This is a genomic window from Pseudomonas sp. H3_E04 (assembly GCF_054668915.1).
The window spans coordinates 399,321-860,693 of the sequence record NZ_CP162797.1 but is presented as its reverse complement, the minus strand read 5'-3'; the positions used below and the strand labels follow the sequence as shown (position 1 = coordinate 860,693).

The 461,373-nt window shown below is 60.3% G+C and carries 389 protein-coding genes, 11 tRNA genes, 1 other RNA gene and 10 pseudogenes (2 of these 411 running past the window's edge); 181 read left to right on the top strand and 230 right to left on the bottom strand.

The window, feature by feature from the left end; genetic code table 11:
- Positions 1–159 carry the 3' portion of a DUF7693 family protein gene (locus tag AB4N53_RS03945; RefSeq protein WP_460118343.1) on the top strand. 156 nt of this gene lie to the left of the window's left edge, so only the last 159 of its 315 coding nucleotides appear in the window; its start codon lies off the left edge, out of view; it ends in the stop codon at positions 157–159.
- A gap of 156 nt (positions 160–315) precedes the next feature.
- On the opposite strand, the gene AB4N53_RS03940 is transcribed toward AB4N53_RS03945, so the two are convergent.
- On the bottom strand, positions 316–849 hold the full coding sequence (locus AB4N53_RS03940) for a cysteine hydrolase family protein (protein ID WP_460118341.1): 534 nt from the start codon (positions 847–849) through the stop codon (positions 316–318).
- A 66-nt stretch (positions 850–915) separates the two neighbouring features.
- Positions 916–2,643 carry a gamma-glutamyltransferase gene (ggt, locus tag AB4N53_RS03935; protein WP_460118339.1) on the bottom strand — a complete coding sequence of 576 codons (1,728 nt, stop codon included), beginning with the start codon at positions 2,641–2,643 and terminating at the stop codon, positions 916–918.
- Positions 2,644–2,792: 149 nt separating this feature from the next.
- On the opposite strand from ggt, the gene AB4N53_RS03930 reads away from it, so the two are divergent.
- Entirely contained in the window at positions 2,793–3,308 is a 516-nt protein-coding gene (locus tag AB4N53_RS03930; RefSeq protein ID WP_460118337.1) for a methylated-DNA--[protein]-cysteine S-methyltransferase, read from the top strand.
- A 1-nt stretch (position 3,309) separates the two neighbouring features.
- Here the strand turns inward: AB4N53_RS03930 and AB4N53_RS03925 are convergent, their stop codons facing one another.
- From AB4N53_RS03925 to AB4N53_RS03915, 3 genes are all read right to left on the bottom strand, one after another.
- Positions 3,310–3,900: an NUDIX domain-containing protein gene (locus AB4N53_RS03925; protein WP_460118335.1), complete on the bottom strand. Its 591-nt coding sequence runs from the start codon at positions 3,898–3,900 to the stop codon at positions 3,310–3,312.
- A 98-nt stretch (positions 3,901–3,998) separates the two neighbouring features.
- A complete protein-coding gene (locus AB4N53_RS03920) occupies positions 3,999–4,634 on the bottom strand; it encodes a lytic polysaccharide monooxygenase auxiliary activity family 9 protein (protein WP_460118333.1) in 636 nt (211 codons plus the stop codon).
- A 220-nt stretch (positions 4,635–4,854) separates the two neighbouring features.
- Positions 4,855–5,292 (bottom strand): hemerythrin domain-containing protein, encoded by a 438-nt coding sequence (locus tag AB4N53_RS03915; RefSeq protein WP_101162621.1) that lies wholly within the window; start codon positions 5,290–5,292, stop codon positions 4,855–4,857.
- Positions 5,293–5,444: 152 nt separating this feature from the next.
- On the opposite strand from AB4N53_RS03915, the gene AB4N53_RS03910 reads away from it, so the two are divergent.
- On the top strand, positions 5,445–5,870 hold the full coding sequence (locus AB4N53_RS03910; RefSeq protein WP_460118330.1) for a GNAT family N-acetyltransferase: 426 nt from the start codon (positions 5,445–5,447) through the stop codon (positions 5,868–5,870).
- A gap of 104 nt (positions 5,871–5,974) precedes the next feature.
- Here AB4N53_RS03910 and AB4N53_RS03905 read toward each other — a convergent pair whose 3' ends face one another.
- Positions 5,975–6,325 carry a hypothetical protein gene (locus tag AB4N53_RS03905; RefSeq protein ID WP_460118328.1) on the bottom strand — a complete coding sequence of 117 codons (351 nt, stop codon included), beginning with the start codon at positions 6,323–6,325 and terminating at the stop codon, positions 5,975–5,977.
- Between the two features lie 133 nt (positions 6,326–6,458).
- Between AB4N53_RS03905 and AB4N53_RS03900 the strand changes: the two genes are divergently transcribed.
- From AB4N53_RS03900 to AB4N53_RS03870, 7 genes are all read left to right on the top strand, one after another.
- The gene (locus AB4N53_RS03900) at positions 6,459–6,788 is read left to right on the top strand and encodes a DUF6388 family protein (protein WP_130000162.1); all 330 of its coding nucleotides are present in this window, start codon (positions 6,459–6,461) and stop codon (positions 6,786–6,788) included.
- Positions 6,789–6,950: 162 nt separating this feature from the next.
- The gene (tusD, locus tag AB4N53_RS03895) at positions 6,951–7,343 is read left to right on the top strand and encodes a sulfurtransferase complex subunit TusD (protein ID WP_460118326.1); all 393 of its coding nucleotides are present in this window, start codon (positions 6,951–6,953) and stop codon (positions 7,341–7,343) included.
- Between the two features lie 2 nt (positions 7,344–7,345).
- Positions 7,346–7,702: a sulfurtransferase complex subunit TusC gene (tusC, locus tag AB4N53_RS03890; protein ID WP_460118324.1), complete on the top strand. Its 357-nt coding sequence runs from the start codon at positions 7,346–7,348 to the stop codon at positions 7,700–7,702.
- Positions 7,702–7,995 carry a sulfurtransferase complex subunit TusB gene (gene tusB, locus AB4N53_RS03885; RefSeq protein ID WP_460118322.1) on the top strand — a complete coding sequence of 98 codons (294 nt, stop codon included), beginning with the start codon at positions 7,702–7,704 and terminating at the stop codon, positions 7,993–7,995. Before tusC ends, tusB begins: the two co-directional genes overlap by 1 nt.
- Complete coding sequence (locus AB4N53_RS03880; RefSeq protein ID WP_460118319.1) at positions 7,992–8,327, top strand: TusE/DsrC/DsvC family sulfur relay protein; 336 nt, start codon at positions 7,992–7,994, stop codon at positions 8,325–8,327. The genes tusB and AB4N53_RS03880 overlap by 4 nt, the downstream gene beginning before the upstream one ends.
- On the top strand, positions 8,324–9,325 hold the full coding sequence (locus AB4N53_RS03875; RefSeq protein WP_460118316.1) for a glycosyl transferase family protein: 1,002 nt from the start codon (positions 8,324–8,326) through the stop codon (positions 9,323–9,325). The genes AB4N53_RS03880 and AB4N53_RS03875 overlap by 4 nt, the downstream gene beginning before the upstream one ends.
- A 92-nt stretch (positions 9,326–9,417) precedes the next feature.
- Positions 9,418–10,419 (top strand): glutathione S-transferase family protein, encoded by a 1,002-nt coding sequence (locus tag AB4N53_RS03870; RefSeq protein ID WP_460118314.1) that lies wholly within the window; start codon positions 9,418–9,420, stop codon positions 10,417–10,419.
- A 63-nt stretch (positions 10,420–10,482) separates the two neighbouring features.
- Here the strand turns inward: AB4N53_RS03870 and AB4N53_RS03865 are convergent, their stop codons facing one another.
- A complete protein-coding gene (locus AB4N53_RS03865) occupies positions 10,483–10,836 on the bottom strand; it encodes a DUF1428 domain-containing protein (RefSeq protein ID WP_460118312.1) in 354 nt (117 codons plus the stop codon).
- Between the two features lie 2 nt (positions 10,837–10,838).
- On the bottom strand, positions 10,839–11,921 hold the full coding sequence (locus tag AB4N53_RS03860; protein WP_460118310.1) for a hypothetical protein: 1,083 nt from the start codon (positions 11,919–11,921) through the stop codon (positions 10,839–10,841).
- 278 nt (positions 11,922–12,199) lie between these two features.
- Here AB4N53_RS03860 and AB4N53_RS03855 point away from each other — a divergent pair, with 278 nt between their 5' ends.
- Positions 12,200–12,481, top strand: a complete 282-nt coding sequence (locus AB4N53_RS03855) for a hypothetical protein (protein WP_039762371.1) — start codon at positions 12,200–12,202, stop codon at positions 12,479–12,481.
- Between the two features lie 54 nt (positions 12,482–12,535).
- On the opposite strand, the gene AB4N53_RS03850 is transcribed toward AB4N53_RS03855, so the two are convergent.
- Entirely contained in the window at positions 12,536–12,742 is a 207-nt protein-coding gene (locus AB4N53_RS03850) for a hypothetical protein (protein ID WP_130000157.1), read from the bottom strand.
- 241 nt (positions 12,743–12,983) lie between these two features.
- Here AB4N53_RS03850 and AB4N53_RS03845 point away from each other — a divergent pair, with 241 nt between their 5' ends.
- From AB4N53_RS03845 to paoC, 4 genes are all read left to right on the top strand, one after another.
- Positions 12,984–14,738 (top strand): L-lactate permease, encoded by a 1,755-nt coding sequence (locus AB4N53_RS03845; protein ID WP_460118307.1) that lies wholly within the window; start codon positions 12,984–12,986, stop codon positions 14,736–14,738.
- A gap of 270 nt (positions 14,739–15,008) precedes the next feature.
- Positions 15,009–15,632: an aldehyde dehydrogenase iron-sulfur subunit PaoA gene (paoA, locus tag AB4N53_RS03840; RefSeq protein WP_016775137.1), complete on the top strand. Its 624-nt coding sequence runs from the start codon at positions 15,009–15,011 to the stop codon at positions 15,630–15,632.
- Positions 15,629–16,585 (top strand): FAD binding domain-containing protein, encoded by a 957-nt coding sequence (locus AB4N53_RS03835; RefSeq protein ID WP_460118305.1) that lies wholly within the window; start codon positions 15,629–15,631, stop codon positions 16,583–16,585. Before paoA ends, AB4N53_RS03835 begins: the two co-directional genes overlap by 4 nt.
- On the top strand, positions 16,582–18,780 hold the full coding sequence (gene paoC / locus AB4N53_RS03830; protein ID WP_460118303.1) for an aldehyde oxidoreductase molybdenum-binding subunit PaoC: 2,199 nt from the start codon (positions 16,582–16,584) through the stop codon (positions 18,778–18,780). The genes AB4N53_RS03835 and paoC overlap by 4 nt, the downstream gene beginning before the upstream one ends.
- 119 nt (positions 18,781–18,899) lie before the next feature.
- On the opposite strand, the gene AB4N53_RS03825 is transcribed toward paoC, so the two are convergent.
- Positions 18,900–19,370 (bottom strand): (R)-mandelonitrile lyase, encoded by a 471-nt coding sequence (locus AB4N53_RS03825; RefSeq protein ID WP_460118301.1) that lies wholly within the window; start codon positions 19,368–19,370, stop codon positions 18,900–18,902.
- Between the two features lie 97 nt (positions 19,371–19,467).
- On the opposite strand from AB4N53_RS03825, the gene AB4N53_RS03820 reads away from it, so the two are divergent.
- On the top strand, positions 19,468–20,361 hold the full coding sequence (locus tag AB4N53_RS03820) for a LysR family transcriptional regulator (protein ID WP_460118299.1): 894 nt from the start codon (positions 19,468–19,470) through the stop codon (positions 20,359–20,361).
- A gap of 331 nt (positions 20,362–20,692) precedes the next feature.
- Here AB4N53_RS03820 and AB4N53_RS03815 read toward each other — a convergent pair whose 3' ends face one another.
- Positions 20,693–21,652 carry an aldo/keto reductase gene (locus AB4N53_RS03815; RefSeq protein WP_460118297.1) on the bottom strand — a complete coding sequence of 320 codons (960 nt, stop codon included), beginning with the start codon at positions 21,650–21,652 and terminating at the stop codon, positions 20,693–20,695.
- Between the two features lie 111 nt (positions 21,653–21,763).
- Here AB4N53_RS03815 and AB4N53_RS03810 point away from each other — a divergent pair, with 111 nt between their 5' ends.
- Entirely contained in the window at positions 21,764–22,534 is a 771-nt protein-coding gene (locus AB4N53_RS03810; protein ID WP_460118295.1) for an alpha/beta hydrolase, read from the top strand.
- A gap of 1,064 nt (positions 22,535–23,598) precedes the next feature.
- Here AB4N53_RS03810 and AB4N53_RS03805 read toward each other — a convergent pair.
- Positions 23,599–24,408, bottom strand: coding sequence for an OBAP family protein (locus AB4N53_RS03805; protein ID WP_460118293.1), 810 nt, complete (start codon positions 24,406–24,408; stop codon positions 23,599–23,601).
- A gap of 443 nt (positions 24,409–24,851) precedes the next feature.
- Between AB4N53_RS03805 and AB4N53_RS03800 the strand changes: the two genes are divergently transcribed.
- On the top strand, positions 24,852–25,280 hold the full coding sequence (locus AB4N53_RS03800; RefSeq protein ID WP_460118291.1) for a nuclear transport factor 2 family protein: 429 nt from the start codon (positions 24,852–24,854) through the stop codon (positions 25,278–25,280).
- 179 nt (positions 25,281–25,459) lie between these two features.
- Here the strand turns inward: AB4N53_RS03800 and mqo are convergent, their stop codons facing one another.
- On the bottom strand, positions 25,460–27,106 hold the full coding sequence (gene mqo, locus AB4N53_RS03795; RefSeq protein ID WP_041480875.1) for a malate dehydrogenase (quinone): 1,647 nt from the start codon (positions 27,104–27,106) through the stop codon (positions 25,460–25,462).
- Between the two features lie 528 nt (positions 27,107–27,634).
- On the opposite strand from mqo, the gene AB4N53_RS03790 reads away from it, so the two are divergent.
- Complete coding sequence (locus AB4N53_RS03790; RefSeq protein ID WP_252884405.1) at positions 27,635–28,066, top strand: nuclear transport factor 2 family protein; 432 nt, start codon at positions 27,635–27,637, stop codon at positions 28,064–28,066.
- 159 nt (positions 28,067–28,225) lie between these two features.
- Here the strand turns inward: AB4N53_RS03790 and AB4N53_RS03785 are convergent, their stop codons facing one another.
- Both AB4N53_RS03785 and AB4N53_RS03780 read right to left on the bottom strand, forming a co-directional pair.
- Positions 28,226–28,930 (bottom strand): methyl-accepting chemotaxis protein, encoded by a 705-nt coding sequence (locus tag AB4N53_RS03785; protein WP_460145130.1) that lies wholly within the window; start codon positions 28,928–28,930, stop codon positions 28,226–28,228.
- 201 nt (positions 28,931–29,131) lie between these two features.
- Positions 29,132–29,224 (bottom strand): annotated as a pseudogene (locus tag AB4N53_RS03780) (hypothetical protein); the annotation flags it as partial.
- Positions 29,225–30,082: 858 nt separating this feature from the next.
- Here AB4N53_RS03780 and sodC point away from each other — a divergent pair.
- The 3 genes from sodC (at position 30,083) to AB4N53_RS03765 (ending at position 31,526) form a co-directional block, all read left to right on the top strand.
- A complete protein-coding gene (sodC, locus tag AB4N53_RS03775; protein WP_460118288.1) occupies positions 30,083–30,604 on the top strand; it encodes a superoxide dismutase [Cu-Zn] SodC in 522 nt (173 codons plus the stop codon).
- A 125-nt stretch (positions 30,605–30,729) separates the two neighbouring features.
- Positions 30,730–31,044 (top strand): DUF2388 domain-containing protein, encoded by a 315-nt coding sequence (locus tag AB4N53_RS03770; protein WP_039762352.1) that lies wholly within the window; start codon positions 30,730–30,732, stop codon positions 31,042–31,044.
- 80 nt (positions 31,045–31,124) lie between these two features.
- A complete protein-coding gene (locus AB4N53_RS03765; protein ID WP_038861845.1) occupies positions 31,125–31,526 on the top strand; it encodes a hypothetical protein in 402 nt (133 codons plus the stop codon).
- Here AB4N53_RS03765 and ligD read toward each other — a convergent pair whose 3' ends face one another.
- Entirely contained in the window at positions 31,527–34,148 is a 2,622-nt protein-coding gene (gene ligD, locus AB4N53_RS03760) for a DNA ligase D (protein ID WP_460118285.1), read from the bottom strand.
- Between the two features lie 194 nt (positions 34,149–34,342).
- On the opposite strand from ligD, the gene AB4N53_RS03755 reads away from it, so the two are divergent.
- Complete coding sequence (locus AB4N53_RS03755) at positions 34,343–34,801, top strand: REP-associated tyrosine transposase (protein ID WP_460118283.1); 459 nt, start codon at positions 34,343–34,345, stop codon at positions 34,799–34,801.
- Between the two features lie 972 nt (positions 34,802–35,773).
- On the opposite strand, the gene AB4N53_RS03750 is transcribed toward AB4N53_RS03755, so the two are convergent.
- Positions 35,774–36,511: a tellurite resistance TerB family protein gene (locus tag AB4N53_RS03750; protein ID WP_460118281.1), complete on the bottom strand. Its 738-nt coding sequence runs from the start codon at positions 36,509–36,511 to the stop codon at positions 35,774–35,776.
- Between the two features lie 260 nt (positions 36,512–36,771).
- On the opposite strand from AB4N53_RS03750, the gene pcsA reads away from it, so the two are divergent.
- The gene (gene pcsA / locus AB4N53_RS03745) at positions 36,772–37,494 is read left to right on the top strand and encodes a phosphatidylcholine synthase (protein ID WP_460118279.1); all 723 of its coding nucleotides are present in this window, start codon (positions 36,772–36,774) and stop codon (positions 37,492–37,494) included.
- 133 nt (positions 37,495–37,627) lie between these two features.
- Here the strand turns inward: pcsA and AB4N53_RS03740 are convergent, their stop codons facing one another.
- The 4 genes from AB4N53_RS03740 to AB4N53_RS03725 form a co-directional block, all read right to left on the bottom strand.
- Positions 37,628–38,440 carry a class I SAM-dependent methyltransferase gene (locus AB4N53_RS03740; protein ID WP_460118277.1) on the bottom strand — a complete coding sequence of 271 codons (813 nt, stop codon included), beginning with the start codon at positions 38,438–38,440 and terminating at the stop codon, positions 37,628–37,630.
- A 265-nt stretch (positions 38,441–38,705) separates the two neighbouring features.
- A complete protein-coding gene (locus AB4N53_RS03735) occupies positions 38,706–39,917 on the bottom strand; it encodes a cytochrome c biogenesis protein DipZ (RefSeq protein ID WP_460118275.1) in 1,212 nt (403 codons plus the stop codon).
- Between the two features lie 87 nt (positions 39,918–40,004).
- Positions 40,005–40,385: a hypothetical protein gene (locus AB4N53_RS03730; RefSeq protein ID WP_460118273.1), complete on the bottom strand. Its 381-nt coding sequence runs from the start codon at positions 40,383–40,385 to the stop codon at positions 40,005–40,007.
- Between the two features lie 33 nt (positions 40,386–40,418).
- Positions 40,419–40,682, bottom strand: coding sequence for a DUF2790 domain-containing protein (locus AB4N53_RS03725; RefSeq protein WP_460118271.1), 264 nt, complete (start codon positions 40,680–40,682; stop codon positions 40,419–40,421).
- 295 nt (positions 40,683–40,977) lie between these two features.
- Between AB4N53_RS03725 and AB4N53_RS03720 the strand changes: the two genes are divergently transcribed.
- The 6 genes from AB4N53_RS03720 to AB4N53_RS03695 all read left to right on the top strand — a co-directional run bounded on the left by AB4N53_RS03720 (position 40,978) and on the right by AB4N53_RS03695 (position 48,554).
- Positions 40,978–41,718, top strand: a complete 741-nt coding sequence (locus AB4N53_RS03720; protein WP_039762337.1) for a response regulator — start codon at positions 40,978–40,980, stop codon at positions 41,716–41,718.
- Complete coding sequence (locus AB4N53_RS03715; protein ID WP_460118269.1) at positions 41,715–43,025, top strand: ATP-binding protein; 1,311 nt, start codon at positions 41,715–41,717, stop codon at positions 43,023–43,025. Before AB4N53_RS03720 ends, AB4N53_RS03715 begins: the two co-directional genes overlap by 4 nt.
- Positions 43,026–43,244: 219 nt before the next feature.
- Entirely contained in the window at positions 43,245–45,428 is a 2,184-nt protein-coding gene (locus AB4N53_RS03710; protein WP_460118267.1) for a hypothetical protein, read from the top strand.
- A complete protein-coding gene (locus AB4N53_RS03705; protein ID WP_460118265.1) occupies positions 45,415–46,476 on the top strand; it encodes an NAD(P)/FAD-dependent oxidoreductase in 1,062 nt (353 codons plus the stop codon). Before AB4N53_RS03710 ends, AB4N53_RS03705 begins: the two co-directional genes overlap by 14 nt.
- Positions 46,477–46,610: 134 nt before the next feature.
- Complete coding sequence (locus tag AB4N53_RS03700) at positions 46,611–47,657, top strand: class I SAM-dependent methyltransferase (RefSeq protein ID WP_460118263.1); 1,047 nt, start codon at positions 46,611–46,613, stop codon at positions 47,655–47,657.
- Positions 47,658–47,711: 54 nt separating this feature from the next.
- Complete coding sequence (locus AB4N53_RS03695) at positions 47,712–48,554, top strand: NAD-dependent protein deacetylase (RefSeq protein WP_460118261.1); 843 nt, start codon at positions 47,712–47,714, stop codon at positions 48,552–48,554.
- Between the two features lie 18 nt (positions 48,555–48,572).
- Here the strand turns inward: AB4N53_RS03695 and AB4N53_RS03690 are convergent, their stop codons facing one another.
- The gene (locus AB4N53_RS03690; RefSeq protein ID WP_460118259.1) at positions 48,573–49,469 is read right to left on the bottom strand and encodes a LysR substrate-binding domain-containing protein; all 897 of its coding nucleotides are present in this window, start codon (positions 49,467–49,469) and stop codon (positions 48,573–48,575) included.
- A 176-nt stretch (positions 49,470–49,645) separates the two neighbouring features.
- On the opposite strand from AB4N53_RS03690, the gene AB4N53_RS03685 reads away from it, so the two are divergent.
- The 3 genes from AB4N53_RS03685 to AB4N53_RS03675 are packed head-to-tail and all read left to right on the top strand — an operon-like array spanning position 49,646 to position 52,227.
- Entirely contained in the window at positions 49,646–50,344 is a 699-nt protein-coding gene (locus tag AB4N53_RS03685) for a CoA transferase subunit A (RefSeq protein WP_042609530.1), read from the top strand.
- A 24-nt stretch (positions 50,345–50,368) separates the two neighbouring features.
- The gene (locus AB4N53_RS03680; protein ID WP_039762320.1) at positions 50,369–51,034 is read left to right on the top strand and encodes a CoA transferase subunit B; all 666 of its coding nucleotides are present in this window, start codon (positions 50,369–50,371) and stop codon (positions 51,032–51,034) included.
- Positions 51,035–51,045: 11 nt separating this feature from the next.
- Positions 51,046–52,227: an acetyl-CoA C-acetyltransferase gene (locus AB4N53_RS03675; protein ID WP_460118256.1), complete on the top strand. Its 1,182-nt coding sequence runs from the start codon at positions 51,046–51,048 to the stop codon at positions 52,225–52,227.
- Positions 52,228–52,445: 218 nt separating this feature from the next.
- On the opposite strand, the gene cobF is transcribed toward AB4N53_RS03675, so the two are convergent.
- A complete protein-coding gene (gene cobF, locus AB4N53_RS03670) occupies positions 52,446–53,201 on the bottom strand; it encodes a precorrin-6A synthase (deacetylating) (RefSeq protein ID WP_460118254.1) in 756 nt (251 codons plus the stop codon).
- Positions 53,201–53,770: a histidine phosphatase family protein gene (locus AB4N53_RS03665; protein ID WP_460118252.1), complete on the bottom strand. Its 570-nt coding sequence runs from the start codon at positions 53,768–53,770 to the stop codon at positions 53,201–53,203. The genes cobF and AB4N53_RS03665 overlap by 1 nt, the downstream gene beginning before the upstream one ends.
- 317 nt (positions 53,771–54,087) lie before the next feature.
- Between AB4N53_RS03665 and AB4N53_RS03660 the strand changes: the two genes are divergently transcribed.
- The 8 genes from AB4N53_RS03660 to AB4N53_RS03625 all read left to right on the top strand — a co-directional run bounded on the left by AB4N53_RS03660 (position 54,088) and on the right by AB4N53_RS03625 (position 62,314).
- Complete coding sequence (locus AB4N53_RS03660) at positions 54,088–54,942, top strand: MurR/RpiR family transcriptional regulator (RefSeq protein WP_460118250.1); 855 nt, start codon at positions 54,088–54,090, stop codon at positions 54,940–54,942.
- A 2-nt stretch (positions 54,943–54,944) separates the two neighbouring features.
- The gene (locus AB4N53_RS03655; RefSeq protein ID WP_460118248.1) at positions 54,945–55,589 is read left to right on the top strand and encodes a cysteine hydrolase family protein; all 645 of its coding nucleotides are present in this window, start codon (positions 54,945–54,947) and stop codon (positions 55,587–55,589) included.
- Complete coding sequence (locus tag AB4N53_RS03650; RefSeq protein ID WP_460118246.1) at positions 55,586–56,917, top strand: type I glutamate--ammonia ligase; 1,332 nt, start codon at positions 55,586–55,588, stop codon at positions 56,915–56,917. Before AB4N53_RS03655 ends, AB4N53_RS03650 begins: the two co-directional genes overlap by 4 nt.
- Positions 56,901–57,653, top strand: a complete 753-nt coding sequence (locus AB4N53_RS03645; protein WP_460118244.1) for an N-formylglutamate amidohydrolase — start codon at positions 56,901–56,903, stop codon at positions 57,651–57,653. The genes AB4N53_RS03650 and AB4N53_RS03645 overlap by 17 nt, the downstream gene beginning before the upstream one ends.
- A 68-nt stretch (positions 57,654–57,721) precedes the next feature.
- The gene (locus AB4N53_RS03640) at positions 57,722–59,071 is read left to right on the top strand and encodes an APC family permease (protein WP_460118242.1); all 1,350 of its coding nucleotides are present in this window, start codon (positions 57,722–57,724) and stop codon (positions 59,069–59,071) included.
- A 118-nt stretch (positions 59,072–59,189) separates the two neighbouring features.
- Complete coding sequence (locus AB4N53_RS03635; RefSeq protein WP_460118240.1) at positions 59,190–60,206, top strand: arginine N-succinyltransferase; 1,017 nt, start codon at positions 59,190–59,192, stop codon at positions 60,204–60,206.
- Between the two features lie 49 nt (positions 60,207–60,255).
- Entirely contained in the window at positions 60,256–61,290 is a 1,035-nt protein-coding gene (gene astA / locus AB4N53_RS03630) for an arginine N-succinyltransferase (RefSeq protein ID WP_460118238.1), read from the top strand.
- 154 nt (positions 61,291–61,444) lie between these two features.
- A complete protein-coding gene (locus AB4N53_RS03625; protein WP_024012471.1) occupies positions 61,445–62,314 on the top strand; it encodes an isocitrate lyase/PEP mutase family protein in 870 nt (289 codons plus the stop codon).
- Between the two features lie 128 nt (positions 62,315–62,442).
- Here AB4N53_RS03625 and AB4N53_RS03620 read toward each other — a convergent pair whose 3' ends face one another.
- Positions 62,443–63,681, bottom strand: a complete 1,239-nt coding sequence (locus tag AB4N53_RS03620; RefSeq protein ID WP_460118236.1) for a M20/M25/M40 family metallo-hydrolase — start codon at positions 63,679–63,681, stop codon at positions 62,443–62,445.
- 209 nt (positions 63,682–63,890) lie between these two features.
- Positions 63,891–64,964, bottom strand: a complete 1,074-nt coding sequence (locus tag AB4N53_RS03615) for a diguanylate cyclase (RefSeq protein ID WP_460118234.1) — start codon at positions 64,962–64,964, stop codon at positions 63,891–63,893.
- 188 nt (positions 64,965–65,152) lie between these two features.
- Between AB4N53_RS03615 and AB4N53_RS03610 the strand changes: the two genes are divergently transcribed.
- The 13 genes from AB4N53_RS03610 to AB4N53_RS03550 all read left to right on the top strand — a co-directional run bounded on the left by AB4N53_RS03610 (position 65,153) and on the right by AB4N53_RS03550 (position 83,009).
- The gene (locus tag AB4N53_RS03610; protein WP_460118232.1) at positions 65,153–66,607 is read left to right on the top strand and encodes a flavin-containing monooxygenase; all 1,455 of its coding nucleotides are present in this window, start codon (positions 65,153–65,155) and stop codon (positions 66,605–66,607) included.
- 21 nt (positions 66,608–66,628) lie between these two features.
- Positions 66,629–67,555, top strand: coding sequence for an alpha/beta fold hydrolase (locus AB4N53_RS03605; RefSeq protein WP_460118229.1), 927 nt, complete (start codon positions 66,629–66,631; stop codon positions 67,553–67,555).
- Entirely contained in the window at positions 67,552–69,051 is a 1,500-nt protein-coding gene (gene glcD / locus AB4N53_RS03600; protein ID WP_460118227.1) for a glycolate oxidase subunit GlcD, read from the top strand. The genes AB4N53_RS03605 and glcD overlap by 4 nt, the downstream gene beginning before the upstream one ends.
- Positions 69,051–70,100, top strand: coding sequence for a glycolate oxidase subunit GlcE (gene glcE / locus AB4N53_RS03595; protein ID WP_460118225.1), 1,050 nt, complete (start codon positions 69,051–69,053; stop codon positions 70,098–70,100). The genes glcD and glcE overlap by 1 nt, the downstream gene beginning before the upstream one ends.
- Before the next feature lie 2 nt (positions 70,101–70,102).
- Positions 70,103–71,323 carry a glycolate oxidase subunit GlcF gene (gene glcF / locus AB4N53_RS03590; protein ID WP_460118223.1) on the top strand — a complete coding sequence of 407 codons (1,221 nt, stop codon included), beginning with the start codon at positions 70,103–70,105 and terminating at the stop codon, positions 71,321–71,323.
- Between the two features lie 88 nt (positions 71,324–71,411).
- Positions 71,412–72,791, top strand: a complete 1,380-nt coding sequence (gene hglS, locus AB4N53_RS03585; RefSeq protein ID WP_460118221.1) for a 2-oxoadipate dioxygenase/decarboxylase HglS — start codon at positions 71,412–71,414, stop codon at positions 72,789–72,791.
- 447 nt (positions 72,792–73,238) lie between these two features.
- Complete coding sequence (locus tag AB4N53_RS03580) at positions 73,239–73,754, top strand: Hcp family type VI secretion system effector (protein ID WP_007949952.1); 516 nt, start codon at positions 73,239–73,241, stop codon at positions 73,752–73,754.
- A gap of 134 nt (positions 73,755–73,888) precedes the next feature.
- Positions 73,889–75,937, top strand: a complete 2,049-nt coding sequence (locus AB4N53_RS03575; protein ID WP_460118219.1) for a type VI secretion system Vgr family protein — start codon at positions 73,889–73,891, stop codon at positions 75,935–75,937.
- Entirely contained in the window at positions 75,938–76,810 is an 873-nt protein-coding gene (locus tag AB4N53_RS03570) for a DUF4123 domain-containing protein (protein WP_460118217.1), read from the top strand.
- The gene (locus AB4N53_RS03565) at positions 76,807–80,226 is read left to right on the top strand and encodes a toxin VasX (RefSeq protein WP_460118215.1); all 3,420 of its coding nucleotides are present in this window, start codon (positions 76,807–76,809) and stop codon (positions 80,224–80,226) included. The genes AB4N53_RS03570 and AB4N53_RS03565 overlap by 4 nt, the downstream gene beginning before the upstream one ends.
- The gene (locus AB4N53_RS03560; RefSeq protein WP_460118213.1) at positions 80,219–81,409 is read left to right on the top strand and encodes a hypothetical protein; all 1,191 of its coding nucleotides are present in this window, start codon (positions 80,219–80,221) and stop codon (positions 81,407–81,409) included. Before AB4N53_RS03565 ends, AB4N53_RS03560 begins: the two co-directional genes overlap by 8 nt.
- Before the next feature lie 118 nt (positions 81,410–81,527).
- A complete protein-coding gene (locus AB4N53_RS03555; protein ID WP_460118211.1) occupies positions 81,528–82,025 on the top strand; it encodes a hypothetical protein in 498 nt (165 codons plus the stop codon).
- Between the two features lie 156 nt (positions 82,026–82,181).
- Positions 82,182–83,009: a glycosyltransferase family 2 protein gene (locus AB4N53_RS03550; protein WP_460125299.1), complete on the top strand. Its 828-nt coding sequence runs from the start codon at positions 82,182–82,184 to the stop codon at positions 83,007–83,009.
- A gap of 321 nt (positions 83,010–83,330) precedes the next feature.
- Here the strand turns inward: AB4N53_RS03550 and AB4N53_RS03545 are convergent, their stop codons facing one another.
- The 7 genes from AB4N53_RS03545 to AB4N53_RS03515 all read right to left on the bottom strand — a co-directional run bounded on the left by AB4N53_RS03545 (position 83,331) and on the right by AB4N53_RS03515 (position 90,884).
- Positions 83,331–83,915: a hypothetical protein gene (locus AB4N53_RS03545; RefSeq protein ID WP_460118209.1), complete on the bottom strand. Its 585-nt coding sequence runs from the start codon at positions 83,913–83,915 to the stop codon at positions 83,331–83,333.
- Positions 83,916–84,001: 86 nt separating this feature from the next.
- Positions 84,002–84,202, bottom strand: a complete 201-nt coding sequence (locus tag AB4N53_RS03540; protein WP_073474315.1) for a hypothetical protein — start codon at positions 84,200–84,202, stop codon at positions 84,002–84,004.
- 11 nt (positions 84,203–84,213) lie between these two features.
- Positions 84,214–84,456 (bottom strand): hypothetical protein, encoded by a 243-nt coding sequence (locus AB4N53_RS03535; RefSeq protein WP_016774112.1) that lies wholly within the window; start codon positions 84,454–84,456, stop codon positions 84,214–84,216.
- A 345-nt stretch (positions 84,457–84,801) separates the two neighbouring features.
- A complete protein-coding gene (locus AB4N53_RS03530; protein ID WP_460118206.1) occupies positions 84,802–85,869 on the bottom strand; it encodes a lipocalin-like domain-containing protein in 1,068 nt (355 codons plus the stop codon).
- The gene (locus AB4N53_RS03525; RefSeq protein ID WP_460118204.1) at positions 85,859–88,327 is read right to left on the bottom strand and encodes an ABC transporter permease; all 2,469 of its coding nucleotides are present in this window, start codon (positions 88,325–88,327) and stop codon (positions 85,859–85,861) included. The genes AB4N53_RS03530 and AB4N53_RS03525 overlap by 11 nt, the downstream gene beginning before the upstream one ends.
- On the bottom strand, positions 88,327–88,980 hold the full coding sequence (locus tag AB4N53_RS03520; RefSeq protein WP_460118202.1) for an ABC transporter ATP-binding protein: 654 nt from the start codon (positions 88,978–88,980) through the stop codon (positions 88,327–88,329). Before AB4N53_RS03520 ends, AB4N53_RS03525 begins: the two co-directional genes overlap by 1 nt.
- A gap of 206 nt (positions 88,981–89,186) precedes the next feature.
- Positions 89,187–90,884, bottom strand: a complete 1,698-nt coding sequence (locus tag AB4N53_RS03515; protein WP_460118200.1) for a sulfatase-like hydrolase/transferase — start codon at positions 90,882–90,884, stop codon at positions 89,187–89,189.
- Positions 90,885–91,273: 389 nt separating this feature from the next.
- Between AB4N53_RS03515 and AB4N53_RS03510 the strand changes: the two genes are divergently transcribed.
- From AB4N53_RS03510 to AB4N53_RS03430, 17 genes are all read left to right on the top strand, one after another.
- Positions 91,274–92,626: a UDP-glucose dehydrogenase family protein gene (locus tag AB4N53_RS03510; RefSeq protein WP_460118198.1), complete on the top strand. Its 1,353-nt coding sequence runs from the start codon at positions 91,274–91,276 to the stop codon at positions 92,624–92,626.
- Complete coding sequence (locus AB4N53_RS03505; protein ID WP_460118196.1) at positions 92,623–93,657, top strand: NAD-dependent epimerase; 1,035 nt, start codon at positions 92,623–92,625, stop codon at positions 93,655–93,657. Before AB4N53_RS03510 ends, AB4N53_RS03505 begins: the two co-directional genes overlap by 4 nt.
- 14 nt (positions 93,658–93,671) lie before the next feature.
- Entirely contained in the window at positions 93,672–94,418 is a 747-nt protein-coding gene (locus AB4N53_RS03500) for a sugar transferase (protein WP_110646483.1), read from the top strand.
- Positions 94,418–95,065: a CpsD/CapB family tyrosine-protein kinase gene (locus AB4N53_RS03495; RefSeq protein ID WP_039762796.1), complete on the top strand. Its 648-nt coding sequence runs from the start codon at positions 94,418–94,420 to the stop codon at positions 95,063–95,065. The genes AB4N53_RS03500 and AB4N53_RS03495 overlap by 1 nt, the downstream gene beginning before the upstream one ends.
- Before the next feature lie 21 nt (positions 95,066–95,086).
- Positions 95,087–96,109 carry a polysaccharide biosynthesis/export family protein gene (locus tag AB4N53_RS03490; protein ID WP_041478599.1) on the top strand — a complete coding sequence of 341 codons (1,023 nt, stop codon included), beginning with the start codon at positions 95,087–95,089 and terminating at the stop codon, positions 96,107–96,109.
- Between the two features lie 16 nt (positions 96,110–96,125).
- The gene (locus AB4N53_RS03485; RefSeq protein WP_460118193.1) at positions 96,126–97,718 is read left to right on the top strand and encodes a GumC family protein; all 1,593 of its coding nucleotides are present in this window, start codon (positions 96,126–96,128) and stop codon (positions 97,716–97,718) included.
- Positions 97,715–98,806: a glycosyltransferase family 4 protein gene (locus tag AB4N53_RS03480; RefSeq protein WP_460118190.1), complete on the top strand. Its 1,092-nt coding sequence runs from the start codon at positions 97,715–97,717 to the stop codon at positions 98,804–98,806. The genes AB4N53_RS03485 and AB4N53_RS03480 overlap by 4 nt, the downstream gene beginning before the upstream one ends.
- On the top strand, positions 98,803–100,173 hold the full coding sequence (locus AB4N53_RS03475; RefSeq protein WP_460118188.1) for an O-antigen ligase family protein: 1,371 nt from the start codon (positions 98,803–98,805) through the stop codon (positions 100,171–100,173). The genes AB4N53_RS03480 and AB4N53_RS03475 overlap by 4 nt, the downstream gene beginning before the upstream one ends.
- Positions 100,170–101,138 carry a glycosyltransferase gene (locus tag AB4N53_RS03470; RefSeq protein WP_460118186.1) on the top strand — a complete coding sequence of 323 codons (969 nt, stop codon included), beginning with the start codon at positions 100,170–100,172 and terminating at the stop codon, positions 101,136–101,138. Before AB4N53_RS03475 ends, AB4N53_RS03470 begins: the two co-directional genes overlap by 4 nt.
- Positions 101,131–102,267: a glycosyltransferase family 2 protein gene (locus AB4N53_RS03465; RefSeq protein WP_460118183.1), complete on the top strand. Its 1,137-nt coding sequence runs from the start codon at positions 101,131–101,133 to the stop codon at positions 102,265–102,267. Before AB4N53_RS03470 ends, AB4N53_RS03465 begins: the two co-directional genes overlap by 8 nt.
- 13 nt (positions 102,268–102,280) lie before the next feature.
- The gene (locus tag AB4N53_RS03460; protein ID WP_460118181.1) at positions 102,281–103,282 is read left to right on the top strand and encodes a polysaccharide deacetylase family protein; all 1,002 of its coding nucleotides are present in this window, start codon (positions 102,281–102,283) and stop codon (positions 103,280–103,282) included.
- Positions 103,279–104,583 (top strand): oligosaccharide flippase family protein, encoded by a 1,305-nt coding sequence (locus AB4N53_RS03455; RefSeq protein WP_460118179.1) that lies wholly within the window; start codon positions 103,279–103,281, stop codon positions 104,581–104,583. The genes AB4N53_RS03460 and AB4N53_RS03455 overlap by 4 nt, the downstream gene beginning before the upstream one ends.
- A complete protein-coding gene (locus AB4N53_RS03450) occupies positions 104,580–106,499 on the top strand; it encodes a hypothetical protein (protein ID WP_460118176.1) in 1,920 nt (639 codons plus the stop codon). The genes AB4N53_RS03455 and AB4N53_RS03450 overlap by 4 nt, the downstream gene beginning before the upstream one ends.
- Positions 106,500–106,567: 68 nt before the next feature.
- Positions 106,568–107,257, top strand: a complete 690-nt coding sequence (locus AB4N53_RS03445) for a GNAT family N-acetyltransferase (RefSeq protein WP_064363960.1) — start codon at positions 106,568–106,570, stop codon at positions 107,255–107,257.
- A 4-nt stretch (positions 107,258–107,261) separates the two neighbouring features.
- Positions 107,262–108,449: a GNAT family N-acetyltransferase gene (locus AB4N53_RS03440; RefSeq protein ID WP_460118174.1), complete on the top strand. Its 1,188-nt coding sequence runs from the start codon at positions 107,262–107,264 to the stop codon at positions 108,447–108,449.
- Positions 108,421–109,212 carry a ChbG/HpnK family deacetylase gene (locus AB4N53_RS03435; RefSeq protein ID WP_460118172.1) on the top strand — a complete coding sequence of 264 codons (792 nt, stop codon included), beginning with the start codon at positions 108,421–108,423 and terminating at the stop codon, positions 109,210–109,212. The genes AB4N53_RS03440 and AB4N53_RS03435 overlap by 29 nt, the downstream gene beginning before the upstream one ends.
- 57 nt (positions 109,213–109,269) lie before the next feature.
- A complete protein-coding gene (locus AB4N53_RS03430) occupies positions 109,270–109,962 on the top strand; it encodes an N-acetyltransferase family protein (protein ID WP_460118170.1) in 693 nt (230 codons plus the stop codon).
- Positions 109,963–110,098: 136 nt separating this feature from the next.
- On the opposite strand, the gene AB4N53_RS03425 is transcribed toward AB4N53_RS03430, so the two are convergent.
- Positions 110,099–110,896 carry a class I SAM-dependent methyltransferase gene (locus tag AB4N53_RS03425; protein WP_460118168.1) on the bottom strand — a complete coding sequence of 266 codons (798 nt, stop codon included), beginning with the start codon at positions 110,894–110,896 and terminating at the stop codon, positions 110,099–110,101.
- A 234-nt stretch (positions 110,897–111,130) separates the two neighbouring features.
- Between AB4N53_RS03425 and AB4N53_RS03420 the strand changes: the two genes are divergently transcribed.
- Complete coding sequence (locus AB4N53_RS03420; protein ID WP_460118166.1) at positions 111,131–111,478, top strand: hypothetical protein; 348 nt, start codon at positions 111,131–111,133, stop codon at positions 111,476–111,478.
- A 146-nt stretch (positions 111,479–111,624) separates the two neighbouring features.
- Here the strand turns inward: AB4N53_RS03420 and AB4N53_RS03415 are convergent, their stop codons facing one another.
- The 5 genes from AB4N53_RS03415 to AB4N53_RS03395 form a co-directional block, all read right to left on the bottom strand.
- A complete protein-coding gene (locus tag AB4N53_RS03415; protein ID WP_460118163.1) occupies positions 111,625–113,055 on the bottom strand; it encodes a sigma-54-dependent transcriptional regulator in 1,431 nt (476 codons plus the stop codon).
- Positions 113,024–114,502 (bottom strand): ATP-binding protein, encoded by a 1,479-nt coding sequence (locus AB4N53_RS03410; RefSeq protein ID WP_460118161.1) that lies wholly within the window; start codon positions 114,500–114,502, stop codon positions 113,024–113,026. The genes AB4N53_RS03415 and AB4N53_RS03410 overlap by 32 nt, the downstream gene beginning before the upstream one ends.
- Positions 114,503–114,595: 93 nt before the next feature.
- Positions 114,596–115,672, bottom strand: a complete 1,077-nt coding sequence (locus tag AB4N53_RS03405; protein WP_460118159.1) for an SCO family protein — start codon at positions 115,670–115,672, stop codon at positions 114,596–114,598.
- Entirely contained in the window at positions 115,669–118,476 is a 2,808-nt protein-coding gene (locus tag AB4N53_RS03400) for a multicopper oxidase domain-containing protein (RefSeq protein WP_460118157.1), read from the bottom strand. The genes AB4N53_RS03405 and AB4N53_RS03400 overlap by 4 nt, the downstream gene beginning before the upstream one ends.
- A 268-nt stretch (positions 118,477–118,744) precedes the next feature.
- The gene (locus AB4N53_RS03395) at positions 118,745–120,193 is read right to left on the bottom strand and encodes a sensor histidine kinase (RefSeq protein ID WP_460118155.1); all 1,449 of its coding nucleotides are present in this window, start codon (positions 120,191–120,193) and stop codon (positions 118,745–118,747) included.
- Positions 120,194–120,600: 407 nt separating this feature from the next.
- Between AB4N53_RS03395 and AB4N53_RS03390 the strand changes: the two genes are divergently transcribed.
- From AB4N53_RS03390 to AB4N53_RS03365, 6 genes are all read left to right on the top strand, one after another.
- Positions 120,601–121,947 carry a hypothetical protein gene (locus AB4N53_RS03390; RefSeq protein WP_460118153.1) on the top strand — a complete coding sequence of 449 codons (1,347 nt, stop codon included), beginning with the start codon at positions 120,601–120,603 and terminating at the stop codon, positions 121,945–121,947.
- A 35-nt stretch (positions 121,948–121,982) separates the two neighbouring features.
- Positions 121,983–124,214, top strand: a complete 2,232-nt coding sequence (locus AB4N53_RS03385; protein ID WP_460118151.1) for an Ig-like domain-containing protein — start codon at positions 121,983–121,985, stop codon at positions 124,212–124,214.
- 71 nt (positions 124,215–124,285) lie between these two features.
- A complete protein-coding gene (locus AB4N53_RS03380; protein WP_460118149.1) occupies positions 124,286–124,750 on the top strand; it encodes a curlin in 465 nt (154 codons plus the stop codon).
- 27 nt (positions 124,751–124,777) lie between these two features.
- Positions 124,778–126,229: a curlin gene (locus AB4N53_RS03375; RefSeq protein ID WP_460118147.1), complete on the top strand. Its 1,452-nt coding sequence runs from the start codon at positions 124,778–124,780 to the stop codon at positions 126,227–126,229.
- A gap of 277 nt (positions 126,230–126,506) precedes the next feature.
- Positions 126,507–126,713, top strand: a complete 207-nt coding sequence (gene relB, locus AB4N53_RS03370; RefSeq protein ID WP_460118145.1) for a type II toxin-antitoxin system RelB family antitoxin — start codon at positions 126,507–126,509, stop codon at positions 126,711–126,713.
- Positions 126,709–127,200: a type II toxin-antitoxin system RelE/ParE family toxin gene (locus AB4N53_RS03365; RefSeq protein ID WP_460125295.1), complete on the top strand. Its 492-nt coding sequence runs from the start codon at positions 126,709–126,711 to the stop codon at positions 127,198–127,200. Before relB ends, AB4N53_RS03365 begins: the two co-directional genes overlap by 5 nt.
- On the opposite strand, the gene AB4N53_RS03360 is transcribed toward AB4N53_RS03365, so the two are convergent.
- The 21 genes from AB4N53_RS03360 to AB4N53_RS03260 form a co-directional block, all read right to left on the bottom strand.
- Entirely contained in the window at positions 127,160–127,396 is a 237-nt protein-coding gene (locus AB4N53_RS03360; protein WP_460118142.1) for a DUF6124 family protein, read from the bottom strand. The genes AB4N53_RS03365 and AB4N53_RS03360 overlap by 41 nt on opposite strands.
- A 756-nt stretch (positions 127,397–128,152) precedes the next feature.
- Entirely contained in the window at positions 128,153–129,013 is an 861-nt protein-coding gene (locus tag AB4N53_RS03355; protein WP_460118140.1) for a CsgG/HfaB family protein, read from the bottom strand.
- A 29-nt stretch (positions 129,014–129,042) separates the two neighbouring features.
- The gene (locus AB4N53_RS03350) at positions 129,043–129,474 is read right to left on the bottom strand and encodes a curli assembly protein CsgF (RefSeq protein WP_460118138.1); all 432 of its coding nucleotides are present in this window, start codon (positions 129,472–129,474) and stop codon (positions 129,043–129,045) included.
- Positions 129,471–129,863: a curli production assembly/transport protein CsgE gene (gene csgE, locus AB4N53_RS03345; RefSeq protein WP_460118136.1), complete on the bottom strand. Its 393-nt coding sequence runs from the start codon at positions 129,861–129,863 to the stop codon at positions 129,471–129,473. Before csgE ends, AB4N53_RS03350 begins: the two co-directional genes overlap by 4 nt.
- The gene (locus AB4N53_RS03340; protein WP_460118134.1) at positions 129,860–130,399 is read right to left on the bottom strand and encodes a type II secretion system protein; all 540 of its coding nucleotides are present in this window, start codon (positions 130,397–130,399) and stop codon (positions 129,860–129,862) included. The genes csgE and AB4N53_RS03340 overlap by 4 nt, the downstream gene beginning before the upstream one ends.
- Positions 130,374–130,748, bottom strand: coding sequence for a type II secretion system protein (locus AB4N53_RS03335; RefSeq protein ID WP_460118132.1), 375 nt, complete (start codon positions 130,746–130,748; stop codon positions 130,374–130,376). The genes AB4N53_RS03340 and AB4N53_RS03335 overlap by 26 nt, the downstream gene beginning before the upstream one ends.
- 5 nt (positions 130,749–130,753) lie before the next feature.
- Positions 130,754–131,227, bottom strand: a complete 474-nt coding sequence (locus AB4N53_RS03330) for a type II secretion system protein (RefSeq protein WP_122700552.1) — start codon at positions 131,225–131,227, stop codon at positions 130,754–130,756.
- 2 nt (positions 131,228–131,229) lie between these two features.
- Entirely contained in the window at positions 131,230–133,077 is a 1,848-nt protein-coding gene (locus tag AB4N53_RS03325; protein ID WP_460118129.1) for a secretin N-terminal domain-containing protein, read from the bottom strand.
- Positions 133,074–133,583, bottom strand: a complete 510-nt coding sequence (locus tag AB4N53_RS03320) for a hypothetical protein (RefSeq protein WP_460118127.1) — start codon at positions 133,581–133,583, stop codon at positions 133,074–133,076. The genes AB4N53_RS03325 and AB4N53_RS03320 overlap by 4 nt, the downstream gene beginning before the upstream one ends.
- Positions 133,583–134,131 carry a GspMb/PilO family protein gene (locus tag AB4N53_RS03315; RefSeq protein ID WP_460118125.1) on the bottom strand — a complete coding sequence of 183 codons (549 nt, stop codon included), beginning with the start codon at positions 134,129–134,131 and terminating at the stop codon, positions 133,583–133,585. The genes AB4N53_RS03320 and AB4N53_RS03315 overlap by 1 nt, the downstream gene beginning before the upstream one ends.
- Positions 134,118–134,663: a PilN domain-containing protein gene (locus tag AB4N53_RS03310; protein WP_460118123.1), complete on the bottom strand. Its 546-nt coding sequence runs from the start codon at positions 134,661–134,663 to the stop codon at positions 134,118–134,120. The genes AB4N53_RS03315 and AB4N53_RS03310 overlap by 14 nt, the downstream gene beginning before the upstream one ends.
- Before the next feature lies 1 nt (position 134,664).
- Positions 134,665–135,468, bottom strand: coding sequence for a hypothetical protein (locus tag AB4N53_RS03305; RefSeq protein WP_460118121.1), 804 nt, complete (start codon positions 135,466–135,468; stop codon positions 134,665–134,667).
- Positions 135,449–137,155 (bottom strand): GspE/PulE family protein, encoded by a 1,707-nt coding sequence (locus AB4N53_RS03300; protein ID WP_460118119.1) that lies wholly within the window; start codon positions 137,153–137,155, stop codon positions 135,449–135,451. The genes AB4N53_RS03305 and AB4N53_RS03300 overlap by 20 nt, the downstream gene beginning before the upstream one ends.
- An 81-nt stretch (positions 137,156–137,236) precedes the next feature.
- Positions 137,237–137,770, bottom strand: a complete 534-nt coding sequence (locus tag AB4N53_RS03295; protein ID WP_460118117.1) for a response regulator — start codon at positions 137,768–137,770, stop codon at positions 137,237–137,239.
- 234 nt (positions 137,771–138,004) lie between these two features.
- Positions 138,005–138,766 carry a SurA N-terminal domain-containing protein gene (locus AB4N53_RS03290; RefSeq protein WP_460118115.1) on the bottom strand — a complete coding sequence of 254 codons (762 nt, stop codon included), beginning with the start codon at positions 138,764–138,766 and terminating at the stop codon, positions 138,005–138,007.
- Positions 138,767–138,780: 14 nt separating this feature from the next.
- Positions 138,781–140,331, bottom strand: a complete 1,551-nt coding sequence (locus AB4N53_RS03285; RefSeq protein ID WP_460118113.1) for a cytochrome c/ABC transporter substrate-binding protein — start codon at positions 140,329–140,331, stop codon at positions 138,781–138,783.
- 9 nt (positions 140,332–140,340) lie between these two features.
- Positions 140,341–140,961, bottom strand: a complete 621-nt coding sequence (locus AB4N53_RS03280) for an SCO family protein (RefSeq protein WP_460118111.1) — start codon at positions 140,959–140,961, stop codon at positions 140,341–140,343.
- The gene (locus AB4N53_RS03275; RefSeq protein ID WP_460118109.1) at positions 140,958–141,608 is read right to left on the bottom strand and encodes an SCO family protein; all 651 of its coding nucleotides are present in this window, start codon (positions 141,606–141,608) and stop codon (positions 140,958–140,960) included. The genes AB4N53_RS03280 and AB4N53_RS03275 overlap by 4 nt, the downstream gene beginning before the upstream one ends.
- A 14-nt stretch (positions 141,609–141,622) precedes the next feature.
- Complete coding sequence (locus AB4N53_RS03270; protein WP_460118107.1) at positions 141,623–143,545, bottom strand: YncE family protein; 1,923 nt, start codon at positions 143,543–143,545, stop codon at positions 141,623–141,625.
- Positions 143,546–144,506: 961 nt separating this feature from the next.
- The gene (gene mnxG / locus AB4N53_RS03265; protein ID WP_460118105.1) at positions 144,507–150,332 is read right to left on the bottom strand and encodes a manganese-oxidizing multicopper oxidase MnxG; all 5,826 of its coding nucleotides are present in this window, start codon (positions 150,330–150,332) and stop codon (positions 144,507–144,509) included.
- A 200-nt stretch (positions 150,333–150,532) separates the two neighbouring features.
- The gene (locus AB4N53_RS03260; protein ID WP_460118102.1) at positions 150,533–151,141 is read right to left on the bottom strand and encodes a lytic transglycosylase domain-containing protein; all 609 of its coding nucleotides are present in this window, start codon (positions 151,139–151,141) and stop codon (positions 150,533–150,535) included.
- 206 nt (positions 151,142–151,347) lie between these two features.
- Here AB4N53_RS03260 and gspG point away from each other — a divergent pair, with 206 nt between their 5' ends.
- The 3 genes from gspG to AB4N53_RS03245 all read left to right on the top strand — a co-directional run bounded on the left by gspG (position 151,348) and on the right by AB4N53_RS03245 (position 153,616).
- Positions 151,348–151,776 (top strand): type II secretion system major pseudopilin GspG, encoded by a 429-nt coding sequence (gene gspG / locus AB4N53_RS03255; protein ID WP_460118100.1) that lies wholly within the window; start codon positions 151,348–151,350, stop codon positions 151,774–151,776.
- A 14-nt stretch (positions 151,777–151,790) separates the two neighbouring features.
- A complete protein-coding gene (locus tag AB4N53_RS03250) occupies positions 151,791–152,978 on the top strand; it encodes a type II secretion system F family protein (protein WP_460118098.1) in 1,188 nt (395 codons plus the stop codon).
- Between the two features lie 74 nt (positions 152,979–153,052).
- Positions 153,053–153,616 (top strand): hypothetical protein, encoded by a 564-nt coding sequence (locus AB4N53_RS03245; protein WP_460118096.1) that lies wholly within the window; start codon positions 153,053–153,055, stop codon positions 153,614–153,616.
- Between the two features lie 538 nt (positions 153,617–154,154).
- On the opposite strand, the gene AB4N53_RS03240 is transcribed toward AB4N53_RS03245, so the two are convergent.
- Positions 154,155–155,054 carry a LysR family transcriptional regulator gene (locus tag AB4N53_RS03240; RefSeq protein WP_460118094.1) on the bottom strand — a complete coding sequence of 300 codons (900 nt, stop codon included), beginning with the start codon at positions 155,052–155,054 and terminating at the stop codon, positions 154,155–154,157.
- A 160-nt stretch (positions 155,055–155,214) separates the two neighbouring features.
- Between AB4N53_RS03240 and AB4N53_RS03235 the strand changes: the two genes are divergently transcribed.
- Positions 155,215–156,237, top strand: coding sequence for an alpha/beta hydrolase (locus AB4N53_RS03235; protein ID WP_460118092.1), 1,023 nt, complete (start codon positions 155,215–155,217; stop codon positions 156,235–156,237).
- A gap of 108 nt (positions 156,238–156,345) precedes the next feature.
- Positions 156,346–157,773: a mechanosensitive ion channel domain-containing protein gene (locus AB4N53_RS03230; protein WP_460118090.1), complete on the top strand. Its 1,428-nt coding sequence runs from the start codon at positions 156,346–156,348 to the stop codon at positions 157,771–157,773.
- A gap of 88 nt (positions 157,774–157,861) precedes the next feature.
- Here the strand turns inward: AB4N53_RS03230 and ycaC are convergent, their stop codons facing one another.
- The 6 genes from ycaC to AB4N53_RS03200 all read right to left on the bottom strand — a co-directional run bounded on the left by ycaC (position 157,862) and on the right by AB4N53_RS03200 (position 165,325).
- A complete protein-coding gene (gene ycaC, locus AB4N53_RS03225; RefSeq protein ID WP_016774080.1) occupies positions 157,862–158,485 on the bottom strand; it encodes an isochorismate family cysteine hydrolase YcaC in 624 nt (207 codons plus the stop codon).
- 68 nt (positions 158,486–158,553) lie between these two features.
- On the bottom strand, positions 158,554–160,392 hold the full coding sequence (locus AB4N53_RS03220; protein ID WP_042609477.1) for an amidohydrolase: 1,839 nt from the start codon (positions 160,390–160,392) through the stop codon (positions 158,554–158,556).
- Positions 160,393–160,432: 40 nt separating this feature from the next.
- Complete coding sequence (locus AB4N53_RS03215) at positions 160,433–161,077, bottom strand: antibiotic biosynthesis monooxygenase (RefSeq protein WP_460118088.1); 645 nt, start codon at positions 161,075–161,077, stop codon at positions 160,433–160,435.
- The gene (locus AB4N53_RS03210; RefSeq protein ID WP_024012430.1) at positions 161,070–161,483 is read right to left on the bottom strand and encodes a DoxX family protein; all 414 of its coding nucleotides are present in this window, start codon (positions 161,481–161,483) and stop codon (positions 161,070–161,072) included. Before AB4N53_RS03210 ends, AB4N53_RS03215 begins: the two co-directional genes overlap by 8 nt.
- Positions 161,484–163,363: 1,880 nt before the next feature.
- Positions 163,364–164,287 carry a LysR family transcriptional regulator gene (locus AB4N53_RS03205; protein WP_039762138.1) on the bottom strand — a complete coding sequence of 308 codons (924 nt, stop codon included), beginning with the start codon at positions 164,285–164,287 and terminating at the stop codon, positions 163,364–163,366.
- Positions 164,288–164,341: 54 nt separating this feature from the next.
- Positions 164,342–165,325, bottom strand: coding sequence for an MBL fold metallo-hydrolase (locus tag AB4N53_RS03200; protein ID WP_460118086.1), 984 nt, complete (start codon positions 165,323–165,325; stop codon positions 164,342–164,344).
- A gap of 236 nt (positions 165,326–165,561) precedes the next feature.
- Between AB4N53_RS03200 and AB4N53_RS03195 the strand changes: the two genes are divergently transcribed.
- Both AB4N53_RS03195 and AB4N53_RS03190 read left to right on the top strand, forming a co-directional pair.
- Positions 165,562–165,993: a helix-turn-helix domain-containing protein gene (locus AB4N53_RS03195; RefSeq protein WP_125926667.1), complete on the top strand. Its 432-nt coding sequence runs from the start codon at positions 165,562–165,564 to the stop codon at positions 165,991–165,993.
- Positions 165,994–166,127: 134 nt separating this feature from the next.
- The gene (locus AB4N53_RS03190) at positions 166,128–169,049 is read left to right on the top strand and encodes an ATP-binding protein (protein ID WP_460118083.1); all 2,922 of its coding nucleotides are present in this window, start codon (positions 166,128–166,130) and stop codon (positions 169,047–169,049) included.
- On the opposite strand, the gene AB4N53_RS03185 is transcribed toward AB4N53_RS03190, so the two are convergent.
- On the bottom strand, positions 169,014–170,486 hold the full coding sequence (locus AB4N53_RS03185; RefSeq protein ID WP_460118080.1) for an ATP-binding protein: 1,473 nt from the start codon (positions 170,484–170,486) through the stop codon (positions 169,014–169,016). The two genes, AB4N53_RS03190 and AB4N53_RS03185, sit on opposite strands and share 36 nt — an antisense overlap.
- 90 nt (positions 170,487–170,576) lie before the next feature.
- A complete protein-coding gene (locus AB4N53_RS03180) occupies positions 170,577–171,527 on the bottom strand; it encodes a GlxA family transcriptional regulator (RefSeq protein ID WP_460118077.1) in 951 nt (316 codons plus the stop codon).
- 220 nt (positions 171,528–171,747) lie between these two features.
- Here AB4N53_RS03180 and AB4N53_RS03175 point away from each other — a divergent pair, with 220 nt between their 5' ends.
- Positions 171,748–172,470: a pirin family protein gene (locus AB4N53_RS03175; RefSeq protein ID WP_460118074.1), complete on the top strand. Its 723-nt coding sequence runs from the start codon at positions 171,748–171,750 to the stop codon at positions 172,468–172,470.
- Positions 172,471–172,510: 40 nt separating this feature from the next.
- Here AB4N53_RS03175 and AB4N53_RS03170 read toward each other — a convergent pair whose 3' ends face one another.
- Positions 172,511–172,927 carry a hypothetical protein gene (locus AB4N53_RS03170; protein WP_460118071.1) on the bottom strand — a complete coding sequence of 139 codons (417 nt, stop codon included), beginning with the start codon at positions 172,925–172,927 and terminating at the stop codon, positions 172,511–172,513.
- 250 nt (positions 172,928–173,177) lie between these two features.
- The gene (locus tag AB4N53_RS03165) at positions 173,178–174,053 is read right to left on the bottom strand and encodes a LysR family transcriptional regulator (protein ID WP_460125292.1); all 876 of its coding nucleotides are present in this window, start codon (positions 174,051–174,053) and stop codon (positions 173,178–173,180) included.
- Positions 174,054–174,162: 109 nt separating this feature from the next.
- Between AB4N53_RS03165 and AB4N53_RS03160 the strand changes: the two genes are divergently transcribed.
- The 3 genes from AB4N53_RS03160 (at position 174,163) to AB4N53_RS03150 (ending at position 177,479) form a co-directional block, all read left to right on the top strand.
- Complete coding sequence (locus AB4N53_RS03160) at positions 174,163–175,362, top strand: YbfB/YjiJ family MFS transporter (protein WP_460118068.1); 1,200 nt, start codon at positions 174,163–174,165, stop codon at positions 175,360–175,362.
- Positions 175,363–175,422: 60 nt separating this feature from the next.
- Positions 175,423–176,421, top strand: coding sequence for an NAD(P)H-quinone oxidoreductase (locus tag AB4N53_RS03155; protein WP_460118065.1), 999 nt, complete (start codon positions 175,423–175,425; stop codon positions 176,419–176,421).
- A 113-nt stretch (positions 176,422–176,534) separates the two neighbouring features.
- Positions 176,535–177,479: an alpha/beta hydrolase gene (locus AB4N53_RS03150; protein WP_460118062.1), complete on the top strand. Its 945-nt coding sequence runs from the start codon at positions 176,535–176,537 to the stop codon at positions 177,477–177,479.
- A gap of 29 nt (positions 177,480–177,508) precedes the next feature.
- On the opposite strand, the gene AB4N53_RS03145 is transcribed toward AB4N53_RS03150, so the two are convergent.
- Positions 177,509–177,838 (bottom strand): hypothetical protein, encoded by a 330-nt coding sequence (locus tag AB4N53_RS03145; RefSeq protein WP_460118059.1) that lies wholly within the window; start codon positions 177,836–177,838, stop codon positions 177,509–177,511.
- Positions 177,839–178,021: 183 nt separating this feature from the next.
- On the opposite strand from AB4N53_RS03145, the gene AB4N53_RS03140 reads away from it, so the two are divergent.
- Entirely contained in the window at positions 178,022–178,297 is a 276-nt protein-coding gene (locus tag AB4N53_RS03140; RefSeq protein WP_460118056.1) for a hypothetical protein, read from the top strand.
- A gap of 127 nt (positions 178,298–178,424) precedes the next feature.
- Positions 178,425–178,640 carry a hypothetical protein gene (locus AB4N53_RS03135; RefSeq protein ID WP_460118054.1) on the top strand — a complete coding sequence of 72 codons (216 nt, stop codon included), beginning with the start codon at positions 178,425–178,427 and terminating at the stop codon, positions 178,638–178,640.
- Between the two features lie 81 nt (positions 178,641–178,721).
- Here the strand turns inward: AB4N53_RS03135 and AB4N53_RS03130 are convergent, their stop codons facing one another.
- The 3 genes from AB4N53_RS03130 to AB4N53_RS03120 form a co-directional block, all read right to left on the bottom strand.
- A complete protein-coding gene (locus tag AB4N53_RS03130; protein WP_460118051.1) occupies positions 178,722–179,009 on the bottom strand; it encodes a hypothetical protein in 288 nt (95 codons plus the stop codon).
- A 174-nt stretch (positions 179,010–179,183) separates the two neighbouring features.
- Complete coding sequence (gene rtcA / locus AB4N53_RS03125; protein ID WP_460118048.1) at positions 179,184–180,209, bottom strand: RNA 3'-terminal phosphate cyclase; 1,026 nt, start codon at positions 180,207–180,209, stop codon at positions 179,184–179,186.
- Between the two features lie 170 nt (positions 180,210–180,379).
- Positions 180,380–181,606, bottom strand: a complete 1,227-nt coding sequence (locus AB4N53_RS03120) for an RtcB family protein (protein ID WP_460118045.1) — start codon at positions 181,604–181,606, stop codon at positions 180,380–180,382.
- Between the two features lie 197 nt (positions 181,607–181,803).
- Here AB4N53_RS03120 and rtcR point away from each other — a divergent pair, with 197 nt between their 5' ends.
- A complete protein-coding gene (gene rtcR / locus AB4N53_RS03115; protein WP_460118042.1) occupies positions 181,804–183,408 on the top strand; it encodes an RNA repair transcriptional activator RtcR in 1,605 nt (534 codons plus the stop codon).
- A gap of 416 nt (positions 183,409–183,824) precedes the next feature.
- Here rtcR and AB4N53_RS03110 read toward each other — a convergent pair whose 3' ends face one another.
- The 11 genes and pseudogenes from AB4N53_RS03110 to AB4N53_RS03060 all read right to left on the bottom strand — a co-directional run.
- Positions 183,825–184,040, bottom strand: coding sequence for a hypothetical protein (locus AB4N53_RS03110; protein ID WP_460118040.1), 216 nt, complete (start codon positions 184,038–184,040; stop codon positions 183,825–183,827).
- A gap of 132 nt (positions 184,041–184,172) precedes the next feature.
- A complete protein-coding gene (locus AB4N53_RS03105) occupies positions 184,173–184,349 on the bottom strand; it encodes a hypothetical protein (RefSeq protein WP_460118037.1) in 177 nt (58 codons plus the stop codon).
- A gap of 217 nt (positions 184,350–184,566) precedes the next feature.
- Positions 184,567–184,643: transfer RNA gene (locus AB4N53_RS03100), tRNA-Pro, on the bottom strand.
- 160 nt (positions 184,644–184,803) lie between these two features.
- Entirely contained in the window at positions 184,804–186,051 is a 1,248-nt protein-coding gene (locus AB4N53_RS03095) for a metallophosphoesterase (RefSeq protein ID WP_460118034.1), read from the bottom strand.
- A 176-nt stretch (positions 186,052–186,227) separates the two neighbouring features.
- Positions 186,228–186,653, bottom strand: a complete 426-nt coding sequence (locus tag AB4N53_RS03090) for a cell wall hydrolase (protein ID WP_460118031.1) — start codon at positions 186,651–186,653, stop codon at positions 186,228–186,230.
- 59 nt (positions 186,654–186,712) lie between these two features.
- Entirely contained in the window at positions 186,713–188,746 is a 2,034-nt protein-coding gene (locus tag AB4N53_RS03085) for an acyltransferase family protein (protein ID WP_460118028.1), read from the bottom strand.
- 992 nt (positions 188,747–189,738) lie between these two features.
- A pseudogene (locus AB4N53_RS03080) lies at positions 189,739–190,095 on the bottom strand (tail fiber domain-containing protein); the annotation flags it as partial.
- Between the two features lie 24 nt (positions 190,096–190,119).
- Positions 190,120–190,392: a hypothetical protein gene (locus AB4N53_RS03075; RefSeq protein WP_460118025.1), complete on the bottom strand. Its 273-nt coding sequence runs from the start codon at positions 190,390–190,392 to the stop codon at positions 190,120–190,122.
- A 385-nt stretch (positions 190,393–190,777) separates the two neighbouring features.
- On the bottom strand, positions 190,778–191,134 hold the full coding sequence (locus AB4N53_RS03070) for a hypothetical protein (protein ID WP_460118022.1): 357 nt from the start codon (positions 191,132–191,134) through the stop codon (positions 190,778–190,780).
- A gap of 3 nt (positions 191,135–191,137) precedes the next feature.
- Positions 191,138–191,492: pseudogene (locus tag AB4N53_RS03065) on the bottom strand (phage tail tip fiber protein); the annotation flags it as partial.
- A pseudogene (locus AB4N53_RS03060) lies at positions 191,479–192,010 on the bottom strand (tail assembly protein); the annotation flags it as partial. The pseudogenes AB4N53_RS03065 and AB4N53_RS03060, both read right to left, overlap by 14 nt.
- On the opposite strand from AB4N53_RS03060, the gene AB4N53_RS03055 reads away from it, so the two are divergent.
- Genes AB4N53_RS03055 through AB4N53_RS03040 form a run of 4 tightly spaced genes read left to right on the top strand, consistent with a single transcriptional unit; the run spans position 191,942 to position 194,478 of the window.
- Complete coding sequence (locus AB4N53_RS03055; RefSeq protein ID WP_460118020.1) at positions 191,942–192,553, top strand: hypothetical protein; 612 nt, start codon at positions 191,942–191,944, stop codon at positions 192,551–192,553. The pseudogene AB4N53_RS03060 and the gene AB4N53_RS03055 sit on opposite strands and share 69 nt — an antisense overlap.
- Positions 192,554–192,604: 51 nt before the next feature.
- Positions 192,605–192,970: a hypothetical protein gene (locus AB4N53_RS03050; RefSeq protein ID WP_460118017.1), complete on the top strand. Its 366-nt coding sequence runs from the start codon at positions 192,605–192,607 to the stop codon at positions 192,968–192,970.
- A 39-nt stretch (positions 192,971–193,009) separates the two neighbouring features.
- Entirely contained in the window at positions 193,010–193,426 is a 417-nt protein-coding gene (locus tag AB4N53_RS03045; protein WP_397478964.1) for a hypothetical protein, read from the top strand.
- Positions 193,327–194,478, top strand: a complete 1,152-nt coding sequence (locus AB4N53_RS03040; protein ID WP_215731552.1) for a tyrosine-type recombinase/integrase — start codon at positions 193,327–193,329, stop codon at positions 194,476–194,478. The genes AB4N53_RS03045 and AB4N53_RS03040 overlap by 100 nt, the downstream gene beginning before the upstream one ends.
- Positions 194,479–194,560: 82 nt before the next feature.
- Here AB4N53_RS03040 and AB4N53_RS03035 read toward each other — a convergent pair.
- The 9 genes from AB4N53_RS03035 to thrS all read right to left on the bottom strand — a co-directional run bounded on the left by AB4N53_RS03035 (position 194,561) and on the right by thrS (position 202,013).
- Positions 194,561–194,637 (bottom strand) — tRNA-Pro (locus AB4N53_RS03035).
- Between the two features lie 89 nt (positions 194,638–194,726).
- Positions 194,727–195,083, bottom strand: coding sequence for a MerR family transcriptional regulator (locus AB4N53_RS03030; RefSeq protein ID WP_003179985.1), 357 nt, complete (start codon positions 195,081–195,083; stop codon positions 194,727–194,729).
- The gene (gene ihfA / locus AB4N53_RS03025) at positions 195,064–195,366 is read right to left on the bottom strand and encodes an integration host factor subunit alpha (protein ID WP_002553164.1); all 303 of its coding nucleotides are present in this window, start codon (positions 195,364–195,366) and stop codon (positions 195,064–195,066) included. Before ihfA ends, AB4N53_RS03030 begins: the two co-directional genes overlap by 20 nt.
- A 3-nt stretch (positions 195,367–195,369) precedes the next feature.
- Positions 195,370–197,748, bottom strand: coding sequence for a phenylalanine--tRNA ligase subunit beta (gene pheT, locus AB4N53_RS03020; protein ID WP_460118013.1), 2,379 nt, complete (start codon positions 197,746–197,748; stop codon positions 195,370–195,372).
- 26 nt (positions 197,749–197,774) lie between these two features.
- Complete coding sequence (gene pheS / locus AB4N53_RS03015) at positions 197,775–198,791, bottom strand: phenylalanine--tRNA ligase subunit alpha (protein WP_003226365.1); 1,017 nt, start codon at positions 198,789–198,791, stop codon at positions 197,775–197,777.
- A 109-nt stretch (positions 198,792–198,900) separates the two neighbouring features.
- Positions 198,901–199,257 (bottom strand): 50S ribosomal protein L20, encoded by a 357-nt coding sequence (gene rplT, locus AB4N53_RS03010; protein ID WP_002553161.1) that lies wholly within the window; start codon positions 199,255–199,257, stop codon positions 198,901–198,903.
- Between the two features lie 27 nt (positions 199,258–199,284).
- Entirely contained in the window at positions 199,285–199,479 is a 195-nt protein-coding gene (gene rpmI, locus AB4N53_RS03005; protein ID WP_002553160.1) for a 50S ribosomal protein L35, read from the bottom strand.
- Between the two features lie 60 nt (positions 199,480–199,539).
- The gene (gene infC / locus AB4N53_RS03000; protein WP_169432615.1) at positions 199,540–200,091 is read right to left on the bottom strand and encodes a translation initiation factor IF-3; all 552 of its coding nucleotides are present in this window, start codon (positions 200,089–200,091) and stop codon (positions 199,540–199,542) included.
- Complete coding sequence (thrS, locus tag AB4N53_RS02995; RefSeq protein WP_039762094.1) at positions 200,091–202,013, bottom strand: threonine--tRNA ligase; 1,923 nt, start codon at positions 202,011–202,013, stop codon at positions 200,091–200,093. Before thrS ends, infC begins: the two co-directional genes overlap by 1 nt.
- 370 nt (positions 202,014–202,383) lie before the next feature.
- Between thrS and AB4N53_RS02990 the strand changes: the two genes are divergently transcribed.
- Together AB4N53_RS02990 and AB4N53_RS02985 are read left to right on the top strand one after the other, a co-directional pair.
- Complete coding sequence (locus tag AB4N53_RS02990; protein WP_460118009.1) at positions 202,384–202,686, top strand: hypothetical protein; 303 nt, start codon at positions 202,384–202,386, stop codon at positions 202,684–202,686.
- A 291-nt stretch (positions 202,687–202,977) separates the two neighbouring features.
- Positions 202,978–203,190, top strand: coding sequence for a cold-shock protein (locus AB4N53_RS02985; RefSeq protein WP_003179963.1), 213 nt, complete (start codon positions 202,978–202,980; stop codon positions 203,188–203,190).
- Positions 203,191–203,255: 65 nt separating this feature from the next.
- Here AB4N53_RS02985 and AB4N53_RS02980 read toward each other — a convergent pair whose 3' ends face one another.
- Entirely contained in the window at positions 203,256–203,573 is a 318-nt protein-coding gene (locus tag AB4N53_RS02980; RefSeq protein WP_460118006.1) for an I78 family peptidase inhibitor, read from the bottom strand.
- A gap of 166 nt (positions 203,574–203,739) precedes the next feature.
- Positions 203,740–204,042 carry a hypothetical protein gene (locus tag AB4N53_RS02975; RefSeq protein ID WP_460118003.1) on the bottom strand — a complete coding sequence of 101 codons (303 nt, stop codon included), beginning with the start codon at positions 204,040–204,042 and terminating at the stop codon, positions 203,740–203,742.
- 131 nt (positions 204,043–204,173) lie between these two features.
- On the opposite strand from AB4N53_RS02975, the gene AB4N53_RS02970 reads away from it, so the two are divergent.
- Positions 204,174–204,374 (top strand): hypothetical protein, encoded by a 201-nt coding sequence (locus tag AB4N53_RS02970; RefSeq protein WP_460118000.1) that lies wholly within the window; start codon positions 204,174–204,176, stop codon positions 204,372–204,374.
- Positions 204,375–204,408: 34 nt separating this feature from the next.
- On the opposite strand, the gene AB4N53_RS02965 is transcribed toward AB4N53_RS02970, so the two are convergent.
- The 8 genes from AB4N53_RS02965 to AB4N53_RS02930 all read right to left on the bottom strand — a co-directional run bounded on the left by AB4N53_RS02965 (position 204,409) and on the right by AB4N53_RS02930 (position 212,020).
- Entirely contained in the window at positions 204,409–205,437 is a 1,029-nt protein-coding gene (locus tag AB4N53_RS02965) for a nucleoside hydrolase (RefSeq protein ID WP_460117997.1), read from the bottom strand.
- Between the two features lie 31 nt (positions 205,438–205,468).
- Positions 205,469–205,873, bottom strand: coding sequence for a D-ribose pyranase (rbsD, locus tag AB4N53_RS02960; protein ID WP_460117994.1), 405 nt, complete (start codon positions 205,871–205,873; stop codon positions 205,469–205,471).
- Positions 205,870–206,787 (bottom strand): ribokinase, encoded by a 918-nt coding sequence (gene rbsK / locus AB4N53_RS02955; RefSeq protein ID WP_460117991.1) that lies wholly within the window; start codon positions 206,785–206,787, stop codon positions 205,870–205,872. Before rbsK ends, rbsD begins: the two co-directional genes overlap by 4 nt.
- A 24-nt stretch (positions 206,788–206,811) precedes the next feature.
- Positions 206,812–207,831 carry a LacI family DNA-binding transcriptional regulator gene (locus AB4N53_RS02950; protein WP_460117988.1) on the bottom strand — a complete coding sequence of 340 codons (1,020 nt, stop codon included), beginning with the start codon at positions 207,829–207,831 and terminating at the stop codon, positions 206,812–206,814.
- Positions 207,832–207,834: 3 nt separating this feature from the next.
- Positions 207,835–208,812 (bottom strand): ABC transporter permease, encoded by a 978-nt coding sequence (locus AB4N53_RS02945; protein WP_039762079.1) that lies wholly within the window; start codon positions 208,810–208,812, stop codon positions 207,835–207,837.
- The gene (locus AB4N53_RS02940) at positions 208,809–210,362 is read right to left on the bottom strand and encodes a sugar ABC transporter ATP-binding protein (protein WP_039762077.1); all 1,554 of its coding nucleotides are present in this window, start codon (positions 210,360–210,362) and stop codon (positions 208,809–208,811) included. Before AB4N53_RS02940 ends, AB4N53_RS02945 begins: the two co-directional genes overlap by 4 nt.
- A gap of 55 nt (positions 210,363–210,417) precedes the next feature.
- Positions 210,418–211,374 (bottom strand): substrate-binding domain-containing protein, encoded by a 957-nt coding sequence (locus AB4N53_RS02935; RefSeq protein ID WP_460117983.1) that lies wholly within the window; start codon positions 211,372–211,374, stop codon positions 210,418–210,420.
- A 199-nt stretch (positions 211,375–211,573) separates the two neighbouring features.
- Positions 211,574–212,020, bottom strand: a complete 447-nt coding sequence (locus tag AB4N53_RS02930) for a hypothetical protein (protein ID WP_460117980.1) — start codon at positions 212,018–212,020, stop codon at positions 211,574–211,576.
- 334 nt (positions 212,021–212,354) lie between these two features.
- On the opposite strand from AB4N53_RS02930, the gene AB4N53_RS02925 reads away from it, so the two are divergent.
- The 3 genes from AB4N53_RS02925 (at position 212,355) to AB4N53_RS02915 (ending at position 214,604) form a co-directional block, all read left to right on the top strand.
- Positions 212,355–213,443 (top strand): asparaginase, encoded by a 1,089-nt coding sequence (locus tag AB4N53_RS02925; RefSeq protein ID WP_460117977.1) that lies wholly within the window; start codon positions 212,355–212,357, stop codon positions 213,441–213,443.
- A 197-nt stretch (positions 213,444–213,640) separates the two neighbouring features.
- Positions 213,641–213,910: a DUF1654 domain-containing protein gene (locus tag AB4N53_RS02920; protein ID WP_016774035.1), complete on the top strand. Its 270-nt coding sequence runs from the start codon at positions 213,641–213,643 to the stop codon at positions 213,908–213,910.
- 4 nt (positions 213,911–213,914) lie between these two features.
- Positions 213,915–214,604, top strand: a complete 690-nt coding sequence (locus AB4N53_RS02915) for an endonuclease (RefSeq protein WP_024012402.1) — start codon at positions 213,915–213,917, stop codon at positions 214,602–214,604.
- Between the two features lie 86 nt (positions 214,605–214,690).
- On the opposite strand, the gene AB4N53_RS02910 is transcribed toward AB4N53_RS02915, so the two are convergent.
- Positions 214,691–215,059 (bottom strand): SPOR domain-containing protein, encoded by a 369-nt coding sequence (locus AB4N53_RS02910; protein ID WP_460117973.1) that lies wholly within the window; start codon positions 215,057–215,059, stop codon positions 214,691–214,693.
- A gap of 250 nt (positions 215,060–215,309) precedes the next feature.
- Between AB4N53_RS02910 and csrA the strand changes: the two genes are divergently transcribed.
- On the top strand, positions 215,310–215,504 hold the full coding sequence (gene csrA / locus AB4N53_RS02905) for a carbon storage regulator CsrA (protein ID WP_003179932.1): 195 nt from the start codon (positions 215,310–215,312) through the stop codon (positions 215,502–215,504).
- Positions 215,505–215,721: 217 nt separating this feature from the next.
- Here the strand turns inward: csrA and AB4N53_RS02900 are convergent, their stop codons facing one another.
- Together AB4N53_RS02900 and AB4N53_RS02895 are read right to left on the bottom strand one after the other, a co-directional pair.
- Positions 215,722–216,177, bottom strand: a complete 456-nt coding sequence (locus AB4N53_RS02900) for a DUF2214 family protein (RefSeq protein WP_460117970.1) — start codon at positions 216,175–216,177, stop codon at positions 215,722–215,724.
- Between the two features lie 462 nt (positions 216,178–216,639).
- Positions 216,640–216,716, bottom strand: a tRNA-Val gene (locus tag AB4N53_RS02895).
- 183 nt (positions 216,717–216,899) lie between these two features.
- Between AB4N53_RS02895 and AB4N53_RS02890 the strand changes: the two genes are divergently transcribed.
- Positions 216,900–218,183 carry an NAD(P)/FAD-dependent oxidoreductase gene (locus AB4N53_RS02890; protein WP_460117967.1) on the top strand — a complete coding sequence of 428 codons (1,284 nt, stop codon included), beginning with the start codon at positions 216,900–216,902 and terminating at the stop codon, positions 218,181–218,183.
- Between the two features lie 43 nt (positions 218,184–218,226).
- On the opposite strand, the gene AB4N53_RS02885 is transcribed toward AB4N53_RS02890, so the two are convergent.
- The 23 genes from AB4N53_RS02885 to leuC all read right to left on the bottom strand — a co-directional run bounded on the left by AB4N53_RS02885 (position 218,227) and on the right by leuC (position 243,376).
- Positions 218,227–219,198, bottom strand: a complete 972-nt coding sequence (locus tag AB4N53_RS02885; protein ID WP_460117964.1) for an XdhC family protein — start codon at positions 219,196–219,198, stop codon at positions 218,227–218,229.
- Between the two features lies 1 nt (position 219,199).
- Positions 219,200–220,435: a c-type cytochrome gene (locus AB4N53_RS02880; RefSeq protein ID WP_460117961.1), complete on the bottom strand. Its 1,236-nt coding sequence runs from the start codon at positions 220,433–220,435 to the stop codon at positions 219,200–219,202.
- 2 nt (positions 220,436–220,437) lie between these two features.
- Positions 220,438–220,977 carry a (2Fe-2S)-binding protein gene (locus AB4N53_RS02875; RefSeq protein WP_101159989.1) on the bottom strand — a complete coding sequence of 180 codons (540 nt, stop codon included), beginning with the start codon at positions 220,975–220,977 and terminating at the stop codon, positions 220,438–220,440.
- Positions 220,970–223,801 (bottom strand): xanthine dehydrogenase family protein molybdopterin-binding subunit, encoded by a 2,832-nt coding sequence (locus AB4N53_RS02870; protein ID WP_460117957.1) that lies wholly within the window; start codon positions 223,799–223,801, stop codon positions 220,970–220,972. The genes AB4N53_RS02875 and AB4N53_RS02870 overlap by 8 nt, the downstream gene beginning before the upstream one ends.
- 488 nt (positions 223,802–224,289) lie before the next feature.
- Positions 224,290–224,366, bottom strand: a tRNA-Asp gene (locus AB4N53_RS02865).
- A gap of 92 nt (positions 224,367–224,458) precedes the next feature.
- A tRNA-Asp gene (locus AB4N53_RS02860) sits at positions 224,459–224,535 on the bottom strand.
- Positions 224,536–224,590: 55 nt separating this feature from the next.
- A tRNA-Val gene (locus tag AB4N53_RS02855) sits at positions 224,591–224,666 on the bottom strand.
- A gap of 176 nt (positions 224,667–224,842) precedes the next feature.
- Positions 224,843–225,619 carry an SDR family oxidoreductase gene (locus tag AB4N53_RS02850; protein WP_263469561.1) on the bottom strand — a complete coding sequence of 259 codons (777 nt, stop codon included), beginning with the start codon at positions 225,617–225,619 and terminating at the stop codon, positions 224,843–224,845.
- Positions 225,616–226,827: an O-succinylhomoserine sulfhydrylase gene (locus tag AB4N53_RS02845; protein ID WP_460117952.1), complete on the bottom strand. Its 1,212-nt coding sequence runs from the start codon at positions 226,825–226,827 to the stop codon at positions 225,616–225,618. The genes AB4N53_RS02850 and AB4N53_RS02845 overlap by 4 nt, the downstream gene beginning before the upstream one ends.
- Positions 226,828–226,898: 71 nt before the next feature.
- Positions 226,899–228,404 carry an amidophosphoribosyltransferase gene (gene purF, locus AB4N53_RS02840; RefSeq protein ID WP_460117950.1) on the bottom strand — a complete coding sequence of 502 codons (1,506 nt, stop codon included), beginning with the start codon at positions 228,402–228,404 and terminating at the stop codon, positions 226,899–226,901.
- 41 nt (positions 228,405–228,445) lie between these two features.
- Positions 228,446–229,006, bottom strand: a complete 561-nt coding sequence (locus AB4N53_RS02835; RefSeq protein ID WP_016773942.1) for a CvpA family protein — start codon at positions 229,004–229,006, stop codon at positions 228,446–228,448.
- Between the two features lie 98 nt (positions 229,007–229,104).
- Positions 229,105–229,755: an SPOR domain-containing protein gene (locus AB4N53_RS02830; protein ID WP_460117948.1), complete on the bottom strand. Its 651-nt coding sequence runs from the start codon at positions 229,753–229,755 to the stop codon at positions 229,105–229,107.
- Positions 229,739–231,046 (bottom strand): bifunctional tetrahydrofolate synthase/dihydrofolate synthase, encoded by a 1,308-nt coding sequence (gene folC, locus AB4N53_RS02825; protein ID WP_460117946.1) that lies wholly within the window; start codon positions 231,044–231,046, stop codon positions 229,739–229,741. The genes AB4N53_RS02830 and folC overlap by 17 nt, the downstream gene beginning before the upstream one ends.
- Complete coding sequence (gene accD, locus AB4N53_RS02820; RefSeq protein WP_016773939.1) at positions 231,043–231,963, bottom strand: acetyl-CoA carboxylase, carboxyltransferase subunit beta; 921 nt, start codon at positions 231,961–231,963, stop codon at positions 231,043–231,045. Before accD ends, folC begins: the two co-directional genes overlap by 4 nt.
- A gap of 199 nt (positions 231,964–232,162) precedes the next feature.
- The gene (locus AB4N53_RS02815) at positions 232,163–232,795 is read right to left on the bottom strand and encodes a phosphoribosylanthranilate isomerase (protein WP_460117944.1); all 633 of its coding nucleotides are present in this window, start codon (positions 232,793–232,795) and stop codon (positions 232,163–232,165) included.
- A gap of 64 nt (positions 232,796–232,859) precedes the next feature.
- A complete protein-coding gene (gene truA, locus AB4N53_RS02810) occupies positions 232,860–233,684 on the bottom strand; it encodes a tRNA pseudouridine(38-40) synthase TruA (RefSeq protein WP_181424119.1) in 825 nt (274 codons plus the stop codon).
- 267 nt (positions 233,685–233,951) lie between these two features.
- The gene (locus AB4N53_RS02805) at positions 233,952–236,615 is read right to left on the bottom strand and encodes a FimV/HubP family polar landmark protein (protein WP_460117942.1); all 2,664 of its coding nucleotides are present in this window, start codon (positions 236,613–236,615) and stop codon (positions 233,952–233,954) included.
- A gap of 209 nt (positions 236,616–236,824) precedes the next feature.
- On the bottom strand, positions 236,825–237,835 hold the full coding sequence (locus AB4N53_RS02800; protein ID WP_460117940.1) for an aspartate-semialdehyde dehydrogenase: 1,011 nt from the start codon (positions 237,833–237,835) through the stop codon (positions 236,825–236,827).
- 246 nt (positions 237,836–238,081) lie between these two features.
- Positions 238,082–239,194, bottom strand: coding sequence for an aspartate-semialdehyde dehydrogenase (asd, locus tag AB4N53_RS02795; protein WP_071171651.1), 1,113 nt, complete (start codon positions 239,192–239,194; stop codon positions 238,082–238,084).
- A gap of 66 nt (positions 239,195–239,260) precedes the next feature.
- Complete coding sequence (gene leuB / locus AB4N53_RS02790) at positions 239,261–240,343, bottom strand: 3-isopropylmalate dehydrogenase (RefSeq protein WP_460117937.1); 1,083 nt, start codon at positions 240,341–240,343, stop codon at positions 239,261–239,263.
- Positions 240,344–240,398: 55 nt separating this feature from the next.
- Entirely contained in the window at positions 240,399–241,166 is a 768-nt protein-coding gene (locus AB4N53_RS02785; RefSeq protein ID WP_460117935.1) for a class I SAM-dependent methyltransferase, read from the bottom strand.
- A gap of 132 nt (positions 241,167–241,298) precedes the next feature.
- On the bottom strand, positions 241,299–241,943 hold the full coding sequence (leuD, locus tag AB4N53_RS02780; RefSeq protein WP_024012386.1) for a 3-isopropylmalate dehydratase small subunit: 645 nt from the start codon (positions 241,941–241,943) through the stop codon (positions 241,299–241,301).
- A 2-nt stretch (positions 241,944–241,945) separates the two neighbouring features.
- Positions 241,946–243,376 carry a 3-isopropylmalate dehydratase large subunit gene (gene leuC / locus AB4N53_RS02775; RefSeq protein WP_041478531.1) on the bottom strand — a complete coding sequence of 477 codons (1,431 nt, stop codon included), beginning with the start codon at positions 243,374–243,376 and terminating at the stop codon, positions 241,946–241,948.
- A 139-nt stretch (positions 243,377–243,515) separates the two neighbouring features.
- On the opposite strand from leuC, the gene AB4N53_RS02770 reads away from it, so the two are divergent.
- Together AB4N53_RS02770 and AB4N53_RS02765 are read left to right on the top strand one after the other, a co-directional pair.
- Complete coding sequence (locus tag AB4N53_RS02770; RefSeq protein WP_042609424.1) at positions 243,516–244,406, top strand: LysR family transcriptional regulator; 891 nt, start codon at positions 243,516–243,518, stop codon at positions 244,404–244,406.
- A gap of 63 nt (positions 244,407–244,469) precedes the next feature.
- Positions 244,470–247,748, top strand: coding sequence for a PAS domain S-box protein (locus AB4N53_RS02765; protein ID WP_460117933.1), 3,279 nt, complete (start codon positions 244,470–244,472; stop codon positions 247,746–247,748).
- 49 nt (positions 247,749–247,797) lie between these two features.
- Here AB4N53_RS02765 and AB4N53_RS02760 read toward each other — a convergent pair whose 3' ends face one another.
- From AB4N53_RS02760 to uvrB, 11 genes are all read right to left on the bottom strand, one after another.
- Positions 247,798–248,241, bottom strand: coding sequence for an Hsp20 family protein (locus AB4N53_RS02760; protein WP_039762036.1), 444 nt, complete (start codon positions 248,239–248,241; stop codon positions 247,798–247,800).
- Between the two features lie 119 nt (positions 248,242–248,360).
- Complete coding sequence (locus AB4N53_RS02755) at positions 248,361–249,320, bottom strand: tRNA dihydrouridine synthase (RefSeq protein ID WP_460117930.1); 960 nt, start codon at positions 249,318–249,320, stop codon at positions 248,361–248,363.
- Between the two features lie 167 nt (positions 249,321–249,487).
- Positions 249,488–249,925, bottom strand: coding sequence for an acyl-CoA thioesterase (locus tag AB4N53_RS02750; RefSeq protein WP_122610307.1), 438 nt, complete (start codon positions 249,923–249,925; stop codon positions 249,488–249,490).
- Between the two features lie 46 nt (positions 249,926–249,971).
- Positions 249,972–250,805 carry an alpha/beta fold hydrolase gene (locus AB4N53_RS02745; protein ID WP_315436077.1) on the bottom strand — a complete coding sequence of 278 codons (834 nt, stop codon included), beginning with the start codon at positions 250,803–250,805 and terminating at the stop codon, positions 249,972–249,974.
- Positions 250,806–250,835: 30 nt separating this feature from the next.
- On the bottom strand, positions 250,836–251,375 hold the full coding sequence (locus tag AB4N53_RS02740; protein WP_039762033.1) for a TetR/AcrR family transcriptional regulator: 540 nt from the start codon (positions 251,373–251,375) through the stop codon (positions 250,836–250,838).
- Between the two features lie 182 nt (positions 251,376–251,557).
- Positions 251,558–251,633: transfer RNA gene (locus AB4N53_RS02735), tRNA-Glu, on the bottom strand.
- A gap of 80 nt (positions 251,634–251,713) precedes the next feature.
- A tRNA-Ala gene (locus AB4N53_RS02730) sits at positions 251,714–251,789 on the bottom strand.
- Between the two features lie 53 nt (positions 251,790–251,842).
- A tRNA-Glu gene (locus AB4N53_RS02725) sits at positions 251,843–251,918 on the bottom strand.
- Between the two features lie 79 nt (positions 251,919–251,997).
- A tRNA-Ala gene (locus AB4N53_RS02720) sits at positions 251,998–252,073 on the bottom strand.
- Between the two features lie 245 nt (positions 252,074–252,318).
- Positions 252,319–253,800, bottom strand: a complete 1,482-nt coding sequence (gene gltX / locus AB4N53_RS02715; RefSeq protein ID WP_397479065.1) for a glutamate--tRNA ligase — start codon at positions 253,798–253,800, stop codon at positions 252,319–252,321.
- Positions 253,801–254,015: 215 nt separating this feature from the next.
- Positions 254,016–256,031 carry an excinuclease ABC subunit UvrB gene (gene uvrB / locus AB4N53_RS02710; protein WP_460117926.1) on the bottom strand — a complete coding sequence of 672 codons (2,016 nt, stop codon included), beginning with the start codon at positions 256,029–256,031 and terminating at the stop codon, positions 254,016–254,018.
- 337 nt (positions 256,032–256,368) lie between these two features.
- Here uvrB and AB4N53_RS02705 point away from each other — a divergent pair, with 337 nt between their 5' ends.
- Together AB4N53_RS02705 and AB4N53_RS02700 are read left to right on the top strand one after the other, a co-directional pair.
- Positions 256,369–257,565, top strand: a complete 1,197-nt coding sequence (locus AB4N53_RS02705) for an amino acid aminotransferase (protein ID WP_460117924.1) — start codon at positions 256,369–256,371, stop codon at positions 257,563–257,565.
- 229 nt (positions 257,566–257,794) lie between these two features.
- A complete protein-coding gene (locus AB4N53_RS02700) occupies positions 257,795–257,995 on the top strand; it encodes a hypothetical protein (protein ID WP_016773917.1) in 201 nt (66 codons plus the stop codon).
- Here the strand turns inward: AB4N53_RS02700 and AB4N53_RS02695 are convergent.
- Positions 257,992–258,222 (bottom strand): hypothetical protein, encoded by a 231-nt coding sequence (locus tag AB4N53_RS02695; RefSeq protein WP_024012377.1) that lies wholly within the window; start codon positions 258,220–258,222, stop codon positions 257,992–257,994. The two genes, AB4N53_RS02700 and AB4N53_RS02695, sit on opposite strands and share 4 nt — an antisense overlap.
- Positions 258,223–258,441: 219 nt before the next feature.
- Here AB4N53_RS02695 and AB4N53_RS02690 point away from each other — a divergent pair.
- Positions 258,442–258,517, top strand: a tRNA-Asn gene (locus AB4N53_RS02690).
- A 113-nt stretch (positions 258,518–258,630) separates the two neighbouring features.
- Here AB4N53_RS02690 and AB4N53_RS02685 read toward each other — a convergent pair.
- Complete coding sequence (locus AB4N53_RS02685) at positions 258,631–260,154, bottom strand: nucleobase:cation symporter-2 family protein (RefSeq protein ID WP_460117922.1); 1,524 nt, start codon at positions 260,152–260,154, stop codon at positions 258,631–258,633.
- 252 nt (positions 260,155–260,406) lie between these two features.
- Between AB4N53_RS02685 and AB4N53_RS02680 the strand changes: the two genes are divergently transcribed.
- Both AB4N53_RS02680 and AB4N53_RS02675 read left to right on the top strand, forming a co-directional pair.
- Positions 260,407–260,691 (top strand): BrnT family toxin, encoded by a 285-nt coding sequence (locus AB4N53_RS02680; protein ID WP_041478522.1) that lies wholly within the window; start codon positions 260,407–260,409, stop codon positions 260,689–260,691.
- Between the two features lie 3 nt (positions 260,692–260,694).
- Complete coding sequence (locus AB4N53_RS02675; protein WP_460117919.1) at positions 260,695–261,030, top strand: BrnA antitoxin family protein; 336 nt, start codon at positions 260,695–260,697, stop codon at positions 261,028–261,030.
- Here AB4N53_RS02675 and AB4N53_RS02670 read toward each other — a convergent pair.
- From AB4N53_RS02670 to AB4N53_RS02625, 10 genes are all read right to left on the bottom strand, one after another.
- Positions 261,027–261,860 (bottom strand): arylamine N-acetyltransferase family protein, encoded by an 834-nt coding sequence (locus AB4N53_RS02670; protein WP_460117917.1) that lies wholly within the window; start codon positions 261,858–261,860, stop codon positions 261,027–261,029. The two genes, AB4N53_RS02675 and AB4N53_RS02670, sit on opposite strands and share 4 nt — an antisense overlap.
- Positions 261,861–261,961: 101 nt before the next feature.
- Positions 261,962–262,756 carry an exodeoxyribonuclease III gene (gene xth / locus AB4N53_RS02665; RefSeq protein ID WP_460117915.1) on the bottom strand — a complete coding sequence of 265 codons (795 nt, stop codon included), beginning with the start codon at positions 262,754–262,756 and terminating at the stop codon, positions 261,962–261,964.
- An 83-nt stretch (positions 262,757–262,839) separates the two neighbouring features.
- On the bottom strand, positions 262,840–264,282 hold the full coding sequence (locus AB4N53_RS02660) for a mechanosensitive ion channel domain-containing protein (RefSeq protein ID WP_460117913.1): 1,443 nt from the start codon (positions 264,280–264,282) through the stop codon (positions 262,840–262,842).
- A gap of 226 nt (positions 264,283–264,508) precedes the next feature.
- The gene (locus tag AB4N53_RS02655; protein WP_460117911.1) at positions 264,509–265,375 is read right to left on the bottom strand and encodes a pirin family protein; all 867 of its coding nucleotides are present in this window, start codon (positions 265,373–265,375) and stop codon (positions 264,509–264,511) included.
- A 158-nt stretch (positions 265,376–265,533) separates the two neighbouring features.
- Positions 265,534–268,740, bottom strand: coding sequence for a transporter substrate-binding domain-containing protein (locus AB4N53_RS02650; protein ID WP_460117909.1), 3,207 nt, complete (start codon positions 268,738–268,740; stop codon positions 265,534–265,536).
- Between the two features lie 10 nt (positions 268,741–268,750).
- On the bottom strand, positions 268,751–269,383 hold the full coding sequence (locus AB4N53_RS02645; protein ID WP_460117907.1) for a response regulator: 633 nt from the start codon (positions 269,381–269,383) through the stop codon (positions 268,751–268,753).
- Positions 269,384–269,508: 125 nt separating this feature from the next.
- On the bottom strand, positions 269,509–269,943 hold the full coding sequence (locus tag AB4N53_RS02640; protein WP_460117905.1) for a chemotaxis protein CheY: 435 nt from the start codon (positions 269,941–269,943) through the stop codon (positions 269,509–269,511).
- Positions 269,944–270,173: 230 nt separating this feature from the next.
- Positions 270,174–272,873: a magnesium-translocating P-type ATPase gene (gene mgtA / locus AB4N53_RS02635; RefSeq protein ID WP_460117903.1), complete on the bottom strand. Its 2,700-nt coding sequence runs from the start codon at positions 272,871–272,873 to the stop codon at positions 270,174–270,176.
- A 557-nt stretch (positions 272,874–273,430) separates the two neighbouring features.
- Positions 273,431–274,768, bottom strand: coding sequence for a lysine N(6)-hydroxylase/L-ornithine N(5)-oxygenase family protein (locus AB4N53_RS02630; RefSeq protein WP_460117901.1), 1,338 nt, complete (start codon positions 274,766–274,768; stop codon positions 273,431–273,433).
- Between the two features lie 133 nt (positions 274,769–274,901).
- Complete coding sequence (locus tag AB4N53_RS02625; RefSeq protein ID WP_041478511.1) at positions 274,902–275,384, bottom strand: sigma-70 family RNA polymerase sigma factor; 483 nt, start codon at positions 275,382–275,384, stop codon at positions 274,902–274,904.
- A 279-nt stretch (positions 275,385–275,663) separates the two neighbouring features.
- Here AB4N53_RS02625 and AB4N53_RS02620 point away from each other — a divergent pair, with 279 nt between their 5' ends.
- From AB4N53_RS02620 to AB4N53_RS02610, 3 genes are read left to right on the top strand one after another with little or no spacing between them, the layout of a single operon-like run.
- Entirely contained in the window at positions 275,664–276,827 is a 1,164-nt protein-coding gene (locus tag AB4N53_RS02620; protein ID WP_460117899.1) for an efflux RND transporter periplasmic adaptor subunit, read from the top strand.
- Positions 276,828–278,798 carry a MacB family efflux pump subunit gene (locus AB4N53_RS02615; RefSeq protein WP_460117897.1) on the top strand — a complete coding sequence of 657 codons (1,971 nt, stop codon included), beginning with the start codon at positions 276,828–276,830 and terminating at the stop codon, positions 278,796–278,798.
- Positions 278,799–278,805: 7 nt separating this feature from the next.
- A complete protein-coding gene (locus AB4N53_RS02610; RefSeq protein WP_460117894.1) occupies positions 278,806–280,200 on the top strand; it encodes an efflux transporter outer membrane subunit in 1,395 nt (464 codons plus the stop codon).
- A gap of 1,363 nt (positions 280,201–281,563) precedes the next feature.
- Here the strand turns inward: AB4N53_RS02610 and pvdP are convergent.
- A complete protein-coding gene (pvdP, locus tag AB4N53_RS02605; protein WP_460117892.1) occupies positions 281,564–283,189 on the bottom strand; it encodes a pyoverdine maturation tyrosinase PvdP in 1,626 nt (541 codons plus the stop codon).
- Between the two features lie 207 nt (positions 283,190–283,396).
- Here pvdP and pvdM point away from each other — a divergent pair, with 207 nt between their 5' ends.
- The 5 genes from pvdM (at position 283,397) to AB4N53_RS02580 (ending at position 291,326) form a co-directional block, all read left to right on the top strand.
- Entirely contained in the window at positions 283,397–284,761 is a 1,365-nt protein-coding gene (pvdM, locus tag AB4N53_RS02600) for a pyoverdine-tailoring dipeptidase-like protein PvdM (RefSeq protein WP_073474059.1), read from the top strand.
- A complete protein-coding gene (pvdN, locus tag AB4N53_RS02595; protein ID WP_460117889.1) occupies positions 284,758–286,044 on the top strand; it encodes a pyoverdine-tailoring periplasmic protein PvdN in 1,287 nt (428 codons plus the stop codon). Before pvdM ends, pvdN begins: the two co-directional genes overlap by 4 nt.
- A 36-nt stretch (positions 286,045–286,080) precedes the next feature.
- Positions 286,081–286,968: a dihydropyoverdine dehydrogenase gene (pvdO, locus tag AB4N53_RS02590; protein WP_460117887.1), complete on the top strand. Its 888-nt coding sequence runs from the start codon at positions 286,081–286,083 to the stop codon at positions 286,966–286,968.
- 109 nt (positions 286,969–287,077) lie between these two features.
- Positions 287,078–288,727 carry a cyclic peptide export ABC transporter gene (locus AB4N53_RS02585; protein ID WP_323168256.1) on the top strand — a complete coding sequence of 550 codons (1,650 nt, stop codon included), beginning with the start codon at positions 287,078–287,080 and terminating at the stop codon, positions 288,725–288,727.
- A gap of 115 nt (positions 288,728–288,842) precedes the next feature.
- On the top strand, positions 288,843–291,326 hold the full coding sequence (locus AB4N53_RS02580) for a TonB-dependent siderophore receptor (protein WP_460117885.1): 2,484 nt from the start codon (positions 288,843–288,845) through the stop codon (positions 291,324–291,326).
- Between the two features lie 620 nt (positions 291,327–291,946).
- Here AB4N53_RS02580 and AB4N53_RS02575 read toward each other — a convergent pair.
- From AB4N53_RS02575 to AB4N53_RS02550, 6 genes are all read right to left on the bottom strand, one after another.
- Positions 291,947–292,909 carry an alpha/beta hydrolase gene (locus tag AB4N53_RS02575; RefSeq protein WP_460117883.1) on the bottom strand — a complete coding sequence of 321 codons (963 nt, stop codon included), beginning with the start codon at positions 292,907–292,909 and terminating at the stop codon, positions 291,947–291,949.
- 69 nt (positions 292,910–292,978) lie between these two features.
- Positions 292,979–305,293 carry a non-ribosomal peptide synthase/polyketide synthase gene (locus tag AB4N53_RS02570; RefSeq protein WP_460117881.1) on the bottom strand — a complete coding sequence of 4,105 codons (12,315 nt, stop codon included), beginning with the start codon at positions 305,291–305,293 and terminating at the stop codon, positions 292,979–292,981.
- Positions 305,294–305,306: 13 nt separating this feature from the next.
- Complete coding sequence (locus AB4N53_RS02565) at positions 305,307–313,130, bottom strand: amino acid adenylation domain-containing protein (RefSeq protein WP_460117879.1); 7,824 nt, start codon at positions 313,128–313,130, stop codon at positions 305,307–305,309.
- A complete protein-coding gene (locus AB4N53_RS02560) occupies positions 313,127–316,528 on the bottom strand; it encodes an amino acid adenylation domain-containing protein (RefSeq protein WP_460117877.1) in 3,402 nt (1,133 codons plus the stop codon). The genes AB4N53_RS02565 and AB4N53_RS02560 overlap by 4 nt, the downstream gene beginning before the upstream one ends.
- Positions 316,529–316,715: 187 nt before the next feature.
- Complete coding sequence (locus AB4N53_RS02555) at positions 316,716–317,699, bottom strand: TauD/TfdA family dioxygenase (RefSeq protein WP_460117875.1); 984 nt, start codon at positions 317,697–317,699, stop codon at positions 316,716–316,718.
- A 39-nt stretch (positions 317,700–317,738) separates the two neighbouring features.
- Positions 317,739–318,479, bottom strand: a complete 741-nt coding sequence (locus tag AB4N53_RS02550; protein ID WP_460117873.1) for a thioesterase II family protein — start codon at positions 318,477–318,479, stop codon at positions 317,739–317,741.
- 136 nt (positions 318,480–318,615) lie between these two features.
- Here AB4N53_RS02550 and AB4N53_RS02545 point away from each other — a divergent pair, with 136 nt between their 5' ends.
- Positions 318,616–319,749: a cupin-like domain-containing protein gene (locus AB4N53_RS02545; protein WP_460117871.1), complete on the top strand. Its 1,134-nt coding sequence runs from the start codon at positions 318,616–318,618 to the stop codon at positions 319,747–319,749.
- Between the two features lie 201 nt (positions 319,750–319,950).
- Here the strand turns inward: AB4N53_RS02545 and AB4N53_RS02540 are convergent, their stop codons facing one another.
- Positions 319,951–321,123, bottom strand: a complete 1,173-nt coding sequence (locus tag AB4N53_RS02540) for an MFS transporter (RefSeq protein WP_460117869.1) — start codon at positions 321,121–321,123, stop codon at positions 319,951–319,953.
- 232 nt (positions 321,124–321,355) lie between these two features.
- On the opposite strand from AB4N53_RS02540, the gene AB4N53_RS02535 reads away from it, so the two are divergent.
- The 4 genes from AB4N53_RS02535 to AB4N53_RS02520 all read left to right on the top strand — a co-directional run bounded on the left by AB4N53_RS02535 (position 321,356) and on the right by AB4N53_RS02520 (position 325,399).
- Positions 321,356–322,156: an SDR family oxidoreductase gene (locus tag AB4N53_RS02535; RefSeq protein WP_460117867.1), complete on the top strand. Its 801-nt coding sequence runs from the start codon at positions 321,356–321,358 to the stop codon at positions 322,154–322,156.
- Positions 322,149–323,975, top strand: a complete 1,827-nt coding sequence (locus AB4N53_RS02530; RefSeq protein ID WP_460117865.1) for a glycoside hydrolase family 15 protein — start codon at positions 322,149–322,151, stop codon at positions 323,973–323,975. Before AB4N53_RS02535 ends, AB4N53_RS02530 begins: the two co-directional genes overlap by 8 nt.
- Positions 323,976–324,364: 389 nt before the next feature.
- On the top strand, positions 324,365–324,754 hold the full coding sequence (locus AB4N53_RS02525) for a hypothetical protein (RefSeq protein ID WP_460117863.1): 390 nt from the start codon (positions 324,365–324,367) through the stop codon (positions 324,752–324,754).
- Positions 324,755–324,766: 12 nt separating this feature from the next.
- Positions 324,767–325,399, top strand: coding sequence for a BRCT domain-containing protein (locus AB4N53_RS02520; RefSeq protein ID WP_460117861.1), 633 nt, complete (start codon positions 324,767–324,769; stop codon positions 325,397–325,399).
- Between the two features lie 2 nt (positions 325,400–325,401).
- On the opposite strand, the gene AB4N53_RS02515 is transcribed toward AB4N53_RS02520, so the two are convergent.
- On the bottom strand, positions 325,402–326,424 hold the full coding sequence (locus AB4N53_RS02515; RefSeq protein WP_460117859.1) for a GlxA family transcriptional regulator: 1,023 nt from the start codon (positions 326,422–326,424) through the stop codon (positions 325,402–325,404).
- A gap of 89 nt (positions 326,425–326,513) precedes the next feature.
- Between AB4N53_RS02515 and inhA the strand changes: the two genes are divergently transcribed.
- The 3 genes from inhA to AB4N53_RS02500 all read left to right on the top strand — a co-directional run bounded on the left by inhA (position 326,514) and on the right by AB4N53_RS02500 (position 330,011).
- Positions 326,514–327,200, top strand: coding sequence for an isonitrile hydratase (inhA, locus tag AB4N53_RS02510; protein WP_460117857.1), 687 nt, complete (start codon positions 326,514–326,516; stop codon positions 327,198–327,200).
- A 351-nt stretch (positions 327,201–327,551) separates the two neighbouring features.
- Positions 327,552–328,343, top strand: coding sequence for a CPBP family intramembrane glutamic endopeptidase (locus tag AB4N53_RS02505; RefSeq protein WP_460117855.1), 792 nt, complete (start codon positions 327,552–327,554; stop codon positions 328,341–328,343).
- A 102-nt stretch (positions 328,344–328,445) separates the two neighbouring features.
- Complete coding sequence (locus AB4N53_RS02500) at positions 328,446–330,011, top strand: methyl-accepting chemotaxis protein (protein ID WP_217863877.1); 1,566 nt, start codon at positions 328,446–328,448, stop codon at positions 330,009–330,011.
- A gap of 226 nt (positions 330,012–330,237) precedes the next feature.
- On the opposite strand, the gene AB4N53_RS02495 is transcribed toward AB4N53_RS02500, so the two are convergent.
- Positions 330,238–330,615 (bottom strand): c-type cytochrome, encoded by a 378-nt coding sequence (locus AB4N53_RS02495; protein WP_460125286.1) that lies wholly within the window; start codon positions 330,613–330,615, stop codon positions 330,238–330,240.
- A gap of 248 nt (positions 330,616–330,863) precedes the next feature.
- On the opposite strand from AB4N53_RS02495, the gene AB4N53_RS02490 reads away from it, so the two are divergent.
- The 4 genes from AB4N53_RS02490 (at position 330,864) to AB4N53_RS02475 (ending at position 333,994) form a co-directional block, all read left to right on the top strand.
- On the top strand, positions 330,864–331,562 hold the full coding sequence (locus AB4N53_RS02490; RefSeq protein ID WP_093102949.1) for a hypothetical protein: 699 nt from the start codon (positions 330,864–330,866) through the stop codon (positions 331,560–331,562).
- 79 nt (positions 331,563–331,641) lie between these two features.
- Complete coding sequence (locus AB4N53_RS02485) at positions 331,642–333,033, top strand: surface-adhesin E family protein (protein ID WP_460117852.1); 1,392 nt, start codon at positions 331,642–331,644, stop codon at positions 333,031–333,033.
- A 298-nt stretch (positions 333,034–333,331) separates the two neighbouring features.
- Positions 333,332–333,568: a hypothetical protein gene (locus AB4N53_RS02480; protein WP_128615234.1), complete on the top strand. Its 237-nt coding sequence runs from the start codon at positions 333,332–333,334 to the stop codon at positions 333,566–333,568.
- A 6-nt stretch (positions 333,569–333,574) separates the two neighbouring features.
- Complete coding sequence (locus tag AB4N53_RS02475) at positions 333,575–333,994, top strand: type II toxin-antitoxin system YafO family toxin (RefSeq protein ID WP_460117849.1); 420 nt, start codon at positions 333,575–333,577, stop codon at positions 333,992–333,994.
- Positions 333,995–334,402: 408 nt separating this feature from the next.
- On the opposite strand, the gene AB4N53_RS02470 is transcribed toward AB4N53_RS02475, so the two are convergent.
- Together AB4N53_RS02470 and AB4N53_RS02465 are read right to left on the bottom strand one after the other, a co-directional pair.
- A complete protein-coding gene (locus tag AB4N53_RS02470) occupies positions 334,403–334,753 on the bottom strand; it encodes a DUF6124 family protein (RefSeq protein WP_460117847.1) in 351 nt (116 codons plus the stop codon).
- A gap of 1,088 nt (positions 334,754–335,841) precedes the next feature.
- A complete protein-coding gene (locus AB4N53_RS02465) occupies positions 335,842–336,522 on the bottom strand; it encodes an alpha/beta family hydrolase (RefSeq protein ID WP_460117845.1) in 681 nt (226 codons plus the stop codon).
- 92 nt (positions 336,523–336,614) lie between these two features.
- Here AB4N53_RS02465 and ccoN (AB4N53_RS02460) point away from each other — a divergent pair, with 92 nt between their 5' ends.
- The 14 genes from ccoN (AB4N53_RS02460) to hemN all read left to right on the top strand — a co-directional run bounded on the left by ccoN (AB4N53_RS02460) (position 336,615) and on the right by hemN (position 351,106).
- The gene (gene ccoN, locus AB4N53_RS02460; RefSeq protein ID WP_460117843.1) at positions 336,615–338,039 is read left to right on the top strand and encodes a cytochrome-c oxidase, cbb3-type subunit I; all 1,425 of its coding nucleotides are present in this window, start codon (positions 336,615–336,617) and stop codon (positions 338,037–338,039) included.
- A 10-nt stretch (positions 338,040–338,049) separates the two neighbouring features.
- Positions 338,050–338,658: a cytochrome-c oxidase, cbb3-type subunit II gene (gene ccoO, locus AB4N53_RS02455; RefSeq protein WP_003223389.1), complete on the top strand. Its 609-nt coding sequence runs from the start codon at positions 338,050–338,052 to the stop codon at positions 338,656–338,658.
- A 3-nt stretch (positions 338,659–338,661) separates the two neighbouring features.
- Complete coding sequence (locus AB4N53_RS02450; RefSeq protein WP_460117841.1) at positions 338,662–338,859, top strand: cbb3-type cytochrome oxidase subunit 3; 198 nt, start codon at positions 338,662–338,664, stop codon at positions 338,857–338,859.
- A complete protein-coding gene (gene ccoP / locus AB4N53_RS02445; protein WP_460117839.1) occupies positions 338,856–339,809 on the top strand; it encodes a cytochrome-c oxidase, cbb3-type subunit III in 954 nt (317 codons plus the stop codon). The genes AB4N53_RS02450 and ccoP (AB4N53_RS02445) overlap by 4 nt, the downstream gene beginning before the upstream one ends.
- Positions 339,810–340,290: 481 nt before the next feature.
- Entirely contained in the window at positions 340,291–341,733 is a 1,443-nt protein-coding gene (gene ccoN, locus AB4N53_RS02440; RefSeq protein ID WP_039763035.1) for a cytochrome-c oxidase, cbb3-type subunit I, read from the top strand.
- Positions 341,733–342,341, top strand: a complete 609-nt coding sequence (gene ccoO / locus AB4N53_RS02435; protein ID WP_007917161.1) for a cytochrome-c oxidase, cbb3-type subunit II — start codon at positions 341,733–341,735, stop codon at positions 342,339–342,341. The genes ccoN (AB4N53_RS02440) and ccoO (AB4N53_RS02435) overlap by 1 nt, the downstream gene beginning before the upstream one ends.
- A 5-nt stretch (positions 342,342–342,346) precedes the next feature.
- A complete protein-coding gene (locus AB4N53_RS02430) occupies positions 342,347–342,532 on the top strand; it encodes a CcoQ/FixQ family Cbb3-type cytochrome c oxidase assembly chaperone (RefSeq protein WP_016775513.1) in 186 nt (61 codons plus the stop codon).
- Positions 342,529–343,512, top strand: a complete 984-nt coding sequence (gene ccoP, locus AB4N53_RS02425) for a cytochrome-c oxidase, cbb3-type subunit III (RefSeq protein ID WP_125918526.1) — start codon at positions 342,529–342,531, stop codon at positions 343,510–343,512. The genes AB4N53_RS02430 and ccoP (AB4N53_RS02425) overlap by 4 nt, the downstream gene beginning before the upstream one ends.
- Positions 343,513–344,101: 589 nt before the next feature.
- Positions 344,102–345,517 carry a cytochrome c oxidase accessory protein CcoG gene (gene ccoG, locus AB4N53_RS02420; RefSeq protein WP_460117836.1) on the top strand — a complete coding sequence of 472 codons (1,416 nt, stop codon included), beginning with the start codon at positions 344,102–344,104 and terminating at the stop codon, positions 345,515–345,517.
- Between the two features lie 13 nt (positions 345,518–345,530).
- Positions 345,531–346,070 carry a FixH family protein gene (locus tag AB4N53_RS02415; protein ID WP_460117834.1) on the top strand — a complete coding sequence of 180 codons (540 nt, stop codon included), beginning with the start codon at positions 345,531–345,533 and terminating at the stop codon, positions 346,068–346,070.
- A 121-nt stretch (positions 346,071–346,191) separates the two neighbouring features.
- A complete protein-coding gene (locus tag AB4N53_RS02410; RefSeq protein WP_460117832.1) occupies positions 346,192–348,642 on the top strand; it encodes a heavy metal translocating P-type ATPase in 2,451 nt (816 codons plus the stop codon).
- 23 nt (positions 348,643–348,665) lie between these two features.
- Positions 348,666–348,878, top strand: coding sequence for a cbb3-type cytochrome oxidase assembly protein CcoS (gene ccoS / locus AB4N53_RS02405; RefSeq protein WP_039763029.1), 213 nt, complete (start codon positions 348,666–348,668; stop codon positions 348,876–348,878).
- Positions 348,871–349,554 (top strand): sulfite exporter TauE/SafE family protein, encoded by a 684-nt coding sequence (locus AB4N53_RS02400; RefSeq protein ID WP_122747115.1) that lies wholly within the window; start codon positions 348,871–348,873, stop codon positions 349,552–349,554. Before ccoS ends, AB4N53_RS02400 begins: the two co-directional genes overlap by 8 nt.
- Positions 349,555–349,723: 169 nt before the next feature.
- Positions 349,724–351,106, top strand: a complete 1,383-nt coding sequence (hemN, locus tag AB4N53_RS02395; protein WP_460117829.1) for an oxygen-independent coproporphyrinogen III oxidase — start codon at positions 349,724–349,726, stop codon at positions 351,104–351,106.
- Here the strand turns inward: hemN and AB4N53_RS02390 are convergent.
- A complete protein-coding gene (locus tag AB4N53_RS02390; RefSeq protein WP_460117827.1) occupies positions 351,103–351,585 on the bottom strand; it encodes a hypothetical protein in 483 nt (160 codons plus the stop codon). The genes hemN and AB4N53_RS02390 overlap by 4 nt on opposite strands.
- A 154-nt stretch (positions 351,586–351,739) precedes the next feature.
- On the opposite strand from AB4N53_RS02390, the gene fnr reads away from it, so the two are divergent.
- Together fnr and AB4N53_RS02380 are read left to right on the top strand one after the other, a co-directional pair.
- Positions 351,740–352,474 (top strand): fumarate/nitrate reduction transcriptional regulator Fnr, encoded by a 735-nt coding sequence (gene fnr / locus AB4N53_RS02385; protein ID WP_016773865.1) that lies wholly within the window; start codon positions 351,740–351,742, stop codon positions 352,472–352,474.
- Between the two features lie 75 nt (positions 352,475–352,549).
- Positions 352,550–353,098 carry an adenine phosphoribosyltransferase gene (locus AB4N53_RS02380; protein ID WP_007918333.1) on the top strand — a complete coding sequence of 183 codons (549 nt, stop codon included), beginning with the start codon at positions 352,550–352,552 and terminating at the stop codon, positions 353,096–353,098.
- 89 nt (positions 353,099–353,187) lie between these two features.
- Here AB4N53_RS02380 and AB4N53_RS02375 read toward each other — a convergent pair whose 3' ends face one another.
- The 5 genes from AB4N53_RS02375 to dnaX form a co-directional block, all read right to left on the bottom strand.
- On the bottom strand, positions 353,188–354,336 hold the full coding sequence (locus AB4N53_RS02375) for an acyl-CoA dehydrogenase family protein (protein ID WP_460117824.1): 1,149 nt from the start codon (positions 354,334–354,336) through the stop codon (positions 353,188–353,190).
- Positions 354,337–354,528: 192 nt separating this feature from the next.
- The gene (gene recR / locus AB4N53_RS02370) at positions 354,529–355,131 is read right to left on the bottom strand and encodes a recombination mediator RecR (RefSeq protein WP_016773861.1); all 603 of its coding nucleotides are present in this window, start codon (positions 355,129–355,131) and stop codon (positions 354,529–354,531) included.
- A 66-nt stretch (positions 355,132–355,197) separates the two neighbouring features.
- Positions 355,198–356,232: an NADP-dependent oxidoreductase gene (locus AB4N53_RS02365; RefSeq protein ID WP_460117822.1), complete on the bottom strand. Its 1,035-nt coding sequence runs from the start codon at positions 356,230–356,232 to the stop codon at positions 355,198–355,200.
- A 262-nt stretch (positions 356,233–356,494) separates the two neighbouring features.
- Complete coding sequence (locus tag AB4N53_RS02360) at positions 356,495–356,833, bottom strand: YbaB/EbfC family nucleoid-associated protein (protein ID WP_003223337.1); 339 nt, start codon at positions 356,831–356,833, stop codon at positions 356,495–356,497.
- 66 nt (positions 356,834–356,899) lie between these two features.
- The gene (gene dnaX / locus AB4N53_RS02355) at positions 356,900–358,984 is read right to left on the bottom strand and encodes a DNA polymerase III subunit gamma/tau (RefSeq protein ID WP_460117819.1); all 2,085 of its coding nucleotides are present in this window, start codon (positions 358,982–358,984) and stop codon (positions 356,900–356,902) included.
- Between the two features lie 145 nt (positions 358,985–359,129).
- Between dnaX and AB4N53_RS02350 the strand changes: the two genes are divergently transcribed.
- Positions 359,130–359,879: a substrate-binding periplasmic protein gene (locus tag AB4N53_RS02350; RefSeq protein ID WP_460117817.1), complete on the top strand. Its 750-nt coding sequence runs from the start codon at positions 359,130–359,132 to the stop codon at positions 359,877–359,879.
- A gap of 104 nt (positions 359,880–359,983) precedes the next feature.
- Here AB4N53_RS02350 and AB4N53_RS02345 read toward each other — a convergent pair whose 3' ends face one another.
- The 8 genes from AB4N53_RS02345 to AB4N53_RS02310 all read right to left on the bottom strand — a co-directional run bounded on the left by AB4N53_RS02345 (position 359,984) and on the right by AB4N53_RS02310 (position 371,988).
- On the bottom strand, positions 359,984–361,945 hold the full coding sequence (locus AB4N53_RS02345) for a hypothetical protein (protein ID WP_460117815.1): 1,962 nt from the start codon (positions 361,943–361,945) through the stop codon (positions 359,984–359,986).
- 36 nt (positions 361,946–361,981) lie between these two features.
- Positions 361,982–362,470: a hypothetical protein gene (locus tag AB4N53_RS02340; RefSeq protein ID WP_460117813.1), complete on the bottom strand. Its 489-nt coding sequence runs from the start codon at positions 362,468–362,470 to the stop codon at positions 361,982–361,984.
- A gap of 204 nt (positions 362,471–362,674) precedes the next feature.
- Positions 362,675–362,771: signal recognition particle sRNA small type (gene ffs / locus AB4N53_RS02335), an RNA gene on the bottom strand.
- 146 nt (positions 362,772–362,917) lie between these two features.
- Positions 362,918–364,081: a zinc-binding metallopeptidase family protein gene (locus AB4N53_RS02330; RefSeq protein WP_460117811.1), complete on the bottom strand. Its 1,164-nt coding sequence runs from the start codon at positions 364,079–364,081 to the stop codon at positions 362,918–362,920.
- 169 nt (positions 364,082–364,250) lie between these two features.
- Positions 364,251–366,608, bottom strand: coding sequence for an NAD-dependent DNA ligase LigA (gene ligA, locus AB4N53_RS02325; protein ID WP_460117809.1), 2,358 nt, complete (start codon positions 366,606–366,608; stop codon positions 364,251–364,253).
- A 140-nt stretch (positions 366,609–366,748) separates the two neighbouring features.
- Complete coding sequence (zipA, locus tag AB4N53_RS02320; protein WP_016773851.1) at positions 366,749–367,612, bottom strand: cell division protein ZipA; 864 nt, start codon at positions 367,610–367,612, stop codon at positions 366,749–366,751.
- 225 nt (positions 367,613–367,837) lie between these two features.
- The gene (gene smc / locus AB4N53_RS02315) at positions 367,838–371,326 is read right to left on the bottom strand and encodes a chromosome segregation protein SMC (RefSeq protein ID WP_460117807.1); all 3,489 of its coding nucleotides are present in this window, start codon (positions 371,324–371,326) and stop codon (positions 367,838–367,840) included.
- A 2-nt stretch (positions 371,327–371,328) separates the two neighbouring features.
- Entirely contained in the window at positions 371,329–371,988 is a 660-nt protein-coding gene (locus AB4N53_RS02310; protein WP_039763015.1) for a GntR family transcriptional regulator, read from the bottom strand.
- Between the two features lie 268 nt (positions 371,989–372,256).
- Between AB4N53_RS02310 and xdhA the strand changes: the two genes are divergently transcribed.
- From xdhA to guaD, 4 genes are all read left to right on the top strand, one after another.
- Positions 372,257–373,711, top strand: a complete 1,455-nt coding sequence (xdhA, locus tag AB4N53_RS02305; protein WP_460117805.1) for a xanthine dehydrogenase small subunit — start codon at positions 372,257–372,259, stop codon at positions 373,709–373,711.
- Positions 373,704–376,103 carry a xanthine dehydrogenase molybdopterin binding subunit gene (gene xdhB / locus AB4N53_RS02300; RefSeq protein WP_460117803.1) on the top strand — a complete coding sequence of 800 codons (2,400 nt, stop codon included), beginning with the start codon at positions 373,704–373,706 and terminating at the stop codon, positions 376,101–376,103. The genes xdhA and xdhB overlap by 8 nt, the downstream gene beginning before the upstream one ends.
- A 119-nt stretch (positions 376,104–376,222) precedes the next feature.
- Positions 376,223–377,080 carry a xanthine dehydrogenase accessory protein XdhC gene (gene xdhC / locus AB4N53_RS02295; protein WP_073473987.1) on the top strand — a complete coding sequence of 286 codons (858 nt, stop codon included), beginning with the start codon at positions 376,223–376,225 and terminating at the stop codon, positions 377,078–377,080.
- A gap of 13 nt (positions 377,081–377,093) precedes the next feature.
- A complete protein-coding gene (guaD, locus tag AB4N53_RS02290; protein WP_056784189.1) occupies positions 377,094–378,398 on the top strand; it encodes a guanine deaminase in 1,305 nt (434 codons plus the stop codon).
- 156 nt (positions 378,399–378,554) lie between these two features.
- Here guaD and AB4N53_RS02285 read toward each other — a convergent pair whose 3' ends face one another.
- Entirely contained in the window at positions 378,555–379,319 is a 765-nt protein-coding gene (locus tag AB4N53_RS02285) for a GntR family transcriptional regulator (RefSeq protein WP_460117800.1), read from the bottom strand.
- 353 nt (positions 379,320–379,672) lie between these two features.
- On the opposite strand from AB4N53_RS02285, the gene AB4N53_RS02280 reads away from it, so the two are divergent.
- Positions 379,673–380,863 carry a benzoate/H(+) symporter BenE family transporter gene (locus AB4N53_RS02280; protein ID WP_460117798.1) on the top strand — a complete coding sequence of 397 codons (1,191 nt, stop codon included), beginning with the start codon at positions 379,673–379,675 and terminating at the stop codon, positions 380,861–380,863.
- Positions 380,864–380,997: 134 nt separating this feature from the next.
- On the opposite strand, the gene AB4N53_RS02275 is transcribed toward AB4N53_RS02280, so the two are convergent.
- Positions 380,998–381,342: a YggL family protein gene (locus AB4N53_RS02275; protein ID WP_460117796.1), complete on the bottom strand. Its 345-nt coding sequence runs from the start codon at positions 381,340–381,342 to the stop codon at positions 380,998–381,000.
- Between the two features lie 234 nt (positions 381,343–381,576).
- Between AB4N53_RS02275 and dacB the strand changes: the two genes are divergently transcribed.
- Complete coding sequence (dacB, locus tag AB4N53_RS02270; RefSeq protein WP_073473982.1) at positions 381,577–383,037, top strand: D-alanyl-D-alanine carboxypeptidase/D-alanyl-D-alanine endopeptidase; 1,461 nt, start codon at positions 381,577–381,579, stop codon at positions 383,035–383,037.
- Positions 383,038–383,127: 90 nt separating this feature from the next.
- On the opposite strand, the gene AB4N53_RS02265 is transcribed toward dacB, so the two are convergent.
- Together AB4N53_RS02265 and rlmKL are read right to left on the bottom strand one after the other, a co-directional pair.
- A complete protein-coding gene (locus AB4N53_RS02265) occupies positions 383,128–385,512 on the bottom strand; it encodes a sensor domain-containing diguanylate cyclase (RefSeq protein ID WP_460117793.1) in 2,385 nt (794 codons plus the stop codon).
- Between the two features lie 145 nt (positions 385,513–385,657).
- On the bottom strand, positions 385,658–387,928 hold the full coding sequence (gene rlmKL, locus AB4N53_RS02260; RefSeq protein WP_460117791.1) for a bifunctional 23S rRNA (guanine(2069)-N(7))-methyltransferase RlmK/23S rRNA (guanine(2445)-N(2))-methyltransferase RlmL: 2,271 nt from the start codon (positions 387,926–387,928) through the stop codon (positions 385,658–385,660).
- 530 nt (positions 387,929–388,458) lie between these two features.
- Here rlmKL and rmf point away from each other — a divergent pair.
- Positions 388,459–388,674 carry a ribosome modulation factor gene (gene rmf, locus AB4N53_RS02255; RefSeq protein ID WP_003223300.1) on the top strand — a complete coding sequence of 72 codons (216 nt, stop codon included), beginning with the start codon at positions 388,459–388,461 and terminating at the stop codon, positions 388,672–388,674.
- Between the two features lie 239 nt (positions 388,675–388,913).
- On the opposite strand, the gene AB4N53_RS02250 is transcribed toward rmf, so the two are convergent.
- Positions 388,914–389,936 carry a quinone-dependent dihydroorotate dehydrogenase gene (locus tag AB4N53_RS02250; protein ID WP_460117789.1) on the bottom strand — a complete coding sequence of 341 codons (1,023 nt, stop codon included), beginning with the start codon at positions 389,934–389,936 and terminating at the stop codon, positions 388,914–388,916.
- A 218-nt stretch (positions 389,937–390,154) separates the two neighbouring features.
- Here AB4N53_RS02250 and AB4N53_RS02245 point away from each other — a divergent pair, with 218 nt between their 5' ends.
- The 8 genes from AB4N53_RS02245 (at position 390,155) to cobA (ending at position 401,831) form a co-directional block, all read left to right on the top strand.
- A complete protein-coding gene (locus tag AB4N53_RS02245; protein WP_460117787.1) occupies positions 390,155–391,366 on the top strand; it encodes a CmpA/NrtA family ABC transporter substrate-binding protein in 1,212 nt (403 codons plus the stop codon).
- Between the two features lie 15 nt (positions 391,367–391,381).
- The gene (locus AB4N53_RS02240; RefSeq protein ID WP_460117785.1) at positions 391,382–391,957 is read left to right on the top strand and encodes an ANTAR domain-containing response regulator; all 576 of its coding nucleotides are present in this window, start codon (positions 391,382–391,384) and stop codon (positions 391,955–391,957) included.
- A 321-nt stretch (positions 391,958–392,278) separates the two neighbouring features.
- Complete coding sequence (locus AB4N53_RS02235; RefSeq protein WP_016773839.1) at positions 392,279–393,490, top strand: nitrate/nitrite transporter; 1,212 nt, start codon at positions 392,279–392,281, stop codon at positions 393,488–393,490.
- A gap of 7 nt (positions 393,491–393,497) precedes the next feature.
- Positions 393,498–395,168, top strand: a complete 1,671-nt coding sequence (locus AB4N53_RS02230; RefSeq protein WP_460117783.1) for a protein kinase domain-containing protein — start codon at positions 393,498–393,500, stop codon at positions 395,166–395,168.
- A gap of 418 nt (positions 395,169–395,586) precedes the next feature.
- A complete protein-coding gene (gene nirB / locus AB4N53_RS02225) occupies positions 395,587–398,040 on the top strand; it encodes a nitrite reductase large subunit NirB (RefSeq protein ID WP_460117781.1) in 2,454 nt (817 codons plus the stop codon).
- Positions 398,037–398,354: a nitrite reductase small subunit NirD gene (nirD, locus tag AB4N53_RS02220; protein ID WP_016773836.1), complete on the top strand. Its 318-nt coding sequence runs from the start codon at positions 398,037–398,039 to the stop codon at positions 398,352–398,354. The genes nirB and nirD overlap by 4 nt, the downstream gene beginning before the upstream one ends.
- The gene (locus AB4N53_RS02215; RefSeq protein WP_460117778.1) at positions 398,354–401,065 is read left to right on the top strand and encodes a nitrate reductase; all 2,712 of its coding nucleotides are present in this window, start codon (positions 398,354–398,356) and stop codon (positions 401,063–401,065) included. Before nirD ends, AB4N53_RS02215 begins: the two co-directional genes overlap by 1 nt.
- Positions 401,066–401,078: 13 nt before the next feature.
- Positions 401,079–401,831 carry a uroporphyrinogen-III C-methyltransferase gene (cobA, locus tag AB4N53_RS02210; protein WP_460117776.1) on the top strand — a complete coding sequence of 251 codons (753 nt, stop codon included), beginning with the start codon at positions 401,079–401,081 and terminating at the stop codon, positions 401,829–401,831.
- Positions 401,832–401,918: 87 nt separating this feature from the next.
- Here the strand turns inward: cobA and AB4N53_RS02205 are convergent, their stop codons facing one another.
- From AB4N53_RS02205 to ppsA, 8 genes are all read right to left on the bottom strand, one after another.
- On the bottom strand, positions 401,919–402,953 hold the full coding sequence (locus AB4N53_RS02205; RefSeq protein ID WP_016773833.1) for an OmpA family protein: 1,035 nt from the start codon (positions 402,951–402,953) through the stop codon (positions 401,919–401,921).
- A gap of 107 nt (positions 402,954–403,060) precedes the next feature.
- Positions 403,061–403,651 (bottom strand): RNA polymerase sigma factor SigX, encoded by a 591-nt coding sequence (gene sigX / locus AB4N53_RS02200; RefSeq protein WP_016773832.1) that lies wholly within the window; start codon positions 403,649–403,651, stop codon positions 403,061–403,063.
- A 90-nt stretch (positions 403,652–403,741) separates the two neighbouring features.
- A complete protein-coding gene (locus AB4N53_RS02195) occupies positions 403,742–404,566 on the bottom strand; it encodes a mechanosensitive ion channel family protein (protein WP_016773831.1) in 825 nt (274 codons plus the stop codon).
- A gap of 2 nt (positions 404,567–404,568) precedes the next feature.
- Entirely contained in the window at positions 404,569–404,817 is a 249-nt protein-coding gene (locus AB4N53_RS02190; RefSeq protein ID WP_003223293.1) for a hypothetical protein, read from the bottom strand.
- 63 nt (positions 404,818–404,880) lie between these two features.
- The gene (locus tag AB4N53_RS02185; protein ID WP_460117774.1) at positions 404,881–405,876 is read right to left on the bottom strand and encodes a zinc transporter ZntB; all 996 of its coding nucleotides are present in this window, start codon (positions 405,874–405,876) and stop codon (positions 404,881–404,883) included.
- 21 nt (positions 405,877–405,897) lie between these two features.
- Positions 405,898–406,389: a ribonuclease E activity regulator RraA gene (gene rraA / locus AB4N53_RS02180; RefSeq protein WP_460117772.1), complete on the bottom strand. Its 492-nt coding sequence runs from the start codon at positions 406,387–406,389 to the stop codon at positions 405,898–405,900.
- 211 nt (positions 406,390–406,600) lie between these two features.
- Positions 406,601–407,590: an alpha/beta fold hydrolase gene (locus AB4N53_RS02175; RefSeq protein ID WP_460117770.1), complete on the bottom strand. Its 990-nt coding sequence runs from the start codon at positions 407,588–407,590 to the stop codon at positions 406,601–406,603.
- 185 nt (positions 407,591–407,775) lie between these two features.
- Positions 407,776–410,151: a phosphoenolpyruvate synthase gene (ppsA, locus tag AB4N53_RS02170; protein WP_042608450.1), complete on the bottom strand. Its 2,376-nt coding sequence runs from the start codon at positions 410,149–410,151 to the stop codon at positions 407,776–407,778.
- Positions 410,152–410,325: 174 nt separating this feature from the next.
- Between ppsA and ppsR the strand changes: the two genes are divergently transcribed.
- Positions 410,326–411,144 (top strand): posphoenolpyruvate synthetase regulatory kinase/phosphorylase PpsR, encoded by an 819-nt coding sequence (gene ppsR, locus AB4N53_RS02165; protein ID WP_016773826.1) that lies wholly within the window; start codon positions 410,326–410,328, stop codon positions 411,142–411,144.
- A gap of 726 nt (positions 411,145–411,870) precedes the next feature.
- Here the strand turns inward: ppsR and prpD are convergent.
- The 6 genes from prpD to AB4N53_RS02135 all read right to left on the bottom strand — a co-directional run bounded on the left by prpD (position 411,871) and on the right by AB4N53_RS02135 (position 420,381).
- Complete coding sequence (gene prpD / locus AB4N53_RS02160; protein ID WP_460117768.1) at positions 411,871–413,355, bottom strand: 2-methylcitrate dehydratase; 1,485 nt, start codon at positions 413,353–413,355, stop codon at positions 411,871–411,873.
- A 109-nt stretch (positions 413,356–413,464) separates the two neighbouring features.
- Positions 413,465–414,655, bottom strand: a complete 1,191-nt coding sequence (gene prpF, locus AB4N53_RS02155; protein ID WP_460117766.1) for a 2-methylaconitate cis-trans isomerase PrpF — start codon at positions 414,653–414,655, stop codon at positions 413,465–413,467.
- A 55-nt stretch (positions 414,656–414,710) separates the two neighbouring features.
- Positions 414,711–417,305 carry a Fe/S-dependent 2-methylisocitrate dehydratase AcnD gene (acnD, locus tag AB4N53_RS02150; protein ID WP_460117764.1) on the bottom strand — a complete coding sequence of 865 codons (2,595 nt, stop codon included), beginning with the start codon at positions 417,303–417,305 and terminating at the stop codon, positions 414,711–414,713.
- A gap of 198 nt (positions 417,306–417,503) precedes the next feature.
- A complete protein-coding gene (prpC, locus tag AB4N53_RS02145; protein WP_460117762.1) occupies positions 417,504–418,631 on the bottom strand; it encodes a bifunctional 2-methylcitrate synthase/citrate synthase in 1,128 nt (375 codons plus the stop codon).
- Positions 418,632–418,768: 137 nt separating this feature from the next.
- On the bottom strand, positions 418,769–419,662 hold the full coding sequence (gene prpB / locus AB4N53_RS02140; protein WP_024012298.1) for a methylisocitrate lyase: 894 nt from the start codon (positions 419,660–419,662) through the stop codon (positions 418,769–418,771).
- Complete coding sequence (locus AB4N53_RS02135; RefSeq protein WP_177180867.1) at positions 419,659–420,381, bottom strand: GntR family transcriptional regulator; 723 nt, start codon at positions 420,379–420,381, stop codon at positions 419,659–419,661. Before AB4N53_RS02135 ends, prpB begins: the two co-directional genes overlap by 4 nt.
- Before the next feature lie 359 nt (positions 420,382–420,740).
- Between AB4N53_RS02135 and rloA the strand changes: the two genes are divergently transcribed.
- The 4 genes from rloA (at position 420,741) to pabB (ending at position 425,361) form a co-directional block, all read left to right on the top strand.
- Positions 420,741–421,277, top strand: coding sequence for a retropepsin-like aspartic peptidase RloA (rloA, locus tag AB4N53_RS02130; RefSeq protein WP_039762988.1), 537 nt, complete (start codon positions 420,741–420,743; stop codon positions 421,275–421,277).
- Between the two features lie 5 nt (positions 421,278–421,282).
- Positions 421,283–422,818: an osmotic stress tolerance membrane protein RloB gene (rloB, locus tag AB4N53_RS02125; protein WP_460117760.1), complete on the top strand. Its 1,536-nt coding sequence runs from the start codon at positions 421,283–421,285 to the stop codon at positions 422,816–422,818.
- Entirely contained in the window at positions 422,818–423,804 is a 987-nt protein-coding gene (locus AB4N53_RS02120) for an alpha-L-glutamate ligase-like protein (protein WP_071171576.1), read from the top strand. The genes rloB and AB4N53_RS02120 overlap by 1 nt, the downstream gene beginning before the upstream one ends.
- A gap of 213 nt (positions 423,805–424,017) precedes the next feature.
- The gene (gene pabB / locus AB4N53_RS02115; RefSeq protein ID WP_460117758.1) at positions 424,018–425,361 is read left to right on the top strand and encodes an aminodeoxychorismate synthase component I; all 1,344 of its coding nucleotides are present in this window, start codon (positions 424,018–424,020) and stop codon (positions 425,359–425,361) included.
- A gap of 91 nt (positions 425,362–425,452) precedes the next feature.
- Here pabB and thrH read toward each other — a convergent pair whose 3' ends face one another.
- Positions 425,453–426,070, bottom strand: coding sequence for a bifunctional phosphoserine phosphatase/homoserine phosphotransferase ThrH (thrH, locus tag AB4N53_RS02110; RefSeq protein ID WP_460117756.1), 618 nt, complete (start codon positions 426,068–426,070; stop codon positions 425,453–425,455).
- 164 nt (positions 426,071–426,234) lie between these two features.
- On the opposite strand from thrH, the gene AB4N53_RS02105 reads away from it, so the two are divergent.
- The 4 genes and pseudogenes from AB4N53_RS02105 to AB4N53_RS02090 all read left to right on the top strand — a co-directional run bounded on the left by AB4N53_RS02105 (position 426,235) and on the right by AB4N53_RS02090 (position 429,871).
- Positions 426,235–426,975, top strand: a complete 741-nt coding sequence (locus AB4N53_RS02105; RefSeq protein ID WP_460117755.1) for a phosphoadenylyl-sulfate reductase — start codon at positions 426,235–426,237, stop codon at positions 426,973–426,975.
- A 12-nt stretch (positions 426,976–426,987) separates the two neighbouring features.
- A pseudogene (locus AB4N53_RS02100) lies at positions 426,988–427,086 on the top strand (metal ABC transporter ATP-binding protein); the annotation flags it as partial.
- Positions 427,087–427,549: 463 nt separating this feature from the next.
- Positions 427,550–429,088, top strand: a complete 1,539-nt coding sequence (locus AB4N53_RS02095) for an NCS1 family nucleobase:cation symporter-1 (RefSeq protein ID WP_460117753.1) — start codon at positions 427,550–427,552, stop codon at positions 429,086–429,088.
- 54 nt (positions 429,089–429,142) lie between these two features.
- The gene (locus tag AB4N53_RS02090; protein ID WP_460117751.1) at positions 429,143–429,871 is read left to right on the top strand and encodes an aspartate/glutamate racemase family protein; all 729 of its coding nucleotides are present in this window, start codon (positions 429,143–429,145) and stop codon (positions 429,869–429,871) included.
- A 120-nt stretch (positions 429,872–429,991) separates the two neighbouring features.
- On the opposite strand, the gene AB4N53_RS02085 is transcribed toward AB4N53_RS02090, so the two are convergent.
- The gene (locus AB4N53_RS02085) at positions 429,992–430,915 is read right to left on the bottom strand and encodes a LysR family transcriptional regulator (protein WP_460117750.1); all 924 of its coding nucleotides are present in this window, start codon (positions 430,913–430,915) and stop codon (positions 429,992–429,994) included.
- Positions 430,916–431,040: 125 nt separating this feature from the next.
- Here AB4N53_RS02085 and AB4N53_RS02080 point away from each other — a divergent pair, with 125 nt between their 5' ends.
- Positions 431,041–431,787 carry a 3-oxoacyl-ACP reductase family protein gene (locus tag AB4N53_RS02080; protein ID WP_460117748.1) on the top strand — a complete coding sequence of 249 codons (747 nt, stop codon included), beginning with the start codon at positions 431,041–431,043 and terminating at the stop codon, positions 431,785–431,787.
- 61 nt (positions 431,788–431,848) lie between these two features.
- Here AB4N53_RS02080 and AB4N53_RS02075 read toward each other — a convergent pair whose 3' ends face one another.
- A complete protein-coding gene (locus tag AB4N53_RS02075) occupies positions 431,849–432,544 on the bottom strand; it encodes an HAD-IA family hydrolase (RefSeq protein WP_460117746.1) in 696 nt (231 codons plus the stop codon).
- Between the two features lie 240 nt (positions 432,545–432,784).
- Between AB4N53_RS02075 and AB4N53_RS02070 the strand changes: the two genes are divergently transcribed.
- From AB4N53_RS02070 to AB4N53_RS02060, 3 genes are all read left to right on the top strand, one after another.
- Entirely contained in the window at positions 432,785–437,578 is a 4,794-nt protein-coding gene (locus AB4N53_RS02070; RefSeq protein WP_460117744.1) for an RHS repeat-associated core domain-containing protein, read from the top strand.
- Complete coding sequence (locus tag AB4N53_RS02065; RefSeq protein ID WP_460117742.1) at positions 437,575–437,970, top strand: Imm50 family immunity protein; 396 nt, start codon at positions 437,575–437,577, stop codon at positions 437,968–437,970. The genes AB4N53_RS02070 and AB4N53_RS02065 overlap by 4 nt, the downstream gene beginning before the upstream one ends.
- A gap of 119 nt (positions 437,971–438,089) precedes the next feature.
- Positions 438,090–438,464, top strand: a complete 375-nt coding sequence (locus tag AB4N53_RS02060; protein ID WP_460117740.1) for a hypothetical protein — start codon at positions 438,090–438,092, stop codon at positions 438,462–438,464.
- A gap of 67 nt (positions 438,465–438,531) precedes the next feature.
- On the opposite strand, the gene AB4N53_RS02055 is transcribed toward AB4N53_RS02060, so the two are convergent.
- The 4 genes from AB4N53_RS02055 to AB4N53_RS02040 form a co-directional block, all read right to left on the bottom strand.
- Entirely contained in the window at positions 438,532–438,699 is a 168-nt protein-coding gene (locus tag AB4N53_RS02055; protein ID WP_016773805.1) for a hypothetical protein, read from the bottom strand.
- A 118-nt stretch (positions 438,700–438,817) separates the two neighbouring features.
- A complete protein-coding gene (locus AB4N53_RS02050; RefSeq protein WP_024012287.1) occupies positions 438,818–439,237 on the bottom strand; it encodes a YMGG-like glycine zipper-containing protein in 420 nt (139 codons plus the stop codon).
- Between the two features lie 135 nt (positions 439,238–439,372).
- The gene (locus AB4N53_RS02045) at positions 439,373–439,744 is read right to left on the bottom strand and encodes a bacteriocin (protein ID WP_123418714.1); all 372 of its coding nucleotides are present in this window, start codon (positions 439,742–439,744) and stop codon (positions 439,373–439,375) included.
- A gap of 312 nt (positions 439,745–440,056) precedes the next feature.
- Complete coding sequence (locus tag AB4N53_RS02040; protein WP_024012286.1) at positions 440,057–440,245, bottom strand: hypothetical protein; 189 nt, start codon at positions 440,243–440,245, stop codon at positions 440,057–440,059.
- Between the two features lie 221 nt (positions 440,246–440,466).
- Between AB4N53_RS02040 and AB4N53_RS02035 the strand changes: the two genes are divergently transcribed.
- Positions 440,467–440,745 (top strand): hypothetical protein, encoded by a 279-nt coding sequence (locus AB4N53_RS02035; RefSeq protein ID WP_460117738.1) that lies wholly within the window; start codon positions 440,467–440,469, stop codon positions 440,743–440,745.
- Between the two features lie 55 nt (positions 440,746–440,800).
- On the opposite strand, the gene AB4N53_RS02030 is transcribed toward AB4N53_RS02035, so the two are convergent.
- The 5 genes from AB4N53_RS02030 to AB4N53_RS02010 form a co-directional block, all read right to left on the bottom strand.
- Entirely contained in the window at positions 440,801–441,121 is a 321-nt protein-coding gene (locus AB4N53_RS02030; RefSeq protein ID WP_016773801.1) for a YbjQ family protein, read from the bottom strand.
- 68 nt (positions 441,122–441,189) lie between these two features.
- Positions 441,190–442,470: a Y-family DNA polymerase gene (locus AB4N53_RS02025; RefSeq protein WP_460117736.1), complete on the bottom strand. Its 1,281-nt coding sequence runs from the start codon at positions 442,468–442,470 to the stop codon at positions 441,190–441,192.
- Complete coding sequence (locus AB4N53_RS02020; RefSeq protein ID WP_460117734.1) at positions 442,457–442,888, bottom strand: LexA family protein; 432 nt, start codon at positions 442,886–442,888, stop codon at positions 442,457–442,459. The genes AB4N53_RS02025 and AB4N53_RS02020 overlap by 14 nt, the downstream gene beginning before the upstream one ends.
- A gap of 137 nt (positions 442,889–443,025) precedes the next feature.
- Complete coding sequence (locus AB4N53_RS02015) at positions 443,026–443,358, bottom strand: type II toxin-antitoxin system HicB family antitoxin (protein ID WP_460117732.1); 333 nt, start codon at positions 443,356–443,358, stop codon at positions 443,026–443,028.
- The gene (locus tag AB4N53_RS02010) at positions 443,355–443,609 is read right to left on the bottom strand and encodes a type II toxin-antitoxin system HicA family toxin (protein WP_460117730.1); all 255 of its coding nucleotides are present in this window, start codon (positions 443,607–443,609) and stop codon (positions 443,355–443,357) included. Before AB4N53_RS02010 ends, AB4N53_RS02015 begins: the two co-directional genes overlap by 4 nt.
- A 1,219-nt stretch (positions 443,610–444,828) precedes the next feature.
- Here AB4N53_RS02010 and AB4N53_RS02005 point away from each other — a divergent pair.
- Complete coding sequence (locus AB4N53_RS02005; RefSeq protein ID WP_122698975.1) at positions 444,829–446,103, top strand: AAA family ATPase; 1,275 nt, start codon at positions 444,829–444,831, stop codon at positions 446,101–446,103.
- The gene (locus AB4N53_RS02000; RefSeq protein WP_280074505.1) at positions 446,093–446,764 is read left to right on the top strand and encodes an RloB family protein; all 672 of its coding nucleotides are present in this window, start codon (positions 446,093–446,095) and stop codon (positions 446,762–446,764) included. The genes AB4N53_RS02005 and AB4N53_RS02000 overlap by 11 nt, the downstream gene beginning before the upstream one ends.
- A gap of 534 nt (positions 446,765–447,298) precedes the next feature.
- On the opposite strand, the gene AB4N53_RS01995 is transcribed toward AB4N53_RS02000, so the two are convergent.
- Positions 447,299–447,517 carry a hypothetical protein gene (locus tag AB4N53_RS01995; protein WP_263469639.1) on the bottom strand — a complete coding sequence of 73 codons (219 nt, stop codon included), beginning with the start codon at positions 447,515–447,517 and terminating at the stop codon, positions 447,299–447,301.
- A 512-nt stretch (positions 447,518–448,029) separates the two neighbouring features.
- Here AB4N53_RS01995 and AB4N53_RS01990 point away from each other — a divergent pair.
- Positions 448,030–448,875 carry a fimbrial protein gene (locus AB4N53_RS01990; protein WP_460117727.1) on the top strand — a complete coding sequence of 282 codons (846 nt, stop codon included), beginning with the start codon at positions 448,030–448,032 and terminating at the stop codon, positions 448,873–448,875.
- A gap of 122 nt (positions 448,876–448,997) precedes the next feature.
- Here the strand turns inward: AB4N53_RS01990 and AB4N53_RS01985 are convergent, their stop codons facing one another.
- The 18 genes and pseudogenes from AB4N53_RS01985 to AB4N53_RS01900 form a co-directional block, all read right to left on the bottom strand.
- Positions 448,998–449,993: a hypothetical protein gene (locus AB4N53_RS01985; protein WP_280074506.1), complete on the bottom strand. Its 996-nt coding sequence runs from the start codon at positions 449,991–449,993 to the stop codon at positions 448,998–449,000.
- Positions 449,966–450,670 carry a hypothetical protein gene (locus AB4N53_RS01980; protein WP_280074507.1) on the bottom strand — a complete coding sequence of 235 codons (705 nt, stop codon included), beginning with the start codon at positions 450,668–450,670 and terminating at the stop codon, positions 449,966–449,968. Before AB4N53_RS01980 ends, AB4N53_RS01985 begins: the two co-directional genes overlap by 28 nt.
- Positions 450,667–451,221, bottom strand: a complete 555-nt coding sequence (locus AB4N53_RS01975) for a baseplate complex protein (protein ID WP_280074508.1) — start codon at positions 451,219–451,221, stop codon at positions 450,667–450,669. The genes AB4N53_RS01980 and AB4N53_RS01975 overlap by 4 nt, the downstream gene beginning before the upstream one ends.
- Complete coding sequence (locus AB4N53_RS01970) at positions 451,218–452,141, bottom strand: hypothetical protein (protein ID WP_460117724.1); 924 nt, start codon at positions 452,139–452,141, stop codon at positions 451,218–451,220. Before AB4N53_RS01970 ends, AB4N53_RS01975 begins: the two co-directional genes overlap by 4 nt.
- Positions 452,138–452,845 carry a DUF4376 domain-containing protein gene (locus AB4N53_RS01965; RefSeq protein ID WP_460117722.1) on the bottom strand — a complete coding sequence of 236 codons (708 nt, stop codon included), beginning with the start codon at positions 452,843–452,845 and terminating at the stop codon, positions 452,138–452,140. Before AB4N53_RS01965 ends, AB4N53_RS01970 begins: the two co-directional genes overlap by 4 nt.
- Before the next feature lie 8 nt (positions 452,846–452,853).
- Positions 452,854–454,551 (bottom strand): phage tail-collar fiber domain-containing protein, encoded by a 1,698-nt coding sequence (locus AB4N53_RS01960; protein WP_460117720.1) that lies wholly within the window; start codon positions 454,549–454,551, stop codon positions 452,854–452,856.
- Between the two features lie 9 nt (positions 454,552–454,560).
- The gene (locus AB4N53_RS01955; protein ID WP_460117718.1) at positions 454,561–455,085 is read right to left on the bottom strand and encodes a phage tail protein; all 525 of its coding nucleotides are present in this window, start codon (positions 455,083–455,085) and stop codon (positions 454,561–454,563) included.
- Positions 455,082–455,996 (bottom strand): annotated as a pseudogene (locus AB4N53_RS01950) (baseplate J/gp47 family protein); the annotation flags it as partial. The gene AB4N53_RS01955 and the pseudogene AB4N53_RS01950, both read right to left, overlap by 4 nt.
- Positions 455,997–457,979, bottom strand: a pseudogene (locus AB4N53_RS01945) (phage tail tape measure protein); the annotation flags it as partial.
- Positions 457,980–457,984: 5 nt separating this feature from the next.
- Entirely contained in the window at positions 457,985–458,125 is a 141-nt protein-coding gene (locus tag AB4N53_RS01940; protein ID WP_261737282.1) for a DUF6890 family protein, read from the bottom strand.
- 23 nt (positions 458,126–458,148) lie between these two features.
- Positions 458,149–458,442 (bottom strand): putative phage tail assembly chaperone, encoded by a 294-nt coding sequence (locus AB4N53_RS01935; protein WP_123419148.1) that lies wholly within the window; start codon positions 458,440–458,442, stop codon positions 458,149–458,151.
- Positions 458,439–458,969, bottom strand: a complete 531-nt coding sequence (locus AB4N53_RS01930) for a lysis protein (protein ID WP_460117714.1) — start codon at positions 458,967–458,969, stop codon at positions 458,439–458,441. Before AB4N53_RS01930 ends, AB4N53_RS01935 begins: the two co-directional genes overlap by 4 nt.
- Positions 458,966–459,493 carry a lysozyme gene (locus tag AB4N53_RS01925; protein ID WP_460117712.1) on the bottom strand — a complete coding sequence of 176 codons (528 nt, stop codon included), beginning with the start codon at positions 459,491–459,493 and terminating at the stop codon, positions 458,966–458,968. The genes AB4N53_RS01930 and AB4N53_RS01925 overlap by 4 nt, the downstream gene beginning before the upstream one ends.
- Positions 459,490–459,786, bottom strand: coding sequence for a hypothetical protein (locus AB4N53_RS01920; protein ID WP_065615923.1), 297 nt, complete (start codon positions 459,784–459,786; stop codon positions 459,490–459,492). The genes AB4N53_RS01925 and AB4N53_RS01920 overlap by 4 nt, the downstream gene beginning before the upstream one ends.
- Positions 459,786–459,986 carry a TraR/DksA C4-type zinc finger protein gene (locus AB4N53_RS01915; protein WP_460125283.1) on the bottom strand — a complete coding sequence of 67 codons (201 nt, stop codon included), beginning with the start codon at positions 459,984–459,986 and terminating at the stop codon, positions 459,786–459,788. Before AB4N53_RS01915 ends, AB4N53_RS01920 begins: the two co-directional genes overlap by 1 nt.
- Positions 459,926–460,180: pseudogene (locus AB4N53_RS01910) on the bottom strand (head completion/stabilization protein); the annotation flags it as partial. The pseudogene AB4N53_RS01910 and the gene AB4N53_RS01915, both read right to left, overlap by 61 nt.
- A gap of 98 nt (positions 460,181–460,278) precedes the next feature.
- A complete protein-coding gene (gpM, locus tag AB4N53_RS01905; protein ID WP_110645157.1) occupies positions 460,279–461,001 on the bottom strand; it encodes a phage terminase small subunit in 723 nt (240 codons plus the stop codon).
- Positions 460,998–461,183 (bottom strand): annotated as a pseudogene (locus AB4N53_RS01900) (P2 family phage major capsid protein); the annotation flags it as partial. The gene gpM and the pseudogene AB4N53_RS01900, both read right to left, overlap by 4 nt.
- Between AB4N53_RS01900 and AB4N53_RS01895 the strand changes: the two are divergent.
- Positions 461,182–461,373: pseudogene (locus AB4N53_RS01895) on the top strand (site-specific integrase) (its annotated part continues 246 nt past the right edge of the window); the annotation flags it as partial. The pseudogenes AB4N53_RS01900 and AB4N53_RS01895 overlap by 2 nt on opposite strands.

Here is a 461,373-nt window from a genome sequence, read left to right as displayed (position 1 = left end):
CATTTGCATCACTGTGATTACGCGCGCAACTGCGCCGGGGATGAAGCGACGCTGGACACTTGGCAGCGTTATGGCACGGACCCGGTGAGTCTGCTCAGCACGTGGGAACTGGCGCAGATCGAGCGGTTACTGCGTGAGGCGAATCGCGTCCAGACCTAGTGCGTCGTTTCCGACTGCGGTGCTCTCTGATGTTGAGACCGACCAAATCCCTGTGGGAGCGAGCCTGCTCGCGAAGGCGGTATATCAGTCGGTTTGATGTTGGCTGTCACAGCGCTTTCGCGAGCAGGCTCGCTCCCACATGGGTTTTGTGTAAGTTCAGAAGGTGATTTGAGCTGCCGGTTTGATGTCGATTCGTGCCACGGAACTGGTCAGGGCGGCGAAGTCCTTGTTGTGTTGGGCAATGATGTCGTCGGCGCTCATGTGGCCGTTGTCGACCGTCGAATGCGCATCCTGCGCGACGATAACGTCGTAGCCCAGTTCATGCGCGCTGCGCACCGTGGCGTTGACGCAGTAATCGGTTTGCAGGCCGCAGATGATCAGGCGTTCGAAGTCTTCAATGGGCAGCAGCTTGCCGAGATCGGTCTGGTAGAAAGAGTCCCCGGTGGTTTTGTCTACGCTCAGGTCTTTCGTCGAAGTCAGCAGGTCTTTGGCCAGTTGCCAACTGTCAGCACCGCGCACGAACGGCCCGTCCTTTTCTTCGTGTTGAATCAGCACCACCGGAACGCCGGCATCGCGGGCCCGTTGGCTCAGACCATTGATCGTGGTGATCACGCGGTCGATTTCAAAACACTGATATTCACCAGCACACAGGGCCTGCTGGACGTCGATGATCAGTAATGCGGTGGTCATGTCGTGCCTTCCTTGATCAATCCTTGAGAATGGGGCGGACCTGAGCCCGCCCCTCTTTTACTCCGCTCAGTAACCCAATGACAAGCCGGTATTGCGCCGTGGATCGTTGGCGCCGTAGAAGCGGTTCTTGCCAATCGGTTTGCCACCCAGTGACGGCGCTCCCACCAGAATCGCGGCGATGTGGTTGGGGTCCTGTGGGCCGGCAAACTTGTGGCCCCAGCTCTCCAGGATCTTTTTCGTATCCGGGCTGGCGGCGAAGTCTTCGAGGTTGGTTTCTTCCGGCATCCATTGCTGGTGGAAGCGCGGCGCGTCGACCGCTTCCTGCAGGCCCATGCCGTAGTCAATGACGTTGAGCATGGTCAGCAAGGTTGCGGTGATGATCCGGCTGCCACCCGGCGTGCCGACCACCATCACCACTTTGCCGTCCTTGGTGACGATGGTCGGACTCATCGACGACAGCGGTGCCTTGCCCGGAGCGATGGCGTTGGCCTCGCCTTGAACCAGCCCATACATGTTCGGCACGCCGACTTTGGAGGTGAAATCGTCCATCTCATCGTTGAGGATCACCCCGGTCTTGCTCGCCATGACGCCCGCGCCGAACCAGTCATTAAGGGTGTAAGTCACCGAAACAGCATTGCCCCACTTGTCGACGATCGAATAGTGCGTGGTGTTGCTGCCTTCGTGGGGCGCGACGCCGGGCTTGAGCTCAGCTGAGATGCCGGCCTTTTGCGGCTGGATGGCGTTGCGCAGTTTGGTCGCGTAGTTCTTGTCCAGCAGATGCTCGATCGGATTTTTCACGAAGTCCGGATCGCCGAGGTAGCTGTTGCGATCGACGTACGCGTGGCGCATCGCTTCGATCTGGTAGTGCATGCCCTGAGCGGAATGAAAGCCCAGGTCTTTCATCGGGTAGCCTTCGAGAATATTCATGATCTGGCAGATCACCACCCCACCGGAGCTTGGCGGTGGCGCGGAGACGACGTGATAGCCGCGATAATCGCACTCCACCGGGGCCAATTCGCGAGTCTTGTATTTGTCCAGGTCAGCCTGGGTGATGATGCCTTTGTTGGCCTGACTGGAAGTGACGATGGCATCGGCGACCCAGCCTTTGTAGAAGCCGTCGGCGCCCTTGTCGGAAATTGTCCGCAAGGTTTTCGCCAGATCCTTTTGCACCAGTTTCTGCCCGACCTGCATCGGCTCGCCGTTGCTGAGGAAGATCGAGCCGGAATCGCGCATGTCCTTCTTGAACACATCGGTGGCGTACTCCAGCAGTTCGACATCTCCCTGCTGCAACTCGAAACCGTCTTCGGCCAGTTTGATCGCCGGGGCAATCATCTCCTTACGCTGCTTGGTGCCGTATTTGCTCAGCGCCAGCTCCATGCCGGACACGGTGCCCGGCACGCCGACAGCCAGGTGGCCGCGCGTGCTGAGGTCCGGAACGACGTTGCCGTCCTTGTCCAGATACATGTTCGCCGTCGCCGCCAGCGGGGCTTTCTCACGGAAATCGAGAAAGGTCTTGCGCCCGTCTGCCAGTTGAATGGTCATGAACCCGCCACCGCCAAGGTTGCCCGCGGCCGGGTAGACCACCGCCAGCGCATAGCCCACGGCCACTGCCGCATCCACGGCATTGCCGCCGTTTTTCAAAACGTCGACGCCGACATGCGTCGCCAGATGTTGCGCGGTGACCACCATGCCGTTTTCCGCCGCAACCGGCGCCACGGATGCCGCGTGCGCCATGAGACAGCTGAGCGCCAGGGAGGTCGCAATGAGCGATCTGGCCAAAGGTTCGTACTTCATGAGTCGATCTCTTTTTGTTTTTGGGGACTGCGCCAAACGCAGGGCAACGCTTCAGAAGCAACAAGCAGTATGGTCGGCTTTGCGTATTGCGCCTCCCCGTTCACCCAGTATGCTGGGCCGAGTTACTGCCCTGCTCTGGAGTCGCCATCATGTCTTACACATTCATCACCCTGCCCTCGCCGGTCGGTGAGTTGAAGCTGGTCGCGAACGGCAGCCGACTCGCGGCCATCCTCTGGGAAAACGACAAACCGAACCGGGTGCGGCTGGGACCCATGAGCGAAGCGCCGGACAACCCGATCCTCATGCAGACCGCGCGGCAACTCGAAGAGTATTTCGCCGGCACGCGGAATCGCTTCGATGTCGAGCTGGAATTTGTCGGCAGCGAATTCCAGAAGAAAGTCTGGGCGGCACTGCTGACTATTCCGTTTGGCGAGACGCGCACCTACACCCAGATAGCGCTGCAGATCGGCCATCCGGCGGCGGTTCGAGCGGTCGGCGCCGCCAACGGGCGCAACCCGATATCCATTGTTGCGCCGTGTCATCGAGTGATCGGCGCTTCGGGAAAACTGACGGGTTTCGCCGGTGGGCTGGAGGCTAAAGAGCGGTTACTGATGCTTGAGGGCGGCCAATGGTCAACGTTCGGCAAAACAGGCGAGCTGTTCTGAATCAGGCGCCGAACAGGTTATTCACCGCTGCGTACTGCAACAACATGATGGTCTTCGCATCGCAGATCTCGCCGCGCTGAAACGCCGCCAGCGCCTCGTCAAATCCCCACTCGAGCACTTCCAGTTCTTCGGTTTCCTCTTCCAGGCCGCCACCGTCGCTGACCTTGGAGGCGGCATCGTATTCAGCGATAAAAAAGTGCAACTTCTCGGTCACTGAACCGGGGCTCATGAACGCCTCGAATACTTTCTTAACGTCATGCACGCGGTAACCGGTTTCCTCCTCGGCTTCGTCACGAATACGCTGCTCAGGCGCGGCACCCTCCAGCAACCCTGCTGCCACCTCGATCAGCAACCCATCGTGACCATTGACGAATACCGGCAAGCGGAACTGACGGGTCAACACCACGGTGCGTTTCTCGCGGTTGAACAGCAGAATCGCCGCGCCATTTCCGCGGTCGTAGACCTCGCGGGTCTGACGTTGCCACTCGCCATTGTTGCGGTGGTAATCGAAGGTGATTTTCTTCAGCAGATACCAGTCGTGGGACAACACCTGAGTGTCGACGATGTTGACCCGTTCGGCTGTGTTGGACATCGCGTCTGATCCTGTCTTCATGGGGGACTGCCATGGTCGGACAATTGCGCCGACAAAAAAAGCCCGGCAGCGCTACCGGGCTCGTTCAGCCTGGGTTGTTACTGGAAGTCGACGTCGAAGGCCTGGTAGAAGGCGTTGCCGGTGTTGGCGACGATCCACATCAGCACAATGACGTGATGCCCCTTCTTGTTCGTCGGCAGTTGCACTTGGTGATCGACCTTGGCCTTCAATTCGCCGGCATGGCTGTAATACGGCACCTGAGGGTAGAAGTCTTCGAAGAACGGCTGGGTTTCGAGTTGCGCACGGCTGATGCGTTGCTGTGGATCCCAACCGTCCTTGGTGATCAGCCAGCGATAACCACGGGTGGTGTGCGGCGCTGTGTAGGCCCATGTGACTTTGAGAATCTGCCCCGGATCGACATTGAGCAGCGGCCAACTGAAGGCACGGCCGAGCTTATTGCTCATCTCGTCATTGGTGTAGTTCACGCAATCGCGGGCATCGGTCTTGCCGCCACTGAGAATGTAACCGTCGGCCGGCGGCGCGACGCTGGCGGAGTCTGTTTCAAAGGGTGACGGAAACGGTCCGGCTTCCATGGCCGGAAAATTCTTGCCACCTTCCATTTCATTGACTTGCCAGGCGCCGAGCAAGCCGAGGTCGATGGCGACTGCGCCGCGACTTGCTGGCGAGATGACGCGACCGTGTTTCAGTTGGGTTTGTGCAATTGCCTGATTCATGTTTTTCACTCCGTTGATTTGAGAACCCTCCTTCCCGAGGAGAGGCCTTCAAGCTAACGGAGGTGAATTTTTTGTCCATCGGCGCTTTTGTCGCAGCGCTACCTGAAGGACGAATGAAATCCTGCAAATACTGGATGGATAAACAGCCTCACAAGAAACATCGTACTCGACGCGTAGCTGAACACCTACACGCCGAGTTGACGAAACGGCTCAAGGCAGATCAAGACAGTTGCGCCTGATACTCCTTTTCGTACTGTCCAGCGAGTTGTGTTTTCTGTTTATCGTCGAGCAGCTTGCCGGCCATCTGGAAGAATTTATGCTCTTCTTCCTCAAGGTGGTGATGGACCTTGTCCGACAGCTTCTTCGCCGTTGCCAGCCAGGCCGGACTGGACATTTCGGTCTCGTCGAGTTCTTCCATCATCTCGTCCATTTCATGGTGCTCGGCGATGGCGTGGCGGCTCAGGTCCACGCCTTCGTCAATTTCCATCAACGGGATATAGAAGTGCCGCTCTTCGGCGGTTTCGTGCGCTTGCAGTTCGGCTTTCAGCTGTTTGTAAGCCTCGACCCGCTCAGGGCTGTCGCCGCTGGTCGCGATCAGAGCTTTGGCATAAGTGCGCTGGCGCTCGTGGCTTTCGCGCAGGGCTTCAAAAATATTCACGGGATGTCCTCATCAATCGCGCTCAGGGAAAGACGCGATAAAAGCCTAGACCGCAGCGCTGGTTTGACGGTTCCGCTTGTTTGATCGATGGGCTTGGAGACGCTTGCCCGGACGGGTTAGGCTGGGCGTTCAATTACACAAGGAAGTCATGCATGAACTTGCGTATCGAGTTGACGCAGAGCCCTACCGAGGAACAGCGCGCAGCGATTCTTGCGCCTTTGCGTGCACACAACGTTGCCAAGGCCGGGCCATCCACGTGGGAGCCGATTGCCTTGCTGGTGCGTAACGAAAACGACGAGATCCTCGGTGGCCTGTATGGCCACACGTTCTACCGCTGGTTGTTCATTGAATTGCTCGCGGTCCCGGAGCAAGGCCGTGGTCAGGGTATCGGCACAAAGCTGATGCGCATGGCCGAGGACTTTGCCCGGGAGAAAGATTGCGTGGGCATTTGGCTCGACACCTTTTCTTTCCAGGCCCCGGAGTTTTACAGAAAGGTCGGATACAGCGAATGCGGCGAGATTGTCGATTATCCGCTGGGGCACAAGCGGCATTTTTTCCAGAAGCGGCTGATCGATTGACTGTGTCGCCCTTTTGCGCGAGCAGGCTCGCTCCCAAACTGGAAAGCATTTCAACCTGTGGGAGCGAGCCTGCTCGCGACAGCGCCAGCCGCAGCGACACACAATCAGAGGCAGGTCGCCATCGCCGCCATCCGCCGCATCGCGACAAAATCACTCTTCTGCGCGTAGTAGTTCAAGGTCGTGCCGGACGCTTCGGTAATCACATCGACAAACGACTCTGCCGAACGCGTGTAAACCGTAGTGCCACCGGACTTGCGTGGTTCCAGATAGGCCGCCGCGTCGACGCCGAACACCGCTTCGTCCTGCCAGGCGAATTGCACGCACCGGGCGACGTCTTTCTCGGGCTTGTCCGAGGTCAGGACCTTGTCCGGGCTCTTGGTGCGAGCATCGTTCATCACCGAACCGGCGCACCCGGCCAACAGGGCCGCCGCCAGCGCTACCATCAGCATTCGCATTACATTCGCTCATTGAGAAAAAAGCGGACTGTAGCACTGCAACGTGGCAAATCGTTCTGCTTTACTGTTTTTATGCGCGACACGCGCGAGCAGCTGCGGCACCCTGAGATCTTCAGCCACACAAGGAAATTACATGGCGCCTAGCGACCAGCGACATGAACAGGCTCTGAAACTGTTTCTCGATGCGCGACCCGAACTGCGTGAAACCCTCGATCATCTCAACCCGCTGCTGGCTCAGGCCAAGGGCGAAACCCAGGCGCAGTATCGCGAAGAACGCCTGCATGAAGCGTTCGAGGCCGAGGCGGAAAGCCAGGGATTATTTGCCTGGGAACTGACGCTGCAATTGACCGCTGACTCGCCCGAGGACTACCAGGCGCAACGACTGGAGGTGCATCGGGAGGTGGCGGAGATGGCCGGGATGGACTGGGTCGAGTATTGCGATCTTTACGGCATTACCCCGTAATCGATGGAGCTGCCGAAGGCTGCGATCTTTTGATTTTGCTCTTCAAGATCAAAAGATCGCAGCCTTCGGCAGCTCCTACAAAGGAATCTGCGTAAAACTGGGGTTTCGCGGCTGCCGCAATAAAGCTTTATCATGGCCGCAGTTTCGCTGATCGAGTCCATCATGAAGTTCGCCATTGCGCTGTTTTCCGCCGCCCATGCGCCCTCCTCGCGTCGTGCCCTGCTGTTTGCCCAGGCCGCGCTGGCCGGCGGACATGAGATCGTCCGGCTGTTCTTCTATCAGGACGGCGTGTTCAACGCTTCCGATGCGCTGGTGACGCCGCAGGATGAACTGGACTTGCCCAGGCTATGGCGCGCCTTTATCAATGAAGAGCAACTCGACGGCGTGGTCTGCATCGCCGCCGCGTTGCGCCGTGGTGTATTGAACGACGAAGAAGCCAAACGTTACCAGCGTGAAGCGACTTCGCTGAGCGCGCCGTGGGAGTTGTCCGGTCTGGGTCAATTGCACGACGCCGTGCAGGACGCTGACCGCCTGATCTGTTTCGGAGGCGCGTGAACATGGCCAAATCGCTATTGATCATCAGCCGCCAATCGCCTTGGTCCGGCCCCGGCGCGCGGGAAGCGCTGGATATCGTGCTCGCCGGTGGCGCCTTTGATCTGCCGATCGGTTTGCTGTTTCTCGATGACGGCGTGCTGCAACTGGCCGCCGGCCAGAACGCCAAGGCCGTGCAGCAGAAAGACCTCAGCGCCAATCTGCAGGCGCTGCCGATGTTTGGTGTCGAAGAGCTGTTCTATTGCGCCGAAAGCGCCAGCAATCGCGGTCTTGGCAAACTGTCGCTGGAAGAAGCGCAGCCGCTTGCCGCTGAACACATCACCGCCCTTATTGACCGTTACGATCAGGTGATCACCCTCTGATGTCGACTTTGCATGTGTTGTCTCACTCCCCGTTCGGCGACGTTCGCCTGAGCAGTTGCCTGCGCCTGCTCGGCAGCGCCGATGCCGTGTTGTTATCCGGCGATGCGGTGTATGCGCTGCAACCGGGCACTGTGGCGTTTTCTGCTCTGCAAGAGCGAACCATCAAGCTGTTTGTATTGATTGAAGACGCACAAGCGCGAGCGATCGAAATTCCGGACTGGGCCGAAGCCATCGATTACCCGGGCTTCGTCGAGCTGTCGATCCGTCACGCCAAGGTCAACAGCTGGCTATGAATTCCCTGACCGTCGGCGCCCGCGCCATCGAACTGGACAAGGACGGCTTCCTCGTTGACCTCAGCGACTGGTCAGCCGACGTCGCCAGCGCCCTCGCCGCCGCCGAGGACATCGAGTTGACCCCCGAACACTGGGAGGTTCTCGAGCTGCTGCGCAGTTTCTATGCCGAGTTCCAGCTATCGCCGGCCACGCGGCCGCTGATCAAGTACACCGCGCTGAAACTCGGCGCCGACAAAGGCAATAGTCTGCACCTGAACCGACTGTTCAAAGGCACCCCTGCCAAACTCGCCGCAAAACTGGCGGGCCTGCCCAAACCGACGAATTGCCTATGAACGACTTTCCAGCATTGACCCTCGAAACGCCTGCCGAACATCCGTTCGCACAATTCGTGCGCATTCTCGGCAAAGGCAAGCGCGGCGCCCGCGACCTGACGCGCGAGGAAGCCCGCGAGGCCATGGGCATGGTGCTCGACGACAAGGTCGAAGATACGCAACTCGGTGCCTTCCTGATGTTGCTGCGGCACAAGGAAGAAAGCGCCGAGGAAATGGCCGGGTTCACCGAAGCCCTGCGCGAGCGCTTGCAGGCGCCGGCATTGAATGTCGACCTGGACTGGCCGACCTACGCTGGCAAAAAACGCCATCTGCCGTGGTACCTGCTGGCAGCCAAGTGCCTGGCGCAGAACGGCGTGCGCATCTTCATGCACGGCGGCGGCGCGCACACGGCCGGGCGCCTGTACAGCGAACAATTGCTGGGCGAATTGAACATTCCCCTGTGCCGCACCTGGCAGCAAGTGGGCACGGCGCTGGACAACGGCGGCCTGGCCTTTATGCCATTGGTGGACTGGGCGCCGCAGTTGCAGAAGATGATCGACCTGCGCAACACCCTGGGCCTGCGTTCGCCGATCCACTCGCTGGCGCGGATTCTCAATCCGCTCGGGGCACGTTGTGGCCTGCAGAGCATTTTCCATCCGGGCTATCAGGCGGTACATCGCGATGCCAGCGGCTTGCTCGGCGATACGGCGATTGTGGTCAAGGGTGATGGCGGTGAAATCGAGATCAACCCGGACGCCACCAGTCATCTCTATGGCACCAGCGGCGGTCAGAGCTGGGATGAAGAATGGCCACAGCTGTCAGCGCAGCGCCACGTCAAACCCGCCGCGCTGGACATCGAACACTTGAAAGCGGTATGGCGTGGCGACGTGGTCGACAGTTACCCGCAAATGGCCTTGATTGCGACCATGGCCCTTGCCCTGCGTGGCCTTGGTCAAGATCGCGAGCAAGCCTTCGCCACGGCCGAGCAGTATTGGGCAGCACGAAACACATCGATCTAACCGATCATTAGCGCCCGATCTTTGCGCTTTTTGTTCGAACTCATCGGAATAGACTCGACTCCAACGAATATTGGTTTTCAGGAGTCTTGATCATGGGTTTACTCGTCGATGGCCACTGGCAGGACAAGTGGTACGAAAGCAGCAAGGACGGCGCGTTCCAGCGCGAACAAGCGCAACGCCGCAACTGGGTGACCGCCGATGGTCAGCCAGGCCCTAGCGGCGAAGGCGGTTTCGCCGCCGAAGCCGGGCGCTATCACCTTTATGTTTCCCTTGCCTGCCCTTGGGCGCATCGCACGCTGATCCTGCGCAAACTCAAAGGGCTGGAAGGTCTGATCGACGTTTCGGTCGTCAGTTGGCTGATGCTGGAAAACGGCTGGACCTTCGACAAAGCGCTAGGGTCGACGGGCGACAAGCTCGACGGCTTCGATTTCATGCACCAGCGCTACACCGCCGACACCCCTGATTACACCGGTCGCGTGACAGTGCCAGTGCTGTGGGACAAGAAACTCAAACGCATCGTCAGCAATGAATCGGCGGAAATCATCCGCATGTTCAACAGCGCCTTCGACGGCATCACTGGTAACGATCTGGACTTTTACCCGGCGCCGCTACGCAACGAAATCGATGCGCTGAACGAGCGTATCTACCCGGCGGTGAACAACGGTGTCTATCGTGCCGGGTTCGCCACGTCGCAGCAGGCCTACGAACAGGCATTCGATGAAGTATTCGCCGAACTGGATCATCTGGAGCAACTGCTGGGCGCCAATCGCTACCTGAGCGGACAATACCTGACCGAGGCCGATGTGCGCCTGTTCACCACGATGATTCGCTTTGACGCCGTGTACCACGGGCACTTCAAGTGCAACCTGCGGCGGATTGCCGACTACCCGAACCTGTCGAACTGGCTGCGCGAGATGTATCAATGGCCGGGGATCGCCGAGACCGTGGATTTCCAGCACATCAAGCATCACTACTATGGCAGCCACAAGACCATCAACCCGACCGGTGTGGTGCCGAAAGGTCCGAAGCAGGACTTCACCGGGCCGCATGATCGGTCGCGCTTGAGCGGCAAAGGCGTCTGGCGTCGAGGTTGATCGTCGACGAGCTTCTGTGGCGCGTGCTGCACTTGCACGCGGCCACAGGCGTTCGTCCCGCCATCAGGTTTCAGAGAGCGTCTTGAAACCACCAAAAATCATCCGTTGGCCATCAAAGCCCATCGGATTGACGTCGGGCTGCATGCGCGGGTCTTCCATCATTTTCGCCATACCCGCGTCGCGGGTGGCCTTGTCTGGCCAGATCAGCCAGCCGGACGAGACGGTTTCACCCTCCTTGAGTTTGACCGCTAGCGGGAACGACGTGAGCTTGCCCTCCGGTACATCGTCACCCCAGCACTGGACGACATCCGCGGCGCCATATTCCTTGAACAGCCTGGCGGCGATCTCACAGTGTTTTTTGTATTGCTCATGATTGGCATCAGGCACCGGCGCCACGAAGATATCGATGTAAGCCATGTTCATTCTCCTTGCAGGTTGGGTTCGATCTGCTGACTGGTCGATTGCGGCGGGCGCCATTCGACGCGATTGTCATCCAGCCCGACGGACGGCTCTGCGCTAACGCTCAAATTGCCCTGGACCTGTCCGGCGATGTGCAACGTGCCCGCCATCACTCCTGTGGTCGGGTTCTGCAGCAACTTCTGCCAGGCTTTGTCAAAGGTATTGCCGAGGCTGCTGCGGATCAGTGCTTCGCTGTCCGGACGGTCGTTGGCCTGGATGATCGCGCGGATGCCGGCCACACCGACGGAAATCATCGCCCCGGCCAGTTTCCCGGCGGCCGCCGCCACCGCACTGGCGGCGCCGCGTGGGGCCATTTCCGCTTCGATACGCTGGCTGGCGCGCTTTGCCACCGGCGCCATCGCTGCGTCGGTGGAGGAAATGCCCTTGGCGCCGCCGTCGGTGTGGATCTTGTCGATCAGCGCGGCGTACGCCGGCAGAGTGTTCAGCGGCTCGGTGCTGATGACTTTGAACAATGAAGCATCCCGTGCCGGCGGTGGGCCGAGGGCAATGGCCGGGACCTTTTGCAAGCGTCCGTTGAACTGTGCGATCGGCACGCCATGACGCTGGGCGATGAGTGGCATCTGCTGCGCCATCAACTGCGCGTAGAACGCCGTGGCCTGCGCCAGGATCGCATCCGGATCAATCTCCACTGCCACCGGCGCAAGGACTTTTTCCTGATATTGCTCAAGTAGATACGCCGCCAGGCGTTTTGCCGAAGCGTCCTGCTCGCCGCCAGCACTGAGCGTGTACCAGCTGACCTTCATCGACAGCCATTCCTGAGTCCAATAGCTGCTGAACCAAGGAATGAAATTTTCTTCAGTTTGCTGATAGATCCGCGTGCGCCAATGTTCCATCGAGCCACGGGCGAACAGCTTGACCTGCTCGGTGGCCTGCTGCGAGGCGCTGATGATTTCGCGGTCGATCTGCTGCCAGGTCTGCGCCGACACCACCACGGCTCGCGGCGCACTTACCGGTGCCCGGGCCGAGGTGGCGCAGCCGGCCAGCAGAAGCAGTGCGACGACAACCAGCGCGCGCGGGTTCACGGTGGTGGTGTCCTTTGGCTTGGAGAGGTGCTGGTTTGAGTATAGGCATGTGACTGCTTGGCTGATAACCAATGTGGGAGCGGGCTTGCTCGCGAAAGCGGTGCACCAGTCACCAGATGTATCGACTGACACACCGCTTTCGCGGGCAAGCCCGCTCCCACAGGGGATCCTGTTCATCATCACTGCCGTCGATATCCACCATCGCCACGATTGCCTTCCGCCCCTCCCTCACGAAAGGCACGATTGGCACATCCGACACACAACGAGGCGTTCACATCATGACCCACACTCAAGTCACCCTCTCCGTGAGTTTCCCGGTGTTCGGCAGCAACTATTACCAACAGCACGTCGTGCCGCGCAAGGCGCAGACGCTGGTGTTCAACGAAGATTTCGACGATCTGCTGATGCCCGCCGCCAGCAACCATTTCAGCAATGAAGTGGTCGGCCTCAACGATCAGTTCCGTTTTCTGAGCGACATACTCGCCACCCATTTGCTCGATCACGAGGCCTCGGTGCCTGCGCGATCCCGCGTCCAGGCGAACGCTCGTTTTTTCAACTGAAGGCTGATGCACAGAGGGCGTTCCTGTTAAGGGGAACGCCCTCTTCTCATTCAATCAGTCATCATCGCGATCACGGTAATAACGACGGCCATCGCGGCGGTCGTCATCGCGGTCATCCCAGCGTCGGTCGTGATCGTAATTGCGGCCATGGTCGCGGTCGTAATGCCGGCCATGGCGGTGGTCATCATCAAAATCCGCAATACAGCCGCTGAGCAATACGGCGGCAGTCACAGTGAGCAGCATGGTTGTCGCTTGCTTCATTCAACACTTCCCTAAACCCAAGGTCTTGACGACGGAAATCGCCACGCTGCCCGCGTCTGCGGGACGCAGTGCGCAGCCGCAGATACGACCGGGCAAAAGCACGTTGATTCAGTGGCCACTATCGACCGTTGGTCGGCCCGTTGCTCACGCCCGAACAGCGGCGTAATGCCACCTATACTGCTTGCAACCAACCCCCATGCAATGGATCTGCACCCTCAATAACAACAAGCAGAGGTGGACCATGGTCTGGCAGCAAATCTATGACCCGTTCGGCAATCCGGTGCTTTCCACGCTGATGGCTGCGGTGCCGGTGGTGGTGATGCTCGCGGCGCTGGCGTTCTTTCACGTCAAGGCGCATCTGGCGGCGTTGCTGGCGCTGGCGTCCGCCCTGCTGATCTCGATTTTTGCCTTTGACATGCCGGCGGGCATGGCCGGTTCGGCGGCGCTGTTCGGTGCGGCGAATGGCTTGCTGCCGATCGGCTGGATCGTGCTCAACATCATCTTTCTGCATCGCCTGACCACCGAGAACGGATCGTTCAAAGTGCTGCAGGATTCCCTCGCGCGGATCACCGATGACCGGCGTTTGCAGCTGCTGCTGATCGCCTTCTGCTTTGGCGCGTTCTTCGAAGGCGCGGCGGGGTTTGGCACGCCAGTAGCGGTTACCGGCGCGATCCTGATTGGCCTGGGCTTTTCACCATTGGCCGCCTCCGGTCTGGCGCTGATTGCCAATACCGCACCCGTGGCTTTCGGCGCCCTGGGCACGCCGATCATCACCTTGGCCAAAGTCACCGGGCTGGACGAGATGGAGCTGTCGATGATGGTCGGTCGGCAGTTGCCGTTCTTCTCGGTGCTGGTGCCGTTCTGGCTGATCTGGGCGTTTGCCGGGTGGCGCAAGATGCTCGAGGTGTGGCCGGCGATTCTGGTGGCTGGAGTGAGTTTCGCCATCCCGCAATTTCTCGTGTCCAACTACCACGGGCCGATGCTGGTGGACGTGATCGCCGCGCTGATTTCCATGGCCTGTCTGACGCTGTTCCTCAAGGTGTGGAAACCGGCAACCATCCACACTTCGGCGGCGCTGTCCGGTCGCGTCGACAACTCCAAGGTCGAGGAAGAAAAAGTCACCGCCAGCGCCGCCTTCAGCGATCAGGCGCGCCCGGCAGTGATGCGTGCGTGGATGCCGTGGATCATTCTCACGGTGTTCGTGTTTGCCTGGGGCACGCAGGGCTTCAAGAACATGTTCGATACGCGCCCGGTGATCGACCCGGTCACGCAATCGGCCAAGCTCGACCCGCAAGGCAAACCGGTACGCGAGGCCAATCCGATCTTCGCCCCGGCCGTGACCTTTACCAGCCTGCATCTGCAAATCGAGAAAGTGCCGCCAGTGGTCGCGGCGCCGAAAGCCGAGGAAGCGATTTACAAGTTCACCTGGTTGACCGCCACCGGCAGTGGCATCTTGCTGGCGGCAATCGTCGGCGGTTTGCTGATGGGTTATTCGATCCCGCAGCTGATCAAGCAATACCTGCGCACGTTATGGGTGGTGCGGTTTTCGCTGATCACCATTGCGGCGATGCTGGCGCTGGGTTTTCTCACCCGCTATTCGGGGCTCGATGCGACCATGGGCCTGGCGTTCGCGGCGACGGGGATTTTCTACCCGATGTTCGGCACGCTGCTCGGCTGGCTCGGGGTGGCGCTGACCGGCTCGGACACGGCGTCGAACGTCCTGTTTGGCGGCTTGCAGCGGGTGACCTCGGAACAGCTGGGTATCAGCCCGGTGCTGATGGCGGCAGCGAACAGTTCCGGTGGGGTGATGGGCAAAATGGTCGATGCGCAGTCGATCGTCGTCGCCTCCACCGCGACCCGTTGGTACGGGCATGAGGGCGAGATCCTGCGTTACGTGTTCTTCCACTCGATCGTGCTGGCGATCCTAGTCGGCGGGCTGGTGACGTTGCAGGCGTATGTCGCACCGTTTACCTCGATGGTGGTGGGTGGGCCATAACTGAAAAACACATCTCCACTGTGGGAGCGAGCCTGCTCGCGAAGAGGTCGGCACATCCAGCAGCGGCTGGTTCTGACCCGACGCTTTCGCGAGCAGGCTCGCTCCCACAGGTCAATTGATGAGCTGCGCACATAACTCTTTAGCGCAAATCCGACAAAACCTTTTCCCCTCTTCGGCGGTCACTCCTTTTACGAGACTGGCATGCATGCCGGCGCGCCCTTTTGGGCCTTTTGCAATCCTGCCGCCCGATGAGAGACAAGGAATCGAACCATGCCGATTTCCCGACGCAACTTCATGATCCTCGGCGCCGTAACCGCGACGGCGTTCGCCATGCCCCCCTTTATCAGCCTCAAGGCCTACGCGGCCAGTCTGGAGCAACCGGCCATGAGTAAAGTAACCCTGCAAGTCAACGGTAAACCGCAAACGCTGGAAGTCGACACCCGCACCACCCTGCTCGACGCCCTGCGCGAGCACCTGCACCTGACCGGCACCAAAAAAGGCTGCGACCACGGCCAGTGCGGCGCCTGCACGGTGATCGCCGACGGTCGGCGGATCAATTCCTGCCTGACCCTGGCGGTGATGCACGACGGCAGTGAGGTGACCACCATCGAGGGCCTCGGCATGCCGGACAAGCTGCACCCGATGCAGGCCGCGTTCATCAAGCACGACGGCTATCAGTGCGGCTATTGCACGCCGGGGCAGATCTGCTCGGCGGTCGCCGTGCTCAAGGAAATCCGCGACGGCATTCCCAGCCACGTCAGCCCAAGCCTGACCGAGCCGCCGAAGCTGATCGCCGCCGAACTGCAGGAGCGCATGAGCGGCAACATCTGCCGCTGCGGCGCTTACTCGAACATCATCGAAGCCATCACTGAAGTCGCGGAGGTGCCGGCATGAGAGCCTTCAATTACAGCCGCGCCGACTCGCCAGCGGCAGCCGCTTCCCAGGCTGCGCAAGTCGAGGGCGCCAAATTCATCGCCGGCGGCACCAACCTGCTCGACCTGATGAAACTCGACATCGAAACCCCGGTGCACCTGATCGACATTAACCACCTCGGCCTGGACCAGATCGAAGCTACCCCCGAAGGCGGACTGCGCATCGGCGCGCTGGTACGCAACACCGATCTCGCCGCCGACGCGCGCGTGCGCAAGGACTACGCCCTGCTCTCCCGCGCCCTGCTCGCCGGGGCTTCCGGGCAGTTGCGCAACATGGCGACCACCGCCGGCAACCTGCTGCAACGCACCCGCTGCCCGTATTTCTACGACACCCACCAGGCCTGCAACAAGCGCAACCCCGGCAGTGGCTGCGCGGCGATCGGCGGTGTCACCCGGCAGTTGGGCATCATTGGCGTCAGCGACGCTTGCATCGCCACTCACCCGAGCGACATGGCCATCGCCATGCGCGCCCTCGATGCGCAGATCGAAACGGTCAAGCCTGACGGCAGCACGCGCAGCATTCCCATGGCCGATTTCCATCAATTGCCGGGCAACACGCCGAACATCGAAACCAGCCTCACGCCCGGCGAGTTCATCACCGCCGTGACCTTGCCGACACCGGTCGGCGGCACGCACATTTATCACAAGGTCCGCGATCGCTCGTCTTACGCGTTTGCGCTGGTTTCGGTGGGTTTGATCCTGCAAAAGGACGGCACCGGCCGCGTCGCCGTTGGCGGCATTGCGCCGAAACCGTGGCGGGTCGAAGCCGCTGAAGCGCTGTTGCCCAAGGGCGCCAAAGCAGTCAGCGAACGCCTGCTGGAAGGCGCGACGCCCACCGATGACAACCAATTCAAACTGACACTGGTCGAGCGCACGCTGGCTTCGGTGTTGGCGCAAGCGAGGGAAACCGCATGAAATTCGACACGCCCGCCACCACCAATCCCATCGACCGCCTGAAGGTCGTCGGCCAACCCACCGAGCGCATCGAAGGCCCGTTGAAAACCAGCGGCCAGGCGACTTACGCCTATGAACAGCATGAAGCGGCGGCCAATCAGGCCTATGGTTTCATGGTCGACTCGGCAATTGCCAAAGGGCGGATCAAAGCCATTCATCTCGATGAGGCCAAAGCCGCGCCCGGCGTGTTGGCGATTGTCACTGCGCAGAACGCTGGCAAACTCGACAAGGGTGATTACAACGCCGCACACCTGCTCGCCGGCCCCGAGGTGCAGCATTACCAGCAGGCCGTTGCATTGGTGGTTGCCGAGACCTTCGAACAGGCCCGCGCCGCTGCGCAATTGGTCAGGGTCGATTACGAAACCAGCGAAGGCAAGTTCGATCTGGCCAGCGTCAAAGACCTCGGCGTCGAGCCGAAAGACGAGCTGCCCGACGTCAATCACGGCGACTTCGACAAAGCCTTCACCGCCGCACCGGTGCAGTTCGATCAGACCTACACCACGCCGGACCAGTCCCACGCGATGATGGAACCGCACGCCACATTGGCCGCGTGGAAAGGCGATCAGCTGACCGTGTGGACGTCGAACCAGATGGTCGCCTGGAGTGTCGGTGACATCGCGAAAACCCTCGGTTTGCCGAAGGAGAAAGTCCGTTTGGTCTCGCCGTACATCGGCGGTGGTTTCGGCGGCAAACTGTTCATCCGCGCCGACGTGATCCTTGCCGCTCTCGGCGCGCGCATGGCTGGACGCCCGGTGAAAGTGGCCCTCGCCCGCCCGCAAATGGCCAACAACACCACCCATCGCCCGGCAACGATTCAGCGCATCCGCATGGGCGCCACTGCGGACGGCAAGCTGACCGCCATCGCCCATGAAGGCTGGTCAGGCAACCTCGCTGACGGCAAGGTCGAACTGGCCGCGCAACCGAGCCAGTTGCTCTATGCCGCAGAAAACCGTCGCGTCAGCATGCGCCTCGCTCCGCTCGACCTGCCCGAAGGCAATGCCATGCGTGCGCCGGGTGAAGCGCCGGGGCTGATGGTGCTGGAAATCGCCATGGACGAAATGGCTGAACAGCTGAAGATGGACCCGGTGTTGTTCCGCATCGTCAACGATACTCAAGTCGACCCGGTGAAAACCGAGCGGCCGTTTTCTCAGCGGCAACTGGTCAAATGTCTGCAGATCGGCGCCGAGAAATTCGGCTGGGATCAGCGCAAGGCGCAACCAGGCACACGTCGTGAAGGCCGCTGGCTGATCGGCATGGGCGTGGCGGCGGCGTTTCGCAACAACCTGCTGGTCAAGTCCGGCGCCCGCGTGCGCCTGGAGCGTGACGGCAAGGTCGTTGTTGAAACGGACATGACCGATATCGGCACCGGCAGCTACACGATCATCGCGCAGACCGCTGCCGAGATGATGGGCGTTGGTCTCAATGATGTGGTGGTGCGTCTGGGCGATTCGGACTTCCCGGTGTCGGCCGGTTCCGGCGGCCAGTTCGGTGGCAACTGTTCGACCGCCGGGGTCTACGCCGCCTGCATGAAACTGCGCGAAGCAGTGGCGGCCAAGCTCGGACTGGCGGCGGATCAGGCCGAGTTTGCCGATGGTCAGGTGCGCGTCGGCAGCAAGAGCCTGCCGCTGCGCAATGCGGCCGAAGGCGGCGCATTGGTCGGCGAGGACAGCATCGAGTTCGGTGATCTGGCCGAGAAATATCAGCAATCGACCTTCGGCGCGCATTTCGTCGAAGTCGCGGTCGATGCTGCCACTGGCGAAGTCCGCGTGCGGCGCATGCTCGCGGTGTGCGCGGCGGGGCGAATTCTCAACCCGACGTCGGCGCGCAGTCAGGTGATCGGCGCAATGACCATGGGCGTCGGCGCTGCGCTGATGGAAGAGCTGGCGGTGGACAAGCGCCTGGGCTTTTTCGTCAACCATGACCTGGCCGGATACGAGGTGCCGGTGCACGCCGACATTCCGCATCAGGAAGTGATCTTCCTCGAAGAAACCGACCCGATTTCTTCGCCGATGAAGGCCAAGGGCGTGGGTGAATTGGGGATTTGCGGCGTGAGTGCAGCGGTGGCGAACGCGATTTACAACGCCACCGGCGCGAGGGTGCGGGAGTATCCGATTACGCTGGACAAGATTCTTGAGTCGCTGCCGGAGATGATCTGAGAAACGTCGACGTAAAAACACCCCTGTAGGAACTGCCGCAGGCTGCGATCTGTTGATCTCCAAGCAAGATCAAAGATCGCAGCCTCGTTGCATTCGACAGCTCCTACAGGGTGCCTCGCTTAGCGCGGATATTGTTCTTCACTGACTTGCTCCATCCAGTCCACTACCTTGCCGTCCTGCACTTCCGCAATCGCGATGTGGCTCATCGCCGTTGTCGGTGCCGCTCCGTGCCAGTGCTTGGCGCCCGGGGCAATCCACACGGTATCGCCCGGGCGGATTTCACGAATCGGCTGCCCCCATTCCTGCACGAAGCCTGCCCCCGCAGTCACGATCAATGTCTGCCCCAGTGGATGGGTATGCCATGCCGTTCTCGCACCCGGCTCGAACGTGACGGTCGCGCCGCTGACCCGCGCCTCGTCGGTACCTTTGAACGGCGCATCCACCCGCACCGTGCCGGTAAACCAGTCAGCGGGTCCTTTGGCCGATGGTTGCGAGCCATTTGGCGTGACCGTAACACGTGGGCTTTCAGTGGCCTGCACCTCACCGGCCAGCAGCGAGAGCGTCAGCGCAGAAGCAGCAATCGGGTTCATGGCAGTTTCTCCTGATAAGTGATGCAGCCACTGTAGCGATCCGCACTCATTGAATAATCGACTAGAATCGAAAAAAACTTATGCAGGACAATCATCAATGCTTCGCGAAAACGCCACCGACCTGCTCGCCTTTCTCGCCGTTGCCCGTGAACGCAGTTTCACCAAGGCCGCGGCCAAGCTCGGCGTGTCGCAATCGGCGCTCAGCCATACCATTCGCAGCCTCGAGGCGCGTCTCGGTCTGCGCCTGCTGACCCGCACCACGCGTAGCGTTTCGCCGACCGAGGCCGGCGAACATCTGCTGCAAACCATCGGCCCGCGCTTCGAGGAAATCGAGGTGGAACTGGCCGCCCTGAACAACCTGCGCGAGACCCCGGCGGGGAAGATCCGCATCAGCGCCACCGACCACTCGCTGAACTGGATCCTGCGTCCGGCGTTGCAGGAGTTCCTGCCGCAATACCCGGACGTTGCCATAGAGGTCTGCTGCGATTACGGTTTCGTCGATATCGCCGGTCAGGGCTTCGATGCCGGTGTGCGCTTGGGCGAAGACGTCGCACAAGGCATGATCGCCACACGCATCGGTCCCGACATGCGCATGGCCGTAGTCGGCTCGCCCGCCTATTTCGCCCGACGCGCTGCGCCGCAGACCCCGCGCGACCTGACCGACCACGCCTGCAACAACCTGCGCCTGCCAACCAATGGCGGACTGTATGCGTGGGAGTTCGAAAAGGACGGCGTAAGCCTGAAGGTTCGCGTCGCCGGGCAGGTCACCCTGAATGGCGTGTACCCGTTGCTCGACGCCGCGCTGGATGGTTTCGGGCTGAGCTACATCCCGGAAAATGTCGTTGCGCCATTTCTGGCCGACGGCCGCCTGACCCAGGTGCTTGGGGACTGGTGCCCGGCATTCTCCGGTTATCACCTGTACTACCCGAGCCGACGCCAGGCAGCGCCGGCGTTTGCGCTGTTGCTGGAGGCGTTGCGCTATCGCGGTTGAATTACTTTTTATAGCAACCGGCAGCACCCCACGCTGCCTTGGCTATCTGGTTCGCCTCCAATAAAGAATTCGCCCGCACGATCGCGATTTGGCCTCTCTGGCTGCCCATGCACACGTACTCTGCGGTTTCGCCGATTACCTCGAGGGACGTCAATATCAGGCAGACGCCTGCCAAACCAAAAAATCTTTCGTGTTTCAAGTTCATGCTGTTCTGCCGTTTGGCTGGAACTGCATGATTGGCGTCAGGCACTGCTCAGCCAACTGTCAGGGTTGACAGTTTTTTAGAACAATTTGCAATAACCGGGCGGGCTTGGCGAAGTTTAAAGACCGATCAGCCCAGCAACGCGATCAACTGATGCCGCTGCGCATCGGTCAGCATCGGCCCAAAACCGGCTACGGCGTTGTCGGCCATGTAGCGGGGATTGCTGGTCCCGGGAATCACGCAGGTCACCGCCGGGTGCGCCAGCAGAAATTTCAGCGCCAGTTGCGGCCAGCTGTTGACCTGCACATCCGAGACCCACGCCGGCAGCGGCTTGCCCTTGAGCCGGGCGAGCAGATCGCCGCCGCCAAATGGCCGATTACAAATCACTGCCACCCCGCGCTCGCGGCACAGCGGCAGGATGCGTTTCTCGACAGCACGATCATCGAGGGCGTAGTTGATCTGCAGAAAGTCCAGCTTCTCGGCTTTCAGCACCGCTTCGACTTCGTCATAGGCCGACGACGTGTAATGAGTGATGCCGATGTAGCGAATCCGCCCCTGCTCCTGCCATTCGCGCAGGGTAGGCAAATGGGTTTGCCAGTCGAGCAGATTGTGGATCTGCATCAGGTCGATGCGCTCGGTTTGCAGAAGGCTGAAGGACTGCTCCATTTGCGCGATGCCTTCCTCGCGCCCGCGCGTCCACACCTTGGTGGCGAGAAAGGCCGGCGAGCGTGGTTCATGGATCGACAGCAATTCACCGGTGGTCTGCTCGGCGCGGCCGTACATGGGTGAGCTGTCGATCAGCGTGCCGCCCTTCCTGAACAGCGCTTCGAGTACCGCGGGCAATTGCCGGTAAACCGGATCGCCCGGTGCTACGTCAAAACCGCGATAGGTGCCCAAGCCGACCATGGGCAGTGCCTCGGAGCTGGAAGGGATGGCGCGGGTCTGCATGGTCTGGTCTCCTGCCGTGGGCGGCGCAGTGGCGGTCGGCGGTACGCTGCTGGCCAACGCCCGATCAATGGTGAACAGCGCCGCAGCCTCGGCAGCCAGCGTGAGCAAGCGGCGACGGGAATAACCCTCAGTGTGGCGCATGCGGCTCCTCCTGCTGCGCGGATCTGTTGCACAGTGTGTGCGCCGGCTGTCAGGCGCAGTCGCTGAACTACACTGCCACAGCCAACCTTTCTCCCCGTTAAAAGTAGCCGAATGTCCCGAACCCTGATGTCACTCGTCGTTTTCATCGTCGCCGTGTACCTGCTGCTGTGCGCCGCGCTGTTCGTGTTTCAGCGTTCGCTGATCTGGTTCCCCCAGCCTGCCGCCGTGGTTGCAGCGGATTCGCGATTGAAGCTGTCGATGCCGGACGCCGAGGTCTGGGTGACTAACCGGGAGCGCAGCGGATCGCGGGCGCTGATCTATTTCGGTGGCAATGCCGAGGACGTCTCGCGAAATCTGCCGGAGTTCGCCGAGGCGTTTCCTGACTACGCGCTGTATTTCCTGCATTACCGGGGCTTTGGTGGCAGCACCGGCTCGCCATCGGAAGCTGCGATTGCTGAAGATGCGCTGGCGCTGTTCGATCAGGTCTATGCCAGCCATCCGCAGATTGCAGTCATCGGGCGCAGTCTCGGCTCGGGCGTGGCGGTGCGCCTGGCCAGTCAGCGGCCGGTGCAGAATCTGATTCTGGTAACGCCGTTCAACAGCCTCGAGGAAATCGCCGAACGGCAATACCCGTGGGTGCCGGTGAAGTGGTTGCTCAAGGATCGGTTCGAATCGGGCAAATATGCGGCGCATATCCGTACGCCGACGCTGCTGTTGGCGGCGAGTGATGACGAAGTGATTGGACGCAGCAGCACGCAGCACCTGTTCGAGAGTTTTCCTGCGGGGGTGGCAACGCTGAAGGTGGTGCCGGACTCGGGGCATAACTCGATTTCCGAGCGGGGGGAGTATTTGCGGTGGATGGGGGATGTGTTGAATCGCTAGTGGTTGTTTGCCAGCGACATAGGGGTTAACCGGGCCGGCGTCTTCGCAGGCAAGCCCGCTCCCACATGAGATTTTTTGTGTGGCCAGGATTTGAGTACACCCGGAAGTCCTGTGGGAGTGGGCTTGCCCACGAAGGCGGTGGGTCAGGGAAATTATCTGGGGCTGACACATTGCTTTCGCGGGCAAGCCCGCTCCCACAATGAGATTTTTTGTGTGGCCAGGATGTGAGTACACCGGAAAGCCCTGTGGGAGTGGGCTTGCTCACGAAGGCGGTGGGTCAGGCACATTATTTGGGGCTGACACACTGCCTTCGCGGGCAAGCCCGCTCCCACATAAGATTTTTTGTTGCCCGGATTTGAGTGCACCCGGAAGTACTGTGGGAGTGGGCTTGCTTACGAAGGCGGTGGGTCAGGCACATTATCTGGGGCTGACACATTGCTTTCGCGGGCAAGCCCGCTCCCACATGAGATTTTTTGTGGGGCCCGGATTTGAGTAGACCCGAAGGGCCTGTGGGAGTGGGCTTGCTCACGAAGGCGGTGGGTCAGGCACATTATCTGGGGCTGGCACTCTGCTTTCGCGGGCAAGCCCGCTCCCACAATGAGATTTTTTGTGTGGCCAGGATTTGAGTAGACCCGAAGGGCCTGTGGGAGTGGGCTTGCTTACGAAGGCGGTGGGTCAGGCACATTATCTGGGGCTGACACATTGCTTTCGCGGGCAAGCCCGCTCCCACATGAGATTTTTTGTGTGGCCAGGATTTGAGTAGACCCGAAGGGCCTGTGGGAGTGGGCTTGCTCACGAAGGCGGTGGGTCAGGCACATTATCTGGGGCTGACACACTGCCTTCGCGGGCAAGCCCGCTCCCACATGAGATTTGTGGGATTGCGGGAATTTGAGTACACCCGGAGGGCCTGTGGGAGTGGGCTTGCTCACGAAGGCGGTGGGTCAGGCACATTATCTGGGGCTGACACTCTGCTTTCGCGGGCAAGCCCGCTCCCGCATGAGATTTGTGGGATTGCGGGAATTTGAGTACACCGGAAAGCCCGCTCCATGCGTTAACGCTCGCGGCTAAGGCTGAGCGCCGCTCCGGGCGTTTTCATTGCCGGAGGTGGCCGGGCGCGGCATGACGTGTTGATGGCCGGTCGGGTCGTTGAGCTGCACGGCGTTGCCCTTCTGCCACGCGTCAGCCCCTGGCGCGACAGGCGCCGGTTTGATCTCGGCGCGCGCCTTTTTCTTTTCCGCGCTATCAATGCCCAGACGCTGATCGCGCTGGCCGACCATTTGCGCATCGGCTTGACCATCAGCGGTGAAGCCCATCATCAACTGCGGCACGCCCAGTGGCAGTTGCTTGTCCTGATCGGTGTGCCAGGTGTGCCAGGTCTTGCCGTAGGTATTGGCGAGTTTTTCCATCAAGCGGGTTTCCTCTACTTGCGGGATGCCCGGCGCGACCAACTGGCCAGAAGTGACCTCGTGCGCGTGGCTGTGCCACAAGGCCTTTTCCTTTACCGGCAATTGCGTAAACAGGCGCTGACTGATGATGTATTCAACGCCCATCAATTTGGCTTCAGCGGTGTTGCCGTCGTAGATCACGCACTGGAAGACTTCCTCGTTGAGCGCCGAGCAGTAGTGGTGCGCTTCCATCTGCGCGCCGGGATGGCCGTTGTAAAAATGGAAGCCATCGAGGTACATGTTCAATGCGCGGATCGGCGGTTTGTCCTGCAACCACTGCGCGCCGACTTCGAGCATCTCTGTGTCGGAGGCTTTGGCCTGGCCCGGTGTCTGCACCGGCGAATCGGTGTTGCTCATCGCGCAACCGGTCAACGCGGCGACCATCAAACCAACGGGAACCCAACGTCCCTGCGAGGTTGTCGTACGCATGTTTCACTCCTCGAACTTTCAGTGACGGGCGCGTGCTGGCCCTGTTCTGCAACTGAAAGCGGGAGAACGGCAGAGTTCGAAAAAGCTGCGCGCGGATCAGACTGGAGAGATCGTCGCCAGCACGCCGATCAGGATGGTCAAGGTCAGGAAACCGCCGAGGAAAATCGCCATCTTGTACATGTTGCGCTCCTTGATGCTCAGTGTGCGGTGCACCGGACGCTTCGGGATGAGAGGTCGGAGGGTGATTGGCCGCACTGCCGGGGCATTCTGAGCCTGTGGCTGTACTGAATACAGAGGCAGATGAAACAGAAAAATACGGATCAGATGCGCATCTGATCCGCTTCGGGCATGAACCGGTATTCAGCCTGAAACTTGAGGATTCACTTTCGGCGCGGTTGATCTACAGTCATTGCCGACCGACAACAATAAAAACCGGAGTGACCATGCCCGACCTCGCCTTGCAGCCCAACGTCGCCGCGTCCCTTGAGCGCTGGCACGAGATGATCCGCAGTGGCAACCTCAAACACCTGCCTGAACTGCTCGATCCGCAAGCTGTATTCCGCTCGCCCATGGCCCACACGCCCTACCCCGGCGCGCCGGTGGTGGCGATGATCCTCAACACCGTGTTCGAAGTCTTCGAAGATTTCGCCTATCACCGCGAGTTGGCGACGGCGGATGGCCTGAATGTGATTCTCGAATTCAGCGCCAGGGTCGGCAGCAAGGAACTCAAGGGCATCGACATGATTCGCTTCGATGAGCACGGCAAGATCGTCGAGTTTGAAGTGATGGTACGGCCGTTAAGTGGGTTGCAGGCATTGGGCGAAGAAATGGGTCGGCGCCTGGGGGCCTACCTGGCGAACGCGAAAGCCTGACCCTACCGAATGTAGGAGCTGACGAGTGCAACGAGGCTGCGATCTTTTGATCTTGATCTTCAAACGTCAAAGTCAAAAGATCGCAGCCTCGTTGCACTCGTCAGCTCCTACAGGTCCGGCGTATAAAAAAACCCACTGACCGTCGCCGGTTCAGTGGGTTTTGTGTGTCAGGGATCTAATTACAGAGCCATGTCACGTGCAGCGTTTTCCTTCGGCGCTACGGCTTTGTCAGCCGCAGGTGCCGCCGGAGCAGCTACCTGACCGATCGCTGGAGGCGTCGGCAGTTCGAGGATTTTCGCGGTGTAAGCCCACTCTGCAGCCACTTTGGCCGGATCGCTGTTCAGCTGGGTGCCGTAGCTCGGCACGATCTGGTGCAGCTTGGTCTGCCACTCAGGGGTTGCGACCTTGTCTTTGAAGACTTTCTGCAGCACGCTCAGCATGATCGGTGCAGCGGTCGACGCGCCTGGCGATGCGCCCAGCAGGCCGGCGATGGAGCCGTCTTGCGAAGCAACGATCTCGGTGCCCAGTTTCAGCACGCCGCCAGCGGCTTCATCACGCTTGATGATTTGCACGCGCTGGCCGGCTTGCCACAGACGCCAGTCTTCGGCTTTGGCATTCGGGAAGTATTCCTTCAGCGCGTTCAGACGGTCTTCATCCGACAGCATCAACTGACCGGCAAGGTACTCGACCAGCGGGTATTCCTTGATGCCGACCTTGGTCATTGGCCAGATGTTGTGGGTGGTGGTGCTGGTCAGCAGGTCGAAGTACGAACCTTCCTTGAGGAACTTGGTGCTGAAGGTCGCGAACGGGCCAAACAGAATGACGCGCTTGCCATCCAGAACTCGGGTGTCCAGGTGCGGAACGGACATCGGTGGCGCGCCAACCGAAGCTTTACCGTAGGCCTTGGCCAGGTGCTGCTCGGCAATCGTCGGGTTCTCGGTCACCAGGAACGAGCCGCCAACCGGGAAGCCTGCGTATTCCTTGGCTTCAGGAATGCCCGACTTTTGCAGCAGGTGCAGAGCACCGCCGCCAGCGCCGATGAACACGAACTTGGCGTCGGTTTCGGTCTTGGTACCGTCTTTGAGGTTTTTGTAGCTCACACGCCAAGTGCCATCGGCGTTCTTGGTGATGTCTTCGACTTCGCTCGACAACTTCAGATCGAAGTTAGGTTTGGTCTGCAGGTGAGCGGCGAACTGGCGGGTGATTTCGCCGAAGTTCATGTCCGTACCCAGCGGGCTCCAGGTGGCCGCGATTTTCTGGTTCGGGTCACGCCCTTCCATCATCAGCGGTACCCACTTCTTGATCACAGCCGGGTCTTCGGAGTACTGCATACCGGCGAACAGCGGGCTCGCCTGCAAAGCTTCGTAGCGCTTTTTCAGGAACTTGATGTTGTCATCGCCCCACACGAAGCTCATGTGCGGTGTGGTGTTGATGAACGAGCGAGGGTTCTTCAGCACACCCTGCTGAACCTGCCACGCCCAGAACTGACGGGAAACCTGGAACGCTTCGTTGATCTCGACGGCTTTCGGGATCGTCACGTTGCCCTTGTCATCTTCCGGGGTGTAGTTCAGCTCGGCGAGGGCGGAGTGACCGGTACCGGCGTTGTTCCAGCCATTGGAGCTTTCCAGGGCGACGCCATCTAGGCGCTCGACCATTTCCATCGACCAGGTCGGTTCCAGCTCATTGATCCACACACCCAAGGTGGTGCTCATGATGCCGCCGCCGATCAGCAGGACGTCAACTTTCTTGGCTTCGGCAGCATTGGCAGACGACATCCCCATCGCCAAAGCCAGACCGAGCAAGGCTGTGTTCACTTTCTTAAACATCTGTTGCACCTATGATAAAACGCCTTCCGCCCGTCGTTGTTATCAGTCTGCGTTGCGCTTTGTTGACGCTCAGGCTGGCGTCGCGCAATCCGGCACACTTCAATATTGACGGGTGGGCACACAAGGCCGACATGTGGCATCGACCTCAGTTAATGTCCCTTCTGAACTGACTTCTTATCGTTATTGGCTTCAGCTGCTTGAGCGACAGGGATCCCGTCGACCCGCCCGAAAGGCCAGCCAACCGAATTAAGTCAAAGCAAATTTGGCGCGGAGAATATCACGTCAGGGCGAACCCGCGCGTCTGTTCCCGACTTGAAAGTCTTTTTCCGCTCAGAGATTTATCGGCCATCGGCAACCAAACATGACTGCGATCAGGCATTGGCCTGCAAAGTTTTTTGCGCGATGTGCATCGCAACTTGATAAATCAGCGCCAAGTGCTCGTTGTCTATGCAGAAAATAACCTGCTAAGTTGTACGATGACTGACGAAATAAGCCAGTCATCCCACCCAATAAAAACAAGGAAACAACATGACCAAGTCTCGCCTTCTTATCGGCTTGTTCTGCGCCTTCAGCGCCTGTGCCATGGCCGCCCCTGCTCCAGCGGAAAAGGAAGTTGCCCAAGCGGTTGATCACCTGACCCAGGCGATGCTGCACAAAGACATCGCCGAACTGAACGCTCTAACCGCGCCGAACCTGACCTACGGCCACTCCAGCGGCAAAATTCAGGACAAGCAGGAGTTCATCGCCGACATCGAAACCGGCCGCAGCGCATTCAAGACCCTCGAAATGCAGAAGCAGACCATCACGATGTCGGGTGATACCGCGCTGGTGCGCCACCACTTTTCTGCGCAGGCGTTGAAGGGGACCGAGGTGATTCCGACCGAGATCGAGAATTTTCAGATCTGGCAGAAACAGGGTGGGAAATGGTTGTTGGTGGGGCGGCAGGCGTTCAGGTTTTGATCAAGGGCACATTGGCCTGATTCAATCCTGTCAGCGCTGGCCTCTTCGCGAGCAGGCTCGCTCCCACAAAGGACTCGACACTGGCGAACCTTGTGGGAGCGAGCCCGCTCGCGAAAGCGCTGGCTCAGGCAATGGAAAACCCGCTGGTCTACCTAAACATCACAACCGAAACCGATCCACCGACCGCGCCAATTGCCCCGCCAGACTCGACAATTCATCCGTGGTCGTCGCGGTCTGCCCGATCACCCGGCTATTGCCCTCGCTCATTCCCGCAATCATTTCCACCTGATGGGCGATTTCATTGCTGGCCTGACTCTGCTCGCCAATCGTACGGGTTATGTCATTGACCAGTTGCGTGGTGTTCAGCGTGGCGTCGAGGATCTCGCGAATCGCCCGCTCGACTTCCGCCGTCACCGCCATCCCCTTGTCAACCTGCGCCACGCCCGCCTCCATGCTGCTGACCGCCTCGCGCGTGCTGTTCTGGATGCGCGCGACCATGGCTGCGATTTCCTGGGTCGAGGCGCTGGTGCGTGCAGCCAGACTGCGCACTTCATGAGCGACCACGGCAAAGCCACGGCCCTGCTCACCCGCTCGCGCTGCCTCGATCGCAGCGTTGAGTGCCAGCAGGTTGGTCTGGTCGGCGATGCTCTTGATCACTTGAATGATGTTGAAGATCGCCTCGGATTCCTGATCCAGCGTGCGGATCACCTGCGCTGACTGCTGCGCCGAACGGGCGATGTCATCCATGTCGCTGACCACTTGGTGGATCACCCCGCCACCCTCCTTGGCCAGGCTTTCAGCCTGATTGGCCATGCTCAGGGCGCGTTCGGCGTGGCGGGTGATTTCTTCGATACTGGCGGTCATCTGGCTGGCGGCAGCGGCCATGGTTCCGGCCGCGATGCTCTGCTGCTGGCTGCTGTCGGCGACCTGATGGCAGCCGTGGCTGAGCTGCTCGCTCATGCCGCTGACACCATGGGCGTTGCGCCGCACTACGTCGATCATGTTGCGCAGATCACGCTGCATGGTCGCCAACGTGCGGATCAGCACACTGGCTTCATCTTTGCCGGCGGGTTCGACAATCGGTTCGCTGAGATTGCCATGGGCAATGCTTTCGGCGATGCGGCTGGCGGACTGCAGCGGCCCGAGGATGCTGCGCATCACCCAGCGGCCCTGGATCAGCAGCAGCAACAGACTGGCGATCAGCACCACACCAAGGGCCAGATTGGCATTGCGAATGGCTGCTTCGGTGCCTTCGCTGGTCTGTCGGGTGTTGCTTTCGATCAACTCGCTGAGCGCCGCCATCTGTTCTTCGAGCTGGCTGAACGCGATGTTGAACGTGCCAAGCTGTTGCTGGGCGGCATCCGGATTGTCCAGCGCCACGCCGACGATTTGCTCGGCGGATTTGATGTAGGTGTCGAGGCTCGGCTTGATCTGCTCGAGCGCCGTGCGCAACGCCGGGTTGATCGGCAGCTTCAGGTTGTCATCCAGCACTGCACGAAAATGCCCGGCGTGCTCGGTGAGCGAATCGCGCACCTCAGCCGCACTGCCGGTGCTTTTGCCCAAACCGACCAGCATCGCCGAATAGACATCAGCGCGCAGGGCGTCATGCATCATGTCGGCTTCCATGTGATTGCGCAGCGCGCTCATGCTCACCGTGTTATCACCGACCGCCGTGGCCATCCGCAGATTGCCGACGTAACTGACCAGGCTCACGATCAGCGCCGTCAGCAGGCTGGTCGCAATCAGCAACACCAAACGCAGTTTGATCGACACCGTGGAATCTCCCGTGGGCACGCTGGATTGCGCTTGTCGGATTTCAGTTAAGCCTATGTGCAGGGAACTGCCGACACAGAGCGTATCGGCTGATGTCAGCGGCGACTTGAATCCGGCAAAACTTTTGGATCGCGCGGCCAGTCACACCTTGCAGCACCGCTGGATAACGCCTTCATCACCGGTTAACCCCGGCAGGCTATCTATCCAGCGCTTCGAACATTCATGCAGCTGAAGGAAACGCTTATGAAACGCGCACTGTGGTTTGGTCTGCTCGGCACCCTGGCAATCGGCACCGCACAGGCGGCAACGGAGAAAGTCGCGATCAACCTGGTCAGCGCCGACGGCGCGCCGCAGGCAATCGGCTCGGTCACTGTCAGCGAGACGCCGTACGGTCTGCTGTTCACCCCGGACTTGAAGTCGTTGCCGGCCGGTATTCACGGGTTCCATGTTCATGAAAACGGCAGCTGCGAAGCGGGCATGAAGGATGGAGTAAAAGGCGCGGCACTGGCCGCTGGCGGACACTTCGATCCGGCGAAAACCGGCAAGCACCTCGGCCCGTACGCCGACGGGCATCTGGGCGATCTGCCGGCGGTGTATGTGACGGCTGACGGTGTCGCCAACTATCCGGTGCTGGCGCCGCGCCTGAAGCAGCTGTCCGAGATCAAGGGGCACGCCCTGATGATTCACGCCGGCGGCGATAACCATTCCGACATGCCCAAGCCACTGGGCGGTGGCGGCGATCGCATGGCGTGCGGGGTGATCTGACCTGACTGAGCGGTGAAAACTCTGACTCAAGGGTTTTCACCGCTCACGGAACTCCGGCGCACCGTTCACCTCTGACGTTATGTAGTCCCTTCCCTTTTTGCTGAGCGCTTGTGGAGGAACACGTCATGCGCAAGTTAGTCCTGATTTCTTCTCTTATGCTTTGCCTGCCGGTCGGTTCGGCACTCGCCCGCGTCGATGCGGGTGATGTCGCCACTTCGGCCGGTGTCTCCGCGTCGCTGTACTCGACTTTCAAGGATGACAAAATGGTGATTCCGGCCCGTGACGACGTGTCTGCGTTTGTCGCCAGCGGCGGGGCCATTCGTGGGGTTTATCTTGAGTCGGTACTGCAACAGGTGCGTCAGGCCAACCCAGGCTTGAACGCCAGCGATGAAGACCTGGCCAATGCCATCCTGGTGCAATACGAAGGCGTGCATCAGTAGTCACAAGGGCAGCAGCGGCCGATGGACGGCCGCTGAGTGCGCATAGGCAAAAACGTCCGACGGCCTCTATGATGGAGGCCATGACGACGACTGTGCCATTGCGTTCACCCTGCCCGCCCGGCGCCTGCATCTGTGGGCGCGATCCTTTGCTGGAAACGCCCGGCGCGGATCTGCGCATCCTGCGCCTGACTCGCGCCGAGGAAAAAATCCTCCTGGCACGTCTGGAACAACTCAAAGACCTCGACGACCTCAAACGCCTGCAGCAGCGCATGTACGAACAGCTGGGCATCCGTGTCGACGTCGCCCCCGGTTTCAATGAAGTGCGCACCATGCGCGGCATTGCCATTCAGATCGACGAACTGCCGGGGCTGTGTCGCAAGACCCGTGCGGCGATCCCGGCGGCGATTCGCAAGGGCCTGGAAAACCACCCGCAAATCGCCTTCGAACTGCTCAACGCGCACGACTTGCTGCGCGACACCTGATCACTTTTTCATGCCGACGCGTTTGCGCATCTCGGCGGTGATGGTCTGGCGGGTTTTCTTCATGTCCGCCCAAGGCTCGTCGCCGACTTCGGTCAAACGTTCATGAACGTTGCAGATGTTCCAGTGATTACCACCCTTGATTTCAGCGACCTCCTCTCGATACAGCGGCACGGACACCGGCATGCCTTCCCGCGCCCGCGCGGCGTAGGCGCAAATAGTGGTGGCGCCGAGGCCGTTGCGCAGGTAATCGATGAAGATCCGCCCGACGCGGTTTTTCGGCCCGGACACCGCTGAAATACGATCCGGCAGCAATTTGGCCATGTGGCTGACGATGGCGTGGCTGAAGTCTTTCACTTCGTCCCAGCCGTGCTTGCGCGTCAATGGCACCACCAGGTGAATACCCTTGCCGCCGCTGGTTTTCAGAAAGGCTTTGAGGCCCAACTCATCAAGCACGGTCAAGGTCAGCGCGGTGGCTTCCACCATGCTTTTCCACGGCAGCGCCGGGTCCGGGTCGAGGTCGAGGACAAAGCGATCGGGCTTGTCCAGATCAACCTTCGTGGCATTCCAGGTGTGCAGTTCGACGGTGCTCATCTGCACCGCGCCCACCAGCGCTTCGGGATTGTTGATCATCATCACCGGCTGGCCGGTGACGTCCTTGTCCAGGGCGGTGATGCCGGGAATGGCCAAGCGGTCGGCGTTCTTCTGGAAGAACAATTCGCCGGCGATGCCGTCCGGCGCACGCACCAGTGCCACGGGCCGATCCTTGAGCTGCGGCAGGATGTATTCGGCGACGCTGACGTAGTACTGCGCCAGTTGCATTTTGGTCGTGCCGCTGACGGCGTCGATCACCCGATCGGGGTGGGTGATGCGTACCTTGCCGCCGGCCAGTACTGATTGCGACGGTGCGGTTTCGGCCTTACTGGCGGCGACTTTTTTTGCCGGTTTCTTCGCGGTGGCGGCGGGTTTTTCGCTCTTCGCGGATTTTTCGGACTTGGCAGCTTTCACAGGCTTCGCTCGCTCCTCGGTAATGTCCTTGGCCGGTTTGTCGTCGCGCAGACCATGGAACACGGCGTGGCGCACCGAGCCATCCTTGGTCATCTCGGCGAATGCCACTTCCGCCAGCAATTTTGGTTTGAGCCAATGCACGCCTTTGGCCTCGAAACCGCTGGGCGGATTGACCACCGCCGCACTGTTGGTATGCAGCGGCTTGAGCTGGGCGAGGATGCTTTTCAATGTGGTCTCGTTGAACCCGGTGCCGACCTTGCCGGCATAGCGCAGCTCGCCGCTGTCCCGATCGTGCAGGCCGAGCAGCAATGCACCGAAGGCACTGCGCGCACCTTTCGGATCGGTGTAGCCGACGATGACGAATTCCTGGCGATGCTTGCACTTGAGCTTGATCCAGTCGCCGCTGCGCCGCGATACATATGGCGAACCGAGGCGTTTGCCGATCAGGCCTTCCATCTGCATCTGGCAAGCGCTGTTGAGCAGCGCGTCCGGGGTTTCTTCGAAGGCTTCGGAGAAGCGCAGCGTTGAGGATTCTTTCTGCGCACCGAGGATGGTGCTCAGCGCAGCGCGGCGTTCTTCCACCGGCACATCGCGCAGGTCGACGCCATTCAGATACGGCACGTCGAACAGGTAATAAACAATGTTGCCGCTGCGCCCGGCATCGAAAGCATTCTGCAACGCCTGAAAATCCGGCACGCCTTGCTCGTTGGCCACGACCATTTCGCCGTCCAGCCACGCCGATTCCAGCCCCAGCGCCGCCAGCGCCTTGGCCTGCTGCGGCAGCTTGTGCGTCCAGTCATGGCCATTGCGGGTGAACAGCTGCACCTCATCGTGATCGATTCGCGCCATGATCCGGTAGCCGTCAAACTTGATCTCGTAACTCCACTGCCCTTCGGGTGCGCTGTCGACCAGCGTCGCCAGTTCCGGCTTGATCTGCGCTGGGAGCTTGGCCTTGCGCGCGCCGGTAAGCTGCCCGGACGCCTGCTTGCGCGGCTTGGCCGGGGCCTTTTTCACCGGTTTGGCTTTATCGGCAGCCGCCGCCGATTTGCCGACAATCGTGCGCTCGCTGAGCACGCTGTCGGGCTCGGCAACGAGTACGTCGAAGTCATCCTGCGGACGCGCGGCGTTGTCCTGATGCTTGATCAGAAACCATTGTTCCTTCTTGCCTGGCATGTGTGTGCGCACAAGATTCCACACGCCGCCGAGCTTCTCGCCCTGCAGCTCGAACTTGAGTCGACCTTTGGCGTAGGCCTTGTGCGGATCCTCCAGCGGAATCCACACGCCGCGATCCCAGACAATCACCTCACCGGCGCCGTAATGCCCCTCGGGAATGCTGCCTTCGAACGTCGCGTAATCGAGCGGATGATCCTCGACATGAATCGCCAGACGCTTGACCGACGGGTCCAGCGACGGCCCCTTCGGCACCGCCCAACTCTTCAGGGCGCCGTCGAGTTCGAGGCGAAAGTCGTAATGCAGGTGCGAAGCGTCGTGCTTCTGGATGCAGAACTGCAACGCATGATCCTTGGCCGATTTACGGCCCGAGCGCTTGACTGCGACCGGTTCCGACGTCGCGGAAAAATCACGCATGCGGTTGTAATCGTCGAGGTTCCTGTTCATGAGCACACCGATGGCAGACGGGTTCTGTTATGCAGAAGAGCGACACGGCGGCGGAAAAATTCAATCGAGGTAAAAAAACCCCGGACGGATGGAATGGCCGGGGCTTGTAGCGACATATCCAGTAATTGCCTGGGCTGGCTAAATAGAGTGAAGACGCTAAGGTCTTTTCAGGATCATGAAAGGGAGGCAATGGAATGCCTGCGGCTGCAAAAGCCTGTCGTTTGAGAACGGGCCGACATTCTGAAATTGGGAGAATTTATTTGCTGACCGCTGTGGTAAACCAGCGAGAGCGTATTTTTACCAATTGGCATGATGGGAGATTGGTGGTCAACGAGTTGAGACGGTGCAGTGAAGCGGGATTAGCCACCTCTCTGGCGTGGGTCGTAATGCCAGACCATCTACATTGGCTAGTTGAGCTTAATGAGGGCTCGCTCGCAGATTTGATGTGTCGCGTTAAATCCCGAAGTTGCCAGGCATATAATCGAAAACATGGTCGCCAAGGACAACTATGGCAGCGAGGGTATTACGATCGTGCCCTGAGACGAGATGAAGACCTAAGAGCCGCTGCGCTCTACGTCGTCAAGAATCCCGTGCGAGCCGGTCTGGTGAGACGCCTTGGGGACTACCCTTTGTGGGATGCCATTTGGCTCTGAAGATCAAAAGATCGCAGCCTTCGGCAGCTCCTACGGTTGCACCGTATTTCAAAGGTAGGAGCTGCCGAAGGCTGCGAGCTTGATGGATCTCGAAGACTCCTTGCCCGGTGTGCCTTGCGAGCCGGCCTGGTGGCGCTTGAGGGATTATTCTTTGTGGGGATGCCATTTGGCTCTGAAGATCAAAAGATCGCAGCCTTCGGCAGCTCCTACGGTTGCACCGTATTTCAAAGGTAGGAGCTGCCGAAGGCTGCGATCTTGATGGATCTCGAAGACTCCTTGCCCGGTGTGCCTTGCGAGCCGGCCTGGTGGCGCTTGAAGGATTATTCTTTGGGGGGACGCCATTGGGCTCTGAAGATCAAAAGATCGCAGCCTTCGGCAGCTCCTACGGTTGCACCGTATTTCAAAGGTAGGAGCTGCCGAAGGCTGCGAGATTGATGGATCTCGAAGACTCCTTGCCCGGTGTGCCTTGCGAGCCGGCCTGGTGGCGCTTGAGGGATTATTCTTTGTGGGGATGCCATTTGGCTCTGAAGATCAAAAGATCGCAGCCTTCGGCAGCTCCTACGGTTGCACCGTATTTCAAAGGTAGGAGCTGCCGAAGGCTGCGAGCTTGATGGATCTCGAAGACTCCTTGCCCGGTGTGCCTTGCGAGGCGGCCTGGTGGCGCTTGGGAGATTATTCTTTGGGGGGATGCCATTTGGCTCTGAAGATCAAAAGATCGCAGCCTGCGGCAGCTCCTACGGTTGCACCGTATTTCAAAGGTAGGAGCTGCCGAAGGCTGCGAGATTGATGGATCTCGAAGACTCCTTGCCCGGTGTGCCTTGCGAGTCGGCCTGGTGGCGCTTGAGGGATTATTCTTTGTGGGGACGCCATTGGGCTCTGAAGATCAAAAGATCGCAGCCTTCGGCAGCTCCTACGGTTGCACCGTATTTCAAAGGTAGGAGCTGCCGAAGGCTGCGATCTTTTGATGTTGATTCAGGCTTGCCCTTTGGCCTGCTGTTCCAGATGCACTTGCAGATCCGGATCGATCTGTAAGGCTGCGGCCAGTTCATCGAGATAGCTGCGCTCGGCGTTCTGTTGGTCATCTACCAGCATGACGCTGGCAAGATACATTTCAGCGGCTACGGCCGGATCGCCACCCGCGGATTCGGCCACTTCGCTGGGATCCAGTGGCTTGGCGACTTCGGCGTCGAGCCATTGTTGCAATTGCGGGTCGGCGGTGTGTTTGCCGATTTCGCTGCTGATGAGGTGTTTTTCCGCTTCATCGATGCGCCCGTCAGCCTTGGCGGCGGCGATCAGGGCGCGCAGTACCGCGTGGCTGTGAGTTTCGATTTGCGGGCCGGCGAGCAGGTCGGCGGTTTGTGGCAGTTCCTGCGGCGCCTTGCTCGCCTGGCTGCGTTGCCAGGCTTGATACGCCTGGTAGGCCATCATGCCCAGCGACGCGAGTGCGGCGTAATTGGTCCCGCCGGTACGGCTTCGGCGGCCGCCACCGAGGGCGCTACCCAACCCGCCACCGCCTAGCAAGCCACCGAGTAAACCACCCAGGCCGCCGAGGCCACCCGAAGCAGCCGCGCCGCCCGCTCCGGTCTGACTGCCGCCGCCCAACAGGCCACCGAGCAATCCGCCCAGACCGTCACCGGCCGAAGCGCCACGCTGTTGTCCCGCCGAGGCCTGGCCTCGCAGCAGTTGTTCAAGCAAATCGCTGGTGTTCATGACGTTGTCCTCCGCGGCCCCGACCTGATTGCGTCAGGCAACGATAGACCGACGCAGCCATAGCGCCAGCACCGTTGGGCTGACGCCGGCTCACCGATGAAATCACACCCGAGAAATTTTCCGCGAGCCAGCTAAGATTCATGGGTGGTGAACCTTATCCCGGCCAAACCGGTCGATAGCTGCAACCCGACCCGGTTTGCCGGCGCCCTTTCTGACGATGGGCGATACCCGGCTTGCTTCACTTTCTGGAGAACGTCCCCGTGATATCCACCGTACACATCGCCAGGCTCAAAGCATGGGGCGCCCATGGTTTTACCGCGACCGGCGTGGTCACAGCCTTTCTGGCGACCCTCGCCCTGCTGGAAAACCAGCCGATCCATTGCCTGATGTGGCTGGGCGTAGCGCTGATCGTCGACGGTCTCGATGGTGCACTGGCGCGCAAGGTCAATGTGCAATCGGTGCTGCCGAGTTTCGATGGTTCGATCCTCGATCTGGTGGTCGACTACCTGACGTATGTATTCATTCCGGCACTGTTTATCTACCGCTACATTCCCCTGCCCGATTACACCTTGCTGCTGACGGTGTCAGTGATTCTGGTGTCGTCGCTGTTCTGCTTTTGCAACGTCAACATGAAGAGCAAGGACAACTATTTTGTCGGCTTCCCGGCCGCCTGGAACGTGGTTGCGCTGTGCCTGTACATCATTGGCCCAGGACCGTGGATCACCTTTCTAACCGTGATCGGTCTGGCATTGCTGACGGTGACACGGATGAAGTTCCTGCACCCGTTCCGCGTGCGTCGTTTCATGCCAATCAATATCGCGGTGACGGCGATCTGGCTGTTGTGCAGTCTGTCGCTGGTACTCAATCACCCAGTGATCAACCCGATGGTGATGGGTTTGTGGTTGCTGATGTCGGCTTATTTCCTGGGGATCTGCATCTGGCGCACGGCGCTGGAGTGGTTTGATCGCAGCCATTTGAAATAAGCACATCCCCTGTGGGAGCGAGCCTGCTCGCGAATGCGGTGGTTCCATCAACATAAAGGTTGGCTGGCACACCGCTTTCGCGAGCAGGCTCGCTCCCACAGAGATCTTCATCGATCAGGACATCCGATGTGGACTAGCGCTTGGTAATCACCACCTCCAGATACTCACTCGGCACCACCAGCGACGCCTCCCCTGCTCGATTCGATCGGTTGAGCAACTCGGTCAGATCATCCTCCAACACCTGCCCGGCCTCTGGCGACAACACCGCAAAAGCCTTGTGTACCGGCCCGTACCAGTGGCGAAAGATGTCAATGAAATGCGCCGCCGAGCGATAGCGGAAATTGAACTGGCTGCGTGTTACCCGAACAAGAAAATCGCGATCATCGAACTGCTTGTGCAGCCACGCATCCGAGCCCCAGTTCGACGGCGGCTGAGCCACTGCTGGCGGAGGCAGATGCTGGCCGAGGATCTTGAACATCTGCCCGACAAAACCCTCCGGCGTCCAGTTCGCCATGCCGATCCGCCCGCCGCGACGACAAACCCGCCCCAGTTCACTCGCAGCGGTCACCTGATCGGGCGCGAACATTACGCCAAACGTGGACAGTACGGCGTCGTAGCTCTCGTCGGGAAACGGCAGCGCCTCGGCATCGGCTACCTGAAAAATCACCTCCAGATGCTCGGCCCGTGCGCGGTCCTGGCCACGCTCCAGGAGTGCGGCGACGTAATCGGTCGAGGTCACCACACAACCGCGCCGCGCCGCTGCCAGAGTTGCATTGCCGTTACCGGCGGCGACATCCAGCACGTCCTCATCACAGCGCAGATCGCAGGCCTCGGCGAGGCTTTCACCGACGATCTGCAAAGTCGTGCCGATCACGGCGTAGTCGCCACTGGCCCAAGCGACTTTCTGACGTTCCTTCAGGGCAGTGAGATCAATCGGGGTACTCATGACAGCGAGCTCCGTGGCAGAGAGAATGCACAGGCTGCGACGCGGACCGTGCTTGCTCACTATCGCGCCGAGGCTGCCCGGCGTCCCTGTCAATCGTCCGGCAACCCCGTAAACCGGGCACTTTGCCGATGAGCGGCGGAAATCTGTCAAGGTGCTGAAACAGGTTGATCCGCGCAACGAGCTTCAGACGCATGCCGACGCAGCTAATCAGGAAAAAGCCAAATGGCTCATGGTCCGCGACCTATGAGCCATTGCGTTGTTTTGATCAGGCGGCCGGTGCCTTGGCCTCCTCCAGCAACTGCTTGATCATCTGCTCCTGCTCTGCATAGCGACCTTCGCCGAAGTGGCTGTAACGCACCTGGCCCTTGGCGTCGATCAGGTAATGCGCCGGCCAGTATTGATTGTCGAAGTTGCGCCAGATCGCATAGTCGTTGTCGATCGCTACCGGGTAGGTAATGCCGAGCTTTTTCACCTGATCCTTGACGTTGTCGATGATGCGCTCGTAGCCGTATTCAGGCGTATGCACGCCGATCACCACCAGGCCGTCCTTCTCGTATTTCTTCGCCCAGACTTTGACGTACGGCAAAGTGTGCTGGCAGTTGATGCAGTCGTAGGTCCAGAAGTCCACCAGCACCACTTTGCCGCGCAGGGATTGGGCACTGAGCTCTGGTGAATTGAGCCACTGCACGGCGCCCGACAGCGACGGCATCGCGCCCTGGGCTTCGTCCATCATCGAATCGGCGCGGACCTTGCTGACGAAGTAGTCGACCACTTTCGGCACGTTTTCCAGAACGTTTTTCTCGACGCTGGCCACGCCTTCCGAAGAGGTGCTGGCGAGCAGGGTTTTGTCGGCGCCCGTCGCAATCACCGCGACCGTAGCAAGCACTGCAACGCCGGCACCGCGACGCAACCAGCCACTGAACGGGATCGACGGTTTCAGACGATTGACCAACCCGCGCCCGGCGAAGATCAACGTGCCGAGCGACAAGGCACTGCCGACGCCGTAAGCCAGCAGCAACAGGCTGGTCTGGGCATTGGCGCCTTGCAACATCGCGCCGGTGAGAATCACTCCAAGGATCGGCCCGGCACAAGGCGCCCACAACAGGCCGGTGGCGACACCGAGCATGATCGAGCCCATCGGCCCCGCACGTTTACGGGTGTCCTGATCGAGGCGATTGCCCAGCGCGACAAAGGGCCGGGTCAGCCAGTCACCAACGCGGGCAGAGATCAGCGACAGGGCGAACAGCGCCATGACGAACAGGGCAACGTGGCGGCCGGTGTTGCTGGCCTGAATCACCCACTCGCTGCTGACCACGGCGAGGCTGGAGATCAGCGCAAAGGTCAACGCCATGCCGCCGAGAGTCAGCAAAATCGAGGAACGTGTACGGTTGGCGCCAGCGAACAGAAACGGTACCACCGGCAGGATGCACGGACTGAGGACGGTCAGCAGACCGCCGAGAAATGCGATGAGGTACATAGGGGTCACCTTGAAAGGGGGGCTGGGCACGCAACCGGGCAGCGAGGGAAACGCCCCCTCGCTAGCCTGCTTTGTCTAAGCCGTGCCTCATGCGGTCTGGCCGTCGAGCAGCTGCCCTTGCGGTGTGCGGCTGGCACCGTTCTCCGCAACCAGTTGGCCCTGCGGTGTACGGCTGGAACCATCAGCGGCAACCATCTGGCCTTGCGGAGTGCGGCTGGAGCCGTCAGCGGCAAGCGTCTGCCCTTGCGGTGTGCGGCTGGAGCCGTCAGCGGCAAGCGTCTGTCCCTGCGGTGTGCGGCTCGAGCCGTCAGCGGCGATCAACGCATCGCTGCCCTCCTTCGCCACGGTGGTCAGCTGGAAGCAGGTGCTGCTGGCGCAACTGCTTTGTTCTACAGCACTGTTGGCGTGGGCGGCGGCACCGGTGAAGGCGAAGGCTGCTGCGGTCAGAAAGCGCGAGACGTTGTTCATGGCAAAACTCCTTGCAGAAAAAGTGGGGGTGACTCAGTTCTGGTTGTTGCAGCCGTCAGCGAATTTGCTGTAATCCAGCTCGCGGGTTTTGCCGGCGGAATCGAGGTAGGTCATGCGCGCCTCGGTGATGCCGCAGGTCACCGAAGTGTCCTCAGTCATCGACAGCACTTTCTGGATATCCAGATGGGTGCCGTAGGTGTAGGTTTGCCGGCTGACGTCAGCTTCGGCGTGGGCCGACAGGGTGCAGATGTTCAGAGCGGCGAACAGGCAGGCGGCGATTACGGATTTGTTGTTCATGGTGTAGTCCTCAAGGCTTCAGTGGGTTTGAGCCGAGGCGCTCTGTGTGTGCCTCGATGGAGCCTATTTGAGGCCTTCGAGGTATCGCGTCTGTGTCAGGAAAGGACGAGAATCACTCGTTGTGTATCCACGCCGTGTGTAGATACACAGCGATACAAAACCCGTAGAAAATCGCGTTTTTGCGTCGGCGTGTATCCGCCGTCGCGGCAGATACACTGCAATACAAAGGCAGGCAGGCGTGCGGTCAACGGCGCTATAGACTGCACGGCATTCCCCTTTAAAGAGGCTTGAACCGATGGAACATGTCGATCACATTCTCATCGTCGACGACGACCGCGAGATCCGTGAACTGGTAGGCAATTACCTGAAGAAAAACGGTCTGCGCACGACAGTCGTCGCCGATGGCCGGCAGATGCGCAGTTTTCTCGATGCCAATACTGTCGATCTGATCGTGCTCGACATCATGATGCCCGGCGACGATGGCCTGCAGTTGTGCCGCGAATTGCGAGTCGGCAAACACAAGGCGACGCCGGTGCTGATGCTCACCGCGCGCAACGATGAGACCGATCGCATCATCGGCCTGGAAATGGGCGCCGACGATTACCTGACCAAACCCTTCGCCGCCCGTGAACTGCTGGCGCGGATCAACGCCGTGTTGCGCCGCACACGCATGTTGCCGCCGAATCTGGTGGTCACCGAAGCCGGACGCCTGCTGGCGTTCGGTCGTTGGCAGCTGGACACCTCGGCGCGGCACCTGCTCGACAGCGACGGCACCATGGTTGCTCTCAGCGGCGCCGAATACCGCTTGTTGCGGGTTTTTCTCGACCACCCGCAACGAGTGCTCAGCCGCGATCAACTGCTCAACCTGACCCAGGGCCGCGAGGCCGATCTGTTCGATCGCTCCATCGATCTGCTGGTCAGCCGCTTGCGCCAACGTCTGCTCGACGATGCCCGCGAGCCGGCCTATATCAAGACCGTGCGCAGTGAAGGTTATGTGTTTTCGCTGCCGGTCGAACTGCTCGGGGCGTCGGCATGAAACTCAAGCTGCAATGGCCGCGTACCCTCGCCTCGCGCCTGTCGCTGATCTTTCTGATCGGGCTGATTCTGGCGCAGGGTCTGTCGTTCGGCGCGCAGTATTACGAGCGTTACCAGAGCGCGAAAAGCACCATGCTCGGCAACCTCGAAACCGACGTCTCGACTTCGATGGCGATCCTCGATCGCCTGCCGGCCGCCGAACGCGAGGCCTGGCTCCCACGCCTGGCCCGGCGCAACTACGGCTATCTGCTCAACGAGGGCGAACCGGGCATGCCGGTGACCTCGGCTGAAGAGTCCGTGGCCATTGCCTCGATCACCGCGGCCATCGGCGACACTTATCCCATCGTGTTTACCGAGGTTCCCGGTGGGCCGAGACGACATTTCCAGGGCCACCTGCGCCTGAGCGACGGCAGCCCGGTGACCATCGATATCCGCCCGGCGATGGTGCCGTTGTCGCCGTGGTTGCCAGTGGTGTTGCTCGGCCAATTGGCGCTGCTGATTCTCTGCACCTGGCTGGCCGTGCGCATTGCCATCCGTCCCCTCACCCGCCTCGCCAATGCCGTGGAGACTCTCGACCCCAACGCCCACCCGATCAAACTCGACGAGCAAGGGCCGACCGAAGTGGTCCACGCGGCGCGGGCTTTCAACGCCATGCAGACGCGCATCGCCGTTTACCTGAAAGAGCGCATGCAACTGCTGGCGGCGATTTCCCATGACCTGCAAACGCCGATCACCCGGATGAAGTTGCGCGCGGAATTCATGGACGACTCGGTCGAGAAAGACAAACTGAGCAGCGACCTCGGTGAGATCGAACATCTGGTGCGCGAAGGCGTGGCCTACGCCCGCAGCATTCATGGCGCCACCGAAGAAAGCCGCCGTACCGATCTCGACTCGTTCCTCGACAGCCTGGTCTTCGACTATCAGGACATGGGCAAGGACGTGCAGCTCGGCGGCAAAAGCAAAGCGGTGATCGAAACCCGCCCGCAAGCGCTGCGCCGGGTCCTGGTGAACCTGACCGACAACGCCCTCAAATTCGCCGGCGCCGCGCAATTGCAGGTCGAAGCGCAGGGCAACAGCCTGTCGGTGAAAGTCCTTGATCGCGGCCCGGGCATCGCCGAGGCCGAACTGGCGCAGGTTCTGGAACCGTTCTACCGCGTAGAAAACTCGCGCAATCGCGACACCGGCGGCACCGGGCTCGGTCTGGCGATCGCCCAACAGTTAGCGATGGCGCTGGGTGGTTCGCTGATGTTGAGCAACCGTGAAGGCGGTGGGTTGTGCGCTGAATTGAAGTTGCCGCTGCACGGCTGACAGCCACTGTTTAAATTTCCCTCCTGCCCCCCTGCTGTTTCCATCCGAACAGCAGGCATCTGCCTACAACCTCACCGGAATCTCCCGACTGTTGCGCCCAGGCGAAGACCCCTATGGTTATGCATCTGCTGACGCCTCGCTACTGTCAGACCTGACAGTAGCGAGGCGTCAGTCTTGTGTCGTCTGATGACGGCTCGCGAACCGTAACGAGGATCAGCCATGACTCTGCTCGAATCCGTCACCCAGGTATGTCATCGGCTGGCGCCCGGCGGCTGGCGTTCGCTGATGTTGGCCCACGGCCTTGATCTGTTGGCAGAGCCGCTGGCAGCCGAGCTGCGACGACCACTGACGGTTGATCGCTGCCTGAACGGATTCGAAGATTTCGACCCCGACGGAGTCTGCGCAATCGAAGCGGCGGCGCCCTCGCGCAGCTTGCTGTATCACGCGCTGGCATCACCGCAAGTGACCGTCGACGAAACCGGAACGGATCTGCGGCTGTTTCCGACTCCGGGCGAGATCGAAACCGTTCTGAACTATGTCTACAGCATCGCCCCGCCCACCCTCGATCAACTACGGCTGACCGCCGCTGGCGCGCCCCTGGCGGTGGTGGCCTATGCCAGTGAATATCGCTGCGCGGCCGACACCGTACACGGCCGACACGCCGATCTGTGTTTTTCGCGCACCGGCATTGCCCGCGTCGGCACTGTGCCTGCCCGGTATGACGCCAGACAACGATGCTTCCTGCCCTTTGTCGACGGCGACGTGCATGGCATCCGGGTCATGCCGGTGCGCTACAGCGCGTACATTGCCATGCAACTGCGCGGTGATGCGCAGCGCTTCGGGCCGATGGATTTTCAGGCTGAAGTCGATCCGGGGCTGGATTTCTGGGTGCCGCTGCACAAACTGTTCGATGGCGACCAGTGTCTGGCGGGCCTGCAACTAGCGGTGACACTGGAAAATCATCAGATCAACGAGAAGTTGCGGCACATCCATTTACGTCACAGTGGCACCGGCTGGGCGGAACCGCAGATCAGCCAGCCGCCCTTTGTCGTGACCGATGATCTGGCTGCCTGGGCAACTGTTGAGGATTTCGGCACCGGGCTGCTGTTGCCAGAGCCGAAGGCACGGCTGGTCGAGCCCGCCAGACTCGAGGGCCGACCGCTATCGTTTCTGATGCCAGCCAACACCGGCGGCATGGTGCATGGCCGACACAAGGTTGACGCAGACGGCAGCATCGACGATTTGAACAACCACCCCGATGTCGAAGCGCTGGTGCGTGAGGGCGGTTATGAGGCCCTGCACTATCAGGACGCGACCGCTGACGGATGGGTCCGGCCACACTGCGCGGCGCTGAGCGACCTGCTGCCGACGGTGGCTGCCTATTCGATTATCGGCCCTCCGGATTTTTACCCACTGTGCAGTCAGCGCAAACTGCTGCGCTGGGTCCGCGAGGAGCCGCTTTTCCCCGATCCCGACATTTGGCACGCCCGCCTCGAAGCGCTTTCCAACGTGCGGTATTGCGCCAACCTGAATCTCAAGGATCAGTTGTTTTCTGACAAGGATCGAGGGGTGACGGCGATTGTCGCTTCGGCTGAACCGCGCCTGCGCGCGTCGTCGCAAATGCCGCTCGCTCAGCGTTCGCGACCTTCCTCGCTGCCCGACGGCGCTGCCGGGGTTTTCGGTCCGGGCTGGGAAGTAGGCTGGATTCGACAGAAAACTCCCGATGCGCAATGGATCAACGTGTTGGCCGGCTATCAGATGGCAAGCCCGTTTCCCGAAGATGCGAAAATCTGCGCGGCTCTGGGCTCCTTCTGGCCCGGGGTGGCACCGGACTCGGTGCGCGTTTTCGAACCACGTTCAAGTCTGCACACCATCATCCCGTTGACCGATCAGGAAATCGGCCAGGACGGTGCCATTGCCTGGGACGATCAGCCGGGTCCGCAACTCATCGCTCAAGACAACCGCCTGTTCGCCCAGTACCACGCCTATGCCCACGCCGACTACACCCAGGTCGCCCTGGACGGGCATTTTTCCCTGAGTCTGACCGGCCGCACATCACAACCCGCGTATGAGCGGCGGGTCGTTTCGATGCATCGGGTTTATCAGGTGCTTGGCGCTGACGATGACAACGCCCAGCGCAATGCCTGGCCGCTGCTGTCGTTTCTCGAGGTGCAGCAACCGGACAACGAACTCGATACGGCCCAGCAGGAAGCCGGCGTTGTCCTTGAGGGCTGGGTGCAGCGTTTTTCGATGTACAAGCGCGGGGCTGTCAGCACTGCCGATGATGATTTCAAATTGCGTCACGTCGAAGTGGAGCGACAGGTCATGTTGTTCGTCAGCGCCGATGCCATCCTGATGAAACAGGATGCAGAGGCGTGGCAGATCGCTGATGAAGCACTTTGATGTTGTGGTGATTGGCTCAGGCCCTGCGGGCTGCGCCAGTGCCATCAGCTGTGCCCGCCGAGGGTTGCGCGTGGCTTTGCTCGAACGGCAAGCGTTTCCGCGATTCCGCCCCGGCGAAAGCCTGCACCCGGGGATCGAACCGTTATTGCGGCAACTCGGCATTGCCGATCTGCTCCGTGCCTCGTCGACTCTGCGCTTTGAAGGTCAATGGGTGCACTGGAACGGCCCGGCCTGTTTCAACGCTTTCGGCGCGGATACAAATGGCCCATGGCGCGGCTTCCAGATCAGCCGCGTGCAACTGGACAGCGCATTGTTGCAGCAAGCGGCTTCTGCGGGGGTCGAGGTGCACCAGCCATGTCGGGCGCAGCAGGTGCTCACCCAGGGGCGTCGAGTGATCGGGGTGGAGACCGACAGCGGCTGCCTTTGCGCCGCGTATTTGATCGACGCCAGTGGAGCTACCGGCTGGCTTGGCCGCAAACTGCACCTGAGGGTGCAGATCGATTCTCCCGCGTTAGTGGCTCGCTATGGTTATTTGCAGGGTCGCTGCGAGCCCTACGCAAGCCATCCGCATTTGCTGGCGACCCCTGATGGCTGGACCTGGATCGCTCAGGTCAAGGCACAGTTGCTGCACTGGACGCACCTGACGCTGGAAACCGAGGCTGCGCCGGGGGCAAATCCTTCCCTGCGAATATTGCCCGCAAACCTGCAAGCATTAGCGCAGGCAGGCCCGATACGGGGTGCTGACGTGAGCTGGCGCATAAGCGAGGTTGTTGCCGGTGATGGCTACTTTCTTGTGGGCGATGCTGCAAGCCGGCTCGACCCGGCTTCATCGCACGGCGTGCTCAAGGCGTTGATGAGCGGCATGCAGGCAGCTCAAGCCATTCATGACGGCTGGTCCCGGCCGTTACTGCGCCCCCTCGCACAAGCACAGTATCAGCGATGGCTGCGCTGCTGGTATGAGCACGACCTGACACAGCTGCGCAGTTTCTATGGTCAACACCCGTTCCCGCCCCGATGGCTGGGCACGGATCGAGTAAAAGGAGTCTAGACTCATTCATTACCCAGTCGAGGGGGCCGCAGGACGTCTGCTGTGCCCTGCCCCTATCCGTGACCACCGCCCGGTGGCGCCTGCCTCGACATTCAACGCCGCCGGACCGTGATCCTGTTTCAGGAGCACACGTGATGAATGAGGCGAAACTCAACGAATTCATGGGCAAACTGGTCAATGACATGGGCGGCGCGGCGATGCTGGCCAATGTCATCGTCGGCGAAGAGCTTGGGCTGTACCGGGCGATGGCCGACAGCCAACCGATCAGCCCCGAAGCCCTCGCGGAAAAAACTACCTGCAACCCGCGCCTGGTGCGCGAATGGCTCAGCGCTCACGCAGCTTCCGGCTACATGGAGCACCTTGACGGCCAGTTTCGCTTGCCGGAAGAACAGGCACTGGCGCTGGCCGTGGAGGATTCGCCGGTGTACGTCGCCGGCGGGCTCGGCGTGGTGGCATCGTTTTTCCATGACAAGGACAAACTGGTCAAGGCCATGCGCGGCAATGGTGGTCTGTCCTGGGGCGATCACCACCCGTGTATGTTCAGCGGCACCGAACGTTTCTTCCGCCCAGGCTATAAAGGCCATCTGATCGCTGAATGGCTGCCGGCGCTGGACGGTGTGGTGGCCAGACTGGAACGCGGCGCCAGGGTTGCCGACATCGGCTGCGGCCACGGAGCGTCGACGGTGATCATGGCCCAGGCATTTCCCAAGTCGCAGTTCGTCGGCTTTGATTTTCACGCGCCGTCGATCACGGTGGCCACGCAACGCGCCGAAGAAGGCGGCGTCGGCAACCGAGCCAGATTTTTCGAGGGCACGGCAAAAAACTACCCCGGCGGCGACTATGACCTGATCTGCTTTTTCGACTGCCTGCACGACATGGGCGACCCGGTAGGGGCGGCTCGCCATGCATATGAGTCGCTGAAAGACGATGGCACGGTATTGCTGGTCGAGCCGTTTGCCAACGACAAACTGGACGACAATCTCAACGCGGTCGGACGTCTGTTCTACGCCGCCTCGACGTTTATCTGCACGCCCAACTCGCTGTCTCAGGAAGTCGGCCTCGGGCTCGGTGCGCAAGCCGGGGAAATGCGCCTGCGCAAAGTCTTCGCCGAGGCCGGGTTCAAGCAATTCCGCCGCGCTACGCAGACGCCGTTCAACCTGATACTGGAGGCGCGCAAGTAACCAATGCGGATCGCGTGCTAACCTGCGTGCACTGCCCATTCTGGAGTGCTGAGCATGCTCGACAGCCCGATCCGCGAACATTTCGACACGCTGTTGCAGGCCATGGCCGAGGATCAATTTCTGGTGCTGACGGGCGCCGGTATCAGCACACCATCGGGAATTCCGGACTACCGCGACAGCGACGGCGTACGTCGCGGGCGGCAGCCAATGATGTATCAGGAATTCCTCGCTACCCCGCAATCACGCCGTCGCTATTGGGCGCGGGCCATGCTCGGCTGGCCGCGCGTGCGCCAGGCCCGGCCGAACGCCGCGCATGAGGCGTTGGCGAAATTGCAACTGCGTGGCCGGATCAGCACTCTGATCACGCAGAACGTCGACACCCTGCACGATCAGGCCGGTAGCCACGATGTCATCGAACTGCATGGCAGGCTGGATCGTGTGCTGTGTCTGGATTGCGGGCAGCGCAGCCAGCGCGATGTGATCCAGCACCAGATGGAAGCACAAAATCCCTACCTGACCGGGGTTGACGCGGTGCAGGCGCCGGATGGCGATACCTTGCTTGATCCGGCGTTCGAAGCGCGCTTCAAGGTGCCGCAGTGTCCTCACTGTGCGGGTGAGCGGATGAAGCCGGATGTAGTGTTCTTCGGCGAAAACGTGGCGCAGCCGACGGCGGCACGGGCGATGGCGGCTGCCGAGAATGCGGCGGGGTTGCTGGTGGTGGGGTCGTCGTTGATGGCGTATTCGGCATTTCGCCTGTGCCGGGTCATCGCCGAACGGGGCAAGCCGCTGATTGCGATAAACCTGGGCAAGACCCGCGCCGATGATCTGCTCGATTTGAAGATTGAAGGATCATGCGAAGCGCTACTGCCGTTGCTGGTACAGCGTCTCGACGCCTGAAACTCCACTGCTGGGAGATCACGGAGACAGGCGTTCGCTCAGGTTTTCCTGCTGGAGAATATCGAACAAGGCCTGCGCCGCCGCCGACAGTTCATTGCCCGGCTCGGTCAACACGCCAATTGCCCGCTCGACCGAATCATTCAAGGTCAGACAGTGCGCGCCCAGTTCGCGCATTTGCCCCGCACACAATGCCGGCACCGCGCTGACCCCGAGTCCGCTGGCCACCATCCGCCCGACCGTTGCCAATTGATGACTTTCGAATTCCACCGGCAATTTCATTCCACGCGCCTGCAGATGCTCTTCCAGCATGACCCGCACCGTCGATGGCCGTTGCAGGGTGATGAATGGTTCGTGCAGTAGGGTCTGCCAATCGATGTCGCCACGCTTGGCCAACGTGGAGTCCGCTGGCACCACCGCGACGAAGCGGTCGACATACAACGGCGTAAAGGTCATCGAAGTGCTTTGCATCGGTGCGAACGCCACGCCAAGCTCGACTTGGCGATCGCGGACCATCTCCAGGACTTGTTCGTTGATCACGTCGTTTACCGTGACGTTGACGTTTGGATAGCGCGCGCGAAAAGTCTTGAGGATCGGCGGCAGCAGATTGCCGGCAAACGACGGCATCGCCGCCAGCGTCACGCGCCCGCGTTGCAGGCTGAAACGCTGACGCATTTCGTCTTCGGCGTTGTCCCAGTCGGCAATCAACCGGCGCGCCAGCGGCAACAGCGATTCGCCTTCCGGGGTCAGCGCGACATTCCGAGTGTTGCGGCTGAACAGCCGACCGCCCAGGCCCTCTTCCAGCGCCTTGATGGTCAGGCTCAGTGCCGATTGCGACAGGTGCAGACGCTCGCAGGCCACGGCGAAGCTCAGGCTATGGGCCACGGCGAGAAAGGCCCGGATCTGTTTGATGGTCATGGTCGCTGTGCTCCAGTTGCAAGCGGCAAGCTGCACGCCGTAATGCGATTGCTCTTTCAATTGGTGAGCTTTATCAATCAATCAACCGTAAAAATCAACTTAACAAATATATTCCACGGAGAGACACTCCAGGCACTCGGCTAGCCAGCCGCCCGCAAATAATAAAAGAGGTGCCTATGGCAGGTTTCGACAAGCGTGTGAGTTCCTACGAGGAAGCGATGGCCGGGCTGGAAGACGGCATGACCGTCATCGCCGGCGGCTTCGGCCTGTGCGGCATTCCGGAAAACCTGATCGCCGAGATCAAGCGCAAGGGCACCCGCGACCTCACTGTCGTCTCCAACAACTGCGGCGTCGACGGGTTCGGCCTTGGCGTGCTGCTCACCGACCGCCAGATCAGCAAAGTCATTGCCTCCTACGTCGGCGAAAACAAACTGTTCGAGGAGCAACTGCTCAAGGGCGACATCGAAGTCATCCTCACCCCGCAAGGCACCCTCGCTGAGAAAATGCGCGCAGGTGGCGCCGGCATTCCGGCGTTCTTCACTGCCACAGGCGTCGGCACCCCGGTTGCCGAAGGCAAGGAAGTGCGTGAATTCAAAGGGCGAAAGTACCTGATGGAAGAGTCCATCACCGGCGACTTTGCCATCGTCAAGGGCTGGAAGGCCGACCATTTCGGTAACGTCGTTTACCGTCACACCGCGCAGAACTTCAATCCGCTGGCCGCGACCGCCGGCAAAATCACCGTGGTCGAAGTCGAAGAAATCGTCGAGCCCGGCGAACTCGACCCGACGCAGATCCACACCCCGGGCATCTACGTCGACCGGGTCATTTGCGGCACGTTCGAAAAACGCATCGAACAGCGCACCATCCGCAAATAATTCAGGCCTACGGAGAACAACAACATGGCACTTACCCGCGAACAAATGGCTCAGCGCGTCGCCCGCGAAATGCAGGACGGCTACTACGTCAACCTCGGCATCGGTATTCCGACCCTGGTTGCCAACTACATCCCCGAAGGCATGGAAGTCATGCTGCAATCGGAAAACGGCCTGCTCGGCATGGGTCCGTTCCCGACCGAAGAAACCATCGATGCCGACATGATCAACGCCGGTAAACAAACGGTGACGGCGCGGATCGGCGCGTCGATCTTCAACTCCGCCGAATCCTTCGCGATGATCCGTGGCGGCCACGTCGACCTGACCGTGCTTGGCGCGTTCGAAGTCGACGTTGAAGGCAACATCGCTTCGTGGATGATCCCCGGCAAATTGGTCAAGGGCATGGGCGGCGCCATGGACCTGGTGGCCGGCGCCGACAATATCATTGTCATCATGACCCACGCGTCCAAGGACGGTGAGTCCAAGCTGCTGGCCAAATGCAGCCTGCCGCTGACCGGCGCCGGTTGCATCAAGCGCGTGCTGACTGACCTCGCCTATCTGGAAATCGAAAATGGCGCATTTGTCCTCAAAGAACGCGCACCTGGCGTCAGCGTTGAAGAAATCGTCGCCAAAACCGCTGGTAAACTGATCGTCCCGGATCACGTACCGGAAATGCAGTTCGCTGCCGAGTGAGGAATTCGAAAATGCAAGACGTCGTCATTGTTGCCGCCACGCGTACCGCGATCGGCAGTTTTCAGGGCTCCCTGGCCAACGTATCCGCTGTAGACCTGGGCGCGGCGGTGATCCGCCAGTTGCTCGAGCAGACCGGTCTGGACGGTGCGCAGGTCGATGAAGTGATCATGGGTCAGGTGCTGACCGCCGGTGCCGGGCAGAATCCGGCGCGTCAGGCCGCGATCAAGGCTGGTCTGCCCCACGCGGTACCGGCGATGACCCTGAACAAGGTCTGCGGTTCGGGCTTGAAGGCCTTACATCTGGGCGCGCAGGCGATCCGTTGCGGTGACGCCGAGGTGATCATTGCCGGCGGCCAGGAAAACATGAGCCTCTCCAACTACATCATGCCGGGCGCCCGCACCGGTCTGCGCATGGGCCACGCGCAAATCGTCGACACCATGATCAGCGATGGCCTGTGGGATGCGTTCAACGATTACCACATGGGCATCACCGCAGAAAATCTGGTCGATAAATACCAGATCAGCCGCGAACAGCAGGACGCCTTTGCTGCCGCGTCCCAGCAGAAAGCTGCCGCTGCAATCGAGGCCGGGCGCTTCGTTGAGGAAATCACGCCGATCCTGATCCCACAGCGCAAAGGCGATCCGGTCGCGTTCAAGGTCGACGAGCAGCCACGCGGCGATACCACCGCAGAATCTCTGGCGAAATTGCGCCCGGCGTTCAAAAAGGACGGTAGCGTCACCGCTGGCAATGCCTCATCGCTGAATGATGGCGCTGCTGCCGTGATTCTGATGAGTGCCGAGAAAGCCAAAGCGCTGGGCCTGCCGGTTCTGGCGAAAATCGCTGCCTACGCCAACGCTGGCGTCGACCCGGCGATCATGGGCATCGGCCCGGTATCGGCCACCCGCCGCTGCCTGGACAAGGCCGGCTGGAGCATCGATCAGCTCGACCTGATCGAAGCCAACGAAGCGTTCGCCGCGCAATCGCTGGCCGTAGCCAAGGATCTGCAATGGGATCTGAACAAGGTCAACGTCAACGGCGGCGCCATCGCCCTCGGTCATCCGATCGGCGCATCGGGCTGCCGCGTGCTGGTGACATTGCTGCATGAAATGCTCAAGCGCGATGCGAAAAAAGGTCTGGCGACCTTGTGCATCGGCGGCGGTCAGGGCGTGGCTTTGGCGCTGGAACGCGCCTGATAAAGAGTTCAAGGTTGACGGCGGATCCACGACATCCGCCGTTGGCTGGCAACAAAAAACCCGGTGCGATTTGCGTTGCACCGGGTTTCTTTTTGCCTGTCGAAAATCAAGGTGAATGTTCTGGCCGCTTCGCGAGCAGGCTCGCTCCCACAGGGAAATGCATTGCAGAATGTGGGAGCGAGCCTGCTCGCGAAAGCGCTTGTTCAGGGGCCAACCTTTCAAGGCTTGCGCAGCAAATAGGTATCCATGATCCACCCATGCTCCGCCCGCGCCGCTTTGCGTACCCGTTCGATCTCGTCGGCGACATCCGCCAGCCTGCCGCTGAGCAGAATCTCGTCCGGCGTGCCCAGGTAAGCGCCCCAGAAAATCTCGGTCTGCCGATCTGCCACTTGCTGATAGGAATCTTCGGCATCGAGCATGACCACCAGACTGTCCGCCTCACTCACCTGCCCCGCCGCCAATCGCCGGCCCGTGGTGATTTCTACTGAGTGGCCAATCGTGTTCAAGGGGATTTTGTGCTGCGCGGCCAAGGCCTGAACGCTGGTAATCCCTGGTATCACCTCGTACTCAAACTCACAGCGGCCTGATGACTGGATCGCCTGAAGAATCCGCAACGTGCTGTCGTACAAGGCCGGATCGCCCCAAATCAGGAAACCGCCGCACTGGCCGTCGGACAATTCTTCATTGATCAACTTTTCGAAGGTCTTTTGCTTGGCGCGATTCAGTGCATCGACGCTGGCTGTGTAGTCGACATCACCGCGCTCGCGTTCCGGACTCCTGGCTTCAACAAAGCGATAAGTGTGATCGGTGATGTAGCGCTCGCAGATGTCCCGGCGCAGATCGATCAGCGTCTGCTTGCTCTGGCCTTTATCCAGCAGGAAAAACACATCGACCCGATGCAGCGCCTTCACCGCCTGTATCGTGAGGTAGTCAGGATTGCCGGCGCCGATGCCGATGACCAGCAGCTGTTTCATCAGAATTCCTCTTCGAGGGCCACGCCCGGCAAGCGTAGGCGCCAGATGCCGTTGAAGCGCAGTTCGATCACCGACAGCGGCTCGACATCGATCACATTGAACGCTCCGCCCTGCACCACCTGCACCAGCGCCGCGCGCATGACGAACGGATGAGTGACCGCCACGACATGGCCGGGCGTTGCGGCGATCGTGTCCAGCCACTGCGCCACCCGCTGCGTCAGTTGCCTGACCGATTCGCCGCCATCGGGGGCTGCGTCTGCATCGGCCAGCCAGGCCTGCAATGCGTCGGCGTGGTTGGCTTGCAGATCCTTGATCGACTGGCCGTGCCAACGTCCCCAATCGCAATCGCGCAGGGCCTGGTCGATTTCGGCATCGGCACCCAGCCACGCTGCTGTTTGCCGGGTCCGCAGCTCTGGCCCGCAAATCAATCGCCGTGGCGGGGCAAACCGCGCCTTGAACGCGTCAGACGCCACAGGCAAATCTTCAACAGGCTCGTTCGTAGGAAAACGCGCCAGTTTTTGTGCGACGGTTCGTGCATGGCAAATCAATGTCAAACGGCTACTTGGCACAAGCAGGTTTCTCGGTTGAAAGTTATAACAAGCGACGGCACAGCCGGTCCGCGAGCCATTGTGCCGCAAACCGGAGACTCTGAGCGCGATCGCCTGCCAGTCGCTGACTCGTCTATAGGCAATGTCTCACACCGCCATCGGCAAAGGACTACAACACCGGGCGACCCCGGCCTAGCCCTTATTAAACGGGCGCCCCGCACACTTTTGGTGCTCGCTCAACCTGTACAAAAATTAGCTAGACATGTAACACCCATTACATAAATACTCGTTTAACGGATTGTGAAACGAATTCAACACCTCATCCAGCAGGAGCCCGGATGCCCCCTCTCAGAGACCTGATCACCGATCCCGGCCTGGACCTGACGCCGTCAGAGCGCAAAGTCGTCCGCGCCCTGCTCGATCAGTACCCGCGCAACGGTCTCGGGCCTATGGCGCGGCTGGCTGAACATGCTGGTGTCAGCGATCCGACCATTGTGCGCCTGGTGAAAAAGCTCGGTTTCGGCGGTTATGCCGAATTTCAGGAAGCCTTGCTCAGCGACATGGACCATCGCCTGCGCTCGCCACGCACGCTGTTGCAGCCGCGCTCGCAGCAGAACAAGGACGATGCCTGGGCACATTATCTGGCCGACAGCCACCGCTTGCTGGTCGACACTCAAGCCCTGACCCAACCGGAAGACGTGCGCATCCTCGTGGAATGGCTGCTCGACAGCCGCCATCAGGTCTATTGCTTCGGTGGCCGTTTCAGCATTCTCATGGCCAATTACCTGCTCAACCACCTGCGTCTGCTGCGTCCCGGCTGCTTCGCCCTGGAAGACAACGCCCTGCTGCCCGACCGCTTGTACGATCTGCAACGTCAGGACGTAGTGTTGGTGTTCGATTACCGGCGTTACCAGACCCAAGCCCTGCGCGTTGCGCAGGCGGCGAAGCACAACAACGCGCGGGTGGTGCTGTTCACCGATGTCTACGCCTCGCCGCTGCGCGAGTTGGCCGACCTGATCATCAGCGCACCGGTGGAATCGGCGTCGCCGTTCGACACCATGGTACCGGCGCTGGCGCAGGTCGAGGCGCTGATTGCCTGCCTGACCTTGCGCGTGCCCGACCCTGCCGATCGCCTGGAAGGCATCGATGCCCTGCGCAACGATTTTGCGACTCACCTGATGGAGGAAAAATAAGGATGTTCAGCCTTCCCCACCGCTCGCCACGGGACGTGCCGTTTGCGTTCGACCACACCGCTTTGTTGCTGGTAGACATGCAGCGTGCCTGGCTCGAGCCGCAATTCGACCCGCACCTGAGCGGGCCGGACGCCGAATATTTTCTCCAGCGCGCGCGCAGCCAGGTGGTGCCCAATCAGCAACGGCTGCTTGGAGCCTTTCGTCAGGCGCAGCAGAACGTGCTGCACACGATTATCGAAAGCCTGACCGCCGACGGTCGCGACCGCTCGCTGGATCACAAACTGTCCGACATGCACCTGCCCAAGGGCAGCGCGCAAGCGCAGGTGATTGCCGAACTGACCCCGATAGAGAACGAAATCGTGCTGCCGAAGACCTCCTCCGGGGTGTTCAACTCGACCAGCATCGACTACGTCCTGCGTAACCTGCAGACCCGTCATCTGATCATCGCTGGCATCGTCACCGACCAGTGCGTCGACATGGCCGTGCGCGATGCTGCAGACCGTGGCTATCTGGTCACGCTGGTGGAGGACGCCTGCGCCACTTACACAGCTGAACGCCATCACGCCTGCCTCAACGCGATCAAGGGCTACTGCTGGATCACCGACACCGACACCGTGCTCGGCCGTTTGCAGGAGATGCAGCCGTGACCGCACGCCTGACGCCTTTGCCGATGACTACGCTGGTGACAACCGACCTGATCGGCATCACCCGTGGCCGCTCGTTTCCTACCGATGAACTGGAGCACTACCAGGCAGCGGGTTGCGGCTGGGTGCCGGCCAACAGCGCGTTGACGCCGCAAGACATCATCGCCTCGCACAATCCGTGGGGCGCGTATGGCGACCTGCGGCTGATTCCCGATCTGAGCAGCCGCGTGACCGTCGGTAGCGGCCCCGACGCCAACGCGCCGGTGCTGGATTTCATCCACGCCGATATTCGCGAGACCGACGGCCAAGCGTGGGGCGCCTGCCCCCGTACGCTACTGCGCGATGAAATCGAGCGCTATCACGATGAGCTGGGTTTGCAGGTCAACGCCGCGTTCGAACATGAGTTCAACCTGCACGCAGGCGTTGCCGAGCACGCAGCCTTCTCTCTCGAGGCGCAGCGCCAAGGCGCCGAATTCGGCGGCTGGCTGCTCAGTGCCCTGCGCGCCGGCGGCGTCGAGCCGGAGATGTTCCTGCCGGAATACGGCAAGCACCAATACGAAATCACCTGCCGCCCGACCCTTGGCGTGGCAGCGGCGGATCGTGCGGTCAACGTGCGTGAAATCACCCGGGAAATCGCCCGGCAGATGGGCCTCGATCTGAGTTTTGCGCCGAAGACCGCCGCCGAAGCGGTATGCAACGGTGTGCATCTGCACGTCAGCCTGCTCGATCTGGCCGGCGAGCCCATGTTGTACGACGCCGGCACCAGCAACGGCCTGTCGGGCATCGGTCAGCACTGGGCTGCCGGCGTCCTGCATTATCTGCCGGCGCTTTGCGCATTCACTGCACCGACGCCGCTGTCGTACGAACGTTTGCAGCCGCACCACTGGAGCGCGTCGTACGCCTGCCTGGGGCAGCAGAACCGTGAAGCGGCGCTGCGCATCTGCCCGATCGTGACCTTGGGTGGCAAGTCTGCCGCGCAGCAGTTCAACCTGGAATTTCGCGCAATGGACGCCACCGCCTCGCCGCATCTGGCCATGGCCGCGTTGCTGATCGCCGGGCGACTCGGCATCGAGCAGCGTCTGGCCCTGAACGCGATCACCGAGGAAATTCCCGATTCACTCAACGACGAGCAACGCAAGGCCCGGGGCATCGTCGCCCTGCCCGCCTCGCTGGCCCAGGCGCTGGATTGCCTGCGCGACAGTGCAGCCTTCAATGAATGGCTGCCCAAGCCGTTGCTCGACACGTATTACGCCCTGAAAACCGAGGAACTGGCGCTGACGGAACAGCTCTCGCCCGCTGACCTGTGTGAGCACTATGCACGCCTGTACTGAATCCGCCGAACTGGGGTTGTTCACTCGCCCGGTGTACAACCTGAGCCGCGAGGACTCGACGAATCCGTTGATCCTGGTGTGCGAGCACGCCAGTCGCTACATCCCCGAAGCCCTGAATAATCTGGGCCTGGACGAGGCGGCCGCGCGTGAGCATATCGCCTGGGACATCGGCGCGCTGCAACTGGCCGAACAGTTGTCGCAACAGCTTGGCGCCACGCTGCTCAGCGCCAATTATTCGCGGCTGTTGATCGACCTCAACCGGCCGCGCCATGCGCCGGACAGCATCCCGCTGCAGAGCGAGATCTATCAGATCCCTGGCAACCGCGATCTGGACGAAGCGGCGCGCGAGTACCGCCGGCAAACCCTGTTCAAACCGTTTCATGCGCGATTGCAGACGCTGATCGATGAACGCATTGCCCAAGGCCGGCCGGTGCGGGTGGTCGGCATTCACAGTTTCACCCCGGTGTATTACGGCCAGCCGCGACCACTGGAAGTCGGCGTGTTATTCGGCCAGGCCAAAGCCTATGCCGAGCGCCTGCTCGACGGGCTGCAAGCGCATCCGCTGAAAGTCGCGGGCAACCAACCGTACAGGATTGATCCTTTGGGCGACATGACCGTGCCGGTGCACGGCGACGCCCGCGGCCTTGAAGCAGTGCTGATCGAGGTGCGCAATGACTTGCTGCGCAGCCCCGAAGCGGTATCGCGCTGGGCCGGCTACCTCGCACCTTTGCTGTAAGAATCGCGGTAAAAGATGGACCGATAGAACAACTAAAACGACCGATGGCTGACAAGGAGTTGCGCTTCATGGAAATTGAAGAATTCGGCTACAAGCAAGAGTTGAAACGTAGCCTGACGCTGACCGATCTGGTGGTGTACGGGATGATCTTCATGATCCCCATCGCCCCGTTCGGTGTGTATGGCTACGTCAATGCCGAAGCACCGGGGATGGTGCCGCTGGCGTACATCATCGGCATGGTCGCGATGCTGTTCACCGCGCTGAGTTACGGCAGCATGGCCAAGGCCTTCCCGGTTGCCGGTTCCGTATATTCCTACGCCCAGCGCGGCCTTAACCAACACGTCGGTTTTATCGCTGGCTGGCTGATGCTGCTCGATTACCTGCTGATTCCGCCGCTGCTGTACCTGTATGCGGCGATGGCGCTCAACCATCTGTACCCGGATATCCCCAAGGTCGGTTTCATTCTGGCGTTCTTGGTCAGCGCGACATTCGTCAACCTGCGAGGCATCACTTTTACCGCGCGGATGAACATCTTGTTCCTCCTGGCACAACTGGTGGTACTGGGTATCTTCCTGTTCTACGCCTGGAACGCCCTGCACAACGGCGGTGGTAACGGCGAGCTGACCATGGCGCCGCTGTATCACCCGGAAACCTTCAACTTCGCCCTGCTGATGCAAGCGGTGTCGATCGCCGTGCTGTCATTTCTCGGCTTCGACGCGATCTCGACCCTCGCCGAAGAAATCAAGGAAGATCCGGGCCGCAGCGTTGGCAAGGCAGCGCTGATCACTCTGGCGGTGATGGGCACGATTTTCGTGGTACAGACGTGGATTGCCACCGATCTCGCGGCGGGCATGGGCTTCAAATCCGCCGACACCGCGTTCTATGAAATCGCTGAAATCGCCGCTGGCAGCTGGCTCGCGACCCTGACCGCCGTCGCCACGGCGCTGGCCTGGGGCGTCGCTGTAGCGATCACTTCGCAGGCCGCGGTGTCGCGCCTGTTGTTCGGCATGGCCCGCGACGGCAAGCTGCCGAAGGTGCTGGCCAAAGTCCACCCGAAACACAACACGCCGTACCTGAGCATTTATCTGGTGGCGGTGCTGTCGCTGCTGATCTGCTACCTGTTCCTCAATGCGGTGGACATTCTCACCTCGCTGATCAACTTCGGCGCCCTAAGCGGCTTCATGCTGCTGCACCTGACGGTGATCAACCACTACTGGCGTCGGCAGAAGTCCGGGCAGGTTGTACGCCATCTGCTCTGCCCGGTGATCGGCTTCATCATCGTCGCCGCCATCATGTACAACATGGGCGTCGATGCGCAGAAGCTTGGTCTGATCTGGATTGCCCTGGGCCTGGTTTACCTGTTCTTCCTCAACAAGCTCGGCGCCAGCACCGCACTGCCCGATCCAAGCAAAGGCTGACAAGAAAAAGAGCGGCGTCTGACACCCAATCAGGCGACCGCCGATTCAACGCGTGGAAACCGACAGTGATAGTCAGGTTCGGTGAACGAGCCGAACCTTTTGATACAGGAGTACATCCATGCTGGTCTTACGCCCAGTCGAGCAGAATGATCTGCCCCAGCTACAGCGCCTGGCTCGCGAGAGCCTGATCGGCGTGACCTCGCTGCCGGATGACAGCGAACACCTGCGCGAGAAAATCGCCGCATCGTGCGCGTCCTTCGACAGCGCCGCCGCAGCGCAGGGGCCGGAGAACTACTTCTTCGTGCTCGAAGATCTCGAACGCCAGCAACTGGTCGGCTGCTCGGAAATTCTTGCCACCGCCGGCTTCAATGAGCCGTTCTACAGCCTGCGCAACCGCCACTTCACCAGCGCTTCGCGGGAATTGAACATCGAGCACGGCGTGCCGGCGTTGTCGCTGTGCCATGACCTCAGCGGGCATACCTTGCTGCGCGGTTTCCACATCGACGCCACGCTGGTGCGCACGCCGTTTTCCGAACTGCTGTCGCGGGCGCGCCTGCTGTTCATTGCCGCACATGCGCAGCGGTTCTCCGAAGCGGTGATTACCGAGATCGTCGGCTACAGCGACGAGCAAGGGCATTCGCCATTCTGGGATGCGCTGGGCAAGCATTTCTTCGACCTGCCCTATGCCGAAGCCGAGCGGCTCTGCGGTTTGCAGAGCCGCACGTTTCTCGCCGAACTGATGCCGCAATACCCGATCTATGTGCCAATGCTGCCGCAAGCGGCGCAGGACTGTATCGGCCGCGTGCATCCGGACGGTCAGGAAGCATTCGATATCCTTGAACGCGAGGGCTTCGAAACCAACAGCTACATCGACCTGTTCGACGCCGGTCCGACCCTGTATGCGCGTACCGCGAACATTCGCTCGATCGCTGACAGCCAGACCGTCGTCGTCCGCCAACAGGTATCGACCGACGCCCGTGGCCGTTACCTGCTGAGCAACGACGCCCTGCATGGCTACCGCGCCGTTGTCACCGAACTTGATTATCAGCCCGATCAGCCGCTGCCCCTGACACCCGCCATTTGCGCCGCACTGAAAGTCAGCGATGGCAGTTCGATACGGCTGGTCGCTCTGTGAGCCGCGTTAGCCGTCCACGCCTGAATCGGTACGCCAAAGGAGTTGGAGCATGATTGTCCGTCCGGTAAAAGTCAGTGATCTGCCTGCCTTGATGACCCTCGTTGAACAGGCAGGGCCGGGCTTTACCACCCTTCCTGCCAACGAGGACCGCCTCGCACATCGAGTGCGTTGGGCGCAGCGGGCGTTCGCCGAACAGGTGGAACGCGCCGATGCCGATTATCTGTTTGTACTCGAGGATGACGAGCAGCGCGTGGTCGGTGTCAGCGCCATGGCTGGCGCCGTTGGCTTGCGCGAACCCTGGTACAACTACCGGCTCGGCGTAACCGTCAGTTCGGCGCCGGATCTGGGCATACAGCGGCAGATTCCGACGTTGTTCCTCAACAACGAACTGACCGGCCAATCCGAGCTGTGCTCACTGTTTCTGCGCCATGACCAGCGCAGCGGCAGCAATGGCCGCTTGCTGTCGCTGGGGCGTCTGCTGTTCGTCGCCGAATTTCCGCACCTGTTTGGCGAGAAGATGATCGCCGAACTGCGCGGCAGTGCCGATGAAAACGGTTGCTCGCCATTTTGGGACAGCCTTGGCCGGCACTTTTTCCAGATGGATTTCACCCACGCCGATCACTTGTCGGGCCTGGGCAACAAAGCCTTTATCGCCGAACTGATGCCGCGCCAGCCGCTGTACACCTGCCTGCTCACCGAACAGGCGCAGGCGGCGATTGGTCAGACTCACCCGAACACCCAGCCGGCGTTGAAGATTCTTCAAGCTGAAGGCTTTGCGCACAAAGGCTACATCGACATTTTCGACGGTGGTCCGGTCATCGAAGCGCCGATCCGATGCATCCGCACGGTGCGCGACAGCCTTGAACTGACCCTGAACCTGGGCACCCCGGACGAGCAGGCGCCGCTGTGGCTGATTCACAACCGCCGCCTGGAAAACTGCCGCATTACCGTGGCCCCCGGTCGACTGGTGGGCAACAGCCTGGTTGTTGATCGTCTCACCGCCAAACGCCTGCAATTGCAGCCGGGCAATTCGGTGCGCGCGGTGCTCCTGCCCCATCAACAGCAACACGCCGTGGCGGCCTGATATTTCCAGCACGGGAGATTAAACCTTTCAGCCGCCAGTCTTGCCGCGCAAATTCGTCATGATTCTTGACCCATTCGCGTGATAGCCTTTTCATTCTTCGGCGTTGACACCTTTGCTCAAGCCCTTCCATTCCTTATGTATTGGTGGAACTCGTATGACCAGGCTTTCCCATCAAGATTTGCGCCGTAATTTCCGTCAGCTGCTGGCCTCCGACACCTGCTACCACACGGCTTCGGTGTTCGACCCGATGTCGGCCCGCATCGCCGCTGACCTGGGTTTCGAAGTAGGTATCCTCGGCGGTTCCGTGGCCTCGCTGCAGGTGCTCGGCGCGCCAGACTTCGCCCTGATCACCCTCAGCGAATTCGCCGAACAGGCCACGCGCATTGGCCGCGTCGCCCAATTGCCAGTGATCGCCGACGCCGATCACGGCTACGGTAACGCCCTCAACGTAATGCGCACGATCGTCGAACTTGAACGTGCCGGCGTCGCTGCACTGACCATCGAAGACACCCTGCTGCCCGCGCAATTCGGACGCAAATCCACTGATCTGATCACCGTAGCCGAAGGTGTCGGCAAGATCCGCGCGGCGCTGGAAGCCCGGGTCGACACCGAGATGGCCATCATCGCCCGCACCAACGCCGGGATCCTGCCGAACCAGGAAATCATCAGCCGTACCCGCCAATATCAAGCGGCCGGCGCTGACGGTATCTGCATGGTCGGCGTGCAGGACTTCGATCAGCTGGAACAGATCGCCGAACATCTGACCGTGCCGCTGATGCTGGTCACCTACGGCAATCCGGCGCTGCGCGACGACAAGCGCCTGGCCGAACTCGGCGTGCGCGTGACCATCGACGGCCACGGTGCCTACTTCGCCGCGATCAAAGCGACCTATGACAGCCTGCGCGAACAGCGGCAGATCTTCACCCAGGCCGCCGACCTCAGCGCGACCGAATTGACGCACACCTACACCCAGCCGGAGGAATACATTCTGTGGGCCAAGGAATACATGAGCGTCAAGGAGTGATGCAAACGCTGCACCGGCCCCTTCGCGAGCAGGCTCGCTCCCACAGTTGAAATGCGGTCCCCCTGTGGGAGCGAGCCTGCTCGCGAAGCGTCTGCTGCTGCGGAGCTGAACCGGGAACGATCACTGCTTCATTGCGGCTTGGCCAACTCCATGATCATCCGCGACAACAAGTAAATCCGCGGCGCTACACTCGCCACCTCGGCATATTCCTCCGGCGTGTGAATATTGCCGCCGACAATCCCGAAGCCATCCAGCGTCGGCGTGCCAACGCCTGCGGACAGACTGGCATCCGCCGCGCCACCACTGCCCTCCTCGGTCAGCTTGCGGCCAATCTCGCCGTAAATTCCCTGGGCCATGGCCATCAGGCGATCCGACTCGGCCGTCTGCGGCATCGGCGGCAAACCGCGCTGCAAGGACGTTTTCACTTCGGTATCGGCAATCAACTTGTCCTGCGAGACCCGCGCCAGATCCTTCTCGATGCGATCAAATTCCTCCGGCACTGCCGCACGCACATCCGCCTTGGCCGTGGCCTGATCGGGAATCACGTTGGTGCGATCGCCGGCCTTGAGCACGGTGAAGTTGATGGTGGTCTTCTTCGCCTCGTCGCCGAGCTTGCCCAGTTGCAGAATCTGGTGCGCCGCTTCCATTGCCGCGTTCCGTCCAAGCTCTGGCGCGACGCCGGCGTGGGCGGCTTTGCCTTTGACTTCGACCAGCGCTGTCGCACTGCCCTTGCGCCACACCACCAGGCCATCGGCCGGGCGGCCCGGTTCGAGGTTGAGGGTCACATCGTGCTGTTTGGCGGTTTTCTTGATCAGGTCGGTGGCGACATCCGAGCCGGTTTCTTCGCTGGCGTCGAGCAGGAAGGTGATCTGCGCATAGTCTTTGAAGTCGAGGTTCTTCAGCACTTTCAGCGCATAGATGCCGGCGACGATGCCGCCCTTGTCGTCCATCACCCCCGGCCCGTAGGCGCGACCGTCCTTGATGTGGAAAGGCCGCTCGGCCGCGGAGCCTTCCTTGAACACCGTGTCCATGTGCGCCATCAGCAGGATTTTTGCCTTGCCGGTGCCTTTGAGCGTGGCCAGCACGTGATTGGATTTTTCCGGGGTGTTGGGTACCAGTTCGATGGTGGCGCCGAGTTTTTTCAGCTCATCAATGGCAATGTCGCTGACCTGTTTCAGGCCCGGTTCATAACCGGAACCGGAGTCGATATTGACCAGCCGCTCCAGTAACTTCAGGGCCTCGGGCTGGTACTGCTCGGCATCGGCGAGGACTTGTTTATGCGGTTCGGCGACAGCGGTGGCGGCCGTGAGCGCGAGGGACAGACCGAGACTGGCGGCCAGCAGAGAGCGGGGAAATGAGAACGTCATGAAGCAGTCCTTGTTTCGTGTCGGAGGGATTCAACCGTAACCGACATTGGCGCAAGGCTCTATAGCGGATGCGACACTGATCTAATCGACAACACATAACCCTGTGGGAGCGAGCCTGCTCGCGAAGGCGTCGTGGCAAACAATATTAATACCGCCTGACCCACGGCTTTCGCGAGCAGGCTCGCTCCCACAGGTAGCAGCCCCCTCCGTCAAACCGAATCCAGCAGCGCCTGCCTCGGTTTATTGTCGCTGTTGCAGATCACCCGATTGCGCCCACTGGCCTTGGCTTCGTACAACGCCTGATCGGCCTCATCCAGCCACCGCGTGGCGTCGGCATGGCTTGGGTCGTAGGCAGCCAGACCAATGCTCAGACTGACCTTCAGCGCCGGGTTCTGCTCGTAGCCCATCACCGCGAAACGCTCGCGCAAGGCTTCCATGGCCTGAGCGGCGTTGAACAGTGGCAGTTCCGGCAGGATCACGCAGAACTCATCTCCGCCGTATCGCCCGGCGACATCGGTGGCGCGCAGATTCTGTTTGAGCAGTTTGCTCAACTGGCGCAGGACGATATCGCCGGCGACGTGGCCGTAGGTGTCGTTGATCGCCTTGAAGTGATCGATGTCGATCAAGGCAATTGCCGCGCCCTGCTGCTGGCGGTTGCAGCGCTGGAATGCGAGGTTCAGTTGGTCCTTCCACGCGCCGTGATTGAGCAGGCCGGTCAGGCTGTCGGTGCGGCTCAACGCCAACAGCTCACGCTTGTGCCGACCGAGGGTCGAGGCCTGACGAAAGCAGATCCAGCCCAGCGCCAGCGGATACAGCAACAGCAACGGCAAACAGGCGTAAAGCTGCAGCGGCGATGTCGCTGGAATGAACGCCGGCGCAAACACCACCAGCCCGACGCCGATGCCCAATAGCTGCGCCGCCGTCCCGGCGAGTAGAAACCGCCCTCCGCCAATGGCGACGTTGTTCATCGCCATCATCGAAATCGTGGTTGCACTGGGTAGCGGATTGAACTGCATGGCGGCTACCCAGAAGCCACCCATGAACGCGTCGATCAGCAAATTGCGGTGTTCGGCGCGGTACGGAGTGTTCGAGCTTCGCGCCCATAGAAAGGCCAGATGTGGCCAGACCAGGCCGTTGAACAGCATCAGGCCCCACACCCACAGCGGCGGATCGAGCGCATGCATCGCCACACTGACACACATCAGCCCGAGCAGCAGCCCGAACACCCGCGACGTATACAGCCTCCTGGCCAGTGAAAGTCCCTTTCCTCGCGTATTTCCCATAAGGGCCTCGACCGCGCGATGCATGGTTACATCCCGACAAGGATGTGCCCGGAGTCTATCAGGGCGCCGTTAAATAGCCATCACCGGCCAGCGGCCTGAATAGAGCGCTATCAGCGCCGCACACGCCGCCCAGAGTTGGCTATAAATGAAAGAGGGGAAATGCAAAAACAACTATAAAAAGGGGACACATGCATACCTACGCTGTATTGATCATCGGCAGCGGTTTCGGCGGCCAGTGCGCGGCGGTCAACCTGCTCAAGGCCGGGATCGACGACTTTCGCATTCTTGAGCGACGCGACTTTTTCGGCGGTACCTGGTGTCAGAACACCTACCCCGGCGCAGCGGTGGACGTGCCGTCGCCGCTGTATTCGCTGTCATTTGCGCCCTATCGCTGGACGCAGATGTTCGCCGAACAGGCCGAACTGCAGCGCTATACCGAACAGCTGATCGAGCAGTTCGGTTTGCGCGAACGCGTGGAACTGGAGGCCGATGTCGAGCGCGTCGAATGGAACGAAGCGGACAAACGCTGGACAGTGCATACCCGCGCCAAAGGCATTTTCCATACGCAGTTCCTGATCAATGCTTCCGGGCCGTTGAGTCAGCCGGTCATCCCACACTTTCCTGGGATGGATCGCTTTCAAGGCAAGACTTTTCACACAAATAATTGGGATCACAGCTACAACTACCGCGGTAAACGCGTGGCGATCGTCGGCAGCGGTGCCAGCGCCGCGCAAGTGATCCCGGCGATTGCAACCCAGGTCGAACATCTGCATGTATTCCAGCGCACGCCGCATTGGGTGTTGCCGCGTGCCGATCGCAAATTCGGCCGGTTTCAGCGCTGGCTGCTTGGCCTGAAACCGGCATACAAACTGCTGCGCTGGCTGATCTACTGGCAATTCGAAACCCGGGTGATCGCTTTCAAATACTCGAAACCGGCGATTCACCTGGTCCAGCAACATGCGCTGCGTTTTCTCAAACGCCAGGTTCCGGACCCGCTGCTGCGGCAGAAACTCACGCCGGATTTCACCATCGGCTGCAAACGGGTGCTGGTGTCCAGTACGTACTACCCGGCGCTGAGCCGCGCCAACGTCACGCTGCACAGTCGCGAGCACGGCATCGCTTCGATCGACGAAAGCGGGATCAACACCGTGGACGGCGAGCATCTCGATATTGATCTGATCGTTTGGTCCACCGGTTACGACGCCACCGACGGGGTAATTTCCTACCCGGTCAGCGGTAAAAACGCGGTGCAACTCAGAGATGTCTGGGCCGAATATCCGCGCGCCTACCTCGGCACCAGCCTGCCGGACTTCCCCAACCTGTTTATCGTCACCGGGCCGAACACCGGCATCGGCCACACCTCGGCGCTGTTCATCATCGAATCGCAGATGAACTACATCCTCGACTGTATCCGCACGGTGCAGGCCAAAGGCCTGCGCAGCATCGAAGTGCGTCATGACGCGGAACGTACCTACACTGCAATGATCCACCGGGAAATGCAGCGCACGGTGTGGAAGTCCGGCGGTTGCCACAGTTGGTACCAGAGCAAGAGCGGTCACGTGATCGCGATGTTTCCCGGCTTCAGTTTCAGCTATCACCTGCTGACCCGGGCGCTGAAACCGGCCGACCATATTTTGTCCTGAACACGTAAAAGGAAGACGTCGATGCTTTTGCTGTTTGTCGCACTCGCGGTTTTCGTGGCCTGGAGCTGGTTGAGTTACCCGGCGGTTGGCCATTGGCTGTACAACCTGGCCATGGCCAGCGAGGCCAGGTTGTACAAATTGCACAAGATCGAAGTGCCGATCGCCGAGATGACCGTGTCGACCTGGCAAGGCGGGCCGTACGAGGCGTCCAGCGCGATCCTGATGCTGCACGGCTTCAGCGCCGACAAAAACCTCTGGCTGCGCTGCGCCCGGCATTTCGTCCGTCAGTATCGGGTGATCATCCCGGATCTGGCCGGCCACGGTGAGACTGGCTTCAAGGCTGGCGGCGGTTACGACATCGCGGTTCAGGCCAAACGCATGATTCAACTGCTCGACGTCTGCGGCGTGGAGAAAGTCCATGTCATCGGCAACTCCATGGGCGGCTATATCGCCGCGTGGCTGGCGGCAACCTATCCCGAGCGAATCGCCTCGCTGGCCTTGATCGACCCGGCCGGCGTCACCGCACCGGAGCCGAGCGACCTGGAGCGCCATCTGGCGCGCGGGCACAATCCATTCCTGATCAACTCCCGCGAAGAGTTTCAGCGCTTTTATGCGATGACCATGGAGTCGCCGCCGTGGGTGCCGAAACTGGTGCTCGACGCCGTCGCCCAGCGCTATGAGCAACAACGTGACGAGCTTGAAGAAATCTTCCGCGACTTCCGCGCCAGCCCGCCGATGGAGCCGAAACTGGCCGAGATCAAATGCCCGGCGTTGCTGCTGTGGGGGCGCAAGGATCGCCTGATCGACGTCAGCAGCGTGCCGGTGTGGAGCAAAGGCATCGCTAATCTCGAAGTGGATGTGTGGGATCACGTCGGGCACATGCCGATGGTCGAACAGCCGGGAAATACCGCGCGGCTGTACGGGGATTTTCTGGAACGACAGCGATGAACATCCTTTACGACGAACGCCTCGACGGTCCGTTACCCGAGGTGAACAAGGGCGAATTGCTCAAGGCCCTGCAACAAGCCCTGCCGGACTTGGACATCGTCTGGCGCGAGGAAGAACTCAAACCCTACGAATGCGACGGCCTCTCCGCCTACCGCACCACGCCGATGCTGGTGGCCCTGCCCCGGCGTCTGGAGCAAGTGCAAACCCTGCTGAAACTCTGCCATCAACACAGCGTGCCCGTGGTCGCCCGGGGTGCCGGCACTGGATTGTCCGGCGGCGCTCTGCCGTTGGAAAAAGGCCTGCTGCTGATCATGGCGCGGTTCAACAACATCCTGCACATCGACCCAGCCGCACGTATCGCCAGGGTTCAACCGGGGGTGCGCAACCTCGCCATATCTCAAGCGGCGGCGCCGTTCGGCTTGTATTACGCGCCGGATCCGTCATCGCAGATCGCCTGTTCGATCGGCGGCAACGTCGCGGAAAACGCTGGCGGCGTGCATTGCCTCAAGTACGGTCTGACCGTGCATAACGTGCTGAAAATCGAAGTGCTGACCATTGAGGGCGAACGTCTGACGCTGGGCTCCGAGGCGCTTGATTCAGCCGGTTTTGACCTGCTCGCCTTGTTCACCGGCTCCGAAGGCTTGCTGGGGATCATCACCGAAGTCACGGTGAAGTTATTGCCCAAACCGCAAGTCGCCAAGGTCTTGCTCGGCAGTTTCGATTCAGTGGAAAAGGCCGGCCGCGCGGTCGCCGAAATCATCGCCGCCGGGATCATCCCGGGTGGTCTGGAAATGATGGACAACCTCGCCATTCGCGCCGCCGAAGATTTTATCCACGCCGGTTACCCGGTCGACGCGGAGGCGATCCTGCTGTGCGAACTCGACGGCGTCGAAGCCGACGTGCACGACGATTGCCAGCGTGTACGGGAAGTCATGACAGCGGCCGGCGCCAGCGAGGTGCGCCAGGCCCAAGACGAAGCCGAGCGCGTGCGTTTCTGGGCCGGGCGCAAAAATGCGTTCCCGGCGATCGGCCGGTTGTCGCCGGATTATTACTGCATGGACGGCACCATCCCGCGCCGCGAACTGCCCGCTGTGCTGCAAGGTATCGCCCGCCTCGGCGAAGAATACGGATTGCGCGTGGCCAACGTGTTCCACGCCGGCGACGGCAATATGCATCCGCTGATTCTGTTCGATGCCAACCAGCCAGGCGAGCTGCATCGCGCCGAGGCGTTGGGCGGCAAGATCCTCGAACTGTGCGTCAAGGTAGGCGGCAGCATCACAGGCGAGCACGGCGTCGGCCGCGAAAAAATCAATCAGATGTGCGCGCAGTTCAACAGCGACGAGTTACTGCTGTTTCATGCGGTGAAAGCTGCGTTCGATCCGCAGGGCCTGCTCAATCCCGGCAAGAACATCCCGACCCTGCACCGCTGCGCCGAATTCGGCGCGATGCACATTCACGCCGGACAACTGCCGTTCCCCGAGTTGGAGCGATTCTGATGGCTGATTTCGATGCCGCCAACGCCCTGCTCGATCAGGTCAACGCCGCGCGGGCCAATGCCACGCCGCTAAAAATTCAGGGCGGCAACAGCAAGGCCTTTCTCGGCCGCGAGGTGGCCGGGGAAGTGCTCGACACCCGCGCCCATCGCGGCATCGTTCAGTACGACCCGACCGAATTGGTGGTCACGGTGCGCGCCGGCACGCCATTGTCCGAGCTGCTCGCGGCGCTGGACCACGCCGGGCAAATGTTGCCCTGTGAACCGCCGTCCTTCGCCGACAGCGCCACGGTCGGCGGTATGGTCGCCACGGGACTGTCCGGACCACGCCGGCCGTGGTCCGGCTCGGTGCGCGACTTCGTTCTCGGCACGCGGGTGATCACCGGCCTCGGTCAGCATCTGCGCTTCGGTGGCGAAGTGATGAAAAACGTCGCCGGTTATGACCTGTCGCGGCTGATGGCCGGTAGTTTCGGCTGCCTCGGCGTGCTCAGCGAAGTGTCGCTGAAAGTCCTGCCCAAACCGCGCCAGTGCCTGAGCATCCGCCTCGATATCGACTGCGCTCGGGCCTTGAGCAAACTTGCCGAATGGGGCCAGCAACCGCTGCCGATCAGCGCCGCTTGCCACGATGGCCGGAGCCTGTACCTGCGCCTGGAAGGTGGCGAAGGTTCGGTGACGGCGGCGCATCAACGCCTCGGCGGCGAGCCGCTGGATTCGGGTTTCTGGCGCGACCTCAACGAACAGCGCCTGAGTTTTTTCGACGAAGGCTTACCGCTGTGGCGCCTGTCATTGCCGAACAACCTCGGCCCGCTCGAACTGCCCGGCGAGCAACTGATCGACTGGGCCGGCGCGCAACGCTGGGTAAAATCCGAAAGCTCTGAGATTCACGCACTCGCCCATTCCTTGGGCGGCCATGCAACGTGCTTTACCCACGGTGCCACCGACTCGCCGTTTCAACCCTTGGCGCCAACCCTGCTGCGCTACCACCGGCAACTCAAGGCACAACTCGACCCGCAAGGGCTGTTCAACCCCGGGCGAATGTACGCGGAGGTTTAGCCATGCAAACCACCCTCAGCGAACAATCGCGGCAATTGCCCCGCGCTGGCGAAGCGGAAAAGATCCTGCGCACCTGCGTGCATTGCGGCTTCTGCAACGCGACATGCCCGACGTATCAATTGCTCGGCGATGAACTCGATGGGCCGCGCGGTCGCATTTATCTGATCAAGCAAGTGCTGGAAGGCGCACCGGCCACCGAGCAGACGCAGCTGCATCTGGATCGCTGCCTGTCGTGTCGCAACTGCGAAACCACCTGCCCGTCCGGTGTCGATTATCACAACCTGCTCGACATCGGCCGTGCGGTGGTCGACAGCGCGGTGCCGCGCCCGGCCGCCCAGCGCTTGCTGCGTGAAGGCTTGCGTGCGTTGGCGCCCAATCCCGGGTTGTTCAAAGGCTTGCTGCGCATGGGCGCGACCTTTCGGCCGCTGCTGCCGCGCCTGCTGGAGAGCAAACTGCCGCAGCGCTTGGGTGTTATGGGGTCGCGCCCTGCTCCTCGGCATGCGCGCCGAGTGTTGTTGCTCGAAGGTTGCGTGCAGCCCGGCCTGTCACCGAACACCAATGACGCGACGGCGCGGGTGCTCGATCGCTTGGGCATCAGCGTCACCCCGGTGAGCGAGGCCGGTTGCTGTGGTGCGCTCGACTATCACCTCGACGCCCAGGCCAAGGGCCTGGACCGTGCGCGGCAGAACATCGATGCCTGGTGGCCGCATCTGCAGAACGGCGCCGAAGCCATCGTGCAGACGGCCAGCGGTTGTGGCGCGTTCATCAAGGATTACGGGCATTTGCTTGCGGGCGATCCGATCTACGCGTTGAAAGCCCGGCGGATCAGCGAAATGACTCGGGATCTGGTGCAAATCATCGCCGAGGAACCGCTGGAGCAAGTGTGCGCCGCCAGCGAACGACGCATCGCCGTGCATTGCCCGTGCACGTTGCAGCACGCATTGAAACTTGGCGGCGCGGTGGAAGCCGTGCTGACCCGACTCGGCTTCAACCTCACGCAGGTACCGGATGGCCATTTGTGCTGCGGCTCGGCGGGCACTTACTCGCTGACCCAACCCGCGCTGGCGCGGCAATTGCGTGACCAGCGCCTCAACGCCCTGGAAAGCGGCCGCCCTGAATTGATCGTCACTTCCAATGTGGGCTGTCAGAGTCATCTGGCGAGCGCCGGGCGAACGCAGGTCAGGCACTGGATCGAACTGGTGGATCAGTCGTTGGCAGAATGAAGTTCGTAGGATTCTTCGTTTGCCCGCATGGGCGAAGGCTGCGATCTTTTCCGACATCCATCTCGTCACCGTGGCAGGAATTTTTTTCATGACCGTGCAGCCGTTCGTCAGCCCCGACCTGATCCGCCAACGCTTTTCCCGAGCGATGTCCGACATGTACCGCGAAGAGGTGCCGTTGTACGGCGCGCTGATGGAACTGGTGGAGAAAACCAACCGCGACGTGCTGGCAGGTCAGCCAGACATCGCCGGGCAACTCAAGCGCACCGGCGAAATCGATCGGTTGGACATGGAACGCCACGGCGCCATCCGCGTCGGCACCGCAAGCGAGCTGGCCACCCTCGCCCGCCTGTTCGCGGTGATGGGCATGCAACCGGTGGGTTATTACGACCTGACCCCGGCGGGTGTGCCGGTGCATTCGACGGCGTTTCGTGCGGTGCATGAAGAGGCGCTGCGGGTCAGCCCATTTCGCGTGTTCACCTCGTTGCTGCGCCTGGAGCTGATTGAAGACGCTGAATTGCGTTCGTTTGCCGAGTCGGTACTAAACCGTCGTTCGATTTTTACTGAAGAGGCGTTGCGCCTGATTGAACAGACGGAAACGGCAGGCGGACTGAATGACGACGAAGCCGCAGAATTCGTCCGACAGGCACTGGAGACTTTTCGCTGGCACCACAGCGCCACCGTCAGCGCCGCGCAGTACCAGAAACTCAGCGCCCAGCACCGCTTGATCGCCGATGTCGTTGCGTTCAAAGGCCCGCATATCAATCACCTTACGCCGCGCACGCTGGACATCGACACCGTGCAGGAGCAGATGCCTGCCCATGGCATCACACCGAAAGCAGTGATTGAAGGCCCACCGCGCCGCAACTGCCCGATCCTGCTGCGCCAGACCAGTTTCAAGGCGCTGGACGAGCCGATCGCCTTCACCGATCAGCCCGAAACCCGTGGCAGCCACAGCGCGCGCTTCGGCGAAATCGAACAACGCGGCGCGGCCCTCACGCCCAAGGGCCGAGCGCTATATGACCGCTTGTTGAATGCCGCTCGCGATGAACTGGGCGACTTCCCCAATGAAGCCAATGCCGCACGCTACGACGCGCTGATGACTCAGCACTTTGCCGAATTTCCTGACAGCGTCGAGGGCATGCGCGAACAGGGACTGGCGTACTTTCGTTATTTCGCTACGGAAAAGGGTTTGGCCGCTGGCGGGCTTGGCGAATCGTCACTGGAGGATTTGCTGCGCGAGGGCTATGTGAAAGCGGAGCCGCTGGTGTACGAAGATTTCCTGCCGGTGAGCGCGGCGGGGATTTTTCAGTCAAATCTTGGCGATTCTGCGCAGACGCATTACGCCGAACACTCCAATCGCCAAACCTTCGAACAGGCTTTGGGGCGTTCGACAATCGATGAATTGCGGTTGTATGCCGAGACGCAACGGCGGTCGATTGAGGAGTGTTTGACCCGACTCGCGCGTTAAAAAATCAAAAGATCGCAGCCTGCGGCAGCTCCTACAGGGGAAATGCATTCCAAATGTAGGAGCTGCCGCAGGCTGCGATCTTTTGATCTGAAGCTATGAGGCGATCTTTGCGTCCATAGCAATCTTTGCCTCCATAAAGGCATCTGGCCATTGTGCGCAAGAAATTGCGCAGTTGGTCGTAATATTTCAGGGGTGAATTGCCCTGCAGCCCACGCCGGGCAAGCCCTGCAGCCAAGTGCGCAAGAAGTTGCGCAGTACTGCGCAACTTCTTGCGCACTTTCTCCCGGTTATCCCGGTGAAAATCGCCGCGAAAGATGACCGACCAGCGTGGCGCCCCCGCCATCCGGGCACCGCGCAGAACCTGGCACGCTCCTTGATAACTCTCAGCTACCCACCGGGCGATTTCGCCTCCGGGCACCCTAACTTTATCCGCAAGGAGAGCACCCCATGGCAACACCAGCGTACATGTCGGTTACCGGCGAAAAACAAGGCCTGATCACTGCCGGCGCTTTCACCGCCGACTCCGTTGGCAACACCTACCAGGAAGGCCACGAAGACCAGGTCATGGTTCAGGCATTCACCCACGACGTGATCATCCCGCGTGACCCGCAATCCGGTCAGCCAACCGGTCAGCGCGTACACAAGCCAGTTGTGATCACCAAGGTCTACGACAAGGCTTCGCCACTGCTGCAAGCAGCACTGACTTCCGGCGAGCGCATGAGCGAAATCGTTATCCAGTGGTACCGCACTTCGGCTCAAGGCACCCAAGAGCACTACTACACCACCAAACTGGAAGACGCGATCATCGTCGCCATCAACAACAAAATGCACAACTGCCAGGATCCAGGCAACGCGCACTTCACCCACCTGGAAGAAGTGCAGTTCACCTACCGCAAAATCACCTGGACCCACGAAGTATCCGGTACTTCCGGTTCCGATGACTGGCGTGCTCCAGTCGTTTAATTACGGCTGACCGTTACACGCATCGGCCAGCTCTGCTGGTCGATGTTGTTTACGCCCCTCCAGAATTTCGCGTACGTTGAGCCGCTTTTTTGCGGTCGTCGACGAGCGCCGCTGTACAGCACGAGGAACAAGGGATGTTCGCGCCGGCCAATGAAACCCACTTTGCCCTGACCATCGAAGGGCTTTCCGCTGACTTTCAGGTATTCACCCTGCAAGGCCGGGAAGCCATCAGCCAGCCTTTTGTCTTTGAGGTGGAGCTGGTCAGTGAGCAGCCGTCGCTGGACCTCGAAACCCTGCTGCACAAACCGGCCTTCCTGCAACTGTCGCCTGACGGCAGCGGCATCCATGGCCAGATCTACCGCGCCGCACAAGGCGATTCCGGCAAGCGTCTGACCCGTTATTCGGTGACGCTGCGCCCACAACTGGCGTATCTGGCGCACCGCATCAACCAGCGCATCTTCCAGAACCTCAGCGTGCCGAAGATCATCGGCATGGTGCTGGAAGAGCACGGCATTCAAGGCAACGCCTACGAATTCAAGACCGGCTCGATCTATCCCGAGCGCATCTACTGCGTGCAATACGACGAGTCGGATCTGCACTTCATCCAGCGCCTGTGCGAAGAAGAAGGCATTCATTTCCACTTCCAGCACAGCGCCACGGCGCACAAGCTCGTGTTCGGCGATGACCAGACGGTGTTTCCGAAACTCGCGCCTGTGCCCTATCAGCAAGACTCCGGCATGGTCGCCAGCAACCCGGTGATCAAACGTTTCGACCTGCGCCTGGAAACCCGCACCAGCCGCACCACCCGTCGCGACTACGACTTCGAAAAACCGCGCCTGACCCTGGAAAGCGAAAGCCGTGGCGACGCCCTGCCCGACCTCGAAGACTACGATTACCCGGGCCGCTTCATCGACCGCGAGCGCGGCAAGCACCTGGCCAAACGTGCCCTCGAACGCCATCGCAGTGACTTCCAACTCGCCGAAGGCAAGAGCGATCAGCCATTGCTGGTCAGCGGCCATTTCCTTGCCCTGACCGAACACCCGAAAGCCAAGTGGAACGACCTCTGGCTGCTCACTGAAGTCCTGCACGAAGGCAAGCAGCCGCAAGTGCTCGAGGAGTCGGTGACCAGCGACACCACCGCGCTGAAAGACGATTTCCACCAGGGCTACCGCAACCGCTTCCAGGCCACGCCGTGGGATGTGCCCAACCGCCCGCCGCTGCGCCACCCGAAACCGCGCATCCTCGGCAGCCAGAGCGCAGTGGTCACCGGCCCGAAAGGTGAAGAAATCCACTGCGACGAATACGGCCGGGTCAAAGTCCAGTTCCACTGGGACCGCGAAGGCCAGGCCGACGACAAGACCAGCTGCTGGCTGCGCGTCTCCAGCGCCTGGGCCGGCGCCCAGTACGGCGGCATCGCCATCCCGCGCATCGGCATGGAAGTGCTGGTCACCTTCCTTGAAGGCGACCCCGATCAACCGCTGATCAGCGGCTGCCTGTACCACAAGGAAAACACCGTTCCCTATCCACTGCCGGCGAACAAGACCCGCAGCACCTTTAAAACCCTGAGTTCGATGGGTGGCGGCGGCTACAACGAACTGCGCATCGAAGACAAGAAAGGCCAGGAACAGATCTACCTGCACGCCCAGCGCGACTGGGACGAAAACATCGAGCACGACCAGAAAATCCGCGTCGGCAACGAACGCCACGACACCGTCGAGCAAAACAGCTACAGCGAATTCAAAGCCGAAGAACACCACACCGTCTACGCCGACCGCAAAGTCGAAACCCGCGCCAACGACCACCTCACCGTCGGTGTGAATCAGCACATCAAGATCGGCACGGGCCAGTTTATCGACGCAGGCCAGGAAATCCACCTGAGCAGCGGCATGAAAGTGGTGATGGAAGCCGGCGCCGAACTCACGCTGGTCGGCGGCGGCAGCTTCATCAAGATCGACGCCGGCGGCGTGACCATGAGCGGGCCGGTGATCAACATGAACTCTGGTGGCAGCCCCGGCAGTGGGACTGGTGCTGCGCCGTTGATGCCGGGGCCGTTGAAGCAAGCTGATACGGATAAAGCCGGGCAGTTGCTGGTGCCAGCGCAGCGGCAGGCGTTGATGCAGAAGAAGCCGATTTGTGCGGTGTGCGAAGCCGCCAAACAGGCTGCGCAAAGGGAGTTACAGTAAATGATCGAGCTACCGCCACTTCCGATTGATCTGCCATGGGAAACCCCAGCTTATTTGCTGCTGGATGGCGTCAGTGTTCCAAATCTCGCGCAGCAATTGTTTCAGTGGGATAACCAGGCCTACAGCCTGTATCAGTCCACTCGCTGGCAGGAGTTGTCAGATATTTCGCCCTACCTGATCGAGCTTAAAGGTGCCAGCGATCCGCTCTTGGCGTACTTCAGAGAACATGCGGCTGAGGAGTGGGGTTATCTGCTGTTCAGCGACGCAGATGCGCATTCGTTGTGGGGCCATTGGCGTCACTTGCTGAGCGTGAAGCACCCGAGTGGCATAGAAGTCATGCCCCGTATTGCCGACCCTGCGGTCATGCACCAGCTGTTTGCATTGGCAGAAAAAAAGGGCAGCGCGAAATGGTTCGGACCGGTCAGCCATGTCTGCCTGCCGGACGGAGTTGGCATCAACTGGCATCAACACATTTGCCCCCGACCCGCTATAGCCGAACCCGAGACCTATCGTTTGACGGATGAAGAACTCACTGCGTTGGGCGAAGTAGAATTTCGTAACTTCATATCTGATCTAAATGAGCATTTGCATACGTACTTTGCGGACTTCATAGCGACTTTTGCATCTGAAGATCGTCGGCCCTATGCGCAAGCACTCGCGGATGATGCCTATCAAAAGGGTTTCGCTTCTGAACAGGAAATCACCCTCTATGCGAACGTTTTCGGTTATCTCGCTGGTGAGCCGGTCACTGATCACCCCGACATCGTTCAGCTACTCGCGCAATCGACGTCTGAAGCACCATTGAAACGCGTTGAGCGCGCTGCAGAACTGGCCGAACGCCGTGCCGCCGATCGACAAGGAAGCCAATCGTGACGACTCAACAACCGCCTAAACCCAGCGCCAACACCGCCGCAATGGCCAAGCCGGCGAAAGACACCCGAGTGCCGATGGGTGTGTGCCCGTTGATGAACAAGAAGGTGCAACTGTTGCCTCTGCGCTATGGCCTGGTCCAACATCTCGATCCAGCTGCCGAGGTGTCCATGCCGTACAAAACCAAAAGCCAGCCGCTGGGCATTCGTTTGCTGCGCGATGGGTATCTGTACATCATCAATGGCACCACCGGTTACTTGCACGAATACCGGATCGAGAAAGGCCAGATCACCAAGCTGCTGTGGAACAGTCAGGAAGTATCGGCCGACACTCGGACCAGTTCAGTCGGGGAACCGCATCTGATTTTCACTCGATCTCACACGCTTTACGCCAGTTATTCCGAGATTCAGTGGACAGCTTTCAAATGCTCGCAAGTGCTCAACTCCAAGGATGAGCGCAAACGCTTGATGCAGCAGCTCGAGTTGACAAGCGCCTGCCCTGAAAAGAGTGGCGAGCATTTGCTGAGTAAGCAGCAGGCGGAGAGCTGGCTGGCCGAGGTCAAGGAGGATCAGTCTCGATCCGATGCCAAACCAGAGGGTTCGAATCAGCAGGAAAGCGTGGCTTATCACTGGGAGGATCAGCCACTCTTCAAGCAAACCACCATTGAAAGTCTGACCAGTAACGTGCAAGGCCCGTACAAGAACGACTACCTGTTTCTGGTGCTACGAGACGACATTGGCGTGATGCGTGATCTGGCCAGTGCGCAGTTGAAAGTGGCTGACTGGATTGAACAATGGAGTGCTGATGAACGATGCCAGGCTGAATACCTTACTGGCTCTTACATACAGTCGCTCTACGACGTCAATGGGCCCCGACTTGACGCTCTGAGCAAAACAGACCCTGATATCAAGTCGTTGAAAGATGACACCAACGAAGAGCAGCAGAACAAGATTTATGAGTATCTGAAGGTTCGCCGGGATAACAGAGATCCGGGGATCTATGGAGACGAAGCGCACTGGCGAAAAATGGCTGAAAAGGATCCTTATGCCCGTGCGTATATGGACATGACGGATTCGCTTGGCAATCCGTTATACCGTAAACATCAAGACACCTTGAATAAACTGAGCCTGCAAAGCTGGTACGCCTTGCATGGCAAGGAGCTCGGTCAGCGTGGCGTCGATGACTTGGTTAACCGACCGGAGATGGAGGCATTTCTCCTCAAACAGCAAATACTGCTGAGTCACTGGCACGGACGGTTGAAGAACATTCGTGATGACCGCCTGAAGATGTTTACCAGTGGCTACTTCCACGGAGCCGCCTGGTACTACGATTTCAAGCTCGATGCGCAAATCAAGCATCGTCTGGAGACTGAATTCGTCTGTGTCGCCGCTATGTGTGCTGACCCGAAGGCCGTCGCGAAACTTGCGGCTTACATGGAAGCCAATCTGCTGACCGTCGTACCTGGGCTGGACACGCTGACTCTGGCCGCACAAGTCGACGTAGCAAAAAAACTCGCGGACTTGAGCAGTTTCTCGATCAACGTGATCTCCGCCAAGGAAAACCTGGCCAACGTCAACGTCCTGACCAATCAGTTCCACAGTCTGATGACCGAGCGCCTGCCCAACTACGCCAAACTGAACACCCAGTTCATGGGCATGCAAAGCTTGCTGGACGAGGCCTATAACCCGGCTCGACAGATGAAAATTGCCGATCAGTTGGACAAAGCTCACGTAACCTTCGCGCGTGCACAAACCGTCGACCCCAACAGCTACATTCGCGAAATCGGAGCGCCTGCGCGTTTACAGTTACTGCGAGAGTTTTCCCGGCAAGGGCTGACATTGCGTGCAGCGTCTGCCGCCGAAATCAACGCCTTCAACCTTGCCCGAGATCAGGCGTTGGACCTGCGCGGCCAGCTGAAGGAAACCTACAAGCTGCGCAATCGCGAATTGTCCCGGCAAACCACCGGCTCCGCCATGCCGGGCAGCGAAACGCAGTACAACCAACGAATTGCCCAAATCAAAAATTCGCTGTTACCTTTGGAACAGAGGCTCTGCGACGCGTTGACGGTAGGCGGAGACAGCCCAGCAAAAATCGGCACGGTCATCGATGGTCTGGATCCGCAATTGCGGGCAGAGTTGGGCCGGACCGTACGAGACTTCCGGGCTACAGGGACGTTCAATAAGCCGCTCGCAGGGGTCATGAAGTCGAAGGGGGATGGGATTGCGTTTGCGTTGTTTGTGATTCAGGGACAGAAGTTTATTGAATCGCTGAATACCTTTGTAAAAAAAGAAAATCGTTCACTAAGTGACAAAATAGCTTTCACCGAATCATTCGTAGGTATGACAGCAGCTGGCTTTGCAACAGTTCAAGGCCTTTCAGTAACCATCTTTCAGTCTCATATCGAACAGATGGAAAGCGTTGGAGGTAAACTGAATACAATGAGCCGACTGGGACGATGGACCGGAATCGCGGGATTTTGGGCATTCGTATCAGGTGGCGTAGTTGCATCGCTAGACTTAGGAAAACACTCATTGCAGTGGGGTAAAGCGTTAGCGGAAGGCGATTACAAAGCCTTGGGCGCCACCACACTGCAGATAAGCGGTGACACCATGCTAGTCGGTACCAACACTTGGGCGGCCAAACACACCGGCTCAGTCGTGAAGAACATCATGAAGACACCGACTGAACTACGTGCATTGGCATGGGCTGAAGCCAGCCCTCGACTTTTAGCGATAGGCGCGCGCGCAAATCTAATAGGTTTGATCGCTACCGCCCTGCAATTGGTAGGGGAAGGCCTTTACAACTACTTCAATCTGGACGACCTGCAAAAGTGGATGCGGAGCAGCGCTTGGGGGAACAAGACCGAAAACCGTACCGCACAGGATGAGTGGAACGAATTGGCAAAAGTTGTGCAAAAACCTACCTGCGAAATGATCCGCGATGCCAAAAAGACCTATTTGAAACTGGTAGTTCCTGGTGTGAGCACACAGGAAATGGACACTCGCAAATTACAGTTGAAAGCGTACGAGCAGTATCGCGACACTCCAAAAAATATTGGATATGCGCCAGGTCCGTTCCCGTTAAGGTGGCAGGAACGCTCGTCCGCTTGGGTCACCCGCTTTGTTGTGGTTAGCAAAAGCAACGAGGCATTGACACTCCACCTGCCGATAAGTGACTCGCTACAAACCACCGATTTTGCCTTGGCGCTGAACATCGCCTATCAATTGGAAGCCGAGCGCGACATCATGCACGAAACCTGTTTTGTACTTCGTGACCTGCATATCACTGGCGCATCATATAAACGCACCCCAACGCGAGGTGTCTTTAAGGTAGAGTCCGTAGACACATTGCCGAATGGCATAAATAAATCTCAATTCATTTTGTTCAAACAAGAAGACCTGGCGACTGTCGATGTTTAAGAGCCTTTTGAAGCGCAAAGATAAAATCGTATCGACCGAAGCCGCACCAGATATACGCAGCAAGCGCCCAAACGCGGGGGAAATCCGGAATAGCGGGTTGAATGAAACTCTATTTCTCTCGCCATTGCCCGTTTACACAGGACAGACGCAGTCCTCTCGTAGAAATTTTTCGGAGGTGAATGACACATTCTTAGAGCTAGGTGGGAGTAACTGGGGGACCGTTGAGCAGGGAAAAATATTAGCGGCAGGACTATGGTTCCCCATATTTCTGGCGTTCATAATGCCAAGCCTTGTGATTGCTTACGGAGTGATTTTTTACCCCGAGCACTTTAGTGATCCGTGGCGCGAACTATTCGGTTTTATTCAAGTATCCATAAGTATTTCCCTACTCTCCTTTCTTCCGATAGGCGCTTACGTCTACGGAATGATCTCAAGTGTCTACTCATCCGCAAAAACCTACCCCGTCCGCTTCAACCGCCAACGCCGCGAAGTCTGCTACGTCGACAGCAAAACCCGCCGCGCCCTCATCGTACCTTGGGAAAGCGTAGTCGCCTGGGTCTCCAACACTCAGGGCGTCACCAGTTATGGCGCTACTCGCCAGTACACGTTCGGCATGGGTCTGGAGGATGAGGAGCAGGACAAAGTGCAATTCCTCCTGCTACCACAACCCAGCGATGCACATGCTTTAGGGATGTGGACGTCAATTCGTAATTACATGGAAGACGGTCAGTTGGTAGATGCTCCAAACCCGATGCTCAAGGCACTGGGTTTGACTCCATCCGGTGATCGGCTCAAACCGTACGAAGGCCTACACACTTTCGAGATCGAACGCGAAGACGCACGCGCGATGGGGTCGCTGGACGAGGGTGGTGACGAACTGACGCCCGAGCAGCGCGAGCATTACGGTTACTCGAAAAAATCCTACTGGCCGTTGCGCCGCTGGTACATGTGGCGCGTGCTGAGCTTCTGGAAGATGCCTTACATGCTAGCCGAATGGGCGCATCGCAAAGGGCGGCCTACCCTTCCGGAGCAAGTGCAAACATGGTCTGAGCCGTTGCCACCAGAGCAATGGGCCAAGCCCACCGCTGCATTCGTGAAAGCCAATCAAATGGTCAAGACGGCCATGGACAAAAAAGGCACCACGTTCGTCGAAGCGTGCAAAGCGGCGGGTTTGCATGGATGAAATGTGAGCAACCAAGTTCGTCTATTTCTTTGGATTTTTAACATCTGTTAAAACGTAAAGCCGATTTTTTTCGGTTTATCCGACACCATAAGTCGGAAATCTCGAGTCTGAAAACCCAATGAATACCCGTCAGATAACACTTGCCAATCAATGGACCGCAACCTTTCAAAACATCGGCGAGTTTCGCATGGGCGTCGAGGGCTGGGGCTTGCTTCTACAGGGTCCGGATAACCAGACGATCAAATACTTCGCAGACCAGATTGTTTTAGCGAACGACGAGGATGGCAACCAAGCCAACACTTGCATCCTGCTCTCGGTCGATGGTGTTTACGGCTGTTTGCATACGGCCGTAGACGGCGTCTGGGTGATCGATTTTGCGCGAGGGATGATTGCCCCTCATCGAGTAACGATTCGCCACCATCACGACGCTTACTACGAAAGCCTTGCACTATACGAACAGCCGACCTTCAAACGTGCACGCCAGTACGTCAGTGTTGTCGGAAAACACATCTACCTGACTTTTCCGCTAACCCGAGATGAGGACTTTCCCAAGGTATGGGAAGAATATCTGGCAATCCGCAAGCGCCAACTGGATGAGCTTTACTTCGGAACCTGACAATCGCATGGAGAGGTCCGGCAGTCATCTCCAACCATATACGTCGTCATATTCCCGCAGGTGCCCCCCTCCCAAATTAAGCTTCACCTAAGCTTCCCTCGCTAGCATCCCGGCTCATCAACCTGTCGTCTTGAGCCGTGGATGAGTCCCTCCGACATGAAAGCCTTTGATCTGCCTACCCTGCCGCATTCCAACTTCAGCCTCGTTCTGGTCAATTACAAAACCCCGGACATTACCCGCATGTGTCTGGAGCTGTTGCGCGAGCATGTCCAGGCGCAGGGCATTCCAGTGTGGGTGGTAGACAACGATTCGGCGGATGCCAGCCTTGATTACTTGCGTTCGCTGGACTGGATCAATCTGATTGAGCGGCCGTCGCCGGGCAAGGAAATGGGGCATATTGCCCATGGCAAGGCGCTGGATCTGGCCTTGGCGAAAGTTGAGACCGATTACTTGTTTCTGCTGCACACCGACACCTTTGTCTACGACATGGAAGTGTTCGCGATGATGATGCGCGAATGCACGAAAAGTGCGGACATGGCGGCGGTGGGTTGTGTTGAGCAACTTGATCGTGGGTGGCTGCGAGATACCTGGCGGTTAACTTCGCGATTCTGCAAACATCATGTTCGTCGGCTAAAAGTTCATTTCGGCTTGCGTTCGAAACCGCCACGCCCGTATAAAGAAACGCATCTGAAAAGTTTCTGCACGCTGTGGAATGCGCGTTTGATGAAGTCGCTGGGTTTGCACTTCTGCATGGATCAGGAGGTGCCGGGTTACACGCTTCAGGATCGAATGGTCGGGTTGGGCTATGGCGTCAGGTTTCTCTCGCCGCGGAAGATCTTCCGCTACCTTGATCACATCCAGGCCGGCACCGTCGCGGCGGCAGGCACGTATGGCAAGGATCATCGCCGTACAAAAATGTACCAGCAGACACTCAAGCGCTTACAGGGGCAGCACGGCAAAGCGGGCATGCAAGCTTCCACCTAATCGAAAACAACAAAAAGGGCGACTGCAAAGTCGCCCTTTTTGTTTGCAGAATCTGTATACAACTTTGCAAGTCGTGGAGTTCGCCCAGTGTTACGGCCTGGCAATCCTTGCACCGGTAAAGAGCCCTGACACTGGGCGAACGCCGAGGATTTTAATTCAAACAAGTGGACATGTCGTCATGGGGAAACATGAAATTTTTGAACTGAAAAGTTAAAAACTGTGTTTTACCGATTTTTCTCGAGAATTGTCTTACAAAAAACTTTATATGATTGCTCTCATACATAAAGTTGTACAAGAGCAATAAACTTGTAGAGTTAATACTCAACTATCGTGCTGACTGGTCACTTTCAGGATATCGGTATAAGTGACAATAACGCTTTGCCCTACTTTCAGATCTTTCAACTTGGCCTGAATCTCCGGCTTCTTCACATCGAGCGTCTTCGATTGTCCGGATGGATTTTCGAGGGTGACCTGATTGGTCTTCAAATCGATTTTGCTGATTTTCAGCTGCACCTGAACCTGACGATAGGCTTCGCCGCCAGGGTTATCGCTGCCTGGGGCTTTGCGCAGTTCGCCGGTACGCTCGGTGGTGCCTGGCAGACCTTTATCCACATCTGTATCGAGATAAGCGGCGACAGACCGCTGCACTTCGATCTTCACCAAGTCCCCCACTTTTAGATTGGCGAGGTTTTTCGCTTTGTCGCTGAGCTGAACGTGGACCTGACGTCCCTCAGGGCTTTCCAGCACGACCTGGTGATTGGCCGGGTCGACGGCGAGCACTTTGGTGGTAACGGAATCGGCCTCAACGACGGCGGATAACGGAATGTCGGCAGCTAGTGCGCCGAAACTGGCGGCAGAAAGCAGCGTTGCGAGGGTTATGGCCTTGGCCAGAGCGTCGAGCTTCATATGCATTACTTTCCCTGTGATGAAATGGCGACGCCCGCCACCAAATCGACTTCAGCAGCGGGCGTGCCAGTGAGCATAGACGCTGTTCAGGGCTTGACTTGGGTTTGCGGCCCTCGGGTGTGTGGCTTGGCGGTTTCCTGAGCGGTGGACTCGCCGCTCGGTGTGCCTTTGCCGCTGTCCTGCCGCTGCTTGGGATCGGTCGGGCGCAGGGCGTCGTTATCGCGTTCGGTTTCGCCGGCGGGGCGTGGTTCGTCGGGGTTGTCGTTCTGGTTGATGGTGGTATTCACGGCGGTAGTCCTCAGGCTTCGGGATCGTCGAGTTCGCGGGCGACATTGACCTCGGGTGACTGCTTGTGCAGATCGTCGGCTTTGGCGCGCAACAACTGCCATTGCTCAAGATCGATCGCGCCTTGGCCGAGCAGGTCATCGGCGATGCGCTGTAGATCGAAATAGTGAGCGTCGGGCGATTGCTGCCAAAGAGTCTGATCGTCGAACAGGCGTTGCCAGGTGTTGAGGTCTGGGAGTTGCACGTCGTCGCTCATGAGTGAGTCCGAAAATGGCGGGTTTCTGGGTAGAGCGTATTGGCGGAGGGAGAGTTCCGAGCGGTTTGATCAGTGGTGGCCTTGTTGACGCCATCGCTGGCCAGCCAGCTCCCCCAGGGATTGGGGTTATCCGCTATCCATTAGTATCTTTGAGAAAGCCGTGGCGAGCAGGCTCACGCCTGCAAGAGCAAGATCAAGATCAAAAGATCGCAGCCTTCGGCAGCGCCTACAGTCCCACTTCACCTATAGGTCGAGTGTCAGCTCGCCTGCTTTTGATTTTGACCCACCGGCGACGTCGCAAGGCTGAGTAGAGTGATTGATCCCACAGGGAGACAGCGCCTGTCGTTAATACCCGGTCATTTCCAGATAACCTTGGCCAGGATGGCTGCCATTGATCTTCACCGGCCCTTCCCAGTAGGGAATACGCAAATCCATCCAGGCATTGCGATTGATCGCGTCAACGCTGATGTCCAGCTTCTTGTCGGGAATGCGGATTGACCATTTCACCGGCATCGGCCGATCAGCAACCTTGGCCGTATCCTGCGGCACAAGGCTGATCTGCTCGCTGCGCAATGTCTGAATCTGCCCGTCAGCGGCGATCCAGGTGCCGGTCAGATAAGGTGCGCCGTCCTTCTGCCGCATGCGATAGAGCATCACGTGTTCGCCGCTGTCCAGGTGCAGCGAGAACCAGTCCCAGCCCGTTTGATTGGCCGTGAGTGGTTGGCTGCTCCATTCGCGATCGAGCCACGCCGGGCCGCTGACGGTGTAGGTCTGGCCGTCGATCTGCAGCGTGCCGCTGGCCTGAAAAAACGGTTGGCTGTAGTAGTACGAGGCCTGGCCTTCTTCGGATTTCTGGCTGAAGCCATTGTCGCCCTGCGGCACCAGTGGGCGGCTGGAGTTTAGGCGCAGTTGATAAGCGAAATTCTTGTCACGAGCACTGAGTTGCATGTCGCTCAACGGATCCTGAGCTTGGCTGGCAAACATCCAGTCGTCGATCCACGCCTCGAACGGCGCCAGCCGCACGCCGGCCTGCCCTACTCCGCCCCGGGCGTAGCGCTCGGCGGCGTGGTGCACCGAGCGCGAAGTAACCGCCGCATGGCCAAGCCAGATTGTTTGATTGCCCCACCCGGCTTGCTCGGCAACCGGTGTCAGGGCGCTGCGAAACAGCGTCCATTGCACGCCGAAGTCATTGCCCCGCTGATCCTTGAGATTGGCGGTGACGTACCACCACTCGATGCGAAAACCATCATGTGCACCGTGATCGGCGGGGAAACTGAACACCCGACCGGGCACTACCGGGGTGAACGATTGCGCCTGATCGCCCATGCCGGCAAAGCCCTTGTCCTCGGGTGCAGGCTGATCGCAGCCAGCAAGCAGCAGCACCAGCATCAACACGACGCTGTTAATCCTCATGGGCAAACGTCCTCAGCAAATCCGCCGGCTGCGTGCGATACAACGAATACAGCGGCCATGCCGAAGCCAGTAAAGTCGCGAGCAAAGCCAGGCCCATCAGTTGCAACAACTGCAACGGAAACACCCGCAACGGCAGTCGCCAGCCAAACGCCTGCACGTTGATCACCGCATCCAGGCACCACGCCAAGGCGATGCCCAGCGGCAGCGCCAGCATCAAGGTCAGCACTGCCAGCAGCCACGTCTGGCCGAGGTTGAGCAGCATCAATTGATTGCGCGTCACGCCCAGGGCCCACAGCGGTGCGAGTTGACTGAGACGACTCTGACTTTGCGTCAGCAAGCTGATGAACAGCGCCACGCCAGCCACGGCCAAGGTCAGGCTGTTCAAGGCTGCCGTCGCAGCAAATGTGCGTTCGAAGACTTGCACCGACCAGCCCTTGAGCCGGGCCTGGTCTACGACGCGGTTGTCATCCAGCGCAAAGCGCGCCTGCAAGGCGTTGAGCAGCGCCGGAATCTGCACTGGATCGATACGCAAATTGAAGCGGTTGGGCGTGAGTTGCGGCCAGCCGCGCAACAGGTGCTCGCTGCTGATCAGCACGTGCCCTTTCGGATTGCCGTAGTCGGCGTAGATGCCGACGATGCGCGGCGACCACGTGCCGTTTGGCGTGGGAATGTTCAGATGCTCGCCGGGCTTCAACTTCAGGCGTCGTGCCAGTTGTTCGCTGAGCATCACCGCATCATCCGTGGCCAGTTTGCCCCAAGGATCGCTGCCACTGCTGTCGAGCAACGGCCAATGCTGGCGATAGTGCGGATGGTCGATAATGCCGTAGACATCGGCTGGCCAGCCTTGCAGCGTCACCGAAACCTGCCAGTTGGGCAGCACAGCGCTCACATTCGACTGCTGCTTGAGCCAACTGTGCATCTCGCGGGCCTGCGCCGGGTTGGCCGGGTTGATGTACAGCTCGGCGCTCAGACGTTGTTCGAGCCAGTCGTTGAAGGTCTGGCGAAAACCGGCGGTCATGCTGCCGGCGCCGATGTTGGCCGCGAGCGCCAACAGTAGCGCCATCAGCGCCAGACTCAGGGCTGGCAATTGCTGGCGGCAGTCGGCGAGAAACCATTGGCCGAGCACCGACCGACTGCGCCCGAGCAACGGGTTCAACAACGCGCTGAGCAGCACCGGCAAGGCCAGCGCGGCACCGAGCAACAGCCCGGCCATGAGCACGAAGCCGCTGCTCAGGCTGTCGCCCCAGATCAGCGCCGCCAGCGCAATCGCCAGCAGTGCCATCGCCAGCCAACCCTGCCGGCGCAACCAGCGCGAATATTGTTGATGCCAGGCCTGCGGATCGGCCACCGCCAGCAACGGCAGGCGCGCCGCTCGCAGCAGACTGTTGGCCCCGGCCAGCAACGCGCCGAGCAGGCTCAGACCGACACCGCTGAACCACCACCAGGGACTCAGACGCAACTGCCCCGCCACTTCCGCGCCATACAGACCGCGCAGGCTGGCGGCGACGTCCGGCAGCAGCACGCTGGCCAGCCAATAGCCGCTGATCACACCGAACACCCCACCGATCAGCGCCAGCGCATCCAGTTCAAGCACCAGACACGCGATCAGCATTCGTGCACTGACGCCACAGGCGCGCAATGTGCGCAGCAAGCCCCGACGCTGTTCCAGTGCGAGGCCGATGGCGGCGTGGACGATGAACAAGCCGACGAGAAACGACAGAAATCCAAGGGCATCGAGATTGAGGTGAAAGCTCTCGGTCAACCGCTCCAGATTGTTTTCTTCGCCGCTGCTTTTGAGCTGCAAGCGGTCGTTGAAACTGGCCGGTAATTCCTGATGAAAATCTTTGGGCAACAACAGCCGTGACAATTGCTCGGGTTGGTCGAGCAGTCTTTGCGCTACGCCGATGTCGACCAGTAACAGGCCCGGCGCCATGTCCTTCTGCGCGAGCAGCGGCGGCAGGGTTTGGCCGTTCGCGGTTTGCGCTGTATCACCTTCGCGCAAGCCGAGCATTTGCAGGGTGTCCGGAGAAATCCAGGTGCTGCCCGGCGGGCTGAAAAATTCGACGATGCGCTCGATCGGCATCGCCTGCCCGGCCACTGCGGAATCCGTCGGCAGCGACACCGGCTCGATGCCCATCACCTGAATGCGCTGGTCTTCGTGGCCCTTGAGCGTTAGCCGTCCCTGCAACACCGGCGACACCGGCCAGCCCTGACGGCGCAATTCGATAAACCAGCGCTGTGGAAACAGTGCCCCATTCGGCGTGCTCAGGCTGGCTTGCGGTGCGCCGCCGATCATCTGGCTGGCCCGCGCGTAGCTGTCGCGCGCCTGACTGTTCAGCGCCTCGACGCCAGTGAGCAGACTGGTGGCCAGCCACAGCCCGGTCAGCACACTGAAAAACTGCACGGGATGGCGCCGCCAGTGGCTGAGCAGCGCGCGCAAGGTTTGCCGCCAGATCATCAGGCGACCCGCCCGTTCGACAACACCACACGCTGGGCCAATCGCGCCGCCACGCGCTGGCTGTGGGTGACCATCAGCAGGGTCGTCGGCGTGTCATCGAGCAATTCCAGCAACAGCCGCAGCACTTCATCACTGGTCGTTTCATCGAGGCTGCCGGTGGGTTCATCGGCCAACAGCAATTTCGGCTGCGAGGCCAATGCCCGACCCAATGCGACCCGCTGCTGCTGGCCGCCGGAAAGTTGCTCGGGATACCGCGAGAGCAGATCGCCCAGACCCAGACGCTGCACCAGATGTGCCTGCCAGCGCGGCTCATGGCGCCCGGCCAGGCGCGCCTGAAAGGCCAGATTGTCCTCCACCCGCAAACTGCCGATCAGGTTGAACTGCTGAAACACCAGACCGATTTCCGTGCGCCGCCAGTTCGCCAGATGCGCTTCGCTCATGGCTTCCAGGCGATGTTCGCCGCTGCGAATACTGCCGCTGTCGACCTTGTCCAGCCCCGCCACCAAATGCAGCAGCGTGCTTTTGCCACTGCCCGATTCGCCCATCAGCGCGAGGCTGCCGCCGGCCTCCAGCGTCAGGTCGACGCCTTGTAGCACCGGCAACAATCCCTGCGGAGTGGCATAGCTTTTGAAAACGTCGCGAACCTCAAGCATGGGCAAACCCGATCAGTGAACCTGGGCCTAGGATAGCGGCCCTGAATGGTTTTTGTCCGCTGGTGATCCGTACCACTTGAACAGGAGCTCAGAGTGGCGTTGCCTGTGCAGGCGCCTTCGCGAGCAGGCTCGCTCCCACATTGGAACGCGATCCCCCTGTGGCAGCGAGCCTGCTCGCGAAGAGGCCCGCCCGAGCAACTCAAATCTTACTGCCCGGAAGCCACACTCGCCGGCGCCCGCTCAGGCGTCACGATGCTGCCCAGGTCGATATGCTTCCACTCAGGCTTGGCGCCCAACCGCGCATTGAAGCGGTAGTTGAAGGTGAACTCATCCGCCGTCGGCATGCTCAGCGGTTTGCCATACACCGCCTCAATCCCCGCCAGGTCGTAACCCATCACCTGCAACAGTGTCGGGAAGATGTTGTAGTGGCTCGAACGGTCCTTGTTTGCAGGCAGATTCGCCGCCCAGTCCGGCGCCTGCAATCCACGACCCTGGATCACCACCAGCGGCACCAGCCCCTCTTCCTCGACCGGGTCGCCGCCGCAATGGGTATTCAAGCCCGGGTTGCCGCGCTCGTGCAGATCCTGGCCATGATCGGAGGTGTAGATCAGCAGCGCATTGCTCAGATTGGCCTGGGCAAATACCCGAGCGAAAAATTCGCCAACGTTCCACAGCAGCGTGTTCTTGTAGGCGTTGCGATACAGCAGCCAGTCATCCGGCTGGCCATTGAAACCGGTGCGTTCGCCAGTGTCGGCGACTTCGGTGAACTGCCCGCGTGGCAGCGTTGGCCGGTAAGCCATGAACGCATCCGGGTATTTGTCATGCACCGGAAAATGCGCGCCGACCTTGTTGATCACGATCAGCTCGACGCGATCGTCGTTGAGCAGTTCGATCAGCTTCGCCGCTGCCGCCATATCGCGGTCGCGTACGCTGGTCTGGTTGAATTGCACGAAACTGTCGATGTCGTTTTTCTCGGCGGCGGTCATCAGATTCTGCAGATTGCCGGCGGTGCGCTGGGCGTCGATGTACACCGTGCCGAGCCCGGCCTTTTTCGCGTACTGCCAGATCGACGGCAACGTGCTGTTGATGCGCATGTAATCGGCGCGGGTGCCGCCGTAGCGCAAGGTGACATTGGTGTCGGCGCTGCAATTGGCAATGGACGCGGCGTAGCCAAAGTTGAAGACATCGACCCCGGCCGGCGCTTGCTTGAGGTTGCTGTGCACGCCAAATGGCGCGTTGATGTCCAAGTAATTGCCGGAAATGCTTTCGTCAATGATCAGCACGATGTCGTGGCCGACGGCAGGCGCGGCGCGCGCGAGCGTCACCGCTTCACGGGGGCCGACGGTGTCATGCAGCGCTTCGTAGGCAAACAGGTTCAGGTAGGCCAGCGGCGTGTACATGATCGGCAACCCACGTGCGCCCTCGCCTGCACGTAAAAACAGCAGTGCGCTAAGCATCAGTACGCCGAAAACGGGCGCCAAGATGCGCAATGTGTTGGGTATGAATAGCGCATGACGCGGCTTGAGCCCGATGCCAAACAAAAGCAGCAAGCCACTGAGCACCGCGCGCAGGATCGCATCGCGGTACTGATACGCGGCTTCCTGAATGAAGCCGCCGGAGTACACCAGCGAGACAAAATCGCTGTACCTCAGGTAATCCGCCGTGACCCGGGTATAGACATCGAAAAAAACCGCCGCAACAAACAGCGTTACTGCGAACACATGTCGAACGAGAGCCTGACGTATATAGGCACTTAGATATAACGCGAAAGTAAGCGCCAAAAACATCGCGCCAAAAACAAGTGCATTGAAACCCCACCCGATAGCATTTAACCGATCCAGATAATAGTCGGAAAAGAGCAATAGATAGGCAACTAAGAGCAGTTCCTTGGCGTATTTGAACATGGCGGTACCGGTGATCGGAAAAGGGCAGATGTCAAAGCTTTGTCGGTCAGAACCTGACACTAGCACCCGGCCATCAAAGCGCAAGAAATGACTGATAACCGGGCAAAGCGTCAAAAAAACGGTGACTCAAATCTGACACACCCTCAGCGCTTAAAGCCTTTAATTTCGGGCACTTAGACCGTCTGTCGGTTAAATTGAATCTGAACAAATCTGCAAAGAAACAACAAATTCAATCGCAGCAATGACTTGATGGCCAATCGCCAAAAACGCCTCAAGTGTTATACCCGTGCAACATGTCATTTTGCTGACACGCTTTTCAAACCCTGCGCTATACCCCTTTAACAATCTCATTCCGTAGTTAACTTTTCTGGTTTTATTGAGGTGCGCAGATGGACGTGAGCGTATTTGGCACTGGCTATGTCGGACTTATACAAGCCGCTGCACTTGCCGATGTCGGCCATCGGGTTTTATGCATTGATATCGATCCGAACAAGATCAAACAACTGCAACAAGCGGTACCGCCCATCAGTGAGCCAGGCCTGTCCGCAACACTTGAAGAAAACATCAAGGCCGGGCGTTTGTTGTTCAGCACCCAGGCCAGTGATGCGGTGACTCACGCCGAGCTGATTTTCATCGCCGTCGGCACCCCGGCGGACGAAGATGGTTCCGCCGATCTAAGCCATGTGCTTAACGTCGCCCGGCAGATCGCCGGTCTGATGGAGGCCGATCGCACCTTGATCATCAAATCCACGGTGCCGGTCGGAACTGCCGATCAGGTGCTGGCCACGGCCACCAGCGAATTGCTGCAACGGGGCAAATCCGAGCTGCAGGTGCGGGTGGTATCCAACCCGGAATTTCTCAAGGAAGGCAGCGCCCTCGCCGATTGCATGCGCCCGGACCGGATCATCATCGGCACCCGCGATGACGCTGCCCGCGAGCAGATGAGCGAGCTGTACGCGCCGTTCTGCCGCAACCACGAAAAACTGATGTTCATGGACAACCGTAGCGCCGAGCTGACCAAGTACGCCGCCAACGCGATGCTCGCCACCCGCATCAGTTTCATGAACGAACTGGCCAACCTCACCGAATTGCTCGGCGCCGATATCGAAGCGGTGCGCAAGGGCATCGGCTCCGACCCGCGCATCGGCTACCACTTCATTTATCCGGGCTGCGGCTTCGGTGGCTCGTGCTTTCCCAAGGATCTGCGGGCTCTGCTGCACACTGCTGAACACAACGGCATGCCGCTGAAACTGCTGCGCAGCGTCACCGACGTCAACGACAGCCAGCGGCACATCCTGTTCAGCAAATTGCGCGCGCAGTTTCCCCAGGGCCTGGCCGGCAAATCCATTGCGGTCTGGGGCCTGGCGTTCAAACCGAACACCGACGACATGCGCGAAGCTCCGAGCCGTTATCTGATGGACGCGTTGTGGGCCGAAGGTGCCAGCGTGCAGGCCTACGATCCGGAAGCCATGTCCGAGTGCCGACGCATCTACGGCTACCGCAATGACCTGCACCTGTGCGCGACCCGCGACGACACCCTCGAAGACGCCGATGCGCTGGTGATCTGCACCGAGTGGAAAAACTTCCGCGTGGTCGATTTCGAGCTGCTCGCCGAGAAGCTGCGCTCGAAGGTGATCATCGACGGGCGCAACCTTTACAACCCGGAACAGGTTGCCGCCGCCGGCCTGCATTACAGCGGCATCGGCCTGCGCCACATCGCCCCTGAAGGGCTGCGGCCATGAAGATTCTGGTGACCGGTGCCGCCGGTTTCATTGGTGCCCATTGCGTCCTGCGTTTGCTGCGCGACGGACATTCGGTGGTCGGCCTGGACAATTTCAACCACTACTACGACCCGCAGCTCAAGCACGATCGCGTGCAGTGGGTGCGCGAGCAGGCTGGCGATTTTCCGCTGGCCACGGTGGATCTGGCCCACGCTTCAGCGATCGACGCGCTGTTCGCCCGCGAGCAGCCACAAGTGGTGATCCATCTGGCCGCGCAGGCCGGAGTGCGTTATTCGCTGGACAATCCACGGGCGTATCTGGACAGCAATCTCAACGGTTTCCTGAACATTCTCGAGAGCTGCCGGCATCACCCGGTCGAGCACTTGATCTATGCCTCGTCGAGTTCGGTGTACGGCGCCAACCAGCACACCCCTTACTCGGTGAAGGATGGCGTCAATCATCCGCTGTCGCTGTACGCCGCGACCAAGAAAGCCAATGAACTGATGGCGCACAGCTACAGCCATCTGTTCGGCATTCCCTGCACCGGCCTGCGCTTTTTCACCGTGTACGGGCCTTGGGGACGGCCGGACATGTCGCCGATCCAGTTCGCCCGGGCGATCAGCGAAGGCGAGCCGCTGAAGCTGTTCAACTACGGCGAGCATCAGCGCGATTTCACCTACATCGACGACATTATCGAAAGCATCGCCCGCCTCATCGATCAGCCACCGCAAGCCAATCCGCAGTGGGATCGCGAACAGCCCGACCCCGCCAGCAGCATGGCGCCGTGGCGCCTGTTCAACATCGGCGGGCAGCAGCCGGTCGCACTGAAAACCTACCTCGCGCTCATGGAAAAACACCTCGATCGCAAAGCCATTGTCGAGCTGCTGCCGCTGCAACCGGGCGACGTGCTCAACACCTGCGCCGAGGCCAGCGATCTGGCCCAGGCCACCGGATTCCAGCCCCGGATAGAACTGGATGAAGGACTGGGCCGTTTCATCGCCTGGTTCCGCGACTACTACCCCACTGCCCGTGCGCCGCTTGCGGCTGAATGAATGCGGAGGACGCCATGACTGGACATGAAAGAAGTGTGTCGATTGCACAGATGCGCCCTGACAAGCGCGTCGACCCGGAACATCGCATGCGCCTCGACGCGGCGATCCACCGTCAGGGTCGCGGCTGGCTCAGCGGCCGCGATGGCGGCCGCCCATGGCAGCTGTCGCGGACCAATCGGGTGGTCGCCTGCCTCGGTGCGCTGACGATTCTCGTGCTGATCTCGCCGGTGCTGCTGGGCCTGGCCCTGGCCATCAAGTTCACCAGCCCGGGGCCGGTGCTGTTCGTGCAAAAGCGCACCGGTTATCGCGGGCGCAAGTTCGGCATGTTCAAGTTCCGCACCATGGTCAGCAACGCCGAAGAACTCAAAGAGTCGCTGCGCCACCTCAACAAACACGGGGCTGACGCCATCGATTTCAAGATCGACAAGGACCCGCGCGTCACCGGCATCGGCAGTTTTCTGCGGCGCACCAGCCTCGACGAGCTGCCCAACCTGATCAACGTGGTGACCGGCGACATGCGCCTGGTCGGCCCTCGCCCGACCTCGTTCAACGCTTACCGCTACAAGGACAATCACCTCGCGCGTCTGGCGATCTACCCCGGCATGACCGGTCTGTGGCAGATCTCCGGACGCAGCAACATCGACTTCGACCAGCGCGTTGAGTTGGACCTCAGCTACATCGCCGAGCAGAGCCTTCTGCTTGATCTGAAGATTCTGTTGAAAACCCCCTTCAAAGTATTCAGCGGCCACGGAGCAAGCTAATGGACGGTTCAACCAATAAAAGCCTGAGCATCGCCAGCCCCAGCGAATCGAATCTGACTTCGACCGTGCTGGATCTCGATCTGCGCATTCTGTTCCTGACCGCCGCCAACCCCGGCGCCGGCACCACCACCAGCGCTGTAGCACTGGCCAGTCAACTGGCACAGATGAGCAGCGGCCAGGTGCTGCTGGTCGACGCCAGTCAGTCGGCGAACAACCTCACCCAGCAGATGAACCTCGGCAAGGAGCGCGGCCTGCGCGACCTGCTGTTCAACCCGGACAACCCGCCGTTGTTGCAGGACTGCGTGGTGCAGGTGTCGAGCCTGCCCTTCCACGTGCTGCCCAATGGTCGGCCGATCCGCACGCTGGAACACCTGACCGCCGAACGCCTGAGCCCGTTGCTCGATCAGTTGGGCAGCCAGTACCGCTTTGTGGTGATCGACGGCGACGCGGTGTACTCCGCCGCCGACACCCTGGTCATCAGCACTCAGGTCGACGGCGTGGTGTTTGTCGTGCGCGCCGAAGACACCCGCTGGGAAGTCGCTCAGGCCGCTGTGCAACGCCTGACTCAGGCTGGGGCGAAAGTGGTCGGCAGCGTGTTCAACCGGCGCAAGTACTACATGCCCAAATGGCTTTACAAAAACCTGTAAGCGAACGCAAAGGATGACGCCATGAACGCCAGAATGCTTGTCCTGCTGTTGCTGCCGCTTGCGGGCTGCTCCAGCACTTCCGACACCCAGAACATGCCGGTGAATATTCTCACCGCCTCCCCGGCCAACGCCCAGGCGACCGATATGCCGAAGATCGAGCAGACCCTGCGCCCGCAGGATGTGCTGGACGTGATCTTCCATATCAGCACCAGCGGCTCGGACGCTTACCGCGTGCAATCGGGCGACCAGATCGGCCTGAATTTCACCGCCGCCAGCCAGCTCAACGGCAATCAACTGGTGCTGCCCGACGGCACCATCGAGCTGCCGGGCGCCAACACCTCGGTGAAAATCGCCGGATTGACCAGCGAAGAAGCGCGCCAGGAAATCCAGCGCGTCTATCAGCGCAAACAACTGTTCCAGCCCAACCGCAACCAGCTCACCGTGCAGATCATCAGCCCTCTGAGCAATGAGCAGAACCTGAAAAGCGCGTTGAACCACCCGGCCACCGGCATGAGCCGCGAGATCACTGTCGGCACTGACGGCTACGCGAGTTTTCCGGAAATCGGCGCCGTGCCGCTGCAAGGCATGACCGTCAATCAACTGGAAACCTTCCTCAACAAAAAGTACGCGCAACTGCCGGGCCGGATGACTGTGGACGTGCTGCTCAAGTCCACCGCCGGCAACGAGATCTACGTGCTGGGTGAAGTCGCTCAGCCAGGCTCGTATCCGATCCGCCGGCCGGTGTCGGTGCTCGAGGCGCTGACCCTGGCGCGCGGCACCAACGTCAAGGCGCGGCTGGATTCGGTGGTGATCATGCGGCGCAACGGCAATCAGGTGAAAGCGGTGCGCTACGACGTCGAAAAAGCCCTGTCCGGCGATGCCCCGCAAATCGCTTACCTGCAACCGGACGACATGCTCTACGTGCCAAAAACCAAACTGGCCAGCGCCGGCGAACTCGCCCGCCAACTGGCTGATGTGGTGCTGTTCCAGGGCGTCGGTTTCAGCTTCGGCTACCGCGTCGACAACAAAGACAGTGACAACTAACTCACAGGTGACCGACATGAACCCAAAGGAAAACTACCTGCATGAGTTCTTCAGGATCTTCTTCGCCAACAAGCAACTGGTGAAGCGCGTGTTCCTGACCTTTGCAGTCATCGCCCTGCTCCTGCCGCTGATGCTCAAACAGAGCTTCGATATCACCGCGCAGGTCATCGTGCAGTCGAAAAAACTCTCACAGGGCGACGCCACCACGTCGCTCACGGTGGACAACGCCACCTTCATTCCACCGTCACTGGCGGACATGGAAACCGAGAGCAACATCCTCCGCTCGCCAGCGCTGATCCGTCAGACCATCAGCGAACTGCGCGACAACGGTGAATACAGCCCGCCACCTGGGGTGTTCGCCAAGTTGCTCGGCGAACCGTTCAAGCGCTACGTCTCGACACCGCTGCGCGAGTACGTGATCAACCCGCTGCGCAGCGGGCTCGGCATGGAAACCGATCCGGTGCGGGACACCACTCTCGACGCCCTGACCCAGCAAGCCGTCGACAGCCTGAAAATCGAAACCCTGCCCGGCTCGAACGTGATCTCGATCACCTACAGCTTCCCGGATCCGCGCCAAGGCACGACGTTCGTCAGCGCCCTGCTGCAGAACTATCTGGTCAGCCGTCAGGCGTTGCAATCGATCGATTTGCCGCAGTCGTTCTACGAGACCAAAAAGCACCAGTATCAAGTGCGTCTCGATGGGCTGGAAGGTAACCGCCAAGCGCTGCTGGAAAATGTCGGCGCGGCGGATCCGAAGGAGGAAATCACCTTCCGCCTCAATGCAATCAACACTGAAGAACAGGCGCTGAACCTGTATCAGGATCGCCTGCTGCAAAGCCAGCGCTGGCTCGAATATCTGAAAACCGCGCTCGCCGCCGCCAGCAGCAGCAAACTCAACGACTACACCTTTCCCTACACCTTCACCACCACCGTCGACAACGTGGCGTTCGAGGACCGGGAAATCAAACAGATGGGCGAGCAACTTACCAGTCAGGTCAGCCGTTACATGAACGATCTGGCGGTGTTCCAGCCCGGCAGCGAACCGATGCTGTTGACTCGCGAACAGATCGCCCGCACCCGTCAGCAGTTTCTCAAAGTGGTGAGCAACCGCATCCAGGAACGCACTGCCGACCTGGCCGTGGTCAAGCAGGTGATCGAGCAGAAAACCGCGCGCATCGCCGAGTTCAAGAACCGCATCCGCGACCTGCAACAGACCCAGAGCAAACTGCGTCAGATGGACACCGAGATCGATGCGCTGCACGCAGCGTTCTCGACCTATGCCCAGCGCTTCGCCGAAAGCAGCACCACGCGCTCGCTCAACGATGATCTGTCCAACGCCCGGGTGCTCAGCCCGCCGTTCGAACCGACCGAGGCGGCGTTCCCGAAACCGCTGCTGATCATTCCGTTCGGGCTGTTCACCGGCCTGCTGCTGGCGATCGCCTTCGTCTACGTGCGTGAGTTCTTTGATCACCGCTTCAAGCATCCGGCGCAAATCAGCCATGAGCTGGGTCTGCCGGTGCTGTTGGTGCTCAACGAAGAAACGTCGCAGCCGGGTAATCCGCACAAGAACTGGACCATGCCGAGCCTGGTTCACTGGGTGCGCAATTGAACGCGGTGTCCACCCCAATCGTCGCCCTGCCGATCATTCACTTGCTCAGCAGCGGCGGCTTCTACGGGGCCGAGCGGATGTTGCTGGATCATTGCCTGGCCACGCCGGGGCAGCACCAGGTGCTGTTCCTCGACGCACCGCCTGAGCTGATCTCGCGCTTTCGCGAGGCTGGGGTGGACGCTCGCGCTTGTGCCGGGCTGGGGGAGCTGTTGCGGTACTTGCGTCAGCGCCGTGGCGACAAGCCGCTGCTCAACACCCACAACTTCAAAGGCCTGCTGTTCGGCTGGGTCGGCGCCACGCTGTTGCGCCTGCCGCTGGTAATCACTCAACACGGCTTCACGCCGCGCAGTCGCAAGCAGAAGTTCTACACCTGGCTGAGCCTGCAACTGTGCCGCACAGCGTCGGTGAAACAGGTGGTCTGCGTGGCGCACAGCATCGCCACGCTGCATCTGAAGGCCAGCGTGAGCGCGGAGAAGTTGCAGGTGATTCCCAACGGTTTGCCAGCGGCGCCAGCGATGCCGCCGCTGGCGGACCGGCAACGCTGGCTGGCCGGTTACGTCGGTCGGTTGAGCAGCGAGAAAGGCCCGGACCTGTTTCTCGATGCGCTGATCGGCCTGTGTCACCAGCATCCGCAACTGGACGCGGTGATGCTCGGCGACGGACCGGAACGCGAGGCCTTGCAGGCGCGTATCGACGCTGCCGGTTTGCAACAGCGGATTCGCCTGCCGGGCTACCAGACGGCGATGCAAGGCTGGTGGCAGCAACTCGATGCGCTGGTGATCAGCTCGCGCACCGAGGGCACGCCGATGATTCTGCTCGAAGCGATGCAGGCCGGCGTGCCGGTGGTGGCGTTCGCGGTTGGCGGTATTCCCGATGTCTTGCAGGACCGCCACAACGGCCTGCTCGCAGCGCCGACGGATACCGCCGCCCTCGCCCGCCAGCTCGACACCTTGCTGGCCGAACCGAAGCTGGCCGCGCAGTTGCGCGACAACGCCAGACGCACCCAACAGGAGCGCTACGACCTCAAGGCTTTGGCCGAACGCTGGTCGCAGCTGTACATCCACACGGCACGGGAGACACGCGCATGATTTTCCCGCTCTCGATCGTCAGTCTGTTTGCTCTGGTCAGCCTGGGTTTGCTGGCCAGTCCCTGGCCTTATCTGGCTCCGGGAGCGGTGATTGGCCTGGTCGGTTTTACCGTCCTGTACCGCAAGCCGACCTGGGGCCTGCTCGGCATTGCCGCGCTGGTGCCATTCGAAGGTTTCTTCAAGGACAGCTCGGTGTCGGGGAGCAAGTTGCTCGGCGCCTCGCTGGCAGTGATCGTGATGCTGCAACTGGCGCTGCACCAGATCCCCTCGCAGCGCCTGCGCAGCAATCTGTGGCACTGCCTGATCGGCTTCATGGTTCTGTATTTTCTCAGCCTGCTCAATACCGATGACATGGGCATGTCGCTGGGGCACCTGCGCGAACTCAGCGTCGGCCTGGTGCTGTTTGTCATTACGTTGTTGATCGGCCGCGAACTTAACCTCGACCTGTTCGCCCGGCTGGTAACCCTCGCCGTCACCGCGACCTGCGCCATGGCGATGTTCTCGGCGAAGTTTCAGGATCAGGGCCGCGCCGCCGGCCTGCTCGAAGACCCCAACGCCTTCGCCATGCTGATCGCCTTCGCCATTCCTCTCGGGCTGCTGCTGGTGATCCGCAGCCCGAACCTGCTGCACCGCTTGTTCTGGGGCGCTTGCTGCCTGTTGTTGCTGGGTGGCATGACCAAGACCGAATCGCGTTCCGGGCTGGTGGTATTGGCGTTGAGCCTGCTCATCGGCATCTGGCACTACCGCGCGCAACTGACCCATATCCGTCCACGGCACCTGGGTTTCGTCATGCTCGGTGCGGCCATCGTGATCCCGCTGGCGATCTACGCCATGCCGGCCGGTTACATGGCGCGGATCCAGTCATTGAGCATCCTTAGCGCCGGCTCCAAGGCGCAGGACGAATCCCTCGGCCGCCGTGCTTCCTACATCGTCGTCGGCAGCCAGATGATCCGCGAGCACCCGGTGCTCGGCTCCGGCCCCGGCACCTTCCCGTTGCATTACGCGACCACCGGTTACGCCAAGGCGTTTTCTGCCAACCGCAAGATCGGCGACCTGTACCGCCGCGCTCACAACACCTATCTGGAAATCTTCAGCGAACTGGGCGTGCCCGCCGGGCTGTTCTTCGTCGGCATGCTCGGGCTCGGTCTGTACAACCTGATTCGCTCGCGGGCGGCGTGGATGCTGCGCGGCGACGGATATCGGGCAGACATGATGACCCACCTGGGGGTGAGCTTTCTGTCGCTGACCCTGTTCCTGATGTTCCTCAGCGCGCCGAACCAGAAATACGTGTGGATCATGCTGGCGCTGACCAGTGTGCTGCGCATCAAGGCCGAGCAGGCGCCACTGACTACGGAGACGCAGGCATGAAGCGGATCAGCATCGTCATTCCGATGTACAACGAGGCGCGGCACATTGGCCGAACCCTGCTCGCCGCACAAAAATCCGCACACGCGGCCAATGTCGAGTGCGAGCTGATCGTGGTCGACAACGGCTCGAGCGACCAGGGCCCGCACATTGCCCGGCAGTTCGGCGCAACCGTGCTGAGCTTGCCGGGGCTATTGATCGGCGCGCTACGCAATCGCGGCACGGCGATCGCCAGTGGGGAATGGCTGGCGTTCATCGATGCCGACGTGGAAGTGCCGGAAACCTGGTTGCAGCCCTTGTTCGACATCGAAGCCAGTGGCCAGGCCGATGTGTTCGGCCTGGATCTGCATACGCCAGCCGAGGCGCCATGGTTTGCTACGGCCTGGCAGCGCCGCACTTCGCAGCCGTCGCACCGGGTCAGCCACAGCGTCGATTGGCTGCCCAGTTCCAACCTGCTGATGCGTCGCGAATGGTTCGACAAGGTCGGCGGTTTCAACGAGACCCTGCGCACCGGCGAAGACAAGGAATTCACCCTGCGCCTGCACGAACAGGGCGCGCGTCTGCTGTCGGTCAATGACAAGGTCGCGCTGCACTGGGGGTACGAGATGAACTGGCGCGAATGGATGGGCAAGGAAATGTGGCGTCAGGGCAGCCATCTGCAACTGCTGCGCACCCATGGCATGAGCCTGCGCCTGCTGCGCTTTCCAATGTTGTCGTTGTTGGTGTGGATCCTCGATTTCCTGGCGATTTCGGCGCTGCTCGACGGTTTTCCGCACCACGCGGCGCTAATGGTGACGCTGACCCTGATGCCGGGTCTGGTCCTGAGCGTTCGCCAGAGTCTCAAGCACCGTGATCTGCTCCTGACCCTGCAACTGTGGGGCCTGCACTGGCTGCGCCTGCACCTGGCCGGCGCCGCTTTCATCCTGAGTCTGTGTCAGTGGAACGCAAGGAGGCCTGCCCGTGGCTGAGTTCATTTTCTGGATGTGCCTGTTGCTGCCGGCCTACGCCTACGTCGGCTACCCGCTTCTGTTGACGATCCTCGCGCCACTGTTTCCGGCGTGGCGACACACGCCGGCACCGCCGCTGAACGTCAGCATCGTCATCGCTGCGCACAACGAGGCGCGGCATATCGAGCACAAGTTGCGCACGCTGCTGGCCCAGGATTATCAACCGGCAACGCTGCAGATCATTCTCGCCAGCGACGGCTCTACCGATGACACCGTGGCCTGCGCGCACAAAGTGATTGATCCGCGCATCACCGTGCTTGACCTGCCGCGTCAGGGCAAAGCCGCCACGCTGAATGCCGGCGCCGCGCTGAGCACCGGCGACATTCTGGTGTTCACCGATGCCGACAACCAATGGTCACGCGACACCCTCGGTCACTTGCTCGCGCCGCTGAGCGATCCACAGGTCGGCGCCTGCGCGGGGCACATGGTGATCCCGGTCACCGGTGGCGGTCTGAGTGTCGGCGACAGCCTCTATCGGCATTACGAAGGCTGGTTGCGCCGGGTCGAGAACCGCACCGGTTGCATGGTCTCGGCCGACGGCGCCCTGCTCGCCCTGCGCCGCGAGTTGTTTCAGAACGTACCGGCCGAAGTCAACGACGACTTCTTTATCAGCACCTGCGCACCGGTGGCCGGCAAGCGCATCGTCTACGTGCCCGAAGCGCAGGTTATCGACCATGGCGTCGACGAGGCGGACAAACAGTTCCGCCGCCGGCAGCGCGTCACCGTCGGCGGCCTGCAAAGCCTGGCTCAGCGCCGCGAACTGCTCAATCCGCTCAAGCATGGCCTGTATTCCCTGGCGTTGATCAGCCACAAACTGATCCGCCGCCTGGCGCCTGTGCTGCTGCTGCCGTTGCTGCTGAGCAACTGCTGGCTGTGGGAAGAACACGGCTTCTATCGCCTGACCCTGGTCGCGCAACTGTTCGGCTACAGCGTGGCGATTGCCGGGCTGCTGGATGGGCAACACCGCCTGCCGAAACCGTTCCGCCTCGCCGCGTTTCTGCTGGTCACCCTCGCCGGGATGAGTCTTGGCCTGTGGCAGTTCCTGCGCGGCCAGCGGTATGCCCAGTGGAATCCGGAACAGAACCGTTAAGAGGACCGAAGCCATGGCGATCAAACAACTGATAAAAAGCACCAGCGGCTGGCTCTATCTCAACTCACCGGTGGGCCGTCAGCAGTTGCAGGGCGCGGGGGTGATTCTGATGCTGCACCGCGTGCTGTCGAATGACCGCGCCGCCGACCTGCCGCACCGCAATGAATTGTGCGTCGGGCCCAAGGCGTTCGAGCATTTGCTGGTGTGGCTGCGCAAGCATTTCGACTGCGTGCCGCTGATGGAAATCCTCCAGCCCAACGCTTTGCGCAGCGAGCGCCCACGGGTGGCGCTGACGTTCGACGATGGCTGGCGCGACAACGCGGTCAACGCCTTCGCGCTGCTGCAAAAACATCAGGTGCCGGCGAGCATTTTCCTTTCCACTGATTTCATCGGCAGCCGCCAGCGCTTCTGGTGGGAAAGCCTTGGCGAAACCCTCTGGGGCAGCCATGGCGAAAAAGCGCGCATGCACCTGATCGAATGCCTGCATGCGCACAAGCATCCGCTGCCGGTGCTGCTCGATGACATTGACGTCGAGCGCCGCAGCCTGGCGCTGCTGCATTACCTGCAAGGCTTGAAAAGCCTTGCCCCGCAGGAATTGGAAGAGCTCACCGACGAATGCCCGAAAGACTCTCTGCCACAGGCACTGGACTGGCATCAGGTGCGGGCGATGGAAGCCTCCGGTCTGGTGCGGTTCGGCCCGCACGGCGCCAGCCACGCGATCCTCACCGGCCTCGACGATGTACGCCTGAGCGAAGAAATCCGCCGCAGCCGCGAGGCCTTGAACAACGGCTGCAACCGACCTCTACCGGTGTATTGCTACCCCAACGGCGACAACGATGAACGCGTACGCCAGCAGGTCGCCGATCACGATTACCCGTTTGCGCTGGGCACCGGCACCGGGATCTATCGCGGCGACGGCGATCCGCTGAACCTGCCGCGTTTCGGCGTCAGCCAGCGCACTGCACGCCATCCGCAATTGCTGTCGTGGCGGATCTACCGGGGAGCGCGGCCATGAGCCGAGGCAACTACCTCAAGCACCTGGCGCTGAGCATGGGCACCAAACTGGCGATGATCGCCCTGCGTTTGCTGCGCAACGTGTTGCTCGCGCGGATTCTCGGCCCCAGCGAACGCGGCCTGTTCGCCCTGCTCAGTACTTTGCCGGACCTGATCAGCGCGGCCACCAGCGGCGGACTGAATTCGGCGGTCGGTTATCAGGCGGCGAAGCAGCGGCCGATGGGTTTGCTGCTCAGCCAGGTGCTGGTGTTCGGCTGTCTGCTGGCCGGTTTGCTGACTTTGCTGGTGGTGGCGCTGGTGCGCGAGTTCGGCACGCAACTGGACGTGACCCTGCAACTGGGCCTGCTCGCCTGGCTGTTGCTGCTGGCGGTGCCGTTGACCGTGTTGAAAAGCGGCCTGCTGACCCTGCACAACGCCTCGGGTGGCGTGGTCGCATTCAACATCTTGCGCCTGATCGAATCGCTGGCGCCGCTGTTGCTGTTCGTCGCGCTGTTCTGGATGTGGCAGAGCGCAGCGCTGGAGGCGGCGCTGATCAGTTGGCTGGCCGGGATCAGTCTGGTGGTGCTCGCCGGTTGGGTCTGGCTGAAGCGGGCGCAGCCGTTGCAGCTGCAATGGGATCGCGCCAGCCAGAACGAACTGCTGCGCTTCAGCGCACGCAGCCATCCCGATCTGCTGTTCCAGCAAGTGATTCTGCGCTCCGATTACCTGTTCATCGGCGCCCTGCTCGGCAGCACCGCGTTGGGCCATTACGCCATGGCCAGCGCTGCTGCCGAATTGCTGCTGATCGTCCCCGAAGCGGTGACCACTCCCTTGATGAAGCGCCTGCTGCAACAGGATGAAGGCATGGACAAGGTCACTCCGCTGGCACTGCGCCTGACCGCAACGGTAATGCTCGGCGCCTGCCTGAGCATGGCCGTGATCGGCGAATGGTTGATCGTCACTCTGTTTGGCGCTGCCTACCAGCCGGCATATCCGGCGCTGCTGGCGTTGCTGCCGGGCTTGCTGGGCCTGTGCTACGCGAGCATTCTGCGCCTGGACTTGCTGGGCAAGAATCGCCCCGGCACGGTGTCGTTGTTGATGGGCCTGGGCGCGCTGCTCAATCTGGCGTTGAACCTGATACTGATTCCGGCCTACGGCATTGTTGGCGCCGCTGCCGCCTCATCGATCGCCTATCTGGCAGTGACCGTGGCCATGCTCGTGCTGTATTGCCGTTTGAGCGGCGTGCCGTTCTGGCAAACCCTGATCATCCTGCCCCGCGACGTGCTGCCGATGTGGTCGATGCTGCAGAGGAAGCCGGCATGAAAGGCTGGTACCTGCTGTTCGGACTCGGTTTGTCGCTGGACGCTTTGGCGGCGTCGATGCGCTGGGGCGAGATTCGTGACGGCAGTCTGTTTCTGCAAGCCGATCAGCCCGACAGCGTGACCGTGCGCTGGACGCCGGCGTGGCAAGCGGATGCCAACGAAGAGCAGCTGTACCTGCTCGACGGTCGCGGCAAATTGCTCGGCGAACGCTTGATCAAGGCCAGCGAAACCCGTGGCAGTCAAAGCTGGCCGCTGCTGCCCGGTGCGGCGAGTTATCGGCTGGAAATTCCCGGCTACAGCTTCCGCCACTACCGCATCGAACACGATGAACGCACCGTTGCCCTGTTTGCCCCGGCCAAAGTGCACTTCAGTGCCGAAAGCAAAAATGGCGACGTGCTTTATTTCAAAGTCGCGGCCGGTGAGCGTGCAGTGCTCGCTGGCAAGTTTCACGGCGGCGTCACCGCGCTACAGGCGCAACGGGTCGGCGACCACCAGGCACTGACCCTCGCATTGAAACCCTATCGCGCCTACTGGCAGTTCGATCAGGTGGCGTTGCCGGTCAGCCCGCGCGAGCAGGTCTGGCGCCTGCAACTGCAAGGCAGCGGCAAAGCGGCGTTCTGGCTCGATGGTACTGCCAATCTGTTTGCGCAGAATCCGCAGCAACTGCAACCGCTGCGCGAAGAGGTCGGAGATGTGCGGCTGGTGCTGCATGACAAAGTCCTTGGGCGCACGCCGGATCTTGGCATCGCCCTGCCCTACGTGATGCCGCCAGCGGCCAGCCACGCGCTGCTCGATGCGCTGAAGCCGACGGCGGCGAGCTATTACAGCTTCGTCGACGTCACCGCGCAGAATCCGCAGTTCGAGGACGCATTCCGCCGGGTCTATCAGCAGCGCTTCGGCATTCGCAACGACATTACCCTGCTGGCTGGCAGTCAGCGCCAGGCCGATCTGCGCGCCGACGTGCAGAGCAACAGCGGCCTCGACGCCTGGCTGGCGAGCACCCGCGCCCTCGGCGGCAACGGCACGCATTACATCGGCTTCGCCGACGAGCCCAATCTCAACTACTCCAGCTATGGGCAGTATCAGGCGATTTTCGCCAGCATGGCCCGTCAGGTGCGCAGCGACCCGGCGAATGCCCGCGCCGGTGTACGCATCGCCATGCCAGCCAGCTCGCGACTGGTCAACGGCCCGTTCGCCGATAACGCGGCGGATAAGCGCGGGATCGATTGGGCGCGGCGCCTGCTCAGCGAGTCAGCCGACCAGATCGACGCACTGGCCTGGCATGAGTGGATGATTCGCGATCTGCTCGCCACCCGTGTTTACCGCGACAGTGTGCGGCGCGCCGCCGAACTGGTCGGCCTCGACGCCAATGGTCAGCCGCGCAAGGCCTTGCTCCTCGATCAGACCAACTTGTCCAGCGGCTCCAGCCTCAGCCCCTACGATCAGGAAACCCACTACACCTCGCTGTGGTGGGCGTCGGTGGTGATCAACGCCTCGCAGGACGGTTTGCTGAGCATGCTCAACTGGTTTCAGGCCGCCGATGAGCCGCAATACCCCAAAGGCATGTTGCGCGTATTGGGCGAGGATCGCTTCGAGCTGAAACCGGTCGGACTGGCCCAGCAATTCATCGCCCGCCACTGGTTGCGGCAAGTGCTGCAATTGGACAACGACGCCTTCGAGGTGGATGTGCTGGCGATGGCCGGCGACGAGCAGCGCGCGTTGCTCGGAGTGAACAAAGGTACGCGCCTGCAACGCGTCGATCTGAGTGGCGCCCGCTGCCCGTTGAACCATGGCGCCCTGCGTTACTTCGGCGCCGACAATCGCAGCCGCGATGCACCGTTTGCCTGCGACAACGGGCGCGTGCGTTTCGAACTGCCGGGACAAACCCTGTTTGCCCTGAGCTGGAGCGCTTCATGAGCCGCCCTTCGATGCTCTGCCGCGCGGGCTTGATGCCGCGCATGGCACCCTCATCAGGAGAAAAGACCATGGATGTTTTGCAAAAACTCAGCGGACATATTCGTCGTAAAGGCCTGCGAGCGACCTTGGGCAAGATCCGCAAACTGTACATTTTTTCCCATCAGCAACTGCTGTGGATGGAGCGCGACCTGGTCAGCCCGGTGCCGCCGCACCGCCTCAAACCCTATCCGCCACTGCGCGTGGTCAGGATTACGGCGGACAACGCCAGCGCTTTCGCACGCTACTTTGGCGACCGTGTCGGCACGATGGCCGAGCTGGCTAAAGAGGGCCACACCGGGCACATGCATGTCGACGAGCAAGGCGATGCCGTAGCGTTTATCTGGGGCACCCCGCGCGATTATTTCGACCGGCACTACTACGGCTGCCGGTTCCCGGTGAAACCCGGTGAGTTCTTCGAGTTCGGTGGCGAACTGGCCCGGGCGTACTGGGGGACGGAGCTGTCGGTGGATCTGCAATTGCGCCTGTGGGAAGCCATGGCCGCCCAGGGCTGCCGCAAAGTGGTCGATGTCTGTGAGTCGACCAACATACCGGCGCTCAAGCTGCACCTGCGCATGAGCTATACCGAACAACAGCGGATCATGAATATCTACACGCTGTTCGGTCGCTGGCGCTTCTATCGCGAAACCCGCTACAGCGGTTCGCGCCTGGCGGCGCTGGGTAAAACTTCTCGTCCACCTGTCAACGCAACGGCGGCCTGAACCTATGGTGATGCGATTCGAATGGCGCACGTCGCTGTGCGCCGCCGACTTCCCGGCAACCGCGTATGAAACGCTGCGCCTGGGCGTGACCGACCATACGCCGTTCAACAATCTCGGCTGGTTGTGCGCGGCGGAACAGGCTTTGGGCGAGGACCAGCGCCTGCACATTCTGCTCGGTTGGGAAGCCGCAGAACTGCGTCTGTGCCTGCCCCTTGTGGCGAGTCGCGAGCGCTTCGCCGGCGTGCCGTTTCGGGTCTTGCATCACTTGGGTTATCCGCTGGCCGACCGTCTGGCTTTGCTGTCGCTGCTCGGCGGCGAGGACATGCACGAGGCGCTGGTGCTGATTCGCCAGCGCCTGCCGCATGCGCTGTTGCAACTCAATGAGCTGTCGGAACCGGCGGGTGAGGAAAGTGCCGTCACCGCATGGATGGCGCGCAGCTCCACGGCCGAACGACGCCTGAGTTGCCGGGTGCCGGTGCATCTGATCAGCGAAGCCGACCACCAGGAAGTCTCCGGCGACCCGCGCTACAAACTGCGCCGGGCTCGCAAACGGATTGCCGCGTGCGGTGCGCAGATCCGCCGGATCACTCCAGATGCGCTGAGCATGGCTGCCTTGTTGCAGACCATCAGCGAAGTCGAAGCGGTGAGCTGGAAAGGCGATGAAGGCGTCGGGATTTTCGCCACACCGCGCAGTCGCCAATGGATCGAACGCGCCTTCACCGCCCTCGCAGGCCAAGGCTTGGTACGCGTGGTGATGCTCGAGCTGAACGGCCGCTGCATCAGCTATCGCCTCGGCCTGCTCGAACAGGGCCGGCTCTACGATTACAACCTCGCATTCCTGCCGCAATACGCCGACCTCGGCAGTGGCCGGGTGTTACTGGAGGAATGGATTCGCTGGGGCCTGGACGAGCACTGGCGCTGGATCGATGCCTCGCGGGTCAGCCTGGAAAATTCCAGCCATCAACTGCACGAACGCATGACCGGGCAATTGGAACACTGGCGCTGGAGTTTCTATTCGTGGCGCCCAAGTGGACTGGCATTGGGTCTGGCGCTGCGCATCTGGTATCGCTGCAAGCCCGCCGTGCAGCAATGGCGAGCCCGCCGTGCAAACAAAAAAACTGCAGCACTGGTGCAACCTGTCGCAATCACTCCGGAGGGCGGCCATGCCTCGCCAAGTCATAGTCAACGCTGATGACTTCGGTCTCAGCGCCAACGAAAACGCAGTGATTTTCGCTGCCTTCCAGGCCGGCCTGATCAGCTCGGCCACCGCCATGGCCAACATGCCGGCGTTCGAAGCCGCCTGCACCATGGCCCGCCATCCGACGCTGCAAGGGCGGATCGGCCTGCACTTCAACCTGACCTACGGACGTCCGCTGAGCCAGACGATCCTGGGGCGGCGAACGTTCTGCGATGGCAACGGCGTGTTCGACCTCAACCTGCCCCGCCACAGCCTGTGGCTGGGTCGCGCAGACCGGGACGCGGTGCGCGCCGAATTGCAGGCGCAATGGCAACGCTGTGTCGATCACGGCATGCGCCCGAGCCATATCGACTCGCACCAGCACGTACACAACATCTGGCCGATCGGCGAAGTCGTCGCGAAGTTTGCCGCCGAGCAAGGCGTACCGATCCGGCTGGCGCGCAACCTCGGGCACAACCTCACGCTGCCCAAGCGCATATTCAAAGGTTTGCTCAATGGCCGTCTGCAGAATCTGGCACGGGTCACCGCCGATTACGTCTGCACCCCGGTGGACCTGCGCAACGCCAGCGTCCCCAGCGACGGCGTGCTGGAAATCGTTGCCCACCCGACCCGCCTCGGCGTCGATTTCGGCGATGCCTATCTCGACTCCGGGGAGTCTTTGAGCGAGGTACTCGAACAGGGTTTGAGAGGCGTCGCGCGAGTCTCGTATGCCGATCTCAATCGAGAAGAAACACAGGGCGCCACGGCGCTTGAATGAATCACCGCTGTAACGACACTCACCACAACATCCGGGCCAAGACCCTGGAGGGGCATCATGAGCATCATCACCAAAGTGCAAGATCGCATCAGACAGAAAGGCCTGGGCCGCACCGTCGGGACGTTGTGGAAACGCTACGTGTTCTTCCACTGGGAACTGCTATGGATGGAACGCGACCTGATCAGCCCGGTGCCACCGCACAAACTGCGCCCGTATGAAGGCCTGCGCAAAGTCGACATCACCGCGCAGAATGCCGTGGCGTTCAGCAAACACTTCGGCGACCGCGTCGGCACCATGGCCGAACTGGCTGCCGAGGGCCACACCGGGCACATGTACCTCGACGCCGATGGCCACGCCGTGGGCTTTATCTGGGGCAGCATTCGCGACTACCACGACCGCCACTATTACGGCTGCACCTTCCCGGTCAAACCCGGCGAGTTCTTCGAATTCGGCGGCGAAATGATCCGCGCCTACTTCGGCAGCAGCCTGTCGGTGGATGTGCAGGTTGCGCTGTGGCAAGCGATGGCGGCACAGGGTTGCAACAAAGTCGTGGACGTCTGTGAAACCCACAACATCCCGGCGCTGAAACTGCATATCCGCATGGGCTATCAGGAACAGGGTCGGGTGACCCACGTTTACTGCCTGTTCGGCCGCTGGAAATTCTTCCGCGAAACCCGCTATGAAGGCTCACGCCTGGACCCGCTGCGCAAACCAGGGCGGCCAGTGGTGAGTGCAGCGGCGCAGGCTTGATCCGGTCTTGTGAAATGTGGCGGTCGCAAGGCCGCCATCGCGAGCAGCTCGCTCCTACACTGGACAGTCGCCATACGCGAAACCAATGTGGGAGCGAGCCTGCTCGCGAAGAGGCCAGTCATCGCAATGAAGATTCTCAGGCCTTGCTTGCCACCAGGCTGAAGCACATCGGCAGCTGCGCCTGCTGGTTCAGGTAGCAGTCATACACCTCTTCCCGGTTCGAATGCGCATATTCCTTAAAATCCACAATGCTCAACCCCGCTCCAATGGCGCCGCTGAAGATCGCGCCCAGCGTATGCACGAACCAGTACGACTTTGCCGCCGGCTGCTCGACTTTACCTACGTAAACGATCGGCTCTTGCTGCACAAACGGCTCGGCACGGAAATACGAGCTGGCGAGGCGGTAGGGATCTTCAGCCTGCGGATCAACCATTTCCAGAAACGGATGGGTTTCGTAGATCACCAGTTTGCCGCCCGGCTTGAGCACCTGGGCGACATGGCGGAAGAATTCGCCGATGTCAGGCATCCAGTTGAGTACACCAATGGTAATCAGGGCAACGTCGAAGCGGTTATGCAGCGATGCGGGCAGATGGTGGATGTCGCTCTCGACGAATTCGGCAGTATGCGGCGAGCGGCTGTTGAGCTCGCGGGCCTGCTCGAGGAACGCTGCCGATTGATCAACGCCTACGACACTGCGCGCACCCAGCGCGAACAGCGACAGGCATTCCCGACCGTTGTTGCAGCCCAGTTGAATCACGTCTTTGCCGTCGACGTCCAGCAAGCCGCGCAAGGTGTCATCGAGACAGCAAAACTCCGCCTGCGCGACATCGCTGAGCAATGCCTGCCAATCCGGCGAATCCTGATGATGGCGAGCGGAATCGTTCCACGCCTGTCGATTGCTTTCGATGGCGGTTTTGGGGTTGGGCACTTCCATGGCGCTACTCCGGGTGAGGCTCTTGATTGAGCGGATCCGAGTCTAGATCAGCCTGATCGCTTCGGTTGTAGCGAACTTGTAAGCCAACCCGCGCCAGAGTTGCAGCAGGCTGCGATCTTTTGATTTTGAAAAGCAGGATCAACAGATCGCAGCCTTCGGCGGCTCCTACGTAAATTTCGTCCAAGGCAGCTATAGTTAACAGCCTTGGGGAAAACCGCATTCGCAGGTGCCGCCATGCTAAAGCTCGATCGGCTGCTGTTGACTGGCTGTCTGCTCGCTGCCACTGAGGCGCAAGCGCTGGACAGCAACTTCAGTTATTACGGGCCCAATCAGCCCTTCGCCCACCCTGCTCCGTACTCGCTGAGCGCTACGCCGCCCAGACCTTACGAGGACACCGCGCCAGCAGACTTCATCGTGCTGCCGGGAGGGCAGGAGTTTACCGACTCACAATTGCCGACCGTGGCGGATGCGACGGTGCGGGTGTTTATCCGCACGTACGATGCCGAACGGGGGATTTACGTGAATGACGAGGTGCTGGATCCGAGTTGCGTGCTGGAGTGCCTGAGCCGGCAGCCACATTGAGGGCTCACACCTTTTGCCGACACCAGGCGTCCCCCGCGGGAGCGAGCCTGCTCGCGAAGGCGATGGGTCAGTCAGGATTGATATGGCCTGACCCGGCCGCTTCGCGAGCAGGCTCGCTCCCACAGGGACCACGCGCTGTGTCCGCTTTACCACGGCCGCTTGTCCGGCCTGGCCAGGCCGAGTTTTTCAATGCGGTAACGCAGCATGTCACGGCTCAGACCCAGCAGGCGTGCGGACTTGGTGACGTTCCAGTCGGTTTTGTCGAGCATCTTGCGCACCATGTCGCGTTCGACTTCCGGCAGGTTCATCGACTCGGTATTGCTCGCCGGGCGCGGTTCGTAATGCAACGGCGCTTCATGCATATGCAGCGGCGGCTCATCGACCAGGCTCATGCACACGTTCAACTGGTGCGCGGCGATGGTATCGCTGGGGGCCAGCAGCACGGTTTGCTCAAGCATATTGCGCAGTTCCCGCACGTTGCCGGGCCAGGTGTAGCTCAGCAACAATTCCTCGGCCTGTTGACTGAAATGCAGATTCGGTTTGCCATACCGCTTGCCATGGCTGGCGAGGAAATGCCGGGCCAGCAGCAGGATGTCTTCGCCACGGGCGTACAGGCGCGGGACCTTGATCGAGATGATGCGCAAGCGGAAAAACAGATCGCGCCGGAACTTGCCCTGCTGAACCATTTGTTCCAGATTGCAGTTGGTCGCGCTGATCACCCGCAGATTGACCTTGCGCTCTTTCACCGAGCCCACACGGCGAATCGTCCGGTCTTCGAGCAGTTTGAGAATCTTCGCCTGCAGCAATAAATCCATTTCCCCGATTTCATCGAGAAACAGCGTGCCGCCATCGGCCGCTTCCACCAGCCCGACCCGACGATCCTTGGCGTCAGTGAAGGCGCCCTTCTCATGCCCGAACAATTCCGACTCGACCAGATTCGACGGGATTGATGCGCAGTTGAATTCAATGAACGGGCCTTTGCTGCGCGGTCCGTCAAAGTGCAGCGCCCGGGCCACCAGTTCCTTGCCGGTGCCGGTCTCGCCTTCGACCAGGACCGGCGGCAGATCGGTGTTGGCCATGCGCCGCTCGGCGTCGAGCAATTGTTCAATGGTGTGTTTCAGATACTGCATCGGCGGCGAATCGCCGATCAGCGCCTGCACCCCGGATTTCTGCGCCTCGCGTTCCTGATAGAACGACAGCGTGCGTTCCAGCCGCTCGGTGGCCAGGGCTTTGTCGAGGAGCAATTTGAGTTCCTGCAGTGCGACCGGTTTGGTGACGTAATGAAAAGCGCCCTCCTTCATCGCCACCACGGCGTCTTCGACGTTGCCGTAGCCGGTCATCATGATCACTTTCAGATCCGGTGCGCTGATGCGCAGCTTCTGGATCAGTTCGTGACCGCTCATGCCCGGCAACGAGTTGTCGGTCAGGACGATGTCCGGCATGAAGCTGCCCAGTTGCTCCAGCGCGTCTTCGGCCGTATGGCAGACAGTCACCTCGAAGTCCTTGCGCTCCAGGTAGGTCTGAATATTCTCGGCCAGCAGTTCGTCATCCTCGACCAGCAGAATGCTGTGTTCCATATTCCCCTCCCGATGCCACTTTGAAGTTGAGACTGACGCGGGTTCCCTCCTGCTCGCGACTGGTCAGGACGACCGAGCCCTGGAAACGCTCCATGATGCGTTTGACCAACGCCAGGCCAACCCCGAGGCCGCCCTGTTTGGTGGTGAAAAACGGCTTGAACACCGACAACTGCTGCTGTGCGCTCATGCCCTTGCCGGTGTCGCTGAGGGTCATGCGCACGCTGTCGGGCTGCGGCGTTTCGAGTTCGACGCTGAGTACCCCGCCTTTGGGCATGGCTTCGAGGGCGTTGGCAAAAAGGCTGTTGAGGATTTGCGTGAGCAGCACCTGCTGGCTGACGACCGCCGGGCAGTGCGGCCGGCTGAATCGCACCTCGACGTTGCTGCGTTTGATCAACGCATCGAATGCGCCAATCGTATCCTCGACCGCCATGACCAGATCCACCGTTTCGCCGTCGTTACACATCGGCCGCAGCGACACCAGCAATTCGCGGACCCAGCGCGACATACGGTCGACCTGACTGATGATGTCGCCGATGTTGCGCTGCGCCGCAGGGCTGGCGATGTCCTGAGCCAATTCGGCGCTGGAGCGGATAGTCGCCAACGGGTTGCGCAAGCTGTGCGCGACCGCCGAGGACATCTCGCCCAAGGCGACAAAGGTTTCGTTGCTGACCAGCTGTTGCTGTTGGCTCTGCAGCAGCTTCGCCGCCCGTCGCACAATCCAGAACAAAGCGAGAAAAATCGCTGCACCACCAAAAAACGTGGCGGCCCAGATCGAGGCGAAACCGCGGTCGATGCGATCGACCAGATCCGACGGTTCCTTGTACACCTCGACCATGGCGATGACTTTGCTTTTGTCGGCATTGAACATCGGGATGTAGTTTTCAATGAACAGGTATTTCGGCTCACGCAGCAGGCGCTGTTCCGGGCGCTCATCGTCGATCTTGTGATAGCTCGACGAGACCGGCACTTTCATTTCGAACGACTCGTCGAGTTCGTCGTCATCCTTGATGTGCACGCCGATCAGCTCGGCATTGGTAGACCAGATCACTGTGCGATCCAGCGCGTAAACGGTTGCGAGAAGAATGTCCGGCAGATGCTCGACATGGTCGAGAAATTCAGTGCGGGCAGAGACGTGTGCGGCCGGATCGACATCCGGATAGTGGTTGTCCTGACGTGGATCGAGCATTTCGCCCATGGTCCGCGCCGCCGTGATGTTGGCGTGGCGCATTTCCGCCTCACCGATGGCCTGGATGAATTGCGCGGTCAGCAACGCGTCGCGCTCGACACTCTCGGTCACCACAAACCGCGTGGAGATATAGCCCAGGCCGAGCGCGACCGCAGCGATGATGGAAAAACTCGCGAGCGAAAACCAGCGCAGCAGATTGAACTGTTCGCGCCAGCCCTTGCCGGTCATTGCAGGCGCCTTTCGTGCTTCCAGTCGCTGCATGAGAATGCCCCGGGAGATTGCTGCGAGTCGCTGACAACCATCAGTGTAGGTGGCTCTGACCGCGACACACGGCTCAGTGATTGTATTTTGCCGCTATTGCATGCGACTGAAGGCTGCCGCTCCAGCGCCAGCCCTCACGGCGTTGACGGACGGCTGCTGGCGCTCGGTTTCATCCGCAAGAAATTCAATGATCGATTGCACGGCCGATTCGTCGAGGCGCAGGTTGGGCATCGGGATTCGCTCGAATTGTTCGTAGAGTTTCAGGACAATCGGATCTTTTTCAGCGAGCAGGCGATCCGGCTCGCGGATCCAGCGGTTGAGCCACTGCGGATCACGCTGGCGGGTCACACCAATCAGGTCCGGACCGATGCTGCGCATGCCAATGCCCTGGCCATCCATCGGCCCGAGGCTGTGACACGAGGCGCAGCGTGTGCGAAACAATTCTTCGCCACTGCTCGGCGGTCGGATATCCGGAGCGTTGACGTAGCTTTGCTCGGTACTCGGCTGTTTCCAGTTCTGCAGGGTGTTGGCCAGTTGATCGGCGAGGATCCATGGGTTTTCGAACGGCGAAGCCTTCATCCAGCGCCCGGTGCTCTGGTTGCCGACAATCAGGCTGAGGTTGTGATCCTTGCTGCGGCCGTTGTCGACGCCATCGATAAACAGGCCAAGCGTCTTGCGCAGCTCGGTGACGTCTGCGAATTCGCCAGTGAGAAACTTCCAGCCGGGGCCGACCTTGAAGCGTTGCGCGTAAGCCTTGAGCACATCCGGCGTATCGCTGAGAGGGTCGATGCTGATCGAATAGAAGAAGATGTCCTGGCCGACTCGATCACCGAGCAGCTTCTGTACCTGACGCAGGCGCGCGGTTTCCAGCGGGCAGGAATCGCTGCAGGAGGTGAAGATGAAATTGATCACCACCACTTTGTCTTTGATCAGGTCATCAAAAAACCGTAGCTGCCGACCATCCTGATCGGTCAGCAACGTGTCGGGAAAATAATCGCTGCCCCACGGTGTGGCGTTTTCGCTGGCCATTGTCGCCGCGCCGGAGCTGGCCTGGTGCGCCAGCAGTACGCGGCTGCCGAGCACGCAGGCCACCAGCATCAGCACCAGGTGCATGCCCAGCGCCCGGGAGCGCGGAGTATGCCAAGTCCGGTCAGCGTGCCGGCGGCTCATGGCTTGACCACCACTTGCGGGCCCATGCCATCGCCATTGCGGAAGGTCGGCAGCGCGGCGGAATTGACGTAACGCACGCCATCCCAGCTCGGCAGCGGTGTCGGCATCAGCTGCAACTGCCCGGGTTTCTCCAGGTCCCAGCGCAGCAACATCGAATTGTCCTCATGCTGGGTGTTGTGGCAATGCTCCATGTAAGTGCCGGCAAACTCGCGGAAGTTGATCGCCATTTCCACACTGTCCAGTCCATCACGTTCCGAACCGATGCGATAGACATCCTTGCGCGCCCATTTTTCCCACTCTGGCGGCGCCTTGCCGCCGCGACTGAGGATGATCCCCTCCTCGAAGTGCACATGCACCGGATGGCTCCAGCCCGTGCCGCCGGCCTTGATGTTCCACACCTCCAGGGTGCCGAATCCGGTGACGCCAGCATCGGTGGGGCCACTGGACAGCTGGGTCGAGGCATTCAGCCGACGCGGGTCCATGTGGAAGCCGAAGCCGCCATCTGTCTTGACCGTCCACGGTGCCTGATCGGTGCCGTCGGATCGGCCGAAAGTGAAGGTGCGATGCCGGGCCTTGGCCAGCAGCGCCTTGTCTGCCGCGTTGTCACGATGAATTTTCAACGGAATCATCACCAGCCCTTCGGCCTTGCCCGGTTTGGCCGGTTCATAGGCTGCCGGGTTAATCGCCAGATCCTGACCGGTATAAGCCTTGACGTTGAGCTGCAGAACCTTGCCCACCGCCGGATCGCCCCGATCCCATTGCGGCCCTTTACTGGTCTGTTTGATCACGGCCAGATATTTCTCGGAGAGGATGTCGGCCAGTGGAATGACGTCTTTCGGTCCCTTGCCGTCGTCATGGGCCTGCATATTGACGAAGAACAACTTGTCGCCCGGCTTGATGCCGTTTTTTGAAAAGTTGACGATGATATCGAAGCGCTCGGCGATGCCCTGAGTCGGCAGAATCGCATTGTGATTCTGCTTATCGCCGTCGGCGTCGAGGTCCATGCTGCCGTCGAACGGCACGCTGTGTTCCATAATGTTGCCGTCATTAGCAATCATGTGGAACGGCGCGCGGCTATAAGACACGCCGGCATTTTTCGGCCCCGCAAACTCGCCGCCACTGCCTTTGATTTCTCGCACCAGCGCCAGTTTGAAGTAGCGCGACACCGAACCGTTGAGCATGCGGAAGCGATAACTGCGCGCTCGCACGTCGAGGGTCGGCTTCCACTGCCAGTTGACCAGCAGTTGATCGCCGAGGAAGCCATCGGTGTTGAACGGGTTGAACCACAACTGGCCTTCCTGATCCCACGCCTTGTCGGCGAAAACCAGGTTGACGTCGTAGTCGCGGTTGCCCCATGGCAAGGCGCTGCCGCTGGGCAGACGCAGGTTGACGCCATCGTTCACCGACTCGTTACCGCGATCCAGGGCGCTGTAGTAATTCATCATCGCCGCGTTGCCCTTGTAGACGTTTTGTGCGGTGAAATCGAGCATGTGGTCGTGGAACCAGTGGGTGCTCATGGTTTCACGCCAGTCGCCACGGATCTTGATGGTGCCGTTGTCACAGGTCTTTTTCGCCGGGGTGAGGTCGTTGACCCACAGGGTTTCCCCCGGCGCGCAGGGGAACGCCGCGCGCGGATCTTCAGCCTTGGTATTTATGCTGTCGTAGCCGGCGAGCTGAATCGGCCAGCGATAGTCGTAGAACTGCCCCGGAAAGAAGAACGCATTGGCATAGCCGTCGCTCTCCGCCGGCGCGTGGCCGTTGTGTTCGTGGGTGCTGATGGTGTGCAGACCGAAGCCCCGATTAGCCGACGGATCGATCGGCAGGCCATTGTAATGGCGCATCAGCACAGGCTGACCGTAGCGCACCATCAACAGTTTCGGCGGCAGTGTGCCGTCGAAGGTCCACACCGCATTGTGGTTTTGCACCGGCATGTTCGGATGAAAACGTGGGTCGACACCTTTTGCAGTGCCGTCGGTCGCCGGTACGCCGGCAACGTTGTGATACAGCCCGCCGGGGCCGAACTCGCCCAGCGCATAGCCGTGCATCTGCAGGCTGTCACGCAGGCCTCCATTGAGGCGCGCTCCGGTCTGCACGGTCTTGTAGGCCGCTTGCGGATAAAACTCGTTCCAGCGCTGATGCGCCCAGCCTTTTCCCGGCGGGCGCCCTTCTGCCGATGAGCCGATGTGGCGGTTGAGGAAGACTTCGATCTGGGTTTGCCAGGGATTGCGGTCAACCACGTTGGAAAACTGGCTGGGAAACGGCGTCAGCCCGGGCTGGCGCAAAAAAGCATCGAGCGCACTGCCGGGCGGCGCGCTGCGGGCTGGATTGTTCGGATCCTGCGCAGGCGCCGGGCCAATCGCGACTGGCGGGAACGGCAACAACGCCGCTGGAGTAGCCGGGTCGAGTTTTTCCGGTCCGAACTCTTCGAACAAGGTCAGCTGTTGAGTAAACGGCTGCGCACCATACAGCGGACTGGGTTTGCCATTGGTGGGGTAATTGAAACTGGTCTGCACTGTCGGCGGCAGCACGTTCTCGATCCGCGTCGAATCACGCGTACCTTTGACGCCGTCCGGCAGATCGAATGAGTCTTCGTTGGCCTCGGGCATGGTCAGGATGGCATTCAGCGCCCCGGCGCGATCAGCGGGCTCGTCGTAGTAGGCCGATGGATCAGAGATTTCCGGCTGTCGCTCGTCATCGATCGGACTGGCCCGGACGCCCCCGACCATGCCAAGTGTCATCAGCAAAAAGACGCTCATGGGCGTCAGCAGAAAGGCATTACTCGGATCACGCATTGCTCTGTCCATCACCAGCCACCTCAGCAAGGAAGGGGTGATGGAGTTCTGCAACGAGCGCGCCAATAAATCATTTCTTGTTGTAACAGTGACTTGGAAGGACTGAGTGATTCCCCATTCCCCGGCGACCGGGGCTTGACACCCATTAACGGGGGAAGTTCATAAATATTCCTGATTTATATAAATCCCTGTAGGAGCTGCCGAAGGCTGCGATCTGTTGATCTTGAAAAAAATCAACAGATCGCAGCCTTCGGCAGCTCCTACCTGGGAAATCCGTCAATCAGGGGACTGGCTGAAAAACCAGGCGAACGTCCGTGCCTTCGCCTTCGCGGCTGTCGAGTGTCACACCGCCGCCGAAGCGTTCCATGATGCGTTTGACCAGCACCAGACCGACACCCAGGCCACCGGTCTTGGTGGTAAAAAACGGTCGAAACGCCATGGTGCGCTGTTCTTCGTTCATGCCTTTGCCGGTATCGCTCAGCATCACGCACACGCGTCGATCGTTGCTGGGTTCAAGCTGGACGGTCAAGGTACCACCCTTGTCCATGGACTCGAATGCATTGGCCAAAAGGCTGTTGAGGATCTGTGCCAGCTGCACCGGCTGGCTCAGTACCATGGGTGTGCTTTGCGGTTGAAACACTACGTGCACACCGGTTCGGGCGATCTGCTGTTCGAAAGCGACGAGGCATTCGTGCAGCGTCGCCACCAGGTTGACCGGCTCTGGGTCATCGCTGAGCGGACGCAGGGATTGCAGCAACTCGCGCACCCATTTCGACATGCGGTCGACCTGACCGATGATGTCGTGAATGTTTTTCTGCGCCGGGCCGCTGTCAAACTCCAGGGCCAGCTCGGCACTGGAGCGAATCGTCGCCAGCGGATTGCGCAAGCTGTGCGCTACGGCGGAGGACATCTCACCCAGCGCGACAAAGGTTTCATTGGCGATCAGCTGCTTCTGCTGGGCGGCGAGCAGAATCGCTGCGCGCCGCACGATCCAGTACAAGCCCAGATAGATCAAGCCACCGCCCAGCGCAGTGGCCAGCCAGATCAGCGCCAGGCCGCGCTCCATGCGGGTGATCAGGTCTTTGGGTTCTTTATAGATCTCGACCATCGCCGTGACGTTCTTGCCGTCGGCGTCGAACAATGGAATGTAATTTTCGATAAAGATGTAATCCGGCTGCGTGAGAAACTTCTGCTCCTCCCGGGCCTTGTCGACATTGTGATAGCTGGCCGACACCGGAATCTTCTCATTGAAGGCGCGATCGAGATCTTCATCGGCATGAATGTTGGTGCCGATCAGCGCCGGATTGGTCGACCAGATCACTTGCCGATCCGGTGCATAGATATTCGCCAGGATGACGTCGGGCAGGTGCTCGATATGATCCAGGAACTCGCCCCGGGCAGCGGCACGGACTTGCGGGTCGACGTCTGGAAGGGATCGGTCCTGACGCGGGTCGAGCAATTCGCCCATGCTCCGGACGTTGGCGATCGAGACATGGCGCACCTCGGCCGAGGCGATGGCCTGGATGAACTGCGCGGTGAGCAAGGCATCGCGCTGCACGCTTTCTTCGATCACGAACCGCGTCGAAACCATGCCTAGCGCCACCGCCACGGTACCGATCACCGCCATGCTGATCAGCGAAAACCAACGCAGCAGATTGAACGGCCGCTTGCGCGAGCCCGACTGCAGCGTCTCCTCCTGAAGCGCAAGCGAACTGGACTGCATGTTCATGGCGGCGATTCCCGAAACGTCTCCATAGGTATAGCCCACCGTTGGGGGATTGCCCGGATGCGGGGACAGCGGTGCGTTCCCCTCGAGCACCATCCATCTCAGTGGGAGCGAGCCTGCTCGCGAAGGCGGTGGTTCAGTAGACATATGCCTCCCAGGATGTTCCTTTCGCGAGCAGGCTCGCTCCCCCAGGATCTACACCCGACAGCCGTTCAGTGTTCATCCCCAGCGTCCCCAACTCTGGGGGGATTCGCCCTGTCCCCGCAGGCCACGAAACTGATCATGTTGCCCGCCAAGCCCTCTATTCCGGCCATTTCCCGCCAACCCACGGCACCTTGGCATGGAAGGTGTACAGCCCCCTTCAACTGACCCGTCCCAAGGGGCAGGCACTTCGATAGAGGGCTTAACTCATGCACCCTTTACTGTCCAAAACCGCGACCGTCCTGGTCGTGAGCGCCTTGGCCCAGGGCATCGCCCAGGCCGCACTGTTTGCTGTAGATCCCGGCCCGTACACGCCGGCGACTGGCGGTTTCGCCAGTTGGTATCAGGATTCCCATGGCCGCACCCTGGACCTGTGCCTGTCGAAGGCACTCAGCTCCCGCGTACCGAGCGCTCCCGGCGCGCCGTCATACATGTGCTCGCTGCTGCCGACCCCCGGCGTTTTCGACGACGCGCAACCGATCGTCTTCCCGACAAACTTCCCTGACGAAGCGTTCTGGTTCACTGGCGAGACCGCTATCATCGACGCTGCGCGCGGAATTGATCTGGGTTATGTCAGTGCCATCGAAGCCGCGTTTGCTGCCGAGGAACCGGTAGAAGGTGATCAAGTCAGCTTCGCGCGGATCCGCATTCGGGTCGACGTGCCCACCGCCGGCACCTACGTCATTACCCACCCTTACGGCGTCGACGTGTTCAATATCGATACCCCCGGGCGGCGTGCGATCAACATGACCCGCGACATCGGCATCGGCACGCCGAAAACCTACGACGGCGCGCTCAAGGGCGACATCGGCCCGTTCCTGCGCAGCGTCAACGGCCCGTACACCGAGACCAACCCGGTTTCCGGTGCCGCCGAGCAATTCGTGGGCGATCCGAACCTCAACGAAGCCGTCACTGGCAGCCCGTTCAACACCAACTTCGTGCGCATCGAAGGGCCCAACGGCCTCGACCTGCGAACGACCACGTTCGCCGTCTCGGGCAAATTATCAGCTGTGGTGCGGCCAACGCCGCTGATCACTCAGCGCAGCACTTACTCACGCAAGGCCGGCGCCAGTGCACCAGTGGCGCAACAGGACGTTTTCGTCCTGGCGCCACCGGCCCCCGGCACCGCAGCAGTCACCAGCAGCACGCCGGTGCTGAACATGAGCGAAGCCAATTCCACCGGCAGTTGGTATGCGCAATCGCCCGCCAACCCGACCTTGCCGACCACGCTGCAAGTGACCGCCGACAACCATCTGGCTATCGCCAGCAGCACCCCGACCACCCTGCCGATGACCCTCACCGATCTGGTGGTGATCCAGCGCGCCGAATACAGCCTGAGTTCCGGGCAGTTGACGCTGGTGGCATCGACCAGTGACGAAACCTCGCCGCCAGTGCTCACCGCCAGTTCCGTCAGCGGCGCCGCCATCGGTGCGCTGGGCGGCGACGGCGCGGTGAAAACCCTGGCCACCGGCATCTCGCCGATCCCACCGGCCAAGGTTCGCGTGACGTCGTCCAACGGCGGCAGCGATACCGAAGAAGTGGTCATCGTGCAATGAACGCTCACATGCCCAGATCCGCATCAGGAGGCATCATGAATAAGTGGCCACGCTTTGCGCTCAACGCGCTCGGGCTCGCTCTTTCGCTGACCGGCAGCGCTTATGCGCAACTCGCCGCCGTCGATCCCGGCCCCTACACCTTCGCCACCGGGAAATTCCCGATGTGGTATCAGGACAACAATCTGCTGTCGATGGAGCTTTGCCAGTCGCGCGCTGCCAGTTCGCGGGTGCCGGTGAGTACACCGCCGGCCTACATGTGCATCCTGCTCGCCGAGCCGGGCATCTTCGATGATGCCCAGCCGATGATTTTCCCGGACAACTGGCCACCGGAGGCCTTCTGGTTCCTTGCCGAGACCGCGATCCCGCAGATCGGCAACAGCGGTTACGAACTCGACGCCTATGTCGCCGGGATCGAAGCAGCGTTCGCCTCGGAAAACCCCGTCGATGGCGATCAGGCGAGCTTCGCGCGCATTCGCATTCGTGTCTCGGTGCCGACCGCCGGCACCTATACCATTACCCACCCGTACGGCGTTGAAACGGTCAATGTCACCACGCCCGGACGCCGCGCCATCAATATCACTCGCGATATCGGCATCGGTGCACCGGGCAATTTCACCGGTGCCATCAATGGTGACCTCGGCCCGTTCCTGCGTAGCGTCAACGGCCCGTACACTGAAGTGAACCCCGACACCGGCGCCACGGAAACTTTCGTCGGCGACCCCAACCTCAACGAGGCGGTGACCGGCAGCCCGTTCAACACCAACTTCGTGCGCATCACCGGCCCGGCCGGGACCATCCAGTCCAACCTGTTCAGCCTGTCCGGCAAAGTGCTCGACAACCGTCAGCAGACGCAGGTGGAAATCGACCGCGCCACCTATCGTCGCACCGCTGCTGGTGTGCGCGCTGAGGTCTTCGCCAAAGCGGACAGCAGTTCCTCGCTGTGTTTCCGGGAAACCATCGCGCTATTGCCCGGGCCGCCAGCCACGCCCTGCCAGACCAGTCTTCTGGGCGACAACAACGGTTTGTTTTTCGGCCAGCGTCTGGGCTCCGGCGCGGTACCTACGGTGATCGTGGTCACCGCGACCAACCCGACCGGCACCACGCGGCCGACCGCCGTGTCGGCCAAGCTCACCGATGTGGTGAAAGTGCAAACCGCACGCTACAGCTGGGACAACCACAGCCTGCTGATCGAGGCGACATCGAGCGATGAAGTGGCGATTCCGGACATGGTTGCCCAAGGCTATGGACGCCTGTCGAAGAGCGGCACCCTGCAGCGCATCACCGTCGCCGACCTGACCCAGCCTCCGGCTACCGTGACGGTGAAATCTGCTGCGGGCGGCAGCGACACCGAAGCCGTCGTCGTGGTTGGCACTGCGCCGGACACCGGTGAAAATCAGGCGCCGATCAGCAATGCCGACATCGGCAGCACCAGTTTCGGTGTGCCGATCACCCTCAGCGTACTGACCAACGACAGCGACCCTGATGGCGATAACCCGCTGGGTATCACTGCGTTGACTCAACCGCCTACCGGTCAGGGCAGCGTGGTACTGAGCGGCACGGCAGCGGTGGTTTACACCCCGCCAGCGGTAGTCAATGCGCCGCTGACCACCAGCTTCACCTACAAGGCGCAGGACGCCAAAGGTCTGGCCTCGGTCAACCCGGCGACCGTAACAATCACCGTCGCCCCGAACCAGGCCCCGACCGCCGTCGCCGACAGCGTCGCCACCCTGGGCGTGGCGATCCCGATCAACGTGCTGGCCAACGATACCGATCCGGAAGGCAACGTGCCGCTGGGCGTCAACAGTCTGACCCAACCGGCCGCAGGCCGTGGCACGGTCAGCACTGACGGCACAGTGATCACCTACACCCCACCGGCCACCGTGACCACGGCGTTCACCACAACCTTCACCTACATCGCCCGGGACAGCTTCGGCGCCCTGTCGACGCCGGCCACGGTCACGGTGCAAGTGTCGCCACGGCCAGCGGCAGAAACGTTCGCCGTCACCGCATCGACGGTGCAGGCGCGCTCCGGCGGTCGCTTCAACTGGGACTTCACCGGTACCTCGTCAGTGACCACCGGCAACACCATCACGGTACAGGTCAGCACGCCAACCGGTGTCGTTACGCTGGGCAGCACCACGGTACCTGTGACCGGACGCTGGCGGCTGACGCTGAACAACACGACGGTGGTGCCATCGGCCAACCCGACCGCGACGATCCGTTCGTCCCAGGGCACCGTGCGCACGGTGTCGGTGACCACGCTCTGAGCCTGCGCCCCGGCCGCTTGCAAGCGACCGGGGCGGGGTCTTGAAGGTTAACGCCCGAAAGGATTTACGCCATGAACACGCCGACCGCCGCCCTGCTTTGCCTGCTCGTGCTGTGCAGCACAGCGGGCGCGCGCGCCGACGACCTGATGGAAAACGACGATCTGGCAGCCACCAGCTCTGACCTCGGCGAACTGCCCGCACCTGTGGGTCAGCAAGCCCTGATCGATCAGCTCGGCCAGGCCAACGTCGCCCTGCTGCAACAGAACGGTCAGTCGCTGCTCGGGCAGATCGTGCAAGCGGGCAGCAATCAGGAGGCGTACATCCTGCAACAGGGCAGCGACCTGATGGCGCTGATCAACCAGAACGGTTCCGGCAACGCCGCGTACATCACGCAAAACGGCAGCCACAACCGCGCGCAGATTTCGCAAAACGGCAACAACAACGACGCCAGCATCGAGCAGGCCGGCACGGGGCTGCAAAGCGCCGTGACCCAGTCGGGCAACGGCATGAGCGTTTCGGTCAAGCAATATCGCTAAGCACTGCACATCATCGGAGAGTTCATCATGTTCAAACTGACGCCCCTCACCGCCGCCCTGCTGGTCATGATCAGTGCCCAGGCCATGGCCGACGACAGCCTGTCCAACCAGAGCCAGACCGGCACCGCCAACATCGCGGATGTGAAACAGACCCAGGCCCCGTTCAGCAGCGCCACCCAGACCCAACTGGGCCAGGGCAACGACGCCGCCGCCTTGCAGGATCATGCCAGCAGCGTGATCACTCAGGACGCCGTCGGCGACTACAATGCGGCCTACGCCGAACAGCTTTACGAGGACAACGCCACCATCACCCAGCAACAAGTCGGCGCCTTCAACACCACCCACGCCAGCCAGTCGCTGGGTTTCGGCTCAGCGAACAGCGCGTTGCAACAGCAGCAAGGCACCGGCAACTTCTCCTTCGTCTACCAGGATTCGCAGAACGGCAGCGAGGCGAAAACCTTGCAATTCGGCGACAGCAACGAAGCCAACATCGAGCAACTGTATGAAGGCACCGGCAACAGTTCGGTGATCACCCAATACGGCACCGCCAACTACGGCACCGCTGAACAAGTGCTGCACAACGGCGGCCAGATCGGCATCAACCAGGCCGGCGAAAGCAACTACGCCTACGGCGATCAGCGCAACGGCACCGGTGGCAACATCACCATCAACCAGTTCGGCAGCCTGAACGGCACTGAGATCTGGCAAGACGCGCAAATCGCCAGCCAGGCCACCGTCAACCAGTACGGCGACAGCAACGAAACCGTGGTCGACCAGAGCTTCGGCGAAAACAACGCCGCCGCCGTCACCCAGGTCGGCAATGCCAACGCGATCTACGCCGACCAGTTCGAGTCGGTCAACTCGACTTTGGCGCTGTATCAGGTGGGCAACGGCAACGTGCACTTCACTTACCAGAACGGCGACAGCCACGTGCTCAATGCCACCTCCGTGGGCAACGACAACAAAGTCTACGCCAGCAACTGGAAAGGCCCGCAGTCGGGCGGTCAGTTCGGCAGCGGCCAGCGCGCCACCGTCAGCCAGGCGGGCAACGGCAACATCGCCAGCTTCACTCAGGACGGCGTAGGCCATGTGATGACCACCAGTCAGACCGGGACGGGCAACAAGACCACGGTCAGTCAGGCCGAGTCGTATAACGAGCTGTACTTTGATCAGAATGGCAGTGACAACATTCTGATCTCGGATCAGCGCGGCACGGGCAACCTGGTGCAGGGTTCTTCGAATGGCACCGGCAACAGCTCATCGTTCGATCAATCAGGCTCGGGCAACCAGGCGTACACCGCGCAGCTGTATGGCAGTGACAACATGATCACGGTTAAACAGGCAGATACGATGAACGTGGCGTATGTGACCCAGGGCGGGACGGGGAACATTGCCAATGTCGATCAGAGTGGCATGACGCAGACGGCGAATATTCAGCAGTTTGGGTCGGCTAACCAGGCAACGGTTTTGCAGCAGTAGGGGTTGGGTGTTGATGGGCCGCGATTCTCTGGTGAGGGGGGTCGCGGTTTTTTTGTGGGCTGACGCTTGAGTTTCGTCCTACGGAAAACGGAACGTTTTCAGAAATTCGGGGAGTTTTCTGACAAGTTCTGGCGGTTGGCCGTCGGAAGTGCAGGCTCTAGGATTTGCCGGGACAACTTGATCCTCATGGAGCTTGGCCTACATGCAATTCATCCAGACAGCGACGACAGCGATACCGTTAACGAATAGACTTCGAGGCACCAAACCCGGAGGTTCTATGATCGACCCGTCCTTGATCGACCCACTATGCCCGGTTTTTTCGGATCTTGATCCCGAGGAGCAGGCTGCGAGTTATGACCGCTGGTTTCGGGCCGAAGTACAGGCCTCTCTCGATGATCCGCGTCCGAGTATTCCTCATGAGCAAGTGATGGAGGAAATGAATGCCTTGATGGAATCTATGCGCAAAAGCGCAGACGCAGATTAAGTGGCGACCCAAGGCCCGGGTCGAACTCTCTAAAATCCTGAAGTACATTGGCGAGCGAAATTTTGAAGCGGCGACTGCACTTCACAAGTCCGTCGTGAAAGCTACATCTGCGCTTTGTTGGCATCCACACCTGTATCGCAAAGGCCGCTCTCCCGGCACTCGAGAGATTGTGGTAAGCCTCAACTATCTCGTCGTTTATCAAGTGGCGGACCACATTGAGATTGTGAGCATCTTGCATGCGCGTCAGGAGTACCTCGACGCGACCCCGGTTAAGATCGCTTCCTCGTCTCGACACAAGAAACCGTGCCTCCCGTGGAGGTACGGTTTTCTTGATCGTTCCCACGCTCTGCGGGGGAATGCCTCTCGGGACGCTCCGCGTTCCAACTTGCGAATTTTACGCAGAGCGTCAAGGGCTGCATTCCTTTGCTGCGCGCGGGAACGATCAATCAGCCATCCTTCAACTCGACGTGATCCAGCGCTTGATTGACGCCCAGTTCATCCAGCATGACGACTTGTGCGATGCCCAGTGCGGTTTTGCGCTGTGAGGTTTCCAGCGAGGCGGCGAAGTTGCTGAGCATTTCGCTGGCGGAGCCAAGGGTTTCGCTGGCGTTGGCCAGCAGCGACTCGGTGTTGTACCTGGGATTGGCGAGGTACATGGGTTCCGGCTCGTTGGTGCTGGACATGATGTGGGCGGTGGGGTTGAGGTAGAAATCGAGGGCGCGGTCGGCGGCTTCGTGGAGTTTTTAATGTCGACCGAGGCGTAGGGGGATGTGGTGTTGGTGTCTGGTTCCGGGGGGGTTGGGTGTTGGTTTTTTCATGGTGATTCTCCGATCCTGAAGTGAAGCTGGCCCATTCGGTTTCCGAACGAATAGGTGGCAGCTGTACGCAGGCTGGAAACCCGGGGAACGGAGAACCCGGTTGACCCGAAGGTCTCCCGCGCACAGCCGCCATAACGGAGTGCACACAATAAAGGTGCGCAAGCATACGTCATGAAAAGCGCAAATGCGCTCGGTTCACGTCGGGGTTTCCAATCCCGGTCACTGAATTGGCAGCGACGAACACAGGCTAGAGACCGGACGTCCGACGGACAACCTGAAAACCTTGTGGGAAGGTTCTGCAAAATCCAAACATCTTTTAAACATCCCGAATTGAAATACGCACGGGTAGGAGCTGCCGCAGGCTGCGATCTTTTGATCTTGATCTTAAAAAATCAAAGTCAAAAGATCGCAGCCTTCGGCAGCTCCTACAGTGAATGTGTGCAACCGGCGGGAATTGGTCGGCTCATAGATCGCCATCGCTGGCAAGCCAGCTCCCACAAGGATTTGGGTACATCCGCAATGGCAACTGTGACTGAGAGATAGCCTTCGCGAGCAGGCTCGCTCCCACAGTGGGAACTGGGTACATCGGCAAGAACCTGGTCGGCCCGAAGGCCGCCACGTTCACTCGGCATCCGGGTCAATCTTGTTCTGCGTCAGATACCGATTCAACACATCATCCTGCCCAGGCACCGATCTGTCGCCCGCCACCTGCCATAACCGCCGCTCGATCCCCTGCGCCACCATATGCCCCACCGCCGCCTCGATCGCCGACAACACACACAACTGCGCAGGCTCATTCGTCGTGTATCCGACCTCAGCCTCAAGCAACTTCTTGAACTCGATGAATTTGAAAATCCCGGCACTGCGCGCCACCGAGTAAATCGTCTTGCTGGTCATGACATTCGACAGCACCTGCCCACTGCGCACATCCACCGCACGCAAGTTCACAGTCACCTGATCCACCCGATACTCACGCTGCAGATCAATCCCCAGATACCGCGCCCCTTCCCCACCGCTGCGCACATTGGTGTCATAGGCGATGATCCCGCCTTCGAGCATCATGTTCGCTGCCTGCAACGGCGGCAGCTCACCCTGAATATTCACCGGCGTATTCGGCTTCTTCTGCGACGCGCGAATAATCTTGCGCTCGGTCAACAGGTTCTGCAGCCCTTCGCGCTCCAGCACCACAAACCAGCCACTGGCCTGCATCGCGTCCATCAACATCGACGCCGCGCCTTGGGTAACGCTGGTGGAAAACGAACTCGCCGGCGTCGGTTTGTACTGCCCGGTCTGGTCACGGAAACCGTACACCACCGCCATCAATCGCCCCTTGGGTCGCGGCATCTTCAGCAAGTCGTAATAGGTTGAGGCCCTGGGGGTCAGGGTCGGGGTTTCGGTGTCCTGCTCGGCCGACATCGGCTCACGCAGACTGCACCCTTGTAATGTCGCCAACAGCAGCCCTAATGCGATGATCTTTTTCATGTCCGTCACTCCCCGGAACCGTCAGCCCGTCATGGGTTGAGGCCGTTCACCTGAATTTCCGAAACCTCACCGGTCGCTCGATCGGTCACTTCAATGCTCAGTGCCCCGGAGTCGTCGATGACGTTGACGATAAAAGAGTCAGTGGACAGGCTCCCCGTGTTGCCGGTGGAGATGTTGTCCAGCAACTGCCCTAGCAGCCGCGATTGCAATTGACTGGTGAAGCGTTCCAGTGCCGAAGTCCCGGCCACGGCCGAGCGGCTCTTGATGTCCGGGTCGTCGTGATCGTTTTGCGCCTGAGCGTTGTTGAGCAGCCAGGTGCCGTTCAACGGGTTGCCGCCGAACGACGGGTTGACCGGCGTATAGACCAGTTCAGTGGCCTGGACAGCGGCGGCGCTGGCGAGCCCGATCAACAACCCCGAGATCCAGAATCCGCTGCGCCGTGAGAACGTTGTGTTGTTCATAATTCGTCCTTCTCAAGGTCGGTGGTGTCCTGCAACAGTGCCTCCAGCTTGCGCTGGACAACCTGGCGGCGAACCCAGTCGGCGGCCGCGTAGGCCTCGTCCTTGAGCTCCACAGTGTTCGGCGGCAGGAAGCGCCGATAGACCAGGCGTCGCTGATATTCCACGGTCACCAGGCTGCCCCAGCGCGCGTCGGGGCGCTCGCGCACCACCAGGTTGAAATCCATCGGGCTGGTGTCGCGCAGGCGTTCACTGAACGAGTAGTAAAAGTCGTGGCCGATGTGCGAGATCGTGTCGTCGACGATAAAGCCCATCATTTCGTCCTCTTCAGCAGCGCTCGCGCCGCCAGCCGCAAGAATCAAGACCAGCGCGCACCACCAGTGGCGAGTCATGGCTGCAATGCCTGGGGCTGCTTCGACTGCCCTTTCGCCGGGCCGCTGGCGCCGTCCAGGAAGGCTTTTTCGGCAACGAACTGCCAGTCCGAATAACGCTGCATACCTTGGAAGTCCGACCATTGCGTCGGGAAATCCGCCTGCTTCAACGGCACCTCGGTCGAGGCGCTGTTGAGACCGGTGATGCGTCCGTCAAAACCGCGTTGCAGCGCCCATTCGCCCTGTCCGATCGGATCAGGGTAGAGCTGACGCAGGTGATGTTTCGCCTCGGGAAAACGTTGATCGTCGAGCAGATCGGCCAGTTCTTTCGGGTACTGCGCCAGCCCCGGCGAGCTGCGGTAATAGCTGCGCAACGCCTGTGCATACTGGGTCCCGACCCAGAGCAACTGGTGTTCACGGTCGCGGCGCGCAGTGGTCGACCACAACTCGCCGGCACTGGCCAACCCCATGCCCATCACCACAATCAGGAACAGCACGCCCAGGTAGGTAAAACCACCCTGCTGCGCGCGGTTACCACTCGGAATACTGGCTGCCATCACGCGCCCTCCCGGTAGCACCGCTTTTGATATCGGCGACTGCGCCTGCGACGCCGTCCGGCGGTGCGATCAACACCCACTGGTCTTTGCGTTCGGTAATCGGGTCCAGTGGCGCATTACGCAGGTAACGTTGTTCGATCAGTTGCTCGATGGAATCCGGATAGCGGCCGGTGTCGCCGTAGAAGTGATCCAGCGCCTCGCGCATCGCCGACAGGCTCTGGCGCAACGTGGTTTCCTTCGACGCTTCGAGGCTGTTGAAGTAGCGCGGCAATGCGATGGTCATCAGCGTGGCGATGATCGCCATCACCACCATCAGCTCCAGCAAGGTAAAACCTTTTTCCCGACGCATGAGGTTCACCACTCGCGGTAGGCAATGCCGTTGAGGCCCTTGCCCCGGGCGTGGGAGTAGACGTCGAAAACGTCCTCGCCATCGCGCGGATTCTGAGCCGGACTGTCGTAGGCGCGCAGGCCCCAACCCCCTTCATCGTCACGTTTGGCCGGTACCAGCGGATCGCGCGGGATGCGGCGTAAAAAATAGAACTTGGCGCCCTTCGCGCTGCGCACATCGCGCACGCCCTCGACCAGCACTTTCAGGTTCGGCGGGTAGCCGCTGCTGTTCAGCGACTTCTCGATGTAACCGGCATCGAACGCACGTTTGTAGGCGTCGATGGCATCGCGAATCTGATACAGCGCATTGCGCAATTCCTGCTCCTTGCCACGCCGCACCAGGGTCTCGGTCAGCGGCGCGGCCATGCTTGCCAGCAGGCCGATGAGGGCCAGCGTCACCACCACCTCGATCAAGGTGAAACCGCGTTGGGAGGCGTTCATGATCAAGGCTTCTCGACGGTGACACGCGTGGTCGCCACGGCCGATTCGCCGACTGCACGCGGCTGCGCGGCAGGTGACGGCACCCCGTAGCTCTGCGAACGATCCGGGGCCTGAATGTGCATGCTGGTTTCGGTGCCGGTGGAGAACTCCATGTCCGACGGGCTCTGGTACGGCAGATTGCGCACGATCCGAGGAGTGATCGACAACACCAGCTCGGATTTGCCCACGGTGTCCTTATTGCTGCCAAACAGCCGACCCAACCCGGGAATATCGCCAAGCCCCGGAATCTTGTTGCCGGTGGCGCCGTGGTCGTTGCGCACCAGCCCGGCGAGAATTTGCGTTTCGCCATCATGCAAGCGCAGCGTCGTCTGCGCATTGCGGGTGTCGACCTGCACCGGGATCGTGCCCTGACGGGTCGGCTCCAGCGGTGTGGCGTTACTCACTTCGAGGGCGATCTTGATCGCCACCTCGTTGTTCAGATGCACCGTCGGTTGCACCTCGAGTTTCAAACCGACGTCGAGGTAAGTGACGCTTTCGGTGATCACCGGGCCTTGAGTCGACGGCACCGACGTGGCGCTGATGATCGGCACCCGCTGACCGATGTGAATACGCGCCTGTTCACGGTTGCTCACACGAATCACCGGGCTGGCGAGCGTATTGATGTCGTTATCCTGCGCATTGATCTTGGCTTGTGGCGAAGGCGAGATCGAGATGCGGCTGGAGTTGATCCCTTTGAGCTGATCGAGCAGGGTCACCGCCGAGCCATCGCTGTTGACCACGCCGAAGGTGTTCGGCCATTGCAGGCCGAGGTCGAGAATGCGCTGGGTGGCGACTTCCATCACCTCCACCTCAAGCACCACTTCCGGATTGGACTGGTCTTGCGACTGCAGGAGTTTTTCGGCCATGCGCACGGCGTCCTCGGTGTCGCGCATGGTCAGGGTGTTGAGGCGTTCGTCGACAAACACGTCGCGGGTCTTGAGCATGGTTTTCACCATGTTCAGCGCGGTGTTGGCGTCGATACTGGTCAGGTAAAAGGTGCGCATCACCAGTTCCTGGTAATCCTTCACTTTCTGCGGCGAATCCGGGTAGATCAGCAAGGTGTTTTCGTTCACCACTTTCTGGTGCAACTGGTTCTGTTGCAGCAGCAGGGTCACCGCGTCTTCGATGCGCACGTCCCGCACGAAGATGGTGGCTTTCATGTCCGGGCGCAGGTCCTTGTCGAAGATGAAATTCAGCCCGGCAACCTGCGACAGCACTTCGAAAATGGTCTTGAGATTGGCGTCGCGAAACTCCAGGGTCACCGGGCGATCAAGCTTGGTACGCAACTGCGGATAGACGATGACGTTACGGCTTTGCACCAGACGGATGTTGCCCTGCAGCTCCAGCGCGCCTTCGTTGTTCGGGTCAAGTTCGAGGATCTGTCTGACCTGGCGGTCGGCGCCGTAGATGTCGCCGCGACGCAAGTCGCCACGGGCCAGTTCAAGCTTCTCGTCCATGCTGCGCAGATAGTCCATCTGCTTCAGGGCATCCTGGGCACGGCGGTTATTCGGCTCGATGGTCAACACGCGGTTGTAGGCGAGCCGTGCGGAAGCGAAATCGCGCCGTGCGCGGTCGGTGTCGCCGGAGGTCAGCAATGCGGTGATTGCCTTGGCCCGGCCGCTGTTGAGCAGCAGGTGCAATTCGGTGTCACGCGGGTCTTCGCGCAACCCCTCCTCTATTCGGGCCAGCCCCGCCTCGTATTGCCCCTGTTCAATCAGGTCGGCGGCTTCCTTGTTGGCCACTTGTGCGGTGCTGCAGGCAGCCAGCCCGGCGCACAGGCCGACACTCATCAGCAAACGGGATCGGTTCATTGCGTGCTCCCCACAGACAGGGTCTGCGACAAATGCAAAGGCAGGTAGACCAGACTCAGTTCCAGTTCGGAAATGCCGGTGATCTTCCAGATATCGTCGATCACATCCCCGTTGCGCACGACGTAGATTTTCTCGCCGCTCTGCAAAAACACTTGCACGTCGCTGCGGTCATGCAGCCTGCCGACGAATTGAAACGGCAGCGGTGGCAGGCTCGGGGCTTGCGCCACCGGGGCGGGGTTGACGGCAATTTCAGTGACGGTGGCCAGGGTCGGCGCGGCTTTCCAGGTCTTGGCCGCGAACAGGTCGCCGGCCGGGCCCAGGTCTTTGATTGGCGCTGTCTTGACCCTGGCTGCCTGGGCGCCATGACTGGCAGATTGCACCGGCGTGGCGATGGCCACTTCGACCGATTCCGGGTCTTCGCCTGGCGAGAAGTACTCCGGCAACCAGGCCAGCGCCGCCGCCACACCGAAGAACCCCAGCCAACCGATCACGCGCTTGGTATTCATCACGACCTCGACAGGTAGAGGGTCAAACGGATCCGCCCGTTGAGGTCGGTGTCACCAATCTTCTTGCGCTGCAATTCGAGGTCTTCCACCACCACCGCCGGCAACTGCCCGAGCAAGGCGTGCAGGAAGCGCCGCAGTTGCGGATAACTGCCACGCACCGGCAAGAGGATCTGATAGCGCGCCAAGTTGGTTTTCGGGTCGACGCCAAGGGCGTATTCGCCACGCGCCAGGGTGATGTGTTCCTGCGCCGCGAGCGCATAGATGCGATCGATCGCCACGGTAGCCTGCGGTTGCGCCGGCAGCTTGTTGCGAAAGTCATCAAGCTGACGCTGCGGCACCACGGGCGGCGCGATGCTGCCGTCTTCGACCTGGGCGAGATAGTCGCTCGCCTCCTGCGTCTGTGACGTGAGCTGCTGCAACGACTGCCACCCAGGCACCAACCCAGCAAGCGCCCAGGCCAGTGCAACCAGTAACAGCGCCAGCCCGGCCAGGCCCGGAATACCAAGGCCCTGCAAGTATTCGTGGACGATCAGTCTAGGGATTCGCATCGCCTGTCTCCCAGGTCGCCGACAGGTTGAATTGCACCGGTTGTTCCGGCGATTTGACGACGATCTCGTGGCTCAGCAGCGACACGTCGGACAGCTCGTCACTGGCCTCCAGGCGCTTGTGGAAATCGAGCATGGCTTGCAGATCCCGCGCTTCGGCACTGATGCGCACCTGGCCCTTGCGCGCATCCGGGGTCAGGCTCAGCAGCGCGACGTCATCGCGTGGCAGCGCTTCGAGCATGGCGAAGAGACGTTCCCAGGGGCGCCGCAGTTGCTGGGAAACCTTGCGCATTTCGGCGAGGTTCTGCGCCTGCTCGCGGGTTTCTGCCGGGCTTAACGTGCTCTTGCTGCTGTTATCGCCAGTGAGCTGGCGCTGGGTCGTCTGCAAGTGACCTTGCTGTTGTTCCGACTGGCCATCGAGATGCTGTTGTACCCCCAGGCACAGCAGCGCCAGCACCACACCGCCGCCGAGCAGCCCCCAGCCCAACGGGCAGGAACGTGGCCGCGGCTGAAAATCCAGATTGAGCGCGCGCATGTCAGGCCACCGCCCGGGACATGACATACAAGCCGTCACGCACGTTCATCGAGGCGTCTTCAAGGCTGCACAATTGCACTCCCGGCAAGTCTGGCTGCGCATCGAGGCGGGCTGGCGCGTGCAGGTAAACGGTGAAGGCGCGCTCGCTGGTCGAGGCTTGCAACTGCCGTTCGCGACCGATCAACGCACTCAGCGCGCCATCGCTGTCACTGCCGCCGACCGAGCGCACACTGGCCCAGCGCCCTTCCCTTGCGAGCAACAACACACTGCGTTGCGGCTCGGCCACCACGAACAGGAAATCGCCGGCATCCAGGCTTTTGTCGAAACGGTTGAACGCCGACATCAAATACGGTTGCACCGAGCGCAGGCGCAGACCGCGAGTGCTGACCAGTGTGCGCAAGCGATCGAGCAAATCCTGCGGCAAGGCGCTGGCGATGCGATCGTAACCGGCCGGTTCGGCGGACAGCACCAGACTCCACGCCTGATTCGCCGCACCGAACAGATCTTCAAAACACAGTCGGGCAAAGCCGCGCAGTTCTTCAGGACTGCTGATCTGCGCGCTCCACGGCACCAGGCAGAAACGGCTGAAGTGGCCGGAAATCACCACGCTGACTTCGGCGCCGGCGCGGGCGTGTTCACCGAGCAAGCGATCGAGGGTGTCGAGCGCCACCGCGTAGCTCTGGAAGCCTTCGTCGATGTAACCGACGCTGCCCAGCCACAGGGTTTCGCTGCCCCGCCGCTGCCCCAGGCCAACACCGCTGGCACCGAGCACTGCGATAAAACGCTCACGCGATAAAAGTGACACGATTGATCTCCTCCAGCGTGGTGCGCCCCTGCTCTACCAACTCCAGCGCCGATTCGCGTAGCAGGCGCAAACCACGGGCGCAGGCCAGGGCTTTGATTTGAGTGATCGGTTGGCGCTCGACGATCATCTGGCGCAGTTCGTCGTCCAGGTGCAGCAACTCGGCAATCGCCGTGCGTCCGCGATAACCGCTGCCCCGGCAGTGGCCGCAGCCCTTGCCATGGACGAAGTGGTAGTGCTCGACTTTTTGCGGGTCGAGGCCCGAGGCGCGCAACTCTTCATCGCTCGGCCTGACCGGTGCGCTGCAACGGGTGCAGACCAGGCGGATCAGGCGCTGAGCAAGAATGGCGTTGAGCGCCGAGACCAGGCTGTAGGGGTCGATTTCCATTTGCGTGAAGCGGCCAATCACGTCGAAGACGTTGTTGGCGTGGATGGTGGTGAACACCAGGTGACCGGTGAGCGCCGATTGCACGGCGATCTGTGCGGTATCCGGGTCGCGGATTTCGCCGACCATGATTTTGTCCGGGTCATGGCGCAGGATCGAGCGCAGACCACGGGCGAAGGTCAGGCCTTTTTTCTCGTTGACCGGAATTTGCAGCACCCCCGGCAGTTGATATTCGACCGGGTCTTCGATGGTGATGATCTTGTCCACGCCGTGGTTGATCTCGGTGATCATCGCGTACAACGTGGTGGTCTTGCCGCTGCCGGTCGGGCCGGTCACCAGTACCATGCCGTAGGGCTCGGCGGCGAGGCGGCGCAGCTGGCGCAGGGTTTCGTCTTCAAAACCCAGCGCCTGCAATTGCACGCCGCAGACCTTGTCGGCGAGATCCTGTTTGTCGAGCACCCGCAGCACCGCATCCTCACCGAAAATGCTCGGCATGATCGACACACGAAAATCGATCTGCCGGCCACTGATGCCGATCTTGAAGCGCCCGTCCTGCGGCACGCGTTTTTCGCCGATGTCCAGCTCGGCCATGACCTTGACCCGCGAGATCACCTGCTCGGCGAACTCGCAGCCCTGGATCTTGCTGATGTTGTTGAGTACGCCGTCGATGCGGTACTTGATCACCAGGCCGTTGCCGGTGGTGCCGAGGTGGATATCGCTGGCGTGCATCTTCAGCGCGTCGTACAGGGTCGAGTTGACCAGTTTCACCACGCTGCTGGCGTCTTCGCTGATACTCGTCAGCGACAGGCTTTGCAGCGTGTCGATTTCGTGATGGGTGTCGCCCTGGGCATTCAGCGAGTCGACGGCGTGGAAGCTTTCTTCATGGCGGGCCAGATAGGCCTTGAGGTCATCGGCGTGGACCAGATACAGCGGCGCGCCGTGCAGGCAGTCGTCTATCCAGGCCAGCCGCGCCGACTCGAAAGGGTCGGCGAATACGCCAATGACTTCGTCGTTATGGCGCAGCAGGATGAATTCACGTTTGAGGCATTGTGCAAGGGTGACCCGGTCGAATACCGGCGTCGCTTGAAACAGGTTGTCGGTGGCCAGCACCGGGTAATGCAGGGTGGCGCCGAGGCAATCAATGAACGGCATCGGCGCCAATTCGCAGAGCACTGCGAGCGCATCGAGGACGCGTTCACCGGAGGTGGCGGCCCGTGCCCGGGCCTGAGCCAGCTGTTCGCAGGTAAACCGCTCTGCAGCGGTCTGCGCCTGCGGTGATTCGACGACAACGGACAGACGTTCCATGGCTTGCTCTCCAACCGGGGCCTGAAGCCCTGTCGGCGCGGCAAACTCTGGCGGCTAGTGCCGGAACGTCTGATCGCGCCATTACTCCCCGGTGAGCATCTGATCGTCGTCCGGTGCCATGGCCGTCGCGCGACTTCGTCGCCGATCCGCCAACACCCAACTGCCATCGTACAACTGCAACGGGAAGCTCTCGGTCCTGCTCTGGCGTCGTTCGACAAACCCTTCGGAAGGGCTCGCACCGGGTTTCGCTTCACGCTTGATGCCTAAAAGGTCGCAGACAGCTCGGGCCAGTTCCGCCAAGGGAAACGGTTTGAACAGGATGTGGCTGACCCCCAGTTGCCGCGCCCGTTCACAGACTTCGGCGGTCGGGTGACCCGTTATCAGCACAAAATGGCACGTCCTGTTCTGGCGGACGGCGTCGAGCACCTCAAAACCTTCCATATCGGGCAAGCGGTAATCGAACACCAGTACGTCGGGAGCAAACGCTTCGGCCGAACCGATACCCGTCGCTCCGTCATGTGCAATCCGGACGTCCAGCCCTTGCGCCGACAGATAATCCTGAAGGTTCTGTGCAAGCAGCTGTTCGTCTTCGACAACCAGTACTTTGTTAACCAAGGTCGACTCCTTGAAGCAGCAGATCCGGCAGATGAAACCTTGAGCCCGGGTCTGGTGGAGTGTGCCTTACTCTCGGTAACGCACACTTCATGCCAGGCGCAATGCCAGTATTTTTAAGTCTTCATGCCCTTGAATTCAATGACAATGCCCGCTCGTCCCGGTCCCCCGTTCCCCAGAAACGGGGAAGCACCTGAATGGGCATCGAAGCCATTCCCCACTATTGGGGGGGCAGCTTCAATCGTCGTCAATTCGTTCGATCCTGTTCTGCGCCCGCAATTGTGCGAGCACCTGACGACGAGCCTGGGCCTGTTGCTGTCGCGCGCGTTCGCCCCCGACTGATTCCAGCCCTTGCCTATGTGGGACATCGCTCGCCTCCCAGTGGTTCTCCAGATAGATCAGGTGCCAGCCGAACGGTGAGCGCACCGTTGCGCTGACGAACCCCGCCGAGGCAATGATAGACGCTCGCATCTGTATCAAGCGTAGCTGCGCTTGTGCCTGGGTGGTGGCATCGGCATCCGGCGCAACCTTGATCAGCATTTGCTGCGTGCGGGTGAAACGCTGGCGCAGCAATTCGGCAAACATTTGTTGCGCGGCCAGTTCACGGCGCAGGTAATCGCGGTACGACGCCTCGTCGAAACCGGCTTCCTGTAACCGCCGGCTGAAGAGCTCAGCGCCGCCAAGTGCGGTGCGGGTCTGATTGATCTGTTGCTGCAACGTTTGCGCGTCGATGCGCACACCGCGTTTGCGTGACTCCTGCCACAGCAGCTCGCGGTCGATCAGCGCATCCAGCGCAGCCCGGCGCAGTTGCCTGTAGGCCTTGGGATTACGAATGCTCGCCACGGCGCGGCCCTGATCTTCCAGGTATTCGGCGAAATAACGCTCAAGACGAAACTGCGAAATTTCCTCGCCATTGACCCGCGCCGCCGCCGGCCCGTTGTTGGCCCACGCTGCCGGCAAACAGCAGATAAGCAACCACATCAGGGTTATGAGCTTCATGAGCGGAGCCTCCGTCAGGGGCTGGCAACAATCGGTTTATACGGCGCCACCAGATAGAAGCGCTGATCGGGCAAATCCACCGTCACCACATGGGCGCCGTTCAAGCCCAGGCGTCGCCCGGGACCGAAATTCAGGCGCGGCGTCAGGCCGGTGTCGAAATCGTGCAGGCCTTCGAGAGCGGCGACAAATTTTTCCCGGCTGGCATCCCGGCCGGCCTGCTTCATGCCTTCGCCGAGCAACAACATCGAGGCGTAGGCGCCAACCTGCAGCACCGCATGTTGCGCGCCCAGGCCTTGCCCCTCACGCAACGTCGACAACGCCATGCGTCCGCTTTGCGTCCAGTCGCTGGGCACGAAGGGATAGGCGAGAAACACGCGCCGGGAAAAGCCTTCCGGCACTTGCAGCAGATCGCCGGCGACCTGGCTCGAGACGGCAAACAGATACGGCACCTGGCCGGCGTTACGCAGGCGCGTGGCCAAGCGACTGAAACCGCCGCCGCTGCCCAGATAGAACACCGAGCGCGAACCCAGTGGCAGTTGCTCGGCTGCCGGGTCGTAGGTTTGCAAGCTGACTTTTTCCCAGCCATGCCCCTGCAGATATTGACCGAGGCTTCGCGCCGCTTGCGCCTGTAACGGGTCATCGGGATAGGCAATCAGGGTCGGCCCCTGCAACACCCGCAAGCTGCCCGTGGCGTAATCGGCCAAGGCCAGCAACTGCTCGCGCAGCCCGGGCAACGGCTCGAAAATCTGCACGCTGTTCTGCAGGGCGCCAGGCATCGATAACGGACCGATCAGCGGCACGCCCGCCTGTTCCAGCAGCGTCGCCAATTCGCTGTCGAGGGCCGGCGCCAGCGGCGCGATCAAGGCGAACACTTGCTCGTGCTCGATCAATTGGCGCAAGGCCAGTTCGGCACTGCTGCGATCCGGACCGGGATCGATCACTGTCAAACGCACCTGCCGGCCGTGAATTCCGCCCGCCTGATTGATCCGCGCGACACTGCCGTTGAGCACCGCTGCCACCGTCATGCCCTCCTCGGCCAACGGCCCCTGGCTGGGCAGCAAGGTACCCAGGTGCAAGGTTTCGTTGTCGAGGCCGGGGTCGCGCTCGTCGGCGAGCCGTTTGAGGTACGCGGTGAGGTTGCGCTGGTCCTTCATCGACAGGACGAAGCGCGGCATGCTCGGGTCGAGGCGATTGCCTGCGGGATCGCGGCCCAGTTCGATGACCCTTGCCAGGCTGGTTTCGGTGTAGGCCGGGTAGCGCCGACCGTTGACCTGTTGCTGACCGTAAATGCTGGTCAGCCGCGCCCAGTTCAGTGGCGGTGGACGCACACCACCTTCAGGCCGTCCGAGGCCATCGGCGCCGTGGCAATTGGCGCATGGCAGGCTGGTCGCCGGCAGCGCCACGTCCGCCGCGCCCACGCGCGCCATGACTGGCTCGCCGCTGTCCGACAGCCCTTCGCGGTACAAGCGCTTGCCGGCCGCCTCCTCAAGCGTCAGCGGCTGGGCTGTGGCGCCAACGTTGATGCCAAGGAGCAGAATCAGGGCGAGTGAGCGGCCAAGGTTCATGGCGCAGGCTCAGCGGCCGGCCACAGGCATTGTCAGCAACTGCAAGCGCTGGGCAATGGCGGCGGCCGGGGCATCGGGGCGGATCTTGCTCCAGCGTTTGTTGGCGACGTCGCCGACGATCAGCTGCGTGGAGTGCTGCTCCGGGGTTGGCACGATCTGGCCGATGCGACTCAGCACCAGGTCCATCTGTGCCTTGTCGCCGGTGAGAAAAAGCCAATGAGGGTCATCGGAACCCTGCTTCAAGGTGTAAGCCTTGAGCACCGCCGGCGTATCGCGCAGCGGGTCACTGGTAAGGGAAATGAAGGTGATCCCGTCAGCCTTGTCACCCAACAGCTCGCGGACTTCCTTGAGCTTGCGGGTGATCAGCGGGCAGGCATCGTTGCAACTGGTGAAAATCACGTTGAGCAGGACCACGCGGTTCTGCAAGGCGTCGCTGTAGAAGCGCAAGGTCTGGCCGTTCTGATCCTGCAACGGCGTGTCGGTAAACCAGGCCTGTGCGTCGTGAGTGCCTTTGGCCGGTGCGGCGACAACGGTCGTCGGGGCGTCGGGCGCGTGGCCTTCGTGGGCAAACGCGACGTTGCTGAAAATCCAGAAACACACGCTCAGCGAAATCCAGTCGAGCATTCTCATGGCCGATGCTCCATGGCGATGGCGGTGTGTCTGGCATGGGTGCGCAGACCGCTGAGCTTTTCCACTTCCTTGCTGAGCAGCGCCGGATCGGTGAAACCGTAGTAGCGCGTCCAGTGACGATTGTCGCCATCGCCGACCAGAATCAGCGGCTGGTGGCTTTTGAAGTCGCCGCTGAAACTGCCGAGGCCTTTGAGGGTTTCATTGATCGACTGAGGCGAGCCGGTCAGCCAGCTCCACCCCGGCCCCTGCTGAAAGCTGCGGGCATATTCCTGCAGGCGCTTGGGGTCGTCGCGCTGGGGGTCGATGCTGATTGACACCAGTTGCACCTCATCGCCGACCCGTGCACCGAGTTGTTTCTGCACCTTGCCCATGATCGACGAGACCACCGGGCACACCGTGGTGCAACTGGTGTAGATGAAGCTCATGACGACAATCTTGCCCTGCACCAGATCCGGCTCAAGGCGCACGCTCTTACCATCCTGGTCGAGCAATGGCACGTTGGCAAACTTCACCTGGGCGTGCTCCTGACTGCTGCGTGGCGGCGCCGTATGCCCGGCATGCTCGTCTGCGGAATGGGCCTGGGCCTGTTGGATACCGACGCTCAACAGACACAGGGTCAGCACACCACTGGATGCAAATCGGTTCATGTTCAAACTCCTCTTCAGCGCGTCTGGCCCGGGGCTACCCGAACACTGGCAAATGTGTTGTCGTCGAAACCGGCCCCCAGCGACGCTGCACGCACATGCAGGTACCAGGCGCCACTGCGGTCGAGGGTGATCGGCGCTTCATACACGCCGTCGGCGACTTCCTGCGCGGCGACCTCACGCGGGTGAGAGGTGGGCGCCAGGTAATAGCGCAATTGCACGTCTTTCACACCGCTGCGCTGTTGTTTCTGCTTGCCTTGCACAATGCGGAACCGCACCACGTACGGGTCGTTGAGCGCGGCGGTGGTCTTGTCCAGAAGAAACTCGACCTTCGGCTGACCGAGTTGTTTTGCAACCGCGCCATCGACCTCGATCAGCGCGCTGAAGCAGTGAATGATGTTCGGTTGATTGAGCAGGAACGCCACATCGAAACGCCCGGCTGGCGGCAGTTTCACCCGGGCACTGTAAAGCCCCGGCGAGACCTCGCGCAGGCTGCGGTCTATAACCATGGCTGCGCGGGCGATCTGGCCACGATTGGGATAGCCGGACATCGGCGCGTTCATGCCTTCGGCGTAGAAATAAGTGGTGTTGTCCACCGGGTTGACGACGAACACCGCGTTGTCGTCGCGCGATACCGCAAGGCTCGACGCAAGCGGCAAATCACCGGCCATGCGCGGTGGTTGCGGGCCGGCTTCGAAGCTCTGGATGATGGCCTGTCGACCCTCGCCCAGCGAAGCCAGATTGATCATGCTGACCTTGGGCGAGGCCAGTCCGCGCACGTAGGCATAGGCTTGGGTGAACACCACCTGGTAGGGCTCGGCGGAGACTTCGAGGTCATGGATCGCCGTATCAGTAGCCGCGTCGATCACACTGGCGCGGTTCGCCAGGGTGTTGAGCACCACGCCGAAACGCCCGTCAGCGCTGAAACCCATCGGACCGAGGCCTTGCTGCAACGTAATCACCCGGCGCACGGCATGGCTGTTGGCGTCGATCACCGTGACGGTGCCGTCCTTGCCGTCTGCCACATACACCGCGCCGGACAATGCCGAGTAGGCAACCGACAAAGGGTGGGAGCCGGTTCTGACCTGCTTGACGATGGCCAGGCTGGCGCTGTCGATCACGCTCAACGTGCCGTCGTCGCGGTTACTGACAAAGGCGAAACGGCTGTCCTTGCTAAAGCTGATTTCATGGTGGCCACGGCCGGTCGGCAGATGTTTGAGCGGCTTGAGGCTTTGGCTGTCGATCACTGTGACGCCGGAGTCTTCGCCTTTGCTGGCGTTATTGCCGACCCAGAGCAGGCGTTCGTCCGGTTGCAGCGCGACGCGCACCGGTTGGCTGCCAGCCTTGATCGAATCGAGCACCTTGAACTGCTCGCTGTCGATCACCGCCACTTCGCCGGCGGTGGGCATCGACACGAATACACGTTTGTTGTCGGTGGGCGTGACCCAATCCATCGGCGGTTGCTTGAGCTCGATCCGCGCCAGGGTGCTGGTGATGCCGCCGACCGACACTGAGGGATCGACCACGGCGATGCTGGCATCACGGTTCATGACCAGCAGGAAATAGCTATTGAGGTCGAGCAACGGGCGCGCGCCGATGTTGGATTTGAGGAATACGCCGACGCGCGCCTTGCAGCTCTGATCGCGGCCCTGGGCCTGATCAGCGGCGACCGTTTGCGCATCGATCCACGCCCCCGGCGCCACACCGGACAAGGCCTGCCCGGAAGCGCTGTCGGTCACGCGAAACTGCACATCGGCGAATTCGCCTTCGCGCAGTTTGCCGTCGACGGCCAGTGGCTTGAGATTGAAGTCCACCGCCACGCCGTCGCGGTTCAGCGTCTGACCGGCCCCGGTTTGCGCCAGCGCAATGTCACTCAGCGTCAGCAACGACCCGGCCATGGCCAGCGTACAAATACCGATGATGTTGATGTTCCTGTTCATCTAGCACTCCCCTACCTCTTCATCTGGCAAAACACCGCCCCCTGTGGGAGCGAGCCTGCTCGCGAAGGCGTCTTCACAGCGCCACCCTCGAAACCGAGTTGCCCCCATTCGCGAGCAGGCTCGCTCCCACAAGGGATTTGCATCCATCCCACTCCCTCACTGCCACCATTGCCCACTGTGGGAGCGAGCCTGCTCGCGAAGGCGCCTTCAGCGCCACCCTCGAAACCGAGTTGCTCCCATTCGCGAGCAGGCTCGCTCCCACAAGGGATTTGCATCCATCCCACTCCCTCACTGCCACCATTGCCCACTGTGGGAGCGAGCTTGCTCGCGAAGGCGTCTTCAGCGCCACCCTCGAAACCGAGTTGCTCCCATTCGCGAGCAGGCTCGCTCCCACAAGGGATTTGCATCCAACCCACTCCCTCACTGCCACCATTGCCCACTGTGGGAGCGAGCCTGCTCGCGAAGGCGTCTTCACAGTCCCACCCTCGAAACCGAGTTGCTCCCATTCGCGAGCAGGCTCGCTCCCACAAGGGATTTGCATCCAACCCACTCCCTCACTGCCACCATTGCCCACTGTGGGAGCGAGCCTGCTCGCGAAGGCGTCTCCAGCGTCACGCCTAAAAAACCGAGTTGCCCCCATTCGCGAGCAGGCTCGCTCCCACAGGGGATTTGCATCCATCCCACTCCCTCACTGCCACCATTGCCCACTGTGGGAGCGAGCCTGCTCGCGAAGGCGTCTCCAGCGCCACCCTCGAAACCGAGTTGCCCCCATTCGCGAGCAGGCTCGCTCCCACAAGGGATTTGCATCCATCCCACTCCCTCACTGCCACCATTGCCCACTGTGGGAGTGAGCCTGCTCGCGAAGGCGTCTCCAGCGTCACGCCTAAAAAACCGAGTTGCTCCCATTCGCGAGCAGGCTCGCTCCCACAGGGTTTTGCATTCACAGGCCTTGCGTATGTGCCTACTGCCCCTGCGGTGCCGGTTCCGCTTCGTTGGTGACGCGCAGCAAGCCCCACAATCCCGAGGTGTTGCCGTAGGCGCCGTAGTCGCGGAACAGGTAATCGCCCGGTATCGCGTTGCTGCCGCCGGCGCTGGGGATCATGAAGCTGAAGTGCGCCGCCGGGAGGATGCTTTCGTGGGCGCCGATGTACATCGACATCGGGTTGTAGCCGAAGCGCACCGAACCGACGCCCGGCGAGCCCATCGGATAACCGCCGGTGTCGCTCTTCTCGGCCTGGAACGGGTTGACCGACCAGACATGTCCGTCGAGCTGGAAGGTGCTGCCACGACTGCCGCCGCTGGGCATCAGAATGTGCGTGCGCAACGGTTGCCCCGGTTTCGCGTAGAGCACCGGTGTTTGCGGATCGCCGCCGATCAGCGCATTGCTGTAAGCCATGTGCGCGTTGGCCATATCGCCGTAACCGGCGCCGTCGGCATGCCCGAACGGTGCGTCAGGCGCGAGGCCGAAGCGATACCACAGCGGTTCGGTCTTGTAGTTGATCGCCATGCTCGAGTTGTCCTGCGGATCGGTCGGCACACCCAAGCCTTCAGCCGCAATGCCCTCGACAGGCCGGCCATTGGCCCAACGAGTGTTCAGCGCCTTGTGCCAGACCATCGCAAAATCGCGGTAGCTGGTTTGCCCCGGCGCGGTGACCGTGGCGTTGACCTTGCGTACATCGTCAACCCAGGTCGCGCCGATCGGCAGGATGCTCATCGCTGCGCCAAGACCTTTTTGCGGCTGCTTGATCACGTCCGCCGGGGTGATGTTCAAGCCGCCGAACTCCACCGCCGTGGCGTTGATGTTGTCGACACTGCGGCCCAACTGCGTCACCGGTTTGCCTTCACGCTCCAGATGCCCGGCGTAGTACTGATAGGTCCGGGTCGGATACGCGCCACTGTTGCCGCCGCGCGGTGGCACGGTCTGGATCGGGTTGGCGCCGACGTTGGCACCGTCGGATTTGGTGATGTCGTAGGCCAACAGTTGCGCGTGCAGACCGACGTGGCTGGACGGCCGCATCAGGTTGTTGCTGAAGGTGGTCGAGCCCAGACCACTGTTGCGGTCGCGCTTGACCATCCCCTGCATGACAGCGGTCTGAGTCAGATCAGGCATCACGCTCGGCAAACGGTTTTCCAGGGTGATATTGATGCAATCCCCCGCTGCTGCGCGCAGCACCAGCGGCTCGACCGGGATGCCGGGTTTGAGCTTGCCGCTGACCGGATCCAGATCGGCTTTGCGCACATACAGAATCGCAGTCGGGTCATGCAACGGCCCGCTCTGACCGCCGATGGTGATGGTTTCGCCGTCCTCCGGATCGGTCACCGTGACTTGTGGAATGCTCACCGCGCGCGAGTTCAGCACCAGGGTGCCACCGGCCGGGTTCAGCGGCCCGCCGACATGCTGGCCGAGTCCTGCGGAATCGCCGATGGTCAGGCCCAAGGCATTGCCGAGAATGTCGTTGGCCAGCGCGGCGACCACTTCATAGTTGCGCTGCACAGTGGGCCGGGTGCCAATGCCGTTAGGGTTGGCGCCATAGCGCGGGCAACTGCCATCGAAAGCGACCGTGTTACGCATGCCCGCTGGGCTTGGGTTGTTGGGAATCGCAAACAGGTCATTGCGTTTGGCGGTGTAGTTGCGCATCACGCCCCAGATACCGCTCCAGTAACCCTCGATCGACGCGTCCATCGAGTACAGATAGTCGCCCGTGGTCGCTGCCGAGCTGGAGAGCATCGACACCGGCGCGATGAAGCCCATCTGTTCGGAGATGCCGATCATCTGCGAGGCGCGCCAGCCCGAGTTGGAGCTGTTGCCGAAACCGGAACCGCTCTGCAGCCATTTCACGCCATGCAGGGTCACGTTGTGTTCCTCCTCATGGCCCCCGGCATGCACCCGCAGCCGCACGTTGTCGCCGGTGTAGGTGCGCAGCATCGGCGTGAACGGATCGCCCGGTTCGGCACCGCCCTTGTTGATGTGCGGCGGGAACAGCGTGGTACCGCCGGTGGGCCCGGTGGCCGAGGTGAGCAGATTCGGCGCCAGGTTCATCGCCGGAATTGCGCGGTCGGTACGGCTTTGCATGGCGAACGACAGATCACCACCGAGGCCGTCGGCCTGCATGCCGCGCTTGCCATCCGGGCCGACTTTGTTCGGGTCGTACACGCGCAGGGCCAGCGGCTCGTTGCGGTAATTGACGACGAACATGCCCGGGTCATCCACCGAAATCGCCTGCGGACACGGCCGGCTCGGACAGCCCGGCACCTGACCGCCCTGCACTTCCAGCACGCCTTCAAGCAGAGTGCTGGCGTTGTTGCGCACCGGCGGATTGATCGCGTAGCGGAAGCTGTCGGCGGTGGCCGGGAACGCTTGCGCATTGGGCACGCCATTGGGTCCGGCACCGACGTAGACGCCGGCTTCATAGGCGTGCTGGAAGTCGCTGTATTCGAGGAAGAACTCGCGGAAGCTGTCGTTCTTGCCGTCGCCATCGAGGTCACCGGTGTTGATCACCGCTTGCCACGACGTCGGCCCGCCGTCCTGACGCGCGCCGCTGTACAACGGCTCGCCAGTCTCGGCGTGCAACCAGGTCGAACCAGCCGGTTCCGCCAGCACCGTGGCGTACAGCCCGATCTGCTGGTGCGTCGATGGGCCGAGGTGGTCGTGGGTGAAGATCGTGCCGAGGCCGCGATCAACACCTTTGATGTTCACCACCGGGTCGACGAACCAGCGCTGCATCGCCGTGCGCGCGCCAACCCAGTCAGCCCGCCCGTACTGACCAAAGAACGGGTGTGCCTTGGCTTTCGGGCAGGCTTGAGTACCGTCGCGCGGGTCCGTGCCTTCGCACTGGTTGAACGCACGGATGGCGTGAATGCGTTCCTGCACAGCGCCCGGGGAAAGCACGCCGTCCTCGTAGTTCCAGCCGTTGGAAGAACCGTCGGCCGAAGTCAGGTCCCACTTTGGCAGGTGGATGTGCTGACCGATCACGTCGGTCGGTGTGCGCACCTGATAGTCGTCCATCTCGTACGTGGCCGGCACCAGGTTGGTTTGCTGGTACTGCACGCAGTCGAAGGTGTTCATGCGCATCACCAGCGGCTCTGGCGGACGCTGTTTGGTGATCACCGGCCAGGCGTCTTCCCACAGCGCGAGAATGCGTGCCTGCGGGAAGTGATAACCGACTTTGTTGTACACCGCGTCGAACTGAATATTGGCGGCCTTGTAGATCCGTGGCCGGTCGGCGGTGAACGTCGAGGCACCGACAAACGACAGGCCATCGATGCGCTCGCCGCTGTTGAATTCACCGCTGCCGGCGCTGTTGGTCAGGCGTTTCTGCCGGTCGTCCATGCACGGTTCGTAGTAAGGCGCGCCGGCCATCGGCAAGGCGCCGTTGGTACGAAAAGCCTTGGCTACCACTTGATTACCGGGCAGCAAGGCATAGCTGGGGTGATCCTTTTTCGCGTGGAAGGCCATCGCCGCCTGTTCGACCTCGGTGCCCTCCTCCGGCATGTAGATTGGTTTGGCCCGCACCACTTCCTTGGAGAAGTCCAGCGAAGTGGTCACCGTATGCGCCTCGCCTCCGGCCGCCACGCCGTCGAGAGTATGCCGTTGCAGGCCGCCGTCCCAGCCACCGGACTGCGCCGGGTCGAGGTTGGCCCACAGCGCCTTGCCGCTGGCCTTGAGCGATTGCGCGGTGGCCGCGTCGAGCATGTCCAGTGGCGGGGTTGGCGGACGTTGGCCGACCGAGCTTTCCATGCCGCCGATCCAGAACGGATAACCAGGGTTTTTCAGGCTGCCGTCGGCATTGCGGTTGGCTTCGCTGCGATCGACCAGCGCCAGGGAGCCGATGGCTTGACCACCAGCGTTGCCGCCATGGTGCTCACCGTCATCATCGCCCTCTTCTTCATCATCCTCGTCATCATGGCCGGCGATCAGGGTTTCACCGATTTTCGGCACGACCACGACTTTGCCCGGCATCGGCGCCATGGCTTTGCCTGGCAGCGGCACGATCGCCGGAATCGGTGTGCCGGCGACGATCTCGCCGTCCGGCAAGGCGCGCGCGCCGGCCGCCGGTTTGCCGCTGCGCAGGGCAAACGGTTCGCTGTGATAGCCATCGGCGCCTTGCTGCGAAACGTCGAGCCGGGTGCCCTCTTCGAACACATCATGCACCCGCCACATCGCCCACATGCCTTGGGCAAAGTGCGGATAGAAGTGGCAGTGATAGATTGCATCGCCCGCTACCCGATTGCGGTTGCCTGAACCGCCATTGGCGATTTCATAGGTGTAACCGGCACCGGGACCGATGCCTTGGGCGTCGACGTAATCGGAGTTGTCGTCGTTGGGGTTGAACAGCCATTGATGGCCGTGCAGGTGGAAGATGTGCTGCTCGTGACCGTTGTGGGTATTGCGAAACTTGACGAAGTCACCGATATAGCTGTGATTGACGTTCGACGGCTCGGACGGGAACAGCGCCATGGTCGCCTTCACGCCAATCTGATCGGCGTTCGGGGTCTGCCCGGGAGCGATGTTTTCCAGCCCGGCGTTGGCCGGTACGTCGACCAGCATAGCGACGTCGCCAACGGTGTGCGAGCTGAGGAAAAATTCCTCATAGGCACAGGACAGGCAATCGTGCATCGGCCCGACACCCAGGCGATTGGCGACGACTTCGGCGCCCATGCCGCCGGAGCCGTAATTGATCATGAACGAATCGCGGGTCGGTTCCAGGACATGGGCCATCACCGGGTCGGCCCAATAGGCGGGGAATGCCTGGGTGGCGGCGGTTTCATCCTGGAATTGCGAAGCGAAATCGCGGAACGGCTCCAATCGATTGGGAATCGCCGGGTTGCGTTTGCCCACCGACTCCAGCGGATAGGTGCTGGGCGGGAAGCTGCCGTCGGCGTTGCTGCCCATCACGATCGCGTCACTTTCACTGGAGATGATTTCGTTGCCGTCGACCATGTTGATGATCGGCGTGCCGGCCTTGCCTTCGCGCAGCCACGGCTCGCGCTGCGGATAGCGCGCCTGGTAATCGACAATCGGCTGCCCGGCCGGCGTGCGCCCGCTGGTGGCCAGGCGCATTTCTTCTTCGCTCAGCGTATTGCGATAGCTGCGGCCACCCTTGGGCAGCACCACCACTTGACCAAACAGCCCGTTGGCGACGTTGCCCGCCGCGCCTTCGCCACCAAACGTGGCGCCTCGACTGCTCACGGCAAACGCGCCCTCGCGCTCGGCAAACAGGGTGTAGGAACGGCTGGCACCCGGCACTATCAAGGTGTTGGGGTTACGCCCGGTGAACGATGAAATGTCATCGATACTGTTGACCGCTTGCAGGCCGTTGACCTGGAAACCGATGTGGCGGTCAGCCACTTGCTCATCGACCTTGAACGCGTCGATCGCATTGGGATTTTCCTCACCTTCCACCCCTTCGACATGCTTGTTCGGGTTGGCCTGATAGTCGAGCAGGTTCTGCAGATTGATCGTCAGACAGTCCCCAGCCGCCACCCGCAATACCAAGGGCCGTGGACGCTTGTCAGGCCGCAACGCAACCTTTCCCGGCACCGCCACGCCACCGTACGCCAGCGACACGTCGTGCTCATCGACCACGTCGCGGCGCAGGGCGAACATCATGCCGTTGGCGTTTTGCGCACCGAGGCGGTTGAACATCAGCGGCTGATCGAACGCCACGACGTTGGCCACCAGGTTGCGCTCGCAACGTACCGCCGCGCCGGCCAGTTCGACGCTGAGCAGCGAGGCCATTATCAACAACCCGTTAATCAGGGATGGAGCGAGAGGAAAGCCAGCCATGATCGGTAACCTCGTAGTGGGTGCTCTTGGGAACACTTCTGGACAAATGTCCCGGAGCAAGCCGCGTGCCACAAAAAATCCTTCTGCATATCAACCAGTTAACGCGACGACCTGAGAATCCGGGGGATATTCCCCACCCGTTTGCCCCACTTTTCGGGCCGGCCCGGTTGGCCCCGAAAGTGGGGAATCGGGTGAAGGGGTCACAACGGCGCATCCATCGCCAACCCCTGCAGACGCCGGTACTGACGCAGCACATTCGGCACATAGCGCTGGGTTTCGGCGAACGGTGGAATCACCCGACCACGGCTGAGCACCGCATCCGGCCCGGCGTTGTAAGCCGCCACGGCGAGAGCGATGTCGTTGTTGAACAGGGTCATCAGGCGCTTGAGGTATCTGGCCCCGCCCTGAATATTGGCCTTTGGGTCATAGACGTCGGTCACGCCCAGCTCGCGCGCGGTGTCAGGCATCAATTGCATCAGCCCAGCCGCGCCTTTGGCTGAAGTGGCGCCGGGGTTGTAACGCGACTCGGCGTTGATCACCGCGTGCAACAGCGCCTCGGGCAATTGGTTGACCCTGGCCGCTGCAGAAACCAGCTCTGCGTAGGGCTGATTGGCGATCATTTGTGGCTGCTGATCGAGGCTGGCCACTGCGGCGTCCGCCTCGTGAATGACCCGTTCGTAAGTGCGTCCGGGCCGGTGCACGTTGGACAGCACGTAGCTGCCCTTGGCGTCCATGGAGATGAAAACATCGGCTTGCACGGCGCCGCTGAGCAGCACACATCCGAGCAATCCACTGGCGAGAAATTTCATGTCGGGCCTCCCCGGACCGGCCCCCGATAAATTGGGGGAAATGCCCCAGTGGCCGATCACGATCGAGCTCTACGCAAGCACTGTGCCGTTTCCTCAAAGGCCCGAATGACGAGGCCTCCAGCGCGGCAGATGATTTCCTGCGGGGCTGAGCATGGCAATTGCATAGGCCCATGTGGCGACTCGATTGCCATCTACGGGAGATCATCATGAAGCTGCCCTTTCGTCCGCGTGACCAACGCGGTTTTACCCTGCTTGAACTGCTCGTGGTGCTGGTGGTGCTCGGCCTGCTGGCCGGTATCGTCGCGCCGAAATACTTCGCCCAGCTCGGTCGCTCCGAGGTCAAGGTGGCCAAGGCGCAAATCGAAGGTTTGAGCAAAGCGCTGGATTTGTATCGCCTGGAAGTCGGCCATTACCCGTCTACCGAACAAGGCCTGCAGGCGCTGGTACTGGCACCCAGTGACGAGGCGAAATGGACCGGCCCATACCTGCAAAAGAAGCTGCCGCAGGATCCATGGGGCCGTAACTACGCCTACCGCTACCCGGGCGAAAACAGCGAGTACGACTTGCTGTCGATGGGCAAGGACGGCCAGCCCGGCGGCGAAGGCGAGAACGCTGAAGTGACCAACTGGCAATGAGCGGAGCGCGGCCCATGCGATTTCATCTCAAAGCGGTCGGCAAGGCTGGCGTGGTGTCGATGCGCGTCGAAGCGCCGGGGGACAGCGAGGCGCGACGGATCGCCGAGGACCAGGGTCTGCGGGTGCTCAGTGTGCACGCCGACAAGCACTGGCGTGCGCTGAAACTGCGTCAGCGCGAGACCTTCAACCTGGTGCTGTTCAGCCAGGAACTGACCACCCTGCTCAACGCAGGCCTGCCACTGATCGATGCGCTGGAAAGCCTCGCCGAAAAGGAAAGCGCCCCCGCTGCGCGCAAGACCCTCAGTGAACTGGTGCGCCTGCTTTACGAAGGCAAATCCTTCTCACAGGCGCTGGCCCAGTTGTCGGCGGTTTTTCCGCCGTTGTACGTGGCGCTGGTGCAGTCCAGCGAGAAGACCGGCGCGGTCGGCGATGCCTTGGGCCGTTACGTCAGTTATCGCCAGCGCATGGACGAGGTGCGGCAGAAGATCATCAGCGCTTCGATCTACCCGATGCTCTTGCTGGTGGTCGGCGGTGGCGTGGTGTTGTTCCTGATGGGCTACGTGGTGCCGCGTTTCAGTCTGGTATTTGAAGGGCTGGGCAATAACCTGCCGTGGCTGTCGCAGGTATTGATGAGCAGCGGCATGTTTCTGCATGCGCACCAGGCGCAGTTCTTCGGTGCTCTGGCGGCGCTGGTCATTGCCCTCGCCGTAGCGCAGAAACAACCGGCGTTTCGCCGTGGGCTGGATCGCCTGGTGGAGAAACTGCCGGCCGTGCATCAACGGATTTTCATGTATGAGCTGGCGCGGTTCTATCGCTCGCTGGGGATCCTGCTGCAGGGCGGGATTCCGCTGGTGACGGCAATGGGCATGGTTCGAGGCTTGCTCACCGTGGCCTCGCGCACGCGCCTGGATCAAGCCTGCGAACGGGTCCGCGAGGGCCAGTCCTTGTCAGCCGCACTGGAACTCAATCACTTGGTGACGCCGGTATCGCTGCGTCTGCTGCGGGCAGGCGAGCAGTCCGGCAACCTCGGTCAGATGATGGAGCGCAGCGCCGACTTCTACGACGAGGAAATCAGCCGCTGGCTGGAATGGTTCGTGAAACTGTTCGAGCCACTGTTGATGACTTTCATCGGCCTGCTGATCGGCGTCATCGTGATCCTGATGTACATCCCGATTTTCGAGTTGGCCTCGAGTATTCACTGACCACGGGAACGGGTCGGATCCCGGCAGCAGCGCACTGTACGTTCCCAAACAAAACCATAAACACGGAGAACGATATGCAGATCAAAAAGCTCGTGCTTGCAATGGCCATCGGCGCCGTTCTGTCAGCGTCTACCGTAATGATTCCGGACAGTTTGTCCGGGGTGTCCAGTGCACATGCCAAGGATGGGGGAAGCGGCGGCGGAAGTGGTGGGAGCGGCGGCGGTGGCGGCGGTGGGAGCGGCGGCGGCGGTGGCGGTGGGAGCGGCGGCGGCGGCGGTGGGAGCGGCGGAGGCGGAGGTGGTGGTGGTGGTGACGGTGGCAATGGTGGAGGAAGTGGCGGTAATGGCAGTGGCGGAGGAAGCGGTGGCGGCGGCCATGGCGGTGGTGGCAACAGCGGCAGCGGTAATGACGGCAACAGTGGCCACAGCGGCAGCGACCATGGATCGAGCCATTCGGGCAACAGTGCGTCTTCCTCTTCCGGCCGCAGCGGCACCCATGCCGAACCAGGGGATGACCATGGCGTCCATCGCGCTGGCGAGTTAGGCGACGACCATGGCGTCCATCGCGCCGGTGAAGTGGGCGATGACCATGGCGTGCATGTCGGCGGCGAACCGGCCGATGACAAGCGCGCCAACTAAGCGACTTTGAAAGCACCGACAATCTACTGTGGGAGCGAGCCTGCTCGCGAAAGCGGTCTGCCAGTCAGCACTTCAGCGTCTGAACGATCGCCATCGCGAGCAGGCTCGCTCCCACAGAATCAACAGCGAGCACAAAACCGGCAGACAACCCTATTAATTGTGGGAGCAAAGCCTGCTCACTCCCACAGGATCAACGGCGTGCACAAAACCAGCACACAACCCTATTAATTGTGGGAGCGAGCCTGCTCGCGAAAGCGGTCTGCCAGTCAGCACTTCAGCGTCTGAACGATCGCCATCGCGAGCAGGCTCGCTCCCACAGAATCAACAGCGAGCACAAAACCGGCAGACAACCCTATTAATTGTGGGAGCAAAGCCTGCTCACTCCCACAGGATCAACGGCGTGCACAAAACCAGCACACAACCCCATTAATTGTGGGAGCGAGCCTGCTCGCGAAAGCGGTCTGCCAGTCAGCACTTCAGCGTCTGGATGATCGCCATCGCGAGCAGGCTCGCTCCTACAGTTTGGTCAGCGTAAGGATCAAAGATTCACATGACTCTGGTTAAGCCGTTCTCGCAAAAACTCCACCAGCGCCTGCACCGGCCGCGAAGCCTGGCGATGCTGCGGATAAACCGCCGACAAGGTCAGCGGCTCCGGGCGCAGGTCGTCCAGCACCGGCACCAGCCGCCCGTCCTTCAACGCCGCACCGACGATGAACGTCGGCAGATAGGTAATCCCCATCCCCTGCACCGCGGCGTCTCGCAGCAGTTCGCCGTTGTTCACCCGCATGCGCCCGGTGACGTTGATCAGCACTGGTTTGCCCGGCGCTTCATTGAAGCGCCATTGCACCGAGCGCCCGTGGCCGTAAGGCAGGCAGTCGTGGCTGTGCAGGTCTTCAGGTTTGAGTGGCGTGCCGCGTTCGGCAAGGTACGCCGGGCTGGCGCAGTAGACCCGCTCGATGCTGGCGATACGTCGGGCGATCAGTGTCGAATCTTCCAGCACGCCGATGCGCAGGGCCAGGTCGTAACCTTCGCCGAGCAGGTCCACCGGGCGATCGCTCAAATCGACCTCGACAGTGACCTCGCGATAGCGCTGCAGGAATAGCGGTAGCAGACAACCCAGATGCGCCACGGCGAACGACAGCGGCGCGCTCAGGCGAATCGTGCCGCGTGGCTCAGCGGTTTCGCCGGCGATGCCCTGCTCGACCTGCTCTACCTCACCCAGCAAGCGCAGCGCCGATTCGTAGTAGCTCTGCCCCAGGGGGGTGACGTCGAGGCGGCGGGTCGAGCGATTCAACAAGCGCACACCGAGGCGCTCTTCCAGTTGCATCAAACGGCGGCTGACGAACTGCTTGGACAGTCCCAACTGATCGGCCGCGGCGGTGAAGCTGCCGGAGTCCATGACCTGGCAAAAAATACGCATGTCTTCGAACGGGTTCATTGTCACTCTCTGGTGGACAGTTAAACGCTTTATAGCCGCTTTTTCGCTTTTCAGCAGCCCATTAATCTGTGCTCACGGTGTTGCTGAGGCCGCAAACCCAGTGCCACAGCAGCCCGCAATTCAGGCAAACAATCAAAATCATTCAAAAGGATTTCCACCCATGAACATCGTCAAGAAAACCCTCGCCGCGTCGCTCCTCGCCCTGTCCGTCAGCAGCGCTTTCGCCGCTGGCAGCCCTGGCGTCGAACACAATACCCAAGCATTCCTCGATGCCCTCGCCGCTGGCGGTGGTCGTCCTCTGGAACAACTGAGCCCGAAAGACGCCCGTGCAGTGCTGACCGGTGCACAGGCTTCGGTGAAGGTTGATCTGTCCGGTGTGGAAGTCAGCGACAAGGCGATCAAGGTCGATGGCCAGACCATCAACCTGAAAGTGGTGCGCCCGGCCAAGGTCAAAGGCGAGTTGCCGGTGTTCATGTTCTTCCACGGTGGCGGCTGGGTGCTGGGTGACTTCCCGACGCATCAGCGCCTGATTCGTGATCTGGTGGTCGGCTCTGGCGCTGTTGCGGTGTATGTCGACTACACGCCGTCGCCGGAAGCGCAGTACCCGACCGCGATCAATCAGGCTTACGCCGCAACCAAATGGGTGGCCGAGCACGGCAAGGACATCGGTGTCGATGGCAAACGGCTGGCGGTGGCCGGAAACAGCGTCGGAGGCAACATGGCGGCGGTCGTGGCGTTGATGGCCAAGGAGCAGAAAGCCCCGGCCCTGCGCTTCCAGCTGTTGATGTGGCCGGTGACCAATGCGCAGTTCGACGACGGTTCGTACGAGCAATTTGCCGAGGGCCACTTCCTCACCAAAGGCATGATGCAGTGGTTCTGGGACAACTACACCACCAACCCGGCCGAGCGTGCGCAGATCCATGCCTCGCCGCTCAACGCCAACGCCGAACAGCTCAAGGGCCTGCCCGCTGCGCTGGTGCAGACCGCCGAGTTCGACGTGCTGCGTGACGAAGGCGAAGGTTATGCCCGGCACTTGGATGCGGCCGGCGTGCCGGTGACCTCGGTGCGTTACAACGGGATGATTCATGACTTCGGCCTGCTCAATCCCCTGAGCCAGATTCCGGAAGTCAAAGCAGCGGTGCGTCAGGCGGCGGCCGAGCTGAAGACTCATCTGAATCCATAAAAGCAAAAGATCGCAGCCTGCGGCAGCTCCTACCCTGGAATACGATTCCCTGTAGGAGCCGCCGCAGGCTGCGATCTTTTTTCTCATCAGCGTCGCGGAGTACCGGTCATGACTCTTTTCTACGCCCACCTGCTGTCCTGGAGCGCTGTGCTGTTGCTGCTCGACGCCGCGCTCTGGCATTTCTCGCCCTTCAGCCATCGCGCGCCGCGAGTCGGCGTACGTCTGGCGTTGTTTCTGGCATTCAGCGCGCTGGTGATCAATGCCGGTGTCAGCCCGTTGCAGGCGCCGCTGTTCGCCGATGATCGCGTGGCGCAACTGGGTGCGACGGCGTTGGGGATTCTTTGGTGGCTGTACGCGGCACGGGTGCTGACCGAAGTGATCGGCCTGGCGCTGATGCGCCGCATCGGTCACAGCGGTCGCTTGCTGCAAGACGTCATCGGTGCGCTGGTGTTTCTGGTCGCGATTGTCGCGGCGGCCGGCTACGTGCTGGAGCTGCCGGTCAAAGGTCTGCTGGCCACCTCCGGGGTGGTCGCCATCGTGGTCGGTCTGGCGCTGCAAAGCACCCTCGCCGACGTGTTTTCCGGCATCGTCCTCAACACCACCAAGCCGTATCAGGTGGACGATCTGGTGATGATCGACGGCGTCGAAGGCAAGGTCTTCGATATCGACTGGCGCGCCACGCACTTGCTGACCAGCGCCGGCACCATGGCGGTGGTGCCGAACTCGGTGGCGGCCAAGGCGAAGATCGTCAACCTCAGCCGGCCGAGCAACATGCACGGCGTGTCGATCAGCATCCAGGTGCCCAACCACATTCGTCCGCGTCGGGTACTCGATGCCCTTGACCGCACCTTGCAAGGCAGCAGCTCGCTGTTGCTCAGCCCGGCGCCGAAAGCCGTGCTCAAAGAGGCCGGCGAAAGCATGTCGGAATACGTTGCCAGCGGTTTCATCGCCGAGCTGGGCAAGAAGAGCGAAGTGCGCAATCAACTGTTCGACCTCGCCCACCGCCATCTCGAAGCGGCGGGTATTTCGCGGCATCCCGACGGCGTGATCGAACCGTCGAGCCGTGCTCGTGCATTGCTGGATGAGGTGAAGATTTTCCGCTCGCTGAGCAGTGAAGAACGAGATCGCCTGGCTGAGTCGATGGTCGCGCAGCAATACACCGCGGGTCAGGTGGTGCTCGATCTGGACGAGGTGCCGGACAGTCTGTTCGTGATTGCCACGGGCGTGGTCAGCGCGACGGTGCCGGACGGCAATGGCCAGACCGAGGCCGGGCGCATGGGGCCGAGCGAAGTCATGGGTGAGCAGAGCATTCTTGCCGATACACCGTCGCAAGCGACGTTCACGGCGCTGACGTCGAGCATCATCTATCGCCTCGACAAACAGTTGACCCGTGAGTGCATGGACAAGCGCAGCGAAGTCGGCCGGGCCTTGAACAAGTTGCAGGCGGTGCGTCAGCAGAACAGTCGCCTCGCGTTGATGGCCAAACCGGTGGCGGTGAAAAAAGGTGGTTTCCTGGGTTGGTTGCAAAAACGCTAACAGCAAAAGATCGCAGCCTTCGGCGGCTCCTACAGCGAAAATGCGTTCCCATGCAGGAGCTGCCGAAGGCTGCGATCTTTCGATTTTCTTACTTGGCGGTGAACTTGGTGTAGCTGTTGATCAGGTTACGATAGTTAGGCAGACGCTCGGACAGCAGATGCGCCAGACCTTCCATGTCGTTGCGCCAGTCGCCTTGCAGCTCGCAGGCCACAGCGAACCAGTTCATCAGGTGTGCACCGGCGGCGGACATGCGCGCCCACGCCGCTTGTTGCACGGTGGTGTTGAAGGTACCCGACGAGTCGGTGACGACGAACACTTCGAAGCCTTCAGCAATCGCCGACAGGGTCGGGAAAGCTACGCAAACGTCGGTCACTACACCGGCGATGATCAGTTGCTTGCGGCCGGTGGCCTTGATCGCTTTGACGAAGTCTTCGTTGTCCCAGGCGTTGATCTGGCCTGGACGCTGAATGAACGGCGCGTCCGGGAATTGCTCGAGCAGCTCAGGCACGATCGGGCCGTTGGGACCTGCGTCGAAGCTGGTGGTCAGAATGGTCGGCAGTTTGAAGAACTTGGCGATGTCGCCCAGTGCCAGCACGTTGTTCTTGAACTCGTTCGGCGAGAAATCCTGCACCAGCGAGATCAGACCGGTCTGGTGATCGACCAGCAGGACGACGGCATCATCTTTGTTCAGACGCTTGTAAGGAACGCTCATGGCAAAACTCCTGGATGGATGGTTGTTGCGGGAAGCGCCGGCCCTGATGACCAGCGCTTTTTTCAAACTCAGAACGCGAAGCAGGAACAGCCGAACGCGCCCCAGAAACCGGCGAAATCGCTGACCGGCGCATTCGACATCCGCGCCTTTTCATGGCTGTGGGTGTGCACGGCGCACGGCCCGCTGCACTGGTGAACCTGCGCCTGCAGTGGCGAGTTCGGGCGCCAGTGGCCCGGGACCTTGACCACTGGCGACCAGTCCGGCAGCACCGGAATCGAACGCGGGCCGAGGTCTTCGAAGTCCCCGGCGGCGTAGACGATCTTGCCGCCGACCACGGTCATGACCGACTCGATCCACTTGATCGCTTCTTCCTCAACGCTGAAGAAGTCCGCGCTCAGTGCCGCGAGGTCTGCCAGTTGGCCGACGCGGATCTGGCCCTTCTTGCCCTGCTCCGAGGAAAACCAGGCGCTGCCGTGGGTGAACAGTTCCAGCGCGGTGCTGCGTGGCAGACCTTCTTCGTACAGGGCCAGACCGCCAACGGTGCGACCGCTGACCATCCAGTACAGCGAGGTCCACGGGTTGTAGCTCGATACGCGCGTGGCGTCGGTGCCGGCGCCGACCGGCACGCCTTCGGCGAGCATGCGCTTGATCGGTGGCGTGGCCTCGGCGGCTTGTTTGCCGTAGCGATCGACGAAGTATTCGCCCTGGAACGCCATGCGATCCTGAATTGCGATGCCGCCGCCGAGCGCTTTCACACGTTCGATGTTTTGCGGGGTGATGGTTTCAGCGTGGTCGAAGAACCACGGCAGACCGTTGAACGGAATGTCGCGGTTGACCTTCTCGAACACGTCGAGCATGCGGCTGATCGATTCGTTGTACGTGGCGTGCAGACGGAACGGCCAGCGCTGCTCGACCAGGTGCCGCACCACCGGTTCCAGCTCCTGTTCCATGGTCTGCGGCAGGTCCGGGCGCGGTTCGAGGAAGTCTTCGAAGTCGGCAGCGGAGAACACCAGCATTTCGCCGGCGCCGTTGTGGCGCAGATAATCGTCGCCTTGATGCAGCTTGACGCTACCGGTCCAGTTCTGGAAATCGGTCAGCTCTTCTTTCGGCTTCTGGGTGAACAGGTTGTAGGCGATGCGCACGGTCAACTGGTCGTCTTTGGCCAGTTGCTCGATTACCTGGTAATCGTCCGGATAGTTCTGGAAACCACCGCCGGCGTCGATTGCACTGGTGAGGCCCAGGCGATTGAGTTCGCGCATGAACTGGCGAGTAGAGTTGACCTGATATTCCAGCGGCAGCTTCGGCCCCTTGGCCAGGGTCGAGTAGAGAATCATCGCGTTCGGCCGCGCGACCAGCATGCCGGTCGGGTTACCGTTGCTGTCGCGCACGATCTCGCCGCCCGGCGGGTTCGGTGTGTCGCGGGTGTAACCGGCCACGCGCAGAGCGGCGCGGTTGAGCAGCGCACGGTCGTAGAGGTGCAGGATGAACACCGGAGTATCCGGCGCGGCCTGGTTGATTTCTTCCAGGGTCGGCATGCGTTTTTCGGCGAACTGGAATTCGTTCCAGCCACCGACTACACGCACCCATTGCGGGGTCGGTGTGCGATCGGCCTGATCCTTGAGCATGCGCAGCGCGTCGGCGAGCGACGGCACGCCTTCCCAACGCAGTTCGAGGTTGTAGTTCAAGCCGCCACGAATCAGGTGCAGGTGCGAGTCGTTGAGGCCAGGGATGACGCAGCGGCCCTTCATGTCGACCACTTGTGTGGCGCTGCCTTTGAGGGCCATGGCCTCGGCATCGTTACCAACGGCGACGAAGCGCCCGTCCTTGATCGCCACCGCACTGGCCAGTGGTTTTTCCCGGTCTACGGTATGAAATTGGCCATTGAATAAAATCAGATCGGCGCTCATCGCAGTTCCTCAAGCAAAAGTGAAAAGAAGCAAACCCCGCTCAACGCGGCGAGGTTTCTTGGGAATCGAGGTGTTCATGGGAATCGAGGTGTTCATGGGCCTGGCTGGCTTCCAGCCACGGGGTGAACAAACGGGTGACCGGCGGCATCACCACGTAGACCACCGAGAGGACGATGGTCAGGGTGATCAGGAACGTGGCGACCACGTAGTTGGACAGAAGCGGATGCAGCGCCAGCAACGGGCCCCAGATCAGCGGCACCAGCAGGGTATGCGGCAGAATCACCAACAGCGTGACGACAGCCTGCTTCCAGCGCGGCGGCGGCGAGCCTGCTTCGGCCAGCGGTGTGAACCAGAACTCATTGACCGGCGCGACTTCGGTCTGATCGCCGTCGGCCAGCATCGGTGCGGCTTCAGCCACCAGCGCCTGACGCTCGGAGGATTCCAGCCAGCCCTGCATCGCTTCGGTGGAGCTGAAGCGCAATACGCAAGTGTAAAAATCCAGACGCCCGCGCTTGCCGCGCACCACGTCCACACCCAAATGCCCTTCGCGCTGACCGGCGACGCGTACGATGTTGCGCAGCCATGCTTCATACGCCGACTCGAAACCGGCCTTGACCGAGTGTTTGATGATCAACGTGACGGTCTCATCGGCCCCCGGTACTTGTGAATTGAGGACTTCAGGCATAACGCAGCACTCCGGGCAAACGAACAGGAATCGCCAGCCGTCCGGGCCCGGCGATCAAGACAGTGGTGAAAAGAATCAACAGCAACCAGCCAAACTGCCCTTCAGCCACACTCCATTGCGGATGCACGACCAGCAACGCCACGAGCAGTACAAAGAGAATAGGCAGGCAGGCCAATCGCGCCAGTACACCGGCGACGATCAGTAACGGGCAGAGGACTTCGGCGAAAATCGCCAGGATCAAGGTCAGGTGGGCACCGAGATGAAACGGGTCTTCGATCAGTTGCAGTTGCGCCGTGAAGTCGAGCAACTTGGGCAAGCCGTGCACCCACAACAGAAACAACCCGCCGCTGACCCGCAGGAACAGCAACCCGATGTCGCGCGCCTGTTCATCCCTCGTAGCAATCATGACCCGACCCTTTGAATGTCATTGACGGGAATCATGCCAAGGCCGGGGCGGAAGAAATTGGATGGGTGTGCTTAGTTGCTTTTCAGAGCACCGACGGTCTGCAGTCAGCCACAAAACATGTGGGAGTGGCGTCGTGCACTCAATTTGCGGAACGCCACAAAACCATGTGGGAGTGGGCTTGCTCACGAAGGCGTCAGATCAGTCTCATCCACATTGACTGGCACACCGCTTTCACGAGCAAGCCCGCTCCCACAGGGATTGGCGGCATGCACTCAATTTGCGGTACACCACAAAACATTGTGGGAGTGGGCTTGCTCACGAAGGCGTCGGGTCAGTCACATCCACGTTGACTGGCACACCGCTTTCGCGAGCAAGCCCGCTCCCACAGCGATTGGCGGCATGTACTCAATTTGCGGAACACCACAAAACATTGTGGGAGTGGGCTTGCTCGCGAAGGCGTCGGGTCAGTCACATCCACGTTGACTGGCACACCGCTTTCGCGAGCAGGCTCGCTCCCACAGGGATTGGCGGCATGCACTCAATTTGCGGACCGCCGCGAAACATTGTGGGAGTGGGCTTGCTCACGAAGGCGTCAGGTCAGTTGCATCTACGTTGACTGGCACACCGCTTTCGCGAGCAAGCCCGCTCCCACAGGGATTGGCGGCATGCGATCAATTTGCAGACCGCCACAAAAACATTGTGGGAGTGGGCTTGCTCACGAAGGCGTCAGATCAGTCACATCCACGTTGACTGGCACACCGCTTTCGCGAGCAGGCTCGCTCCCACAGGGATTGGCGGCATGCACTCAATTTGCGGACCATCACAAAACATTGTGGGAGTGGGTTTGCTCACGAAGGCGGCGGGTCGGTTGCATCTACGTTGACTGGCACACCGCTTTCGCGAGCAGGCTCGCTCCCACAGGGATCAGCGGCATGCACTCAATTTGCGGAACACCACAAAACATTGTGGGAGTGGGCTTGCTCACGAAGGCATCAGATCAGTCACATCCACGCTGACTGGCACACCGCTTTCGCGAGCAAGCCCGCTCCCACAGGGATCAGCGGCATGCGATCAATTTGCAGACCGCCACCTAAACAGTGTGGGAGCGAGCCTGCTCGCGAAGGCGTTGGGTCAGTCACATCCACATTGACTGGCACACCGCTTTCGCGAGCAAGCCCGCTCCCACAGGGATTGGCGGCATGTACTCAATTTGCAGTCAGCCACAAAACCATGTGGGAGTGGGCTTGCTCACGAAGGCGTCAGGTCGGTTGCATCTACGTTGACTGGCACACCGCTTTCGCGAGCAGGCTCGCTCCCACCGGGATCAGCGGCATGCACTCAATTTGCGGACCGCCGCGAAACATTGTGGGAGTGGGTTTGCTCACGAAGGCGTCAGATCAGTCACATCCACGTTGAATGGCACACCGCTTTCGCGAGCAGGCTCGCTCCCACAGGGATTGGCGGCATGTACTCAATTTGCGGACCGCCGCGAAACATTGTGGGAGTGGGCTTGCTCACGAAGGCGGCGGGTCAGTCACATCCACGTTGACTGGCACACCGCTTTCGCGAGCAGGCTCGCTCCCACAGGGATTGGCGGCATGCACTCAATTTGCGGACCGCCGCGAAACATTGTGGGAGTGGGCTTGCTCACGAAGGCGGCGGGTCAGTCACATCCACGTTGACTGGCACACCGCTTTCGCGAGCAAGCCCGCTCCCACAGGGATTGGCGGCATGTACTCAATTTGCAGACCGCCACAAAACCGTGTGGGAGTGGGCTTGCTCACGAAGGTATCAGGTCGGTTACAACGACGTTGACTGGCATACGGCTTTCGCGAGCAGGCTCGCTCCCACAGGAGAACTGCTTGTGTGATCGAAATCGGTTAAAGCGCTGGAATATCCAGCGGTGCCGCCATGAACTGGCTGATCCGCGAGCGTAGCCACTTTTCTGCCGGGTCGTTGTCGTGCACTCCGCTCCAGGCCATCGACAATTGCGCGGCATCGATCGGGAACGGCGGATCTTCGGCACGCAGGGCGCAGCCTTCAACAAGGGCACAGGCGGCATAATCCGGAACGGTGGCGATCATCTCGGTGCCAGCGAGCAAGGCACGCAAACCGCTGAACTGCGGCACGCCGAGAACCACCCGGCGGCAGCGGCCGATCTTGGCCAGATCCAGGTCGATATTGCCGCTCAGGTCGCCGGAGAACGACACCATCGCATGCGGACGCTCGCAATATTCATCGAGGGTCAGAGGCCCCGGACGGTCGTCGCCGCGCAGCACTTTGCAGGGAATATCACGGAGTTTCTTGCGTTTGGCATTGGCCGGCAGATCGGTAGTGTAGCTGACGCCCACGGAGATCTCCCCCGAAGCCAACAACGCCGGCATCAACAGGTAGTTGGCGCGGCGCACCACCACGACAATTCCCGGCGCCTCCTGCTGAAGCTGGCGCAACAGCGGCGGAAACAGACCGAACTCGGCGTCGTCCGACAGACCGATGCGAAACACGTCGCAACTGCTCGCCGGTTCGAATTCCTTGGCACGGCTGACCGCACCGGAAATCACATCCATCGCCGGTTGCAGTTCCTTGAGGATCGCCAGCGCGCGCGCCGTCGGCTCCATGCCGCGACCGTTGCGCAGCAGCAACGGATCGTCGAACAGATCGCGCAAACGCCCCAGTGCAGCGCTGACCGCCGGCTGGCCCATGAACAGTTTTTCGGCAACGCGGGTCAGGTTCTTTTCGAACATCAGCGCTTCGAAAATCACCAGCAGGTTCATGTCGACGCGGCGCAGATCGTTACGGTTCATGGGCGTGGTTTCCTTATCGGTGTCAGACGCTTTTTGCCACAGGCGCTGGGCACTTTACTCGATCAACGGCACTTTCGCCGCGCGTTTGTAAGGGCCGTACTCCACCGGCACCCACTGGAAATGTTTGCCCTCGGCGGCGATGTGACCGATGCCCGGAAACGGCAGATGCGCTGCCGTTACCCAGGTCTTGCTCGCTGCCGCAGCACTGAACACTGCCTGCCGACTGGCGATCGCTTGCTGACTGTTGACGTCGAAACTGATCGAGACTTCCGGGTGCAAAAACTGCACCGCGAGGTTGTGCACCAGATCGCCCATAAACACGATGCTCTGTTGCTGCGAGCTGAAGCGGTACGTGGTGCTGCCCGGCGTATGCCCGGCTTCAAGAGTTGCTTCGACCAGCCCGGGCAGCGGTGATTGCCCGGCGGCAAACGTCTTGAAGCGGCCAGAGGCAACATAGGGGGCAGTGGAATCCCGGGCAATTTTGAAGAACTCTTCGGCTCCCGCCGGGGCCCTGGCCAGCGCTGCCGGATCAAGCCAGTAATCTGCCTCTGCCTTGGCCGCATAGACGGTGGCATTGGTGAACAGCGGCTTCTTCTCTGCATCGACCAGACCACAGACGTGATCGAGGTGCAGGTGGGTCAGCAAAATTGTGTCGACCTGCTCAGGCTTGTAACCGGCGGCCTGCATGTTGGCCGAGAGTTGGCCTGCGGTGGCGCCGATGCACTGCCCTGCGCCGGTGTCGACCAGAATCAATTGTGTGCCGGTGTTGACCAGAAAGGCATTGAACGCCGTCTGCACGCCCGGGCTTTCAATCGAACGGCGTGCGAGCAGCGCGCGAATCTGGCTCTGGCTCATGCCCTGCAACAGCTTCGGCGACAAATCGTTGTAACCGTCGAACAACGCAGTGACTTCGTAATCGCCCACCGCCAAGCGGAAATAACCCGGCGCCTGAGTGCCCACCTGCGGTGCCTGCGCCATCGCGCCGGACATTGCCAGCATGACCGCCAGGGTCGTTGCTGCTTTCACCAAGCCTTTCATTGCATTCCCCTTTGAACCTGGCCAACGGCGGCCGCGCTTTGTCGACATCGTCGCGCAAAGCGCCGGGCGCTGACTTGCAAGGATGTGCTGAGTTCCAGCCTCAGCAAGGAAATTAACAACGATTAACTCGTCAGCCTCACGCCCTCGCCCAACAATGAAGTCCTCTGCGCAGCGTTGCTTTTTTGACCTGAGGGAATGCGCCGACCGTGTATTCCCCACCGACACGGACCTTGGCCATGGCTTATCTACAGCAAACCGTCGCCCTCGCCCCTGCCTGCGAACCGCGTAAAAACACGACTGGCGGACTCAGTCCTCAGCGCGAACGCCAGATCAAACAGTTGATTCTCGATCGCTTGGGCGAAAGTCTCGAAGTGGCTGAACTGGCCCGGGCCTGTTCACTGTCACGCAGTCATTTCTCCCGCGCATTCAAGTGCAGTACCGGCCTGTCGCCACAGGACTGGATCCGCGCCCAGCGCCTGGCTCGAGCCAAGCTGCTGATCCAGCACACCGACCTGAGCCTGACGCAGATCAGCCTGGAATGCGGCTTCTGCGATCAGGCGCACTTCTGCCATATGTTCACCCGCAGCGAGGGCATCAATCCCTTTGCCTGGCGCTGTCGAGTCATGGGCAAACCGAAAAACAACGCAGCGCAACCTGCGGTGTTTTGACTGCTGCCGTTACGCCACCCGTTGCACTGATGCCAAAACCTGAGGATTATGCCCGGACACCCCGGATCAGAAGGCCTGCGCATGCGCCAGGCACTGGTTCGCCCTGTCCGTCGCATCACCGCAGGAGCGCGCTGTTGAGTTTTCCCCCGAATCAGGCCATTGCGTTTGGCCCCTATCGGATTCATCCCGGGCAACGACTGCTACTTGAAGGCCAACAGCCTTTGCGCCTGGGACGGCGGGCGATGGACATCCTCCTGATTTTGCTGGCACACGCCGGTGAAGTGGTGAGCAAACAGCAATTGATGGCCGGGGTCTGGCCAGACAGTGTGGTTGAAGACATCAACTTGCGCGTGCACATGGCGGCGCTGCGCAAAGCGCTGGGCGACGGACAGAACGGTCAGCGCTACATCGTCACCGTGGCGCAGCGAGGCTACAGTTTTGTCGCACCGATCGTGCTCGACAGCATCGAACAAAAACCGGCAATGCCCGTCGCCAGACACAACCTGCCGCTGCGTCGCACGCGAATGATCGGCCGCCAGCCGCTGGTCGATCACTTGATTACGCAACTGCCGCGCCGGCGCTGCATTACCCTGGTCGGCCCCGGCGGCATCGGCAAGACCACCGTCGCCCTGCGCGTCGCCGAACAACTGATCGGCCAGTATCGCGACGGCATCCGCCTGGTCGATCTGGCACCCATCGTCGACCCCGCGCTGCTCGGCTCGCACCTGGCGACGCTGCTCGATCTGTCCGCGCCTGAAGGCGATGCGCAGGCTGGTGTGGTCGATGGCCTGCGTGAACGGCAAATGCTGCTGGTGATCGACAACTGCGAGCACCTGATTGATGCGATCGCGGCGCTCAGCGAGCAGATTCTGCGCGGCGCACCCAAGGTGCATATCCTCGCGACCAGTCGCGAGAGCCTGCGTGCTGAAGGTGAGTTTGTGCAGCGTCTGGAATCACTTGAATGCCCGTCCATGTCTACGCCGATGGAACCGGCCCAGGCGCTGGGCTTTGCTGCGTTGCAATTGTTTGTCGAACGCGCCACGGCTGCCCGGGAAAACTTTCAACTGAGCCACGCCGAACTGCCGCAAGCGATCGAGATCTGCCAGCGCCTGGACGGCATTCCGCTGGCACTGGAACTGGCCGCCGCACAGGTCGGCGAATTGGGTATGGATGGACTGCTCAAGCAGTTGCGCGAAGGTTTGCCGCCGCTGTCCGCTGGACAACACAGCAGTGCCGAGCGTCACCTGACCCTGCGCGCGACGATGGACTGGAGTTTCAACCTGCTCAACGGCTGCGAGCAAACCTGTCTGCGCCGTCTGGGCATTTTCCGCGGCAGCTTCACCCTCGCCTCGGCGGCGGCAGTGGTCATCGGCCAGCAGATCGATCCCGGCGCGGCGTTCACCGCCGTCACACAATTGGTGGCCAAATCCCTGCTTAGCGTCGAAGTGGGCGACGAAGATGTTTTCTATCGCCTCCTCGACACGACGCGCCACTACGCGCTGGAAAAACTCGAACAGGCCGAAGAGCTCAGCGCAACCCGCCAACGCCACGCCGAGCGCTGCCTGACACTGATGCAGCAGGCGCAGGCGGATTGGGACAATACTCCGACTGTATTGTGGATGGAGCGTTATGCCCGGGGCCTGGAAGATTTACGCGCGGCGCTGGACTGGAGCCTCAACGGTCCGGGACCGGATGAACTGGGCGTGCAACTGACAGCCGCGTCGGCACCGTTATGGCAAGAGCTGTCGTTGCTGCGCGATTACAGCCGCTATGTGCGCCGGGCGCTGAGTCTGCTGGAGCCTTCGCGAGCAGGCTCGCTCCCGCAGCCCTGCCCTCGCCTGCAAATCGCCTTGAAACTGGCGCTCGGCAGCGCCAGCTATCACACCTGGGGCGGCACGCCAAAAACCATCCAGGCCTTCGTCGACGCCTGCCGATTAGCCGAAGAACACGGCGATCTGGCCGGGCAACTGCGTGCGATATCGGGGCACATGGCGGTCAACCTGAGCTGCGGGCATTACCGCATGGCGCTCGCGCAGAGTGAGCAATTCGACCGCATCGGTGTGCACGGCGAGCCATTGCTGTCGCTGAGCACGCATCGCTTGCGCGTGCTCGCCCTGCATTATGCCGGCGACCAGCCGCAGGCCCGCGTACATGCCGAACAGGTGCTGCAACGCATGGCCCACAGCGGCCATCTCAATCGTTTCACCCATGGTTTTGGCGTGCAGTACGACCAGAGCGTCGCTTCGCTGACGGTACTGGCCCGGGTGCTGTGGTTGCAGGGCTTGCCTGAGCAGGCTTGGCGGGCGGCACGGCAAGCGCTGGACATTGCCGTGCAGATCAACCACGGAACCTCGATCTGCTACACCCTGGCGCTGGCCAGTTGTCTGATCGCCCATTACAACGGTGATCGCGACAACGCCCGAGCCCTGCTGCAGTTGCTGCTGGAACAATCGCAGAAGCATTCGGTGCTGCTGTTCAATAACTGGGGGCGGCAGTATGCGCAGGTGATCGATCCAGACAATGCCGCGCCCGTATCAGCGCAGAGCAGCGGTTTGATCCGGGAAGTGATGGTTACGCTGGATGAACGCTTTGTCGATGAGGCACTGGTGGAGCGAGCACGCAGTGGGGACGCGGGTTGGAGTACGGCGGAAATATTGCGGGCACGGGCAGCGGCGTTGTTGAAGAATTCACATAAGCCGCTTCGCGAGCAGGCTCGCTCCCACAAGGGGTCGGTGTCGGGCGCAAATTCCGAGTTGTGCGCTGATTCCTGTGGGAGCGAGCCTGCTCGCGAAGCGGCCCTCTCGGACACCGCTGAAACCCAAGCCGAACAAACCCTGCAACAAGCGCTGACCATTGCCAGAAGCCAAGGCGCGCTGGCCTGGGAACTGCGTAGCGCCACGGATCTCGCTGAACTGTGGCACCGCCAATTGCGCCACCGCGAAGCACTGGATCTGCTCACGCCAATCTACCAGCGCTTCACCGAAGGCTACGCCACTCCAGACTTGCGCAACGTGCGCCAGCTACTCGACAACCTGCGCGACCAGTGCCCGGCCTGACGTATTGCGCGTGCGGCTGAGATAGCGCGCATGACGCCGTTCCAGTTCAAGCCACTCGTCGCTGCGCTCAAGCCGATCACGCGCATAGCGGCGCACGGTGTTGAGCATCCAATAGCGAACCTTGGCCTGGATGGGTTGCTGAATCAGCAACGATTTGCGCGCCAGGTCTTCGATGATTGAGGTCAACCTGGAGCCGGCCAGATCCGCGCAGCTGACCACACTCACTGCAGCTTCCAGGGTAAACCCGCTGCCGAACACCGACAGACGCAGCAGCACACGCTGCTGCGTTTGCGTCAGGTACTGAAAGCTCCAATCGATGGCAGCGGCCATCGACTGATGGCGCGGTTCAGCAGTGCGCCGGCCTTGACCGAGCAACTGCAGACCGTTTTCAACCTGGGCCTGTAGACCGATCAAACCCAGCGCGTCGATCTGCGCCGCGGCGAGTTCGATCGCCAGCGGCAGACCGTCCAGTTGACGGCAGATCTCGCGCACGCCCGACAAATCCTGTTCACGTAAACTGAAGCCATGCTGCCTTGACCGCGCGCGATTGACGAACAACTGCACCGCCGGATAGCTCATGGCTTCTTCGACGGAATTCAATGTCGAGCGCTTGGGAATCGCCAACAGCGGCACGTAATGAACGGTCTCCTGCACTAATTGCAGGGCTTCGCGGCCGGTGACCAGAATCGACAGGCGAGGCGCAGCATGCAACAGGGTTTCAACCAGAGCCGCGCAGCTGTCGCGCTGGTGGTCGCAGTTGTCCAGTATCAGCAAGGCGTGGCGGCCGATCAGGGTGAAAAAGTCTGTGTTCAGGGTGTGCAACAGGTGGTCGAGCAAGGGCCGGTCATCTTCGAGGCTGGCAAGGTCGAACCACCAGGCGCCATCGCGAAAGTATTGCAGCAACAATTCCGCTACACGCAGTGCCACCGTGGTTTTGCCAACACCCGGCGCACCGGTAATCGTCATCAAGCGGCACGCCGGCATTTGTCGAACCAGACTACCGACCAAGGCATCGCGCCCACTGACTGGCGTCAGTCGTGCCGGAAGATTGTGCAGTCGCGTGAGCGCGGCAGCGGGCACGGTCAGCGCATCTCTTGTCCCCTTCTCCACCGGAGCGACAAAGCTGTAGCCGCACTGCGCCACGTGAATGATGAAACGCTGCCCGTTAATGCCGTCACCCAGTGCGCGGCGCAACGCCGCGATGTGCACCCGCAGGTTGATCTCTTCAACGATCGATGTCGGCCATACACGAGCAATCAACTGCTCTTTGCTGACCACCGTCCCCGCGTGTTCAAGCAGCACCTGCAGAATGTCCATGGCGCGCCCGCCCATGCGCAGCGGCTGTTCTCCTTCGAGAACCAAGCGTTGGCGCACATGGAAAGCGTACGGGCCAAAACGCAGCACCGAACCGAGGCTTGTGTCGTTGTGATTATCCATGCCAAACATCTTGGCACTCTCGCGTGACGATACAACCGCCACAGCCGACGCAGTACGGACATCCGACTGCGTCAGACGGACAGAACCGCTCTAGCTGAACTGTTCGCGGTATTGTAACGGCGTAAGACCGAGCTTTTCTGCGAACAACGAGCGCATATGCCGCACGCTGCCAAAGCCACTTTTGTAGGCAATGGTCTTGAGCGGCAGATCGCTGGTTTCCAACAGGTTTCGCGCGCAGTCGATGCGGGCATTCTGCAGAAACTCCATGGGAGTCATGTTGACGTCACGGGAGAACAGGCGAGCAAAGTGCCGTGCGCTCATGTTCGCCAATCCGGCCATGCGCTCCACTGTGAAGGGCTCATCCAGGTGTTCAAGGACGTAATTCTGCGCGCGGGTGATGGGCGTTTCTTGCGGTGAGACTGCCGCCATCAACGGGCTGAACTGCGCTTGCCCGCCCTGGCGCTTCATGACCACCAACAAGACCTTGGCGACGTCCTGGGCGATTTTCTTGCCGTGATCCCGGGCGACTACCGCCAGTGCCAGATCGATGCCGGCCGTCACGCCACCCGAGGTGATGAGATTACGATCCTCGACGTAGATCTGATCGGTGGTCACCGTGGTTTTCGGAAAAGCCTTGATCAGGCGCTCGGTGTAGTTCCAGTGCGTAGTGACGCGATAGCCATCAAGCAGGCAGGCATGGCCGAGGATAAAGGCGCCAGTGCAAATCGAACCGTAACGCTCCGCGCGCGGCACGGCTTTTTTCAACCAGCCAAACAGCTCGGGAAATCTCTGGTTATAGGCGCCGGGTCCGCCCGGCACCAATAGCAGGTCATAGCGCTCGGCCGCTTCGTCGATGTGCAAGTCAGCCTGAACCTGCACGCCATTGGACGCCCTCAGCAAGCCGCGCTCTGTGCCTAACGTCGTCAGTTGATAGTGCAGATCAGGCTTCAGATAACGGTTGGCGACTGAAAACACCTCCAGCGGCCCCGCCATGTCGAGCATCAGAAAGTCAGGGAACAGCACCATTGCTACGGTTTTCATCGCAGGTTTCACACATATTCAAGGGTCAAGACGCACGCTTCAGCCGAGGCATTATGGCCGACTGAGTTGTCATGAGCGTGTTCGAATGCGTCAACCATAACGCAAAACTGTCAACCTGAACCGGACAGTCTTTCAATTTCCATCTACTTATTGCCTTGTCGGGTAACCAGTAACCTTCTCCTCACTCGGACGAATTCACGTCCCGCCAGGAGATTTCATCATGCTGACTCTTCGCAAAGCCTCCGATCGCGGCCTCGCCAATCACGGCTGGTTGAAGTCGTTTCACACCTTCTCGTTCGCCAGCTACCGCAACCCGCGTGAACAGGGTTTCTCCGATCTGCTGGTGATCAACGATGACCGGGTCGCCGCCGGCAAAGGTTTTGGCCAACATCCGCACCGCGACATGGAAATCTTTTCCTATGTGCTCGAAGGCGCCCTGGAACATAAGGACACCCTTGGTACTGGCTCGGTGATCCGCCCCGGCGACGTGCAACTGATGAGCGCCGGCAGCGGCGTGGCGCACAGTGAATTCAACCACTCGGCCACCAAGCCCGTGCACTTTCTGCAAATCTGGATCGTGCCGGACGTCAGCGGCGCCAAACCGCGCTATCAACAGGAGCATTTCAGCGCGCAGAAAAAACGCGGTCGCCTGCAACTGATCATCTCGCCGGACGGTGGCAACGGTTCTCTGAAAGTCCGTCAGGATGCACGCGTCTACGCCGGGTTATTCGACGGCAAGGAAAGTGCCACGCTGAACTTGCCTGCCAATCGTTACGCGTACGTGCACGTCGCTCGTGGCAGCGTAGAGCTCAACGGCCAACTCTTGCAGGAAGGTGATGGCGTGCGGGTTCGTGAAGAACAGTTGCTTACCTTGAGCAACGGCGTCGATGCCGAAGTGCTCGTGTTCGACCTGCGGCCTCAGGAGCAGCCGGAAATGCCATGATCTGGCGCATCGAGAACGGCCTTCTACCGAGGGCCGTTTTTTATTGCGGCGGCAGCGTAATGGTTCGTTCAACTGGTTTGGGGGCGGAGACCTCTTTGCCAATCTGAATCGCTGCCAGGGTGGTTTGGATCGTTGTCAACACCGCCGCCTGATTGGCGAAATGTGCGCCAACCAACAAGGAAGCCACGCCGAGGAAATGCACGGTGGTGGCAGCCCAGTAATTGGCCTTTACCGTCGATGCCTGTCTGATCGCTTCCCGCGATTCGTCGGCAATTTTCTGTACGCCCATCCACATCACGTCATAACGCTTGTCCCGTTCCTGTAGGGCCTTGTCCCGCTCTGCCTGAGCAGCGAGGAACCCGCGAATGTCGGCGCGCATTTCTGCGACGCGGCCATCCATTCTCGTCTCGATGGTTTCTATCCTGGCATCGAATTCTTCGCGACTTATGCTGCTCATGGTTTGCCCGTCCCGCCCTGCATTCGACCTGTCCGTGTCTGCATATAGATTCACTTCCCTGATTTTCAATTCAACACCTTTATATGGCTACCGAGGCCTTCCCTGGCACTTCGTTTCGATGCAGGACCGAGGTCTGCATCGAACTGCAGTCACAATAGATTTCATCGCCTTCGGCGACAAGCCGGCCCATTCTGCCTCGGATGTAGGCCGTTTCGTCAGACGCTGTAGCCCTGGCAAAACCCTGAACCACTTATTCGTTTTCCAGCGCAAAAACCTCAACGATCTGCTCGATCACGGCCCGTACCCGCGCGGTGTGGCGCAAGTCGGCGTGGGTGACGAGCCACACTTCATACGGCAGCGGCCGGGTCCGCTCCGGCCAGAGTCTGAACAGGCCGTCGCGCTCGCCCATATACACCGGGATTTCCCCTATGCCGAGGCCGGCGGCAAGGGAACGACGCACTAGAAGGCTGGAGCTGAGCGTGGCGACGATGCGTCCGCGGGTCAACGGTTCAGAGACCAGCGTGAGGTCTTTTTTGCTCTGCAAATAAGGCTGATACACCACGAGATCATGGCCCTCGAAAGCACTGCCCGGCTGCGGTTCGCCATGGCGGTCGACATAGGCCTGCGCCGCGAAAAGTCCTACAGGCCAACGGGCGATTCGCCGAGCGATAAGATCCGGATTATCCGGCCGGGTATTGCGCACCGCGATATCGGCCTCGCGCTTGGCCAGACTGAGGATTTGTGTCGACGCGTCCAGCTGAATCTGCACTTCCGGATGCTGGTCATGCAGGCGCGCCATCGCCGGGATGATGAAATCGATGGCCAGCGAGTCGGTGGTGCTGACCCTTACATTACCGGTCAGCCGATCGTCCAGCCCGTGGATGTGTCGCTCCAGTTCCAGCGCCGAATGCTCCATTTTTTCCGCACTTCTGAGCGCTGCCTCGCCGACGGCCGTGAGCGCATAGCCATCAGAGGTTCGCAGGAATAGCGTCGCGCTCAAAGACTTTTCCAGCGCGGTGACGCGTCGCCCTACAGTGGCTTGGTCCACGCCCAGAACCCGCGCAGCACCGCGCAAGGTCGACTCTCTACAGACCGCAAGAAATACTCGCGCATCATCCCAATTCATGCTGCCCCCATGAAGCATTTTTGCATCACCGTGCCGCTTAATCGCTGCATATCCGCAGCAACAATAGCCGATAAGCTGAGCGCCATACACCTCTTGTGAGATCGCGATCATGCGTACTTCAAACTATTCCGGTATCTGGCTGCCGATCTTCGCCGGACTTTGCGCCAGCCTGGTCAGTATTGGCCTGGCGCGTTTCGCTTACACGCCATTGATCCCTTCGCTGATTCAGGCGCAGTGGTTTTCAGCCAATGATGTCGTCTATCTCGGCGCGGCCAATCTGGTTGGCTACTTGATTGGCGCCCTCCTCGGTCGGCCCATGGCTCATCGACTGCGCAACCGCAACGCCTTGCGTCTGATGATGCTGGCAGTCACGGCAGCATTTTTTGCGTGTGCCTATCCGCTGTCGGTGAGCTGGTTCTTCGGCTGGCGTTTGCTGTCCGGGATTGCTGGCGGCGCGATCATGGTGCTGGTCGCGGCAACCGTGCTGCCTCATGTTCCGGCGTCACGCAGAGGCTTGGCCAGTGGCGCAATCTTTCTTGGTATCGGCCTCGGGATTGCCGGCTCCGGAACCCTCGTGCCGCCGCTGCTGACCCTTGGCTTGCAGGCAACCTGGCTGGGACTGGGCGCGCTGGCGTTGTTGTTGACCGCGCTGAGCTGGTTCGGCTGGCCTGCGGATACCGCGCAAGCCGTCGCAGCGCACACAACGTCAGCCGATGAGCCGACACCGCCGGGCGTTTACCTGTTGTTCGCACAATACGCGTTCATGGCCGCCGGGCTGGTGCCTGCCATGGTGTTTCTGGTGGATTACGTGGCTCGTGGACTGGGCGCCGGGGCGCATATCGGCGCAATGGTCTGGGTCATGTATGGCCTGGGAGCGATTGTCGGGCCGGTGACTTACGGGTTTCTGGCTGACCAGCTTAACGCACGCACAGGTATTCGGCTGGTGTTGGTAGTGCAAGCCATTGCCCTCGGTTTATTGGCCGTCACACATTCGTTTCTGGCGCTGGCTTTACTGGCGGTGATTCTCGGCTCGTTCCCGCCGGGCATCGTACCGCTGGCATTGGCGCGGGTGCATGAGCTGGTGCCGTCGCATCACCGTCAGCAGATCGCCTGGAGCCGCGCAACCGTGTCGTTCGCCACCTTTCAGGCGCTGGCAGGGTTTGCCTATTCCGCGCTGTTCAATGCTTCGGGCGGCCAGCATACGCTGCTGTTTATGATCGCCGCCGGCGCGATCGGCGTTGCCCTGCTGCTGGAGCAAGCCATGCGCTGGCTGCCCGCTGCGACTCAAACTCGTTGCGCGGCGAACTGAAGGGAATCATTGCGCGCTCGCAGCGCTCCCATCTACACGACCTTTTTCACAGGAATTGACATGTCACTGCCCAACGAAATGACTCGTATCGAAATCACCCAACCAGGCGGCCCGGAAGTATTGCAAGCCAGACGCGTGTCTCTGCCCAGCGTTGCCGAAGGCCAGGTGCTGATCCGCGTTCACGCCGCCGGCATCAATCGCCCCGATGCCCTGCAGCGCGCCGGCAAGTATCCGATGAAACCCGGCATGGACCCGATCCCCGGTCTCGAAGTGGCTGGCGAAGTAGTCGCGCTCGGCGCCGGAGTAACGCGGTTTGCGCTCGGCGATCGTGTCTGCGCACTGACCAATGGCGGCGGTTACGCCGAATATTGCGCGGTTCCAGCCGGCCAGACTTTGCCTGTACTGGATGGTGTCGACTGGGTTCAGGCCGCTGCGATTCCGGAAACCTTTTTCACCGTATGGGCCAACCTGTTCGGCCTCGGCGGCGCCACTGCCGGCCAGCGCGTGCTGATCCATGGCGGCACCAGCGGCATCGGCACCACCGCGTTGATGCTCTGCCGTGAGTTCGGCATTGAGGCGTTCGCCACTGCCGGCAGCGCTGAAAAATGCGCCGCGATCAGCCAGCTGGGCGGGCAACCGATCAACTATCGGGAAGAGGATTTCGCCAAGGTCATTGCCTCTAAAACCGCAGAACAAGGCGTGAATGTGATTCTCGACATCATGGGTGGCTCGTATCTGAACGGCAACATCAGCGCGCTGGCAATGGACGGGCGTTTGGTAATGCTCGGCTTTCTTGGCGGCGCCCGCGCCAACGACATCGATCTGCTGGCGATCCTCGGCAAACGCGCGATGGTGACCGGTTCGCTGCTGCGCGCGCGCACGGCTGCGGAGAAAGCAGCCATTGCCGATCAGTTGCAGGAACATGTGTGGCCTGCACTGGCCGCCGGGCGCTGCCTGCCAATTATCGACAAGGTCTACCCGCTGGCTGATGCGGCTCAGGCCCATGCCCGCATGGAGGGCGGCGACCATATCGGCAAGATCGTGCTGCAAGTGGCATGAGCGATTGCAGCATTTTGTAATCGTTGCGCATGGGCGGTGGTCGAAATTAATCACGCGCAGACCGAGGCATCTGGTAAAAAGCGTTCTTTGTCTGCGCAGTGGTGAAACGATTAATGTTCCTGTCCTTCCTGACTCGTCTGCGACGCCGCCGCCTGGCGTTCGCCATGATGGCCGCGCTGATTATTGGCGTGCCGACGAGTTGTGCGGTGCTGGAACACACTGAGCGCAAACTGCTGTTCCGCATCGAACCGGGTACGGCCGGCTGGTATCGCGGTCTGCCCGGCAGCGTTCAAGAACTCGATCTGCAACCGAAAAGCTTCAAGGCGGGGCAGAACATCCATGCCTGGTGGTGGCCGGCGGAACGTGCCAATGCGCCAGCGATTCTGTATCTGCATGGCGTGCGCTGGAATCTCACCGGGCAATTGTTTCGCATCGAACAGCTGCGGGCGGCGGGCTATTCGGTGCTGGCCATCGACTATCGCGGGTTCGGGCAGAGCAAGGGCGATCTGCCTTCCGAGAGCAGCGTTTATGAAGATGCCCGCGTTGCGTGGGAACGCTTTCAACTGCTGCAACCGGATCCGAACAAACGCCTGATTTACGGTCATTCTCTCGGCGGTGCGGTGGCGATTGATCTGGCCGCTGAGCTCGGAAAGAACGCCGCGCGTAACCACACACCTCTGCCGGTGCGCGGACTGGTCATTGAATCGACCTTCACCTCACTGGCCGATGTGGCCGCCGCGGTGGCCAACACCTCGCTACCGGTGCGCTGGTTGCTGTCGCAGAAATTCGACTCCATCGACAAGATTGCCGACATTCACATGCCGCTGCTGGTGGTGCATGGCCTGGCTGATGCCTTCGTACCGCCGCGCTTCAGCGAACAACTGTTCAATGCCGCTGAGCAGCCCAAGCGCCTGTTGCTGGTGCCGGGAGCAACGCACAACAACAGCATGGCGCTCGGTGGCCAGGGTTATCGCAAGGCTCTGGATGCGTTGATGCAAAGCAAACCGTTGCCCAGGGTTGCCGGGCCGGCGGTGGCCAAAGGCTCTCGCGACTCTTGAACCAAATAGTCAGCTTGGTTGAAACAGTCTCAGCGCCGGGCCAATTCGTGGCGCACGCATTGCTCGTAATAGGTCTGCTTGACCGCTGCCGGTTTGAGCTTCGAACTGCTGTTGTAGGTCTGCTCGGTAATCCCCATCGCAGTCATGCGCATCCATGGCTGCTGGAAGCGGCGAACCTGCAGTTGCTTGCGCGCGCCATACAGCGAAACCCCGGACAGCTTGGATTGCTGCGCACCGGCAGCAATGTCCGAGCCCCAGGTACAGGCAAAGCGATGGCCCTTGCTTAACTCTCTTGCCTGCAATCCCGAGGCGATCAAAGCCAGGGAAAACGCCGCAACGGTGATGACAATCGTCCGCATATTGCCAGCCTAACCTTTTGAAAAAAAGCGATTTTGCCGGGGTGCATTGCGTCTGGGGGCCAGCAATTTGCCTGCTGGCGGGATTTTTTTATCAAGGTGAATTCGCCGCTCGTCCAGTAGCGCGCACCTTTGGCCGGCTGGCCTATCCAACGCAGTACATCCACCGCGTAGAAGGCCAACGTGATGAACAATAAAATGCTCGCCCTGTGGTTTTCCAGCCTGTGCCTGATCGGCCCGCTTCACGCCTGGGCAGCCGAAACGACAGCGGGCGCCGCCACCCCTGCCACCGCCCTGCCTGGTGTCAACCATGCAGACAGCTCTCGCGACCATGACGAAAAGGCGAACAAGAAAGGCGAAGAGTCGTCAGGCGCCAACGCGGGTTCACAGCCGCATGAAACAGAGAAGGATGCCGCGACGTCGAGCGACTCCAGCGACATAGATAAAAAACCCGCTCAGTAAGAGTGGATTCGCTTTTAGTAACGAAAATCCGATGTCGAAACTAGCGCAACACAGGGTGATATCAATATGATGCGCGCACTGGCGACCATAGAGGGTGGCCAGAGGAAAATACATCCAAGGAATGCAAATGAAAGATTTCGTCATCGGCGTCAATAACATCGTTCTCTACATCGCACTGGCAGTCATCCTGATCGTGTCTCTGTTCATGATGAGCCAAAACTTTCTTTCGGGGCTCGGCATGTTCGTAGGCGGCACCCTGGGGTGGTGCATCGTCTCCGGCTTCTGGTTCGTGCAGTCGGCGACCTACGAAGAACTGCGCAAGCTGAACTCGAAAACCAGCTGATCTGCGCCGAGCATTCGTTAAAGAGAAAAGGCCAATGTCATCGACATTGGCCTTTTTTTTAGCGTCGAAGAGGCTGGTTCTTCATTGCTTGGTGCACTGAGCGCCAAGCCCCATGCCCATGGAACCCAGGGCAACCATCGGGCCGCTCGGCAATTCGCACGTATATTCACCGCTTTCGGTTTGAGCGGTATAGAAAGTTGTATTGAAGTCGCTGCGGATATTGGAAACCTTGATTACAGGTTTGCCGATGGTGGTCTGTGCGCGATTTTTGAGATCACTCTCTCCCGGTTTGACAGTCTGGCAACCAGAGACCGCGAGCGCCAATGTTGCGAATAAAGCGAGAACCGGGATAGTCCTTGATGAGTTCATGCAGATCGACCTTTTTGATTTTCATACCGGAAAAATTCTGGCAATTAGCTGCCAAGCGAAAGGACTTTAAAGTCGAGCCGGAACAGGGGCAATTAGGTCGGATGTGCTAATGGCTGAAGGCTAGCGGCGCGCTCAGCGAAGCTTTGCGACTGCCTTCGGTATCGCAGGACGCTGCTAATCGGTTTGTAAAATGTCTATCTGCAAGCGATCGCCGCCCTCCTCTCGGCAATCGAAACGAACCGGCAAAAACAGCTCAATAACTTCGATGTTGCTGCGCAGGTGGTCAGTCATGCGCGGCGTGGTGAACGATCCGCCGCCGGCCAGCGCCATTGGCAACAACAACTGATCGGCCAGGTGCTCCGCGACCGCCGCATCACTACGCAACCAGTCCGCAGCCTGATTGATCGCGGCATCAGCGACCTTCTCGGCGCGCAAAGACACTTGGCCAAACGCGCTGAACACCTCAGTGACATGTTCGAAAACATATTCCAGCAATAATACGTTGCCCGGGCCGCGTGCCGGATCAATCGTCACCGGTTGCAGCGCCGCCGGTGGCCAGTTCAAACGCTTGGCCACCTGACTCAGTTCTCGTTGAGCGACACTGGGCGCAAGTCCGGCAGTCAGCGCCAGAGCCTGTTGTGAAATCGCCTCGCCGCGCTCACGCAGATCCAGTCGCATCAGGCTCGAAGGCTGCACTCGTACTTCAATCTCGCCACCGCCGGCCGGCACAAAACCATGACGCATCAAGTCCAGCTCGACATCCCCGCCCATGCGCCGCAGCAGCGGTAACCAACTGCGCGAGAGGAAATCGGTCGGCGGCGCCAGCGGATTGTGCGTGCCGCCAGAGATCGTCACTCGACTGGCCTGCGGTGCCCGCATCAGGGCTGGCAGCAAAGTCTGCAGAACCAGCGTGCAACTGCCCGCCGTGCCGATGGCGAACTTGAAATCACCTGCGCGGATTGCGCCCGGTTCGAAGCTCAAGGCCTGCGACCCCAAATGCGCACCGGAGATCCGCGCACCACAAACCTCGGCCGCCGCCATCACGGCTGTCAGATGCTGACGCAGCAATCCCGGACGGCTGCGTCTGGCGCGAATCTGTTCAATGCGAAACGCCCGGCCCGTCACCATCGACAGGCTCAGCGCACTGCGCAACACCTGGCCGCCACCAATGGCGCCGTCCAGTTCTATCTTTTCTTTCATTGCAAATCCTTACGCATACAACCCGACGGTGTACCTGAGCTATCGATGCAGCCGTCGCAGGTTTTCCTGAGTTCTGAATAATGTCGGGATTTCGCGCTAGAGTTCAGCTGCGATGCACCGGTGCAGAGCCGGGCGACGTCGCCCGGAAGCGTTCTCGCCGGCACTGATTGCTATCCCTTGACGCACACCACCTGACGCAGGGTGTGCAGCACTTCCACCAGCTCACGCTGGGCGTGCATGACTTTGTCGATGTCCTTGTAGGCCATCGGAATTTCGTCGATGACCGCTTCATCCTTGCGGCACTCCACGTGGGCGGTGGCGCGAATCTGATCGGCGACGGTGAACGTATTTTTTGCCTTGGTGCGGCTCATGGTACGCCCGGCGCCATGACTGCAGGAACTGAACGACTCCTCGTTGCCGAGACCGCGAACGATGAAGCTCTTGGCACCCATCGAGCCCGGAATAATCCCCAGTTCACCCTTCTTTGCCGAAACCGCTCCCTTGCGTGTGATCAGTACGTCTTGACCAAAATGCCGCTCCTTCTGCACATAGTTGTGATGGCAGTTCACCGCTTCGAGCGCGACCTCGAAAGGCTTGCGAATGATCTGCCGCGTCGCCTGAATGACCGCACGCATCATCAGTTCGCGGTTCTGTCTGGCGAAATCCTGCGCCCATCCCACTGCTTCCACGTAATCATCAAAGTGCTGGCTACCTTCTTCGAAATAAGCCAGGTCACGGTCCGGCAGGTTGGCGAGGTGCTGACGCATATCGGCTTGGGCCATTTGGATGAACAGGTTGCCGATGGCGTTGCCGACACCTCGCGAACCACTGTGCAACATGAACCAGACACGGTTCGCTTCATCCAGGCACACCTCGATGAAGTGGTTGCCGCTGCCGAGCGTCCCCAAGTGCCCACGGTTGTTGGTGTTGGCCAGTTTCGGATACTTGTCGGTGATCAATTTGAAGCGCGGCTGCAACCCCGCCCAGGCCTGATCAGCCTGCTGAGGAATCTCGTCCCACGCGCCTTTGTCTCGCCGCGAACGATTGGAACTGCGGCCATGTGGCACCGCTTGTTCGATTGCAGTACGCAAGCCATGCAGGTTGTCTGGCAGATCTGCAGCCGTCAGCGACGTACGCGCAGCGATCATGCCGCAACCGATGTCGACGCCCACCGTCGCCGGAATGATCGCGCCAACTGTCGGGATCACGCTGCCGATGGTTGATCCCTTGCCCAAATGCACGTCTGGCATGACCGCCAGATGCTTGAAGATGAACGGCATTTTCGCGGTATTCTTCAACTGCTCGCGCGCCTCGTTTTCTACCGGAACACCTTCGGTCCAGAGTTTGATTGGCTTGCCGTTGGCGACTTCGAGGAGCTGGTAGCTTTGATCTTTCATAAATCGTTGTCCCTGTTTGTTTCCATGAGCATTGCAGCCGCTGTGCCAGCTGCGTATGTCGCGCCTTGTTATTTGATCCATCCCCTTGATTTAGAAGGCCTTATTAATTTTTTGAGTCGGTCTCCGCATGCAATCGACGACAAAAACGCCTCAAGGAAATTATCATTGCCTATCGTCATTTATCTTCTGAGATAAGCATGTCTGAAAAACTCACTGTCGCTATCGGATTTATCGGAGCCACTCTCGATCGCGTCGGTAAAGGCGCAAACCGATGGAGCCAGTGGCGTCCCACAGTCGGCCTTTGCCAACAAGCCAATCTGCCGATCCATCGGCTTGAACTGATTCACGGCCTCGATGCGCGCGACGTCAGCCTCGCGGAGCGCGTCACTGGCGACATTCAGCAAATCTCTCCAGGTACCGAAGTGCGTCTGCATCCGATGTCGCTGCGCAACCCTTGGGATTTTGAGGAGGTGTACGGCGCCCTGCACGACTTCACCACGACTTACAACTTCGACACCGAGACTGAGGATTACCTCGTACACATCACCACTGGCACCCATGTTGCGCAGATCTGCTGGTTCCTGCTCACCGAAGCGCGCTATCTGCCGGCCCGCCTGATCCAGACCTCTCCAGCCAAGCGCAAGAGCGTTAACGAGCCCGCCTGCGGCACGCATGCGCTGATCGATCTCGACTTGTCGCGTTATGATCGCATCGCCTCACGCTTCGCCAGCAAGCGCCTCGAAGGCCTGCAGTTTCTCAAGTCCGGCATCGCCACGCGCAACTCTGCATTCAACCGTTCCATTGAACAGATCGAACGCGTAGCGGTGCGTTCCAAAGCGCCCATGCTGCTGATCGGCCCGACCGGCGCCGGCAAATCCTTCCTGGCCCGACGTATCTACGAACTCAAACGCAATCGCCATCAGATGCAGGGGCGCTTTGTCGAAGTGAACTGCGCCACCCTGCGTGGCGACGGTGCGATGTCGACCCTGTTCGGTCACGTCAAAGGTGCGTTCACCGGTGCGCAAAACGCTCGCGAAGGCCTGCTGCGCGCTGCCGATGGTGGCATGTTGTTTCTCGATGAAATCGGCGAGCTTGGCGCAGACGAACAGGCGATGCTGTTAAAGGCAATCGAAGAAAAACGCTTCTTTCCGCTGGGTTCGGACAAGGAAGTCGAGAGTGATTTCCTGATCATCGCCGGCACGCACCGCGACTTGCGCAGCCGAGTCGCCGAGGGACTGTTTCGCGAAGACCTGTACGCTCGGATCAACCTGTGGACGTTCGACCTCCCCGGCCTCGCCGGCCGTCGCGAGGATATCGAGCCAAATATCGACTTTGAACTTGAACGCCATGCTCGCGATCACGGGCAGCACGTGCGCTTCAATCTCGAAGCGCGCCGACGCTACCTGGACTTCGCCAGCTCACGCGAAGCAGCCTGGCTGGGCAACTTTCGCGAACTGTCCGCGTCGATTACGCGGATGGCGACCTTGGCCGACAGCGGGCGCATCGACGAAGCGCAGGTAGACGAGGAGATTGATCGATTACGGTATGCGTGGAGCTTGACGCAACCCGCTGCGGTGTCGGCTGACTTGCCGGGAGACGGCGAGAAGATGGACTTGTTCGACCGTTTGCAACTGAAGGCGGTTATCGAGGTATGTCGTCAGGCGGAGAGCCTGTCAGATGCCGGCCGACGGCTGTTCGGTGTTTCCCGGCAGGCCAAAGCGCAGCCCAATGATGCTGATCGATTGAGGAAGTATCTGGGGCGGTTCGGACTTGAATGGAGCGAGGTAGTCGGCACGAAGTAAAGCTGCATTCCTGCTTATGCTGCGTCAATGAATACCGTAGAAAAAATGAATTAGCCGCCTGATCTCTCGGTCAAGAATTATGAACGCAGTAAATCTGACGAGGTGACAGCAATGACTATCCAGGCAGAGACACTCGTACAACTGACCGAAGCGCTTCAAGAGCGCGGCATGAAGATGGTTTCCGATGCTCATTTCACTCGCGCGCCCTACCGATACAACCACCGCTGGATCTGTATCGTAGAGTGAACACGCTTGTTGCCGGCGCCTGGATCAAAGCATCCAGCCGCCGGCGCCGCTCGGTTTCGCCCTCTCAAGTCTAGATAACCGTCTGTGCTAGGGGATGTCGATAGAGGGTTCGGCGACAATAAAAACCCGGCGCGATGGCCGGGTCTCCTGAACGATAAAATTGATCGAGCTTACTTAGCGCCGCCATTATCTCGGCCCGTCTGGGCATCTTGATCAGAGCCGGGATTACCGGGTGGCGGATTCCAGTCTTCTGGTCGTTCATCAGTGCCCTGCTTCGGCTCAGACTCAGCTTGCTCCAGACCGGAATCATGACCCTCGCCGGAGTCAGGGGTTTGTTCGCTTGGACCCGGATATGGCGCCTCAGGGCCGTTGTTGTCTTCGATCATCATTCTCTCCCGTCAGTGGCGCAGGGGCTGCGCTTACTATTCAGAGAAGATGCGCAGACTGGGAGTGCGATCTGCTCGACGAGCGGGTATGAAAAAGCCCCGTCCAACGATCGGGCTCAACTATCCGATGAATCATTTATTCCGTTGCAGCCAACCTATCAACATGAAAACCAACCCAGGTATCAATAACCCCGGCGCGACGTATGCAAAGGTTCCGCTGGCGAGAAGACCATTAAGGCCGAAAACAAAGCCGCAAACTGCGAGCGGCAGCCCAACGACAAACATTGGCTGTTTGAACGCCTTGTCCATGACTCGACTCCTTTCAAGTATTTTTATTAATAACCTACCTGCGGCGCGTGCATGGCGGAAAAGGATGACGTGATCAATGCGCTTTATACAGACCTTCTGCCTGCCACGGGCCACCCAACTTGGAGTTGAAGGCTTGATCGGAATCCAGAAGCCCCCAAATCTAACACGCATGAAAAAGGCCAATGCTGTGAACATTGGCCTAAGTCATTGAATTATATGGTCGGGACGGAGTGATTCGAACACTCGACCCCTAGCAACCCATGCAAGCGGACTGACCTACAGTCCGCCAACCCGAGGCTTCGCGCTGGGCGCTCTCTGCAACGATGCCCAACCGTGCGCAACCGTTACAGAGTCACTCGGAAAGTCACTGAGCCTTTTTGGCACCATCCCCGGCGTTCTGCCGACCGAACACCAATCCAAAACCCTACAGCTCGTCAACTCCTCATCGCCGCTCTCAGTTCGCCCTTACCATTATTCTGGTTGGCACGCTTGTCTTTCCAAAGTATGACTTTTGGTCAGTCGACCAGTATTCGAAATCAAGAAATTTTCCGCCACCACGCGGTACTAGGACAAGAGCCTGCCCCTCTCTGCCAAGACCTAAGCTCGGAACGAGCAGGAAATGAGTTTCCCCCACAATCGAGTGAACAACGTTCTTGCGTGCATCTGGGTGCGTGTGCCCAGAAATCCATGCAGAAACCTCATACTTAGCAGCGAGCGCCATCAACCGAGACCTGGTTTCAGCATTGTAATCAACTGTGTCGGTAGGATCGAACAGCCCCCCAAGGGCAGCCCCGCTATCAGGCATTTCGTGAGTTACTACCACGAGATTATGAGTAAGCTGGTACGTGGCCAACTGAAGCTCTAACCACTGAAAGTCGGCATCAGAAAACGCCTTGGTTCGCTTGCTGTGATCGTCAAAATCAAAAAACTTATCCATCGAAATGAGTACAAAACACGTGTTTCCAACAGTAAATACACTTTTGGTAGTCGTGGTTTTTGTTCCCTCAAACGTTTCCAGAAAGCTAGCGATACCTCGTTTTTCCGTAAAGCCCTGCCGAACTACTGTCCTGCCGACTGGGAAAACAGTCGGCACAGTGGAGTCAAGTTGGAGAGTGCTTCGAAGCTTGTCTATATGCCGAACCATCCCTATGTAGAAATGCTCATCCGCGTCCTTCTGCGGGGTTTCCAGAAGAAGCACTTGGCTGCCCTCCACGAAATTCTCAATTCCATTAACAAATATTTCGGTATCGCCAGGCTTCACTTGAGAGCTCAAAAAGCTTTCAACTTCGGTGCGCAGGTAGCCGTCGTGCAGCGGATTGTTGAATACCCCTTGAATCTCTGGATAGTTGTAATAGAGGTAATCGTGGTTTCCTATAACTGCATGCTGGTCGACGACGGGGCGCTGCGCGGCGACCCAAGTCACCCAGCCGCGCACGATCCCCCATTCCGAAGGAAGGAAATCCATGATGTCGCCAACCCAAACCAAATGAGTCGGTCTTACTTCTCCCGACAAAACTATCTGTTTGAGGCGTGAAAATGAATTGTCACCCCAAGCCATACTTCGATCTTTTCCATCTACCGAAGCATGGGTATCAGATATAAAAACTATTCTTGCAGGCATTTCTTGCGACCATGCAAAGTAGCAGTATAAACCGATCAGCAATGCGGCAACCGCGACAGAAAACCCTATTTTTATTTTCAATTCAGTTCCATTTAGCAGCGCTAATGTCTTATTTTGCGTGCACTCTAATGTGTATCAATCTTTCATACAATTTTTACATTTAATCCATCATAGAAAATTTTTGAGCACGGTCGCGCGCCAACCGAGGTTACTCGACTGGTGATGACCGCAGTGCTGATAAAGACGCAAAAAATCGGTCATGGCACGTCTCTGAAGAAGATGTGATTACCCAGCTTGAGGGTCTCGTTCGCAACGCTAGACCACCTCGGCGCCGACGACATGCTGGCTGCGTAATAGTGCGTTGCGCCGTCGGTGGGGTCAGGCACCTTGCCGTCGATCACCTGGTCAGCGGCGATCCGACATTGCGCCAGTTCTCGGAACGGGATTTCCTTCACGCCGATCAGGAACTGATAGTTCGGGTCGTTCTTGTTCCAGCAGCTGAACTGATACGGCTTCTGGCATACGCCGGCATAGCCCTCACCCCACCACGACTTTTCCTTTCCATCGAACACGCGGTTGCGGATGGTCCAAGCTACGGCGATCTGCCCGGCAACGCCTTCGCCGCGAGCCTCGCCCCAAAGCGTTCGGGCCAGGACGTCTCGGGCTTTCTCGGATTCGGTCATACTTTTCTCCAGGCGAAAAAAAAGCCCGCTCGGTGGCGGGCTTCTTAGGATTTATGAGGCTAGCGGGTGTTTTCGATGTCTTTCAATATAAGCGGAGCCAGAACTTTCTGAGCAACGTAAATCGAAGTGGCAGGCGTCAGGTGACTGTTGTCGAACGTGGTAATACCAATTTTCCGATCTGATCCTATGTATGTTCTGCACCCTTGTTCGCCGCACAGAAGGTCGATCATTGATACGTATTGGAATCCGCCCTCACCACTGCCATACTTTGATTTGAGCGTTGAATCAGAATCTAGAACGTCTTTAATTACGTCATCCTTGATATAGCTTGGCGTGGCGCTCCAATATTTCCGAAGGATAATCTGGTTGAGGCGTGTTTCCCATCTAGGAACTGGCCCCATGACAATTACATGCTTCACGCCGTAGGAAGTGAGTGCAGCCGCCAACTTAGGAAGGCTGTTAGACACATCATGTGCAACGATCTGCCCAATGATCACAACGTCAGGCTTCTGGTCTTTGATCGCTTGAATCGCGAACTGATTCGATTTCCTGCAATATTCTGCGGGAGATGCATCCAATTCAGGTAGGTTCGGCAGGCATGCTGATGTGGCGGCTACGAGAACTCCGAAGTCCGTTGGCAGTTCGTGCGTAACGCCATAGATATATTGCTGCGCATGCGAGTCACCCCAAAACAAAACCTTTTTGGCGCTGGACGACTTGAAGCATTTCTCAGCGATGCTCGGCATTGGAACGTTCGTAGCATTTCCGCCAAAGAACGCCTCTTGATTATACCAGTCGCAGTCATAACGATAACGCTCTGGTATTTTATTCTCGATAAAGTAGTGCCAGTCTGGCCTGCCATTCGCAAAATATGCGGCAAACTCCTGCCTCTCATCCTGGCGGTCTGGAAGGCCGTTTTTATAAAAAACAACAGCGCTAATAGCGATGAATAGTAGCGCCACTCCGATCAATACGGCGAAGGCCTTCTTGCCGGATACATGCTGACGCAAAGGCAGCTCGACAAGCCTATATGTCAGAAAGGAGAGAACAAAAGCCGCGCCTACCATCGCCATTTGAACACCTGCTGTAGGGGTGCCCGAAAAATAAATGTATGCGAAAGAAAACAGCGGCCAGTGCCATAGATACAGCGGATAGCTGATGAGTCCAATGAAAACCATAAGCCTTGACGCAAGGACGTGTTTGTTGATCCAAGCATTGGGTCCGGCATAAATTATCAGCGCAGACCCCGCGACCGGCAGCAGCGCCCAGTAGCCAGGAAACTGACGATTCTTGTCTATCATCACGAGCGCAATGGCAATCAGCAGCAGCCCCAAAACTGAAGCCGCATTACGGGCTCTCCCCGATTGAAGATCGGTGTTGTGGTTTCCGCCGTGGACAGATGCGTAAGCCAAAAAGCCACCGAAAATCAGTTCCCAGAATCGGTATTGAGGAAGGAAGAAAGCCCCGGCCGGCGTGTCGGCTATCTTTACGATGGACAGCGTGAACGAAATCAAAGCCATAACCAGCAGCGCGGGAAACAGGCTCACTTTAAGTCGATGCAGCACAATCAGTATTACCGGAAAGACTAGATAAAACTGCTCCTCCACTCCAAGCGACCAAAGATGCATGAGCGGTTTAGTTTCGGCGCTTGCGTCGAAGTAACCGGCTTCTGTGTACAGAACTAGGTTCTGAACGAACCCTATACCAGCAATGATGTGCTTGGAGAGCGCTTTGAATTCGTCCCCCATCATCACTATCCAGCCAGCAGCAAATGTTGCCGTGAGAACAAGCATCAAGGCCGGGAAAATTCGGCGAACGCGCCTCATATAGAAGTCGTAGAAGCTGAAGGTGCCTGATGCAACTCCCTTCATAATAATGCTGGATATTAGGTATCCCGATATCACAAAGAAAACATCGACGCCGACAAATCCACCTGAAACAGCAGATGGAAAGGCGTGAAAAACCACCACTGACAGTATAGCAATTGCTCGCAACCCATCTATATCCGGCCTGTATCTTAAGTGACCGCCAGTTTCATTTATTGACGTTGCTTTTTGCCTCTCCGCCAAATCTGGAACAGCTACTGAACTCATCTTCAATTTCCGTATAGAGCCTAGTGCTCCCAATAATCACAGAAGGGAGCACGTAAAATTTTCTCATTCTACGTTCAAGGCTCATGGAACTCCAATTGAAACGCCTTCCATGCGACTTGGCAGAGCCCCCTTTATACCCGGACACCAAGGCTCAGCGTCGACTTCCCCAAAGCTACGTATGGGGTCAGCCCAGCGCGAATACGCCATCGAGCTTTCGATGAATGCGTACCTTTAAAGTGTTATTCAGACCCCGTATGCCGTGAACATCCACCACGCAGCATGCGCGTTGCGCTCCCTTTCGGTAACAGGCATCACTTTTCTCCAGGCAAAAAAAACCGCTCGATGGCGGGGTTCTTGTGTATCGCTCATCGTTACTCTGACGTCAGCGACTCTGCTGCGGGTTTCAGCGCATTCAACTCCGCGCGCAGCTCTTTGACTGCCCCCATGAGGTGAGTGATCAGGGCAATTGGCGCCGAGCCTGTCCAGTTGAAGTTATAGCGATTTAACCCTCTGGCCCCATTGATGCCCAGCCGGCAGTATACGGATCGTGGCGCAAAGTCATGCGTGAAGCTCAAAGTGGCTACTCTTTCACAGAGCATGCGGACGCTATAATCAGCCGTTGAGTTGTTGAAGTGGAAGTCCATGTACGGGGCCGCGACGGAAAGCTCCAGGCCTGTGAACTGCGGAGCGCCTCCTGTTCCAAGACCAAGCGCTGCTGCCGCTGCCGTCGCCGTGACAGCCCCCGTCCCGTCCTGCGCAATGCTGAGCGGCGTCGTCAAACCAGAGATGGATGTAATGTCGCCATTGGCTCCCTTCATGGCTCTTGCAGTGACCTGCGCCTGAAGCTTCCCAATGGCGGCCAAGATCGTGTCGGTAGCTGCAACGACCGCCGAAGAAGCAGTGCTCAAGCCTGTCAGCACCGACTGCAACACCCTCGAAGCACTGAAGTATTTGTTAGTTTCCCCTTCAGTCACGACGTCTGTATCCAGCGCCGTCGAGCCTGTGCCACCTTTGACGACCGGCAGGATGTCGTAGTTACCAGTGGTGCCGAGTGCCGCCAGCTTATCGCCGTAGTTGTTGAGGATGGCGCGCACTTGGTCGGACAGATCCTTCTGATATCCCTGTACCGGCATGATCGAGTAGAAGCCGCCGGTCGCTGTTGGGCCTTGGTAATTCGGCGAGATCGACAAAGCGGTATTGCTGGCGATGTTGGTCACCTCATTCCAGCGACCGTCCGGACCGCGAAAGCCGTCGCCGACCTGGCTGTTGGCGATGAACGCAGTGCCTGTGCCGATGACCGCGTTGGAATTTTGGGTGACAGAGACCGTTCCCGTCTTGTACCAGGGCATTGTGTATCTCCAAAAATGAAAGGGTCAGGCCAGCAACTTAGCGCAGAGGAATGGGCGGTGGCCCTGATCGGTCCAGGCGTTTGAGGCGAGGCTGTACATAAGGATTCGACCATTGGCGTAGTCGACGCCGAGCGCGCAGGCGCCGCCCGAAGAGTTGTTATGGCAGGTCATCGTGAGTGGGTTGATCGAAACGTACTCGCCGACACCAAACACCTTGTTGATGCCCCAGATGTAGCGCTGCCCTACGCTGAGCTGCTCCGCGCCGAGATACGTCCAGTTGCCGGCAGCGAATGTCACCACCACCGCCGGCGCGCCGCTGTCATAGCAAAGAACGCCGCTCGGATCTCACAGCCGCAGGCCGTAGGTCGCCGTTCCCATCGAGGCCCAGGCCGCGACAAAATACTGACCGCTGAGCGACTCGTTGACCTTCGACGCGTTCATTGAAAAACCTGTCCAGTTGCCGGCCCACCGGTGAACCAGACCGAATACGGTACTTGGATCAAGCCCGTCTGATGCGGGCGGATGAACACCAGCGGCGGGTTTTGGCTAGTCACCGCCCTCGGGAATGTAGCCGTTGCGGTGGCCACTCCCGAACAAGATCCTCGCGTCAGCATGCAAAGCCGTGGCGCTTCCGAATCGATCTGAACGAAAGCGTTGTCATTGATGCTCTGGAATCCGAAACTCATGTCGCAAACCTTATGGCGTAGGCCTTGGATACGATCCGCGACTGCAGTGTCGAGGCGCTGGATGATGGGTTTTTCGGCCTGACGACCACCTGACCTACCGCTGTAGTCACGAACGGATAAGACCGGATGTTGCCCGACGAGTCGTTCTCCGAAGGCTGCACGTCCTGTGCCCTCGTCGGGATGATCATGAACACGCAATTGGCAGGATTGAAGCCAGGAATATTCAGCGTATAGCTGGGCACTGTCCCGCTGAAGTCAATCACGCCCTGCCAGATCACTTGGTAGGTGAAGCTGTTGGTGTCCATAGCGAGCTGAACGCTCTCGTTAAAGACACGCAGTCCAAATAGCGCCATTGATTACCCCAGATAGCCGAGACGAACACGCAACACCTTGTTGGCGTCGTAGACCGAGACGTTCAGTGAGTTGATCACCAGACGACCCTGCCCAGGAACGATGCCGTTTATTTCAAGCGTGCCGTCTTTGTTCAGGATCCAGCCTTGCTGGCCGGCGATGTAGTTGGAGGAGCTGATGTAGTTGCCGATCTTCGCGTTGGTGATCGAGCCATCCATGATGAACGCCGAGTTCATGAACACCTGGCCGCCGCACTGCAAACGGCACCGCGATCGCGCCGCCGGCAATGGTGTTGACGATGGCGAAGCGGTCGGCGCTGACCAGGAACTGACTTTGCAGCCTGGCCCCGGTGTTTGCCAATGCAGATCGGCACCGGGTTGCCGCTGGCCGTGGTGTTCTTGGCGCTGCCGAAGGCGTAGTACGGTGAGTTTTCGGGGGGATGCGCTTTGCTTCAGTCCCGTCGCTTGCGGGCTGAGAAGTTGCACGACACCACCAATCTTCAGACCAACACCTGCTGAAAAGAGGCTCGGCCCAGCACCGCCCGCGAAGAAAGAAGCCGCGATGAGCACCACCCCAATAATTGTTTGGAGTACTCCGGCGCTTTTGCTCCCCGTAATCACCGGGACGATACGAATTTCCTGTGTGCCACCCAATGAGAAATCCATCTCGTCGACGTTCTTTTTATTACGGAAAATCGCGAAACACATGCCGCGCAGATCTAAATCTTTGATCGCCTGCTCAAATCCATCGAGCGTGCATTTCAAAGCTTTGAAGGCTTCGCTCACTGACTTTGTTCCAAGTTCTCGGTGATGAGTGCGCCCGAACAGTTTTGCCAGGTGACTGTGCTGCGGGATGAGAAATACGGCGCTGACGCTCAGGAGGTGTTCCGGCGCGAGCGGTACATGAAGAACCAATACGGCGCGCCATGCACCAAGCTGCTCAAGCGCAGGCTGCTCGACACCTGGAAGCAGCCAGGTGACGTAATGGTGTTCGGCTATACCGCCGAAGAGGCTGATCGCCTGGCTGACTTCCGCGAGCGCAACCCTGATCGGCCGGTTATTGCACCGCTGATTGATCGCGGCCTGGGCAAGGAAGACTGCAAGGCAATGATCGAGCGCGCCGGTATTGAGCTGCCGCTGATGTACCGCATGGGCTACGACAACGCCAACTGCATCGGCTGCGTGAAGGGTGGCGAAGGTTATTTCCGTGCTATTCGGGAAGATTTTCCGGAGCAATTTGAGGGGCTGTGCCTGATCCAAGATGACTTGGGCGAAGGCTCCTACCTTTTCCGCAACCGAACTACCAACGTGCGGTTTTCCCTTCGCGACCTCGGCGAAGGCCCAGTGCGGCGAAACGAGAAGATCCCGTCCTGCTCGTTTTTTTGCGAGATGGCCGAAGCCGACATCGCAAACAACTCGTAACCCCTCCCCCAACTCAACAGCCTGCCGGTGTACGGCGGGCGAGGAATTCGTATGCGCGAAAAAGTATCCATCCAAGACCTGGAAGGCGCCGACCTGGCTCTGTGGGCTGCCCGGGCCCAAGGCGTCGAAGAAAGGAAGGGAATCAAGCTGTACGCCTCCGGCCCATGCCTTTACCGCGATACAGGCCCCGGCGGTGAACCCTTCCCTTTTCGACCCGATTCGAATCTCGGTGAATCAGCGATTTTGATTCAGGAGATGACGCAGGCAGGAATCTTGACCCTGTTCGGGCACGGCGCGCAGTTCGAGGCCCAGGGATTTGGGCACGTCGGATTTACGGGTGCGCCTTCTGCTGCGCTGACCCGCTGTTACATCGCGTGGAAACTCGGCCAAGACTTCACGGCTACGCCTACTAACTGATCACCACCTTCTGCCGCCACGCGCGGCACGGAGCATCACATGTCAAATCGAAGCGCGGCCCAGGTCGCGCCCATCCTCCCGCGCTTCATTCGCGCCGGTGAGGCATACGGCTACCTCGGCATGTGCCGGGACGAATTCAACAAAACAGTGCGCCCGAACGTCCGCGAATTCCCGATCGGGAAACAGGGTATCGGCTTCGACCGTCTCGAGCTGGACGAGTGGGCCGACCGTTACATCGAGTCGATGGCAATTGAAAAGGCCGCCAATCAGGACAACAATCGCCCTCGCAGCGAGCGCCAGGGCAAGAAGAAAGGAGCAACGCCGTGGCCCAAAAAGCAATCACCGGCCTCCAGCAAATGCCGAACGGCATCTGGAAGATCGACAAAAAGTACAGAGGAGAACGAATTCAAGAGAGTACTGGCACTTGTAACCGCGCCGAAGCAGAGCAGTACCTGATTCACAAGCTGGAGCAGTTGCGCCAGCAGAAGGTGTACGGCGTCCGGCGGGTCAGGACGTGGCGGGAGGCGGCGACTCGCTTCCTGCTGGAAGTGAAGGATCAGGCTTCCATCCACATCTCGGCCACATATATGGAGCAGCTCGACCCGTTCATTGGCGATATGCCGCTGACCCACATCGACGACGATGCCCTCGCGCCTTACATCCAGTCGAAGCTGAATCCAGCGGTAGGCAAGCCAGTCACGAACCGGACAGTGAATATCGCGCTTCAGCGGGTCATCCGTGTGCTGAACCTCTGCGCGCGAAAGTGGCGAGACGAGGAGCGACGGCCGCTGCTGGATGTGGTGCCGATGATTTCCCTGCTGGACGAGAAGACGAACAGCCGAAAGCCCTACCCACTTTCATGGGAAGAGCAGTCGATCCTGTTCGCCGAACTCCCGGCGCACCTTCAGACCATGGCGATGTTCAAGGTCAATACAGGTTGCCGGGAGCAGGAAGTCTGCAAGCTTCAGTGGAATTGGGAGATTGCGGTACCGGAGCTGGGAACGAGCGTGTTCCTGATACCGGCGGGATTTGGGGGAAGGAGCGCCAGGTCTGGCGTGAAGAACCGAGACGAGCGTCTGGTCGTGATGAATGACGTTGCCAAGTCAGTGATCGAGAAGCAGCGCGGCAAGCATCCGCTCTACGTCTTCCCGTTTGGCAAGCCAGATGGTGATGGGAATGAAACGACGGTTCACCGCATGAATGACTCGGCCTGGAAGAAGGCGCGGATTCGAGCGGCAAAGAAGTGGCAGGAGAAATTCTTGCGGCCGGCACATGACGGCTTTGCCAGAATCCGAATTCACGACTTGAAGCACACCTTTGGGAGAAGGCTGCGTGCGGCTGGCGTGACTGAGGAGGACCGCAAAGCGCTGCTCGGCCACAAGAACGGGAGCATCACCAGCCACTACTCGGCAGCGGAGTTGGATCAGCTCATTGCGGCGGCAAATAAGGTATCAGCAACCGACTCGCGCGCACCAGCGCTGACGATTCTGAAAAGGAGGGAAGCATGACTGAAAATGCCAAGGTCACTCGGAAAGTCACTATGGCAGAAACAACAAAGCCGCTCGAAAGCGGCTAAGTCATTGAAAAATATGGTCGGGACGGAGTGATTCGAACACTCGACCCCTAGCACCCCATGCTAGTGCGCTACCGGACTGCGCTACGCCCCGACTGATATTGCATTTCGCTCTTCACCTCGAAGAACGCTCAAGAATATATCGCAAGCTTTTGAAAACTGGAAGTATTCAAACGCTGCTTTTTATTTCTTGAGTACCACCAGGACGTCTTCCAATTCCGCAATCATCTGCCGAATCATCTGTTTGTACTGAGTGGTATCGTCTTTGGCCTCGTCGCCGGACAGGCGCAGACGTGCGCCGCCGATGGTGAAACCCTGATCGTAAAGGAGCGCGCGGATCTGCCGGATCATCAGCACGTCCTGGCGCTGATAATACCGGCGGTTTCCGCGGCGTTTGACGGGGTTGAGCTGAGGAAACTCCTGCTCCCAATAGCGCAGCACGTGTGGCTTTACGGCACACAGCTCGCTGACTTCACCGATGGTGAAGTAGCGTTTGCCCGGGATTACGGGTAGTTCGTCGTTATGACTTGGTTCCAGCATAAGCCTCAACTCGGGCCTTCAACTTCTGCCCTGGACGAAAGGTGACCACACGGCGAGCCGTGATCGGGATTTCTTCCCCCGTTTTCGGGTTGCGGCCAGGCCGCTGGCGTTTGTCCCGAAGGTCGAAATTGCCGAAACCGGACAATTTGACCTGCTCGTTGTCTTCAAGAGCGTGCCTGATTTCCTCGAAAAACAGTTCGACCAATTCCTTGGCTTCCCGCTTGTTCAGGCCCAGCTCTTCATACAGACGTTCCGCCATCTCAGCTTTCGTCAAAGCCCCCATACGTCACTTCCTTAACGTGGCGTTCAACCTTTGTTCGAGCGAGGTGAGGATATTTTGCGTCGTCGAATTCACCTCATCGTCATTAAGAGTGCGCGATGGATGCTGCCAGGTCAAGCCGACTGCAAGGCTTTTTCTATCAGGATCAATACCTTTACCCTGATACACGTCAAACAGCCTGAGCTCTGTGAGCCATTCGCCTGCATTTTCACGGATTACGTCCAGTACAGCCGAGGCCGCGACGTCTTTGTGCGCGATCAGTGCAAGATCACGACGCACTTCAGGAAAGCGCGACAACTCATGGAATTTCGGCATTTTACCGAGTGCCACTTCTGCCAGAACCAGTTCGAAGACGAACACCGGACGATCCAGGCCCAGCGTTTTCGAGAGCTCAGGGTGAATGGCACCGATGAAGCCCACTTCACGACCCTCACGCTCGATGCGCGCGGTCTGACCTGGATGCAGCGCCGGGTGTTTGCCCGGAGCAAAGGTGAACGAATCCAGAGCACCGGCGAAACCCAGCACCGCTTCAACGTCGGCCTTGACGTCGAAGAAGTCAACGGAATCGCGACCCTGCGCCCAGCCTTCCGGCAAGCGACTACCGCAGACAACACCGGACAGCATCGGCTCTTGCTTCAAGCCGTCAAGCTGACCAACGAAGCGCAGGCCGCTCTCGAACAGACGCACACGATCCTGCTGACGATTGAGGTTGTGCTGCAACGCCTTGACCAGACCTGGCCACAGCGACGAGCGCATGGCAGCCATGTCATTGGAAATCGGATTGGCCAGCAACAGCGGCTCGACGCCCGGATTGAACAGTTCGAACTGACGCGGATCGATGAAGCTGTAGGTGATCGCTTCCTGATAACCACGAGCAACCAGCAAACGGCGCAGCTCAGGCAGATCGCTACGCGCTTCGGCCTTGGCTTGCGGGGCCAGACGCGCTTGCGGGTAGCGAACCGGCAGACGGTTGTAACCGTACAAACGAGCCAGCTCTTCGATCAGGTCGACTTCCAGGCTGATATCGAAGCGGTGGCTTGGTACTTCAACACGCCACTGCCCTTCCCCTTCAGCGGTAATGTTCAGACCCAGAGCGCTGAGCAGACGCTCGACCTGTGCCGAATCCATTTCCATGCCGAGCATCTGAGTGATGCGCTGGGCACGCAGGGTGATCGGCGCAATCGACGGCAGATGTTGCTCGCTGACGGTTTCGATAACCGGACCAGCTTCGCCACCAGTGATTTCCAGCAGCAGGCCAGTGGCGCGCTCCATGGCTTCACGGGCCAGCTTCCAGTCAACGCCACGCTCGTAGCGATGCGAAGCGTCGGTGTGCAAGCCGTAAGAACGTGCCTTACCGGCAACAGCGATCTGATCGAAGAACGCAGATTCGAGGAACACATCGCGCGTGGTCGCGGAAACACCGCTGTGCTCGCCACCCATGACGCCGGCGATCGCCAGTGCACGAGTGTGGTCGGCGATGACCAGCGTATCGCTACGCAGGCTGACTTCCTGACCGTCGAGCAGAACCAGCTTCTCGCCCTCTTCAGCCATCCGCACACGAATGCCGCCATTGATTTCGGCGAGATCGAACGCGTGCAGTGGCTGGCCCAGCTCGAGCATCACGTAGTTGGTGATGTCCACCGCAGCGTCGATGCTGCGCACTTCGGCACGACGCAGACGTTCAACCATCCACAGCGGCGTCGGCTTGGACAGGTCGACGTTACGGATAACCCGACCCAGGTAACGTGGGCACGCGGCTGGGGCCAGCACCTCGACCGAGCGCACTTCGTCATGCACCGCTGCAATCGCAGCTACCACAGGACGGGTTACCGGCACGGCGTACAGCGCGCCGACTTCACGAGCCAGGCCGGCCAGGGACAGGCAGTCGCCTCGGTTCGGAGTCAGGTCGACCTCGATGCTGGCGTCTTCCAGATCCAGGTATACACGGAAATCTTTGCCCACCGGCGCATCGGCCGGCAGCTCCATCAGACCGTCGTTGCCCTCACCGACCTGCAGCTCGGCTTGCGAGCACAGCATGCCGTTGGACTCGACGCCACGCAGCTTGGCTTTCTTGATCTTGAAGTCGCCCGGCAGTTCTGCGCCGATCATGGCGAACGGAATCTTCAGGCCCGGGCGCACGTTTGGCGCTCCGCACACGACCTGGAAAGTTTCCGCACCATTGCTGACCTGGCACACGCGCAACTTGTCGGCGTCCGGATGTTGCTCGGTGCTGAGCACCTCACCCACCACGACACCACTGAATACACCGGCGGCCGGCGTAACGCTATCGACCTCAAGACCGGCCATCGACAGACGGGCTACCAGCTCGTCGCGATCTACCTGCGGGCTAACCCAGCCACGCAGCCATTGTTCACTGAATTTCATCCTGCTCTCCTAAGAATTCGTTACGACTAGCGAAATTGCGCGAGGAACCGCAAGTCGTTGTCGAAGAACAGACGCAAGTCGTTCACGCCGTAACGGAGCATGGCCAGACGCTCGACGCCCATGCCGAAGGCAAAGCCGGAGAACTCTTCCGGGTCGATGCCGGACATGCGCAGCACGTTCGGGTGAACCATGCCGCAGCCCATGACTTCCAGCCAGCCTGTCTGCTTGCAGACGCGGCAGCCCTTGCCGCTGCACATCACGCACTCCATGTCGACTTCGGCGGATGGCTCGGTGAACGGGAAGTACGAAGGACGGAAACGTACGGCCAGTTCTTTCTCGAAGAACACCCGCAGGAATTCTTCGATGGTGCCTTTGAGATCGGCAAAATTGATATCGCGATCAACCAGCAGGCCTTCGACCTGGTGGAACATCGGCGAGTGGGTGATATCGGAGTCGCTGCGATACACGCGGCCCGGGCAGACGATGCGGATCGGCGGCTGCTTGGATTCCATGGTGCGGACTTGTACCGGCGAGGTATGGGTGCGCAGCAACATGTTGGCATTGAAATAGAAGGTGTCATGCATCGACCGGGCCGGGTGATGGCCTGGGATGTTGAGCGCTTCAAAGTTGTGGTAGTCGTCCTCGACCTCAGGGCCTTCGGCGATGCCGTAGCCAATGCGGGTGAAGAACTGCTCGACGCGCTCCAGCGTCCGGGTGACCGGATGCAGACCGCCAGAGGTCTGGCCACGGCCCGGCAACGTCACGTCTATGGATTCGGCAGACAGTTTGGCAGCCAGCTCGGCTTCTTCAAACAGGGCCATGCGCGCATTGAGAACGCCTGTAACACGTTCCTTGGCAACGTTGATCAGCGCACCGACTTGCGGACGCTCTTCGGCCGGCAGATTCCCCAGGGTCTTCATCACCTGAGTCAATTCGCCCTTCTTGCCAAGGTATTGAACCCGGATTTGCTCCAGGGCATTGATATCTTCAGCGCTTTGCACAGCCTCTAGTGCTTGAGAGACCAGCGCATCCAGGTTTTCCATGTACAGACTCCAGATACAAAATAGGGGAAGAGCTTGAAGGCTCTTCCCCTATTTATGACGTTTAACACCTGGCCTCACAGAGGTGAGGCCGGGTGACTGTCGGGGGTACTTAAGCCAAGGTGGCTTTAGCTTTCTCGACAATCGCAGCAAACGCCGCTTTTTCGTTCACTGCCAGATCAGCCAGAACCTTGCGGTCGATCTCGATGGACGCTTTTTTCAGGCCAGCGATGAAACGGCTGTAGGACAGACCGTTAACACGAGCACCAGCGTTGATACGAGCGATCCACAGAGCGCGGAACTGACGTTTTTTCTGACGACGGTCACGGTAGGCGTATTGGCCTGCCTTGATTACCGCTTGCTTGGCAACACGGAATACGCGGGAGCGTGCGCCGTAGTAGCCTTTCGCAAGTTTCAGAATTTTTTTGTGACGCTTACGGGCAATGACGCCACGCTTTACACGAGCCATGAGTTACTTCCTCTATTCTTGACTAAATTAACGAAGGCGCAGCATGCGCTCGACTTTTGCCACGTCAGACGGATGCAGCAAGCTGCTACCGCGCAGTTGACGCTTACGCTTGGTCGACATTTTAGTCAGGATGTGGCTCTTGAAAGCGTGCTTGTGCTTGATGCCGTTAGCAGTTTTCAGAAACCGCTTGGCAGCACCACTTTTGGTTTTCATTTTTGGCATGTTCGGATACTCCGCATTCAGTTGATAAACATAATCAGAAGGCCTGCCGTGCCCTGTTGATTACTTCTTCTTTTTCGGGGCGATGACCATGATCAGCTGGCGTCCTTCCATCTTAGGATGCTGTTCGACCGAACCGTACTCGAGCAGGTCTTGTTCAACCCGCTTGAGGAGTTCCATCCCCAGCTCCTGGTGGGCCATCTCACGGCCGCGGAATCGCAAGGATACCTTGGCCCTGTCCCCGTCACTCAGGAAACGTACCAGGTTGCGCAGTTTTACCTGGTAATCCCCTTCCTCCGTCCCTGGACGAAACTTGATTTCTTTAACCTGAATCTGCTTCTGGTTTTTCTTCGCCGCGGCAATCTGCTTCTTCTTCTCGAAGATCGACTTGCCGTAGTCCATCACCCGGCAAACAGGCGGGACTGCGTCTGCGGAAATTTCCACCAGATCAAGCTTTGCTTCTTCAGCGATACGAAGCGCTTCATCAATCGAGACGATGCCAATCTGCTCGCCATCAGCGCCAATTAACCGAACCTCGCGTGCCGAGATATTCTCGTTGATCGGGGCTTTCGGTGCAGCTCGTTTATCTTGTCTCATTTCACGCTTAATAATAATTACTCCGAATCTGGGCGACCACGCCGGGAAACCGCTTGCGCGAGAAACTCAGCGAACTGGGCGACGGGCATCGAGCCCAGGTCAGCACCTTCACGAGTACGCACAGCGACAGTCTGCATCTCGACTTCCTTATCTCCGATAACCAAAAGATAGGGAACCTTGAGCAAAGTATGCTCGCGGATTTTAAAGCCGATCTTTTCATTTCTCAAGTCGGACTTGGCACGAAATCCGCTTTCGTTGAGAGTTTTTTCGACCTCTGCAACAAAATCTGCCTGTTTATCAGTGATATTCATGATCACTGCCTGGGTTGGCGCAAGCCAAGCAGGGAACGCACCTTCGTAGTGCTCGATCAGAATCCCGACGAAACGCTCGAACGAGCCGAGGATCGCGCGGTGCAGCATCACAGGGTGTTTGCGGCTGTTGTCTTCAGAGACGTATTCAGCGCCCAAACGGACAGGCAGGTTAAAATCGAGCTGCAAGGTACCACACTGCCAGACACGACCGAGACAATCTTTCAGCGAGAACTCGATCTTCGGCCCGTAGAAGGCACCCTCGCCCGGCTGCAGATCGTACGGCAGGCCAGCAGAATCAAGGGCTGCAGCCAATGCTGCTTCAGCGCGATCCCAAAGCTCGTCGGAACCGACGCGTTTTTCCGGACGAGTGGACAGTTTCATCTCGACTTCGGTAAAGCCGAAATCGCGATAGACATCCATGGTCAGTTTGATGAACGCGGCGGACTCGGCCTGCATCTGCTCTTCGGTGCAGAAGATGTGCGCGTCGTCCTGAGTGAACGCTCGCACGCGCATGATGCCGTGCAACGCACCCGACGGCTCGTTACGGTGGCAGGCACCGAACTCGGCCAGACGCATGGGCAACTCACGGTAGCTTTTCAGGCCCTGATTGAACACCTGCACGTGGCATGGGCAGTTCATCGGCTTGATGGCGTAGTCGCGGTTCTCCGACTGAGTGGTGAACATGTTGTCAGCGTAGTTGGCCCAGTGCCCGGACTTCTCCCACAGGCTGCGGTCGACGACTTGAGGAGTCTTAATCTCAAGGTAGCCGTTGTCGCGCTGGATCTTGCGCATGTACTGCTCGAGCACCTGGTAAAGCGTCCAGCCGTTCGGGTGCCAGAACACCATGCCCGGGGATTCTTCCTGGGTGTGGAACAGGCCCAGGCGCTTGCCGATCTTGCGGTGATCGCGCTTCTCGGCTTCTTCGATACGCTGGATGTACGCTGCCAACTGTTTCTTGTCTGCCCAGGCGGTGCCGTAGACGCGCTGCAATTGCTCGTTCTTGGCGTCGCCGCGCCAGTAGGCGCCCGACAGTTTGGTCAGCTTGAAGGATTTCAGGAAACGCGTGTTCGGCACGTGCGGACCGCGGCACATGTCGACGTATTCTTCGTGATAGTACAGACCCATGGTCTGCTCGTTCGGCATATCCTCGACCAGGCGCAGCTTGTAGTCTTCACCGCGAGCCTTGAACACTTCGATCACTTCAGCGCGCGGAGTGACTTTCTTGATGACGTCGTAATCTTTCTCGATCAGCTGCTGCATGCGCTGTTCGATAGCCGCCATGTCTTCCGGCGTGAAAGGACGCTCGTAGGCGATGTCGTAGTAGAAGCCTTCGTCGATGACCGGGCCGATGACCATCTTCGCGGTCGGGTACAGCTGTTTGACCGCGTGGCCAACCAGGTGCGCACAAGAGTGGCGAATGATCTCCAGCCCCTCTTCATCCTTTGGCGTAATGATTTGCAGGGTCGCGTCGCTGCTGATGATGTCGCTGGCGTCGACCAGTTGGCCATTGACCTTACCCGCGAGCGTAGCCTTGGCCAGACCTGCACCAATGGATGCGGCGACCTCGGCTACGGAAACCGGGTGATCGAATGAACGTTGACTGCCGTCGGGAAGAGTAATAGTTGGCATGGCGCCTCCTCTCCTAGTGGTGACCCCTACCAAAGGTCACGTGGGTTGGGATGAGCCAGTACAAGATCCGATCCAGGCCATTCAATGACGAACGCCTGCCTTACAGCGGCAGGAGCCTTGCGGCCAACCGGAAAACCGAACCAGAGTGACTGGGATTCAAATCGAAAATAATCGCACGCTGACCGCTTCGGGACGGAAGGTCATCCGAAGCCTGAGAACGCTTGAGCCCGGCATGCTAGCACAGATGAGCGGTCGCTCACGCCCTGATTTGGCAGAAGGCGAAATGTCCGATTTTATGCCAGAGTGCTGAACTTGATCGGCCCTTGCGCCCTCAGATAACAAGACATTGACCCACAAGGAGCATCCTCGCATGCGTCTGAAAAGCTTATTCGCCGTCCTCGCCCCCGTCGTTATGCTGCTGCCACTGGGCGCCTACGCCGACTGGCCAAAAGGCGAGCGCGAGAAGTACATGGCCCAGTGCACTCAGGCTGCGACCCAGCAAATTGGCGCTGCTGCGGCAAAATCCCACTGCGCTTGCGGTGCTGACGCTATCAAGTCCTATCCGGCCAGCGACCTTCAGGCATTGATGGACAACAAGGCGACTCCTGAACTGCAACAGAAAGCCCTCGGGCAGATCGCCAAATGCAAGGCAAATACCGCCCCGAAAAAATAAGAAAACCGGGCATTAACATTGGCTGAAAGGCGGAAAAAAGTGCAGGAAATGAGCCTTTTCAGACGATTTTATGCAGGTTTTACAGGTTTTTTTATCGTCTTTACGTTTCGCTGAAAGCCTTTCAAACCGGGGCTTTCAGCAGAAACGGGTGGTAAAGAAAACACGACTGATTGGCAAACAGCACGTCCGGGGGGCTACCAAAGCGAACATTTCGACTATGATACCCGGGTGTGCCCAGTTGGCCTGAGCAGCACAGTACTACTGAAAATATATGTTTCTTGGAGATACACCATGTCTAATCGCCAAACCGGCACCGTTAAATGGTTCAACGATGAAAAAGGCTTCGGCTTCATCACTCCTCAAGGTGGCGGTGACGACCTGTTCGTACACTTCAAAGCTATCGAATCCGACGGTTTCAAAAGCCTGAAAGAAGGCCAGACCGTCTCTTTCGTGGCTGAGAAAGGCCAAAAGGGTATGCAAGCTGCACAGGTTCGCCCAGAGTAATTTCTTGGCGCACTAAAAAAACCCCGTCCTGGTGACGGGGTTTTTTATGCCTGAAACAAAAGGACTCAGCCGCAGTTGACGCGGGTAACTATCAGATTGTTGTCGGTGTTCAGGTTGAGGCGGTCGGAGCGGTATTCCAGGGTGATCATGTCGTTTGGCTTGAGGAAGCGCGCATTTTGCGCTCCAGCCTTGGCACGCGCCTGATCCAGTAATTCAGGGGATGCCTTCTTGCCGACAGCAAATTGTGCTGCCGATGCTTCGCAGCGGCTGCTTCCTGATTCAGCCGCCACGGGCTCCTTTGCCGACTCGCTGGAGGTTGTGCTGCAACCAGCCAACAGAGCAGCGGCCATAAGTGCACCCAGTGTCGCGAACTTCAAAGGCATGAAGCCTCCTTGTTTTCAAATGTTTAAGCAGAGATCGTGCGACCGCCAATGCGGCGTTTGGTTTCAAGGCTCAAGCCATGCCCTGCCCCACGAACGGAAAAACGCCGAGTGTGCCTGAGCTGCGCGAGGCGACTGAGCAAACAATCGTGACTGAATATTAACGACCTCAGTAAACGTCGATGTAGTCATACGGCGGATTCGGCCAGTTGTCCTTGAGCGCGTTGAAGATCTGCATCACCCAGACTTCATCGCTGGCTGCGACGTTACCCACATAGCCCGAGCCCTTTGCCCAGGTTTCCAGGCGAAACAGCAGCCCCTCGATATCCTGCCCGCCAGTCACGGTGGACAGATAGGCGATGCCATCTCTGCTCACGCGCAACTGGTTGTGTACGTCGTCACTGGCCGAAGCGAGCAATTGGCGCACAGCTTCGAGTGTGAGGCCGTCAGGGGTATTCAGATCGATCTGCACAGCAGGGTCCTTTGTGAGCCGGAAAAGACCAAGTGTCGCATAGCGCTCCGCTCATGCCTAAGTCGCAGTGCCAAATGCCGCGCAAAATGGTTAACTCGAAAAACAGACACCCTGACCTTTCGAGCCTTCTCATGACCAGCCTCAGCATCGACGCCGCCATTAATGCGAAATGGGCAGACGGACACAGCTCCTACAGCCCCGGCACGACGGAAGAGCTGGCGCTGATCGGCATTGATCTATTGGTCAAGGAGCTGGGCATCGAGGCGGCGCAGCAATTTATCAATCAGGTATTCGAACGCTACCGCACCGTAGCGGCCGAACAGACGCAGTGAAAACCCGCAGGCAGTGACCTGCGGGTCAGAGGTCTTATTTAAGGCGCTTCAGGCGCTCGGTCAGCAGATCAAAGAATCCCTGGGCGTCGCCATTTTCGACCCAGAATGCATTCTTCGGCGCTTTCAGGCCGTCATACCAGTCAACGATGGTCTGGCCGAATGTCGGTCCTTCACGGCTATCCACCACGACGTTGACTGCCCGACCGGTAAACAGCTCAGGCTTGAGCAGATACGCCACAACAGTCGCGTCATGTACCGGGCCGCCGGGGATGCCGTAATGCTCCATATCGCCCTTGATGTATTCGTTGAGAATGTCGCCGACGATCTTGCTCGCATTGTTGTTTAGCGCGGCAATCTGCTTCAGGCGTGCATCACTGGTGAGGATCTTGTGAGTCACGTCCAGCGGCAGATACGTGAGTTTCACCCCGCTCTTGAGCACCACCTCGGCAGCCTGCGGATCAGCGAACAGGTTGAATTCGGCAACGGGGGTGATGTTGCCACCGTTGAAATGCGCCCCGCCCATGATCACCACTTCCTTGATGCCCTGCACGATTTCCGGCTCCTGGATCAGCGCCAGCGCCAGGTTGGTCTGTGGGCCGAGCATGGCGATGGTGATGCTGTGCGGTTTGGCCGATTTAAGAGTCTCGATCAGATAATTGACCGCATTGCCTTTCGCCAGGCCTTTCTTGGGTTCGTGAACCGTCACGCCCGACAAGCCTTCCTTGCCATGAATGTTCTCGGCGTAGATCGGGGTGCGCATCAGAGGTTTCGGCGCACCGGCATAAACCGGCACGTCTTCGCGCCCCGCCCATTCGCGAGCCAGCCGCGCGTTGCGCGAAGTCTTGTCCAGCCGCACGTTGCCAGCGACAGTCGTCAGCGCGCGGATATTCAGTTCATCCGGCGACGCCAGAGCGAAGAGCAAGGCGACCACGTCGTCAGCCCCGGGATCGGTGTCGATGATCAGGTCGATCTTTTCCGCCGCCTGGGCGCCGGTGGCAGTTATCACGGACAAAAGCAGCAGGCTCCGGATCAGTTGGTGAAGTTTCTCAGCGTAGCGTTGCATGGCGCATTCCTTGTGCAGGTGAAATCGAAAATCAGAATGTAACCCCAGCGACCAGAACGATGTTGCAGTACGGCTGACATTCTCCTGTACGAATGATCGCCCTGGCTTGTCGGCTCAGTACCTTGAACTGCTCGTGAGTGAGCAGATCCCTACGGCCCAGCGCACCCTCTTCGTTCAAAGCATTCAGATCGGCCAGCGCCGTGGGTTGTTTGTCGAAGATCTCTTTGGCCAGCACATGGCTCTCTACCTGCATCTCGCTGAGTACAACTTTCAGCGTGCTGACGAAATCAGGGATGCCATGGGTCAGCGCCAGATCGATCAATTCGACACCCGGCGGCACGGGCAAACCGGCATCGCCAATCACCACCATGTCACCGTGGCCAAGAGAAGCGATCAGTCGCGACAGCGCGACGTTGAGCAGAGGAGTCTTTTTCATGCGGGTTTGAACGCCTGTACTTCGGACATGGTTGGAATCGACGGTTGCGCACCGGCGCGGGTAACCGACAGTGCAGCGGCGATTTGCCCGTAGCGAATCGCCTCGGCCTCAGACTTGCCATCGGCCAGCGCTGCGGCGAAACCGCCGACAAAAGTGTCGCCCGCCGCTGTGGTATCGACCGCCTTCACGGTCGGCGCGGGAAAATGTTCGAAGCCTTTGCCATTGGCGAACAATGAACCCTGCGCGCCCAGGGTTACGATGACTTTACCGGCGCCCATGGCAATCAACTGAGTGGCAGCCGTTTCTGCCGACTGCAGCGAGTCCACCGCGATCGCGCTCAATGCGGCCGCTTCGCTCTCGTTGGGAATCAGATAATCGATCGCGGCGAACCAGTCTGCCGGCAAAGGACGGCTGGCAGGCGCCGGGTTGAGGATCACGGTTTTACCCAGTTCACGTGCACGCTTGAGCGCATGCCCGACCGTCGCATCCGGAATCTCGAGCTGGCAGATCACCACATCGGCGGCTTGTAAAACTGCATCAAAGCGGTCGATCACTGCCGGCGTCATCGCGCCGTTGGCACCGGCGACGATCACGATGGCGTTCTGGCTGTTGTCATCCACGACTATCAGCGCTACGCCACTGGAATCCTCGACGACACTGATGGCCTGGCAGTCGATGCGCTCGGCTAGCAGCGCATCGCGCAGTCGCACACCGTAGTCGTCATTTCCGACGCAACCGATCATTGCCACCTGCGCGCCCAAACGGGCTGCAGCAACCGCCTGATTGGCGCCCTTGCCACCAGACACGGTGGCAAAGGAATGACCGATCAGCGTTTCACCGCCGCGTGGCAGCCGTGGCGCCCGGGTGACCAGGTCCATGTTCAGGCTGCCTATTACCACTACATTTGCTGGCATACATCACTACTCATCAATTCGGTTTCAGCGATATTCGGTGAACACGCCGGACAGCGGCGCGGTCGATTCGCGCAGGACAATGCTCGGGGTCACGATGCGTTGATCGGTGCCCGAGGCCGGCGCAGCAATTCTGCGCAACAGCACTTCGGCGGCCATCTCGCCCAGTTGCAGGATCGACTGGCCGACCGTGGTCAGCGCCGGATAGACATAACGGCTCATCTGAATGTCATCGAAGCCGATCACCGACAGCTCGGCCGGCACCCGCACGTTACGTTCGGCTGCTGCGCGCAGCACACCGATGCCAATCATGTCGTTGCCGGCAAAAATTGCGCTGGGCGGATTGCTTTCGAGCAGCCGGGCAGCGGCGTTGTAACCGCCGGTGCTGGTGAAGTCACTTTCCAGCATGCGCTCCTCGCGCACCTCGATTCCCGCCTCTTGCAGCGCTCGGCAATAACCGGCCTGACGCATTTGCGCCACGCTGGTACTGGCCGGACCGCCGATGGTGGCGATGTCGCGATGCCCCAACTCGAGCAGGTGGCGGGTTGCCAGATAAGCACCGTATTCGTGATCGATGCGCACCAGATCGGCATTTACCCCTTCCAGGCCCCGGTCAACGATAACCATCGGCGTCTTCACGCCTGCCAGCCCTTGCGCCAGACCAGTGTCACCGCCGGCGGAGGCGACGATCAAACCGTCGATGCGTTTTTCCAGCAACACGCGCAGATAACTGCGCTGCTTGTCCGGATTGTCGTCGGAGTTACAGAGGATCACGCAGTAACCGTTGCGCTCGCAGTAATCCTCAATTCCGCGCGCCAGTTCGGCGAAGTACGGGTTGAGACTATTCGGAACCAGCAAACCGATGGTCGCGGTGGTCTTGGCTTTCAGCGAGCGCGCCACGGCACTGGGCACGTAGTCGAGGCTTTTGATCGCCGCCTCGACTTTGCGCCGCACTTCCTGACTGACCGGGCGAGTGTTGTTCACCACGTGCGACACAGTCGTGTAGGAAATGCCCGCGAGCGCCGCTACATCCTTGATCGTTGCCATGGTTCAGCCCCGGCGACTGGCGCGTTGACTGCGATAGGTGTCGAGCACCACAGCGATAACGATTACCGCGCCAGTGATGATGCGCTTGGTCGGCTCCGTCGCACCGATCTGCGCGAGACCCGCCGCGAGCACGGAAATGATCAACACGCCAAAGAAAGTGCTGATCACCGAACCGCGACCACCCATCAGGCTGGTGCCGCCGATAACCACCGCTGCGATCACTTGCAGTTCAAGGCCAGAGCCTGCGTTCGGATCAGCCGCTTCCAGACGCGAAATCTGAAACAGCGCAGCGATACCCGCCAGCAAGCCCATCAGGCTGAACACCAGAATCTTGTAGGGTTTGGGATTGATCCCGGCCAGACGAACCGCCTCTTCGTTGGTTCCGATGCCGATCAGGTAGCGACCGAATACAGTGCGAGTCAAAACCGCCTGCGCGATGAAGATAACCAGCAAAGCGATGATGAACGACGGGGAAATACCGAACGCGATCGGATTCGACAGCCAGGCGAACGCATCGCCGATGTAGGCAGTACGCGACCCGGTCATCTGATACGCCACACCGCGGGCCATTTCCAGCACGCCGAGGGAAACGATGAACGACGGAATCCGCCAGGCCACGGTGATCGAACCGGTGATAGTCCCGGCCAACGCTGCTACGGCCATGCCGAGCAGGGCCGCCGGCAAAACGCTCCAGCCCCAACCGAGAATCGCCACGCTGACGGTCGATGCGGCCAACGCCAGCACCGAGCCGACAGACAGGTCGATGCCGCCGATGATCAGCACAAAGGTCATTCCCACCGCCAGTACCATCAGGTCGGGAATCTGGTTGGCCAGGGTGCTGAAAGTGTTGTACGAAAGAAAATGGCTGCTCAGAACCGAGAACAGCGCAATCATCGCCAGCAAGGCCCCGGCCAGGCCAAGATAAGTACCCAGGCCGAAGAAATTGCCATTACGTTTACTGGCAGAAGATGCAGTTTTCATGGGAGATCCCTAGGCGCCGCTTCATTGAGCAACGCATCACGTTTCTGGTAGCCGGCGAATGCGGCGGCAAGCAAATCATCCTGGGTCCAGCTGTCGCGTTCGAAGGTGTCGATCAGACGCCCCGCCGAAAGCACGCCGATCCGGTCGCAGATCAGCATCAACTCACGCAAGTCACTGGATACCACGACCAACGCCTTGCCCTGGCGAGTCAACTCACCGAGCAAACCGTAAATGTCGAACTTGGCGCCGACATCAATTCCGCGAGTGGGCTCATCGAACAGCAGCACTGAGCAGTCGCGTTCGAGCCAGCGGCCGATCACGACCTTCTGCTGATTGCCACCAGACAGTTCCGAGACCAGTTGCGTCGGGCTCGAACTGCGGATACGCATGGCTTCGATCTGACGCTGCGCCAGGGAGATTTCGTCGCCGTTGTTGACGAAACCGCCACTGGAGATTTCCGGCATGTTGCCCAAGGCGATATTGGCGCTGATCGACTGACTGAGGAGCAGCCCTTCGCCCTTGCGATCCTCAGTGATCAGAGCAATGCCATTGCGCACGGCATCGACAGGCGAGCGAACACTCACGACTTTGGCCGGCGAGCCGAGCGCGATGGTGCCGCTGTCGGCAGCATCGGCACCGAATATCAGCCGCAGCAACTCCGTGCGCCCTGCCCCGATCAATCCGGAAATGCCGAAAATCTCCCCGGCACGCACTTCGAAGGAGACGTCGCGGACTTTGTCCGAACGCGTCAGGCCTTTGACCGTCAACGCCGGAGCGCCGATCTTGCGCGGCCCCATATCGATGTGTTCACCCAGTTCGCGACCGACCATCAAGGTGACCAGTTGCTCGCTGTTGTAGTTGGCCATCGGCTCGACGCAGACCAGATTGCCGTCACGCAGCACAGCAATACGCTGCGCCACCCGCGCCAGTTCTTCGAGGCGGTGGGAAATATAAATGATGGAAACACCACGGGCCTGCAAACGCGTGATCTGCTCGAAGAGCATTTCGACTTCGCGCGCCGTAAGCATCGCGGTCGGCTCATCGAGGATCAGCACGTGGCAATCACCGATCAGGTTGCGCGCGATTTCGACCATCTGCTGATGACCGATACCCAACTCGCCAACCAGTGTGTCCGGATCGATCGCATCGAGGCCGACTTGCGCCATGGCTTCGATCGCCGCCTTGCGCAACTGCTTGCGACTGATCCAGCCCGCGCTGCTCGGCAGATTATCCAGAAACAGGTTTTCCGCCACCGACAGCGTCGGCAACAGATTGAGTTCTTGCATGACCATGCGCACGCCAAGCTCTTCAGCCTGGGTACGGCTGCCCGGACGATAGTCCTTGCCATGGAATTGCATCTGGCCAGTAGTGGGCGTGACCAGACCGCCAATGATCTTCGACAGGGTACTTTTGCCGGCACCATTTTCGCCGGTCAGCGCCAGTACCTCACCGCGCATCAGCGTCAGATCGATGCCGGTGAGCACCGGTTGCGCATAGGTCTTGCCGATACCGCTGACCGAGAGGACAGCGTTCGGGGCGGAAACTGACATAGGAATCTCCATGCGCTCGCCCGGTCGGACGAGCGCCGTTGTGTCGCCGGATGACTTACTTGGTGACCAGCTCGACCGGTGTTTCGATCACGCCGTTGGCACCGCTGTCGACTTTCTCGCCCTTGATGATTTTCAGTGCGGTTTCGATGCCGAACACTGCTTGTTTCGCAGCAAACTGGTCAGCTGTCGCCAACACACGACCGTCTTTGAGCATCGGCTTGATCGCGTTGATGTTGTCGTAACCTACGACCTGAACCTGGCCAGCCTTGCCGGCGGCACGGACTGCGGAAACGGCGCCGACCGCCATGCTGTCGTTACCAGCCAGCAGAGCTTTGACGTCCGGGTATTCACTGAGGATCGAAGCCGCAACCTTGTTGCCCTTGTCGATTTCCCAGTCACCGGATTGCAGCGAGACTACTTTGATCTGTGCGGCGTCCATCGCGTCCTTGAAACCGGCCGTGCGTGCCTGCGCGTTGGTGGTGGTGGACACGCCTTCGATGATACCGACCTGGTCGCCCGCCTTCAGTTGCTTGGCCAGGTATTCGCCGACCAGGCGTGCGCCTTTGCGGTTGTCCGGACCTACGAACGGCACGTTGATATTTTTGCTTTTGACCACGGCGGGATCGAGCTGATTGTCGATGTTGATCACCGTGATACCGGCGTCCACGGCCTTCTTGATAACTGGCACCATGGCCTTGGAGTCAGAGGGCGCGATCACCAGTGCATTCACCTTGGCCAGGATCATTTGTTCGACGATGCGAGTCTGGCCGGCGGTGTCGGTTTCGTCTTTGATACCGTTGGAGATCAGATCGAAATCGGCGGAATGTTCTTTCTGGTAGGCCTTGGCGCCGTCTTCCATGGTCAGGAAGAATTCGTTGGCCAAAGATTTCATGACCAGCGCGACTTTGGGTTTTTCTGCGGATTCGGCGAACGCCGAGGAGACAGGTAGTGCGGCGGCTGTGGCAGCCAGCATAGCGACAGCAAGAAGACGTGCGGCGAATGGCAGCTTCATGGGTTCACTCCGATCTTATGATTATTGTGAGCAACATTTGCGCTGACGTAAGCTACGTCACGGCTGGATGGACATCTGCCCCGTTAAAGCCGCGCAAACGTTTGCGTAGACCGAACTATGAGAATCCAGCCGACATTTGTCAACAATCAGAAATCGTCATTTGTTGTAGGGCGAATCGCTGACTCGCCCAATCGATAGATCACGCAGTGGTGTTGACCAGCCCCCCGCTGGCGCCCTTGGACATTTCCTTCACCAATGCGCCCGCGACTTCCGTCATTGCCGCGCTGGTCTGCGCGATCTGTCCCTGGATGGACATGATCGCCTGGGACTTGGCTTCCGGAGTCGGATAACTCGCCGCCTGCGCTGCTGCCAGTTGCTGCTGTTGTTCCTGAAGTTGCTTCTGCAACTCCTGCATGCGCTTGAGTAACGTCTTGACCGTGACGCTCTGATTGCCACCGCTCTCGGCCTTGCTGTCTTCCTGAACAGGACCGCCACCGGTTCTGACCTGATTTGTTTCGGTTTTCTCGGAACCCAGCGCCTGCGCCGATGCCTCTTTGGTCGCGTCGTTCAGGGTGTTGATCGTCGCTGCAGTCTTACCGCCGATGGTAACTGCAGCGGGATTGGCAAAACCGACCGTAAGTGACATGTGAACTCCTGAAAATTGGTTTCCTTGAGGACGCATCGGCCTGGGCGCACATTTCTTTAGCAGGAATTGTCACCCGCCCGTTTTTCAGAGATCGCCTATCGGCGAGCCGAACACGAATCCTCCTGTCGTTCGGAATCCCGGATGGATCGCTCCTCAACGATGCTCCAGCTTTCGAAAAATGTTGATTTAAATCATCGGGTTAAACATTTTCCGCCAGCACATTACGCATGGTATGAATCCTGCTCCCTCCCGTGCACCTCGAGCATTCAGATCGGCTCGGGGCGCATCTAGATGAACCTGCATCAGCACCGTCTCACGACTAGAGAGAAAAATAATGAAATCTGCTTTCAATACCTTGGTTCCGGGCGCATTGGCCCTCCTCCTGCTCCTGCCTACTGCCCTTCAGGCAAAAGAAGTCGAAACCCAGACCAAACTGGCCAACGTCGTTGTCCTCGCCACGGGCGGCACCATCGCCGGCGCTGGCGCAAGCGCTGCCAACAGCGCCACTTACCAGGCAGCGAAAGTCGGTGTCGAACAACTGATCGCCGGCATTCCCGAGCTGAGCAAACTGGCCAATGTGCGTGGCGAACAAGTCATGCAGATCGCTTCGGAAAGCATCACTAACGACAATCTGCTGCAATTGGGTCGTCGCGTTTCCGAGCTGGCTGATAGCAAGGACGTCGACGGTATCGTCATTACCCACGGCACAGACACCCTGGAAGAAACCGCCTACTTCCTGAACCTGGTCGAAAAGACCGACAAGCCAATCATCGTCGTCGGCTCGATGCGCCCGGGCACTGCCATGTCGGCAGACGGCATGCTCAACCTGTACAACGCCGTCGCCGTGGCGAGCAGCAAAGAAGCGCGCGGCAAAGGTGTGCTGGTGACCATGAACGACGAGATCCAGTCCGGTCGCGACGTCAGCAAAATGATCAACATCAAGACCGAAGCATTCAAAAGTGCCTGGGGCCCGCTGGGCATGGTGGTCGAAGGCAAATCCTACTGGTTCCGCCTGCCGGCCAAGCGTCACACCATGGATTCGGAATTCGACATCAAAGACATCAAGAGCCTGCCTGACGTAGAAATTGCCTACTCATACGGCAATGTCAGCGATACCGCCTACAAGGCACTCGCCCAATCCGGTGCCAAAGCGATCATCCACGCGGGCACTGGCAACGGTTCGGTATCTTCCCGCGTGGTCCCGTCCCTGCAAGCACTGCGCAAGGATGGCGTGCAGATCATTCGTTCGTCCCACGTCAACGCCGGCGGTTTTGTCCTGCGCAACGCCGAACAGCCTGACGACAAATACGACTGGGTTGTCGCTCACGATCTGAACCCGCAAAAAGCTCGCATCCTGGCGATGGTCGCGCTGACCAAGACCAACGACAGCAAAGAACTGCAACGGATGTTCTGGGAATATTGATTGACCTTCGCCTGATCAGTTCTCGATCGGGCAATTGTTCACCACCTGCCGGACTTGGCAGGTGGTGACTCGCTTACATCCTCCAAGCATTTCTCCCACAAAAACTCGCCAAGCCTTACACCAAAACCGGAAACCTGCTGTCAGAGGATTTTCTTGAATTTTAAGCAGTTGCGAAATCGCTTACAGTTAAATACTGTATGCACGTACAGCTTAATAAGGATAACCTCGTGGCCACCTCTCCTGCTGCTCCTGACGCTTACGAACGCATGGGTATGCGCGTTCAGAAAATCATCAACTCCCCCACCGCACAAAAAGCCAAAGCCGCACTGATTTTCCGCTTGCCGGATGAGCCGATGGACGACTGGGAGCGCTTGCTCGAGGAAATCGACGAGAACGACAACGTTACCCTCGCTTATCGCGATGACGGTGGCGTGCAGATTTTTTGGGTTGTGCCGAAGGAAGATTGATTCAATGAGTGTCCGCTGTGTTGCTTTGCTGTTGTTGTTTTTCGCCATGGGCGCCCAGGCTGGCGCCCCACGAACCTTTTCGGAAGCAAAAAAAGCTGCGTGGAAACTTTATGCACCGCAGTCCACCGAGTTTTATTGCGGCTGCAAGTACACCGGTAACAAGGTCGATCTGAAGGCTTGCGGTTATGTGCCGCGCAAGAACGCCAAACGCGCATCGAGGATCGAATGGGAGCACATCGTGCCGGCCTGGCAGATCGGGCATCAACGACAGTGCTGGCAACAAGGCGGACGCAAGAACTGCACCCGCTACGATCCGGTTTATCAAAAGGCCGAAGCAGATTTGCATAACCTGGTACCGAGCATTGGTGAGGTCAACGGTGACCGCAGCAACTTCAGTTACGGCTGGTTGCCGGTACAATCGGGCCAGTACGGTTCCTGCCTGACCCAGGTCGATTTCAAAGCGAAGAAGGTCATGCCCCGCCCATCGATTCGCGGCATGATCGCCCGCACCTATTTTTATATGAGCAAACAATACGGCCTGCGTCTATCGAAGCAAGATCGGCAGTTGTACGAAGCGTGGGACAAGACCTATCCAGTGCAGGACTGGGAACGTCAGCGCAACCAGAGCGTGGCCTGCGTGATGGGGCGCGGCAATGAGTTTGTCGGCTCGGTGAATCTGAAAGCCTGCGGTTAATCACAGCACGAATAGAAAAGGCCCCGAGCGTTATGCTCGGGGCCTTTTTCATTTTCCGCGTTCAACCAGCGTTGAAAGCGCTACGTTTATGGCGTGAGCGGATGCTCAATTACCACCGATTCAATATTTTGTTTCTTGGCTTTTACCAACGCCGCATCCACCTGCACCTTGCGCGCTTCGGCGTCAGCCTGGGAATTGAAAGGACCGATCAGAATGCGTGTTTTACCGTTGCCGTCCTTGACGACCGTCGGAACGAAAGCGTGCTCGATCAACCAGCCACTCAGGTCACTGACGGCCTGAGGCGTTTCGCCGCGCACTTCCAGATCCCACTGTGGCGCAGCGGCCGCCACCGGCGCTGCCGCGACCTTCGTCTCAGGCTTTGGCGCATCTACATTCTTGCCTTCACCGCAGCCTGCCAATGCCAGTGCCGCTACCAGCCAAACCAATTTGCGCACAACGCTTTCCTCGGAATTCGTAAAGCGGCGATCTTATCATTCATAAATACTTCGCGAGCCCCGCAAAATGGGCACAAAACAACGAGAATGATGATTGCAGCCTCTGTATAGTTACGCCCTGGGAATTAATGCCGCATCTGCGCGTCAGAAAGAGGCACCCAAACCGTGAGACTTCGCACTAATCTATAGATACCACCGACCTCTGCACTGTCTGAATCAGGTGCCCTACAAAGCAATCAAGGAGAAGACCATGCTGATACTCACCCGCAAAGTCGGTGAAAGCATAAACATTGGTGATGACATCACGATCACCATCCTCGGAGTCAGCGGCCAACAGGTCCGCATCGGCATCAACGCTCCGAAAAACGTGGCAGTGCACCGTGAAGAAATTTACCAACGCATCCAGGCCGGCCTGACCGCTCCGGACAAGCCGCAAACCCCCTGAGCCACACCGCCTCACGTAGCCAGTCCTTTTGCCGCCGCGCAAGACTGGCTAAAGATTCACGCGCCGTTTAGCCATCCGCAATTCCCCCACTGGGCACGGCGCCTGAAGCATGCAGATTCCCTTCACTTCCACCCCCTCCTCTGTTGCGCCGATATTACCTTTCACCTCGGGAGCTGGCTGTCGGACGTTTCCGATAGAGCGCGGAGAATTTCGCCCTCTAAGCGAATATCACCCCACGCGCCATGCCTGTTGCCGCGACCATCATCAAGATCAGCAGCAGCGCTTCAACATGACTGATTCGCGCAAACAACTTCGCACGTCCGGTATCAAGCTCCATCCCGCGTGATGATGCGATGCGCCATTTGATCAGCGTGATCATCGGTGCAAGCTCCATAAGAAGGATCAGCACGAACAGCGTCATCTTCAGGTGAAACAGTGGTTGATGCAGGTAATAGTCAGCCCCCTTCTCGTACCCACCAAACGCACGCATCCCACCGGTAACCAATAGCGTCAAAGCTGAAAGCCCCCACAGGTTATCCGCGAGCAGAACGCGCTTGATGTCTCCAGTACCCGCCGAGAGCCGGCCGAACGCACTGCCGCGCGTCAGCGCCGCCCAGAACGCGAGGGCAAATGCGAATAGGTGAATAGCCGCAAGAATCCACTGACCCAGCATCGATGCACTCCTTTATAGAGAGATGACTTCGGCCAATCAGTAGTAGACGAAAAAGCGGGGCCTCGCTTGAAGGTGGCGGCGAGACAGATGCCAAACGCCAAATCGCAGGCAAAAAAAATCCCAAGCAGCTGATGGAAGCTTGGGATTTAAAAATGCATAAACCGTGGTGGTGAACGCGGAACGGATGTTACTTAAATTCCCAACATGCAACAAGGCTTTTTCGATAACCGGTTGGAGAAAAAGAGCTGTAAGCCTTTGGATATTCAGATGTTTTCAACGACTACATGAAAGAGGAACGCACCAAAATGGCGCTTGATCATTTTGCGCAAACAGTAATGGAAGGAGAGTTGAACAGAGCGAGGCGGAAATGACTGGGAACGACGCGGAATAAATCACAGACAACAAAAAAGGGCTCACCTTTCGGTGAGCCCTTCCAGACCGCCCAGCAGAGCGGATTTTGTTTGGTAGGCGCGATTGGACTCGAACCAACGACCCCCACCATGTCAAGGTGGTGCTCTAACCAACTGAGCTACGTGCCTGCTGTGAGGCGGCATTCTACGGAATTCCGGAGGGGTGTCAACACCTTTTTTTCACCTAACCCTATGAATATGCAAAATATTTAATTTCGGCTCAGCGACGAAGAATTTTCGGTGGCTGGCGGAGGTTTTTCAACTCGGGTAGGATCGACGCACTCGTAAAATATATTAAACAGAGGCGGCAGGATGGCAAACACCCAATACCCAGAGTCTTATTACGCTGCGTCGGCAAATGCCGTACCGCCCCGTCCTGTACTGCAGGATGATGTGGAGACGGACGTCTGTGTGATCGGCGCCGGGTATACCGGGCTTTCCTCTGCTTTGTTCCTGCTGGAAAACGGCTTGCGCGTGACGGTACTGGAAGCGGCCAAAGTCGGTTTTGGCGCTTCGGGGCGTAACGGCGGACAGATCGTCAACAGTTATAGCCGCGACATTGATGTCATCGAACGCACCGTCGGCCCCAAGCAGGCGCAACTGCTGGGCGAGATGGCCTTCGAAGGTGGCCGGATCATTCGCGAGCGCGTGGCCAAATACAACATCCAGTGCGACCTGAAAGACGGCGGCGTATTCGCAGCCCTTTCCGCCAAACAAATGGGTCATCTGGAATCACAGAAACGTCTGTGGGAACGTTTCGGCCACACTCAGCTGGAATTGATGGATCAACGCCGCATTCGCGAAGTGGTGGGTTGCGATCAATACGTCGGCGGCATGCTCGATATGAGCGGCGGCCACATCCATCCGCTGAACCTGGCGCTCGGTGAAGCGGCGGCAGTCGAGTCTCTCGGCGGCACTATCTATGAGCAATCACCTGCCGTGCGCATCGAGCGCGGTGCCAATCCGGTTGTGCATACACCGCAAGGCAAGGTCAGGGCCAGGTTCATCATCGTCGCCGGCAATGCCTACCTCGGCAATCTGGTGCCGGAACTGGCGGCCAAATCAATGCCGTGCGGCACTCAAGTGATCACTACCGAGCCACTGGGTGACGAGCTGGCGAAAGCATTGCTGCCGCAGGATTACTGCGTCGAGGACTGCAACTATCTCCTCGACTACTACCGTCTGACCGCCGACAAGCGCTTGATCTTCGGCGGCGGCGTGGTTTATGGCGCTCGCGATCCGGCGAACATCGAAGCGATCATCCGCCCGAAGATGCTCAAGGCTTTCCCGCAACTCAAAGACGTGAAGATCGACTACGCCTGGACCGGCAACTTTTTGCTGACCCTGTCGCGCTTGCCGCAGGTCGGACGCCTGGGCGACAACATCTATTACTCGCAGGGCTGCAGCGGTCATGGCGTCACCTACACGCATTTGGCGGGCAAGGTCCTCGCAGAAGCGTTGCGCGGCCAGGCGGAGCGTTTCGATGCCTTTGCCGACCTGCCGCACTATCCTTTTCCCGGCGGGCAATTGCTGCGCACTCCGTTTGCCGCGCTGGGCGCCTGGTATTACGGGCTGCGCGACAAATTCGGGATGTAAAAAAGGGCCGCACATTGCGGCCCTTTTTGTTTACGCGTAGCACTTACAACTGGTCCCGAGCGATCCCGCTGCGAATCCGCAGGATATCCGCCAGCACCGCCAGCGCAATTTCCGCCGGCGTCTTGCTGCCGAGGTTGAGGCCGATCGGCGCATGAATCCGCGCCAGCTCCGCCTCACCCAGACCGCCAATGCGGCGCAAGCGCTCGAAGCGCTTTTGCGACGTCTGCTGCGATCCCATCACACCGATGTAAAACGCCTCGGTGCGCACCGCTTCCATCATCGCCAGATCGTCGATACGCGGATCGTGGGTCAGCGCCACCACTGCTGTGTCGCGATGGCAGCCACCGTCGGCAATGAACACCGAAGGCAACTGCCGACGGATCTCCACGCCATTGAGCACCACACCTTCAAGCACTTCATCACGCGGATCGCAGAGAATCACTTCGAAGCCGAGCCCTACCGCGAACTCGGCACAGGCCTGCGCCACACTGGAGTAGCCAGCGAGCAACAAACGCTGTGCGGCACCGATACGGATGCGCACCCGATCGATCTCACGCTCGATCCGCGCACCCTGCTCGCGATCAGCAAACAGAGCGCGCGCACCGCTGGCCAGATCGACTTCGCGAAGCAGCCGACGCTGACCCAGCAGCGCCGATTCCAGTTCACGCAGATGCGCCTGCACCGCGCAGTCGGCGTCAAGTTTCTCCACCAACACATCGAGAATGCCGCCACAAGGCAGACTGACCCGCGAGCGCGGATCATCGCCTTCGCCGTAACGCACAACGCTGACCGCTTCGAGAAATGCACCTTCGGCGACGCGCTCAAGAAAATCCTCCTCGACGCAACCGCCCGACAGCGAACCGACCCACTGCCCGCCTTCGTTCACCGCGAGCAGCGAACCCGGTGCGCGAGGTGCCGAGCCATAAGCGGTGAGCACCGTGCACAGCCAGATTCGCTGCCCGGCCACCGACCATTCCAGCGCTCGACGCACCACTTGCAGATCGAGATGCTGCATATCAGTGGGCCTTGTGCTCGACGCTCGGCGCGTCGGCTTGCAGCTTCTGCACTTCGCTCACCGCCAGTTCAGCGCTCTGCCCGCCCCAACCCTGACGCAGGTAGTTGAGCAGATCGGTCAATTGCTCAGGATTGAGCTTTTCAGCAAAACCCGGCATCGGCTGCATGTGCTCGAACCCTGAGAACTTCTGTTCGCCGATGCCATCCTCAATCACTCGCAACAGGTTGCGCGGATCTTCCAGACGCAACGTGGTGTTGCCGCGCATGGCCACCGCAATGTGCGGCTTGCCTTCACCGCCAGCGGCGTGGCAACCGGCGCAGACGTTCAGGTATTCCTGACGGCCGCGCTGCGCACTCGGGCTGAGCTTGTCAAACGGCACCTCGACGAGCTCTTTGGCTGGCGGCGGTTGCTCGCCAAGCAGGAACGTCGCCATTGCCGCCAGATCAGCATCGCTCAGACCTTGAGTGCTGTTGTGAAACACCGGGAACATCTCATTGAACATCGTCCCTTGCGCGCTCATGCCGTGCTTGAGAAACGTACTCAGATCCTGCTGATTCCAGCCGCGCGCGGCCAGGTCGGTAGCCAGCAGGCTCGGTGCCAGATAGCCATTGAGGATGCCGCCGGTCATGCGCTTGTCCATTTGCATCGCGCCGGGCAGACCGCGTGGCGTGTGACATTCACCGCAGTGACCGAGAACGTCGACCATGTACTGGCCACGCTTCCACGCCGCACTTTTGCCCTCGGCGGGTTCCAGTTTGACCTCTTTGCCGTAGAGCATGTTCCAGCCGGTCAGGCCCAGACGCACGTTGAACGGAAAGCTCAGGCTGGTCACCGGTGCGGCGCGTTCGATCGGCTCGATGGTTTTCAGATACGCGTGAATCGCATCGGAATCGGCGCGCGGCATCAGGTGATACGAGGTGTACGGCATCGCTGGATACAGGTTCGCACCGTCGCGCCGTTTGCCTTCGGTCAACGCAGCGAAGAACTCGTCATCATTGTACAGACCGATGCCGTGCTCTTTGCTCGGGGTGATGTTGGTGCCGTAGATCGTGCCGAATGGCGAGACGATCGGCAGGCCGCCGGCATACGGCGCGCCACCCGGAGCGGTGTGGCAAGCCATGCAGTCGGCGGCGCGGGCGAGGTATTCGCCGCGCTTGACCTGATCCTCGGCGTGGGCAAAAAACACTGGCGCAGCGACGCCGACCGCGAGGGCCAAGCGGGTCAGTAAACGCTTCATGCTCAACCCTCCTTGACCAGGCCGAGATCGGTCAGCACGTTGCGCGTGGCGTTGTAATAACGCACGTACCCGGTGCAGCGGCAGACGTGATGGCCGAGGCTGTCCTCGATCACCTGTTCCAGCTGACTTTTGACGATCGGCTGGCGTTGCAGCTTTTCCACCAGCACAGTCGCGGCGTTGACGAAGCCTGGCGCGCAGTAGCTGCACTGGAAAGCGAACTCGTCGACAAAGCGCTGCTGGATCGGATTGAGCTCAGTGACCTGGCCCTGCTCGTCGCGACTGGCATGGCCTTCGATGGTGCGGACTTTCTTGCCCTCGAAGTAATGCGCACCGGTGATGCAGGTACGCACTTCTTCGCTGGTGCCGTCGGGGTTATCGACGATCACCACGCAGGCGTGGCAGATCCCCTGACCGCAGCCCAGCCGCGAGCCTGTGAGGTTTTTGTATTCGTGCAGGTAGTCGATCATCGGCAGGTCATCAGGGATGTCCACCGGGCCGACGGATTGACCATTGAGGGTCAGTTGAAGCGGACGGTTAGCCATTGAGGGCCTCCTTGATGCGCACAGCGGTGATAGGCAAGTCACGAACACGTTTACCGATGGCGTGCGCCACGGCGTTACCGATGGCGCCGACAATCGGGATCATCACCACCTCCGCGATGCCCTTGGACGGATCGCTCGGCGACAGCGGCGGCAGGATCTCCGCAGTCTGCTTCCACACCGCCACGTGACGTGCCATCGGCAAACGGTAACGGTTGAAGTTCCAGTCACCCTCCCCCGGGCCACCTTCGTACAGCGGCATCTCCTCCATCAGCGCATGACCAATACCCATGGCAATACCACCTTCGAGCTGGCCCTTGACCAACTCTTCCACCAGCACACGACCGCACTCGATCCACGAATGGTGGTTGAGCACCTGGACTTCCGCCGAGCCTTTATTGACCTTCAACTCGACCAGCGTCGCGACCGGACTGTAATAGGTCACGGCAGCGTTGTTCAGCTGGACTACCGGGTAGTTGACGTTCTGCCGATCGAGCAGGTGGAAGCCAGCACTGTTCATCTGCGCCTTCTTCGCTTGCGGCGCGCCGTCGCCATACTTCACCGCCAGACCATCAAGCGGCAGGCGCTCGCGCACGCCGTCGATGCTGTACTCGGCCTCGGCCCAACTCCAACGGTTGAAACCGTGCACCGTGGCGCCCGTCACCAGACCGCGTTCGTGGGCGCGTTTGGCCAGTTCTTCAAAACTCAGCGGCTGCATGCCGTTGGCGGTCAGCTTGCCGTCGACCCAATGCGCATCTTCACGGCGCACCACGTAAGGGTTGGCCTGCCCGCCGTACGGACCTTGGCGCCAGATCTCCAGCGCCGCCGGCCACAAACCGTGGTTGAACAGCACGCGCGCCGCCTCACGGGTTGCATGGCTGAAGTAATAGGCGGAGTTGGTCGCCGAAGACGCCGACGCCAGCTTGCCAACCCAGCGCGGGTTGCGCAGCAGATTGTCCTGCTCGGCCTGACTCATGATGTAAGGGTTGCCGCTGGTGATCAGCTGCATTTCCTGCCATTCGGTTTCACCGGTCTTCACCTCGTGCGCCGGGCTGCCGAGGAAATCGGCGACGACCAAGGCTTGCGAGGTGGACATGCCGGTACCGATTTCGATACCGATGTGGCGCAGAGTGATGCGCCCGTCTGCGGTGAATTCGATGCTGGCCATCGGCGCTTCGGAGCCAGTGCCGAAGTCTTTCTGGCAAATGGCGAAACCGACGCCGTACCAGTTATCCGGGTCTGCAGCTTCACGTTGTTGCTTGATCGTGTCGCGGTTTTTCCAGACTTCGTGCACCGAGGCCTTGTCGAGGATTTCATGCAGGCGCAGTGCACCGGCCGGGATTGCACCCTGGGTGTTTTTCATACCGGAACGCAGGGCATTCCTGCGGCGCAAATCGATAGCGTCGACACCCAGACGATTGGCGATCTCGTCGACCATCATTTCGGTGGCCGCCATGCTTTGCAGAGTGCCGTAACCGCGCATCGAACCCGCCTCGACCGCGCGCGAGTGGTACGCCGTGACCTGCAGATCGTTCTGTGGCATGTAGTAGATCGACTGCGCAGCCGTGGCTCCAACCGCCGCCACCGATGGGCTGTAGTTGACCCGACCGCCGCCGTCCACGCTCATTTCCGCGCGGAAGATCTTGAAGGTGTAGTCGTTCTTGTCCACGGCCAACTGGTAGCGGATGTCGAACGGGTGACGCTTGATGCCGCTCTGGAATTGCTCGTAGCGGTCGTTGGCCAGACGTACCGGCACACCGGCGCCGTACAGCGCGGCCAAGGCTGCATAGTAGACGAAAATATTGTGGTCTTTGGAGCCATAGCCGACGGTATAGCCCGGGTGCATGTTCAGATTGGCCAGGCCGAAACGCGACGGCCCGATCATCTTCGCGGTCTCGGTCGCGACTTCCAGTGGGCATTGCGTCGCCACGACGAAATGCAGGGTTTTGGTTTTCGGGTCGTACCAGCCGTTGCCGTTGTCCGGCTCGAGGGCAGCCGGTTCGATCGACGGGGTTTTGTAGCGCTCATCGAAGACCAGCCAGTTGTCTGGCGGCGTGTCGATTTCCTGCTTCATGCGGTCGGCGTAGAACAGCCCGCGCTCGGTGAGGTTGCCATGCAGGTTCGGCGATGCATTCCACACCGGACGGCGGTTTTTCAGCATCGGGAACAGGATCGAATCCTTGAGACTGGCGAACTCGTCTTCGTCCGCCGATGTCGCGCCACCGACGCGCACGTAGCGGAAGCTGCCGTAGGGATCGCCTTCGTAGAACGGCACTGTGGCGCCGTAACGAATCGCTTTGTCATTGAATTTGAGTTGATTCTTGGCCTGACGGAAACGCTCAAAGTCGTTCCAGATCAGAATCGCTACCGGGTGACCGATGAACATCGGCACTTTGCCTTCGGGCAGCAATGGATCAGGCGCGTGCTCTTCGGGGAAGACGATACCGTCCTTGTCCAGATCGGCAGCGGTAACGATACGGTCCGGCTGCAGATCGGCACCGAGCCACGACAGGTCGTAGCCTGCGTAGATACGGTCGGCCTTGATGGTTTTCAGCAGCATCGCGTGGCCCTGTTGCTCAGGCCAGCCGGGCATGTCCTTGGCGCGGATGTCGCGGGCGAAGACCTTGCTGCCGCAGACCTTGGACAGGGCATCATTGCGTTGCCGCGCCTTGCCGTTATTGCCGAGCCATTTTTCGGACGGCACGGTGACGCTGTTTTCCATCAAGGCAGCCAGCGCCTGACTGCTGAGCGGCGTAAGCGTAACGCTCACACCCGCCACCAGCCCGCCCTGAAGGAACGAGCGCCGGGATATTTCACGGTTGGACATGGATCATCCTCTGGGCGGTTATAGGTCCGCCCTTGTGGTTATCTACTGGGAATCTCGAGTCGTGCAGAAGCTCTTTCTGGCGAAGCAAAGAGCTGTGTTGACAGTGCAAAGCTGACCGAAAGGTTAACTTTAAAGGTTTCTGCGCCCGCAGCAAACAACCAGTTACAAAAACCTGACTAAATAATCAAAAAAATCAATGCGACGTGGCACCGCATCCGATCCGCCGAGATGACAGAGCGTGCCTATGTGGGAGCGAGCCTGCTCGCGAAAGGGTTTTCCAGGCAATACAGATTTTGAATGTGCCGGCGCTTTCGCGAGCAGGCTCGTTCCCACAGGATTTGCATTGGCTTCAGGAGAGAGGAAGAGGAATAGCCAAATTTCAGACACAAAAAACCCCGGCCTTTCGACCAGGGTTTTTGCTATCGATCCGATTCAGCCAATGGCTGGTTTCGGCGTTTCAAGGCGTTCAGTGGTCCTTGAAACAGATATGGCGCAGCGGACGGGACTCGAACCCGCGACCCCCGGCGTGACAGGCCGGTATTCTAACCGACTGAACTACCGCTGCGTATCGCTTTGAGCTTGCGCTCAAGTAACTCGTTTTGATTGCAGGCTTCGGTGCCTGGCAATCGCGAACCAGATGAATCTGACTCGAAAATATGGCGCAGCGGACGGGACTCGAACCCGCGACCCCCGGCGTGACAGGCCGGTATTCTAACCGACTGAACTACCGCTGCGCGTCGGTGCAGGCACTTTCAGCCTACTCTCTTGCTTGCGCAAGCTTCTCGGGAGTGGTGGGTGATGACGGGATCGAACCGCCGACATTCTGCTTGTAAGGCAGACGCTCTCCCAGCTGAGCTAATCACCCGTTTGCATCTCCGAGGCCGCGAAATTTACGCAGGTGGCGAAGCTAAGTCAATAGCAGGATTGGAGTTTTTTTCAAAAACGGGTTTTAGCTGCAAGCTGCAAGAAAAAGCAGGATCACCTAAAGCAGGCACATCAGCGTCTTGCTTTAGCTCGCAGCTTGAAGCTCGAAGCTACCTTTCACTGCTCGTAAATCATTTTCTTGGTCATGCCGCCATCGACAACGAATTCCTGGCCGGTGACAAAGCCGGCATTCCTCGACAGCAACCACGCCACCATCGCCGCCACGTCCTCGACCGTCCCTACCCTGCCCGCCGGATGCTGGGCATGATCGGCATCGGCCAAAGGTTCGGCGCGACGCACTGAGGGATCACGCGCATCAATCCAGCCGGGACTGACTGCGTTCACGCGGATTTCCGGTCCAAGGCTGATTGCCAGCGCATGGGTCAGCGCCAACAGCCCGCCCTTGCTCGCCGCATACGCCTCGGAGTCCGCCTCCGACTGTCGCGCACGGGTCGAGGCCAGATTGACGATCGAACCGTTGTGCGCACGCAGATAAGGCGCACAGTGCTTGGCCAGCAACATCGGCCCGCTCAGATTCACCGCCAGCACCCGATTCCAATACGCCAGATCGAGGCTTTCCAGAGTGATGTTGTGCGGATCGGCCACCGCTGCGTTGCAGACCAGCGCATCGAGGCGACCAAACTGCCCCAATACCTCGGCCACGCCCAGCGCGACCTGATTTTCGTCTGCGACGTCCATGGCGATGAACCAGGCGTTCTCGCCGAGCACCTTCGCCACTTTAGAACCACGTGCCCGATCGAGATCGGTCAGCACCACCTGCCAGCCTTCGCTGATCAGCCAGGCGGCAATTCCGAGGCCAATGCCGCGCGCAGCGCCAGTGACCAGCGCCACGCGGCCATGGGTATTGGCCGCCGGTGTGGACAACTCGATCACAACGCCGCCAGACCGCGCGCCAGGTCGGCTTGCAGGTCAGCCACATCTTCCAGACCGACCGCGACGCGGATCAGGCTGTCACGAATGCCTGCCGCTTCACGCTCCTGCGGCGCCAGACGGCCGTGGGAGGTAGTGCTCGGATGGGTGATGGTGGTTTTGCTGTCGCCGAGATTGGCGGTGATCGAAATCAACCGCGTGGCATCGATAAAGCGCCAGGCGCCTTCTTTGCCGCCCTTGACCTCGAAGCTGACCACCGCACCGAAGCCCTTCTGCTGGCGCTGGGCCAACTCGTGCTGCGGATGGCTCTTGAGACCGGCGTAATGGACTTTCTCGATGCCGTCCTGCTGCTCCAGCCATTCGGCCAGCGCCTGAGCGTTGGCGCAATGAGCTTTCATGCGCAGGTTGAGCGTCTCGAGCCCTTTGAGGAAGATCCACGCATTGAACGGGCTGAGGGTCGGCCCGGCGGTCCGCAGGAAGCCGACTACTTCTTTCATCTGTTCGCTGCGACCGGCGACAACGCCGCCCATGCAGCGGCCCTGACCGTCGATGAACTTGGTCGCCGAGTGCACGACAATGTCCGCGCCGAGCTTCAGCGGCTGCTGCAACGCCGGGGTGCAGAAGCAGTTGTCGACCACCAGGTGCGCGCCCTTGGCATGAGCAATTTCTGCCAGCGCGGCGATATCCACCAGTTCGGCCAACGGATTGGACGGCGATTCGACAAAAAGCAGTTTGGTGTTGGATTTGATTGCCGCATCCCAGGCCGACAGATCGGCCAGCGGTACGTAATCGACTTCGACGCCGAAGCGCTTGAAGTACTTCTCGAACAGGCTGATGGTCGAGCCGAACACGCTGCGCGACACCAGCACGTGATCGCCCGCGCTGCACAGGCTCATCACCACCGCCATGATCGCGGCCATGCCGGTTGCCGTGGCGACGGCTTGCTCGGCGCCTTCCAGCGCGGCAATGCGCTCTTCGAATGCGCGCACGGTCGGGTTGGTGTAACGCGAGTAGACGTTACCCGGCACTTCGCCGGCAAAGCGCGCCGCCGCATCGGCAGCGGTGCGGAACACGTAGCTGGAGGTGAAGAACATCGGATCACCGTGCTCGCCTTCCGGCGTGCGGTGCTGACCGGCACGGACGGCCAGGGTATCGAACGCTACGCCTTCGAGGTCGCTGTCCAGCCGACCGGCATCCCATTCCTGACTCATGCTGTCTCTCCTTGCTGTTCTCGAACAATAAATATCAGATACAAAACCGGCCCCTCAGGGCCGGTGGAAACTCAGTTGTTGTACAGATCGATGATCGCACTGACTGCCTGGGTCTTGACCTTCGAGGCATCGTTGCGCGCCAGTTCGATCTTGTCCAGGTAAGCCTCGTCGACGTCACCGGTCACGTACTTGCCATCGAATACCGCGCAATCGAAGTTTTCGATCTTGATCTTGCCGCCGCCGACCGCTTCGATCAAGTCAGGCAGGTCCTGATAGATCAGCCAGTCGGCGCCGATCAGATCAGCCACGTCCTGGGTCGAACGGTTGTGGGCGATCAGTTCGTGGGCGCTTGGCATGTCGATACCGTAGACGTTCGGAAAGCGCACTGCAGGTGCCGCCGAGCAGAAGTAGACGTTTTTCGCGCCGGCTTCGCGGGCCATCTGGATGATCTGCTTGCAGGTGGTGCCGCGCACGATCGAGTCATCGACCAGCATGACGTTCTTGCCACGGAATTCCAGCTCGATGGCGTTGAGCTTCTGGCGTACCGACTTCTTGCGCGCAGCCTGGCCCGGCATGATGAAGGTGCGACCGATGTAACGATTCTTGACGAAGCCTTCGCGGAATTTCACGCCCAGGTGATTGGCCAGTTCCAGCGCTGCAGTACGGCTGGTGTCCGGAATCGGGATGACCACATCGATATCGTGTTCAGGACGCTCGCGCAGGATTTTCTCGGCGAGTTTCTCACCCATGCGCAGACGCGCCTTGTACACCGAGACGCCATCGATGATCGAGTCCGGACGCGCCAGGTAGACGTGTTCGAAAATGCACGGAGTCAGCGACGGGTTGGTTGCGCACTGACGGGTGTGCAGCTTGCCGTCTTCAGTGATGTACACCGCTTCGCCCGGGGCGAGGTCGCGGATCAGGGTGAACCCGAGCACGTCCAGCGAAACGCTTTCCGAGGCAATCATGTATTCGACGCCTTCGTCGGTATGACGCTGGCCGAACACGATCGGACGGATGCCGTGCGGGTCGCGGAAACCGACGATGCCGTAACCGGTGATCATCGCAACGACGGCGTAGCCACCCACGCAACGGTTGTGCACGTCGGTCACGGCGGCGAACACGTCTTCTTCGGTCGGCTGCAGCTTGCCGCGCTGGGCCAGTTCGTGGGCGAAGACGTTGAGCAGCACTTCCGAGTCGGAACTGGTGTTGACGTGACGCAGATCGGATTCGTAGATCTCTTTGGCCAACTGTTCAACGTTGGTCAGGTTACCGTTGTGCGCCAAGGTGATGCCGTAAGGCGAGTTGACGTAGAACGGCTGGGCTTCGGCCGACGTCGAGCTGCCGGCAGTCGGGTAACGGACGTGGCCGATACCCATGTGGCCGACCAGACGCTGCATGTGACGCTGCTGGAACACGTCACGCACCAGGCCATTATCCTTGCGCAGGAACAACCGGCCATCATGGCTGGTCACGATACCGGCAGCGTCCTGGCCGCGGTGCTGGAGCACGGTTAGCGCGTCATACAGCGCCTGATTGACGTTCGACTTACCGACGATACCGACGATGCCACACATGCGACGCAACCCCTACTTAATGGATCTGAACTGAGCAACACTCACTGAGGCGTTTTCGCCGTCGGCAAGAGCTGCTCCTTGAACGGAATCTCAGCGGGTACGCTGATTCCGCTGGCAAGCCACTGACTGCTCCACCCGAGTATCAGGTTTTTGGACCAGTCGGCGACCAATAGAAACTTGGGCACGAGCTGTGATTCTTTCCACCACCCGTCCTGCTGTACCGGCCCCAGGCTCAACAGCCCGACCGCCACGACCACCAGCAACACGCCACGCGCTGCGCCGAAGGCCATGCCGAGGAATCGATCGGTCCCGGATAACCCGGTGACGCGAACCAACTCGCCGATAAGATAATTGATCATTGCGCCCACGATCAGTGTGGCGACAAACATGATGGCACAGCCCGCAATCACGCGAGCCGATGGGGTTTCGATGTATCCGGCGAGGTACTCGGACAGTGAGCCACCAAACATCCAGGCAACCGCTCCTGCGATGATCCAGGTCAGCAGCGATAATGCTTCTTTCACGAAGCCGCGGCTCAGACTGATCAATGCGGAGATGGCGATGATTGCAACGATCGCCCAGTCAACCCAGGTAAATGGCACAGTGCAGCCTACAGACGGATAAGGCGGCGCATTTTAGCAGAGCGCATGGCTGTCGGTAAGCTGCGATTGTCAGTGCTTTTCAATCGAGGTGATAGATTTCAGCCACGTTCAGGCTGAAAACGGACAACGAAGCCTTTGAGGTTCTGCTGACGGCTGAGCAGATCGCGCAGACGATCGGCTTCGGCACGTTCGATCAGCGGACCGACGAAAACCCGATTCTTGCCATCGGCCGAACGGATATACGCGTTGTAACCCTGGCTGCGCAGGTTCTTCTGCAGGCTTTCGGCGCTGGCACGACTCGACAGACTGGCCAGTTGCACCGACCAGCTTACCGACAGACCGTTCGCATCGACGCGGCTCTGCGTGGTGTCAGGCTTGCTGGTTGCGGATGTAATCGGCTGAGCCGGCGCCGGAATCGGCTTGGCCACCGGTGGCGGCGTTGCCGGGCGGGCGATCTGCGCAGGGATGGTCGGTGCCGGAGCAGCCGGTGCGGCCGGCGCGGTTTCTTCAGCAACTTCTTCGTCGGTCGGCACCGGCTCTTGCGGCAGAGCCTGCGGCTCAGGCACAGCCACCGGGTCCATTTGCACTTGCGGCATGGCCGAAGGTTGAGGCGCAGCCGGGGCCTCGACGGTCACCTGACGCTGCTCGTCCTGACGGGAAAACAGCATCGGCAGGAAGATCACCGCCAGCGCCACCAGCACCAAAGCGCCGACCATGCGCTGCTTGTACGCTTTATCCAGCAAAGCCATTTGCCGCTTCCTCCGTGGAGCGCCGGGCCAGCCATTCAAGGGCCTCGGCGACACAATAAAATGATCCGAACAAGAGAATCTCGTCGTCGCTGGTCGCAACCGCGCACTGCCCTTCCAGAGCGGCCGCAACGCTGGCATAGGACGTAACCGAAGCACCAAGGTTCTGCAGCACTGCCTCAAGTTCAGCCACCGGACGCGCGCGCGGCGAATCCAGCGGTGCGACAGCCCAATGCGCGACACTAGCATTCAATTCGCCAACAACACCATCGAGATCCTTGTCCGCCAGCAGGCCGAACACCGCCAGGCGCTTGCCAGCCGGCGGCCGCGCCGCCAGACGACGCGCAAGATATTCAGCGGCATGCGGATTGTGACCGACGTCCAGCAACAGATTCAGGCGCTTGCCATTCCACTCGAACGAACGACGATCGAGGCGTCCGACCACGCGTGTCGCCTGCAATGCAGGGACAATCTGTGCGGCATTCCACGGCAACCCTGTCAGCAGATAGGCCTGCAACGCCAGCGCGGCGTTCTCCATCGGCAGATCGAGCAGCGGCAAGTCACGCAGTTCGACCGCCTGGCCCTGCGCATCGGTACCGCGCCACTGCCAATGCTGCTCGGTGATGCCAAGATCGAAATCGCGTCCACGCAGGAAAAACGGACACGCCAGTTCGCGTGCCTTGTCGAGCAGTGGTTGCGGAGGATTCAGATCGCCACACAAAGCGGGCTTGCCCTGGCGGAAGATTCCGGCCTTCTCGAAGGCTACGGACTCGCGGGTATCGCCTAGATAATCGGCATGATCAACGCCAATGCTAGTGACCAGCGCGATATCGGCATCGACCACATTGACCGTGTCCAGACGCCCACCCAAACCCACTTCAAGCACTACAGCGTCAAGCGCAGACTGCTGAAACAGCCAGAACGCTGCCAGAGTGCCCATTTCGAAGTAAGTCAGGGAAGTCTCGCCGCGGCCCGCCTCGACCGCAGCAAAGGCTTCGCAGAGCTGCGCGTCAGTGGCTTCGACGCCGTTGAGCTGCACCCGCTCGTTGTAACGCAGCAGGTGCGGAGAATTGTAGACGCCAACGCTCAGGCCCTGCGCGCGTAGCAACGAAGCCACGAACGCACAGGTCGAACCTTTGCCGTTAGTGCCGGTGACCGTGATCACCCGAGGCGCCGGCTGGCCCAGCCCCATGCGGGACGCTACCTGTTGCGAACGCTCCAGGCCCATGTCGATGGCCGACGGATGCAACTGCTCGAGGTAGGCGAGCCATTCACCAAGGGTGCGCTGGGTCATACGTTGGCAGGCACCGGCGGTACCACGATCGGCTCGATTGGCGCGGCAACGAATTTCGGCGTCGGCTTGCCGGTCATCTGCGCCAGCAGGTTACCCAGACGCGGGCGCAGTTCCTGACGGTGAATAATCATGTCGATGGCGCCGTGCTCCAGCAGGAATTCGCTGCGCTGGAAGCCTTCCGGCAGTTTCTCGCGCACGGTCTGCTCGATGACACGTGGACCGGCGAAGCCGATCAGGGCTTTCGGCTCGCCAACGATGACGTCGCCAAGCATCGCCAGACTGGCGGAAACACCACCGTAGACCGGGTCGGTCAGTACGGAAATGAATGGAATGCCTTCTTCACGCAGGCGCGCCAGCACGGCCGAGGTCTTGGCCATCTGCATCAGCGAGATCAGCGCTTCCTGCATGCGTGCACCACCGGAGGCGGCGAAGCAGATCATCGGGCAGCGATTTTCCAGTGCGTAGTTGGCAGCGCGCACGAAGCGCTCACCGACGATGGCGCCCATGGAACCGCCCATGAAGTTGAATTCGAACGCCGAAACTACCACCGGCATGCCCAGCAGGGTACCGCTGACCGAAATCAGCGCGTCTTTTTCGCCGGTCTGCTTCTGCGCAGCAACCAGGCGATCCTTGTACTTCTTGCCGTCGCGGAATTTCAGACGGTCAACCGGCTCCAGGTCAGCACCCAGTTCGTTGCGGCCTTCCGGATCGAGGAAAATGTCGATGCGCGCACGTGCGCCAATGCGCATGTGGTGGTTGCACTTGGGGCAAACGTCCAGGGTCTTTTCCAGCTCCGGACGGTACAACACCGCCTCGCAGGATGGGCATTTGTGCCACAGACCTTCAGGCACCGAGCTCTTCTTGACCTCCGAGCGCATGATCGAAGGGATCAGTTTGTCTACTAACCAGTTGCTCATGCTTTCTTTCTCCAGTACCGGCGGCCCGAACGCTCTGGTTCGCAGCCCCGCGTATGCCCTTGAGCTAAATTCATGTGTGTGGCGATGATCGATGAAGAGTCGCGGTCAGCGCGAAACATGACCTGCGTACGATTCAGCAACCCTCAGCCGCGCCTGCTTTGTGCAAGTGCATTGATGGACGGCGGCAGACTGCCAGCCGTCACATCGACGATGTATTGCCGCGCACCGCGTTGATGAATGCGCGAATCTTGTGGTGATCCTTGATGCCTTTGCTCGCCTCTACCCCGCCGCTGACATCCACCGCGTAGGGCTTGACCTGTGCCACCGCGCCGGCAACGTTCTCCGGCGTCAGGCCACCAGCCAGAATCAGCGGTTTGCTCAGGTGTTGCGGAATCAGTGACCAGTCAAACGCCTCGCCGGTTCCGCCGGGCACCCCTTCGACATACGTGTCGAGCAGTACGCCACTGGCGCCGGGAAAGGCATCGCAGGCGGCGGCAATGTCATCGCCAGCCTTGACTCGCAGTGCTTTGATGTACGGACGATGCCAGCCTTCGCACTCCTCCGCGCTTTCGTCGCCATGGAATTGCAGCAGATCCAGTGGCACCGCATCGAGGATTTCTCCAAGCTCGCAACGACTGGCATTGACGAACAGCCCCACGGTGGTGACGAACGGCGGCAACGCCTTGATGATCGCCCTTGCCTGCTGCACGTTCACTGCACGCGGGCTCTTGGCGTAGAACACCAGACCAATCGCATCGGCGCCGGCTTCGACGGCGGCCAGCGCATCTTCGATGCGGGTAATGCCGCAGATCTTGCTGCGAACGGCTGACATGTCAGGAAAACCTCAAGGCAAAATCCGAAAACGTCCCGGATGGTAACAAAAGCGTTCGAGGGCGTCAGCCGTCAAGTTCGGAGAAACCCGTAAGGAAATGTGGCCCGATAAAACGCTCTGGCAACGGGAATTCGTCGTGGTACTCGACCTGTACCAGATACAGCCCGTACGGATGCGCCGTCACCCCGCCGGAGCGGCGCTCGCGACTCTCCAGCACTTCCTTCATCCACTCCACCGGGCGCTCCCCGGCACCGATGGTCATCAGCACACCGGCAATATTGCGCACCATGTGATGCAGGAAGGCATTGGCACGAATGTCGAGCACGATCATCTTGCCGTGACGGGTCACGCGCAGGTGATGCATCTTCTTGATCGGCGACTTGGCCTGGCATTGACCGGCCCGGAACGCGCTGAAATCGTGGGTACCGATCAGGTACTGCGCCGCCTCGGCCATGCGCTCGGCGTCAAGCGGGCGATGATTCCAGGTGATTTCTTCGTTGAGATGCGCCGGGCGGATCTGATCGTTGTAGATCACGTAGCGATAACGCCGGGCAATGGCTTTGAACCGCGCGTGAAAATGCGCCGGCATGACCTTGGCCCAGCTGACGCTGATGTCATGGGGCAGATTGATGTTGGCGCCCATGACCCAGGCTTTCAGCGAGCGATCAACTTGAGTGTCAAAGTGCACCACTTGGCCGCAGGCATGCACGCCGGCATCGGTACGCCCGGCGCATTGCAGGGAAACCGGCGAATTGGCGACTTTCGACAGGGCTTTTTCAAGCTCTTCCTGCACCGTTGCCACGCCGGTCAGCTGCCGCTGCCAGCCGCTGTAGCGCGAGCCTTTGTACTCAACGCCCAGCGCTACACGGTAAAAGCCGTCGGGCGCCATTTCCGCGACCGGGTTATCTATGTTTGCCAAGATGGGACAGCCTGCTGATTTGCAAAGGCGGGCATTATAAGGCGGTGGGCTGGGGATGCCAGAGTTCTCTATCGGCAGTACCGCCCTCTTCGCGAGCAGGCTCGCTCCCACATTTGCAATGCGTCCCCCCTGTGGGAGCGAGCCTGCTCGCGAAAGCAATCGATCAGACACCGCAGAATTCGGCACAAACAAAAACGGCAGCCCCACCGGGCTGCCGCTTATCGTTTACCGCTGAACTTACGCCAGGTTGGAAAGCATTTCCTTGGCCTCGCCCCGCTGCTTCTCATCACCCTCGGTCAACACTTCGTTGAGGATGTCACGCGCACCGTCGGCGTCGCCCATGTCGATGTAGGCCTGGGCCAGATCGAGTTTGGTCGCGGCTTCGTCAGTGCCGGCGAGGAAGTCGAAATCGTCTTCGCCCAGATCGTCACCCAACGCAGCGTCCGCTTCGGTGAAGCTCGGCTCGGCCATGCTTTGCGACAGGCGATCCAGCTCGGCATTGACGTCGTCCAGCTCGGCCGCGAAGGCGTCCGGCTCGGCGGCTGGGTTGCTGTCCATTTCGTCGGCCAGTGACAGGTCGAAATCGGCTGGCAGCTCCAGGTCGTCCTGCGGCACGTCAGCAACTACCGGCGTTTCGACCGGTGGCAAGTCCTTCACGCCGTCGTCCAGATCCAGCAGGAAGTCATCTTCAGCCAACGTGGCCGGCGATGGTTCGGCGCCGAGATCCATGTCCAGATCGAAGTCCGACAGATCGTCGAGATTGTCTTTCATCTCGGTCTGCTCTTGCAGCACCGAGGCGAAGCTCAGATCGTCTTCAGCCGGGAACGCGTCGAGCTCGACCGGCGTTTCTGGCTCGGCCACTGGCGCAGGATCGACCGGGGTGATGTTGTCGAGATCGTCCAAGCTCAAATCGAACGCCGTGTCGAGATCGTCAGCGGCAGCCTCAGGCGCTTGTGGCTCGTCCTGCAACAATTCCTTGACGTACTGCGCGTCCAGCTCGGCAGCGACGGCGGCAGCCGCCAGTCCACCGGCAGCGACCACCGCCATGGCCGGGAAGCGGCTTTTCAGTGCTTCAACCTTGGCGAAGTTGTCGCCGTTAGCCACCAGTTGACGCTCTTGCGCGACGAACGCATCGCGGTCGCCCTGCTGGCCGTAGACTTCCATCAGCTTCAGGCGCAGATCGCTGCGTTCCGGCTCGAGGCTGACGCCTTCTTCCAACAGCGCGGCGGCTTGATTCAGGCGACCGGCATTGATGTGCGATTGCGCTTTGTCGAGCACGTCATCAGAGCGTTCGCCGGCCGGGGCCACCAGAGGCGCGGCAATCGGCGCAGCCATCACCACCGGAGCGACGACCGGTGCTGGAGTTGGCGCAGGTGCCGGAGCGGGCGTATTGAGTTTGACGCTGGCCGCTGGAGTTTCCAGGCCAGAGAAGCTGCTTTCCGGCAGATCCTGCTCAGCGGAGAACTCTTGCTCTTCAGCCAGAGCGCGGGCCATGCGCAGGTGCTTTTCGGCCTCCTGCTGGGCTTTGCGACGGCGCGCCAGCAGCAACAGCAGAAGCAGCAGAACCACCGCACCGCCGCCGATCAGGCCGAGCAGGATCGGATTGGTCAGCAGTTCGTTGAAGGCTTTGTCATCGTCGGCAGCAGGCGGCGTGGTTTCGACCACCGGCTCGACGACTGGCTCAACCGGGGTTTCCGCCGGCGGCGCGATGGCCGATTCGGGAGTCGGTGAAGCCGCTGCGGCGTCGGCAGGAGTGGCTGGCGGCGTCGCGGCCAGTTCGGCAGTGATCGCCGGCACCGGCGGCACAGCACCGTTGGCGCCAGGCGCAGCGCCGGCGCCAGCGCCGTCGGCCTGCATCTTCGCCAATTGATTGTTCTTCAGCTCGATGAGTTTTTGCAGCTTGTCCAACTGGCTCTGCAGATCAGCCATGCGGCTTTTCAGTTCCTCGTTGTCACGACGGGTCGTGTCGAGGTTTTCCTGAGTGATTGCCAGTTTGTTGCTCAGTGCCTTGGCGTCGCCCGCCGGGCCTTTTGCGCCGGGCTTGGCGCTTTCCGCCGAGACCAGGCTCAGGTTGTCCTGAGTATTGGGCGCCGCCCCCGTGTTGCCTCGGCCACGATTGGTCGCATCCAACTGCTGCTGACCGGTGCCAGGCTTGGCCACGTAACGACGGCCCTGACGCCAGGCTTCGTTCTGCGCCGCCACTTCAGCGATGGCTGCCGATTGCGGCAACGCGGTGCTTTGCACCGGGTCCGGCAGACGCAACACCTGACCGGTTTTCAGGCGGTTGATGTTGCCGTCGATAAAGGCATTCGGATTGAGCGCCTGAATCGCCAGCATGGTCTGCTGCACCGAGCCGCCATTGCGCGCCTTCGCGGCGATTTCCCACAGGGTGTCGCGCGGCGTGGTGGTGTATTGATTGCGATGGGTGGCGCCAGTGGTTGGCGCAGTGATGGTCTGTGACGGCGCCGGTTGCGCGGCAGCGTCAGCGGTCTGCGGCGAGAACTTCGACGGATCGAGCAGCACGCTGTAATCACGCAGCAGGCGGCCATTGGGCCACATCACCTGCACGAGGAACTTCACCATCGGTTCCGACAGCGGTTGGCTCGAGGTCACGCGCAACACGCTTTTGCCGTTGGCGTTGAGCACCGGGGTGAACGTCAGGTCATTGAGAAAAGCCTGACGATCGACGCCGGCCTTGGCGAAATCTTCAGGGGAAGCCAGGCTCGGCACCACCTCGGCGGCAGTGAGATCCTTGACGTCGAGCAGCTCGATTTCAGCCACCAACGGCTGGTTCAGGGTCGACTTCAGGGTCAGCTCCCCGAGCCCGAGGGCATGCGCCATACCGGAGGACAGCGCCGAGGCGGCCGCTATTGCTAACACCAGTTTGCGAACTTGAACCATAGCCTCATCCTTTGTTTGAACGTTCCTCGGCCAGCGAGAAGCTTTTGAATACCGCTGCCGTAAGGCATTGCACGCGACGACGAGGGTCGCCGCGCGCGATCATTTCTGTGCTGCCCCGGAAAGTCCCGGAGGGTGACTCGTCATCGACGTGCTTCGGGCAAGCATAGCGCTCACCTAGAATCAGTCGACAAATTGTTGCCAAGTATCTTTTACAGCAGGTCTTTTATCAACAACTCAGCCAGTTGCACGGCATTGAGCGCCGCGCCTTTGCGTACGTTATCTGACGTCAGCCAAAGATTTAGTTCCGCCGGGTCGTCGACACCACTGCGCACGCGGCCGACGTAGACCACGTCCTGCCCCACCGCATCGCCGACAGCGGTCGGATAATCGCCGGCCTCGACCAGCTCGATGCCCGGTGCAGCCTCGAGCGCGGCGTTGACCTTTTCCAGGTCAACAGCGCTGCCTGACTGCAAGGTCACGCTAAAGCTATCGCCAAAAAACACCGGGGCTTGAACGCAAGTGGCAGAAATCTTCAATAAAGGTTTTGCCAGCACCTGGCGCAACTCGCGTACCAGACGCTTTTCCAGCAGCGTATGACCCTGGGCATCCGGCGTGCCGACCTGGGCCAGCAGGTTGAAAGCCATTTGCCGATCAAAGAAAGTCGGCTCCAGCGGACGCATGTTCAGCAGCTCGGCAGTCTGCCGCGCGAGCTCGGTGACCGCTTCGCGACCTTGGGCAGAAACGGCCAGGTTGGCGGTGACGTTGAGGTATTGCAGATCGATCAGATCGAGCAGTGGCGCCAGCACCACCGCAAGCGTAGTGGCCGACGGGCTTGGGCTGCTGACCTGGAATGGGCTTTTCAGACTGGCGAGGATATCGGCATTGGCCTCGGGCACCACTTGTGGCGCCTGATCCGCAGGCAACGCGCCAGACAGGTCGATCAACGAGCAACCGGCAGCATGGGCGCGAGCGGCGTAGCTCAGCGACACCGCAGCGCCAGCGGCGAAGAACACCAGTCTGACCTTGCTGAAATCGAACTCGTCGACCTCGCGCACGCGGACGTTTTTGTTGCGGAACAGCACCGAGCTGCCGGCCGACTCACTGCTGGCCAACAGGTGCAGATTGCCGACCGGGAAATCGCGCTCTTCGAGAATCTGTACGAGGGTTTCGCCGACAGTACCGGTGGCGCCGATAACGGCGATATCGAAAGTCTGGGTCATGGAGCTACCTCTGGCAAAACGGGGGGAGCGGCACTTTACCGGGTGGGTGGCGCACAGGCAATTTCTGCGGGATTTGCGGCGGCTGTACCAGCCCTTTCGCGAGCAGGCTCGCTCCCACAGGGGACCGCGTTTCAATGTGGGAGCGAGCCTGCTCGCGAAGACGGCAGCACAGACACCGGAGAAATCCTTGGCATAAAAAAACCCGCACCTCTCACAAGGCGCGGGCTCTTTCACAACTTCAAGCGATCAACGCTCCAGCAGGATCCGCAGCATGCGGCGCAGCGGTTCGGCCGCGCCCCACAGCAGTTGGTCGCCGACGGTGAAGGCACCGACGAATTGCGAACCCATGTTCAGCTTGCGCAGACGACCGACCGGTACATTCAGGGTACCGGTGACCTTGGTCGGGCTCAGCTCCTGCATGCTGATCTCACGGTTGTTCGGTACCAGCTTGACCCACGGGTTGTGCTGGCTGATCAGCCCTTCGATATCGGCAATCGGTACGTCTTTGTTCAGCTTGATGGTCAGCGCCTGGCTGTGGCAGCGCATGGCGCCGATGCGCACGCAGATGCCGTCGACCGGGATCGGGCTCTTGAAGCGACCGAGAATCTTGTTGGTCTCGGCCTGGGCCTTCCACTCTTCGCGGCTCTGGCCGTTCGGCAGTTCCTTGTCGATCCACGGGATCAGGCTGCCGGCCAGCGGTACACCGAAGTTTTCGGTCGGGTACGCTTCGCTGCGCATGGCCTCGGCCACGCGACGGTCGATGTCGAGGATCGCGCTCGCCGGGTCGGCCAGTTGATCGGCGACAGCGGCGTGGGTCGCGCCCATCTGCTTGATCAGTTCACGCATGTTCTGCGCGCCGGCACCGGAGGCCGCCTGATAGGTCATGGCGCTCATCCATTCGACCAGACCGGCCTCGAACAGACCGCCCAGGCCCATCAGCATCAGGCTGACGGTGCAGTTGCCGCCGATGTAGTTCTTGGTGCCCGCGTCCAGTTGCTGGTCGATGACCTTGCGGTTGACCGGGTCGAGAATGATCACCGCGTCATCGTTCATGCGCAGGCTCGACGCCGCGTCGATCCAGTAACCCTGCCAGCCGGCTTCGCGCAGCTTGGGGAATACTTCGCTGGTGTAGTCGCCGCCCTGGCAGGTCAGGATCACGTCGAGGGTCTTCAGCTCGTCAATGCTGTAAGCGTCCTTGAGCGGAGCAATGTCCTTGCCCACGGACGGGCCTTGGCCACCGACGTTGGAAGTGGTGAAAAACACCGGCTCGATTAGATCGAAATCCTGCTCTTCCAGCATCCGCTGCATGAGCACGGAACCGACCATCCCGCGCCAACCGATCAGACCTACACGTTTCATCGCAACTACACCTTCTTGAAAAGTGGGCCGCTGCTTTGTATTGAATTTCGCAGCGGGCCCGAGAGATTACAGATTCCGCAGCGCGGCGACTACTGCGTCGCCCATTTCCTGCGTACCGACTTTGGTACAACCGGCGGAGTGGATGTCGCCGGTGCGCAAGCCCTGATCGAGCACGACGCTGACGGCTTTTTCGATGGCATCAGCGGCGTCGTGCAGATTGAAGCTGTAACGCAGCATCATCGACACCGACAGGATCGTCGCCAGCGGGTTGGCAATGCCTTTACCGGCAATGTCCGGGGCCGAACCGTGGCACGGCTCGTACATGCCCTTGTTGTTGGAATCCAGCGAGGCCGAAGGCAGCATGCCGATCGAACCGGTGAGCATCGACGCTTCGTCGGAGAGGATGTCGCCGAACATGTTGTCAGTGACGATCACGTCGAACTGCTTGGGTGCGCGCACCAGTTGCATGGCGGCGTTGTCGACGTACATGTGGCTCAGTTCGACTTGCGGGTAATCCTTGGCCACTTCTTCGACAATTTCACGCCACAGTTGGCTGGACGCCAGCACGTTGGCCTTGTCCACCGAGCAGAGTTTCTTGCCACGCACCATGGCCATGTCGAAACCGACACGAGCGATGCGGCGGATTTCGCTTTCGCTGTACGGCAGGGTGTCGTAGGACTGACGCTCGCCATTGTCCAGCGTACGGGTGCCACGCGGCGCGCCGAAGTAGATGCCGCCAGTCAGCTCACGGACGATGAGGATGTCCAGGCCGGCAACGATTTCCGGCTTCAGGCTCGACGCATCGGCCAGTTGCGGATACAGAATCGCCGGACGCAAGTTGCCGAACAGGCCCAGTTGCGCACGAATCTTCAGCAGACCGCGCTCAGGGCGGATGTCACGCTCGATAGTGTCCCATTTCGGACCACCGACCGCGCCCAGCAGCACGGCATCGGCAGCACGGGCACGATCGAGGGTTTCGTCGGCCAGCGGCACGCCGTGCTTGTCGATGGCCGCGCCGCCGATCACGTCGTGGCTCAGCTCGAAGCCTAGGCTGTACTTGTCATTGGCCAATTCCAGCACCTTGACCGCTTCGGCCATGATTTCCGGACCAATACCGTCACCCGGGAGAATCAGAATCTGCTTGCTCATGCTTTCCTCGTGTCTTCAAGCGGTGCGCCACTGAACGGCGCGCCGGGAAAAATTCTTATCGCTCAGCCATCAGTACGATCACATCGGTACTGAACGAGCCGTCGGCATCTATCTCAAAATACTCACGCACTTCGTTGCCCATCGACTGCTGCAACTGGCGGATCGCCGCGCGCATCACGTCAGGTGTTCGCATGCGCTCGACCCAACTGCTGTACTCCAGACGCAGGCGCTGACGGGTGGTACTGCGCACCTGCAGACCGGCCTCGCTGACCTGGCGCAGCCACTCGGCGGCAGAGTAGTCGCGCACATGGCTGGTGTCGCGCAGCACTTCAACGCTTTGCAGGTAAGTGTCGAACAACGGACTGCCCGGTGACAACACATCAACGAACGCCGCCACGCCGCCTGGCTTCAGCACCCGGCGCACTTCGCGCAACGCCAGGCCAAGGTCGCTCCAGTGATGCGCCGAATACCGGCTGAACACGAAATCGAACTCGCCATCGGCGAACGGCAAGCGCTCGGCTGCGCCGTTGACGGTAACGATGTTGCCTAAGCCGCGATCGACGGCAGCGCCGGCAACCACGTCGAGCATTTGTTGCGACAGGTCGTAGGCGACCACTTCCTTGACCAATGGAGCGACGTGGAAACTGACATGGCCTGCGCCGCAACCCAAGTCCAGTACACGAGCCTCGCCCTGCCCGGCCAGCTCAGCCTGTAGCAATGCGAATTCGGTGCCTCGAGCGTGCACGGCGCTGCTCAGGTAGGCGGCGGCCTGTTCACCGAATTGCTTTTGTACGACCTGAGTGTGTTGGGCGGTGCTGGTCATGGTCACATCCTGGTATCTATGTTGTTTGCGCTGCCGTCTTCGCGAGCAGGCTCGCTCCCACAGGGGAATGCATTCCAAGGTGGGAGCGAGCCTGCTCGCGAAGGGGCCAGCCCTGACTACATCAATCTCAAATCAGGCGTCGCGAAACAACCACGGCTGACTAACCCGATGCTTGGCCTCGAACGTCGCAATCGCATCGCCGTCCTGCAAGGTCAGGCCGATATCGTCCAGACCATTGAGCAGGCAGTGCTTGCGGAACGCATCGATCTCAAAGCTGTACACCTTGCCATCCGGGCGGGTCACGGTCTGCGCCTGCAAGTCGATCTGCAATTGATAACCCGGCTCGGCTTCAACCTGCTTAAACAGTTCATCAACTTCTGCATCGCTGAGAATGATCGGCAGCAGGCCGTTCTTGAAACTGTTGTTGAAGAAGATGTCGGCGTAGCTCGGCGCGATGATGCTGCGGAAACCGTACTCTTCCAGCGCCCACGGCGCGTGCTCACGGCTCGAGCCGCAGCCGAAGTTCTCGCGGGCGAGCAATACGCTGGCACCCTGATAACGCTCGGCGTTGAGGACGAAATCCTTGTTCAACGGGCGCTTGGAGTTGTCCTGATACGGCTGGCCGACATCCAGATAACGCCACTCGTCGAACAGGTTCGGACCGAAGCCGGTGCGCTTGATCGACTTCAAAAACTGCTTGGGAATGATCTGATCGGTGTCGACGTTGGCACGATCCAGAGGCGCGACAAGACCAGTGTGCTGAGTAAATGCCTTCATCTTTACTGTGCTCCTTGGATCAATTCACGAACGTCGATGAACCGGCCGTTCACCGCTGCCGCCGCTGCCATCGCCGGGCTGACCAGGTGGGTACGGCCACCGGCGCCCTGACGGCCTTCGAAGTTACGGTTGGAAGTCGACGCGCAATGCTCGCCGGACTCCAAACGGTCCGGGTTCATCGCCAGGCACATCGAGCAGCCCGGCTCACGCCATTCGAAACCGGCTTCGAGGAAAATCTTGTCGAGGCCTTCGGCTTCGGCCTGCGCCTTGACCAGACCCGAGCCCGGCACGACGATCGCCTGCTTGATGGTCGAGGCGACCTTGCGGCCCTTGGCGATCACCGCAGCGGCGCGCAAGTCTTCGATGCGCGAGTTGGTGCAGGAACCGATGAACACGCGATCGAGCTGAATGTCGGTGATCGCCTGATTGGCGGTCAAACCCATGTATTTCAAGGCGCGGACGATCGAGTCGCGCTTGACCAGATCCATTTCCTTGGCCGGGTCCGGCACGTTCTGATCAACAGCCAAGACCATTTCAGGCGAAGTGCCCCAGCTGACTTGCGGCTTGATCTGCGCGGCGTCGAGCTCGACCACGGTGTCGAATTTGGCATCGGCATCGGAAACCAGATCTTTCCAGGCTTCGACGGCCATGTCCCACTGCTCGCCTTTCGGCGCGAATGGACGACCTTTGACGTAGTCGATGGTCTTCTGATCTGCCGCCACCAGGCCGACGCGGGCGCCGGCTTCGATGGACATGTTGCAGATGGTCATGCGGCCTTCGACGGACAGATCGCGGATCGCGCTGCCGGCAAATTCGATGGCATGGCCATTGCCGCCGGCGGTGCCGATCTTGCCGATCACCGCAAGGACGATGTCCTTGGCGGTCACGCCGAACGGCAATTGGCCTTCAACGCGCACCAGCATGTTTTTCATTTTCTTCGCGACGAGGCACTGGGTGGCGAGCACGTGCTCGACCTCGGAGGTGCCGATGCCGTGGGCCAACGCACCGAATGCGCCATGGGTCGAAGTGTGCGAGTCGCCGCAGACCACGGTCATGCCCGGCAAGGTCGCGCCCTGCTCCGGGCTGATCACGTGAACGATGCCCTGACGCACGTCGTTCATCTTGAATTCGACGATGCCGTATTCATCGCAGTTGTCGTCGAGGGTCTGCACCTGCAAACGCGAAACCTGATCGGCAATGGCTTCGATGCCGCCCTTACGCTCAGGGGTGGTCGGTACGTTGTGATCCGGGGTCGCAATGTTGGCATCGATGCGCCAAGGCTTGCGCCCGGCCAGACGCAAGCCTTCGAAAGCTTGCGGCGAAGTCACTTCGTGGATGATGTGACGATCGATGTAGATCAGCGCCGAGCCATCGTCGCGCTGCTTGACCAAATGCGAATCCCAGAGCTTGTCGTAGAGCGTTTTGCCGGCCATCAGACGGTTCCTCATCAGCTTGTTTCTATGCCCTGGGCTTATCAATAACCCTTTGGCTTGTGAGGCCGATCCTATGGGGTTAGATTAAATAACTCAAATTCATATTTTTTATGCTTTGGATAACCAACTGGAATGCGACATGGACTTGGCTAACCTCAACGCTTTTATTGCCATCGCCGAGACCGGCAGCTTCTCCGGCGCTGGCGAACGCCTTCATCTGACACAACCGGCGATCAGCAAGCGCATTGCCGGACTCGAGCAGCAATTGAAGGTGCGTCTGTTCGACCGATTGGGCCGAGAAGTCGGCCTGACCGAGGCCGGGCGCGCCCTGCTGCCGAGGGCTTATCAGATTCTCAATGTGCTCGACGACACCCGCCGCGCCCTGACCAATCTGACCGGTGAAGTCAGCGGTCGCCTGACCCTGGCCACCAGTCACCACATCGGCCTGCACCGTTTGCCGCCTCTATTAAGGGAGTTCACCCGCCGCTACCCACAGGTTGCGCTGGATATTCAGTTCCTGGATTCGGAAGTTGCCTACGAGGAAATTCTCCACGGCCGCGCTGAACTGGCGGTCATCACCCTCGCGCCAGAGCCGCATACCCTGGTCAAAGCCACGCCGGTATGGGACGACCCGCTGGATTTCGTCGTCGCCCCGGAGCATTCGCTGATCAACAACGGTGCCGTCAGTCTGGCGGACATTGCCGGTCATCCGGCGGTTTTCCCCGGCGGCAACACCTTTACTCATCATATCGTCCAGCGTTTGTTCGAAGCCCAAGGCCTCACGCCGAACATCGCCATGAGCACTAACTATCTGGAAACCATCAAGATGATGGTCTCCATTGGCCTGGCCTGGAGCGTGCTGCCGCGCACCATGCTCGACGAACAGGTGGCAAGCATCGCATTGCCGGGCATACAGCTCACTCGCCAGCTAGGCTATATCTTGCACACCGAACGGACGCTATCGAATGCAGCAAGAGCCTTCATGGCCCTGCTGGATGCACAGATCGATCGGCCAGGGACTCCGGCCTGACTTGTGCTACTCCTATAGAGCCGCTCCTGTGCCTAACGCCACTCAGCTCAAGGCCCGCTGACAATGCCGAAATCTGTTGACCGAATTCCGCCGATGCCGCGAATCCAGGCTGTAGATCCGCGACACTCCGAGCAGAGCTGGGAAAGCGCGCCGCAATTGCTCGCCGCGCTCAACGGCGCGCGGCTCGGTGCCTGGTATTGGGACATCGAGCGCGGGCAGATCAGTTGGTCGCGGGGCACTCAGGCGTTGTTCGGGTTTGATCCACGACAGCCGCTTCCGGCAGATCTTGAATACCTCGACCTGTTGCCGCCGGAGGACCGCGCGAAAACCGTGCGTGCCTTCCACGCGGTGATTGCCGGCGCCCCGCTGGAGCAGGCGATGCATCACCGCATCCGCTGGCCCGACGGCAGCCTGCACTGGCTGGAGATCAGCGGCAGCCTGCTGCCAGACAAGAACGGCCGGCCCCGAATGATCGGGGTGATTCGTGAAATCACCCACCAACGCCAGCGCGAGCAGGCCCTGAGCAGCTCGGAGAAACGTTTCGCGACACTTTTTCACCTGTGCCCGAACATGGTTCTGCTGACCCGTCAGGATGACGGTCTGATCAGCGAGGCCAATCAGTATTTTGAAAGCCTGTTCGGCTGGCCGGTGCAAAGCGCAATTGGCCGCACCACCCTGGAACTGGGCCTGTGGGTGCATCCCGAGCAACGCGCCGAACTGGTGAAGAAAACCAAAGCCAAGGGCGAGCTGATCAGCATGGAAGTGCAGTTCCGCGCCAGCAACGGCCAGGTGCACGACGGCATCCTCAGCGCGCAGAAGGTCGAACTCGAAGGCCAGCCCTATCTGCTCAGCACGTTCCTCGACACCACTGAACGCAAAGCCGCCGAACTGGCCTTGAAGGACAGCCAGGAACGCCTCGACCTGGCGCTGGATTCAGCGCAACTCGGCACCTGGGACTGGCACATCCCCAGCGGCATGCTTTACGGCTCGGCGCGCGCCGCGCAACTGCACGGGCTCGAGCCGATCCCATTTCATGAATCATTCGAGGAGTTTTTCGAAGGCGTGCCGGGCGAGGAGCGCGACAGCATGCGCGACGCCTACCGCAGCCTGCGCGAAGGTCCGGCCGGCAATTATCAACTGACCTATCGCGTGCAACTGCCCGACGGCAGCTCGCGCTATCTGGAAAGCCGCGCGCGTCTCTATCGCGACGACAACGGCGCACCGCTGCGCATGGCCGGCACGTTGCTGGACATCACCGATCAGGTCGAGCGGGAGCAGCGTCTGGTGGCCTCGGAAGAGAAATTCGCCACGCTGTTTCAGGTCAGCCCTGATCCGATCTGCGTCACGCGCCAGGAAACCGGGGAGTTCATCGAGATCAACTCGAGCTTCAGCCAGACCTTTGGCTGGAGCGCCGCCGATGTGATTGGCCACACCGCCGAGGAAATCGGCCTGTGGGACGCCTCGGCGAAAAGCCTGCAACGCATCGAACGGGTGATTCGCGAACAAGGCCTGAGCAACGTGGCCATTCTCGTCCAGCACAAGGACGGCCAGTCGCTGACCTGCGTGATTTCCAGCCGGCAGATCAGCGTCGGCGACCAGCCGTGCATCGTCACCACCCTGCGCGACATCACCCAGCAACAACGCTCGGAAGCGGCGCTGAAGGCCAGCGAAGAAAAATTCGCCAAGGCGTTCCACTCCAGCCCCGACGCCATCACCATCACCGAGCGCGACACCGGGCGTTATCTGGAGGTCAACGACGGTTTCTGTCGCCTCACCGGCTACCGCGCCGACGAAGTGGTGGGCAAAACCGTTTATCAGGTGGGGATCTGGGCCGAAGAGAAACAGCGCTCGACCTTACTCGCCGAGTTGCAGATCAAGGGCCGCGTGCATCATCAGGAAATGCTCGGGCGCAACAAGCGCGGCGAATTGCTCACGGTGGAAGTCTCGGTCGAGCCGATCACCCTCAATGAAACCGCGTGCCTGCTGCTGACCGCGCGCGACGTCAGCCTGTTGAAGAACGCCGAAGCGCAGATTCGTCACCTGGCCTATCACGACCCGCTGACCAACCTGCCCAACCGCGCCCTGCTGATGGATCGCCTGAGTCAGCAGATCGCCCTGCTCAAGCGTCACAATCTGCGCGGCGCTTTGCTGTTTCTCGACCTCGACCACTTCAAGCACATCAACGATTCCCTCGGTCACCCGGTCGGCGACACCGTGCTGAAAATCATCACCGCGCGGCTCGAAGCCAGCGTGCGCATGGAAGACACGGTGGCGCGCCTCGGTGGCGATGAGTTTGTGGTGTTGCTCAGCGGCCTCGAAGGTTCGCGCAGTGAAGTCAGCGAACAAGTGCGCGCGCTGGCCGACACCATTCGCGAATTGCTTTCGGAGCCGATGTTCCTTGATGGCCAGCGCCTGCAAGTGACGCCGAGCATTGGCGTCGCGCTGATCCCCGATCACGGCTCGACCCCGACCGACCTGCTCAAACGCGCCGACATCGCCCTGTACCGGGCCAAGGATTCCGGGCGCAACACCACGCAGATGTATCACAACACCATGCAGAAAGCGGCGAGCGAACGCCTGCGTATGGAGACCGACCTGCGTCTTGCGCTGTCGCGCGGCGAGTTCAACGTGCACTTTCAGCCACAGGTCGATGCCCGCGACAACCGCATCATCGGCGCCGAAGCCCTGGTGCGCTGGAATCACCCCGAGCTCGGCGCGCAATCGCCTACTGAATTCATCAAAGTGCTGGAAGACAGCGGCCTGATCCTCGAGGTCGGTACGTGGATCCTCGATGAAGCCTGCAACGCCTTCAAACAACTGATCGCGTTGAAACTGGTCGACCCGCACAACTTCAGCCTGTGCGTGAACATCAGCCCGCGGCAGTTCCGCCAGAACGATTTCGTCGAGCGCATCGAACACAGCATGATCAGCCACGGCCTGCCCTGCTCGCTGCTGAAACTGGAAATCACCGAAGGCATCGTCATCCAGAATCTGGAAGACACCATCAGCAAAATGCGCCGCCTGAAAAAGCTCGGCGTGAGCTTCGCCATGGACGATTTCGGCACCGGTTATTCGTCGCTGACTTATTTGAAGCGTCTGCCGGTAGACACCCTGAAGATCGACCAGTCGTTCATCCGCGATGCGACCACCGACTCCAATGTTGCCGAGATCATTCGCGCAATTGTCGCGATGGCGCGCAGCTTGGAATTGGAAGTGATTGCCGAAGGCGTGGAGACGCCGGAGCAGTTGGCGTTTTTGCAGGGGTTGGACTGCCATTTGTATCAGGGCTATCTGCACAGCCGGCCGGTGGGATTGGAGGATCTGAAAAAACTGCTCGAATAGCGGACACAAAAAAGGGCGCCATCACTGGCGCCCTTTTTGTTGCCCGACGTTATTGCAGGACGGGCTGCTGCGCTCCATTGATCGGGATGCGCTTGGCTTTCGCTTCTTCCGGGATCACACGAAGCAGGTCGATGCTCAGCAGGCCGTTGCGCAGCGCAGCGTCCTTGATCTCGATGTGATCGGCCAGACGGAACGACAGCTTGAAGGCTCGCTGGGCGATGCCTTGATGCAAGAACGTGACGCTTTCGTCAGTGTCACGCTTGCCGCCACTGATGGTCAGCACACCCTTCTCGACTTGCAGGTCCAGGTCTTCTTCCTGGAAACCGGCGGCCGCGACGACGATACGGTATTGGTCATCACCGTGTTTTTCGACGTTGTAGGGTGGGTAGCTGCTGCCTGGCTCGTTGCGCAGGGCGGTTTCGAACAGGTCGTTGAAACGGTCGAAACCTACCGAGGAACGGAACAGTGGCGCGAGAGAAAATGCAGTACTCATGATTCAAATCTCCTGAAAACAATCAGCAAGGTTTTGTGTCTCCGCGACCCGAATTCGGCATCGCGTAACCCTTAGATAGGGACCGCTGTTTTGATTTCAAGAGATTATTTTGAGATTTTTTATGCGGCCTCGACGAGCGGCAATCCGAGCAGACGCGAGACTTGATCCGGCTCGGTTTCGCGGCGCAGAACGGTGAAAAGCTCGGCGGCTTCCGGGTAGTTGCGCGTCAGCATGGCCAGCCATTGCTTGAGACGACCGGGCGATTGCCGGGCGGTCATCTGCGCTTTGGCCTGCAGCCAGAAGTCCTGGATCAGCGGCATCAGTTCGGCCCAAGTCATTTCAATGACCTCCTCGCCGGCCCGAGCGGCAGCGATTTGCCGGGCCAGATCCGGACGAGAAACCAGGCCACGACCGAGCATGATGTCTTCGACACCGCTGATTTCGCGGCAACGACGCCAGTCTTCGACGCTCCAGATATCCCCGTTGGCAAACACCGGCACCTTGACCACGTCCTGCACACGCGGGATCCACTCCCAATGCGCCGGTGGTTTGTAGCCGTCCATTTTCGTCCGCGCATGTACGACGATGTGCTCTGCCCCGCCTTCGGCCAGCGCCGTGGCGCAGACCAGCGAACCGTCAGGACTGTCGAAACCCAGGCGCATCTTGGCGGTAACCGGAATATGCGCCGGCACGGCGCGACGGACGTGCTCGACGATCTGGTTGAGCAACTCCGGCTCCTTGAGCAGCACGGCCCCACCACGGGATTTGTTGACGGTCTTGGCCGGGCAGCCGAAGTTGAGATCGATCACTTCCGAGCCGAGTTCGCAGGCCAGCGCAGCGTTTTCCGCCAGGCACACCGGATCGGAACCGAGCAATTGCACGCGCAGCGGCACACCGGACGCAGTGCGGGCACCGTTGAGCAACTCAGGGCCGAACTTGTGGAAGTACGCCGGGGTGAGCAACTGGTCGTTGACCCGAATGAATTCGGTCACGCACCAGTCGATGCCGCCAACGCGGGTCAGCACGTCGCGCAGGATGTCGTCGACCAACCCTTCCATGGGCGCCAGAGCAATTTGCATGGGGAAACACTACTTGAAGAAAAACGTGCGGCAGTTTACTGGATATCGCGCAAAACCGCAGATCCCTTGTAGGAGCTGCCGAAGGCTGCGATCTTTTGATCTTGATCTTGATTCGCAAAAAGCAAAATCAAAAGATCGCAGCCTTCGGCAGCTCCTACCAGACCGGGTCAGGCTGGAGTCAGGATCGCCGGGCCATAGCCTTCGATAAATTCCGCCGGCATACGCTTGGGCTTGCCGGTCGACAGTTCGATGCAGACAAACGTGGTCTGTGCGCGCAACAGCGTGGCGTTGTCACTGGGGCGCTTGAGCTGGAAATGTCGAGTCATTTTCAGGCGCTGATCCCAATCAACGATCCAGGTCGCCAGCTGCAATTCATCACCTTCATAGGCGGCGGCCAGGTAATCGATTTCGTGGCGCACAACCGCCATTGCCCGGTCCAGCCGCCGGTATTCGACCAGGTCCAGGCCGAGGCGCTGCGAATGGCGCCAGGCGCAGCGCTCGAGCCAGGTGACGTACACGGCGTTATTGGCGTGCCCGAGCCCGTCGATGTCTTCGGCGCCTACTTGCAGATCAATGGTAAACGGCGTTGCCCGATCCCAGCCCATACCCCACTCCCGGTCAAAATATTCAACCGGGGCAGTGTAACGGAGCTCAGGCCGATTGGCGCGCCTGAAGGCTGCGACCGGCGAGCAGTGATAACACGCCATCAATCACGCGAGGGTCGGCCAGCACGCGTTGATGGCCACCGCTTTCCAGGCGCAGCAGGCGGCTGTCGAACCAGGCTTCGTGAATCAATTGTGATTCTTTGACCGAGACAAAATTGTCGTCCTCGGCATGCACGATCAGCCCGGGCATATCCAGTTGATAGTGGGCCACGTCCAGCGTCGCGGCGCGCATGCCGACGTCCTGCTCGACTTGGCGGATAAACGCCGAACGCGCGCGCGGCGGCATGCCGACCATGCGCGCGAAACCGCGCAGCACGCCTAGAATCCGCGACGGTGCGGCGATGCTGACCAGGGTTTCGGTGCGCAGGCCCAATTGCACGGCGAGCATCGCGCTGGCGCCGCCCATGGAATGGCCGATAACCGCTTGCAGCGGCGGCAATTCGGCAGCGGCTTCGAGCATGGCGCGGGCGAACAGCACGACATTGGCTTCTCGCCCAGGGGAGCGACCGTGGGCCGGACCGTCGAGCGCGACGACGGTATAGCCGGCATCGACCAGAGCGTTTATCAACGAAGCGAATTGCGTTGGCCGCCCTTCCCAACCATGCATCAGCAGCACCGCAGGGCCTTGGCCCCAGCGCAGCGCCGACAGGCCGAAGCGCAACGTGATGCGTTCGGAGCTGGCCAGCAACGGCAGCTCCCAGTCCCGCAGCGGTAGCGCGCGAGGCGTCATGAACGCCAGACGCATTTTGCTCGCCACCAGTTTCGGTGCAAACCAGCCCAAGGTACCGTTAACGCCACGAACCCACTTCAACGCGTTCATCGCTCTCTCCTCAGGCGTGTTGCCTTCAGGTCAACGCACCGCCGACTTGGCGGCGCGCAGCAATCGATCGGATAACTCTCCCGGGCCCAGCGCTCTTGCCAGAGCCAGCCCCCCCACCATCAGCGCAACATCGGCCAGAGCCTTGTCGGTGTCTTCGGGGCTGGCCGCCAGTTGCGCGACCATTAGCTCCAGATGCTCGTTCAACGCGATGCGGAACGATTCCGGCAAACGCCCCAACTCACCAATCGAAGCCGGAATCGGGCACGCCGCGTCGCTGGAATCCCGGTGTTTGCGCGACAGGTAGAACGCGGCAACCAAGGCTCGACGCTCTTCGCCGGTCAGATCGGCATCCATGTCGGCAATCAGGTCGCGACGGCGGCCCAGCAGCTGTTTGAACGCTTCGAGCATCATTGCGTCCTTGCTTTCGAAGTGCGCATAGAAGCCGCCGACAGTCAGGCCGGCTGCGCCCATCACTTCGCCCACGCTAGGATCCGCCGGACCACGCTGTATCAGCGCAGCACTGGCAGCCTTGAGGATGCGTTCGCGGGTTTGAGCTTTTTTATCGTTCATCGTTGCCTCCGAATATTACGACTAGAATATTATTCGCATAATAATATTCCGCAAGTCATGAATATGACCGCTGGTCTGAAGCGCAGTGTAAGGAAAAAGGAGAGTTGGCCAAACGCCAGACAAACAAAAGGGCCATTCAATAATTGAATGACCCTTATAAAATCCCGCAGAGCGGGTAATCGTGGCGTCCCCTAGGGGACTCGAACCCCTGTTACCGCCGTGAAAGGGCGGTGTCCTAGGCCACTAGACGAAGGGGACACAAACCCTTCTATACAACTGATCAGTGCTGAGAGCTGATCGATTCAAGGCCGGTGTGGCCATACCTTGAACTGTAAAATTGGTGGAGCTAAGCGGGATCGAACCGCTGACCTCCTGCATGCCATGCAGGCGCTCTCCCAGCTGAGCTATAGCCCCGGATTTTTCGCCTCGCGGCGGAGTGATCTCTTGCAACATCACTTCTGTAAAACTGGCGTCCCCTAGGGGACTCGAACCCCTGTTACCGCCGTGAAAGGGCGGTGTCCTAGGCCACTAGACGAAGGGGACGCAAACCCTTCTATACAACTGATCAACGCTGAGTGCTGATCGCTTCAAGGCCGGTGTGGCCAGACCTTGAAGTGTAAATTGGTGGAGCTAGACGGGATCGAACCGTCGACCTCTTGCATGCCATGCAAGCGCTCTCCCAGCTGAGCTATAGCCCCTCATCGCTGAGGACGGGGCGAATCTTAAGGGCGTATCGAAAGCCTGTCAAACTTATTTTTGAAAAATTTCAAAATTTTTTGTCGGGATAACAATCACTTACCGCCCTCCCCCGTAAAACCGGGAGGTTTGCAACGCGGGCGGACCTGGAGGAGCTGGCGCAGCCTGCGATCTTTTGACTTTGCCTTTTGAAAACAAGATCAAAAGATCGCAGCCTGCGGCAGCTCCTACAAAGAAGCAAAAGCAATCAGGCGATGGCGCCCAAGAGCTTTTCCCACTCTTTGTTTTCTTTCTTCGACACGCCGCCCAGCAGGTCGATCGCCTGACGCAGACGGTAACGGGTCAGGTCCGGGCCGAGGATTTCCATCGCATCGAGTACCGACACCGAACTGGCCTGCCCGGTGATCGCAGCAAACATCAACGGCATCGCATCGCGCAGTTTCAGCTCGAGGGATTCGACCACCGCCTGGATCGTCGCGGTGATGCTGTCCTTCTCCCACTGCCGCAGGCTTTCCAGTTTCCACAGGATCAACTGCATCAACTGACGAACCTGATCGCCGGAGAGCTTTTTCGACTCAAACAGCTTGGCGTCCGGGTTAACGCCACCAGCAAAGAAGAACCCCGCCAGCGGTGCGACCTGGCTGAACGTTTCGACGCGACCCTGCACATGCGGCGCGATCTTCATCATGTATTCAGAGTTGAACGCCCACTTCTGCACGCGCGCGGCAAACTCTTCCACCGGCAGATCGCGCAGCCACTGGCCGTTGAGCCACGACAATTTCTCGATGTCGAAGATCGGCCCGCCGAGGGAAACGCGCTTGAGGTCGAAGTTGTCGACCATTTCCTGCAGCGAGAACTTCTCGCGCTCGTCCGGCATCGACCAGCCCATGCGCCCGAGGTAGTTGAGCATGGCTTCCGGCATGAAGCCCATGCGCTCGTAGAACGTCACCGAGGTCGGATTCTTGCGCTTGGACAGCTTGCTCTTGTCCGGGTTACGCAGCAGTGGCATGTAACACAGCTCTGGTTGTTCCCAGCCGAAGTACTCGTAAAGCAGAATCAGTTTCGGTGCCGATGGCAGCCATTCTTCGCCACGCAGGACATGAGTGATGCCCATCAGATGGTCATCGACGACGTTGGCGAGGAAGTACGTTGGCAGGCCGTCGGTCTTCATCAGCACTTGCATGTCCATGCGATCCCACGGGATCTCGACGTCGCCACGCAGCATGTCCGGCACCACGCAGACGCCTTCGCTCGGCACTTTCATGCGGATCACGTGTGGTTCGCCAGCGGCCAGGCGCGCAGCGACTTCTTCCTTCGACAGCAGCAGTGCGCGGCCGTCGTAGCGCGGAGTTTCGCCGCGAGCCATTTGCTCGGCGCGCATCTGATCGAGTTCTTCAGCCGTGCAGAAGCACGGGAACGCATGGCCCATGTCGACCAGTTGCTGGCAGTACTTCTGATAGATATCGCCGCGCTCGCTCTGCCGATATGGGCCGTGCGGGCCGCCGACGTCCGGGCCTTCGCTCCAGTCGATACCGAGCCAGCGCAGGGCGTCGAAGATCTGCTGTTCGGACTCGCGGGTCGAACGCAACTGATCGGTGTCTTCGATGCGCAGGATGAACTCACCGCCATGCTGCTTGGCAAAGCAGTAGTTGAACAATGCGATGTAAGCGGTACCTACGTGGGGGTCCCCGGTAGGCGATGGCGCGATGCGAGTGCGGACGGTGGTCATGGCTTGTCTCGAAAAAATGAAGAGCAGAACAATCAAGCGGCGAATGGTAACAGGCGACACCCGCCCCGCTCCAGCGGGCAGGGTATTTAAGCCGATGCCCTAAGGCCTGCCGATTGTGTGAAGGCCATTCGCGAGCAGGCTCGCTCCCACAGGGATACACAATTGCTCTGTGGGAGCGAGCCTGCTCGCGAAGAGGCCCGGCAAGGCGATGAAGATCAAACGGTGAGCAATCGCTCGCGCAGCTTGGCAATCTCGTCGCGCATCTGCGCCGCTGCTTCGAATTCCAGATCCCGCGCCAGTTGGTACATCTTCTCTTCCAGCGCGCGGATGCGTTTGGTGATTTCGCTTGGCGAGCGCAGTTCGGCTTCGTACTTGGCGTTTTCTTCGGCGGCCTTGGCCATGCCTTTGCGCTTCTTGCTGCGCGAACCGGGCACGGTGGCGCCTTCCATGATGTCGGCAACATCCTTGATCACGCCTTTCGGGGTGATGCCGTTCTCAAGGTTGAAAGCGATCTGTTTCTCGCGGCGCCGCTCGGTCTCGCCAATCGCGCGCTCCATCGAACCGGTCATGCGATCGGCGTAGAGAATCGCCCGGCCATTGAGGTTACGCGCCGCGCGACCGATGGTCTGGATCAACGAGCGCTCGGAACGCAGGAAGCCTTCCTTGTCGGCATCGAGAATCGCCACCAGCGACACTTCCGGCATGTCGAGGCCTTCACGCAGCAGGTTGATCCCGACCAGCACATCGAACACGCCGAGGCGCAAGTCGCGGATGATCTCGACGCGCTCCACGGTGTCGATGTCCGAGTGCAGGTAACGCACGCGCAAGCCGTGGTCGGCGAGGTAATCGGTCAGGTCTTCGGCCATGCGCTTGGTCAGCGTGGTGACCAGCACCCGTTCTTCGATCGCCACGCGCTTGGTGATTTCCGAAAGCAAGTCATCGACCTGAGTCAGCGCCGGCCGCACTTCAACCTGCGGGTCGACCAGGCCGGTCGGCCGCACCACCTGCTCAACCACACGCCCGGCGTGCTCGGCTTCGTAGTTGCCGGGGGTCGCGGAAACGAAAATGGTCTGCGGGCTGACCCCTTCCCACTCGTCGAAACGCATGGGCCGGTTATCCAGCGCCGAGGGCAGGCGGAAGCCGTACTCCACCAGGGTTTCCTTGCGTGAACGGTCGCCCTTATACATCGCGCCGACCTGCGGCACGCTGACGTGGGATTCGTCGATCACCAGCAAGGCGTCGGCGGGCAGGTAGTCATAAAGGGTAGGCGGTGCCGCGCCGGACGGACGCCCGGACAGATAACGCGAGTAGTTTTCGATGCCGTTGCAGTAACCCAGTTCGAGGATCATCTCCAGGTCGAAACGCGTGCGCTGCTCCAGACGCTGGGCTTCCACCAGTTTGTTGTTGCTGCGCAGGTATTCGAGGCGCTCCTGCAATTCGACCTTGATGCCTTCGATGGCGTCGAGCAGGGTTTCCCGAGGCGTCACGTAGTGACTCTTCGGATAGAAAGTGAAGCGCGGCATCTTGCGGATGACTTCGCCGGTCAGCGGATCGAAGGCGGAAATGCTCTCGACCTCGTCATCGAACAGCTCGATGCGGATCGCTTCCAGATCGGATTCCGCCGGGAAAATATCGATCACGTCACCGCGAACTCGGAACGTCGCCCGGGCAAAATCCATGTCGTTGCGAGTGTATTGCAGGTCGGCCAGGCGCCGTAGGAGCGCGCGCTGATCGAGCTTGTCGCCGCGATCAACATGCAGGACCATTTTCAGATAGGTTTCCGGACTGCCCAGACCGTAGATGCACGAGACCGTGGTGACGATGATCGCGTCCTTGCGTTCCAGCAACGCCTTGGTCGCGGACAGCCGCATCTGCTCGATGTGGTCGTTGATCGACGCGTCCTTCTCGATGAAGGTGTCGGACGACGGCACATACGCTTCAGGCTGGTAGTAATCGTAGTAGGAAACGAAGTATTCCACCGCGTTGTTCGGGAAGAACGCCTTGAACTCTCCGTACAGCTGCGCGGCCAGGGTTTTGTTCGGCGCCAGCACCAGCGTCGGACGCTGTACCTGCGAGATGACGTTGGCAATGCTGAAGGTCTTGCCCGAACCGGTCACACCGAGCAGTGTCTGGTGCGCCAGCCCGGCGTCAATGCCCTCAACCAATTGGCGAATGGCTTCCGGCTGATCGCCGGCGGGCTCGAAGCGGGTGACTAGCTGGAATTCCGACATACACACCTCTGGAATCGCGGCGCTCCGCATCAGTCGGAGCACCACGAGGACGACCGCAAACGACCGATGTCGCGCAAGAAAAAACCTGGATTGTGCTGAATGTGGTGGCGATTGCCTGACCTTTCAAGGCAAACGTCCTACATCCGGTAAAGAATCTGACAAAGTCAATCGACTAACGGTCAAGAAATAATCGGAAAAACTTGCCGCAAAAGCCGATTCGCCTGTCGCCATTGCGCGGTGATGGCCTCTATACTAGCTCCCCGTTTGTGCACCGCTCTAGTGCATTCGGCTGGAGCGCTACACGTCCCTCCACTCTCCATTCAGAGCCGCCGTAATAATGAGCCTGTTCTCCGCTGTCGAAATGGCACCCCGCGATCCAATCCTGGGCCTCAACGAAGCATTCAACGCCGATACCCGGACCACCAAGGTCAACCTGGGCGTGGGCGTGTACTGCAACGAAGAGGGGCGAATTCCACTGCTGCGCGCGGTGATCGAAGCCGAGACGATTCGCGTCGCTCAACACGCTTCGCGCGGTTACCTGCCGATCGATGGCATCGCTGCCTACGACCAGGCTGTGCAGAAACTACTGTTCGGCAGCGACTCGCCGCTGATCAGCGCCGGTCGCGTCATCACCACTCAAGCCGTCGGCGGGACCGGCGCACTGAAAATCGGTGCCGACTTCCTCAAGCAACTGCTGCCGAACGCCGTCGTGGCGATCAGCGACCCGAGCTGGGAAAACCACCGCGCGCTGTTCGAAACCGCGGGTTTCCCGGTGCAGAACTACCGTTACTACGACGCTGCCACGCACGACGTGAACCGTGCCGGCATGCTCGACGACCTCAACGCCCTGCCGAACGGCTCGATCGTTGTCCTGCACGCCTGCTGCCACAACCCGACCGGCGTCGACCTGACCCCGGGGGACTGGAACAAGGTGCTGGAAGTGGTCAAGGCCAAAGGTCACGTGCCGTTCCTTGACATGGCTTATCAGGGCTTCGGCGACGGCATCGATGAAGACGCCGCCGCTGTGCGCCTGTTTGCTGAGTCCGGCCTGACCTTCTTCGTCTCGAGCTCGTTCTCCAAGTCGTTCTCGCTGTACGGCGAGCGCGTTGGCGCGCTGTCGATCATCAGCGAATCGAAAGAAGAAAGCGCCCGCGTGCTGTCGCAGGTCAAGCGCGTGATCCGCACCAACTACTCCAACCCGCCGACCCACGGCGCCAGCATCGTTGCTGCGGTGCTGAACAGCCCGGAACTGCGCGCACAATGGGAAGCCGAGCTGGCCGAAATGCGTCTGCGCATTCGCGGCATGCGCGAGCAGATGGTTGCCCTGCTGGCGGAAAAAGCCCCGGGTCGCGATTTCAGCTTCGTCGGTCGTCAGCGTGGGATGTTCTCCTACTCCGGCCTGACCACTGAACAAGTGCATCGCCTGCGTAACGAGTTCGGCATCTACGCTCTGGACACTGGTCGCATCTGCGTGGCTGCGCTGAACCAGAGCAACATCAAGGCTGTGACGGACGCGATCGTTCAGGTCATCTGATTTCGGCGCGCGATGAAAAACGGGAAGCCTTGCACGGCTTCCCGTTTTTATTTGTCTGAGAAAACGCCTTGCAACCTCTAGACTGCACACAAATCCAACCGTAGGAGCTGACGAGTGAAACGAGGCCGCGATCTTTTGATCTTGTTTTTAAGATCAAGATCAAAAGATCGCAGCGTTCCGCAGCTCCTACCGGTTTTGTGTACACCCGAGATTTTTGAAGAGAACCCACATGAAAAACGACAACCTGCGCGCTGACCGTGACGACCTGGATGATTTCATCCCGCGCGCTCCGGCCAAGCGTGAAAAGAGCCTGGTGCTGCAAGTCGCCACCGGAGTATTTCTCGGAGGCCTGGCCCTGTGGCTGGTGCAACTGGCGGCGACGGCGGCCTATGCCAAGCTGATGCTCGGCACGATTACCTTCGGCAGTTAAGCCAGTTCGGCCGAGCGTTGAGTGGCAGCATCGTCGTAAATCACGTACAGCGATTCGGCGACCTGGCTCTTGATGGCCTTGCTGCTTTCCAGACCGAGGACGAAACCTTCAGCCTTGCCGCCTGCGCGATTCAGTTCTTCGGCGGTGCTTGCCCCGGTGATTGCATCGAAAAGTTTTTCGGCGTGCGGGCCGATCCCTTTGGGCAAGCTGATCTGTGCAGTGCTCATGCGAACACCTCGGTGTTGCGAGTGATTTGATTCATGGCGCGTACCTTTGCGGCGAATGGCCGGCAGCGCGTGTGACCACTTCCGGGCTGCCATGGTAGACCTCCGAGGCCTTTCTGGTAACCGCCAATCGCTGACAAAATGCCGTCCGTCCCGCTGAATTACAAAAGTTGCCAGGCCGAGCTTGACTTCTCTTTTTGAATCAGTAACATACGCACCAATTCCGCAATAGCTCAGTTGGTAGAGCAAGTGACTGTTAATCACTGGGTCCCTGGTTCGAGTCCAGGTTGTGGAGCCAAATACCAAAGCCCCTGAATCGCAAGATTCAGGGGCTTTTTTGTGGGTGCTCGAAAAATACCAAAAGGCCGATCTGCGTGGGCAGATCGGCCTTTTCTGTTTCAACAGCAGCTGTCAGACATGTTCGCTGCTTTTTACCTGCACCTTCGGCGCGCCGTGGCCATGGTCGTGGTCATCCGGCTCGATCACCGGCACTTCCTTGCCATCGCAATCATGCAGCTTGCCGTCGCTGAAGTAGTCGCCTTCACGCAGCGCGGCCAGATCGCGGTAGCGCAGGGTGCGCTCTTCCGCGGCGGCGAACACCGACTGTTGATCCGAGTTGCCGGTCGTGAAGTGGTTGAACGCCAGGTTGAGCAGGATCGCCATGATTGCGGACGAACTGATGCCCGAATGGAAAATCGTCGCGAACCAGCTCGGGAAATGATCGTAGAAGTTCGGCGCGGCGATCGGGATCATGCCGAAACCGATCGAGGTGGCAACGATGATCAGGTTGACGTTGTTGCGATAGTCCACCTTCGACAAGGTGCGAATGCCGCTGGCTGCCACGGTGCCGAACAGCACGATCCCGGCGCCGCCAAGGACCGAAGTCGGTACGGCAGCAATCACCCGGCCCATGAACGGCAGCAGGCCGAGCACCACCAGGAACAACCCGCCGGTAGCGACCACGAATCGGCTCTTGATCCCGGTCACCGCCACCAGACCGACGTTCTGCGCGAAAGCACTTTGCGTAAACGAACCGAAGATCGGCGCAAACATGCTCGACAGCATGTCGGCGCGCAGACCGTTGCCCAAACGCTTTGAGTCAACCTTGGTGCCGATGATCTCACCGACGGCGAGGATGTCGGCCGAGGTTTCCACCAGGGTCACCATGACCACAATGCACATCGACAGAATCGCGGCGAAATGGAAGGTCGGCATGCCGAAGTGGAACGGCGTCGGGAAGCCGAACATGGGCCCGGTGGTGACGCTGGAGAAATCCGCCATGCCGAGGAATACCGCCAGCACCGTGCCGATGACCATGGCCAGCAGAATCGACAGCCGAGAAATGGTCGAGCTGCCAACCTTGCTCAGCAGCAACACCAGCACCAGCGTGACCGCCGCCAGACCGATGTTCTGCATGCTGCCGAAGTCCGGCGCGTGGCTGTTGCCACCCATCGCCCAGCGTGCAGCCACCGGCATCAGCGTCAGGCCGATGGTGGTGATCACAATGCCAGTGACCAGCGGCGGAAAGAACTTGGTGATGCGTGAGAATACCGGCGTGATCAGCAAGCCGATCAACGAGGCGGCAATCACCGCGCCCAGCACCGATTGGAAACCGCCCTCCCCGCCACTGCTGACGATCGCGACCATGGTCGCCACGCCGGAGAACGATACGCCCTGGACCAGCGGCAGCTGACAGCCAAAAAACGGCAGACCCAGGGTTTGCAGCAACGTCGCCAGCCCCCCCGCAAACAATGAAGCAGCAATCAACAGACCAATGTCCGCCGGCGACAGACCGGCCGCCTGGCCAATGATCAGTGGCACCGCAACGATACCGCCGTACATGGTCAGAACATGTTGCAGGCCGTAAGCCATATTCGCGCCGACCCCGAGGTTTTCATCCTCGGGCCGTTGGTGTGAAACATGGGGCGTTTTCATGGTGGGGGGTTCCCTGGTTTTTGTTATGCGCACACTGTATTCAATACTCAGGACAAATGTCCATAGAGTTGTATACAACTTGTCAGTCACATAATGGTTAGGTAGCCATCCAACCTTCTAGCCTGCGCTTCTTGCCCCAACAAATTCGGCAACACATCCCCGCTGCGCTCGCGCCAGTGCCCACTAGGCTGAAGTGTTCACGGCGACCGACGGTGTAGTCGCGCTCTTTTTTATACATATAAAGTATGCATAATGAAGTCATTCAAGATTCAGTACGACAAAAGCAAAAACGCAGCCAACAAACTCAAGCACAAAGGCATCAGCCTCGCCGAAGCCGAACCGGTTTTCCATGACGAACGCGCACTTACGCTTGAGGACAACGACCATGACGAACAACGCTGGATCACCCTCGGCCTCGATGCCAAAGGTCGTGTGCTTGCCGTTGCTTACAGCTATCGCGAAGCCAATGTTGTTCGAATCATTTCCGCACGTCTCGCCACACCCAGCGAACGGCGCGCGTATTTTCAGGAGGCTTGACCGATGAAAGACGAATATGACTTTTCCGCAGGTAAACGCGGCGCAGTAGCGCCGAACAAGGGCAAGACCCGCATCACCATCATGCTTGATGACGCGGTGATCGAAGCGGCGCGTACCGCCGCAGAAACCGAGGGCTTCGGCTACCAGACTGTGATCAACAACACCCTGCGCCATGCTCTGCTTGATGGCACACGCCAGCAGGAAAGCGCTGACGGTTCAGGTCTGACGGGACAATTCAAGAAAGGCATCACCGCCACCGATCTCAAGAGTCTCGAGCGAAAGCTATCAGCGGCCATTGGCGAAATCCGTCGCGTGCTGGAGCCTGACGTAAAGCCCTAGACAGACACCGGCGCGATGACCCTAGCCAGCGCTTGCCGTACACGCGGTGAATCAGGCACCTGAAGGTCAAACTCGCGGCGCAGCAACTCCATCAGTTCGTCGACGTCCGCCACCTCGCGCCGCTCACTGTCAGTGCCCATATGATGAATGGCGAAACTGCCGTTGTTCAGGGTCTTGCGCCAGCCAGCGCCGGTGCGCGCGACCATCAGGCGCTGGGCAAAAGGTGACTCGGGATGGGTGGAGACGTACCAGTTGCCGACGCTGTAGTCGATGTGTTCCTGGCGCTGCAAATCGAACAGGTACATCGGCCGCCACTCGCCCGCGACTTTGGCGCGCAGCAGGTAGCCATCCATTTGTTTGTCGATGCGGTAAGGTTCGTGCGGGGTGGGTTGCTCATCTTCACTGTCGAGCAATAGCGGTGCGGTCGGCACCATGCCGCCGAAGCCCACGTCGGCGATATAGCGAGTGTCCTCGATGGTGACCAGGCTCAAGCGATGCGTGCGCGCCGTCCAGCTGCCTTCCGGCTGATTCATCACCACGCGACCACTGATCCCGCGTGCCTCAAACCCCAGTTCAAGCAGCAGCGCATAGAACAAATGATTGAGCTCATAGCAGTAGCCGCCCCGCCCTTGCCGCAGGACCTTGCTTTCGATGGAGTCCAGGTCGATCAACACCGGCACTCCACTGACCGTTGCCAGATTTTCGAAAACAAACTCGGCGGTATGGCGCAGTTGCAACTGGCGCAAGGTTTCCAGCGTCGGTGGCGGCGGCGCATCGAAACCCAGACGTTGCAGGTACAGATTGGTAGTGGTCAGCCGTGGCGCACTCATTGCTCGATCCTTATGCATAGGGCCGCAGAACACTGCGTGGATGTTGCCCTGTATACGGGATCAGGCACAGCTTTCGACAATTGATTTCGCCAATCGCCCGCTCAGCGCTTTTTCCGCGAGCCGATTCGAATCCATGTCGGCGCATGGTCACTGGCGTGGGGTTCGTTGCGCACCCAGGCGTCGACGCCGGCGTCATGCAGATAGGGGCTCAATGCCGGGTTGAGCAGCAAATGGTCGATGCGCAGACCAGAGTTGGTTTGCCAATGATTACGAAAGTAATCCCAGAAGGTGTAGAGGCGCTCTTCGGGATACACGTGGCGCAGGGAATCGGTCCAGCCCTGATCCAGCAGCCGCTGGTAGCACTCGCGGCTTTCGGGTTGCAACAAGGCATCCTTGAGCCAGGATCGGGTGTTGTAGATGTCCATGTCGGTTGGCACAACATTGAAGTCACCGGCGAGCACCACCGGGTGATCGCTGCTCTGCAAGTCTTTTGCGTAATTGATCAGGCGCTCGAACCAGGCCAGTTTGTAATCGAATTTCGGCCCCGGCTGAGGGTTGCCGTTGGGCAGATACAGGCAACCGACCAGCACGCCGTGCACCGCCGCTTCGATATAGCGGCTGTGCGTGTCATCGGCATCGCCGGGCAAACCGCGTCGACTCTCCAGCGGCTGCGTATCGCGCGCCAGAATCGCCACACCATTCCATGACGCCTGGCCCTGCCAGATCGCGCCGTAACCGGCTGCCTCCAGTTCGGCGGCGGGAAATGCGCTGTCGACTGACTTGAGCTCTTGCAGGCAGACGATGTCCGGTTGCTCGCGCTTGAGCCATTCCAGCAGATTCGGCAGCCGCGCCCGCATGCCATTGACGTTGAAAGTGGCGATTCGCAGGTTTTTCATCGTCCGCAACTCCTGCCCGGTGGGATTGGAAATTGTGACCCTGAGAACGCCGCGCAGGTTGCATCGAATGACAACGCGAGAGCTCAGACGCGATTACGCAGCCACTGCAGGAAGCCTCTTTTCGGTGCGACCACGGGCGCGTCCTCGGTCAGCGACTGCGCCTTGTGCAGGCGGAAATCGAGCAACGCCTGCATCGCATCATGGATGTCATGGCGCGCGTCCAGGCACGGTTTCAGGTAGGACTTCTCGATGCGATACAGGCCGCAGAAAGTCTTCGCCGAAAAGTCCGCCGGCAGCGCGGTGTCGGAAAGAATCCCGGCCTCGCCGATCACCTCGCCCGGCCCCATGCGCCCGGACTCCAGGGGCGCACCATGGCGCTTGAGCGTCACCGAAACCACCCCGGATTCAATGATGAACAAATGATCGCTGACCTCCCCGCCCGCGAGAATCGTTTCGCCAGCGCGGAAAGTCTGCAGGGTCATGTTCTGGCTGAAGGTGTCTTTTTCTTCCTCGCGCAGGGTCGAGAAAATCGGCGAGCTTTCCAGCAGTGCTCGTGGCCGCGACAAGTGTGGCGCGGCGCTGGTCTCGTTGCTCGACAGCAGATTGACCCCGGAGGCCTGCAAATGTCGGTAGGCCAGGTCGAACAACTGATTGCGCACCACGCGCTTCTCGCCCATCGAGGCAACAAACCCGCTGATTTCGTATTCAGCTCCGCCGCTGGCAGAACTCTTCAACGACACGCTGGGCGCCGGTGTGTCGAGCAATTGCCGGCAGCCCTGCATCGCCCGCTCCAGTGCCTCGATCACCGAACTGGGCCGGGCATGGGGGCTGACGGGCACGCTGACCGAAACGCCGAACATATTGCTCGGCCGACTGAAGTTGATGATTTTGGCTTTCGCCGCCAGCGAGTTGGGAATCACGGCCATGCTGCCCTGGCTGGTCTGCAGACGCGTGGCGCGCCAGTCGATGTCGGTAACGCGGCCCTCGGTGCCGTCGATGGAGATCCAGTCATCGAGTTGATAGGGCTTGGTGGTGTTGAGGACGATGCCGGAAAACACGTCGCTCAACGTGCTCTGCAAGGCCAGACCGACAATGATTGCCAACGCACCGGAGGTTGCCAGCACGCCTTTGACCGGCAAATCCAAAACGTAGGCCAGCGCCGCAATGATCGCGATAAGGAAGATCACTGCCCCAAGCAAGTCCTGCAATAGCCTGCCGGTGTGGCCGACCCGTTGCATCATCACCGCGCCGATCAACACGGTCAGGGTGCGCGCGCCAAACAGCCACCAACCGATCTGCAACCCGGTCGCCGCCAGATGCAGCGGCACGTTGTCAGCCCACGGCGCCGGCTCCATCGGGTTGAGGCCTTCGTTGAACAGAACAATGCTGAACAGGGCAAAAATCAGCACCCGCACCAGCAGTTTCCATTCGCTGCCGCGAGAGCTGATCAGCCGCCACAGGCCCAGATCGAGCAGAATCAGGATCAACGCGCAAAACAACGGATGTTCGGTCAGCAGAGACAGCATCAAACAACTCCGACAAGGGCCAATCGCGAGAAGATCGCACAGATTGGCACAGTGTAGGAGCAATTGATTTCGGCGGATGAACAGCGTCTCGAAAACGCTGAAAAACCTGTGGGAGCGAGCCTGCTCGCGAAGGCGTCCTGGCAGTCACTACCGCTTGGACTGATCAGAGCATTCGCGAGCAGGCTCGCTCCCACAGGGGCGTCTCAGTTGCCAGTAAAGCTCAGCGTCAGGCGTGCATCCGGCCAAAGCGCCCGGACTGAAAGTCGGCGAAGGCCTGATGAATTTCCTGCTCGGTGTTCATCACGAACGGGCCATGGCCGACGATCGGTTCGTCGATCGGCTCGCCACTGAGCAGCAACACCACCGCGTCCTCGCTGGCCTGGAGAGTGAGTCGATCACCGTCGCGTTCGAACAGCGCCAACTGCCCTACCCCTACCGATTCCGCACCGTTAACCTGCACCGAGCCCTTCAACACCACCAGTGCGCTATTGCGACCTTCATGCAAACTCAGCGTCAGCAACTTGCCGGCATTCAGACGCAGATCCCAGACATCGATCGGCGTGAACGTCCGCGAAGGGCCGGTGTGCCCGTCGAATTCACCGGCGATCAGCCGCAGGCTGCCGGCGTCGTCCTTGAGCGTGATGTTCGGAATATCCCGGTCGAGAATGGTCTGATAACCCGGCGCGGCCATTTTATCCTTGGCCGGCAGGTTGACCCACAGCTGGACCATTTCCAGCTTGCCGCCGGTTCTGGCGAAGTTTTCCGAGTGAAATTCCTCATGGAGGATCCCGGACGCCGCCGTCATCCACTGCACATCACCCGGGCCGATGGTGCCGCCACTGCCAGTGGAATCACGATGCTGCACTTCACCGTCGTAGACGATGGTCACGGTCTCGAAACCACGGTGCGGGTGCTGGCCGACGCCACGCTGTTCAGTGGTCGGAGTGAATTCGGCAGGTCCGGCGTGATCGAGCAGCAGAAACGGGCTGATGTGCTTGCCCAGGTTGTCGTAGGAAAATAGCGTGCGTACCGGGAAACCATCGCCGACCCAATGGCCGCGAGGGCTGGTGTAGATGCCGATGATGTTTTTCATGGGGTCTCCAATGTGGGAATTCATTGGATTAAGCCTAAGGGCATATCGAATATTCGACTAGAGGGTTAAAACCGGCTGGAGTGTTCCATAAGTAGAACAATTGATTTAGCGGTGCGCTATTCGCGAGCAGGCTCGCTCCCACCGCAGACTGCATTGGCTCAGAGACACTGCGCCAGGCCACGCATGGCTTCGCGCAACTTGTCGATGGCACTCGCGACAGCCGCGTGTTCACTGTCTCGGCAAGTCCGTTCCAGATCTGCACATGCCGCAACAACCCGCGCGGCCCCGACCATCTGCGCGCCGCCCTTGATGTGGTGGGCCAATTCGCGCAAACCGTTGCGATCGGCAATCGGCAACTGGTCCAGAGCTTGCAGATCGTCGCGAAGGCTTTTGCCGACCTGCTTGCGCAAGCGTTCGATCAGCGAGTGATCGGCACCGGCCATCTGTTCCAAGGCACTCAGATCAATCTCGACGGGCTCGGTGCCGAGCGGTTGATCTTCGTGCGGCTCGCAACGGCGAGCGCCTTTCAGGGCTTCAGCCAGATCATGCAAGCGAATCGGTTTGAACATACAGCCATCCATGCCGGCATCCAGACAGCGCAGGCGTTCTTCAATCTGCGCATTTGCAGTGAAACCGAGAATCAGGCACGGACTGCGGCCCGTGACGGCCTCTTCATCACGAATGCTGCGCGCCAGTTCATAGCCATTGCGTTGCGGCATGTTGCAGTCGGTGATCACCACATCGAAGGCCTGGGTTCGCCAGCGGTCCAGACCCTGTTCGCCATCGCCGACGTCTACCGTGCGATGCCCCAGTTCGCTCAGTTGCCAGCACATCAGCAAGCGGTTGACCGGGTGATCATCCACCACCAGCACGTTCAATACACAGGTGAGGGGCGCGGCCTCGGGCGTTGCCGGAGTGGTGGTGATTGCGGTCAGCAGCGGCAATTGCAGGTTGATTTCCACGCGCGTGCCTTGCCCCAGGTCACTGTCGAGGCACAACGTGCCGCCCATCCTGTCGCAGAGGTTGCGGCTGATCACCAGCCCCAGGCCGGAACCGCTGCGTGCCGCTTGGAGGCTGTTGCTCGCTTGAACGAACGGACTGAAGAGGCGCTTTTGATCTTCGACGCTTATACCGATGCCGCTGTCTTCAATCAGCACCTGCACATCCACTTGCACGTCCGATGTCGCCAGAATCTGCAGCCGCAGGCCGACCTCGCCTGCCTCGGTGAATTTGATCGCATTGCTCAACAGGTTCGATAGCACCTGTTTGAATCGCGTCGGATCGATCGACACATCCACGTCAGCGCGCGGATCAAGTTCGATGTGCCACATCAGGCGCTTCTGCCGCGCCAGCCCTTCGAACACTCGGCATACCGATAACACCGTTTCGCGTAGATTGGCTCGTTCGGGGGCGAGGGACAAATGCCCCGACTCGATGCGCGCGATATCGAGAATGTCGCCAATCAACGCCAGTAATTGCTGGCCAGCATTCGACGCTACCTGAATTGCCAAGCGGTCGGTGACGCCCTCATCTGCGCGCTTGAGGGCCAGTTCGAGCATGCCGATCAAGGCGTTCATCGGCGTGCGGATCTCATGGCTCATGGTCGCCAGAAAAGTGCTTTTGGCCCGATTGGCCTCCTCTGCCGCGTCCTTGGCCTGTTGCAGTTGCAACAACCATTGCTGGCGCTGCTGAATCTGCCGGCGTTGCCAGCCGATCCAGATCAAGGCCAGCACCAGCAAGCCTGCCGCGCCGGCAAAACCAAGCAGAATCTCGCGGCGATGGCGCGACCAATAGCTGTCCTCCACCACCACATCGTGGCTCCAGCGCTCGACCAGTTCATCCATTTGCTGCGGCGCGATGCTCAGCAACGCCTTGTTCAGGATCGAGTGCAGCAACGCCGAGCGAGGTGCGGTAGCGAGGGCGATGCGCGCCGGCTGATCGCCAACGGTGCCGGTAATACGCAGGCGGTCGCGGTACTGCCGGGCAATCAGAAAACGCGCCACCAACAACGAGCTCACGGTTACGTCGACCTGTCCTCTGGCGATCAGCGCCATGCCTTCGGCGGGGCTTCTGACCTCGACCAGACGCAGACCGGGCACGCGTTGCAGCAGGTAATCACGCAATGGGTGGCCGCGATAGATGGCCAGGCGTTTGCCCTCAAGGTCGTCGAGCGGCAATGGATGTTGCCCGTTCGCCGCGCTGACCAGCACAAACGGATTGTTCAGATAGGCGCGGGTGAATTGCAGTTGCGTTTCACGCTCGGTGCTCGGCGTCACTACCGGCAAAACATCGAGCGCACCGGCCTGCAGTTGCTCGAACTGGTCGTTGAGCGAGCTGCCGCGCACGATCTCGAAATGCAGGCCACTGCGCTGCGCAATCAGGCTCAGCAACTGCGCCGCCAGCCCATTGAAGCGCCCGTCGCCATCGAAAAACGCCAACGGTGCAAAGTCTTCGACCGCGCCCACGCGCACCACCGGGTGCTGATCGAGCCACTGCTGTTCGGCGGCACTGAGTTGCACGCGGGACTGCTCGGCCATCTCGGCGAGGCCGACACTCCAGCGCTGTTCGATCAGTTGCCGACGCTCCATGGGCACGGCCAGCAAGGCTTTGTCGACGATGCGTTTGAGTACCAGGTCGCTGCGCAACAACGCAAAAGCGAACGGATTGGCGTCGAGCCCCGCCGGCCCGGCCAATTGCAGGTCGTTGCGATAATTGGTGTTGATCAGATAGTTGGCGCTGATGAAGTCGCCCAGGTACACATCGTCAGCACCGAAGGCGACCGCGCCGAGTGCATCCATGGCTGAAGCATAGAGCTGCACCTGAGCGCCGGGGTAGAACGCCTGAACATGGGCCAGTGGCAGGTAGTCTTCGACCATGGCGATGCGTCTGGTCGTCAGCTCGGCGGATACCTTCTCGTCGTGGCGCGTGATCAGCATCGGCTGATCGTCAGCGTAGGGCCGCGACAGAATGAACGCCGGATCCGCCGCTTCGAAACTGTTCGAGGTGCCCAGCAAATCGACATCCCCGCGCTTGAGTGCCGCCATCAGTGCCGGCCGATCGGCGAAGCGCCGCACTTCAATCCTGATGCCCAGCAGTTGCGCCAGCAGATCGGCGTAATCTGCGGTCAGCCCTTCCAGCTCATGCTGATTGCGGGTGATCTCGAAGGGCGGGTAATCCGGACCGGAGATGCCCATGCGCAATACTGGATGCTCGCGCAGCCACTGACGCTCAGCATCATCGAGGCGGACCTGAATACTCCCCGGTTCGAGGCGGGCGAGCACTTCCAGGGTCTGCGGCTGGCCAGCCGCCCAGACCGAGCCTGCGAGCCCCAGCCACAGCCATAAAATCCGCAGTCCCTGCGTCATGTCGGGGCACTCAGATCAAGTGATTGCGCTTGGCGAATTCACGCAGGAGCACCAGTGACCCCAGGCAAAGTTTCGCCATCATGCGGGTCTTGTAGGTGCTGACGGTCTTGTGACTCAAGTGCATCTCCTGGGCGATAGATTTGTTCGGTTTGCCCAGCGCCAGGTTCACGAAAATGCATAACTCTCGATCGGACAGCTGAGCGATCAGCTCCTTTTCAGTGCGTTGCACGGCGTTGTACAGACCGCTGGTATTGGGCAACGCGGAGAAATAAGTGTGGCCGGACATCAGTGCCTTGATCGCTTCGTGCAGCAGAGTCAGCTGATTGCTCTTGGTAACGTAACCCCTCGCCCCGGCACGCAGGCAGCGCTCTTGATAATGCGTGGGCTCATGCATGCTGAATACCAGCACCCGGCAGCGCGCCGTCGGCGCCTTGATCTGGATTCGCGTCAGCACTTCGAGCCCGTCCATCGATCCCAGACCCAGATCGAGCACAACCAGGTGTGGATCATGCGCGCAAATCAATGGCACGACTTCATTGCCACTGGAGGCTTCATGAATCAGGGTAAAGCCTTGAGCCTGCAGGACGATTCGAATGGCCGCGCGCACAACTGGATGATCATCGACGATCAGCGCTGACTTCATTGACACTCCTGCAAAATCGAAGACACCGCAACATTCTGTTCCGGAGTCGGTGGCTGCGCCGGCACTGTTACATGGACGGCCATAAAGAGCACCTGTCAGGTCTGACAGTTGTGCAGATTGGTTTTTTATGCATTGGCATGGCGTAACAACCAATGCAAGTCAGGTGTGGCGTGGTCTTCGCCGGCTGCTTCGACCCCCGCCATCACCTGCCCGATGAGTTGTGCATTTGGCAGTGGCACCGGGCTGATCTGCACGTTTTCCTGAGCAAACCCGGCATCGTCCTGCAATGGTGCTGACGGTTCGTTGTAGATCAGAGCATGGCGAACTTGCTGGTTATCGAGGACAAAGCCCTGCAAGTCGAGAGCGCCTGCCGCCAGTTCGGCATTGATTACCAGCACATCGAACGGCTCGCAGCCGTAGTCGACCAGGGTCAACAATTCGCCGAGATTCTGCACCGGGGCTACGCGGTAGTAGCCGAGCGCGTTGAACAGGCGTTCGATCTTCATGCGGTGAAAATGCTGCGGGTCGGCGATCAGGATGCGCAACGCTTTGTTGCTCATGGTCATTCTCCCGGTGAGGTTTGGGGAGGGCAAGACTACGCAAGCGCCGAGGATGACTCTGTAGGACTTTTCCTAAAAAGCAGGCCATTCATCCGGCGCCCCAGACGCAACAATATTCCCTGTGGGAGCGAGCCTGCTCGCGAAGGGGCTATACCAGTCAGAGATGTACTGACTGACACGACGCCTTCGCGAGCAGGCTCGCTCCCACAGGGGAAAGCATTCCATGGCGGTTATTGCCAGCCGAACCGGCGGATGTAGAAGCCTTTGACGGCTTGGGTGAACGCCATGTACGCCAGCAGAATCATTGGCAGAAACACGAAATACAGCGACGGCAGCGCCTGTAATTTGAAGTAATGCGCCAGCGGGCCCATTGGCAGGAAGATGCCGACCGCCATGATGACCCCGGTCATGACCAGCAGCGGCATGGCGGCGCGGCTCTGCAGAAACGGAATCTTCGGCGTGCGGATCATGTGCACGATCAGCGTCTGGGTCAGCAGACCGACCACGAACCAGCCGGACTGGAACAGCGTCTGGTGATCCGGGGTGTTGGCGTCGAACACGTACCACATCAAGGCGAAAGTCGTGATGTCGAAGATCGAACTGATCGGACCGAAGAACAGCATGAAGCGCCCGACATCACCCGGCTGCCAGCGCTGCGGCTGTTTCAGCATCTCGTCGTCGACGTTATCGAACGGAATGGCGATCTGCGAAATGTCGTAGAGCAGGTTCTGTACCAGCAGGTGCATCGGCAGCATTGGCAGAAACGGGATGAACGCGCTGGCAACCAGCACCGAGAACACGTTGCCGAAGTTGGAACTGGCGGTCATCTTGATGTACTTGAGCATGTTGGCGAAGGTGCGCCGCCCTTCGAGCACGCCCTCCTCCAGCACCATCAGGCTTTTTTCCAACAGGATGATATCCGCCGCTTCCTTGGCGATGTCCACCGCACTGTCCACGGAAATGCCGATGTCAGCGGTGCGCAGCGCGGGCGCGTCGTTGATGCCATCGCCCATGAACCCGACCACATGGCCGTTGCCCTTGAGCACCCGGACGATGCGCTCCTTGTGCGACGGCGTGAGTCTGGCGAAGACGTTGGTCGTCTCGACCGTTACGGCCAGTTCGCTGTCGCTCATGCGCTCAATGTCATTGCCCAGCAGCAGACCCTGTTGGGCGAGGCCGACCTCGCGGCAGATCTTCGCCGTCACCAGTTCGTTGTCACCGGTCAGCACCTTGACCGCCACGCCATGCTCGGCCAAGGCCTTGAGCGCTGGCGCGGTGCTTTCCTTCGGTGGATCGAGGAACGCCACGTAACCGATCAGCGTCAATTCCTGTTCATCGGCCAGGCTGTAAATCTCGCGGCCTGCTGGCATTGAGCGAGCCGCGACCGCCACCACGCGCAGACCTTCGGCGTTGAAAGCGCCGGTGACCTGGCGAATCCGCACCAGCAACTCATCGCTCAAGACTTCATCGACCTCGCCGTGACGCACGCGGCTGCACACCGCCAGCACTTCTTCCACCGCACCTTTGCAGATCAGTTGATGTGGCTGAGCGCGCCCCTCAACCACCACCGACATGCGCCGGCGATTGAAGTCGAAGGGGATCTCATCGACCTTGCGAAAGGCGCTGCCGACTCTCAATTCGCGATGGATTTCCACGTGCTCGAGCACGGCGACATCCAGCAGGTTTTTCAGGCCGGTCTGGTAGTAGCTGTTGAGGTAGGCCAGCTCCAGCACTTCGTCGCTGTCTTCGCCCCAGACATCGACATTACGCGCCAAAAAGATCTTGTCCTGCGTCAGGGTTCCGGTCTTGTCTGTGCACAGCACGTCCATGGCGCCGAAGTTCTGGATCGCGTCGAGGCGCTTGACGATGACTTTTTTGCGCGACAGAAATACGGCGCCTTTGGCCAAGGTCGAGGTGACGATCATCGGCAACATTTCCGGGGTCAGGCCGACGGCAATCGACAGCGCGAACAGCAGCGCTTCGGTCCAGTCACCCTTGGTGAAACCGTTGATGAACAGCACCAGCGGCGCCATGACGAACATGAAGCGGATCAGCAGCCAGCTGACCTTGTTGACGCCCTGCTGGAACGAGGTCACCGCCCGGTCGGTCGCGCCGACCCTTTGCGCCAGCGCGCCGAAATAGGTGCTGTTGCCGGTGGTGAGAATCAGCGCAATCGCGCTGCCGGAGACAACGTTGGTGCCCATGAACAGAATGTTATCCAGCTCCAACGGGTTACGCGTGTCGCGATCGGTCTGGTGGGTAAATTTCTCCACCGGCATCGACTCACCGGTCATCGCGGCCTGGCTGACGAACAGATCCTTGGCGCTGAGCACGCGGCAATCGGCGGGAATCATGTCGCCGGCCGAGAGCACGATGAGATCGCCGGGCACCAGTTGCCTGATCGGCAGTTCCCGCCGTGGCGCATCCCGGCGCAGCACCGTGGCGGTGTTGCTGACCATGGCTTTGAGCGCATCGGCGGCCTGATTGGATTTGCTCTCCTGCCAGAAGCGCAGCAGTGTCGACAGCACCACCATGGAGAAAATCACCACGGCGGCCTTGAGGTCTTCGGTCAGCCAGGAGATCACCGCGAGCAAGGTCAGCAGCAGGTTGAACGGGTTTTTGTAGCAGTGCCACAGATGGGTCCACCACGGCAGCGGCTGCTCATGTTCGACTTCGTTGAGGCCGTGTTGCGCGCGCAGTGCATCGGCCTCGACCTCGGTGAGCCCCTCGCCGTGCGTGCCCAGTGACGACAACAACGCAGCGCTTTCGGCATCGGCGGCAGCGACCAGCGTGTTGGCCAGCGTCGGCGGCACTTCACGGCTGACCCTGGTGTCATTGATCGAATCCAGCAACGCCAGACGACGGAAGTGCCGGGCGATGTGGCGGCTGCGCAGAAAGCCTGCGAAAAATTCCTTGAGCGTGAGTTTCATGGCTGTGTCCCCTGTGGTCAGCCGGGCAACCGTCGAGCAGGTACCGCCGCGCCCTGGCACCGGGAAAACCGGCACGGCAAGGCGTGGCACGCCGGTCAGAAACAGGCGTGTCGATAGGCTGCGATGACGACTGAGGTCGCCATCACGCTTGGTTCAGCGTCGATGAGAAGGACGTCGAGACACGATCCGGAACGGGTCGTGCACGGAATGCCGCTGCTCGCTGTTACGGCGAGACAACGGCAGGGAAAGGCTGCGCGTTATCTTGCCGAGAATCTGCCGGTAATCGAGACCGGCCGACAACTGTCACTCGAACAAGTACCCACTGTGGGTCTCCGCAATTGATGAAAACGCGCGCAGCTTACGCCCGCAGCGAAACGGCTGGAAGAGGTGTATTCGGGGAATGTGAGGGGTGTTCAGGAAGGGTTCAGATTCAGGATATGCGGGGCTATCCATGGCCCCTTCGCGAGCAGGCTCGCTCCCACATTTTGCACTGCGTTCACAGAACCATTGTGGGAGCGAGCCTGCTCGCGAAAGCGGTATGACAGGCGCAGCAGAACTCAGCTGGCAGTGGCCAACAACAGCTCCGCCACCGAACGGCTGTGCCCGCGCTGTTTGCCATGCTCATACAGCGAGCCAGCGATTTCATCGGCGCGAATCGGCAGCACCGACAGCAGCGTATCGCTCAGGCCATGGCTGGCCTGGCAGAAGCCCTGCATATAAATGCCGGCCTTGCAGCGCTCGTCGGTGATCAGCTTGTAATTGCGATCGACTTCGAATTCGCCGAGGTATTCCTCCAGCGGCGCGAGCAACTTGCGGTGCATCTGCCGCTCGTAACCGGTGGCCAGCACCACGGCGTCATAGATTCGCACCGTGACTTCGCCGGTGGCGTTGTTGCGCACGGCCAGTTCGATGCCGTTTGCCGTGGCAGTGGCGCTCTCGACGGTGGTCAGGGTGCGGAAGGCATGGCGGGCAATCCCGGAAACCTTCTGCCGATAGAAGATGCCGTAGATGCGTTCGATCAGGTCGATGTCGACCACCGAATAGTTGGTGTTGTGGTACTCGTTGACCAGACGCTCGCGCTCGACGCTGTTCTGCTGGAACACCAGATCGGTGAACTCCGGCGAGAACACTTCGTTGACGAACGGGCTGTCATCCGCAGGTTTCAACGCCGAACCACGCAGGATCATGTCGACCTGCACCGACGGGAATGAATCGTTCAGATCGATAAAGGCTTCCGCCGCGCTCTGCCCGCCTCCGATGATCGCGATGCTCATCGGTTGATTGTTCACGCACGGCTGTCTGGCCATTTGCGACAGATACTGCGAATGGTGGAACACCCGATGATCGCCCTTCAGCGCCTTGAACGCCTCCGGAATACGCGGCGTGCCGCCAGCGCTGACCACCACCGAACGCGTGGTGCGCACGAACTGCTGGCCGTCGCTGCCCCGGGAAATTACCCGCAACGCTTCAACCTGCTGGTTGTGCAACACCGGTTCGATGAACTGCACTTCTTCACCGTAACGGCTCTGCTCGGTGAACTGCCCGGCGACCCAGCGCAGGTAGTCGTTGTACTCCATGCGGCAGGGATAGAACGTGCCGAGGTTGATGAAGTCGACCAGACGTCCGTGGTGCTTGAGGTAATTGACGAATGAGTACGGGCTGGTCGGATTGCGCAGGGTCACCAGGTCCTTGAGGAAGGAAATCTGCAGTTCGCTCTGCGTCGACAAGGTGTTGCCGTGCCAGCTGTAAGTGGCCTGCTTGTCGAGGAACAGCACATCCAGTTCGCCCTGGGTGGCGCCGCGCTCCTGCAGTGCGATGGCCAGTGCCAGGTTCGAAGGGCCGAAACCGACGCCGATCAGGTCGTGAACGATGGGCGATGCAATTGCCTGTGTCATTTCCAGTGTCCTCTGGATGAACCCCTCAACGCGGGGAAATAAAGCCTGGGTGGCCTGACCGGCCTGAATCAGGTCAGCAGGTCGTCTGTTGAGTAGGAACGAGGACGATGGAAGGAAATTTAACCGGCGCGGATCACTGGCCATCCCATTGCTGGATGCGCAAGCGGCAATGTTTCATGGCGTTGACGATGTGTTTTTCCACCAGCGCCCGGGAGATGCCGAGGGTCTGGGCGATTTCCGGATGGGACAGGCCTTCGATCTTGCGCAGCAGAAAACTGTCGCGGCACAGCGGCGGCAGCTCGGCCAGTGCGCGCTGGAGCATTTCCAGGCGCTGTCCGTGATCAAGGGTGCCGTGAGGCGAGGGAGTGAAATAGCGCTCTTCGTTATCGAGCACGTCCAGCGATTCGACCTGACGCAGCGCGTTGCGGCGGTGATCGTCGATAACCAAGTTCAAAGCGGTGCGATAAAGGAAGGCCCGGGGTTGTTCGATCGGCACTTCGCTGGAGCGCTCCAGCACGCGAACGTAGGCGTCATGCACCACATCCTCGGCGACCTGACGGTTGCCCAGTCTGGCGTTGAGGAAACACACCAGCTCACGATAGTAGTTTTCCAACATGACTCCCGACCGCATCGATGCCGTTTCTGTCCTTGAGCGCACTGATCAGACCTGCGGATTACGCAGTAGCAAGATAGTGGCAACTTGAGGTGCGTAATTTATAGTAATTCTCATATAGATTTAAAGAGTTGATTCCATATCCCGGACAAATAGTGCTGGCCGGCACGCGGTAACTCGATGTGTCTGCGGCTAAATTCCATGGCGCATGCCTCGTTTACAGGACAGCCCCTGTGTCTGTCGTGCCTTGCGACGGACCGCAACCACTGGCCGGAACCCTGCATGAATCGTCCCCGCCCCGCCCGCCGCGCGTTGTTCGCCGCCCTCTGTCTGATTCCCGTGATCGCCGTTGCTGCCTGGCAAGTGTTGCCACCCGGGCGCGACTCAGTCGCCACTGTGCAGGTCAGCCGGGGCGATATCGAAAACAGTGTGACGGCGCTCGGTACCCTGCAACCGCGCCGCTATGTGGATGTCGGCGCGCAGGCCTCGGGGCAGATTCAGAAGATTCACGTCGAGGCCGGCGACACGGTGAAGGAAGGTCAGTTGCTGGTGGAAATCGACCCGTCGACGCAACAAGCCAAGCTCGATGCAGGGCGTTTCTCCATTGAAAACCTCAAGGCGCAGTTACAGGAGCAACGTGCCCAGCACGATCTGGCGCAGCAGAAATACCAGCGCCAGCAGAAACTCGCTGCCGGCGGCGCCACCCGCGAGGAAGACGTGCAGACCGCCCGCGCCGAGGTCCGTGCGACCCAGGCACGCATCGACATGTTCCAGGCGCAGATTCGTCAGGCCCAGGCCAGCCTGCGCAGTGATGAGGCCGAACTCGGTTACACGCGAATCTATGCGCCAATGGGCGGGACCGTCGTCGCCATTGGTGCGCGCGAAGGCCAGACCCTCAATGCGCAACAACAGACCCCGCTGATCCTGCGCATCGCCCGGCTTTCCCCGATGACGGTATGGGCAGAGGTTTCGGAGGCCGACATCGGCCACGTCAAACCGGGCATGACTGCCTACTTCACCACCCTCAGCGGCGGCACCCGACGCTGGAGCAGCACGGTGCGGCAGATCCTGCCGGTGCCGCCGCGTCCGCTCGAACAGAATCAGGGCGGCAGTCCCACCAGCGGTCGCAGCGGCAGCGAACGGGTGGTGCTGTACACCGTGCTGCTCGACGTCGATAACGCCGATCACATCCTGATGACCGACATGACCGCTCAGGTGTTCTTCGTCGCGCAACAGGCACAAGACACCCTGACCGTGCCGACTGCCGCCCTGCAACCGGGTTCGCGTCCGCAATGGCAGCGGGCGCAGATCGTCGCCGCCAACGGCGATATTCAAACGCGGGAAGTGCGCACCGGCATCAACGATCGCCTGCGCACCCAGGTGCTGGAAGGTCTGGCCGAGGGCGAACATATTCTCAGCGCGCCGGCCGCTGGTCATGGAGGCTGAATGCACACGCCCCTGATCGACCTGCGGCAGATCCGCAAAGCCTACGGCGGCGATGACAGCCCACTGGTGGAGGTGCTGCGCGGGATCGATCTGTCGATCCACGCCGGCGAGTTCGTTGCCATCGTCGGCGCCTCCGGTTCGGGCAAGTCGACACTGATGAACATCCTCGGTTGCCTCGACCGCCCCACCAGCGGCGAGTATCTGTTCGCCGGGGAAAATGTCGCGCAACTGGACAGCGATGAACTGGCGTGGCTGCGCCGTGAAGCGTTCGGTTTTGTCTTTCAGGGCTATCACCTGATCCCGTCAGGCTCGGCGCAGGAGAACGTCGAGATGCCGGCGATTTATGCCGGCACCCCGGCCGCCGAGCGGCATGCCCGAGCTCACGCGCTGCTGGAGCGGCTCGGCCTCGGCACTCGCACCGGCAACCGTCCGCATCAGCTTTCCGGCGGCCAGCAACAGCGCGTGTCGATTGCCCGTGCGCTGATGAACGGCGGCCATATCATCCTCGCCGACGAGCCGACCGGCGCCCTCGACAGCCACAGCGGCGCTGAGGTCATGACCCTGCTCGACGAACTCGCCGATCAGGGCCATGTGGTGATCCTCATTACCCATGACCGCGAAGTGGCGCAACGGGCCAAACGCATCATCGAAATCCGCGACGGCCTGATCATCAGTGACAGCGCCGAGTACGCATCGGCGCCGCCTGCGGCCAATCCCGGGGCGCTGCAAGCGGTCGACCTGCGCCAGCGCCTGAGCAACGGCAGCAGCCAGACCGGCGTCTGGAAAGGCGAACTGGTTGACGCTGTACAAGCGGCGTGGCGAGTGATGTGGATCAATCGCTTTCGCACGGCGCTGACCCTGCTGGGCATCGTCATTGGCGTGGCCTCGGTAGTGGTCATGCTCGCCGTCGGCGAAGGCAGCAAGCGTCAGGTCATGGCGCAAATGGGCGCGTTCGGCTCCAACATTATTTACCTCAGCGGATCGGCGCCGAACCCGCGTACACCGGAGGGCATCATCACCCTCGACGATGTTGCCGAACTGTCCGCCCTGCCCCAGGTGGAGCGGATCATGCCGGTTAACGGCTCGACCGCCGGGGTGCGCTTTGGCAACGCCGACCACAGCAGTTACGTCGGCGGCAATGACACCAATTTTCCGCAGATTTTCAACTGGCCGGTGATTCAGGGCAGCTACTTCACCCAGGCCGACGAGGACAGCGCCGCCGCCGTCGCGGTGATCGGCACCAAGGTCCGCGACAAATTGCTCAAGGATGTCGCCGACCCCATCGGCCAATACATCCTCATCGAAAACGTGCCATTCCAGATCCTCGGCGTGCTCGCCGAAAAAGGCGCCAGCTCCGGCGACTCCGATAGCGACAACCGCATCGCCGTGCCCTATTCGGCGGCGAGCACGCGCCTGTTCGGCAGTCGCAACCCGCAATACGTGGTGATCGCGGCCAAGGATGCGCGCAAGGTCAAGGACGCCGAACACGCCATCGAGCAGGCGATGTTGCGTCGGCACCACGGCAAGAAGGATTTCGAGCTGACCAACAATGCCGCGATGATCCAGGCCGAAGCGCGCACGCAAGGCACGCTGTCGCTGATGCTGGGGGCGATTGCAGCGATTTCCCTGCTGGTCGGCGGTATCGGCGTGATGAACATCATGCTCATGACGGTACGCGAACGTACCCGCGAGATCGGTATTCGCATGGCCACCGGCGCACGTCAGCGCGATATCCTCCGTCAGTTTCTCACTGAAGCCTTGATGCTCTCGGTGGTCGGCGGAATCGCCGGGATCGGCCTGGCGCTGCTGGTCGGCGGCGTGTTGCTGCTCAGCGGCGTAGCGATCGCCTTTCAAGCGCTGGCGGTGGTCGGCGCGTTTGCCTGTGCGCTGGTCACCGGTGTCATTTTCGGCTTTATGCCGGCCCGCAAAGCTGCCCGGCTCGACCCGGTCACGGCCCTTACCAGTGAATGATCGACCTATGAAAGTGCGACTGACGTTCCTCGCCGCCAGCCTGTTACTGGCGGCCTGCAGCAGCCCGGCGCCGCGCCTGGACAGCGGCGTGCAGCCACCGAGCGCGTGGCAGTCCGCCGCCAACCATGGCGCGCTGCAGAGCAATCGGCAATGGTGGACGCAATTCGGCAGCCCCGAACTGGAGCGGCTGGTGGAACAGGCGCGCCTGGGCAGCTACGACCTCGCCGCCGCCGTGGCGCGAGTCAGACAGGCCGAGGCCAGCGCAACCATTGCCGGCGCCCCGCTGCTGCCCGAGCTCAAGGCCGGGCTCAACGCCAACCGGCAGAAACTGATTCACGGCAAGGGCTACAGCCAGCTGGATGTCAGTCCCGAGAATCGCTCGCTGGATTATTACGATGCCGAGCTCAGCGCCAGTTACGAAATCGACTTCTGGGGCGGCAAGCGTGCCGCCCGCGACAGTGCGGTGTTCGGTGTGCAGGCCAGCGAGTTCGACCGCGCCACCGTCGAGCTGACCTTGCTCAGTGGCGTCGCCAACAGTTACACCCAGGCCCTGGCCTTGCGTGAGCAGGCGCGCATTGCCGAACTCAATCTGGCCAATGCGCAAAATGTGCTGCATCTGGTGCAGACCCGTTTCGACGCCGGCAGCGCCACCGCGCTGGAACTGGCCCAGCAGAAAAGTCTGGTGGCCGAACAACAGCGCCGCCTGCCGCTGGTGCAACAACAGGCCCGCGAAGCACTGATCAGCCTCGCCGCCCTGCTCGGCCAACCGGTGCAGACGTTGCCGTTGCCCAAGCAATCCTTCGCCCAATTGCATTGGCCGGACATCGCCAGTGGCGTGCCGAGCGACTTGCTCAGCCGCCGCCCGGACATTGCCAGCGCCGAGGCCAGACTCGCAGCAGCCCAGGCGGATGTCACCGTCGCCCGCGCCGCGATGCTGCCGAAAGTCACCTTGACCGCCAGTCTCGGCAGCGGCGCTGATCTGGCCGCTGACCTGCTGCGCACGACGTTCTACAACCTGTCCTCGGGGCTGACCGCGCCGATCTTCAACAACGGCCGCCTCAGCGCCGAACGCGACAAGGCCAAGGCGCGACAGGATGAGCTGCTGGAGACCTATCGCGGGGCAATCATCAACGGCTTCGCCGACGTCGAAAAAGCCCTCAGCAGCATCCGTGGCCTCGACGAACAGCGGCAATGGCAAAGCGAAGAACTGAATCAGGCACAGACCGCCTTCGACATCGCCCAGAGCCGCTACCAGGCCGGCGCCGAAGACCTGCTCACCGTCCTGCAAACCCAGCGCACGCTGTATGCCGCGCAAGACCTGAACGTGCAACTGCGCCTGTCGCGCCTGCAGGCGAGCATCGCCTTGTACAAAGCGTTGGGGGGCGGCTGGGAGGTGATCTGAGGGCGACGCGTCGACTGCACTGACGTCTTCGCGAGCAAGCCCGCTCCCACATGGAAATCCGGGCCAGGCCAAATACTTCGCCCCGACCATGCCCACTCCCACAATGAAATTCGGGTCAGGCCAAAACCTTTGCCCCGACCATGCCCACTCTGTGGGAGCGAGCCTGCTCGCGAAGTGGCAGTGTCAGGCAATGATGTAATGGATGACCCACCGCTTTCGCGAGCAAGCCCGCTCCCACAATGAAATTCGGGCCAGGCCAAAACCCTCGCCCCGACCATGCCCCCCTGTGGGAGCGAGCCTGCTCGCGAAGAGGTCGTGTCAGTCAAAGATGTAATGGATGACACACCGCATTCGCGAGCAAGCCCGCTCCCACAATGAAATTCGGGTCAGGCCAAAACCTTCGCCCCGACCATGCCCGCTCTGTGGGAGCGAGCCTGCTCGCGAAGTGGCAGTGTCAGGCATTGATGCACTGGATGACACACCGCATTCGCGAGCAAGCCCGCTCCCACAATGAAATTCGGGTCAGGCCAAATACTTCGCCCCGACCATGCCCACTCTGTGGGAGCGAGCCTGCTCGCGAAGTGGCCGTGTCAGTCAAAGATGTAATGGATGACCCACCGCATTCGCGAGCAAGCCCGCTCCCACAATGAAATTCGGGTCAGGCCAAAACCCTCGCCCCGACCATGCCCACTCTGTGGGAGCGAGCCTGCTCGCGAAGTGGCAGTGTCAGGCATTGATGCACTGGATGACACACCGCATTCGCGAGCAAGCCCGCTCCCACAATGAAATCCGGGCCAAGCCAAATACTTCGCCCCGACCATGCCCACTTTGTGGGAGCGGGCTTGCTCGCGAAGAGGCCGTGTCAGTCAAAGATGTAATGGATGACCTACCGCTTTCGCGAGCAAGCCCGCTCCCACAATGAAATTCGGGCCAGGCCAAATACTTCGCCTCGACCATGCCCACTCTGTGGGAGCGAGCCTGCTCGCGAGGAGGTCGTGTCAGGCAATGATGTAATGGATGACCCACCGCTTTCGCGAGCAAGCCCGCTCCCACAATGAAATTCGGGCCAGGCCAAAACCCTCGCCCCGACCATGCCCCCCTGTGGGAGCGGGCTTGCTCGCGAAGAGGTCGTGTCAGGCAATGATGTAATGGGATGACACACCGCATTCGCGAGCAAGCCCGCTCCCACAATTGACCTGCGAGTAAATCAAAATCTACGGCGCAACGAAGCCCCCTGTGGGAGCGGGCTTGCTCGCGAAGAGGCCATGTCAGGCAATGATGCACTGGATGACACACCGCTTTAGCGAGCAGGCTCACTCCCACAAAGGGATTGCGATCAATTCAGAGTGTGTGTTGAAGCGATCTAAAGCTGTCGGCCCTTGACCTTCAGGTGCCGTGCATACCAAGGGCGCTGTGGCACTTTGCGGAACAGCTCGGTCATGTTGTCTTCGTCGCCGAAGGTGATGCGCAGCGCCAGCTTCATGGTTTCCGGGTCCATCTCCACTGAACGTCCGACCTGCAGGCCGGGTACGGTGCTGCAGCCGTGGGTGTCGGGGCCGAGCCAGGGATCGGCGACTTCCACCCAGCGTCCCGCTGCAAACCATGGCACGCCGTTCACTTCCAAACGACTCACTTCACCCGGATGAAAGCGTTCATGGGCGCGAAACCAGTCTTCCAGGCGATCATCGATCCAGCCGTGAAAGCGCCAGAACACCGGGTTTACATGGGAGGAAAAGGGATCACCGAGAAAGTCGTTTTCCGGCGCATACCAGCGCGCGGCGAAATCCGCCTGATCGCGCGCCATCGGCACCGGAATGTCGTTGGACGGGTCACGCGCCACCGAAGCCCAGCGCATGTGCAGCCAGTCGTGCAGGCCCAGTTCGACCTCCGAACCGAACTGGCCAAGGGTCAATTTCGACAAATAACGGGGATCACGGTACTGCGATTCCCAGACCAGGAAATTGCTCTGGAAAGTCTCCGCCGCTTTGATGTCGCTGACCCATTTGGTGTACTCGTCATCACCCTCGGCCAGCCAGGTCGGCGGCAGGGAATTGCCGTCGTGATTATCGAAGTAACGCGCGAAGCCCTGCCGGTCCCGCTCCAGCTCAGGCTGCGGCTGCGGGAACGCCGGCCAGGAAGGCAGATCCTGCATCGAGCGGGCGATGCCGAGCATGTGCCGATGCATAAAGAAAAAGTCCACGCCCGAGCCGTTGCGATCCTTGCTTGGCCCACGGGCATCGCGCTCCTTGTCACGTGGCCCGGGCTGCCAGCCGATGCCGCGCAGCGCTTCGCGTTTTTTCTCCGAGAGCTTGTGCCACTTGTCACGGGTGGCGTGCCAGAGCTGGTGGAACAAACGATGTTCGGGCGCCACCAGCCAGGCCAACAGTTGCGGGTTCAACCCGGTGCGTTCGCGAGCTTCGGGAAAACGCCGTTTGATGGCGATGAACTGATTGTCCAGCTCGGGCAACGCCAACGGCCGGTCCAGACGCAGCACCTGCCCGGTGAACGTGGCGCTGCCGGCATTGCCGAACGCCGCCCATACCTCATCCAGTTTGACTTTGAATTCATACACCGGCGGCGTAAGCGGCGCATCGGTGCGCATCAGGCGCCAATACATCTCGGCGCCGTTGCCCGGTGCCAGATCGCCAATTACTTGATAACGCACAGGCCCTTCGGCACGCAGCTTGGCCCCGGTGTCGAGATAACCACGCAGGCCGCGCCCACGATGAGCGATGTCGAGAAACAGCTCCAGGCCTTGCGCCGGCAAACCATCAAGCCCCGCTGCCGCACCGGTAAAGCGAATGTCCCAGACTCCACGCAAATTGTCCGCCAGCTGTTGCCCGGCGGTGTCCGCCAGATCGACCGTGGCCTCGCCCGGGGTGATCGGAAACTCCTCGCGGGTCAGTTCACGATGTGCATAAAAAGCGGCAGGCAGCGCGGCGCCCGTGAGTGCCATGCCCGCCATGAACCAGCGTCGAGAGATCGTCATTGCCCTACCTGTGTCAGCCATGAAGCAGGCTTTATCCAAGCTAGAACGTTTGCTCGGCGGGGAAATTTACGCCGCTGGCAAAACATCCCTGCGCCGCTGCCGGGCATTTGTAACCCACGCCTAAATTAGCCACCCGGCCACTCGTTCTTCCCAGATAGCAAAGGCCCCTGCGCCTGTACCTCGACGGCGAACCTGAATGAGATGGCAATGACAAAACCGCGTTGGAAAAAGGCTCTATTCATCGGCCTGCCGCTGGCCCTGGCGATCAGTGCCGGCGCAGGATTTCTGGCCTGGGATTACCTGAACAACCCCGGCTACCCGGTGAAAGTGATGAAACAGGCGACCGAGTTGCAGGATCGCCTGCTGTCGTTCGACAGCCACATCACCGTGCCGCTGAGTTTCGGCAGCCACGACCACGAAGCCGACAAGGATGGTTCGGGCCAGTTCGACCTGGTCAAGGCCAATCGTGGGCGCTTGTCCGGCGCGGCGCTGACGGTATTCGGCTGGCCGGAAATGTGGAACGGCCCGAACGCCCCGCACCGTCCGACCGAGGGTTTTGTCGAAGAAGCGCGCAATCAGCAGGAGGTGCGTTACAAGATCATTTCCGGGATCGTCCGCGACTTTCCCAATCAGGCCGGCATCGCCTACACGCCGGATGATTTCCGCCGCCTGCACGGCGAAGGCAAGTTCGCGATTTTCATCAGCATGCTCAACGCCTACCCGCTGGGCAATGATCTGAGCAAGCTCGACCTGTGGGCCGGGCGCGGCATGCGCATGTTCGGTTTCAGTTACATCGGCAACAACAGCTGGGCCGACTCGTCGCGGCCGCTGCCGTTTTTCAATGACTCGCCCGATGCCCTCGACGGTCTGTCGGACATCGGCAAACAAGCGGTGCAGCGCTTGAACGATCTGGGCGTGATCATCGACGTTTCGCAGATGTCGACAAAGGCCCTTGAGCAGGTCGCCGAACTGAGCCGTACACCGCTGGTGGCCTCGCACTCGGCGCCCCGGGCGGCGGTGGATATCCCGCGCAACCTCAGCGACAAAGAACTGCAACTGATCAAGAACAGTGGCGGCGTGGTGCAAGTCGTCGCCTTCTCGCAGTACCTGAAACCGCTGACCCAGGGCACGCAGGACAAACTCAATGCGTTGCGTGCGCGCTTCGATCTGCCGCCACTGCCCAATCTGGCCATGGCACTGATGCCGGGCGATCCGATCATCACCGCCTGGTCGGAACAGAAGCTCGGCCAATACGCCAGCGGCCTCTACGCGATCCTCGAAGAAGAACCGAAAGCCACCCTCAAGGACTTCGGCGACGCCATCGATTACACAGTGCGCAAGATCGGTATCGACCACGTCGGCATCGCCTCGGACTTCAACGACGGCGGCGGCATCAAGGGCTGGGAAAACGTCGGCGAGATCCGCAACGTCACCGCCGAACTGCTACAGCGCGGCTACTCCGAAGCGGACATCGCCAAGCTCTGGGGTGGCAACTTCATGCGCGTCTGGGATCAGGTGCAAAAAGCTGCGAAACCGGCGCTGGCGTCACGCCAGGAGGTGGCCCGGCCATGACCGATCGTCGCACTTTCCTGAAGCAGGCCGGCCTGCTCGCCACCGCCCTGCCCTTGGGCGCCAGCCTGACTGCACCGGCGGCCATCGCTGCCGTGCCGACTGCCTCGCGGGACAAATGGGCGCAGTTGCGTCAGTTGTTCGAGCAGGATCCTCAGGCGATTCACTTCGCCAATTTTCTGGTCACCTCGCACCCCAAACCGGTGCGCGAAGCCATCGAACGCCATCGCGCCGCGCTGGATCTGAATCCGGGTCTGGCGATGGACTGGGATCTGGGCGTCACCGAGAAGCGCGAAGAAAACGTGCGCCACTGGGCCGGCCAGTATCTGCAAGCCAAACCGGCGCAAATCGCCCTGACCGGCAGTACCACCGAAGGCCTGGCGATGATCTACGGCAGCGTGCAGGTGCGCGCGGATCAGGAAATCCTCACCACGGTTCACGAGCATTATTCGACGCGCAATATTCTCGATTTCCGCAGCCGTCGCGATGGCACGCGCGTGCGCAAACTCACCCTGTTCGAAACTCCGCAGAGCATTTCTCTGGATCAGGTACTCGACACGATCAATCGCAATATCCGCCCCGAGACTCGCGTGCTGGGCATGACCTGGGTGCATTCCGGCAGCGGCGTGAAGCTGCCGATCAGCGAGATTTCGCGGCTGGTCGATGAGCACAACCGCCAGCGCGACGACAAGGATCGGCTGATCTACGTGGTTGACGGTGTGCACGGTTTCGGTGTCGACGACCTGAGTTTCCCGCAGATGAACTGCGATTTTTTCATCGCCGGCACCCACAAATGGATGTTCGGCCCGCGCGGCACCGGCATCGTCTGCAGCCGCATGGAAGAACTGAAATACGTCAGCCCCAGCGTGCCGACGTTCTCCGAGGCCACGGCTTTCTCGACCATCATGACCCCGGGCGGCTACCACGCCTTCGAGCATCGCTGGGCGCTCGACGAAGCCTTCAAGTTGCACCTGCAACTGGGCAAGGCCGAGGTGCAGACGCGCATTCATCAGCTCAACAGTTACCTCAAGCAACGCCTGCAGGAGCACCGCAACATCGAGTTGGTGACCCCGCTCGACTCGCAGTTCTCCGCCGGTTTCACCTTTTTCCGGATCAAGGGCCAGGACAGCGATGAAGTGGCTGCCTGGCTGATGCAGAACCGGGTGGTCTGCGACGCGGTCAGCCGCGATGTCGGGCCGGTGATCCGGACCGCGCCGGGCTTGCTCAACAGCGAAGCCGAAGTGGATCGCTTCATGGACATCCTCGGCAAAAAGCTGCGTGCCTGATCTTCGACTGCCGTTTTCCTTTCAAAGAGACGACCCATGAAAAAGCCTCACGCGTCACTCCTCTCCAAAGCTCTGCCCGCACTGACGCTAAGCGCCCTCTGCGCTGCGCTGTTGCCCGGCAGCGCCCTGGCGGCGACCGCGCCCGCTGCGGGCAAAGTGTTCAAGGACTGTAAGGACTGCCCGGAAATGGTCGTGCTGCCAACCGGCAGCTACACCATGGGCACGCCGGATGATGAAGTCGGCCGTCAACCCGACGAAGGCCCGCTGCACACCGTGACTTTCAGCAAACCGTTCGCTATCAGCCGCTCGCAGGTGCTGGTGGGCGAATGGGACGCCTATGTGCGCGAGACCGGCAACAAGCCCTACGACTTCGATGATCGCCCGGGGCGCCGTTGCACCGCCGGCAAGCCGGAATTCAAACAGACGCCCCGCGACCCGGCCGTGTGCATGAACGTCGCCGAAGCCCAGGGCTACATCGACTGGCTGTCGAAAAAGACCGGCCACGCCTATCGCCTGCAAAGCGAATCGATCCGCGAATACGCCGCCCGTGGCGGCAGCGCCGGACCTTTCCCGTTCCCGTTCGATGAGGGCAAGGATTACCAGATCTCCAGGCACGCCAACACCTACGGCGCGGCCGACGGCTACAACTTCACCTCGCCCGCCGGTACCTTCCCGGCCAACGCATTTGGCGTGTTCGACGCTCACGGCAACGTCTACGAATGGACCGCCGACTGTTATCACCCGGACTACTCCGGCGTGCCCGCCGACGGACGCCCATTGACTCAGGAAAACTGCGAACGCCAGGTCATGCGCGGCAACGACTGGGGCGAGGCGCCGATCTTCTCGCGCTCGGGCAACCGCAACAGCAGCTGGCCGACCAGCAAGGGCGACTGGCTGGGCTTTCGCGTAGTGCGCGACCTCTGATCCCGCCCTCGACGAGCGCAGCCACGCCTGCGCTCGGTTAAAGAAACTCCGCGACCATTCGTTTTCCTTAAGTACCGGCACTCCCTCCGCATCGAAGCAGGAATCCTCCATGACCAAGCCTACGCGTGGGGCGATCAACGAATTGTTCGCCCTGCTCAAGCCCTTCCGCCTGATCGTCTCGGCGTCCATCGTGCTCGGCATGCTCGGCGGCCTGAGCGTCACCGTGCTGCTGGCGACCATCAACAACGCCCTGCATTCCGATGACGGCCTTACCCGCACCGTGGTGATGATCTTCGCCGGCCTTTGTGCTCTGGCCCTGCTGACCACGATCCTGTCGGACATCGGCACCAACTACGTCGGCCAGCACATCATCGCCAAACTGCGCAAAGAGCTGGGGGAGAAAGTCCTGTCGGCGCCGATCGACCAGATCGAACGCTATCGCAGCCACCGCCTGATTCCGGTGCTGACCCACGACGTCGACACCATCAGCGACTTCGCTTTCGCCTTTGCACCGCTGGCGATTTCCATGACCGTGACCCTTGGCTGTCTCGGCTATCTGGCCATGCTGTCGTGGCCGATGTTCCTGATGATGCTGGTGGCCATCGCCATCGGCACCACCATCCAGGCAATTGCGCGGGCCAAGGGCATGCGCGGTTTCTACGCTGCCCGCGACTCCGAAGACGAACTGCAAAAGCATTACAACGCGATCGCCGAAGGCGCCAAGGAACTGCGCATTCACCGCCCGCGTCGCCAGCGCATGTTCGTCGCCGGCATTCAGAAAACCGCCGAGAAGATCTGCGACACCCAGATCAGATCGATCAACACGTTCGTCATCGCCAAGTCGTTTGGCTCGATGCTGTTCTTCGTGGTCATCGGCATGGCGCTGGCCCTGCAATCGCTGTGGCCGAGTGCCGACAAAGCGGTGATGAGCGGATTCGTTCTGGTGCTGCTGTACATGAAGGGGCCGCTGGAACACTTGATCAGCACCCTGCCGATCATCAGCCGCGCGCAGATTGCCTTCCGCCGCATTGCCGAACTCAGCGAACAGTTCTCCTCACCGGAACCGCACCTGTTGCTGCAGGATCAGGGCAGCAAGCCAGCCGCCGTCAACAGCCTGGAACTGCGCAACGTGCGCTACGCCTTCCCGCCCGTCGAAGGCAGCGAACCGTTCCGTCTCGGCCCGGTGAACCTGCGTATCGAACAGGGCGACATTGTGTTTATCGTCGGCGAAAACGGCTGTGGTAAAACCACGCTGATCAAACTGCTGCTGGGCCTGTACGCGCCGACCGAAGGAGAAATCCGCGTCAACGACAAGCCGATCACTGCGGTCAACCGCGACGATTACCGGCAGAACTTCACCACGATCTTCGCCGATTACTACCTGTTCGATGACCTGATCCAGGGCGATCGTGAAGTGCCGCAGGATGCTACGCGCTACCTCGAACGTCTGGAGATCGCGCACAAGGTCAGCGTGCGCGACGGCGCGTTCAGCACCACCGACCTGTCCACCGGCCAGCGCAAACGCCTGGCACTGGTCAATGCCTGGCTCGAAGAGCGCCCGGTGCTGGTGTTCGATGAATGGGCGGCGGATCAGGACCCGACCTTCCGGCGGATCTTCTATACCGAGTTGCTGCCCGACCTCAAGCGTCTGGGCAAAACCATCATCGTGATTTCCCACGACGACCGTTACTTCGACGTCGCCGATCAACTGGTGCGCATGGAGGCCGGCAGGGTCAAAAGCGAACTGCAAACCGCTTGATCGAAGCAGCCGCGACCGGGCCGGAGAAAAAACTTTTCCGGTTTGCCGCGGCTTCCTCGTCTTAATGAGATGAATAAGAACCATTAACAACTATACCTGCCAAGGTCTTAACCTCATGTCCGCATCCCGTTTCATGCTTCGCCCTCTGACTCGAGCCCTGCTGATGCACGGCGCGACCCGCACACGCCTGGCCGGTAGCGGCCTGGGTCTGGCACTGACCCTCGCGGCAGCGCCGTATGTCCAGGCCCAGGAATGGACCCTGAACATCCCGGCCCAACCGCTGGCCCAGGCCCTGCAGACCCTCGGTCAGCAGACCAGCCTGCAAATCGTCTATAGCCCGGAAAGCCTGCAAGGCCTGCGCTCCAGCGCCCTCAACGGCCGCTACCAGGACGACGAGTCGCTCAAGGCGATGCTCAGCGGCACCGGCATTCGCTATCAGCGTGACGGCAACACCGTCACCGTGCTCGGCCCGGCCACTGGCGGCAGCGCGATGGAGTTGGCCCCGACCAACGTCAACGCCAACCGCCTCGGCGCCACCACCGAAGGCAGCAACTCCTACACCACCGGCGGCGTGACCATCGGCAAGGGCGTGCACTCGCTGAAGGAAACGCCGCAATCGGTCACGGTGATGACCCGCAAGATGCTCGATGACCAGAACCTCAACACCATCGAACAGGTGATGGAGAAGACCCCGGGCATCACCGTCTACGACTCGCCAATGGGCGGCAAGTATTTCTACTCGCGCGGTTTCCGCATGACCGGCCAGTACCAGTACGACGGCGTGCCGCTGGACATCGGCAGCAGCTACGTGCAGGCGGACAGTTTCAACAGTGACATGGCCATCTACGACCGCGTGGAAATCCTCCGTGGCGCGGCGGGCATGATGAAGGGCGCGGGCGGCACCGCCGGCGGCGTCAACTTCGTGCGCAAGCGCGGCCAGGACACCCCGCACACGCAGCTGTCGCTGTCGGCCGGGACCTGGGACAACTACCGCGGCCAAGTCGACACCGGCGGCCCGTTGAACGACGCCGGCACTGTCCGTGGCCGCGCCGTGGTGACCCAGCAGACCCGTCAGTATTTCTACGATGTGGCTGAGCGCCGCGATCAGATCTACTACGGCGCCCTGGACTTCGACCTCAGCCCCGACACCACCCTCGGCCTGGGCATGGCCTATGAAGATGTCGACGCCACCCCATGCTGGGGCGGCCTGCCGCGCTACGCCGACGGCTCCGACCTGCACTTGAAACGCTCTACTTGCCTGAACACCTCGTGGAACAACCAGCGCAGCAAACGCGCCACCTACTTCGCCGACGTCAAACACCAGTTCAACGACGACTGGTCGCTGAAAGTCGCCGGTGTCTACTCGCGCAACACCCAGGACATGGAATATTCCTTCCCGAGCGGCACAGTGCCGTTGGGCGCCACCGCCACCAACACGCTGATGCTCGGCAGTACCTATGACTACGACCAGCGCGACTACGGTTTCGATGCTTACGTCGACGGCAAATTCGACGCCTTCGGCCAGCAGCACGAACTGATCGTCGGCGCCAACGCCAGCCGTTCGCACAAGGACGACTTCTACGCGGTGGCGGCATTGCCACAGCGTCAGAACGTGTTCAACCCGAACCACAACATCCCGCAGCCGGATGAAAGCTACTACCTGGCCAACGCCTCCCGTGGCGGCCCCGTGGACATGCACATCAAGCAATACGGCGCTTACTCGATCGCCCGCCTGAAACTCGCCGACCCGATGACGCTGGTACTGGGCAGCCGGGTCAGCTGGTACAAATCCGACACCGACTCGGTGCAGTACTTCCGTGGTGAAGGCACCGAGGTCAACACGCAGTCCACCGAATCCGGCCAGGTCACGCCGTTCGCCGGCCTGCTGTACGACCTCAACGACAACCTGACCGCCTACGCCAGCTACACCGACATCTTCACCCCGCAAGGCTCGTACAAAACCATCGACGGCAGCACGCTCAAGCCGCTGATCGGCCAGAGCTACGAATTGGGGATCAAGGGTGAGTGGTACGACGGTCGTCTGAACACCACGTTCAACCTGTTCCGCACCATCCAGAAAGACGCGGCCCAGGATGACCTGCGGTGCGAAGACAGCTCCTGCCAGATCAACTCGGGCAAGGTCCGCGCCCAGGGCTTTGAAGCTGAAGTCAGCGGTGAAGTGATCGACCGCCTGCAATTGCTCGCCGGTTATACCTACACCCAGACCAAAGTGCTGGAGGATGCCGACGCCACTCAGGATGGCGCGGTCTACAACTCCTACGTGCCGCGTCACCTGTTGCGCGTGTGGGGTGATTATGCCCTGAGCGGGCCGCTGGATCGTGTGACCATTGGTGCGGGTGTCAATGCGCAGACAGGCACTTACCGCGTTTCGCCACTGGGCGGAGACAATGTCGACGGCGCGGGTTACGCGGTCTGGAACGGTCGCATTGGTTATCGGATTGATGACACCTGGTCGGTGGCGTTGAACGGCAACAACCTGTTCGACAAGCGTTATTACGCGACCATTGGGACCGAGGGGTTCGGTAACTTCTATGGCGAACCGCGCAATTTTGTGATGTCGGTGAAGGCTGATTTCTGATTGGTCTTAGTTGTGTGGAAGCCCCGCTTTGGCGGGGCTTTTTGTTTTTGGGGTTGGGGGCATATCCGTTGCTGCGGTGAAGGCTACTTTGGGTTCCGCCCCTACGGCGGGTCACCTTTTCCAAACGCCGGAGTGCCGGCCCAGCGAAAAGGTAACCCAAAAGGCTTTGCCCCGGCGTACGGCCCGCTCGCTGGGGCTCGGGGTACCTTCGTTACGGAGCCGATCCTGGCGCAGCCTGCCGAAGGGGCAAAAGATCAAGAGCCGGATCAAAAGCCAAAGCCAAAGCCAGATCAAAAGATCGCAGCCTTCGGCGGCTCCTACAGTTGGATCAGGTGCGGGCATAGAGAAATCGGTCGGCTGTCAGGCCGCCTTCGCGAGCAGGCTCGCTCCCACAGAAAGGCAAAAGCAAAAGATCGCAGCCTTCGGCAGCTCCTACACAATGAGCGCAAGCTCGAGTGCTTTTGATCTTGATCCACCGGCGACATCGGAGCGAAGGAACCCGAGCCTGCGAGGGCCGAACGTAGGAGCTAGCGTTTTTTGCTTACTTTTTTTGGCGCTTGTAAAAAAGTAAGTCGCCGTAAGGGCGAAACCGCCAGCAGCAACACCAAAAAAAAGGATATTCACCCCATCCAAAAAGCCCGCGCAAGCGCCCCACCCACCCTCGAATAAACCTCCAGAACCCCAGGCACCACCGCCCCCAACCGCAACAAATCATGAGTCAACCCGGCACAAACCTCGACCTCGACCCCCACCCCCTGCCCACGCAGCCTATCGACATAAGCCTGCCCCTCATCCAGCAACGGATCAAACCCGGCCAATACCACAATGGCCGGCGCAACCCCACGCAAATCCTCCGCCAGCAACGGCGAAAAACGCCAATCCAGATAATCCTCCGGCCCACGCGCATAGTGCTGATAAAACCACTCCAGCGTGTCGTTCTCGAGCAAATACCCCTCGCCAAACAACAGCCGCGAATCATGCACCCGCGAAGCATCCGTCACCGGATAACACAACAACTGCACCTTGGGCGCGATAGCCACCGTGTGCGGCCGCCGCACTGCCTGAATCGCCAGCACCGTCGCCAACGTGGCACCCGCGCTGTCGCCACCAAACGCAACGCGCGAACCATCCAGGCCCAGGCTCACAGCCTGTTCGGCCAGCCAGGCCAAAGCGTCCTCGCCATCCTCCAGCGCCGTCGGGAAGCGATGTTCCGGCGCCAGCCGATAACCGACTGAGAGCACCGCACACGGGGTGCGCTGGCAAAACTCGCGGCAGACGCCGTCGTGGGAATCCAGACTGCCGACCACAAACCCGCCGCCATGGAAATACACCAGCACCGGCAGCGACGAGGCAACACCGCTGGGCCGATACAACCGCAAAGCCAGCGCCGCACCATCGCGGGCCAGTGTCTCAATCTCGCTGACTTCAACATCCTGCGGCGCTGGCCAGCGCAATTGCGCGGTGGTCTGTTCGAAGGTGGCGCGGGCCTCGCTCGGGCTTAGTTGGTGCATGGCCGGCAGGCCGGCGTCCTGGCTGTCTTGAGCGAGGTCGAGAAAAGCTTCCAGATCAGGGTGTAACGACATCGATAAAAATCCTTGTATCCGCAATAAGACGGGCGCGCCTGGGCAGCGCCCGCGCAAAAGACCGGGCGATCAACCCACCCGCGCCATGCAATGCTCGATCAACGCTTCAAGCTCACGCTGGTAATCGCTCATCAGCGCATCCATGGTGCCGGCGCGATAACGCTGGCTGCTGTAGATGCAGCGCAAGGCCAGTTGCCCGTCATAGACCTGGCCGACGATTTCCAGCCAGTTGCCCAGGTTCGCCTTGAGGCTGTAGTTGTCGCCGGTCTCTTCCAGGGCCGGCACCAGCAACGCCTGTTCGTCGAAGCTCTGGTCGAACTGTCCGAGGTAGTTGAAGGTCACCCGTGCCTGCGGCAGTGCGGCCAGTTGCGCCGAAATGTCCGGCCCGGCCAGATGACGCAGCACGCCGTAGCCGATGCCCTTCTGCGGTACGCCCGCCAGTTGCGCCTGCACATCGATGATCGACTGGCCGATGTCATCGCTGTCCGGGCGCAAACGCACCGGGAACATGCTGGTGAACCAGCCGAGGCTGCGGCTCAGGTCGATCGATTCGAAGAGGTCTTCGCGACCGTGTCCTTCGAGCAGGATCAGCGCTGACGGTTGCTGGCTCCAGCGGCACAGGGCACGGCTGAGTGCTGACAGCAGCAGGTCGTTGATCTGCGTGCCGTACACCGCCGGGGCCTGTTTGAGCAGTTGTTCGGTGTGTTCGCGGGACAGTTTGAGCCGTGCCTGCGCCTGTTGCCGCACAAGGTTCTTGCCGCGCGGGTTGTCGCACGGCAGATCAACGCCGGGCTGATCCAGTTGCTCCAGCCAATAGCTCAACTCCTGTTCGGCAATCACTGGCGCCCGCGCCTGCAATGCCTCGGCAAACGAACGATAACTGCTGGTGCGAATCGGCAGTTGCGGCGCCAGCCCCTGCACACACGCCTCATAAGCGACTTTCAGATCGTCGAGCAGAATCCGCCACGACACGGTGTCGACCACCAGGTGATGAATCACCACCAGCAAGCGCGCCTGGCCATCCGGCAACGCCACATGCATGACCCGCCAGACCGGCCCGTCATCGAGTCTGAGGCTGCGCTGCGCGAGGTTGGCCAACGCTTCGACCTCTTCGCTGTTTTGCGTTTCACGGCGCCACAGCACAGCCTCGTCCGACAAGCGGGTGCTATAGCGCTGCAACCAGCGCCCGCCGTCGTTGGAAAAACGCAGGCGCAGCGAATCGTGATGTTGTTCGATCAAGCCCAGCGCCTGTTCCAGTGCATCGAGATCCAGCGGCTGACGAGCGCTGAGCAGCAACGACTGGTTGTAGTGATGCGCCTCGGCCATGCCTTCGGCAAAGAACCACTCCTGGATCGGCAGCAGATTGAACGCGCCTTCTGCGGCAACCTGAGTCAGGTCCGGCAACGCTTGCCCGGCGCCCTCCTGCACCACCTGCTGCTCGACGATGCCGGCGATGGTTTGATAGCGCATCAGATCGCGCAGCTTCAGTTCCATCTGCAGGGTTGGATGGTTTCTCACCCGCGAGATCACTTGCAGGCTGAGGATCGAATCGCCGCCCAGTTCGAAGAAGTTATCGCTGATACCGACCTGCTCGACCTGCAACACCTGCGCCCAGATCTCGGCCAGCAAGCTTTCCTGCTCGGTGCGCGGCGCAACATATTCGTCGCTTTTGAATTGCGGCTCCGGCAGGGCCTTGCGATCGAGTTTGCCGTTGGGCGTAACCGGGAACGCGCTGAGGCAGACGATCTGCGCCGGCACCATGTATTCCGGCAGCGAAGCACGCAGCCCGGCCTTGAGTTCATCGCCGATATCATCACCCGTGGCGGTGACCACATAACCGATCAGTTGCTTGCCGGAGGCATTGTCGCGGGCAATCACCAGCGCATCGCTGACTGCCGGCAACTGACGCAGGCTGGCCTCGACTTCGCCCAGTTCGATGCGGAAGCCGCGCACTTTGACCTGATGGTCGATGCGCCCGACGTAATCGACCACGCCGTCCGGGCGACGCCGCACTAGATCGCCGCTGCGGTACAGGCGCTCGCCAGGGGCAAATGGATTGGGCACGAAGCGTTCGCCGGTCAGGTCGGGGCGCCCGTAGTAACCACGGGCGACGCCGTAACCGCCGATGTACAACTCACCGGCAAAACCCGGCGGCAGCGGATTCAGATCGTCGTCGAGCACGTACAACGAACGTGCACCGACTGCGCGGCCGATCGGCGCGTATGCCGCTTCGCAGTGCTGGCTGATGGCGACTTTCCAGAGCATCGGCGTGACCACGGTTTCGGTCGGGCCGTAGCCGTTGGTGAAGTATTGCGGACGCAACGCCGCTTTCACCTGTTCGAAAGTCTGTTCCGGCACCGCATCGCCACCGAAGCAGTAGATGCGCACCGGCGGCGGTGCAATGCCGCTGGCGGCGGCGTACTCGGCGAGTTGTTTGAGATAGGCCGGCGGGAAGCAAGCGATGGTCACGCCGTAATCGTGCAAGGCCTGATAGGTCTGCTCCGGCGTCCACAGGCATCCGTCGCGAATCACCAGACGACCGCCGCTGTACAAGGTACTCAGCCAGCGTTCGTGAGCACCATCGAAGGCGAACGACATGAAGTGCAACTCGCAACTGCGCGCGTCCATTTCGTACAGCCCGGCAATGGCCTGGCAGTGCATGCTCAACGGACCCTGGGTGACGGCCACGCCTTTCGGCCGCCCGGTGGACCCGGAGGTGTAAACCAGATAGGCCAGGCTCTGCTCGTGAATAGCGCAGACCGGGGCAGCATCACTGTAAAGACTGCGATCGAGCTGATCGATTTCCAGGCGCAGCACGTCTGGCGGCGCCGGCAGGGTCGCGCGCAGGCTGGTCTGCGTCAGCAGCAGGGCCATGCGCGAATCTTCGATCATGTAGGCTAGACGCTCCGGCGGATAATCGATGTCCAGCGGCACGTAGGCGGCACCGCTCTTGAGCACGGCGAGGAAGCTCACCAGCATTTCCAGCGAACGCGGCAACGCCACGCCGATCACCACTTCCGGCCCGGCACCGTGGGCGATCAGGCACTGCGCGAGACGATTGGCTTGCCGCTCGAGTTCGGCGTAGCTCAGGCTCTCGCCGGCGCATTGCACCGCGATCGCATCGGGTTGCTGTTGCGCATGACGGCTGATCAGCTCCGGCAGCAACTGCGGCGCGTGGCGGTGGGAAGGCTCGGCGCTCCAGGCCTGCGCCGCTTGCCATTGCTCGGCGGACAGACGCTGCAAGTTACCCAGCCGCTCATACGGCGCGGCCATCATCGCCGCGAGGGTGTTTTCCAGGGTCAGGCGAATGCCTTCTACCGCCTCGGCGCTGAAGTGGCTGCGCAGGTACAGGTACTCGATCGACAACTCATCGCCAAGCATCACCGCAAGGTCCATCGGCACGTTGGTCACGCCGTGGCCGATGGATTTGCCGAAGGTCAGCTCGGTGTCGGTTTCTTCCTGCAAGCGCTCGTCGATCGGGAAGTTTTCGAACACCACGATGCTGTCGAACAGCGCCTGACCACCGAGGTTCGACCAGCGCTGCACATCGGCCAGCGGTGCCTGGGAGTAATCGCGAATGTCGAGGTTGTAGGCCTGCACTTCCCCCAGCCAGTCGGCCAGACGCTGATCGGCCTGTAGGGTCTGAATGATCGGTAAGGTATTGATGAACAGGCCGAGCATGTTGCCGACGTTCGGCAGGCTTTCCGGACGCCCCGATACGGTGGCGCCGAAGGTCACCGTCTGCTGGCCGGTGTAGCGTTGCAACAGCAGCAGCCACGCGCCCTGAATCAACGTGTTCGGGGTGATGCGCAAGTCGCGGCAGAACTCCAGCAGACGCGCGGTTTGCGCTTTGTCCCAGTTCGAATAGAGCGCATCGTGACCGGCTACGTCGGCACTGTGACGCGGGTGCATCGCCTGACTCAGCGCGGTCGGTTCGTTGACCACCGCCAGACGCGCCTTCCAGAACAGCTCTTGGGCATCCTGATCCTGCGCCTGCAACCAGGCGATGAAGTCGCGATAGCGGCCGTTTTCGCCAGTCACCTCGCCCGTGGAGTAGTACTGCAAGACCTCGCCGAACAACCGCGAACTGCTCCAGCCGTCCATCAGAATGTGGTGGCTGGTCCAGATCATCTGGTACTGCTGGTCGCCCAGCTGCAGCAGGGTCACCCGCTGCAATCGCGCTTCGGACAAGTCGAAGCCCAGTGCGCGGTCGGCGCTGGCAAACTCGGCAATCGCCGCCTCGCTGCAGTCCTGCCCACGCCAATCGAGCACCTGCATCTGCAACGGCGCCTGGCGATGCACGACCTGCAGCGGCTTGGCCAGCCCATCCTGCCAATGGAAACTGGTGCGCAGGATCGCCTGACGGACGATGATGAATTCCCAGGCCCGGCGGAAACGCTCGACGTCGAGGCCCTTGATCGGCAGGCTGACCTGTTGCACGTAAAGGCTGCTGCCGTTATCCGACAGGGTGTGGAAGAGCATGCCTTCCTGCATCGGCGACAGCGGATAGACGTCTTCAATCAGCTCCGCCGGCACCGGCAAGGCATCGAGCTGCGCCTGATCCAGTTGCGCCAACGGGTAGTCGGCAGCGCTGGCGAATTGTGCGTCTGCCAGCGAAACCACCGTGGCGAGTTTCTGCACCGTCTGCTGCTGGAACAGGTCTTTGGGCGTGAAGCAAATGCCCTGCTGCCGCGCGCGGCTGACCAGTTGAATCGAGATGATCGAATCACCGCCGAGGGCGAAGAAATTGTCGGTCACGCCGACCTGCTCGATCTTCAGAATGTCCTGCCAGACCTCGGCCAACTGCTGCTCCAGCGGCGTCGAAGGCGCGACGTAATCGCGTTGCGCCTGATTGGCATCCGGCGCCGGCAAGGCCTTGCGATCAAGTTTGCCGTTGGGTGTCAGCGGCAACTGTTCGAGGAACAGCCACTGCGCCGGCACCATGTAATCCGGCAGATGCGCCTTGAGCGCGGTTTGCAGCGCAGTGCTCAGCGCGTCCAGTTGCGCCAGGCTTTGATCGGCCTCGGTCGGCACCACATAAGCCACCAGTTGCTGACCGCTGACGCCGTCCACAGCCAGCACCACGCCTTCGCGCACGCTGGCCTGGGCCAGCAGACGCGCTTCGATTTCACCCAGTTCAATACGGAAGCCACGCACCTTGACCTGATGGTCGATGCGGCCGACGTATTCGATACGGCCGTCCTCCATGAAACGCGTCAGGTCGCCGGTGCGGTACATGCGCTCGCCGTTGCTCGCCAACGGGTTGGGCACGAAACGTTCGGCGGTCAAGCCTGGGCGCAACAGATAGCCACGGGTGATGCCATCGCCGGCCAGATACAGCTCCGCTGCGATGCCGACCGGCGCTTCCTGCAATTGCTCATCGAGCAGGTATGCAGTGGTATTGCGCAATGGCCGGCCGATATTGGCCTGGCCGCCGAGTTCGCGACGGGTCCAGGTCGAATACGTGGTGTCTTCGGAAGGCCCGTACAGATCGTAGACGTGGGCGACCGAAGTCTCGCGGTACAAGGTGTCGACCAGCGCCTGCTTCAGCGGCTCACCGGCCAGATTGATGATGCGCACGCCCGGCGGGATCTGGCCGATGCGTTGCAACGCGGCAATCGCCGACGGCACGGTGTTGATCAGGCGCACCTGATCACGCTCGGGCAAGTCCGGTAGCTCCAGAGCATTGCGCGCCATGACCATGGACCCGCCGCGCGCCAGGGTGACGAAAATCTCCCACACCGACAGGTCGAAGCACACCGACGTCGAGGCCAGCACGCCCTGCAGATCGTCCTCGCTGTAGACCTCGGCGGACCAGTGAATCAGCGCCTGCACGTTGCGATGGGCGATGGCCACGCCTTTCGGTTTGCCGGTGGAACCGGAGGTGTAGATCACGTAGGCAAGATCGACCGAGTCAGCGCGCGCCGGCAGGTTGTCCGGTGCCTGCGCGGCGAACGCCTCGCCGCCGGCCTCGACCAGCACCACCTGTGCTTCGCTGGACGGCAGTTGCGCCAGCAACGCTTGCTGGGTCAGCAGGACTTTCGCCTGGCTGTCATCGAGCATGTACGCCACGCGGTCGGCCGGGTAATCCGGGTCCAACGGCACGTAGGTGCCGCCGGCCTTGAGCACCGCCATCAGGGCGATCACCAGTTCCGCCGAACGCGGCAGCGCCACGCCGACGCGCACTTCGGCGGTGACACCCAGTGTCACCAAATGCCGGGCCAACTGGTTTGCCCGGCGGTTCAGTTCGCCGTAGCTCAGCGCCACGCCGGCATGACTCAACGCCAGTGCCTGCGGATGCGCTGCGACCCTTGCTTCAAAGCTCTGCGAGATCAACCGCTCGGCCGGATAAGAGGCGTGATTGTCGTTCCACTGCGCCAGCGTCTGACGCTCGGCCAGCGGCAGCAGACCGATCTCGCCGAGTGCCCGTTGCGGCGCCTCGATAAATTGCTCCAGCACTTCACGCAGATGCGCGGCCAGAGCGAGCACGCTGCGTTCGGCAAAGTGCTCGGTGAGGTAGTTGAAATCGAGGTTGAGCACTTGGCTGGCGCCGGCGATCAGGGTCAGACCGTAGTTGGTCTGCTCGCGATGTTCCAGACCGGAAAAACGCAGCCCCCCCGGGTTGGCCTCCAACGCTTCGGACACCGGGTAGTTCTCGAACACCAGCAAGGTGTCGAACAACGCTTCGCCACTCAATGCGGCCAGACGTTGAATGTCCTGCAACGGCGTCTGTTCGTAATCGCGCAACAACAGGTTCTTGTCCTGCACACTGCGCACCCAGTCACCGACGCTGAGGCTGGCCTGCGGGCTGGCGATCACCGGCAAGGTGTTGATGAACAGCCCCAGTTGCTCCTCGATGCCCGGCAAATCCACCGGACGCCCGGATACCGTGGCGCCAAACGCCACGGTGGCCTGGCCGGTGTAGCGCTGCAACACCAGCAGCCATGCCGCCTGCACCAGACTGTTGAGGGTCACCTGTTGCTGACGGGAGAAGTGGTTCAGGCGCTGGGTCAACGCTTCATCGAAATGCAGACGATGCATCTGTTTGCCCGGCCCCGGCACGGTGCGTCCGTGGCAGGCCGACGCCAGGCGGGTCGGCTCGTCGAGTTCGGCCAGTTGCCCGCGCCAGAAATCCTGCGCGGCTGCCTTGTCCTGGCCTTGGAGCCAGACCAGAAAATCGCGATAGCGGCCCTGCGCGCTCGGCACCGGCTGGCCGGCGTAATCCTGCAGCACTTCGCCGAACATCCGCGAGTTGCTCCAACCATCCATGAGGATGTGATGGCAGGTGAAAATCAGCCGATGGCGATCGGCGGCAGTGCGCAGCAGGCACAGGCGCAACAGCGGCGGATTCTGCAGATCGAAGCCACGTTCGCGGTCGGCCTGCGCCCGTGCTTCAAGCACCGCCGGCAGATCGGCGGCATCGCGCACATCGATTTCCGGCATTTCCAGGGTCAGTTGGCGGTTGATCACCTGCAACGGTGCATCGAGGCCATCGCGGCCCCAGATGAAACCGGCGCGCAGCACTTCATGGCGATCGACCACCCGTTGCCAGGCTTGCTGGAACCGCGCAACGTCGAGGCCGTCGATGTCCAGCAGCATCTGATAGACGTAGGCGCTGGCGTCCGCGTCGTACAGGCTGTGGAACAGAATGCCTTGCTGCATCGGCGCCAGCGGATAAATGTCCTCGATGCGCTGGGCGGCAATCGGCAGGCTGTCCAGATGCGCCTGGGACAAACCGGCCAGCGGCACGTCGGACGGCGTGAGCCCGCCCGCATGGCTGAGGCAGTGCTCGATCAATTCGTTCAGCGCCACTTCGTAGGCGCGGGCCAGCGCGGCAATGGTCGTCTCTGCGAAGACGTCGCTGCTGTAGGTCCACGTCAGGCTCAACTGGCCCTGATAAACCCGGCCATCGATGGTCAGCCAGTTGGCCATCGGTGCGTTTTCGTCCTGACCGGCGCCCTTGTCCTCGGTGGCCGGCCGCCACAAGACGTCGTCATCGAAGTTGTTATCGAACTGGCCGAGGTAGTTGAACGTCACCTGCGGTTGCGCCAGTTCATGCAGTGCCGCTTGTGCTTCGGCCGTGCCGAGATAACGCAGCAAGCCGTAGCCGATGCCCTTGTTGGGGATCGCGCGCAGTTGCTCCTTGATGCCTTTGATCGAACTTTCCAGGCTGGCGTTTGGTGTCAGGCGCACCGGGAACATGCTGGTGAACCAGCCAACGGTGCGGCTCAGGTCGATGTCGTCGAAGAGGTCCTCGCGGCCATGGCCTTCGAGCTGGACCAGCGCGCTGTCGCTGGCGGTCCACTCGCAGAGCACCCGCGCCAGTGCGGTCAGCAGCAGGTCGTTGACCTGAGTGCGGTAGGCCGCCGGGGCCTGTTGCAGCAATTGGCGGGTAAGTTCGGCGTCCAGCCGCGTGTCGACGCTGCGTTCGAAGCGGTTGTTCAATTGGCCCTGCGGATTATCCAGCGGCAAACCGAGCGGCGCGTCGCGCAACTGTTCGCGCCAGTAGCTCAGTTCGCTGCCCAGCGTCGCGCTGCGCGCATGTTCTTGCAGGCGCAAGCCCCAGTCCTTGAACGCGCTGGTCTTGGCCGGCAGATGCACGCTCTGTCCACTGCTGATCTGCTGATAGGCGCTTTGCAGGTCTTCGAGCAGGATCCGCCACGAAACGCCATCGACCACCAGGTGATGAATCACCAGCAACAGTCGCTGACTGGCGTCCGGCAAATCGATCAGCGCCGCGCGGATCAGCGGGCCGTTGTGCAGGTCGAGGCTGCGTTGCAGGTCGAGGCACAGCGCTGGCAATGCCGCGCTATCGTCCAGCGTGAAAGTGCGCAACAACGCTTGTGGCTGATCCGCCGCGCCGTGGCTCTGCTGCCAGCCCTGCTCGGTTTGGCGATAACGCAGGCGCAAGGCGTCATGCTGTTTCTGCACCTGCGCCAGCGCCTGTTGTAGCGCAGTGGCTTGCAGGGTTTTCGCCGGGGTCAGCAGGATCGACTGGTTCCAGTGGTGGCGCGCCGGGATGTCGCTGTGGAAGAAATACTGCTGGATCGGCGTCAGCGGCGCATCGCCGAGCACCTCGCCCTGCTCCGTTTGCACGGCGTCGCTTTGTTGCGCGACGGTGGCCAGACGCTGCACGGTCTGGTGCTGAAAAATGTCCTTGGGCGTAAAGCGGATACCGGCCTGCCGCGCGCGGCTGACCACTTGAATCGAAATGATCGAATCGCCGCCCAACTCGAAAAAGTTGTCGTGAAGCCCGACCCGTTCGACCTTGAGCACGTCCTGCCAGATCTCGGCCAGGCGCTGTTCCAGTTCACTGCGCGGCGCCGCGTAGGCCTCTTGCACTTGCGCAACGTCCGGCTGCGGCAGTTGCTTGCGACCAAGCTTGCCGTTGGCGGTCAGCGGCAGTCGGTCGAGGAACGCCCAACTGACCGGAACCATGTAATCGGGCAGGGTCTCGCGCAGGTGCGCCTTGATCGAATCGCGCAGCGCGCCCTGCTCGTCCGCGTTCAATGTCTCGACCGGCACGACCCAGGTCGCCAGTTGCTGGCCACTGAGACCGTCCACCGCCAGCACCACCGCTTCGCGCACCTGTAGATGCTTGAGCAGTTGCGCTTCGATTTCGCCGAGCTCGATGCGGAAACCACGGATCTTCACTTGGTGGTCGATACGGCCGATGTACTCGATCACCCCATCGCCGCGCAGGCGTGCGAGGTCGCCGGTACGGTACAGACGCTGGCCGGCCTTGCGGTTGAACGGGTCGGGCACGAAGCGGGTAGCGCTCATGCCAGCCTGATTCAGATAACCACGGGCCAGACCGGCGCCAGCGATATACAACTCACCGATGCAGCCTTGCGGCACCAGGTTGAGCGAACTGTCGAGCAAGTACCACGACAGGTCGACAATCGGCGCGCCGATCGGGCTGCTGTGATTGCTCTGCAGATCCGCCAGCGACAACGGCCGGTAAGTCACGTGCACGGTGGTTTCGGTGATGCCGTACATGTTGATCAGCGTCGGCGCGCGATCGCCAAAACGCTCGAACCACGGACGCAGATTCTGTACTTCCAAAGCCTCGCCGCCGAACACCACGTAACGCAGGGCATTGCTGCGACTCGACTCGCAGGCGACCTGCATCAACGGCTTGAACGCCGACGGCGTCTGGTTCAACACGGTGACATGTTCATCGCACAGCAGCGTGTAGAAATCCTCCGGCGAACGGCTGACATCGTGGGGCACCACCACCAGTTTGCCGCCGTACAACAGCGCGCCGAAAATCTCCCACACCGAAAAGTCGAACGCGTAGGAATGGAACAGCGTCCAGCTGTCCTGCGGGCCGAAATCAAACCAGTGCTCGGTGGCGCTGAACAGGCGCATCACGTTGCCGTGCGGCAGCAGAGCACCCTTGGGTTTGCCGGTGGAACCTGAGGTGTAGATGACGTAGGCCAGATTGTCCGGCGTGGTCAGGCATGGCGGGTTGCTTGCGATGCCGTGTTCCGGCGCCTGATTCAGATCGAGGCAGATCAGCCCCGGCGGCAGCGGCAATTGCCCGAGCAAATGGCCCTGAGTCAGCAGCAACTGGATGCCGCTGTCATCGATCATGTAACTCAAGCGGTCATCGGGGTAGCTCGGGTCCAGCGGCACATAGGCGCCGCCGGCCTTCAGCACCGCGAGAATGGCGACGATCATGTCCAGCGAACGCTCGACCGCAACGCCGACGCACACGTCCGGGCCGACGCCCTGCTCGATCAGCGTATGCGCCCACAGGTTGGCGCGGTGATTGAGTTCGGCGTAACTCAGGCGTTGCCCGGCAAAGCTCACCGCCACCGCATCGGCATGCCGCTCGGCCTGGGCCTCGATGGCTTGCTGGATGCACTGGGTCAGCGGCTGTTCAATCAGCGGCGGATTCCATTGCGCCAACAGCTGTTGCTGCTGGCCTGCATCGAGCATTGGCAACTGGCCGATACACTGGCTCGGCTCGGCGACGATCGCTTGCAACAGCGCGGTCCAGTGTTGCGCCAGGCGCTCGATGGTCGCTGCGTCGAACAGGTCAGTGGCGTACTTGAGCACGGCTTCGATGCCGTGGGCCTGTTCGGTGGTATTGAGGGTCAGGTCGAACTGCGCGGTCTGGCTCTGCCATTCCAGCGGTTCGATGTTCAGGCCGTTCAGGCGTGTGGCGATGCTCGCGCGGCGCTCGGCCTGGTGGTTGAACATGACCTGAAACAGCGGACTGTGGCTGAGGCTGCGCCCCGGTTCCAGCGCTTCGACCAGTTGCTCGAAGGGCAAGTCCTGATGCGCCTGCGCCTCCTGCGCCGTCTGTTTGACCTGACGCAGCAGTTCGACAAACGGCAGCTCTGCGTCGACATCCGCCTTGAGCACCTGGGTGTTGACGAAGAAACCTATCAGCCGCTCGATTTCCACCCGGCCACGGTTGGCTACCGGCACGCCGACTCGGATGTCGCTTTGCCCACTGTAGCGATGCAGCAAGGCCTGAAACGAAGCCAGCAGCAACACGAACAGGGTGACGTTTTCCTGCCGGGCAAACGCCTTGAGGGCATGGCTCAGCGCCGGATCAAGAATCAGGTTGTGGCTGGCGCCGGCGAAGCTCTGCTCGACCGCGCGCGGGCGATCCAGCGGCAGTTCCAGTACCGGTTGTTCGCCGCCGAGCTTTGCCTGCCAGTAGGCCAGTTGTCGCTCCTGCTCACCGGCCTCCATCCAGTGGCGCTGCCACAAGGCGTAATCGGCGTATTGAATCGGCAGCGCCGGCAGACCGGCGTCGTGACCAAGGTTGAAACCGGCGTAAAGCTGCACCAGTTCCTCGATCATCACTTGCAGCGACCAGCCATCGGAAACGATGTGGTGCAGGGTCAGCACCAGCACATGGTCATCAGGTTTGACCTGCAGCAGCGCGGCACGCAGCAACGGGCCGTGCTGCAGGTCGAAAGTCTTTTGGCTCTGAGTCTGGACGAAAGCCTGGATCGAGTGCTCCGGGTCATGCGCCAGATCAGCGCTCAGATAATGAATCTCCAACGCAAAGGGTCCTGCGGGCAGGACCACTTGCAAGGGTTGTGCGCTGTCTTGAGTGAATACGGTGCGCAAGGTTTCGTGGCGCTCGATCAGCGCCGCAATGCTGCGTTCCAGTGCCGGCACATCCAGCGGCCCCTGCAAGCGCAGGGCCGTCGGAATGTTGTAGGCCGCGCTGTGCGGTGCCCACTGCCAGAGGAACCACTGGCGCTGCTGAGCGTAGGACAGCAGCAACGGCTCTTCAGCCGTGCGCTTGAAAACCGGGGCAATGTCAAAGAGGTTGACGCCTTTCTGCTTGAGCAGAACCGCCAGAGCCTTTCTTTGCTTAGCCGAAAGTTGTCCTACCGACTCGATTAACTCTTGCACGCGTTTTTCCCTCTCAAGAAATCAGTTTTTCCAGATCATCGAGGGATAGACGTTTGAGGGCCTCCAGTGATTTAGCCAATTCATCCTGAACGGGCGACATTTCGACGCGCAGCGCTTCAATCCGCGCGCAGAAATCCTTGAGGGTGTCGGTTTCGAACAACGCCTTGAGCGGCACCTTGTCGCCGAGGCGCTCCTGCACCCGAGTCACCACCAGCGTCGCCAGTAACGAATGGCCGCCGAGCTGGAAGAAGTTGTCCGCCAGCCCTACCCGCTCGACTTCCAGCACTTGCTGCCAGATCGTTGCGACCTCCCATTGCAGATCGCTTTGCGGCGCCTGGTATTGCTCCTGCGTCGGGCCCTCGCCCAACGCCATCAGCGCCTTGCGATCAAGCTTGCCGTTGGGCGTCAGCGGGATCGCATCGATCAGGTGCAGATGCCCCGGCAGCATGTGCGCCGGCAAGCGGCTGACCAGCGCATTGCGCACCCGCTCGGCCAGCGTCGACCGCTCGCTGTCCGGCGCGGCGACGAGGTAGGCATGCAGGTGTTTGCCTGCGGCGCCGTCCTGCGCCAGTACCACCGCTTCGCGAATATCGTCGAGTTCCAGCAGGCGCGCTTCGATCTCGCTGAGCTCGATGCGGAAACCGCGAATCTTCACTTGATGGTCGGCGCGACCGATGTACTCGATGTTGCCATCGTCGCCCTGGCGCACCAGATCGCCAGTGCGGTACAGGCGCTCGCCGTTGCTCGCGTAAGGGTTCGGCACAAAGCGTTCGGCGGTCAGCGCGGCGCGGCGCAGATAGCCACGCGTCACCCCGGCGCCAGCGAGGTACAGCTCGGCCGCCACGCCCTCGGGCAGCGCCTGCAACTGACTGTCGAGCAGGTACGCCACGGTGTTATCCAGCGGCCGGCCAATGTTCGCCCGGCCCTTTGGCGTGCGCAGGGTGAAGGTCGAATAAGTGGTGTCCTCCGACGGCCCGTAGAGGTCGTAGACCTGCCGCACCTGAGTGCTGGCGTAGAGGCTGTCGACCAGACTCTGCTTGAGCGGTTCGCCGGCCAGATTGATGGTACCGACCGACGATGGAATCTGCGCGGCCCGTTGCAACGCGGCAATCGCCGACGGCACGGTATTGATCAGCGTGACCTGATCGCGCGCCGGCAAATCGGCCAGCGCCAGAGCGTTGTCCGCCAATACCAGACAGCCACCGCAGGCCAGCGTGACGAAGATTTCCCACACCGACAGGTCGAAGCAGATCGACGTCGAAGCGAGCACACCGCGCAATTGTTCTTCGCGATAGGCCGCCGCCGACCATTGAATCAGCGCCGACAGATTGCCGTGGCTGATCGCTACGCCTTTCGGTTTGCCGGTGGAGCCGGAGGTATAGATCACGTACGCCAGATTTTCAGCCGCGAGGTTAACCCGCGGCGCAGTGGCCGGGTATTCGCTGGCGACGCTCTCGTCCACCAGCAGCACCTGCGCACTCAAGGTGTCGGGCAGCATCGCCAATGCCGCAGGCTCAGTGAGCAGCACCGCCGCGCGGCTGTCGTCGAGCATGTGCAGCAAGCGTTCCTGCGGGTAATCCGGGTCCAGTGGCACATAAGCGCCACCGGCCTTGAGGATCGCCAGCAAGCCGACCAGCATCTGCGGCGTGCGGCGCATGCACACGCCGACGCGCACTTCCGGCCCGACGCCCATGCCTTGCAGCTTGTGCGCCAGACGATTGGCCCGGGTATCGAGGCCTTGGTAATCGATGGATTGCTCAGCGAACAGCACCGCGTTCGCCTGCGGCTGACGTTGCACTTGCGCGGCGATGTGCGCCAGCACCGTGCGTTGATCCGGCGTGGCAACCGGCGCCTTGCCCCACTCGATCACTTGTTGCCGTTGTGGCTCGGCGAGCAGTTGCAGCGCACCCAGCGGCTGCGTGGCGTCGGCGAGGAATTGCTCGAGCAGGCCTTGCAACTGCCCACTCAATGCACTGATCGCTTGAGCGTCGAAACTGGCCTGATCGTAACTTACGCCCAGACTCAGCTCGCGGCCGGTGATCGCCACCAGCGTCAGCGGATAGTTGGTCTGCTCCTGACGGCGGATTGCCGAGAACTTCAGATCCGTTTGCGGGCCCTGCGCCAAGGCCTCCGCCATCGGGTAGTTTTCGAACACCAGAATGCTGTCGAACAACGCCCCGGCACCCGTACCGGCCCAGCGCTGAATGTCATACAGCGGCGTGTGTTCGTGCTCGCGCAAGGCCAGGTTGAGAGCCTGCACCTGTTGCAGCCATTGATTCACAGCGATCTCGGCCGACGGTGCTGCCACCACTGGCAACGTGTTGATGAACAGGCCGATCTGCTGCTCGACGCCCGGCAAATCGATTGGCCGTCCGGCGACCGTCGCGCCGAACGCCACGTGGTCCTGGCCGGTGTAGCGCTGCAACAGCAGCAGCCACGCCGCTTGCACCAGTGTATTGAGGGTGACTTTCTGCTCGCGGGCGAAGCGGTTCAGTTCGGCGGTCAGCTGTTCGCTGAACACATGCTCGTGATCGGCATAGCCGCTGGCCGCGTGCCTGACCAGTATGGCGCTGGCCAGTCGCGTCGGCTGTTCAAGGTCCGCCAGCGCCGCGCTCCAGAACTGTCGACTGGCCTGTTGATCACGTCCCCCGAGCCATTCGATGTAATCGCGATAACGCCCCTGCCCTGCGCTCGGTGTGATGCCGGCGTAACGCTGCAGCACTTCGCCGAACAACTGCGAAGTACTCCAGCCGTCCATCAGGATGTGATGGCAGGTGTAGATCAGGTGATGGGTGTGTTCAGCGCTGCGCACCAGCGTCACGCGCAACAGCGGCGCGTCGAGCAGATCGAAGCCACGTTGCAAATCTTCAGCGGCGAGGTGATCAAGCGCGCAATCAAGATCATCGCGCCCGCGCCAGTCCTGCACTTGCCAAGGCATCTGCACACGGCTGCGCACCACTTGCACCGGCGCGGCGGCATCCTGCGGCCAGACGAACGCGGTACGCAAAATGTCGTGAGCATCAACAGTCTGCTGCCAGGCCTGGCGGAAGCGCTCGGCGTCGAGCTGCTCGACATCGACGCGCATCTGATTGGTGTACGCCGGGCTGTCCGGCTCGTTGCGGCTGTGGAACAGAATGCCTTGTTGCATAGGCGACAGCGGGTACAGATCGACGATGTCACGCGGCGCCATCGGCAGCGCCGACAACTGCGCTTGCGTGAGATGGGCGAGGTTGAAATCCGACGGTGTCACGCCACCGTGGCCGCTCTCGCAGCAATGTTCGATCAGGCGTTGCAGTTCGCGGCGATACGCCTCGGCCAACGCCTCGATGGTCTCGGCGCGGTACATGCCGCTGCCGAAGGTCCACGTCAGCTCCAGCTCAGCGCCGAGCACCTGACCGTCAACACTCAGCCAATTGCCCAGCGGCGCCTGCCCATCCTGATTGGCGCCGGTGCTGTCGGCGCTCGGCAGGAACAACGCGCCTTGCTCAGCGCTGAACGCGCCGTCGAACTGGCCGAGATAATTGAAGGTCACCCGTGGTTGCGCCAGCGTCTGCAACTCGGCAGAACGCGTGAGGTAACGCAGCACGCCGTAACCGATGCCTTTGCCCGGTACAGCACGCAGTTGCTCCTTGATCGCACAAAGCGATGCAGCGGGACTCGTCTGCGGGGTCAGGCGCACCGGGAACAGGCTGCTGAACCAGCCGACCGTGCGGCTCAGGTCGACGTCGTCGAACAGGTCTTCACGACCGTGACCTTCGAGCTGGATCAACACCGACGGCTGCTCGCTCCAGTCACACAGCACCCGCGCCAAAGCCGTCAGCAACAGGTCGTTGATTTGCGTGCGATAAGCCGCCGGGGCGACTTTCAGCAGCTTGTCGGTCAGTGCCGGGCTCAAGCGCGTACTGGCGCGGGCGGCCTGGGCGCGGGTCTGGCTGTCCACGGCGAAATCTCGTGGCAGTGCCGCGTCATCCGCCGCAAGAGTCTGCTGCCAGTAAGCGCCTTCGGTCGCCAACGTTTCACTCTGAGCATAACGGTGCAATTGCCCGGCCCAGTCGTGCAGCGAACTGCTCTGGCCTGGCAACACCGGCGCCGTCCCCGCCGCCAATGCCTGGTAAGCCAGCTGCAAGTCTTCGAGCAGAATGCGCCACGACACGCCGTCGACCACCAGATGATGAATCACCAGCAACAAGCGCTGCTCGGCATTCGGCAGAGTGACCAGCACCCCACGCAGCAAATGCCCGCGTTGCAGATCGAGGCTGCGCTGCGCCGCGTCGGCCACGGCCGGCAAGGCATCGAGACTTTCCAGTTCGCGTGCCCAGAGCAGTTCGGCATCGCGCTGAGTCTGCGGCAACGCCTGCCAGCTATCGCCCGACTGCACGAAGCTCAGGGCCAAGGCCTCGTGCTGTTCCACCAACGCTGCCAGCGCCGTACGCAGATGCGCGGCGTCCAGGGCCAGGGTCGGTTGCAGCATCACTGACTGATTCCAGTGCTGGCGCTGGGCAATCGGCGTGTCGAAGAAACGCACCTGGATTGGCAGCAACGGCAACGGCCCGCGTGCCACTGGTGCCGCGATGGCAGCCGGTTTGGCTTCGATCAGTTTGGCCACAGCAGCCAGTTGGCCTATGGTCTGTTTTTCGAACAACTGCTTGGGGCTCAGCTTGATCCCCTGGCGCTTGGCGCGGGCGATGATCTGCAAACTGAGAATCGAGTCGCCGCCCAGTTCAAAGAAGTTATCACTGCTGCCGACCCTTTCGAGCTTGAGCACCTCGGCCCAGATCGCGGCCAGTTTTTCCTCGATCTCACCGACCGGCGCGACGAACTGCTGGCTGACCACCCCGGGCACTGGCAACGCACGCTTGTCGAGCTTGCCGTTGGCGGTCAACGGTAGCTTTTCCAGCAACACTAACTGCGCCGGCACCATGTAGTCCGGCAGCCGCGCCTGCAATTGCTCGCGCAGATCCTGCGCCTGCTCCTTCGCGCCCACTGCCGGCACGCACCACGCCAGCAGTTGCAGGCGCGCCGGATCGTCATCCATTGGCAGCGCGAGCACGGCGGCTTCGCTGACGCCATCAAGGCTGAGCAACACCCGCGCAACTTCCGCAGGCTCCACACGGTAGCCGCGCACTTTGACCTGATCGTCGGCACGACCGATGAATTCCAGCGCCTGCTCGCGATTGCGCCGGACCCGGTCGCCGCTGCGGTAGACCCGCGCGCCCGCTGCGCCGAACGGGTCGGGCAGGAAGCGTTCGGCGGTCAGCGCCGGCTGATTCAGGTAGCCGAGGGCGACGCTGTCGCCGCCGATGTACAGCTCACCGGCAACCTGATCGGCCACCGGGTTGAGCACATCGTCGAGCACATAGACATGGGCACCGGCCAGCGCTGTGCCGATTGGAACACTGCGCGCCAGCGCGGCGAGCTCTTCGACCTCATGAGTCAGCACGCCCACGGTGGTTTCGCTCGGGCCATAGTGGTTAATCAGGCGGCAGCCCGGTTTCAGTTGCTGCACACGCTCGACCAGCGCTGGCGAACAGGCTTCGCCGCCGACGATCAGTGCGTGTTCCGGCAACACGTCGGCAGGCTTGGCCGCCTGCAACAGCGCGGCGAGATGCCCAGGAACGATTTTCAGCACGCCCACGCGATGGCGGGCCATGTATTCGGCAAAGCGGTCCGGGTCGAAACCGAGTTCTTCCGGCAGCACATGTAGCAGTCGACCCGAGCACAACGCACCGAACAGCACGGTGAAGCCCAGGTCGGCGGCGATGGTCGAGACCAGCGCCATGCTCGCCTCCGGCGCCGGCGCCAGACGCTCGAGTATGCCGCGCACGTAACTGCCCAGCGCGCCGTGGCTGACCAGCACGCCCTTGGGTTGCCCGGTGGAACCGGAGGTGTGAATCACGTAGGCCGGCGACTGCGCATACAGCGTCAGCTCAGGCGCGGACGTCGACAGTGACTGCCATTGCCCCGGTGCAAACTCCAGACCCTGACAGCCCTCAGCCGCCAATTCGCTGACCCGCACATCGCCTTCAGCACCGATCAGCGCCCGCGCCTGCGCAGCGCCGAGCATCTGCTTCAGGCGCGCGCTTGGCGCCTTGACGTCGAGCGGCATGTACACCGCGCCAGCCTTGAGAATCGCCAGCAGGCAAGTCAGCCAGTCCAGCGAACGCTCGAGCAGCACCGCCACCGGATCGCCGACATTGACGCCCTGCGCACGCAAATAATGGGCGAGACGATTGGCTTGTTCATCCAGCGCCTGGAAAGTCACCGTTTGCTTGAGATCACGAGCGGCCAGCGCCTGCGGCTGCCGCGCCACTTCACGCGCCCAGTGCTGCAACACCGTCAATGCCGGTTCGTGTTGAATTGAAAGCGCAGCGGGCCGTGGTGTGGCAACCGTGTGCAGTGGCGCCTGCGGCGAGTTGAGCAACTGTGTAAACAGATCCAGCAACATCGGTACAAAACCGGCGACCGTTTCCGCCCGATAGAGATCGCTGGCGTAGGTCATCTGGCCATGGATCAGCGCGCCGTCGTCGGTGATATCCAGCGCCAGATCGAAATGCGTGCCGTCCTTGGCCAGCGGGTATTCGCTGACGGTCAGGCCGGGCAAAGCCATCGAGCGCTGTTTCTGCATGCCGACGTTCTGGTTGAACTTGGCCTGGAACAACGGGTTGTGGCCCAGGGTGCGTTCGGCGACCAATTCGTCGACCAGTTGCTCGAACGGCAATTCCTGATGTGCCTGTGCGCCGAATGCCGCTTCACGCACCTGCGCGAGCAAATCGGCGAAACTGCCGCGCTCATCGACCTGGCAACGCAGCACTTGGGTGTTGACGAAGAAACCGATCAGCCCTTCGACTTCGGCACGGCCACGGTTGGCATTCGGCACGCCGACACGAATGTCGCGCTCGCCGGCCAGACGCGAAAGGAACAGCGAGAACCCGGCCAGCACCAGCATGAACAGGCTGATGCCCTGGCTGCGGGCAAAGGCATTGAGCTGTTGTGACAGGCCGGTGCCGAAATCGAAGCTCAGGGTCTGCCCGGCGAAGCTCTGGCTCATTGGTCGGGCAAAGTCCGGCGCCACTTCCAGCAGCGGATGCTCGTCGCCCAGTTGCTGACGCCAGTAGTCGAGCTGGCGCTCGCCCTCCCCGGCCTCCAGCCAGCGCCGCTGCCAGATCGCATAGTCGGCGTACTGCAACGGCAGCGCCGGCAATTGCGGTTCGCGCTGCAGGCTGAAGGCCTGATAGCACTGCACGAATTCCTTGACCATGACGTCCATCGACCAGCCATCGGAGACGATGTGATGCATGCTCACCACCAGCACGAACTCATCGTCGGCCAAAGCAAACAGGCTGGCGCGCAATAACGGGCCATGGCGCAGATCAAACGGTTGCGCGGTGACGTCTTGTACGTGTTGCGCGAGCAGTTCTTCGCGCTCTTGCGCGGCGGTGCCGGTCAGATCGAAGCGTTCCAGCGCAATACTTTGTTGCTCGAGAATCAGCTGATGCGCTTGATCGCCGTCGGTGTGAAACACCGTGCGCAATACTTCATGGCGCGCCAGCAGATGATCGAACGAGCGGCTCAGGGCCGACTCATCCAGCCGGCCTTTCAGACGCAAGCCAGCGGCCATGTTGTACGCGGCGCTTTCCGGTTCCAGTTGCCAGAGAAACAGCAGGCGCTGCTGGGCGAATGAAAGGGGAATCTGCGCGCAGTCGTGGCGGCTGACCGGCAGCGGCAACAGGCTGAAATCCTTGCCCTCCTCGCGCAATTTGGCGAGAAACAGCCGACGCTGTTCCAGCGACAAGCCGACGAACCTTTTTGCAATACGTTCCGCCATCGTGCCGCTCATACTTCTTCTCCTTGCAAAGCATTCATGAACTGATCCATGTCGGACCAGTCGTCGTCGCCGCTAACCTCGGCCAGTTGCCCGAGCACCTCGGCCAGATCCGCCAGCAGCGGTTTTTCGAACAGGCTGCGCAGCGGCAGCACCACACCCATCTGCTCCTTGACCCGGGCAATCACCTGCGCGGCCAGCAACGAATGGCCGCCCAGTTCAAAAAAGTGATCATCCAGGCCCACACGCGGCACGTGCAGCACCTCGGCCCAGACTTGCGCCAGACACTGCTCGGCCGGCGATTGCGGGGCGCGGTAATCGCCCTGCAACTGCGCCGGATCCGGCGTCGGCAAGGCCTTGCGGTCGAGCTTGCCGCTCGGCGTCAGCGGCAGGTTCGCCAGCAACAGCAGATGCCCCGGCACCATGTAATCCGGCAGGCTGGCTTGCAGCGCAGCGCGGGTCTGCTGACGGAATGCCGCTTGCGTCGCCGCGCTGGCGAGCACCGCAGGTTCTGTCACAACGTAGGCGACCAGTTGCGCACCGCCGGCGAATGGCACCGCCAGCACCACCGCTTCGCGAACGCCCGGACATTGCTGCAGGCGCGATTCGATCTCGCCCAGTTCGATGCGAAAGCCACGAATCTTCACTTGATGATCGACCCGGCCGACATACTCCAGCGCGCCATCGCCGCGCAGCCGCGCACGGTCGCCGGTGCGGTAAAGGCGCTGGCCGTCGGCGCACGGGTCGGCAATGAACCGCTCAGCGCTGAGGCTCGGCTGACGGTGATAACCGCGCGCCAGCCCCGGCCCACCGATGTACAACTCGCCCACCGCACCTTGCGGCAGCAGGTTCAGATCATCGTCGAGCACGTACAGACGCCGCGCCGTCAGGCCCTTGCCGATCGGTATGCCGCGCCACGACACGTCCTGCGCGGTCAGCCCGCTGCAGTCATGAATCGTCGAGACCACCGTGGCCTCGGTCGGGCCGTAGGTATTGAGCAGGCGCACATGGCCGAGCCCGGCCTGCTGCCACAAGCGCAAGCCGTCCACGGCCATGGCTTCGCCGCCGACGTGAATCTGCCGCAGCGCGCCGAAACTGGCCGGCGGTTTCGCCGCGTATTCCTGCACCAGCCAATACCAGTACGCCGCCGGCAGGTCGGCCAGGGTGATGCCCTGATCGATGATGACCTGATGCAGTGTCGCGCTGTCCCACAACGGCGCGTCGCGCATGATCACGCTGGCGCCATGGCACAGCGGCGGGAAGAACTGCTCGACGAAACCGTCGAAGCTGCTGGTGGCGAATTGCAGAACCCGGTCGCCTTCGCGCAGATCGCTGTAGTCGATGGCGCGGGCGATGAACTCGCTCAGCGCGCCATGACTGACCGCCACGCCTTTCGGCCGTCCGGTGGAACCCGAGGTGTAGATCACGTAAGCGAGGTTGTCGGCTTCGACCGTGATCGACGGGTTGTCGCTCTGCTCGCTGGCGGGCAATTGCTCCAGACACAGGCACTCGATGCCGTCGAGCGGCGGCAGGCTGGCGAGGCTTTGCTGATCACTGAGCAACAGTTTCAAACCACTGTCAGCGAGCACATGGCGCAAGCGTTCGGCCGGGGTCTGCGGATCCAGCGGCACATAAGCACCACCGGCCTTGAGCACGGCCAACAGCGCCACCGCCAGTTCCAGTGAACGTCCCAGCGCGACGCCGACCAATACGTCCGGGCCGACACCCTGTGCGCGCAACTGATGGGCCAGACGATTGCTGCGGGTGTTGAGTTCGTCGTAGCTGAATGTCGGCGCAGGCGCTGTGGCCAACCGCACCGCCGGGGCTTGCGCAGTGCGCGCGACTTGCGCTTCGAACAGGCTTTGCACGCTGGTGAAACGAGGCGCTGGCGCGGTGGCCTGGATCAACCCTTGGCGTTCGTCTTCGGCGAGCATCGCCACTTCGCCGATCAACTGCTGCGGATCACGGCACACCGACTGGAGAATGTTGCGCCAATGCCCGGCCAGCGCGGCAATGGTTGAGGCATCAAAAATATCCGTGGCGTAAGTGAAGGCAGCAAACAGTTGCTCGCCCTCCTCGCGGGTGTCGAGCATCAGATCGCTGGTGGCCGCGTGTTGCCGAGCACTGCCGGCCAGTTGTTCCTCGCTCAGATAGCCCACGCGCAGGCCCGAAGCGAGTTGCGCCTGGTGCAGATCGGTGACCAGCGGCTGGTGGTTGAACATCACTTGGAACAGCGGATTGTGGCTCTGGCTGCGCGCCGGTTGCAGGGCTTCGATCAGGGCGTCAAAGGGCAGATCCTGATGGGCCTGGGCGCCGAGTGCAGCCTGGCGCAGGTTCTGCAGCAGCTCGGCGAATGGCGTTTGTGCAGTAACCGCGCTGCGCAGAATCTGGGTGTTGACGAAGAAGCCGATCAGCCCTTCGGTTTCACTGCGGGTGCGGTTGGCGATCAGCCCGCCGACACGAATATCGGTCTGACCGCTGTAGCGATGCAACAGGGTCTTGAACGCCGCCAACAGCACCACGAACAAGGTAACGCCCTGGCGCTGGGCAAGGTTTTTCAGCTCTTCGCGCAAGGCAGCGTCGATCACCGTTTCCAGGCGTGCGCCCTGATGGCTGGCTTGCGCCGGATAAGCGCGATCGGTGGGCAATTCCAGCACCGGATGCTCGTCGCCCAGTTGCGTGCGCCAGTAGTCCAGTTGCCGCTCGCGCTCGCCGGCCTCCAGCCAACTGCGCTGCCACAGCGCGTAGTCGCGGTAATGCACGGTCAAGGGCGCCAGCGTCGGTTCACGCCCGGCGACCAACGCGTCGTAAGTGCGCATGAATTCGTCGATCAGAATGTTCATCGACCAGCCGTCGGCAATGATGTGATGCAGGGTCAGCAGCAGCACGTGTTCCTGCGCGGCCAGGCGCAACAGCCGCAGACTCAGCAGCGGGCCGTTCTGCAGATCGAAGGCCTGGGTCGCTTCGGCCATCATGTGCTGCTGCGCCTGCGGCCAGCGCTGGGCTTCGGGCAACTCGCTCAGGTCAGTCAGGGGTAGTTTCAGAGGCTGAGGCTCGGCCACGCGCTGGAAGGCACGCTCGCCGTCCTGGCCGAAGGTGGTGCGTAAACATTCGTGGCGCGCAGCCAGACGGCTGAAGGCCTGTTCCAGCGCCTCGACGTTTAGATCGCCCTCCAGACGCACAGCCATCGGCAGGTTGTAGGCTGCGCTGGTCGGCTCCAGCTGCCAGAGAAACCACATGCGCTGCTGCGCGTAAGACAGGCCGTCACGCTCGGCGATGCCGTCGCAGGCGGTCATGGGCAGCTGCGCAAAATCGATGCCTTCGCGGGCCATGCCGACGAGGAACAAACGGCGTTTGTCCTGGGGCAATTCGATAAAGCGGCGGGCTAGTTTCTGTGCGTCTGCGGCATTCATGCGTGGAGTCCTTGCTGATCGGCGGCGTGACCTGGAGACCCGGTCGTATCAACAAGAACGAATGGCCCGCGCGATGATTTAGCGCGCCAGCGGCAATCGCGGCCCGACGGTACAAAGGCCAGGCAGACAAATGCCGAAGCCAGTACAAGCCCGGCTTCGGCATTTAAGTAGAAGAGTTGCGAAGCGTTCAGCCCGCGTCCTGCGAATGCCCCTCGGCCATCGCCACGATGACTTTGCGCGGCCCTTCGAACGGTGAGCGCGCGTGAGCCGAAAGCATGTTGTCGAGCATCAGCACATCACCCTCCTGCCAGGGAAAACTGATCGCACAGTCGTCGAGCACCGCACGAATCTGCGCCAGCACCTGGTCCTCGATCGGCGAGCCGTCGCCGTAGTAGACGTTACGCGGCAGGTCTTCTTCGTCGACGATGTCGAGCAGGCTTTCGCGCACGTCCGCTGGCAGGTTGGAGATGTGAAACAGGTGCGCCTGATTGAACCAGACGTGATCGCCCGTTACCGGGTGCACCGCTACCGCCTGACAGGTCTGGCGCGTGCGTAGCTCACCGTCGTCCTTCCACTCGCAGATAATGCCGTGGGCTTTGCAGTAGGCCTCGACGACCTCGCGGTCTTCGGTGTTGAACACGTCTTCCCAAGCCACATCGAGGCCATTGCCGAAGTTGCGCACGTACATCAGGCCTTTACTGACGAAACGCTCACGGATCGCCACCGGGATGCGTCGGTACACTTCGCGGCTGTCGGCAATCGGCGTCTCACCGCCGGACTTGGCGGCGATCATGCTGTAGAACCAGATTTTCATCGGCCAGTCGCGCGAATACGCCTGTTCGTTGTGCAACGGAATGCTCTGGTGCGCCGGGTATTCGGTGGAGGTGTACACGCCCTGGGTGACGTTGGTACGCGGCGTCGAGCCGAACTCGTAGTTCAGCAAGGGATGGCCGAAGCTCGCGGCAAACTGGCGAAACTGCTCGGCGCCGTCGAGGCGAAAGCCGCGAAACAGCACGCCACCGTCGCGCAGCAGATGCTCGTCGACCAAGGCCTTCAATTCATCGAATACCGCCAACAGATCGGTGTCGGCATCGCCCGCCTCGACCAGCAGCGGCAAGCGCCCGCGCTGCGGCAGCAGCGGCCGCACGGAAAATCCCAGAGCAACAGCCATGACTGGCCTCCTGAATATGCGTGATAAATAAGTCGCGTCTCAGAACGCCGGTTGCGCGGCCTGCGCATGGCGCCGGTGATGCGCTTCCAGATGCGTCTTGATCGTGCGAATGACCCGCGCCTCGTGCTCATGAATGAAGAAATGCCCGCCGGTCATCATGTCCACCGAGAAACTGCCCAAGGTCTCTTTGCTCCAGCCGATCAGTTGTTCGGTGGTAGCGCGGTCTTCCTTGCCACCGAGCACGTGCACCGGGCAATTGAGCAAGGGCCGCTCGGCAGGCGTGAAGCGCCCGCACATCATGAAATCGGCACGCAGCACCGGCAGCGTCAGGCTCATCAACTCTTTATTGGCGAGGACTTCTTCGCTGGTGCCCTGAAAGGTGCGCAGCTGTTCGATGAGTTCTTCATCGCTGCGCGGTTCGGCAAAGCCGCGGTCGTAGTCGCTGCGCATGGTCGGCGCGGCGGTGCCGGAGGCGAACAGCGCCAGTGGCTCCGGCACACCCAACTCGCGAAAGGCATGGGCCATTTCGCAGGCGAGCAATGCACCGAGGCTATGCCCGAACAACGCGTACGGGCCTTGCAGCCCCGCTTTGTGCTCGCGCGCCAGTTGCCGCGCCAGTGCGCGCATGTCGGTTTGCAGGGGCTCATCGAACCGCGCGCCACGCCCCGGCAGTTCCACCGGTTGCAATTGCAGCCACGTCGGCAGTTGGCGCCGCCAGCGGCTGTAAACCATGGCGCTGGCGCCCGAATAGGGCAGGCACAGCAATGTCAGCTTGGTCACCGCGCTTTCCTTGAAAAATGTGTCTGCAAGAAAGACGGATCACTCGCCGGACAAATTAGTCGCCCTGCCGTTAAATTCTCCCGCCAGCCGCTCGTTGCCTGTTCAGGAAAAAAACAACAATCGCGAGGGAATCACCGTGGACCTGCAGAGCATTCTGGACAAGTTGTTCGCCAACGCCGGCGCGGTCGGCATCGAGGGGGTTTTCCAGTTCATCTTCAGTGGGCAACAGGCCTACTGGTATGACATCAAGACCAGCCAGCGCACGGAAGTCGGGCGCCACCCGCGTCCGGACGTGACCATCGAAGTCGCGGAAAAAGACTTTCTCGGGATCATGGCCGGCGTGGTCAACGTCGAGGAGCTGTTCGCCAGCGGTCGCCTGAAGATCGGCGGCAACATGGGCCTGGCGACAATGTTGCCGCAAATCATCGACCACGCCCGCCAGGGTGGCGGCACGGTGGAAAAGGTCGACATGAACAAACGCTACCCGACGCCATCGCGCTTCAGTGAAAAGCTCACTGCCGCGCTGCCGCGCCAGACCAGCGTCGAACGCCGGGCGCGCGCCGAGTTGAGCCGACACGAATTCGAAACCCGTTATCTGCCCAACGGCATTCCGTTGGTGATCAGCAATGCGCTGCACGACTGGCCGTTGTTCAGGCTGAGCCGCGAAGAGTCGCTGGTGCATTTCGCCGAACTGCAGGGCATCACCCGCCATGGCGATTATGTGAAGAAGACCTTTTCCACCGAGCGTGATTTCCGCTCGACCTCGATGGCCGAGTTCATCGCCTCGCTGGACAGCCCGGCAGTCAAAGGCGCGGACGGCGAGCCGCCGGCGTACATGGGCAACAACATTCTGCCCGCGCAATTGTTGCAACAGATCCAGTACCCGCCCTACTTCGACACGTCGCTGTTCATCCCGCCACGTATCTGGATCGGCCCCAAGGGCACGCTGACGCCGTTGCACCGCGATGACACCGACAACCTCTTCGCCCAGGTCTGGGGCCAGAAGAAATTCACCCTCGCCGCGCCGCATCACCGCGAAGCGCTGGGCACTTGGTCGACCGCGCCCAAAGGTGGCCTGGATGGCTGCGATTTCAACCCGGATGCCCCGGACTACGGACGTTTCCCGGAAGCGCGGGAGGTAACGTTTTTGCGCGTGACGCTGGAGGCTGGGGATCTGCTGTTTTTGCCAGAGGGCTGGTTCCATCAGGTGGAGTCGGTGTCGACGTCGCTATCTGTCAACTTCTGGATCAACTCAGGACGAGGCTGGTAACCCCATTTCCTGTAGGAGCGTAGGAGCGTAGGAGCTGACGAGTGCAACGAGGCTGCGATCTTTTGATCTTGATCTTGATCTTGATCTTGATCTTGATCTTGATCTTGATCTTGATCTTCAAAAGTCAAAGTCAAAGTCAAAAGATCGCAGCCTCGTTGCACTCGTCAGCTCCTACGCTCCTACGCTCCTACAACAGGATTGTTATTTCAAGTGACGGAAACTTTGAAACGCTGAAACCAGCACCACCGCCCCCGCTGCGATCGCCAGCCAGAAGCCGCTGCGCGCGCCGAACGCGTCTACCAGCGCGCCGGAGCCGGCGGCGCCGATTGCCACACCGATGCTCAGTCCGGTCACCAGCCAGGTCAGGCCCTCGGTCAGTTTGGCCGGTGGCACGATGCGTTCGATCAACGCCATCGCCACAATCAACGTCGGCGAAAAAAACAGCCCGGCGATAAATACCGCGATCGACAAGCCGATGATGTTGCTCGCCAAAAGCAGCGGCAGCGTGGTCACCGCCGTCGCCACGCCGCCGTAGAGAAACAGTCGCGGCAGTGGCAGTTTCGAGCGCATCGCACCGAAGGCGATGCCGGCCAGGCACGAGCCTATGGCATACACCGACAAGACAATGCTCGCCGCTGCCGGCTGGCCCTGATGTTGAGCGAAGGCGACGCTGACGACATCGATGACCCCGACGATCACGCCCATCGCCAGCATCAACGCCAGCAGCCATTGCACGTCAGTCGAGCGAATGATCGAGCCCTGATGCTGCGACTCCTGCGCGTGCACCGCTGGCTCGGTGCTGCGCTGGGCGACAAACGCCGTCACGCCGATGGCCAGCGCCAACAACGCTGCCAGCGGCCCGGCCTCGGGAAACACCGCGACCGACAAACCCACCGACAGCGGCGGCCCGACGATGAAACACACTTCGTCGAGCACCGATTCCAGCGCATACGCCGTCTGCAATTGCGCCTGGCCCCGGTAGATTTCGGTCCAGCGCGCCCGCACCATCGCCGACATGCTCGGCATGCACCCGGCCAGCGCTGCAAAGACGAACAACATCCAGTTCGGCGCCTGCAAACGCGTGCACAGCAGCAACATCAACAACCCGCCGCCACCGGTCAGCGCTGCGATTGGCAGAATCCGCCCCTGCCCATGACGGTCCACCAACCGCGATACCTGCGGCGCGCAAAACGCCGTGGCCATGGCAAACGTCGCCGCCACCGCCCCCGCCAGCGCATAACCGCCGTTCAACTGCGCAAGCATGGTGATCAGACCGATACCGGTCATGGAAATCGGCATGCGCGCCAGCATCCCGGCCAGCACAAACGCACGGGCGCCGGGGGCGGTGAACAATTCGCGGTAGGGGTTTGCCATCGATTGCAGCCTCATCAGGGGCGGCCAAGTTGCCATAGCCTTGAATGCCGTGGAAGCGCGCAATTGTTAGCGGTCTGTGAAGGCCCCTTCGCTCGCACACTCGAAATGCAGCCCCCTGTGGAGCGAGCCTGCTCGCGAAGGGGCCCGCGCAATCACCGCATCCAGCAAATGAACTCTCAGCGTCTGCCATCAGTCAGCTACTTAAGTCTCTTGAACCAAGGCGCGAATCGTCATGCAGATTTCCCTCGCTCATCAGGTGGCGCTGGTCACTGGCGCCAGCTCCGGCATCGGCCATGCCGCCGCCAAAGCACTGGCCGCCGCCGGCGCTGCGGTCGTGATCAACTACAACAGCAGCGCCAAACCCGCCGAAGAACTGGCTGCACAGATCAACGCCGAAGGCGGCAAGGCCCTCGCCATCGGCGCCGACGTTTCGAAAGAAGAAGAGGTCGAAAGACTGTTCGCCAAGACCGTCGAAGCCTTCGGCTCGCTGGACATTCTGGTGGCCAATTCCGGTCTGCAGAAAGACGCTGCCGCCGTGGACATGACCCTCGACGACTGGAACACGGTGATCGGCGTCAACCTCACCGGGCAGTTCCTCTGTGCGCGCGCGGCGTTGCGGATTTTCCAGCGTCAGGGCGTGCGCGAAGGGGTATCGCGCGCGGCGGGCAAGATCATTCACATGAGTTCGGTGCATCAGCGCATTCCGTGGGCGGGGCATGTCAATTACGCGGCGTCCAAGGGCGGCGTCGATCAGCTGATGCAGAGCCTCGCCCAGGAAGTCAGTCAGCAACGCATCCGTATCAACAGCATCGCGCCCGGCGCGATCAGCACGGCCATCAACACAGAAGCCACCGCAGGCGCGGCCGGCGAAAAACTTCTTGAGCTGATTCCCTACGGACGCATTGGCGATGTCGAGGACGTTGCCAACGCAGTGGTTTTTCTCGCTTGCGATCTGTCTGACTACATCGTCGGTACCACCCTGTTCATCGATGGCGGGATGAGCCTCTATCCGGAGTTTCGCGGCAATGGCTGAGCCTGAAATGGAACAACAAAGCGCCATCGGTGCTCACGGCATCATCGGCGACATGCGCAGCGCCGCACTGGTCAACGACAAGGGCAGCGTGGATTTTTTCTGCTGGCCGGAGTTCGACAGCCCGACGATTTTCTGCTCGCTGCTCGACACACCTGAAGCAGGGATTTTCCAGCTCGCGCCCGACTTGCCGGATGCGCGCCGGGAACAGATTTATCTGCCCGACACCAACGTCTTGCAGACCCGTTGGCTGAGCGAACACGCGGTGGTGGAAATCACCGATCTGTTGCCCATCGGTGACGATGTCGACGCCCTGCCCCTGCTGATGCGCCGGGTGCGCGTGGTCAGCGGCTCGGCGACGTTCAACCTGCGTTGCGCGGTGCGCCACGACTATGGTCGCGCCGAAACCCGGGCAGAGATTGACGAAAAAGACGTGACGTTCCACGCCGCTGGCCAGCCGTCGATACGTCTGGCTTCAGATCAGGCGCTGCAGATCGATGCGCAAGCGGCCGTCGCGCAATTCACCCTCAAGCACAATGAAACCGCCGCGTTCATGCTCGGTGGCAGCGACGACCCGCGCTTTGCCGAAGGCGCTGCCGAATTGTGCATGGAGCGCACTTTGAAATTCTGGCGCGGCTGGATCGGCCAATCCAACTATCGCGGACGCTGGCGGGAAATGGTCAATCGTTCCGCCCTCGCCCTGAAACTGCTGACCTCGCGGCGCCACGGTGCAATCCTCGCCGCCGCCACCTTCGGCCTGCCGGAAACTCCCGGCGGCGAGCGCAATTGGGATTACCGCTACACGTGGATCCGCGATGCCTCGTTCACCGTGTATGCGTTTATGCGCCTGGGCTTCGTCGACGAGGCCAACCACTACATGCAGTGGCTGCGCGGAAGGGTCAGCGATTGCTGTGGCAAACCGATGAAACTCAACATCCTCTATGCCATCGATGGCCAGCAGGAACTGCCGGAAACCGAACTCACGCACCTGTCCGGCCACGGCGGCGCGCAACCGGTGCGCATCGGTAACGGCGCTTATGACCAAATCCAGCTCGACATCTTCGGCGAGCTGATGGACGCGGTGTATCTGGTCAACAAGTACGGCGACGCGATTTCCCACGAAGGCTGGCGGCATGTCGGCGAAGTGGTCGATCAGGTCTGCGAGAACTGGCAGAGCGAAGATGTCGGCATCTGGGAAATGCGCGGTGAGACCCATCACTTCCTGCACTCGCGGCTGATGTGCTGGGTGGCGCTGGACCGGGCGATCCGTCTGGCTTCCAAGCGTTCGCTGCCGGCACCGTTCGCCCGTTGGGATGAGACCCGGCAAGCGATCTACACCGACATTTGGGACAACTTTTGGGATGAAGAACGCGGGCATTTCGTCCAGTACAAGGGCGGCACCGCGCTGGACGGCTCGATGCTGCTGATGCCGTTGGTGCGTTTCGTCAGCGCCAAGGACCCGCGCTGGCTGTCGACTCTGCAAGCGATCGAAAAAACCCTGGTGCGCGACGGCATGGTTTATCGCTATCGCAACGAGGACGCCAATATCGATGGCCTCAGCGGCACCGAAGGCGCCTTCGCCGCGTGTTCGTTCTGGTACGTCGAATGCCTGGCCCGCGCCGGGCAGGTGGAAAAGGCTCATCTGGAGTTTGAGCAGTTGCTGCGTTATGCCAACCCGCTTGGGCTGTACGCCGAAGAGTTCGACAGCCATGGCCGGCATCTGGGCAACACGCCGCAAGCGCTGACGCATCTGGCGTTGATCAGTGCCGCGAGTTTTCTTGATCGCAAGTTGAGTGGCGAGAAGAGTTCCTGGCAGCCGTAGCGCTGTTTTTTCGTCAGCGCATGTCAGACCGATCCCTGACTGGACGGGATTTTTCCACAACGGGCCTGCCCGCCAGCCAACGGCAACAGGCCCATACCCAACGTGAAACCTGCACGGCGGTTATGTCTGGCGACAGTCTGTGTAAAAACCGCGCCTACAAAAGCCACACACGTTACGTTGAAACGCTTCCCGCAACGTACGCTTACACGCCGAAATACCTTGTTGCCAGCCGTTACATCCACACCTACCATCCAACGCAATGGTCGATACAAGAAGCCAATACCTCAGTCAGTTCCCTTTCCCTCTGGAAGAGGGCCAGGGTGAGGGGCTTTTGATCTTTTACGGGCACAGCGGAGCTGTCCAGCCACCCCCGAATTCAAGGAACCGGAATGCCTCACCACGTCCAGCGCAGCATCGCCTCCCCTCTTCGCAGCGGACTGACCCGCACCCAGCTCTGGGAAGCCGCCGACAAAGGCCTGATCAAATGTTGGGAAATCGGCCGCCAGCGCGCCGAACGTTTACCTGAACTGGCCCAGCGTTGCCTGGCCGGTGAATTGCCGGTGCTGGGCTGGAAGGGTGGCGTCAGTCGCAGCCTGAAGAAAAGCGAGAAATACGGCTCACTGAAATATCTGGCGCAGTGGCAGGGTCTGCGCGGTGAGGATCTGGATATTGATCTGGCGCAGGAGAGTGCGCTGACGTGCGCGCGGACGAAGATGAAGGTGACGTTTACGCCGGATCGGACGAAGTATTTCAATCAGATGGCGGAAGTCGAAGCTTAAGGAGAGGCAGAGATGGTCGATTTACATCAGGAGTTCCAAACCAGCGGTTTCTTTCACGAAGCGCGGATTGACCGTCGCTCTGCAGATGCCTTGGTTGGTGTCGCGGCGGGGCTTGCCGCCGACGGCAGGATCAATCAGCAAGAAGCAGAATTTCTCAAGACATGGATTGAAACTCATCTGATTCATCTAAGCGATCCGGTGGTTAACATCCTTTACAAGCGCCTTGCCGAGATGCTCAGCGATGGCGTACTGGATTCGGATGAATCAGTGGAGCTTTTGGGAATGCTTCATCAGTTTGCCGGGCTGCCCGTCGGGACAATCCAAACCTTTACAGCGCCAAATGCCCTACCCTTCGATAATCCATTCCCAACCTTGAGCTGGACGGATCGCGTCTTTCTTTTTACCGGCGTCATGGCTTACGGGCCGCGCAAGGAATGCGAATTGCGCGTGACTGAGCGAGGAGGACTGATTGGTGGCGCCGTCAGCAAAAAAATTCATTATCTGGTGGTAGGCAGCATCGGTAATGACCAATGGCTTCACAGTACCTATGGCACCAAGATCAAAAAAGCCGTCGAGCTTCGAGACAGCGGCGCACCGATAGCAATTATCAGTGAAGACCATTGGCAAAAAGTGTTGTTTGGCTAGCGTTAGGTCATTGGCCGATCTTCATCAATTGGGCCCAGAACGTCTGAAGGCATTGGATCTGTTACAGCGCTGACCGAAAACCGCTCCCGATAAGCCTGCGGTGTCACGCCAATGGCACGGAGAAAACTGCGCCGCAGCGTCTCTTCACTGCCAAACCCGCAATTGGCGGCGATGCGTTTGACCGGCAGGCCGGTATCGCTGAGCAGTCGCCGGGCGGTTTCGACGCGGATCAATTCGATCGCCCGCGCCGGGGTCTGGCCGGTGTCGGCGCGGTAGTGGCGGATAAAACTGCGTTCGCTCATGCCGGCCTGTTCGGCCAGCGTCGGGACACCGAGGTCGCAAGTGAGGTTTTCGGCGATCCAGGCGTGCAGTTCATCGAAACGGTTGCCCCGTTGTTGCAGCGACAGCGTCACGCTGAATTGCGCCTGCCCGCCCGGGCGTTTGAGGAAGACGACGAGGTGCCGGGCGACGTCGAGGGCGATGTCGCGGCCGAGGTCTTCTTCGACCATGGCCAACGCCAGATCGATGCCGGCCGTGACCCCGGCGGAAGTCCACACCGGGCCGTCGTTGATGAAAATCGGGTTGGCTTCGACACGCAGATTCGGATGTTGCTCGGCCAATTGCTCGCAGCGCGTCCAGTGCGTCACCACGCGGCGGCCATCGAGCCAGCCGCTGGCGGCGAGCAGAAAAGCCCCTGTGCACACCGAAGCCACCCGCCGGCAGCCGCGCGCATGATCGCGCACCCAGTCGACCAGTTGCAGGTCTTCCGATGCCGCATAAATGCCCCAGCCCCCCGAGATGATCAAGGTGTCGCTGGGCGTTTGCGGCAACGGTTCGGCGAGCACCGCCAACCCCGCCGATGACATCACCGCCCCGCCGCCGCTGGCGATCACGCTCGGCGCATAGGGCGTCGGCAAACCGCGCTGGCGAGCCAGATCGTTGGCCGAGGCAAACACCTGCAGCGGCCCGGTGACATCGAGAATCTGCATATTGGCGAACGCGAGGACGTGAATGGCTTTAGGCATTTGGCGTAATTCGTGGGTTGATTGGCGTATGCGCCAGAACCTACCCGCCTACAGTGAAGTCGTCCACTTCTTTCAACGGAGCAAGAACGATGACGCTGCAGATCGGTTTTCTGTTATTCCCGCAGGTCCAGCAACTCGACCTGACCGGCCCTTACGACGTGCTCGCCTCGTTGCCCGGCGTGCAGGTACACCTGATCTGGAAGGATCTGATGCCAGTGACCTCCAGCACCGGCCTGCTGCTGAAACCGACCACGACCTTCGACGACTGCCCGGATCTCGATGTGATCTGCGTGCCCGGCGGCGCTGGCGTCGGGCCGTTGATGGAGGATCCGCAGACGCTGGACTTCATCAAACGTCAGGCCGCCCAGGCGCGTTATGTGACCTCGGTGTGCACCGGCTCGCTGGTGCTTGGCGCGGCGGGTCTGCTGCAGGGCAAGCGCGCGACCACGCATTGGGCGTATCACGAGTTGCTGCCGACGCTGGGGGCGATTGCGGTGAAGGATCGGGTGGTACGCGACGGCAATCTGTTTACCGGTGGCGGAATCACCGCTGGCATCGATTTCGCCTTGGTGCTGGCGGCGGAACTGGTCGATGCCGATACGGCGCAACTGGTGCAGTTGCAACTGGAATATGCCCCGGCACCGCCGTTCAACGCCGGCAGCCCGGACGTGGCGCCGAATGCGATTGTCGATGAAGCGCGGTTGCGCGCAGCGCTATCGTTGAAACTGCGCACCGAAATTACCGAGCGCGCGGCGGCGAACCTCGGCCTGCGCTGATCTTCAGCCGAATGCAAAACATGTGGGAGCGAGCCTGCTCGCGAAGGCGGAGTGTCAGTCGCCTGTGATGTCATCTGGAAAACGAACCTCGGCCTGCGCTGATACCGAACGCCCACCGATTTCTGATTGAAATGATCCAATGTGGGAGCGGGCTTGCTCGCGAATGCGCTGTGTCAGTCACCTGTTCTGTATCGGTGACACCCCATTCGCGAGCAAGCCCGCTCCCACATTGGGTTCTGTATATGACTATCCAGCGTTACGTTGTCCCGGTTTGTCGCCACACCTTCACTTGTCCCACCTCCCTCGCCCGTGTAGAAAGCCCCTTCCAGAAATCTCGCACAAGGATTTTCGATGAAGGCGCTGCCCTGGCTCTATCTCGCGCTGCTCGGCCTCGGTTACGGATTGGCCCTGAGCTACGGCCAACTCGGTTGGCTGGCATTGATCTCCGTGGGGCTTTTGCTGTTCGCCGCGTTCGCCGTGCGCCAGCAGCAAGTACCGTTTGCGCGCTGGCTTGGCCATGGCCTGTTCATTGTTTTGGCCGTGGCACTTGCGCTGCACTGGTTACCGGGCTTCGCTAACGGACGCGCGATCAACCCGCAACGCTTCACTGACAACGCCGTGCCGTTTGCGATGTACCTCAACCTCGACAAACCGCTGGTGGGCTTCTGGCTGCTGCTGGTCTGTCCGTGGATCGTCGCGCGGCGGTCGTTGCGACTGACTGTTTATGCCACCGCCCTCGCCCTGACGCTGTGCGCAATTCTTGCCCTCGGCGGCGCGCTGTTGCTGGGCGTAATCGCCTGGGCACCGAAGTGGCCGGATCAGGCCTGGCTGTGGGTGCTGAACAATCTGTTACTGGTGACGCTGGTCGAGGAAGCGCTGTTTCGCGGCTATATACAAGGCGGACTCAGCCGTCGCCTCAACCATCTGCCTTACGGCGATAACCTCGCGCTGCTGTCGGCCTCACTGCTGTTTGGTCTGGTGCATGCCGGCGCCGGCTGGACCTGGGTGTTGCTGGCGGGACTGGCCGGGGTCGGCTATGGTCTGGCCTATCGTTTCGGCGGACTGAGTGCGGCGATCGCCACGCATTTCGGCCTGAACCTGTTGCACTTCGGCCTGTTCACCTATCCGATGCTGGCCAGTTGACGCAAGCGCGGTTTTGCGACGCCGTACTTAAATCTGAAAAAAAACTTCAATAAAAACTTGTCAGCGCCGACAACCTTTCAAAGCCTTGCGGATTGAAAAACCATGCGTAACAACCAGCCCATTACACAACGCGAGCGGACCTTTCCAGCTCAGCAACGGTTGATTTCCACCACCGATGCCAAGGGCGTGATCACCTACTGCAACGACGATTTTGTCGAGATCAGCGGGTTTTCGCGGGAGGAACTGATCCGTGCGCCGCACAATCTGGTCCGTCACCCTGACGTGCCGTCGGCGGTGTTCTCGCACATGTGGGGCACACTGAAACAAGGCTTGCCATGGATGGGCATCGTCAAGAATCGCTGTAAATCCGGTGACCACTATTGGGTCAACGCCTATGTAACACCGGTGTTCGACGGCAATCAGGTGATCGGTTACGAGTCGGTGCGCGTCAAGCCCACCGCCGAACAGATCCGCCGCGCCGAAGCGCTCTACCAACGCATCAACCAGGGCAAGTCGGCGATTCCTTCGACGGACAAATGGCTGCCGCTCCTGCAGGACTGGCTGCCGTTTATTCTGGTCAGCCAGCTGAGCTTCATGATCGGCGCGACGCTGAACTCGCATTGGGGCTTCGCCCTCGCCGCCGGTTTGTCGGTGCCGCTGGGCCTGATGGGCCTGCAATGGCAGCAACGCGGACTCAAGCGCCTGCTGCGCCTGGCCGAACAGACCACCTCCGACCCGCTGATCGCGCAAATGTACACCGACAGCCGTGGTGCCCAGGCGCGCCTGGAAATGTCGATCCTCAGCCAGGAAGCGCGCCTGAAAACCTGCCTGACCCGCTTGCAGGACACCGCCGAACACCTGACCGATCAGGCCAAGCAGTCCGACGCCCTGGCGCACAACAGCTCGACCGGTCTGGAACGCCAGCGGGTGGAAACCGAACAGGTCGCCACCGCCGTCAACCAGATGGCCGCCACCACCCAGGAAGTCGCCAGCCACGTACAGCGCACTGCTGACGCCACCCAGGAAGCCAATCGCCTGACCGGTCGCGGTCGTGACATCGCCGGAGAAACCCGCGAAGCGATTCAGCGCCTGTCGGTGGTCGTCGGCGAAACCGGCCTGACCGTGACGCAACTGGCCAAGGACAGCGACGAAATCGGCGGTGTGGTCGACGTGATCAAAGGCATCGCCGACCAGACCAACCTGCTCGCCCTCAATGCTGCGATTGAAGCCGCGCGTGCCGGCGAAATGGGCCGTGGTTTTGCGGTAGTGGCTGACGAAGTCCGTCAACTGGCGCAACGCACCAGCGAATCCACCGGGCAGATTCATGCCCTGATCGCCAAGTTGCAGCAAACCGCCTCCAGCGCCGTGCAGACCATGGAAGCCGGGCATCGCCAGGCCGAAGAAGGCGTGGCGCGGGTACTGGAAGCCGATCAGGCCCTGGTCGGCATCAGCGAAGCGGTGGCCAACATCACCGACATGACCACCCAGATCGCCGCCGCGACCGAAGAGCAAAGTGCCGTGGCTGAGGAGATCAGCCGTAACATCAGCAATATTTCGGAACTGGCGGATCAGACCTCGGAACAGGCGCATAACTCGGCGTTGCTGAGTGAAGAACTGACGAAGACGGCCAACACGCAGTATTCGTTGGTGGCGCGGTTTAACCGCTAACAGCAAAAGATCGCAGCCTGCGGCAGCTCCTACAGATAATCGGTGCAGGAGCTGCCGCAGGCTGCGATCTTTTGACCTTGAAAGCCCGGACGGCGAAAGCTGCCCGGTTTTTTTTGGTTTCGGGATTGGTGACGTCTGGCAGCCTGCTCGCGATAAGGCCTTTTATGCCTCACGGATCATCACTCCAGGTCCAGTTGCTTCCGAGCATTCTCGAGCAGGCATCCGTTCATGGCTTTTTCGCAATCACACCAACCATGTATTCATGCAAATCACGAAAATCCTTAACGCTCCAGACATGCGCCGGGATCTTCACGCCATTCTCCTGCAAGGTTTCCGGTATCAGATTGCCGTTCGGGCGCAGGATCACCGACGACACAATCACCCCCGGGTAATCATTCAGCCGTTGCTTGAACGCGGGGGTGGTCAGATCAGGTGTGGACGGATTGCTCTTTTTCGCCAACGGCCCCGTGCCTTTGATATCCGGCCCGTGGCACACCGCGCATCGCTGGGAATAGAGAGCTTTCCCGTTGACGTTTTCCGCCAGGGCCAGCGACGGCTGACTGGCGAGCAGCGCCGCGAACGACGTGCACACCAGATATTTCATGCGCGCGGATAATGTAGCCAACAGGTCATCCATGACAGGTCTCTCGCAATAGAGCGCGAGACGCTAACGCCTGGGGCTGTGTGTGTCCAGCGAGTTTTCCGATGCGCAATTCCAAGTCCTGGCAACAGCGCAATTCAGATGCGGAAATCGATCGCCGCGATAGTGGCATATTAATACCCACCACCCCTTCAGAATTCCTGCATGCGGACGACAACCTCCACAAATCCGTTCCTTGTTGTGAGTCCTTCATGAAGAAGTTCGCTGTCCTGATGTTCGCCGTTCTGTTCCTGGCCGGATGCGCCAACCAGAAATTCAAGCCCGAATACCGTACCCAGATCCACACCGTGAAAATCCTCCCGGTGTCATGGAAACCTCGGGAAATGAGCTATATGGGCCGCGAACAAGCATGGGGCGCGGCCATTGGCGCGGGCGTCGGCACCGGCGTAGGTCTGGCGGCGGGCGCAGGCAAAATCGGTACGGCGGCACTCGGCGGTGCCGGTTTTGCCGCTGGTTTGAAGGCCGGCGACCTGGCCTCCATGTCGACCGTCGATGCGATTCTGTACAACATGGAAACAGCCAACATCAACCTCGGCGACCTGGTGAAAAAGAGCTTCGAAGAAAAACTCGCCGCCAGCGGCCGCTTCAAAATCGTCGGCGACAACGAACCGGCGGACGCGCAGATTGAACTGACCGTATTCAACTGGGGCTTCGCCCTGACCCAAGGCTTCAGCAGCGTGGTTTACCCGACCATCGCGGTCAACGGTGTGATGAAGCGCGGCGACGAGTTGATCTGGCAGCGCAACGAGCCGATCACCGCGTTTAACGGCGCCAACACCTACGGTTATGAGCCGCTGCGCTATCGCACCGAACCGGAACTGGTACGCACCGCGTTGACCGGCGTTTCGCAGATCGTCGGCGACTACCTGGTCAAGGATTTGAACGAGTAAGGGTGATGGCGCTGCGCTGAGCCCAAGCAGGGTTATATGAATCGTAATGCCTCTTTCAATCGATCCCCCGGAGAGTTCCGTGCAGCGCATCATTCTTTGCATCAGCACATTGCTGTTGGCCGCTTGCGTCACCCAGCCCAAAAATACCGACCGCCAGGCAGTGTTGCTGGCCCAGCCGTTGACGCCCAACAGCCTGATGCGTGAAGGCGACGTCATCAACTTTCAGGTGATCGAGCCGAGCGATCCGCAATCCATAGTGATACAGCGCTTCCAGTACTCGGCGGCCTGCAGCACGGCGCAAATCAACGAAGTGTATTCATTCCTGTTGATGCGCCACATTTATCCGGGCAATCCGGGTCACTATGCGCCGGCGAAGGCGTTGCCCGAGCGTTACCACGCCACACTGCTGAACAACCGCGACTTCCTCCAGGCATGCAAAAACCTGCCCGTCGCCGATTGGCGCAAAGTGGCGCAAGACGACACGGGTCGCTGGTTGCTGGTCGATAAAAACAACCTGCAAAACAAGGCCGGGCAAGTCGATCTATGGATGGCCTACGACGAGCCGAAAACCCGCCTCAACCTGGTCAATAGCGCACCGTTCACCCAAACTCGCGAGCATTACACGTTCGATTGCGCCACACGTAATTCCACGCTGCTGGCCCGCTATTTCCTCAACGCCGACAACCAGGTCACCGACGGCAAAATCGACATGTTCCCCGAGACCAAAGCGATCAAGGCGTCCGATGCGGACAAGTCAAAGATGGTTGAACTGGTGTGCAACGCACCAACGTCCATCGCCAGCCTGCCGGCGCTGACCCGACGCAGCAAAGCGGCGGTAGATGCCAACGCTATCCCCGACATCAACCCGAACGTGCTGAAAAGCATCGAACAGCTGCACCTGCCGAAACCACTCAAGACCCTGACTTACCTGGACCTCGCCGGAACTGCCAGCAATAGCAAAAAGAGCTGGCCGGAACGCACCGAGTACTTCATTTCCACCGACCCGGTCACCCAACAACTGAGCATTGACAATAAGAGCGAAAACCTCGTCGGCCATGGAATCAGCTGGCGCGGCCTGCTGACCCTGTCCGGTCGGGAACAGGCCAAACTGTCCCGCAACACCCTTGTGATCGACAATTTGAGTTTCCGAGGTGATTGGCAGCAAATGCGCGTCGGCAGCCAACTGGGCTACACCCGCCAAGGCAGCGTCAACAGCAACCTGATCGGCTCGCTGGGGGAAGAACCGGTGACCGTGGATTGCACCGTCGACAGCGAGTCACCCGCCAAACTGCTGAACCCGGCGTTGAGTGGTAACGCCAAAGCGATCAGTTGCCGTGATCAGCGCAAGAGCTTGAAACCCGTGCCGATGGATCATTATTACTATCTGGTGGATTACGGTTTTTTCTATCACGCTAGTACGGATAAAGGCGACGGGATTGCATTGGAGATGCACGTGCAAAGCGTGAAGTAGGCGACGACGGGACACCAAAATTGCGCCGCCATCCCACGTCGCTCTTTTTACACTTGAAAGCCCGGCAAGCGAGCGCTTCCGGGCCTTTTGTTTGTGATCTGGGATTTTTGGGGGCCGGCAGATCGTCATCGCGAACATGCGAAGGCCTATATTGGATCTGCGGTGATCACTGGTTTATGTACCCGGTCACGATCCCCTGTAGGAGCGAGCCTGCTCGCGAAGAGGCCTTCTCTGCCGACGACGATCTCACTCAAGCAATGCAGACACTGCCTACAACTGCGCCAGAATGAGCCGACTGGTGCTCGTTGATGCCAGGTTCTATCGTTTGCCGGTCAAAACTTATTCACATAAGCTGGTCAGCATGAATACACATCCTTCGGAGGCTCCGATGGCCACCACCCGAAAAACCGACAAACCCAGCAAAAAGGAAGTTCGTGAAGAACTGACATTCCTCGATGTTCGGCAAGCCGCGCGTGATGGGCAGAAAGTGTTCGATAAATTTGTGATCACTGGCAGGCTACCTATTACAAAGTAGGCCTGGATGCCAGCCATCAAAATTTCTGCGCTTTTTGAACGAATCAAGAACTGGCAAAACTTTGCTGCACACTTCTACAACTACAAAATTTGCGATGAATTACCTGCCGTTTTCGGGCGGGATGAACGACTCGATCTGAGCGACATGCACCACATACACCTTGCCAGTACACAGTCACTGCAGGCTCGATGGGCAAAAATCAATCGCCAGTATTACCGGACAGCATTGGTTAATGATGCTGACAATGACTTTTGGCTGATTTATGCCTATGACGCTTTTCGGGATGAGTACTTGCTACTGACGATCATCGGCCCGGATGCCCATAACCGAATAGAGTGGGGATCTTTTTTGCGCAGCATGCATTGCGACATCGTTGAACCTTGGACGCTTGGCAGGATTATCTTCCCTGATCTGGATAATCTGTAACCAGCCCAGGCCGGTAGAAAGCGAGATTCACAGGTCGGACTGGGTGATCACTAAATGTCTTCGGCAGCTCTGATCGGGGTTATTTGATGATTTTTAAGTGCAGGGACTACCTCTGACAGTCAGGTGGTTTGAGGTCGTCTGGAAGAGCGCTTTCGCGAGCAGGCTCGCTCCCACGTTTGGACCGAGTACGTCAGTGAGGGATTGGTCGGCTTGGAGGTCGCCATCGCTGGCAAGCCAGCTCCCACAGGGATTTGGTCCAAACGGTAGAGATTGGTCGACTGGGAGATCGCCATCGCGAGCAGGCTCACTCCTACACTGGATCTGCGGTAATCACAGATTATGTGCCAGACACCAATCCTCTGTGGGAGCGAGCCTGCTCGCGATGAGGCATAACAGCCAATGAAATTATTAAGGCAACTTCAGCTTATCCAGCAGCCGATTGACCAACAGTTCGTTGAGCATGATCACCTGTTGCAGCGCCAGCAGTGGTTTGCGTTCCGGTCCGCCGATTGAGTTGGCGATGTTACCGGCCATGGCATGCGCGTATGAAAGCGACTCGCAGGCCTCGACCAACAGGGTTTCGTCATCCAGCATGGGGTCGACAACATAGATGGGGCGATATTTCGGCGAACTTGGCGGGGCTGCCAGGTCTTCGGGTTTGAGGTAGTAATCGAGGGCGCGGTCGGTGGCTTCCTGGATTTTTTGCGGGTCGAGCGCGCGGTCGTGGGACGGTGGCGGGTTTGGGGTGACTTTGAACATGGGCGTACTCCGGTTTCGAATATTGGGAGCCAACACCCTCGCTACCAAACGAAGGGTGGTGGCCATACGCAGGTTGGTAGACCGGTCGAAACAGGAAACCCGGCGCTCACAAAGGAGCCCCACGCATGCCCACCATAAAAGTCGAGCCCCGCAACGGGACTGCATACGGTGACGCTATACAACGGTTTCGACGCGGGCTACCAAACCCCATCACTTTTTTTCAGTGACAGACAAACGATATAGCCCGCCGCCTAGCCGTGTAAGCCGGCGGATTCTGGCGTACGCGTAGGCAACGGCGCAAGGAGTTGTAGCCGGGATGGCGTAACGGGTCGTGTAGTTTAAACATTGGTATTTGATGATGTTTAAGTGCAGGGATTGCCTCTGACAGTCAGGTGGTTTGAGGTCGTCTGGAAGGGAGCTTTCGCGAGCAGGCTCGCTCCCACATTTGGACCGAGTACGTCAGTGAGGGATTGGTCGGCTTGGAGACATTTGGACCGATTGCGTCAGTGAGGGATTGGTCGGCTTGGGGGTCGCCATCGCTGGCAAGCCAGCTCCCACAGGGAATTGGTCCAGACGGTAGAGATTGATCGACTGGGAGATCGCCTTCGCGAGCAGGCTCGCTCCCACAAAAGCAAAAAGCAAAGCAGCGCAGCTGCCCACGGCGAAGCCGCCCCACTCAACAATGAGCGCAAGCTCGAGTACCGCTTTTGATCTTGATCCACCGGCGACGTCGGAAGGCTGAGTGGAGGGATTGATCCGGGCGTGGGAGCGCAGCGACCGTCTGGCGAAGCCAGACACAGCGGAAGGAGGTGCAGCGAAGCAAACCGTAGCCGCTGCGCCCGGATCAGTCCCGGAGCGAAGGGACCCAAGCCTGCGAGGGCCGAACGTAGGAGCTAGCATTTTTTGCTTACTTTTTTTGGCGCTTGTAAAAAAGTAAGTCGCCGTCAGGCGAAACCGCCAGCCGCAGCGCCCGAAGCAACGGATATGCCCCCAACAGCAAGATCAACAGCTACCCCCTCACCCCAGCCCTCTCCCCCAAGGGGGCGAGGGGGAAAGGGAGCCGATCTCCATGGAGAACAGAATCTCGGTCAACCCTTGAGAAACTCGGATACTTTCTGCGCGGCGCTGGCCAAATGCTGTTCATGCGTAAAGCCAGAAGCCTTGAGCGGCTTCAAATCATGATCCCCCGCCACCAACCAAAACACCTCAATCCCCGGCGCTAACGAATACCCCTCAACCGCCTCGCGATTCCCCAGAGCATCCCGCTCACCCTGCACAATCAACGTCCGCGTCTTCAAACCAGCCAAATGCTCAACCCGAGGCTTCTCCGGTTTGCCCACCGCATAAAACGGATATCCCAGACACACCAGCGCATCAGCCCCCAACTCATCAGCAAGCAAACTAGCCATCCGCCCGCCCATCGACTTCCCGCCAACAGCCAAAACCCCAGCGACATGACGCCGCACAAGCGCAAACACCTCCCGCCAGCAATCCAACAGTTTCGGCGCAGGATTCGGCGGCCGCTTCACCCCATCCACCCGCCGCTGCGCCATATAGGGAAACTCAAAGCGCAACACGTTGACCCCAAGCCCGGCAAGGCGCCCGGCCATGTCGTTCATCCAGTCGCTATCCATCGGCGCCCCCGCCCCGTGCGCCAGTATCAAGGTTGCCGAGGCCTCAACAACAGCGGCATCCCAAAGCCACCCATGATCACGCACACACTGTGCCCATTGATCCCCGTCAATACTGGCCTTGTGCTGTTTGTCCATGCTTGCCTCGCTTTTAGTCTGCCTATAACTCCAGACGAAGGATTCGCGCCGTTTGCGCGCGCTCACTTCGGCTGAACCGTGGATGGGGAACCATGAACACTTCTATCAGTACCGCCTACAACTACAAGGTGGTCCGCCAATTCGCCATTATGACGGTGGTGTGGGGCATCGTCGGCATGGGCCTCGGGGTTTTTCTCGCGGCGCAATTGGTCTGGCCGGAACTCAACTTCAATTTGCCCTGGACCAGTTTCGGCCGTCTGCGCCCGCTGCACACCAACGCGGTGATCTTCGCCTTCGGTGGCTGTGCGCTGTTCGCCAGCTCCTTCTACTCGGTGCAACGCACCTGCCAGACGCAATTGTTCGCGCCGCAAATCGCCGCTTTCTGCTTCTGGGGCTGGCAGCTTGTGATTCTATTGGCGGCGATCAGCCTGCCGCTGGGTTACACCAGTTCCAAGGAATACGCCGAGCTGGAATGGCCGATCGACATCCTGATCACCATCGTCTGGGTCGCCTACGCGATCGTGTTCTTCGGCACGATCATGCAGCGCAAAACCAAACACATCTATGTGGGCAACTGGTTCTTCGGTGCGTTCATCATCACCGTGGCGATCCTGCACATCGTCAATAACCTTGAGTTGCCGGTAAGTTTCACCAAGTCCTATTCGCTGTACGCCGGTGCAACCGACGCGATGGTGCAGTGGTGGTATGGCCACAACGCTGTGGGCTTTTTCCTCACCGCCGGCTTCCTCGGCATGATGTATTACTTCGTGCCGAAACAGGCCGAGCGCCCGGTGTATTCGTATCGTCTGTCGATCGTGCACTTCTGGGCGTTGATCACCCTGTACATCTGGGCCGGCCCGCACCACCTGCACTACACCGCACTGCCGGACTGGGCGCAGTCATTGGGCATGGTGATGTCGCTGATCCTGCTGGCACCGAGCTGGGGCGGTATGATCAACGGCATGATGACCCTCTCGGGCGCCTGGCATAAGTTGCGCAGCGACCCGATTCTGCGTTTCCTCGTGGTCTCGCTGGCGTTCTACGGCATGTCGACCTTCGAAGGTCCGATGATGGCGATCAAAACCGTCAACGCCCTCTCCCACTACACCGACTGGACCATCGGCCACGTACACGCCGGCGCACTCGGCTGGGTGGCGATGATTTCGATCGGCGCGCTGTACCACATGATCCCGAAAATCTTCGGCAAGGCGCAGATGCACAGCGTCGGCCTGATCAATGCGCATTTCTGGCTGGCGACCATCGGCACCGTGCTCTACATCGCCTCGATGTGGGTGAACGGCATCGCCCAGGGCCTGATGTGGCGCGCAGTGAACGAGGACGGCACGCTGACCTACTCCTTCGTCGAAACCCTGGTGGCCAGCCATCCGGGCTTTGTCGTGCGGCTGATCGGCGGGGCGATTTTCCTCAGCGGCATGTTGCTGATGGCTTACAACACCTGGCGCACCGTGCGGGCCTCGCAGCCTGCCGACGTCGTCGCTGCCGCGCAGATGGCCTGAGGAGTCCGCCATGAAACACGAAACGATTGAAAAGAACGTCGGCCTGCTGATGCTGCTGATGGTGTTCGCCGTGAGCATCGGCGGCCTGACCCAGATCGTCCCGCTGTTCTTCCAGGACGTCACCAACAAACCGGTGGAAGGCATGAAGCCCTACACCGCGCTGCAACTGGAAGGCCGCGACATCTACATTCGCGAAGGCTGCGTCGGTTGCCATTCGCAGATGATCCGCCCGTTCCGCGCCGAAACCGAACGCTACGGGCACTACTCGGTGGCCGGTGAAAGCGTCTGGGATCACCCGTTCCTGTGGGGTTCGAAACGCACCGGGCCGGATCTCGCCCGGGTTGGCGCGCGCTACTCGGATGACTGGCACCGCGCGCACTTGTACAACCCGCGCAACGTTGTGCCGGAGTCGAAGATGCCGGCCTATCCGTGGCTGGTCACCCAAGCGGTCGACAGCAGCCACACCGAAACCAAGCTGAAAACCATGCGCACCCTCGGCGTGCCGTATACCGATGACGACATCAGCGGCGCGGTCGCCAGTCTCAAGGGCAAGACTGAAATGGACGCCCTCGTTTCCTACCTGCAAGTGCTCGGCACTGCAATCAAGAGCAAGAGGTGAGTCATGGTCATTGAAATGAGTGCAGGCCTGATTCGCGGCCTCGGCACGGTCGTGGTGTTCGTCGCGTTCGTCGGCCTGACCTTGTGGGTGTTCAACCGCAAGCGCAGCCCGGAATTCGCCGAAGCACGCCTGCTGCCGTTCGCCGACGAACCACTACCCGAAACATATTCAGCCCCTGAAACAAGGAGTACCCGGCCATGACCACCTTCTGGAGTACGTGGATCTGCGTACTGACCATTGGCAGCCTGATCGGCCTGACCTGGCTGCTGATCGGCACCCGCCGGGGCGAGACCAAGGGCAGCGTCGACCAGACCATGGGCCACAGCTTCGACGGCATCGAGGAATACGACAACCCGCTGCCGCAATGGTGGTTCATGCTGTTCGCCGGCACGCTGGTGTTCTCGGTGGGCTATCTGATTCTGTATCCGGGCCTGGGCAACTGGAAAGGCATCCTGCCCGGCTATGAGGATGGCTGGACCGGCGTGCACGAATGGGAAAAGGAAATGAACAAGGCGGACGCCCGGTTCGGTCCGATCTTCGCCAAATTCGCCGCCATGCCGCTGGAAGAAGTGGCCAAGGATCCGCAGGCGCTGAAAATGGGTGGTCGTCTATTCGCCTCCAATTGCTCGGTGTGCCATGGCTCGGATGCCAAGGGCGCGTTCGGCTTCCCTAACCTCGCCGACAGCGACTGGCGCTGGGGCGGCGATGCCGAGACGATCAAGACCACCATCATGGGCGGCCGCATGGCGGCGATGCCGGCCTGGGGCGAAGTGTTGGGTGAGGCTGGGGTGAAAAACGTTGCCGCGTATGTCCGCCACGAACTGGCCGGCCTGCCACTGCCCGCCGACAGCAAGGCAGATCTGCAAGCCGGGCAGCAGGCGTTCAGTACCACTTGCGTTGCCTGTCATGGCGCCACCGGCCAAGGCACTGCGGCGATGGGCGCGCCAAACCTGACCCATCCGGCCGGCTTCATCTATGGCACCAGCCTGACCCAGTTGGAACAGACCATTCGCCATGGGCGCCAGGGACACATGCCAGCGCAGAATGAGTTGCTGGGCAACGACAAAGTGCAATTGCTTGCTGCTTATGTGTACAGCTTGAGCAATAGTTTGAGTACAGAAAAAACTTTAACTGAAGACACAATAAAATAAATCTTGCGTACACAACTGCCGCGACTTTTTCGCCGCGGCAGTTTCCCGCCCCCTTGCGACGCATTGTCGCACCCCTTGCTACCTCACCTTTCGGTTCGCCTGATTCGGGTCTACGCTTGTTCCAAAGCAGACCGGTGCGTGACTGTTACAGATGCCCCGCAAGCGACGCGTCCGATAAAGCGGCCTGTGGATTTGCCGCAAAGGCAGGCAGTTAACGGCTGTTACGCCGATTGCCTTGTGAAACCCGATCAAGACCTGTTAGCAGGCATCGTTGACGGCGATCCGGACCCGGCGTTTTTTTCACTCACCGAGACATTTTGTCAGAGGCCATTTTTGACCCTACTCGGCGCATGGAAAGGCCGCAGAATCAGCGTTGGAAAGCATTGACCCAGGTCATGGCGCGTTGCAATGACCCCCTGCTTTATACATACTTGCGGCCGATTTTATCCCTATAAAAATACCCAAACCGTGGAACCTTAGAATGAGCACAGCAATCAGTCCGACTGCTTATAACTATAAGGTAGTCCGCCAGTTCGCCATCATGACGGTGGTCTGGGGGATCCTTGGCATGGGGCTCGGTGTCTTCATTGCCTCGCAACTGGTCTGGCCGGAACTGAACTTCGGTCTGCCGTGGACGAGCTTTGGACGCTTGCGCCCGTTGCACACAAACCTGGTGATTTTCGCCTTCGGCGGTTGTGCACTGTTTGCCACTTCCTACTATGTCGTGCAGCGAACCTGCCAGACGCGACTGATTTCCGACAGCCTCGCGGCCTTCACCTTCTGGGGCTGGCAAGCGGTCATCGTCGGCGCCATCGTCACCTTGCCGCTGGGTTACACCACCACCAAGGAATACGCCGAGCTGGAATGGCCGATCGCGATTCTGCTGGCGATTGTCTGGGTCACTTACGGTCTGGTGTTCTTCGGCACCATCACCAAGCGCAAAACCAAGCACATCTATGTCGGCAACTGGTTTTACGGCGCGTTCATCGTGGTCACCGCGATGCTCCACATCGTCAACCACATGTCGCTGCCGGTCAGCCTGTTCAAGTCGTACTCGGCCTACTCCGGCGCCACTGACGCAATGATCCAGTGGTGGTACGGCCACAACGCCGTGGGTTTCTTCCTGACCACCGGTTTCCTCGGGATGATGTACTACTTCGTGCCGAAACAGGCCGAACGCCCGATCTACTCCTATCGTCTGTCGATCGTGCACTTCTGGGCGCTGATCACCCTGTACATCTGGGCCGGCCCGCACCACCTGCACTACACCGCCCTGCCGGACTGGGCGCAATCGCTCGGCATGGCGATGTCGATCATTCTCCTGGCGCCAAGCTGGGGCGGCATGATCAACGGCATGATGACCCTGTCGGGCGCCTGGCATAAATTGCGCACCGACCCGATCCTGCGCTTCCTCGTCGTATCGCTGGCGTTCTACGGCATGTCGACCTTCGAAGGGCCGATGATGGCGATCAAGACCGTCAACTCGCTCTCGCACTACACCGACTGGACCATCGGCCACGTCCACGCTGGCGCCCTCGGCTGGGTGGCGATGATTTCCATCGGCGCGATCTACCACATGATCCCGAAACTGTTCGGCCGCGCGCAGATGCACAGCACCGGGCTGATCAATGCGCACTTCTGGCTTGCGACCATCGGTACCGTGCTCTACATCGCCTCGATGTGGGTCAACGGCATCACTCAAGGCCTGATGTGGCGAGCAATCAACGATGACGGCACCCTCACCTACTCGTTCGTCGAAGCGCTGCAGGCCAGCCACCCGGGCTTCATCGTCCGTGCGCTGGGCGGCGCTTTCTTTGCCAGCGGCATGCTGCTGATGGCTTACAACGTGTACCGCACCGTACGTGCGTCGGATCCGGTTGAAGCCGAAGCCGCCGCCAAGATTGCCGTCGTTGGAGCTCACTGATGAAGCATGAAGCTGTCGAGAAGAATATTGGCCTGCTGGCCTTCTTCATGGTCATCGCCGTCAGCGTCGGTGGCCTGACCCAAATTGTTCCGCTGTTCTTCCAGGACGTCACCAACAAGCCGGTCGAGGGCATGAAGCCACGCTCGGCGCTGGAACTGGAAGGCCGCGACGTGTACATCGCCAACGGTTGTGTCGGCTGCCACTCGCAGATGATCCGGCCGTTCCGCGCTGAAACCGAACGCTATGGCCACTATTCGGTTGCCGGTGAAAGCGTCTGGGACCACCCGTTCCTGTGGGGTTCCAAACGTACCGGTCCGGACCTGGCCCGTGTGGGCGGTCGTTACTCCGATGACTGGCAACGTGCGCACTTGTACAACCCGCGCAACGTGGTCCCCGAGTCGAAAATGCCGGCTTACCCGTTCCTCGTGGAAAACAAGCTCGACGGCAAGGAAACCGCGAAAAAAATGGAAGTCTTGCGCACCCTCGGCGTGCCTTACACCGACGAAGACATCGCCGGTGCACAGGATGCCGTGAAGGGCAAAACCGAAATGGACGCGCTGGTGGCCTATCTGCAAGGCCTGGGCACCATCATCAAAAGCAAACGGTGAATCTGATGGATATCGGGATGATTCGAGGCCTGGGCACCGTGGTCGTGATGGTGGCCTTCATCGGTCTGGCCTTGTGGGTGTTCAGCCCCAAGCGCAAGTCGGAATTCGACGACGCGACCATGCTGCCTTTTGCCGATGACCCCGAAGCCATCAAGCACGTCGAGCAAGCTTCTAGGAGTAACAAAGAATGACTACATTCTGGAGTCTGTACGTCACAGTCCTCAGTCTCGGTACGATCTTCGCCCTGACCTGGCTGCTGCTGTCGACCCGCAAGGGCCAGCGCAGCGAACAGACGGACGAGACGGTCGGCCACTCCTTCGACGGGATCGAGGAGTACGACAACCCCCTGCCGAAATGGTGGTTCATGCTGTTCGTCGGCACCATCATTTTTGCTCTGGGCTATCTGGTGCTGTATCCGGGGCTGGGCAACTGGAAAGGTCTGCTGCCGGGCTACAACTATCTGGATAACGAGAAACAGACCGCGTTCGCCAACGGCCAGACCGGCTGGACCGGCGTCCACGAATGGGAAAAGGAAATGGCCCGTTCGGACGCGCGCTTCGGTCCGATCTTCGCCAAGTTCGCGGCGATGCCGATCGAAGAAGTCGCCAAGGATCCGCAAGCACTGAAGATGGGCGGCCGTCTGTTCGCGTCCAACTGCTCGGTGTGCCACGGTTCCGACGCCAAGGGCGCCTACGGTTTCCCCAACCTGACCGACGCCGACTGGCGCTGGGGCGGCGAGCCGGAAACCATCAAGACCACCATCATGGGCGGCCGCCACGCGGTGATGCCGGCGTGGGCGGAGGTGATCGGCGAGCAAGGTGTGGCTGACGTAGCGGCCTTCGTGGTGACCAATCTCGACGGGCGCAAACTGCCGGAAGGCACCAAAGCCGACCCGGCCAACGGCCAGAAACTCTTCGCCGCCAACTGCGTGGCCTGCCACGGTCCGGCCGGCAAAGGCACGCCGGCCATGGGCGCGCCGGACCTGACACACCCGGGCGCATTCATCTACGGCTCAAGCTTCGCGCAACTGCAGCAGACCATCCGTTACGGCCGCCAGGGCCAGATGCCTGCGCAGGAACAATTGCAGGGCAATGACAAGGTGCATTTGCTGGCGGCGTATGTTTACAGCTTGTCCCATGGTGAAAAAGCGCCGGAGGCGAAGGCTGAGTAAGGCCAACGTTTAAAGCAAAAAAGGCCCCGCCAATGGGAATTGGCGGGGCCTTTTTATTGGATGGGTTACGCGTTGAGACGTTTTGTTGATAGACCCGTGCCCACCGTGCCCTGTAGGTTTTCTTCAGCCCGATGAACCGCATCGGATCGATATTCAGGATGAAGCCGACATGCACGAAAGCACACCCTCACACTTCCACCCCTGCCCCGATTATCAAGTCACGCTAGCAAAAACGCCGGCGCAGCCCAACAGTACATTTTCGCAAAACGTCTCGGCCAATCGAGGTAACGATAGCGGTCTGGACAGCCTGGGCGGCGGCAGATTGCCCGGACCCGGGAGACGCAGGGCTCAACCCTTGGGAACGGTGAATTAGCCACCCCAGCAAAACCGTCCATACTCAACAAGTCAATTGATCTGCGTCAGGCTTGTGCGCAATCGCTACACCATCCGCATTTTTTACCCAACGCGACCAAAGGTCGCACCCTTGAGCCAGAGCGGCAGGCGTATCATCGCGCTACTGCAACAGCCTTTTTGACCTCGATCGGCACGTATCGACCGAGGCATTTTTCCACTGCCGTGGGATGCAATGATGAGCAATCAGATTCCGGTACACGACGTCACGCCACCGAGCAAGAACGCGAACAACAGCGTCGACCTTTATGCCTCGCGAGAAAAAATCTACACCCGTGCCTTCACAGGCATGTTCCGCAATCTGCGGATGCTTGGCGGTGCGGCGTTGTTTCTGCTGTATTTCGGTACGGTGTGGCTGAACTGGGGCGGTCACCAGGCGGTGTGGTGGAACCTGCCGGAGCGCAAATTCTTCATCTTCGGCGCGACTTTCTGGCCGCAGGATTTCATCCTGCTCTCCGGGCTGTTGATCATTGCCGCGTTCGGCCTGTTCTTCATCACCGTGTACGCCGGGCGCGTCTGGTGCGGTTATACCTGCCCGCAGAGCGTGTGGACATGGATTTTCATGTGGTGCGAAAAGGTCACCGAAGGCGACCGCAACCAGCGCATCAAACTCGACAAGGCGCCGATGAGCGCCAACAAGTTCCTGCGCAAACTGGCCAAGCACTCGCTGTGGCTGCTGATCGGTTTTGTCACCGGCATGACCTTCGTCGGCTACTTCTCGCCGATCCGCGAACTGGTCATCGAGTTCTTCACCGGCCAGGCTGATGGCTGGTCGTATTTCTGGGTCGGTTTTTTCACCCTCGCCACGTACGGCAATGCCGGCTGGTTGCGTGAGCAGGTGTGCATCTACATGTGCCCGTATGCGCGCTTCCAGAGCGTGATGTTCGACAAGGACACGCTGATTGTTTCCTACGACCCGCGCCGTGGCGAAAGCCGTGGGCCGCGCAAGAAAGGCATCGACTACAAGGCGCTCGGTCTGGGCGATTGCATCGACTGCACGATGTGCGTGCAGGTCTGCCCGACCGGCATCGACATCCGCGATGGCCTGCAGATCGAATGCATCGGCTGCGCTGCGTGCATCGACGCTTGCGACAGCATCATGGACAAGATGGATTACCCGCGCGGGCTGATCAGCTACACCACCGAGCACAACCTTTCGGGGCAGAAAACCCATAAACTGCGTCCGCGCCTGATCGGTTACGCCGTGGTGCTGCTGGCAATGATCAGCCTGTTGGTCGCCGCGTTCTTCATGCGCTCACTGGTCGGTTTCGACGTCAGCAAAGACCGCGTGCTATACCGCGAAAACGCTGAAGGCAGGATCGAAAACGTCTACAGCCTGAAGATCATGAACAAGGATCAGCGCGACCACACTTACCTGCTGCAAGCCGAGGGCTTGCCGGACCTGCGCCTGCAAGGCCAGCGCGAGATCAAGGTTGCCGCCGGCGATATCGTCAGCATGCCGGTCGAGTTGTCGAGCGCACCGGAACAACTGCCATCGAGCACCAACGAGGTGAAATTCATCCTCAAGGACGCCGATGACGACAGCGTCCACGTTGAAGCCAAGAGCCGATTCATCGGCCCACAAATCCGTTGAGAGAATTTTGAACATGCCCGCTGCGAACGCCGCAAATCCCTGGTACAAGCACCTCTGGCCGTGGATCATCATCGCCATCCTCGCCTGCTCGGTGGCCTTGACCCTGTCCATGGTGACCATCGCGGTGAACAACCCGGACAATCTGGTCAACGACAACTATTACGAGGCGGGCAAAGGCATCAACCGTTCACTGGATCGCGAGCTACTGGCGCAGACCCTGAAACTGCGTGCAGCGGTGCATCTGGATGACGTGACCGGTGAAGTCGATCTGCGCTTGAACGGTGACAGCCTGCCGCAGACCCTGGAATTGAACCTGATCTCGCCGACCCAGCCGGAAAAGGATCGCAAGATCTTGCTGACCCGCAGTGACAGCGACAGCGGGCGCTACATCGGTCAGTTGAGCGACAAGGTTGAAGGGCGGCGGTTTGTCGAGTTGCTCGGAAGCCAGGATGAGCACGTGTGGCGCATGTTCGAAGAAGAGCTGGTCAGCCATGACAAGGAACTGCTGCTGGGTGACGAGCCATTGCAGGGTGCCGAAGACCTGAAAAAATAAAACCTGCGCTTCGCGCATTCGCGAGCAGGCTCGCTCCCACAGTGGATCTTCTGTGTTCACAAAACCTGTGGTAGCGAGCCTGCTCGCGAAGAGGCCCTTGCGGACGACATAAACTTTCCTGATGACCAGCCCAACCCCCTGCTACCACTGCGCCCTGCCCGTCCCATCGGGCAGCCGCTTCACCGCTGTCGTCCTCGGACAATCCCGCGAGTTCTGTTGCCCGGGCTGTCAGGCGGTGGCCGAAGCCATCGTCGCCGGTGGCCTGGAAAGCTATTACCAGCATCGCAGCGAAGCCTCGGCCAATCCCGAATCGCTGCCGGTGCAACTGACCGATGAACTGGCGCTGTACGACCGCGCCGACGTGCAGCAACCGTTCGTGCGCCACGAAGGCGATCTGGCCGAAACCACCTTGTTGATGGAAGGTATCAGTTGCGCCGCTTGCGGCTGGCTGATCGAGAAACACCTGCGCACCCTGCCCGCCGTCGCCGAAGCGCGGCTGAACCTGTCCAACCATCGCCTGCATGTACGCTGGGCCGATGCACAACTGCCGCTGAGCCAGATCCTCGCCGAACTGCGCCACATCGGTTATGCCGCTCACCCATACCAGGCCGACCGCGCCAGCGAACAATTGGCCAGCGAGAATCGCCTGGCCCTGCGCCAACTCGGCGTCGCCGGGTTGCTGTGGTTTCAGGCGATGATGGCGACCATGGCCACCTGGCCGGAATTCAACATCGATCTGAGCCCGGAGCTGCACACGATCCTGCGCTGGGTTGCGCTGTTTCTGACCACACCGATCGTGTTCTACAGCTGCGCGCCGTTCTTCAAAGGCGCGATGCGCGATTTGCGCACCCGCCACCTGACCATGGACGTGTCCGTATCGCTGGCGATCGGCAGCGCTTATATCGCCGGGATCTGGACGTCGATCACCGGCGTCGGCGAGCTGTACTTCGATGCGGTCGGCATGTTCGCGCTGTTTCTGCTCGCCGGACGCTATCTGGAACGCCGCGCCCGCGAACGCACCGCTGCTGCCACTGCGCACCTGGTCAACCTGTTGCCGGCCTCGTGCCTGCGCCTGGATAGCGATGGCCAGAGCGAACGCATCCTGCTGAGCGAGTTGCGTGTAGGCGAGCGGATTCTAGTGCAGCCGGGCTCTATTCTGCCGGCTGACGGCAAAATCATTGATGGCCAGTCGAGCATCGACGAATCGCTGCTGACCGGCGAATACCTGCCGCAGCCACGCACACTGGGCGATGCGGTTACTGCGGGCACGCTTAATGTCGAAGGCGCATTGACCGTGCAAGTGCAGGCGCTGGGACAGGACACGCGTCTTTCCGCGATAGTGCGCCTGCTCGATCGCGCTCAGGCGGAGAAACCGCGTCTGGCGGAAATCGCCGACCGCGCCGCGCAATGGTTTTTGCTGCTGTCGCTGATTGCCGCAGCAGTGATCGGCCTGCTGTGGTGGCAGCTGGACTCAGCGCGGGCGTTCTGGATCGTCCTCGCCATGCTGGTGGCGACCTGCCCGTGCGCGCTGTCATTGGCGACGCCGACCGCCCTCACCGCCGCCACCGGCACCCTGCACAAACTCGGGCTGCTGCTGACCCGTGGCCATGTGCTGGAAGGCTTGAACCAGATCGACACAGTGATTTTCGACAAGACCGGTACGCTCACCGAAGGCCGGCTGGTGCTGCGCTCGATTCGCCCGCTCGGCGCGCTCGACAGTGAGCAATGCCTGAGCCTCGCTGCTGCGCTGGAAAACCGTTCGGAGCACCCGATCGCCCGGGCGTTCGGCCGTGCGCCACTGGCCGCCGAGGACGTGCACAGTACGCCGGGGCTGGGCCTGGAAGGCGTGGTCGGTGAGCAACGCTTGCGCATCGGTCAGGCGCCGTTCGCCTGTGCCCTGAGCGGCGCGGCGCTGCCGTCGCTGCCCGATGAAGCCGGTCAATGGTTGCTGCTCGCCGACACTCAGGGGCCGCTGGCATGGTTCGTCCTTGACGACCGCCTGCGTGACGATGCCCCCGCTCTGCTCGCGGCCTGCAAAGCGCGAGGCTGGCGCACCTTGTTGTTGTCCGGTGACAGTTCGCCGATGGTCGCCAGTGTCGCCGCCGAACTGGGCATCGACGAGGCCCGTGGCGGCTTGCGCCCCGATGACAAACTGCAAGTGCTGCAACAACTGCACAAGGAAGGACGCAAGGTGTTGATGCTCGGCGACGGCGTCAACGACGTTCCGGTGCTGGCTGCGGCCGATATCAGCGTGGCCATGGGCTCGGCCACCGATCTGGCGAAAACCAGCGCCGATGCGGTGTTGCTGTCCAACCGCCTCGACGCCTTGGTGCAAGCCTTTACACTGGCGCGGCGCACGCGCCGGGTAATCATCGAAAACCTGCTGTGGGCGGCGCTGTACAATGGCCTCATGTTGCCGTTCGCCGCCCTCGGCTGGATCACACCGGTGTGGGCGGCGGTCGGTATGTCGATCAGTTCGCTGACCGTGGTGCTCAACGCCCTGCGCCTGACTCGCCTGCCGAGCGCGCCGGCCGCCGGCAGCCCGCCCCAAACCCGCCCGCTGCCGGCCTGAGCCGCGCGGGCCTGGAGTTACCGATGCCAGCTCTCTACGTGATGATTCCCGCTGCCTTGCTGATCGTTGCCATCGCCGTGTACATCTTCTTCTGGGCGGTGGACAGCGGTCAGTACGATGATCTCGACGGCCCGGCGCACAGCATCCTTTTTGACGATCAGGACCCCAACCACACCGCTGCCGTGGACGAAGCCAACGCCGGCAAACCGGACGACAAGGCGCCACCCCATGCTTGAACTGGCGCCTCTGCTGGTTTCGGCGCTGATTCTTGGCCTGCTCGGTGGCGGCCATTGTCTGGGCATGTGCGGCGGTCTGATGGGCGCGCTGACCCTGGCGATTCCCAAGGAACAGCGCAGCCGGCGCTTTCGCCTGTTGCTGGCGTATAACCTGGGGCGGATTCTCAGTTATGCCACGGCGGGATTGCTCATCGGCCTGGCCGGCTGGGCCGTCGCCAACAGTCCTGCGGCGCTGTTCATGCGCGTGCTGGCCGGGTTACTGCTGATCGCCATGGGTTTGTATCTGGCCGGCTGGTGGAGCGGGCTCACCCGTATCGAAGCAGTCGGACGTGGTTTGTGGCGCTTCATTCAACCGGTGGCGAATCGCTTGCTGCCGGTTTCCAGCCTGCCCCGCGCCTTGCTGCTCGGTGCGCTGTGGGGCTGGCTGCCGTGCGGACTGGTTTACAGCACGCTGTTGTGGAGCGCGAGTCAGGGTAATGCGCTGGACAGTGCATTGCTGATGCTTGCGTTTGGTCTCGGCACCTGGCCGGTACTGCTCGCCACCGGGCTGGCGGCTGAGCGGGTCACGGCGATCCTGCGCAAACGCAGCGTGCGCGTGGCGGGTGGCTTGCTGGTGATTGTGTTTGGCCTGTGGACCTTGCCCGGGCCGCATCAGCATTGGCTCATGGGCCATTAAAAGCAAAAGATCGCAGCCTTCGGCAGCTCCTACAGGAGGTCGCATTCCAAGGTAGGAGCTGCCGAAGGCTGCGATCTTTTGACCTTGTGCTGTTGATGCAAATCAACAGCCCCATCGCCGCCCCCCGATAGACTCGCCACACTGCCAGCCTATCCGGGGGAATGCCCGCATGCTCGACGCCATTCGTTGGGACTCTGATCTGATCCGCCGTTACGATCTGGCGGGGCCACGCTACACCTCGTACCCGACTGCCGTGCAATTTCACGGTCAGGTCGGCACCTTTGACCTGTTTCATGCCCTGCGCGACAGCCGCAAGGCACAGCGGCCGTTGTCGTTGTACGTGCATGTGCCGTTCTGCGCGAACATTTGCTACTACTGTGCCTGCAACAAGGTCATCACCAAGGATCGCGGCCGCGCGCAGCCGTATCTGCAACGGCTCGAGCAGGAAATCCAGTTGATTGCCTGCCACCTCGACCCGGCGCAAACCGTCGAGCAACTGCATTTCGGTGGCGGCACGCCGACCTTTCTCAGCCACGACGAGTTGCGTCAGTTGATGGCGCACCTGCGCAAGCATTTCAATCTGCTCAACGATGATTCCGGCGATTACGGTATCGAAATCGACCCGCGCGAAGCCGACTGGTCGACCATGGGCCTGCTGCGCGAACTGGGTTTCAACCGGGTCAGCATTGGTCTGCAGGATCTTGACCCGGCGGTGCAGCGTGCGGTCAATCGCCTGCAGAGTCTGGAAGAAACCCGCGCGGTGATTGATGCGGCGCGCACTTTGCAGTTTCGCTCGACCAACATCGATCTGATCTACGGCCTGCCAAAGCAGACACCAGACAACTTCGCTCGCACCGTCGAGGAAGTGATCAGTCTGCAACCGGATCGTCTTTCGGTATTCAACTACGCGCACCTGCCGGAACGCTTCATGCCGCAACGGCGGATCAACAGCAGCGAACTGCCGAGCCCGGCGCACAAGCTGGAAATGCTCCAGCGCACCATCGAGCAACTGACCGCTGCCGGTTACCGTTACATCGGCATGGACCACTTCGCCCTGCCCGATGACGAACTGGCCATTGCCCAGGAAGAGCACACCCTGCAACGCAACTTCCAGGGTTACACCACCCATGGCCATTGCGATCTGATTGGTCTGGGCGTTTCGGCAATCAGCCAGATTGGTGATTTGTACTGCCAGAACAGCAGCGACCTCACTGCCTATCAGAACAGCCTCGCCAGCGCGCAACTGGCGACCAGTCGCGGCCTGGTGTGCAACGCCGACGACCGCTTGCGCCGCGCAGTGATTCAGCAACTGATCTGCAATTTCAAACTCGAATTCGCCGAGATCGAGCAGCAGTTCAACATCGATTTTCAGGGCTACTTCGGCGCGCTGTGGCCGCAGCTGCAAGGCATGGCCGAGGATGGCCTGATCAGGCTCGAGCGCGAGCGCATCGAGGTGTTGCCGGCGGGCCGACTGCTGGTGCGCTCGGTGTGCATGGTCTTCGATGCGTACCTAGAGCAGCAGAACCGCCAGCGTTTCTCTCGAGTGATTTAAGGCTTGGTCAGCAACGAACCGACCTTGAGGTTCTGATCAGGACTGAGCGCCGACTGGTTCATGACTTTCGACAAGGAAAGGTTGGCAGTGATCAGGCCACTGTTGAGGGCGGCGATGGCGCCCCGCAGCGCGGCGAGCTTGTTGATCTTTTCCTCGTTGGAGAGGGTTCTGTCTGACATGACCGCTGCCATCCGCGCTTTTTTCTCGATGATTTCTTTTTGGATCTTGCGAATCATCTTCAGCAACTGCTGGATGTTCTCCGGCAAGCCACTGTTGTCGATGTCACTGTTTTCGCCGCCGACAGCGGCAGATTTGGCGATGGCCGCCCCGGACAGCGACACTTTGACGCCCTCGACCAAGGTCGGGGTTGCCGTATTCGACAAGTCGTCATCGTGGCTGATCGCAGCGTCGGTATGGGTGATCTCCGGCGCGGCAGCAACGCCGCTGCTACCGGGGCCTAGCGTGCCAATGGCGGTCATCGGGGCCTTCCCTGGATGGATGCTGATAGCTGTTTATCGGCCGCAGGTGCTGCGGCTTTATGTCTGTGGGACAACGCCGCCGCGTGCTGGCCTGAATGTCCTCGCGTGAGTTACCCTTACGGCTTATGTGTGTTTTCCCACAAGGATTGAAGAAATGTCCGAGCCAGTCAAACTGCGCGCTCACAATCAGGCCCATTGCAAGGATTGCAGCCTGGCCCCGCTCTGCCTGCCACTTTCGCTGAATCTGGAAGACATGGACGCGCTGGACGAAATCGTTAAACGCGGTCGCCCGCTGAAAAAGGGCGAATTTCTTTTTCGCCAGGGCGACACCTTCGATTCTGTTTATGCGGTTCGCTCCGGCGCCCTGAAGACTTTCAGCCTGAGCGATGCCGGCGAGGAGCAACTGACTGGCTTCCACCTGCCAAGCGAACTGGTCGGACTGTCGGGCATGGACACTGAGAAACACCCGGTGTCGGCCCAGGCGCTGGAAACCACTTCAGTCTGCGAAATCCCTTTCGAGCGTCTCGACGAACTGGCCCTGCAATTGCCACAACTGCGCCGCCAGTTGATGCGGGTGATGAGCCGCGAGATTCGTGACGACCAGCAAATGATGCTGCTGCTGTCGAAGAAGACCGCCGACGAGCGCATCGCCACTTTTCTGGTCAACCTGTCGGCCCGCTTCCGCGCTCGCGGCTTCTCGGCCAACCAGTTCCGCCTGAGCATGTCGCGCAATGAAATCGGCAATTACCTGGGCCTGGCGGTGGAAACCGTGTCGCGGGTGTTCACCCGTTTCCAGCAGAACGAGCTGATTGCCGCCGAAGGCAAGGAGATCCACATTCTCGACCCGATCCAGCTGTGCGCGCTGGCCGGCGGCTCGATCGAAGGCTGATCACGACCCGCGGTTGAGCGAATCGTTTCAGCCGCGGGTATACTGCGCCGTTTGCAGCCCTGCCAGGACACCCCGATGGTCTTCGACTCCTTCGACATCAAATCCCTGATCCGCCCCGTGATCGACTTCCCGAAACCGGGCGTGATCTTTCGCGACATCACCCCGCTGTTCCAGTCGCCAACGGCCCTGCGCCTGGTGATGGACAGCTTCGCCCATCGCTACGTTGAAGCCGACTTCACCCACATCGGTGCGATGGATGCCCGTGGTTTCCTGATCGGCTCGGTATTGGCCTATCAGTTGAACAAACCGCTGGTGCTGTTCCGCAAGCAAGGCAAACTGCCGGCGGACGTGCTGGCAGAAGGTTATGCGACCGAGTACGGCGAAGCGTTTCTGGAAGTGCACGCCGACAGCCTGTGTGAAGGCGATTCGGTGGTGATGTTCGATGACCTGATCGCTACCGGCGGGACGTTGATTGCAGCGGCCAACCTGATTCGCCGCATGGGCGCGCGGGTCCATGAAGCGGCGGCGATCATTGATCTGCCAGAGCTGCAAGGCTCGCAGCGTCTTGAGGATATGGGCATCCCGACGTTCTGCCTGACGCAATTTGCTTTGACCGATAAATAATCAAGATCAAAAGATCGCAGCCTTCGGCAGCTCCTACACAGGGATCCGCATTTCCCTGTAGGAGGCGCCGAAGGCTGCGATCTTTTGTTTTACAGCCCCATCTGCTTGCTGATGATTTCATTCATCACTTCCCGCGTCCCGCCGCCAATCGACAGAATGCGGTTATCCCGATACAGCCGCTCCACCAGGCTTTCGCGCATGTAACCGAGCCCGCCAAGAATCTGCACGGCTTCGGTGGTGATCCGGTCCGAGGTGTCGGTGGCGAAGTTCTTCGCCATGGAAATCTCCTTGATCACGCTCTGCCCCGCCGCCATTTTTGCCGCTTGCCGATAAGTGAACTCGCGCGACACTTCCAGCGCCGTGGCCATTTCGGCGAGGCGATGTTTGATCACCTGAAATTTTCCGATGGGCTTGCCGAACGCCTCGCGCTCGCGCGCCCATTTCAGGCTCTCCTCCAACGCCAATTGCGCCGTCATGTTGGCCATCAGCGCCAGGGCCAGCCGTTCGCTCTGGAAATTGCCCATGATGCAGGCGAAGCCCATGTTCTCTCCGCCAATGAGGTTTCCTACAGGCACGCGGCAATCGTCGAAGAACAATTCAGCGGTGTCCGACGCCCACCAGCCCATTTTCTTCAATTGCCTACCGACACTGAAACCCGGCGTGCCCTTCTCGATCAGCAACAAACTGATGCCGCCAAACCCCGGCGCACCGGTGCGCACCGCGACTGTGTAGAAATCGGCGCGCACACCGCTGGTGATGAAGGTCTTGCTGCCGCTGACCCGGAAGAAGTCGCCGTCACGCACGGCGCGGGTTTGCAGGTTGGCGACGTCTGAACCGCCGCCGGGTTCGGTAACCGCCAAGGCGCTGATCTTTTCGCCGCTGAGCACTTGGGGAACGACCCGCTCTCGCACTTCAGGCCGCGCCCATTTGACGATCGGCGGCAAACCGATATCCAGCGAACCCAGCCCCGCTACCAGGCCGCCAGAGCCGCAGCGCATCAGTTCCTCACTGGCGGCGACCTTGGCGAACAGATCGCCCTCATGGCTGCCGCCAAGCGCTTCGGGATAACCGATGCCAAGAATGCCTGCCGCGCCGGCCTTGACGTACAGCTCACGAGGAAAGCTTTCGGATTCTTCCCACTGATCGATGTCCGGCAGGATCTCGCGTTCGACAAAACGTCTGACGCTGTCGCGGACCAATTGGTGGCTGGGGTCGAAGTATTCCTCAAAGGCAGGCATGGGCGAGCTCCACGGAAGGGTTCGCCGACGTTAACCGAGCGCTTGCTTGGTTATCAATGAAATTGTGTGAATCAGATGGACCGCGGCGCGCCATTCGCGAGCAGGCTCGCTCCCACAGGGGATTTGTGAACGACACAAAACCAATGTGGGAGCGAGCCTGCTCGCGAAGGCGTCAGTTCAGACGCCGCAAATTCAGAGGGAAATCGGTTTACGCCCGGCAAACGAATGCGCCAGCGTGCCGCCGTCGACCAGCTCCAACTCACCGCCCAGCGGTACGCCGTGGGCGATCCGCGAGGCGACCAGACCTTTGTTGTTGAGCAACTGCGCGATGTAATGCGCCGTCGCTTCGCCTTCGACTGTCGGGTTGGTGGCGAGGATGACTTCAGTAAAGGTCCCCGCCTCTTCAATCCGCGCCATCAATTGCGGAATGCCGATCGCTTCCGGCCCCAGGCCGTCGAGCGGCGACAAATGCCCCTTGAGCACGAAATAGCGACCACGGAAACCGGTCTGCTCCACCGCATAGACATCCATCGGCCCTTCGACCACGCAAAGCAGCGTGTCATCGCGGCGCGGGTCGGCGCATTGCGGGCACAGATCGTCTTCGGTCAGCGTGCGGCACTGGCGGCAATGGCCGACGCCCTCCATGGCCTGGCTCAAGGCCTGCGCCAGACGGGTGCCACCGCTGCGATCACGTTCGAGCAACTGCAACGCCATGCGCTGAGCGGTTTTCTGACCTACGCCCGGCAAAGTGCGCAGAGCGTCGATCAGTTGGCGAATCAAAGGGCTGAAGCTCATGGGTAAACAGTCCGACTAAACAACGAGACGCGGTTTATACCCGCGCCTCTGGCCAGCGTCAAATCCTCAGTCCTGGGCGACCCGGACCACCAGTTTGCCGAAGTTGCGCCCTTCCAGCAGACCGATGAACGCCTCGGGTGCCTGCTCCAGGCCTTCGACCACGTCCTCGCGGAACTTGACCTTGCCGTCGCGTACCCACGGCACCATGTGGCTGATGAATTCCGGCTGACGATCACCGTAATCGTCGAAGACGATGAAGCCCTGAATACGCACACGCTTGGTCAGCAATGTGCGCTGCAGCATCGGCAGGCGATCCGGGCCAGTGGGCGCCTCGGCGGTGTTGTAGCCGGCGATCAGGCCGCACAACGGGACGCGTGCCTTGGGGTTGAGCAATGGCACCACCGCATCAAAGACATGGCCGCCGACGTTCTCGTAGTAAATGTCGATGCCGTTGGGACAGGCCTTGGCCAGTTGCTCGGCGAAGTCGTCAGCCTTGTGGTCGACGCAGGCATCAAAACCCAACTCCTCGACCACGTATTTGCACTTCTCGGCCCCACCGGCCACGCCGACCGCGCGCAGGCCTTTGATCTTTGCCACTTGGCCGACCACCGAGCCGACGGCGCCGGACGCCGCAGCCACCACCAGGGTTTCGCCTTCTTTCGGCTGGCCGATGTCCATCAGGCCCATGTACGCGGTCATGCCCGGCATGCCCAGTACGCCGAGGGCCATCGACGGGCTCGGCAGGCCGGCCGGGATCGGCATGATGTTGCGACCGTCGCTGATGCTGTGGCTTTGCCAGCCAGTCGCGCCGACCACCAGATCACCGACGTGGAATTTCGGGTGATTGGACTGCTCGACCCGACTGACCGCGCCACCGGTCATGACTTCGCCGATTTGCACCGGCGCAGCGTAGGACGGTGCGTCGCTCATGCGTCCGCGCATGTACGGGTCCAGCGACAGGTACAGGGTTTTCAGCAACACCTGACCGTCCTGCAGATCCGGCAGCGCCTCGCGCTCCAGACGGAAGTTCTCCGGGGTCGGCGCGCCGGTCGGGCGCGAGGTGAGGACAAAGCGTTGGTTGAGGGTAATAGGGTCGGACATGTCAGCGTCTCCTGTGAATGGGGAATTCGGTGTATAGGGAGCAGACCTTGGTAGCGGTGGTGTGTTCGATGTTTCTTCAGTTTTGCCGAGGTGAGTTCATTCGCGAGCAGGCTCGCTCCCACAGGAGAATGCATTCCAAATGTGGGAGCGAGCCTGCTCGCGAAGGCGTCAGTCCAGCCGGCACATGTCCATCAGGCAGAAACAAAAATGCCAGGCGCGATGCCTGGCATTTTGTGTAGCTCATCTGCCGCCCAATGGCGAATCAGAATGGCAGTTTCATACCCGCTGGCAGGTTCATGCCGGCGGTCATGCTGCCCATTTTTTCCTGGCTGTTGGCTTCGATCTTGCGCACGGCGTCGTTGACGGCGGCAGCGACCACGGCTTCCAGCATCTCTTTGTCGTCTTCGCTCAGGCCTTCGACCAGGCTTGGGTCGATGCTCACGCTTTTCACGTCGTGACGACCGGTCATCACCACGGTGACCATGTCGCCGCCGGCCTTGCCGGTGACTTCGGCGTTGGCCAGTTCTTCCTGCATCTTGGCCATTTTTTCCTGCATCTGCTGCGCCTGCTTCATCAGGCCGGCCATGCCACCTTTCATCATGGGAATCACCTCAAACGTACTTGGATAAAACAGCGCCCGGCCATCGAAGCCGAGCACCTTCAGTTATTAGCCTTGGGTGACCAAGGCGTCGACAGGTTCAATAGTATCGCTTCGCACCACCGCGCCGAACTGCTGAACCATCTGCTGGATGAACGGATCACCGTGGATCGACTCCTCGGCCTCGCGCTGACGATTGGCGCGGCGGCGCGAGGCAGCCTGAGCCGGGGTTTCCTGCTCGGGCTTGATCAGCTCGATGGTCAACGTCAGCGTGCGCCCGTGGAACTGGTTCAACGCATCGTTCAGGCGGCGCTGCTGCGTGGCGTTGAACAGGGCGCTGTGGGCCGGATCCAGGTGCATCAGCCAATGATCACCATCGACCGCAATCAATGTGCAGTTGGCGGCGATGCTGCCGGTCATGCCGGAAATCGGCAGTTTCGGGAACAGCTCCAGCCATTGCAGGGCCAGACCGGTGGCCGGTGCGGCGGCAGGTTCCGGCTCGGGCTCAGGTTCGGGATCGGCGGCGTGCTCGCTGGCCAGTTCGTCGAGGTAGCTGTAGGCCGAATCCATGTCCGGCTCGATGTAGTCTTCATCCAGCGGCGGTTCGTCGTCCATGTCCATGCCCGGCGTAGCGGCATCGACGTCGGCGACGGACGGCTCGGGAATTGGCGCAGCGGCCCACTCCGGCGCATCCGGCACCACGCTGTCCGGGGTCGGCAGCGGCATCGGCGGCAGTTCAGGCTGCTCGCCGGCGGTTTCCAGCACCGGCTCGACGGCGGGTTGCTGTACCGGCGCCGGCTCGGGCTCGGCCTCAACCGGGTCGTTCCACGGCAGATCGACCACGGCTTCGACAGCGACTGGCTCAGGCTGCGGTTGCGCTTCGACAACCGGCGCAACAGGTTCTGGCTCGGCAGCCGGCGCCGCTATCGGTGCGGGCGCAGGTGTGGGCGCAACAACGGCAGCGACCACCGGCGCAGGCTTCGGCGCGGCAGCCACTGAGTTTACGGAATCAACTGTGGCCTGGCTGATCCCCACTGGCTTTAGCGGTTGCCTCGGCGCGTCCGCCGTATCCGCCGGGCGGAACGCGAGCATCCGCAGCAAGACCATTTCGAAACCGCCGCGCGGGTCCGGGGCCAGCGGCAAATCGCGACGACCAATCAGGCCCATCTGGTAATAGAACTGCACATCTTCGGCCGGCAGCGCCTGGGCCAAAGCCAACACGCGGTCACGGTCGCCGTGGCCATTGTCGACCCCTTCCGGCAACGCCTGAGCGATGGCCACGCGGTGCAGCACGTTGAGAATTTCCGAGAGCACGCCGTTCCAGTCCGGACCTTGCTCGGCCAGATGCCGCACGGCTTCGAGCAGCGCCTTGGCGTCGCCTTCGATCAGCGCATGCAGCACGTCATAGACCTGACCGTGATCCAGCGTGCCGAGCATCGCGCGCACGTCGGTAGCGAGGACCTTGCCTTCACCGAACGCGATGGCCTGATCGGTCAGGCTCATGGCGTCACGCATCGAGCCGTCAGCCGCGCGACCGAGCAGCCACAGTGCATCGTCTTCGAACGGTACGTTTTCAGCCGTCAAAACGTGGGTCAAATGCTCGACTACACGCTCGGGCGTCATGTTCTTCAGGGAGAACTGCAGGCAGCGCGAAAGAATCGTTGCCGGAAGTTTCTGCGGATCGGTGGTCGCCAGGATGAACTTGACGTAGGGCGGCGGCTCTTCGAGGGTTTTCAGCAGCGCATTGAAGGAATGGCTGGAAAGCATGTGCACTTCGTCGATCAGGTAGACCTTGAAGCGCCCACGACTTGGCGCGTACTGCACGTTATCGAGCAGTTCGCGGGTGTCTTCGACCTTGGTGCGGCTGGCGGCGTCGATCTCGATCAGGTCGACAAAACGGCCTTCATCGATCTCGCGGCATACCGAACACTCGCCGCAGGGGCTGGAAGTGATACCTGTCTCGCAGTTCAGGCACTTGGCAATGATCCTCGCGATGGTGGTCTTGCCGACCCCGCGCGTCCCGGTGAACAGGTAGGCGTGGTGCAGCCGTTGGCTGTCCAAGGCATTGATCAGAGCCTTGAGCACATGGGTCTGGCCGACCATTTCGCGGAACGAGCGTGGACGCCATTTACGTGCAAGAACCTGATAACTCATCGAAAACCGTCGCAGCGAAGGAAGCAGAAGCGGCTAATGCTAGCGGAGCAAGGGCAAAATTGCATCCGGTGTCCTCGTCTAATATGGCTAAGCTGCATCAGCAGAGGCTTTTATCAGCTCGGGACGAGGAATTACCGGAGCGTCTATGCGGTGGGCCGTGGCGGCATTGCTGGGTATCAGCCTCAACGCGATGGCCGCGCAAGCGCCGTTGCGCTTCGCCGTGCCGGACAGTTGGGCGATGCCGATGGTGCAACTGCAAGGCGGCAGACCGACCCAGGGCATCCTGCACGACGTCCTGCTCAGTCTGGCGACCCAGGTGGGCGCACCGGCGCAATTCATCGTTCTGCCGCGCGCGCGGGTCCAAACTGCGATGGAGCATGGCGACATCGATGTGCGCTGCTATGCCGCGCAGTCGTGGCTGCCGAATCAGTACGGCGATTACATCTGGAGCGTGCCGTTGTGGTTCCAGCGCGACCTGCTGATCAGCCGCAAGGGACAACCGGCGCAGATCAATCCCGCCCAGCTGCCGCGCCAGGCCATCGGCACCGTCCTCGGTTACAGCTACCCTACCCTGCAACCGCTGTTCGACGCCGACCGGTTGCAACGCGAAGACGCGCGCAATCAGGAACAGGTGCTGGAAAAGCTCCTCGCCGGACGCTATCGCTATGCAGTGAGCAATCAGTGGACGCTGGACTGGATCAACCAGCGCCTGTTGCCGGAGCAGCAGCTGCAAAGGGTCGCGGTGCTGCAGGAACAGAATATCGGCTGCTACGTGAGGAATGATCCAAAGGTGCCGGTGCAGCGGATTTTGCGCACGTTGCTGCGGATGAAGATGTCGGGCGAGATCGACGACATTATCCGGTTGTACACCGGCACCTCTTCAACCACACCCTAACCCCCTGGGAGCGAGCCTGCTCGCGAAAGCGGTATGTCAGGCGACACCGTTGTTGAACACGCCGACGTTTTCGCGAGCAGGCTCGCTGCCCCAGGGTTGGCCGGTCAATAGCCGTGCGATTCGCGGAATTTCTGATAATCGTGAAAGTCGATCCACTCGACCACGTCGTAAGGCAGGTAAAGCTGCTGTCGCGCGCGGGAAATGGCGATGTATACGGCACAGATGCGCTGATCGAACTCGTAGGCGTCCTTGAACTTCTCGTTACTGAGCAACGCCCGCGTCAACAGCACGCGCCTGAACTCCATCCCGCCGGCCTGCTCCGCCATCATCAACAGACAGGCCTTGCCCGGCTCGATGATCTTCTGGCTCAGTCGCGTCAGGTCGGCAATCATGAAGCCGTTTTGCAACTGTGCTTCGATCCACAAAAAGGCTTCATCGAACTGGTTGGCGGCGCGCACCTGCTGCCAATCAGCCATGTCGCTGAAATACGGGTGCGGTCCTTTCTCGCTGGACCCGGCGTTATAGAAATCACGACGGAACAGCTCAATGGCGGTGGTCATGAAATGCTTGATGTCGTCCTGCGCTTCCCTGTCGGGAAAACTGAAGGCGCAACTGGAGTCGTGCAGGTGGATGGCCCACATCATCGTGTCCCACGGTGACGCGGTCAGCACCACGCAACCTTCGGGCGGTATGAAAGCTTCCGGGTAGTACTCGATATCGACGTCGGCGTGACGAGCACCTTCGAACGGCACTTTGCTCTTTTGCGTGTGGCGCGAGATCAGCGGATTGACCAGGCGCTCGACATTGCGCCCCGAGCGCACCGAATAGCAGATATCGCTCTGGCGAACTTCACGCTTGCGCTTGAGCGGCTCGCCCTTGGCCTGCTGATATTCATCGCCGAGGGTGATCAGCACCTGCTGCCCGCGCTCGATGATTTGCAGCAGCGACGCCGGTACATCCTGGCTCTCGTCGATGATCACATGGGTGTAGCGCGGCGGGACGCGGCAACCGGCGAGACTGGCGCGCTTGATCATCAACAACGTCTGAAAACCGCTCTGGCTGGCCCAGGCCGGATTGGCCTCCAGATACACCCACAGGCGACTGGAGTACTCCAGCAGCGCTTGCGAGTCTGCACCGGTCAAGGGCTGCTGGAAGTGCGGCAAATGCCTGGCGGAAAGTGTGTGATCTCTAGAGGCGCAGTACAGCTCCAGCACGCGCAGGCAAACCTCGAGAGTGCCCGGCCCGTCGTGGTGGCGAAAGCCGAACATATTCAGTTCCTGCGCCAGCGCCTGCTTGCTCGGAAGCCGACTCTGGGCCTTGGCCACATGCAGGCGCGGGCCAAGCAACTGCGCCTGGGCAAATTCGAAAAAGGTCTGGCCAATTTCCGTGTCATGCACCTGCACGATGTGCTTGCGCAACGTCGCCAGTTTCGCCGGGGTGCGCGCCAATACCAGGGTGCGTTTCGAGCGCAGGCACTCGATCAGCGCGCTGAGCATGTAGCTCTTGCCGATCCCCGCATAACCCTGCACATGCAGGTCTTCGTCGAGGTTGGCGCGGAAGGTCCGCAGCAGCTTGTCCTGCGCCGCGCTCAACCAGTGCTCGCGCTCGCGGGGACTGACCATCTGCTGGCGGAACGGGTTGTTCTGTTTCTGATGGCGAATCTTGAAATCGACATCCCATTGCCCATCGGGCAACAGGTATTGCTGCGCTGTGACTTCATCGGCCATGAGAAACCGCAAGTTCAGACTCTTGAGCGTGTTGAGGCCGAAGTACAATTTGCGCGAATCGAACAAGCGCCGCGCCTCTGCAAGCAGTCCCGCTGATCCAGTGCACCGAGAGGTAACAGACCAGTCAATGAGTCTGGCGAGAATCTTCTCCGCCGCGCTGGCGCTCAAGTCCTGTTCCGTGGCCTGGGCGAGGTTCTGGATAACCAGCACCGCCGCCAGCTCCGGGTCGCTCAGGTTGGCCAGTGCCGCGTCACCGTCGGGCTGCAACAACGCCGTGCACGCATCATGTGTGATCGGCAGAAGTACCGGTGTGGCCAAATCAAAATGTTCCGGGTGCATACAACCTCGCCGCCTGGGCTTTGACACATCACCAGATCAGTCCTGGTCATTCTCGTTGTGCATTTCATGGGACTTCGGCAAGTTTCGCTCGCTGCCGGCCTCGGGGCTGATCCGCAGCTCGAAGGAGTAGCCGCCCAGCGTGCCGGACATGCCGCGTCGATCTGCACCGCCAGCCAGCGGGCCTGCATCGATCTGCGCCTGCACTTCGTAGAGCGCCATTTCGAGCAGTTTGCGCAGGTGTTCAGGGTTTTGAGCGGTGGCATGCAGTTGCAGGTCGTACTGGCCGGCCAGCGATTCTACGATTGCGGGCTGGTCCTGCACCGCGACCGGCTGCGCAGTGTCTTGCGCCGCGCTGAACACGGTCGAAGCCGCCAGAATCGCGGCGTGCTCCTCATCCATCAGGTCGAGCACTCGCGACAGCTCCAGCGTACGCTCGGGCTGATCCTGCATCTGCGCTTTGACTTCCAGACGACGTAACTGCCATTCGCGCAGCTTTTCCCGGGTCAGATCGTCAATTTCACCCACTTGCCTTACCTCTCGTTGCCAAGCGGAGGAGTATGCCACTGTTCGCTGTCGACAGCCGCACGGGCACCGGGACGAGGCGCTGCTGGTCCGCGCGTTTCTGATGGCGGATCAACGCCCAAACCAAATCGCAGGCATAAAAAAACCGCAGTGGGCGAAACCCATGCAGTTCTCTTTGAAGCCTTCGCTGTTTCGTTAAGGTGGTGCCCCCACCAGCCACACCCCGGCACACAATGTTCCCGCTGTGGCTGCTTCCTTCCGGATCTGACCAGGTTCACGGGTAATCGTTGCGGGGGGACCGATGGGGTCACCATAACGACGCTTGCCTGTCGGCGAGCCGCGCCATTGTACCTGTCTGAGATGAAGTTACAACCGTTGGTTGCAGATAAAAAATACCAACAGGTTCAAGGACATGCGGCGACGGCAAAAGATCGCAGCCTGCGGCAGCTCCTACAGGGCCAGGACTTCGTCTGCACGACCGCCCGCCTGTTGGATTACCAGATGAATGAAGTGCAGCTTGGCGATCGCCGCTGCCGGCAGTACGAACGGGTAGAAATCCGGCTGGCCCATGCTGCGCGACAGTTCGTTGAGCATGCCGGCCAGTTCGATCCAGGCATTGACGAACGACAGGAATGCCGTGCCGCCGGGGTGCTCCGGGTCGTACAGGCTGCTAGTCGGAAACGGCTGATAGTCGAAGTCCATTTCCCGCGCGCTCATGCCGAAGCCCAGCGCCGTGTCGACCGCATCCATCATGTGCAGGTAATGCGCCCAGGTTTCCGCCCAGTCTTCCCACGGGTGCATGGTCGCGTAGGCGCTGACGTAGTGCTGCGGCCAGTCCAGCGGTGCGCCTTGCTGGTAATGCCGGTCCAGCGCCTCGGCGTAACTCGCGCGTTCGTCGCCGAACAGGTTACGGAACGCGTCCAGCCAAGGGCCGTTGGCGATAAGGCGATCCCAGTAGTAGTGGCCGACCTCATGGCGAAAATGCCCGAGCAGCGTGCGGTAAGGTTCATGCATCGCCGCCCTGACCTGCTCACGATGCGCATCGTCGGCCTCTTTGATGTCGAGAGTGATCAGGCCGTTGGCATGGCCGGTCATCGGCGCGTTGCCTTCAAGGTCGACACCGATGAAGTCGAACGCCAGCCCGGTTTCTTCATCCTTGGTTTTCGGGATGACCGGCAAGCCGAGGGTGATCAGTTGCGCGACCAGTCTGCGCTTGGCGATTTCGACCTTGCGCCAGCGTTCGGGGTTTTGCGCGACGGACAGGTCGGGAATGGTGCGGTTGAGGCTGCAAGCGATGCACAGGGTGTCGTGATCGTTGGCCGGCAGCAGCCAGTTGCACGCGGCGGGCATGTCAAGGTTGGCGCAGCGGCGGAACAGACCGGCGTCGGGATCAACGTCGAGTGTCCAGGTACCCTCCTCCGGCCCCGGCTGCAGCGAGGTCAGGCGACTTTGTTCGGGTTGATAGCCAAGCAAGGCGTTACAGGCCAGACACTGACTGTTGCGAAAAAACAGCGACTGACCGCAACGGCACGGCCAGACTTTGCTGTTGCGCGAGGATCCGGCCACGAACGGCGCGATGATGCGGGAACTGAGCTGCTCGAAAAAACGGTGCATGGCGATCTCTCCCTGGGACTGGCCAAGACTAGATCATTCCCATGACAACATCGTTCCCGCGCTTACCTTGGGATAAATCAAAAGATCGCAGCCTGCGGCAGCTCCTACAGGAGATCAATGTGCTAGACACTAGCCCTGTAGGAGCTGCCGCAGGCTGCGATGTTTGATCTTAAACGGCGACGCCGTGGGTTTTGAGGAAGGCGATAAACGCTTCTTCGTCCATCACTTTCACGCCCAGCTCATTGGCTTTGGTCAGCTTGGAGCCGGCGCCGGGGCCCGCGACTACACAATGAGTTTTCGCCGACACGGAACCGGCAACCTTCGCACCCAGGCTTTCCAGATGATCCTTGGCCACGTCCCGGCTCATCAGTTCGACCTTGCCGGTCAGCACCCAGGTTTCGCCGGACAATGGCAGCCCTTCGACAACTTTCTTCTCGCTCTGCCAGTGCATGCCGAAATCGCGCAGCTGCCGCTCAGAATCTTCCGCAAGCTTCCGGTTTTCAGCAGATTGGAAGAAATCCCGCACCGAGTTGGCCTGTTTCTCCGGCAGCGCCTGACGCATATCCAGCCAGTCAGCATTCATCACCGCTTCCAGCGAGCCAAAGCGGTCGGCGAGTTTCTGCGCACCACCGGGGCCGACGAACGGAATGTGCAGTTTGTCGAGCAAGCCGCCCAGCGTAGTGCTGGCGGCGAATTCGGCACCCAGTTCGCCCTGATCCTGAATCTGCAGACCATGGCCGAGCAGTTCGGTGATGACCTGCTGGTTGTGCGCATCCTCAAAGAAACTGTGAATCTCGTGCGCCACTTCCAGGCCGACGTCCGGCAGGTAGGTCAGCACATGCGGCAAGGCCTGTTGCACGCGCTCCAGTGAACCCAGCGAACGCGCCAGCACTTTCGCCGTCTCTTCGCCGACATCGGGAATGCCGAGGGCGTAGATGAAACGTGCCAGGCTCGGTCGCTTGCTGTCTTCGATGGCCTTAAGCAGCTTGTTGCTCGACACCTCGGCAAAGCCTTCCAGGTCGACGATGTCGTCGAACTTCAGCGCATAGAGATCGGCCGGCGAACTGACCAGACCCTCGTCAACCAGCTGCTCGACGCTCTTGTCGCCCAAGCCTTCGATATCCATGGCCCGACGCGAAACAAAGTGGATGATCGCCTGCTTCAATTGCGCGCCACAGGCCAGTCGGCCGACGCAGCGGTACACCGCGCCTTCGCTGAAGGTTTCCTTGCCCTTGCTGCGCTTGACCAGTTGCGTGCGCTCTACGTGGGAGCCGCACACCGGGCAGCTTTCAGGAATGGCCACCGGGCGCGCGTCATCAGGGCGACGCTCGGTGACTACCTGCACCACTTGCGGAATCACATCACCGGCGCGGCGGATTATCACCGTGTCGCCGATCATCAGGCCCAGACGCGCCACTTCGTCCATGTTGTGCAATGTGGCGTTGGCCACGGTGACGCCGGCGACCTTCACCGGTTTCAGACGCGCCACCGGCGTTACCGCACCGGTGCGGCCGACCTGGAATTCCACGTCGAGCAGCTCGGTGAGTTCTTCCATCGCCGGGAATTTGTGCGCGATCGCCCAGCGCGGCTCGCGGGCACGGAAGCCCAGTTCACGCTGGTCGGCGATGCTGTTGACCTTGAACACCACACCGTCGATTTCATAGGCCAGCGACTCACGGCGCGCGCCGATGTCGCGGTAATACTCCAGGCATTCGTCAATGCCCTTGGCCAGCTTCAGTTCATGACTGATCGGCATGCCCCACTTCTGCAACTGCTTGAGGTTGCCGATGTGGGTGTCGGCAATATCGTGGGACACCTGGCCAATGCCGTAGCAACAGAATTCCAGCGGCCGGTTGGCGGTGATCTTCGAATCGAGCTGGCGCAGGCTGCCTGCTGCCGCGTTGCGCGGGTTGGCGAAGGTCTTGCCGCCGATTTCCAGTTGCGAAGCATTGAGGCGCTCGAAACCAGCCTTGGACATGAACACTTCACCGCGCACTTCCAGCGTCGCCGGCCATCCTTCGCCGTGCAGCTTCAGCGGAATATTGCGCACGGTGCGCACGTTGACGCTGATGTCTTCGCCGGTGGTGCCATCGCCCCGCGTGGCGCCGCGCACCAGCAAACCATCCTGATACAGCAGGCTGACCGCCAGGCCATCGAGCTTCGGCTCGCAGCTGTATTCCACCGCCGCGCCGCCACCAAACAGATCGCCGGCCGGCACGTCGAGGCCTTCATTGACCCGGCGATCGAACTCGCGCATGTCGGATTCTTCGAAGGCGTTGCCGAGGCTGAGCATGGGGATTTCATGCCGCACCTGAGTGAACGCAGTCAGCGCCATGCTGCCGACGCGCTGGGTCGGCGAATCGCTGGTGATCAGTTCCGGGTTGGCCGCTTCCAGTGCCTTGAGCTCATGGAACAAGCGGTCGTACTCGGCATCCGGAATGCTCGGCTCGTCGAGAACGTGATAGCGATAGTTGTGCTGATCCAGCTCAGCGCGCAGCTCTAGAATGCGGTTTTTGGCGGCGGTCATGGGTGTTCTCTCATAAAGCAAAAGAGCAGCCGAGGCTGCTCCAGTTTTATTCCATTATCGGCGGTGCGGCCAAAAGATCGCAGCCTCGTAGCACTCGTCAGCTCCTACAGGCCAAAGGCTGCGATCTTTTGATCTTGCCCTTAGCGCTTCTGAGTCAGGGCGCGGCGTTCGAATTCGACGATACGCTGACGGTAGTGCTCGATCGTCTGCGCGGTCAGCACGCTGCGCTGATCGTCTTTCAGTTCGCCGTTCAGTTCCTGGGACAGCTTGCGCGCTGCCGCGACCATCACGTCGAAGGCCTGCTTCGGATGACGCGGGCCAGGCAGACCGAGGAAGAAGCTCACCGCTGGGGTGCTGAAATGGTCGATATCGTCCAGATCAAAGATACCCGGCTTGACCGCGTTGGCCATGGAGAACAGCACTTCGCCGTTGCCGGCCATGCTTTCGTGGCGGTGGAAAATATCCATCTCGCCGAAACGCAGGCCGCTTTCGAGAATGTTCTGCAGCAGCGCCGGGCCCTTGAAGCCGGCCGGGTCGCGGCAGATCACGCTGATCACCAGGACTTCTTCGGCTTGCGGCTGATCTTTTTCCGCCACGGCCGCGGCAGGCTTGCTGTCTTCGGCGAAATCGTCGTCACGGCTGCTGAAGCTCGGGCCGCCGTCCAGATCCAGATCGAGGTTCAGGTCGCCCTGCGCCGGGCCGTTGCTGCCACGCTTGCCACGCTTCGAACCGGATTCACGCGGCTCGCGGGCTTCGCGGTTGGGCATGCTCACCGACGGCAGATCGTGCTCGTCCAGTTGCGGCTCTTTGTGCGTATCCAGAACGCGGGCCGGGCCCAACAGCTCGGCGCTGGTGTCCTCGTCCGGCAGATTGGACAGGCTCCGGTCGAGACGGAATTTCAGCTTTCCCTTGCCGCCGCGCATACGGCGCCAGCCATCGAAAAGAATACCGGCTATCACAATGATGCCGATGACGATCAGCCACTCGCGCAGACCGATTTCCATGTAATCCCGTGCCTCTATAAAAAATGCTGAAAAATAAGGGGTTTACACTGCGTAAACCGCTTTAAAACGTGGCGCCAACTCTATGTTCTGACAGGCGTTTTGCCCACGTATACGAAAAATTGACATTAAACTAGCACGATCAAAGGCTTCGCAGCTACAAGCTTTAAGCTCCAAGCCACAAGCCGTCCACTTGCAGCCTGGAGCTTGTCACTTGCAGCTGCGCCGCTAGGCGTCCACCATCGCCATCGCCTCCTCGACATCCACCGCCACCAATCGCGAACAACCCGGTTCATGCATGGTCACGCCCATCAACTGCTCGGCCATTTCCATGGCGATCTTGTTGTGGGTGATGTAGATGAACTGCACGGTCTGCGACATCTCTTTGACCAGGCGTGCGTAGCGTCCAACGTTAGCGTCATCCAGTGGCGCGTCAACCTCATCGAGCATGCAGAACGGCGCCGGGTTCAACTTGAAGATGGCAAAAACCAGGGCCAGAGCAGTCAGGGCTTTTTCGCCGCCGGAGAGCAAATGGATGGTGCTGTTCTTCTTCCCGGGCGGCTGCGCCATGATCGTTACCCCTGTATCGAGTAGATCTTCGCCCGTCAGTTCCAAATACGCGCGCCCGCCACCGAAAACTTTCGGAAAAAGTGCCTGTAATCCGCCGTTGATCTGATCAAAGGTATCTTTGAAACGGTTGCGGGTTTCCTTGTCGATCTTGCGGATGACGTTTTCCAGAGTCTCCAGCGCTTCGACCAGATCGGCGTCCTGCGCATCCAGATAACGTTTACGCTCCGATTGTTGCGTGTATTCGTCGATGGCCGCGAGGTTGATCGCACCCAGGCGCTGAATGCGCGCGTTGATGCGTTCGAGTTCTTCTTCGGCTTCGCGTTCACTGGCTTGGGCAGTCAATGTCGCGAGCACGCCGTTGAGATCGTAGCCGTCCTCAAGCAATTGATCCTGCAAAGCCTTGCGGCGCACGGTCAGGGCTTGCCATTCCATGCGTTGCTGTTCGAGCTGGCCGCGAATCAGCTGCGATTGCTGTTCGGCCTGGGTGCGGCGTTTTTCCGCGTCGCGCAATTCCCGATCGGCGTCTTCCAGGGCGATCTGCGCAGTCTTGAGTTCCTCATCGACAGTCATGCGCTTGTCGAGCAACTCCTCGAGCTTGAGGCGCAGCTCTTCCAGCGGCGCCTCGCCCTCCTCCAGATTCAGACTCAACTGTTCGCGCTTTTCAGTCAGACGCTCGGCCTGCATTTCCAGACGCTCCAACGCCTGACGCGTGGAGTCATGCTGGGCGCGCAATGAGCCGAGACGCACCGCCAGTTGGTGGGCGTGATCCTTGTGCTGCCGCGCTTCCTGGCGCACGCGATCAAGACGCTCGCGCAGGCTGTCGCGCTGGGCCAGCAGCAACTCGCGTTGCTCGGTGTCGAGCGCCATGGCGTCCAGCGCTTCCTGCAAATGCATGCGTGCTTCGCCGACCTGTTCGTGCTCAAGCTCACGCTGCTCGCCGAGTTCGACCAGTTCTTCATCGAGACGGGTGCGGCGCAAGGTCAGTTGTTCGGCCTTGGCTTTGCCAGCGGACAACTGCGCTTTCAGTTCGCCTTGCTGGCGCGCTTCGTCCTGCAGCAAGCGGCGCAGATGTTCGCGGCCGTTTTCCTGCTGGCGCTGTTGCGCGCGCAAGGTTTGCAGGCGGGTTTCCATGGCCTCGACCGTGGCTTCGCGCTCTTCGCGTTCCAGTTGCAGGTCTTCGATTTCCTGGCCCCGGGCGAGCATGCCGCTTTCCGCTTCGCTGGCGCGACGTACGCGCAAGAAGTGCCGACCGACCCAATAGCCATCGCGACTGATCAGGCTTTGCCCGGCGCTCAACTGGCCGCGCAAGGCCAGTGCCTGCTCAAGGCTGTCGACCGGTTTGACCTGACCAAGCCACGGCGACAGATCGATCTGCGCCTCGACTTTGTCCAGCAAACTGCCCGCCACTCGCACGCCATCGCTGGCCGGGCTGAGCAGGCGCAGATCGCCCTGGGTGAAACCGGACAAATCAAAGCCACTGAAATCGTCGACCAGCACCGCTTGCAGATCGGCGCCGAGCACGGTTTCCACCGCCAGCTCCCAACCGGCCTCGACCTTAAGGCCCTCGGCCAGGCGCGGACGCTCGGCGAGGTTGTGTTCCTTCAACCATTCGGCGGTGCCGGTGCCCGGATCGAGCGCGGCCTGCTGCAAGGCCTCCAGCGATGCCAAACGCCCATTGAGCCGCTGCAGATCGCCCTGCGCCTGCTGCTGCGCGGTCAACGCTTGCTGTAATTCCTGACGCAGTTGTTCGAGCTTTTCGACCTGCGCTTCTTCGCTGGTTTGCAAATCTTCCAGGGTCGCTTCGGACTCGGCGAGCTGCTCGTTGAGCGCCATGATCGCCGCGTCTTCCGGGTCGGCGGACAGCAACGCACGTTCTTCAGCGAGACGTTTCTGCCGGTCGGCCAGGCGCTCCATGCTGCTTTCCAGCTGCTGGATCCGCGACTGTTGCACTTCAGCCTGACGGCGCGGTTCGGCAGCGGTCAGGTTGAAAGCGTCCCACTGCTCCTGCCAACCGTGCATGGTGGTTTCGGCTTCTTCGAGGGCCGCAGCGGCTTCCTCGGCGGCGGCGCTGGTGACTTCCTGTTCTGGCGTGAGCATGTCCAGCTCTTCGCCAAGGGTCAGCAGCAACGTGCGGTCGTGACCCAGGTGCGACTCGGTTTCCAGACGCGCGCGCTCGGCTTCTTTCAGATCGTCCTGCAACTGGCGCAAACGCTGCTGGCCGTGCTGGATACTCTGCTCGACCCGGGCAATATCACCGCCGACCGAATAGAAGCGCCCCTGCACCAGATTGAAGCGCTCGGACAGGTCGTGGTGGCCGTCGCGCAGGCGTTCGATGGCCGCATCAGCGTTACGCTGTTCAGCGACCAACGCTTCGAAACTGACTTCCTGGTTGCCGATGATCGACTCGCGCTGGCCAACCTGCTCGTTGAGATCCTGCCAGCGCAGTGCCGACAGTTGCGCCTTGAGCTGACGCTCTTCGGCCTTGAGTTCCTGATACTTTTTCGCCGCCTCGGCCTGACGGTGCAGACGTTCGAGCTGGCGCTCCAGCTCTTCGCGCAGGTCGGTGAGGCGGGCGAGGTTTTCGTGAGTGCGGCGGATGCGGTTTTCAGTCTCGCGGCGGCGCTCTTTATATTTCGAGATGCCGGCGGCTTCTTCGATGAAGTTACGCAGGTCTTCCGGCTTGGATTCGATCAGCTTGGAGATCATCCCCTGTTCGATGATCGAGTAGCTGCGCGGGCCGAGGCCGGTGCCGAGGAAAATATCGGTGATGTCGCGCCGACGGCATTTGGTGCCGTTGAGGTAATAGGTGGTCTGGCTGTCGCGGGTGACTTTGCGGCGGATGGAAATTTCCGCGTAGGCGGCGTATTCGCCTAGCAGCGTGCCATCGGAGTTGTCGAAGACCAGTTCGATGCTCGCCTGGCTTACCGGTTTGCGGCTGGTCGAGCCATTGAAGATGACGTCGGTCATCGACTCGCCACGGAGGTTCTTCGCCGAACTTTCGCCCATCACCCAGCGCACGGCGTCGATGATGTTCGACTTGCCGCAACCGTTCGGCCCGACGACCGCCGCCATGTTACTGGGGAAGTTCACCGTGGTCGGATCGACGAAGGATTTGAACCCCGCCAGTTTGATGCACTTCAGCCGCACGCTCAGGCAACCGTCAGCGCAGACACCACCAGATCGCAGCTGCGCTGGGCATACGCCGTGAGCACGATGCGGATCTGCGGCAAATCACGGGCGAGTACGGCGGCGAGCAAGCGTTCGAACAGTTCGAGGAATTCGCTCATTTCCGCCTTGCGCTGTTCGAGGGCCAGAAAGTAGGCGCGGCTCATCGCCGGCTGGAGGTTCTCGACGGTTTCTTGCAGGTACGGGTTGTTGGCGAACGGATAGGCGGCACGCATCACCGCGAAGCTGTCATCGACGAAGCTGCGGATATCGCCGCGCTCGTAATTGGCGGTCAGGCGCTGCTGGATCTGCACGAACGGCGCCATGTCCGACTGCACTTGCCAGCCGTTGGCCACGGAATTGCCGAGCAGGATGTACAGCTCGCTCATCAACGTGCACAGGCTCTGCACCTTGTGCGGCGTCAGCTCGGTAACGTGGGCGCCACGACGCGGCAGGATCGCGATCAGGTGACGGCGCTCGAGGATCAGCAAGGCTTCGCGGACCGAACCGCGGCTGACGTTGAGCGCCAGCGTGACCTTCTGTTCCTGGATGCGCTCTCCCGGCTTCATTTCGCCACGAATGATGCGTTCGGCGAGGTGGTGAGCGATTTGCTCGGCGAGGCTGTCCGGCGCCTTGAACGTCATGGTTGTCCTTCAAACTCTATCGATCTGCACAAGCGGCGCAGTGTAGCGCAAATGCACGGTCATGGCGGAGTGCCCACTCAGCGGTTTTTGGCACGAATCCCGCAAAAAAGCGCAGTGACCGATGAAGGTCAATACTGAATAGACACGCTGTTGATCGACGAAACGGGTTTTCCTGACCTTTAAGTCAGAAAACCATTGACCGAAAAGTCAGACCTGCTAAATTCGGTTCACGTCGGTTAACAACAATAATGAGTCTGCGAGGCCTTCCGTGATCCAGTTTTTACTTAACCAGGAACTCCGTAGCGAGCACGCCCTGGACCCGAATCTGACTGTGCTCAATTACCTGCGCGAACACGTGGGCAAGCCCGGCACCAAAGAAGGTTGCGCCAGCGGTGACTGCGGCGCCTGCACCGTGGTGGTTGGCGAGTTGCAGACCGATGACACGGGCCGTGAACACATTCGCTATCGCAGCCTCAATTCGTGCCTGACCTTCGTCTCGTCCTTGCACGGCAAACAACTGATCAGCGTCGAAGACCTCAAGCACAAGGGCGAACTGCATAGCGTGCAGAAAGCCATGGTCGAGTGCCACGGTTCGCAGTGCGGCTTCTGCACCCCCGGTTTCGTGATGTCGCTGTTCGCCCTGCAAAAGAACAGCGATGCGCCGGATCAGGCCAAGGCTCACGAAGCGCTCGCCGGCAACCTCTGCCGCTGCACTGGCTACCGGCCTATTCTCGCCGCTGCCGAACAATCCTGCTGCGCCAAACCAGCGGATCAGTTCGACGCCCGTGAAGCCGAAACAATCGCCCGCCTCAAGGCTATCGCGCCGACCGATATCGGTGAACTCAACAGCGGTGACAAACGCTGCTTGGTGCCGCTGACCATCGCTGACCTGGCCGACCTCTACGACGCTTATCCACAAGCCCGACTGCTCGCCGGCGGCACTGACCTGGCACTGGAAGTCACCCAGTTCCACCGCACCCTGCCGGTGATGATCTACGTCGGCAACGTCGCCGAAATGAAGCGCATCGAAACCTTCGATGACCGCATCGAAATCGGCGCCGCCACCGCCCTCTCCGACTGCTACGAGGCGTTGAATGCCGAATATCCGGACTTCGGCGAACTGCTGCACCGCTTCGCTTCGCTGCAAATCCGCAACCAGGGCACCCTCGGCGGCAACATCGGCAACGCCTCGCCGATCGGTGACTCGCCACCGCTGCTGATCGCCCTCGGCGCGCAGATCGTGTTGTGCAAAGGCGAGGCCCGCCGCACCTTGAACCTGGAAGATTACTTCATCGACTATCGCGTCACCGCGCGCCAGGAAAGCGAATTCATCGAAAAAATCATCGTCCCGCGCGCCAGCGCCGAGCAGTTGTTCCGCGCCTATAAAGTGTCGAAGCGTCTCGACGACGACATCTCCGCCGTCTGTGCTGCGTTCAATCTGCGCGTGGAAAACGGCGTGATCGCCGACGCCCGGGTGGCCTTCGGCGGCATGGCGGCGATTCCGAAACGCGCTGCGCACTGCGAAGCCGTGCTGCAAGGCGCGCCGTTCACCAACGCCGTGATCGAACGCGCCTGTGCCGCGCTGGCCGAAGATTTCACACCGCTCTCGGACTTCCGCGCCAGCAAGGAATATCGCCTGCTCAGCGCGCAGAACCTGCTGCGCAAATACTTCATCGAACTGCAAACACCGCACATCGAGACTCGGGTGACCGCTTATGTCTAACCATCACGCCGTAGAGAAGACTCAAGCTGAATTGGCCGAACTGTTCGCCCAGGACCTGACCACCGGTGTCGGCCGCAGCGTCAAGCACGACAGCGCCGCCAAGCACGTGTCCGGTGAAGCGCAGTACATCGATGACCGTTTGGAATTCCCTAACCAATTGCACCTGTATGCACGCCTGTCGGACCGCGCCCACGCGAAAATCCTCAGCATCGACACGCAGCCGTGCTACGCCTTCGAAGGCGTGCGCATCGTCATCACCCACGAAGACGTGCCGGGCCTGAAAGACATCGGCCCGCTGATGCCGGGCGATCCGCTGCTGGCCATCGATGACGTGCAGTTTGTCGGCCAACCGGTGCTGGCGGTCGCGGCGAAAGACCTGGAAACCGCGCGCAAAGCAGCGATGGCGGCGATCATCGAATACGAAGATCTCGAACCGGTACTCGACGTCGTCGAAGCCCTGCGCAAACGCCATTTCGTGCTCGACAGCCACACCCATCAACGCGGCGATTCGGCTTCGGCACTGGCCACGGCTGAACACCGCATTCAGGGCACGCTGCACATCGGCGGCCAGGAGCACTTCTATCTGGAGACGCAGATCTCCTCGGTGATGCCCACCGAAGATGGCGGGATGATCGTCTACTGCTCGACGCAGAACCCGACCGAAGTACAGAAACTGGTCGCCGAAGTGCTCGACGTGTCGATGAACAAAATCGTCGTCGACATGCGCCGCATGGGCGGTGGTTTCGGTGGCAAGGAAACCCAGGCCGCGAGCCCGGCGTGCCTGTGCGCGGTAGTCGCGCACCTGACCGGCCAGCCGACCAAGATGCGCCTGCCGCGCGTCGAAGACATGCTGATGACCGGCAAGCGCCACCCGTTCTACGTTGAATACGACGTCGGTTTCGACAGCAGCGGCCGTCTGCACGGGATCAACATGGAGCTGGCTGGCAACTGTGGCTGCTCGCCGGACTTGTCCGCCTCGATCGTTGATCGGGCGATGTTCCACTCGGACAACTCCTACTATCTCGGCGATGCGACCATCAACGGTCACCGCTGCAAGACCAACACCGCCTCGAACACCGCTTACCGTGGCTTCGGTGGCCCGCAAGGCATGGTCGCCATCGAAGAAGTGATGGATGCGATCGCCCGGCATCTCAAGCTCGATCCGCTGGCGGTGCGCAAGGCCAACTACTACGGCAAGACCGAGCGCAACGTCACCCACTACTACCAGACCGTCGAGCACAACATGCTCGAAGAGATGACCGCCGAACTGGAAGAAAGCAGCCAGTACGCCGAGCGCCGCGAAGCGATCCGCCGCTACAACGCCAACAGCCCGATCCTGAAAAAAGGCCTGGCGCTGACTCCGGTGAAATTCGGCATTTCCTTCACCGCGAGCTTCTTGAACCAGGCCGGTGCGCTGATCCACATCTACACCGACGGCAGCATCCACCTGAACCACGGCGGTACGGAAATGGGTCAGGGCCTGAACACCAAAGTCGCGCAGGTCGTGGCGGAAGTGTTCCAGGTGGAAATCGACCGTGTGCAGATCACTGCGACCAACACCGACAAAGTACCGAACACCTCGCCGACCGCGGCCTCCAGCGGCGCTGACCTGAACGGCAAAGCCGCGCAGAACGCAGCACAGACCATCAAGCAACGTTTGGTCGAATTCGCCGCGCGGCACTACAAGGTCAGCGAAGAAGACGTCGAATTCCGCAATGGCCACGTGCGGGTCCGCGAGCAGATCCTGACGTTCGAAGCGCTGATCCAGCAGGCGTATTTCAATCAGGTCTCGCTGTCGAGCACTGGCTTCTACAAGACCCCGAAAATCTATTACGACCGCAGTCAGGCGCGGGGCCGTCCGTTCTATTACTTCGCTTTCGGCGCGGCCTGCTGCGAAGTGATCGTCGACACCCTGACCGGCGAGTACAAGATGCTGCGCACCGACATCCTGCATGACGTCGGCGCCTCGTTGAACCCGTCGATCGACATCGGTCAGGTCGAGGGCGGTTTCGTCCAGGGCATGGGCTGGCTGACCATGGAAGAGCTGGTCTGGAACAACAAGGGCAAGCTGATGACCAATGGCCCGGCCAGCTACAAGATCCCGGCCGTGGCGGACATGCCGCTGGATCTGCGGGTGAAACTGGTGGAAAACCGCAAGAACCCGGAAGACACGGTGTTCCACTCCAAAGCCGTCGGTGAACCACCATTCATGCTCGGCATCGCCGCGTGGTGTGCGATCAAGGACGCTGTGGCGAGCCTCGGTGATTATCAGCACCAGCCGAAGATCGACGCCCCGGCCACGCCGGAGCGGGTGTTGTGGGGCTGCGAGCAGATGCGTCAGCTCAAAGCGGTGAAAGCCGTTGAAGCTGAAACCGAGCTGGCTCCGCTCTAGGACCGAGGCGCGGCCATTCGCGAGCAGGCTCGCTCCCACATTTGGAATGCATTGCCAATGTGGGAGCGAGCCTGCTCGCGAAGAGGCCGGCACAGACAACGAAGATGTCGAGGTGAAACATGTACAACTGGATCGACGCCCTCGCCGACCTGCAGAACCAGGGCGAGCCCTGTGTGCTGGTGACGATCATCGAAGAACTTGGCTCGACGCCACGCAACGCCGGCTCGAAAATGGTCGTCAGCGCCGACCGCCTGTTCGACACCATCGGTGGTGGACATCTGGAATTCAAAGCCATGCAGATTGCCCGCGAGATGCTCGCCAGCGGTAAGCAGGACACCCATCTGGAGCGCTTCAGCCTCGGCGCCAGCCTCGGCCAGTGCTGCGGCGGCGCCACGGTGTTGCTGTTCGAACCGATGGGCCAGGTCCAGGCGCAGATTGCCGTGTTCGGTGCCGGCCACGTCGGTCGCGCGCTCGTGCCGCTGCTGGCCAGCCTGCCCTGCCGGGTGCGCTGGATCGATTCGCGCGAGGCCGAGTTCCCTGAACACATCCCCCACGGCGTGCGTAAAATCGTCAGCGAAGAGCCGGTGGATGAAGTCGATGACCTGCCTGCCGGCAGCTACTGCATCGTCATGACCCACAATCATCAGCTCGATCTGGAGCTGACCGCCGCGATTCTCAAGCGCAACGATTTCACCTGGTTCGGCCTGATCGGCTCGAAAACCAAACGCGCCAAATTCGAACACCGTTTGCGTGATCGCGGTTTCGACCCGAGCGTGGTGCAGCGCATGCGCTGCCCGATGGGCATCGGCGAAGTCAAAGGCAAACTGCCTGTGGAAATCGCCATCTCCATCGCCGGTGAAATCATCGCTACCTATAACGCCAACTTCGGCCAGCACAGCGCCCGCGCCGAACCGATTGCCCGATTGCTGCCCGCCTCACGCCGCAGCCAGTCCGCCAAACTCAAAGCCTCAAACTGATTAGAGAACCCTCATGCCTCTGACTCGCAAAGCCTACCGCGCCGCCATCCTGCACAGCATCGCCGACCCTGCCGAAGTCGGCATTGAAGCCTCCTATGAATATTTCGAGGACGGCCTGCTGGTGGTCGACGACGGCAAGATCAGTGCCCTCGGCCACGCCAGCGAACTGCTGCCAACCCTGCCGGCGGATATCGAGATCAACCATTATCAGGACGCGCTGATCACCCCGGGCTTCATCGACACACACATTCACCTGCCGCAGACCGGCATGGTCGGCTCCTATGGCGAGCAACTGCTCGACTGGCTGAACACCTACACCTTCCCCTGCGAAAGCCAGTTTGGCGACAAGGCCCACGCCGACGAAGTGGCGGATATTTTCATCAAGGAACTGCTGCGCAACGGCACCACCACGGCGCTGGTGTTCGGCAGTGTGCATCCGCAGTCAGTCAATTCGTTCTTCGAAGCGGCCGAGAAGCTCGACCTGCGCATGATCGCCGGCAAGGTGATGATGGACCGCAATGCCCCGGACTATCTGGTCGACACTGCTGAATCCAGCTATGTCGACAGCAAGGCGTTGATCGAGCGCTGGCACGGCAAGGGTCGCTTGCACTATGCGGTGACGCCGCGTTTCGCACCGACCAGCACCCCGGAACAACTGACCCTGGCCGGGCAATTGCTGACGGAATATCCGGATCTGTACATGCAGACCCACATCAGCGAAAACCTCAAGGAAATCGAGTGGGTCAAGGAACTGTTCCCGGAGCGCAAGGGCTACCTCGACGTCTACGATCACTACCAGTTGCTCGGCGAACGCTCGGTATTCGCCCACGGCGTGCACCTGTGTGACGAAGAATGCGCGCGACTGGCAGAAACCGGCTCGGCGATCTCGTTCTGCCCGACCTCGAACCTGTTCCTCGGCAGCGGCCTGTTCAACCTGCCGATGGCCGAGAAGCACAAACTCAATGTCGGCCTCGGTACCGACGTCGGCGGCGGTACCAGTTTCTCGCTGCTGCAAACCCTCAACGAAGCCTACAAGGTCATGCAACTGCAGGGCGCGCGGTTGAGCCCGTTCAAGTCGCTGTATCTGGCAACCCTCGGGGGCGCGCGGGCGCTGCGCCTGGAAGACAGGATCGGCAACCTGCAACCGGGCTCCGATGCCGACTTCCTGGTACTGGATTACAACGCTACGCCGCTGCTGAGCTATCGCTTGAAGCAGTCCAATAACATTGCCGAGACGTTGTTTGTGTTGATGACCTTGGGTGATGACCGGACGGTGCAGCAGACTTACGCTGCGGGGGCGCTGGTGCACCAGCGTTAGGTTTTCCCGAGGCATAAAAAATCCCCCGGTGGTGTTTACCCCGGGGGATTTTTGTTGCCGGTCAGGTTGTCTTCGCGAGCAGGCTCGCTCCCACCTTTGAAATGCATTCCCCTGTGGGAGCGAGCCTGCTCGCGAAAGCCGCGACTCGGTTTCAGATCAGAGCTTGGCCGCTGCACGCCCCGGCTTTTTGGTCTGCAACAAATGCGAAAACACCGCATGCAGATCATCCGACGCGCCTTCCTCGTCGAGGTTGAGCTTGCTGTCGATGTGATCCATGTGATGCATCATCAGGTTCACCGCCAGCTCGCCGTCGCGTTTCTCGATTGCGTCGATCAACTGCGTGTGTTCATCGTACGAGCAATGCGAGCGGTTGCCGCTTTCGTACTGGGCGATGATCAATGAAGTCTGCGACACCAGGCTGCGCTGGAAGCTGATCAACGGCGCGTTCATGGCCGCTTCCGCCAGTTTCAGGTGGAATTCGCCCGACAGCCGAATACCGGCGCCGCGATCGCCACGGGAGAAGCTGTCGCGTTCGTCATTGACCATCTGCCGCAGTTCGGCGATCTGCTCGGCCGTGGCATGCTGCACCGCCAATTCAGTGATCGCCCGCTCGACCAGACGCCGGGCGAGAAACACCTGACGCGCCTCTTCAACGCTCGGGCTGGCAACGACGGCACCACGGTTCGGCCGCAACAGCACCACGCCTTCATGGGCCAGACGCGACAGCGCGCGGCGAATGATGGTGCGGCTGACCCCGAAGATTTCCCCCAGCGCTTCTTCGCTCAACTTGGTGCCGGGCGCCAGACGCTGTTCGAGGATGGCCTCGAAGATATGCGCGTAGACAATATCGTCCTGGGTTCCGCTGCGGCCGGCTTTGCCTGCTCGCGGTTGTTTCTTGAGGGGTTGCAACTGTTCGTTCATGGGCACTCGAGTCGGGAAAACTGCGGCGAATAGACCGTGACTGTAATACGGCACAGTAGGTCGCTGGCAAGTATCGCGTAAAAAACAGCGCGATTGTACACAATGAATGGTGGCAACACGACTGTACGGCTGTTTGCGACTTCGGCTGTATTGCAACGGTGGGTTACGTTTGAGTTTAGGCTTGATCGCAGAATCCGCTGCTTTAACACCACCCACCCTATAGGAGCTGCCGAAGGCTGCGATCTTTTGATCTTGCTTCTTAAAATCAAAGTCAAAAGATCGCAGCCTTCGTCAGCTCCTACAGGGGATGTGTTGTGGCGGACATCTCCATTGGTATAAGGAACACCGCCGTCATGACCGACGCCACCCACTCGCGCCTGCGCCCGCTGGCCGATACTTCGCCTTCCGCCATCGTTGCCGGTTTCATCGCGATGATGACCGGTTACACCAGTTCGCTGGTGCTGATGTTCCAGGCCGGGCAAGCCGCCGGCCTGAGCAGCGGGCAGATTTCCTCGTGGATCTGGGCGATTTCGATCGGCATGGCGGTGTGTTCGATTGGCCTGTCGCTGCGCTATCGCACGCCGATCACCATCGCCTGGTCGACACCCGGCGCAGCGTTGCTGATCACCAGCCTGGGCGGCGTCAGTTACGGCGAGGCGATCGGCGCCTACATCACGTGCGCGTTACTGGTGACGATCTGCGGCCTGACCGGCAGCTTCGAACGGCTGGTGAAAAAGATCCCGGCCTCTTTGGCGGCAGCTCTGCTGGCAGGGATTCTGTTCAAGATCGGCAGCGAAATCTTCGTCGCCGCGCAACACCGTACCGGGCTGGTGCTGGGGATGTTCTTCACCTATCTGGTAGTCAAGCGCCTGTCACCACGCTATGCCGTGCTCGCGGCGCTGCTGCTCGGCACTGCGCTGTCGGGCTTTATGGGGTTGCTGGATTTCAGCGGCTTTCATCTGGAAGTGGCGACCCCGGTCTGGACCACGCCGCACTTCTCCCTGGCCGCTACCATCAGCATCGGCATTCCGCTGTTCGTGGTGGCGATGACCTCGCAGAACATGCCCGGCATCGCCGTGCTCCGTGCCGATGGCTACAACGTCCCGGCCTCGCCACTGATCACTACCACCGGCATCGCCTCGCTGTTGCTGGCGCCGTTCGGCTCCCACGGTATCAACCTCGCGGCCATCAGCGCGGCCATCTGCACCGGCCCGCATGCCCACGAAGATCGCAACAAGCGCTACACCGCAGCGGTGTGGTGCGGGGTGTTTTACGGGATCGCCGGGGTGTTCGGCGCCACGTTGGCGGCATTGTTTGCGGCGTTGCCGAAAGAACTGGTGCTGTCGATTGCCGCGCTGGCGTTGTTCGGCTCGATCATCAATGGCTTGAGCATTGCCATGACTGAGGTGAAAGAACGTGAAGCGGCGTTGATCACCTTTATGGTCACGGCGTCGGGGTTGACGCTGTTTTCCATTGGTTCGGCGTTCTGGGGGATTGTTGCGGGGGTTTTGACGCTGGTGATCTTGAATTGGCGTAAAGCCTAGAAGCAAAGATCGCAGCCTTCGGCAGCTCCTACAGGAGATCGCGTTCCCCTGTAGGAGCTGACGAGTAAAACGAGGCTGCGATCTTTTGATACACGAAAAAAAACGGCGACCCTAAGGTCGCCGTTTTTTCAGTATCACTTGGCCGCGTTGATCGGCTTTTCCGGATACCACACGTCCAGCAGCGGGCTAACGGTCATACCGGTCAGTTCGCTACGGTTTTTCAGCCAGGCTTCAACGGCAGTGCGCTGCTCTTCGTTGACCGAGCCACGCTTCTGCAGGCATACCAGACCGAAGTCGTCGCCGCCAACATAACCCAGACCGTTGGCTTCCATGGCTTCTTTGATGAATGCTTCGAGGAAAGCGTCAATGGCTTCTTCGGACAAGTCTTCTTTGAAGTCCAGGTTCAGTTCGAAACCCAGCTCTTGAAATTCATCAACGCACAGTTTTTTGCGCAGACGCTGGGAACGGTTAGTCGCCATTGGAACAATCCTCTTAAGTAATAACGGCCGGCACTTTACCAGTTTAAGCCAGCGATTGCCCGACTCTCTGGCCGCTGCGGCCGACCGCCTGTAAAAAAATAACCATTTGGCCGGCCCCGACACGGCACAAGCTGTTACAGCTTGGGGCATAATGCCGACACTTTCGTTACCACTGAGGGCCTTTTCATCCATGTCCTCGTCTTTTTTCCCCTCTTTTGCAGGGTTTTATTGCATATGATCAAATCGTTGCGTCCACTGTTTCTCGCCGGCCTTCTTCTGCCTCTGGCCCTGCCTGTCTCCGCTGCCACCATCAACACTTCCCTCACCCCGAACGTCGAAAAAGCCCTCAAGGCCAGCAAGCTGCAGCCCACTGCGCTGTCGCTGGTGATGGTGCCGCTCGACGGTCCGGGCACGCCGACCGTGTTCAACGCCGACGTCTCGGTCAATCCGGCCTCGACAATGAAACTGGTCACCACTTACGCGGCGCTGGAAATGCTCGGCCCCAACCATCAGTGGAAAACCGAGTTCTACACCGATGGCGACCTGAACGGCGGCATTCTCAACGGCAACCTTTACCTCAAGGGTGGCGGTGACCCGAAGCTGAACATGGAGAAACTCTGGCTGCTGATGCGCGACCTGCGCGCCAACGGCGTGACCCAAATCACCGGCGACCTGATCCTCGACCGCAACTTCTTCGTGCAGCCGCAACTGCCGGAATTCAACGATGACGGCAACGACGACAACAAGCCGTTTCTGGTCAAGCCCGACTCGCTGCTGGTCAACCTCAAGGCCCTGCGCTTCGTCGCGCGCAATGACGGTGGCCGCGTGCTGATTTCGGTGGAGCCGCCGATTGCCAGCATTCGTATCGAAAACACCGTCAAGGCGCTGCCGTCCAAGCAATGCACCGGCGGCGTGCGCTACAACCCGGTGCCGCAGGCCGATGGCAGCGTGACCGTGACCGTCGGCGGCCAGTTGGGCGAAGGCTGCAGCTCGCAGACTTACCTGTCGCTGCTCGACCACGCGACTTACACCGCCGGCGCCGTTCGGGCGATCTGGAAGGAACTGGGTGGCAGCATTCAGGGCAAGGATCGTCTGGCGCCAACGCCGAGCGGCGCCAAACTGCTCGCCCGCGCGTATTCGCCGGATCTGGCCGAGATCATCCGCGACATCAACAAATACAGTAACAACACCATGGCCCAGCAGCTGTTCCTCAGCCTTGGCCAGCGTTTCCGCAACGATGCCGACGGTGACGACGCCCGGGCTGCGCAGCGCGTGGTCCGCCAATGGCTGGCAAAGAAAGGCATCACCGCGCCGCATCTGGTGATGGAGAATGGCTCCGGTCTGTCGCGGGCCGAGCGGGTCAGCGCGCGTGAGATGGCCAACATGCTGCAGGCCGCCTGGCACAGCCCGTACGCCGCCGAGTACATCAGCTCGCTGCCAATTGCCGGTACCGACGGGACCATGCGCAAACGCCTGAAAACCACGGCAATGCGCGGTGAAGCCCACGTCAAGACCGGCACCCTGAACACCGTGCGCGCCATCGCCGGTTTCAGCCGTGACGTGAACGGCAATACCTGGGCGGTGGTAGCGATCCTCAACGACAAGGCCCCGTTCGGCGCCTCGTCGGTGCTCGATCAGGTGCTGCTGGATCTGTACAAACAGCCGAAACTGCCGCAGACCGCTTCGGTGCTGTAACCCTCAAAAGCAAAAGATCGCAGCCTTCGGCAGCTCCTACAGGTGTCCGCATAACCCTGTAGGAGCTGCCGAAGGCTGCGATCTTTTGATCTAACCTAACTCCCGCTCAACCCGATCCCGGCCATTCTGCTTCGCTGCGTAAACCCCTGAGTCCGCGCGCAGCAACAACGCATCCGCGCCCTCACCCGGGCGCCAGCTGGCGATGCCGAAGCTGGCGGTGACCACGCCAACTACGTCCACCGGCGCGCTGCGAAGGCCTTCCCACAACTCCATCGCCAGCATGTACGCGTGCTCGCCGTCGATGTCCGGGCACAGCACCATGAACTCTTCGCCGCCCAAACGGCAGAACACGTCGGTGCGACGCAGGCGATGGCCGATCCGCTCGCAGACTGCCTGCAGCACGCGGTCGCCGACGGCGTGGCCGAACTGATCGTTGATGCGTTTGAAGTGGTCGATGTCGAGCATGATCACCGACAACTCACCGCCGCCACGCTCGACCCGGGCCATTTCGGTGGTCAGGCGTTCCTGGAAATAGCGACGATTGTGAATGCCGGTCAGCGAATCGGTGATCGACAACGCACGCAATTCTTCTTCCACGCGTTTGAGATCGGAGATATCGGAGATGTAGCCGTGCCACAGCACCCCGCCGCCCGGCAGCTCTTCCGGTGTCGCCTCGCCGCGCACCCAGCGCAGGCCGCGCTCGGGCAGTTGCACGCGGTACTCCTCGCGCCAGGGGCTGAGGTTTTCCGCCGACTCGCGGATCGATGAGCGCACGCGAATGGCGTCCTGCGGATGGATGCGGCTGAAGATCGCCTCGGCGTCGAACAGCAACGCGTCCGGCTCCAGCTCGTAGATCTCGCGGATGCCGTCGCTGGCGTAGATCACGCTGAAACGTCCGTCGAACTCCATCTTGAACTGATAGATGCCACCGGGAACATGGGCGCTGAGCTTCTTTAGCAGAATGTCCCGCGCCGCCAGTACTTCGTGAACGCGCTTGCGTTCAGTGATGTCGATGCAGATCGCCAGATGCCCGACCCACAGGCCCTGCTCGTCGAGTACCGGCGTAGCAAGCATGTTCACCGGCAGATGACTGCCGTCGCTGCGCACCAGCGTCCACTCGCGCGCTTCATGGCCGCCGACCTCGCCGCCCTCGACCAGCATCGCGTGGCAGGTCGGAATACTTTTGCCGTAGCGCGCGCTCAACTCGGCGGAACGCGCCGCCAGCTCGCGGGGCAAATGCAGGTTTTCCAGGGTCATCCGCCCCACGACTTCGGCGCTGCTGTAGCCGAGCATTTGCTCAGCGCCGGGGTTGAAGGTGTTGATCACCCCGCGCAGGTCGGTGGCGATGATCGCGACCTGAGTGGCGGCATTCAGCACACCGCGCAATTGGCCGTGGGTGCCGCGCAGTTCCTGCTCGCGCTCGTGCAGTTCCTGGGTGCGCACCTCGACCAGCCGCACCGCGCGCTGGCGCTGACTGACCAGCACGTAAAGCAAGGCACTGAGCAGCGCGCTGAGCAAGCCGCCCAGAATGATCACACTGCCCACCGAAGAATGGTTAGCCTGCATGAACGCGTAGCTTGGCAGGATATCGACCTGATAGTCGTGATCGGCCATGCGCAGCAAACGCGTCGCCGCCAGATCACCGGGCACCGCCTCGTTGGTCGATTCGAACAACGCCTCGTGCTGCCCCTGGGTCGACAAGTCGAGAATCCGCACCGACAGATAATCGTGCAGGGCATCGGGCAGACCGTCGGCGAGCAGCTGGCGCATGCTGATCACCGCCATCACGTAACCGAACGGCTGCGACTCGCCAGCGCGAATGACCGGTGCCAGCAGCAAAACCCCACGCGCGTAGGAGGACTCGATGCCGACCAGATGCATCGGTTGCGACACCGCCATGCTGCCGAGCTGGTCGGCGCGTTGCAGGGTTTCGCGGCGCAAGGGTTGGGCGAGTAGATCGTAGCCCAGCGGTGGCGCCAGTCGGCTTTGGGTTTGCGTGTAGAGCACCGGCACGTATTCGTCGCGCGGCGGCGCCAGTTGCAATTCGCCTTTGGCGTCCAGTTCGCGAATGGTGAAATTGCTCAGGCCTTCATCACGCACCTGCTGTTCGAACGCGGCCCGTTCGGCACCGCTGACTCGCGGCGCGTAGGTATAGGCTTGGGTGCGCAGTAACAAGGGGCGGGAGTAACCGTCGAATTCGGCGCGGGACACCGATTCGGAGTTGGCGAAGAACCGGCGCAGACCATCGAGACGTTGCTCCTGGTCCTGAAAACGTTCGGCGATGCGGCTGTAGCGTTCATTGGCCAGCAGTTGAAAGCGCTGACGCGATTGTTGCTGAAACTGGTTGAAGGTGCCCCATGCGAGCAGCCCGGTGAGAATCCCGCCGGCAAGCAATACCAGCAAAGCGACCAGCCAGGCTGAGACGTCTTCGCTGATGAAACCGAGGATTTTCGGGCGCACGGGGTGCAACGGCATAAGCACGACTCACTCCGCCAGATTCCCGGGAAAAACCCCATTGGCGGTGTGTGAGTTATAGCTATTAGCCACTAATTTAGCTAGCACCGCTGGATCCACCGAGCCTTTAAAAATCAACGCTCTGTGGATCCAAGCGGCGTAAGCGTCAACGAGCCGTGATTTTCCAGGCGCGGTGGATCTTGGTATTGCGGGCGAAATCCGGATCAATGGTCTGCGCACTGATTTCCTCGACCGCATAACGCTCGGCGAGGTTTTCCTCCAACTGGAACTTGCGGAAGTTGTTGGAGAAATACAGCACGCCACCCGGTGCCAGCCGCGCCATTGCCAGGTCGATCAACTGCACCTGGTCGCGCTGCACATCAAAGATGCCTTCCATGCGCTTGGAATTGGAGAACGTCGGCGGGTCGATGAAGATCAAGTCGTACTCGTCGCGGCTGCTTTCCAGCCACGCCATGACGTCGCCCTGCTCCAGACGGTTCTTGTCCGAGAAACCGTTCAGCGACAGGTTGCGCCGCGCCCAGTCCAGATAGGTTTTCGACAGGTCGACGCTGGTGGTGCTGCGCGCGCCGCCCTTGGCCGCGTGCACGCTGGCGGTCGCGGTGTAGCAGAACAGATTGAGGAAGCGCTTGCCGGCCGCCTCTTTCTGGATACGCATGCGCATCGGACGGTGATCGAGGAACAGGCCGGTGTCGAGATAGTCGGTGAGGTTGACCAGCAACTTCACGCCACCTTCATTGACCTCGACGAACTTGCCCTGCGCCGCCTGACGCTCGTACTGCTTGGTGCCGCTCTGCCGCTCGCGGCGCTTGACCACCACGCGGTTCTTGTCGACGTTCAACGCCTGCGGAATGGCCGCCAAGGCGTCGAACATACGCGCCGAAGCCTTTTCCGGGTCGATGGATTTCGGCGCGGCGTATTCCTGAACGTGCACCCAGTCGTGGTACAGGTCGATGGCCATCGCGTATTCCGGCATGTCGGCATCGTAGACGCGGTAGCAATCGACACCTTCACGCTTGACCCACTTGCCCATCGCCTTGAGATTTTTCTGCAAGCGATTGGCAAACATCTGCCCGCCTTCGCTCAGGCGCGGTTGTTCGATCACTGGCGCCGGTGCTGGCGTCGGCTTGATCGGGTTGCCGTTCTTGTTGAACTTGCGCTCTTGCGGCTCGTCCGGGGTCTGATCGTAAGCCGCTTGCTCGCGCTCGGCCTGACGCTGTTCCGGGGTGCGACGCTCGCCAGTGACGAACTGATCGGGCAGAACCTTGATCAGCAGCAGTTTGCACGGCAGCGCGCCGTTCCAGAACGAATACTGTTTGTGGCTGCGGATACCCATGCGCTTGCCCAGATCCGGCGCGCCGGTGAACACCGCCGCTTCCCAGTTCAGGCAGGCCTGACGCAGACGCTCGCCCAGATTCTGGTAGAGATACAGCAGGCTCGCTTCGTCACCGAGACGCTCGCCGTACGGCGGGTTACAGATCACCAGACCTTTCTGGTTCTGATCCGGACGCGGCTCGAATGTCGCCACTTCGCCCTGGTAGATCTTGATCCATTCGCTCAGGCCGGCACGTTCAACGTTGTTGCGGCCTGGCTGAATCAGACGTGGGTCGGCTTCATAACCACGAATCCACAGCGGTGGCTTGGCCAGACCGGCGGCGGCACGTTCAACGGCTTCTTCATGGAGTTTTTTCCACAGCGCCGGCACGTGACCGAGCCACGCGGTAAAGCCCCATTGCTCGCGACGCAGGTTCGGCGCCATGTCGGCGGCGATCATCGCCGCTTCAACGAGAAACGTACCGACACCGCACATCGGGTCAGCCAGCGCGCCGCCCTCGGCGGCAATACGCGGCCAGCCGGAACGAATCAGGATGGCGGCGGCGAGGTTTTCCTTCAGCGGCGCCGCGCCCTGCTGCAGGCGGTAGCCGCGCTGGTGCAGGCTGTGGCCGGAGAGGTCGAGGGACAGAATTGCTTCGCCGCGATCCAGACGCAGGTGAATGCGCAGGTCCGGGTTGAGTTTGTCGATGGATGGACGATCGCCCTGCGGCGTGCGCAGTTTGTCGACGATGGCGTCTTTGACTTTCAGCGCGCCGAAGTGGGTGTTGTCGATGCCCGAGCCGTGGCCGCTGAATTCGACGGCCAGGGTGCCGTCGCTGAGCATGTGATCCTGCCAGTCGATGTCGAGCACGCCGTGGTAAAGGTCTTCGGCGTCCTTCATCGGGAAACGCTTGAGCACCAGCAACACGCGGTTGGCCAGACGCGACCAGAGGCACAGGCGATAGGCGGTTTCCATGGTCGCCATGCCACGCACGGCGGAGGTGTGCTCGCGCGCTTCTTCAAGGCCAAGCCCGACGGCTTCCTCGATGAGCAGGCCTTCAAGGCCTTTGGGGCAAGTGAGGAAGAGTTCGAAACGATCGGACATGGTAATTCCAGAGCCTTTGGCTAGTGGGCCGACAACGCATTGCCGACCCGGTTTTCAATCAGGCGCTTTTCTGAAAGAGCGCCCGCGTGGCACGAAGGTGTGCCGTTCCATCCCCGCTGCTCGGGTTAAAAGAGCTTAGATGCCGGGACAGATAAAAAAGTTGGTGCAACAAAAAGACTGAAAGCGACCCTTCGTCGAATATTACCCAAGCGCAAACGTGGGTCATTCTCACTAAAGGATTAACCCCCTGAGTCAGCGGGGCGCCGATCATACCGGGGTTTGCGCAATGATCGTTGAATAAATACGCAGTTACTTATCGCCATAGCATCCTTTCCGTTACGTGCTTATGACAAAACGATCATTCCCTCGATGTGACTCATTGGTTAGAACTGAGCACAGGTTGACGTCGCAACGGCGTCAACACCTTGGCTCGCCACGCCGGCAGCGAGCCGCACGATGGCAGGTTTTTTCTGCCAGACCTCAATTGAGGTCAACGCGACACTACAGTCAACAAGTGAGGGAAACACCCTATGAGAAGACTTAAGCGTGATCCGTTGGAAAGAGCATTTTTGCGCGGATATCAATATGGCGTTGGTGGCAAATCCCGTGAGCTTTGCCCATTTACTCTACCGTCGGTACGTCAAGCCTGGATCAACGGCTGGCGAGAAGGACGCGGCGACAACTGGGACGGTATGACCGGCACTGCGGGAATCCACAGACTCAACGAACTTCACGCCGTCGGCTGACACAGGGCATTTATTCCGACACGACAATCTGAATCTGCATTGAATTAACCACGCACGTCCTTCCCGGACGGCGGGCTACGGCCCAGGGGCTCCTTCGAGGAGCCCTTTTTAATGCCGGTGTGGCTGACACATATCTCGTGTAGGAGCTGCCGAAGGCTGCGATCTTTTGATCTTGTTTTTTTAGAATCAAAAGCAAGATCAAAAGATCGCAGCCTTCGGCAGCTCCTACGGGGACCGGGTTATTTGCGCAACGCAGCGATCGCATCCACCGATTCACGAATCAGCGCCGGGCCTTTGTAGATGAAGCCCGAATAGATCTGCACCAGGCTTGCACCGGCGGTGATCTTCTCCGCTGCATGTTTACCTTCGGTAATCCCGCCCGCAGCAATGATCGGCAAACGCCCGGCCAATTCGCCCGCCAGGACCTTCACGGTATTGGTGCTCTTCTCACGCACCGGCGCGCCGGACAGACCGCCCGCCTCGTCGCCATGCTCCATGCCTTCGACACCGACACGGCTCAGGGTAGTGTTGGTGGCGATGACCGCGTCCATGCCGGTTTCGATCAACGCCTGGGCAACCTGCGCAGTTTCTTCGTCGGTCATGTCCGGCGCGATCTTGATCGCCAGCGGCACATGCTTGCCGTGACGCAACGCCAGTTCGGCGCGGCGTGTGGCCAGATCAGCGAGCAATTGCTTGAGCGAATCACCGAACTGCAGGCTGCGCAGGCCCGGGGTGTTTGGCGAGCTGACATTGACGGTGACGTAGCTGGCGTGGGCGTAAACCTTGTCCAGGCAGATCAGGTAATCGTCGACCGCACGCTCGACCGGGGTGTCGAAGTTCTTGCCGATATTGATGCCCAGCACGCCTTTGTATTTTGCCGCAGCGACCCGCGCCAGCAGGTTATCCACGCCAAGGTTGTTGAAGCCCATGCGGTTGATGATCGCCTCGGCTTCCGGCAGGCGGAAGATCCGTGGTTTCGGGTTGCCCGGCTGCGGACGCGGGGTCACGGTGCCGATTTCGACAAAGCCGAAACCCAGTTGCGCAAAGCCGTCGATGGCCGCGCCGTTCTTGTCCAGACCTGCCGCCAGCCCTACCGGGTTCGGAAACTCCAGCCCCATGACGGTCACCGGCATTTTCGCCGGCGCCTTGCACAGCAAGCCGTTGAGGCCCAAACGTCCACCCGCGCCGATCAGATCCAGCGACAGATCGTGGGAGGTTTCCGGGGAAAGTTTGAACAACAGCTGACGGGCCAGGGTGTACATGGGCGGCAATGACTCGGGCGGCGAAAAGAGGCGGCGATTATAGCCGGGCATCGTCCCCCGGCGCGAGGCGCCTGCGCGAATCAGGCGACTGGCATATGCCTTGCACCGCCCTGCTCATCAGTCTGCCGACCAATGACGGCGCGCAGGCCAGGACAATGGCGTCGTCCCCGGGTTTTGCCTGCGCAGAATCCGGGACGGCGTTTTTTTTGAGGTAGCGTATGAACGAAACGTCCTTGGGGCCTCTGGCCTGGGTCAACGGCAGCGATGCGCCGGAAAAAAGTGCGATCAATCTCGGCTTCATGGCGCTGAGCGACTGCGCCTCGGTGGTGGTCGCCGCCACCCAGGGCTTCGCCCAGCCCTACGGCCTGACCCTGAACCTCAAGCGCCAGGCGTCATGGGCCAACCTGCGCGACAAACTGGTCAGCGGCGAACTGGATGCCGCGCACAGCCTGTACGGGCTGATTTATGCGGTACACCTTGGCATCGGCGGCGTCGCCCCGACCGACATGGCGGTGCTGATGGGCCTGAACCAGAATGGCCAGAGCCTGAACCTGTCCCATGGCTTGCAACAGGCTGGCGTGAACAGTCCTGAAGCGCTCGACCGGCACGTGCACCAAAGCCGCGCAAAACTGACCTTTGCCCAGACCTTCCCCACCGGCACTCACGCGATGTGGCTTTATTACTGGCTCGCGAGCCAGGGCATTCATCCGTTGCAGGACGTCGACAGCGTGGTGGTGCCGCCGCCACAAATGGTGGCGCACCTGCAAGCCGGGCGCATCGACGGCTTTTGCGTCGGCGAGCCGTGGGCGGCCAGCGCCGTGCAACAGGATCTCGGCTTCACCTTGGCGACCAGCCAGAGCATCTGGCCCGACCACCCGGAAAAAGTCCTCGGCTGCACGCGCGAATTCGTCGAGCAGTATCCCAACACCGCGCGCGCCCTGGTCATGGCCATTCTTGAGGCCAGCCGCTTTATTGAAGAAAGCCCGGAAAACCGCCGCAGCACCGCACAATTGCTCAGCGCTGCGGAATACCTCGACACTCCCGCCGCGTGCATCGAACCGCGCTTTATGGGCGACTACGCCGATGGCCTCGGCAATCGCTGGCAGGATCCGCATGCGCTGCGTTTTCATGGCGAGGGCGAGGTCAATCTGCCCTACCTTTCCGACGGCATGTGGTTCATGACCCAATTCCGTCGCTGGGGTCTGTTGCGCGAGGATCCGGAGTATCTGGCCGTCGCCCGTCAGGTTCAACGTCTGGATCTGTACCGTGAGGCAGCGAGTGCTGTCGGTGTCGCCACTTCCTGCGCAGACCTGCGCAGCAGCCAGTTGCTCGACGGCAAGGTCTGGGACGGCAGCGATCCGGCGGGCTATGCGCGCAGTTTCAAACTGCATGCCCTGAACGACGCCGCCCCCCTTCTCGCCCAGCGCTGACAGGAGACCGCGAACATGTTGCGCATTCTGCTGATCAACGATACCGCGAAAAAAGTCGGACGCCTGAAAGCGGCGCTGAGCGAGGCCGGCTTCGAAGTGATCGACGAGTCCGGCCTGACCATCGACCTGCCGGCGCGCGTCGAAACGGTGCGCCCGGACGTGATCCTGATCGATACCGAGTCACCGAGCCGCGATGTCATGGAGCAAGTGGTACTGGTCAGCCGCGACCAGCCCCGGCCGATCGTGATGTTTACCGACGAACATGACCCGGGGGTGATGCGTCAGGCGATCAAGTCCGGGGTCAGTGCCTACATTGTCGAAGGCATTCACGCACAGCGTTTGCAGCCGATTCTCGATGTGGCGATGGCGCGCTTCGAGAGTGACCAGGCTTTGCGCGCGCAATTGCAGGCCCGTGACCAGCAACTGGCCGAGCGCAAGCGCATCGAGCTGGCCAAGGGTTTGCTGATGAAGATGAAGGACTGCAACGAGGAAGAGGCCTATACGCTGATGCGCCGCCAGGCCATGAGCCGCCAGCAGAAGCTGATTCAGGTGGCGGAGCAGATCATTGCCATGAGCGAGTTGCTGGGCTGATTGAAGATCAAAAGATCGCAGCCTCGTTGCACTCGTCAGCTCCTACAAATGACCGCCCCCTCCTGTAGGAGCTGACGAGTGCAACGAGGCTGCGATCTTTTCAAGCCTTGGCACAAATCTCGCTATGTAAACCGCACAGGTAACCAACGGCGGTTGCCCCACCTACGACAAAGACGTCGCTCACCCCATTCGCCCCTCGGCGAATCAGGTAGCGGCGTTTTTGCGTTTTGGCCCCACAGAGCGGGGCCGGTGGTGCGGCCGTGAGGCGCTCCACCTGCTGTGCATGACTCCTTTCGAGACTCTTTTCAGCCGAGGTGCGCGATGAATTCAAGCTTCTGGAAATCCGGCCATACCCCGACCCTGTTCGCGGCCTTTCTGTATTTCGACCTGAGCTTCATGGTCTGGTACCTGCTCGGCCCGCTGGCGGTGCAGATTGCCGCCGACCTGCACCTGACCACCCAGCAACGCGGCCTCGTCGTCGCCACGCCAATTCTCGCCGGCGCGGTGTTGCGCTTCGCCATGGGCATGCTCGCTGATCGCTTGTCGCCGAAGACCGCCGGGCTGATCGGCCAGGTCATCGTCATCTGCGCGTTGTTCGGTGCCTGGAAACTGGGTATTCACAGTTACGAACAGGCGCTGATCCTCGGCCTGTTCCTCGGCATGGCCGGCGCGTCGTTCGCCGTGGCCCTGCCGCTGGCCTCGCAGTGGTACCCGCCAGAACATCAAGGCAAAGCCATGGGCATCGCCGGTGCGGGCAACTCCGGCACCGTATTCGCCGCGCTGCTGGCGCCAGTGATTGCCGCTGCTTTCGGCTGGAGCAATGTTTTCGGTTTCGCCCTGATCCCGCTGGTTCTGACTTTGGTGCTGTTCGCCCTGTTGGCAAAAAACGCCCCGCAGCGGCCGAAACCGAAAGCCATGGCCGACTACTTCAAGGCCCTCGGTGATCGCGACAGTTGGTGGTTCATGTTTTTCTACAGCGTCACCTTCGGCGGCTTCATCGGCCTGGCCAGCGCCCTGCCCGGTTACTTCAACGATCAATACGGTCTGAGCCCGGTGACAGCCGGCTACTACACCGCTGCCTGCGTGTTCGGCGGTAGCCTGATGCGGCCATTGGGTGGCGCGCTGGCCGATCGCTTCGGCGGCATCCGCACCTTGCTGGCGATGTACACCGTGGCTGCCATCTGCATCGCTGCCGTCGGCTTCAATCTGCCAAGTTCCTACGCGGCGCTGGCGCTTTTCGTCTGCACCATGCTCGGCTTGGGCGCAGGCAATGGTGCGGTTTTCCAACTGGTGCCGCAGCGTTTTCGTCTGGAGATCGGCGTGATGACCGGACTGATCGGCATGGCCGGCGGTATCGGTGGCTTCGCCCTCGCGGCCGGCATGGGCGCCATCAAGCAAAGCACCGGCAGTTATCAACTGGCGCTGTGGTTGTTCGCCAGCCTCGGTGTGCTGGCATGGTTTGGCCTGCACGGCGTCAAGCGTCGCTGGAGAACCACCTGGGGTTCGGCGGCGGTGACAGCGGCGCGGGTCTGAGGCCTCAATGGCTCTGCAACTGAGGTTCGCCGAAGCCAGCGCTACCGGCCCGCGCGCGGAGAATCAGGACGCCCTGCGCTCGGTGACACCGGCGCCGGCACTGGCGGTGAGCAAGGGTTATCTGTTCGCCATCGCCGACGGCGTCAGCCAGTGCGCCGATGGCGGCCTCGCCGCGCGTTCGACCTTGCAGGCGCTGGCGCTGGACTACTACGCGACGCCGGAAACCTGGAGCGTGGCCCAGGCGCTGGATCGCCTGCTGCTCGCGCAAAATCGCTGGCTGCAGGCCAACGGCGGCGGGCAACCGCTGCTGACCACGGTCAGCGCGCTGGTGATGCGCGGTCGACGCTTCACCCTCGCCCACGTCGGCGATTGCCGGGTCTATCGCTGGCACGCCGAGCGGTTGCAGCGCATCAGCGAGGATCACGTCTGGGAGCAACCGGGCATGCAACACGTGCTCAAACGTGCGCTCGGGCTCGATCAACATCTGGTCCTGGATTTCCTCGACGGCGAACTGCGTGAGGGCGAAAGCTTCGTGCTGCTCAGCGACGGCGTCTGGTCGACTTTGGGCGATACCGCGATCGCGGCAATTCTGCGCGATCAAGCGGATCTGCCCAGCGCCGCGCAAACCTTGGTCAACGCCGCGCATCTGGCCGGCAGTCAGGACAACGCCAGTGCCCTGCTGGTGCGCGTGGATGCGCTGGGCGAATCGAGCATCGGCGATGCGCTGGTGCAACTACAGCAATGGCCACTGCCGCCAACGCTGAAAGCCGGGCAAGCGTTCGAAGGCTGGCAAGTGCAGTGCATCGTCGGCCAGAGCCAGCAATCGCTGCTGTATCGCGTGCTCGATGGTCAGGGCCAGCCTTGGTTGTTGAAGACCTTGCCGGCGCGGCTGGCCGACGACCCGCAGGCCGGGCAAGCGCTGCTGTCGGAAGAATGGTTTCTCAAGCGCGTGGCCGGCCGGCATTTTCCGCAAATCCATGCCTGCACTCAGCGTCAGCATTTGTATTACGTCATGCGCGAATATGCCGGGACGACGCTGGCCGAAGGGTTGCAACACAGCGGTCCATTGCCATTGGCGCAGTGGCAGGACATCGCCGAGCGGCTGTTGCGCGCGGTCGGGCTGCTGCATCGGCGGCAGATTCTGCATCGCGACATCAAACCGGAAAATCTGCTGCTGGGTGATGACGGCGAGCTGCGTCTGCTGGATTTCGGTCTGGCTTACTGCCCGGGACTGTCGGAGGACGCGCCGTCGACCTTGCCGGGAACACCTAGCTTCATTGCGCCAGAAGCTTTTCGCGGGGAATCGCCGAGCGCCCAACAGGATTTGTATTCGGTGGGCGTCACCCTGTATTTGCTCCTCACCGGGCATTTTCCCTATGGCGAAATCGAAGCGTTCCAGCGTCCCCGATTTGGCGTGCCGGTGAACGCCAGTCGCTATCGCCCGGACCTGCCGGAATGGCTGGCGCAAAGTCTGGAACGCGGCGTCGCAGCCGACCCGCAACACCGCTTTGAGACGGCAGAAGAATGGTTGCTGGTGCTGGAACAGGGTGAGCGGCAAAGTTTGAGTGTGCGGCCCCGGCCTTTACTGGAGCGGGAGCCGTTGAAGGTCTGGCGGACCATGGCGTTGGTGGCGCTGCTGGGGAATGTCGTGCTGCTGGTTTTGTTGTTTCATGGCTGAGATTGAGTTGCACCATGCGCGAGCAGGCTCGCTCCCACAGGGGATTTGTGTCGTTCGCAGACACCTTGTGGGAGCGAGCCTGCTCGCGAAGGCATTCGGTGTCACACCGCATAACCCCAAGAATTAACGCGCCACGAACGAGCAACACGCCTCGATTCGGTGCAAAAAACCTCCTGTCACACCCCGAACACCCAATAAAACCGCGTCCACCCAAGTTGGCACAACCACTGCATTACCCTTTTCACCATACATAAAGCCCAACCTTCAACGACGAAGGCTGCGCTTCCCGAGAGAACGGGACCAGGACAAAGGCGTCCTCGCTAGGCAACTAGCGGGACGCCTTTTTTTGTTTGCGCAAAATTTGTCGAGCAAGGCCCGACGGCCCACCAGAGGCCAGCCGCAGCTCCCGGAGAACCTGATGAAAAAACTCAAACTGGTGATGATCGGCAATGGCATGGCCGGGGTGCGTACCCTTGAGGAACTGCTCAAGCTGAGCGACGAGCTCTACGACATCACCGTCTTCGGCGCCGAACCGCACACCAACTACAACCGCATCCTGCTGTCGCCGGTGCTGGCCGGTGAGCAGACTTTCGAAGAAATCGTCCTCAACGACCTCGACTGGTACCTGGAAAACAACATCAAGTTGCTGCTCAACCGCAAAGTGGTGGAGATCGACCGGGTCAAACGCCGAGTGATTGCCGAGGACGGTACCGAAGCCGAGTACGACCGCCTGCTGATCGCCACCGGCTCGACCCCGTTCATCCTGCCAATCCCCGGCAACACTTTGCAGGGCGTGATCGGCTATCGCGACATCGCCGACACCCAAGCCATGATCGACACCGCCAGGACCCACAAGCACGCCGTGGTCATCGGTGGCGGTCTGCTCGGCCTCGAAGCGGCCAATGGCCTGATGCTGCGCGGCATGCACGTCACCGTGGTGCATCTGGGTGAGTGGCTGCTGGAGCGGCAACTGGACAAGACCAGCGGCCAGTTGCTGCAATCGGCGCTGGAATCCCGTGGCCTGCACTTTCGCCTGTGCGAACAGACCCAAGCCCTGCACGACGCCGGCAATGGCCGGGTCGGCTCGGTGCAGTTCAAGAACGGCGACATCATCCCTGCCGACCTGGTGGTGATGGCCGCCGGCATCCGCCCCAACACCGAACTGGCGGAAAAGGCCGGCATCCCGTGCAATCGCGGGATTCTGGTCAACGACACCCTGCAAACCTACGATCCGCGCATCTACGCGATCGGCGAATGCGCCAGCCATCGCGGCATCGCCTACGGTCTGGTTGCGCCGCTGTTCGAACAAGCCAAGGTCTGCGCCAATCACCTCGCGCAACTGGGTTTCGCTCGCTATCAAGGCTCGGTGACTTCGACCAAACTGAAAGTCACCGGCATCGACCTGTTCTCCGCCGGCGACTTCATGGGCGGCGAAGGCACCGAAACCATCACCCTCTCCGACCCGATCGGCGGTGTGTACAAGAAACTGGTGATCAAGGATGACGTGCTGGTTGGCGCCTGTCTGTACGGCGATACGGCAGATGGCGGTTGGTATTTCCGGCAGATTCGTGAGAATCACGCCATCGGCGAGATCCGCGATCACCTCATGTTCGGCGAAAACGCCTTAGGCGACGTAGGACATCAGGGCCAGGACAAAGCCATGGTCATGGCCGACAGCGCCGAAGTCTGCGGCTGCAACGGCGTGTGCAAGGGCACCATCGTCAAGGCGATTCAGGAACACGGTCTGTTCAGCGTCGACGAAGTGAAGAAACACACCAAAGCGGCCAGTTCCTGCGGTTCCTGCGCCGGTCTGGTCGAGCAGATCCTCATCAATACGGTGGGTGGCGCGGCCGACGTCAAACCGAAAAGCGAAAAAGCCATCTGCGGTTGCAGCGACCTCAACCACGGGCAGATTCGCCAGGCGATCCGCCAGGAACACCTGCTGACCATCGCCGAGACCATGAGCTACCTCAACTGGCGCACACCCAATGGCTGCGCGACCTGCCGCCCGGCGCTCAACTACTACCTGATTTCCACTTGGCCCGGCGAGGCCAAGGATGACCCGCAATCACGCCTAATCAACGAACGCGCCCACGCCAATATCCAGAAGGACGGCACCTACTCGGTAGTACCGCGCATGTGGGGCGGCGTAACCAATCCGTCGGAACTGCGGCGGATCGCCGATGTGGCCGACAAGTACAACGTGCCGATGGTCAAGGTCACCGGTGGTCAGCGCATCGACTTGCTGGGGATCAGGAAGCAAGACCTGCCCGGCGTCTGGAAAGACCTCGACATGCCGTCCGGCCACGCCTACGGCAAATCCATCCGCACGGTGAAAACCTGTGTCGGCAGCGAGTTCTGCCGCTTCGGCACACAGAATTCGACGCAACTGGGCATCGAACTCGAGCACGACCTGTTCAACATGTGGTCGCCGCACAAGGTCAAGCTGGCCGTGTCCGGTTGCCCACGCAACTGCTCGGAAGCGGGCATCAAGGACGTAGGAATCATCGGCGTCGACTCCGGCTGGGAGATGTACATCGGTGGCAACGGCGGGATCAAGACCGAAGTCGCCGAGTTCTTCGTCAAACTGAAAACTGCCGAGGAAGTCCGCGAATACAACGGCGCGTTCCTGCAGCTCTACCGCGAAGAAGCCTTCTACCTCGAACGCACCGTGCATTACCTGCAACGGGTCGGCATGGAGCACATCAAGAAGAACGTGCTCGAAGACCCCGAGCGGCGCAAGGCCTTGAACGAGCGCCTGCAATTCTCCCTGTCGTTCGAACAGGACCCATGGAAAGAACGTCTGGCGCAGCCGCAACTGAAGAAAGAATTCGACGTGATCCCCGTGAAAAATCTGGAGGTGCCGGCATGAACTGGCTGGATATCTGTGCGCTGGAAGAAATCAACGCCCTCGGTTCGCGGATCATTGCCGGGCCGAAAGGTGACATCGCGATTTTTCGTACAAGCGACGACGAGGTTTTCGCCCTCGATGACCGTTGCCCGCACAAGGGCGGGCCGCTGTCGCAAGGCCTGATCTACGGCAAGCGCGTGGCCTGCCCGCTGCACAACTGGCAGATCGACCTCGAAACCGGCGAAGCTCAGGCGCCGGACATCGGCTGTGCGCACCATCATCCGGCGCGGGTCGAGAATGGCCGGGTGCAACTGGCCCTGCGGGACGCCATCTGATGAACCGCCAGACGACCGCCTCGACCTGCTGTTACTGCGGGGTCGGCTGCGGCGTACTGATCGAGCATGACGGCGAGCGCATCCTCGGCGTCAGCGGCGATCCGGCGCACCCGGCCAACTTCGGCAAACTATGCAGCAAAGGCTCGACCCTGCACCTGACCGGCGACCTCGCCGCCCGCGCCTTGTACCCGGAACTGCGTCTGGGCAAAGGCCTGGCGCGCGGCCGCACTGACTGGGATACAGCACTGGAACACGCCGCCAACGTGTTTGCCGAGACCATCGCCGAACACGGCCCGGACAGCGTCGCGTTCTACATCTCCGGGCAGTTGCTCACCGAGGACTACTACGCTTTCAACAAACTGGCGCGGGCGCTGGTCGGCACCAACAACATCGACAGCAATTCGCGGCTGTGCATGTCCTCGGCGGTGGTCGGCTACAAGCGCAGCCTCGGTGCCGACGCACCGCCGTGCAGTTACGAAGACCTGGAGCTGAGCGACTGCGTGATGATCGTCGGCAGTAACATGGCCTACGCCCATCCGGTACTTTTCCGTCGACTTGAAGAAGCCAAATCCCGTCGTCCGCAGATGAAAGTCATCGTTATCGACCCGCGTCGCACCGACACCTGCGATTTGGCCGACCTGCATCTGGCGATTCTTCCCGGCACCGATGTCGCCTTGTTCCATGGAATTTTGCACCTGCTGCTGTGGGAAGACTGGGTCGATCGCGATTTCATCAAGGCGCACACCGAAGGCCTCGCCGAACTCAAAGCCCTGGTACGCGATTACACCCCGCAGATGGTTTCGCAACTGTGCGGCATCAGCATCGAACAACTGCAGCAATGCGCAGAATGGGTCGGCACTGCGCCGAGCTTCCTGTCGCTGTGGTGCATGGGCCTGAATCAATCCACCGCCGGCAGCGCAAAGAACAGCGCGCTGATCAATCTGCACCTGGCCACCGGGCAAATTGGCCGTCCCGGTGCAGGACCTTTCTCACTTACCGGTCAGCCGAACGCCATGGGCGGGCGGGAAACCGGCAGTCTGTCCAATCTGCTGCCCGGTCACCGCGATGCCGGCAATGCGGAACATCGCGCCGAGGTGGCGGCGTACTGGGGCGTGGAGAGCTTGCCCGAGGCGCCGGGCCTGAGCGCCATCGAACTGTTCGAAAACCTGCGCAGCGGCAAGATCAAAGCGCTGTGGATCGCCTGTACCAACCCGGCGCAATCGATGCCAGACCAGAGCGCAGTCCGCGCAGCGCTTGAGGCCTGCCCGTTTGTGGTGTTGCAGGAAGCCTTTCGCACCACCGAAACCGCTGCGTTTGCCGACTTGCTGTTGCCCGCCGCCAGTTGGGGCGAGAAGGAAGGTTCGGTGACCAACTCCGAACGACGCATTTCCCACGTGCGCAAAGCGGTTGTCGCACCGGGCGAAGCGCGGCCGGACTGGGCCATCACGGTGGATTTCGCACAGCGTCTGGAGAAACGTCTGCGCCCCAAGTTGCCGAGCCTGTTCGCTTTTGATCAACCTTCGCAGTTGTTTGATGAATTCAAAGCGCTGACCCGTGGGCGAGATCTGGACTTGTCCGGTATCAGCCATGCCTTGATCGACGAGATCGGCCCGCAGCAATGGCCCTTCCCTACCGGCGCCCGGCAAGGCACGCCACGCTTGTACGGCGACGGCATTTTTCCTACAGCCAATGGCCGCGCGCAGTTCATTGCCGATCCATATCGCGCCGCCAAGGAACAACGCGACGCGCGCTTCCCGCTGACCTTGATCACCGGTCGCCTGCGTGATCAGTGGCACGGCATGAGCCGCACCGGCACCGCCGCGCAATTGTTCGGCCACGTCAGCGAAGCCGTGCTGAGCCTGCACCCTGACGAAATGCGTCGGCACCGCTTGCAGCCCGGCGATCTGGTCAATCTGAAAAGCCGCCGTGGTGCCCTGATTGTTGCGGTCGGCAGCGACGACAGCGTGCGTCCGGGCCAGGCGTTTCTGCCGATGCACTGGGGCGATCGCTATCTCAAGGGCGGCGTTAACACGCTGACCTTGCCGGCGTTTGATCCGCTGTCCAGGCAACCGGAGCTCAAGCACAGCGGCGTGCGTCTGGAAGCAGTCAACCTGCCGTGGCAGCTGTTCGCCTTGATCGAGGGTGATGTTCAACGGCATTTCGAGACGCTACGACCGCTATGCGAGGCATTTTCCTACGTCAGCCTCAGCCTCGTCGGTCGTGAGCGGCCAGCGTTGCTGATACGCGCTGCACACGCCGAGGCGCCGGATCCACAGCTGCTGGGTGAGATCGACCTGTGCCTGTCACTGCTGGATGGCCCGGTTCTGGCCTACGACGATCCGCGTCGCGCCATTGGCAAGCGGGTGCGCATCGAAAACGGCCGTATCACCGCGATTCGCCTGGCCGGCGAAACCCTTGCGCAACACTGGTTGCAGAGCCTGTGGCTCGAGGGCCGCGCCGACCAACAACTGCGGCGCTGGCTGCTCGCGCCGATGAGCGCGCCGCCGGGCGCTGTCGGCGCCATTGCGACCGACAAGACCTTGTGCAATTGCGAAAACGTCAGCCTCAACGCAGTCTGCGCCGGCATTCGCCAGGGCCTGGATCTGCAAGGTCTGAAAAACACTCTCCGCTGCGGCACGCAATGCGGTTCCTGCGTGCCGGAAATCAAGCGTCTGCTGGCTGCCGAAGCGCGGCCGGTCGCGGTCATTTAACGAGGACAACACCATGAATGCGAAAGTCTGGCTGGTGGGCGCAGGCCCTGGCGATCCGGAGTTGCTGACGCTCAAGGCGGTGCGGGCGTTGCGCGAGGCCGATGTGGTGATGATCGATGATCTGGTCAATGACGCAGTGCTGGAGCACTGCCCCGATGCGCGGATCATTCCTGTCGGCAAGCGCGGCGGCTGCCGTTCGACGCCGCAGGCGTTCATTCATCGCCTGATGCTGCGTTATGCGCGCCAGGGCAAATGCGTGGTGCGGCTAAAGGGCGGCGATCCGTGCATTTTCGGGCGCGGAGGCGAAGAAGCGCAGTGGTTGCGCGAGCGTGGCGTTGAGGTGGAATTGGTCAATGGCATCACCGCCGGGCTCGCCGGGGCGACGCAATGCGATATTCCGCTGACGTTGCGTGGCATCGCGCGCGGGGTGACGTTGGTGACTGCGCACACTCAGGATGACAGTCAGCTGAACTGGCAGGCGTTGGCGCAAGGCGGGACGACGCTGGTGATCTACATGGGCGTGGCAAAACTGAGCGAGATTCGTGATCAGCTGTTGGCTGGAGGGATGGCGGCGGATACGCCAGTGGCAATGATCGAAAACGCCTCTTTGGCGCATCAGCGTGAGTGTCGCAGTGATTTGAGCGGGATGGCTGAGGATGCATCCGCGTTTGAGTTGAAAAGCCCGGCGATTCTGGTGATTGGTGCGGTGGCGGCTGTTGTTGAAGAGCAAAAGATCGCAGCCTTCGGCAGCTCCTGCACGGCGTAAGGCCTGCAAGCGCTTTAAGCACCGTAGCCAAATCGCAGACAAAGAAAAGCCCGGCCTGAGCCGGGCTTTTCCATCAGCGGCAGCTAATTACTTAGCTTGAGCTTCAACCTGCGCTTCTACGCGACGGTTTACAGCACGGCCAGCGTCAGTTTTGTTGTCAGCAACTGGGCGGGATTCGCCGTAGCCAACAGACTGAACGCGGGACGATTCAACACCGTACTGGTTGGTCAGAACTTGCTTAACGGCGTTTGCACGACGCTCGGACAGTTTCTGGTTGTAAGCGTCAGGACCGACGGAGTCAGTGTGACCTTCAACAGTAGTGGTGGTGGATGGGTACTGCTTCATGAAGTCAGCCAGGTTTTTGATGTCGCCGTAGCTGTTTGGCTTGACTACCGACTTGTCGAAGTCGAATTTCACGTCCAGCTCAACACGAACAACTTCAGCAACTGCTGGGCAGCCATCAGCGTCAACGGTTACGTTGGCTGGGGTGTCCGGGCACTTGTCAACGTTGTCGCAAACGCCATCGTTGTCGCTGTCGGAGCAGACTTCAGCAGGTGCTGGAACTGGAGCAGCAGCTGGCTTGGAGCCGCCACCGAAGTTCACACCGATACCGACGCTAGGAGCCCACTCGGTGTCGCCCTGGTCGATGTTGTACTGAGCTTCAACGCCGGCACGGGCGTAGAAGTTCTCGGTGAAGTACAGCTTGGCACCGCCGCCAACGTTGGCGAAGGTGGAACGGTTACGACCGTTCGAACCGTTCTGGTCGATGCTCTGGTCAGAGAAACCGGCCGAAACGTATGGACGAATCATGTCGCCTGGGTTGTTGAAGTGGTACAGAGCGTCCAGAGCGGTGTTAGCGCCTTTGACGTTCTTGCCATCGTCGGCACGTACGTTGTGCACTTCGTCGTAGCCCAGACGCAGTTCAACGTCGTCGGTCAGGAAGTAACCGATCGAACCGCCGAACAGGTTGCCGTTGTTCTTGAAGTTACGAGCGCTGTCGAATTGTTCTTTCTTAGCGAAGCCTTCGATTTCAACTGCGCCTTGGCCTTGTGCCAGAGCGCCGAACGAAGTGGCGGCAATCAGAGAACCAATGGCCAAGCCCAAGGTGTTTTTCAGTTTCATCCGTTAAATCCCCATCTGGTGATTGTGAAGCAGTCCCGCAAACCGGGGGACAACTCGGCGGCAAGTCTATCAGAACTTGCCTACACGTAAGAGATATTTGCGCTGAACTAAGTTTCAGCAATGCCTGCAAATTTCTCACGCAATTTATCTAGAGCGCGTTTGTAACGCATTTTTGTCGCACTCAAACCCATGTGCATGATGTCTGCGATCTCCTGAAACTCCAGCTCTGCGACAAATCGTAGCACCAGAATTTCACGGTCAATCGGATTCACATACACCAGCCAGCGATCAAGCCCACCCTTCTCCTCCGGCTTCGGCGCCTTTTCTTCAGACGCTTCTTCAAGAGGGTCCAGACTGAGAGCGTCCATCAAGCGACGCTTACGCCGTTCCTTCCGATACTGCGTGATGCATTCGTTGTAAGTGATGCTGTAAAGCCAGGTTTTGAACTTCGATTTCCCCTCGAAGTTCTTCAGGCCGTACAGCACCTTCAGCATCACTTCCTGACAGACATCGTCTGCGTCGCGATCGTTCCCAAGATATCTCGCGCAGACGTTAAATAATGTTCGCTGGTAACGCCGCATCAACTCTTCGTAGGCGCGCGTTACGTGAAACAGCTCGGTATGCGAGCGCGCGACCAACTCCTCATCAGAGAGCTCGCGGGGGTCGTAGCGCGTGGATAGCGGTTGGGCTTTATTCAAAACAAGTCGTGCCGACAGTCAGGTCAATGTCCGCCACAACCAGCCTCGGCTGGCATTTTGCGGCGGCATACATTAGCAGGGTTTGCCGGTTTAGCGGCTACTCACATGCTGTTCCAGCAGGATCCGATTGGAGAGTGAGACTAGCTCACCCTCATCGGTCAGCAATGTGGTTTTAACCGTGCCGATCTCTTCGATCTGGCCTTCGACCTCGCCAACACGCACTTGTTGCCCAACCTCATACAGCTCACGCACATAGATTCCCGCAAGAATCTGACCGGCAATTTCCCGGCTTCCCAAACCCATGGCCAGCGCAACTGCCAGACCAACGGTAATCAATACGATGACAATCACATGGTTCAGCAGGTCGGTCTTGACCTCGAGCTGGCTGATTGCAACCGAGATGCTGATGATGATCACCAGCCCTTGGGCGATCCGCCCCAACCCGGAAGCGTAGTCCAGGCCTACGCCTTCTGCCGCTCCGCGCACCAGCCCGTTGGCCAATTGCGCCAGCAGGACACCGACCAGCAACACCAGCGCGGCACCGAATACTTTCGGCAGATACAACGCCAGCATGTCCAGCGTAGCTGAAACTCGCTCAAGGCCAAGGGATTCTGCTGCAGAAACCAGAAAAATCAGCAGAACAAACCAGTAGACGATTTTACCGATCAGCGTCGAGATCGGCACCTGCAGCCCGGCGCGCGACATCAACTTGGTCAACCCGGTGCCGCCCATCAGGCGATCGAGGCCCAGTTTGGCCAGCAGTTTGGAGAGCAAGGTATCGAGCAGTTTGGCCACGACGAAACCCAACAGCAGCACAACCAGTGCGCCGAACAGGTTCGGAATGAAATTAGCGACTTTGGTCCACAACGCAGTCATTGCAGTGACGAGGCTCTGAGTCCAGAGATCAAGTTCCATATTCAATCAGCCTTATCAGCAGTGCGAGCAGTGGTTTTACGAAGACGGGAAACCGGCGAGACATGCGCCGAGCCATTGTTCAGGGCGATCATCAGCGCGGGCAGCCAGCGGCCCAGCAGGCTGAACAGATCACCGGCGCCAACCTGGCGGTTGGCGGTTTTGAGTACGCGGCCAAGACACGCATCGTCGTCGCGGCTGGACGGCGAAGCGTTGAGCATGTCGCGCAAAGACTGTTCAAACGGATCGTGCATACGCACCTCTCGTGATGTCTGTGAAAGACGCGGGCAGATTTGCTTGGGTCACATGCGCCATGTTCACACCCAGCGCAATCGACGGAACAACCACCACTGGCCGAACGCCAGGGCGAGCACGGTCAGGCAGGCAATCAGGAACCCATACGGGCTTTCGGCGAACGGAATCCCACCGACATTGATGCCCAACAGACCAGTGATGAAACTCATCGGCAAAAAGATGCAGGTAATGATGCCGAAGCGGTACATGGTGCGATTCATGTGCACGCTCAAACGCCGGTCTTCGGCCTCCAGCACAAGCCCGACGCGCTCTCGGGTCAATTCGAGCTCTTCCAGATAACGGGTCAGGCTGTTGTTCAATTCGTTCCAGTAGTCGGCGTCGTCTTCGACGAACCAGGGCAGTTTTATCCGCGTCAGTTGTCCGAAAATGTCCCGCTGTGGCGCGAGGAAACGCTTCAGCCCTGCGGCCCGACGACGGATGTGCAAAATGGCCCCGTGCTCGGGTGTATACCGTTCGTCGGCGTCGAGTTTTTCTTCCTCTTCATCGACCACTTCCGACAGGCATGTGACCAGATCCTGCACTTTATTGGTGAGGAACTGCGCCAGATACAGCATCAATTCGGAGGACGTCCTTGGTCCTTTGCCCTCGCCGAGCAGCGTCATCAGCTCATCAGTGGCGCGCAACGGACGCAAGCGCAGGGAAATCACTCGCTGAGCCGAGGCGAAAATCCGCACCGAGACCATGTCCTCCGGCTCGGCCCCGGGGTTGAGATTGACCCCGCGCAAAAACAACAGCAGCTCGGAGTCGGGCAACGGCAACAGACGCGGCCGGGTGTTCTCTTCTAGCAGCAGGTCACAGGTGAATTCGTTGAGCCCGCTGGATTTACGCAGCCAGGTCTGGGTCTGCGGATGGCTGCGGTCCCAGTGCAGCCACAGGCTTTCATGGGCCTGCAGCTGCAATTGGTCGAGTTCAGTCCGGACTATCGAACGCGCGCCGCCCTTGCCGTCCAGCACCAGGGCATGCACCAGCCCCCATTGCGCGTTTTCTTCCTCGAACATCCGCATCCCTTGTCGAAAAGCTTATTCAGGCATTTTCAGCGGAGTCGGCGAAACGATCACGCCGTTGTTGTCCGCATAAATGTACTGGCCCGGGTGAAACGTCACGCCGGCGAAAGTCACCGCAACATTGAGGTCGCCAATGCCGCGCTTGTCGGTTTTCATCGGATGGCTGGCAAGCGCCTGCACGCCGAGATCGGTCTGCGCAATGACGTCAACGTCGCGGATGCACCCGTAGATCACCAGCCCCTCCCAACCGTTCTGCGCGGCCTTTGCGGCGATCATGTCGCCCAGCAAAGCGCGACGCAGCGAACCGCCACCATCGACGACCAGCACTTTGCCTTTGCCGTTGAGTTCGGCTTGCTCCTTGACCAGCGAGTTGTCTTCGAAGCACTTGATGGTCACGATTTCGCCGCCGAAGGAATCACGGCCGCCGAAATTGCTGAACATCGGTTCCAGCACCTGCACCAGCTCCGGGTAGGCGTCGCACAGATCAGGCGTAAGGTAATGTTCCATCGAAAAACTCCTGTAACAAGGAAGACGATCAAGGGATGCCGCATTCTGATGAGACGAGTTCCGGCGGTCGCTGTTTACCTTAGTCCATGCCATGGTCGCTGACGCAACCTGAACAAACCCTGAAACGTAATCGCTAAACAGTCACGAAATATGACCGGAACCGCACATTGCGTCATATCTTAGCCGCAAGCCAGGCTGAACGGAACGCCCCTCAGCCTGCAGCGGCCAGATCCGCCGTCTGCGCCAGCAATGGCGTCTGCTGATCGTCCAACCAGCGCGCCACCAGCGGCCACACCTCCGCCTGCGCTGCTTTGCTCACCAACATTTCGACATGACCGAAATTATCCGAGAAGCCTTGCTCGCGGCCGAGGTTGATGAACTGCTTGTGCTCGGAGCCGATCTGCTCGAACAGCTTGCGGCAGGCCCATGCCGGGTCTTGGTGATCGCCCGCTGCCGTCACGGCCAACACCGGCACCTGCACCTCGGCAAGCCCGGCCCACCAGTCCTTGTCCTTGTCGCCGAAGCGGCCGAACAAGCCGTACCAGCGCATGCTTTCGATGGCCAGGCCAATCGGCTCGTCTTCCGGGCCGCGCTTGAGGCGTGAGCCGGACAATTGCGCGAAACGCTTGAGAATAAAGCGCCCGCCCCACTCCACCGGTGGGATTTTCAACGGCCAATAAGTGCGACTGACCTGAGTGCCGAAAAACGCCGCCGAGGCCACGGCCGGTTCGCCGAGGTATTGGCCGCCGAGCGCCGCCGCCAAGGTGATTCCCCCCAACGAGTGGCCGATCCAGTGCGGGATCTGTCCGCTTTGCTCACGCACGAACGCGGCAATCGCCGGCAGATCGTAACGGGCGTAATCGGCGACGCGGTTGCGCCGGTAGTCCTCATTGCGCTGGGACAGGCCGTGACCGCGCATTTCCGGAATCCACACGTCGAAGCCCAGCCGCGTCAGATACGCGCCGAGCCCGAGGCCTTTGGGAGAAAACCAGAAGCGCCGATTGGAAAAGCTGCCGTGCAGCAGAATCACCGGCACGCCGCGTGGCGCCGTGTCATCGGCCATGCCCAGGCGGGTGACAGCGATTTCCACGGACCAGTCCGGGCTGTTGCCGGGTTTCAATCGATAGACGTCTTCGCTCAGATCGCCGCGCCGCTCGGCGCTGATCAGTGCGACAGGAAACAGGTTGCTGCTGCTTTGCATAATGCTCTTGCACAAAAAAGGGCGGCATCCGATGGAGCCCGCCCTACTTCAATCTCAAGGCCCGGCCCATGTGGGAGCGAGCCTGCTCGCGAAAGCGGTGTGTCAGCGAACATCCATGGCGGATGTTGCTCCGTCTTCGCGAGCAGGCTCGCTCCCACAGGGTCAGGCCATCGTTCACATGTTGATCAAGCCTGCGCCTGGCCTTCGGCGAGGAAGAACCAGGTTTCCAGCACGGTGTCCGGGTTCAGCGACACGCTTTCGATGCCCTGTTCCATCAGCCACTTGGCCAGATCCGGGTGGTCCGAAGGACCCTGACCGCAGATACCGATGTACTTGCCAGCCTTGTTGCACGCCTGAATGGCGTTGGCCAACAGCTTCTTCACCGCCGGATTACGCTCGTCAAACAGGTGCGCGATGATCCCCGAGTCGCGGTCCAGACCCAGCGTCAGTTGGGTCAGGTCGTTGGAGCCGATCGAGAAACCGTCGAAAAATTCGAGGAATTCCTCAGCCAGAATCGCGTTGGATGGCAGTTCGCACATCATGATCACGCGCAGACCGTTCTCGCCGCGCTTCAAGCCGTTTTCGGCGAGCAGATCGACCACTTGGCTGGCTTCGCCAAGAGTACGGACGAACGGCACCATGATTTCGACGTTGGTCAGGCCCATCTCGTTGCGCACGCGTTTCAGCGCGCGGCATTCGAGCTCAAAGCAGTCGCGGAACGATTCGCTGATGTAACGCGAAGCACCACGGAAGCCCAGCATCGGGTTTTCTTCTTCCGGCTCGTAGAGCTTGCCGCCGATCAGGTTGGCGTATTCGTTGGACTTGAAGTCCGACAAACGCACGATGACTTTCTTCGGTGTAAACGCTGCAGCCAGGGTGCTGATGCCTTCCACCAGTTTGTCGACGTAGAAGTCGACCGGGTCGCTGTAACCGGCAATACGCTTGTCGACGCTGTCTTTGATGTCCTGCGGCAGACCGTCGTAGTTCAACAGCGCTTTCGGGTGCACGCCGATCATGCGGTTGATGATGAATTCCAGACGCGCCAGACCGACGCCGGCGTTCGGCAATTGGGCGAAGTCGAAGGCGCGATCCGGGTTGCCGACGTTCATCATGATCTTGAACGGCAGCTCCGGCATGGCGTCGACGGAGTTCTTCTTGATGTCGAAGCCCAATTCGCCTTCGAAGATGTAACCGGTGTCGCCTTCGGCGCAGGATACGGTCACGCCCTGGCCATCCTTCAGCAGCTGGGTGGCGTTGCCGCAACCGACGACTGCCGGAATGCCCAGCTCGCGGGCGATGATCGCCGCGTGGCAGGTACGCCCGCCACGGTTGGTGACAATGGCGCTGGCGCGCTTCATGACCGGTTCCCAGTCCGGGTCGGTCATGTCGGATACCAGCACGTCCCCCGGCTGGACTTTGTCCATTTCCGAGACGTCTTTGATGATGCGCACTTTGCCGGCGCCGATGCGCTGGCCGATTGCCCGACCTTCCACTAGCACGGTGCCGGTTTCTTTCAGCAGGTAACGTTCCATGACGTTGGCCTGAGTGCGGCTTTTCACGGTTTCCGGACGGGCCTGCACGATGTACAGCTTGCCGTCGTCACCGTCTTTGGCCCACTCAATGTCCATCGGGCAGCCGTAGTGTTTTTCGATGATCATCGCCTGCTTGGCCAGTTCGCTGACTTCGGCGTCGGTCAGGCAGAAACGCGCGCGTTCGGCTTTGTCGACATCGACGGTCTTGACCGAACGACCAGCCTTGGCCTCGTCGCCGTAGATCATCTTGATGGCTTTGCTGCCCAGGTTGCGCCGCAGGATCGCCGGACGACCGGCCTCCAGCGTGCCTTTGTGTACGTAGAACTCATCCGGGTTGACCGCGCCTTGTACGACGGTTTCGCCCAGGCCATAAGCGCCGGTGATGAACACCACGTCACGGAAACCCGATTCGGTATCGAGGGTGAACATCACGCCGGCGGTGCCGGTTTCGGAACGCACCATACGCTGCACGCCAGCCGACAGGGCGACCAGTTTGTGGTCGAAGCCCTGGTGCACGCGGTAGGAAATTGCACGGTCGTTGAACAGCGAAGCGAACACCTCTTTGGCGGCGCGGATTACGTTTTCCACACCACGGATGTTCAGGAAGGTTTCCTGCTGACCGGCGAAGGATGCGTCCGGCAGGTCTTCGGCGGTGGCGGAAGAGCGCACGGCCACAGCCACATCAGGATTGCCCGCCGACAGCGCGGCGAACGCGGTGCGGATCTCGGTGTTGAGCTTTTCCGGGAATTCGGCGTCCATGATCCATTGGCGGATCTGCGCGCCGGTCTTGGCCAGGGCATTGACGTCGTCGACGTCGAGCGCGTCGAGGGCCTTGTGGATCTGCTCGTTCAGGCCGCTCAGTTCGAGGAAGTCACGATAGGCCTGAGCCGTCGTGGCGAAGCCGCCGGGGACCGAAACACCGGCGCCTGCCAGGTTACTGATCATCTCGCCCAGGGATGCGTTCTTGCCCCCCACATGCTCAACATCGTGTTTGCCGAGCTTATCGAGGGAAACTACGTACTCTACCAAGGTGATCTCTCCACTAACTGTGTTGGAAAAGCTCAGAAACCGGCGGCCCGGGGGAGCCTTGGCCGGTTGTATGGCCTGGACCTGGAAAATAAGTGAGAATGCGGGCCAATGGCGGCCGGCAAATCGCGCCTATCATATCCAGAAATGCTCATCAGCTTAAGGCCCAAGGTGCAAATGAAACGATCTGCTTTCTTCATCTCCGATGGCACCGGCATTACCGCCGAAACCCTGGGTCAAAGCCTGCTGGCGCAGTTCGAAAACATTACCTTCAGCAAATTCACGCGGCCTTACATCGACAGCGTGGAAAAAGCGCGGGCCATGGTACAACAAATCAACAAAGCCGCTGAAACCGACGGCTTTCGCCCGATCATCTTCGACACCATCGTCAATCAGGACATCCGTGAGATTCTCGCAACGTCCAATGGTTTCATGATCGACATTTTCTCGACCTTCCTCGCGCCGCTCGAACAGGAGCTCACCGAGCATTCTTCCTACACCGTCGGCAAATCCCATTCCATCGGGCACAACTCCAATTACATGGAGCGCATCGAGGCAGTGAACTTCGCCCTCGACAACGATGACGGCGCACGCACCCACTATTACGACAAAGCCGATCTGATACTAGTGGGCGTGTCGCGATGCGGCAAAACGCCGACGTGTCTGTACATGGCCATGCAGTTCGGTATCCGCGCGGCCAACTATCCGCTGACCGAAGACGACATGGAACGCCTGACCCTGCCCACCGCCCTGCGCGCCCATCAGCACAAGCTGTTCGGGCTGACCATCGACCCGGACCGCCTGACCGCGATCCGCAACGAGCGCAAGCCCAACAGCCGTTATTCGAGCTACGCCCAGTGCGAATTCGAAGTGCGCGAAGTAGAAAACCTGTTCCGCCGCGAAAACATCCCGCACATCAATTCCACGCATTTTTCCGTGGAAGAGATTTCGGCGAAGATTCTGGTGGAAAAAGGCGTCGAGCGGCGGTTCAAGTAGTTTTGCGGTGCCTGAACTGACGCCTTCGCGGGCAAGCCCGCGACGGTGGTGGCACATTCAGCATCAACGGTGTCTGACACATCGCTATCGCGAGCAGGCTCGCTCCCACAGGGTTTTGTGGTGGATACAACATTGCAATCAGCCTGAAAAAGCTGTGGAAACGGGCTTGCCCGCGAAGGTGATGGCACATTCAGCATCAATGGTCTCTGATACACCGCTATCGCGAGCAGGCTCGCTCCCACAGGGTTTTGTGGTGGATACAACATTGCAATCAGCCTGAAAAACCTGTGGGAGCGGGCTTGCCCGCGAAGGTGATGGCACATTCAGCATCAATGGTGTCTGACACACCGCTATCGCGAGCAGGCTCGCTCCCACAGGGTTTGGTGGTGGATACAACATTGCAATCAGCCTGAAAAACCTGTGGGAGCGGGCTTGCCCGCGAAGGTGATGGCACATTCAGCATCAATGGTGTCTGACACACCGCTATCGCGAGCAGGCTCGCTCCCACAGGGTTTTGTGGTGGATACAACACTGCAATCAGCCTGAAAAACCTGTGGGAGCGGGCTTGCCCGCGATGGCGGTGGCACATTCAGCATCAATGGTCTCTGACACACCACTATCGCGAGCAGGCTCGCTCCACAGTTTCTGAAGGCGTTCACAATTTCTGTGTCCATCACAACAACCTGTGGGAGCGAGCCTGCTCGCGAAGAACGAAGACGCGGTCTGTCAGATCACAAACAGGTCAATGAATCGATTCACCGGCGTGGCTTCCAGCCGCGCCGGATCCCCGCACAGCGCAAAAATCTCCGCGCAACGCTGCCCGGCGAACCGCCTCGCCAGATTGGCCTTGAACTTGTCCTCCAGTAACGGAATACCCTCGGCGCGGCGGCGGCGATGGCCGATCGGGTACTCCACCACCACGTTCTCTGTGCTGCTGCCATCCTTGAAAAACACCTGCACGGCATTGGCAATCGAGCGTTTGTCGGGCTCAAGGTATTCGCGGCTGAAACGCGGTTCTTCGACGATGACCATTTTCTCGCGCAGCACATCGATGATCGGATGCGCCCTGTGGAAGTCGTCTTCGTAGTGCTCGGCTATCAGATTGCCGAATGCCAGCGGCACGGCGGTCATGTATTGCAGGCAATGATCGCGGTCGGCGGCGTTGGCCAGCGGGCCGACCTTGGAAATGATGCGGATCGCCGATTCATGGGTGGTGATGACGATGCGGTCGATCTCATGCAGGCGATTGCGAACCAGCGGATGCAAGGTCACCGCCGCCTCGCACGCGGTCTGCGCATGAAATTCGGCGGGAAAACTGATCTTGAACAGCACGTTTTCCATCACGTAACTGCCGAACGGCCGGGAATAGCTGAACGCGCGTTTGTCCTCGGGTTTCAACGCCAGATCATTGTTGCTGTGGCTGAACGATACGTCATAAAAGCCCCACTGCTTCGCGCTCAACACACCGGGAATACCCATCTCGCCGCGCATGGCGATGTCGGCCAGCCTTACGCCACGACTTGCCGCATCCCCCGCCGCCCAGGATTTGCGCGAGCCGGCGTTGGGTGCGTGGCGATAGGTGCGCAGCGCCTGACCGTCGGCGAAGGCGTGGGACAGCGCCGACAGCATCTGCTCGCGATTGGCGCCCATGAGTCTGGCGCTGACGGCAGTCGAGGCGACTTTCACCAGCATGACGTGATCGAGTCCTACCCGGTTGAAGGCGTTTTCCAGAGCGATCACGCCTTGAATCTCGTGGGCCATGATCATTGCTTCCAGCACATCGCGCAGGGTCAGCGGTGCTTCACCGTTGGCAATGCGCTTTTGCGAGAGGTGATCGGCAACGGCGAGGATGGCGCCGAGGTTGTCCGATGGATGGCCCCATTCGGCGGCAAGCCAGGTGTCGTTGTAGTCGAGCCAGCGGACGATGCAGCCGATATCCCACGCGGCTTTGACCGGGTCGAGACGATAACTGGTGCCGGGCACGCGCGCGCCGAACGGTACAACCGTGCCTTCGACGATCGGGCCGAGGTGTTTCGTGCATTCGGGGAAACGCAAGGCCAGCAGACCGCAGCCCAGCGTGTCGATCAGGCAGTTGCGCGCGGTGTTCAGCGCTTCGGCGGAGTCAGGCTTGAAAGTGAGGACGTAGTCAGCGATGTCCTGCAGAACTGCATCGTAATCGGGGCGGTTGTTCAGGTCGACGTTGGCGCTCATGTTCGATTCACTCCTGTAGGAGCTGCCGAAGGCTGCGATCTTTTTGTTTTTCGCGATCAAGATCAAAAGATCGCAGCCTTCGGCAGCTCCTACCTGGTTTTGTGTTAAGTCAGAAAGAATCTCCGGGCACGCGGACGTAACCTTCCATCAGCACCCGCGCACTGCGGCTCATGATGGCCTTCTTCACCACCCACTCGCCGTTCTCCAGCGTCGCCTCGGCGCCCACGCGTAATGTCCCCGACGGATGTCCGAAGCGCACGGCATTGCGTTCAATCCCACCCGCCGCAAGATTCACCAACGTGCCGGAAATCGCCGCCGCCGTGCCAATCGCCACCGCTGCCGTGCCCATCATCGCGTGGTGCAGCTTGCCCATCGACAACGCGCGCACCAGCAGATCCACGTCACCAGCGGCAATCGCTTTACCACTCGACGCCACGTAATCCGCAGGTTTGGCAACGAATGCGACTTTCGGCGTGTGCTGCCGCTTGGCGGCTTCTTCCAGGCTGGAGATAAGGCCCATGCGCAACGCACCGTAGGCGCGAATGGTCTCGAACATCAGCAGCGCTTGTGGATCGCCGTTGATCGCGCCCTGGAGTTCGGTGCCGGTGTAGCCGATGTCCTCGGCGTTGACGAAAATCGTCGGGATCCCGGCGTTGATCATGGTCGCCTTGAACGTGCCGACACCCGGCACTTCGAGCTCATCGACCAGATTACCGGTGGGGAACATCGAGCCACCGCCGCCCTCTTCTTCCGCCGCCGGATCCATGAACTCAACCTGCACTTCGGCCGCCGGAAAGGTCACGCCGTCGAGTTCGAAATCACCGGTTTCCTGCACTTCGCCATTGGTGATCGGCACGTGAGCAATGATGGTCTTGCCGATATTGGCCTGCCACACGCGCACCACCGCCACACCGTTGTGCGGAATGCGGCTGGCGTCGACCAGGCCGTTGCTGATGGCGAACGAACCGACCGCCGCCGAGAGGTTGCCGCAGTTGCCGCTCCAATCGACGAACGGCTTGTCGATCGACACTTGGCCAAACAGGTAATCGACGTCGTGATCGGCACGGGTGCTTTTCGACAGGATCACGGTTTTGCTGGTGCTCGACGTCGCGCCGCCCATGCCGTCGATCTGCTTGTCGTACGGGTCGGGGCTGCCGATGACCCGCAGCAGCAAAGCGTCGCGGACGGGACCGGGTACCTGCGCCGCTTCGGGCAGGTCGGTGAGGCTGAAAAACACGCCTTTGCTGGTGCCGCCGCGCATGTAGGTCGCAGGGATTCTGATTTGTGGTGCGTGAGCCATGATTGCTCCTTCAAAGCGGCCAAGGGACTCATCACCCCCCGACCGCTGAACCTGTTTAAACGGCTACCGCCGATCCTTCGAGGAAGTCCTGCGCGAAGCGCTGCAGCACGCCGCCGGCCTCGTAGATCGACACTTCTTCAGCGGTATCGAGACGGCAGGTCACCGGCACTTCGACGCGCTCGCCATTCTTGCGATGAATCACCAGAGTCAGATCCGCACGCGGCTTGCGCTCGCCGATCACGTCGTAGGTTTCGCTGCCATCGATGGCCAGGGTGTGGCGGTTGGTGCCGGCTTTGAATTCCAGCGGCAACACGCCCATGCCCACCAGGTTGGTGCGGTGAATGCGCTCGAACCCTTCGGCGGCAATCGCCTCGACACCGGCCAGGCGCACACCTTTCGCCGCCCAGTCGCGAGACGAACCCTGACCGTAGTCAGCGCCAGCGATGATGATCAGCGGCTGCTTGCGCTGCATGTAGGTTTCGATGGCTTCCCACATGCGCATGACCTGGCCTTCCGGCTCGACGCGCGCCAGCGAACCCTGCTTGACCTTGCCGTTTTCCACGACCATTTCGTTGAACAGTTTCGGGTTGGCGAAGGTCGCGCGCTGGGCGGTCAGGTGGTCGCCACGGTGGGTGGCGTAGGAGTTGAAGTCCTCTTCCGGCAGGCCCATTTTCGCCAGGTATTCGCCGGCGGCGCTGTCGAGCATGATCGCGTTCGATGGCGACAGGTGATCAGTGGTGATGTTGTCCGGCAGCACCGCCAACGGGCGCATACCCTTCAGGGGACGGGCGCCGGCCAACGCACCTTCCCAGTACGGCGGACGGCGGATGTAAGTGCTCATCTCGCGCCAATCGTACAACGGCGCGACTTTCGGCCCGGTGTCTTCATGCACGGCGAACATCGGGATGTAGACCTGACGGAACTGCTCAGGCTTGACCGACGACTTCACCACCGCATCGATTTCTTCGTCGCTCGGCCAGATTTCTTTCAGGCGAATTTCCCGACCATCGACCACGCCCAGCACATCCTTCTCGATATCGAAACGGATGGTCCCGGCAATCGCGTAGGCAACCACCAGCGGCGGCGAGGCGAGGAAAGCCTGTTTGGCGTACGGGTGAATGCGGCCGTCGAAGTTGCGGTTGCCGGAAAGCACCGCGGTCGCGTACAGATCGCGGTCGATGATCTCTTGCTGGATCAGCGGATCGAGGGCGCCGGACATGCCGTTGCAAGTGGTGCAGGCAAATGCCACAACGCCGAAACCGAGCTGTTCCAGCTCAGTGGTCAGCCCCGCTTCGTCGAGGTACAGCGCCACGGTTTTCGAACCCGGCGCCAGCGAGGATTTGACCCACGGCTTGCGGGTCAGGCCGAGCTTGTTGGCATTGCGCGCCAAGAGGCCGGCGGCGATGACGTTGCGCGGGTTGCTGGTGTTGGTGCAACTGGTGATGGCGGCGATGATCACCGCGCCGTCGGGCATTTGCCCCGGCACGTCATCCCACTGGCCGGAAATGCCTTTGGCTGCCAGATCCGATACCGCAACGCGGGCGTGCGGGTTGCTCGGGCCAGCCATGTTGCGCACCACCGAGGATAAATCGAAGGTCAGGCCGCGCTCGTATTGCGCACCTTTGAGGCTGTCAGCCCACAGGCCGGTAAGTTTGGCGTACTGCTCGACCAGTTGTACCTGCTGGTCTTCACGACCGGTCAGTTTCAGGTAATCGATGGTCTGCTGATCGATGTAGAACATTGCTGCCGTGGCGCCGTATTCCGGGGCCATGTTGGAGATGGTCGCGCGGTCGCCGAGGGTCAGCGCTGCAGCACCTTCACCGAAGAATTCCAGCCACGCGCCGACGACTTTCTGTTTGCGCAGGTATTCAGTCAGGGCCAGGACCATGTCAGTGGCGGTGATGCCCGGCTGCAGATTGCCGGTCAGTTCGACGCCGACGCTTTCCGGCAGGCGCATCCACGACGCGCGGCCGAGCATCACGCTCTCGGCTTCGAGGCCGCCGACACCAATGGCGATCACGCCCAGCGCATCGACGTGCGGGGTGTGGCTGTCGGTGCCGACGCAGGTGTCGGGGAACGCCACACCTTCGCGCACCTGAATCACCGGCGACATTTTCTCCAGGTTGATCTGGTGCATGATGCCGTTGCCCGGCGGGATCACGTCGACGTTCTTGAAGGCCTTTTTGGTCCAGTTGATGAAGTGGAAACGGTCTTCGTTGCGGCGGTCTTCGATGGCGCGGTTCTTCTCGAAGGCCTGGGCATCGAAACCGCCCGCCTCGACGGCCAGCGAGTGGTCGACGATCAATTGCGTCGGCACCACCGGGTTGACCTGCGCCGGGTCGCCGCCCTGCAAAGCGATGGCATCGCGCAGGCCAGCGAGGTCGACCAGCGCGGTCTGGCCGAGGATGTCATGGCACACCACCCGCGCCGGGAACCACGGAAAATCGAGATCGCGCTTGCGTTCGATCAGTTGCTTGAGCGAATCGGTGAGCGTGGCCGGGTCGCAGCGACGCACAAGGTTTTCCGCCAGCACGCGGGAGGTGTACGGCAGGGTGTCGTAGCTGCCAGGCGCAATCGCCTCGACCGCCGCGCGGGTGTCGAAGTAATCCAGCGGCGTGCCGGGCAGGTTCTTGCGGAATTCTGTGTTCATCGGGTCAGGACTCGGGTCACGGTGGTTACAAAGGGTGGGCCAGAAACCTGAGTTACACACCGTCCACTGTGGGAGCGAGCCTGCTCGCGAAAGCGGTATATCAGTCGACATCAATGTTGAATGTCAGTCCGTCTTCGCGAGCAGGCTCGCTCCCACAGGGTCTAGCGGTGTTCTCTGGTTCCGGGTCAGCCCACCATTTCAGCGGCGTTCGATTGGCACGAACTTGCGCTGTTCGACGCCGGTGTATTCGGCGCTTGGACGGATGATGCGGTTGTTGGCACGTTGTTCGAACACGTGCGCGGCCCAGCCGGTCAGGCGCGAGCAGACGAAGATCGGCGTGAACAGCTTGGTCGGGATACCCATGAAGTGGTAAGCCGAGGCGTGATAGAAGTCGGCATTCGGGAACAGTTTCTTCTGCTCCCACATGGTCTTGTCGATGGCTTCCGATACCGGGAACAGCACCTTGTCACCGACCTCGTCCGCGAGTTTTTTCGACCAGCCCTTGATCACCTCGTTGCGCGGGTCGCTGTCCTTATAGATCGCGTGGCCGAAGCCCATGATCTTGTCTTTGCGCTCGAGCATGCCGAGAGTGCCTTTGATCGCCTCTTCCGGCGAACCGAAGCGCTCGATCATTTCCATCGCCGCTTCGTTGGCGCCGCCGTGCAATGGACCGCGCAGCGAACCGATGGCCGCCGTCACGCACGAGTACAGATCCGACAAAGTCGAAGCGCAAACACGCGCGGTGAAGGTCGAGGCGTTGAATTCATGTTCGGCGTAGAGGATCAGCGACACGTTCATGACCTTGACGTGCAGTTCGCTCGGCTTCTTGCCGTGCAGCAAGTGCAGGAAGTGGCCGCCAAGGGTCGGCTCGTCGCTGACGCACTCGATGCGCTTGCCGTCGTGGCTGAAGCGATACCAGTAGCACATGATCGCCGGGAACGCGGCGAGCAGACGGTCGGTTTTGTCGCGCTGCTCGGAGAAGTCTTTCTCCGGTTCGATGTTGCCGAGGAACGAGCAACCGGTACGCATGACGTCCATCGGATGCGCGTCAGCCGGGATGCGCTCAAGCACTTCTTTAAGCGCTTGCGGCAGGTCGCGCAGCTTGCTCAATTTGGCCTGGTAATCGGCCAGTTGCGCTGTTGTCGGCAGTTCGCCGTACAGCAGCAGATAGGCGACTTCTTCAAATTGCGCGTCGGCGGCCAGTTCACGCACGTCGTAGCCGCGATAAGTCAGCCCGGCACCGGCCTGGCCCACGGTGGACAGTGCGGTTTGCCCAGCAACCTGGCCCCGGAGCCCGGCGCCACTGAGTACTTTTGCTTCGGCCATTGTGTTCTCCAATCTTTTTGAATTTGTATGGGGAAAACTTGTGGGAGCGAGCCTGCTCGCGAAAGCGTCGTGTCAGTCACTTTGACATTGCCTGATCCACCGCTTTCGCGAGCAGGCTCGCTCCCACAGGGTTTTGTTCAGCCTTTCTTCTGTGCAAACAACGCATCGAGCTTCTGCTCGAACGTGTGGTAATCGATACGATCATAGAGCTCCATGCGAGTTTGCATGGTGTCGATGACATTCTGTTGCGTGCCATCGCGGCGGATCGCGGTGTAGACGTTTTCCGCCGCCTTGTTCATCGCGCGGAAAGCCGACAGCGGATAAAGAACCAGCGAGACGTCGGCGCCGGCCAGTTGTTCGGTGGTGTACAGCGGCGTTGCGCCGAACTCGGTGATATTGGCCAGGATCGGGGCTTTTACGCGGTTGGCGAACAGCTTGTACATGTCCAGTTCAGTAATCGCTTCGGGGAAGATCATGTCGGCGCCCGCCTCGATGCACGCCGCCGCGCGATCAAGTGCCGACTCCAGCCCTTCCACCGCCAGCGCATCGGTGCGCGCCATGATCACGAAGCTGTCATCGGTACGGGCATCGACGGCGGCTTTGATGCGATCGACCATTTCCTGCTGGCTGACGATCTCTTTGTTGGGGCGATGGCCGCAGCGCTTGGCGCCGACCTGATCCTCGATGTGAATCGCCGCCGCGCCGAACTTGATCATCGACTTGACCGTGCGCGCCACGTTGAAGGCCGACGAGCCGAAACCGGTATCCACATCCACCAGCAGCGGCAGGTCGCAGACATCGGTTATCCGCCGCACGTCGGTCAGCACATCATCCAGCCCGGTGATGCCCAGATCCGGCACGCCAAGCGAGCCTGCGGCCACGCCGCCGCCGGACAGGTAGATCGCCTTGAAACCGGCGCGCTTGGCCAGGAGCGCGTGGTTGGCGTTGATCGCGCCGACCACTTGCAAAGGATGCTCGCTGGCGACCGCATCGCGGAAGCGCTGGCCCGGCGTGTTCAGGTTGGAAGTCATGCATCACCTCGTTCAGTGGCTGTCTTGTTGTGGGCGCCGTCCTCGTAGTGACGGGCGATGTTGCGTTTCGACGCGCCGATGTGGCGGCGCATCAACAATTCCGCGAGCTCGCCGTCACGGTCGGCGATGGCATCGAGAATGCGGTGGTGTTCGGCGAAGGCCTGGTGCGGGCGATTCGGCGTGGTGGAAAACTGGATGCGATACATGCGCACCAGTTGATACAGCTCGCCGCAAAGCATCTGCGTCAGCGTGCGATTGCCGCTGCCCTGGATGATCCGGTAATGAAAGTCGAAATCGCCTTCCTGCTGGTAATAACCGACGCCGGCCTGAAACGCCGCATCGCGTTCGTGGGTTTCCAGGACCCGGCGCAGTTCGTCGATCTCCTCGACGCTCATGCGCTCGGCGGCGAGGCGGCAGGCCATGCCTTCGAGGGATTCACGGATTTCATAGAGTTCGATCAATTCGGCATGGCTGAGGGAGACCACCCGCGCACCGACATGCGGCACACGCACCAGCAAGCGCTGGCCCTCAAGACGATGGATTGCCTCGCGCAACGGCCCGCGACTGATGCCATAGGTGCGCGCCAGTTCCGGCTCGGAGATCTTGCTGCCCGGGGCGATCTCGCCTTTGACGATGGCCGCCTGAATGCGCCGAAAGACGTTTTCCGACAGCGTCTCGGAATCGTCACCGCTGATGACCGGGGGATCGAGTTGATCCAGCATGATTGTCGACACCTTTAAATCCAATGCGGCAAAAACTAGCCAATAAGACCGCATCAGTCAAAGGATAAATAGGTATTGTCGACAATCGTCTAATAACCTCAGAAAGATCGCAGCCTTCGGCAGCTCCTACAGGGCGCACGCAAATCGAAATGTAGGAGCTGCCGCAGGCTGCGATCTTTTGATCTTGCTACACCCTGCCCCAAGCGCTGGCGCCATAAAACCACCGTGCTAGAATGCCGCCCGCATTTGCGGGTCTTTGTACGGCTTGCCATAAAAAGCTGCCAGGCACACGCGGGGGCTTGCGCACGGTTGTGCGGGCACCTGAACCGATAACGGAACGCTGCGCACCAGGATTTATGAGACTCAAGCCTTTCCCCACCTTTTTTGCTCTGTTTTGCCTGCCCGGCCTCGCCGCCGCGGGGGAAAAAACCGTGTACGGCCTCAACGAATACGCTTCGCTTGACGGCATCAATCTCGAAGTTGCGGCCAAACTCGACACCGGGGCGAAAACCGCCTCGCTGAGCGCCCGCGACATCAAACGCTTCAAACGCAACGGTGAATCCTGGGTACGTTTCTACCTGGCCATCGACGCCGCGCATTCACACCCCATCGAACGGCCGCTGGCGCGGGTCAGCAAGATCAAGCGCCGCGCCGGCGACTACGATCCGGAAGAAGGCAAGCAGTACACCGCCCGCCCGGTGATCGAGCTGGATATCTGCATGGGTTCGGCATTGCGCAGCATCGAAGTGAACCTCACCGACCGAAGTGCGTTCCAATACCCGCTTTTGATCGGCTCCGAGGCGCTGAAACGCTTCGACGCGCTGGTCGACCCCAGTCTTAAATACGCTGCCGGCAAACCTGCCTGCACCATCGCCGCTCACACCGCCGAGTAATTTCCATGCGTTCTCTAACCTTCCACCTGAAAATCCTGATCGCCGTGCTGGTGCTGCTGGGCGTTTCGGTTACGGCCTATCAGATTTTCGTGCTCGGCATCCCGGTGACCGAAGACGCCACCGACGACCTGTGGAACATCGACGCCAAGGTCGAGTTCGTCGCCAGCACCAAGGATCCGGTGAAGATCCAGATGTTCGTGCCGCCGCTGAGCCGCGATTACGTCAGCCTCAACGAAAGCTTCATCTCCAATAACTACGGCGTCGCGGTCAACCGCATCGACGGCAACCGCAAGGTGACCTGGTCGGCCCGCCGCGCCAAAGGCAACCAGACGCTGTATTACCGTCTGGTGCTGACCAAGCGCTACACCGCGGAAAAATCCAAGGTCAAAGGCCCGACCTTCCGTGACAGCATGGTCATCGAAGGCCCGGAAAAGATCGCCGCCGAAGCCCTGCTCGCGCCGATCCGCCAACACTCGGCCGACGTCGAAACCTTTATTGGCGAGGCGATCAAGCGCGTCAACAACCTCAACGACGACAACGTCAAATTGCTGCTGGCCGGCGATCCGTCGACTTCGCACAAAGCCAAAATCGTCGAACTGCTGCTGTCGATCGCCCACGTCCCGGTAGAAAAAGTCCACACCATACGCCTCGTCGCCGATCAGCCACAGACACCCGAACTGTGGCTGCGCAGCTTCAACGGCAACGACTGGCTGTACTTCAACCCGGAAACCGGTGAGCAAGGCCTGCCAACCGACCGCCTGCTGTGGTGGACCGGTGACGAAAACCTGATCACCGTCGACGGCGGCAAGAAAGCCAACGTGACCTTCAGCCTGAACAACAGCGAGATGAACGCGATTCGTCTGGCCAAGCTGACCGACGAAAACACTGACGCCAACTTCCTCGATTACTCGCTGTATGGCCTGCCGCTGCAGACCCAGCAGACCTTCATGATCATGGTAATGATCCCGATCGGCGTGCTGGTAATCCTGATCCTGCGCAACCTGATCGGCCTGCAGACCCTGGGCACATTCACTCCGGTGCTGATCGCCCTCGCCTTCCGCGAAACGCAGCTGGGCTTCGGCATTCTGCTGTTCACGGTGATCACCGCGCTGGGCCTGTCGCTACGCTCGTATCTCGAACATCTGAAGCTGCAAATGCTGCCGCGCCTGTCGGTGGTGCTGACCTTCGTTGTGGTGTTGATTGCGGCGATCAGTCTGTTCAGCCACAAGCTGGGGCTTGAGCGCGGCCTGTCGGTGGCACTGTTCCCGATGGTGATTCTGACCATGACCATCGAGCGTCTGTCGATCACCTGGGAAGAACGCGGCGCCAACCATGCGCTGAAAGTCGCGATCGGCACGCTGTTCGCCGCCTCCCTGGCGCACCTGATCATGACCGTGCCGGAGCTGGTGTACTTCGTGTTTACCTTCCCGGCGATCCTGCTGATTCTGGTCGGTTTCATGCTGGCGATGGGTCGCTATCGCGGCTACCGCCTGACCGAACTGGTGCGTTTCAAGGCCTTCCTGAAGAAGGCTGACGCCTGATGTTCGGTTTCTGGAAGACCTGGAAGGCCCTCGAGGCGCGCGGCATCATGGGCATCAATCGCCGCAACGCGGACTACGTGCTCAAGTACAACAAGCGCAGCCTGTACCCGATCGTCGATGACAAGATCCTCACCAAGGAACGCGCCATCGCCGCCGGCATCCACGTACCGGAGCTGTACGGGGTGATCTCCACCGAGAAGGAAATCGACAAGCTCGACGAGATCATCGGCGGGCGCAACGACTTCGTGATCAAACCGGCGCAGGGCGCGGGCGGCGACGGCATCATCGTCATCGCCGACCGCTTCGAGGGCCGTTATCGCACGGTGTCAGGCAAGATCCTCGCCCACGAAGAGCTCGAGCATCACATCTCCAGCATCCTCACCGGCCTGTATTCGCTGGGCGGCCACCGCGACCGCGCGCTGATCGAATACCGCGTGACCCCGGATCAGATCTTCAAAAGCATCAGCTACGAAGGCGTGCCGGACATCCGCATCATCGTGCTGATGGGTTACCCGGTGATGGCAATGTTGCGCTTGCCGACCCGCCAGTCCGGTGGCAAGGCCAACCTGCATCAGGGCGCCATCGGTGTCGGTGTGGACCTGGCCACCGGCCTTACGCTGCGCGGCACCTGGCTGAACAACATCATCACCAAACACCCCGACACCACCAACGCGGTGGACGGCGTGCAACTGCCCTATTGGGACGGTTTCATGAAACTCGCCGCCGGCTGCTATGAGCTGTGCGGGCTGGGTTATATCGGCGTGGACATGGTGCTCGATCAGGAAAAGGGCCCGCTGATTCTTGAGCTGAATGCGCGGCCGGGGCTGAACATCCAGATCGCCAACGATTGCGGGCTGACGTTGCGTACTCACGCGGTGGAAGCGCGGCTGGAAGAGCTGAAGGCGCGGGGCGTAAAGGAATCGGTTGAAGAGCGGGTGGCGTTTACCCAGGAAATGTTTGGGCATATTCCTGCGGTCGAGGGCTGATCCGACTCCGAGTCGCGGCCTTTGCGAGCAGGCTCGCTCCCACATTGGAATGCAATCCGCTGTGGGAGCGAGCCTGCTCACGAAGGCGGACTTCCTGCCACCACGAGCCTCAAGCCTGCCGCCCATCTGCCAATCGCCGACATCCCCTCTAGGAGCAATTCCCGCAGAGGACTACAATCCCCACCCCGCCTCAACGGCCGATCTGCCCCGCCCATGCTGACCTGTTCCGTACACCCACTGCCCTACCGTGCCAATCCCGCCGACTACTTCGCGGCCATCCGCAATGCCCCCGGCGCCGTACTACTCGACAGCGGCCGGCCGAGCGCCGAGCGCGGCCGTTATGACGTGCTCAGCGCCTGGCCGCTGGAACAACTGGCGGTATTGCCGGACGAAAGCGGTGCACATTTCCTCCAGCGCCTGCGTGACAACCTCAGCCGCTTGGGCGATGCACAATTGCCTGCCGGGTACGAATTGCCGTTTGCCGGCGGGCTGATCGGCTACCTGAGTTACGACTTCGGCCGGCATCTGGAAAACCTGCCGAGTCAGGCGCTGGATGACCTGCAACTGCCCGATGCGCGTTTCGGCCTGTACGACTGGGCGCTGATCAGCGATCACCACGCGCAAACCAGCCAATTGGTCTTTCATCCTTCGCTTGCTGACAGTGAACGGCAGCGACTGATCGCGCTGTTCACCCAGCCCACTGCTGACACGCTGACCCCGTTCAAACTGAATAATCCGATGACGGCCGATCTCTCGGCCGACGATTACCGTCAGGCGTTCGAGCGCATTCAGGATTACATCCAGGCCGGCGACTGTTATCAGGTCAACTTCGCGCAACGCTTTCGCGCGGAATGCCGAGGCGATCCGTGGCTGGCTTACTGCGCTTTGCGTCAGGCCTGCCCGACGCCGTTCTCCGGGTTCCAGAGCCTGCCCAACGGCGGCGCGGTGCTGAGCCTGTCACCGGAACGTTTCGTCAGAGTCAGCCAACGCCAAGTCGAAACCCGGCCGATCAAAGGCACCCGCCCCCGTGGCGTCACCCCAGCCGAAGACGCCGCCAACGCCGCCGAACTCTTGGCCAGCCCCAAGGACCGCGCGGAGAACCTGATGATCGTCGACCTGCTGCGCAACGACCTCGGGCGCACCTGCCGCATCGGCTCGGTGCGGGTGCCGGAGTTGTTCAGTCTGGAAAGTTATCCGAATGTGCATCACTTGGTCAGCAGCGTGACCGGTGAACTGGCGGCGGATCGTGATGCGCTGGACCTGATCGCGGGCAGCTTCCCCGGTGGCTCGATCACCGGCGCACCGAAGATTAGGGCGATGCAGATCATCGACGAGCTGGAGCCGACCCGGCGTGGTTTGTATTGCGGATCGTTGCTGTACCTGGACGTGCGCGGCGAGATGGACAGCTCCATCGCCATCCGCAGTCTGTTGGTCAAGGATGGTCAAGTGTGCTGCTGGGGCGGCGGCGGGATTGTCGCTGATTCGCACTGGCAGGCGGAGTATCAGGAATCGATGACCAAAGTCAGAATTCTCTTGGAAACCCTGCAAAGCCTCTGAATGACACAATCCCTGTAGCTGCCGAAGGCTGCGATCTTTGCTTTTAAAAATCAAAAGATCGCAGCCTTCGGCAGCTCCTACAGGGCGCGATTTACAGGCTGAGATCGCGGTTTGAGGCTTTGAGGAACTCCTGCTTCAGCGCTTCAAACGTATGCACCGCCGGGAACTGCGGAAACTCGCGAATCACGTTGTCCGGCGCATGAAACAGAATCCCCGCATCCGCCTCGCCGAGCATGGTCGTGTCGTTATACGAATCACCCGCCGCGATCACCCGGTAATACAGGCTCTTGAATGCCAGCACCGACTGGCGCTTGGGATCTTTCTGACGCAGTTGATAGCCCGTCACCCGAGCGCTTTCGTCAGTGATCAAGCGATGGCAGAGCAAGGTCGGGAAGCCCAGCTGGCGCATCAGCGGCTGCGAGAATTCATAAAAAGTGTCCGAGAGAATCACCACCTGGAAACGCTCGCGCAGCCAGTTGACGAACTCCACCGCGCCGTCCAGCGGTTTCAGTGTGGCGATCACTTCCTGAATGTCCGAGAGCTTGAGGCCGTGCTCATCGAGGATGCGCAGGCGCTGCTTCATCAGTACGTCGTAATCGGGAATGTCCCGGGTGGTGGCCTTGAGGGAGTCGATTCCGGTTTTTTCGGCGAAGGCGATCCAGATTTCCGGTACCAGTACCCCTTCAAGATCCAGGCAAGCAATTTCCACAAGACACTCCCGTTTGTAGTGATTATTGAGTCGAGCGAGGCCGAACTCTAGCGCCTGCACCTGAGGTGCGCAACGCAGAGGACGCCCCGAGCGCGGCAGCTTTTTGTTACCATCGGCCCCCTATAGAGCGCCCGAGCGCCACTGACCTGTAGGAAGCCGCCCTGATGAGCCCAACGTTCGACGTCGTGGAACTCGCCACGACCTATGCCAATAAATCCCCCCAGGACATCCTCAAGCTCGCCTTCGCCGAGTTCGGCGATGACTTGTGGATATCTTTCAGCGGCGCCGAGGATGTGGTGCTGGTGGACATGGCGTGGAAACTGAACAAGAACGTCAAAGTGTTCAGCCTCGACACCGGTCGCCTGCATCCGGAGACCTACCGCTTCATCGAACAGGTGCGCGAGCACTACAAGATCGACATCGAAATCGTCTCGCCGGACTACACGAAACTCGAACCGTTCGTGAAGGAAAAAGGCCTGTTCAGTTTCTATAAAGATGGCCACGGCGAATGCTGCGGCATCCGCAAGATCGAGCCGCTGCGGCGCAAGTTGTCCGAGGTCAAAGCCTGGGCCACCGGCCAGCGCCGCGACCAGAGCCCGGGCACCCGCAGCGCTGTGGCGGTGCTGGAAATCGACACAGCCTTCTCGACACCGGAACGCACCCTGTACAAGTTCAACCCGTTGGCGCAAATGACCAGCGAAGAGATCTGGGGTTACATCCGCATGCTCGAACTGCCCTACAACAGCCTGCACGAGCGCGGTTTCATCAGCATCGGCTGCGAACCCTGCACCCGCCCGGTGCTGCCGAACCAGCACGAACGCGAAGGCCGCTGGTGGTGGGAAGAAGCCACGCAGAAAGAATGCGGGTTGCATGCCGGGAACATCATCAGCAAGAGCAAGGTTTGATCATTTGCTGAAATGAGTTCCCCTGTGGGAGCGAGCCTGCTCGCGAAAGCGCAGTTCCAGTCAACGTTTCAGTTGCCTGATCCACCGCATTCGCGAGCAGGCTCGCTCCCACATTGATAGGTGCCAGGCACACAAAAGATGTACACAAGGTTGTCACCATCGGTGCCATTTATGTGTGCACTTTCGGTTTTCACGCCCTGAAAAGTTACATCCCCCTGCAGAATCCCATCTGCGTATCCCTCTACAAAATCCCTCCTCTGAAAAAATACCTGTCCAATCGATCAATTTATAACGCCTGTTTTTCAGCGACTTATGCCGCATCCATAACTATTCGAAATGAGCCACGATGCCAATAGATCCGCAACTGGCACAAATCTGGCTTTATCGCATACATGTTTTGTATACAAAACTGCAAAACATGCACACTTTCGATCCGCAAGCCTGAAGCGCCCTATCCCGTACAGGCTGCAGATGCCCCGTAACCAGTGATGTCTTCACCGCCGCGCAGAAGATTTGTCGAGCCTGAGCGCTCATGCACAGTCATCGCGCGGGGGAACGTCAGGAGCCTGCCGGAATGCGTACAAGTCTTTCGAATAACATCGCGCTGAATCTGCCCTCCTCCACGCTCGATCAACCGTTGCCCGATGACGAACTGAGTGAGCCGCTGCAACTGAGCCCGCGTCTGCACAACAGCGATCTGGCGCCGACCAAAGCCGAGGGCCGGCGCTGGGGCCAGTACAGCATTTTCGCCCTGTGGACGAACGATGTGCACAACATCGCCAACTACTCGTTCGCCATCGGCCTGTATGCACTGGGGCTGGGCGGCTGGCAGATTCTGTTGTCGCTGGGGATCGGCGCGGCGCTGGTGTACTTCTTCATGAACCTGTCCGGGTACATGGGGCAGAAAACCGGGGTGCCGTTTCCGGTGATCAGCCGGATCAGCTTCGGCATCCACGGTGCGCAAATTCCTGCACTGATCAGGGCGGTTATCGCCATCGCCTGGTTCGGCATTCAGACATACCTCGCCTCGGTGGTATTCCGCGTCTTGCTGACTGCCGTGCATCCCGGCTTCGCCGAATACGACCACGACTCGATTCTGGGCCTGTCGAGCCTGGGCTGGGTGTGCTTCGTTGCCATCTGGCTGGTGCAACTGGCGATCCTTGCCTACGGCATGGAGATGGTGCGCCGGTACGAGGCATTTGCCGGACCAGTGATTCTGCTGACGGTTGCTGCCCTCGCCGGGTGGATGTATTTCCAGGCCAACGCGACCATTGCCTGGTCGATCCGCGAGCCGCTGACCGGTGGCGAGATGTGGCGCAACATCTTTGCCGGCGGCGCGTTGTGGCTGGCGATCTACGGCACGCTGATTCTCAATTTCTGCGACTTCGCCCGTTCTTCGCCGTGCCGCAAGACTATCAAGGTGGGAAATTTCTGGGGCTTGCCGGTAAACATTCTGGTATTCGCCGCGATTACCGTGTTGCTGTGTGGCGCGCAGTTCCAGATCAACGGGCGAATCATCGAAAGCCCGACCGAGATCATCGCCTCGATCCCCAACACATTCTTTCTGGTGCTCGGCTGCCTGGCTTTTCTGATCGTCACCGTTGCGGTGAACATCATGGCCAACTTCGTCGCCCCGGCGTTCGTCCTCAGCAACCTGGCGCCGAAGTACCTGACCTTCCGCCGCGCCGGGCTGATCAGCGCGACCATCGCTGTACTGATCCTGCCGTGGAACCTCTACAACAGTCCGCTGGTGATCGTGTATTTCCTGTCGGGCCTCGGCGCCCTGCTCGGCCCGCTTTACGGAGTGATCATGGTCGACTACTGGCTGATCCGCAAAGGCCGGATCAATGTGCCGCAGCTCTACAGCGAAGACCCCAACGGCGCTTATTACTACAGCCGTGGCATCAATTTCCGCGCGGTGGCGGCGTTTATTCCTGCAGCGCTGATCGCCATCGTCCTGGCGCTGGTGCCCGGTTTCCACAGCGTTTCGCCGTTCTCCTGGCTGATCGGTGCCGGTATCGCCGGCATGCTTTACCTGATCGTCGCCAAACGTCACACCCATTACGCCGACGTCAGCGGCGAGTGCATCGCTGTGGATAACGTCAGCCACTGATCCCTTCGCGGCCCGGTTTTCGGGCCGCACCACTGCCCGCAATAAGGATTTTCCATGCGTATTCTCGTGGTCAACGTCAACACCACCGAATCCATCACCGATGCCATCGCCCGCTCGGCGCAGGCCGTCGCTTCGCCCGGCACCGAAATCGTCGGCCTGACCCCGTACTTCGGCGCCGAATCGATTGAAGGCAATTTCGAAAGCTACCTGGCCGCCATCGCCGTGATGGATCGAGTGATGTCTTACGATCAACCATTCGATGCGGTGATCCAGGCCGGCTACGGCGAACATGGCCGCGAAGGCTTGCAGGAATTGCTCAACGTGCCAGTGGTTGATATCACTGATGCGGCGGCCAGCACCGCGATGTTTCTCGGCCATGCCTACTCGGTGGTGACCACGCTGGATCGCACCGTGCCGTTGATCGAGGATCGACTGAAATTGTCCGGCCTGTGGGATCGCTGTGCCTCGGTGCGCGCCAGTGGTCTGGCGGTTCTCGAGCTTGAACACGAACCGCAGCGCGCACTGGAAGCGATCGTGCAGCAGGCCGAACTGGCGGTGACCCAGGACAAGGCCGAGGTGATTTGCCTGGGCTGCGGCGGCATGGCCGGGCTGGACGAGCAGATTCGCCGGCGCACCGGCGTGCCGGTGGTGGATGGCGTAACGGCGGCGGTGATGATTGCCGAATCACTGGTGCGCTTGAAGTTGTCGACGTCGAAGGTGCGCACGTATGCGACGCCACGGCCGAAGAATATTATTGGCTGGCCGGGGCGGTTTGCTCGCTGAGTTATCCATTCGAAACCGAGTTGCCCTTTTCGCGAGCAGGCTCGCTCCCACATTTGCACCGCGTCTCCCTGTGGGAGCGAGCCTGCTCGCGAATGAAAACGACTCGGTCCCAAGCCCTACTCAAATAGCACTGAACCGCCGCCCCAGTCCCTGCTCAGCAAACTGTTCAATCACAAAATCCACAAACGCCCGGGTCTTTCCCGGCAACAATTTGTGCTCGGCGTAATAGATCGAAATGTTGCCGTCATCGACAAACCAGTCCGGCAGCACCCGCTGCAACGTCCCGGCTTGAAGATACGCGACCGCAAACGGCATGCTCACCAGCGCAATGCCCAAACCTTGCATCGCCGTTGCACAGGCCGCCTCGGAATCACTCATGGTCATCCGCGCCCGCAACGTCAGCGGGCTGTGTTGCTGATCGCGGTGAGTCAGTTGCCAGGAACGCACGCGCCCGGTCTGCGGTGAGCGGATCAGAATGCCTTCGTGTTGCTTGAGGTCATCGGGATGGCTGATCGGCGCATGGTTGTGCAGATAATCCTCCGATGCAACCAACACCCGATGCGCCGGCGTCAGCCTGCGCGCAACCACGCCTTGGGGCAGTTCAAAGCCGCCGCCGATCGCCGCATCGAAGCCCTGCCCGATCAGGTCGACCTGACGGTTATCGAAATGCCAGTCCGGGTTGATCGCTGGATAACGCTGCAGAAACTCACCGAGCAGCGGCACGATATACAGACGGCCAAACACCGTGCCCATGCTGACTTTCAGCGTGCCGGCCGGTTGCCCGCCGGCACTGGCCAGATTGGCCACGGCATTCTGGATGGTGGTCAGGCTGGCGCTGACTTCACTCAAAAACAGCTGCCCCGCTTCGGTCAGGGTCAGGCTGCGTGTACTACGCTGGAACAGCCGCACGCCGAGCCGCGCCTCCAGTTTCGCCACGCTCTTGCCGACCGCCGCCGGGGTCAGGCTCAAGCGTCGCGCCGCTTCCGCAAAGCTGCCGACTTCGGCACTGCGCACAAAGCATTCGATACTGCTGAACGTTTCCATGATCGCCACTATAAACTTCTGGTTTACACACACTATAGCAATCATGGTCTACCCGGTTGTCGATGCCACGCCGATACTCGGCACCAACACCAAGGCATTCCGCCTTGAACACTTGGAGATCGAACATGACCACTCAACACCTCAGCGGCAAAGTCGCTCTGATTCAAGGCGGTTCGCGCGGCATCGGCGCAGCCATCGTCAAACGTCTGGCCGCTGAAGGCGCCGCCGTCGCTTTCACTTACGTCAGCTCCGCCGCCAAAGCCGAAGAACTGCAGAACAGCATCACCGTCAACGGCGGCAAAGCTCTGGCAATCAAGGCTGACAGCGCCGATGCCAGCGCGATTCGCCACGCCGTCAGCGCCACTGTCGAAGCGTTTGGGCGCCTGGACATTCTGGTCAACAACGCCGGCGTGCTGGCCATCGCGCCGCTGGAAGATTTCAAACTCGAAGACTTCGATCAGACTTTGGCCATCAATGTGCGCAGCGTATTCATCGCTTCCCAGGAAGCGGCGAAGCACATGGGCGAAGGTTCGCGGATCATCAACATCGGCAGCACCAACGCCGATCGCATGCCCTTCGGCGGTGGCGGCGTGTACGCGATGAGCAAATCGGCACTGGTTGGCCTGACCAAAGGCCTGGCCCGCGATCTCGGTCCTCGGGGCATCACCATCAACAACGTGCAACCTGGCCCGGTCGACACCGACATGAACCCGGCCCACGGCGAATTCGCCGACAGCCTGATCCCGCTGATGGCCGTCGGTCGTTACGGCACCGCCGATGAAATCGCCAGCTTCGTCGCCTATCTGGCCGGGCCGGAAGCCGGTTACATCACCGGTGCCAGCCTGACCATCGACGGTGGTTTCGGCGCCTGACAGACCGGCAAGAAAAAACGCCGCTCTTCTTTATAGAAGGGCGGCGTTTGTGTTTAAGCGGTCAAGCCAGTTCCAGCATCGGCAGGCCAAATACGCTGGGCGTGAAATCTTTCAGCGAGCGGATAATGCCGTCAGCGTGAGCATATTTCTCATCAGCCATCGCTGCGTCGGGGATGGCGATTGCGGTCATGCCTGCCGCTTTCGCCGCAGTGACGCCGAACGGCGAATCTTCGAACACCAGACAATCCCCGGGCGCGACGCCCAAACGCCGGGCGGCGGTGAGGAAAATATCCGGGGCCGGTTTGGCCGCGCCGACTTCCGGATCGTCCGCCGTGACGATGAAATCGAACAGCGAAAACCAGTCGCGGTGCAAAGTGGTTTTCTGCCCGAACGACTGGCGCGATGAACTGGTGCCCACCGCGATCGGGATGTTGTGCGCCTTGAGGTGACGCACCAACGCTTCGGCCCCCGGCATCGCCTGCGCCTTGTGGAAACGCTCGCGCATCAGCGGCTCGCGAATCTGCAGGAATTCTTCCGCAGTGATCGGTAGTTCCAGCGCCTGGACCACGTAATTGGCCAGGTCATTGGCACCGCGACCAATGATGTTTTGTTTGACGCTCCAGTCGAAGGTTTTCCCGTAGCGCCCGGCAATCAGCGAGGTGACCTCGGTATAAATGCCCTCGGTGTCGAGCAGCAAACCGTCCATATCGAAAATCACGGCCTTGATCGGGCCGAACGTCTTCAGCGGTGCATTCATCATCGGATCCGTTAACAAAGACATCCCGGGGCGACAGGCAATGTGCCGCAACGCGGATCTGATTAATGGGTTCAGCAGCATAGCGAGGCCGATGGACATTGAGCAACGGGCAATGCCATCGACGCGTTTTCGCATTTAGCGAAAACTCCTACAGACACTGCCTACTTCCCCGACTTCTTTCCTTTTTGATCCCCCGCAAAGTCCGCGCTCCCGTTTCTTCACATGCGCGAGCGACTGCGAATGTTTCAATCCGATCGGCTCCTGGCCCTGAACAACAGCATCGGACTGCTGGTGGTGGCCGCCCTGAATCCCCAGCAGCCCGATTTCGAAGCGCTGATCGATGAGTTCCGCCTGTGCCTGAACAACTACGACGCCTGGGCCGAGCAATTCTGGACCGGGACGGCGCTGGACATCGAGCAAGTGTTCAAGGTTGGCAATGACGTGCAACTGAGCGCGCCCATCACCTCGCGCGCCCCCATCAGTTCATCGGTGGTCATGTGTTCGGCCATCGGTCCGTTGACCTTGGTGCACATGTTTGAAGCGGCGCGCTTTGTGCCGATCGGCGACACCCCGGTGACCCTCGAGCCGCTGCTGAGCGAAGTCGACGGCGTGCAGACCTTCGGTGAACCACTGCGCCACACCATCGGCCCGAGCGGGATCCTCGAGGTGACCGATTGCATGCGCGGCCAGTGCTACCGCGTCACCTTCTTTCCAGACGTTTCAACCACCCATGTCCGCGCCCTGTATGCCTCTTATGAAGGCGTGATCGCCGGTCTTGAAGGTTGGCTGCGCGCCGAATGGACGGGCTTTCAGCCGCAATGGACGGAGTTTTCCAGCGCCGGTTTTCTTGATCGTTACGGGCAGTTGCAACGGGCCGATTGGCGTGGTTTGGAAAAAGCCCTGAATGGCGTCTGGGATGACATCCGGCAACTGTTCGCCCTCCTTGCCGATCTGCAGGAGCACAGTGCAAAGCTCCTGGAATACCTGAGCGAAGCCGAACTTGAGGCGCTGCTGGCGGCGTCCAGCGAGGCGATTGCCAACGCCTTGTTGATGCTCAGCGACGAGCCGTTGCTGTTCATTCATCTGGCTGCGTTTACCAGTTGGCTGAAGATGCTGCCGCCGCAATACCTCGCTGAGGTGGTGGCTGAAGTTCGCGCCGAGTTGCTGATCAGTTTCCTGTTGATGCGCGTCGCGGGAGGTGCCGGCGTATCGCTGCGTTTGAGCAGCAAGGTCTTGGCCAAGATCAAGTCGCCTCGGGCGCGGGAATGGCTGGCGTCTTCTGCTTTACGCCTGGCGGAACTGACTTCGACGCCGGAGCTCAAGCAGCACGCCAGCACGCTGAAGCCGCTGATGTTTCATGCCCGCGAGGTGGAGCTGAAGCCGACTCCATCGATTCCGCTGAACATTCGCCAGGCCGACGCGGTGGTGCTCAGCGTGCCGAATCCGGCGCCACTCGCGCGGGAAAAATCCCGAGGTATGGCCCGCCTCGAGCGCCACGAGCCACACGACGACGTCCCCGATCAAGCGAAAAACCCCAACGGCGATGCCGCCGACTGCGTCCCCAATACCTGCAAAAACGGCTGTCCGGTGTCGATGGTCACCGGCGAGGAACTGCTGACCCTGACCGACGCGGTGCTCGACGGTGTGCTGCCGTTCGAGTTCACCCGTTTGTACCGCAGCAGCGCGGTCGAGATCGACATCGGCCTGGGTTTTGGCTGGAGCCACACGCTAGCCCATCGCCTGGCCTTTGACGGCGATGGCGTGACCTGGATCGACCACGAAAACCGCCGTACCCGCTTTCCCCTGCCAAACGTCGCGCGCCCGGCGATTCACAACAGCCTGTCGCGGGCGGCGATTTTTCTCGGCGATGAGCCGGAAGAACTGATTCTGGCTCTGGCCGGGGAAACCGCGCGGTTCTACCACTTTCGCGCCGGACGGCTGACGGCAATCAGCGATGTCTACGGCAATCGTCTGACCCTGCAACGCGATCGCTCCGACCGCATTCAGCGTCTGGACAACGGCGCCGGCCGCTCATTGCTGTTGGGTTATGACCGCGCGCAGCTGGTGGCGGTCGAGTATCAGGTGTTCGTTCAGGGCGAGTGGACCACCGAGCAAATCCTCGCCACCTACAGCTTCGATGCCCGGCAACGGCTGCTGACCGCGACCAACGCGGTCGGCGACAGCGAACGCTACGACTACGACGATCACCACGTCATCCTCCAGCGCCAGCTGACCGGCGGCGCGAGCTTCTTCTGGGAGTGGCAACGCGAGGGCAAAGCCGCGCGCTGCGTGCGCCACTGGGCGTCGTTCTCGCAGATGAACACCCGTTACGTCTGGAACGATGACGACGCCAGCGTGACCGTGCATTACGTCGACGGCACTGAAGAAGTCTACGTCCACGACGAGCGCGCGCGGCTGGTGCGGCAGGTCGCGGCGGATGGCGGCGAGCAGCTCAAGGCCTATGACGAGCAGGGGCGCTTGATCGCCGAGCAGGATGCTTTGGGCGCGGTTACCGAATACCGCTATGACGAAGTCGGACGGCTGATCGCGCTGATTCCGCCGGACGAGGCGCCAACGTCCTACGAGTACCGCAACGGTTTTCTCTACAAGCGTTGCCGAGGCGACGCGGTGTGGATCTACCGGCGCAACGCCGAAGGCGCCGTGACCGAAGCGGTCGATCCCGATGGCCAGGTCACCCATTACTACTACAACCTGCGCGGGCAGTTGCTGTCGTTGCGCTACCCGGACAGCAGCCGCCATCGCTGGGTGTGGAATGAGCTCGGCCAGCTCATCGAAGAAACCCTGCCCGATGGCGGCGTGCGGCGTTTTTCCTACGATGCGCTGGGCCGGCGGATTACCACTCAGGACGAATTGGGTGTTGTCAGCCGTCAGCAGTGGGACGCCGCCGGCCGACTGATCCTGACGACTTCTCCTACGGGCAGCACGCGCGCCTACAGCTACGGCGCCTACGGCCAGATCACCGCCGAACGCGATGAACTCGGGCGCATCACCCGCTATGAATATGACGATGATTTGCACCTGGTCTCACGACGGATCAACCCCGACGGCACCCGCGTGCAGTATCGCTATGACCATGCGCGGCTGTTGCTGACCGAGATTGAAAACGAATCGGGCGAAAAGTACCGACTGGATTACACGCCGACCGGATTGATCCGACAGGAAACCGGGTTTGATGGACGGCGCACGGCTTACGTCTACGACCTCAATGGTCATCTGCTGGAAAAGACCGAGTTTGGCGAGCAGGGTTTATCGCTGGTCACCCACTACCAGCGCGACGAGGCCGGGCGTTTGCTGGTCAAAACCCTGCCTGATGGCGCCGAGATCCGCTACGACTACGACCGCCTCGGGCGCTTGGTTGCTGTCGATGATGGCCAGAACCATCCGCTGGCCTTCGAGTACGACCGTCAGGATCGGCTGATCACCGAGCATCAGGGCTGGGGCACCTTGCGTTACGCCTATGACGCCTGCGGTCAGCTCAAACGCCTGCGCCTGCCGGACAACAGCAAGCTCGACTATCACTACGCCAAGGGCGGTGCGCTGTCGGCCATCGACCTCAACGGCACGCCGCTCACGCGTCACGTCTATCAGTCCGGTCGCGAACAGCAACGTCAGCAAGGTTTGCTGCTCAGCGAATATACCTACGACGATCAGGGCCGCTTGCTCGCCCACGCTGTAGGTCATCGCCACGCTTCGCTGTACCGCCGCGATTATGCCTACAGCGCCAACGGCAATCTCGAGCACATTGCCGACAGCCGCCACGGCCAGCGCACCTACGGCTACGACGCCCTCGACCGGTTGATCCGGGTACGTCACTCGCGCGACGAACTGCCCGAATCCTTCGCCCACGACCCGACCGGCAACCTGCTGATGCAGGACCGTCCCGGACCTGCGCAGATCAAGGGCAATCGCCTGCTGATGCAGGGCGACCGCCATTACGATTACGACGCCTTCGGCAACCTGATCCGCGAACGCCGAGGCCACGGCCAGACCCTGGTCACCGAATACCGCTACGACTGCCAGCACCGCCTGATCGGCCTGACCCGCCCCGACGGCCAGACCGCCACGTATCACTACGACGCCTTCGGCCGGCGGATCCGCAAAACCGTCGACGGCGCCACCACCGAATTCTTCTGGCAAGGCGAGCACCTCGTCGCCGAAAGCAGCGCCACGCAATACCGCAGCTTCCTCTACGAACCCGGCACCTTCCGCCCGTTGGCGATGCTCGACGGCAAAGGCCCGAAAAAAGCCTGCCCGTTCTACTACCAACTCGACCACCTCGGCACCCCACAGGAACTCACCGACTACAGCGGCGAAATCGTCTGGTCCGCGCAATACGACGCCTACGGCAAAGTCGCTGCAGTCAGCTTGGCCGGCGAAGATTATCTGGATCAACCACTGCGCTTTCAGGGGCAGTACTTCGATGTTGAAAGTGGGCTGCATTACAACCGCCATCGGTATTACGACCCGAGGCTTGGACGGTATCTGACGCCGGATCCGGTGAAGCTTGCGGGTGGGTTGAATCAGTACCAGTACGTGCCGAATCCGACGGGGTGGGTGGATCCGTTGGGGTTGACGTCCAATTGTCCTCCAAAAGGCCGAAAAACGATTGGCTGCCCAAAATCTGATGAAGTCGAGCCCCCGCAGGTTTCTAGACGAGGCGCATTTAGGCAGGCAAAACTTGATGCGGGAATACCAAAAGGACAGCAGCCCGACATTCAAGTCGACGAGGTGAGCGGCAAGCAGAAGCAATTCACCTATGCCAACATGACGGATAGGAAAGGCAATAACATCCTGAACAGTCGTGGAATGCCCATCATAACTAGAGAATATAGATACACCAGAGAGGATGGATTTATATTGGTACTCCAAGATCATTCCGCTGGCCACAAGTTTGGCGATACAAATAATCGAGGAGACCAAGGGCCTCACATAAATGTGCGACCTGCGGATGACACGCGAAACGGCAAAGTAAAAAACACAAGTGATCATTATCCATTCAGGAGGGCCCGATGAAGTATTGGAATGAGATAGAGGGCAGCAAACTTTTCAATATGGTATTTAGCCGAAACATACCTATCGGAGAAATTAAGCTATTCGCCCTGAACATTGACAACAATCTATCCACACTGACCTTGGCATTTGACATCAGGGAAATCCCCGACACTCCTCCCAAGAAATGGGACCTCATGGGGTACAATGCTTGCCGGATTGGAATAACGTGCAATAACGTTAAGGACCTCACAACATCCAACATCCCAACTCAACAAATATTAAACCTGTCCATCCAACTTATTGGGAATGAGTACTCAGTTTCAGCCGCCTCCGATACTTCAGAGGTAAAATTCATTACATCATCATTAAGATTGAGAGAGCCTAGTGTGTATTTAACAGAATCTTCTTTTTAGAGTTTTGGACCAAAGGCCTGCTGACTCAGGCCTTATGCCAGAATGCAACTCTCAGCTCACCGCCCCCTTCACCCATCATTTGCATCCTCCGATGAAAAGACAAACAGTGAGCCCCACCGATGACTAAAAAATACTCAGCGCATATTGTCGAGATCGACCCAATCATTGAGGAAATGCTACTGCTCAGCATCAACGGTGTGACTGTGAGATGCTTCGCAGGCCACTGCCCGTCAGTAATCGAAGTAGGTGAGACCTACTCAGCCGAGTTCGAAATGGTGCTGCCGGACGAGATAGACATTTCAAAATGTGATGGCAGCGAAACACGTGTCGAGATGCTTGACAATGGTTTCTCATGCGAGATTTACGGGCGCTTAGAAGGCGATACGCTCAAGTCGTTCGTCGAATTTGCGGATCAAGATATCCACTTCGATTTACCGCACCTCAATGGTCAGTTTGTAAAAATCAGAGCACAAAGAATCGACGTCTCTTTCTGAGGAACTGATTTTCTGTAGGGCCTGCTGAGTCAGGCCCTTAAACCATCATTCAAACCCTCAACCCCCCTCACTGCTCATCCCCATCCTCCTCATACTCCATATCCGCCTCATCCGCATCATTCAACGGCACCGTCGCATCATCCATCAGCGAGCCCGGATCTTCATTCCCCGGATCATTGATAAATGGCAATCCACTCGGGCCCTTCTCTTCTTTGCCTTCGGTTTCGGGAGTCATGGCGCACCTCTTGAGCGTGTGGGATGTATCACTTTCGAAAAGCCCTATCGCCAATCGTTCCTCTGCCTGACAGCCAGACACAAAAAACCCGGCACCAGACCGGGTTTCCGTTGATCAATCAGCGATGTTTATTTTTGTGCTTGTTCTTGTGCTTGTGGCCGCCGGAATGAGATCCGCCGTCGTCGTCGCCAAGATTGTTACCTACCGCGCCGCCTGCTGCACCGCCCAGGCCTGCGCCAATGGCGGAGCCGGTGGAGCCGCCAAGGCTGTTGCCGACGACCGAGCCGCCTGCGGCGCCAAGACCGCCACCAATTGCGGCTTCAGTGCGGTTGCGTTTGTTCGCGCCGACGGCACTGCCGGCCGCGCCGCCAACACCTGCGCCGACCGCTGCGCCCGTGCTGCCGCCAAGTTGTCCGCCAACCACATTACCCAGCGCACCGCCGAGACCACCGCCTACGGCAGCGGTGCCGTCTCCGGCCGCCATCGCGCCCTGCGCCACGACCAGGCCAAAAAACAGTGCAGATAATGACAATCGCATATGAACCTCGCAGTTCCCGAATCGGGACAGTCCGCCCAAGCGGGGCGTATGCAGATTGGAGATGATTTCGGACGAAACGTTCAGCCATGAAAAAGCCCGACATCGAGCCGGGCTTTTTCTGACAGGCAGTCAGTCTCAGTGGCGCTTGTGACCTTTGCCCAGGTTGCTGCCGACTGCGCCGCCGGCCGCGCCGCCCAGACCCGCGCCGATGGTGGCGCCGTTGCGGCCGCCCAGGCTGTTGCCGATCACCGAACCACCGGCCGCACCGACACCGCCGCCGATCGCCGCTTTGGTGCGGCTGCCCTTGCGTGCTGCGACTGCGCTGCCCGCTGCGCCCGCAACGCCAGCGCCAATTACGGCGCCGGTGCTGCCGCCCATTTTCTGACCGACCACGTTACCCAGCGCGCCACCCAGGCCACCGCCCAGCGCCGCGGTGCCATCACCGGCAGCCATCGCACCTTGAGCAACCAGAAGGCCAAGAACCAGAGCAGGCAGTGTTAAACGCATGACGAAAACCTCAAATAAACGGGATGACGAAAAGGAGCGGGATTTAATGCCCTCGGCGCAGGAAAGTCCAGACGCAGGCGACAGCGTCGATTGGACCGCGATCAGGGAAAAGGTTTTATGCCGGACAAAAAAAAGCCCGCTGGGGAGACGGGCTGGAGACTTGCTTTCTAACGGATGGCTTCACACTACGTTGGCCAACGTGAAAAGTTTGTGAAAAAAAACCGACATTAATGTCAATGCCCGCCAGAGATTTCAAACCCCTATTCTTGCGCACATAAAAAACCCCGTTCAGTGACGGGGTACGGGATGAAATCACTTTCTGGTCCTTGCCGTGACCTTGGGCAGGAATTTCGCTTTCGGCCCTTTGGGGGCCGTGGATTTGATTTTGCCAATGCTGACCGGATCCTCGCCAAACCCCGACTGATACTCCGACTGACCGCAGCGCACACAGTTGTTGAATGAAAACTCAGCGCCATCATCTTCGATAAATGGACCTGACATAGACTCTCCCCTACGCAACCGGGCCGACACCGGCAAAACAGTTTTGCCTGAAAAATATCGCCCCTAAGCGCTTTTGAGACTAGCTGGTCACAACTGGACTTGCCGTTCAGAAAGACTGATCACCGACGAATGGAAAAAAGCGTTGCAAGCGATCATTCGCTAAAGATTTCCATCGAACGGCCGCTGCCCTTATTCCTACAAATGAATCTCAAGGAGAGGTCATGCAGATCAATGGATTCCCGAACATGCCGGTCGTAAAACTCACGGACGAGCAGATCGCTGCCGGCAAGGCCGGTGCGGAAAAACTCAAGGAAAAGATCGCCTCGGGTGAAATCACCATCAAATACCCGGACAAACCGCTTCTGCAGCCGGGCGTCGTCTACCATCCCAGCGAGCCCGCACCATCGGCGCAGCCTGACGGGACTTCGCCCCTCGTTGCCATCGATACACCGCTGACCTATGACTCGAGAGGCGCAGTGTTGCTCAAGCCACAAGGCTGATTGACGCGAAAAAGCCCACCCGTTGTGCGAGTGGGCTTTGCCTTGAACACAATAATCAGCGCAGCTTCACCGCCGTTCCGGTGACAAACACCACGACCATGCCACCCTTGCCTGCCGGCATGCTGATCTCAAAATCCACGCCAACCACAGCATCAGCCTGCAATGCCCGCGCTCGATCTTTCAGTTCGTCGGTTGCCTGAATGCGTGCTTCTTTAAGAGCCCGCTCCAACGTCTGCGACCGCCCGCCAAAGAAGTCGCGCATGCCCGCAAACATATCGCGGATCACGTTGACGCCCTGCACAGACTCGGCGCTGACGATGTCCAGATAGGCCGTGATCTGCCGCCCCTCGACGGAATGAGTGGTGGAAATGATCATGAAAGTCGTCCCTTTACTGCATAAGTGAAGGCAGCGATTGTAACGCGGCACCAGATCTGGCCCGTGCATCAATTAGATTTAACCACCCACAATTGATCCAGCTTCGTGGTAAAACTCGAACTCATCATCTCCCGCCGCATGCCCCAGGCCGGATCCGCCGGCACACTCCCCGCTCGCAACGTTCCATGCCCCCAGCGCTGATTGATCTGGTCCAGCACCCCCATCACCTTCTCCGCCGTCTGCGGTTGCGACTGGGCAAACAAGTCTTCGGTAAACTCTCCGGGCTGCCGAAGATCCATCAATAACACTTCAGCCTTGCTGTACTTGAAGTCCGGCCGGAACAATCGATCAACCGCCTCGCTCGCCACCTTGCTCAGCAATCGAACATCATTGGTCGGATAAGGCAACTCGATCAGCGCGCCATTGGCGTACTTCGCCTCTTCCGGATTGAACATGCCGGTGCGGATACTCACGCGGATCTTTTTGCACAGCGAATTCTGCGCACGCAGCTTTTCCGCCGCTCGATGCACATAAGTAGCAACGGCTTCCTTGATCGGTTCGATGGTAGTCAAACGATTGCCAAACATGCGGCTGCTGCAAATTTCCTGCTTCGGCGGTTCCGTCTCGGACAGTTCCAGACAGGATGTGCCACCCAGTTCGCGCGCGGTCTTCTCGATCACCACGCTGAACTTGCGCCGCAGCGTCCACGGATCGGCCTTCGCCAGGTCCATTGCGCTTCTGATCTGCATGCTTTCCAGATGAGCTTTCATCCGCCGCCCGACGCCCCACACTTCACCGACATCGGTATTGCGCAACACCCAGTCGCGTTTGGACGGATCGCAGATGTCGACCACGCCGCCGGTATGCGCTTGCAGGCGTTTCGCGGTGTGGTTGGCGAGCTTGGCCAGCGTTTTCGTGGGGGCGATGCCGACGCCGACCGGGATACCGGTGCGTTTATAAACGGCGGAGCGGATGGTTCGACCAAACGCTGTCAGGTCCCCAGGAATGCCGCTGAGATCGCCAAACGCCTCATCGATGCTGTAAACCTCGACGGCGGGCACCATGGATTCGATGATCGTCATCACCCGCTCGCTCATGTCGCCATACAACGCGTAATTGCTGCTGAACACCTGGATGCCATGGCGGCGCAGATCGTCGCGAATCTGGAAATACGGCGCGCCCATTTTCACAAAGGGCTTGGCGTCATAACTGCGCGCAATCACGCAGCCATCGTTATTGCTCAGCACGACAATCGGCGTCTTCGCCAGATCGGGCCGGAACACTCGTTCACAGCTGGCATAGAAGCTGTTGCAATCAATCAGCGCGAAAACCTGCTCACGATTTGCCATGATCGCGCACGCTGTAAGTCACCACACCCCAGATCACCAGCTCATCCCCTTCCATCACGTAGCGTGGCGGGTATTTGCTGTTGGCTGAAAATAGGATGATGGTGTTGTCGCGCATGTGCAGGCGCTTGCAGATGGGTTCGGAGTTGAGACCGGCGATGACGATATCGCCGTGCTCGGCATTCAGGCTGCGATCGACGATCACCAGATCACCGCAAAATATCCCGGCGTCCTGCATGCTCTCGCCTTCAATCTTCGCCAGATAAACGTGCGGCGCACGAATGTCGAAAACCTCATCCAGCGAAATGTGTTTTTCAATGTGATCAGCCGCCGGCGAAGGAAAACCGGCGGGAATCCGAAACGAATACAGCGCAAGCTTTTCGCCCGCGCCTGACAAAGGGCCGAGGATGGTGACGCTCATGATACGAACCTGATAGTGAATTTACTGTATGCACATACAGTAAACTCGGGACGGTTCGGGGGGTCAATGAGGCGTGTAGGAGATTTCGACGGGTGACAGGGTTTTGTACAACATCTGCCCGAAATTGGATTTCGCGGCTACGCGTGGACTTCACGATCGAGCACGTCTGCAACCCATTGATTGATGCTCTTATGGGCTAGCTGCGCCTTTACAGCGACCGTCGCATGCAGCGCTGGCGCCAAGCGCAGGCTGAGATTCCCCGAATACGGTTTCTGCGGTGCGCGACCGAGCCTGGCGCAGGTATCGAGATAATCAGTCACGGCCTCCTGGAACGCGTTTCGCAGCTCTGCGACCGACTCACCATGGAATCCGACGACGTCCTTGATACCGGCGACATGGCCGACGAAGAGCCCGTCTTCGTCACTGTATTCAATCCGGGCGGCATAGCCGTTGTAGTTCATTACGTTCACGGGATGACTCCTGCTTGCTCAAGAAAAGCCCGAGCGTCACGCACCTGATAGGGCTTTGCTTCTTTGTCTGGGTGAGGCCGGTGAAAAGTCACGACCACACCGTTCAATTCAAAGCGCACTCTTGAACCATTGCCTTCAATGGTCTGGGCGCCCACTGCGCCGAAGAGCGATTCCATACGCACCCACTCCAAGTTATTCGGGATCGGCCTTGAAAAAATAGCTTTGAGCGTGCCGCGCTGTTTGTTGTTCATGGTATTAGATCATGATACCGCGATGGTAGGGCAACTGGGTCAAACCGCAATTACGAGGAGAAGGCCTGCTTTCTGCGGGAAACGTATTTCCTGATGAAGTCGCTGCAGACTGGTACGGCATCAGGATAACGAGAGACTCAATGCGCGGTTGTAGGCAAATTCTCGGAGTTGTGTGAGGAAGAGCGACTTTTCCGTTTCCGACAGGCAGAGTTCTTTTCCGAGTACCAGAATTGGGGAATCGCGATATAGCGCAGATATTTTGGGCGAGAAAAAGGTGAGGGAGCTGTGCTCTTGGCGCACCATCCAAGGCACAAAAAACCGACACTGAGTCGGCTTCGTTTTATTATTCGTTTTTTTGGCTTCCAGAAACGCAAAACCCCCGAAAACTTTAACGTTTTCAGGGGTTTTGACGTTTCAAATGTGGCGGTGAAGGAGAGATTCGAAACTACCCGTTTTCGATTTTTCGAACCTACCCCCCCGGTTTATAAGGGCTGCAGCCCGGTCGCCTGTCCAGAATCTGTCCCAGATCGGTCCCATGGCTGTCCCAGCGGAAAACGCGCGAGGAAGCGAAGAACGGCCTCAGATGTGCATTTTTGCTTTTTATGTTGACCCCTGGGAAAAAGGTAATATTGGTAATGTCTAAACTGAAAGCCGCTTGAGGCCTTTAAATACGGGGCTTTGAAGGATTTCAATAAAGGTAATAATCAGGTAAGGATTAGGTTAGAAAATTACCTTTTGGCTTGGTAATCCCCCATAGGGCTCAAACCCAGTAAAACCGGGCACTTCAGAAAATATTACCTCTAACATTACTCGAAATTACCCCCCTGAGGTAATGACTGAAAGCCACGCCCTGCAGGGGATGCAGCCCATTTCGAGTACTCAATTACCAAAATTACCCTTTTCCCACCCCTCAACAGAAATTGGCTATGTGATGAATCGGACTGACTCGTCCAGCCGTCCCCTAAAAACACGGTGAAAGGCCATACCTAAAAGCCGCGTACGGAATCGGTACCAACCACTTTCTTCCTCTGCGCAAGGCTCCAAGCTATGAGGTCACCTGTAGCAAAATTGAAGCATTGATTTCGCGTCTACCCCAAGCTACTGCCAAACGATGAAAATCCTGCATCTAACTGTTGAAGGCGTAGCTCATCGAGGCTAGACTCGAAATTCGTACCATTTTTTTGCAGAAAAACCGCAAAAAAACCCAAGGAAAGAAAATATGCTCGTGCAGTTCAGTGTCGAAAACTATCGATCGGTCAAGGATGTCTGCGAGCTAAGCATGGTTGCGTCTCGGTATTACAAAGAAAATGAAGAAGAAAATACATTTGAGACTGGAATTGCAGATTGCCCACGCTTACTCAAGTCAGTAGTAATTTACGGCCCAAATGGATCCGGTAAAAGCACACTTCTCGAAGCGATGAAGTTCGTGGAAACTTTTGTATTGAACTCCGCGCCTAAATCGCAAGCAGGCGAGGAGATTAATGTAACGCCGTTTCGCCTATCCAAAGAAACCAGAAGCAAACCTTCAAACTTTGAAATAATCTTCATTGAAGACAACGTCCGATACGAATATGGATTATGCACTACCAGAGAGCGAGTAACCGAAGAATGGTTGATTGCTTTCCCCAACGGGGTGCCTCAAAAGTGGTTCCATCGGGTATACGACCAGGAAACTGCTTCATATGTGTATAAGTATTCTAAACACTTTGAAGGAGGACGTTTGCGTGGGGGATGGCAGAAACAAACACGCCAAAATGCGTCGTATTTATCAACTGCGATCCAATTGAATAACGAACAACTTACACCAGTATACAACTGGTTTTTCCGCAGATTGGCCACACTTCGCCCTGATGGCCTCTCATCGGAATTTACAGCAGAGTACTGCCTAGATAGCGACTTCAAAAAAAGCGTTATTGAATTTATCAGTAGCGCGGATATCCCGCTAGCCAACATTGAAGTTGAAACTTTAAAATATTCGGACGTAATGTTCCCTGACAATATGCCCGCAGCCTTCAGAGATGAAATTGCAAAAACGCTAAAAGATAGGGAATATCACGAAGTCAGCTTTGTAAGAAAGGATGATGCTGGCGAAAGCGTCAGATTTAAATTATCTGAAGAGTCGCAAGGTACTCAGGGCCTATTTAATTTTGCTGGCCCTTGGATCGATGTCATCACGAACGATCTAGTATTATTCGTTGATGAACTCGATAGTAGTTTACACCCACTAATTGTTCATCATCTTGTTGATATCCTGCACAAGTCAGGCTCTAACGCACAGATTATTTTCACTACGCATGACACGACGATTCTTTCTCAAAAAATCCTTCGTCGCGATCAAGTATGGCTGCTTAAAAAGAACAAGCTTCATGCTTCAGAACTTTATCCACTTTCTGACTATAGAATTCGCGACGGCGAGGCAATTGAAAAAGGATATTTGTCGGGTCGCTACGGCGCAGTTCCGTTTATCAAGGATATGAGTTTCAATGGGATCTGAAAACTTGTTTCACCTGAGAAAAGGAAAAACAACAAGATCGCTATCAAGAAGGGGGGCGGTGAAGGACTCTGCCCCTATTTACTTGATTGTGTGTGAAGGAAAAAAGACGGAACCAGAATATTTTAACGACTTACGAAACCATGAACGGCTGGCGAGTATCACTGTAAAAGTATGTGGCGAATGCGGTTCCGCTCCGATCTCAGTTGTTGAACACTCATTGCAGCTTTATGAAGAAATGATTAAAGATGGAGAGATTGTAGAGGGGATTTTCTGTGTTTTCGATAAGGATAATCATGAAAGTTTTTTTCGAGCGTGCGCTCTTATCGAAAAATCGAAGAAAGATAAAATACCTATTACCGCAATTTTCTCAATACCGTGCTTTGAGTATTGGCTACTATTGCACTTCCAATACAACCGCGCTCCATTCCAAGGAAAAGGGAATGCGAGTATCGCCGGAGTAGTCTGCAAGCAACTTCAAACATACATCAAAGGATACACCAAAGGTGCAAAAGGGCTATACGCATCGTTGAAATGTAAGCAAACGGATGCAATCGCTCACTCTCAGCGGGCTATTGAGGACTCAGATGCAACAGGTCAAGACAACCCTTCCACTCATATTCACTCGCTTGTAAAACAGCTATTGAAGTATTCAGACGCTTAGCGTGGATTGTTCTCCGACATAGCCGCTAATCTGCTCAAGGCTTTGTGCAGAACAATGTAAAGTACTGAACGCGTACGAGCGACTCACAGCGCTTGTACGCCCTGCCTTTCACGCGCCCCCCCCCCCACGTTAGAAACTCGATTAGGATCGCCTTATCGTAGCGAGGCGAAAGCGAAATCTTCGTTAAAATCCAGGATTTCGATTCTTAAGCCCCGAGAATGCTCAGCCTCCCGCTCTCCTTCAGCGACACTATGATTCTGTGGAGATTGAAGGTTTTTTTAATTTTCTTACAAATCCTTTCATTTATTGAAACGGCTCAAACTGCCCGGTAGACCACGACTAGCAGGTCCCGAGATAGCCATTACACGCATGTAGACTTTGCAAAAAAAGTGATACGGACCCCGTTGGCGGGAGGGGGATAAGTGCTTTTTCACCGATTTTTTATAGAGATCGATTCGTTGCAAACGATTGAACACTCGCAGGGCTGATGTCTCGTGGACTCCAGCCTTTTCGCGTGCAGAGCTTAGAGATTCGCTAGCATCGCCGTAGTCGCATAATCGCGTCTGTAATCGCTTGTGCATTTGCGTCCAAGGTTTCCATGGCGACGAATGCGTTACCTGCAACATCCGCTACGCCGCTCTCTGAAAGCCACTTAGTGATCTCCTCGATGGCCGCGCCTAGCGCGTGCTGATTGTGTAGAAGCAACGTCAGAGCATCTGCCGTGGCGATCTTGCATTCCGAGTTATCCAGCATGGTGGCCATCCTTAAAAAGTGGTCTCGTAAGATTAGTCCATCCTCCGGATAGCTAGCTGGACGTTGCTAGATTAGTCAGCCTTAACCGACTCTGCTCGATGCGACGCTGGCAGGCATGGTAGTAACCGGCTTCGTGTTGAGCGGTATTGATTACATCGACGGCTGCGCTTATGCGCAGTCGAGGTGGTGTCGACTCGGCTGAAAAGCAATTAGCGTGTGCACACAAAAAACCAAAATACAGACCATTCTTATTTTAAACGGAACAGCCATCTCCCACCCTCAATCAAATACATGCAACGCATGCGTCAGACATAAAAAATCTCACAATAAGTCGCCACATCAACGTGTATACAACGCGCCTCTGCTTTTTTGAGATATTTAACAGGATTATGAATAGGTTTTTTTAAATGCGATCAACACTACTACGCACAGTATCACTTTTAGCTGCTGCTACGATCCCCCTTTGTGCAAATGCTACCTGCACTTACCTTGCGGGGCACGGCCCAGTAACCATGAGTACCAAACTCCCTCCCAGCATTACTGTTCCAGCGAATACGCCCAACGGTACGATAATATACATAGGGGGCGATGGTTTTGCGAAAGAGCTAAAAAATCGATTTGGTTGTACTACTAGCTTTTCCGCTGGAAGTATGGACGCACGAGGACAGAATGCGACCTCTGGAACTTACCCCATAGGAGATACAGGCTTGGCGTGGGAATGGACTACTAACCAGGAGAGAGTTGGACAATACCCTGCTATCACAAAGGATGCCGCCCCCGATTATACTTTCAACTATTTGATCCTAGGTTTTAATATCGTTAAAATCGGAGACATCAAAGCTGGTGCAAGAATCCCCGGCGGAATATTGGGTTATTACAGAGATGGCGAACTTTACCCGATAACCCTAAGCGTCACGGAAATGAATGTTGTCGCAGCCTCCTGCGAAACACCGGATATCACTGTCCGAATGGGCACCTTCACGCTCAGCGACATTGGGAAGGCACAGGGAAGCCACTCTGAGCCTGTTGCTTTTGGCATAAAATTGAATAATTGCCCAGCAGGCCTTAATAAAATAAATTATCGCTTCACGAGAGTCGGCGAGACTGCCGATTATCGAAATGGTGTCATCAGATTGAATTCCAGTTCCACAGCCAAGGGTATTGGCATCCAGATAAAACACTCCAATGGCCAGCCAGCCATAATCGACGGCACAACCAAACAAATTTATGACGGTTATGATTCAAAAGGAGGAAACTTTGAAATCCCTATGACGGCCGCATATTTGCACATCGATAACGAAGACTTGAAGCCTGGCACAGCCAATGCCGAGCTTAACTTTACAATTGAATATCTATAACCGGAAAACTTTACAGCTAACAAAAAAACAATGCAGCTTGATTGGTTTCAACCGTTGAGTTACGCCTAATAGCGCTGACTCAAAAATTATGCATTTAACTGTGCATCCACAAATAAAACACACTACATCGATACCGCAGGCTTCGGCTGCAACGTTATTTTTTCGAGTTTTACTAGGCCAGTAGAAGCTTGCGATGCATACAGGGTAAAATTGCCCGCATTGTTCGGCGTTTGCGTGACGCCATGATTATGCATGGCTATTTGCACATTCATATGCTCAATTAATTTAAGCACATCGCAAACAACCTGAAATAAGTTAATCGATTCCGACCCAATCCAGTTCTTCGGTGCCATCAGGTGCTGTTGTTTAGCTACGATGCTTCGGCGCAGCCCTTCAATTCGCTCCTGCATATCGCCTCCCACAGTGGCGTTGTACTTCTTTCCGACAACCAGGTTCAGATCACGACCGGTCGCTAGGTGCAGATCATCCACTGCCGCCAAGCTCGCGGATCCGCCCGACATCAGCTTGAGCGCTCCCAGCGCCTCGATCTTTTTCACACCACCCACAGTTTCGGTCGAGTGGTCGTCGATCGTCTGCGTGTAGCTCTGGAACTGCTCGCGGTTGTCCAGAGCTTCGACTTCGCGCTCGATCGCCTGATCTCGGATCTTGCCATCGGTCTGGCGTAGCCAGTTGCCATCGGCGTCGACGCGCTGCTGGGCGGCTTCGCTGTGCTGCCATACCTGGTCGCCCTTGGGCACCTTCGGCATGCTCAGCCCGTGCGGCAAGATCGATTGAATGTAGGGTTTGTTCGGTAGCCCGTAGGCAAAGCACACCACCACCCGCGTGCCCTCCTCCGGGAATGCATAGATGCCCATTTCCTCGCCACCGGTGGGCAGCGGTAAAGGAACGCCAGTGAGCGGCGGCATGGCCGGGTCTGGTTCATCGTCGGCGCCGAGTACTTCGATGTCCACGGCGTAGCGCGGACGGAAGTCGTCGCACAGTCCTGCGTCCGCCGGCGCGTCGGCCACGGCGACCACCCGGGCAAATCGCGGCAGGTGATAACCACCGGTGAGTTCGGGGAATTGGCGCTCTACAGCGCGGCGGATTGCGTCTTCCATCGGATAGCCATCTGGTCATTGGTCAGCGTCACCGTGGTGATGCGCTCGCCGTTGTTGATCGTTGCACCTGGTCGCACGCCGGGAAGGGCCGCGACCATTGCGCTCTGGTTGCCTTGGTAGCCGTCGAACAGCTCCGTGGGGATTTGCAGCGGCGCACGTGCGCCGAAAAAACTGTCGGCCCAACTGCCGGCGAACACTTCACCGTTGCCCAGCTGGTGCCAGGTGAAGTCGGGAATGTTGAATACCCGGGCGAGACTGTCCATCGCCTGGTAACCGGCGGCGAGGCTGTAGAAGTACGGCGTCTTCACGCTGGCGTATGGTTGATCCGGCACGCGGAAGCGCAGCCCGGTTTGTTCGCTGACCTTGGCCAACACGGCGCGCAGATCCACATGACGCAGATTTAACGGCAACGGGTTGGCCAGCACTGCCGCTAGTTCCCGGCAAAACAGCACCTGCTCGACCGCATTGGCGGCGGTGCAGCGCTCGACGTAGCCGATGAAGTGGCGTTGCAACGTGCCTTCGTTGTAGCCGATGTCCAGCGTCACCAGACCTTTCAGCGGCACAGGAGATTGAACTGTGAAGTTCGCCCGGCCGGGGCTGGTAGCGTCCAGCCTGACGTCCTCCTTGATGAGAGCGATCGGGGCGCCGTTGATGGAAAGTATCTTGTGCAGTTTCACTTCTGCTCACTCCCGCCCAGCCACTTATCCACACGTCCCAGCACTTTTTCAAAGCCGCTCAGCGCGGGGTTGTCGCTGGTTCCATCACCGTTGCCGGCGCCGCCTTCGCCGACCGCACTGCCCGAGGCGCCTTGAGCGTCTACCTTGTTGCCGGCGCGCCGGCCTTCAACTTTCTCCGGGTTCGATTCGCGTTCGCTCAGCGTGAATTGCACAAGCCAGGCTTTCAGGGTGTCGGCTTCCCGTGCACTGACGCCGTCGGAGAACTCCACCTGACGCACCCCGAAGGTTTCGGCCGTGTCGTTCACGATCCGATACAGATGCAACTGACCGCCGCCGGCGGTGGCTTCAGCCATGCGCAGTAGATCCGTAAGCTGGGTTTTATCCACAAAGGGAATCATCAACGACACGGCCAGCGTCTTAGGCTTGAAGCCTTTGTGAGCCTTGTCGGTGTTGCTGGTCTGGCCGGACATATCGCCGCTTTCGATTCGCAGGTTGGCCGTGACTTTGAGGTTCTTGCCTTGGACTTTTTGCCCGTCGAGTAGCAGCGTCATAGGCCCACCAGTTCCTGGACGAAGCTCAGCCCTTCTTTGCTGCCGACCAACAGCAGGCCGGCGCACTGAATCCATTCGTGACCCGGGCCGTCGCCGGCCAACAGTTCGCGGCGGAGTTCGCCGGCAGTGCCCGGGCCGATCAACCGCGCGCGCATGCTGACGTCAGGGTTTCCCCCAGCCAGCAGCTCTTTCAGGTCAGCCAATTGCTTATCCCGTCCCTGCTGCTGGGCGCTCTTGCGAGCTGCCAGCGCTGCCAGATCGGCCAACGGCGAGCTGTCAGCGGCGTAGCCTTCCAGCACGGCTATCTGCCCCGCCATCGACTGTTTGGCAGCTTTGACCACAGTGCAACGCTCCAGCGGCAAACCCTGCCAGCGCGGTAGAGTTCCGGCACCGGGGATCTCCCACTTTTCGCTCTCCAGTTTCACCAGGTGTTGCGCCCGGCGCTCAGTGCGCACCAGGTCGGGGATCGGCAGCAGAGCATTGAATCGCGCCAAGCTGCTGGCCAACTGTTCGAGGCGCGTGCCCAAAAACAGCATCGACAACGCGTATTGCGGCCCGGTTGGGCGCCCGCTGTCGCTGGCGTCTTCCAGTTTCTTGGCGAGATGTTCCAGCGCGTTGGGCGCGGACAGAAAGCGCTGATAGCCGGCGCCCTGGCCAACGCCGCTTTGAAATGGCGTCACGACAAGGCACGCCGGAATCTGCCCCATCTGCTCGGCCAGCGCTGCGCGTCCGGCCGCGATCGCGCCTTTTGCTGCATCACCGACCGGCCCCGGGTTGGTGTTGGCCAGTCCACTCAGGCCAGCCAGGCGCTGGGCGGTGCTGGCCAGTTCGCCACCGGCCAGATCCTTGGCCGCTGACAGCCCGGCCATCCACTGCGTGGCCTGCTCCGGCCAGCGCATTGTCACCGGTGCCCAGGTCATGCCGGCGGCGTCCAGGTGATGGCTTTCATTGCCTTCAGATTTTTGTCTTTCTGAGCCTTCGCCACAGCTTGGCGCAGTGTTTCCGCGTGCTGCTGTGCGGCCTGCCGGAAGCGCACCAGGTCAAGGCTGACTTTCTGCAACTGTTCGATGGTATGCGGCCGGAAGGCCAGCACCTGGTCGGCGTCATAGCATGGGTAAACGTCGTCCAGGCCCAGCACTACCTGGCCGTTTAAATTCACCTGGTCATCGATCGCGCTGCTGTAGCGATAAGGCTCGCCCAATGCGCTGGAGGTGAAGCCCCCCGCGATGTAGGCCGCGAAGTCAGCCCCGATCATCTGCAGTTTCTGATCGCGCAGTGAGGCCAGCACGGCGTCGACGTCATCCACCCACTTGCCTTTCTTCCAGACCTGGTTCGGTTCTGGCCGGCTCATGGTGAAGCCCGCTGGCACTGGCTCGAAACCTTCGAGAGTCCGTGGCTCGCCGGTTTCGGTGCTGTACACCACGACACCGCCGAAATAATCCACCAACTGCCAGGCCTTGCCGTTCCACCATGCGGCTTTGTGTTCCGGCACAGAAGGCGGCTCAGCTTCCACGCAGCCGCCAGGAATCAGATAAACACCTGGCTCCAGCGGCGATTCATCAGCCGCTACCGCACCAACGAAAATGCCGAGGTGGTCGGTTTGATAAACCAGTTTTTCAGTCATGCTCGATCTCAATATTTGATGCAGTAATTTAGGGCCATGTTTCGAGGCCGGGTTTCGGCGCCGCCAGCGGCGGCAACAGTCACACCGTGGGTATGCGCACCGCTGCCACTCACGCCAATGTTGTGCGCGTGCAGGCCAGCGGCGCCGATGCCGACGTTGTGTGCGTGATTGCCTTGGTAGTCGGTGCGCATGGGGCGACCGTCGGCGTTCTTGCCACCGGGGATTTCCAGCTCTGTGAAAACGCTGCCACCTGCTGGATACCCCACGTTGATCCCGGCGCCGTTATCGACTATTCGAAACCCGTGGTCGTGGTTACCTTGCGCGTCAGTCCAAGCACTGTGGTTGTGGTTGCCTTGGGCATCAGTCCAAGCACTGTGCAAGTGGTCGCCTACGGCCGCAGCCGACGCAGAGTGCGCATGGGAATGAATCATCATGTCCTGATACGCGCCGAACGCTCGGCCGGGATCCAGCCCGCGCCCATCGTCCCAGCCGCGAGGGAATAAACCGCGCATGTCGGGCAGATTGAATGTGGTTGAACCATCACCCTCCCCGTAGTGCGTACCAAGCCAAGCGAAGAGTTGTGCGAACGTGCTACGCGAGACCGCCGCACCATTGCACTTAAGCCATCCCGTCGGGGCGGCGCTCATTGCAAACGCTGCCACCATGCCGGTCATTGAATCCCCGACTTGTTTCTGGAGTTTGTTGAGTGCCGCCGTAGATGCCACGATCTCGCTGCTGTTGGTTGCTGGATCGTCGCTAATGGCGTTGGGCAAGTTGCCCAGTCCGACGTCTGCTTTGGTCGTGGCCCGGGCACGCAGCTGCGAATAATCGCCGGTACGAGAGGCGAGATATTTGATCACCGCACCGCCGACTGGCTCGGCGTCCCGCAAATCCACTATATTGCTGGGTGAAATGAAATCAGCGATCGGCACACAGTAATGACGCACGCCGGCAGCATCGGTGTAATCGGCCTGGTCACCGAACACCACTTTCCATACAGCCACCCGATCGTTCATTTGGCGCTCGAGGCAAACGTCCAGACATACCTTGCCCACAGGAACGACACCCGGGACGGCTTCTGCCTTCGCGATCGCTATGCGGATGCCCTCGACGTAGGCCGTGCCACCGTTAATCTGGTAGCCGGTGCCTGCCTTTTCGAAAATCAGTGAATCACTGAAAAAGAATGCACGTCCATAAAGGTTGCGATTGCTCAGGCGCCCACGCTCGTCGATGCCGGCAAGGCGTACCGTGAAATCATGCTGCCAAGTGCTCGCATCGATCTTCACACCGGTGAGTTGCATCGCACCGTCAAAGGCCACCAGGAAATTGCGGGTAACGTTGTTACCGATCTGCTCCGGCGGAATGTTCCTGCGCTTTTGCTGCAGCGGCACCGACGACGCGGCGAACAAGATGCCGTCGGCGTCCTCAAGGCCCACCCAATTAAAGTCCCAGTCACCGATGTCCGAGCCCAACTGCGCGCTGTACACCACTTGGTTCGGATTCACGAAACCCGCGTTCTTTTCCGGGATGGTGTAGACGTGCACAATCTGTTCAGCGGGTGGCTTGCCGGCCGCGCGATCGAGCGGCGCGGTCGGATCAAGCCCCGGCACATTAGCAAAGATGAACCGACTGACGATCAGCGGCTTTTGCTGGCTTTGTTTAAGGGCAATTTGGCTTTCGCCGGCCAAGGTAATATTGGCGCTCACGGTGCGCTCCTACAGGCTGGCAACCAGCGTTTGCTGGTCGTCGTTGAAGTCGATCAGGGCGATTTGCAGCCCTACGGGGGTGATGGTGACGAAGTCGTAGCGCCGGCACGTTCGGCCGTACTGCTGGATCAGCACGCGCAGAAGTTCGGGATTGAGCGACAACTGAGCGTTGCTGAATTTGAGCAGCACCACGTCCCAATCGCGATCGGGCTGGCGTTCCTCGATCTCGACGTAACCCACGCCCAGTCGCTCAAAAATGCGTTTCAACCCGGCGGTGCTGCCGGCGTCGACTGAGTTGATAAACGCGTATTTCACGCGCAGTCGAAACAAGGACTCGGGTTCGCCCTTGAAGCGCGTCACGTCACGTTGCCAGGCCCACAGCTCAAGGATGTTCATGTGGCAGGTGTCGGGATTGATCTGCGAATAGGGCCAACGCAACCAACCGGCGACGGTTTCCCACCACGCCTGTGCAGCGGCCACCAGCTTTGAAAGCTCGGTGCCGCCCAGCCAGAACGGCAATTTGAGTTTGATCATTGCAGGTTCACCTTCAGCGACGTCAGGCGCGGGATGTCCAATCCGCTGGTGATGTCGACGCCGGGTGTAAACCGCAGTGAAGCGATATCGACGAACTCCTGGTGCAACTCCTCCGCCAGTCGACTGAAGCTGAAACGCGATTGGGGATAAGTGAGCGTCGGCTGATAGTCGCGCGGCGTGCTTTCACGAAACGCGGCCCGTATGAACAGCTCGACCTCACTTTTCAACGTGTCGGCCTGCTCGGCGCTCAGGTTAGGTTGTGGCCATAGATCCATCTCAACACTGACAGGCACCTCTGGCATCACCATGGCCAGCAGATCGTCGCCGTGGCCATGGTTGCCCTGGTCGCGAATGTGCGAATTGATTTGCTCCAGGTAAGTCGCCGCCGGCACTCCCGCGTCGAACAGCACGAAGGCGTTGGCACTCCCCGGCCCGCGCGGTGCGCCGTGCTCGAAGTAGACGCCATCCGGACGCACGCCCGGGAAAGCTGAAATCATGGCCCGATACACCGCGTCGGTGTGCCACTGGTTCACCGCCGAGAACTGGTTGCGCACGCGCAAACGCAATTGGCCGTTCGGCTCAGGATCCGCACCAGGTGATTCCAGCCAACCGTCCTTGTTCACGACCTGGATAATGCCCGGCACCGGAACCGGCAGGATGGCGTAGTAACCTGGGGCGAGATTGAAGCCACTACCGGATTCGATCGCCTCCGCCTGAACTTCCAGCTGCAGCTGGCCCGCGACGAACGTCGCCGGCGCCGTGGTAATCAGTTGGTACACGTTGCCGTTGATGGCGGCCGACTGCACCACAATGCCTTTTTCCAGCTCCAGGACACCGTCCGGCAAGGCCCGGGTAAACAGCAATTTACCGCGGGCTTTGGTGGCGCCTTTACGCTCGACGTTGACCGCCCATCCGCCTACCGCCATGGCCATCAGGTTTTCCATCTCCAGCGGCGTCATGGTCTTGCTGGTGTGAATGTTCACGTTCTCCACATGCGTGCCCTTGTTCTGGCTGCTGTTGTTGTTCTGGATGCTGGTCAGCAGGCCACCGGGCGGCACCGCTGAAGGGCGCGCCGGCGAAAGGTTGGGGATTGCCGCGTTGATGGTTTGCTGGGCTTTCTGCGCGGCGTTGGCTGTGTCGGCGGCATTGGTCGCGGCATCGACGCCGGGCACTTCAGGCATGCCGCCGAAACGCGCTTCGATGTTCACGCCCGGGATGCTGTTCAGCAGCTCGATCACGCCATTAACGGCCTTGGTGAAAATGCCGACGATACTGTCCCAAGCGGCCTTGGCCATGCCTGACCAGCCGCCCATTGAGTTAAACCAGTCGGACAGTTTCTGGAGCTTGTCGGCGACGAACTGGAACGCGGCCGTGTTCATCAAGGCGGACGTCCATTCGTCCCAGTAGTGAACCGCCGCGACAATGACCGCCACCAGGGCGAGAACACCGACCACAATCCACACCATCGGGTTGGCCAACAGTGCCGCGTTGACCAGCCAGATCGCCCCTTGCCACAGCAGCATGGCGCCACGAACCAGGGCAAGGCCGGCGCTGAGCGTATAGATCACGGCCATGTAAGCCAGGATCGCCAGTTTTTGCAGGACGAAGCCGGCAACGGTGCGCAGGTTCATCAGCTGGACGACCTTCCACACCGACACCAAACCCAGCCAGGTCATCCGTGAAACGCCAACCACCAACGTCAGCAGTGACATGGCGCCGACGAGGCTCATGATGGTCAGTGCGGCGATGCCGATCACGCGGGTGATGTTGGGAAACAGCTGCGACCAGCGCACCAATGTTTTGCCGATATCCACCATCTTGTTCATGAACGGCGTCAGCACCGGGATCAGCACTTGGCCAAACACCACCCGCATGACTTCGACCAGGGACGCCCATTGCTGCCAGGGATCGACCATGGCCCGGGCCATTTGCTCGGCATTCTCCAGACCGCGCACTTTGCCCAACTGCTCAATGCCGTTGCGCAACCGGTCGGTGTCCTTGGCGAGCGCGCCGATTACCTGGGCGCCTTCGCCGCCGAAAGCCTCCATCAGCTTGGCGCCGGCCGACGCACTGGTCAGGTCACCGAACTTGCCCTGCAGCTTGTCTAGGATCGTCATCATCGGCAGAAGCTTGCCCTGCTGATCGGTGAACTTGAGTCCCAATTTGTCGGAAGCGGCGCCGATGTTTTCAAAAAAGGCCTTGTAGCGTCCGCCAGCGTCGCCGCCTTCCATGGTGCTGCTGAGCGTACCGATCACGGCCATCTGTTCGGCCAGGTCAACGCCCGATGTGGTGGCGATCGCTCCGGCTTCCTTGAAGGCGTCTTTCATCGCCGCGCCGCTGGTACGAAACAGCTGCACGGCCAGCGCGGTCTGCCCGCCGAGCTTTTCCACCCACGCGCCCTTCCCCATCGCATCCGCTTGGGACTTCTGCAGGTTGTAGAGCGTGCCGACGTATTCACCCATCGTTTCAGCGTCGGATTTGGTGGCCTTGGCCAGCAGGTTGCTGGTGTTGGTGAAGATCGCGAGCTGGTTGCCGGCAAGTCCTTTGATCGCGCCTTCGATCACATAGGCGGACGCCACAAAATCCTTGGCGTTCTCGCCATAGCTCACGGCGAACTGCAGCGACTTGGCATTGAGCGACGACAGCGCATCCTCGGCCACGCCGAGCGACCGAACGTCGCCAAGGGCGCGATTGACCTCCAGCGCCGGCGCCATCGCCTGCTGGACGCCGACCACAGCCGCCGTCACGCCGCCCATGCCCAAGCCGATCGTCTTGATGTGCTTTTCGCTCTGATCAGCGAGCTCGGAGAAACCCATCTTCACCTTGCCCAAGGGCGCGGTGACTTTGTCCTGCAAGCTCAGAATGAAAGCCAGGCTGGCACTACGATCTGCCACAGTCGTTATCCGTTCAGCGCAAGGGCGATGCCGTTAGCCACGGCAAACTCCATGCGTTTCCAGTGTTCGTCCTCCAGCCACTTGGCCGTGCCCATCGCCTCGGGCGTGGGTTCGGCACCAGGTAGCCAGCGGTTCGTCAGGGCCATCAGCTGGCCCAGGCCGTTTTCGCTCAGGCGCTCAGCGTGCTCGAGCGCTTTTTTACGATCACCTCAACGTTGGGCGCGTACTCCTCGAGCAGCGCGCCGGCGATCTGCATCACCATCACCGGGTTGGCCAGCAGCGGTTTGAGCGTGGCCTTTTCCTCTTGCTTGACGGTGGTCATCAGCAGGTTGTTGCCCGGGGCCACCTTGTTGGTTTGGGTCAGGGCGTTGAAGTACTTGGTGACGTCCGCCGGCGTGAGGTTGAAGGTGAACTCCGCTTCGCCGACTTCCAGGGTGATTTCGGTGTTGTTCTGTTGGCTCATTGGGTAGATCTCTTGTTGAGGTTGGGAAAAGTGGTGTCCTGGTGCGCTGGCGATCGCTGGCACACGCCACGGACGTATTGCTGCAGCCCGAGAATCATTTGCCGGCTTAAGGCGAGCTGATTACGGAGGGTGAAATAATCCGGTCGAGCGTCTGCTGCGAGTTCGGCGCGTCCTGCATCAGCCACGCGGGCGGCGCCGGCGGTGGCGGGCACAGACCCACCGCCGGGACAGGCGGCCCGGACGTGCAACCGGCCAGTGCCATCGTCAACAGCGCCGCGCAGGCGATCGTTTTCGGTGCGTGCATCGGTCAATTCCTTGGTGTTTCGTTGGTCGATCGCGTCCCGCTCGGCGAGCATTTCGCCGCTGATTCGGGCCGCTTCACGTAACCCGACGACCTCCGACTTCAGCCCATTCAGGTCTTTCAGCGCTTCATCACGCTGATCCACAACCCGGATAAACCAATACAAGGGCACCAAGGCAGTAATCAGCATCACGATCAGCGCGAGCCGTAGCGGTGGAATCGTCATTTCAGACAAACCTCCACTTCAGCCAGCCGGCGGTTGTGCAGGCCTGAAACGAAGCGCTTGCGGCCTTGGGCGTCGGTCACGTACGCCCATACCGGTGTCTTGCCGTCCGGTGCCCAGGCCAACGCCCTGCAGCCGTCAGCAATGCGGCCGGCGTTGATCAACGCCACCGCCCGACTGGCGCAAGTGCTGGGCACACCGACGTTGTGGGCATGGCTGGTCAGCGCGTCGAAGGTGTTCTGGCTCACGTCCGGGTTGGTGATGCAGTCGGCCAGCTGCAGCTGGGTTTTGCGGATCACCAGCTGCTCCACCTCCGCGCAACGATCGGGCGACCAGTAGTCACCGACTACCACCGGGAACGGGCTGGTGTGTCGAGTGATGCCCTTGCAGACAGTGGGCAGTCCGCTGGCCAACTTGTCGGCATAGACGGTGTTCTGGCCGTTGCCTTCCCAAGTGCCCAGGAAAATCACCAACGGAGCGCTGGCCAGCGCAATCACGCCGGCTTGAATCCTGCCGCGCAGGCTCATGGGAACCACACCCGCAACAGTGCCGGCACAACCATCTGCAGCACAGAAGCGACCACAGTGAGAATGGTCAGCAAGCGGCCGACCTTCGCGCCGATGTCGTTCACCGCGACCGTCAGGGTCTGCTGGCCAGCGTTGAGCTCCGAGAGTTGCCCCGCCATATGCTCGAAGCCCTGCTCCAACTTGGTGACGCGGGTCGGGACGGTTTCGTGGCGGTCTTCCAGCTCGCTCAGGCGGTGCTCAAAGACCGCAAATTTTTGCTCCAGCGCGCCGAGGCGCACGGCTTCGATGGTCATCAGCGTTTACTCTGCTCAAAGTCAGCCTGGCACGGCACGCAGCGCGTTTTACCGCCCAGCGCCTGGCGCGCTGGCGGGATTTCGTTATCGCAGTCCTGGCAATGGGTCAGGCTTGGCCCGACCGGCATACCTTGATCTGCTTCGGCGGGAGGTTGAGCGGATCGGGAACCTCGACACTGTTTACGCCAAGGGCTCGCCAGCGTTGTTTCAGCTCTGCCAGATCGGCATTGACCTCGACCATTGCCATGGTCAGGTCAGCGGCCAGCATGTCCACCAGGTACTCCGCCGGCAGGCGGTATCCTTTCTGGAATTCGGCAACAGACAGATCCGGCCAAAAGCCGTCGTTCTCGATCATCTGTTCCACAAACGTGGTGGGTTTACCGGAAAAGCTCATTGCTGACCGCTCAAATAGGGCGGGGAGACTGTTTTCCGTGGGGCTGGCCATGAATGGCAGACACACGTCCACAGTTCCCCGCTGGGGGGGGTAGTGGGTTATTGGGCGCCGGTGACGGCGGGTGTTTGTTTGGCGATCGCTTTGCGGCACTTCGCAATGCGCGTCTCGTTGCCGGCTTTCGCGTACAGCTCGGTCGAGCGCTCCAGATGCTGGAGCGCGGTTTCCCATTGCTCGGCCTCCATGGCGCGCATGCCGATCAACTTGTGGTACTTGCTCGGGATTTGCTCGGTCAGCTCCCACTCACCGTCGACGCGGGGCAGCAGGTCAGACAGGTACGGCTCCGGACTGCGCTGGGCGTTGTATTCGGCGTAAGCCCAATCGATTACCGCGTCGGCAACGAAGGTCTGCACGTCGCGCCGCTTGAACCGCTCGGGCATCTCCTGCCCCTGCCCGATCGCAAAGTCAGCCAGTGCCAAGCCATCTTCGAACTGCTCGGTGTCGAACAGCCAGACCATCACCTGGACCAGGACGCGGTTCGGCATCACCAGGCCCGAGTCCATGTAGCGCTGAATGAAGTCCTGGTACTTGGGAAGCAGTTCCTCACGCTTGAGCGCCTGACGCCCGGCAAGACCCTTGATATCGCTCAGGCGCTGCAGATCCTGATCCAGCGAGGCTTCCATCAGCAGCAGGTGCTTTTTAGCGTTGGCCGGGCTGCTAAGGGCTTCCGCCGGCGAATACGCCAGCGGTGCCGCTGCAGCAGCAATCACTGCAGCGGTTCCTTGAGCCAAAGTGCGGCGCTTGTGTGCGAGAGCCAGGCTCACTTAACCAGCTCCACGTTCTCGGTTAGCGCGATTTTCTCCAACTGCTCGATCACATAGCCTTCATTGCGACTGTTGTAATCCTCGACGCGGGAGCGTTTCGGGTTGTCCACGGTTTGCTTGCGCCAGCTGGAGTCTTGGAAGTAGATCGACAGGTTGTCCCAACTGGTTACAAGCACACCGTTGCGCCTGTTGGCACCGGCGTGGGAGGCCTTACGCAAGATCGATGCATTGAACCGCAACAGAAAAGCGCAAACCGTGGAGGTGGTCGAACGGGACAACAAGACGGTGCGAAACCACAAGCTGCACTTCGTGTTCCTGAACACCAAAACCGGGCTGCCACATGCCAACGATTTTGTCGTACGCGATCGCTTC

Excerpts from the sequence above, each read along its gene's own strand:
- AB4N53_RS03940 (WP_460118341.1), bottom strand. The coding sequence starts at position 849 with ATGACCACCGCATTACTGATCATCGACGTCCAGCAGGCCCTGTGTGCT.
- ggt (WP_460118339.1), bottom strand. The coding sequence starts at position 2,643 with ATGAAGTACGAACCTTTGGCCAGATCGCTCATTGCGACCTCCCTGGCG.
- AB4N53_RS03930 (WP_460118337.1), top strand. The coding sequence starts at position 2,793 with ATGTCTTACACATTCATCACCCTGCCCTCGCCGGTCGGTGAGTTGAAG.
- AB4N53_RS03925 (WP_460118335.1), bottom strand. The coding sequence starts at position 3,900 with ATGTCCAACACAGCCGAACGGGTCAACATCGTCGACACTCAGGTGTTG.
- AB4N53_RS03920 (WP_460118333.1), bottom strand. The coding sequence starts at position 4,634 with ATGAATCAGGCAATTGCACAAACCCAACTGAAACACGGTCGCGTCATC.
- AB4N53_RS03910 (WP_460118330.1), top strand. The coding sequence starts at position 5,445 with ATGAACTTGCGTATCGAGTTGACGCAGAGCCCTACCGAGGAACAGCGC.
- AB4N53_RS03905 (WP_460118328.1), bottom strand. The coding sequence starts at position 6,325 with ATGCGAATGCTGATGGTAGCGCTGGCGGCGGCCCTGTTGGCCGGGTGC.
- AB4N53_RS03900 (WP_130000162.1), top strand. The coding sequence starts at position 6,459 with ATGGCGCCTAGCGACCAGCGACATGAACAGGCTCTGAAACTGTTTCTC.
- tusD (WP_460118326.1), top strand. The coding sequence starts at position 6,951 with ATGAAGTTCGCCATTGCGCTGTTTTCCGCCGCCCATGCGCCCTCCTCG.
- tusC (WP_460118324.1), top strand. The coding sequence starts at position 7,346 with ATGGCCAAATCGCTATTGATCATCAGCCGCCAATCGCCTTGGTCCGGC.
- tusB (WP_460118322.1), top strand. The coding sequence starts at position 7,702 with ATGTCGACTTTGCATGTGTTGTCTCACTCCCCGTTCGGCGACGTTCGC.
- AB4N53_RS03880 (WP_460118319.1), top strand. The coding sequence starts at position 7,992 with ATGAATTCCCTGACCGTCGGCGCCCGCGCCATCGAACTGGACAAGGAC.
- AB4N53_RS03875 (WP_460118316.1), top strand. The coding sequence starts at position 8,324 with ATGAACGACTTTCCAGCATTGACCCTCGAAACGCCTGCCGAACATCCG.
- AB4N53_RS03870 (WP_460118314.1), top strand. The coding sequence starts at position 9,418 with ATGGGTTTACTCGTCGATGGCCACTGGCAGGACAAGTGGTACGAAAGC.
- AB4N53_RS03865 (WP_460118312.1), bottom strand. The coding sequence starts at position 10,836 with ATGGCTTACATCGATATCTTCGTGGCGCCGGTGCCTGATGCCAATCAT.
- AB4N53_RS03855 (WP_039762371.1), top strand. The coding sequence starts at position 12,200 with ATGACCCACACTCAAGTCACCCTCTCCGTGAGTTTCCCGGTGTTCGGC.
- AB4N53_RS03850 (WP_130000157.1), bottom strand. The coding sequence starts at position 12,742 with ATGAAGCAAGCGACAACCATGCTGCTCACTGTGACTGCCGCCGTATTG.
- AB4N53_RS03845 (WP_460118307.1), top strand. The coding sequence starts at position 12,984 with ATGGTCTGGCAGCAAATCTATGACCCGTTCGGCAATCCGGTGCTTTCC.
- paoA (WP_016775137.1), top strand. The coding sequence starts at position 15,009 with ATGCCGATTTCCCGACGCAACTTCATGATCCTCGGCGCCGTAACCGCG.
- AB4N53_RS03835 (WP_460118305.1), top strand. The coding sequence starts at position 15,629 with ATGAGAGCCTTCAATTACAGCCGCGCCGACTCGCCAGCGGCAGCCGCT.
- paoC (WP_460118303.1), top strand. The coding sequence starts at position 16,582 with ATGAAATTCGACACGCCCGCCACCACCAATCCCATCGACCGCCTGAAG.
- AB4N53_RS03825 (WP_460118301.1), bottom strand. The coding sequence starts at position 19,370 with ATGAACCCGATTGCTGCTTCTGCGCTGACGCTCTCGCTGCTGGCCGGT.
- AB4N53_RS03820 (WP_460118299.1), top strand. The coding sequence starts at position 19,468 with ATGCTTCGCGAAAACGCCACCGACCTGCTCGCCTTTCTCGCCGTTGCC.
- AB4N53_RS03815 (WP_460118297.1), bottom strand. The coding sequence starts at position 21,652 with ATGCGCCACACTGAGGGTTATTCCCGTCGCCGCTTGCTCACGCTGGCT.
- AB4N53_RS03810 (WP_460118295.1), top strand. The coding sequence starts at position 21,764 with ATGTCCCGAACCCTGATGTCACTCGTCGTTTTCATCGTCGCCGTGTAC.
- AB4N53_RS03805 (WP_460118293.1), bottom strand. The coding sequence starts at position 24,408 with ATGCGTACGACAACCTCGCAGGGACGTTGGGTTCCCGTTGGTTTGATG.
- AB4N53_RS03800 (WP_460118291.1), top strand. The coding sequence starts at position 24,852 with ATGCCCGACCTCGCCTTGCAGCCCAACGTCGCCGCGTCCCTTGAGCGC.
- mqo (WP_041480875.1), bottom strand. The coding sequence starts at position 27,106 with ATGTTTAAGAAAGTGAACACAGCCTTGCTCGGTCTGGCTTTGGCGATG.
- AB4N53_RS03790 (WP_252884405.1), top strand. The coding sequence starts at position 27,635 with ATGACCAAGTCTCGCCTTCTTATCGGCTTGTTCTGCGCCTTCAGCGCC.
- AB4N53_RS03785 (WP_460145130.1), bottom strand. The coding sequence starts at position 28,930 with ATGACCGCCAGTATCGAAGAAATCACCCGCCACGCCGAACGCGCCCTG.
- sodC (WP_460118288.1), top strand. The coding sequence starts at position 30,083 with ATGAAACGCGCACTGTGGTTTGGTCTGCTCGGCACCCTGGCAATCGGC.
- AB4N53_RS03770 (WP_039762352.1), top strand. The coding sequence starts at position 30,730 with ATGCGCAAGTTAGTCCTGATTTCTTCTCTTATGCTTTGCCTGCCGGTC.
- AB4N53_RS03765 (WP_038861845.1), top strand. The coding sequence starts at position 31,125 with ATGACGACGACTGTGCCATTGCGTTCACCCTGCCCGCCCGGCGCCTGC.
- ligD (WP_460118285.1), bottom strand. The coding sequence starts at position 34,148 with ATGAACAGGAACCTCGACGATTACAACCGCATGCGTGATTTTTCCGCG.
- AB4N53_RS03755 (WP_460118283.1), top strand. The coding sequence starts at position 34,343 with ATGCCTGCGGCTGCAAAAGCCTGTCGTTTGAGAACGGGCCGACATTCT.
- AB4N53_RS03750 (WP_460118281.1), bottom strand. The coding sequence starts at position 36,511 with ATGAACACCAGCGATTTGCTTGAACAACTGCTGCGAGGCCAGGCCTCG.
- AB4N53_RS03740 (WP_460118277.1), bottom strand. The coding sequence starts at position 38,440 with ATGAGTACCCCGATTGATCTCACTGCCCTGAAGGAACGTCAGAAAGTC.
- AB4N53_RS03735 (WP_460118275.1), bottom strand. The coding sequence starts at position 39,917 with ATGTACCTCATCGCATTTCTCGGCGGTCTGCTGACCGTCCTCAGTCCG.
- AB4N53_RS03730 (WP_460118273.1), bottom strand. The coding sequence starts at position 40,385 with ATGAACAACGTCTCGCGCTTTCTGACCGCAGCAGCCTTCGCCTTCACC.
- AB4N53_RS03725 (WP_460118271.1), bottom strand. The coding sequence starts at position 40,682 with ATGAACAACAAATCCGTAATCGCCGCCTGCCTGTTCGCCGCTCTGAAC.
- AB4N53_RS03720 (WP_039762337.1), top strand. The coding sequence starts at position 40,978 with ATGGAACATGTCGATCACATTCTCATCGTCGACGACGACCGCGAGATC.
- AB4N53_RS03715 (WP_460118269.1), top strand. The coding sequence starts at position 41,715 with ATGAAACTCAAGCTGCAATGGCCGCGTACCCTCGCCTCGCGCCTGTCG.
- AB4N53_RS03710 (WP_460118267.1), top strand. The coding sequence starts at position 43,245 with ATGACTCTGCTCGAATCCGTCACCCAGGTATGTCATCGGCTGGCGCCC.
- AB4N53_RS03705 (WP_460118265.1), top strand. The coding sequence starts at position 45,415 with ATGAAGCACTTTGATGTTGTGGTGATTGGCTCAGGCCCTGCGGGCTGC.
- AB4N53_RS03700 (WP_460118263.1), top strand. The coding sequence starts at position 46,611 with ATGAATGAGGCGAAACTCAACGAATTCATGGGCAAACTGGTCAATGAC.
- AB4N53_RS03695 (WP_460118261.1), top strand. The coding sequence starts at position 47,712 with ATGCTCGACAGCCCGATCCGCGAACATTTCGACACGCTGTTGCAGGCC.
- AB4N53_RS03690 (WP_460118259.1), bottom strand. The coding sequence starts at position 49,469 with ATGACCATCAAACAGATCCGGGCCTTTCTCGCCGTGGCCCATAGCCTG.
- AB4N53_RS03685 (WP_042609530.1), top strand. The coding sequence starts at position 49,646 with ATGGCAGGTTTCGACAAGCGTGTGAGTTCCTACGAGGAAGCGATGGCC.
- AB4N53_RS03680 (WP_039762320.1), top strand. The coding sequence starts at position 50,369 with ATGGCACTTACCCGCGAACAAATGGCTCAGCGCGTCGCCCGCGAAATG.
- AB4N53_RS03675 (WP_460118256.1), top strand. The coding sequence starts at position 51,046 with ATGCAAGACGTCGTCATTGTTGCCGCCACGCGTACCGCGATCGGCAGT.
- cobF (WP_460118254.1), bottom strand. The coding sequence starts at position 53,201 with ATGAAACAGCTGCTGGTCATCGGCATCGGCGCCGGCAATCCTGACTAC.
- AB4N53_RS03660 (WP_460118250.1), top strand. The coding sequence starts at position 54,088 with ATGCCCCCTCTCAGAGACCTGATCACCGATCCCGGCCTGGACCTGACG.
- AB4N53_RS03655 (WP_460118248.1), top strand. The coding sequence starts at position 54,945 with ATGTTCAGCCTTCCCCACCGCTCGCCACGGGACGTGCCGTTTGCGTTC.
- AB4N53_RS03645 (WP_460118244.1), top strand. The coding sequence starts at position 56,901 with ATGCACGCCTGTACTGAATCCGCCGAACTGGGGTTGTTCACTCGCCCG.
- AB4N53_RS03640 (WP_460118242.1), top strand. The coding sequence starts at position 57,722 with ATGGAAATTGAAGAATTCGGCTACAAGCAAGAGTTGAAACGTAGCCTG.
- AB4N53_RS03635 (WP_460118240.1), top strand. The coding sequence starts at position 59,190 with ATGCTGGTCTTACGCCCAGTCGAGCAGAATGATCTGCCCCAGCTACAG.
- astA (WP_460118238.1), top strand. The coding sequence starts at position 60,256 with ATGATTGTCCGTCCGGTAAAAGTCAGTGATCTGCCTGCCTTGATGACC.
- AB4N53_RS03625 (WP_024012471.1), top strand. The coding sequence starts at position 61,445 with ATGACCAGGCTTTCCCATCAAGATTTGCGCCGTAATTTCCGTCAGCTG.
- AB4N53_RS03620 (WP_460118236.1), bottom strand. The coding sequence starts at position 63,681 with ATGACGTTCTCATTTCCCCGCTCTCTGCTGGCCGCCAGTCTCGGTCTG.
- AB4N53_RS03615 (WP_460118234.1), bottom strand. The coding sequence starts at position 64,964 with ATGGGAAATACGCGAGGAAAGGGACTTTCACTGGCCAGGAGGCTGTAT.
- AB4N53_RS03610 (WP_460118232.1), top strand. The coding sequence starts at position 65,153 with ATGCATACCTACGCTGTATTGATCATCGGCAGCGGTTTCGGCGGCCAG.
- AB4N53_RS03605 (WP_460118229.1), top strand. The coding sequence starts at position 66,629 with ATGCTTTTGCTGTTTGTCGCACTCGCGGTTTTCGTGGCCTGGAGCTGG.
- glcD (WP_460118227.1), top strand. The coding sequence starts at position 67,552 with ATGAACATCCTTTACGACGAACGCCTCGACGGTCCGTTACCCGAGGTG.
- glcE (WP_460118225.1), top strand. The coding sequence starts at position 69,051 with ATGGCTGATTTCGATGCCGCCAACGCCCTGCTCGATCAGGTCAACGCC.
- glcF (WP_460118223.1), top strand. The coding sequence starts at position 70,103 with ATGCAAACCACCCTCAGCGAACAATCGCGGCAATTGCCCCGCGCTGGC.
- hglS (WP_460118221.1), top strand. The coding sequence starts at position 71,412 with ATGACCGTGCAGCCGTTCGTCAGCCCCGACCTGATCCGCCAACGCTTT.
- AB4N53_RS03580 (WP_007949952.1), top strand. The coding sequence starts at position 73,239 with ATGGCAACACCAGCGTACATGTCGGTTACCGGCGAAAAACAAGGCCTG.
- AB4N53_RS03575 (WP_460118219.1), top strand. The coding sequence starts at position 73,889 with ATGTTCGCGCCGGCCAATGAAACCCACTTTGCCCTGACCATCGAAGGG.
- AB4N53_RS03570 (WP_460118217.1), top strand. The coding sequence starts at position 75,938 with ATGATCGAGCTACCGCCACTTCCGATTGATCTGCCATGGGAAACCCCA.
- AB4N53_RS03560 (WP_460118213.1), top strand. The coding sequence starts at position 80,219 with ATGTTTAAGAGCCTTTTGAAGCGCAAAGATAAAATCGTATCGACCGAA.
- AB4N53_RS03555 (WP_460118211.1), top strand. The coding sequence starts at position 81,528 with ATGAATACCCGTCAGATAACACTTGCCAATCAATGGACCGCAACCTTT.
- AB4N53_RS03550 (WP_460125299.1), top strand. The coding sequence starts at position 82,182 with ATGAAAGCCTTTGATCTGCCTACCCTGCCGCATTCCAACTTCAGCCTC.
- AB4N53_RS03545 (WP_460118209.1), bottom strand. The coding sequence starts at position 83,915 with ATGAAGCTCGACGCTCTGGCCAAGGCCATAACCCTCGCAACGCTGCTT.
- AB4N53_RS03535 (WP_016774112.1), bottom strand. The coding sequence starts at position 84,456 with ATGAGCGACGACGTGCAACTCCCAGACCTCAACACCTGGCAACGCCTG.
- AB4N53_RS03530 (WP_460118206.1), bottom strand. The coding sequence starts at position 85,869 with ATGAGGATTAACAGCGTCGTGTTGATGCTGGTGCTGCTGCTTGCTGGC.
- AB4N53_RS03525 (WP_460118204.1), bottom strand. The coding sequence starts at position 88,327 with ATGATCTGGCGGCAAACCTTGCGCGCGCTGCTCAGCCACTGGCGGCGC.
- AB4N53_RS03520 (WP_460118202.1), bottom strand. The coding sequence starts at position 88,980 with ATGCTTGAGGTTCGCGACGTTTTCAAAAGCTATGCCACTCCGCAGGGA.
- AB4N53_RS03515 (WP_460118200.1), bottom strand. The coding sequence starts at position 90,884 with ATGTTCAAATACGCCAAGGAACTGCTCTTAGTTGCCTATCTATTGCTC.
- AB4N53_RS03510 (WP_460118198.1), top strand. The coding sequence starts at position 91,274 with ATGGACGTGAGCGTATTTGGCACTGGCTATGTCGGACTTATACAAGCC.
- AB4N53_RS03505 (WP_460118196.1), top strand. The coding sequence starts at position 92,623 with ATGAAGATTCTGGTGACCGGTGCCGCCGGTTTCATTGGTGCCCATTGC.
- AB4N53_RS03500 (WP_110646483.1), top strand. The coding sequence starts at position 93,672 with ATGACTGGACATGAAAGAAGTGTGTCGATTGCACAGATGCGCCCTGAC.
- AB4N53_RS03495 (WP_039762796.1), top strand. The coding sequence starts at position 94,418 with ATGGACGGTTCAACCAATAAAAGCCTGAGCATCGCCAGCCCCAGCGAA.
- AB4N53_RS03490 (WP_041478599.1), top strand. The coding sequence starts at position 95,087 with ATGAACGCCAGAATGCTTGTCCTGCTGTTGCTGCCGCTTGCGGGCTGC.
- AB4N53_RS03485 (WP_460118193.1), top strand. The coding sequence starts at position 96,126 with ATGAACCCAAAGGAAAACTACCTGCATGAGTTCTTCAGGATCTTCTTC.
- AB4N53_RS03475 (WP_460118188.1), top strand. The coding sequence starts at position 98,803 with ATGATTTTCCCGCTCTCGATCGTCAGTCTGTTTGCTCTGGTCAGCCTG.
- AB4N53_RS03470 (WP_460118186.1), top strand. The coding sequence starts at position 100,170 with ATGAAGCGGATCAGCATCGTCATTCCGATGTACAACGAGGCGCGGCAC.
- AB4N53_RS03460 (WP_460118181.1), top strand. The coding sequence starts at position 102,281 with ATGGCGATCAAACAACTGATAAAAAGCACCAGCGGCTGGCTCTATCTC.
- AB4N53_RS03455 (WP_460118179.1), top strand. The coding sequence starts at position 103,279 with ATGAGCCGAGGCAACTACCTCAAGCACCTGGCGCTGAGCATGGGCACC.
- AB4N53_RS03450 (WP_460118176.1), top strand. The coding sequence starts at position 104,580 with ATGAAAGGCTGGTACCTGCTGTTCGGACTCGGTTTGTCGCTGGACGCT.
- AB4N53_RS03445 (WP_064363960.1), top strand. The coding sequence starts at position 106,568 with ATGGATGTTTTGCAAAAACTCAGCGGACATATTCGTCGTAAAGGCCTG.
- AB4N53_RS03440 (WP_460118174.1), top strand. The coding sequence starts at position 107,262 with ATGGTGATGCGATTCGAATGGCGCACGTCGCTGTGCGCCGCCGACTTC.
- AB4N53_RS03435 (WP_460118172.1), top strand. The coding sequence starts at position 108,421 with ATGCCTCGCCAAGTCATAGTCAACGCTGATGACTTCGGTCTCAGCGCC.
- AB4N53_RS03430 (WP_460118170.1), top strand. The coding sequence starts at position 109,270 with ATGAGCATCATCACCAAAGTGCAAGATCGCATCAGACAGAAAGGCCTG.
- AB4N53_RS03425 (WP_460118168.1), bottom strand. The coding sequence starts at position 110,896 with ATGGAAGTGCCCAACCCCAAAACCGCCATCGAAAGCAATCGACAGGCG.
- AB4N53_RS03420 (WP_460118166.1), top strand. The coding sequence starts at position 111,131 with ATGCTAAAGCTCGATCGGCTGCTGTTGACTGGCTGTCTGCTCGCTGCC.
- AB4N53_RS03415 (WP_460118163.1), bottom strand. The coding sequence starts at position 113,055 with ATGGAACACAGCATTCTGCTGGTCGAGGATGACGAACTGCTGGCCGAG.
- AB4N53_RS03410 (WP_460118161.1), bottom strand. The coding sequence starts at position 114,502 with ATGCAGCGACTGGAAGCACGAAAGGCGCCTGCAATGACCGGCAAGGGC.
- AB4N53_RS03405 (WP_460118159.1), bottom strand. The coding sequence starts at position 115,672 with ATGAGCCGCCGGCACGCTGACCGGACTTGGCATACTCCGCGCTCCCGG.
- AB4N53_RS03400 (WP_460118157.1), bottom strand. The coding sequence starts at position 118,476 with ATGGACAGAGCAATGCGTGATCCGAGTAATGCCTTTCTGCTGACGCCC.
- AB4N53_RS03395 (WP_460118155.1), bottom strand. The coding sequence starts at position 120,193 with ATGAACATGCAGTCCAGTTCGCTTGCGCTTCAGGAGGAGACGCTGCAG.
- AB4N53_RS03390 (WP_460118153.1), top strand. The coding sequence starts at position 120,601 with ATGCACCCTTTACTGTCCAAAACCGCGACCGTCCTGGTCGTGAGCGCC.
- AB4N53_RS03385 (WP_460118151.1), top strand. The coding sequence starts at position 121,983 with ATGAATAAGTGGCCACGCTTTGCGCTCAACGCGCTCGGGCTCGCTCTT.
- AB4N53_RS03380 (WP_460118149.1), top strand. The coding sequence starts at position 124,286 with ATGAACACGCCGACCGCCGCCCTGCTTTGCCTGCTCGTGCTGTGCAGC.
- AB4N53_RS03375 (WP_460118147.1), top strand. The coding sequence starts at position 124,778 with ATGTTCAAACTGACGCCCCTCACCGCCGCCCTGCTGGTCATGATCAGT.
- relB (WP_460118145.1), top strand. The coding sequence starts at position 126,507 with ATGATCGACCCGTCCTTGATCGACCCACTATGCCCGGTTTTTTCGGAT.
- AB4N53_RS03360 (WP_460118142.1), bottom strand. The coding sequence starts at position 127,396 with ATGTCCAGCACCAACGAGCCGGAACCCATGTACCTCGCCAATCCCAGG.
- AB4N53_RS03355 (WP_460118140.1), bottom strand. The coding sequence starts at position 129,013 with ATGAAAAAGATCATCGCATTAGGGCTGCTGTTGGCGACATTACAAGGG.
- AB4N53_RS03350 (WP_460118138.1), bottom strand. The coding sequence starts at position 129,474 with ATGAACAACACAACGTTCTCACGGCGCAGCGGATTCTGGATCTCGGGG.
- csgE (WP_460118136.1), bottom strand. The coding sequence starts at position 129,863 with ATGACTCGCCACTGGTGGTGCGCGCTGGTCTTGATTCTTGCGGCTGGC.
- AB4N53_RS03340 (WP_460118134.1), bottom strand. The coding sequence starts at position 130,399 with ATGGCAGCCAGTATTCCGAGTGGTAACCGCGCGCAGCAGGGTGGTTTT.
- AB4N53_RS03335 (WP_460118132.1), bottom strand. The coding sequence starts at position 130,748 with ATGCGTCGGGAAAAAGGTTTTACCTTGCTGGAGCTGATGGTGGTGATG.
- AB4N53_RS03330 (WP_122700552.1), bottom strand. The coding sequence starts at position 131,227 with ATGAACGCCTCCCAACGCGGTTTCACCTTGATCGAGGTGGTGGTGACG.
- AB4N53_RS03325 (WP_460118129.1), bottom strand. The coding sequence starts at position 133,077 with ATGAACCGATCCCGTTTGCTGATGAGTGTCGGCCTGTGCGCCGGGCTG.
- AB4N53_RS03320 (WP_460118127.1), bottom strand. The coding sequence starts at position 133,583 with ATGAATACCAAGCGCGTGATCGGTTGGCTGGGGTTCTTCGGTGTGGCG.
- AB4N53_RS03315 (WP_460118125.1), bottom strand. The coding sequence starts at position 134,131 with ATGCGAATCCCTAGACTGATCGTCCACGAATACTTGCAGGGCCTTGGT.
- AB4N53_RS03310 (WP_460118123.1), bottom strand. The coding sequence starts at position 134,663 with ATGCGCGCGCTCAATCTGGATTTTCAGCCGCGGCCACGTTCCTGCCCG.
- AB4N53_RS03300 (WP_460118119.1), bottom strand. The coding sequence starts at position 137,155 with ATGGAACGTCTGTCCGTTGTCGTCGAATCACCGCAGGCGCAGACCGCT.
- AB4N53_RS03290 (WP_460118115.1), bottom strand. The coding sequence starts at position 138,766 with ATGAAGCTCATAACCCTGATGTGGTTGCTTATCTGCTGTTTGCCGGCA.
- AB4N53_RS03285 (WP_460118113.1), bottom strand. The coding sequence starts at position 140,331 with ATGAACCTTGGCCGCTCACTCGCCCTGATTCTGCTCCTTGGCATCAAC.
- AB4N53_RS03280 (WP_460118111.1), bottom strand. The coding sequence starts at position 140,961 with ATGAGAATGCTCGACTGGATTTCGCTGAGCGTGTGTTTCTGGATTTTC.
- AB4N53_RS03275 (WP_460118109.1), bottom strand. The coding sequence starts at position 141,608 with ATGAACCGATTTGCATCCAGTGGTGTGCTGACCCTGTGTCTGTTGAGC.
- AB4N53_RS03270 (WP_460118107.1), bottom strand. The coding sequence starts at position 143,545 with ATGAACAGGAACATCAACATCATCGGTATTTGTACGCTGGCCATGGCC.
- mnxG (WP_460118105.1), bottom strand. The coding sequence starts at position 150,332 with ATGGCTGGCTTTCCTCTCGCTCCATCCCTGATTAACGGGTTGTTGATA.
- AB4N53_RS03260 (WP_460118102.1), bottom strand. The coding sequence starts at position 151,141 with ATGAAATTTCTCGCCAGTGGATTGCTCGGATGTGTGCTGCTCAGCGGC.
- gspG (WP_460118100.1), top strand. The coding sequence starts at position 151,348 with ATGAAGCTGCCCTTTCGTCCGCGTGACCAACGCGGTTTTACCCTGCTT.
- AB4N53_RS03250 (WP_460118098.1), top strand. The coding sequence starts at position 151,791 with ATGCGATTTCATCTCAAAGCGGTCGGCAAGGCTGGCGTGGTGTCGATG.
- AB4N53_RS03245 (WP_460118096.1), top strand. The coding sequence starts at position 153,053 with ATGCAGATCAAAAAGCTCGTGCTTGCAATGGCCATCGGCGCCGTTCTG.
- AB4N53_RS03240 (WP_460118094.1), bottom strand. The coding sequence starts at position 155,054 with ATGAACCCGTTCGAAGACATGCGTATTTTTTGCCAGGTCATGGACTCC.
- AB4N53_RS03235 (WP_460118092.1), top strand. The coding sequence starts at position 155,215 with ATGAACATCGTCAAGAAAACCCTCGCCGCGTCGCTCCTCGCCCTGTCC.
- AB4N53_RS03230 (WP_460118090.1), top strand. The coding sequence starts at position 156,346 with ATGACTCTTTTCTACGCCCACCTGCTGTCCTGGAGCGCTGTGCTGTTG.
- ycaC (WP_016774080.1), bottom strand. The coding sequence starts at position 158,485 with ATGAGCGTTCCTTACAAGCGTCTGAACAAAGATGATGCCGTCGTCCTG.
- AB4N53_RS03220 (WP_042609477.1), bottom strand. The coding sequence starts at position 160,392 with ATGAGCGCCGATCTGATTTTATTCAATGGCCAATTTCATACCGTAGAC.
- AB4N53_RS03215 (WP_460118088.1), bottom strand. The coding sequence starts at position 161,077 with ATGCCTGAAGTCCTCAATTCACAAGTACCGGGGGCCGATGAGACCGTC.
- AB4N53_RS03210 (WP_024012430.1), bottom strand. The coding sequence starts at position 161,483 with ATGATTGCTACGAGGGATGAACAGGCGCGCGACATCGGGTTGCTGTTC.
- AB4N53_RS03205 (WP_039762138.1), bottom strand. The coding sequence starts at position 164,287 with ATGAACCGTAACGATCTGCGCCGCGTCGACATGAACCTGCTGGTGATT.
- AB4N53_RS03200 (WP_460118086.1), bottom strand. The coding sequence starts at position 165,325 with ATGAAAGGCTTGGTGAAAGCAGCAACGACCCTGGCGGTCATGCTGGCA.
- AB4N53_RS03195 (WP_125926667.1), top strand. The coding sequence starts at position 165,562 with ATGGCTTATCTACAGCAAACCGTCGCCCTCGCCCCTGCCTGCGAACCG.
- AB4N53_RS03185 (WP_460118080.1), bottom strand. The coding sequence starts at position 170,486 with ATGGATAATCACAACGACACAAGCCTCGGTTCGGTGCTGCGTTTTGGC.
- AB4N53_RS03180 (WP_460118077.1), bottom strand. The coding sequence starts at position 171,527 with ATGAAAACCGTAGCAATGGTGCTGTTCCCTGACTTTCTGATGCTCGAC.
- AB4N53_RS03175 (WP_460118074.1), top strand. The coding sequence starts at position 171,748 with ATGCTGACTCTTCGCAAAGCCTCCGATCGCGGCCTCGCCAATCACGGC.
- AB4N53_RS03170 (WP_460118071.1), bottom strand. The coding sequence starts at position 172,927 with ATGAGCAGCATAAGTCGCGAAGAATTCGATGCCAGGATAGAAACCATC.
- AB4N53_RS03165 (WP_460125292.1), bottom strand. The coding sequence starts at position 174,053 with ATGAATTGGGATGATGCGCGAGTATTTCTTGCGGTCTGTAGAGAGTCG.
- AB4N53_RS03160 (WP_460118068.1), top strand. The coding sequence starts at position 174,163 with ATGCGTACTTCAAACTATTCCGGTATCTGGCTGCCGATCTTCGCCGGA.
- AB4N53_RS03155 (WP_460118065.1), top strand. The coding sequence starts at position 175,423 with ATGTCACTGCCCAACGAAATGACTCGTATCGAAATCACCCAACCAGGC.
- AB4N53_RS03150 (WP_460118062.1), top strand. The coding sequence starts at position 176,535 with ATGTTCCTGTCCTTCCTGACTCGTCTGCGACGCCGCCGCCTGGCGTTC.
- AB4N53_RS03145 (WP_460118059.1), bottom strand. The coding sequence starts at position 177,838 with ATGCGGACGATTGTCATCACCGTTGCGGCGTTTTCCCTGGCTTTGATC.
- AB4N53_RS03140 (WP_460118056.1), top strand. The coding sequence starts at position 178,022 with ATGAACAATAAAATGCTCGCCCTGTGGTTTTCCAGCCTGTGCCTGATC.
- AB4N53_RS03135 (WP_460118054.1), top strand. The coding sequence starts at position 178,425 with ATGAAAGATTTCGTCATCGGCGTCAATAACATCGTTCTCTACATCGCA.
- AB4N53_RS03130 (WP_460118051.1), bottom strand. The coding sequence starts at position 179,009 with ATGAACTCATCAAGGACTATCCCGGTTCTCGCTTTATTCGCAACATTG.
- rtcA (WP_460118048.1), bottom strand. The coding sequence starts at position 180,209 with ATGAAAGAAAAGATAGAACTGGACGGCGCCATTGGTGGCGGCCAGGTG.
- AB4N53_RS03120 (WP_460118045.1), bottom strand. The coding sequence starts at position 181,606 with ATGAAAGATCAAAGCTACCAGCTCCTCGAAGTCGCCAACGGCAAGCCA.
- rtcR (WP_460118042.1), top strand. The coding sequence starts at position 181,804 with ATGTCTGAAAAACTCACTGTCGCTATCGGATTTATCGGAGCCACTCTC.
- AB4N53_RS03110 (WP_460118040.1), bottom strand. The coding sequence starts at position 184,040 with ATGATCGAAGACAACAACGGCCCTGAGGCGCCATATCCGGGTCCAAGC.
- AB4N53_RS03105 (WP_460118037.1), bottom strand. The coding sequence starts at position 184,349 with ATGGACAAGGCGTTCAAACAGCCAATGTTTGTCGTTGGGCTGCCGCTC.
- AB4N53_RS03090 (WP_460118031.1), bottom strand. The coding sequence starts at position 186,653 with ATGACCGAATCCGAGAAAGCCCGAGACGTCCTGGCCCGAACGCTTTGG.
- AB4N53_RS03085 (WP_460118028.1), bottom strand. The coding sequence starts at position 188,746 with ATGAGTTCAGTAGCTGTTCCAGATTTGGCGGAGAGGCAAAAAGCAACG.
- AB4N53_RS03070 (WP_460118022.1), bottom strand. The coding sequence starts at position 191,134 with ATGGCGCTATTTGGACTGCGTGTCTTTAACGAGAGCGTTCAGCTCGCT.
- AB4N53_RS03055 (WP_460118020.1), top strand. The coding sequence starts at position 191,942 with ATGAGTGCGCCCGAACAGTTTTGCCAGGTGACTGTGCTGCGGGATGAG.
- AB4N53_RS03050 (WP_460118017.1), top strand. The coding sequence starts at position 192,605 with ATGCGCGAAAAAGTATCCATCCAAGACCTGGAAGGCGCCGACCTGGCT.
- AB4N53_RS03045 (WP_397478964.1), top strand. The coding sequence starts at position 193,010 with ATGTCAAATCGAAGCGCGGCCCAGGTCGCGCCCATCCTCCCGCGCTTC.
- AB4N53_RS03040 (WP_215731552.1), top strand. The coding sequence starts at position 193,327 with ATGCCGAACGGCATCTGGAAGATCGACAAAAAGTACAGAGGAGAACGA.
- AB4N53_RS03030 (WP_003179985.1), bottom strand. The coding sequence starts at position 195,083 with ATGCTGGAACCAAGTCATAACGACGAACTACCCGTAATCCCGGGCAAA.
- ihfA (WP_002553164.1), bottom strand. The coding sequence starts at position 195,366 with ATGGGGGCTTTGACGAAAGCTGAGATGGCGGAACGTCTGTATGAAGAG.
- pheT (WP_460118013.1), bottom strand. The coding sequence starts at position 197,748 with ATGAAATTCAGTGAACAATGGCTGCGTGGCTGGGTTAGCCCGCAGGTA.
- pheS (WP_003226365.1), bottom strand. The coding sequence starts at position 198,791 with ATGGAAAACCTGGATGCGCTGGTCTCTCAAGCACTAGAGGCTGTGCAA.
- rplT (WP_002553161.1), bottom strand. The coding sequence starts at position 199,257 with ATGGCTCGTGTAAAGCGTGGCGTCATTGCCCGTAAGCGTCACAAAAAA.
- rpmI (WP_002553160.1), bottom strand. The coding sequence starts at position 199,479 with ATGCCAAAAATGAAAACCAAAAGTGGTGCTGCCAAGCGGTTTCTGAAA.
- thrS (WP_039762094.1), bottom strand. The coding sequence starts at position 202,013 with ATGCCAACTATTACTCTTCCCGACGGCAGTCAACGTTCATTCGATCAC.
- AB4N53_RS02990 (WP_460118009.1), top strand. The coding sequence starts at position 202,384 with ATGCGTCTGAAAAGCTTATTCGCCGTCCTCGCCCCCGTCGTTATGCTG.
- AB4N53_RS02985 (WP_003179963.1), top strand. The coding sequence starts at position 202,978 with ATGTCTAATCGCCAAACCGGCACCGTTAAATGGTTCAACGATGAAAAA.
- AB4N53_RS02980 (WP_460118006.1), bottom strand. The coding sequence starts at position 203,573 with ATGCCTTTGAAGTTCGCGACACTGGGTGCACTTATGGCCGCTGCTCTG.
- AB4N53_RS02970 (WP_460118000.1), top strand. The coding sequence starts at position 204,174 with ATGACCAGCCTCAGCATCGACGCCGCCATTAATGCGAAATGGGCAGAC.
- AB4N53_RS02965 (WP_460117997.1), bottom strand. The coding sequence starts at position 205,437 with ATGCAACGCTACGCTGAGAAACTTCACCAACTGATCCGGAGCCTGCTG.
- rbsD (WP_460117994.1), bottom strand. The coding sequence starts at position 205,873 with ATGAAAAAGACTCCTCTGCTCAACGTCGCGCTGTCGCGACTGATCGCT.
- rbsK (WP_460117991.1), bottom strand. The coding sequence starts at position 206,787 with ATGCCAGCAAATGTAGTGGTAATAGGCAGCCTGAACATGGACCTGGTC.
- AB4N53_RS02950 (WP_460117988.1), bottom strand. The coding sequence starts at position 207,831 with ATGGCAACGATCAAGGATGTAGCGGCGCTCGCGGGCATTTCCTACACG.
- AB4N53_RS02945 (WP_039762079.1), bottom strand. The coding sequence starts at position 208,812 with ATGAAAACTGCATCTTCTGCCAGTAAACGTAATGGCAATTTCTTCGGC.
- AB4N53_RS02940 (WP_039762077.1), bottom strand. The coding sequence starts at position 210,362 with ATGTCAGTTTCCGCCCCGAACGCTGTCCTCTCGGTCAGCGGTATCGGC.
- AB4N53_RS02935 (WP_460117983.1), bottom strand. The coding sequence starts at position 211,374 with ATGAAGCTGCCATTCGCCGCACGTCTTCTTGCTGTCGCTATGCTGGCT.
- AB4N53_RS02930 (WP_460117980.1), bottom strand. The coding sequence starts at position 212,020 with ATGTCACTTACGGTCGGTTTTGCCAATCCCGCTGCAGTTACCATCGGC.
- AB4N53_RS02925 (WP_460117977.1), top strand. The coding sequence starts at position 212,355 with ATGAAATCTGCTTTCAATACCTTGGTTCCGGGCGCATTGGCCCTCCTC.
- AB4N53_RS02920 (WP_016774035.1), top strand. The coding sequence starts at position 213,641 with ATGCACGTACAGCTTAATAAGGATAACCTCGTGGCCACCTCTCCTGCT.
- AB4N53_RS02915 (WP_024012402.1), top strand. The coding sequence starts at position 213,915 with ATGAGTGTCCGCTGTGTTGCTTTGCTGTTGTTGTTTTTCGCCATGGGC.
- csrA (WP_003179932.1), top strand. The coding sequence starts at position 215,310 with ATGCTGATACTCACCCGCAAAGTCGGTGAAAGCATAAACATTGGTGAT.
- AB4N53_RS02900 (WP_460117970.1), bottom strand. The coding sequence starts at position 216,177 with ATGCTGGGTCAGTGGATTCTTGCGGCTATTCACCTATTCGCATTTGCC.
- AB4N53_RS02890 (WP_460117967.1), top strand. The coding sequence starts at position 216,900 with ATGGCAAACACCCAATACCCAGAGTCTTATTACGCTGCGTCGGCAAAT.
- AB4N53_RS02885 (WP_460117964.1), bottom strand. The coding sequence starts at position 219,198 with ATGCAGCATCTCGATCTGCAAGTGGTGCGTCGAGCGCTGGAATGGTCG.
- AB4N53_RS02880 (WP_460117961.1), bottom strand. The coding sequence starts at position 220,435 with ATGAAGCGTTTACTGACCCGCTTGGCCCTCGCGGTCGGCGTCGCTGCG.
- AB4N53_RS02875 (WP_101159989.1), bottom strand. The coding sequence starts at position 220,977 with ATGGCTAACCGTCCGCTTCAACTGACCCTCAATGGTCAATCCGTCGGC.
- AB4N53_RS02870 (WP_460117957.1), bottom strand. The coding sequence starts at position 223,801 with ATGTCCAACCGTGAAATATCCCGGCGCTCGTTCCTTCAGGGCGGGCTG.
- AB4N53_RS02845 (WP_460117952.1), bottom strand. The coding sequence starts at position 226,827 with ATGAGTCAGGAATGGGATGCCGGTCGGCTGGACAGCGACCTCGAAGGC.
- purF (WP_460117950.1), bottom strand. The coding sequence starts at position 228,404 with ATGTGTGGCATCGTCGGTATCGTCGGTAAGTCGAACGTCAATCAGGCG.
- AB4N53_RS02830 (WP_460117948.1), bottom strand. The coding sequence starts at position 229,755 with ATGGCTTTGCTGGATAAAGCGTACAAGCAGCGCATGGTCGGCGCTTTG.
- folC (WP_460117946.1), bottom strand. The coding sequence starts at position 231,046 with ATGACCCAGCGCACCCTTGGTGAATGGCTCGCCTACCTCGAGCAGTTG.
- accD (WP_016773939.1), bottom strand. The coding sequence starts at position 231,963 with ATGAGCAACTGGTTAGTAGACAAACTGATCCCTTCGATCATGCGCTCG.
- AB4N53_RS02815 (WP_460117944.1), bottom strand. The coding sequence starts at position 232,795 with ATGTCAGCCGTTCGCAGCAAGATCTGCGGCATTACCCGCATCGAAGAT.
- truA (WP_181424119.1), bottom strand. The coding sequence starts at position 233,684 with ATGGCGCCCGACGGCTTTTACCGTGTAGCGCTGGGCGTTGAGTACAAA.
- AB4N53_RS02805 (WP_460117942.1), bottom strand. The coding sequence starts at position 236,615 with ATGGTTCAAGTTCGCAAACTGGTGTTAGCAATAGCGGCCGCCTCGGCG.
- AB4N53_RS02800 (WP_460117940.1), bottom strand. The coding sequence starts at position 237,835 with ATGACCCAGACTTTCGATATCGCCGTTATCGGCGCCACCGGTACTGTC.
- asd (WP_071171651.1), bottom strand. The coding sequence starts at position 239,194 with ATGAAACGTGTAGGTCTGATCGGTTGGCGCGGGATGGTCGGTTCCGTG.
- leuB (WP_460117937.1), bottom strand. The coding sequence starts at position 240,343 with ATGAGCAAGCAGATTCTGATTCTCCCGGGTGACGGTATTGGTCCGGAA.
- AB4N53_RS02785 (WP_460117935.1), bottom strand. The coding sequence starts at position 241,166 with ATGACCAGCACCGCCCAACACACTCAGGTCGTACAAAAGCAATTCGGT.
- leuD (WP_024012386.1), bottom strand. The coding sequence starts at position 241,943 with ATGAAGGCATTTACTCAGCACACTGGTCTTGTCGCGCCTCTGGATCGT.
- leuC (WP_041478531.1), bottom strand. The coding sequence starts at position 243,376 with ATGGCCGGCAAAACGCTCTACGACAAGCTCTGGGATTCGCATTTGGTC.
- AB4N53_RS02770 (WP_042609424.1), top strand. The coding sequence starts at position 243,516 with ATGGACTTGGCTAACCTCAACGCTTTTATTGCCATCGCCGAGACCGGC.
- AB4N53_RS02765 (WP_460117933.1), top strand. The coding sequence starts at position 244,470 with ATGCCGAAATCTGTTGACCGAATTCCGCCGATGCCGCGAATCCAGGCT.
- AB4N53_RS02760 (WP_039762036.1), bottom strand. The coding sequence starts at position 248,241 with ATGAGTACTGCATTTTCTCTCGCGCCACTGTTCCGTTCCTCGGTAGGT.
- AB4N53_RS02755 (WP_460117930.1), bottom strand. The coding sequence starts at position 249,320 with ATGCAAATTGCTCTGGCGCCCATGGAAGGGTTGGTCGACGACATCCTG.
- AB4N53_RS02750 (WP_122610307.1), bottom strand. The coding sequence starts at position 249,925 with ATGGGCTGGGATCGGGCAACGCCGTTTACCATTGATCTGCAAGTAGGC.
- AB4N53_RS02745 (WP_315436077.1), bottom strand. The coding sequence starts at position 250,805 with ATGAACGCGTTGAAGTGGGTTCGTGGCGTTAACGGTACCTTGGGCTGG.
- AB4N53_RS02740 (WP_039762033.1), bottom strand. The coding sequence starts at position 251,375 with ATGAACGATAAAAAAGCTCAAACCCGCGAACGCATCCTCAAGGCTGCC.
- gltX (WP_397479065.1), bottom strand. The coding sequence starts at position 253,800 with ATGACCACCGTCCGCACTCGCATCGCGCCATCGCCTACCGGGGACCCC.
- uvrB (WP_460117926.1), bottom strand. The coding sequence starts at position 256,031 with ATGTCGGAATTCCAGCTAGTCACCCGCTTCGAGCCCGCCGGCGATCAG.
- AB4N53_RS02705 (WP_460117924.1), top strand. The coding sequence starts at position 256,369 with ATGAGCCTGTTCTCCGCTGTCGAAATGGCACCCCGCGATCCAATCCTG.
- AB4N53_RS02700 (WP_016773917.1), top strand. The coding sequence starts at position 257,795 with ATGAAAAACGACAACCTGCGCGCTGACCGTGACGACCTGGATGATTTC.
- AB4N53_RS02695 (WP_024012377.1), bottom strand. The coding sequence starts at position 258,222 with ATGAGCACTGCACAGATCAGCTTGCCCAAAGGGATCGGCCCGCACGCC.
- AB4N53_RS02685 (WP_460117922.1), bottom strand. The coding sequence starts at position 260,154 with ATGAAAACGCCCCATGTTTCACACCAACGGCCCGAGGATGAAAACCTC.
- AB4N53_RS02680 (WP_041478522.1), top strand. The coding sequence starts at position 260,407 with ATGAAGTCATTCAAGATTCAGTACGACAAAAGCAAAAACGCAGCCAAC.
- AB4N53_RS02675 (WP_460117919.1), top strand. The coding sequence starts at position 260,695 with ATGAAAGACGAATATGACTTTTCCGCAGGTAAACGCGGCGCAGTAGCG.
- AB4N53_RS02670 (WP_460117917.1), bottom strand. The coding sequence starts at position 261,860 with ATGAGTGCGCCACGGCTGACCACTACCAATCTGTACCTGCAACGTCTG.
- xth (WP_460117915.1), bottom strand. The coding sequence starts at position 262,756 with ATGAAAAACCTGCGAATCGCCACTTTCAACGTCAATGGCATGCGGGCG.
- AB4N53_RS02660 (WP_460117913.1), bottom strand. The coding sequence starts at position 264,282 with ATGCTGTCTCTGCTGACCGAACATCCGTTGTTTTGCGCGTTGATCCTG.
- AB4N53_RS02655 (WP_460117911.1), bottom strand. The coding sequence starts at position 265,375 with ATGAAAAACATCATCGGCATCTACACCAGCCCTCGCGGCCATTGGGTC.
- AB4N53_RS02650 (WP_460117909.1), bottom strand. The coding sequence starts at position 268,740 with ATGACGCAGGGACTGCGGATTTTATGGCTGTGGCTGGGGCTCGCAGGC.
- AB4N53_RS02645 (WP_460117907.1), bottom strand. The coding sequence starts at position 269,383 with ATGAAGTCAGCGCTGATCGTCGATGATCATCCAGTTGTGCGCGCGGCC.
- AB4N53_RS02640 (WP_460117905.1), bottom strand. The coding sequence starts at position 269,943 with ATGAGCAACAAAGCGTTGCGCATCCTGATCGCCGACCCGCAGCATTTT.
- mgtA (WP_460117903.1), bottom strand. The coding sequence starts at position 272,873 with ATGAAACTCACGCTCAAGGAATTTTTCGCAGGCTTTCTGCGCAGCCGC.
- AB4N53_RS02630 (WP_460117901.1), bottom strand. The coding sequence starts at position 274,768 with ATGACACAGGCAATTGCATCGCCCATCGTTCACGACCTGATCGGCGTC.
- AB4N53_RS02625 (WP_041478511.1), bottom strand. The coding sequence starts at position 275,384 with ATGTTGGAAAACTACTATCGTGAGCTGGTGTGTTTCCTCAACGCCAGA.
- AB4N53_RS02620 (WP_460117899.1), top strand. The coding sequence starts at position 275,664 with ATGAATCGTCCCCGCCCCGCCCGCCGCGCGTTGTTCGCCGCCCTCTGT.
- AB4N53_RS02615 (WP_460117897.1), top strand. The coding sequence starts at position 276,828 with ATGCACACGCCCCTGATCGACCTGCGGCAGATCCGCAAAGCCTACGGC.
- AB4N53_RS02610 (WP_460117894.1), top strand. The coding sequence starts at position 278,806 with ATGAAAGTGCGACTGACGTTCCTCGCCGCCAGCCTGTTACTGGCGGCC.
- pvdP (WP_460117892.1), bottom strand. The coding sequence starts at position 283,189 with ATGACGATCTCTCGACGCTGGTTCATGGCGGGCATGGCACTCACGGGC.
- pvdM (WP_073474059.1), top strand. The coding sequence starts at position 283,397 with ATGACAAAACCGCGTTGGAAAAAGGCTCTATTCATCGGCCTGCCGCTG.
- pvdN (WP_460117889.1), top strand. The coding sequence starts at position 284,758 with ATGACCGATCGTCGCACTTTCCTGAAGCAGGCCGGCCTGCTCGCCACC.
- pvdO (WP_460117887.1), top strand. The coding sequence starts at position 286,081 with ATGAAAAAGCCTCACGCGTCACTCCTCTCCAAAGCTCTGCCCGCACTG.
- AB4N53_RS02585 (WP_323168256.1), top strand. The coding sequence starts at position 287,078 with ATGACCAAGCCTACGCGTGGGGCGATCAACGAATTGTTCGCCCTGCTC.
- AB4N53_RS02580 (WP_460117885.1), top strand. The coding sequence starts at position 288,843 with ATGTCCGCATCCCGTTTCATGCTTCGCCCTCTGACTCGAGCCCTGCTG.
- AB4N53_RS02575 (WP_460117883.1), bottom strand. The coding sequence starts at position 292,909 with ATGTCGTTACACCCTGATCTGGAAGCTTTTCTCGACCTCGCTCAAGAC.
- AB4N53_RS02565 (WP_460117879.1), bottom strand. The coding sequence starts at position 313,130 with ATGAGCGGCACGATGGCGGAACGTATTGCAAAAAGGTTCGTCGGCTTG.
- AB4N53_RS02560 (WP_460117877.1), bottom strand. The coding sequence starts at position 316,528 with ATGAATGCCGCAGACGCACAGAAACTAGCCCGCCGCTTTATCGAATTG.
- AB4N53_RS02555 (WP_460117875.1), bottom strand. The coding sequence starts at position 317,699 with ATGGCTGTTGCTCTGGGATTTTCCGTGCGGCCGCTGCTGCCGCAGCGC.
- AB4N53_RS02540 (WP_460117869.1), bottom strand. The coding sequence starts at position 321,123 with ATGGCAAACCCCTACCGCGAATTGTTCACCGCCCCCGGCGCCCGTGCG.
- AB4N53_RS02535 (WP_460117867.1), top strand. The coding sequence starts at position 321,356 with ATGCAGATTTCCCTCGCTCATCAGGTGGCGCTGGTCACTGGCGCCAGC.
- AB4N53_RS02530 (WP_460117865.1), top strand. The coding sequence starts at position 322,149 with ATGGCTGAGCCTGAAATGGAACAACAAAGCGCCATCGGTGCTCACGGC.
- AB4N53_RS02525 (WP_460117863.1), top strand. The coding sequence starts at position 324,365 with ATGCCTCACCACGTCCAGCGCAGCATCGCCTCCCCTCTTCGCAGCGGA.
- AB4N53_RS02520 (WP_460117861.1), top strand. The coding sequence starts at position 324,767 with ATGGTCGATTTACATCAGGAGTTCCAAACCAGCGGTTTCTTTCACGAA.
- AB4N53_RS02515 (WP_460117859.1), bottom strand. The coding sequence starts at position 326,424 with ATGCCTAAAGCCATTCACGTCCTCGCGTTCGCCAATATGCAGATTCTC.
- inhA (WP_460117857.1), top strand. The coding sequence starts at position 326,514 with ATGACGCTGCAGATCGGTTTTCTGTTATTCCCGCAGGTCCAGCAACTC.
- AB4N53_RS02505 (WP_460117855.1), top strand. The coding sequence starts at position 327,552 with ATGAAGGCGCTGCCCTGGCTCTATCTCGCGCTGCTCGGCCTCGGTTAC.
- AB4N53_RS02500 (WP_217863877.1), top strand. The coding sequence starts at position 328,446 with ATGCGTAACAACCAGCCCATTACACAACGCGAGCGGACCTTTCCAGCT.
- AB4N53_RS02495 (WP_460125286.1), bottom strand. The coding sequence starts at position 330,615 with ATGAAATATCTGGTGTGCACGTCGTTCGCGGCGCTGCTCGCCAGTCAG.
- AB4N53_RS02490 (WP_093102949.1), top strand. The coding sequence starts at position 330,864 with ATGAAGAAGTTCGCTGTCCTGATGTTCGCCGTTCTGTTCCTGGCCGGA.
- AB4N53_RS02475 (WP_460117849.1), top strand. The coding sequence starts at position 333,575 with ATGCCAGCCATCAAAATTTCTGCGCTTTTTGAACGAATCAAGAACTGG.
- AB4N53_RS02470 (WP_460117847.1), bottom strand. The coding sequence starts at position 334,753 with ATGTTCAAAGTCACCCCAAACCCGCCACCGTCCCACGACCGCGCGCTC.
- AB4N53_RS02465 (WP_460117845.1), bottom strand. The coding sequence starts at position 336,522 with ATGGACAAACAGCACAAGGCCAGTATTGACGGGGATCAATGGGCACAG.
- ccoN (WP_460117843.1), top strand. The coding sequence starts at position 336,615 with ATGAACACTTCTATCAGTACCGCCTACAACTACAAGGTGGTCCGCCAA.
- ccoO (WP_003223389.1), top strand. The coding sequence starts at position 338,050 with ATGAAACACGAAACGATTGAAAAGAACGTCGGCCTGCTGATGCTGCTG.
- AB4N53_RS02450 (WP_460117841.1), top strand. The coding sequence starts at position 338,662 with ATGGTCATTGAAATGAGTGCAGGCCTGATTCGCGGCCTCGGCACGGTC.
- ccoP (WP_460117839.1), top strand. The coding sequence starts at position 338,856 with ATGACCACCTTCTGGAGTACGTGGATCTGCGTACTGACCATTGGCAGC.
- ccoN (WP_039763035.1), top strand. The coding sequence starts at position 340,291 with ATGAGCACAGCAATCAGTCCGACTGCTTATAACTATAAGGTAGTCCGC.
- ccoO (WP_007917161.1), top strand. The coding sequence starts at position 341,733 with ATGAAGCATGAAGCTGTCGAGAAGAATATTGGCCTGCTGGCCTTCTTC.
- AB4N53_RS02430 (WP_016775513.1), top strand. The coding sequence starts at position 342,347 with ATGGATATCGGGATGATTCGAGGCCTGGGCACCGTGGTCGTGATGGTG.
- ccoP (WP_125918526.1), top strand. The coding sequence starts at position 342,529 with ATGACTACATTCTGGAGTCTGTACGTCACAGTCCTCAGTCTCGGTACG.
- ccoG (WP_460117836.1), top strand. The coding sequence starts at position 344,102 with ATGAGCAATCAGATTCCGGTACACGACGTCACGCCACCGAGCAAGAAC.
- AB4N53_RS02415 (WP_460117834.1), top strand. The coding sequence starts at position 345,531 with ATGCCCGCTGCGAACGCCGCAAATCCCTGGTACAAGCACCTCTGGCCG.
- AB4N53_RS02410 (WP_460117832.1), top strand. The coding sequence starts at position 346,192 with ATGACCAGCCCAACCCCCTGCTACCACTGCGCCCTGCCCGTCCCATCG.
- ccoS (WP_039763029.1), top strand. The coding sequence starts at position 348,666 with ATGCCAGCTCTCTACGTGATGATTCCCGCTGCCTTGCTGATCGTTGCC.
- AB4N53_RS02400 (WP_122747115.1), top strand. The coding sequence starts at position 348,871 with ATGCTTGAACTGGCGCCTCTGCTGGTTTCGGCGCTGATTCTTGGCCTG.
- hemN (WP_460117829.1), top strand. The coding sequence starts at position 349,724 with ATGCTCGACGCCATTCGTTGGGACTCTGATCTGATCCGCCGTTACGAT.
- AB4N53_RS02390 (WP_460117827.1), bottom strand. The coding sequence starts at position 351,585 with ATGACCGCCATTGGCACGCTAGGCCCCGGTAGCAGCGGCGTTGCTGCC.
- fnr (WP_016773865.1), top strand. The coding sequence starts at position 351,740 with ATGTCCGAGCCAGTCAAACTGCGCGCTCACAATCAGGCCCATTGCAAG.
- AB4N53_RS02380 (WP_007918333.1), top strand. The coding sequence starts at position 352,550 with ATGGTCTTCGACTCCTTCGACATCAAATCCCTGATCCGCCCCGTGATC.
- AB4N53_RS02375 (WP_460117824.1), bottom strand. The coding sequence starts at position 354,336 with ATGCCTGCCTTTGAGGAATACTTCGACCCCAGCCACCAATTGGTCCGC.
- recR (WP_016773861.1), bottom strand. The coding sequence starts at position 355,131 with ATGAGCTTCAGCCCTTTGATTCGCCAACTGATCGACGCTCTGCGCACT.
- AB4N53_RS02365 (WP_460117822.1), bottom strand. The coding sequence starts at position 356,232 with ATGTCCGACCCTATTACCCTCAACCAACGCTTTGTCCTCACCTCGCGC.
- AB4N53_RS02360 (WP_003223337.1), bottom strand. The coding sequence starts at position 356,833 with ATGATGAAAGGTGGCATGGCCGGCCTGATGAAGCAGGCGCAGCAGATG.
- dnaX (WP_460117819.1), bottom strand. The coding sequence starts at position 358,984 with ATGAGTTATCAGGTTCTTGCACGTAAATGGCGTCCACGCTCGTTCCGC.
- AB4N53_RS02350 (WP_460117817.1), top strand. The coding sequence starts at position 359,130 with ATGCGGTGGGCCGTGGCGGCATTGCTGGGTATCAGCCTCAACGCGATG.
- AB4N53_RS02345 (WP_460117815.1), bottom strand. The coding sequence starts at position 361,945 with ATGCACCCGGAACATTTTGATTTGGCCACACCGGTACTTCTGCCGATC.
- AB4N53_RS02330 (WP_460117811.1), bottom strand. The coding sequence starts at position 364,081 with ATGCACCGTTTTTTCGAGCAGCTCAGTTCCCGCATCATCGCGCCGTTC.
- ligA (WP_460117809.1), bottom strand. The coding sequence starts at position 366,608 with ATGACCGCCGCCAAAAACCGCATTCTAGAGCTGCGCGCTGAGCTGGAT.
- zipA (WP_016773851.1), bottom strand. The coding sequence starts at position 367,612 with ATGGAAATCGGTCTGCGCGAGTGGCTGATCGTCATCGGCATCATTGTG.
- AB4N53_RS02310 (WP_039763015.1), bottom strand. The coding sequence starts at position 371,988 with ATGACGTTCAAGGCGCCGGACAGCCTCGCCGAGCAAATCGCTCACCAC.
- xdhB (WP_460117803.1), top strand. The coding sequence starts at position 373,704 with ATGTCTAACCATCACGCCGTAGAGAAGACTCAAGCTGAATTGGCCGAA.
- xdhC (WP_073473987.1), top strand. The coding sequence starts at position 376,223 with ATGTACAACTGGATCGACGCCCTCGCCGACCTGCAGAACCAGGGCGAG.
- guaD (WP_056784189.1), top strand. The coding sequence starts at position 377,094 with ATGCCTCTGACTCGCAAAGCCTACCGCGCCGCCATCCTGCACAGCATC.
- AB4N53_RS02285 (WP_460117800.1), bottom strand. The coding sequence starts at position 379,319 with ATGAACGAACAGTTGCAACCCCTCAAGAAACAACCGCGAGCAGGCAAA.
- AB4N53_RS02280 (WP_460117798.1), top strand. The coding sequence starts at position 379,673 with ATGACCGACGCCACCCACTCGCGCCTGCGCCCGCTGGCCGATACTTCG.
- AB4N53_RS02275 (WP_460117796.1), bottom strand. The coding sequence starts at position 381,342 with ATGGCGACTAACCGTTCCCAGCGTCTGCGCAAAAAACTGTGCGTTGAT.
- dacB (WP_073473982.1), top strand. The coding sequence starts at position 381,577 with ATGATCAAATCGTTGCGTCCACTGTTTCTCGCCGGCCTTCTTCTGCCT.
- AB4N53_RS02265 (WP_460117793.1), bottom strand. The coding sequence starts at position 385,512 with ATGCCGTTGCACCCCGTGCGCCCGAAAATCCTCGGTTTCATCAGCGAA.
- rlmKL (WP_460117791.1), bottom strand. The coding sequence starts at position 387,928 with ATGTCCGATCGTTTCGAACTCTTCCTCACTTGCCCCAAAGGCCTTGAA.
- rmf (WP_003223300.1), top strand. The coding sequence starts at position 388,459 with ATGAGAAGACTTAAGCGTGATCCGTTGGAAAGAGCATTTTTGCGCGGA.
- AB4N53_RS02250 (WP_460117789.1), bottom strand. The coding sequence starts at position 389,936 with ATGTACACCCTGGCCCGTCAGCTGTTGTTCAAACTTTCCCCGGAAACC.
- AB4N53_RS02245 (WP_460117787.1), top strand. The coding sequence starts at position 390,155 with ATGAACGAAACGTCCTTGGGGCCTCTGGCCTGGGTCAACGGCAGCGAT.
- AB4N53_RS02240 (WP_460117785.1), top strand. The coding sequence starts at position 391,382 with ATGTTGCGCATTCTGCTGATCAACGATACCGCGAAAAAAGTCGGACGC.
- AB4N53_RS02235 (WP_016773839.1), top strand. The coding sequence starts at position 392,279 with ATGAATTCAAGCTTCTGGAAATCCGGCCATACCCCGACCCTGTTCGCG.
- AB4N53_RS02230 (WP_460117783.1), top strand. The coding sequence starts at position 393,498 with ATGGCTCTGCAACTGAGGTTCGCCGAAGCCAGCGCTACCGGCCCGCGC.
- nirB (WP_460117781.1), top strand. The coding sequence starts at position 395,587 with ATGAAAAAACTCAAACTGGTGATGATCGGCAATGGCATGGCCGGGGTG.
- nirD (WP_016773836.1), top strand. The coding sequence starts at position 398,037 with ATGAACTGGCTGGATATCTGTGCGCTGGAAGAAATCAACGCCCTCGGT.
- AB4N53_RS02215 (WP_460117778.1), top strand. The coding sequence starts at position 398,354 with ATGAACCGCCAGACGACCGCCTCGACCTGCTGTTACTGCGGGGTCGGC.
- cobA (WP_460117776.1), top strand. The coding sequence starts at position 401,079 with ATGAATGCGAAAGTCTGGCTGGTGGGCGCAGGCCCTGGCGATCCGGAG.
- AB4N53_RS02205 (WP_016773833.1), bottom strand. The coding sequence starts at position 402,953 with ATGAAACTGAAAAACACCTTGGGCTTGGCCATTGGTTCTCTGATTGCC.
- AB4N53_RS02195 (WP_016773831.1), bottom strand. The coding sequence starts at position 404,566 with ATGGAACTTGATCTCTGGACTCAGAGCCTCGTCACTGCAATGACTGCG.
- AB4N53_RS02190 (WP_003223293.1), bottom strand. The coding sequence starts at position 404,817 with ATGCACGATCCGTTTGAACAGTCTTTGCGCGACATGCTCAACGCTTCG.
- AB4N53_RS02185 (WP_460117774.1), bottom strand. The coding sequence starts at position 405,876 with ATGTTCGAGGAAGAAAACGCGCAATGGGGGCTGGTGCATGCCCTGGTG.
- rraA (WP_460117772.1), bottom strand. The coding sequence starts at position 406,389 with ATGGAACATTACCTTACGCCTGATCTGTGCGACGCCTACCCGGAGCTG.
- AB4N53_RS02175 (WP_460117770.1), bottom strand. The coding sequence starts at position 407,590 with ATGCAAAGCAGCAGCAACCTGTTTCCTGTCGCACTGATCAGCGCCGAG.
- ppsR (WP_016773826.1), top strand. The coding sequence starts at position 410,326 with ATGAAACGATCTGCTTTCTTCATCTCCGATGGCACCGGCATTACCGCC.
- prpD (WP_460117768.1), bottom strand. The coding sequence starts at position 413,355 with ATGAGCGCCAACGTCGACCTGAACAACCGCCCCGATTACGATGCAGTT.
- prpF (WP_460117766.1), bottom strand. The coding sequence starts at position 414,655 with ATGGCTCACGCACCACAAATCAGAATCCCTGCGACCTACATGCGCGGC.
- acnD (WP_460117764.1), bottom strand. The coding sequence starts at position 417,305 with ATGAACACAGAATTCCGCAAGAACCTGCCCGGCACGCCGCTGGATTAC.
- prpC (WP_460117762.1), bottom strand. The coding sequence starts at position 418,631 with ATGGCCGAAGCAAAAGTACTCAGTGGCGCCGGGCTCCGGGGCCAGGTT.
- prpB (WP_024012298.1), bottom strand. The coding sequence starts at position 419,662 with ATGACTTCCAACCTGAACACGCCGGGCCAGCGCTTCCGCGATGCGGTC.
- rloA (WP_039762988.1), top strand. The coding sequence starts at position 420,741 with ATGAGACTCAAGCCTTTCCCCACCTTTTTTGCTCTGTTTTGCCTGCCC.
- rloB (WP_460117760.1), top strand. The coding sequence starts at position 421,283 with ATGCGTTCTCTAACCTTCCACCTGAAAATCCTGATCGCCGTGCTGGTG.
- AB4N53_RS02120 (WP_071171576.1), top strand. The coding sequence starts at position 422,818 with ATGTTCGGTTTCTGGAAGACCTGGAAGGCCCTCGAGGCGCGCGGCATC.
- pabB (WP_460117758.1), top strand. The coding sequence starts at position 424,018 with ATGCTGACCTGTTCCGTACACCCACTGCCCTACCGTGCCAATCCCGCC.
- AB4N53_RS02105 (WP_460117755.1), top strand. The coding sequence starts at position 426,235 with ATGAGCCCAACGTTCGACGTCGTGGAACTCGCCACGACCTATGCCAAT.
- AB4N53_RS02095 (WP_460117753.1), top strand. The coding sequence starts at position 427,550 with ATGCGTACAAGTCTTTCGAATAACATCGCGCTGAATCTGCCCTCCTCC.
- AB4N53_RS02090 (WP_460117751.1), top strand. The coding sequence starts at position 429,143 with ATGCGTATTCTCGTGGTCAACGTCAACACCACCGAATCCATCACCGAT.
- AB4N53_RS02085 (WP_460117750.1), bottom strand. The coding sequence starts at position 430,915 with ATGGAAACGTTCAGCAGTATCGAATGCTTTGTGCGCAGTGCCGAAGTC.
- AB4N53_RS02080 (WP_460117748.1), top strand. The coding sequence starts at position 431,041 with ATGACCACTCAACACCTCAGCGGCAAAGTCGCTCTGATTCAAGGCGGT.
- AB4N53_RS02075 (WP_460117746.1), bottom strand. The coding sequence starts at position 432,544 with ATGAATGCACCGCTGAAGACGTTCGGCCCGATCAAGGCCGTGATTTTC.
- AB4N53_RS02070 (WP_460117744.1), top strand. The coding sequence starts at position 432,785 with ATGTTTCAATCCGATCGGCTCCTGGCCCTGAACAACAGCATCGGACTG.
- AB4N53_RS02065 (WP_460117742.1), top strand. The coding sequence starts at position 437,575 with ATGAAGTATTGGAATGAGATAGAGGGCAGCAAACTTTTCAATATGGTA.
- AB4N53_RS02060 (WP_460117740.1), top strand. The coding sequence starts at position 438,090 with ATGACTAAAAAATACTCAGCGCATATTGTCGAGATCGACCCAATCATT.
- AB4N53_RS02055 (WP_016773805.1), bottom strand. The coding sequence starts at position 438,699 with ATGACTCCCGAAACCGAAGGCAAAGAAGAGAAGGGCCCGAGTGGATTG.
- AB4N53_RS02050 (WP_024012287.1), bottom strand. The coding sequence starts at position 439,237 with ATGCGATTGTCATTATCTGCACTGTTTTTTGGCCTGGTCGTGGCGCAG.
- AB4N53_RS02045 (WP_123418714.1), bottom strand. The coding sequence starts at position 439,744 with ATGCGTTTAACACTGCCTGCTCTGGTTCTTGGCCTTCTGGTTGCTCAA.
- AB4N53_RS02040 (WP_024012286.1), bottom strand. The coding sequence starts at position 440,245 with ATGTCAGGTCCATTTATCGAAGATGATGGCGCTGAGTTTTCATTCAAC.
- AB4N53_RS02035 (WP_460117738.1), top strand. The coding sequence starts at position 440,467 with ATGCAGATCAATGGATTCCCGAACATGCCGGTCGTAAAACTCACGGAC.
- AB4N53_RS02030 (WP_016773801.1), bottom strand. The coding sequence starts at position 441,121 with ATGATCATTTCCACCACTCATTCCGTCGAGGGGCGGCAGATCACGGCC.
- AB4N53_RS02025 (WP_460117736.1), bottom strand. The coding sequence starts at position 442,470 with ATGGCAAATCGTGAGCAGGTTTTCGCGCTGATTGATTGCAACAGCTTC.
- AB4N53_RS02020 (WP_460117734.1), bottom strand. The coding sequence starts at position 442,888 with ATGAGCGTCACCATCCTCGGCCCTTTGTCAGGCGCGGGCGAAAAGCTT.
- AB4N53_RS02010 (WP_460117730.1), bottom strand. The coding sequence starts at position 443,609 with ATGAACAACAAACAGCGCGGCACGCTCAAAGCTATTTTTTCAAGGCCG.
- AB4N53_RS02005 (WP_122698975.1), top strand. The coding sequence starts at position 444,829 with ATGCTCGTGCAGTTCAGTGTCGAAAACTATCGATCGGTCAAGGATGTC.
- AB4N53_RS02000 (WP_280074505.1), top strand. The coding sequence starts at position 446,093 with ATGGGATCTGAAAACTTGTTTCACCTGAGAAAAGGAAAAACAACAAGA.
- AB4N53_RS01995 (WP_263469639.1), bottom strand. The coding sequence starts at position 447,517 with ATGCTGGATAACTCGGAATGCAAGATCGCCACGGCAGATGCTCTGACG.
- AB4N53_RS01990 (WP_460117727.1), top strand. The coding sequence starts at position 448,030 with ATGAGTACCAAACTCCCTCCCAGCATTACTGTTCCAGCGAATACGCCC.
- AB4N53_RS01985 (WP_280074506.1), bottom strand. The coding sequence starts at position 449,993 with ATGGAAGACGCAATCCGCCGCGCTGTAGAGCGCCAATTCCCCGAACTC.
- AB4N53_RS01975 (WP_280074508.1), bottom strand. The coding sequence starts at position 451,221 with ATGACGCTGCTACTCGACGGGCAAAAAGTCCAAGGCAAGAACCTCAAA.
- AB4N53_RS01970 (WP_460117724.1), bottom strand. The coding sequence starts at position 452,141 with ATGACCTGGGCACCGGTGACAATGCGCTGGCCGGAGCAGGCCACGCAG.
- AB4N53_RS01965 (WP_460117722.1), bottom strand. The coding sequence starts at position 452,845 with ATGACTGAAAAACTGGTTTATCAAACCGACCACCTCGGCATTTTCGTT.
- AB4N53_RS01955 (WP_460117718.1), bottom strand. The coding sequence starts at position 455,085 with ATGATCAAACTCAAATTGCCGTTCTGGCTGGGCGGCACCGAGCTTTCA.
- AB4N53_RS01940 (WP_261737282.1), bottom strand. The coding sequence starts at position 458,125 with ATGGCCCTGACGAACCGCTGGCTACCTGGTGCCGAACCCACGCCCGAG.
- AB4N53_RS01935 (WP_123419148.1), bottom strand. The coding sequence starts at position 458,442 with ATGAGCCAACAGAACAACACCGAAATCACCCTGGAAGTCGGCGAAGCG.
- AB4N53_RS01930 (WP_460117714.1), bottom strand. The coding sequence starts at position 458,969 with ATGACGATTCCACCGCTACGGCTCGCGCTGATCGTGATGCTGATTACT.
- AB4N53_RS01925 (WP_460117712.1), bottom strand. The coding sequence starts at position 459,493 with ATGAGCCTGCGCGGCAGGATTCAAGCCGGCGTGATTGCGCTGGCCAGC.
- AB4N53_RS01920 (WP_065615923.1), bottom strand. The coding sequence starts at position 459,786 with ATGACCATCGAAGCCGTGCGCCTCGGCGCGCTGGAGCAAAAATTTGCG.